Source organism: Paenibacillus macerans (assembly GCF_050565405.1).
GTDB lineage: Bacteria > Bacillota > Bacilli > Paenibacillales > Paenibacillaceae > Fontibacillus > Fontibacillus macerans_B.
On the sequence record NZ_JBNYYG010000001.1, the window covers coordinates 115,343 to 461,045 of the forward strand.

The 345,703-nt window shown below is 55.9% G+C and carries 253 protein-coding genes, 6 pseudogenes and 1 riboswitch (1 of these 260 only partly in view); of the genes and pseudogenes, 175 read left to right on the forward strand and 84 right to left on the reverse strand.

What is annotated here, in order from left to right:
• The 4 genes from ACQ4N8_RS00495 to ACQ4N8_RS00510 form a co-directional block, all read left to right on the forward strand.
• A protein-coding gene (locus ACQ4N8_RS00495; protein ID WP_430702347.1) for a sugar ABC transporter ATP-binding protein crosses the window boundary here: on the forward strand, nt 1-1,332 show its 3' portion. It extends 177 nt beyond the left edge of the window; only the last 1,332 of its 1,509 coding nucleotides appear in the window; the start codon falls outside the window, past its left edge; its stop codon occupies nt 1,330-1,332.
• Nucleotides 1,333-2,352: an ABC transporter permease gene (locus ACQ4N8_RS00500; protein WP_430702348.1), complete on the forward strand. Its 1,020-nt coding sequence runs from the start codon at nt 1,333-1,335 to the stop codon at nt 2,350-2,352.
• A 368-nt stretch (nt 2,353-2,720) separates the two neighbouring features.
• A complete protein-coding gene (locus ACQ4N8_RS00505) occupies nt 2,721-3,719 on the forward strand; it encodes a sugar ABC transporter substrate-binding protein (RefSeq protein ID WP_430702349.1) in 999 nt (332 codons plus the stop codon).
• 99 nt (nt 3,720-3,818) lie between these two features.
• A complete protein-coding gene (locus tag ACQ4N8_RS00510; RefSeq protein ID WP_430702350.1) occupies nt 3,819-4,856 on the forward strand; it encodes an NAD(P)-dependent alcohol dehydrogenase in 1,038 nt (345 codons plus the stop codon).
• Between the two features lie 77 nt (nt 4,857-4,933).
• On the opposite strand, the gene ACQ4N8_RS00515 is transcribed toward ACQ4N8_RS00510, so the two are convergent.
• The 4 genes from ACQ4N8_RS00515 to ACQ4N8_RS00530 all read right to left on the reverse strand — a co-directional run bounded on the left by ACQ4N8_RS00515 (nt 4,934) and on the right by ACQ4N8_RS00530 (nt 11,167).
• Entirely contained in the window at nt 4,934-6,061 is a 1,128-nt protein-coding gene (locus ACQ4N8_RS00515) for an ROK family protein (RefSeq protein WP_430702351.1), read from the reverse strand.
• Nucleotides 6,062-6,494: 433 nt separating this feature from the next.
• Nucleotides 6,495-8,753, reverse strand: coding sequence for an FAD-dependent oxidoreductase (locus ACQ4N8_RS00520; RefSeq protein ID WP_430702352.1), 2,259 nt, complete (start codon nt 8,751-8,753; stop codon nt 6,495-6,497).
• 288 nt (nt 8,754-9,041) lie between these two features.
• A complete protein-coding gene (locus ACQ4N8_RS00525) occupies nt 9,042-9,869 on the reverse strand; it encodes a carbohydrate ABC transporter permease (protein WP_430702353.1) in 828 nt (275 codons plus the stop codon).
• Between the two features lie 416 nt (nt 9,870-10,285).
• Nucleotides 10,286-11,167: a carbohydrate ABC transporter permease gene (locus tag ACQ4N8_RS00530; protein WP_430702354.1), complete on the reverse strand. Its 882-nt coding sequence runs from the start codon at nt 11,165-11,167 to the stop codon at nt 10,286-10,288.
• A 206-nt stretch (nt 11,168-11,373) separates the two neighbouring features.
• On the opposite strand from ACQ4N8_RS00530, the gene ACQ4N8_RS00535 reads away from it, so the two are divergent.
• Nucleotides 11,374-12,486, forward strand: a complete 1,113-nt coding sequence (locus tag ACQ4N8_RS00535) for an RNA-guided endonuclease InsQ/TnpB family protein (RefSeq protein ID WP_430702355.1) — start codon at nt 11,374-11,376, stop codon at nt 12,484-12,486.
• 345 nt (nt 12,487-12,831) lie between these two features.
• On the opposite strand, the gene ACQ4N8_RS00540 is transcribed toward ACQ4N8_RS00535, so the two are convergent.
• The 3 genes from ACQ4N8_RS00540 to ACQ4N8_RS00550 form a co-directional block, all read right to left on the reverse strand.
• Entirely contained in the window at nt 12,832-14,172 is a 1,341-nt protein-coding gene (locus ACQ4N8_RS00540; protein WP_430702356.1) for an ABC transporter substrate-binding protein, read from the reverse strand.
• Nucleotides 14,173-14,324: 152 nt separating this feature from the next.
• Nucleotides 14,325-15,188: a response regulator transcription factor gene (locus ACQ4N8_RS00545; protein ID WP_430702357.1), complete on the reverse strand. Its 864-nt coding sequence runs from the start codon at nt 15,186-15,188 to the stop codon at nt 14,325-14,327.
• Nucleotide 15,189: 1 nt separating this feature from the next.
• Entirely contained in the window at nt 15,190-17,040 is a 1,851-nt protein-coding gene (locus tag ACQ4N8_RS00550) for a cache domain-containing sensor histidine kinase (RefSeq protein WP_430702358.1), read from the reverse strand.
• Nucleotides 17,041-17,617: 577 nt separating this feature from the next.
• Here ACQ4N8_RS00550 and ACQ4N8_RS00555 point away from each other — a divergent pair.
• The 11 genes from ACQ4N8_RS00555 (at nt 17,618) to ACQ4N8_RS00605 (ending at nt 29,604) form a co-directional block, all read left to right on the forward strand.
• Complete coding sequence (locus ACQ4N8_RS00555) at nt 17,618-18,520, forward strand: helix-turn-helix domain-containing protein (RefSeq protein ID WP_430702359.1); 903 nt, start codon at nt 17,618-17,620, stop codon at nt 18,518-18,520.
• 162 nt (nt 18,521-18,682) lie between these two features.
• On the forward strand, nt 18,683-19,519 hold the full coding sequence (locus tag ACQ4N8_RS00560) for a YitT family protein (RefSeq protein WP_430702360.1): 837 nt from the start codon (nt 18,683-18,685) through the stop codon (nt 19,517-19,519).
• 421 nt (nt 19,520-19,940) lie between these two features.
• Entirely contained in the window at nt 19,941-21,767 is a 1,827-nt protein-coding gene (locus ACQ4N8_RS00565) for a sensor histidine kinase (RefSeq protein ID WP_430702361.1), read from the forward strand.
• Nucleotides 21,755-23,335, forward strand: coding sequence for a response regulator transcription factor (locus tag ACQ4N8_RS00570; RefSeq protein WP_430702362.1), 1,581 nt, complete (start codon nt 21,755-21,757; stop codon nt 23,333-23,335). Before ACQ4N8_RS00565 ends, ACQ4N8_RS00570 begins: the two co-directional genes overlap by 13 nt.
• Before the next feature lie 115 nt (nt 23,336-23,450).
• The gene (locus ACQ4N8_RS00575; RefSeq protein WP_430702363.1) at nt 23,451-24,770 is read left to right on the forward strand and encodes an extracellular solute-binding protein; all 1,320 of its coding nucleotides are present in this window, start codon (nt 23,451-23,453) and stop codon (nt 24,768-24,770) included.
• A 70-nt stretch (nt 24,771-24,840) separates the two neighbouring features.
• The gene (locus ACQ4N8_RS00580; protein ID WP_430702364.1) at nt 24,841-25,710 is read left to right on the forward strand and encodes a carbohydrate ABC transporter permease; all 870 of its coding nucleotides are present in this window, start codon (nt 24,841-24,843) and stop codon (nt 25,708-25,710) included.
• Between the two features lie 68 nt (nt 25,711-25,778).
• Nucleotides 25,779-26,579, forward strand: a complete 801-nt coding sequence (locus tag ACQ4N8_RS00585) for a carbohydrate ABC transporter permease (RefSeq protein ID WP_430702365.1) — start codon at nt 25,779-25,781, stop codon at nt 26,577-26,579.
• Between the two features lie 22 nt (nt 26,580-26,601).
• On the forward strand, nt 26,602-28,086 hold the full coding sequence (locus ACQ4N8_RS00590) for an alpha-N-arabinofuranosidase (protein WP_430702366.1): 1,485 nt from the start codon (nt 26,602-26,604) through the stop codon (nt 28,084-28,086).
• A 19-nt stretch (nt 28,087-28,105) separates the two neighbouring features.
• Nucleotides 28,106-29,080, forward strand: coding sequence for an aldo/keto reductase family protein (locus ACQ4N8_RS00595; protein ID WP_430702367.1), 975 nt, complete (start codon nt 28,106-28,108; stop codon nt 29,078-29,080).
• Nucleotides 29,081-29,135: 55 nt separating this feature from the next.
• Nucleotides 29,136-29,492 carry a polysaccharide deacetylase family protein gene (locus tag ACQ4N8_RS00600; RefSeq protein ID WP_430702368.1) on the forward strand — a complete coding sequence of 119 codons (357 nt, stop codon included), beginning with the start codon at nt 29,136-29,138 and terminating at the stop codon, nt 29,490-29,492.
• The gene (locus ACQ4N8_RS00605) at nt 29,440-29,604 is read left to right on the forward strand and encodes a hypothetical protein (RefSeq protein ID WP_430702369.1); all 165 of its coding nucleotides are present in this window, start codon (nt 29,440-29,442) and stop codon (nt 29,602-29,604) included. Before ACQ4N8_RS00600 ends, ACQ4N8_RS00605 begins: the two co-directional genes overlap by 53 nt.
• Nucleotides 29,605-29,878: 274 nt before the next feature.
• On the opposite strand, the gene ACQ4N8_RS00610 is transcribed toward ACQ4N8_RS00605, so the two are convergent.
• Entirely contained in the window at nt 29,879-30,112 is a 234-nt protein-coding gene (locus ACQ4N8_RS00610) for a helix-turn-helix domain-containing protein (protein WP_430702370.1), read from the reverse strand.
• A 172-nt stretch (nt 30,113-30,284) separates the two neighbouring features.
• Here ACQ4N8_RS00610 and ACQ4N8_RS00615 point away from each other — a divergent pair, with 172 nt between their 5' ends.
• The gene (locus ACQ4N8_RS00615) at nt 30,285-30,569 is read left to right on the forward strand and encodes a DUF6809 family protein (RefSeq protein WP_430702371.1); all 285 of its coding nucleotides are present in this window, start codon (nt 30,285-30,287) and stop codon (nt 30,567-30,569) included.
• 154 nt (nt 30,570-30,723) lie between these two features.
• Here ACQ4N8_RS00615 and ACQ4N8_RS00620 read toward each other — a convergent pair.
• From ACQ4N8_RS00620 to ACQ4N8_RS00660, 9 genes and pseudogenes are all read right to left on the reverse strand, one after another.
• Nucleotides 30,724-30,846: pseudogene (locus ACQ4N8_RS00620) on the reverse strand (ArsB/NhaD family transporter); the annotation flags it as partial.
• 44 nt (nt 30,847-30,890) lie between these two features.
• Nucleotides 30,891-30,971 (reverse strand): annotated as a pseudogene (locus ACQ4N8_RS00625) (hypothetical protein); the annotation flags it as partial.
• A 287-nt stretch (nt 30,972-31,258) separates the two neighbouring features.
• A complete protein-coding gene (locus ACQ4N8_RS00630) occupies nt 31,259-33,817 on the reverse strand; it encodes a carbohydrate-binding protein (protein ID WP_430702372.1) in 2,559 nt (852 codons plus the stop codon).
• Between the two features lie 134 nt (nt 33,818-33,951).
• Nucleotides 33,952-36,348 carry a TIM-barrel domain-containing protein gene (locus ACQ4N8_RS00635; RefSeq protein WP_430702373.1) on the reverse strand — a complete coding sequence of 799 codons (2,397 nt, stop codon included), beginning with the start codon at nt 36,346-36,348 and terminating at the stop codon, nt 33,952-33,954.
• Between the two features lie 9 nt (nt 36,349-36,357).
• Entirely contained in the window at nt 36,358-37,212 is an 855-nt protein-coding gene (locus tag ACQ4N8_RS00640; RefSeq protein WP_430702374.1) for a carbohydrate ABC transporter permease, read from the reverse strand.
• Nucleotides 37,209-38,093 carry a carbohydrate ABC transporter permease gene (locus ACQ4N8_RS00645; protein ID WP_430702375.1) on the reverse strand — a complete coding sequence of 295 codons (885 nt, stop codon included), beginning with the start codon at nt 38,091-38,093 and terminating at the stop codon, nt 37,209-37,211. Before ACQ4N8_RS00645 ends, ACQ4N8_RS00640 begins: the two co-directional genes overlap by 4 nt.
• 66 nt (nt 38,094-38,159) lie before the next feature.
• Entirely contained in the window at nt 38,160-39,464 is a 1,305-nt protein-coding gene (locus ACQ4N8_RS00650; RefSeq protein WP_430702376.1) for an ABC transporter substrate-binding protein, read from the reverse strand.
• Nucleotides 39,465-39,608: 144 nt separating this feature from the next.
• Nucleotides 39,609-41,243: a response regulator transcription factor gene (locus tag ACQ4N8_RS00655; protein ID WP_430702377.1), complete on the reverse strand. Its 1,635-nt coding sequence runs from the start codon at nt 41,241-41,243 to the stop codon at nt 39,609-39,611.
• Nucleotides 41,240-43,045: a cache domain-containing sensor histidine kinase gene (locus ACQ4N8_RS00660; protein WP_430702378.1), complete on the reverse strand. Its 1,806-nt coding sequence runs from the start codon at nt 43,043-43,045 to the stop codon at nt 41,240-41,242. The genes ACQ4N8_RS00655 and ACQ4N8_RS00660 overlap by 4 nt, the downstream gene beginning before the upstream one ends.
• 316 nt (nt 43,046-43,361) lie before the next feature.
• On the opposite strand from ACQ4N8_RS00660, the gene ACQ4N8_RS00665 reads away from it, so the two are divergent.
• From ACQ4N8_RS00665 to ACQ4N8_RS00695, 7 genes are all read left to right on the forward strand, one after another.
• Complete coding sequence (locus tag ACQ4N8_RS00665) at nt 43,362-43,709, forward strand: ArsR/SmtB family transcription factor (protein ID WP_430702379.1); 348 nt, start codon at nt 43,362-43,364, stop codon at nt 43,707-43,709.
• Nucleotides 43,710-43,740: 31 nt separating this feature from the next.
• Nucleotides 43,741-44,256 carry an SRPBCC domain-containing protein gene (locus ACQ4N8_RS00670; RefSeq protein WP_430702380.1) on the forward strand — a complete coding sequence of 172 codons (516 nt, stop codon included), beginning with the start codon at nt 43,741-43,743 and terminating at the stop codon, nt 44,254-44,256.
• Between the two features lie 289 nt (nt 44,257-44,545).
• Nucleotides 44,546-46,495, forward strand: a complete 1,950-nt coding sequence (locus tag ACQ4N8_RS00675; protein WP_430702381.1) for a flavocytochrome c — start codon at nt 44,546-44,548, stop codon at nt 46,493-46,495.
• Nucleotides 46,496-46,673: 178 nt separating this feature from the next.
• A complete protein-coding gene (locus ACQ4N8_RS00680) occupies nt 46,674-47,447 on the forward strand; it encodes a VanZ family protein (protein WP_430702382.1) in 774 nt (257 codons plus the stop codon).
• 11 nt (nt 47,448-47,458) lie between these two features.
• Nucleotides 47,459-47,905, forward strand: a complete 447-nt coding sequence (locus ACQ4N8_RS00685) for a hypothetical protein (RefSeq protein ID WP_430702383.1) — start codon at nt 47,459-47,461, stop codon at nt 47,903-47,905.
• A gap of 154 nt (nt 47,906-48,059) precedes the next feature.
• The gene (locus tag ACQ4N8_RS00690; RefSeq protein WP_430702384.1) at nt 48,060-50,360 is read left to right on the forward strand and encodes a helix-turn-helix domain-containing protein; all 2,301 of its coding nucleotides are present in this window, start codon (nt 48,060-48,062) and stop codon (nt 50,358-50,360) included.
• A gap of 193 nt (nt 50,361-50,553) precedes the next feature.
• On the forward strand, nt 50,554-51,474 hold the full coding sequence (locus tag ACQ4N8_RS00695) for a LysR family transcriptional regulator (RefSeq protein ID WP_430702385.1): 921 nt from the start codon (nt 50,554-50,556) through the stop codon (nt 51,472-51,474).
• Nucleotides 51,475-51,492: 18 nt separating this feature from the next.
• Here ACQ4N8_RS00695 and urtE read toward each other — a convergent pair whose 3' ends face one another.
• The 5 genes from urtE to ACQ4N8_RS00720 all read right to left on the reverse strand — a co-directional run bounded on the left by urtE (nt 51,493) and on the right by ACQ4N8_RS00720 (nt 56,196).
• Nucleotides 51,493-52,191, reverse strand: a complete 699-nt coding sequence (gene urtE / locus ACQ4N8_RS00700; protein ID WP_430702386.1) for an urea ABC transporter ATP-binding subunit UrtE — start codon at nt 52,189-52,191, stop codon at nt 51,493-51,495.
• Nucleotides 52,184-52,927 (reverse strand): urea ABC transporter ATP-binding protein UrtD, encoded by a 744-nt coding sequence (gene urtD, locus ACQ4N8_RS00705; protein ID WP_430702387.1) that lies wholly within the window; start codon nt 52,925-52,927, stop codon nt 52,184-52,186. Before urtD ends, urtE begins: the two co-directional genes overlap by 8 nt.
• Before the next feature lie 12 nt (nt 52,928-52,939).
• A complete protein-coding gene (gene urtC / locus ACQ4N8_RS00710; protein ID WP_430702388.1) occupies nt 52,940-54,004 on the reverse strand; it encodes an urea ABC transporter permease subunit UrtC in 1,065 nt (354 codons plus the stop codon).
• A 5-nt stretch (nt 54,005-54,009) separates the two neighbouring features.
• Nucleotides 54,010-54,867, reverse strand: a complete 858-nt coding sequence (gene urtB / locus ACQ4N8_RS00715) for an urea ABC transporter permease subunit UrtB (RefSeq protein WP_430702389.1) — start codon at nt 54,865-54,867, stop codon at nt 54,010-54,012.
• 102 nt (nt 54,868-54,969) lie between these two features.
• A complete protein-coding gene (locus ACQ4N8_RS00720; RefSeq protein ID WP_430702390.1) occupies nt 54,970-56,196 on the reverse strand; it encodes a transporter substrate-binding domain-containing protein in 1,227 nt (408 codons plus the stop codon).
• Between the two features lie 444 nt (nt 56,197-56,640).
• Here ACQ4N8_RS00720 and ACQ4N8_RS00725 point away from each other — a divergent pair, with 444 nt between their 5' ends.
• Together ACQ4N8_RS00725 and ACQ4N8_RS00730 are read left to right on the forward strand one after the other, a co-directional pair.
• A complete protein-coding gene (locus ACQ4N8_RS00725; protein WP_430702391.1) occupies nt 56,641-56,826 on the forward strand; it encodes a hypothetical protein in 186 nt (61 codons plus the stop codon).
• Complete coding sequence (locus ACQ4N8_RS00730) at nt 56,819-58,234, forward strand: amidase (protein WP_430702392.1); 1,416 nt, start codon at nt 56,819-56,821, stop codon at nt 58,232-58,234. The genes ACQ4N8_RS00725 and ACQ4N8_RS00730 overlap by 8 nt, the downstream gene beginning before the upstream one ends.
• Before the next feature lie 158 nt (nt 58,235-58,392).
• Here ACQ4N8_RS00730 and ACQ4N8_RS00735 read toward each other — a convergent pair whose 3' ends face one another.
• Nucleotides 58,393-58,659, reverse strand: coding sequence for a hypothetical protein (locus ACQ4N8_RS00735; RefSeq protein WP_430702393.1), 267 nt, complete (start codon nt 58,657-58,659; stop codon nt 58,393-58,395).
• Between the two features lie 429 nt (nt 58,660-59,088).
• Here ACQ4N8_RS00735 and ACQ4N8_RS00740 point away from each other — a divergent pair, with 429 nt between their 5' ends.
• The 35 genes and pseudogenes from ACQ4N8_RS00740 to ACQ4N8_RS00910 all read left to right on the forward strand — a co-directional run bounded on the left by ACQ4N8_RS00740 (nt 59,089) and on the right by ACQ4N8_RS00910 (nt 97,534).
• A complete protein-coding gene (locus tag ACQ4N8_RS00740) occupies nt 59,089-60,726 on the forward strand; it encodes an ABC transporter substrate-binding protein (RefSeq protein ID WP_430702394.1) in 1,638 nt (545 codons plus the stop codon).
• A gap of 15 nt (nt 60,727-60,741) precedes the next feature.
• Nucleotides 60,742-61,653, forward strand: a complete 912-nt coding sequence (locus tag ACQ4N8_RS00745; RefSeq protein ID WP_430702395.1) for an ABC transporter permease — start codon at nt 60,742-60,744, stop codon at nt 61,651-61,653.
• A gap of 33 nt (nt 61,654-61,686) precedes the next feature.
• Nucleotides 61,687-62,631, forward strand: coding sequence for a carbohydrate ABC transporter permease (locus ACQ4N8_RS00750; RefSeq protein WP_430702396.1), 945 nt, complete (start codon nt 61,687-61,689; stop codon nt 62,629-62,631).
• Between the two features lie 221 nt (nt 62,632-62,852).
• Nucleotides 62,853-63,773 (forward strand): AEC family transporter, encoded by a 921-nt coding sequence (locus tag ACQ4N8_RS00755; RefSeq protein ID WP_430702397.1) that lies wholly within the window; start codon nt 62,853-62,855, stop codon nt 63,771-63,773.
• Nucleotides 63,774-63,938: 165 nt separating this feature from the next.
• Nucleotides 63,939-65,690 carry an extracellular solute-binding protein gene (locus ACQ4N8_RS00760; protein WP_430702398.1) on the forward strand — a complete coding sequence of 584 codons (1,752 nt, stop codon included), beginning with the start codon at nt 63,939-63,941 and terminating at the stop codon, nt 65,688-65,690.
• Nucleotides 65,691-65,713: 23 nt separating this feature from the next.
• On the forward strand, nt 65,714-66,676 hold the full coding sequence (locus ACQ4N8_RS00765; protein ID WP_430702399.1) for an ABC transporter permease: 963 nt from the start codon (nt 65,714-65,716) through the stop codon (nt 66,674-66,676).
• Between the two features lie 42 nt (nt 66,677-66,718).
• Complete coding sequence (locus ACQ4N8_RS00770) at nt 66,719-67,597, forward strand: carbohydrate ABC transporter permease (protein WP_430702400.1); 879 nt, start codon at nt 66,719-66,721, stop codon at nt 67,595-67,597.
• A gap of 100 nt (nt 67,598-67,697) precedes the next feature.
• On the forward strand, nt 67,698-69,449 hold the full coding sequence (locus ACQ4N8_RS00775; RefSeq protein WP_430702401.1) for a sensor histidine kinase: 1,752 nt from the start codon (nt 67,698-67,700) through the stop codon (nt 69,447-69,449).
• 11 nt (nt 69,450-69,460) lie between these two features.
• Nucleotides 69,461-71,116: a response regulator transcription factor gene (locus ACQ4N8_RS00780; protein ID WP_430702402.1), complete on the forward strand. Its 1,656-nt coding sequence runs from the start codon at nt 69,461-69,463 to the stop codon at nt 71,114-71,116.
• Between the two features lie 36 nt (nt 71,117-71,152).
• On the forward strand, nt 71,153-71,881 hold the full coding sequence (locus ACQ4N8_RS00785; protein WP_430702403.1) for an RraA family protein: 729 nt from the start codon (nt 71,153-71,155) through the stop codon (nt 71,879-71,881).
• A gap of 23 nt (nt 71,882-71,904) precedes the next feature.
• A complete protein-coding gene (yicI, locus tag ACQ4N8_RS00790) occupies nt 71,905-74,229 on the forward strand; it encodes an alpha-xylosidase (protein WP_430702404.1) in 2,325 nt (774 codons plus the stop codon).
• A gap of 152 nt (nt 74,230-74,381) precedes the next feature.
• Nucleotides 74,382-74,519: pseudogene (locus ACQ4N8_RS00795) on the forward strand (carbohydrate ABC transporter permease); the annotation flags it as partial.
• Nucleotides 74,520-74,840: 321 nt separating this feature from the next.
• A complete protein-coding gene (locus tag ACQ4N8_RS00800; protein ID WP_430702405.1) occupies nt 74,841-75,962 on the forward strand; it encodes an ABC transporter substrate-binding protein in 1,122 nt (373 codons plus the stop codon).
• Between the two features lie 98 nt (nt 75,963-76,060).
• Nucleotides 76,061-76,981: an ABC transporter permease gene (locus tag ACQ4N8_RS00805; RefSeq protein WP_430702406.1), complete on the forward strand. Its 921-nt coding sequence runs from the start codon at nt 76,061-76,063 to the stop codon at nt 76,979-76,981.
• Nucleotides 76,981-77,790 (forward strand): ABC transporter permease, encoded by an 810-nt coding sequence (locus tag ACQ4N8_RS00810; RefSeq protein WP_430702407.1) that lies wholly within the window; start codon nt 76,981-76,983, stop codon nt 77,788-77,790. The genes ACQ4N8_RS00805 and ACQ4N8_RS00810 overlap by 1 nt, the downstream gene beginning before the upstream one ends.
• Entirely contained in the window at nt 77,787-78,830 is a 1,044-nt protein-coding gene (locus ACQ4N8_RS00815) for an ABC transporter ATP-binding protein (protein WP_430702408.1), read from the forward strand. The genes ACQ4N8_RS00810 and ACQ4N8_RS00815 overlap by 4 nt, the downstream gene beginning before the upstream one ends.
• A gap of 4 nt (nt 78,831-78,834) precedes the next feature.
• On the forward strand, nt 78,835-79,620 hold the full coding sequence (locus tag ACQ4N8_RS00820; protein WP_430702409.1) for a DeoR/GlpR family DNA-binding transcription regulator: 786 nt from the start codon (nt 78,835-78,837) through the stop codon (nt 79,618-79,620).
• Between the two features lie 14 nt (nt 79,621-79,634).
• Entirely contained in the window at nt 79,635-80,465 is an 831-nt protein-coding gene (locus ACQ4N8_RS00825) for an alkaline phosphatase family protein (RefSeq protein WP_430702410.1), read from the forward strand.
• A gap of 18 nt (nt 80,466-80,483) precedes the next feature.
• Nucleotides 80,484-81,506, forward strand: coding sequence for a PHP domain-containing protein (locus ACQ4N8_RS00830; RefSeq protein WP_430702411.1), 1,023 nt, complete (start codon nt 80,484-80,486; stop codon nt 81,504-81,506).
• Between the two features lie 160 nt (nt 81,507-81,666).
• Complete coding sequence (locus tag ACQ4N8_RS00835) at nt 81,667-82,668, forward strand: VanZ family protein (RefSeq protein WP_430702412.1); 1,002 nt, start codon at nt 81,667-81,669, stop codon at nt 82,666-82,668.
• A gap of 67 nt (nt 82,669-82,735) precedes the next feature.
• A complete protein-coding gene (locus tag ACQ4N8_RS00840; RefSeq protein WP_430702413.1) occupies nt 82,736-82,885 on the forward strand; it encodes a hypothetical protein in 150 nt (49 codons plus the stop codon).
• 185 nt (nt 82,886-83,070) lie between these two features.
• Nucleotides 83,071-83,727: a PspA/IM30 family protein gene (locus ACQ4N8_RS00845; RefSeq protein ID WP_430702414.1), complete on the forward strand. Its 657-nt coding sequence runs from the start codon at nt 83,071-83,073 to the stop codon at nt 83,725-83,727.
• A 31-nt stretch (nt 83,728-83,758) separates the two neighbouring features.
• Nucleotides 83,759-84,790, forward strand: coding sequence for a TFIIB-type zinc ribbon-containing protein (locus tag ACQ4N8_RS00850; RefSeq protein ID WP_430702415.1), 1,032 nt, complete (start codon nt 83,759-83,761; stop codon nt 84,788-84,790).
• Nucleotides 84,787-85,593 (forward strand): TPM domain-containing protein, encoded by an 807-nt coding sequence (locus ACQ4N8_RS00855; protein ID WP_430702416.1) that lies wholly within the window; start codon nt 84,787-84,789, stop codon nt 85,591-85,593. The genes ACQ4N8_RS00850 and ACQ4N8_RS00855 overlap by 4 nt, the downstream gene beginning before the upstream one ends.
• A 19-nt stretch (nt 85,594-85,612) precedes the next feature.
• Nucleotides 85,613-86,650, forward strand: a complete 1,038-nt coding sequence (locus ACQ4N8_RS00860; protein ID WP_430702417.1) for an SPFH domain-containing protein — start codon at nt 85,613-85,615, stop codon at nt 86,648-86,650.
• A gap of 1,107 nt (nt 86,651-87,757) precedes the next feature.
• Complete coding sequence (locus ACQ4N8_RS00865) at nt 87,758-88,543, forward strand: ABC transporter ATP-binding protein (protein WP_430702418.1); 786 nt, start codon at nt 87,758-87,760, stop codon at nt 88,541-88,543.
• 29 nt (nt 88,544-88,572) lie between these two features.
• Nucleotides 88,573-89,424: an ABC transporter permease gene (locus ACQ4N8_RS00870; RefSeq protein ID WP_430702419.1), complete on the forward strand. Its 852-nt coding sequence runs from the start codon at nt 88,573-88,575 to the stop codon at nt 89,422-89,424.
• A 69-nt stretch (nt 89,425-89,493) separates the two neighbouring features.
• Nucleotides 89,494-90,651, forward strand: coding sequence for an ABC transporter substrate-binding protein (locus ACQ4N8_RS00875; RefSeq protein ID WP_430702420.1), 1,158 nt, complete (start codon nt 89,494-89,496; stop codon nt 90,649-90,651).
• 44 nt (nt 90,652-90,695) lie between these two features.
• Nucleotides 90,696-91,772: an LLM class flavin-dependent oxidoreductase gene (locus ACQ4N8_RS00880; protein WP_430702421.1), complete on the forward strand. Its 1,077-nt coding sequence runs from the start codon at nt 90,696-90,698 to the stop codon at nt 91,770-91,772.
• Between the two features lie 28 nt (nt 91,773-91,800).
• Nucleotides 91,801-92,427 carry a cysteine hydrolase family protein gene (locus tag ACQ4N8_RS00885; protein ID WP_430702422.1) on the forward strand — a complete coding sequence of 209 codons (627 nt, stop codon included), beginning with the start codon at nt 91,801-91,803 and terminating at the stop codon, nt 92,425-92,427.
• Entirely contained in the window at nt 92,424-93,734 is a 1,311-nt protein-coding gene (locus ACQ4N8_RS00890; protein WP_430702423.1) for a hypothetical protein, read from the forward strand. Before ACQ4N8_RS00885 ends, ACQ4N8_RS00890 begins: the two co-directional genes overlap by 4 nt.
• Nucleotides 93,735-93,762: 28 nt before the next feature.
• The gene (locus ACQ4N8_RS00895; protein WP_430702424.1) at nt 93,763-94,251 is read left to right on the forward strand and encodes a flavin reductase family protein; all 489 of its coding nucleotides are present in this window, start codon (nt 93,763-93,765) and stop codon (nt 94,249-94,251) included.
• Nucleotides 94,252-94,254: 3 nt separating this feature from the next.
• Nucleotides 94,255-94,767 carry an NAD(P)H-dependent oxidoreductase gene (locus ACQ4N8_RS00900; protein ID WP_430702425.1) on the forward strand — a complete coding sequence of 171 codons (513 nt, stop codon included), beginning with the start codon at nt 94,255-94,257 and terminating at the stop codon, nt 94,765-94,767.
• Nucleotides 94,768-94,844: 77 nt separating this feature from the next.
• Nucleotides 94,845-95,936, forward strand: a complete 1,092-nt coding sequence (locus ACQ4N8_RS00905) for a TetR/AcrR family transcriptional regulator (protein ID WP_430702426.1) — start codon at nt 94,845-94,847, stop codon at nt 95,934-95,936.
• 32 nt (nt 95,937-95,968) lie between these two features.
• Nucleotides 95,969-97,534, forward strand: a complete 1,566-nt coding sequence (locus tag ACQ4N8_RS00910; protein WP_430702427.1) for an MFS transporter — start codon at nt 95,969-95,971, stop codon at nt 97,532-97,534.
• A gap of 332 nt (nt 97,535-97,866) precedes the next feature.
• On the opposite strand, the gene ACQ4N8_RS00915 is transcribed toward ACQ4N8_RS00910, so the two are convergent.
• Both ACQ4N8_RS00915 and adhE read right to left on the reverse strand, forming a co-directional pair.
• Entirely contained in the window at nt 97,867-98,775 is a 909-nt protein-coding gene (locus ACQ4N8_RS00915) for an EamA family transporter (protein ID WP_430702428.1), read from the reverse strand.
• Nucleotides 98,776-98,976: 201 nt separating this feature from the next.
• On the reverse strand, nt 98,977-101,604 hold the full coding sequence (gene adhE, locus ACQ4N8_RS00920) for a bifunctional acetaldehyde-CoA/alcohol dehydrogenase (RefSeq protein WP_430702429.1): 2,628 nt from the start codon (nt 101,602-101,604) through the stop codon (nt 98,977-98,979).
• A 268-nt stretch (nt 101,605-101,872) separates the two neighbouring features.
• On the opposite strand from adhE, the gene pflB reads away from it, so the two are divergent.
• The 3 genes from pflB (at nt 101,873) to ACQ4N8_RS00935 (ending at nt 105,249) form a co-directional block, all read left to right on the forward strand.
• Nucleotides 101,873-104,101, forward strand: a complete 2,229-nt coding sequence (gene pflB / locus ACQ4N8_RS00925) for a formate C-acetyltransferase (protein WP_430702430.1) — start codon at nt 101,873-101,875, stop codon at nt 104,099-104,101.
• A 13-nt stretch (nt 104,102-104,114) separates the two neighbouring features.
• Nucleotides 104,115-104,858, forward strand: coding sequence for a pyruvate formate-lyase-activating protein (gene pflA / locus ACQ4N8_RS00930; RefSeq protein ID WP_430702431.1), 744 nt, complete (start codon nt 104,115-104,117; stop codon nt 104,856-104,858).
• Nucleotides 104,859-105,060: 202 nt separating this feature from the next.
• On the forward strand, nt 105,061-105,249 hold the full coding sequence (locus ACQ4N8_RS00935; protein ID WP_430702432.1) for a hypothetical protein: 189 nt from the start codon (nt 105,061-105,063) through the stop codon (nt 105,247-105,249).
• Nucleotides 105,250-105,418: 169 nt separating this feature from the next.
• Here ACQ4N8_RS00935 and ACQ4N8_RS00940 read toward each other — a convergent pair whose 3' ends face one another.
• From ACQ4N8_RS00940 to ACQ4N8_RS00955, 4 genes are all read right to left on the reverse strand, one after another.
• Nucleotides 105,419-106,051 carry a hypothetical protein gene (locus ACQ4N8_RS00940; protein WP_430702433.1) on the reverse strand — a complete coding sequence of 211 codons (633 nt, stop codon included), beginning with the start codon at nt 106,049-106,051 and terminating at the stop codon, nt 105,419-105,421.
• Nucleotides 106,052-106,364: 313 nt separating this feature from the next.
• Nucleotides 106,365-107,036 carry an SGNH/GDSL hydrolase family protein gene (locus ACQ4N8_RS00945; RefSeq protein WP_430702434.1) on the reverse strand — a complete coding sequence of 224 codons (672 nt, stop codon included), beginning with the start codon at nt 107,034-107,036 and terminating at the stop codon, nt 106,365-106,367.
• A gap of 478 nt (nt 107,037-107,514) precedes the next feature.
• Nucleotides 107,515-109,350 (reverse strand): ABC transporter ATP-binding protein, encoded by a 1,836-nt coding sequence (locus ACQ4N8_RS00950; RefSeq protein ID WP_430702435.1) that lies wholly within the window; start codon nt 109,348-109,350, stop codon nt 107,515-107,517.
• Nucleotides 109,340-111,094, reverse strand: a complete 1,755-nt coding sequence (locus ACQ4N8_RS00955; RefSeq protein ID WP_430702436.1) for an ABC transporter ATP-binding protein — start codon at nt 111,092-111,094, stop codon at nt 109,340-109,342. Before ACQ4N8_RS00955 ends, ACQ4N8_RS00950 begins: the two co-directional genes overlap by 11 nt.
• 186 nt (nt 111,095-111,280) lie before the next feature.
• Here ACQ4N8_RS00955 and ACQ4N8_RS00960 point away from each other — a divergent pair, with 186 nt between their 5' ends.
• The 5 genes from ACQ4N8_RS00960 to ACQ4N8_RS00980 all read left to right on the forward strand — a co-directional run bounded on the left by ACQ4N8_RS00960 (nt 111,281) and on the right by ACQ4N8_RS00980 (nt 117,281).
• Nucleotides 111,281-112,762, forward strand: coding sequence for a spore germination protein (locus ACQ4N8_RS00960; protein ID WP_430702437.1), 1,482 nt, complete (start codon nt 111,281-111,283; stop codon nt 112,760-112,762).
• The gene (locus tag ACQ4N8_RS00965) at nt 112,752-113,846 is read left to right on the forward strand and encodes a Ger(x)C family spore germination protein (protein WP_430702438.1); all 1,095 of its coding nucleotides are present in this window, start codon (nt 112,752-112,754) and stop codon (nt 113,844-113,846) included. Before ACQ4N8_RS00960 ends, ACQ4N8_RS00965 begins: the two co-directional genes overlap by 11 nt.
• 20 nt (nt 113,847-113,866) lie before the next feature.
• The gene (locus tag ACQ4N8_RS00970; RefSeq protein WP_430702439.1) at nt 113,867-114,994 is read left to right on the forward strand and encodes a GerAB/ArcD/ProY family transporter; all 1,128 of its coding nucleotides are present in this window, start codon (nt 113,867-113,869) and stop codon (nt 114,992-114,994) included.
• Nucleotides 114,995-115,139: 145 nt separating this feature from the next.
• Nucleotides 115,140-115,610 carry a heme-degrading domain-containing protein gene (locus ACQ4N8_RS00975; protein ID WP_430702440.1) on the forward strand — a complete coding sequence of 157 codons (471 nt, stop codon included), beginning with the start codon at nt 115,140-115,142 and terminating at the stop codon, nt 115,608-115,610.
• Nucleotides 115,611-115,679: 69 nt separating this feature from the next.
• On the forward strand, nt 115,680-117,281 hold the full coding sequence (locus ACQ4N8_RS00980) for a response regulator (RefSeq protein ID WP_430702441.1): 1,602 nt from the start codon (nt 115,680-115,682) through the stop codon (nt 117,279-117,281).
• A 100-nt stretch (nt 117,282-117,381) separates the two neighbouring features.
• Here the strand turns inward: ACQ4N8_RS00980 and ACQ4N8_RS00985 are convergent, their stop codons facing one another.
• From ACQ4N8_RS00985 to ACQ4N8_RS01005, 5 genes are all read right to left on the reverse strand, one after another.
• The gene (locus ACQ4N8_RS00985; RefSeq protein ID WP_430702442.1) at nt 117,382-118,029 is read right to left on the reverse strand and encodes a ThuA domain-containing protein; all 648 of its coding nucleotides are present in this window, start codon (nt 118,027-118,029) and stop codon (nt 117,382-117,384) included.
• Between the two features lie 28 nt (nt 118,030-118,057).
• Nucleotides 118,058-118,759, reverse strand: a complete 702-nt coding sequence (locus ACQ4N8_RS00990; RefSeq protein ID WP_430702443.1) for an SDR family NAD(P)-dependent oxidoreductase — start codon at nt 118,757-118,759, stop codon at nt 118,058-118,060.
• A 25-nt stretch (nt 118,760-118,784) separates the two neighbouring features.
• Complete coding sequence (locus tag ACQ4N8_RS00995; protein WP_430702444.1) at nt 118,785-119,240, reverse strand: VOC family protein; 456 nt, start codon at nt 119,238-119,240, stop codon at nt 118,785-118,787.
• Between the two features lie 56 nt (nt 119,241-119,296).
• Nucleotides 119,297-119,746: a VOC family protein gene (locus ACQ4N8_RS01000; protein WP_430702445.1), complete on the reverse strand. Its 450-nt coding sequence runs from the start codon at nt 119,744-119,746 to the stop codon at nt 119,297-119,299.
• Nucleotides 119,747-119,834: 88 nt separating this feature from the next.
• Nucleotides 119,835-121,592 carry a sensor histidine kinase gene (locus ACQ4N8_RS01005; RefSeq protein WP_430702446.1) on the reverse strand — a complete coding sequence of 586 codons (1,758 nt, stop codon included), beginning with the start codon at nt 121,590-121,592 and terminating at the stop codon, nt 119,835-119,837.
• A 195-nt stretch (nt 121,593-121,787) separates the two neighbouring features.
• On the opposite strand from ACQ4N8_RS01005, the gene ACQ4N8_RS01010 reads away from it, so the two are divergent.
• From ACQ4N8_RS01010 to ACQ4N8_RS01030, 5 genes are all read left to right on the forward strand, one after another.
• Nucleotides 121,788-123,107 carry an extracellular solute-binding protein gene (locus ACQ4N8_RS01010; protein ID WP_430702447.1) on the forward strand — a complete coding sequence of 440 codons (1,320 nt, stop codon included), beginning with the start codon at nt 121,788-121,790 and terminating at the stop codon, nt 123,105-123,107.
• A gap of 221 nt (nt 123,108-123,328) precedes the next feature.
• Nucleotides 123,329-124,213 carry a carbohydrate ABC transporter permease gene (locus ACQ4N8_RS01015; protein ID WP_430702448.1) on the forward strand — a complete coding sequence of 295 codons (885 nt, stop codon included), beginning with the start codon at nt 123,329-123,331 and terminating at the stop codon, nt 124,211-124,213.
• A 19-nt stretch (nt 124,214-124,232) separates the two neighbouring features.
• On the forward strand, nt 124,233-125,111 hold the full coding sequence (locus ACQ4N8_RS01020) for a carbohydrate ABC transporter permease (RefSeq protein WP_430702449.1): 879 nt from the start codon (nt 124,233-124,235) through the stop codon (nt 125,109-125,111).
• 254 nt (nt 125,112-125,365) lie between these two features.
• On the forward strand, nt 125,366-125,683 hold the full coding sequence (locus ACQ4N8_RS01025) for a PadR family transcriptional regulator (RefSeq protein ID WP_430702450.1): 318 nt from the start codon (nt 125,366-125,368) through the stop codon (nt 125,681-125,683).
• A 13-nt stretch (nt 125,684-125,696) separates the two neighbouring features.
• Nucleotides 125,697-126,308 (forward strand): DUF2812 domain-containing protein, encoded by a 612-nt coding sequence (locus ACQ4N8_RS01030; protein ID WP_430702451.1) that lies wholly within the window; start codon nt 125,697-125,699, stop codon nt 126,306-126,308.
• 113 nt (nt 126,309-126,421) lie between these two features.
• Here the strand turns inward: ACQ4N8_RS01030 and udk are convergent, their stop codons facing one another.
• Entirely contained in the window at nt 126,422-127,045 is a 624-nt protein-coding gene (gene udk / locus ACQ4N8_RS01035; RefSeq protein ID WP_430702452.1) for a uridine kinase, read from the reverse strand.
• Nucleotides 127,046-127,464: 419 nt separating this feature from the next.
• Nucleotides 127,465-129,453, reverse strand: a complete 1,989-nt coding sequence (locus ACQ4N8_RS01040) for a methyl-accepting chemotaxis protein (RefSeq protein ID WP_430702453.1) — start codon at nt 129,451-129,453, stop codon at nt 127,465-127,467.
• A 292-nt stretch (nt 129,454-129,745) separates the two neighbouring features.
• On the opposite strand from ACQ4N8_RS01040, the gene ACQ4N8_RS01045 reads away from it, so the two are divergent.
• Nucleotides 129,746-132,376, forward strand: a complete 2,631-nt coding sequence (locus tag ACQ4N8_RS01045) for a cation-translocating P-type ATPase (protein ID WP_430702454.1) — start codon at nt 129,746-129,748, stop codon at nt 132,374-132,376.
• 160 nt (nt 132,377-132,536) lie between these two features.
• Nucleotides 132,537-134,285 carry a methyl-accepting chemotaxis protein gene (locus ACQ4N8_RS01050; RefSeq protein ID WP_430702455.1) on the forward strand — a complete coding sequence of 583 codons (1,749 nt, stop codon included), beginning with the start codon at nt 132,537-132,539 and terminating at the stop codon, nt 134,283-134,285.
• Here the strand turns inward: ACQ4N8_RS01050 and ACQ4N8_RS01055 are convergent.
• Nucleotides 134,275-135,375: a YeiH family protein gene (locus ACQ4N8_RS01055; RefSeq protein WP_430702456.1), complete on the reverse strand. Its 1,101-nt coding sequence runs from the start codon at nt 135,373-135,375 to the stop codon at nt 134,275-134,277. The two genes, ACQ4N8_RS01050 and ACQ4N8_RS01055, sit on opposite strands and share 11 nt — an antisense overlap.
• 138 nt (nt 135,376-135,513) lie before the next feature.
• Between ACQ4N8_RS01055 and ACQ4N8_RS01060 the strand changes: the two genes are divergently transcribed.
• The 7 genes from ACQ4N8_RS01060 to ACQ4N8_RS01090 all read left to right on the forward strand — a co-directional run bounded on the left by ACQ4N8_RS01060 (nt 135,514) and on the right by ACQ4N8_RS01090 (nt 142,385).
• Nucleotides 135,514-136,398 (forward strand): LysR family transcriptional regulator, encoded by an 885-nt coding sequence (locus tag ACQ4N8_RS01060; protein WP_430702457.1) that lies wholly within the window; start codon nt 135,514-135,516, stop codon nt 136,396-136,398.
• A gap of 59 nt (nt 136,399-136,457) precedes the next feature.
• Nucleotides 136,458-137,573: a mechanosensitive ion channel family protein gene (locus tag ACQ4N8_RS01065; RefSeq protein ID WP_430702458.1), complete on the forward strand. Its 1,116-nt coding sequence runs from the start codon at nt 136,458-136,460 to the stop codon at nt 137,571-137,573.
• Between the two features lie 174 nt (nt 137,574-137,747).
• A complete protein-coding gene (locus tag ACQ4N8_RS01070; RefSeq protein ID WP_430702459.1) occupies nt 137,748-139,028 on the forward strand; it encodes a methyl-accepting chemotaxis protein in 1,281 nt (426 codons plus the stop codon).
• Nucleotides 139,029-139,200: 172 nt separating this feature from the next.
• Complete coding sequence (locus tag ACQ4N8_RS01075; RefSeq protein WP_430702460.1) at nt 139,201-140,535, forward strand: methyl-accepting chemotaxis protein; 1,335 nt, start codon at nt 139,201-139,203, stop codon at nt 140,533-140,535.
• Nucleotides 140,536-140,539: 4 nt separating this feature from the next.
• Nucleotides 140,540-140,824, forward strand: a complete 285-nt coding sequence (locus tag ACQ4N8_RS01080) for a hypothetical protein (RefSeq protein WP_430702461.1) — start codon at nt 140,540-140,542, stop codon at nt 140,822-140,824.
• Between the two features lie 105 nt (nt 140,825-140,929).
• On the forward strand, nt 140,930-142,051 hold the full coding sequence (locus ACQ4N8_RS01085; RefSeq protein WP_430702462.1) for a threonine aldolase family protein: 1,122 nt from the start codon (nt 140,930-140,932) through the stop codon (nt 142,049-142,051).
• Complete coding sequence (locus ACQ4N8_RS01090; RefSeq protein ID WP_430702463.1) at nt 142,041-142,385, forward strand: DsrE family protein; 345 nt, start codon at nt 142,041-142,043, stop codon at nt 142,383-142,385. The genes ACQ4N8_RS01085 and ACQ4N8_RS01090 overlap by 11 nt, the downstream gene beginning before the upstream one ends.
• A gap of 93 nt (nt 142,386-142,478) precedes the next feature.
• Here ACQ4N8_RS01090 and ACQ4N8_RS01095 read toward each other — a convergent pair whose 3' ends face one another.
• A complete protein-coding gene (locus ACQ4N8_RS01095) occupies nt 142,479-142,991 on the reverse strand; it encodes an SRPBCC family protein (RefSeq protein ID WP_430702464.1) in 513 nt (170 codons plus the stop codon).
• Between the two features lie 11 nt (nt 142,992-143,002).
• The gene (locus ACQ4N8_RS01100) at nt 143,003-143,326 is read right to left on the reverse strand and encodes an ArsR/SmtB family transcription factor (protein ID WP_430702465.1); all 324 of its coding nucleotides are present in this window, start codon (nt 143,324-143,326) and stop codon (nt 143,003-143,005) included.
• 207 nt (nt 143,327-143,533) lie between these two features.
• On the opposite strand from ACQ4N8_RS01100, the gene pyk reads away from it, so the two are divergent.
• Nucleotides 143,534-144,949: a pyruvate kinase gene (gene pyk, locus ACQ4N8_RS01105; protein WP_430702466.1), complete on the forward strand. Its 1,416-nt coding sequence runs from the start codon at nt 143,534-143,536 to the stop codon at nt 144,947-144,949.
• 286 nt (nt 144,950-145,235) lie between these two features.
• On the opposite strand, the gene ACQ4N8_RS01110 is transcribed toward pyk, so the two are convergent.
• Both ACQ4N8_RS01110 and ACQ4N8_RS01115 read right to left on the reverse strand, forming a co-directional pair.
• Nucleotides 145,236-147,236, reverse strand: coding sequence for a fructose-specific PTS transporter subunit EIIC (locus tag ACQ4N8_RS01110; protein ID WP_430702467.1), 2,001 nt, complete (start codon nt 147,234-147,236; stop codon nt 145,236-145,238).
• Nucleotides 147,237-147,350: 114 nt separating this feature from the next.
• Nucleotides 147,351-149,300: a BglG family transcription antiterminator gene (locus ACQ4N8_RS01115; protein ID WP_430702468.1), complete on the reverse strand. Its 1,950-nt coding sequence runs from the start codon at nt 149,298-149,300 to the stop codon at nt 147,351-147,353.
• Between the two features lie 171 nt (nt 149,301-149,471).
• Here ACQ4N8_RS01115 and ACQ4N8_RS01120 point away from each other — a divergent pair, with 171 nt between their 5' ends.
• From ACQ4N8_RS01120 to ACQ4N8_RS01140, 5 genes and pseudogenes are all read left to right on the forward strand, one after another.
• Complete coding sequence (locus ACQ4N8_RS01120) at nt 149,472-150,266, forward strand: protein-glutamine gamma-glutamyltransferase (RefSeq protein ID WP_430702469.1); 795 nt, start codon at nt 149,472-149,474, stop codon at nt 150,264-150,266.
• Nucleotides 150,267-150,367: 101 nt separating this feature from the next.
• Nucleotides 150,368-150,562, forward strand: a complete 195-nt coding sequence (locus ACQ4N8_RS01125) for a hypothetical protein (protein ID WP_430702470.1) — start codon at nt 150,368-150,370, stop codon at nt 150,560-150,562.
• Between the two features lie 8 nt (nt 150,563-150,570).
• Nucleotides 150,571-151,760, forward strand: a pseudogene (locus ACQ4N8_RS01130) (spore germination protein).
• A gap of 99 nt (nt 151,761-151,859) precedes the next feature.
• Nucleotides 151,860-153,089 (forward strand): annotated as a pseudogene (locus ACQ4N8_RS01135) (Ger(x)C family spore germination protein).
• Nucleotides 153,090-153,117: 28 nt separating this feature from the next.
• Entirely contained in the window at nt 153,118-154,209 is a 1,092-nt protein-coding gene (locus ACQ4N8_RS01140) for a GerAB/ArcD/ProY family transporter (RefSeq protein WP_430702471.1), read from the forward strand.
• A gap of 197 nt (nt 154,210-154,406) precedes the next feature.
• On the opposite strand, the gene ACQ4N8_RS01145 is transcribed toward ACQ4N8_RS01140, so the two are convergent.
• On the reverse strand, nt 154,407-154,781 hold the full coding sequence (locus tag ACQ4N8_RS01145; RefSeq protein WP_430702472.1) for a hypothetical protein: 375 nt from the start codon (nt 154,779-154,781) through the stop codon (nt 154,407-154,409).
• Nucleotides 154,782-155,065: 284 nt separating this feature from the next.
• Between ACQ4N8_RS01145 and ACQ4N8_RS01150 the strand changes: the two genes are divergently transcribed.
• The 9 genes from ACQ4N8_RS01150 (at nt 155,066) to ACQ4N8_RS01190 (ending at nt 171,083) form a co-directional block, all read left to right on the forward strand.
• On the forward strand, nt 155,066-155,767 hold the full coding sequence (locus ACQ4N8_RS01150) for an SDR family NAD(P)-dependent oxidoreductase (RefSeq protein WP_430702473.1): 702 nt from the start codon (nt 155,066-155,068) through the stop codon (nt 155,765-155,767).
• A gap of 507 nt (nt 155,768-156,274) precedes the next feature.
• Nucleotides 156,275-158,569, forward strand: coding sequence for a helix-turn-helix domain-containing protein (locus tag ACQ4N8_RS01155; protein WP_430702474.1), 2,295 nt, complete (start codon nt 156,275-156,277; stop codon nt 158,567-158,569).
• A 277-nt stretch (nt 158,570-158,846) separates the two neighbouring features.
• Nucleotides 158,847-159,797, forward strand: a complete 951-nt coding sequence (locus ACQ4N8_RS01160) for an ABC transporter permease (protein ID WP_430702475.1) — start codon at nt 158,847-158,849, stop codon at nt 159,795-159,797.
• Between the two features lie 14 nt (nt 159,798-159,811).
• Nucleotides 159,812-160,720 carry a carbohydrate ABC transporter permease gene (locus ACQ4N8_RS01165; RefSeq protein WP_430702476.1) on the forward strand — a complete coding sequence of 303 codons (909 nt, stop codon included), beginning with the start codon at nt 159,812-159,814 and terminating at the stop codon, nt 160,718-160,720.
• A 144-nt stretch (nt 160,721-160,864) separates the two neighbouring features.
• The gene (locus ACQ4N8_RS01170; RefSeq protein ID WP_430702477.1) at nt 160,865-162,532 is read left to right on the forward strand and encodes an extracellular solute-binding protein; all 1,668 of its coding nucleotides are present in this window, start codon (nt 160,865-160,867) and stop codon (nt 162,530-162,532) included.
• A gap of 531 nt (nt 162,533-163,063) precedes the next feature.
• Nucleotides 163,064-164,206, forward strand: a complete 1,143-nt coding sequence (locus ACQ4N8_RS01175) for an SGNH/GDSL hydrolase family protein (RefSeq protein WP_430702478.1) — start codon at nt 163,064-163,066, stop codon at nt 164,204-164,206.
• A gap of 243 nt (nt 164,207-164,449) precedes the next feature.
• Complete coding sequence (locus ACQ4N8_RS01180) at nt 164,450-166,213, forward strand: alpha-1,3-galactosidase-related protein (RefSeq protein WP_430702479.1); 1,764 nt, start codon at nt 164,450-164,452, stop codon at nt 166,211-166,213.
• A 14-nt stretch (nt 166,214-166,227) separates the two neighbouring features.
• A complete protein-coding gene (locus ACQ4N8_RS01185; protein ID WP_430702480.1) occupies nt 166,228-168,672 on the forward strand; it encodes a glycoside hydrolase family 95 protein in 2,445 nt (814 codons plus the stop codon).
• Nucleotides 168,673-168,677: 5 nt separating this feature from the next.
• Complete coding sequence (locus ACQ4N8_RS01190; protein ID WP_430702481.1) at nt 168,678-171,083, forward strand: glycoside hydrolase family 95 protein; 2,406 nt, start codon at nt 168,678-168,680, stop codon at nt 171,081-171,083.
• A gap of 570 nt (nt 171,084-171,653) precedes the next feature.
• Here ACQ4N8_RS01190 and ACQ4N8_RS01195 read toward each other — a convergent pair.
• Nucleotides 171,654-174,197, reverse strand: a complete 2,544-nt coding sequence (locus tag ACQ4N8_RS01195) for a glycosyl hydrolase family 95 catalytic domain-containing protein (protein WP_430702482.1) — start codon at nt 174,195-174,197, stop codon at nt 171,654-171,656.
• Nucleotides 174,198-174,544: 347 nt separating this feature from the next.
• Here ACQ4N8_RS01195 and ACQ4N8_RS01200 point away from each other — a divergent pair, with 347 nt between their 5' ends.
• The 4 genes from ACQ4N8_RS01200 (at nt 174,545) to ACQ4N8_RS01215 (ending at nt 179,218) form a co-directional block, all read left to right on the forward strand.
• Nucleotides 174,545-177,085 (forward strand): glycoside hydrolase family 38 C-terminal domain-containing protein, encoded by a 2,541-nt coding sequence (locus ACQ4N8_RS01200; RefSeq protein WP_430702483.1) that lies wholly within the window; start codon nt 174,545-174,547, stop codon nt 177,083-177,085.
• A complete protein-coding gene (locus tag ACQ4N8_RS01205; RefSeq protein WP_430702484.1) occupies nt 177,057-177,848 on the forward strand; it encodes a DsbA family protein in 792 nt (263 codons plus the stop codon). The genes ACQ4N8_RS01200 and ACQ4N8_RS01205 overlap by 29 nt, the downstream gene beginning before the upstream one ends.
• Nucleotides 177,849-177,886: 38 nt before the next feature.
• Entirely contained in the window at nt 177,887-178,744 is an 858-nt protein-coding gene (locus ACQ4N8_RS01210; RefSeq protein ID WP_430702485.1) for a helix-turn-helix domain-containing protein, read from the forward strand.
• 96 nt (nt 178,745-178,840) lie between these two features.
• Nucleotides 178,841-179,218: an MmcQ/YjbR family DNA-binding protein gene (locus tag ACQ4N8_RS01215; protein ID WP_430702486.1), complete on the forward strand. Its 378-nt coding sequence runs from the start codon at nt 178,841-178,843 to the stop codon at nt 179,216-179,218.
• A 5-nt stretch (nt 179,219-179,223) separates the two neighbouring features.
• Here the strand turns inward: ACQ4N8_RS01215 and ACQ4N8_RS01220 are convergent, their stop codons facing one another.
• Nucleotides 179,224-180,174 (reverse strand): helix-turn-helix domain-containing protein, encoded by a 951-nt coding sequence (locus ACQ4N8_RS01220; RefSeq protein ID WP_430702487.1) that lies wholly within the window; start codon nt 180,172-180,174, stop codon nt 179,224-179,226.
• 222 nt (nt 180,175-180,396) lie between these two features.
• On the opposite strand from ACQ4N8_RS01220, the gene ACQ4N8_RS01225 reads away from it, so the two are divergent.
• The 8 genes from ACQ4N8_RS01225 to ACQ4N8_RS01260 all read left to right on the forward strand — a co-directional run bounded on the left by ACQ4N8_RS01225 (nt 180,397) and on the right by ACQ4N8_RS01260 (nt 194,000).
• The gene (locus ACQ4N8_RS01225; protein ID WP_430702488.1) at nt 180,397-183,753 is read left to right on the forward strand and encodes a DUF5107 domain-containing protein; all 3,357 of its coding nucleotides are present in this window, start codon (nt 180,397-180,399) and stop codon (nt 183,751-183,753) included.
• A gap of 328 nt (nt 183,754-184,081) precedes the next feature.
• On the forward strand, nt 184,082-185,023 hold the full coding sequence (locus ACQ4N8_RS01230) for a hypothetical protein (RefSeq protein WP_430702489.1): 942 nt from the start codon (nt 184,082-184,084) through the stop codon (nt 185,021-185,023).
• Nucleotides 185,024-185,059: 36 nt separating this feature from the next.
• Nucleotides 185,060-186,850, forward strand: coding sequence for a sensor histidine kinase (locus tag ACQ4N8_RS01235; protein WP_430702490.1), 1,791 nt, complete (start codon nt 185,060-185,062; stop codon nt 186,848-186,850).
• Nucleotides 186,843-188,477, forward strand: a complete 1,635-nt coding sequence (locus ACQ4N8_RS01240) for a response regulator (protein WP_430702491.1) — start codon at nt 186,843-186,845, stop codon at nt 188,475-188,477. Before ACQ4N8_RS01235 ends, ACQ4N8_RS01240 begins: the two co-directional genes overlap by 8 nt.
• 151 nt (nt 188,478-188,628) lie before the next feature.
• Nucleotides 188,629-189,960: an ABC transporter substrate-binding protein gene (locus ACQ4N8_RS01245; RefSeq protein WP_430702492.1), complete on the forward strand. Its 1,332-nt coding sequence runs from the start codon at nt 188,629-188,631 to the stop codon at nt 189,958-189,960.
• A 66-nt stretch (nt 189,961-190,026) separates the two neighbouring features.
• Entirely contained in the window at nt 190,027-190,905 is an 879-nt protein-coding gene (locus tag ACQ4N8_RS01250; protein WP_430702493.1) for a carbohydrate ABC transporter permease, read from the forward strand.
• Nucleotides 190,905-191,723 carry a carbohydrate ABC transporter permease gene (locus tag ACQ4N8_RS01255; RefSeq protein ID WP_430702494.1) on the forward strand — a complete coding sequence of 273 codons (819 nt, stop codon included), beginning with the start codon at nt 190,905-190,907 and terminating at the stop codon, nt 191,721-191,723. The genes ACQ4N8_RS01250 and ACQ4N8_RS01255 overlap by 1 nt, the downstream gene beginning before the upstream one ends.
• 33 nt (nt 191,724-191,756) lie before the next feature.
• Nucleotides 191,757-194,000 carry an alpha-galactosidase gene (locus ACQ4N8_RS01260; protein WP_430702495.1) on the forward strand — a complete coding sequence of 748 codons (2,244 nt, stop codon included), beginning with the start codon at nt 191,757-191,759 and terminating at the stop codon, nt 193,998-194,000.
• Nucleotides 194,001-194,120: 120 nt separating this feature from the next.
• Here the strand turns inward: ACQ4N8_RS01260 and ACQ4N8_RS01265 are convergent, their stop codons facing one another.
• Genes ACQ4N8_RS01265 through ACQ4N8_RS01275 form a run of 3 tightly spaced genes read right to left on the reverse strand, consistent with a single transcriptional unit; the run spans nt 194,121 to nt 198,476 of the window.
• Entirely contained in the window at nt 194,121-195,764 is a 1,644-nt protein-coding gene (locus ACQ4N8_RS01265) for an ABC transporter ATP-binding protein (protein WP_430702496.1), read from the reverse strand.
• Nucleotides 195,712-197,022 (reverse strand): radical SAM protein, encoded by a 1,311-nt coding sequence (locus ACQ4N8_RS01270; protein WP_430702497.1) that lies wholly within the window; start codon nt 197,020-197,022, stop codon nt 195,712-195,714. The genes ACQ4N8_RS01265 and ACQ4N8_RS01270 overlap by 53 nt, the downstream gene beginning before the upstream one ends.
• Nucleotides 197,023-197,036: 14 nt before the next feature.
• A complete protein-coding gene (locus ACQ4N8_RS01275; protein WP_430702498.1) occupies nt 197,037-198,476 on the reverse strand; it encodes a radical SAM protein in 1,440 nt (479 codons plus the stop codon).
• Nucleotides 198,477-198,886: 410 nt separating this feature from the next.
• Between ACQ4N8_RS01275 and ACQ4N8_RS01280 the strand changes: the two genes are divergently transcribed.
• The gene (locus ACQ4N8_RS01280) at nt 198,887-199,675 is read left to right on the forward strand and encodes a DsbA family protein (protein WP_430702499.1); all 789 of its coding nucleotides are present in this window, start codon (nt 198,887-198,889) and stop codon (nt 199,673-199,675) included.
• 30 nt (nt 199,676-199,705) lie between these two features.
• Here the strand turns inward: ACQ4N8_RS01280 and ACQ4N8_RS01285 are convergent, their stop codons facing one another.
• The 3 genes and pseudogenes from ACQ4N8_RS01285 to ACQ4N8_RS01295 all read right to left on the reverse strand — a co-directional run bounded on the left by ACQ4N8_RS01285 (nt 199,706) and on the right by ACQ4N8_RS01295 (nt 200,580).
• On the reverse strand, nt 199,706-200,290 hold the full coding sequence (locus ACQ4N8_RS01285) for a GyrI-like domain-containing protein (protein ID WP_430702500.1): 585 nt from the start codon (nt 200,288-200,290) through the stop codon (nt 199,706-199,708).
• Nucleotides 200,291-200,329: 39 nt separating this feature from the next.
• Nucleotides 200,330-200,449, reverse strand: a pseudogene (locus ACQ4N8_RS01290) (AraC family transcriptional regulator); the annotation flags it as partial.
• Nucleotides 200,404-200,580: a hypothetical protein gene (locus ACQ4N8_RS01295; protein ID WP_430702501.1), complete on the reverse strand. Its 177-nt coding sequence runs from the start codon at nt 200,578-200,580 to the stop codon at nt 200,404-200,406. The gene ACQ4N8_RS01295 and the pseudogene ACQ4N8_RS01290, both read right to left, overlap by 46 nt.
• A gap of 171 nt (nt 200,581-200,751) precedes the next feature.
• Between ACQ4N8_RS01295 and ACQ4N8_RS01300 the strand changes: the two genes are divergently transcribed.
• Nucleotides 200,752-201,720 carry a copper amine oxidase N-terminal domain-containing protein gene (locus tag ACQ4N8_RS01300; protein ID WP_430702502.1) on the forward strand — a complete coding sequence of 323 codons (969 nt, stop codon included), beginning with the start codon at nt 200,752-200,754 and terminating at the stop codon, nt 201,718-201,720.
• Between the two features lie 995 nt (nt 201,721-202,715).
• Here ACQ4N8_RS01300 and ACQ4N8_RS01305 read toward each other — a convergent pair.
• The 7 genes from ACQ4N8_RS01305 to ACQ4N8_RS01335 all read right to left on the reverse strand — a co-directional run bounded on the left by ACQ4N8_RS01305 (nt 202,716) and on the right by ACQ4N8_RS01335 (nt 212,078).
• A complete protein-coding gene (locus tag ACQ4N8_RS01305) occupies nt 202,716-205,067 on the reverse strand; it encodes a molybdopterin oxidoreductase family protein (RefSeq protein ID WP_430702503.1) in 2,352 nt (783 codons plus the stop codon).
• Nucleotides 205,036-206,268, reverse strand: coding sequence for a nitrate/nitrite transporter (locus ACQ4N8_RS01310; RefSeq protein ID WP_430702504.1), 1,233 nt, complete (start codon nt 206,266-206,268; stop codon nt 205,036-205,038). The genes ACQ4N8_RS01305 and ACQ4N8_RS01310 overlap by 32 nt, the downstream gene beginning before the upstream one ends.
• 408 nt (nt 206,269-206,676) lie before the next feature.
• The gene (locus ACQ4N8_RS01315) at nt 206,677-207,822 is read right to left on the reverse strand and encodes a GerAB/ArcD/ProY family transporter (protein WP_430702505.1); all 1,146 of its coding nucleotides are present in this window, start codon (nt 207,820-207,822) and stop codon (nt 206,677-206,679) included.
• 15 nt (nt 207,823-207,837) lie between these two features.
• Nucleotides 207,838-208,962 (reverse strand): GerAB/ArcD/ProY family transporter, encoded by a 1,125-nt coding sequence (locus ACQ4N8_RS01320; protein WP_430702506.1) that lies wholly within the window; start codon nt 208,960-208,962, stop codon nt 207,838-207,840.
• 15 nt (nt 208,963-208,977) lie between these two features.
• Nucleotides 208,978-209,217: a hypothetical protein gene (locus tag ACQ4N8_RS01325; protein WP_430702507.1), complete on the reverse strand. Its 240-nt coding sequence runs from the start codon at nt 209,215-209,217 to the stop codon at nt 208,978-208,980.
• Between the two features lie 6 nt (nt 209,218-209,223).
• On the reverse strand, nt 209,224-210,429 hold the full coding sequence (locus ACQ4N8_RS01330; protein WP_430702593.1) for a Ger(x)C family spore germination protein: 1,206 nt from the start codon (nt 210,427-210,429) through the stop codon (nt 209,224-209,226).
• 5 nt (nt 210,430-210,434) lie between these two features.
• Complete coding sequence (locus tag ACQ4N8_RS01335; protein ID WP_430702508.1) at nt 210,435-212,078, reverse strand: spore germination protein; 1,644 nt, start codon at nt 212,076-212,078, stop codon at nt 210,435-210,437.
• Between the two features lie 216 nt (nt 212,079-212,294).
• Between ACQ4N8_RS01335 and ACQ4N8_RS01340 the strand changes: the two genes are divergently transcribed.
• From ACQ4N8_RS01340 to ACQ4N8_RS01355, 4 genes are all read left to right on the forward strand, one after another.
• The gene (locus ACQ4N8_RS01340; protein WP_430702509.1) at nt 212,295-212,621 is read left to right on the forward strand and encodes an L-rhamnose mutarotase; all 327 of its coding nucleotides are present in this window, start codon (nt 212,295-212,297) and stop codon (nt 212,619-212,621) included.
• A gap of 46 nt (nt 212,622-212,667) precedes the next feature.
• Entirely contained in the window at nt 212,668-213,561 is an 894-nt protein-coding gene (locus tag ACQ4N8_RS01345; protein ID WP_430702510.1) for an aldo/keto reductase, read from the forward strand.
• 152 nt (nt 213,562-213,713) lie between these two features.
• The gene (locus tag ACQ4N8_RS01350) at nt 213,714-215,216 is read left to right on the forward strand and encodes a helix-turn-helix domain-containing protein (RefSeq protein WP_430702511.1); all 1,503 of its coding nucleotides are present in this window, start codon (nt 213,714-213,716) and stop codon (nt 215,214-215,216) included.
• 233 nt (nt 215,217-215,449) lie between these two features.
• The gene (locus ACQ4N8_RS01355; protein WP_430702512.1) at nt 215,450-215,635 is read left to right on the forward strand and encodes a Spo0E family sporulation regulatory protein-aspartic acid phosphatase; all 186 of its coding nucleotides are present in this window, start codon (nt 215,450-215,452) and stop codon (nt 215,633-215,635) included.
• Nucleotides 215,636-216,083: 448 nt separating this feature from the next.
• Here ACQ4N8_RS01355 and ACQ4N8_RS01360 read toward each other — a convergent pair whose 3' ends face one another.
• The 4 genes from ACQ4N8_RS01360 to ACQ4N8_RS01375 form a co-directional block, all read right to left on the reverse strand.
• Nucleotides 216,084-217,679 (reverse strand): oleate hydratase, encoded by a 1,596-nt coding sequence (locus tag ACQ4N8_RS01360; protein ID WP_430702513.1) that lies wholly within the window; start codon nt 217,677-217,679, stop codon nt 216,084-216,086.
• Nucleotides 217,680-217,827: 148 nt separating this feature from the next.
• Entirely contained in the window at nt 217,828-218,430 is a 603-nt protein-coding gene (locus tag ACQ4N8_RS01365) for a TetR/AcrR family transcriptional regulator C-terminal domain-containing protein (protein WP_430702594.1), read from the reverse strand.
• 237 nt (nt 218,431-218,667) lie between these two features.
• A complete protein-coding gene (locus ACQ4N8_RS01370; RefSeq protein WP_430702514.1) occupies nt 218,668-220,608 on the reverse strand; it encodes a hypothetical protein in 1,941 nt (646 codons plus the stop codon).
• Nucleotides 220,598-221,551, reverse strand: coding sequence for a hypothetical protein (locus ACQ4N8_RS01375; protein ID WP_430702515.1), 954 nt, complete (start codon nt 221,549-221,551; stop codon nt 220,598-220,600). Before ACQ4N8_RS01375 ends, ACQ4N8_RS01370 begins: the two co-directional genes overlap by 11 nt.
• Before the next feature lie 483 nt (nt 221,552-222,034).
• Here ACQ4N8_RS01375 and ACQ4N8_RS01380 point away from each other — a divergent pair, with 483 nt between their 5' ends.
• From ACQ4N8_RS01380 to ACQ4N8_RS01410, 7 genes are all read left to right on the forward strand, one after another.
• Nucleotides 222,035-223,849 (forward strand): vWA domain-containing protein, encoded by a 1,815-nt coding sequence (locus ACQ4N8_RS01380; RefSeq protein WP_430702516.1) that lies wholly within the window; start codon nt 222,035-222,037, stop codon nt 223,847-223,849.
• 64 nt (nt 223,850-223,913) lie between these two features.
• A complete protein-coding gene (locus tag ACQ4N8_RS01385; RefSeq protein ID WP_430702517.1) occupies nt 223,914-227,303 on the forward strand; it encodes a tubulin-like doman-containing protein in 3,390 nt (1,129 codons plus the stop codon).
• A complete protein-coding gene (locus ACQ4N8_RS01390; protein WP_430702518.1) occupies nt 227,303-229,681 on the forward strand; it encodes a transcription initiation factor TFIID in 2,379 nt (792 codons plus the stop codon). The genes ACQ4N8_RS01385 and ACQ4N8_RS01390 overlap by 1 nt, the downstream gene beginning before the upstream one ends.
• 112 nt (nt 229,682-229,793) lie before the next feature.
• The gene (locus tag ACQ4N8_RS01395) at nt 229,794-231,086 is read left to right on the forward strand and encodes a vWA domain-containing protein (protein WP_430702519.1); all 1,293 of its coding nucleotides are present in this window, start codon (nt 229,794-229,796) and stop codon (nt 231,084-231,086) included.
• Nucleotides 231,087-231,105: 19 nt separating this feature from the next.
• A complete protein-coding gene (locus ACQ4N8_RS01400) occupies nt 231,106-231,753 on the forward strand; it encodes a beta-mannanase (RefSeq protein ID WP_430702520.1) in 648 nt (215 codons plus the stop codon).
• 28 nt (nt 231,754-231,781) lie between these two features.
• Nucleotides 231,782-233,038: a TRAFAC clade GTPase domain-containing protein gene (locus tag ACQ4N8_RS01405; protein ID WP_430702521.1), complete on the forward strand. Its 1,257-nt coding sequence runs from the start codon at nt 231,782-231,784 to the stop codon at nt 233,036-233,038.
• A gap of 2 nt (nt 233,039-233,040) precedes the next feature.
• On the forward strand, nt 233,041-236,115 hold the full coding sequence (locus ACQ4N8_RS01410; protein ID WP_430702522.1) for a glycosyltransferase: 3,075 nt from the start codon (nt 233,041-233,043) through the stop codon (nt 236,113-236,115).
• A gap of 119 nt (nt 236,116-236,234) precedes the next feature.
• Here the strand turns inward: ACQ4N8_RS01410 and mmsB are convergent, their stop codons facing one another.
• From mmsB to ACQ4N8_RS01440, 6 genes are all read right to left on the reverse strand, one after another.
• Nucleotides 236,235-237,398 (reverse strand): multiple monosaccharide ABC transporter permease, encoded by a 1,164-nt coding sequence (gene mmsB / locus ACQ4N8_RS01415; protein ID WP_430702523.1) that lies wholly within the window; start codon nt 237,396-237,398, stop codon nt 236,235-236,237.
• Nucleotides 237,399-237,402: 4 nt separating this feature from the next.
• Nucleotides 237,403-238,932 carry a multiple monosaccharide ABC transporter ATP-binding protein gene (gene mmsA / locus ACQ4N8_RS01420; protein WP_430702524.1) on the reverse strand — a complete coding sequence of 510 codons (1,530 nt, stop codon included), beginning with the start codon at nt 238,930-238,932 and terminating at the stop codon, nt 237,403-237,405.
• A 96-nt stretch (nt 238,933-239,028) separates the two neighbouring features.
• Nucleotides 239,029-240,084, reverse strand: coding sequence for a multiple monosaccharide ABC transporter substrate-binding protein (chvE, locus tag ACQ4N8_RS01425; protein WP_430702595.1), 1,056 nt, complete (start codon nt 240,082-240,084; stop codon nt 239,029-239,031).
• Between the two features lie 781 nt (nt 240,085-240,865).
• A complete protein-coding gene (locus tag ACQ4N8_RS01430; RefSeq protein WP_430702525.1) occupies nt 240,866-242,158 on the reverse strand; it encodes a response regulator transcription factor in 1,293 nt (430 codons plus the stop codon).
• Entirely contained in the window at nt 242,155-244,131 is a 1,977-nt protein-coding gene (locus ACQ4N8_RS01435) for a cache domain-containing sensor histidine kinase (RefSeq protein ID WP_430702526.1), read from the reverse strand. The genes ACQ4N8_RS01430 and ACQ4N8_RS01435 overlap by 4 nt, the downstream gene beginning before the upstream one ends.
• Nucleotides 244,121-245,122, reverse strand: coding sequence for a substrate-binding domain-containing protein (locus tag ACQ4N8_RS01440; RefSeq protein WP_430702527.1), 1,002 nt, complete (start codon nt 245,120-245,122; stop codon nt 244,121-244,123). The genes ACQ4N8_RS01435 and ACQ4N8_RS01440 overlap by 11 nt, the downstream gene beginning before the upstream one ends.
• A gap of 241 nt (nt 245,123-245,363) precedes the next feature.
• Between ACQ4N8_RS01440 and ACQ4N8_RS01445 the strand changes: the two genes are divergently transcribed.
• The gene (locus tag ACQ4N8_RS01445; protein WP_430702528.1) at nt 245,364-247,907 is read left to right on the forward strand and encodes a beta-mannosidase; all 2,544 of its coding nucleotides are present in this window, start codon (nt 245,364-245,366) and stop codon (nt 247,905-247,907) included.
• 85 nt (nt 247,908-247,992) lie between these two features.
• Complete coding sequence (locus ACQ4N8_RS01450; protein WP_430702596.1) at nt 247,993-249,915, forward strand: LTA synthase family protein; 1,923 nt, start codon at nt 247,993-247,995, stop codon at nt 249,913-249,915.
• Between the two features lie 109 nt (nt 249,916-250,024).
• Here the strand turns inward: ACQ4N8_RS01450 and ACQ4N8_RS01455 are convergent, their stop codons facing one another.
• Nucleotides 250,025-250,444 carry a hypothetical protein gene (locus ACQ4N8_RS01455; RefSeq protein ID WP_430702529.1) on the reverse strand — a complete coding sequence of 140 codons (420 nt, stop codon included), beginning with the start codon at nt 250,442-250,444 and terminating at the stop codon, nt 250,025-250,027.
• A gap of 196 nt (nt 250,445-250,640) precedes the next feature.
• Between ACQ4N8_RS01455 and ACQ4N8_RS01460 the strand changes: the two genes are divergently transcribed.
• From ACQ4N8_RS01460 to ACQ4N8_RS01490, 7 genes are all read left to right on the forward strand, one after another.
• Nucleotides 250,641-251,306 carry an MOSC domain-containing protein gene (locus tag ACQ4N8_RS01460; protein ID WP_430702530.1) on the forward strand — a complete coding sequence of 222 codons (666 nt, stop codon included), beginning with the start codon at nt 250,641-250,643 and terminating at the stop codon, nt 251,304-251,306.
• A gap of 110 nt (nt 251,307-251,416) precedes the next feature.
• Entirely contained in the window at nt 251,417-254,962 is a 3,546-nt protein-coding gene (locus ACQ4N8_RS01465) for a stalk domain-containing protein (RefSeq protein WP_430702531.1), read from the forward strand.
• Nucleotides 254,963-255,125: 163 nt separating this feature from the next.
• The gene (locus ACQ4N8_RS01470; RefSeq protein WP_430702532.1) at nt 255,126-256,097 is read left to right on the forward strand and encodes a phosphotransferase; all 972 of its coding nucleotides are present in this window, start codon (nt 255,126-255,128) and stop codon (nt 256,095-256,097) included.
• A 783-nt stretch (nt 256,098-256,880) separates the two neighbouring features.
• Nucleotides 256,881-257,879, forward strand: a complete 999-nt coding sequence (locus ACQ4N8_RS01475) for a glycosyltransferase (RefSeq protein WP_430702533.1) — start codon at nt 256,881-256,883, stop codon at nt 257,877-257,879.
• On the forward strand, nt 257,876-258,646 hold the full coding sequence (locus tag ACQ4N8_RS01480; protein WP_430702534.1) for a GNAT family N-acetyltransferase: 771 nt from the start codon (nt 257,876-257,878) through the stop codon (nt 258,644-258,646). The genes ACQ4N8_RS01475 and ACQ4N8_RS01480 overlap by 4 nt, the downstream gene beginning before the upstream one ends.
• A gap of 222 nt (nt 258,647-258,868) precedes the next feature.
• A complete protein-coding gene (locus ACQ4N8_RS01485) occupies nt 258,869-259,771 on the forward strand; it encodes a polysaccharide deacetylase family protein (protein WP_430702535.1) in 903 nt (300 codons plus the stop codon).
• Nucleotides 259,772-259,802: 31 nt separating this feature from the next.
• Nucleotides 259,803-261,110: an MFS transporter gene (locus ACQ4N8_RS01490; RefSeq protein WP_430702536.1), complete on the forward strand. Its 1,308-nt coding sequence runs from the start codon at nt 259,803-259,805 to the stop codon at nt 261,108-261,110.
• 20 nt (nt 261,111-261,130) lie between these two features.
• On the opposite strand, the gene ACQ4N8_RS01495 is transcribed toward ACQ4N8_RS01490, so the two are convergent.
• Nucleotides 261,131-262,858, reverse strand: a complete 1,728-nt coding sequence (locus ACQ4N8_RS01495) for a putative bifunctional diguanylate cyclase/phosphodiesterase (RefSeq protein ID WP_430702537.1) — start codon at nt 262,856-262,858, stop codon at nt 261,131-261,133.
• A 367-nt stretch (nt 262,859-263,225) separates the two neighbouring features.
• On the opposite strand from ACQ4N8_RS01495, the gene ACQ4N8_RS01500 reads away from it, so the two are divergent.
• Nucleotides 263,226-264,707 carry a glutamate synthase subunit beta gene (locus tag ACQ4N8_RS01500; protein WP_430702538.1) on the forward strand — a complete coding sequence of 494 codons (1,482 nt, stop codon included), beginning with the start codon at nt 263,226-263,228 and terminating at the stop codon, nt 264,705-264,707.
• Between the two features lie 95 nt (nt 264,708-264,802).
• On the opposite strand, the gene ACQ4N8_RS01505 is transcribed toward ACQ4N8_RS01500, so the two are convergent.
• Nucleotides 264,803-265,792 (reverse strand): LuxR C-terminal-related transcriptional regulator, encoded by a 990-nt coding sequence (locus tag ACQ4N8_RS01505; RefSeq protein ID WP_430702539.1) that lies wholly within the window; start codon nt 265,790-265,792, stop codon nt 264,803-264,805.
• Nucleotides 265,793-266,195: 403 nt separating this feature from the next.
• On the opposite strand from ACQ4N8_RS01505, the gene ACQ4N8_RS01510 reads away from it, so the two are divergent.
• Nucleotides 266,196-267,230: an HD-GYP domain-containing protein gene (locus tag ACQ4N8_RS01510; RefSeq protein WP_430702540.1), complete on the forward strand. Its 1,035-nt coding sequence runs from the start codon at nt 266,196-266,198 to the stop codon at nt 267,228-267,230.
• 112 nt (nt 267,231-267,342) lie between these two features.
• Here the strand turns inward: ACQ4N8_RS01510 and ACQ4N8_RS01515 are convergent, their stop codons facing one another.
• A complete protein-coding gene (locus ACQ4N8_RS01515) occupies nt 267,343-267,501 on the reverse strand; it encodes a hypothetical protein (protein ID WP_430702601.1) in 159 nt (52 codons plus the stop codon).
• A 248-nt stretch (nt 267,502-267,749) separates the two neighbouring features.
• Between ACQ4N8_RS01515 and ACQ4N8_RS01520 the strand changes: the two genes are divergently transcribed.
• Both ACQ4N8_RS01520 and ACQ4N8_RS01525 read left to right on the forward strand, forming a co-directional pair.
• On the forward strand, nt 267,750-268,556 hold the full coding sequence (locus tag ACQ4N8_RS01520; RefSeq protein ID WP_430702541.1) for a formate/nitrite transporter family protein: 807 nt from the start codon (nt 267,750-267,752) through the stop codon (nt 268,554-268,556).
• A 177-nt stretch (nt 268,557-268,733) separates the two neighbouring features.
• On the forward strand, nt 268,734-271,793 hold the full coding sequence (locus tag ACQ4N8_RS01525) for an EAL domain-containing protein (RefSeq protein WP_430702542.1): 3,060 nt from the start codon (nt 268,734-268,736) through the stop codon (nt 271,791-271,793).
• Nucleotides 271,794-271,863: 70 nt separating this feature from the next.
• Here ACQ4N8_RS01525 and ACQ4N8_RS01530 read toward each other — a convergent pair whose 3' ends face one another.
• Nucleotides 271,864-273,063, reverse strand: coding sequence for an ROK family protein (locus ACQ4N8_RS01530; RefSeq protein ID WP_430702543.1), 1,200 nt, complete (start codon nt 273,061-273,063; stop codon nt 271,864-271,866).
• Nucleotides 273,064-273,486: 423 nt separating this feature from the next.
• Here ACQ4N8_RS01530 and xylA point away from each other — a divergent pair, with 423 nt between their 5' ends.
• A complete protein-coding gene (gene xylA, locus ACQ4N8_RS01535) occupies nt 273,487-274,803 on the forward strand; it encodes a xylose isomerase (RefSeq protein WP_430702544.1) in 1,317 nt (438 codons plus the stop codon).
• 310 nt (nt 274,804-275,113) lie between these two features.
• A complete protein-coding gene (xylB, locus tag ACQ4N8_RS01540) occupies nt 275,114-276,610 on the forward strand; it encodes a xylulokinase (RefSeq protein ID WP_430702545.1) in 1,497 nt (498 codons plus the stop codon).
• On the opposite strand, the gene ACQ4N8_RS01545 is transcribed toward xylB, so the two are convergent.
• Nucleotides 276,607-276,735: a hypothetical protein gene (locus ACQ4N8_RS01545; RefSeq protein WP_430702546.1), complete on the reverse strand. Its 129-nt coding sequence runs from the start codon at nt 276,733-276,735 to the stop codon at nt 276,607-276,609. The two genes, xylB and ACQ4N8_RS01545, sit on opposite strands and share 4 nt — an antisense overlap.
• 75 nt (nt 276,736-276,810) lie before the next feature.
• On the opposite strand from ACQ4N8_RS01545, the gene ACQ4N8_RS01550 reads away from it, so the two are divergent.
• The 11 genes from ACQ4N8_RS01550 to ACQ4N8_RS01600 all read left to right on the forward strand — a co-directional run bounded on the left by ACQ4N8_RS01550 (nt 276,811) and on the right by ACQ4N8_RS01600 (nt 295,759).
• Nucleotides 276,811-278,634: a sensor histidine kinase gene (locus tag ACQ4N8_RS01550; protein WP_430702547.1), complete on the forward strand. Its 1,824-nt coding sequence runs from the start codon at nt 276,811-276,813 to the stop codon at nt 278,632-278,634.
• The gene (locus ACQ4N8_RS01555; RefSeq protein ID WP_430702597.1) at nt 278,627-280,186 is read left to right on the forward strand and encodes a response regulator; all 1,560 of its coding nucleotides are present in this window, start codon (nt 278,627-278,629) and stop codon (nt 280,184-280,186) included. Before ACQ4N8_RS01550 ends, ACQ4N8_RS01555 begins: the two co-directional genes overlap by 8 nt.
• Before the next feature lie 256 nt (nt 280,187-280,442).
• Entirely contained in the window at nt 280,443-281,939 is a 1,497-nt protein-coding gene (locus tag ACQ4N8_RS01560; RefSeq protein WP_430702548.1) for an ABC transporter substrate-binding protein, read from the forward strand.
• Between the two features lie 81 nt (nt 281,940-282,020).
• Nucleotides 282,021-282,950, forward strand: coding sequence for an ABC transporter permease (locus ACQ4N8_RS01565; protein WP_430702549.1), 930 nt, complete (start codon nt 282,021-282,023; stop codon nt 282,948-282,950).
• A gap of 24 nt (nt 282,951-282,974) precedes the next feature.
• Nucleotides 282,975-283,892: a carbohydrate ABC transporter permease gene (locus ACQ4N8_RS01570; protein WP_430702550.1), complete on the forward strand. Its 918-nt coding sequence runs from the start codon at nt 282,975-282,977 to the stop codon at nt 283,890-283,892.
• 303 nt (nt 283,893-284,195) lie between these two features.
• Complete coding sequence (locus ACQ4N8_RS01575; RefSeq protein WP_430702551.1) at nt 284,196-286,493, forward strand: glycoside hydrolase family 3 N-terminal domain-containing protein; 2,298 nt, start codon at nt 284,196-284,198, stop codon at nt 286,491-286,493.
• Nucleotides 286,494-286,498: 5 nt separating this feature from the next.
• A complete protein-coding gene (locus ACQ4N8_RS01580) occupies nt 286,499-289,603 on the forward strand; it encodes an alpha-mannosidase (RefSeq protein WP_430702552.1) in 3,105 nt (1,034 codons plus the stop codon).
• Between the two features lie 190 nt (nt 289,604-289,793).
• Nucleotides 289,794-291,113, forward strand: coding sequence for a glycoside hydrolase family 125 protein (locus ACQ4N8_RS01585; RefSeq protein ID WP_430702553.1), 1,320 nt, complete (start codon nt 289,794-289,796; stop codon nt 291,111-291,113).
• A gap of 144 nt (nt 291,114-291,257) precedes the next feature.
• Nucleotides 291,258-292,256: a glycoside hydrolase family 130 protein gene (locus tag ACQ4N8_RS01590; protein WP_430702554.1), complete on the forward strand. Its 999-nt coding sequence runs from the start codon at nt 291,258-291,260 to the stop codon at nt 292,254-292,256.
• 31 nt (nt 292,257-292,287) lie between these two features.
• Nucleotides 292,288-295,023: an alpha-mannosidase gene (locus ACQ4N8_RS01595; RefSeq protein ID WP_430702555.1), complete on the forward strand. Its 2,736-nt coding sequence runs from the start codon at nt 292,288-292,290 to the stop codon at nt 295,021-295,023.
• 280 nt (nt 295,024-295,303) lie between these two features.
• Nucleotides 295,304-295,759, forward strand: coding sequence for a GNAT family N-acetyltransferase (locus ACQ4N8_RS01600; RefSeq protein ID WP_430702598.1), 456 nt, complete (start codon nt 295,304-295,306; stop codon nt 295,757-295,759).
• 576 nt (nt 295,760-296,335) lie between these two features.
• On the opposite strand, the gene ACQ4N8_RS01605 is transcribed toward ACQ4N8_RS01600, so the two are convergent.
• The 3 genes from ACQ4N8_RS01605 to ACQ4N8_RS01615 all read right to left on the reverse strand — a co-directional run bounded on the left by ACQ4N8_RS01605 (nt 296,336) and on the right by ACQ4N8_RS01615 (nt 299,727).
• Nucleotides 296,336-297,193, reverse strand: coding sequence for a sugar phosphate isomerase/epimerase family protein (locus ACQ4N8_RS01605; protein ID WP_430702556.1), 858 nt, complete (start codon nt 297,191-297,193; stop codon nt 296,336-296,338).
• A 571-nt stretch (nt 297,194-297,764) separates the two neighbouring features.
• A complete protein-coding gene (locus ACQ4N8_RS01610) occupies nt 297,765-298,643 on the reverse strand; it encodes a sugar phosphate isomerase/epimerase family protein (protein ID WP_430702557.1) in 879 nt (292 codons plus the stop codon).
• A gap of 25 nt (nt 298,644-298,668) precedes the next feature.
• Entirely contained in the window at nt 298,669-299,727 is a 1,059-nt protein-coding gene (locus ACQ4N8_RS01615) for a Gfo/Idh/MocA family protein (RefSeq protein WP_430702558.1), read from the reverse strand.
• A 130-nt stretch (nt 299,728-299,857) separates the two neighbouring features.
• Here ACQ4N8_RS01615 and ACQ4N8_RS01620 point away from each other — a divergent pair, with 130 nt between their 5' ends.
• Both ACQ4N8_RS01620 and ACQ4N8_RS01625 read left to right on the forward strand, forming a co-directional pair.
• Nucleotides 299,858-300,718, forward strand: coding sequence for a helix-turn-helix domain-containing protein (locus ACQ4N8_RS01620; protein WP_430702559.1), 861 nt, complete (start codon nt 299,858-299,860; stop codon nt 300,716-300,718).
• Nucleotides 300,719-300,848: 130 nt separating this feature from the next.
• Nucleotides 300,849-302,765, forward strand: a complete 1,917-nt coding sequence (locus tag ACQ4N8_RS01625) for a beta-N-acetylhexosaminidase (RefSeq protein WP_430702560.1) — start codon at nt 300,849-300,851, stop codon at nt 302,763-302,765.
• Nucleotides 302,766-302,827: 62 nt separating this feature from the next.
• Here ACQ4N8_RS01625 and ACQ4N8_RS01630 read toward each other — a convergent pair whose 3' ends face one another.
• Nucleotides 302,828-303,787, reverse strand: coding sequence for a helix-turn-helix transcriptional regulator (locus ACQ4N8_RS01630; RefSeq protein WP_430702561.1), 960 nt, complete (start codon nt 303,785-303,787; stop codon nt 302,828-302,830).
• 206 nt (nt 303,788-303,993) lie between these two features.
• Between ACQ4N8_RS01630 and ACQ4N8_RS01635 the strand changes: the two genes are divergently transcribed.
• The 4 genes from ACQ4N8_RS01635 (at nt 303,994) to ACQ4N8_RS01650 (ending at nt 307,047) form a co-directional block, all read left to right on the forward strand.
• Nucleotides 303,994-304,416 (forward strand): VOC family protein, encoded by a 423-nt coding sequence (locus ACQ4N8_RS01635; protein WP_430702562.1) that lies wholly within the window; start codon nt 303,994-303,996, stop codon nt 304,414-304,416.
• A gap of 136 nt (nt 304,417-304,552) precedes the next feature.
• Complete coding sequence (locus ACQ4N8_RS01640; protein WP_430702563.1) at nt 304,553-304,867, forward strand: thioredoxin family protein; 315 nt, start codon at nt 304,553-304,555, stop codon at nt 304,865-304,867.
• Between the two features lie 65 nt (nt 304,868-304,932).
• Complete coding sequence (locus tag ACQ4N8_RS01645) at nt 304,933-305,913, forward strand: AAA family ATPase (protein WP_430702564.1); 981 nt, start codon at nt 304,933-304,935, stop codon at nt 305,911-305,913.
• A 3-nt stretch (nt 305,914-305,916) separates the two neighbouring features.
• Nucleotides 305,917-307,047 carry a DUF58 domain-containing protein gene (locus ACQ4N8_RS01650; protein ID WP_430702565.1) on the forward strand — a complete coding sequence of 377 codons (1,131 nt, stop codon included), beginning with the start codon at nt 305,917-305,919 and terminating at the stop codon, nt 307,045-307,047.
• A gap of 18 nt (nt 307,048-307,065) precedes the next feature.
• On the opposite strand, the gene ACQ4N8_RS01655 is transcribed toward ACQ4N8_RS01650, so the two are convergent.
• From ACQ4N8_RS01655 to ACQ4N8_RS01665, 3 genes are all read right to left on the reverse strand, one after another.
• Nucleotides 307,066-307,734, reverse strand: a complete 669-nt coding sequence (locus ACQ4N8_RS01655) for a class D sortase (RefSeq protein ID WP_430702566.1) — start codon at nt 307,732-307,734, stop codon at nt 307,066-307,068.
• A gap of 6 nt (nt 307,735-307,740) precedes the next feature.
• A complete protein-coding gene (locus tag ACQ4N8_RS01660; protein WP_430702567.1) occupies nt 307,741-308,607 on the reverse strand; it encodes a hypothetical protein in 867 nt (288 codons plus the stop codon).
• A 657-nt stretch (nt 308,608-309,264) separates the two neighbouring features.
• Nucleotides 309,265-310,200 (reverse strand): GNAT family N-acetyltransferase, encoded by a 936-nt coding sequence (locus ACQ4N8_RS01665; RefSeq protein ID WP_430702568.1) that lies wholly within the window; start codon nt 310,198-310,200, stop codon nt 309,265-309,267.
• A gap of 184 nt (nt 310,201-310,384) precedes the next feature.
• Here ACQ4N8_RS01665 and ACQ4N8_RS01670 point away from each other — a divergent pair, with 184 nt between their 5' ends.
• The 14 genes from ACQ4N8_RS01670 to ACQ4N8_RS01735 all read left to right on the forward strand — a co-directional run bounded on the left by ACQ4N8_RS01670 (nt 310,385) and on the right by ACQ4N8_RS01735 (nt 327,437).
• On the forward strand, nt 310,385-311,659 hold the full coding sequence (locus ACQ4N8_RS01670) for a glycosyl hydrolase family 28-related protein (RefSeq protein WP_430702569.1): 1,275 nt from the start codon (nt 310,385-310,387) through the stop codon (nt 311,657-311,659).
• Between the two features lie 184 nt (nt 311,660-311,843).
• Nucleotides 311,844-312,914, forward strand: coding sequence for a polysaccharide deacetylase family protein (locus ACQ4N8_RS01675; RefSeq protein ID WP_430702570.1), 1,071 nt, complete (start codon nt 311,844-311,846; stop codon nt 312,912-312,914).
• Between the two features lie 12 nt (nt 312,915-312,926).
• A complete protein-coding gene (locus ACQ4N8_RS01680; RefSeq protein ID WP_430702599.1) occupies nt 312,927-313,601 on the forward strand; it encodes a YveK family protein in 675 nt (224 codons plus the stop codon).
• The gene (locus tag ACQ4N8_RS01685) at nt 313,598-314,614 is read left to right on the forward strand and encodes a Gfo/Idh/MocA family protein (protein WP_430702571.1); all 1,017 of its coding nucleotides are present in this window, start codon (nt 313,598-313,600) and stop codon (nt 314,612-314,614) included. The genes ACQ4N8_RS01680 and ACQ4N8_RS01685 overlap by 4 nt, the downstream gene beginning before the upstream one ends.
• Before the next feature lie 80 nt (nt 314,615-314,694).
• A complete protein-coding gene (locus ACQ4N8_RS01690) occupies nt 314,695-316,041 on the forward strand; it encodes a nucleotide sugar dehydrogenase (protein WP_430702572.1) in 1,347 nt (448 codons plus the stop codon).
• Between the two features lie 231 nt (nt 316,042-316,272).
• Nucleotides 316,273-316,863 (forward strand): acyltransferase, encoded by a 591-nt coding sequence (locus ACQ4N8_RS01695; RefSeq protein ID WP_430702573.1) that lies wholly within the window; start codon nt 316,273-316,275, stop codon nt 316,861-316,863.
• A complete protein-coding gene (locus ACQ4N8_RS01700; RefSeq protein ID WP_430702574.1) occupies nt 316,860-318,050 on the forward strand; it encodes a DegT/DnrJ/EryC1/StrS family aminotransferase in 1,191 nt (396 codons plus the stop codon). Before ACQ4N8_RS01695 ends, ACQ4N8_RS01700 begins: the two co-directional genes overlap by 4 nt.
• 42 nt (nt 318,051-318,092) lie before the next feature.
• A complete protein-coding gene (locus ACQ4N8_RS01705; RefSeq protein ID WP_430702600.1) occupies nt 318,093-319,487 on the forward strand; it encodes a lipopolysaccharide biosynthesis protein in 1,395 nt (464 codons plus the stop codon).
• Between the two features lie 4 nt (nt 319,488-319,491).
• The gene (locus ACQ4N8_RS01710) at nt 319,492-320,952 is read left to right on the forward strand and encodes a polysaccharide deacetylase family protein (RefSeq protein ID WP_430702575.1); all 1,461 of its coding nucleotides are present in this window, start codon (nt 319,492-319,494) and stop codon (nt 320,950-320,952) included.
• Entirely contained in the window at nt 320,949-322,271 is a 1,323-nt protein-coding gene (locus ACQ4N8_RS01715; RefSeq protein WP_430702576.1) for a glycosyltransferase, read from the forward strand. The genes ACQ4N8_RS01710 and ACQ4N8_RS01715 overlap by 4 nt, the downstream gene beginning before the upstream one ends.
• On the forward strand, nt 322,271-323,554 hold the full coding sequence (locus tag ACQ4N8_RS01720) for an O-antigen ligase family protein (protein WP_430702577.1): 1,284 nt from the start codon (nt 322,271-322,273) through the stop codon (nt 323,552-323,554). Before ACQ4N8_RS01715 ends, ACQ4N8_RS01720 begins: the two co-directional genes overlap by 1 nt.
• Nucleotides 323,523-324,755: a glycosyltransferase gene (locus tag ACQ4N8_RS01725; protein ID WP_430702578.1), complete on the forward strand. Its 1,233-nt coding sequence runs from the start codon at nt 323,523-323,525 to the stop codon at nt 324,753-324,755. The genes ACQ4N8_RS01720 and ACQ4N8_RS01725 overlap by 32 nt, the downstream gene beginning before the upstream one ends.
• Entirely contained in the window at nt 324,752-325,963 is a 1,212-nt protein-coding gene (locus tag ACQ4N8_RS01730; RefSeq protein ID WP_430702579.1) for a glycosyltransferase family 4 protein, read from the forward strand. Before ACQ4N8_RS01725 ends, ACQ4N8_RS01730 begins: the two co-directional genes overlap by 4 nt.
• Nucleotides 325,941-327,437 (forward strand): sugar transferase, encoded by a 1,497-nt coding sequence (locus ACQ4N8_RS01735; protein ID WP_430702580.1) that lies wholly within the window; start codon nt 325,941-325,943, stop codon nt 327,435-327,437. Before ACQ4N8_RS01730 ends, ACQ4N8_RS01735 begins: the two co-directional genes overlap by 23 nt.
• Nucleotides 327,438-327,562: 125 nt before the next feature.
• On the opposite strand, the gene ACQ4N8_RS01740 is transcribed toward ACQ4N8_RS01735, so the two are convergent.
• Nucleotides 327,563-328,876, reverse strand: coding sequence for a glycosyl hydrolase family 28-related protein (locus ACQ4N8_RS01740; protein ID WP_430702581.1), 1,314 nt, complete (start codon nt 328,874-328,876; stop codon nt 327,563-327,565).
• The gene (locus ACQ4N8_RS01745) at nt 328,869-329,930 is read right to left on the reverse strand and encodes an LCP family protein (protein WP_430702582.1); all 1,062 of its coding nucleotides are present in this window, start codon (nt 329,928-329,930) and stop codon (nt 328,869-328,871) included. The genes ACQ4N8_RS01740 and ACQ4N8_RS01745 overlap by 8 nt, the downstream gene beginning before the upstream one ends.
• A gap of 240 nt (nt 329,931-330,170) precedes the next feature.
• Here ACQ4N8_RS01745 and ACQ4N8_RS01750 point away from each other — a divergent pair, with 240 nt between their 5' ends.
• Complete coding sequence (locus tag ACQ4N8_RS01750) at nt 330,171-331,139, forward strand: SDR family NAD(P)-dependent oxidoreductase (protein ID WP_430702583.1); 969 nt, start codon at nt 330,171-330,173, stop codon at nt 331,137-331,139.
• A gap of 186 nt (nt 331,140-331,325) precedes the next feature.
• Nucleotides 331,326-332,849 (forward strand): hypothetical protein, encoded by a 1,524-nt coding sequence (locus ACQ4N8_RS01755; protein WP_430702584.1) that lies wholly within the window; start codon nt 331,326-331,328, stop codon nt 332,847-332,849.
• A gap of 734 nt (nt 332,850-333,583) precedes the next feature.
• Here the strand turns inward: ACQ4N8_RS01755 and ACQ4N8_RS01760 are convergent.
• Nucleotides 333,584-334,885, reverse strand: coding sequence for a hemolysin family protein (locus tag ACQ4N8_RS01760; protein ID WP_430702585.1), 1,302 nt, complete (start codon nt 334,883-334,885; stop codon nt 333,584-333,586).
• Nucleotides 334,886-335,146: 261 nt separating this feature from the next.
• Nucleotides 335,147-335,246: riboswitch (purine riboswitch) on the forward strand.
• 84 nt (nt 335,247-335,330) lie between these two features.
• On the opposite strand from ACQ4N8_RS01760, the gene ACQ4N8_RS01765 reads away from it, so the two are divergent.
• Nucleotides 335,331-336,773: an NAD(P)/FAD-dependent oxidoreductase gene (locus ACQ4N8_RS01765; protein WP_430702586.1), complete on the forward strand. Its 1,443-nt coding sequence runs from the start codon at nt 335,331-335,333 to the stop codon at nt 336,771-336,773.
• A gap of 345 nt (nt 336,774-337,118) precedes the next feature.
• Here ACQ4N8_RS01765 and ACQ4N8_RS01770 read toward each other — a convergent pair whose 3' ends face one another.
• Nucleotides 337,119-338,486 (reverse strand): metallophosphoesterase, encoded by a 1,368-nt coding sequence (locus ACQ4N8_RS01770; RefSeq protein WP_430702587.1) that lies wholly within the window; start codon nt 338,484-338,486, stop codon nt 337,119-337,121.
• A gap of 203 nt (nt 338,487-338,689) precedes the next feature.
• Between ACQ4N8_RS01770 and ACQ4N8_RS01775 the strand changes: the two genes are divergently transcribed.
• The 3 genes from ACQ4N8_RS01775 to pulA all read left to right on the forward strand — a co-directional run bounded on the left by ACQ4N8_RS01775 (nt 338,690) and on the right by pulA (nt 345,402).
• Nucleotides 338,690-342,214, forward strand: coding sequence for a DUF6359 domain-containing protein (locus ACQ4N8_RS01775; protein WP_430702588.1), 3,525 nt, complete (start codon nt 338,690-338,692; stop codon nt 342,212-342,214).
• A 359-nt stretch (nt 342,215-342,573) separates the two neighbouring features.
• Nucleotides 342,574-343,287: an amylo-alpha-1,6-glucosidase gene (locus ACQ4N8_RS01780; RefSeq protein WP_430702589.1), complete on the forward strand. Its 714-nt coding sequence runs from the start codon at nt 342,574-342,576 to the stop codon at nt 343,285-343,287.
• Between the two features lie 6 nt (nt 343,288-343,293).
• Complete coding sequence (pulA, locus tag ACQ4N8_RS01785; protein WP_430702590.1) at nt 343,294-345,402, forward strand: type I pullulanase; 2,109 nt, start codon at nt 343,294-343,296, stop codon at nt 345,400-345,402.
• Nucleotides 345,403-345,703: the final 301 nt, after the last annotated feature.

Here is a 345,703-nt window from a genome sequence, read left to right on the forward strand (position 1 = left end):
GCCGGCGAGATCTATCTCGACGGGAAGCTCGTCAAAATCGGCAATCCGCTGCAAGCCCGGCAACTCGGCATTTCGATGATCTTTCAGGAATTGAATTACGTGGCGGAGATGTCCGTCGAGGAGAACCTGTTCCTGGGGAGGTTGCCCGTCAACCGGTTGGGCAAGGTCGATTGGAAGGAAGTCACCCGGCGCACGGTCGAGCTGCTGCAAGCGGAGCAATTGCCGTACGATCCGAAGACGCCGCTCAAGGAGTTGACAGTCTCGGACATTCAAATGCTGGAAATTATGAAAGCGGTATCAAACCAGGCGGAGCTCATTATTATGGACGAACCGACCTCGGCGATCACGCAAAAGGAAGTCGACAGGCTGTTCGCGAAAATCCGCGAGCTCAAAGCCAGGGGCGTCAGTATCATCTACATCTCGCACAAGCTGGACGAGATCTTTCAGATCGCCGACGAGATTACGGTGTTTCGGGACGGTGCCGTGGTGGACAGCAAGCCGAAGGAAAAGCTGGACATCGAGACCGTCATCAACCTGATGGTGGGGCGCCAGTTAAAGGACACGTACCCGAAGGCTAAGGCGGAAATCGGCGAGGAAATCCTCCGAGCCCAAGGGTTGACGCGCGATAACGTGTTTCGAGATGTTCATTTTCATGCCCGGCAAGGCGAGATAATCGGCTTCGCGGGATTGATGGGGGCCGGCCGGACCGAGGTCATGAGATCCCTGTTCGGGCTCGATCCGCTGACGTCCGGGACGATCCGGATCAAGGGCGGGAACGTGGCGAAGCCCACCGTACGGGGCAGTATGGAGAAGGGCTTGGTCATGCTGTCGGAGGACCGGCGGCGTTACGGCATCATCCCCGTGCGCTCCGTGCGGGAGAATACGACGCTGGCCGTGCTCAGCAAGGTGTTCTACGGGTTTCGGCACCGCCCGAAGAAAGAGCAAGAACTGGTCAAGGGGATGTTCGACAAGATGAGGGTCAAGACACCGACCCTGGAAACGACCATCGCTTCGCTTAGCGGGGGGAATCAGCAGAAAGTGCTGCTCAGCAAATGGATGCTTCTGAATCCGGACATCCTCATCCTGGACGAACCGACCCGAGGGATCGACGTCGGGGCCAAGTACGAAATTTACAAGCTGATCGGCGATCTGGCCGAGCAAGGCAAAGCGATCCTCATGGTCTCCTCCGAACTGCCCGAATTGATCGGGATGTGCGACCGGATTTATGTCATGGCGCAGGGCACGGTGACGGGAGAGATCGGGCGCGAGGACTTTTCCCAGGAAACGATCATGAAGTACGCAACCGGAACGATGACCAGCGAGGTGAATTAGATGGACGCCACTCTTCATATTTGGCAGTTGTTAAAAAAGAAATACAGCATCTACCTGGTGCTGCTCGTGTTGTTCCTGATCTGTACGTTCGCGAATCCGAACTTTCTTTCGGTTACGAACCTTACCAACGTCTCTACGCAACTGGCCGTGACTACGATCCTCGCGTTCGGGGCGACGATCCTGATCATCTGCGGCATGCTGGACTTATCGGCAGGCTCCGTGCTGGCTCTTTCCGGGGTGTTCGCTGTATCCGCTTACAAATCGACCGGGTCAATGTTTCTGGCAGTGTTCGCCGGCATCCTGACCGGCGTGGTCTGCAACGTCATCAATGCGGTCATGATCAGTACCTTCAAGGCGCCGCCGTTCATCGCGACGTTGGCCATGATGGCCATGGCCCGCGGCGTAGCCCTTCATTTTACCAAAGGCCAGAACATCCTGCAGCTTGGAGACTTTGTCGTACTTGGACAAGGCAAGCTGCTGGGCATTCCGATTCCGGTTATTTTTCTGGTAGCGATTGGGGTAGTGACGTGGTACCTGCTGACCCACACCCGGTTCGGCCGGTCCGTATACGCCGTGGGCGGTAATGAAGAGGCGGCGGTCGCTTCCGGCATCAATGTGCACAAGATCAAATATACCGCCTTTATCATTAACGGGATTCTCGTCGGCTTGGCCGGCGTGCTCTTTATGGCACGGGTGAATGCGGGGTTGCCGAACGGCGCGGTCAACTATGAATTCACGGCGCTCACGGCCGCGATCATCGGCGGCACCAGCTTCTCGGGGGGCGTCGGCACGGCGGGCGGCACGCTGGTCGGCGCGTTCATCGTGGGATTCCTGGACAACATCATGAATTTGAGCGGCGTCAACTCCTACATGCAGCAAATTATTCGCGGCGCTATTATCGCCTTGGCCGTCATTTACGATATCCAGACGAAAAAGCGGAAGACGAAAAGCCTGTTGGGCCGCGTCGAGGACAACCGCTCAAGCATCAGGCAGAAGAAGCGAAAGGGTACTTCGGTTTAAGAAGCATGTTTCTAGCGGAAACATTTGAGTTGCTCACGTAGGCTCCAGCACGCTACCGGACACCAGAAACGTTATTGACCCACTGGGACAGTTTCCGATTCTAACGGAACGAGGAGGCCTTATTTCGGTCAAAAGCGGCTAAATCGCCGCCATGGAAGCCCAATAAGGTCTCTGGAGTCCGTTACAGCAGGAAATAGCCCGGAAATGGGCAAATAAGGTCATTACGGTCCGTTACGCAGCCGGGCTACCGGGAGCCCCTAGCTTCATCCAACTTTCTCGGTGCTGAGAAGCCGACTTTTTGAACACTCACTTTGAGCAGCTCCACTGTTAAACATAGGTCCAAAATAAACATAAAGGGATGATGAAATGTGAGAAAAACATGGGTTTCTACAGGGATATTATTGTTGTGTGCCCTGATGTTGGCGGCATGCGGTTCTACCAACGGGGCGGCTTCATCGAATGCCTCCTCCGGCGGCGATGCGTCAGGCAAGACCTATAAGGTCGCCTATATCGCCCGGGCGCAATCCGACTCCTTCGCGGCTTGGCTGGCCAACGCGGTCAAGGAGGAAGCGGGGAAGTACGACCATATTAAGCTCGATGTCTTCGACGGTGAAGCGAATGACGAGAAAGAGAATTCCTTGATCGAAAACGCGATTACCAACAAATACGATTTGGTCATCGTACAGCCGAATAACGGCGAAGCCCAACGGCCTTACGTCGAGAAGGTGGTGCAGGCGGGGATTTTCGCCATTACGACAAATGCCCGGATTTCGGGCATCGAGGGGGCCTCATCGGTAGACGCCCAGCCTTACGAGCAGGCTGCCGTCAACGCCCGCGCCGCCCTCGAACAAGTGCCGCAGAACGCCAAAGTCGTCGTCCTTCAAGGCCCATCGGGCAATTTCCATGCCGACGAGCGGCGCAGAAGCTGGCAGGAGGAGTTCTTCGATAAGCGTCCCGACGTGCAAATCGTCGGCGAACAGATCGCCAACTGGAACAAAGACGAAGCGATGCGGTACATGGAAGACTGGGTACAAGCGAACGACAAGATCGATGCCGTCATCTCGATGAATGACAACATGGCGGCCGGCGCGGTCGAAGTTGTGAAGGACAACCCGAAATACAAGGATATGTTTGTCTACGGCGTGGACGGAACGGCGGAAGCGGTCCTGCTGATCAAAGAGGGGAAAATGACATCAACCACGCTGCAAAACGCCTTCGATCTTGCGGAGAAGCTGCTCGAAACCGGCAATAAGCTGCTGACCGGCGAAGAGAAGCAAATCGATACCGATATCGGCAACCCGTTGATCAACAAGGATAATGCCGACGAATACATCGAACTGCTGAAGAAGGCCGGCGCGATTCAATGACTTTTCACTACTTAACACCAAGCCGATGCTTCCGAAGCGAGTTTTGTTCGAAGCTGATTCAGGAAGCAACGCTCACAAAACTTTTAGGAGGAGAGAACCATGCTGAACAGAGTAGCGTATATGACGGGACTTCGGGACATGGAGCTGCGTACGGGGGACATCCCCGTACCGAAGGACCATGAGGTGCTCGTCAAACTGGAGTTTGTGGGGATTTGCGGTTCCGACGTGCATTATTACGAAAGCGGCAGGATCGGCAGTTTCGTGGTCGAGGGCGACTTCATCCTGGGCCATGAATGCGCGGGTACGATCACGGAGGTGGGGGCGGCTGTTCGGCATTTGAAAGTTGGCGACCGGGTCGCCTTGGAGCCGGGGCTCACTTGCGGACATTGCGAGTTCTGCAAATCCGGCCGGTATAACCTGTGTCCGGATGTGCGCTTCCTGGCCACTCCGCCGATCCACGGATGCTTGTCCGATTATATCGCCTATCCGGCCGATATGGCCTTCAAGCTTCCGGACCGGGTCAGCACGCGCGAAGGCGCGCTCGTGGAGCCGCTGGCCGTCGGTCTGCACGCGGCAAGCCAAGGACAGGTGAAGCTGGGCGACCGCGTAGTCATTCTGGGCGCCGGCGCCATCGGCCTCATGACGCTGCTAGCCAGCCGCGCCTTCGGCGCCTTGGAGACGATCGTGGTCGACGTCATCGAGAACCGGCTGGATTTTGCCAAGAAGCTGGGGGCTACGCGGGTCGTCAACGCCAGGCAGGAGGACGTCGCCGCCGTCGTTGCGGAATGCACGGACGGGCAGGGCGCGGACGTCGTGATCGAAACGGCGGGAAGCGAAGCGACGATCAAGCAGACGCCGTACCTCGTCAAGCGGGGAGGAACGATCGTGCTCGTCGGGTTCGCGCCTAAGGATATCATCGATTATGATTTCATGCAGATCCTGTTGAAGGAAGCCCGGATTGAATCCGTGTTCCGTTACCGCAACTTGTTTCCGCCGGCCATCGGAGCGATCGCGGACGGGCGGATCGATGTGAAGCCGATGGTTACCCACGAATTTTCGTTCGAGGACAGCAAGTTGGCGTTTGACTACGTTATCGAGAACAAAAACGATGTCGTGAAAGCCTTGATCAAAATGTAGATACTTATAGTCGAACGGGCGCTTCCCCTAAATTGGGAAAGCGCCCGTTTGGCGTTTGGCGTAGATGCCGGAAAGGTTCAAATCTCGTCGATGAACTTTTTGATCTGTTGCAGGGCGGCGCCGACGGCAGTCGCCTCCAATTTGTATTTGCAGACTTGCAAATAGCTCCCGTCGGGCTCGAACGTATTTTTTTGCGCGAGGAGGTTCTGAAGATGGGCGAGGTGCTCGTCCATGTAAGCTCCCACGTATCCCCCGACGATGACGTTGCAGTCGTAAAGCATCCGCAGATTGTTGATCGCGATCACCAAATAGGAGAGATATTCATCCCACAGCGCTTGCTGTGCAGGGGCTTTCTCCCTCAATAACCTGAAAAATTCGGCCATGCTTCCGTTCGTGCTGTCGGACAAGATTTTGGCCGAACAATAGGCATCGACGCAACCTCGTTGCCCGCAATAGCAGGTTCGTCCGTCCGGCACGACCGTCATGTGCCCGAATTCGCTGCTGCGCTGGTTTTGTCCGGCGTAGATGCTTTTGCCGATGATGACCGAACCGCCGACGCTGTTGTTGAGAGATAAATAAACGACGTTCTCAAAGCCGTCCTCATTCCAGAACTCGGCCATGCCCGCGGCATTGGCATCGTTAATCAAGACGCAGGGATACGGGATGAATTCCTCGAAGCTGCGTATGCTGCCGCCTTGGAAATCGATCACCGCGGCATATTGGACCGTCTGGTCGCCGTGGGACAAAATCGCCGGCAGCGCGATGCCGACGCCGAGCAGCTTCCGGCGGTCCGCTCCGGAAGCGTCCAGGAACCGCTCCACGTACCGGCCGATCCCTTCGAAATATTCCCGCTTGTTCACGAACGGGTACGTATGCCGCACATGGTTGATCACGTTGCCGCCGAGGTCGATGATGACGATGCCGACGTGATTGCGCGTGATGTCCAGCCCTAAGGCGTACTTGGCTACGGGATTATAGGAGATCGCCTTGGCTTTTCTGCCGCCCGTCGATTCGAACAGGCCTGTTTCGATGACCAGGTCCCGCTCCTGCAAATCCTTAAGGTTCTGCGTCACGGTCGGCAGCGATAGCTGCAGCGAATGCGCGATATCCTGGATCGAAATGGGGTCATGCCGGTACAGGAAATTATAAATGACTTTACGATTGATCTTTTTGACCTCAATGCTGTTAGCGCGATTGGTCTTCATAAAGGAAGGGGTCACCAACTTTAATAAATGTCTTTTATTAATTACTTTATATTATACGGAACTGCCAGATCTTGCAAACAAATAAGTCATAGATTGACGGGGGGGGGGGAAGGCTGGAATGGCGCTTATCCAAATATGGCGGATCAAAATCGAAAGCGGCGTTTGGGGGGGCAAAGGGGCGTTCACTTCGCCGTCCTTACGGACTGAAATGACGTTATTTCGGGGAAAACAAGCGTTTGTAAAATGTAACGGACACTACAGCTCTTATTTGGTATTTGAGCGCACGTTTTTGGCTGTTTTCGGGCAAATAAGGGCACTCTGTCCGTTAGAATAAGAAACCCCCGTTTTTTGGGGTAGATAAGAGCGCTCCGGTCCGTTAGATAAAAACAAACAGCCCGATCCGTTCGGGCTGCTTGTTTTTTCCTATGCTCACTTATTCCCCATAAACCCTGACCTCGATCACCTCCGCATGCCCCGATCCGTTGGTCTCCTCCATGACCAGCCGAAGCGCTTTGGCCTGAACTGCGGTCTCCAGTAGGTGTACCCGCTTTCGCCGGCGATTGCCGGATTCCGCGATCAGCGTGGTCCAGTTGCCGGCGGGGTCTAGCGTCTCGATCCGGTAGCTTTTGACCAACTCGGGCAGGATCTCGAAAAGCGTGCGGTGGTGGTGCAGGTTGATCAGGTCTTCGTTGACGTCATCGTTAAAAATCAGGTGGATTTCGCGGACGATCTGTTCGTTCTCCCACTCCAGCGCCACCCAAGGTTCGGCATCCCGGGCCATCGGCTCCGACAGCCACAGATGCGGACCGCCGTATGGACGCTTATAGCCGTCCAGGAGGTGTTCGGGGCGATAAGCGTCCGTCGCGAAATTCGCGCGGAAGCAAACCGCTTTGCGCACCAGCCGTTTCATGCTCCATTCGACTACGGGCTGGGTGACGTCATGATCCTCCAGATCTTTGGAGACGCCATGGCCTGCGCCGCGTTCGAAAGCGAGCAAACCGGTCAGCGGGGTATGGGACATGTACAGCCGGACCAAAGGATTGCCGCGGACGATGATAACAGCGTTCTGCGCCTCGACAGGCGTCCAGTCGAGCGCGGCAGCGACCCACTGGCCGTCCCCCTTGGCCACGGCAACGGTCGTCCGGCATTCCAACGCGGCGGGAACGTAATTTTCCGGCCGCCCGGTGCTCCACACCTCGACGGTGAGCTCCGTGGCCTGCGAAGCGTCCAGCAGCCATTCGATCGTTCCGTCGATGCCGGGATCGGCGGGAAGCAGCAGGGCGACGTCGCGTTCCAACGGGTACGCCTCGTCGGCCGACTCCACCGCCAGCCGGGACAGGAAGGAGGAGGCGCTGATCTTCGCGCCGCGGGCCAAGTCCGCGGCGTCCTCGTTCGCCAGGCCGAGCACGGAGGCGTCCTGTCGCAGCAGCGTTTGCAGCAGCAGCGGAGTATGCTCGCGCGACAGCTCCCGCGGCGCGACGTTCAACTCCGCGCAAAGGGCGGCGGCGGTGCCGGCGGCTTCGCCAATCGTGGCGCAGGTGGCCATGACCCGCGTCGTGCCGAAGGCGACGTGCGTCGCGCTGATGTTGCGGCCCGCGAACAGCAGGTTGGACACGTTCGCGGAGTACAGCGACCGGAACGGAATATGGTAGTTGCCGTCCGCGTGCAGATGCTTCGAGCCGCTTTCCTCGGCGTACATGCCTTGCGGCGGGTGCAGGTCGATCGACCAACCGCCGAAGGCGACCCGGTCCGCGAACGGCTCCTGGGCGAGAATATCGTTTTGGGTCAGCGTGTAATCGCCGCAAAACCGGCGGTATTCCCGCTTGCCGGGGATGGAGCCGACCCACTCCAACGTCATGTTGTCGGCGTCGAATTGCCCGGAGTTTTTGATGTAATCCCAAATGCCGTAAATGACCGCCCACAGCTCGTCGCGGATGCGCTCGTTGTCGTGCACCGTATCGAGCTCGCCGCCCCATTCGATCCACCAGTAGTGGCAGCCCGAATCGCCGCTGCGGATCACCCGATTCAGCGGGATCGGCGTTTGCGTGATATCTTTGGCAAAAGAGGGCGGGACGAATTTCACCGGGTGCCCGGCGTCCTTCGTGTAGAACAGCAGCGTGCTGCCGAGCGTGATGTCGTCGGCGGTCTCGGGCGCCCAGGCCTCGCCGTATTCGTGCCGGGCTTCCCGGCCGATCCGGTACTTGGCGCCGGCGAGGAAGCCGACCAGCCCGTCCCCGGTACAGTCGAGGAAGACCGGGCTCTCAAAGCGGATGCGCCGCTCCGAGCCGATCATCCAGCCGGTGACCGACCGGATCTGCCGCGCCTCTTCCTCGCCGTCCGCCTCGACTTCGTGCACGTCGGTATTCAGGTATAACGAGATGTTCGGCTCGGCCAACACCGTTTCCAGCACGACCGCATCCCATAGATACGGATTGCCGTCCGGATTGCGGTACTGGTTCTCCACGAACATTTCGCCCATGATGCCGGTCTCGCGGGCGTACCGGTTCACGCCGTGCGCGGTCGCCCCGCACACCCAGACGCGCACCTCGCTGCTGGCATTGCCGCCGAGCACCGGGCGGTTTTGCACGAGCGCGACCTTTCGCCCGAGCCTTGCCGCCGCTACGGCGGCGCAAACGCCGGCCAGTCCTCCCCCGACGACCGTAATGTCGCTATGCACCGTTTCGTTTCTCATTTGGTTCGCAAGCTCCTTTCGATTGGCTGGATCAGTTGAATTTCCGTGGAATGAAGGAAGGAAAGTTGTATTTTGTACAACAATTTTCCCATGACTCCGGTTTGCCTTGCGAAATGTTGTAAAACGTACAACATTCCGCGGGGTTTTGGCCCGGATCGCCCTAAAATGTTGCACGAAATGCAACATTTTGGCTCAAACGACCCGAATGGGCCCGAAAATGTTGTATGAAATACAACATTGACCCATCTCCGGCGGGATACCAAGCCGCCGTCCTGACGGTGAAGGGCCTCAACCCTTCACCGCCGAGCTGGAGACGCCCTGAATGATGTATTTCTGGCCGATCAGGAACACGAGGATCATCGGGATAATGCCCGCGGTGGCCGCGGCCATCATGCCGTTGTAATCGACGGTGTTCTCCAGGATGAAATTTTGCAGGCCAAGCGGCACGGTGAACAGGTCCTGGTCGATCAGGAACACCAGCGCGTTTTCGTAATCGTTCCAGTGCCAGGAGAAGTCGATGATCGCCAGCGTGGCGATTGCCGGCTTGGCCAGCGGCAAAATCAGCCGGAAGAAGATGCGGAAATGGCCGGCGCCGTCGATGAAGGCGGCTTCGGAAATTTCCTGCGGCACGGTGAGGAAAAATTGCCGCATCATAAATACGCCGAAAATCGTGAACATTCCGGGCAAAATCAGCGCCCAATGCGTGTTGTAAATCCCCGCCCAGTCGAACATGATGAACTTCGGGACGAACAGCACCTGCGGCGGCACCATCATCATCGACAAATACACCATGAACAGGGCGTTCCGCCCCTTGAACTCGATCCGCGAAAACCCGTAAGCCGCCAGCGAAGACAGCAAAACGGCGCCGGTGACGCTGATCAGCGAGATTTTCAGGGAATTCAAGTAATAATGGGCGAAGCTGTTCTCCCCGGTCCATACCTTGATATGGTGCTCCCAGTTGAAATCGGCGGGAATCCATTGGATCGGATATTCGAATACCTCCGCCGGCGTTTTGAACGAGGTGCTGATCATCCACAGGAAAGGAACGACCATGAGCACCCCGAAAAAGAGCATGACGCACGTGGCGGCGATTTTGGTGACGGAAGTCGATTGCATGCTTTTTCCCCCTTATTTAGTGAAAGTTCAAAAAGTCAGATTTTCAGCACCGAAGCTTATGCTTTCGAAGTGCGTTTTTTCAAAACGCTTTAGGTTGGACGAAGCTAGGGTCTCCCGGTAGCGCGGCTACGTAACGGACCGTAGTGACCTTATTTGGCCATTTCCTGGCTCTTTCCCGCTGTAACGGACTCCAGCGACCTTATTGGGCTTCGATGATGGCGATTTAGCCGCTTTTGACCGAAATAAGGCCTCCTCGGTCCGTTAGAATCGGAAACTGCTCTAAAGTGGGTCGATAGCGTCTCTGGTGTCCGTTAGCTTGCTGGAGCCTACGCTTTGGCCCGGCTGAGTTCAAGATTCGATGTCGAGTCTACTTCGTGATCTGCATCGTGATCAAAAGATGACTTTTTGAACAACCTCTAGTAGTGCACCCAGCGTTTTTGGCCGACCCACTGGACGACGGTGAAAATCAGGATGACCAGGAACAGCGCCCAGGAAATCGCCGAGGCGTAGCCCATTTCGTAATAACGGAAGGCGTTCTGGTAAATGAACAGCGACAGCACGGTCGTGCTGTTCCCGGGGCCGCCTTGCGTGATCGCCTGAATGATCCCGAACTGCTTGATCGACATGATCAGTCCGGTCACGAGCAGCAGGAACGTGGTCGGGCTAACGAGCGGCCACACGACGCTGCGGATCGTTTGCCAGGTGCGGGCCCCGTCGATTTTGGCGGCCTCCAGCAGCTCCCCGGAAATTTCCTGCAGGGCGGCCAGGTAGATGATCATGTTGTAGCCGAGCATAAACCAGATCCAGATGATGTCGATGGCGTACATCGACGTCTCCGTGGTCGACAGCCATCCCGGCGGATGGGCGATGCCGACCGCCCGTAGCAGGCCGTTGATCGGCCCGTTCGTCGGCTGGAACAGCAGCATCCAGACGAAAGCGACGGCGACGCCGCTGGTGATGTAAGGCATGAAGTACAAGGCGCGCAGCAGCTTCTTCAAATGCACGGAACGGTTCAGGATCACCGCCACGACAAAAGCCAGCCCGATCGACACCGGCACCGACAGCAGGAAGATCAGGGTATTTTTCAACGCGATATAGAAGACTTCGTCCCCGAGCATTCTTTGGATATTGGCCAGTCCGACGAACTTGATATCCGGCTTCATGAACTTGTAATCCGTGAACATCAGGTAAAACGAAACCATCGCCGGCAAAATAAAAAACAGCAGCACGCCGATCATGTTCGGTCCGATAAAGACGTATCCCAGCATTTGCTGCCTTTTCATCCACGATGTTTTCATAGATAACGTAAAGGATACTCGAGACTTTAGTCATGAGAGGAATTTACGTAGTCTCCACCTCACTGACAAGCTCTATTCCTTTACTTCCTCCCTTCAAAATATTGTAACTATCACTTTTAATGAGAACAAATGTTTGGTAAAATGGAATGAGATAGATGTTGCTTCCCTGTATTGACTTCACCCTTCTTTGAAGTGTGGTGACAGGTTTGAAACTTACTTTAACAGCAAAAGTGAAAATACTGCCTAATGGGCAACAAGCGGATTGGTTACGGCAAACCCTGCGCGCTTACCGCGATGCGAGCAACCACTTGTCTGTACTTGTGCATCAAGACAAAATCCTCTCCAAGACTTTACTCCAGAACATAGTGTACCGAGAATTGCGCAACGCTTTTTTACTTCGGTCGCAAATGGCCCAGTCCGTTATGAAGACCGTCATCGCCAGATACAAGTCGTTACTCGGCAATAAACACCCTTGGACATGCGTCGTTTTCAAGAAACCCGAGTACGACCTGGTGTGGAATAGGGACTATTCGCTCTCCGAACAAATCATTTCCATCAACACGCTGTATGGCCGGATCAAAGTACCCTACATGACGAAAGGTATGGAATCTTACTTTGACGGATCTTGGTCCTACGGCACGGCAAAGTTGGTCCACAAGAAAGGGGAGTTTTTCCTCCATATTCCAGTCTCAAAAGAAATCGCCGAAATCGAAACAGAAGCCATCCATCAAGTCGTTGGTATTGATCTTGGGATCAACTTTGTCGCCACCAGTTATGATTCGCAGGGCAAGTGTGCGTTCTTCCAGGGTCGACCGATCAAAGACAAGCGGTCGAGGTACAAGCATATGCGCAAACAACTGCAACAAGTCGGCACAGCCTCCGCCAGAAGGAAACTAAAGCGGATTGGAGGACGAGAAAACCGTTGGATGCAGGATGTCAATCATTGTGTATCGAAGGCACTCGTCCGTAAGTATGGTGCAAACACCTTGATGGTGGTGGAGAATTTAACAGGTATTCGTAGTAAAACGGAAAAGGTTCACCTTAACGAACGTTATGAATCGGTATCCTGGTCCTTCTACCAACTAAGACAGATGATCGAGTACAAAGCCGCATTACATGGAGCCAAAGTGATAGCTGTGGATCCTAAGTACACCTCACAGACCTGCCCAAAGTGCGACCATAAAAATAAAGGGAACCGGGACAAGAAGAAGCATCACTTTAAATGTAAAGAATGCGGGTATAGCTCAAATGATGATCGAGTGGCCGCCATGAACCTTCAGCGTATTGGAATGAAGTACATCGCTGAAGGAATTGTATAGGTATACCTATACAATAAGGCAGAAGTCAACCTGCCTATAGTAACGCCATGTTAAGGAAGGAGACTTTTTGTCGCATGTACTTCCGGGCAGTTACAAGCTCGTGACTTTAGTCATAAGTAGTTGACATGGCTCCACTCCTCTTGGTCTTGAAAGTTCGGTTATGTCCCCAGCATACCAAGAGGGGGCGGGCCGTTTTAAGGAACAAAACCACCGACCTCATGCTACAGAAATACGCAATTCTCGGAGGGTCGCCGGAGGGCGCGCGGGATGAGTGGATTTGTTCTATAGGATAGAGAGAAGGGCCCGGCTGCCTTCAGCCGGACCCTTGAAAAACCTGAGTAAACCCTATTTGTTCTGTTTCAGGAACTCATTGTGGCGTTTCACCATCGCCTGCACGGTTTGCTCGACGGTCTGATTGTCGAGGAAGTATTTCTCGTATTCCTGCGCGCGCATGTCGACCATTTCCTGCGGGAGCTTGCGGACAAACGTCGGCGTCTCGTTCCCGTACAGGACGAATTCCAGCGATTCCTGGTCATACGTATCCGCGTATTCGCCAAGCAGGCTCTGGATCGCGGCGTCCTGGTCGACCGCTGCCGAAGCGGGCAGCCGCCCTCCGGCGGCCATCGGCATCATGCCTTCGTCGGCGTACCATTTGAGGAACTCCCAGGCGGCATCCGTGTTTTTCGAGTTGGCATTAATCGAGATGAAGTCGCCTACGCCGCCGCTGGTGATGAAGTCCGCTTCGTTTTCGGCCAAGCGGGGTACGGGAGCGAACGCGATTTTGAAATCGCGGGGGAAGTCCTTCATGTTGTTGGAGCTGCGGAGCAGCCATTCCCCGATATTGATCATGGCCGCTTCGCCGCCGAGGAACATATTTTCCACCGGCATTTTGGACGTCAGCTGCTCCCCGAGCGGCGGCGTCGTCTGATCGTCCTTCATCATGGCGTTCATCGTTTCCAGCCATTGGAGCACGAGCGGATGGTCCATGTTGGAGCTGCCGTCCTCTTTGACGTAGCCGTTCTTCTCCAGGACCGAATCCATCGGATCGGCGAACGGTTCCATATGCTGCACCAGCCCGTATTTGAATCCGGCGGCTTTCAGCGTCTTGGCGTATTCCCTGGCTTCGTCCCAGGTCCAGGCCTTGGGTACCGCCAGCCCAGCCGCGTCCAGCGCGTCCTTGTTGAGCGCAAAGAACTGGACGTTTTTCTTGGTGGGAATGCCGTAATATTTGCCGTCGATTTTCCAGGTTGCCGCGTTCGGCCCGATTTTCTCATCGATATTGTAGTCCGAGTAAGAGCTCAAATCGAGCACCGTGCCGGACTCGACTCGCTTGGCCGCCTGCGTGACCGAATAGTTGACGAACAGATCGACGGCTTGCCCGGTGGCGAGCGCGGTGTCCAGCTTCAGATTCCCGTCGTCGTCATTGACGAAGCGCACGTATTCGACCTGAATATCGGGATGCTCCGCGTTCCACGCATCCACCACCGCCTGCGGACCCGCTTCCGGCGGAACCCCGCCCCACATCGTCAGCTTCACGGTATCGCCCGATGAAGGCGCTTTCGAATCATTGGTCGCCGCTCCCGAATTTCCCCCGGCCTCATTGCCGTTATTGCCGCCGCAGCCGGCCAGCAGGCCGATCAGCAACGTGCAGAGCAGCAGCGCGGCCCATCCTTTTTTGTTTCGCACGGGTAAAGACCTCCCTATATCGTTGATGGTTGAATCCCCCCCATCGTAGCAGGGAACCGGAGCGGAATTGAACCTACATATCCCTTCAGATCACGGAACAAAACGATGCATTCGCGCGTCCGGTTCGGCCGTTTCGGGACCATCGATTTCTTCTATCGGGCCGTTTTGTTGCCTTGTCTATATCTGCTCGGCGTTTGCTGGGTCAAGCGCTTGAAGATTTTGATAAAGTAATTGTCATTGAGGAAACCGACCCGGTGGCCGATTTCATGAACCGGCAGATCGGTGTGGAGCAGATACTCCATCGCTTTCTCCACCCGGACCCGATGCAGGTAATGAATCAGCGTTTGCCCGGTTTTCTTCTTGAACAAGGCGCTGACGTAGTTTTCGCCCATCATCACGTATTGGGCCATCGACTTGACCGTGATGTCCTGCGGGTAGTTTTCGGCGATGTACGCTATAATCTTGCACACTTCCGGATGCGAAACGCCCGCTTCGGTTCCGGCCGGGCCGGGGCTTGAAGAAGCCGTCTGCCGCCCAGGGGCTTCCGCCTGCGGTCCTTCGCCTGCGCCTCCCGCCTCCCGCATGTCCGCTCCGGAACCGCCCCTGTCCGGATCTGCGCCGGTTGTCCCGGCGCCGTCCCGGGCCAGCTCCGCGCTCACCTTGCGCAGCGTATCCCGCAGCGAATTCACGCTCATCGACAGCTTGAGAATATAGTTGGAAGCGCCGTATTCCATCGCCTGCCGCACATACTCGAATTCGCCGATGCAGGTCAGCATGATGAAGCGGGAACGATAACCTTCCTCCCGGGTGCGCCGCAGCAGCTCTACGCCGTCCATCTCCGGCATCACGATGTCCGCTAGAACCAGATCGGGCGGGTCGCGCCGAATCATGTCCAGCGCCTCGCCGCCGTTGCCGGCTTCGCCCGCTACGGTAAACCCGAGCTCCTCCCAAGCGATGATTTCGCGCACCGATTCGCGAACGAACACTTCGTCTTCCACCAGCAGCACTTTCCACATGTTATCGCCCTCCCGTCGGTTCGTTTGCCGAAACCTCGCCCGGCGGCAGCGCCGGCGGACGATTTCCCCCCATGAGCCCCATGTCCTGGTCCTTGGCATAAGGCGTCGACAACAGAAAGGGGATCGTGAACCGGATGAGCGTGCCCCGATCCGAGGAAACCACGTCCATCCGGCCGTCTTCCTTAAAGAGCAAGCGCAGCCGTTCCCGGACATTGTCCAGACCGATCCCCGGCCGTTTTCGCGTCTGCTTCATTTGCGCCGAACGCTCCATGCCGATGCCGTTGTCCTCGATTTCCACGGTCAGCTTGGCGGAACCCTCCCGCCGGACGCGAATCTCGATCAGGCCCTTGTCGGCCAGATGGCTGACCCCGTGCATGATGGCGTTTTCGACGAGCGGCTGCAGGCTCAACTTCGGCACCAGCGCAAAGACGACATCGTCGTCGAACGCATAGGAGACCTCAAACCGGTGATTGTGGCGGACCTGCTGAATATGCATGTAGGCTTGCACCAGCTCGATTTCGTCCTGGAGATGCACCAGGTCTTTTTCCGAGTTTAAGCTAGCCTCCAGCAGTTTGCCCAAGGACAAGGAGATATCGGTAATATCTTCGTTGCCCTGGCGGATCGCGCTCCACTTGATCGTGTTTAACGTATTCAGCAGAAAATGCGGGTTCATCTGCGCCAGCAGCATGTGAAAATGAACGGCTTCCTTCTGCCGCTCCTCCGTCTTCAGGCGCTGGATGAGCGCGTCCATGTCGTCGAGCATCACGTTGAAGGTCCGGGTCAGCTCCAAAATCTCGCCGCGGAATTTCCGCTCCGGCAGCCGGATTTTCAAATTTTTGCGGACGACCGCTTTCATTTTATTCTGCAGGTGGGACAACGGACGGGTAATCGTCGCGGCGATCAGGAACGTCATGACCAGAAAGGCCCCCATCAGGATAAAAAACGTCGTAAAATACTGCCGTTTCAACGCATCGATCTCATTAAACAAAAGCGGCAGCGGAATCCGGTTCACGATATACCAGTCCAGGGATTCCACGTAGATGTAATTGACCAGGGAATTGGAGTCCTTGTCGATAAAATATTGCCGGTCCGGACGATCCGCGATTTCCGCCATGACCTTCTCCGGCAGCACCGCATCCGGCACCGACTTGGAAATCTCCTCCCCCGCGCGCGTAATCAAAAAATACTGCTGCTGCAAATCCGACTGGTTATGGATGGAGCGCAGCCAGGACGAATAATCGATGCTGATGCGGGCTAATCCGTAAGGCCGGCTGGGGTTGTCGCCCAAATACGCGTACAGGGACAACAGGTACGTACTGGTGGAGACATCCCTGAGCACATAGTTCGGGTCATTGGGAACCCAATGGTACGCGTTGGCGTTCATCGCTTGGGGATCGAACCCGGGGTCGTTTCTAAGCTCCTCGTAAACCAAAGCGTCTCGGGGCGGGTAAGAGGTGTATACGCTTTCATTCAAGTCTATGATCATGAAATACACCGATGGATTATACAGGAAGAAGCTATTGTTCAGATTCATGAAAATATTCTCCATGACCCGTTTGTTCTCGAGCCCGTCGTGTTGCTCAGGGCTCCGAAGCACGGATTTCACCGTGTCGTCCTGCTTCAGAAAAATCAGCGTCTTGAAGGCGATGCCCATTTGATCCTCCAAGGTCCGGTACATCTGCTCCAGCTGGGAATGGCTTTGCTGGCTGATCTTTTGCTGAACCAGGGTCTCGATCCGCTGGTAGTTGTACAAATTCAAGGCGCAGAAGGGCAGGAGAATCAGGCAAACAAACGCCATGAACAGGCGATATTTCAATTTCTGCGGAATCAGGTAACGCGTGAGTCCAGCCATGCGGGCATATCCCCTCCAATGCTGCGGCAGGTGTCTTTTCCTCAAATTATAGCATAGGGAAAAAGGCCGCAGAGGCGTTGGCGGAAATTGCATGGATTTGTTGCAGAAGGGGGTGGTGCAGGGGTGGAGAGTGTAGATTTGTTCTATTGGGGGGAGGCAAAAGGTAATAGGGATAAGCGGTCTTTCCGACTCGAAGGATATGCTCGAAACCTATAACTTAACTTTCACAGCTTGAAATCTGGAAGAAAGCCTTGATGTAACTGGGCAGGGAACATCGTACCAGCCAGTTGCTGGGCTTTTGAACGATACATCGTACAAAACAATCGCTTATCAGCCAGCTGGAGGGGTTTTGTACGAAAAATCGTATAAAAGATCCCATGCACCGCCCAACTGCAGGGGCTTTGTACGAAAAATCGTACAAAAACACCCATTTACGAGCTAACTACAGGAGGTTTGTACGATAAATCGTATACAATTAGTGGGGTCTTTTTTAGGAATGACAGTAGGATAACCTGCAACTCAGGTCAAATCTATCTTTAACCGGCTTGTTATGATGGAGGCGAAAGGAGGGGGCTTCATGTACGAATGGAACGAAATGGTTCAGCTCATGATCGGTTGGATCGAAAATAACCTCACTTCGACGCCTACCTTGTTGAAAATGTCCGAGGCGTTAGGATATTCGCCGTATTACTGCACCAAAAAGTTTCATTCCCATACAGGAGTGTCGCTGAGGGATTACGTTTGGATGAGGCGGATCAGCTCGGCGGCACTTGAACTGAGGGATACGAATGCACGCATTCTCGATGTTGCCGTCAAGTATGGATTTTCCTCGCAGGAAGCTTTTACCCGGGCATTCGTGAAAGCATTTCACATTACGCCTGCGGCATACCGGCGAGCGCCGCGGCCTATTCCGTTGGCTATTCGCGCTGAAGTGTTCTCTCCTTATCATTATTACCTGAAGGAGCGGGATAACATGGGTGAAGTTGGGTTGCATGATGTCGAAGTCAAAGTGGAGCGCATACCGGCCCATCGATTTATCGGGATTTGGGATATTTCCTCCCGGAATTACGGGGAGTTCTGGAAGAACGGGCACAATTGCGACGAGATCAGCGGAACATTGGACAGCATGTCCCACCTGAATCTTCCCGGACAGTTGGGTCAGACCGCAGGCTGGTTCTATCGGGATGGGCGGAAAGGGTATCTTTATGGAATGCTGGTAGCTGCCGACTATAGCGGAGAAATTCCCGAAGGAATGGAATGCCGCGAGGTTCCCGAGTCGGATTATCTGGTTTTTTTTCATCCCCCCTTCGATTATTTGAAAGCGAACGGAGAGGTCATGAAGGCGGTGGAGGATAAGGCATGGTCTTTCGATCCGGCGGAGATGGGACTGGCCTGGGATGAAGGGACCCAGTTTGATTACCAAAGGCATTTTCCCGAGGGGTATGGTTACGCTGTGCTGCGTCCTGTGAAAAAAATATAACCTTGCCTCTATGCATCAGAGACTTCACTTTAGTGGGGTCTTTTTTTAGTGAATGGGATAGCGAAGTAAAGTGTCAAAGTCATATTGACTTTAGAGAGGGAAGTGGCTACGATGATCTGGTTGTATAGGGTAGAAATGCTTGGAGAGAGGATCAGAGTAGATATGAAAAAGAAAATCGCGGATATCGCTATTATTATGGTGGGGGCCTTCTTGTTCGCGCTGGCCGTCAATCTGTTTATCATCCCGAACGATTTCGGCGAGGGGGGCGTTACGGGGGTCACGATTATTCTGTACTACTTGTATCAGTGGTCGCCATCGGTGGTCAATATCGTGATCAATGGCTTGCTGCTCATTGTCGGGTACAAATTCCTGGATCGCCAAACGACGTTGTATACAGTGATCGCGGTTGCTTTTAACTCGTTGTTCCTGCATTTGACGGAAAACTGGAGGATCGATTCGCACGAGCCGACCATTAACGCGGTCTTCGCCGGCGTAATCGTGGGGGTCGGCATCGGCCTGATCGTGCGGGTCGGCGGAACGACGGCGGGAACCGTGATTCTGGCCCGGATCGCCAATAAATATCTCGATTGGAATATCAGCTACGCGCTATTGTTTTTTGATCTGATCGTGGCCTTTTCCTCCTATTTTATTATTGGCGCGGAAAAGCTGATGCTGACGATCGTCATCCTATATGTGGGTACGAAAGTAATGGACTTCATGATCGAGGGGCTGAACCCCAAAAAAGCCGTCACGATCATCTCGGAGAAACAAGACCGCATCGCCGAAATGGTCATTACCCAAATGGATCGGGGAGTTACGGTTCTGTCGGGCCATGGGTACTATACGAAAAATCCGAAGGAAGTCCTCTACATCGTCATCAGCAAGCAAGAAGTGTCCACGCTCAAAAAGATCGTCCGTTCCATCGACAAAGCCGCGTTTCTCACCATCCACGACGTGCGGGATGTGTTTGGCGAGGGATTTTTGGATATTTCCAAGTGAGGGGCGTAGATGGTCGAGGGGGCTCTCAAACGGATGAGCTGATGTATTTTCGACAAATGGGGCATTTTTTCTTTGTCTAAGAACACAGGGGGAGATGTTCGAATTTTGAAAGCAGATGCACGTATTTTGAATGTAGTAATTGCAGAACTCTCCCTAAAATATGGGTGGAACCCACTTTACTCTTGAGGAGGTTAATTATGAAAGCGCTTCGAAATCCATCGATGAGGGGGTGTGTCGGCTCAGGGCCGCTTTCAGGCGTCGGCATCGGCCTCTTGTCCTGGTGTGACAGGAGGCCTTTTGCACGTATAGAATAGGTTTTTACCCTGCAATTGGTTGCGTTTTCAAATTGTCCGGCTTAGCCGGCTATCGCTATAATGAGGTTTATGGGATTTTGACGGCATGAGAGGCAGGGGGCCAGACGGTGAAGGCACGGTTGATGGAAAGCGTACGATCTTTAAGTTACGGCAGACCGAAGAAATTAGCATTTAAGATCCCGTTTGCCTATTTCTTAGTCATTTTACTGACGGTCGGGTTCAGCTATTTGGTATTGAATCAGATTGCTGCGAACTCAGCTCAGAAGAAAATCAATGAGGCGTCGCTGCAGACGGTGACGTCCATAAGGACAAACGTGGATCTCATGATCGAGAACGTCAACAACTATTCGAAAATGATCTTCTCGGATCGCAATCTGCAGAACTTGCTCCGGCAGGGAGACGTGTATGCCAACCTGCAAACCCAGTCAAAGGTCAGCGCCTATTTGTACAATCTAATGCAAGCGGTTCCGATCATCGACTCGGTCCACATTTACGACAATGCGGGGCATCGTTTTACCGTTGCAACCCAGGAATTGCCGACGTACATGGAGGTGGACATCAAGGACGCCCCATGGTACGACCAGGTGGTGAGCAATAAAGGAAGATATATTCTGAGGCTGGACAACAGACGATGGCCTGCGGAAACCGCCGACGGCAATATCGTCGCTTTTATTCGAATGATTCGGGACATTGACAACACGGCCCCTCTCGGGGTATTGGTCATAGATATCAAGGACGACGCCTTGGTTCAGGCCTATTCCAACCTGCTGAATGGGAGTTCCTTGCAAATCGCCATTCTGGATGAGAACAATCAGACCATTGTGGCCGATTCCACGGATGAATCAAGCGACGCAGTCTTTCATGAGCTGCTCGACACGAACAAAGCGATACTGGAGGAACAGTTTCAGCGGAGCGACTCGGGATATCTTACGATGCATTTGGGTTCCCGGACCTATACGGTGACCTATCTATCGGGCGGAGCCTATAACTGGAAGTTTGTAAGCATTTCGCCGCACAACAGCATGGAGTCGCGCAACCAATCCCTGGTGCTATTGGCGTTGGTTTTGCTGATCATTAATGGGACCATCTTCTTCGTCAGCTCCTTCGTCATTTCGCGCAGTATCATCAAACCGATCCAGAAGCTGCTTAGGGCGATGAATAAAGCGCCCAGCGGGAATTTCATGAAGGTCAACGCGGAGCAGAACAGCTTCGAGCTCGATCAGTTGTATAACGGATACAACCAGATGATCGAGCAGATTGATCAGTTGCTGAAGCGCGTTATCGAAGAACAAAAAACGATACGCAAAGCGGAGTTGAATGCGCTGCAATCGCAAATCAAACCGCATTTTTTGTATAACACGCTGGACTCGATCACGTCGCTCGCGCTATCGGGAGACAATGAACAGGTCTGCGATTTGATCGAGGCGCTGGGAAGCTACTACCGATTGAGCGTCAGCAAAGGACAAGATGTGATCACCGTCGGGGAAGAGATCGAGGTCGTGCGGAATTACTTGAAAATCCAGAGCGTGCGATACCCGGACGTCTTTGAGGCCCGGTTCGAGGTGGAGGAGGACTGCAGCCAGACCCCGATTCCCAAGCTGGTGCTGCAGCCGTTGGTTGAAAACTCGCTTTACCATGGCATTCGCCCTAAAGGGACGAAAGGGGTCATACGGATCCGCGTTAAAAATGCGGACGGATCCGTGAAAATATCCATTTCCGATAACGGCATCGGCATGTCGCAAGAGGAGATCGAGCAAATCCTGTTTACGGAAAGACAAGGCCAAATCAAGAGCTTTGGCCTATGGGGTACTATGGAACGCTTGCGCATTTTTTACGAAGACAGGGACGTATTCCACATGGAAAGTGAACCGGGAACAGGGACCACCATTACGTTAATCCTACCGAATGGAGCAGATTCGCCATGGAAAAGTTAAAAGTTCTGATCGTTGACGATGAACATTTGATCCGGAATTTGATTCGCATGCGCATTGACTGGGAACAGGAAGGCTTCGAGATTGCGGGGGAAGCTTCCAATGCTCAGGCAGCGATGGAGCTGGTGGAGCGGCAGAAACCGGATATCATATTTACGGACATTTACATGCCGAACATCGACGGGATCGAGTTTAGCCGAAGGGTGTTGGAGAAGCATCCGCGGATCAAAATCGTGGTCGTAAGCGGCCATGACGAATTTGAATACGCGCAGAAGAGCATCAAAATCGGGGTATTCGATTTTCTCCTCAAACCGATCCGGGCGGCGGACCTGCTGCATGTCACCGGCAAGCTCAAACAGAAGATTGATGAAGAACGGTTTCGGGATGGTGAATTGGCGAGATTGAAGGAAGAATTGGAACGGAATCTTCCATATCTCCAGGAAAAATTTTTGCGGCAGTGGTTACAGGGGACGCTTTCCCGGGAAGAACTCCGGGAGCAAGCGGAATATTTCAAACTGCCCGCGTTCCGCCATGAGCGCGCGCATCAGATCGCCGTTGTCGAAATCGCTCCGGTATCCGGGAAACACACCGAGGAACAGTTGATTTTGTTGGGGATGGTATGCAAGCACAATATCGAAGCGTTTTTTCGCGAAGATCCCCTTGTCACGATGTTGTCCGACACCCGAAACCAGTTCGTTATCATTGCCTTTCATCCGACTGGGGATCTCGCCGGGACTTGCGAAACGCTGATGAACCGGCTGACCGATTCCGCGAAATGCCTGGTCAACATCGGAGTCGGGCGGAAGCGCGACAATCTGCAGGAGGCCCATCTGGGATACCAGGAAGCATGCCGTGCGATTCGTTACAAAGCGTTCGCGGGGAATAATCAGGTCGTTTGCTTTGAAGACATGGTTGACAGCAGGGAGGAGACGTACCGGTCCAATCCGGAGCTTCTACGGCAGCTGCAATTTTACGTCAGCGTCGGTTCGTCCGAAAACGCCGCGCAGATGCTGGCGCGCATTTTTGACGTTTCTTTTTCGAGCGTGTCGCAGTTCCGCATGGCCGCAATGGATGTGATCAACGAATGCCAGCGCGCGGCGATGGAGCAGCAGCTCGAGGGTGGACAGGGGCTAGACAAAGAAACGCTGGTTTCCATCATTACGGCCGACAATTTGCCGGAATTGGTACAAACTTTAGAGCGTTATGTTCTTAGCCTTTCAAAGGCCATTTATTCGAAAAAACAAGCCAAGGAAGGGAACCTGATCAGTCAGGTGAAGGCGTTCCTTGAGCTGAATATGGGCGATCCCCAGGTCGGATTGGCCAGCACCGCAGCGGCTTTCTTCGTCAGTCCGGGCCACCTGGGACGGCTCATGAAGAAAGAAACGGGTCAGACCTTCGTAGAGTACTTGACCAACCTGCGCATGAAAAAAGCGGAAAACCTATTGAAAACCACTGATTTAAAGGGTTACGAGGTTGGAGAACAAGTGGGGATTCCGGATCCGCATTATTTCAGCATCCTCTTCAAGAAGGCAACCGGCAGATCCATGAACGAGTACCGGAACGCCAAATGAAGAATCAGAGATGCTCGAATTTTACAAGGGAATGCGTTTATTTTGAATGGAGGTCCCGGGGGTTCTTCCCTAAAATAACGGTAGATGCATCGAATTCTATTGGGAGGTCAAAGAGATGAAAGCGTTGTTAAAAAGATCCATGAGTATCGTTCTTGCGTTAGGTCTAGCAGGTAGTTTAGCGGCATGTTCATCCGACTCTTCCGGAGGGAAGTCTTCGGAGGGAACTGGAAGCGGTTCCATCAAGCTGACGCTTTGGGATCAGTCTGTAGGCAACACGGACCCGTCGGCCAAATTGCTGCCGCAAATCATCGAGAAGTGGAATAGCGAGCATCCCGACGTCCAAATCGAACGGACAGGCACGACCGGCGAACAGTATAAGACCAAGATCAAAACGTCGCTGGCGGCCAACGAAGCGCCCGACATCTTTTACGGCATGGGCGGGGGCAGTTTCATGCAGCCCTATATCGAATCCGAAAACGTACTTGAAATCTCCAGCTATTTGACGGATGAAATCAAGTCGAAGATGGCACCGGGCATGGCGGAAGCCATCGAAACGGACGGTAAAATCTATACCCTGCCCGTCTACACCCATATTGCCAACCTTTATGTGAATACCGAATTGTTCGAAAAAGCGGGAGCCCAAATCCCGACGACGTATACGGAACTGCTGGGTGCGGTTGAGAAGCTGAAAACAGCGGGAATTACCCCGGCGCTCATCGGCGAGAAAGACCGCTGGCCGGGCATGTACTGGTACGACATGATCGCGATGCGCCAGGCCGGACATGATGCGGTTATTGAAGCCTTTAAAGATCCTGCCAAATGGGATTCGCCGGACTTCGTTGCCGCCGCTGCCAAGATGCAGGAACTGGCGAAGGTGGGCGCATTCAACAGCAGCATGTTGAGCATGAGCTATGATGAGATGCTGGGCGCATTTAATGCAGGCAGCGGTGCGATGATGTTCCAGGCGAACTGGGTAAATGCCGGTATCGAAGATCCGTCCACGGCGACCAAGGGCAAGGTTCAAGTCATTCCTTTCCCGGTGTTTGAAGACGGTAAGGGCAAAGTCACGGAAATCTTCGGCGGGGCCGTTGACGGCTTCTATGTCAGCAGCACGACGAAACATCCGAAAGAAGCGGTAGATTTCCTGATGTATTTGAGCGAACAGCTCGGTACGCAGGGATATCTCGCCGGTGCAGGCCTCCCAAGCTGGAACATTGATGGACTGGATACTTCAGGTCTTTCCACGCTGGACAAATCGGCCGCCGATATTATGAAAACCGCAACCTCGTTTATTACCTGGTGGGACAACATTCTTCCTGCCGAATCCGCGGAAACGCATAAGAACCTGATTGCCTCGCTCCTGGCAGGCGATATTACGCCTGAAGAGTTCTGCAAACAGATGGCGCAGCTCAAACCGACGGAACTCAATCTTTGATCCTTGAATAATCTCAAACCGGATGTGGTCAGGGGAATCCCTGGCCACATCTTTGAGAGGAGAACTCACGATGAATTCAGTATTTTCGAATAAGACAGCGATTGCGATATTTGTTCTTCCTACACTTCTTATTTTTTGCGGGATTGTATTAGTTCCGATTTTCGTCTCGAGTTATTATAGCGTGTTGGATTGGAACGGCGTCGGTAAAGGTACCTTTATCGGATTGGATAACTATGTAGAGATGTTCACGGATGCCAGAGCCTTGCATTCCATCCGCAACTCCTTCCTGTTCGCCGCGGCTTCCATCTTCATTCAGTTGCCGATTTCCCTGCTGCTTGCCTTGATCCTGGCGTCCTCCGTGAAAGGGGAAGGCTTTTATCGGACGGTGTATTTTATTCCGGTGTTGATTTCCACCGTTGTTATCGCGCAATTATGGTCCAAAATCTACAATGCGGATTACGGCCTTTTAAATACATTGCTCGACAACTTAGGCCTTTCGGGGCTGGCTCAGGACTGGCTTGGGCAGAAAAAAACCGCGCTCGTAGCTTCGTTTATTCCGACCCTGTGGCAGTATGTCGGTTACCATATGCTGCTGATGTATGCCGGGGCAAAATCGATCTCGCAGGATATTTTCGAAGCGGCCAAAATTGACGGGGCTTCCCGCATCCGGACCGCATTCTCGATTACCATCCCGCTGATGAAACCTATCCTCAAAGTCTGTCTCGTCTTCTCGGTCATTGGCGCTTTCAAGGTATTCGATCTGGTGTATGTCCTCACGGGCGGCGGTCCCTTGTTCGCCACCGAGGTGCCAAGCACCTTGATGTACACAACGATTTTCAATACGTACCGATATGGCTACGGCAGTGCGGTATCCGTCTTTATTATCCTGGAATGCTTGATATTTACGGTGCTGATCAATAAATTCTTTAAGACCGAATAGGGGTGAGCATATTGAATACTGCAGAAGCAAGGTTGCCCAAGAAACCGTCATTCCTTGGGAAATTCCTGTTGCAATTCTTTTTAGTCATCGTGGCGATTGTTCAAATTTATCCCCTTATTTGGCTGGCGTTCTTCTCCTTGAAAGACAACAGCGAAATCTTCAGCGGCGATGTGGCGGGGTTTCCGAAGAAGCTCCTCTGGAGCAACTATGCCAAGGCGTTATCGGACGGCAACGTCATGAGTTACTTCGGGAATAGCGTATGGGTAACGGCAGCTTCCATTATCCTGGTATTGATTTTATCCTCCATGGCGGCTTATGCCATCACGAGAATGAACTGGAAGCTTAGCAATTTGACGATGACGCTGATCCTTCTCGGGATGATGGTTCCGATTCACGCAGCGCTGCTGCCGTTGTTTATGGTTCTGAAAAATCTGCATTTGCTGAACACCTACTGGTCGTTGATTATTCCGTACGTCGCGTTCGGGATTCCGATGGCCGTGTTCATCCTGGGCAGCTTCTTCAAAGGGGTTCCCCGCGAAATGGAGGAGTCCGCGGTGATTGACGGATGCGGCATCTACAGAACCTTCTTTCACATTATTTTGCCGTTGATTCGTCCCGCGATCGCTACCGTGGCGATCTTTACCTTCCTCTCCTGCTGGAACGAGCTGATGTTTGCGGTGACCTTCATCAATGACGCGCACTATCAGACCCTGACGGTCGGGATGATGTCGATGGTCGGAACTTATATTACGCAGTGGGGGATTATCGGAGCCGGGCTTATGATTACGACCGTCCCTACCGTAGTCATTTATTTGCTGCTGAACAAGCAGGTTCAACAAAGCATGATTGCAGGCGCAATCAAAGGATAAAGACGTGAAGGGAGAACATGCGATGAAAGCAACGATTACGGTCAATGCCGATCAATCGGCTGGAACGATCAGCCGCCATATTTACGGGCACTTCGCCGAGCATCTCGGCCGCTGCATTTACGAAGGCATCTGGGTGGGCGAGGATTCGCCGATCGCGAACACCCGCGGCATTCGCAATGACGTAGTGGAGGCTTTGCGGGGCCTGAACATCCCGGTGCTTCGCTGGCCGGGCGGCTGCTTTGCCGACGAGTACCACTGGAAGGACGGCGTCGGTCCGCGGGAGCAGCGCAAGCGGATGGTGAATACTCACTGGGGCGGCGTCGTGGAGAACAATCACTTCGGTACGCATGAATTTTTCGGCCTGTGCGAGCTGTTGGGCGCGGAGCCGTACATTTGCGGCAACGTCGGCAGCGGTACCGTACAGGAGATGCAGGAATGGGTCGAGTACATGACCTTTGACGGCGAATCGCCGATGGCCAACCGGCGGCAGGCGAACGGACGGGAGAAGCCTTGGCGATTGAAGTATTTCGGCGTCGGCAACGAGAACTGGGGCTGCGGCGGGAACATGCGGGCGGAGTATTACGCCAACGAATACCGCCGGTACCAAACGTATGTCCGAAATTACGGCGAGAACCGGCTGTATAAGATCGCCGGCGGCGCCAATGTCGACGACTACCACTGGACGGAGACGCTGATGCGCGAAGCCGGCTCGTACATGGACGGACTCAGCCTGCACAACTACACGGTGCCAGGGGGCTTTGAGATCAAACGTCCGGCGCTGGGCTTCGATGAAGCGGAGTGGTTCGAGACGATGAAGCTGGCGCTACACATGGACGAGTTGATCACGCGGCATTCGGCGATCATGGATCAATATGATCCGCAGAAACGGGTCGGCCTGATCGTCGACGAGTGGGGGAACTGGTTCCAGGTGGAGCCGGGCACGAATCCGGGCTTCCTGTACCAGCAAAATTCAATGCGGGATGCGCTGGTTGCAGGTTTGCATTTCCACATCTTCCATCGTCACTGCGACCGCGTCCATATGGCCAACATTGCGCAGACGGTAAACGTTCTGCAGGCGATGATTCTGACGGAAGGCGAGAAGATGTTGCTGACGCCGACCTATCATGTCTTCGAGATGTTCAAGGTTCACCAGGATGCGGAGGCGCTTGCCCTTCATCTTGAGGCGAACGAGTACCGACTGGGCGAGGAATCGATTCCTCAGATCAGCGGTTCGGCCTCGAAGCGGGCAGACGGCACGATCGATATCAGCTTGTGCAACGTTGATCCGCAGCGCGAAGCTGCCGTAACGCTGCGGTTGCGCGGGCTGGCGGGGGTGAAGAAGGTGACCGGCCGGGTGCTGACGCATGCCGATATGCATGCGCATAACACGTTCGAGCAGCCGGAGACGGTGAAACCGCAGGCATTTGACGGGGTTACGGACGTAAGTAAAGGCGGCTTGTCGGCAACGCTGCCGCCGATGTCCGTTGTCGTGCTGACGCTGGCTTAAAGAGAGGTGGGAAGGGCCTATGAAATATCGGAATCTTGGCAAATGGGGCATCCAAGTGAGCGAAATTGCCTTGGGCAGCTGGATGACGGATGTCCAAGGCGCTAAAGCGGTGGAAACGGGAAAGATGAGCGTCCGGCGCGCCTATGAGCTTGGCGTCAACTTCTTTGACTGCGCCGATGCCTACAGCGGCGGACAGGCCGAAGTTTTCCTCGGTCATCTACTGAAGGAATTTGACCGCAGCTCCTATGTGGTATCCAGTAAAGTTTATTTTCCCACCGGAACGGGAGTTAACGATAGGGGACTGTCCAGAAAACATATCATCGAGCAAATCGACAAGTCCCTGAAGAACCTGCAAGTCGACTATCTGGACATGTATTTCTGCCATCGGTATGATGAAAATACGCCTTTGGAAGAAACGCTGCAGACGATGAGCGATTTGGTGGCGCAAGGCAAAGTATTATATTACGGCGTCAGCGAATGGTCGCCGGTCCAATTGACCGAAGCGCTGCATCTGATCAAGGATATGGGCCTTCGCCCCATGTCGGTCGTCCAGCCGCAATATCATATGATGGACCGGTACATTGAGGATGAAATCATCGGCATTTGCGCGAAGCACGGATTGGGGATCGTTCCGTTCAGTCCGCTGGCGCAAGGGCTGTTGACCGGCAAATACCGCAAGGACCAACCGATTCCCGAGGGTTCACGGGCAACGCATCAGGCCGACAAGCAGATCAACAACCTGCTGACCGAGGTTCACTTGGAGAAGGTCGAGAAGCTGATTCAGGTGGCGGAAGGCTTGGGAACGAATCTCTCCGTGCTGGCTTTGGCGTGGCTTCTGAGAAAGCCGCAGATCAGCAGTCTGATCACCGGCGCTTCCCGCCCGGAACAGATCGAGAACAATGTGGCGGCCAGCGGCCTGACGTTATCGGATGAGGTATTGAACGAGATCGAACGCATTTTGGATTATCGCCCTTATGTACGAAAAATCGGATAATCCCCGGATGGCCAGCGGTTAGCCGGCATCCTTAAATGATCGGAGGAATGTCATGATGGCCAAGGGTTCGTTGGTGCACCGGGTGCAGACCCAAGAGAAGGCGGTCGCCTTTACGTTTGACGACGGGCCGCACCCCGTATTTACGGAACAAGTGCTGGAGATTTTCCGGCAGGTGAATGGCAAAGCGACATTTTGTATGATCGGTCAAGAGATCGATAAGTTCGGAGATATCGCAGCCAAGGTTCATGCCGCCGGACACGAGATGGCCAATCATACCTATTCGCATCCGGATCTGACCCGGTTTGACGCTGGAGGAAGCGCGGGCGGAAATCCTGCTGGGAGACGAGCGGATCCGCCGGGTGACGGGAAAGCCGGCTGCGAACTTCCGGCCGCCGTACTTTGCCGTGAATGAGGTCATCCTTTCGCTTGCCGCCGAGTACGGTTACCATTCGATCGGGTGCGTCAACGGCGGCATTAAAGGGTTGACTCTGAATGTAGAGGCGGAGAAAAGCTTAGAACTGTAAGGGATCAAAGAAATGCTCTTGCACATGGGAGCCTTTCATTTACTGAGTGCGGAAGGGCATTTACAGAAAGTGGGCTTCGGGATATTATGGACCAAGCTATCCTATTTATCAGAAATATTCTATTTAATATGAAGGATTATTTGGACAGACAACAATATGATATAGATTGTGTTGCAACTTGAATTTTTCGATTAAGGGGTTGATTTAGTTATGGGGGCCAATTGATAATTAAATACCGATTCTAAAATTTAAATCTAATCCTTAGAAGCCACTCTCATAGGGTGGTTTCCTCTTTTTCCTCAATTAATTCAATAATCTCCCGAATATCACTAATCTTTAGCGCCTCCGCAATTCGTTCAATATGATTAAAACTGATACTCTCTCGCTTTCCGTTGGCGAGCTCACTCAACGCAGCGTGTCGAACATCGGATAATCTGGATAACTCTCGCAAAGAAATATTATGTTTTTTAGTCAGTTCTTTGATTTTTACGACAACCTTTTTTGCCATCTTACTCACCTCTTATGGGACAGATATTGCTTGACTATACGCATAAGCGTACCGTATAATAATGTTGTAAGTGGTACGTAAATAAGTAACATCATTACATTTATCTATTTGTAAAAATAGATTGGTCTTATTTATCGATTGATGATGACTCAGCAAAAAAGGAGGCCCACCCATGCCCACCCTTCTCGAGTCCCTATACTACGGTCACCTTCTCCCCGAAGAGCAGGTGGTCCCGAAAGACCCACAATACCGCCAACTGAGTAGAGAACTATCCGAAGCAATGTTGGCTTGGAAGGAGAAACTATCCGACGAGGATTTTACCGAGCTGGAGGAACTGATAGACTTACAACAAAAGATCCAGGGGATGGAAATGACAGCGGCATTTACACGGGGGTTTAGGTTGGGGGCGGGGCTGATGATCGAAGTTCTTGTAGGGAACGGAGCGGAGGGACCATAAACCCAAGGCAACGGCCGGCCGAGTTCAGCAACGCTTCGCAACAGGGATCCTCTCAGCCCTATACGTACTAAGAAAACATTTTCTTCACATTAACTCACAAAACCCCTTTTTTTTTATAGCTCATCTATTACACTTTCTCTACTACTTCGCTCCCTTAAAACACCACCAAAACCAACCACAACCCCAACAACGTTGCGAACAAAATCGGGATTGTCAGAACGATGCCGACTTTGAATTAAGTCCCCCAAGTGATGCGGACGCCTTTTTTGGCGAGGAGGATAGGTCATAGGCGCAGGTGATGCTTTTGTGAAAATAGAGAAGCAGCACGACGTTCGTAGCCGCGAGCGAAAACAGGTTCGGATTGATCATGCGGGCGGCATACTGCGTGAAGCCGCTCCCCAAATAACCCGCCGAAACGATGTTTACCAGATTGCTGACGCCGAAAAGCTCGTCTATAAGGATTACTTCAGAACGAGGCTAGTCAACCGTGGTAAGTACAGATTCAATGGAATTCCTCAAAACCGCCATGGATATAGATATGCTGCAGGACATCTTCGAAACGTGGGATCACTTGGAGGGGCACTTGAACGAAATGAACTAAGGAAATACGGCAAACAGCCGCTGAGCTGGAGAGCTCGCGGCTGTTCGTTTTTCTTTGCGATTTCTTTTGAATAACTTCAGGCGTTCCTTTAAAGTCTTAATTCAATTTGATCCAGATTGATCAGGCCGTTGTCGCCTGCGTCGAACTTGTAGGTGATCGTGTTGCTGCCGGCTTGCAGGGTGAGGTTTTCCGTTTGGGTTCCCCAGACGTCCCAGTTGGCCAGCGCCGGAAGCGAGGTCTGCTTAACCTTCGCGCCGTTGACGTAGATGCTTACCGTTCGGGTGATGCCTGAGCCGTTCGCGTACCGGAGGGTCGTATTGTAGGCCTCTCCTGTGGGCACGTTCACCGTAAACTCGGTGGCCGCTCCTCCGGCTTCATAACCGGCGACAAAGCCGGTTCCCATGTAATCGGCATGGTCGGTCATCACTTTGGCTCCGCCGGACAGGCTCGCGTATTCGGCCTGGTATAGATAGGAGGCCGGAGCTGAGGAAACGGCGAAATCCAGCCAGTTGATGTTAAAACCGCCGTTTGGCACATCCAGGTGCAGGACCTGGTAACCTGCTTGCAAGCCGACGGTCCCGCTTACCGTGGTATACGTCTGCCATTCGCCCGTATTCGGCACGTTGAGGGTGGAGAGCACGGAACCGGCGCCGTCCTTGAGCTGGATTTTACCGGTGGAATTCGGACTTGCCACTCTTACGGAGAACGTGTAGGCGCCGGTACTTTGCACCTGCACGCCGTAATCCATCCACTCGCCGTTATCGATAAACCCGACGTTTTGGCCGCCGCCGCTATCGCCCGTCGTTTCGGTCTGCACGCCGAACATGCCGATGAAATCCTCGGCCTCGATCCGCCCGGGAATCAGGCTGCCCGAGGTGAGCGGAGGGCTTAACTTGATTTTGTCGAGATTAACTGGCCCGCTGTCTCCGGATTCGAATTTATAGGCGATCGTATTGACGCCGGCCTGAAGCCGCAGCGTCTCCGTTTGCGTTCCCCAACTGTCCCAGTTGCTCAAGGCAGCCAGCGCCGTTTGCTTGATTTTGACGCCGTTCACGTAAATGCTTAGGGCTTTGGCCGAGCCCGATCCGTTGGCGTATCGCAGCTCCACGTCGTAATTGGCGAGGCTTGGAGCCTGTACGGTAAACTGCGTGGAAGCTCCTTGAAATTCGTATCCGGCCACGAAACCGCTGCCCGTATATCCGGTATGGTCGGTCATCACTTTGGCGCCGCCCGACAGAAGAGCTTGCTCGGCCTGATATTCATGGGTCGGATCGCCGCTGCCGGTGGAGGGTTCGAGCGTAATTTTGTAGGCGTTCGCGGCATAGGTCCAGGGGATGGAGAATTGGATCGATTGGTTCTGAACCGCCGCGTCCAAGGACAGCGTTACGGAAGGCGCCGTGACGGGGTCCGCGTTGCCGATTTGCGAAACCGTGACATGGACTCTGCCGTTGCTGCCGACGAGGTACGCTGCCGATTCAAAACGGCTGATGCTGACGTCCACATTGCCGATGTATCCGCCTTTATTGCCCAGCAGAATCAAAGCGGACTGCTTCGCGGCGTCCTTGCTGGCCACGCCGTCGATTTTCGCTGACGGAACGGTGGCGACCAGCGTGCCCGTCATATCGGCATAGGTTTTGTAGGTCCACCATTGCCCTTTGGTTGCGGAGTCCGGGGTCAGCGTGTCGTCGAGCAGCCCGTAATTGCAGCAGTGGTCCCAAATCGCATGGTTGGCGCCCAGCACGCCGGCTTTCTCCAGCCGGGCGAGATACCAGGCGGTGTAGCCGGAGTTCTGCTCGGCCTGCCAGATGTATTCGCCGATCGTAAACCCATCGATCGAGGTGATGTTTTTCGAGCTTAACAGGTCTCTGGCGGTCTGCGCGTCGGCGACCGGGTCGGCGCTGAAATGCCAGTCGAGGATATCCGGCAGTACATTGTTGGCTTTGGCGTAGTCGAGCCAAGCGCTGAGCTGGTTCGTGTTGAAGCCCCCGTAGCCCGGGCCGACGATCACCGCGTCCGGATCGAGCGAACGGATGAGCTGCACGCTTCTTTTCCACATTTCCGAATACTGCGCGGCCGATCTGGGCCAGAAATAGGCGCCGTCCGGCTCGTTCCAAATGTCATAGCGGGCGTTGGTCATATGGTTGGCTTTTTTGTCCTGCACCAGTTGCGTCAAAAACTGTTCCCAGGAAGTCCAGTTGCCGTTGTCGCCGGGGAAAATCGGCTGGTTGTTGTCCGGAATCGTCCGGCCGTCGGAGCCCCAGATGTCGCTGACCAGGATCTGATAATGGGCGCCTAGCGCGTTAACCCTATTGTATTGATCGCGAACCGAGTTGAAGCGGGGCAGATATCCGTCATAACCGCCCACCGCCCAAGCGCCGCCAGGAAGTCCCGCGCCGCCGCCGCGAAACAACCGGGGCTTCAGATCCGAGAGCAGCGTCCCCACGGGCTCGCTGCCGTCTTGGCTGAGCCCGTACAGGAACCCGGTGCCCCGGTAGGTTGGGGCACCTAGCATCTGTCCGAGGTCGATCGCCACGGCCTCGTTTGCGGCGTGCGCCGGCTCCGGAAGGCTGAGCAGCGGAAGCGTCAGCGCGGCCGCCAGGACGGCGGAGAGCAGCCCCCGCCAGGTGTTGCGGGCAAATCTTGTCATCATGGATCACTCCTTCAAATTGAAATGACATTTATACCTGAAATGCGTGCCCCAGGCTTTCCGATTTGTTATCGGAAGGCCGGGGACCCGCATCTGAGGCCGGTGTGGGCCTGCGGATGCCTACAAGAGTAAAATCAGGATGTCCGGGAAACGGCGGGAACCTCCATGGAGCGCATGACGCCGGTCTGCGGATCGTAGACGGACACGTTGTAAAGCTTCGTGCCTGGAGCGTGCGTCTTGCCTGCGCCGGCTCCGAAGTTTTCGCCGCTGTCATCTTTGCCGCCGTCACTATCGCCCCCGCCTCCGAACACGACAAACTCCAGCTCGCTCCAATCCATAAACGCCGTCGACAGCGCCGGCTTGGCATGCGGAATCACCGCGCCGCCGCGGACGAGCACGACGATGCGCAGCTTCCCGGCGGCGATCTTGTGCCAACGTCCACCCGCGTAACGCTCGCCGCTTTGGTAATCGAACCACTCGCCCGGCGGCAGATAGACTTGGCGTTCTCCGGCGTCTTCGAACAGCGGTGCCACGAGCAAATTCGCGCCGAACATATACTCATCTTCGATCAGCCAGGAACCGGGATCGTCAGGGAACTCGACAAACAACGCCCTCATCAGCGGATATCCCGAATCCGAGCAGAGCTTGGCCTCCGTGTACACATACGGCAGCAGGGCGTATTTCAGCTTGACGGTTTCGCGGAACAGCGCCTGAAACGCCTCGCTGTAACCCCAAGGCTCCGTCGGCGGCGCTCCGTGGCAGCGGCTGTGCGAGGTGAGCATGCCGAACGGCAGCCAGCGGCTGTACAGCTCTTCCGGACTGCTGTGCACGAAGCCGCCGATGTCGTGGCTCCAGAACGGGAAGCCGGACAGGCCCAGCGACAGGCCGGCCCGCAGGGTGGCGGCCATCGCGCTGTCCGTATTCTCCGCGTCTCCGCCCCAATGCAGCGGGTAACGCTGGCTGCCGGCCCAAGCGCTGCGCGCCCAGATGATCGACTCGCCATTCACCCGCTCGGTGACCTCGGCGGCGGCCTTGTTGTAACGCAGCGGATATAGGTTATGCTCGTGGAATCCGCTCCGGCCGGAAGCGTAAATGCCGCCGAGCGGCGCCGCTTCGCCGAAATCCACCTTGATCGCGCCGACGCCAAGCGCAAGCAGCCCCGCCAGCTTTTCCTGGTACCAGGCCACCGCTTCGGGATGGCTGAAATCGAGGATCGCGTCTTCGGTCGGCAGGCTGCCGTCCGGCATGCGGACCGCGAAGCCCCGCTCCAGGATTTCGGCGTACAGCGAATTGTTCGGTGTAAAATAAGGCAGCTGCCACAGCGAAATCCGGTAGCCCTGCTCCTTCAGATCGGCGATCATCGCGCCCGGATCGTCGAACCTGCTGGGGGAGAACTCATAGTTGCACCGCCAGTCGGTCTCGAACCAGCCGGTGTCGAGGTGGATGACGTCGCAGGGAATATCCAGCTCCCGCAGCTTGGCCGCCACCTCGCGGACTTCCGCCTCCGAGCTGTAGGTGATCCGGCTCATCCAGAGGCCGAACGACCACAGCGGCGGCAGCGGGCTGCGCCCGGTCAGGCGGGTGTACTCGCTTAAAATCTCCTTCGGCGAGCCCAGAAAAACGAATAGATCCAGTTCTTCCTCGCCGGTATAAATCGTGTTGGTGTCGTCGTACGTCGCCCCGAAATCGAAGGTTAACGGAGCGGAGGTGTGCACGAACATCCCGTAGCCTTCATTGCTCAGGAAGAAAGGGATCGGTTTGTACATTTTGCCGGTCTGCACGCCTAAAGCGTCCGTGGTGAACAAATCCAGCCGCTGGCCGCGCTTGTTGAGCCGCGTAAACGATTCGCCGCCGCCGAACAGCTTCTCGTCGGGCCTTAGCAGGAAGCTGGCCGCCAGATGGTGGCTCATATCCGCCGAACTCCGCGTGAATGAGAAGGGCAGACCGTTCGTGTTCAGCAGCGAGGAGCCGTCCTTGAAATGGCGGGTTTCGGTCAAAATACGGCCGGACGCGTCGCGGAACACGATTTTCCAGGGGTCGCGCACCACGGTGACCGAGCCGGCCGGCCCGGAATAGACGATTTCTCCGCCGTTGTCCTGGCAGTTCGCGAAGGCCGTCGGATCGTTCTCCGCCACGCCTGCCGTCAGCATCAGGGAAGGAGCGTCCGAAACGTTCGCAGCCCCCGCAGAGCCCGCAACCCCCGTCGCCCCCCGTCGTCCCAAGCCCGGATTCCGGGTGCTCACGCGCAGCCGGATGGTCCGTTCGCTAACAAACTCCAGGCTGAACGGCGTTTCCGGCGACTCCCGGTATTCCTCCGGGAACTCCCAGGCGGTCGCCTCCGTAAACGGGTAATCGATTTGGTTGAAGGAGAGCCTCGGCTTACGCAGGTATCTTTTCCATGCCACGGTTCCTGCCGCCCCCGCCGGGTCATACGAAGTCGCATGCGACGGGAAAAAGTAGTTGTCCGCGAGCCCCGCAAACTTTGCCTCCATGCTGACGGGCTGATTCAGTCCTTTTGATTTGATTTCCATGGGTTCATCCTATCCTTTCACGGCACCGTTCGTCAGACCGCTGACGATATAACGCTGCACAAAAATAAATAACAAAGCGACCGGGAGCATGCTCACCGTGCCGAAGGCCATCGTGTTGTTCCAGGACGTGCTCTGGAAGCCGAGGAAATTGTAAATGCCCGCCGTAATCGGCCGCAGCGATTCTTTGCCGATGAATGTCATGCCGTAGATCAGGTCGCCCCAAGCGAACAGGAACGAGAAGACCATAGCCACCACCACGCCGGGAACGGCGATCGGCAGCATGATGCGCAGAAAGGTCGAAAATGTGCCGCAGCCGTCGATTTTGGCGGATTCCTCCAGTTCTTTGGGCAGCGTGGCGAAATACGTACGCAGGATGACGACCGAAAACGGAATGCCCGCCGTGGCGTTGGCCAGAATCGTGCTCCAATAGTTCGGGCCGATCAGGCCGATGTTTTTGAACAGGACGAACAGCGGCGTGAGCAGTAGGGAGGCCGGCAGCATTTGCGTCACCAGGAACACCAGGATAAAGGCGTGGCGTCCGCGGAACCGGAACCGGGCCACGCCGTAAGCCGCCGGGATCGACAGCAGGGTCGAGACGAGCAAAGCCCCGAGCGCGATAAACAAGCTGTTGCGGAAGCCGTTCCAAATGTCAAAGGAAGACCCCGATAGCTGCTCCGTATACGATTTAAGCTGCCAGGTTTGCGGGAACCAGGTTTGCGGGGAGCGGAAAATTTCCCCTTCCGTTTTGAACGAGGTTACCACCAGCCAGTACAGCGGAAACAGGAAGAGCAGCACCAGGAGGCTGCTGACCAGCGGCAGCAGCCAGCGGGAAGATCGTTTTCGTGATTTGACGGTTGCGGTCATAACGGCTCCTCCTTATTCAACAGCTTCAAGTAAAAGATCCCGACGATCAGGAGCAGCAAGAACATCACGTTGGAGACCGCCGCGCCCTGACTGTATTTAAACTGATCAAACGACATTTTGTAGGCGAACGTGGACATCATTTGCGTCGCGTTGACGGGGCCGCCGTTGGTGATGATCAGCACGATGTCGAACACCTTAAACGTGTAAATAAACCCGAGCACCAGCAAAGACAAGATGGATGGCTTCAGCAGCGGTAAAGTGATTTTGAAAAAACGCTGCGGTGCCGCCGCCCCGTCGATCGCCGCGCTTTCGTAAATGTCTCTTGGGATAGTCGTCAGCCCCGTCGTCAGCAAAATCATGTTAAAAGGGATGCCGATCCACGTATTGGCGAGGATCAAGGTGAACATCGCCGTTCCCGAGGTGACCAGCCATTCGACCGGACTCGGGGCGAGATGCAGGCGCAGCAGGAAATCGTTGACGATGCCGCCCGTGCTGAACATGAATTTGAACATCATGGCGGTGATCGTCGCCGGCAGCAGCCAACTGATCATGACCAGCCCGCGCAGCCGCTGCGAGAAGCGGAATTGCAGGTTGAACAACAGCGCCAGCGCGAGGCCGAACACGAACTGGAGCACCAGGCAGGCCACGGTGAACACCAGCGTATTGATCAGCACCTGCTGCAGGGTGCCTTCTTGAAACAATTCTTTATAGTTGCCAAACCCGACGAACGGCTGGTGCCCTTTAGATAAATTCATGACGTTGACGTCAAACAGGCTCAGTCGGATGTTGTCGATGATCGGATACCCGACGAAGAAGATCATGTATACCAGCGCCGGAAGTACAAACAAGTACCCGGCGAGTCGTCCTTTTGCCCGGCTCATGCGTTTCTCCACTCCTCTAGTAAAAGTGGAGTACCAATTTGAAATCCGAGTACTCCACCGACATGTTTATTTTTCGCTCATCATTTTATCGATCTTGGCCTGCGCCTCATTGGCGGCATCCTCCGGCGAGGTGCTCAGCGTCAGCGTTTTGCTGAGCGCTTCGGAGATGGCGCTGGAGATTTCCGGCCATTTCGGATGCGGGCCGCGCGGCTGGGCGTATTCCATGTTTTCGGCGAATACCTTCAGCTGCGGGTTATCCGTCCAGTACGGATCGTTGGCCACGTCCTTGCGGGCCGGGAAGTAACCGAAGTCTTGGGCGAATTTCTTGCTGACTTCCGGCGTAGCTACGTATTTGACGAATTCCACGGCTTCGTTGACGTTCTTGCCGTCGATGACGCCGAGGTTTTCACCTCCCAGTACGGAAGCGAACTGCTTATCCTTCGGCACGAAGGCGATGCCGAATTTCAGGTCGGGCGCGGTTTTGGTAAGGTCGGGAATTTGCCACGGCCCGTTGATCATCATGCCCAGGTTGCCGGCGGCAAACTGCTTCATGACGTCGGACTGCGTCCAGTTGATGACTTCCTTGCTCATGGAGCCGTCTTTAATCAGATCGGCGAGAATGCCGTACGCTTTGGCGCCGTCGCCGGCCACATGGTCAAAGGTTGCGCCGGAGGACAGCAGCCACGGCAGGAATTGGAACGTGCCTTCTTCGCTTTGCGGCGCGGCGATGCCGAGACCTTTGACGTTGCCTTGGGTCAGCGCTTTGGCGGCCGCTCGCAGCTCATCCCAGGTTTGCGGTGGCTGAACCCCGGCGTCGGCCAGCATTTTTTCGTTATAATACAAGGCCAGGTTGTTGCTGCCGAGCGGAATGCCGTATTGCTTGCCGTCGTATGAGGCCGATTTCCACGGACCTTCATAGTACTGGTCTTTGTCCGGCCAGTCGGCCAGCTTGTCGGTAATGTCCGCGAAGAGCCCCATCGCGGCGTAAGCGGCATGGTCCGGGTTATCGATAATGACGATGTCCGGCAGGTCCGACGCGGTCAACCCGACGGATAGGCGTTTCTTGAAGTCCGCGAACGGGATATAGACCGGATCGACTTCGATGTTCGGATGCACTTTCGTAAAGCCGTCCGTCAGCGATTTAACGATATCGAACTGCGATTTGCCTTCGTAGTAGAACCATAAAGTCAGCTTCTTCTGGGCTTCCGACTGTGTTTGATTGCCCGAAGCATTGGACGAATTCGCGCCGGAATCGTTCCCGGACGTTCCGCCCGCGCCGGCGTCATTATTCGAGCCGCCGCAGGCTGAAAGCGCTAACGAGAGGATCAGCATCAAAGACATAAGCAGTAAACGGGTTTTGGTTCGCTTCACTTGGTTTCCCCCTAAGCAAGTATTGTCGACACCCTTAGTGTAGAAGAGTGAAAACGCTTTTAAAATTCTAAACCTTTAAGAAAGGTGGATTAAGTTAAAGTGAGTTCAAAAAATCGGGCTTTCGGCACCGGAGAGGTACCTCAGTCAGTCCTTGTTTAACATCCTTTGGTACTCCGCCGGGGAAAGCCCGGTCACTTCCTTGAACACCCGCGAAAAATACTTCGGGTCGGGATAACCGGCGAGCTTGGCGATCTCGAACATTTTGAACTCCGTCGTTTGCAACAGCTTTTTGGCGTGGGAAATCCGGATATGCTTGAGGTACGCGGAAAAATGGCTGCCCACCTCCTTGGCGAACATCGCGCTGAGATATTCCGGCGTAATGCGCAGCACGGCTGCGGTTTCCTCCAGGGTGATCCCCTCCCGGAAGCGTTCGTGTACGATTTTGAGTGCTTTTTGCACGATCAGGCTGTAGGACGGTTGCACCTGCCGCTCTCCGATTTCCGCGATATCCCGCAATATCCCCTCTAGCGCGGCCTTCAGCTCGTGGCGCGTATGCGATTCGAGCACCGGCTGCAGCCAGGCCTTCTGGAGCCGGAATACCCATTCGTCCCCGTAGGTTTCGCCGATCATCTGCAGCGCCGAAGTCGCCAGCCGCACCGTACCGTCCAAAATATGCTGCGGTTCGTAACGCCCGGTAAAGCAAAACTCCAGCCATTCGGCAAAATACGGCTCCAGCCGCTCCGGCTCATAGGTGGAAATGGCCTTTTTCACTTTATTCTCCAGCGCGTGGGGGAAAATGAGTTTGGCGGCGGCAAGGGCCGGAGCCGATGCGGGAGTCCGGCGCTCAGCGCCAATGCCAACTCCGGCCTCCGTCCCGACCATTCCCAGCCCGCCGGTGCTCCCGTCCTCCGCGATATGCAGCACTTCCGCCTGTTCGTCTATCGTGACAAACCACTTCCGGGCCGCCGTCAGACGGTCGAAGCCCGCTTTGAGCCACTCGAGCTTCGGCACCTGAACCGTGCTGACGGCGGCGTGAGGGGCGGAATGATGTACGAGCGGCTTCAACTCCCGGTCGATAAACCGCGCGACTTCGGCGTCCGGCTTGCCGGATTGCAGCAGCAGGGCCAGACTGGCCTCCTGCGGAACGGCAAACGCAAAATGGCGGACGTCTTCGGCGCAGGCAAGGCACTCGGTCAGCTTGCTTTTGAGCTGCGGCATCCGTACCAGCTCGTACTGGCCCGCATAAACCGTCGCCAGCCAGTACGCGGCCCCCGGTTTAAACCCGGCGGCCTGCTCCAGCAGCGGCGCCAGCACGGCGGGGTCCGCTTGGCTCAGCGTCACGGCCTGCTGCAAGTAATGCTCCAGCCGCGCCGCCGCGGTCCCTTGCGGCACGCCCGCCATCTGCTGCAGCCGTAGCTCCTGCTCCGCTTTTTCCAGCGTGAGCTTCAGGTCCTCGGCCGTAATCGGCTTCTCCAGGAACTCCAGGACGCCGAGGCCGAGCGCTTTTTTGGCATATTCGTATTGGGAAAAGCCGGTCAAAATCACGGTCTGGTGCCGGTGCCCCCGGCGTTTCAAATCGTCCAGCATGTCGATGCCGCTGAATTCCGGCATTTTAATGTCCGTAATCACCAGATCCGGGCTTGTCGTTTCGATGAGGGCCAGTCCTTTCGCCCCGTCGTCGGCGTCGCCAACGACCTCGTAAGGCGCTCCGAGCCGCCCGATCAGCTTGATAATCCCGTCTCGGGTGTTGTCTTCATCCTCGATCACTACGATTCTCATTGCTGTTCTTCTCCTCTCCAAATGGCGGGCATGATCATTCTGACTTCGGTTCCGGCTCCGACTCGGCTTTGAATCGAGCAGGACGCTTCGTCGCGGTAATACATCCGCAGCCGTTCCAATACGTTGCGGATGCCGATGCCGATCGGATGATCCGGATTTTCCTTGAAAATCTCCGCCAGCTTCGCTTCGTCCATGCCGCAGCCGTTGTCCCGGATGACCCACTCCAGCCGACCTCCGGCGGAGGTGTTATGGGTGGCCGCCGTTCTTCCGTTTTTCGCGAGCTCCGGCAGCAGCCGGATGCCGATCCAGAGCTCGCCGCCCTGTTTGATGCCGGAGAAGCCGTGAATGATGGCATTTTCGATGAACGGCTGCAATATCAGCTTGGGAACCAGGCAGTCCAGCGTGCGATCATCCCGCTCGACGGTGCAGGAGAAGGAGGAACGGAAACGGTGCTGCTGCAGATAGATATACCGGTCCATCCACTGCAGCTCCTCCCGGACGGCCACCCGCTTGTTGCTGTCCTTGATGCTGTACCTTAGAATCTGCGCCAGCCCTTTCAGCATTTGGCTGATCTGGTGCTCTTCTTTTTCAATCGCCAGCCAATTGATCGAATCCAGCGAGTTGTACAGAAAATGGGGGTTGATTTGCGCTTCCAGGGCGCGGATTTCCGCTTCCCTGCGCTTTTCGCCAGTCTCCTTGACCTCGTGCATCAGCTCGTTGATCGTATTCATCATTTTGTTGAAGTTAAATGCGATCGTCGAAATTTCGTCCCGGGAGGGCTCGTCCACATGGACGGTCAGCGTTCCGAGACTGGCGTTGCGCATCGCCTTGACCACTCGGCGGATGGAGCCCGAGAGCCGGTTGGAGAAGTAGAAGATCAGCAGCGCCGCGGCCAGCAGCGCCCCAAAACCTACGGTGAGCGTCAGTCGGCGCATCGCGTACATTTCGCTGAACAGCTTCTTCTGGTCGATCAGGTTGTAGAGGGTCCATCCGCTGTTCGGGTTGACGTAGGTGTTGGTGATGGTGGAACGGGTCAGAAGTTCGCCCACGCGTTGGCCGATGCTGTTTTTTTCCGGCGAAGAAATAATGACTCCCCGGTTGTCCGCCAGGAAATTGCGGTTATCGATCTGCCCGGCCGATCCACCGCCCGGTTCCGCCACGTTGATCGCTTTGGCCAGCACCGACTCGTAAACCGTAATCACCGCCACGCCCATGCTGTCCAGGCTGATCGCATTATAGTTTGTCAGCTTGCGGGCCAAATGGAAGCCGTACTGCTCGCTGGAGTTGATCGAGTCCATTTGTTCCGGAATCGTCATGATGCTGTCGGTCTTGTTCATAACGGCCTCTTTGTATAGCGGAAGCTCCGTGACATTCGGCACCCGCGTCCACAGGTTGTCGTAAGGGGACCCGGTCTGCCGGTCATAGCTGATCAACGTCCCGTTAGCGGCAAAAATCGCAACGCTGCGGATCCCGTTCTTGGCATAGGAGTAGGAGGCGAGCAGGTTGATCAGCTTGCGCTTGCTGAGCTCCACGTTCTCCGTCGGATGATTGATCTCCCCCAGCAGCCGAACGACGTCGTCGTTGGTGATGATCTGATACAGCAAATCCTCATACGCCTGCAGCGAAGTGTCCAAATTCTTCGACGTTTGCACCAGATTTGCTTCCACCAGCACATCCGTCTTCCGCTTCATCGCGTCGCTGGACACATAATAACTGACCATCTGCACCGCCAGCACCGGCAGCAAGCTCACCAGCATGGCCAAAATCAACTTGTTCCGGTAATTAAACCGCCATTTTGTCATAAGCGCGCCTTCCTTGTAGAGGATCAAAAATCACAAACCAAAACTAGAAACAAGACGATGTGCTTATCTCACATTTAAATATGGGAAATGGGATCTGTAAAGCAGAGAAAGGAGCATGAGGGGGATTCGCCACGACGATGAGGGAAGATCGCATAGCTTTGCTTGGACGTGCCCGTCCAAAAAAAAGTTCAAAAACTTTTCAATATTCCTTTACAGGAATATTCCTAGTGATGTATATTGTTATCAACCGGATGAAAACCTTAGCGATGAAGGAGTGAAGGGTATCGAGTAATCAACGCCTAACGAGGTGAGCGGCATGGCAGGAAAGAATAAGCCGGGCATGGACCGGACGATGTTGAACGCTTTGGCCGAACCGAATCGTTTGGATATCGTCGAGCTCCTGCGCGATGGTCCTCTCACCGTGGGTGAAATCGCCGACCGGCTGGGGCTTCGTCAGCCCCAGGCCTCGAAGCATTTGAAGATACTTAGCGATAGCGGAATTTTGGAAGCGAAGGCCGACGGGAACCGACGGATCTACAGGCTCCGGCCCGAGCCTTTTCAAGCGATGGAAGCCTGGGTGAAGTCTTTTCGGCAGGTTATGGAGGACCGATTCGATCAACTGGAAGGTTACTTGCGGGAATTGCAAAACGAAGAACAACCCTAAAATTCGTTCAATGATTAAGGAGGATTTGACAATGTCCAATCAAACGATGGTTCACCGAGTAGAAAATGAAACGGTGCTGGTGCTCGAGCGCGAGTTCAATGCGCCGAAAGAGCTGGTGTTCTCGATGTTTAAAGAGGCGGAGCATCTGAAGCACTGGTGGGGCCCGAGAGGCTGGGAGGTTACGGTGTGCAACGTTGATTTCCGGCCCGGCGGCGTTTGGCACTACTGCATGAAGTGCATGGATCAGAAGCAGGGCGATTTCTACGGGATGGAATCTTGGGGCAAAGCCGTGTATAAGGAAATCGACGAACCGGACAGTTTCGTCTACACCGATTACTTCTCGGATGCCGAGGGGAATGTGGACGATTCGCTGCCGGCAACCGTGGTCACGATGGAATTCATCGATGTGGGCGGCAAAACAAAGCTGGTTAGCCGTGGGGAATATGTATCCGCGGAATCCCTCCAAACCGTTATGGACATGGGCATGCTGCAAGGCATCACGGAAACGTGGGATCGTTTGGAAGAGCGCTTGAACGAAGTGAAATAAGGGAATTCCAAGAACAGCCGCACGGCCTGTGAGCCGGCGGCTGTTTATATTCATGACGGAACGTATAATCTTCCGTCCAATGCCTCATTCCGGGGCGGTTCCTTAACCCTTCTTGTGAGAAAAGGCACGGGAAGACGAGAAATTTAATGCCTATAATGATTAATGTAAGCGAATTTGCTTCGGCAATATTCGTGAATTTTTTCACTTAAATTGTGAAAACAATCACAAATAAGGAGAGGGAACAGGGAGCATGAAACGTTCGAATCACAGGTATGCAAGAACTGGATTTTTGGCAGCACTGATCTTTATTTTGATCATGGGTGTGATCGGATGCAGCGGCAGCAATAAGGAAGCAACGCCTGACGCAGCGGATACCCAAGGGCTTTACACACCGGGGACGTACACGGGGGAAGCGCAGGGCCTACATAGCGTGATTAAAGTAGAAGTAACGGTGGATGCCAACACTATTCAATCGGTTAAGGTGCTGGAGCAGAAGGATACCGAGGGAGTAAGCGATGCCGTATTTGAGACCATTCCGCAGAAGGTAGTGGAGGGGCAAAGCCTTAAGATAGATGTCGTATCGGGGGCATCCGTATCCAGCAACGGCCTGATTGACGCTATTGCTGACGCTTTGGCGAAGGCCGGGGCCGACATCGACGAATTGAAGAACAGAGAACCGTTGAAGGCGGTTGCGAAAGAAGCGATTACGAAGGAGACCGAAGTCGTTGTTGTCGGCGGGGGCGGAGCGGGACTTGCCGCTGCGGTATCGGCCGCTGAGAACGGAGCAAAGGTGATTTTGATCGAAAAATCGCCTGCTCTCGGCGGGAACACGATTCGTTCGGGAGGCGAATTCAATTCCTATGACCCGGTCAGACAGCCCAAAGTGGCCATGACGAAAGCGCTGATCAACGAGTTGAAGGAGATTCTGACCTACGATGAGAAAGAATTCGGCGATTATGCCGATACATTAAAGACGCTCAAGGGTCAGATCAAGGAATACCTCGCCAACGGGGATACGACCAAGCTGTTTGATTCGCCTGAATTGCATATGATTCACACCTATATCGGCGGGAAGCGAACAGACCTTGACGGGAAAGAAATCTCCGGCAAATTTGAACTCGTTAAGACGCTGACGACCAACAGCTACGGAACGATTCAATGGCTGGAGAGCCACGGTGCCAAGTTCGAGGATGGGATCGGTACCGTACTTGGCGCCTTGTGGCCTAGAACCCACCATAATGCCGAACCGCTGGGAACCGGGTATATTAACACGATGGAGAAAAGCGCAAAAGAGCTTGGCGCGGAAATTATGATGAATACGAAGGCCACCAAGCTGATGGTTGAGAACGGCAGAATCGTGGGCGTGACCGCCGAGCAGTCTGACGGCACGCCGGTCACCTTGAAGGCTTCCAAGGGCGTGGTCATGGCCACGGGCGGTTTCGGAGCAAACCCCGAAATGGTCGTTGAATACAACAACTATTGGCCTGATCTGGATGCAAACATCATGACAACCAACACGACGAATGCTACCGGCGACGGTATTGCGATGGGGAAGGAAGTCGGGGCGAATCTGTGGGGCATGGGCTTTATCCAACTGATGCCGAGCGGTCAACCGGGAACGGGGGCTTTGTCCGGCGGCGTATGGGGAAGCGCGGAAACCCAGATTTTCGTGAATAAGGAAGGCAAGCGGTATGTGAACGAATACGCCGAAAGAGACGTTTTGGCTGCCGCCGCCCTGGAGCAGACGGATAAGACCTTCTACATCATCAGCGATATGACCTCGCTGGGCAACCCCGATCTGAACGGGAAGAGTGGTTGGGGCGACAGTTATCAGGATCTGATTGCCAACAAAAATATTTTCAAGGCGGATACCCTGGAGGAACTGGCCGAGCAAATGGGCGTACCGGCCGATACCTTTGTCGCGGAAATGAAGAAATACAACACTTACGTAGAAAATCAGCTTGACCCTGAGTTTGGCAAGAAAAATTTTGGCGCAAAACTCGAAACGCCTCCGTTCTTTGCTACGCCAAGAACCCCCTCCGTGCATCATACGATGGGCGGTCTTGAAATTAACGAAAAGGCCCAGGTGTTGAACACGGAAGGCAAACCGATTGAAGGCTTATTCGCGGCCGGCGAGGTTGCCGGCGGAGTTCATGCGGGCAACCGGCTTGGCGGCAACGCCATCACGGACATTTTCACGTTTGGACGGATTGCCGGAGCCAGCGCGGCCGGCAAATAATCATCGGGTACCAATAAGCAAAGGCTCCTGCTTCTCTCCGCCGTCAAGGCGGTAGGGACGCAGGGGCTTTTGTTTTTTTGGCCTGTAACTAATTCGTTAAGGCAAACGTGACTCCATATAATGGAACCCTTAGGATGGGGAACCGAATAAAAGGAACCAAGGGAAGGTGTACTGCAGTATGGATTATCCGTTCCATAGAGGACAGAGCGGCAGGCCGAAACCAACCGGAACCAGGCGATTATTGCTTGTCCTATTTTACTTGCTATTTGCCGCTTATGCTTTGTTTGCCCTTAAAGTGATTTTGTTTAAGATCATTCCATTTTCGGCGCTATTCCATGCAACCCCGCTGCTTTTATTAAGAAGCGTGAATCTGATTCCTTTTTATACGATTATAGAGTTTTTTACGAGTGAGAACATTGGCATGGAGAGGGCTTTGGTCAATGTAGTAGGGAATATCGCGATTTTTGTGCCCTTGGGGATATTTGTGGCCCATGCAGGAAACGGAAAGTCTTTTCGCATGCAATCGCTGTGGCCGCTGATTATCTCGCTTCTGCTTGAAATCATTCAATATGTCTTGGCTTTGGGCAGCAGCGATATCGATGATATTCTATTGAATTCCCTGGGTGGGATGATAGGGATCGGGATCTATCGATGGTTCCGAAAGAAAACCTCCTCAACAGATCGCCTCCTGACGGCGCTGATTGTCCTCTTCTTGGTTGTTGGTCTTGCCGGGGGCGCTTCCGCCAAGATGATGGGCTATAACAGCATCTTGCCTTTTTCCAAGGGAAGGGTCGAATCTGTCGTTGAGAACAAAGAGGTGTTGGCGGGATGGGATGAAACCAGGGCCGACTTGTTTGGGATTTTGACCGCCGTGGGAACACAAGAATTGACCGTGTATATGAATCCGAAACATAGGCGAACGACGGCGCCAAAAGAAACGGAGGACAAGTAATCGATACCATAGTGAGGGAGAAGCCGCAAGCGATTAAGCGCAACCGAGATGTCATTATGGCTTTTTCCATACAGCAAATGAAGGAATTGTTATCGATTTATGAATTGACCTTCGAATATGAACAAGATGAAGATGGCCGATATGCGGGGTCTATAGAGCAGATTGAAGACATCGTTGCAGATGGTGAGACCCTTGATGAGCTCAGATTGGAGCTAGCTCGTCAATTGATTGAATATGCGATCGATTATGAAAATAACTATTCCCGGTATTACAATACCCCTAACCGTCATAAACATGCCCCTTATGTTTTGCGCGTTCTTTTGGAAGATGATCTCGAATCGGTTGCAGAAATGTGTGTCACGATAAAAACAACGGTCCGTATAATCCTACTCAAGACTGGCGTTATGGTTCTGTCTAGGAGCCGCCTCGTGCTGGTCTTATTTTTTTGCCTGTATTAGCTCCCCCAAATCTATCTTCTATACCTCTCTCAATCCCTGTACATATAACTATAGAGCCCAAATTGCGCAGAAAGAACGTTCTCATTTCGGCGCCGATCCCGTATTCTTAAAGTAACTTTGGAGTGGACAAGGACGGAAAGGAAGGTGACCCGGCTTGGGGAAAAATAAGGTCAATCTGCTGACCAAGCTGCTGATTTCCTATTTGCTCGTGCTGCTGTTTCCGGTGCTGATTATTTTGTTCTACTATTATCCGCAGTCGGCGGCGGCGGTGAAGGCGAAGGAAATGGATTGGAACGCCCATATCACGGAGCAGTTCATGACGTCGATGGATACGTTCACGCGATATGTGTACAACCTGCCGTTCGAGCTCGTGCAAAACCGGGAGTTCCGGCTGTACCAGGCGGAAGAGAGCGATTACCAGCGGGTGTTGATTGCGAATGAGATGAAAAAATACAACGCCACTGACGCTTTCATCTACAACACGTTGCTGTACGTACGGAACATCGGCATGTTATTCTCCAAAACTGGAAGCGCATACAGTTTGGAGGATATGGCCACGCCCGGGATCGGCTTCACCTATGAAGATTGGCAGCCCGCCTACATGAAGGAGACGCTGAACACGCTGGACGCCCCCCTGGTCCGGCCGGTGGAGGAAATCGTCATTCCCGGCAACAATCGGGTGCGGATGCTGACTTTCCTGCAGCCGCTGCCGGTCGGCGGGTCCCATTCCCCCGGCGTGGTGATGATCCTGGTCCGGGAGGATACGATCCTCCGCATGATGCGGTCGGTGTCCGAGACGTATGCCGGGGACTTTTTTATCCTTGACGGGCAGGGGCAGCCGCTGGTCGCTTCGAACGGGTCGTTATACCGGAGTTCGGACGATCTGCCGAAGCTGGTGGAGTGGATGGGGCAGGAAAGCGACGGCGGCCCGGTCTCCGGCATCCATACGATTAACGGTGCGACCTATCTCGTATCCTATGCGGTCTCGGACAAAAACGGCTGGAAGTACGTCAGTCTGCTTCCCTTATCCGATTCGCTGCAGGAGCTGCGCACGATCCAGCTCAATACGGCGCTGCTGGTCGGCCTCATCCTGCTGCTGGAAGTGATCGTGATTTACGTCTCGATCCGCAACAATTACCACCCGATCAAACGGCTGGTGGAGTTTGCGGCCGGCCTGTTCGAGCCGCAGGAGCATAAGCCGATGAATGAGCTCGAGAAGATCCGCTATACGCTCAGCGGTTTGTCCGCGGCCAACAGCCGGCTGGACGAGGAAGTGAAAGGAACGCTGCCCCTCATGCGTGACAATCTGCTGCTGGAGCTGGTGAACGGGTATTTTACCGCCTGGGAGCCTTTCGCCCGGGAGGTGGCGAAGGTGGGAATCGACCTAAGCGGGTCTTGCCTATCGGTGGCCGTCATCTCCTGCGACGCCGAGGCGGAAGCGGCAGATCGGATTTGGGATGCCTGCCGAAGCCTGGAGGAGAGGTTTCCCGAGGGAACGCGAGGATATTTGTTCAAAAGCGTCTACCATCACGAAATGGTGCTGGTCTGCTCCCACGAAGAGAACTTCTCGCTGAAAGTGCATTTGGCCGGGCTGCAGGAGGAGCTTCAGCGGCAGGCGGGCGAAGGCGACGGCGTCGGCGGGAGTAGGACGACCATCGGGATCGGTCGACCGGGAGAAGGACGGAACCCCCAAACCGCGCACGTCTCCTATCTGCAGGCGCTTCGGACGGCGGAGCAGCTGCGGCTTCGCGGCGACGGCTCCATTTTGGGCTTTGACGAGATCGAGGTGTCGCCGTCCGGTACGGTGTCTTATTTCGCCGAGCTGTTGCAGTCTTTGGAGCTGTCCATTCTGAAGAACGAAGCCGCCCAGGTGGAATCCCTGATCGATCGGATCGCCGGGTACTTGGGCCGCGGCGGGCTGCCGCCGCATATGCTGCGCAGCGTGTATCTGAACACGGTCAGCGTGATTTTTAACGGACTGCAGCGTTTCCGGCAGGACGACCAAAGCTTGCTGCGCCTGACCGACGCCGCGTTCCGCCCCCGCTATACGCTGGAGCAAATGGCCGGCATCCTGTGGGAAAGCGGGGCCAAGCTGTGCGAGATGATCCGCGCGACGGTGCCCCAGGGTCGTACGGCCTCGCGGGAGGAACTGCTCGCGGCGCTCGAAGAGAAGGGCATGGATCCGAACTGCTCGCTGCAGCTGATGGCCGACCATTTCGGCATGTCGACGTCCAACTTCAGCCATCATTTTAAGAAAACGATAGGCCAGAACTTCAAGGAAACGCTCGACCAACTGCGGATTCAGCAATCGACGCGGCTGTTGCGGGAAAACGAAGAGACGTTGGAGTCGATCGCCGCCCAGTGTGGTTTCACCAACCCCTCGAGCTTTATCCGCGCCTTCAAAAAGATTGTGGGCACCACCCCCGGCCAATACCGGCAAACCCGCAAGGGTTGAGCGAAAGGGATGATAGCGAGCCGATCTACCGAGCGATTCGTGACCTTAAAGCGTTCCCCTTGACTCCGCTGATTCACCGCTATGGAACAAAGTGTATAAGATAAGAGCTATTTTCTTTATTGCTTTATCCCGTTGAAGAGGGTTCGCATGTTTGCTATAATGGGGGAAATCATCCGTTAGGAGGGCTGGTCTTATGGATATTGAAGGACTGATGTCGTTTCTTGCCGTCGCCCGCGAAAAAAGCATCTCGAAAGCCGCATTATCCCTTCATATGACCCAGCCGGCTCTCAGCAATCGACTGCGCAAAATGGAAGACGGGCTTGGCTTCGCTTTACTGGAACGGAACTGGGATGGCGTCAAGCTGACCAAACAGGGGTATTATTTCCTCCCGTACGCCATCCAGCTCGTGCAGGATTTACGCGACGCCGCCACCGTGCTGTCGTTTGCGCCCGGCGAGCGGATCACCTCCTTTGAAGAAGTCATGAACCGTTCGGACCGGCTTCTCATCGGCATCGACGATTGGCTGTCCCCCCGCTTGATCCATCCGATCATCGCCGCTTTCCGCCGCTTTTTCCCGCAGCTGAATTATCGCTTCATAACGCGCTCGACGCCAACGATCGTCGATCTGGTGTATCATCACGGCCTGCACGTCGGCATTCATTTCCACAATGAGACAAGACCCGGCCTGCAATCCGTTCCGGTCATCCACGACGGCACAATCCTGATTTACCGTCCGGACACCGCGGGAGAAGAAATGCGGCCGGATTTAAGCAATCTCGACCGCATCAAACATCTGCCCTTCCTTCTTTTCGACAATCCCACTCTGGTGGCGCACAAGCACGTCACGTCCCGTATTTTTGAAACGTATCGCATCGATTACCTGCAAGCGGTCGACAATCTGTACACCGCCGCCGCGCTGATTTCCGAGGGGTTGGCTTATACCATGCTGCCCAAGTCGTGCAGTTGGGTGTTCGAGCAATTTGCTCCTGCGCATGTGCGCATCGTCGAGCTTACCGTCTTTGCGCCTATGGAAATTCGCATGTCGTATTCTACGGACCGTCTGTTCGGTGAAGAAATCAAGTTTTTGCGCCGTACGCTGACCGCAGTGGAGTAAGCGCCGGATGCAGCCGGATCAAATCGTCAAATAGCTTTTGACCTCATCCTTGTCCGCGTCCCGCGTGCCGCCGGAGGCGACAATCCGGCCTTTTTCCATCACGAAGTACCGCGATGCGATGCGAAACGCAAATTCCAGGTTTTGCTCGACGATAAAAATCGATATGCCCTTGTCTTCATTAACCCGGTTTAAAATTTCCGAAATTTCGTGTACGACGTTCGGCTGAATGCCTTCTGACGGCTCGTCGAGCAGCAGAATGACCGGCCGGGACATCAACGCGCGCCCGATCGCCAGCTGCTGCTGCTGGCCGCCGGACAAAACGCCGCCCTTGCGCTTCAAATGCTCGCGCAGCGCCGGAAAATAAGTCAGCACTTCCTCCATCAGCGCTTCCGTGTCTTTGGGATGATGAGCCAGCGCCCCCAGCTCCAAATTTTCTCGGACGGTCAACATCGGGATGATCTCCCGGCCCTGCGGAACGTACGCGATCCCTTCATGGGATCGCCGATACGTCTTCACGCCGGAAATCTCCTTGCCGTCCAGACGGATGCTCCCCGTTCTAGCGGGAAGCAGCCCGATCAGGCTTTTGAGCAGCGTCGTTTTGCCGACGCCGTTGCGCCCGAGCAGGCAAACCTTGTCCCGGCGCTGCACGTCCAGGGAAACCCCCTGCACGATTTTCGTCTTCCCGTACGACACCGACAAATCCGCTACGTTAAGCATGGGCCTCCCCCTTTAAATAAACCTCTTGGACCCGTTCGTCATTTTCGATCTCCTCCAGCGTCCCTTCCGCCAGCCACTTTCCCTGATGCAGCACCGTAACCACGCGGGCAATCTGCCGCACGAACGCCATGTCGTGCTCGATGACCAGTATCGACCGGCCCTGAAACAAGGTTTCGATCAGTTCGCCGGTCTTGTACGTTTCGTCCGCGGTCATGCCGGTCGTCGGTTCGTCAAGCACGATCAGCTGCGGGTCCTGTGCTAGCAGCATCCCCATCTCCAGCCACTGTTTTTCGCCGTGGGACAAATTGACGGCTAAGCCGTCCGCTTTGGGCCGCAAATTCACTTTGCCCAGGATGTCGTCGATCCGCTCGCGAATCTCTTTTGTTTTTTTGAAAAACAGCGCTTTAAACACCGGATGGTACCCTTGAATGGCGACTTCGATATTTTCCGTTACGGTCATGTTGTCGAACAAATGCGGGCCCTGGAACTTCCGGCCGACGCCCAGCTGGGCGATTCTGTGCGTATCCATGCCAGTGATGTCGGTTCCCCGAAAAACGATACGGCCCGCCGTCGGTTTGGTTTTGCCCGTAATCAGATCCATAAAGGTCGTTTTGCCGGCTCCGTTCGGACCCAAAATAACCCGAACTTCGCCCTCCCGCAGGGAAAAATGCAAATCGGAGATTGCCTTAAACCCGTTGAAATCGACGGACAAACTGGTCGTTTCCAAAATGTTCATTTGCATCACTCCCTAATCGTGGTTTGGTATGCCTTGCGCCTTCGTTTCCCGGATTTTCGTTCCTCCGGGCTTAAACCAGCGGCCTGCGGCGTACTTTATTGTGCCGTAAATGCCGTTCGGGAAAAACAGTACGACGAGAATAATGACCAGGCCGAGGAATAGCTGCCACTGCCCGGGATATTGTTCCGACAGCTTGTTGGACAAGATGTTGATCAGCAGCGTGCCTACGGCGGCGCCAACGATCGTGCCGCGGCCGCCGATCGCCAGCCATACGATAATCATGGTGGACATGTTCAGGCCGACATCCTGCGGAGAGAAAAAGCCAACCATCGGGACGTAAAGCATGCCGGCCAAACCGGACAGGAAGCCGGATACGATGAAGATAAAAATTTTATAATTCGCCACGTTGTAGCTGAAGAAGGAGATGCGCCCCTCATTCTCCCGGATCGATTTGATTATTTTTCCGAAGTGGGAGCGGGTCAGCCAGCGGCTGAACAAATAAACCAGCACGGTAACCATCAACACCAGATAATAGTACGGAATAAGATCCATTGGCTCCCCGTGGATCGGGAACCGCGGCAGTCCCATCAGACCGTTGAAGCCGCCGGTAAATTTCTGATTGTTGATGGCCATCATTTCCATCAGTTTGGCCAACGCCAGCGTGATCAGCGAAAAGTAAACACCGCTCACTTTGCTCTTGAAGATAAAATATCCTACGATGCCGGCGACGGCGGCCGGAAGCAGCACCCCGATGCCGAGCGCGGCTGGAATGCTCTGCAGCGGCTTGAGAAAGGCCGGGATTTCCTGGATATCGAACCGCGACATAAAGCCGGGGACCCCGTCCTGGATCGAATACGACAAGGCGAGCACATAACCACCCATCCCGAAGAATACGGCATGGCCAAGGCTCAGCAGTCCGGCGTATCCCCATACGAGATCCAGGGCGATAGCGAAAATGACAAAGACGACGAATTTACCCATTAATTCCACGCCAAACGCCGACGAGAACATCGGGGTAAACGCCAAGTAAAGGAGCAGCAAGGAGCTTACCGCGTGTTCCGACACCCATTTCTTCATCCTGTTCACCTGCTTTCCATTTTGATAAGGCCTTCCGGTTTAAACCGGATCAACACGATCACGATCAGGAACACTATGATTTTCGCCCCGGTTTCGCCGCCGAAATACGTCAGCAGCTGGCTGGCTTCGCCCATGATCGCCGAACCGGCGATCGTCCCCGGCAACGAACCGACGCCGCCCAGCACGATCGTCATAAAGGAGTCGATCATGTAATCCACGCCCATCGTCGGAGCCACGTTTCTCAGCGGCGACAGCACCGCGCCCGCCGTGCCGGTCAGACCAGCGCCCCAGGCGAAGGTGAGCAGGTCGATCCGCGTCGTGTTGATCCCCAGGCATTCGCTCATTTTCCGGTTTTGCGATACGGTCCGCACGAGCATGCCGAATTTGGTTTTGTACAGGATCAGCGCAGTAACGGCCAGTAGCGCCAAGGCAAACGCGATCATAAACAAGCGCAGGTACGGAATGACGATCTCCCCTATGGCCAGCGTGCCGGAGATCGGACTTTCGATCGGCTTGTTCGTCGCGCCAAAGATCAGCCTGACAATCTGCTGCAGCAAGATGGAGATGCCGAACGTGGCGAGCAGCGTTTCCATCGGCCTTCCGTACAACCTGCGAATCACCAGCCATTCCATCAGCGCTCCGATCAACGCCGTCACGGCAAAAGCGCATACGACCGACACCGCAAACGGCAGATGCCACTGGCTGGTTACCACGTACGTGGTATACGCCCCGACCATGATCAATTCGCCGTGAGCCAGGTTGATGATCTTCATAACGCCGAACGTGATCGCGAGACCCAGCGTCATTAACAGCAGCGTTCCGGCCACGCTGACGCCGTCAACGATTTGTTGTGCGATGTTCATAGCTTTCCTCCTTAGTAAGGAAGAGGGGAGAGTTCTCCCCTTGCTTCCGTCTGGCGTGATGATCAGGCCGCCAAACTTGGCGGCCACGAATGATTGGGTTGCTTATTTGTCCCAAGGTTCTTCCTGGTCCGGGAAAATCAGCTTGGACCACGGTTCGGGGCTGACCGGATCGAAGGTCTTGACGATGTCGAATTGCCCTTGTTCGTTGGCCACCCCGATGAACGCGTTCAGCTTCGTATGGTGGTTTTTCTCGTCCATCTGGATTTTGCCTTGCGGCGCTTGGAATTCCAATCCCGCGAAATTCGCGATGAGCTGCTTCGTATCGGTGAGATCTTCCGTTTTGGCGAGCGCCTCCTTCAGCAGATAAACCGAATAATAAGCCGCTTCCATTTGCGTATTCACCGGCGCGTTGCCGTATTTTTTCTGATAGTTCGTGATGAAGTCCTTGTTCTCGGGCGTGTCGACGGATTGAAAATATGGCTGCACGGTGATATGGCCTTTGGCCGGCTCTCCTCCCATCGCCGCCAAATCGGTTTCCGTCGGCGTGGTGCTGGCGATCAGGATGTCTTCGGAAGTCAATCCGTAGTTCGCGAATTGTTTATAGAAAGCCGACACGCTTTCGGCGACCAGCGTCGAGAACACGATGTCCGGTTTCGCTTCTTTGATCTTGTTGATGACCGAAGCGAATTCGGCTTGCCCCATCGGTACATATTCCTCGCCGACCATCGTGCCGCCATTCATTTCAAGCAGCGCTTTGACCTGCTTGTTCGTTTCTACGGGGAACACGTAGTCCGAACCGATGAGAAAAAATTTCTTCCCTTTGTTCTCCGTCAGCCACGGAATAAACATTTGCAGACCCTGGTTCGGGACGGGCCCGGTATATATGATGTTGTCCGAATATTCCTCGCCTTCGTATTGCATCGGATAAACCAGCAGTCCGTCGTTTTGTTCGACGATTGGCAGTACGGCTTGCCGGCTCGCCGATGTATAGGCGCCTATGATGGCCGCCACATCGTCTTCCATCAGCAGCTTTTTCGCTTTCGTGGCTGCCATGGACGGGTCGGAGGCATAATCTTCTTGAATCGGCACCAGCTGTTTCCCGTTGACGCCGCCATCGGCGTTGATTTCGTCGATCGCCATCAGCGTCGCATTCGCCATGCCTTGTTCGCCCAACGCCGTTTGGCCGCTCGTGGAGAACAACACGCCTACTTTTATTCCGTCTTCGCCGCCGGCACCGGCGTCACCGTTCGAGCTGCCGCAAGCCGTCAGCGCAAGCGCCAATACCAGCCCCGCCGCCAAAGTGGAAATCCAGCTTCTTTTTCTCATCATGCATCCCCTACCCCTTTTCAAATAGATATATTTTTTCTCAAGACATCGCCCGCACGAATCTCTCCTATTTCGTGTAATGTTTTATAACATTTACAGATGCCTTTTCTACCGAGAACTATAGCACAGAATCGAGAGGCGGAAGATATATCAACTTTTTATACCCTCCCTGCGGCGGTCGTTCCGGCGGGACCGACGTGTCTTAATAAGACGATAATCCCTTAAAAATAAAGGATTGTTGATATTTTTTCACGCTTTTGTTACGGCAGTATATAAAGGAACCAACAAGAAAATCATGTGATGTCAGGTTGGTGTAACCTATATCGTTTTGTTATATCTCAAAGCTCTTTTTATCTGCTAAAATGGCAATCAATATCCCGATTCGACCACAAATGTAAGATTAACTAACATATTAGTGGCGGGATAAATCGTGGAGGAGGAATGGGAATGGAACAATATGTCCGTACGATGCTGATGTCGAATGAAATTGCGCTGCCCGAGCAGGACTACGCTATTTTGGCAGAAAGGATGGCCGATTTTGTCCGGCTGCGGGAAGAAGCGGAGAGAGAGTGGCTGGACATTCAGAACATGCAGTTATTTCTTATTCCGGTAGGAGGGGAACGCCATGAGTGAAACGCTAACCGGCCAATCCGTTTCGGAACTGGCGCCGCTAATCGAGCAAAAAAAGCTTTCCCCCATCGAATTGACGAAAGCGCTGCTTGACCGCGTTGAGCAGTTGAATCCCACTGTAAATGCCTATATTCATATTGATGAGGAATCGGCCATGCAGGCCGCCAAGCGGGCCGAAGCCGACATTGCGGGCGGCGGATACCGTGGGCCTCTGCACGGGATTCCACTGGCGCTCAAGGATATTTTCTTCATGGAGGACAAAGTGTCGACCATGGGCTCGAAAATCCATAAGGATTTTGTCGGGGGATACGATGCTACCGTCATCACCAAGCTGAAAAATGCGGGAGCGGTGCTGACGGGCACGCTTAACATGCATGAATACGCCTGGGGCGGCACCACCAACAACGACCATTTCGGCGCCTGCCGCAATCCCTGGGATCTGGAGCGGATTCCCGGCGGCTCCAGCGGCGGTTCGGGCGCGGCGGTCGCCGCCGACATGGCTTTCGCTTCCTTGGGCACCGACACCGCGGGCTCCGTCCGCATCCCCGCGTCGATCTGCGGCATCGTCGGCCTGAAGCCTACGCACGGACGCGTTAGCAAACATGGCTGCTTCCCGCTGTCCTGGTCGCTGGACCATATCGGCCCGATGACCAAAACCGTGTCTGACGCCGCCATTTTGCTGCAAGCCATCGCCGGTTACGATGCGGAAGATCCGACGACGTTGAAGGCGCCCGTGCCGCAATACACCGAATTTTTGACGGAAGACATCCGCGGGCTCGTCATCGGAGTCGAAGAAGATTATTTCTTCCACAACGTCGATCCGGACGTCGCGGCGGCGATCCGACAGGGCATTGAAACGCTGCGGGCGCTGGGCGCGGTCATCAAGCCGGTATCGATCCCGTCGCTGAAGCATACGCTGTTTGCCGAATACGCCACCGTTTTGGGCGAGTCGGGGGCCATCCATCATCACAGCATGAAAACCCGGCCGCTGGATTTCGGCGAAAACGTACGCCATTCGCTGGGGTACGCCCATTTGCCGTCAGCCGTCGATTTTGTGATGGCCCAGCAAATCCGCCGCAAACTGGCCCTGGAGTTCGAGAGCGCGTATACGCAATGCGATGTGATCGTCGCGCCGACGCTGCCGATCGCGGCCAGCAAAATCGGCGAAAGCTTCGAGGACTTGAACGGCGCGAAGGCCAATATCGACGTCGAACTCATCCGTTTTACGCCGCCGGCCAACCTGACGGGCATGCCGAGTTTGTCCGTGCCGTGCGGATTCAAGGGCGGGCTGCCGGTCGGTATGCAAATTATGGGTAAGCCTTTCGATGAAGGGACCTTGTTGAAAGTGGGCTACGCCTTTGAAAAAGCCACCAACTTCCCGGCAAAGAAACCGGCGCTGACGGTGGCCTAAACCGCTCTGCCAACCGCGCTGGCTGTCGGTCCACCGGCCGCGAGCGTGCAGCAAACCGGCAAGCACACCGGAATCATCGCAAAAAAACAGGCCGTTCAAGAATTTTATCTTGAACGGCCTGTCGGCTGTGGTCAGACTATCTGTCCCCCCCGGAATACCTATAACCGTAATCCACTACGTTTATGGTGACGTTCGCTTTTAATCGTCCGGTTTCTGACGGACGTAGCCGTCACTTCCACCGTGCCGGTCCCGTCAACGATTCGCAGTATGTTGTCGCCTCCGATCGTCGGCAGCACGTCCCCGGTCAGAGGCCGGACGGACCACGTAACGTCATGATTTGCATCGCTCGGCATGACGTCGGCATACATTTGCAGCGTTTGGTCATAGGTGATCGTATCGACGCCGTCCTCGCTGAACACATGCATGCCGGTTACGTAAGAATCGTTGCAGCGTACTTTTTCATGGCTGCTCCTTCTTTATACATAGAGAAATCTTCCTTTACGTTCTCGGGTTATGGTCTGCATAACTATAATTACGAGAAAGGAACTTGAAGAGCTTCCCTTTTTTATGCTCATAAACTCAGTTAGATCAAGGCTTTCTAATTATGGAATCGACTTTATTCGCATCATTTTTTCTTGGACTAGCGGAATATCGCCGTTTTTTGAAGATCCACATAATTTGAACCCGTTCCGGAAAGCCCGATACGTCAACCCTACAGCAGCCCCTTCTGATGAAGCGCCTTCAAAAAATGAAGACCGCTCCAAAACCGCCCGTTTACGCGGCTTGGCATCGCCCGTTAAAGTCTAAGGTGTCTGGTTGGCCAGGCAAACATTCCATACTATGGGGGGAAAGAAATGCGGAAAAAGGTAACCGTTTTCATGTCGTCCGTATTGGTGATGGCCCTGCTGTTGGCGGGGTGCGGCTCGGGGGGAGGCAACAACCCGAATTCGTCCGAAGGCGCGCAAAATACGCCCGGGACCGGGAACGCGACCTCGGGGGAGAAGGTGAAGCTGACCGCCATCATGACGAAGCATCCGCTGACCAAGCCGCTGGCCGAAATGGAGTGGCTGCAGCAGGTGGAGGACGCCGCCGGCGTGGACATCGAATGGCAGGAGATCACCGCCGACTGGGGGCAGAAGAAAGGCACGATGCTGGCCGGCGGGGATATCCCGGATTTGTTCATCGGGCCGAACGTGATCACGGATGCGGATTTCGCCCAGTTCCAGGGGCTGTTCCAGGACCTGTCGACGATGCTGGACCAGGCGCCGAACGTGCAGGCCATGTTTAACGCCAAGCCGGAAACCAAGAGGATCGTCACCCAGCCCGATGGCAAAATGTACGGGCTGCCGAAATACCAGCGGTTTTGGCCGGCGGCTTCCACCCGGCAATACATCAACCAACAATGGCTGGATGAGCTGGGGCTCCAAATGCCGACGAATTGGGATGAGCTGTACGACGTACTCGTGGCGTTCAAAGAGAAGGACGCGAACGGCAACGGCGATCCGAACGACGAAATCCCGATGGATTGGCCGGGCGGCATCGGCGGCTACTTCAACCCGGCGGTACTCCTCGGCAGCACCGGCATGACTTTGTCCGACGGGAACGCGGAAGGGTATTTCGTCGAGGACGGCCAGGTGAAGAATTACCTCATCGACGAGCGCTACAAACAGATGGTCGCTTTCCTGAGCAAACTGTATAAAGCCGGCCTCATCAACCCGGAGGTGTTCACCCACGATTACACCAAATACCAATCGACCGCCCGCGGCGAAGGGGACACGGCCAAGGTCGGCTTCACCTGGGGCTGGGTGGCGTCGGACCGGTTCGGCGAGCAGCTTGCCCCGCAGTATACGTCCATGTCCCCGCTGAAAGTCTCCTCCACGGACAGCATCAAGCCGTCCTGGATGTTTGATTATTACAACCTGAACTACGGCGTGAACCATATCGTCATGTCGGCCAAGAGCAAGAACAAAGAAGCCGCCATGCGCTTCATCAACGAGCTGTACGACCCGAAGGTCGGGATACAGGTGCTGTTCGGCTCGATCGGCCCGAATATCCAGGACAACGGGGATGGCACGTACAGCGTGCTGCCGCCGGCCGATGCCAAGATGGACCCGGGCACGTGGAAATGGACGTCGACCATGGCGGACAACGGCGCTTTTTATATCTCGGACGACTTGAAGCTGACGCTTGGCAAAGACATGCAGGAGGTGCTGAGGCAATCGGAACCGCTCGAAGAAGCGCTGAAAGTGGACCTGGAAAATGATATCTTCCCGGCGATGTTCATTAAATACTCTACCATGGATAATAACGCGCTGAGCCTGAACAATACGAACATCATGAACCTGGCCAACGCCAGCTTCGCCAAATGGGTGACGAAAGGCGGCATCGAGGCGGAATGGGACGCCTACGTGAAGGAGGCGCAGAAGGCCGGGCTTACGCAGAACCTGGAGATCATGCAGAAATATTACGAGGAATACAAGAGCAAGCCATAAGGGGGCGGATTTAGCATGCAGGTTCGCAAAGGACTACAGGCCATCGTACGTGACTATCAATTGTGGATCATGATCCTGCCGGCGATCGCCGTCATCCTGATTTTCAACTATATTCCGATGTACGGGATCCAGCTCGCTTTTCGCGACTATGATTTCAGCAAAGGGCTGACCGGGGGCGAGTGGCGGGGGCTGGCGTATTTTCAGCAATTTATCGACAGCTACCTGTTCACCGACCTGATGCGGAACACGTTCCTGATCAGCCTGGCGAGCATCGTGCTCGGCTTTCCGGCCCCGATCGCGCTGGCGCTCATTCTGAACCAGATCCGGCGCAAAAAAATGAAGCAGCTCATGCAAACGACGGTGTACCTGCCCCATTTTATCTCGGTGATCGTGCTGGTCGGCATGCTGAATGTACTGCTGTCCCCGGAAACCGGGGTGGTCGGTTATATGCTCAAAGCGCTGGGGCTCGGCCACATCAATTTGCTGGCCTCCACTGAGGCCTTCATTCCGGTATACGTGCTCTCCGATATTTGGCAGCACTGCGGCTGGAACAGCATCATCTATCTGGCCGCCTTGTCCACGGTCGATCCCCAGCTCTACGACGCGGCCAAAATCGACGGCGCTACCCGGTGGCAGACGATCCGTTATGTCGATCTGCCGGCGCTCGTACCGACGATTATCATTTTGTTCATTCTCAGCATGGGGAACATCCTCAGCACCGGCTTCGAGAAAATCTTCCTGATGCAAAACGCGCTCAATCTTCCGGTCTCCGAGGTCATCGCCACCTACGTGTACAAGATCGGGATCGTGTCCAACCAGTTCAGCCTGGCTTCGGCCATCGGCTTGTTTAACACGCTGATCAACTTCGTGTTCTTGTTCGCCATGAACGCGATTTCGAAACGGGCCTCCCAAAACAGCCTGTTCTAAAAAAATCGGCAAGGAAAGGAGGAGTCGACACACATGGGCCAAATCGAAACGCGGATCAAGGGCGGCAAGGAGCCCGCGTTTAAGGCTGCCGGAGCGCGGCCGGGCGGCGGGGAACTGGTCTTTAAATTAGTGCTGGGACTGGTGTGCACGGTCATTTTTCTGCTGATCGCCTACCCGCTGTATTTCATCGTGATCGCTTCGTTCAGCGATTCGACGCTCGTTTCGACGGGCAAGGTGCTGTTCCTTCCGAAAAACGTCAGCTTGTTCGGGTACCGGGAGATCTTCCAGGACGCGCGAATTTGGACGGGGTACCGCAACACGCTGTTCTACACGCTGTTCGGTACGCTGGTCAACCTGTTGTTCACGCTGCCGGCCGCTTACGTGCTGTCCCGGCGGGAATTCCGGGCGAGACGGGTGATCATCTTCCTGTTCGTGGTGACGATGTTTTTTAACGGTGGACTGATTCCGACTTATATCTTGATGAAAGACCTGCATTTGACCAACACGGTCTGGGTGTTCATCGTGCCGTTTTGCGTGAACGTGTTCTATTTGATCATCGCGCGGACGTTCTTCGAAACCTCGCTGCCGCAGGAGCTGCACGAGGCGGCGGTGATGGACGGATGCTCGCACTTCACCTTTTACGTGAAGGTGGCGCTGCCGCTGTCGAAGGCGCTGGTGTCCGTGATCGGCCTCTATTATTTGGTCGGGCATTGGAACGACTTTTTCACCGCGCTGATCTATATCCGGGACAACGACCTCCAGCCGCTGCAAATGGTGCTGCGGGACATCCTGCTGTCCAACCAGGTGTTCGCGAACGGGGCGGGCACGGGCGGCGACGCGGGCGGGTACGCGCAAAGGTATGCCGACCAGATCAAATACGGCGTGATTATCGTGTCCACGCTGCCGATCCTGGTGATTTATCCGTTCATCCAGAAATACTTCGAGAAAGGCGTGATGATCGGGTCGATCAAGGGGTAAGGCAATCGAAAAGGACTTCCCTGGTTTTTTTGGGGAAGTCCTTTTTGCACTGCCTTCCAACCTTTAAATAATGCAACCACCTTCGGAATGTTGTATGGACGGTTCGCGGCAAGCGGGGCTATGATCAAAGAACAACAAGCCCGGGAGCAGCGAAGAGAGCCGGCAGCCGGAGCTGGAGTCTCGCCTCTCAAGGCTCAACGGACGAAGGAGTTGAAGGCCTTTTGCTGCTGTTTGATATCTTCGCGAAAGTCGTTATCCCCCTGTTTCTTCTCATTTGCGGCGGAACGGTACTTCACCGCAAATTCAAGCTCGATTTGCACACATTGGCCAAGCTGAACATCGCCTACCTGTTGCCGGCAACGATATTTATCAAGCTATATTCCGCCGATATTTCTCCCGGTTTGTTCAAGGAGATCGTTCTGTTTTTTGTCGTCTGCATGCTGGCGCTCTATTTGGTCTGCAAGCTCTCATCGAAGATCCTTCGCCATAACCGGGGAATGACGGTGGCATTTACCAACAGCGTCCTGTTCGACAACTCGGGTAATTACGCTATTCCGCTCAACCAGCTTGTATTCGGGGGCAATCCGTTGGCCTTGTCCATTCAGGTATTGATTATGTCCTTTCAAAGCTTTCTGACGTTCTCCTATGGGGTCATCGCGCTGCAATCGCTGGACGCGAAACGCTGGAAAGCTCTTTTGGGCTATTTTAAAATGCCGGTGTTCTATGCTCTGGTCTTGGGGCTGTTGTTTAACGCCATCGGCATCCGCCTTCCCGATATGATTTTCCGGCCGCTGGAGTATGTCTCCAATGCGCTTGTAGCCATCGCGCTGTTGACGCTGGGTGCCCAAATTGCCAATTTGCGCATGCAATCGATCCGCTTCCCCGTCATGCTGAGCCTGGTCTTGCGGCTGCTGATCAGTCCGGCCATTGCCCTTATGGTCATTGCTTTATTCGAACTGGACGGTCTGGCGGCGCAGACGCTGCTGGTTTCCTCCGGCATGCCTTCATCGGTCAACAGTGCGATTCTGGCGCAGGAGTACGACAATGAGTCTGAATTCGCATCCCAGGCCGTATTGTTCTCCACCTTGCTTAACGCCTTTACCATTACCGGATTGATTGCTTTGTCCCGGGTCCTCTACTGATCGTATTCGTTGGGCCAATGAACCCGGCGCAGCTCCCGGTTCATTTATTTAGGAAAAAGTTAAAATCGTGGTATCGCCTAAAGAACGTTCTATATCTAGATTCCCGGGATTGGATTACTGTTGTAAACAGAAAGCGATTTCAAATCAATATAGGGGGGCAGGAAAATGAGTCATTCCAAACCAGTCAGAAAAACCTTAACCATGCTGATGTCGGTCACGTTGGCAGGCAGTTTGCTTCTCGCGGGATGCAGCAGCGGCAACAGTAATGGGGAGGCTGCGGGACCCGGGAACAACGGAAGCGCGAAACCGGATGTAGTAACCGAAAATCCGGCGGCGTTTAAATTTGATCCTCCGGTTACCGTGCATGCCGCGACCCGTTACCAGCAGCAGAGCGAAACGGATTTCAAGCCGGGGGAAAGCGTTGAGGATAACCAGCACTTGCGTTGGATGAAGGAGAAGCTCGGCATCGACGTAAAATTTGATTTTATCGTCCCGACTTTAGAGGACTATACCACCAAGATGCGTTTGTTGCTCTCGGGAGGCAGCCCATTGCCGGATACCTTCATCGCCACGGTTGATCTTGCCACGGATATGATTAATGCCGGCAAGGCAATGCCGCTTAACGAGCTGATGGACAAATACAACTCTCCACAACTGAAAGAACTGTACGAGAACTATCCGGAAGTTCTGTATCCGGTTACAAGGGAAGGCAAAATCTACGGTATTCCGAATATGTTCGCGATGGACGAAGGCAGCGTCATGTGGATCAGGGAAGACTGGCTGCAGGCGGCGGGCAAGGAAGCGCCGAAGACGATCGATGAACTGGGCGAAGTTCTAAAGGCCTTTACGGAAAATGATCCGGATCAAAACGGCAAAAACGATACGTTTGGCATGGCCGTCTCTTTGAAAGACAGTCCGTTCAGTTGGATGTCTAGCGCGGATCCGATTGCCGGGGCTTACAGCGACTATATGCCATCCCTTACAAGCATTACCGAGTATTGGGTTGAGGACGAAAACGGCGAGCTGGCCTACAGCGCCATAAGACCGGAACAGAAGGACTTCTTGGCTAAACTGGCGGATTGGAACAAAAACGGTTATATCGATCCGGAAGCAGGCATCAAGGATCCTGCGAAAGCGGCTGAAATGGCGGCCTCCGGCAAGGCCGGCGTGATCTTCGGGCCGTATTGGATGGACGGGTATCCGCTCAAGGAAGTTAAGGGCTTCAAAGCCTATCCGCTTCCATCCGGACCGGACGGTCAGGTGGGGAGAGCGGAGAAACCGCTGGTCCACGACTACACGATGATCAGTAAGGACTTCGACCATCCCGAAGCGGTTCTCGGTTACATTAATAAGCTGTTCAGTCTTAATTTCGGCGAGTCGGATCCTTACTTCAGTGATGACTTTAAAAACGGATATCACGAAGGCTACGACTATGTGGTCCATGATGGCAAGGTAGTCCGGAACAATTATGATGCGGCCGGCGTTCCGCAGGACAAATGGCCGAATCCGAACGACCCTACCGTTTCCTACGGACCGTTCTTCCCGTTCAATGAAGCCCCGCTTGTCCCGTATTTGGGTGATGGTGCCTTCCAGAAGTTCGAGGAGAATCCCGATGCGGAGCCTGCCAATTTGATGGAAGCAAGCACCAAGGCCCTTACCGAGCGGCAGCTAAGCGCAGGCCTGGTCCGGGTCAGCCAGAATGACAGCGCGATCCTGAACAAATTTAACGGAGCTCCGACGGCGACGATGCAGTCCAAGGGAGAACTCCTGCTTAAACTGGCGAGGGAGAGTTATCTGAAAATTATCATGGGTGCGGAGCCGGTCGATTATTTTGATACCTTCGTTGAACAATGGAAGAAAAACGGCGGCGATCAGGTGACCAAAGAAGTCAACGATTGGTACAAGAGCGTTCAGTAATGAAACAAGGAGAGGGGATGCCCATGTCGGGAATTGAAATAAAAAGCGGCGGGTCGCGGTTAAAGCCGGAGGCCCGGACCCTCAAAAAGGCGGGGAGGTATCTCCGCAAAACATGGCCGCTTCATGTGCTGCTTCTTCCCGCAGTCCTTATCGTGATCATTTACAACTATGTGCCAATAGCGGGTGGGGTCATCGCCTTTCAGGATTACAAGCCCTGGCTCGGCATAGCCGCTTCTCCCTGGGTGGGCTTGGACAATTTCCGCTACTTGTTCAGTTACCCGGACGGCAAGCAGGTCATTATCAACACGTTGGCCATCGCTACGATGAAACTGACGCTTCATCTGATCATACCTGTCGTGTTTGCGCTGCTGCTGAACGAAATTCGCATCAGTTGGTATAAACGGACGGTTCAGACCCTGGTCTATCTCCCGCATTTTTTGTCCTGGGTCATTCTGGGGGGGATCTTCGTAGACGTCCTTTCGGTTCAAGGGGGGATCATCAATCAGTTTCTTGGCTTGTTTGGAGTGAAACCGATCTTTTTTCTGGCGGACGGGAACTGGTTTCGGGCAGTGGTCGTACTGTCCGATATCTGGAAGGATTTCGGTTTCTCCGCGATTATCTTTCTCGCTGCAATTTTAGGCATCGACCCTTCCTATTATGAGGCCGCGGAAATCGACGGAGCGAACCGCTGGCAGCAGATGCTGAAGATCACCTTGCCCTCGGTCGGACCGATTTTCATCGTGGTGGCGACCCTCTCGCTGGGCAGGGTGCTCGATGGAGGCTTTGACCAGATCTTCAATCTGTATAATCCGCTGGTCTATTCCAAGGGAGATATCATCGACACGTTCGTCTATCGCGTAGGGCTTCAAGGAACGCAGTACAGTTTCGCTTCGGCTGTCGGCCTGTTCAAATCCGTCATCGGTTTTATTCTGATCGTGATCAGTTACCGTTTGGCCTACAAATGGGCGGGGTACCGCATTTTCTAAACGGAATCTGCTGAGTCGAAACTGGAAAGGAGGGAGAAAACCATGAGGTACCGCTCTAGAAGTTATACCGTATTTTCCATATTGAACTATTTCTTCATCGGACTTCTCAGCCTTTTGTGCATTATGCCTCTCATTCACATCTTGGCGGTATCCCTTAGCTCAAAAGGGGCGGTTACCGCAAACGAAGTGACCTTCTGGCCGATCGGGTTTACCTTCGATGCGTATATGCAGACCATTGGCAACAAAAATTTTCTGCATGCGTTACAGATCGGTGTGCTTCGGACGGTGCTCGGAACTTTGATTTCCATGACCGTCATTACGATGGCGGCTTATTCGCTGTCGAGAACCGGTACTCGTTTTCGCGGAAGAAATATTTATGCTTGGTTCTTCGTGTTCGTCATGCTGTTTAACGCCGGCTTGATTCCAACTTATCTGGTCGTATCCAGGACGGGGCTGATGGATTCGCTTTGGGCTCTGGTGATTCCTAATGCCGTCAACGTTTGGAATATGATTCTGATGCTGAATTTTTTCCGTGGACTGCCTCAGGAGTTGGAAGAAGCGGCTTTAATCGACGGAGCGGGACATTTTCGGACATTATTCTCTATCTTCATTCCTGTCTCCATGCCCGCGATGGCTACGATGACGTTGTTCACGATGGTGTTTCATTGGAACTCATGGTTTGACGGCATCATTTATTTGTCCAAGATGAACGATTACCCTTTGGCCAGTTTCCTGCACACGATACTGGTTCAAGAGAACTTCAGCCAGGTTGGTTTAGACTTGGGCAAAGTCCAGCAGATCTCGAACAGGACCGTCAAGGCGTCGCAAATTTTCATCGGCGCGATTCCGATTCTGCTGGTGTACCCGGTTCTGCAAAAGTATTTCGTAAAGGGATTGGTCCTTGGCTCCGTCAAAGGGTAACGCGAAGCAGCCCGAAAAGAAACCTCCTTTCGGCGAATGTTTATCCTATATAATTGAGGGTAGCAATGAAATCCGCCGAGAAGAGGATGGTACGCATCATATGCTGGGTAAATTGACGATTTTCTCTAAAATTCTGATTATCATCATTCTGTTGATTGTTCCCATTGCATTGCTTCACACCGCTTCGGTTAAGGTAAGCAACCGGGTGGTTGAGGATGAGATCATTTCTTCCAACATTAACCGCCAGTCTTTCTTCTTGAGGCAACTGGAGAGCGTCAATGAACAAATTTGGAGTGCGGCGTTCCTTACGATGCAGGATCCGAATGCGATTCGCCTGCAGCTGGACTCTATCCGAGACTTGACCTATGAAGCGTTGTCCACTAGGCAAGAGTTGGGGGATCGCCTCAAACAAACCAGCAATTCTTTGGCCTGGACGAACGAGATGACGATCTATTCCCCGGTGACCGGTGCATTTGTAACGACGAGTGCGAGAAGCAATTATGAGCGCAGCGATTTTGAACATCTGAATTATACCTGGACCTACCGGCGTTTAAACCTGCGGGGTATCGAGCAGTATTACTTTACCCGGGAATTGACGAAACCGTTTACAGTAAGCGGTCATCTTGAAGATGGCACGGGGTTGATTTTACAAATGGCCGTCCCGGCGAACAACTTTGCGGTGTTGCTGGATCAGCTCAAGCAGGGAAGCTCCGGGGAACCTTTGCTTTATCATCAAGGGTACGGTCCGATTGCGAGCAATGAATCCGAACCTGCCCGAGTGGAGCGATTTGCCGAAGTGCTTGATGGGCGGTCCCTATCCGATTCGGGACATGAGATCGTCAAGGTCGACGGCGAGAATCAATTGCTGATCTATGAGAAATCTGAATCGTTAGGCTGGTATCTGGTGGATTTCATTCCGCTGGAAGCAATTATGTCGCCGATTCACAAGACGATGATCCTGTTTTATTTGGCAACGATTCTGCTGCTGTTCATCGGCATTGCCCTGGCGGCTTTGATCTACCAAAACGTGCAGCGCCCCATTACCCAGCTTATTCAAGGAATCCGCCGGGTTCGCAGGGGGGAGTATTCTTTCCGTCCGCCGAGCAGGATCAAGCAGTATGAATTTCAATTCCTGTTTTCCCAGTTCCATTCGATGTCGGCAGAAATTCGGGAGTTGATCGAAAAGGTATACTTTGAGCAGATCAAGGTAAAGGAGGCGACGCTGAAACAGCTGCAGTCCCAAATTAACCCTCATTTTCTATATAACAATTTCGCCTTTATCCAAAGCATGGCGCAGATGGACAACAAGGGAGCGATCATTGCCTTTACTCAGCATCTGGGCAGGTACTACCGTTATACCACGCGGACGGAGCAGAGGGACGTCGAGCTGGGCGAAGAATTGACCCTGGTCAGAGACTATTTGGAAATCATGAAAATGCAAAAGGGTAACCTCGAATACGACATGGATATTCCCGAAGATATCCTTCAGGTGAGGACCCCTCGGCTTCTCGTTCAGCCCCTAGTGGAAAACGCGATCGTCCATGGCATTGAGAACAGGCTGGGGGGAGGGAAGATCCGCATCGGCGGATTTCGCTCTGACGGCGTTTATGTCATAACGGTGGAGGATAACGGTAAAGGCGTCAAGAAAGAGGAACTGGCCGCATTGTACAACAGCCTGAACGATAACGAAGGCAAGGAAAACGGTTGGGGCATCCGAAACGTTCACCAAAGGCTGGTTCATTTTTATGGGGGACAATCTGGACTTACGTTTACGGAGAGCGCGTTGGGTGGTTTGTGCGTGAGGATGCGGATTGATTTGATAGAAATGCTGCCGGCAGCTGGCGACAACTAGGAGGTGGAGGCATGTTTCAGATTCTTGTGGTCGACGATCATCCTCATCAGGTGGACAGTATTATCCGGCTAATCGAGGATAGCGCATTGCCTTGCGGGAAAGTTCATGGCGCCTATTCAGCACGGGAATCGATGGATTTGCTTGATAAACATCCCATTGACGTGGTGATTACGGATATACGAATGCCTGAGATAAGCGGGATTGAACTGATCGAACATATCCGCAGAACATCCAGTTCAATTCGCTGCATCTTGTTGTCCGGCTTCGCCGAATTTGAATACGCCCAGAAAGCGCTGCAGCTTCAGACATCCAAATATTTGATGAAACCCGTGGATTCAGACGAATTGGTGGAAACGTTGGAGAAGCTGTTCGCGGATATCGAGAGGGAACGGGAAGAAGACCGTTCCTACCAGAAAATGCTGTATACGCTTCGCGAGAACTTGCCGATCTTGCGCGAGCAGTTGCTGCGGGATCTGCTTAGAGGAATGATGATACCGCGGGAGGAACTGGTTCACAAGCTGGCTGCATACGAGATTCCCATGGATTACGGGGATTCCTTTATGACTGCGGTGCTTCAAATGGAAGATGATCTTGCGGGGTATACCGAATACGATACATCGCTGATCATTTACGCCGTGACCAAGATGGCGGAGGAGTTGCTCGCCGGACATTTCTGTCTCTGGTACACCCGTTGGGGAAGCCGACAGGTGGTATTTCTGATCAAACCGCGGGAGGACGAGGTTTCCGAATCGGGCTTCACCCGTTTGGAGAACGAAGCGAAAGAACTGCAGCGGCAGGTCTACAAGATTCTCAAACACATCGTCTCCATCGGCATCGTAAAACAAAATGCCGTTTTTCCTGCGGAGCTGCTCCAGGTTTATGAAAAAACCCGTATGGTGATCGGAAACCATGACGGAAAAATCGCCAGCTTCTTTGCGGCGGTCACGGAAACGGAGTTTAAGGCGCCTGCCGGCTCCATCGCTTCCTTGCATCAAGCGCCAACGTTCATGCAACTGCTGGAAACGGACCGATGGACCCTTGCCGGTGAGAAGCTGAATGAGATTTTCACCGAACTTGAAGCCAAATCGGGCGTATCGGATGAGTACCTTCAAGAGGCGTTTTATATCATCGCCGGGTCGTTTCATTTTGTCGCCCACCAGCATGGACACCGGCTAAGCTCGCTGATCGGCGAACTGAATGTTGGCCTGCTGAGAGGCCATATTCAACAGGATTTAAAGACCTTTAAGTCATGGGCGTTCCGCTCGCTCGACAAAATGGCCTCGTATCTCGGGAAAAAACAGCAGGAGGGGTCCCTGTCGCTCGTCCATCGCATTCGGCAGTACGTAGCCTCGCATTTGGACTGCGACCTGTCCTTGCAGGCGATATCCGATGCAGTGGGACTGCATCCCGCCTATTTGTCCAAAGTGTACAAGGAGCAAACGGGCGAGAATTTAAGCGACTATATTCTCAAATATAGGATGGAACAGGCCGTCGGTTATTTGAAGCAAACGGACTGCAGAATCTACGAGGTGGCGGCCATGGTCGGATATCTAACGCCGCACTATTTTATTAAACAATTCAAGAAGTATTACGGCATAACTCCCCAGCATTACCGGGATGCCCTGAAGATAGACGGCCATGAAGACAACGGATTGGCATGCTGTTAGGCAAACAACATTCAATGGAAAAAGGGGACCGATACGATGACACAAGTTCAAAATAATCAAGAAGGCATGAAAGTGCAGGACGACCGTAACGAAATTTTGGAGCTTTACAAGGATTTGCGGGTAACCGATGTTAGGGACGGGTTGGACTGGATCGGCTATCACCATTACGGCAGCGTTCATCACAGCATCCGTCCGCTGTGGCGCACCAAGGTAGTCGGGATCGCCCACACCTCGCGGTATCTTCCTTTTGAAGGCCCGGTTCCGAAGCTTACGCCGGAGGAATATACCGCTTGGTCGGGGATGTACTACAATGAAATTTGCCATGACCCGTGGCACGGAAGCATTCAGCCGGGTGATTTCATGGTATTCGACGTTTGCGGACTCGACGTGGGGTTGCTTGGCTCCAACAATACGCTCGCGGCATACTCCAAAGGGGTCGTAGGCTTCTTGACCAACGGAGGCGGGATTCGGGATACCGATGAAGTCATTTTGCAGAAAATTCCGGTATGGTCGCAGTTTATTTCCCAAGGCATGGATCAGTGCCGCATCCGGTTCTATGAGGAGAACGTGCCCGTGGCTATCGGCGGAGTAGCCGTTTATTCTGGTGATATAGTCGTGGCCGACGGAGACGGCGTGGTAATTGTCCCTCGCAAGGTAGCGCGCGATGTGGCCAAATACGCCCATCAAGAGCTTCGCGGAGACAAGGCGTCGCGACGGGCCATGTACGAGAAGCTGGGCTGGGAGCTGGATGAAACGGTACTCTGAACTATCGGAGGGGAGAGACTGAGGTGAAATTCACAAACGGATTTTGGGACAACAAAAAAGGCTTCAAAGTATTGAATCCCATGGATGTCAGGGATATTGAGCGGGAGGACGGCAAGGTTCGCCTGCATGCCGCCTGCCGTCAAATTCGTCACAAGGGAGATACATTGAACGGACCGATGTTGACGGCGGAATTCTCCTCCCCGATGCCGGATGTGATTCGCGTTCAGTGGACGCACTATGCCGGGAAGAGGGCTAGGGGGCCGAAGCCCGAGTGGGCTGCGGCAAACGAAGGAACCGCCGTTTTCGGAGAAGACGAGCATACCTTGACCCTGACCAGCGGAGGCCTGCAGGTCGCCGTTAACAAGGCCGGGATATGGGGAACCGAATTTTCCTATGCCGGAAGGAAGCTTACCGGAACGTATTCCCGGGGAACCGGCCACATTACGACCAATGAAGGAGAGATTTATTTCCGCGAACAGCTGGATCTTGGTGTGGGAGAGCACATCTACGGCTTGGGTGAACGCTTTACGCATTTCGTCAAGAACGGCCAGGAAGTGGATATCTGGAATTTGGACGGGGGAACCGGGAGCAAGCAGGCGTATAAAAATATCCCCTTTTATTTGTCCAGCAACGGTTACGGTGTGTTCGTGAATGAGCCGGGGTATGTTTCTTTTGAAGTGGGCTCTGAGCTGGTGACGAAGGTTCAATTCAGCGTTCCGGGCGAAGAACTGGATTATTACGTGATCGGCGGACGTAATCTCAAGGAAATTCTGCGCAACTACACGGCGCTTACGGGGCGGCCGGCTCTGCCTCCCGCCTGGTCCTTCGGGCTTTGGCTGACTACGTCCTTCACGACGGATTATGATGAAGCGACGGTGAATCACTTCGTGGACGGGATGGCGGAGCGGGATATTCCGCTGCATGTCTTCCATTTCGATTGCTTCTGGATGCGGGAATACCGCTGGTGCGATTTCGAGTGGGATCCTGCCGTCTTTCCCGATCCCGAGGCGATGCTGACCCGCCTGAAGAACAAGGGACTGAAAATTTGCGTCTGGATCAATTCTTACATCGGCCAGAAGTCTCCGCTGTTCCAGGAGGGGATGGAACGCGGTTATCTCTTGAAGACCCCGGACGGGGATGTGTGGCAATGGGATATGTGGCAAGCCGGAATGGGACTCGTGGACTTTACCAAGCTCGAGGCGACCGAATGGTATAAAAATTACCTGCGGCGTCTTCTGGATATGGGTGTGGACTGCTTCAAGACCGATTTCGGTGAGCGGATCCCAACCGATGTCGCCTATTTTGACGGCTCGGATCCGGAGCGGATGCACAATTATTATACCTTCCTGTACAACAAGGCCGTATTTGAAGTGCTAAAGGAACGGCGAGGTGAGCGGGAGGCCGTAGTCTTCGCCCGTTCGGCTACGACGGGAAGCCAGCAATATCCGGTGCACTGGGGCGGCGATTCCTTTGCAAGTTATGGTTCCATGGCCGAATCCTTGCGAGGCGGGTTGTCGTTGGGATTGTCCGGCTTCGGATTCTGGAGCCATGATATCGGGGGGTTTGCTAGCAAGGCTACGCCGGATATGTATAAACGCTGGGTAGCCTTCGGTCTGCTCTCCTCTCACAGCAGGCTGCATGGGAACGACTCGTACCGGGTGCCTTGGCTGTTCGATGAAGAGGCGGTGGAAGTGCTTCGCGAATTTACGAAGCTGAAATGCACGTTGATGCCTTATTTGTACGCCTATGCGGCGGAAGCGGCGGAGACGGGCCTGCCGGTCATGCGTGCCATGGTATTGGAGTTTCCCGGGGACCGGAACTGCCATCCGCTGGATATGCAGTACATGCTTGGCGAAAGGCTGCTGGTGGCCCCGATCTTCAATGATGAAGGGCGTGCCGAATACTATGTGCCCGAAGGCAAATGGACGCATTATCTGTCCGGGAAGGTCGTGGAAGGCGGGCGCTGGTACCGGGAGATCTACGATTACCATTCGCTGCCGTTTCTCGTCCGGCCGAACAGTTTGATCGCCGTAGGGGCCGTAGAACGCAAACCGGACTACGATTATGCGGACGGTGTGACATTCCACCTCTTCGAACTGGAGGACGGATCCTCCGCAGAAGCGAAAATTTGGAGCACCGAAGGCGTTCTGCAGGGTCGGGTTGCCGCCAAGCGTACGGGAAACGTCATTGTATTTGAAGCTGAAGGGTTGGCCCGGCCTTACGGCATTCTCCTGCGGGGGATATCGGAGGTTGATGCGGTGGAAGGCTCCGCGGCGGCTGTGCAACACCCGCTAGGCGTCCTGCTATGTACCGACAGCTCCCGCTTGACGGTGGAACTGGCAGGATAAGTGAATTTTTACCGGCGATATTCCTTGATGACTGAGCATTTATAAGCTAAAGAGCTGCAACAACAGAGTTGCGGCTCTTTGCCTATAGAAGCTTGTACTGCTTGTATGGAATATTAGAGAGGTGGCGCTGCCGCTGTCGAAGGCGCTGGCACGGGGGCGACGCGGGCGGGTACGCGCAACGGTATGCCGACCAGATCAAATACGGCGTCATTATCGTATCCACGCTGCCGATCCTGGTGGTGCATCCGTTTATCCAAAAATATTTCGAGAAAGGCGTGATGATCGGATAGATCAAGGGATGAGGCGGGGCTTGGTCATAGAATTGTAGGAATGCCCGTGGAGGCTGGAAGCCTTCCGGGCATTTTTTTGCGAGTGGGGGGAGTCGCGAGCAGAAATAAGGGCAAAAAGGGCCTTATTTGCTAAGCGACACAGGCACAGGGCGGACTTCATGACGACAGCGTGGCGACTTCGTGCCCGGCGGACATTTTTTAATAAACCTAACCATTTCAATTAATCTAGCGGAAACAGTCAAAACCTATACTCTAATTGGGTTGAAAACAACAGAAATACATAAAGAACCCACAATAATCCACGGGGAGTGCGAAAAAACCATGAAATTCAGGTTAAAGAAGCAGTTAGCGCTTGGCCTTGTTCTGTCCTTGTTTGTTTTGATGCTTGCAGCTTGCGGTACGGGCGACAGCAAAGAAGCCGCCACCAACACAAGCGCCACCGCCCAGGCCGAGGAAATTTCGCTGGCCGATCTGGAAGCGAAAGCAAAGGAAGAAGGTTCCGTCGTCAGCGTCGGCATGCCGGATACGTGGGCGAACTGGAAAGATACGTGGGCGGACCTGCAAAGCAAGTATTCGCTGGCGCATACGGACACGGATATGTCGAGCGCCGACGAAATCGCCAAATTCGAAGCGGAGAAGGACAAGCCGACCGCGGACATCGGCGACGTGGGGATTGCCTTCGGCCCGGTAGCGGTGGACAAAGGCGTCACTCAACCGTACAAAACCTCGTATTGGGACGAGATTCCGGGTTGGGCCAAGGACAAGGACGGGCACTGGCTCGTAGGCTACCAAGGTTCCATTGCTTTCTTCACCAACACAGAGCTGGTCAAACAACCGCCGCAAAGCTGGGAAGACCTGAAGAACGGCGACTATAAAATCATCGTCGGCGACGTTACGAAAGCCGCCCAAGCGCAAATGGCCGTATTGGCCGCCGCCATCGCTTACGGCGGAGACGAAACGAACATCGAGCCGGGGATCGCGTACTTTGAGGATTTGGCCAAAAAGGGCCGCCTGTCCAGCGCCGAAGCTTCGCTGGCCAACATCGAGAAGGGCGAAGTGCAAGTCACCCTGTTCTGGGACTTCAACGCACTGAACTATCGGGATCAATTGGGAGGCGCGGATAAGTTTAACGTCGCCATTCCGAAGGAAGGCAGCGTCGTCAGCGGGTACGCCACGATCATCAACAAGTACGCGCCGCATCCGAATGCCGCCAAACTGACGCGCGAGTACATTTTAAGCGACGCGGGCCAAATCAACCTGGCGAAGGGATACGCCAGACCGATCCGCGAAAGCGTTCAGCTTCCTGAGGACGTAGCGGCCAAGCTGCTGCCTGCCGACGCTTATGCCAATGTGAAGCCGGTCGGCGATTACAAGGCCTGGGAAGAAACCACGAAGAAGCTGCCGCAGCTGTGGCAGGAGCGCGTCCTGGTGCACATGAACTAATCGGAATCTTGTCGGGTTCAACACGATTAAAGCGTTAAGTGGAGCGTCATCGTCTTGTACGAATGGCGCCCCTTTTTTCAAATAAAGGAGTGAGAGGCGTGAAGCGTAAATATCGCTGGTTTTTGCTCGGACTGGTTCCTTTCGTCGTGATGATCGCCCTGTTTCAACTGGTCCCGATCGTGTCGATGCTGACGGGAAGCATCAGCCAAGGGGACGGCGCCGGTTTGACGTTCGGGTATTATGCCCGGATTTTTCAAAGCGATTATTATCTCAAAGCCATCCAAAACAGCTTGCTGATCTCGGTGTTTTCGAGCGTGATCGGGATCGTCGTCGGGCTGGTGTGCGCTTATTCCGTGACGCGGTTCGCGCCGAAGATGCGGGACCGTCTGATCATGTTGTCCAATATGACCTCGAATTTCGCCGGCGTTCCGCTCGCCTTCGCATATATTATTCTGCTGGGCAGCAATGGGGTATTTACCTTGCTCTTTAAGCAGTGGGGCTGGGACGTGTTTGCCGGTTTCAATTTATACAGCTGGGCGGGGCTGGTTTTAGTGTATGTCTATTTTCAGGTCCCCCTGGCCTTATTGCTGCTGTACCCTTCCTTTTACGGAATTCGCGAGCAATGGAAGGAGGCGGCGTCGCTGCTGGGCGCAAGCACGTGGCAGTTCTGGAGAACGATCGGCATACCGGTGCTCTTGCCGGCCGTATTCGGCACGCTGGGGATTCTGTTCGCCAACGGCATGGGCGCTTACGCGACGGCCTATGCCCTGGTCGGAAGCAATTTCAATTTGCTGGCCGTGCGGATCGGGAACCTGGTCTCGGGCGACGTAATAAGCGAGCCGCAGCTCGGGAACGCGCTGGCGGTGATTATGGCCCTGTCGACGCTGCTGGCGGTATATCTGAATCACAAGATGACCCAGCGTTCGCATAAGTTCCAATCCGGCTCGGCGGCGCAAAAAGCCCGCAGCCGGCGGAAATGGCCCAAGCTGAAATCCCCGGCGCTGAAGGAGGAGTTGTAATGGACACGCCAAGCAAGAAAGCGGGCTGGGGACATCGTTCGCTCATGCTTTTGCTGATGGCCTATTTGCTGCTCCCCCTGCTGGCTACGTTGATTTACGCGTTCGCAAAGGAGTGGCAGGCTACCCTTCTGCCGGAGAGCTGGACGCTGGAATGGTTTAGCGGGATGTTCCAGGATGCGCGTTTTCTGGACGCGTTATGGAAGTCCCTGTACTTATGCGCGATCAGCATCGCACTCAGTCTTGTCGTGATGCTACCGGCCGTGTTCATCATCACGGTTTACCTGCCTAAGCTGGAGACGTTCATGAAGGGGATCGTCGTGCTCCCCTATGCCGTGCCCGGCGTCGTCGCCGCCGTCGGACTCATTCGCGCTTATTCCTCCGGCCCGATCAATATTTCGGGCACCGCCTATATCCTGATCGGCGCGTATTTCATCATTGTGTTGCCTTATATGTATCAGGGCATCCGCAACAGCCTGTTGACCGTATCGGCGGTGGAGCTGCTGAATGCGGCGGAGATGCTGGGCGCCAGCCGCATGAAGGCTTTCGTGACCGTGATTTTGCCGAACATCTGGCCCGGGGTGATGACCTCGACCTTGCTGTCTTTTTCCGTCTTGTTCGGCGAATTCGTCTTAACGAATATGCTGGTGGGGGGACATATTCAGACCATTCAGGTGTATCTGTCCCGCCGGATGAATGAAAGCGGGCATTTGGCCAGCGCGATCGCGATTTCCTATTTTCTGTTTATCCTGGCGTTGTCCATGGTCTTGATGAAGCTCGGCAAAAAAGTGAACAGGGGGATATCGGAATGAAACCATATCTGAAGCTGGAAGGGATCCGCAAGCAATTCGGGGATACGACGGTGCTGAACCGGGTGAATTTGGATATCCGCGAGGGGGAGCTCGTCACGCTGCTGGGGCCGTCCGGGTGCGGAAAAAGCACGCTGCTGCGCTGCATCGCCGGTCTGACGGAGCTGGATGACGGGCAGATTTGGCTCGACGACAAAGAGATTGCGAACCTGCCGCCCCGCAGCCGGGAGATCGGCATGGTGTTTCAATCGTATGCCTTGTTCCCCAACCTGACGGTGAGCGAGAACATCGCGTACGGCATGAAAATGAGGGGAGCCTCCAAGGAGGCTAGGCGTCAAAGGTCCGAGGAGTTGCTGGAGCTCATCGATCTCAGCGACAAGCGGGACGCGTATCCCCAGCATCTGTCGGGGGGCCAGCAGCAGCGCGTGGCGCTCGCCCGTTCCCTGGCCGTGCAGCCCAAGGTGCTCCTGTTGGATGAGCCGCTCAGCGCGCTCGACGCGAAAATCCGCAAAAACCTGCGGACCGAAATCCGCGAAATCCAGCGAAAATTCAACATGACCACCGTCTTCGTGACGCATGACCAGGAAGAGGCGTTAACCTTATCCGACCGGGTATGTCTGATGCATCAAGGGAACATCGTGCAGCAAGGGACGCCGGAGGAATTGTATTCCGCGCCGAAAACGGAGTTCGTCGCCCGGTTCATGGGCAGCTACAATGTGCTGTCCCGGGCCGAGGTGTTGCGGCTGTTCGGAAACGTACGCAGCGAAGCGGAGAGCTTCGCCGTTCGGCCGGAATCGCTGATCCTCGTCAGCGAAGACGGGGCCGAAGGGCAGGCGCTGTCCGGCAAACAAGTCGTGGAGGGAATCGTTCATTCGGCGTCCATTTTGGGCAACGTGATCCGTTATTCCATCGATGCTGCGGGCATTCGGCTGACGGTCGATGCGCTGAACGACGGACGATCCCTGCGAATAGGCGAGAACAGTCCGGTCAGCCTCGCTTTGGATCATGCACAGCTGCTGCAACTGGAGAAGGAAGGAGCTTAAAGACTTGTCGATTTCATCGGAGGAACGCAAACGGGTCATCATGGAGCATTTAAAACAGCAGGGCCAGGTGAAGGTGCCGGAGCTATCGCACTTGTTCACCGTTTCGGAGGAGACCGTTCGCCGCGATCTGGTTTTATTGGAGAAAGACGGCTTGGCCAAAAGGGTGTACGGCGGCGCCGTCCTGACCAAACTGACGAGCTACGAGCCGCCTTATCTGCAGCGCCAGATGGTAAAAGCGGAGGAAAAGGAACGAATTGGCCGCGCGGCGGCCGAACTGATCGAATCCGGCGATACGATCGCGATCGACATCGGCACGACGACGCTGGAGATGGCCAAAGCGATCGCCGGCCGGGAGCGGCTGACGATTCTGACGAACTCGCTAGCCGTGGCTTATCATTTGATGGAGTCGTTGAACAGCGGAAGGTTCTCGGGCAAAATTTTCGTCGTTGGCGGAGAACTGAATCCGGAGCAGCAGTCCATGTCGGGAACGATCGGCGAGAGCGTCATGTCGCAGTTTCGCGTCGACAAGGCGTTTATCTCCGTAGGGGGGATTTCCGTGGAACGGGGCATCAGCGATTACGATATCAACGAAACGGGGATGTCGCGCCGAATGATCGAAGCGGCGTATCGAACGATTGTGCTGGCCGACGAATCCAAGCTGGATAAGGAAGCCTTCGTGGAGATCACGCCGCTCGCCAAGATTCACGCGATCGTCAGCGATGCCGCTCCGCCGAAGGAATGGCTGCCAACGCTGCGCAATCATCATATCCAGTGGATCGAAGCGAAATAAAGGGGGAGAGTCGAATGTCAAAAGTAGAAGCAGAAGCCAAGAAGCTTGTCGCCGTTGTGCTGGACGGATTAAGATATGATGCCGCCCGCAAGTATCTGGGGTACATGGAGCATCTCGTTGAGCAAGGGGAAGTCTCCTGCTATCAGGTTCAATCGCAGTTGCCGAGCTTATCGCGTCCGCTCTATGAAGTCCTGCTGACCGGCACGCCGGTCGCGAGAAACGGCATCACGGCGAATCACATCGCCCGGTTAAGCCAGGAGCAAAGCGTGTTCCATCTCGCTGCCGGGGCCGGGTTAAGAACGGCTGCGGCCGCGTATCATTGGGTCAGCGAGCTGTATAACCGCGCTCCGTTTAACCCGATTACGGATCGTCATCAGCATGATGAGAGCAAGCCGATCCAACACGGTATTTTCTATTTCGAGGATCACTATCCGGATAGCCACCTGTTCATCGATGCCGAGCATTTGCGTACGGCGTATGACCCGCATTTTTTATACATCCACTCGATGAATATCGATGATATGGGCCACAAGCACGGCGGGGAAAGCAAACAATACGAAGGCGCCGTCCGCGCGGTCGACGGGATGCTGGCCACGTTGGTTCCGCTTTGGAGATCGCAGGGGTATGACGTGATCGTCACGTCCGACCATGGGATGAACGCGATGGGGCAGCACGGAGGGACGGAGCCGGAGGAACGGAGTGTCCCGCTTTATGTGTTTGGCGAATCGCCGATTCCATCTTCAACGCTCGAGGGTACGCAGGGATTGTCGCAGCTGCATCTTGCCCCGTTAATGTGCCATTGCCTGGGGATCCGGACTTCCGAGGCCATGGTGAAATGGGAGTAGACAAGGGGGAGTTGACGGTTGAAGGTTGATCTGCATTTTCATCTGGAGGAAGGCCCGTATTCATTGCGTTGGTTATCGCGCACTTTGCAAGGTTTGTCTTCGACGGAACCGGGACCGGATCGGGCGCTGGGCCATCATACATTGGAGCATGCCGAGGAAATGGCGAAGCTGCTGTCCCGGCGAATGCAGCAGGGGTGTTATAGCGAGGAATGGTTGGATCGCTATTTAACCCGAGGGCGCGAGCGGGGCATTCAAGAGTTTGGCGTCGTCGATCATCTATATCGTTTTCGGGAATGCAAGCCCTACTACGAAAAGCATATGCTGCTGGACGATAGCCCGGTGGGCAAGCTGCAGCGGACTTGGTTGGACCAGGTTTGCGTGGCATCGCTATCGGACTTCGTGGATTTCGTGACGGAAGCGAAGAAGACAAGGCCGCATTTGGCCCTCGGCATCGAGGCGGATTTCTTCCCCGGCGGCGAAGCGGAGCTTGGCGAATTGCTGGCGGAACAGGATTGGGATTACGTGATCGGATCGGTTCATTTCCTGGATGGCTGGGGCTTTGACAATCCCGAGGCGAAATATGGATTCAACGGGAGGGACCCCGTCCAAACGTATGCGGACTATTATGAATTGTTAAGGCAAGCCTGCGCCTCGGGTTTATTCCATATCATCGCTCACCCGGACAACCTGAAAGTGTTCGGCTTCCGGCCGGCCGACGAGAAGAAGCTGCTGCCGTATTACCGGAGCATCGCCAAGGAAATGGTACGGAGCGGCGTCATTACGGAGATCAACACCGGCCTCGCCTACCGATACCCCATTGCGGAGAGCTGTCCCAGCCCTTTGTTCCTCTCCGTATTGGCCGAATACGGGGTTCCGCTGACGTTGTCCTCGGACGCCCACTTTCCGGACGATATCGGAACGCTGTTGGACGCGGCCCTGGCCGACGCGATCGAACTGGGTTACACGGAGTTGGCGGTGTTTCGAAAAGGGGAGCGGCGGATGCTGCCGATTTTCGAGAAAAGCGCAGCGATCGAGCAATGAAGGCGAGATCCACGATTACGACGAAGATGTCCGGAGGCCGAAGGCCTTCCGGGCATTTTTGCGCAAGGGGGCGGCAAAATGTCCGGGGGAGGTGTAACCGAATCGGTAACGCAAACGTTCTCTTGATAGTGGAATTAGGAGAGAAAGGTTTGATGGGAACGTGAACTCCAACGGGGGAAGAACTCAGCCGGACCGGCCGGGTGAAACGGGGATCGGCCAAGGCGTCTTGCTTGCCGTGTTTTCTTTGATGTTTTGCGTATATGCCCTGGTTATGCTCAAAATCGTACTGTTCAAAACGATCCCGTTGGCGGAGGTTTTTCAGGCAAGGTTCTTACCCGTTAGAAGCGTGAATGCCGTTCCGCTGCGAACAATCATGGAGTATCTGACGAGCGACGGGATCGAGACGAGGCAGGTGCTTGCGAATATCGCCGGGAACATCGCGCTCTTCGTTCCTTCGGGCATGTTCGTCGCCTTCGCGGCAGGCCGGAAGCCGCTTCGCATTCAACTGCTTTGGCTGCTGGGCGCCTCGGTTTCGCTGGAAGCCCTCCAATTTATCCTGGCCTTGGGCAGCAGCGACGTCGATGATATTTTGTTGAACACGGCGGGAGGCGCGCTTGGGATCGGCGTTTACATGCGTCTTCGCAAGAAGACGCGCACCCGGAATCGCCTGCTGATCGGCATGATCATGGTGTATTCCCTGTTTGGGGTCAGCGGTATTTCCGCGATCGCGATGGTGGACTCCAGCTTGTTGCCCTTCAGCGGCTCCGGCGTCGAATACGTGGCTGAGAATGAAGCTGTCATGGACGGGTGGAAGGCGGCTGATGCTGACTTGCTCGGAGACTTGGCGGCCGTGGGAACAAACGAAATCACGGTTCGCCGGAACGCGAAGTACGTACAGATCGAGGGGAAGTCCACGGAGCTTGCGGCGGCGGCAGAAGGGGGGGACAAGGTGCGCCTGAATGCCGACACGAAAATCTTCGTCAGATCGATTCGATCCGAGGGCGGCCGGGTGATCACCCGGTACGAGGCGGGGACGAGATCGGACATTGAAGCGCTGCGCGCAGCGGGGCGTGACGCTCTGACGGTCAGGATCTGGATCTGGCTCTCCGGGGACGACCCCGGATTGGCGAAGGCCTTGCTCATAAGCAAGATAGAAGACTGACGGTCATCCTTGCATAAAAGCGTGCTTTTCCACCGAAACTGGTAGAAAAGCACGGGGAGCGTGTACGATGAAACAGGATTACGTGTTTACGGATTTGGACGACAAAGCGCACTTGATTCAAGAGATTCAACGTCTCGAGGAGAAGATCGAGCAGTCCGTCGGAGAAAAGGTCAACCTGATCGCCTATTCCGAGAAAAAAACGGATGGGGACAGCTAAGTAGAGCATGCGAATAGCTTTAGCTTTTTGGCGTATTTTTTGCCGATGGTATCGCCGTTGGTCAACGCCCCTTTTTAATAAGGGGGCGTTTTTATTTTTGCCATCCCCCGGCCCGCACGTATGAAACCAATTTTGCCGTTGTGTTGTATTATTAAGTAAATGAACGATCCGAAGGAGGGACGGGAGTGGGAATCTTGTCGAGGTTTCGGGATGTGATGCGGGCCAATATCTCCGGATTGCTGGAGCAATCGAAGGATCCGGCGGCGGCGCTTGACGAATACATGCGCCAAATGAGGCTGGATCTAGGGCAGGTGAAGGCGGAGACGACGGCGGTGCTGGCAGAGGAAGACCGGGCGAAGCGGACGCTGGAGGAATGCGCCGAGGAGGTTCGGAAGCTGCGGCGGTACGCCGAGAAAGCGGTGGAGTCGGGCGACGAGTCCGGAGCGCTGAAGTATTTGGAACGGAAGGCGAAGCAGGCGGACCGGCTGCAGGGGCTGCAAACGGCTTACGAGCAGGCGGCGGGTAATGCTTCGAAAATGAAGCAAATGCAGGATAAGCTCGTATCCGATCTGAACGAGCTGGAGGCGCGGCAAGCCGAGCTGAAGGGCAAGCTGGCGGAGGCCGCTTTTCGCAACCTGGAGGCCAAGGCCGACCAGGGGTTGAACGAAGCGCTGGCCCTAGCTGAGCTGCGGGCCGGAGCGCGGGAGGGCGATCTGGACGAATTGATCGCGGAGCTCGAGAAGGGCAACGATGCGCAGAAGGAGCCGGGTGCAGCCCCGGCGCTTACTCCTGAAGATGAACTCGCGGCGCTCAAAGCGAGGATAAACAAGCAAGAATCCTGAAATCTTATTTGGACGGATGGAGGTGAATGAATTGCCGGTTATTGAATACAAATGTCCGAGCTGCGGTAGCGGCATGGCGTTTGACAGTACGACGGGTACGCTGTCCTGCCCCGGCTGCGGCCGCAAGGACAATATCGAGCAAATTCCCGACCCGCTGAAGCAGCAGGTATTCGCGGAGGACGAGGTCCGGGAGTACCATTGCGAAAGCTGCGGCGCCGTTATCGTGACGGAACCGGAAACCAGCGCGACGACATGCAGCTTCTGCGGGTCCGCTGTGGTGCTCAGCGACCGCCTGACCGGAAAGTTGGCCCCGGCGAAGGTGATCCCCTTTGCCATTAGCAAGGAGGAAGCGATGGCCGCTTTCAAGAAGTGGTGCCGAAAAGGGTTGCTGACGCCCCGCGGCTTCATGACCGCGGACCGCATTAAGGGCATTACCGGAATGTACGTGCCGTTCTGGTTGTACGATTTGCTGAATAACATTGATATCCGCGGCCACGGTACGAAAGTGAGAAGCTACAGGAGAGGCGATTACCGATACACGGAAACGGATCATTTCGAGTTTTACCGGAGAATTCGACTCAATTATGTGCGGCTGCCGATTGATGCTTCTGCGAAAATGAACGATCAATTGATGGATAAGCTGGAGCCTTTTCCCTACGAAGAATTGAAAACGTTCAAGACGCCCTACCTAGCCGGATTCATCGCCGAAAAATACAACTATACCGGCGAGGAACTCACTCCCAGGGCCAGGGAAAAAACGATGCCTTATATCGAATCGTATATTTCCTCGACCGTTTCCGAGTACTCCACGGTGAGTTTTACCGACAACCAGATCGATGCGACCGTAAAGCGGGCCGATTACACAATGCTGCCGGTGTGGATGGTATATTACGATTACAAAGGAAAGCAGTACACTTTTGCCATGAACGGTCAGACGGGTAAAGTGGTCGGGAAGCCGCCGCTAAGCAAGGGGAAAATGGCGGCGTGGTTCGCCGGAGTTTCGGGAGTATCTTTCTTCGGACTCAAAATCTTCGCCTGGCTGTGGGGAGGCGGATTCTTATGAACAAGCGATCGCTGGCCCTGTCCATGGTACTGGTGCTGATCGCCTTAAGTTTACTCGCGCCGTTTACGGCTCGGGCGGAACAAACTGCGACCGACAAAAAACTGATCTATGACGAGGCTGATACCCTCTACTTGGAATATAACGAAGCTTTGAACGCTTTGTCCAATGAATACGGGGAAAAAAGGGAGACCGACTTCATCGTCTTTACTACCGACAATCCCGAAGACGAGGACGTCGTGAAGCTGACCGAGGATTTCTACGACGAGCGGGCTCCCGGTTACGACAAACCGCATGGCAATGCCGTCATCCTGACGTTGGATATGCGGAACCGTGATTTATATTTGGCGGGTTTCTATAAGGCCGAGGACTACCTTGATGACGGCCGGTTGGATAAGATTCGCAACAAGATCGCTCCGCTGCTGTCGGCGGGCGACTATAAGGGCGCTTTCGAAGAATACATACGCACGGCCTACCGGTATATGGGTTTCCGACCGGGGGTCAACCCGGATAGCATACTGTTCAATACCTGGTTCCAACTGGGGAGCGCACTGGTCTTTGGGGCTTTGGTTGTCGGCGGAATGACGTTCGGCACCGGAGGCAGGGTGACGGTCAACAGCCGCACCTACGAGGACTCGGCCAACTCCGGGATCATTTGGCGCGAAGACAACTACCTCCGCACGACCGTAACGAAAACGAAGATCGAGAGCAGCAGTTCAAGCGGGAGTAGCGGCGGAGGTGGTGGCGGAGGGGGCGGAACGACCGGCGGAGGACATTCGCATAGCGGCAGCCGGGGATCATTTTAACGGAAGGGGCAAGTCGAAGATGGGATTTTTCAGAAACCAATTTGCCAATGTCGTGGAGTGGGAAGAATTCCGGGACGACATGATTTTCTGGAAATGGAATAACCGCGAAATCAAAAAAGGGAGTAAGCTGATCATTCGCTCGGGTCAGGATGCCGTTTTCATCAACAACGGGAAGATCGAGGGGATTTTTAAAGATGAAGGCGAATTCAACATTGCATCGGAGATCGTGCCGTTCCTGTCCACGCTCAAAGGGTTCAAGTTCGGCTTCAACAGCGGCATGCGGGTCGAGGTCCTGTTCGTTAACACGAAGGAGTTTACGGTCCGGTGGGGCACGCAAAATCCGGTGCTGATCCCGACGCCTCAACTTCCGGGCGGCATGCCGATTCGCGCCAACGGCACGTTCAATTTCAAGGTGAACGACTACGTGACGTTGATCGATAAAGTCGCAGGGATCAAGCAAAGCTATTTCGTGGAGGACGTGAAACTCCGCATTACCTCTGTGCTGGACCAACTGCTGATGAAGTGGATCAGCCAAGAGGGCAAGGACATGTTCAACCTGCAGGCCAACGCCATAGATATCGCTCGGGGCATTAGGGAAGACCTGGATATGCAGGTGATGGACGACGGACTCGCGATCACGGGCTTCCAGGTCATGAGCTTCAGTTATCCTAAGGAAATCCAGGATATGATCACCAAGACAGCATCGCATGAAATGATCGGCAACCTGCCGAAATATCAGCAGGTCAGCATGACCGACGGCATCGCCTCGGGCAAAGTGCAGGGCGGTGGAGCGGCTTCGGACATGGCTGGCATGATAATGGGGATGAACCTAACCAAGGAGATGATGAAGAACCTGAACCCGGAGCAAGGTCAGGGCCGGCCTTTGCATCCAGGTCCGGGGGCGAACCAGCCTCCGCAGCCGGTGGCCGGGAACCACGCGGAGCCGTTCGTTCCGTCCGCTTCCGAAGGATCCAAACGGCCCAACTTCTGCCCGAACTGTGGCGCGAAGAACGAAGGCGCGAACTTCTGCCCGAATTGCGGGCAGAAGCTGGGCTGATCGGCGCGGGGGCTTCTCCGCGTCCGTGGGCACCAGGCGGCGTGCCTGCGGGCTCGTCTCCGCGGCTATATCCCGGCTAAGGTCCCGCTGCCGTATTCCTGCGGGTACCCCGCGATTGCGGTTCCGCGGCCGCGGCCTAAATGTGAAAAGGCTTCAGGCCTTTCCTCATCTAACAAGCAGAATAAATATGGATCTATTTGGCGCAATTAGGAACTCGTCCGAGCTATGCTCGGGCGGGTTTTTTGCGTTGCGAGTGAGTTAGACAAGTTCATAGAACGCGGAAGCCGTAGGTGGGGTGTAACACCGTAGCGCCGTAACGCCGGTACACCCAACACCGGTACACCGTAACACCGCAGCGCCGGTACACCCAACACCGGCACGCTGGTAGGGCTGCTCTAACGGACACCAGGGACGTTATCGGGGGCAAACGGGGGATTTTGAGACTTTAACGGACACCAGAAACGTTATTTTTGGCAAAAGCCCCCCCAAAACCGCTTTGGGAGCCGAATAAGGTCCGAGGAGTCCGTTACGTTGGGAAATGACCGGGAAATGAACGATTAAGGTCATTACGGTCCGTTACAGTCCGGTCCGTAACATACAGTTCGTAACAGTCCATTCCGGCACGATATCGGACGGCGGGCGAGGAGCGAACGTCAGCGAGTCAACGCGTAAACGCAGGAAGAGGTGCAGGGAACCGGCTTAGGGGAGACACAAAACGTAAAAAGCAAAACGTAAAACGTAAAACGCCAAAAAATGCCGCAAGAGTTACAACTATTGGAACAGGTGCAGGCGGCGCAAAATTACCAAATAGTTGAAAGACGAAAATATAGGAAGCATGGGGGGGCGATAGATACAAGGCGGGCTTAACTAATGTGTCAAAAAACATCACTCAGAATAAAAACTGATACGCATTACGTAAGATTAATGTAAAGATACATCACACAAATTAGTGAAAATCGAATCGATTTTCGTACAAAAGCTGAAATTACATAAAAAATTTGTAATATAAGTTGACACCAAAGTGAGCTGGTGCTACTATTTGAATAATCATTTAAATAGATAGTTAATTATTTTTAATTAAACAATTAATAAGCGTGGTGATGAGAATTGGCTTACATCAAGGTGAGTAATGTCAGTAAATGGTTCAGGCGGCGGGGTCAAGCGACCGAAGCGCTGCGGGACATCAACCTGGAGCTGGAGCAGGGCACGTTCGTCAGTCTCATCGGGCCAAGCGGCTGCGGTAAATCGACGCTGCTTCGCATCGTGGGGGGGCTGGCCAGCGTCGATCGCGGCGAGGTGACGATCGGCGGCCTGAGCCCGCTGGACGCGCAAAGCCGGAAGCAGTTCGGTTTCGTCCCTCAATCACCGGCCTTGTTTCCGTGGCGCACGGTGCTGGAAAACATGAATCTTCCGTTCGAGGTTAACGTGAAGGGGACCGCCGCCGTCAAGCTCGAGGAACGGGAGGATCCCGTACAACTGCTGCAATCCGTCGGACTCGGGGATTTTGCGAACGCTTATGCCAAGGAATTGTCCGGCGGGATGCAGCAAAGGGTAGGGATTGCACGGGCCTTTGGTTCGGGGGCGCCGATCCTTCTGATGGATGAGCCCTTTTCTGCGCTGGATGAGATCACGAGAGAGAGGATCAGTTATCAACTGCTGGATATCTGGGAGTCGCATCAGAAAACGGTGTTGTTTGTCACGCACAGCCTGAGAGAAGCCGTTTTGCTTTCCGACAAAGTCGTGGTGATGTCGGCAAGGCCGGGACAAGTGGCAACCACGATCGACATCCGGCTGCCCCGGCCAAGGCATGCTTCGATCGAGGACACCGAGGAATTCCATCAGTACGTTGCCGAGATTCGGAGTTATTTGCGGGATGAGTGGAAATCAAGTTGATCGTCATGAGGAAAGGAAGTGGTTCAGCTATGAGAAGCGCTGTGAGAGAAGCGGTGTTGATAACCAGTTCGAAGGAAGTTAAGAAAGAGGCATCCGCCATAAGCAGGGCAACCGCATGGGCAGTTTCCTCGTCGTACGTGCCTCCCTTTGCCGCGTTCGTCGCATTGTTTCTGGCTTGGGAGCTTGCGGTACGCCTGTTCGGAATCCAACCGGTCACTTTGCCGGCCCCGTCCTCGGTTATTTATGAATTCGTTACTTCCATCGGATTTTATTTGCCTCATGCCTGGGTGACGTTGTACGAAGCGTTGGCCGGATTTTTCCTCGGGCTCGCCGTTGCGATCCTTGCCGGGATTTTCATGGCCCATTCGCCGCTATTGGAGCGAACCCTGCTGCCGATTGCCGTCCTCGCCAACGTCACCCCGATCATTGCCATTGCTCCCCTGTTTATCCTCTGGTTCGGTTTCGAGGCGTTGCCCAAAATATTGATCGCCGCGATCATCACGTTTTTTCCGATGTTAATCAATTCGATTACGGGCTTTCGTTCCATCGATGAAAATCATCTGGAATACATGCAATCCCTCCATGCGAGCAAACGGGAAATCTTCCTCAAGCTGCGCTTACCGAATAGTTTGCCGTATCTGTTTTCGGCGGCGAGAACGTGCGTCAGCCTTAGCGTGATGGGGGCCGTTGTCGGGGAATGGAGCGGATCGACGGAAGGGCTCGGCAACGTAATCATGATGTCCAGCAACTACATGCAAACCGAGCGCATGTTTTCGGCGATCTTCATGTTGGCGATTATGGGAATTCTGCTGACGAATATCGTGCGGTTTATCGAACGAAAGGTGCTGTTCTGGCATGCCATGGGCGGCAACCGCACCTAGATGAATGAGGACGGAAAAGCCATAGGCTGTCCGCATAGATAATAGATATGGAGATGGAGGGGTATGGAGATGGAGAGAACCAAGAAGTTGCCTGTGTTGTTGGTGGTGCTGATGATGTTCACGGTCATGGCGTTGTCGGCCTGCGGAAATTCCGGCAAGGCGCCGGCGGCAAACGCCGCCGCGGAAAATGGAGCGGGAAGCGGAGGGGAGGCCAATACGGCCGAAGCGACGAACAACCCCACAGGAGAAGGCGTCATCGATTGGGAAGCGAGAAAGAAATTAAATGAAGCGGCCGGAGAAATTACTTATATCACGGGTTACTACTATGCCGCATCTCCGCCCGACATCCAGGTTGTGATGGCCGAGGAGCTGGGTTACTTCAAGGAACTGGGGCTCAAGGTGAAAATCATGCCCGGGCTTGATTCGGAGGGCATGAAATTTCTGGCGGCGGGGCAAGCGCAAATCGCCAGCGCGGGCACGCCGAGCCTGGTGATCCAGTCCGTCTCGAACGGCGCGGACATCAGAGGGATAGCCACGTTCGGAGCGACCGGCATCAGCGCCATCATGGTCATGGGCGATTCCGGCATGAAGGAACCCAAGGACCTGGTCGGCAAAACGTTGGGTTACCACGGCGCGATGCCGGCGAACGTTATAGCCATGTTCAAGAAATCGGGGGTGGACCCGACGGAAGTCAAAGGCGTTTCCGTTGGTTACGACCCTACCGTTCTAAGCTCAGGCCAGGTGGATGCGTTGACGGTATACAAATCGAACGAACCTTATATGATGCAGCAAATGGGCAGCGACGTCTCCTTTATCGACCCCGGCCAATTCGGCGCGGAAACTTCCTTCGGCGTCTTGGCCGTCAACAACAAGTTTGCCGAGGAGCATCCAACGGCGGTGGAAGATTTCCTGAGGGCCGTATCCCGGGCGCACGGCTATGCGGTGTCAAATGCCGACGAAGCGTTAAAGGTGCTGGCATCCAAGTCCGATTCCGTATACGACCTGCCGACGGAGACGAATCGCTGGTCGGTGGAGAGCAAGCTGGTGGGGCAATCCCGGGTACCGGGTCATGGCGTAGCCTGGCAGGCGGAGGAACAGTGGTCGCGCGAAATCGATATGCTGTCCTCAGCGGGCGTCGTTAAGGAGCAGCTTGCCATCGACCGGGTCATGAACAATGCCTTCATCGATGCGATTTATGACGGAGAAACGTTGATTTGGCCGGAATAACCGTAATTTTTTCTCATAACCAAAAATAAAGGAGCGATGAGCCGATGACGACGATCGATTATAACAAAGTGGATTTTGGCGTGTTTCTGCCGATTACGAATGGGGGGTGGATCATCTCCGGAAATGCCCCTCTGCTGGACGGAGGTTATGCCATCAATAAAAAAGCGGCGGTCATCGCCGAGGAATTAGGGCTCGACTTCATCATGTCGATGGCGAAATGGAAAGGGTACGGCGGCACGACGAACCATTGGGGCACGTCCCTCGAATCGACGACGATGATGGCCGGGCTGGCCGAAGCGACCTCCCGGGTGAAAATTTACGCAACGGTTCACACACTCCTGTTCAACCCTGCGGTGGCGGCCAAGATGTACGCCACTTTGGATCAAATCAGCGGCGGACGCGTAGGCATGAACGTCGTTTCCGGGTCCTTTGCGGGGGAATTCAGACAAATGGGCATGTGGCCGGAGGAACTGGACCATGATCAGCGCTACGACCTGGCGAAGGAATGGATGCAGGTGGTGAAGCGGTTATGGAGTGAGGAGAAGGTTACCCATCAGGGGCAGTATTTTCAACTGGAGGAATGCGAATCCTTGCCGAAGCCGCTGCAGCAGCCGAGACCGGAAATCATTTGCGCCGGCCAATCGGAGAAAGGGATGGGCTTCACGATTGACGAAGGGGACGCCTGCTTTATCGGCGGCCGCGATTTGGAGGATCTTGCTGCGGTGAGCAAGCGCGCCAAAGACATGGCGGCCGAACGCGGGAAGACGGTCAAAACGTACGCGATGTTTACGATCGTACCCGGCGAAACGGATGAGCAGGCGGAGGAACGGATCAAGCATTATCAGGCGGGCGCCGACTTCGGCGCGATCAAAGGAATGCTTCGCAGCTACGGCCTCGAGCCCGACGGCCGGGAGAACTCGATGGTGCACCGCGCCAAAAGCGCCTTTATGACGGAGACCATCGCCGGCAGCGTGGAGTCGATCCAAAATCGCATTCAGGAAATTATCGAGGTGACGAACATCGACGGAATGATGCTGACCTTCCCCGACTACGTGGAAGACTTGACGATCTTCGGCAAAGAGGTGCTGCCGAGACTTAGAGGAACGTTCGCCGTCAAATAAGGCAGGACTTAAGGGAGGATGGATGAAAATGGCTACGGGACTGAACGATCATGCAGCCTTGTTGATTGTGGACGTACAGCGGGATTTTTGCGGGACGGACGGGAAAATGGCGGAGTTCGGCGCCGATTTATCATCGGTCGACCCCGCCGTCGATTGCATCGAACAGCTCATTCAAGGCGCGCATGATCACCGGGTTCCGGTTCTATTTATCCGTCTGGTCACGGACGCGGAGACCGATTCCCGGGCCATGAAAGCTTGGTACGCGCGTCAGGGGATCGATCCGGAGGAGGCGGTTGCCGTGTGCCGGCGGGGGACCCCCGGCGCCGAGGATTACCGGGTCGCTCCCGAGCCCGGCGATTATACGGTCGAGAAGCAGCGGTACAGCGCCTTTGTGAGCACCCGACTGGAGCTCCTGCTGCAGCGGCTCGATATTCGCAAGCTGATCGTCACGGGAGTCACGACCGAATGCTGCGTGGATTCCACTGTACGGGACGGATTCATGAAGGATTACGAGATATTCGTCGTGGAGGACGCCTGCGCGGCGTATGAACAGGCCGTGCACGATATGTCCATCCGCATCCTGGGCATGAATTTCGCGACCGTGCTGTCCGCGGAGCAGGTTCTCTCCGATTGGAAGGGAGCGTGGAGGAAATGAGCGTATTGAAAGAGCAAACATTGGCAGGGCGGGATCGCGAGGTCATGCAGCTCATCCGGAGCCATATCGACGGGGAGGAACTGACCCGGCTCCTGTTGGAGCTCGGCAACATCCGCAGCATCGCGGGCTATGAGAAGGAAGCCGGCAATTATGTATACGATTGGCTGAAGAGAGAAGGCTTCGCCCCGAGGAAAGCGGGCATGGTCGAGGATCGCTTCAACGTCATCGGCACAATCGGAGGAGCGGCCCCGGGAGAAGGCCAAAACCTGTTGCTGACCAGCCACTTGGACACCGAAGCGCCGCAATATAACGAACGCGATCAGTGGCGTTACCGGCCGGAAACCGTGGAACGCCCGGAATGGCTGGAGGCGAAATTCGAAGACGGCGTGTTTAGCGGCAGGCCGGTCGAAAATGACCGCGGTCCGATGACCTGCACGCTGATGGCCGCCAAAGCGTTGAAACGGGCAGGCCTATCGCTTAAGGGGCGCTTGTACGTAACGGCTTGTCCGGGGGAGATCGGCCCCGAACAGGTGGAGGAGTTTCGCGGCAGCGAGTTTTTGGGAAAAGAGGTCGGGGCTCAGTACTTGCTGTCTCACGGCGGAGTTGCCCCGGATTACGCGATCGCGGCGGAAGGCACCGATTTTGGCATTACGTGGATGTCCTGCGGACATGCGCTTTATCGGATCGATCTGTACGGCGAAGAAGTGTTCACGCCGCTTCTGGAGCATCCCGAGGAGCTGGTCCGGCATCCGAATCCGCTGGTGAAAGCGGCGGTTCTGATCGGCAAGATCCAGGAATGGGCCATCGCCTACGAGAAGGAGCACACCTACCGGGCCAACGGGGGGATATCGGTACCTAAAGCGCAAATCTCGGCCATTCGTGGCGGAGATCCCCACATTATGGGTGCCGGCAGCGAGGTTTGCTCGATTTATATCGAGGTCAATCTCACGGCGAAGCAGTCGATCGCGCCGATCCAGCGCCAACTTGAACGGCTTCTGTGCGAGGCGGGGCTGCAGGGCCAAGTGCTGCCGCTCGTGTACCGGCAGGGATATGAGGCGAACGACGAGACGATTGCCCCGTTGGCCGAAGCGATCGATACGGGGAGCCTGGCCGCCGGCCGAGGTCGGTTGCCGGTCGCGCATGCGGCTTACTCCAGCATGTGGCGGGACCACAACGTGTTCAACATGTACGGTATCCCGTCGGCCACATTCGGTCCTGCGCGATTCAGACCGACGCTTGACGATATGGTGGACGCGGCGGCGATTTATGCCTTTACCGCATGGAAAATATGCAACGGGCCGAGTTGATGCGGCCCGGCGAATGGAGGAAGCAAGGATGGATCCGATGGTATGGAGAAACACGATGGGGCAATTTGCCACGGGAGTTACGGTCATTACGACTCTGGATCATGAGGGGAATCCGCTTGGCATGACAGCGAACGCCTTTACCTCGCTTTCGCTCGATCCGCCGATGGTGTTGATCTGCGTGGACCGCAAGAGCGCCACGTTGGCGGAATTGACGGCGACGGGGAAGTATTGCGTAAACATCTTGGCGGAATCCCAGGAGTCGGTTTCCCGACAATTCGCCAAGAAGGGCGGCAGCGAGAAGTTCTCGGGAGCCGCTTATTATACCGGCAAGACGGGCCTGCCGGTGCTAGAGGGCTGCTTGACGAGCGTAGAATGCGAGGTCGAAGGCGTGCTGGAAGGCGGGGACCATTTGATCATGCTCGGCCGAGGGGTCAAAATTCACTCGAACGGGTCGGAGGCGGAGCCGCTCGTCTTTTATCGCGGGAAATATACAACGCTGGAAACGGCAGGTGCGTAAGAAATGCAAATCACAACGATTGTAGGCAATCCGAAACCCCGCTCGAAAACCTATGCCTACGCCGAACAAACGGCCGAGCAGCTTCGTGGTATACTTAAGCGGCATACTTCTGCGGAGGTGACACATGAGGTCATCGATTTGGCGGACCATGCGACCGCTTTAGTACAATGGGATGCGGAGACGATCCAATCGCTGCAGGCCCGAATCGAAGCATCCACGTATCTCGTGGTGGCGAGTCCCACGTACAAAGCGACTTACACCGGGCTGCTAAAACTGTTTATGGATCTGCTTCCGATGAATGCCTTGACGGGCAAGATGGCATTCCCGCTGATGGTGGGAGCGGGTTATCAGCACCATTTGGCGGTCGAACTTCATTTGAAACCTTTGCTCGCGGAGCTGGGTGCGATTTGCCCGGCGCGGGGCCTTTATGTCCTCGATGCCGAGGTCGATCGCAGTCGGGAGACGATCGGGGAATGGGTAAAGAGCAATGAGCCGGTCATGAAATCCCTGCTGTAAGCTTTCGGCGGCGGAGTATTCTTGGCGGCGAAGGCTCCGGCTTGAATATTCTTCCAAGTTGGAAAGGTGGACATGATATGTCTCAAATGACGAAAACGGATGAGCAGAAGGCAAACGTTCAGGAACGGATCTTAAATTGCGCGGAGGAGCTGTTCGCGAACAGCAGTTATTCCGCGACGCGCATCAGCGATATCGCCGCAAAGGCCGGAGTCAATCAGGCGCTCGTGCATTACTATTTCGACACCAAGGAGAAGTTGTACCAGGCCGTGCTGGAGCGCCTGTTTCGCCAATGGGAAAGCTATGTCGAAGGGCAATCATGGGAGAGCGTTCATCCGGAACTTGTTCTGAAGGAATACATTAAAACGCACTTTGACATTAAGTGCAAAATCCCGAATTTGTACAAAATTTTTCATAAAGAAACCCTGGAGGGCGGTAAGCTGTTTGACCAGTATGCCTCTTCCAAGTGGTTTCAGGACTTTTTCGACAAAAACGAGATGTTCAAAGGGTGGAAGCGGGCCGGAATCATCAATCCGCACGCCAACGTACAGGTGGTTCTGTTCTGCCTGTGGGGGATGATGAATCAGTTCTACTATCGCGACACGGAATCGCTTGCGATGATTACGGGACATACCGGCACGAAGGAAGAGCTGCAGGAGGAAATCGCCGACCAGATGATCGCGATCGCGCAGCACGGCCTGCTGATGCATAGTCCCGTCAAGGAGGATGTCTCCGCTTCCGCCGGGCAGGGCCGCCGCATTCACGTATTCTTCGATCCGACGGCCGGCGAGCCGGAGCAAGACGAAGAACTGTCCGTCATCATTGAGGCGATGCAGGGCTGGAACCGCTGCACCGTCGAGATATGCCGCAGTCTGGAGGAATGGCGGGCCCGGGATCGGAGCGAGGATTTCCTCTTCGTGGTGGCCTCCAGCAAATACGGCGAATTGTCGGAAGGCATCGTGAACCTGCTGCGCTATTTGGAGACCGACTCCGGGGCGATCGCCGACCGGTTCATCGGCATCTGGACGAAGAAGGAAGGGGCGGCATCCGATGCCGTGCAGCATGTGCTGGAAGAACAGATCAATCGTTTTGGCGGTTTTGCGATATCGCGAATTTCCGCGCATACCGTGCACGGTTACCTGAACCGCTGCGCGAAAATGGCCGGCATTTGACGAATCAAGTGTGATGAAGCGGGTGATGCGGGATGGAAACCAGATTCAAGGGGCTGACGGCCGCGCGGTTTAACTGGCTGTTTGCAGGTCTATTGTTAAGCATACTGTTAACGCAATTGGATCAGACGATCGTTTCTACCGCGTTGCCGACGATTGCGACTCAATTGGAAGGGTTTACCCAAATGTCTTGGGTATTTACGATATACATGCTGACTTCTACGGCGATCACCCCGATTGCCGGAAAACTGTCCGATCTTTACGGACGAAAGCTATTTCTTGTGCTGGGGCTGGCGATTTTCGTGATCGGCTCCATGCTTTGCGGGTCGGCCCAGTCGATGCTGCAGCTCATTATCTTTCGCGGCATCAAAGGGATCGGCGCGGGGTTCTTGATGCCGATCACCTTTACGGTGATCTTCAGCCTAATGCCGCGAAACGGAAACAGCGTGTACCAAACGCTGTACATGAGCGTGTTCGCCCTCTCTTCGGTCATCGGGCCGACGATCGGCGCGCTCATAACTTCGCTGCTGAACTGGAGATATATTTTCTACATCAACTTGCCGCTTGGACTGATCATCTTCGCCATCATCATGAAGCTGCTGCCCCGAAATACGGCGATGCCGAAGCCGGACGCATCGATCGGTTATGTCGGTCCGGCCTTGCTGGTTCTTGGCACCTTATCGTTATTGCTCGCCTTGAAGATGGGCGGCATCCAATATGCTTGGGATTCCGCGCCGATCGTAAGCCTGCTGCTGGTCGGAGGCGCCGCCGCGGCATGGTTCGTCTTCAGCCAGCTCCGCGAGAAGGAGCCGGTCATTCCGCTCCGCCTGTTCCGGGACCGGGTCATGGCAAGCACTTACATTGCGACGATCATGCAGGGCATCATCATGTACGGTTCGCTGGTGTATATTCCGCTGTTCGTGCAAGGCAGCCTCGGCGGAGGCGTGGCCGACACGGGCGGTGCCCTGACCCCGCTCATGCTGTGCGTCATGTTCGGCGCGACCTTGTGCGGCGCGCTTATTCAGCGGTACACGTGGCGGTTCAATATCGCCTTGTCGATGCTGCTGTCGGGTACGGGAGTCCTGATGATGATCTTCCTCCCGACGAACGTGGGCTTCGTCGTCTTGTGCCTCGTAATGGTGCTGATCGGCCTTGGGATCGGGATGATGATGATGGTGGGTCAGACGGCGGTAAGCATGGGGGTGGACGACTCGGTGAGGGGGGCCGCCACCTCGTCCGTCAGTTTCTTTCGCTCCATCGGCGGCGTATTTGGCACTGCGATATTGACGTCTCTGATCAATGCCAAACTAGCCGTGCTGCTGGACCGCCATGCGGGAGATTTGTCGGGAGTGACCGGCAAGCTTGGCGTCGTCACCGACCCGCTGGCAGTGTTGAACTCCCACGCCGTGTTGCCGGCGAATCAATTGGAGCTGCTGCGACGGATCTTGGGAAATGCCGTACAGCACGGATTCTGGTTTATTGCGGGCGCGGCGGCGGTAGGGTTTATGGCGGCATTTTGGGCGGGTTCGGCGAGGCAAGCGGCTTCGCCGCCGGCTCAAGAAGCGGTGCCGGCCAAGGTTGACGCCGTATCGATCCGCTAACGCTGTTCGTGGCCGGCGGAGCCGCGAACGCCTATAGAAATTTGAAAGAGGCTCGGCGGTTACGCGAGGCCATTTTTTTGGGGACGCTACATTAACGGACACCAGAGACGTTATAGGGGGCAAGCACGGGTCTTTGGTTTTTAACGGACCGGAGAGACGTTATTTCCGGCAAAAGTCCCGCGAAAGCGGCTTAGGGGGCCAAATAAGGTCCGTGGGGTCCGTTACGTCGGGAAATATCCGGGAAATGGACGAATAACGTCATTACGGTCCGTTACAGTTTGTTGGTTGCGGAGCGATGCGCGTCCGTTCCGGCAAGAGAGCCGCCCGGGTCTTCAAAGCTCATCCGCGATCCCGAGCAGTGCGATCCCAAGCAACACGACCACGACTACTCCGTATTGCAGCCGACTTAGCCGTTCTTTGAGGAAGATCCGCGACAAAATGACGGAGAACACGCTGTACGAGGCGATTAACGGCGCCGCGACGATGGCGTTGCTGGCCATGGCGAACACGTAGAAGAATTGTCCGGCCGTTTCGAAGAGGGCGGCGTAGCCCTTGACCCGCTCCCGCAAAAAGTTGAATCGCTGCTTCTTGACCCAAACCAGGTAGACGTAGGCCGCCACGGCACATAGGAAAAAGGTGAATTCGTAAGCGAGCAGGGCTGCATCCTCGCCGATAAGCTTTAGTTCATCGAGGTAGATCCCGTCGGCAAAGGTGCCTAATCCGTCCAGCAAGCAGTAAAGCAGCGGAAACGTAATCGCCATCACGCCGATTTGGTATTTGACGTCGATTCTCGCGGCGTTCGACTTAAGGGCTGCGCGTTCGGCTTGTTTCTCAAGGACGGCCAGTCCAACCACGCCGAGGGTAATGATCGCCACCCCTGCGATTTCGACGGCGCCGAGGTCGTGGGGGAAGAACAGATACAGCAGGATCACCGTTACGGCCCCGGAAGAGTTCTGCACCGGCGAAGCAATCGAAAGCTCGATGTACCGGAGCCCGAAATAACCGATCGCCATCGATAAAATATACAACGCCGATACCGGCAAATAACGGATCATGTCGATCGGATGAAACGCGAGACCTTTGATCAGCAGATAGGCCGTGCCGTGCATTCCCATCACAAGCCCGACCATGACGACGATTTTCAGATGGCTGAACCGGTCATGGCTGTCGCTGCCTTTTTTATAGAAAAGATCGGCGCCTCCCCAAGCCAATGACGTCAATAGAGCAAATAGAAACCACATCGCGGTATCCTCCAGTTTAGATTGACAACCCTATTGATTATAAAAACCAGACTGTCGGCAACGTCTATGACAAAACTAACCAGGGGGACTTCTTCAATATATGTAATTAAACCACAAGAAAGCCGCTCCTTAGCTTCCGGGTTCTCCATGAGGACCGTAAGCAAGGAGGGCTTCTTTGTAACTTACATCATCATCCTGCGCTTAGAACTTCCCGTAAAACGCGTTCCGGTAAATGTCGGCGAGTTCCTCGACCAGCGGCATGCGGGGGTTGGCCGTCGTACACTGGTCCTCGAAAGCCCGGTCGGCCAAGTAGTCCACCTTCGATTCGAAATCGGCCGGGTCGAAGCCAAGATCCTGAAATTTCTCCGGAATGCCCAGCGACTGGTTCAGCTTGCGAATAGCTTCGATCAAGCTGTTGACTCCTTCCTCGGTGGTGCCGGCTTTAAGACCCAATATCCGGGCGATTTCCGCATAGCGCTCGTCGGCGACGAAGTAGCGGTATTTCGGAAACGAGGCGAATTTGGACGGTTTCTGGGCATTATACCGAATGACGTGCGGCATCAGGATCGCGTTCGTCCGGCCGTGCGCCGTGTGGTATTCGCCGCCCCATTTATGAGCCAAGCTATGATTAATGCCCAGGAAGGCGTTCGCGAACGCCATGCCGGCAATCGTTGAGGCGTTGTGCATTTTCTCGCGCGCCAGCGGGTCTCCCGTATGGAACGACTGCTCCAAGTACTGGAACACCAGCTTGATGGCGTGCAGCGCCAAGCCGTCGGTGTAATCGCTGGCCATGACGGAAACGTAGGCCTCGATGGCATGGGTCAGCACGTCCATCCCGGTGTCCGCCACCGCCGTTTTCGGCAGGGAGAAGACGAATTCCGGATCGATGATCGCCACGTCCGGCGTCAGCTCGTAGTCCGCCAGCGGGTATTTGGTATGGCCTTCCTTTTTATCCGTGATGACGGCAAACGAGGTCACCTCCGAGCCGGTCCCCGAGGTCGTCGGAATGGCGACGAAGGTGGCTTTTTCCCCTAATCGCGGATATTTGTAGATCCGTTTGCGGATATCCAGGAACTTTTGTTTGAGCGAATGGAAACTGGTGTCCGGGTATTCGTAAAAGAGCCACATCGCCTTGGCCGCGTCCATCGGCGAACCGCCGCCGAGCGCGATGATGCAGTCCGGCTTGAAGCTCTCCATCATGCGGGTACCGCGTTCCACCGTCTCCACGGACGGATCGGGCTCGACGTCGGCGAAGATTTCGATCATCACCGGCTTGGAGCGTTTCCGCAGGTAATATTCGACCTTCTCCACGTAGCCGAGTTTTAACATCATTTCGTCGGTGACGATGAGCACCTTGGAGATGCCCGGCATCTTCTCGAGATATTGCGTGGCCCCTTTTTCGAAGTAGATCTTCGGCGGGATTTTGAACCATTGCATGTTGACTGTCCGGTATGCGACGCGCTTCACGTTGATCAGGTTGACCGCCGTGACGTTGGACGTGGTCGAGTTATGGCCGTACGAACCGCAGCCGAGCGTCAGCGACGGCAGGTTCGTGTTGTAAATATCCCCGATGGCTCCGTGCGTCGAAGGGGAGTTGACGATGACCCGTCCGGTTTTCAGCCGATCCGCAAACGCCTCGATGACCTTTTCGTCCTTCGAGTGAATGACGGAGGAATGGCCCAATCCGCCGAAGGCGACGATTTCCGCGGCGCGGTCGATGCCCTGCTCGGCGGTTTTCACTTTATAGCAGGCCAGCACGGGGCTAAGCTTCTCGGCGGACAGCGGGTAGTCCGTTCCCACGCCTTTCAGCTCGGCCACCAGGATTTTCGTATGCTTCGGTACCTGCAGGCCGGCCATTTCGGCGATTTTATAGGCAGGCTGTCCGACGATCACGCCGTTGACGGCGCAGCGTTCCCCGGTGATGACCAAATTCGAAACAGCTTCGGTCTCCGCTTTGCTAAGGAAATAGCAGCCGTTGTCGATCATCATCTTGCGCACCGCGTCGTATACCGGCTCTTCGATGACGACGGATTGCTCGGAGGCGCAGATCATGCCGTTATCGAACGTTTTGGACAGGATCAGGTCGGTGACCGCCTGACGGATATCCGCCGTTTTTTCGATAAAGCACGGCACGTTCCCCGGCCCGACGCCAAGCGCCGGCTTCCCGGTGCTGTAAGCGGCTTTCACCATTGCCGAGCCGCCGGTGGCGAGCACAAGCGCAACGTCGGGGTGGTTCATCAGGAGCGTCGTCGCATCCAGCGACGGATGCTCGATCCATTGCACGCAGTGCTCCGGCGCGCCCGCCGCCACAGCCGCATCGTGCAAGATTCTCGCCGATTCGCTGCTGCACTTCTGAGCGGACGGATGAAAGGCAAAGATGATCGGATTCCGCGTCTTGGCGGCGATCAGCGTTTTGAACATCGTCGTGGAAGTCGGGTTGGTCACGGGCGTCACGCCGGCGATAATGCCGACCGGTTCGGCCACCCGCTGATAATTTTCGTAAGGATTCTCCTCAATAATGCCGACGGTTTTATCGTTTTTGATGCTGTGGTAAATGTACTCGGTCGCAAAAAGGTTCTTCGTGATCTTATCCTCATACACGCCGCGCCCGGTTTCCTCCACCGCCATCTTGGCCAGCAGCATATGCTTATCGAGTCCGGCGAGCGCCATGGCCTGCACCGCGCGATCGACCTGCTCCTGATCCATTTGGAGAAACTTCTCTTGCGCCGTCCTGGCGCGGGCAACGAGACGGTCGACTTCTTCCTGCGCGGCTTGTTTCTTATCGGCCGTTTTGTCCTTGTCTTCGGCCGAGTTTGTTTTGACAGCCATCTTCTTCCCTCCTGGCTCCATCTTAAGGTGATTTTTGGATGATTTCTGACTCTTACCCATGTATATATAAACAAGTACAGTTTTTCCGACCGGGGGATGTTTATCCCCGCTCCCAGACTTTGCTTGTCGCCGTATGCCACGCTTTCGGGCTTATGGTGAAATCCGCCAACCTAACCAATGAAGACCCTCCTTGATCTTGGCTTCGATGGACCATACTAAGCCCATCCCATTCTCATGAGAATGCGCAAAAAAGGAGGATACGACGCCGATGCAAGCTTGGGAAGGCTTTAATTCAGGGACCTGGCAGGAAGAGGTCGACGTTCGCCAATTTATCCAGCTCAATTACGAGCCATATGAAGGAGACGCTGCTTTTCTGGCGGAAGCCACGGAAGCGACCAAGGAGCTTTGGAAGCAATTCATGGAGCTTGCCAAACAAGAACGGGAGCAGGGCGGGGTTCTCGATATGGATACCCATGTGGTTTCCGGGATAACGTCGCATGGCCCCGGCTACTTGAACAAAGAACTGGAGCGGATCGTCGGGATGCAAACCGACAAACCGTTTAAACGCGCGCTTCAGCCTTACGGGGGGATCCGCATGGCGGAGAATGCTTGCGAATCCTATGGGTACAAGCTGGACCCGGAGATCGACCGGATCTTCTCCACCTACCGGAAGACGCATAACCAAGGCGTATTCGACGCCTATACCCCGGCGATGAAGCTGGCACGTAAGTCCGGCGTCATCACCGGTCTGCCGGACGCCTACGGCCGCGGCCGCATCATCGGCGATTACCGCCGCGTTGCCTTGTACGGCACGGATTTTCTGGTGAAAAACAAGCAGGATGAGATGACCTTCTACGACGAACGGCCGATGAGCGAAGAGGTGATCCGGGCTCGCGAGGAGATCGCGGAACAGATCCGCGCGCTCGGGGAACTGCGCGAGATGGCGGATAGCTACGGCTGCGATATCTCCAGGCCGGCAGTGACCGCGCGGGAAGCCTTTCAATGGCTGTATTTCGGCTATTTGGCCGCAATCAAGGAGCAAAACGGGGCGGCGATGAGCTTGGGGCGCACGTCGACGTTTCTGGATATCTACGTGGAGCGCGATCTGAATGCGGAAAGGATCACCGAGCAGGAGGCGCAGGAGCTGGTGGACCATTTCGTCCTGAAGCTGCGGATGGTGAAGTTCGCGAGAACGCCGGAGTATAACCAGTTGTTCAGCGGTGATCCTACCTGGGTCACCGAATCGCTCGGCGGCATCGGCTTGGATGGCCGTCCGCTCGTGACGAAGAATTCGTTCCGCTTCCTTCATACCCTGCAAACGCTGGGCCCTTCGCCGGAGCCGAACCTGACCGTGCTTTGGTCCAACCGGCTGCCGCAGAAGTTCAAGGAGTATTGTGCCCGCATGACCATAGAGACCAGTTCGATCCAATATGAGAACGACGATTTGATGCGTCCGCATTTCGGGGACGATTACGGGATCGCCTGCTGCGTATCCGCCATGCGGATCGGCAAGCAGATGCAGTTCTTCGGCGCACGGGCGAATCTTGCCAAAGCGCTGCTCTATGCGATCAACGGCGGCGTCGACGAAAAAATGAAAGTGCAAGTCACCCCGCCGATGCCGCTGATACGCTCGGACAAACTGGACTACAACGAGGTCATGGCGGCCTTCGACCATGTGATGGAATGGCTGGCCGAGCTCTACATCAACACGCTGAACGTCATTCATTACATGCACGACAGATACTGCTATGAACGTCTGGAAATGGCGCTGCACGATCAGGAAACGATGCGCACGATGGCGACCGGGATCGCCGGGCTGTCCGTCGCCGTCGACTCGCTGAGCGCGATCAAATACGCCGACGTCCGTCCCGTTCGCGACGAGAGCGGCATCGCCGTCGATTACATCGTGGAAGGGGAGTACCCGGCTTACGGAAATAACGACGACCGTGCCGATGAAATCGCGGTGGATCTGGTCAAACGCTTCATGCGCAAATTGAAAAAGCATCAAACCTATCGCCAATCCCGGACGACCATGTCGGTGCTGACCATCACATCGAATGTCGTCTACGGCAAGCTGACTGGCAATACGCCGGACGGACGAAAGCAGGGCGAGCCGTTCGCGCCGGGGGCGAATCCGATGCATGGCCGGGACAAAAAGGGGGCCATCGCCTCCCTGGCCTCCGTGGCCAAGCTGCCTTACGAATACGCGCTGGACGGCATCTCGAACACCTTCTCGATCATCCCGGGGGCCCTTGGCAAAAACGAGGAGGATCGCATCCGCAACCTGACGGCGATTTTGGACGGCTATGCGGCGAAGGATGGCCATCATTTGAACATCAACGTGTTCGATAAAGATACCTTGCTCGATGCAATGGAGCATCCCGAGCAGTATCCGCAGCTGACGATCCGCGTCTCGGGGTACGCCGTGAACTTCATCAAACTCACGAGAGAACAGCAGCTTGACGTTATCAACCGCACATTCCACGAAAAAATCTGACGGAGGAAATCCGATGGAACAGCAGCAACAAGGCCGCATTCATTCCATTGAAACATCCGGCATGGTGGACGGACCGGGGATCCGGTTCGTGGTATTTATGCAGGGCTGCTTGCTTCGCTGCCAGTACTGCCATAACCCGGACACCTGGGCGATCGGCAAAGGGCGGATCATCACCGTCGGGGAGTTGGTCGACGAGATCCGCGGCTATCTGCCGTTCATGCAGTTTTCCGGGGGCGGCGTGACGGTCAGCGGGGGCGAACCCTTGCTGCAGGTTGATTTTCTGCTGACGTTGTTTCGGGCTTTGAAGGAGGAATTGGGCGTTCATACCGCCATCGATTCTTCCGGCGGCTGCTTTACGAAACACGGGCATTTCTTCGAGTCACTGCAGCAGCTGATGAAATATACCGACCTCGTGCTTTTGGATTTGAAACAGATCGATCCCGAGAAGCATTTGGCGTTGACGGGCAAGCCCAACGAGCATATCCTTGAATTTGCCCGGTTCCTCTCCGATGCCAAGGTGCCGGTTTGGATCCGGCATGTGCTGGTCCCCGGCTTGTCCGATGACGAAGCGGACCTGCGCAAGCTGGCCGAGTTCATCAAGACCTTGCACAATGTGGAGCGCGTGGAAATCCTGCCGTATCACGAAATGGGAACTTATAAATACGAGCAGATGGGCATCGAATATCCGCTCCTCCATACCCAGCCGCCGGATGAGGAAACGATTCGCCGGGCGAAGGAGATACTGGGGGCGGAGTGAAGCGAAAATGCCTTAGCCCTACCGAAATCGCAAGTCCCCCCTAACGGCGAGTTAAGAGGGACTTGTTTTTTTACAAATGGTGAATTGAAGCTCCGGGTAACCAGTAAAACCGTCAAAAATGCAAACGCTCTCTATTTATGATAAAATGCTTCTAACCGTTGGATAAGGCGGTTATAAATAAGAATTCGGGAGTGTCTGGTGGATGAGAGGATTTAACTTGTGGCGTCCGATTTTTTTGATCTTGATCGCGTTGCTTACGAAAAGTTTGGTGTCCAATCTTTGCGTCTTGTTTGGAATGTCGCCTGAAGCGGCCGGCAACGTCGGATTCGTGGCGATGATGATCGCGGCCGTGCTGGTGTACATGCGATTTACGAGAAATCGGCGCAAATAGGCATCCTCCGTACATACTTAATAAAGCGAATGGTAATCAAACAAAGCGGCCGGGACTTTCCCGGCTCCATTCCGCCATCCTTGGTCCAACCCTGGTGCGTGCGCGAAGCCCACAAAGGCAGCCGCCCGCAGGACCGCTGCCTTTCGTTTGTCAGCTGTATTTGCCGTCTTTAAACCATCAATGCTTTGATGCCGCTAAACAGAGGAATAATCGATTTGATGGCGGTATAGCCCATTTTCATCAGGGGCATATATTTTTTGGCCGTTTCGATGAGTCCTCTTTTGCGGGGACGCTCGGCCTCTACGCTTGCGGGCCCTTGCCCCCCGGGACTCCCCGGGCCGCCTCCGATCCCGTAACTCCCGGGCCCGAATCCTGCCGCTCCCGGATTACCGGTACTTCCCGGGCCGGTTCCAAAGGCGAATGCCCCTGGTCGGCGGCCGTAGCCCAAACCTCCCGGACCGCCAAAAGCCCCCGGACGGCCAGGACCTCCTCCGTAGCCGAAACCGCCTGCCGAACCTGCATTTGAACCCGAACCGCTTCCGGTACCGAAGCCGGGATTCCCCAAGAGTCCGCTGAATAACGGCAGGAAAGCCGTCACTTGGGCTTTACTCGTGCGGGCGGAAGCCTTCTTGTGCGCTCTCTTCTTCAGCTTCTTCTTGCTTGGTTTCCCGGAAAGGATCAACCCGTTCTCATCCAGTCCGCTGATCCATCCCACATAGGACCGCCCGTCGTACAACGTGACGCAAACCGGACGGCCCTTCAGCTGTTTGGCGCGTTGGCGGATTTTTGCTGAACTTGCCATGCTAGGATCACCTCAGTGGTCGTTTTTTTAATATATTTTACTCAGATTTTGCGGCGCTGCTTGTGCTTGTTCCTTAATTCGCGGATATTTCGTGATTGTCGCCCGGCTATGCATAAGATCTGCTGAACTTGGGGATTTATCTAATAAATCACCATATTTCCATTGAGGAGCTGGCGTAAATTGAAGACGTTGAATATCGTGGCGCTCGCGTTGCTGATTGTGGGCGGACGTTACCGAAGACGAAATCGCCAGATAAGCGGCCGGGAGAAACTGAATCATTTGCCTATAAAAATAGGGATGCCTCCGGGCATCCCTATTTTACCTTTTTGGAGGAAACGTTCGTTTTGGGAGCGAGGTAAGGCCCGAGTCCTTTGGCGATGGCCCGATGCCCGCGGTCGTTCGGATGGATCGGCAGGGTGCCGCTCAGCAAATCCTCCAACTGCCCTTCCCGGTACCCGTCGATCAGTTCGGCCTGCTTGCCCTCGAACCATTTGTGCGCGGGGGCGACTTTGGCGTCGTAGCCCTCGGCAATTTCTTTGGTCGTGCGATTCAGCCGCGCGATCCACTCTACGGCGATCGGACTGTGCGGAAACGGGTTATATTGCGTGCAGCAGACGATCCGGGTCCGGCTCGTTTTGCGGATATGCTTCAGGATGTGGTTTAGGTTTCTTTTCCATTGCGCGAGCATTTCCGTATTGGGAAACGGGCCGCCCTGCACGAACGGGGTTATCGCCGCATTCGCCAAATCCACGCCGCCGATCCAGATCGAAACGACGGATGAGCGTTTGATCATCTCCGAGCCCTGCCAGAGTACGGCATCCAGCAGGTTGCTGCTGGTCCAGCCGGACCGGGCTAACACATAGCCCGTCGCTTTGCGTGCCCCGGTTTGGTTCAAAGCCATCACGGCCAAATGCGGATACGCTTGCTTAGGAGAGGAGGCGTTGTCGCCAAACGTTATGGAATCCCCAAGCGCTGTATAGATCATTCGGAATGTCACCCACCCAAGATAGACTTTATAGAGGTTGTTCAATAAGTCGTCTTCCCATGACGAAGCAGATCAGGGAGGGACTCGACGTCGAATCTTGAATTCAGCCGGGCCTTCCAAGCGTATGCTTCCGAAGCATGTTTCCTTCGGAAACATTTGACTCACGTAGATCTGTCTATGCTCCGCTACTCATTCCCTAGCTTCATTCAACCTTCTCGGTCCTGGAAACCCGACTTTTTGAACCCGCATTTAGTATAGTATTGCGAACGCCTTGGGGATGTGCGGACAATTCGGGAACGGCGGGCGGGCTTGGTTGCTTAGGCGGAGGGTTGGCAATCGCTCGAGTGGAGAGTAATAAGGGTAAAAAAGGGCCTTATTTCCGACTTGTCAGGGCATTTGGCGCCTATAAGGGTATTTTGGGGTCTTATTTTCCGGCCGAGACGGAAAAATGGCTCATTATGGGGCCAGCCCTCCATATTTACCGCCGCTCCGCCAGCCCCCGCAGCTCCGAGCGGTCGGCGCGGGAGTGGCGCACCAGTTCCGCGTAGTAGCCGCCCTGCGCCAACAGCGCGTCATGCGTACCCTGCTCGGCGATGCGGCCGTCACGGATGACGAGGATGCGATCGGCGTGCTGGACGGTGGACAGCCGATGGGCGATCACCAGCGTCGTCCGGCCGGTGGACACCACGTTCAGCGCGTTTTGGATCAGCTGCTCCGTGTGCGAATCCAGATTCGCCGTGGCCTCGTCGAGGATGAGGATCTTCGGCCGGAACGCCAGGATGCGCGCAAAGGAGATCAGTTGGCGCTCCCCGGCGGACAGCCCGCTGCCCCGGTTGGACAGCCGGGTGTCGTAGCCGTCCTTCAGCCGCGCGATCATGGGGCCTGCGCCGATGCGCCGGCAGGCCCGGACGACTTCCTCGCGGCTGATGTCCTCGCGGAAGAGGCGGACGTTGTCGATAATCGACCCGGAGAACAGGAACGGGTCCTGCTGCACCAGTCCGACGATGCGATGCAGCGATTCCTGCGGCAGGCGGCGGATGTCGGTGCCGTCGATTTCGACGCTGCCCTCGTTTACGTCATAGAACCGCGTGAGCAGGTTCACCAGGGAGCTTTTGCCCGCGCCGGTCGTGCCGACGATGCCGATGAATTCGCCCTCCCGGACGTGCAGGTCAAGGCCGTGCAGCACCTCTTGCCCGTCCGTGTAGGAGAAGCGGATGCGGTTGAAATCGACCCGGCCGCGCACCGCATCCACCGGCACCGGCTTGGTTGCCTCGGACGCGGGGTCCTTGACCTCCGGCTCGGCGGCAAAAATCCGCCATAGCCGGTCCACCGACACGATCGTCGACTGCAAGGTGTTCCACTGCTGGGTGATCTGGTTGATCGGCTGGAAGAACTGGCGGATGTAGCTGATGAACGCGTACAGCACGCCGAATTCGATGCGGTGCCCCAGCACCGCGAATCCGCCCATCCAGACCACGAAGGCGACCGACAGGTTGCCCAGGATATCGAAGGAGCGGTTGAACAGCACAGTCGCCCGCACCTCCCGCAAATTGGCCTGCAAATACACCGTGTTCCGTTCCGAGAAGCGGGATTCCTGCTCCTTCTCCTGATGGAACGATTGGATGAGGCTCATTCCGCTCAGGTTCTCGGCCGTAAAGGCGATCAGCCGGGAAAGCAGGGAGCGGGCGCGTTGGTAGCTGGTGCGTAGGATTTTGCGGAAGGCGATGGCAATCGCCGTAATGACCGGAAAAAGGATCAAACAATATAGGGCCAACCGTACGTCGAGGGCGAACATGAACACGACGACCAAGATGAGCGATAACCCGTCGCGTACCAGGCTCAGCAGCACCTGGGTAAAAAACTGGTTGATCGTTTCGGTGTCGCTCGACTCGTTCGTCACGAGGCCGCCCGCCGAGGTGCGGTCGAAGAAGGACATCGATTGTCCGGTGATGTGCTTGAACAGATCCTTGCGCAGCAAGGCGACGATGCTTTGCCCGGCCCGTTGGAGCAGGTTCGCCTGCCAATAGGAGAAAACGCCGCTGACCGCCTCCAACACGAGGTAAGCGAGGGCGAGGCCCAGCAGGATGCTGGGGCCGTGCGCGCCGAACAGCACTTTTTGGTCGATGGCGTACTTGATCAGGAACGGCTGCAGCAGATCGGCCGAAATCGCCAGGAACGCGCAGCCGAACACCGCGAGAAACGCCCTGCGGTGTGGTTTCGCGTAGGAGAGCAACGCCGCAAAGGCTTTGCGCCGCTGCTCCGGGGTGACCTCGTATTTCTTGCGGAAGCCCGCGGTTTCCGATTTAGCCGGCATCGCTTTCGCCCCCTTCCTGCAGGTCGTGCAAGCCCGCGTACAGGCCGCCGGCTTGCAGCAATTGCTCATGCGTGCCCTGCTCGGCGATCCGGCCGTTCTCCAGCACGATGATGCGGTCGGCGTGCTTGACGGCGCTGATGCGGTGGGCGATGATGAGGGTCGTCTTGCCCTTCCGCGCCTCGCGCAGATTGGACAGGATTTTCGTCTCCGTCACGGCATCGACCGCGCTCACGCTATCGTCCAGCAGCAGGATCGGGGCGTTCTTGATCAAGCCCCGGGCCAGGCTGGTGCGCTGGCGCTGCCCGCCCGACAACGTCAGCCCGCGCTCCCCGAGCTCCGTTTCGAACCGGCCCGGGAAGCCGGCGACGTTGTCGTACAGATCTGCCAGCTTGGAGGCTTCCACTACTTTCGCCATCTCCGACTTCCGGTCGAAGAAAGCGATGTTGTCGCGGATCGTCGTGCTGAACAGGAAGCCGTCCTGCGGTACGTAGGCGATGCGGGTGCGCAGGCTCTCCAAGGTCAGGTCGCGAACGTCCCGGCCGCCGATGAAGACCGTACCCCGGGGCGGATCGTACCCCCGCAGCAGCAGCTTGACGAGCGTCGTTTTGCCGCTGCCGGTCCGGCCCACCACGCCAAGCGTTTCGCCCGGATTCAGCCGGATATCGATATCCGCGAGCGATTCCCGTCCGGCCTCCGGGTAGGTGAACGTCAAGCCGCGGATCTCGATGCTCAAGTCGTCCTGATCTTCCGGCAATGGGAGGGCATCCTTCGCGTCGCGGATGTCCGGCTTCGCCGACAGCAGCCGGTTCAAGCGGTCGAGCGAAGCCCGCGAGCGCTGCATGAAGTTGATCACGTTGCCGATCAGCCGCAGCGGATTCATGATCATCCGCAGGTACAGCGTCAAGGCGACGAAGTTGCCGAGCGACAGCTCGCCGCGGGCGACCAGCAGGCCGCCGTAGGCGATGGCCACGGCCATCGATACGGCTCCGGTAAACGGCAGCAGCACCTGGAACAGGGAGGTCATCCGCACCAGGGACAGCTGGCTGTCTAGGATCCGGTCCACCGTTTCGCCGAACCGCGACCGGGCGATTTTCTCGGCGGCAAAGCTTTTGGTTACCTTGATTCCCTCGAACTGCTCCTCCGCCGCTTCGGTCATCGCCGCGAGCGACTCCTGCACCTTCCGCGAGTTGTCGCGGATCTTCGGACCGAACCCGATCACGATGAACGGAATCGCGATCAGCGGCAGGACGCAGACCACGATCAAAAGCGCCGGAATATCGCTGACCGCCATCATCGTAATGACGGAAACCAGCAACACCGACGCATTGGTCATTTGGTTCAATCCGTTGGCAATCGACTCGCGCACGCCGGTGACGTCGTTCATCACGTAGCTGAGCAGCTTGCCGATGCCGTTTTTGGAGAAGAACGATTCGCTTAGCTTGGTAAAATGCCGAAACAGCTGCTCCCGGGCGCGGAATTCGAAGATTCGTCCCAGGCGATGATTGATGTACTGGCCGATGCCGAAGCACCCGCCATAGACGATGGCGATCCCGATCAGGATCAGCGCGTAGGCGCCGACGCCGTTTTTCGTCAAGCTGCCCTGCTGGAGGTGGTCCGTAAACTCCCCAAGCACCTTCGGAAAATACGAATACGTGACGTTGGCTGCGGTCAGGAACAAAACGGCCGACGCGTAAAACAGCAAATGCGACTTGATGTGGTCAAGCAGCAAGGTTTTTCCCCGCATAGGGCATCCCGTCCTCTCCCTCTTTCTCCACGTTCGATTCAACTTTTTTATCATACGGCAAAAATCCTTATCCATCAAACCCTGGGACATACCTTTTTCCGTGTAAAAGCTGTCCGGTCGCCTGCATAAAACCCAGCGGGCCGCGGAACCTTATAGGAAAATCTATGAAACGGAGGAAGATGTTTCGTGGATCAACCAAACGACAACGGTCGGGGGACCGACGATCTCTTGGCCCAGGCCCGCAAATCCACCGATTTTCATCTTTTTTCGCCGTTTGAAGACGATGACTTCATCCAAATCGCTTTCTACCGTTCCTTAGTCTCGGAGGAGAAGGTGACGCACTTCCTGCTGCCGGCGATTCAACAGCACCGAAATCGCCTTCATCGCCCGGACGATTTGAGGGGGATTCTTCCGTTTGCCGAGGTGGTCCAAACGACGGAAGATCAAGAAGCCATGGCCAAAATCATGGAAGGGCATGTCTTGATCCGGCTGGGTTCGGCGGAAGGCGCATATATCCTCGTGAATCTGGAAAACCAACAACTGGGGCAGCGGCAGAGCAATAATACGGAGAACGAATTCAGCGTCGTCGGGCCCAAAACCGGATTCGTGGAGAACCTGGATACGAACCTGCATCTCCTGCGGCAGAAGCTCCCGACTCCGGAGTTGATCATGGAAACCCTGACGGTCGGCTCGCATTCCAAAACCAAAGTAGCGATCGCTTATCTGGAGGGCGTCACGAATCCGGAGATCGTCCGTACGATGAAACAGCGTTTGAGCGATCTCGATTTCGAAGTGTTGTACGATACCTCCCAGCTGGAGGAAATTATTGCGGATAACTCGAATTCGCTGTTTCCGCTGTATCTGTCGTCCGAACGGATCGACCGAATCACGTATGCGATTACCTCCGGGCAGGTTGCCGTATTCTCGAACGGGTCGCCTTATGCCATGGCCGCCCCGGCCAATCTCCTGGGTTTCTTCATTTCGCCGGAGGACTATTACTTGCCTTGGGTATTAGGGTCTTTTTTTCGGTTTATTCGTATCCTGAGCGTGATGTTTTCAATCTTTGCCACCCCGATTTATGTGGCGGTCATGACCTTTCATTACGAGGTGCTCCCCGAAAGCATGTTGGGGCCGCTGATCCTCTCGCGGATTCATGTGCCGTTTCCGCCCGTCGTGGAGGTCATCTTCCTGGAAATTACCATCGATTTGCTGCGCGAGGCGGGGGCGCGGCTGCCGTCCAAAATCGGCCAGACCCTCGGCATCGTCGGCGGGATTGTAATCGGGGAAGCCTCGGTGCAAGCGGCGTTAACCAGCAATATTCTGCTGATTATCGTGGCTCTTTCGGCGTTGGCTTCCTTTACGACTCCCATTTTCAAAATGGCGAATACGATCCGGCTGCTGCGGTTCCCGTTCATTATGCTGGCGGCCTTTTGGGGCGGTTTGGGCATCACGGCGGGATTTTTAGTGCTGATAGGTCATTTGATCCGGCTCAAGTCGCTGGGGATGCCCTATTTTGTGCCGCTGTATCCGTTTCGTACGGGGAATCTGGATGACAGTATTTTTCGGGCCTCCTATCAATACTCGCCCCATCGCAGCTTATTTCTGCGCCCCTTGTCGGCGATCCGTTACCGCCCGCGCTCCCGGAAGGAGGACGACGATGCGGAATAAGCGGAGCCTGCGGTTCGCCGTTTCGTTGTTCCTCGCCCTGGTTCTGATGATGACGGGCTGCAGCCAGACCCGGATCGTCGACAACATCCAAATTCTCTCCGTGCTTGGGGTCAATCGGGAGAAGGAAAAATACCGGGCGGTCGGACTGTATCTGGATCGTTTGAAAAACGACCAGATCATGTCCCTCCAGGGAAAAGGAGAGACGATCGAGCTTTTGCTAAGCCACATGAACATGCAATCGCCCCATCCGATCCACCTGGGAAAATTGCGGCTGTTGATTTTCAGCCGGCAGATGGCCGAGCAGGGGGTCGCCCATTTCCTGCATACCTTTTGCCGGAACCCGCTGATCAGCACCAGCATGATCGTGGCCGTCTCGGAGGAGTCGCCCGAGCGGATATTCAAAGACCTGAAGGGTAAAGACCGGGAGGCGCTGCCTTATCATTTAATCGAGCAAAACGTGAGGTCCGATAACGTCCCGGTGACCAATTTGCAGGTCTTCCTGTTCAACTATTACGGCGAGGGGAGGGATCCCTTTGCCCCTTATTTGCGCGCGAATGACGATGGGAAAATCGAGCTCACGGGACTCGGCATTTTTCACGACGACCGCCTGAAGTTGGTGATCGGCGCCAAGGAGACGCTGCTCTTCAAAATGTTGAAGGGAAGGGGGAAAGGCGGGATTCTACCTGTCGTTATTTCCGCGGAGCCGGAAAACCGGATCGCGGCTTTTACCTTATTCGGGGGGAGGCCGGTCTCGAAATTGACCCGGGAAGGCGACGCGATGAAGATCACGATCGACCTGTATCTTGAAGGCATGCTGAAAGAGCTGCCGACAAGCCTGAATATGCGGGTCCAAGGGCCTTACGAGCAAACCGTATCGCAGTTGGAGCGGCAAATCGACGCCGGGGCCGTGAAGCTGCTGACCAAGCTGAAGTCCAAGGGCGTGGATCCGCTCGGCCTGGGGGATTTTGTCCGGGCGCATCACCGGTCCTGGGACGAAGAGAACTTTTACAAGCGGGACTACCCGCGGATGCGCTTCGAGGTCCACTCTCACATTATTTTGAAGGAATCGGGTATCGGAAATTAGAAAAGTGCAGGTGAATGCGGATGAACCGTGTCGTCAAGGAAAGCAGCCAAGTCTCTGCTTATTTAACGTGGTTCCTGGTCCATGGCGTCCAGACGGGGGTAGGCATGCTGAATTTCCAGCAAAAGATCGCGGACGGCGCGGAACAGGATGCCTGGGTTTCCGTCCTGTTCGTCGGCGTCTGCATGCATCTGGTCGTATTCATGCTGTTCCGCATGCTGCGAAATGTCGAGGGAGGGGATATTATTTCCCTGCACCGTCAGCTGTTCGGCAAAGTCCTTGGAAACGGATTAACCCTGGTTTTGTACGCCTACTGCGTGCTGATCTGCACGGGGCAGATTCGGCCTTATGCGGAAGTGATCCATGTCTGGGTGTTTCCCGATTCGCCGCTCTGGCACATTGCGCTGATTATTTTGACCGTGTCCGTTTATACCGCATCCGGCGGCTTTCGCGTTGTTGCCGGCATCTGCTTCCTGTGCGTCGCGATTCCCACTCTGGTGCTGCCGTCGCTTTATTTTCCGCTGAGATTCGCCCATTGGCAGAACTTCCTTCCCCTATGGAATCATGGGTTAAGCGATTACGCAAAGTCGGCGGCCAACGCCGTCTACGTCTATTTAGGACCCGAGTTCCTGCTGCTTTATTACCCCTTCCTCAAAAATAACCGAAAGGCGCAGAAATGGGCCCATATCGCCGCAGCCCACACCATCCTGATTACCATGATTATCCTGGTCGCTACCCTGGCTTATTTCAATATGGGCCAACTGAAGCACACCGTCTGGCCGACGTTGATCCTGTCGAAAATCATCCGATTCGCCTTTCTCGAACGCTTCGACTATATCTACATCTTCAACTGGTTGATCGTCATCCTGCCCATTTGCACGATGGCGATCTGGGGAGGGGCGCGAATCTTGACCCAAACGCTTCGTTTTTCGAAGAAGTGGGCCTTGGGCGTAACCATGCTCGCCATTTTCGGCATGGTGCTCTTGCAGCGGACCCCCGTGAGCATCGAACGCATGGAAAACATCATCTCGCTGGTCGGCGGGGCGCTGGTCTTCGGCTACATTCCGCTGTTATTCGCGGTTGTCTCGGTCGTGCAACGGGTGAAACGAAGACACTCGGCCCGGAGCATCGGCAACGGTGCCGGGGAATGAGGGGCTCTTGCTGAGAAACCGGAGCCTTGGCTAACGGTGTACGGAAACGGATCCAATTTATGATGTATTGCCTATCCAGCCTGCCGTCCCGGGTGTATAATGCAACTAATTACATACTATTTTTCAGCAAAAGGATGTGTCGAGGATGGGCGATTATACCGCATTATTGGAAGAGCTGCTGAAGGACGAGCAGGAGCTGCAATTTACGGAATTCACGAATAAAACCGCCGTACAAATCGGTATGAGCATCGTCGAAAAGGCGATAGAGCAGGACAGCCCGATGGTGATCCTGATCCAGAAAAACGGGCAGGAGCTGTTCTACAGCAAACTGGACGGAGCGACGATGGACAACGACCTGTGGGTAGCGCGCAAAAACAACGTGGTCGATCACTTCAGCCATAGCTCGTATTATATGAACACCTTGTTCAGATCGACCCAAACGACGATCGAGTCCTATTTTCTCGAGCGTAAGGATTTCGGCGTTGAGCCGGGGGCTTTCCCGATTATCGTGAGAAACGTCGGTATCGTGGGGACGATCACGGTCTCCGGCGTACCCGGCGAAGGAGAAGATCACTTTATCATCACATCCGCCCTGAGAGAATATTTCGGCAAATGATTTCCGCTTGAAAATAACAGCAAAACGGTCCCTTACCAAAGCAGGAGGTCTTTTTACGGTGGTGATGACATGGACTCGAAAATCAACGTTTTAATTGTCGACGATGAATATTTGGTCAGAAATCTGCTGAAAAATTGCATTAACTGGGAATATATCAACATGGAAATCGTCGCGGAAGCCGCGGATGCCAACGAAGCGCTGGAACTTGTTAGGCAGTACGGTCCGGACATCATTATTACGGATATTTACATGCCGATCATCGACGGGATCACCTTTAGCGAACTTGTGTTGAAGAACCGGCCCGATACGAAGATCGTTATTTTGACCGGGTATGACGATTTCCAGTATGCGCAGCGGAGTATTCGTGCCGGGGTATCGGATTATTTGCTGAAGCCGATTGACGATGAAGAAGTTCTCCGTACGATGACGAATTTGAAAGCGCTTATCGACCAGGAGAGAAGAAGTAGCCAGGAAAACAGCAAATTAAGAAGTAGGCTGTACGACAATTTGCCTTATTTGAAAGAGCGCTTCTTCAATGAACTGATCAATGAGGAGGAACTGCAGCATCCGCCGCTGGATAAAATGTTGTTTCTTGGCATTCAGTTCAAATACGCCAGCTTTCAGGTTGCGGTCATTGAACTCAATCCGGCGGACGGCAGGGCAGGGAATGAACATGCGCGGACGACAACCGGCGAGGCCGTGCTGGCCCTCGTTCATAAATACTTTGAGCCCAGTCCCTATACGTTCGTCTTCATCGATTCGAACCACAGGATCATCATCCTGAACAATGATGAAACCTGCGATGTTTACGTGCATTGCGAATTGCTGAAGGGGAGAATCATTCAGGAAACGGGCGGCTCTGTCTGCATCGGAATCGGGCTGGTCAAGCGGGAAATCGGCGAAATCGGCAAATCCTATAAAGAGGCGCTGGAGGCCCTCAATTACCGTGTCATCGTCGGGAATAACGTAATCATTCTATACAATCATATCGACTTGTATAACGAATACAACACCAACGATCTTAACAATCTGTACAACAAGCTTGGATTTTACATCAAGGCCGGCCTGCATGACAAAGTGCAAGAGACGATTAACGAAATGTACGGTTCGATTGACTTGAAGGATAAAACGGTGCTGAGCGGCATTCGCAACATCACTGTGAGCATCCATCTGATCTGCATTCGCCAGTTGTCCGAATCCGGCGTCGCCGCGGAAGAAGCCCGCGGCATCGAGGGCAATTTGCAGCCATGTTTTGAGCTGGACACGATTCCCGATATCAAACGGTATTTGAAGGAAGTTACGGCAGAAACGATCCGGCTGATCAATAAGCGTCAGGTGCACAAAAGCGGCAACTCGATCGATGACATCAAAAATTACATTCATGAGCATTATGCGGATACCGGCCTTTCGTTGACCCAGGCTGCCAAAGTGTTTTACCTGAATCCGAGCTATTTGAGCCGTACGTTCAAGAAGGAAACGGGAACCAATTTTATTGAATATTTAACGACGGTGCGGGTGGAAAAGGCGATTTCGCTGCTTAAGGAGCAAGATTTGAAAGCGTTTGAAATTGCCAAAGCGGTCGGGATTTCCGATTCCAACTATTTTAGCACCTGTTTCAAAAAGTACACGGGGATTTCGGTAAGCGATTACAGAAAAGCGGTTAAATCCTAATCGCAATAGAAGAAGCCCTTCTTCAACGGTCAAGCGACCGTGAATAGAAGGGCTTCGTTAATCGTGTCCGATGTCCGGACGGTCTCTGGTCTGTGGTCGTTTACAGCAGCCAGGAAATCGAGTCGCGCAATAAGCGGACCACTTCCGGGTGCGTCAAGCCTTCCCGCCGGTGCGTCGGCGTAATGCACAGTACGCGGCCATCGCCGAAATGATGGGCCCATCCGGCCATCGATCTGCCATCCGCCGAAGTGGACTCCAGGAAAACTTGAGTGTTCTCCAAGTCGCATTCCACGAAATAATGTTCATCGATCGCTTCAAACTGCAGGGGCTTCCCAAGGGCAAGCGGTTCCTGGTCCCGAGAGCTGTAAGCGACCGGTTTGTTAACCCGCGGATGAAATTTGAACATGCCTTTCAGCATCGTACCGAAAGGGCCTTCCTCAGGGTAGGAGGCCAGCCCGGCATGCCAGCCCAGCCAACTTCCCCCGCGCCGCACATAATCGGCAATTTGCGTTTCCAGATCGGGCGTCATCCATAATTTCACGTGCTGATCCGTCGGATTGAGGCGGTTTTCCTTGTTGAGGATGACCAGATCCGGCCGGGTTGCCAGGGCGGAGGAGAGATCCTTCGTGTCGATATCGTGTAGTTCGATGTCGCCGCCAAGCATCTCGATCGCGGATTGCAACGCGTTCAGGATGAGGTCATGGTCGTGGTAGTAGTCTCCCAACAACGCATAGATATTTTTCTTCATTGTTGCCCCTCCATCTTCGGTCCAATCGTTATAAGGCCATAGGTTCTCCCTTGTAATTGATAAATCCGGTTCCGTTATCGTTGACTGGTTTTTCGCCGATCGCGATGCGGTAAATGCTCTCCGCCGATTCGGACGGTTCGATTTCCGCATAAGTGCGACCCATTTCAGTGTTCATGCGCCCAGGGTGCATGGCGTAAATCCGGCACCGGTTCCCGATCGATGCCCGGAATACGAACACCGCCTTGTTGGCAGCCGTCTTGGATATCGAGTAGGCTGGGTATACGCTTCCGTTGATCGATACGCTACCGGCTTCCGAGGTAATCATAATCATCAAGCCTTGCCCGTCTTCACGCATGACCGGCAGAAATTGCTGCATGACGATAACGGTACCTACGGTATTAACCTCCAGCGAAGTACGCAGTTCCTGCAACTGTGTATCCAATATCGTCCCTTCCCGATCACCGCGCATCAATACGCCGGCTACGTTGATCAGAACGTCAATATGGCCGAAACGCTCTTTTGCCGCTTGAGCCGCGTCCTTGACTGATTCTTCGCTCGATACGTCCATGGCCAACAGTTGAATGCTTAGCGCGGGATTTTTTAGCTCTTCGATTTCTGGCGTTTCGTTGCCGGGAAAGACGCCGGCTATGACGGAATGGTTGTGCTCCGCAAACATTTTGGCCAGATAGAAACCGAGGCCGCGGTTTGCTCCGATGACGATAACATTCATAGTTTAATTCCTCCAGAGTGGCGTATTAGTCGTTTTCAAGCAGTTCCAGCATGACTTTTAAATCCGCCGTGCTGTCGATATAAGTGTATCTGCCGCCGGTATATTCGCCGGTTTGCATTTGCTCCATACCGAGCTCTTTCAGCATGGCCACTTTGCCTTTGGTGTCTTTGATATAGAAAGCGATATGATGCACGCCTTCGCCGTGTGTATCCAGAAACTCCTGCCAGGTCGAGGGATTTCCGTCCGGCTCGATCAGTTCGATTTCCACGGAGCCCGGGGTGCGGAAAAACATCAGTTTGGCCCGTGCCGTTGTCGGGTTGTTTCTGTAATGAATTTGCGATTTTTCAAATTCATCCGTCAGTTCAACCGGAGGCAGGTCCACGCCAAGAAAATCGGCATATTTTTTGCCGGTGACCTCAATGTCTTTGACGATAATTCCGATTTGGGCAACGATTTTCGTGCCGAGTACGCCTTTTTCCATGCGAATCCCTTCCATTCTTTAAAATTTTGCTTTGATATTCAAATATTTGCTATTGGTTACTTGGGTTCATATTTCAAGTTGAGCAGTACGCCGAGCTGTTTCTCGCTGTCGACGAATGTATAGTTGCCGCCCGGGTATTCGCCGTAATGGCGCACCGGGATGTTTCTGGACGCGAGTGCTTTCAACGCTTCGCCGCGGTCTTTGACCGTAAAGCCGATATGGTGAACGCCTTCGCCCTTTTCCTCCAGAAATTGCTTCCAGGAACTCGGCTCGTCGTCGGGTTCGGTCAGTTCAAGGACGACCTGGCCCAAATCGAATACGCATAGCTTGGAGCGGGTAGGGGTAGGTGTGCCTTTATACTGCGTATGGCTTTCCTCTTGCGGAGCGATCTGCCAAATGTCGGGCATGTCGACCCCGAAAATCTCCGCGTAATTTTTGGCCGTTTTCTCAATATCCTTTACGACCAAGGCGATTTGACAAACCTGACTTTTGTCGATAATCCCCATACTGTTCTCTCCTCTTTTGAAATGACTTATATGAAACACGTGCTGGTTTGCGGTGATCTCCTCCTCTCCTCAACACGCGCTTAATACCTTAGGGAAGATCTGTTTTATTATTGGAGAGCGGAATCGCAAGCCTGATGATCGTGCCCTCGCCTTGCTTGCTTTCAATATGAAAGATCGAGTTGGAATTGTAAAAAAGGTTCAGTCGGTCGATCGTTGTTTTCAAGCCGACCCCTTTCGACAGTCCGTGCTTGATTTGCAGCAATTTATCTTCATCCATTCCCACGCCGTCGTCGGCGACGACCAGCTGTACGGATTGATCGGTGTAAACAGCTTGGATCGTGATCGTCCCCGGCCCTTTTTTGGCCCGAATCCCATGGTTGACAGCGTTTTCAACCAACGGTTGTAAAGCAAGACGGGGAATTTTATAATCGAGTGTCCGCTCATCAGAATCGATAGACACCGAAAACTTGTCGCCGTAGCGGTATTTCACAATCGTCAAATATTGATCGACAATATCCAACTCTTCCCGGATCGTAATTTCTTCCTTCCCGTTGTTGAGAAACGAGCGGTAAAATTTGCCGAGCGCTTTGACGATCGTATACACGTCTTGGTTGTTGCCCGAGAGGGCCAGCGAACTGATCGCATCGAACGTATTGTACAAGAAATGCGGTTTAACCTGATTCATCAACGCTTCCATTTCCAGCTTCCGTATCGACGCCTGCTCCTGAATGATATTGTCAAACAGCTGCTGAATTTGGCGGATCATCATATTGTAGACGTTCTTCAGCTTGCCGATTTCATCGTTGCCGGTTTTGATCGAAACTTCCTTGAAGACTCCCCGTTCCACCGTTTTCATCGCGTTCACGAGCTTTTGAATCGGTTTGGAGATGAGGAGCGAAGTGAAGATGATGCCGAGCAATAGCAGCAGGCCGTTGGCGAGCAGGGTGATGAAAAAGATGATCGAGTACGTCTTATCCTGGCTGGTCAGTTCATTGAACGGCGAGACAGCAACGATTTTCCAGCCAAACTCCGTTTGCAAGTTTGATAAAATATATTGTCGGTCGTCGATCTTGTTGATGACTGAACGGCCGGGCGTATCCAGAAGGGTGTCGATCACTGCTGTAAAACGCTCATCCTGCGCCAGACTGGAATGAATGAAATTGTTGTTGGATTCATCCTCCAATATATATTGTGTGTTGGAGTTTCCGCTTTCCTTGTTCAAATATTGGTTAATGTAATTTTCCGAAATATTGATCATCATGTAGCCGATCGGCTGTTGCGTTTCAATGTTGTTGACGAGCCGGATCATGGAAATGTAATTGGTCCCCGGCGTCTCGAACGTCCCGCCGCCGTTCATTTTTAACAGATAACCGCCGTTTAGCTTGGTGAGCTGCCCAAACCAGGGGGCACTTTTCATTTTGTCCAGCGTCATCGCTTTGTTGGAGACATTGTCTACATAATACCGGTTCCCCTCATTGTCAAAGACATAGATGGAAGAAATCACCTCATTGAAGTTCATCGACTCCCCCAAAAACTCCTCAACCTGACGCTGCAGGGCCAAATCGTAGTCTTTGCGCGGTCGGCTAAGCGCGGATTGCACCACTTGGCTCGACAGTAATATTTTTTGCTGATTGTTGGCGGTATCAATAATAATATGAAGATTGGCGTCGACCTTTTGGACGGTTTCCATCGACATCTGTCCAACCTTTTGCATGATGACGCTACTATTGATCTGTTTGTAGACCACAAAGCTCAATATCATGAATATAAGAATCGTAATTGAGTAATATACCATGATTTTCGGGGTTATCTTCAGACCCATAAACCAATTCTCAAGTCTTCTCATGCTAGCAACTCCTTATCCGGCCGGGTTTAAGGACAAACACATTCTACAATAATTTTTGGGCGAATTATATATGGTTTGCGGCATGAGTAAAAATATCAAAGCTACGAGTCAATTTATTAGATTCATGTTCGACAAGTTTTTCATTATGATGAAAGCGTATTAAAAACTGCTCCATGAAAAAGAGGAGGATTCCAAATGAATCGAATCGCAAGAAAATTGGCCGCTGCGATGTTGGTTGGGGCGCTGGCGGTGGGACTATCCGCGTGCGGCGGAGGTTCTACCGGCTCCAACAGCAACAGCAGCAATGGCGGTGCGGAACCAAAAACGGAAAAGGTGACGTTGTCATTCTGGGGGATCAGTACGGCAGAGCCTGAAAAATCGGAAATGGAGGGAATCATCAAGGAGTGGAACGACGCAAATCCCGACATTCAAATCGAGTACAGCGGAACGGAGAAAAATGCGTTTAAAACGAAAATCAAAACCGCGATTGCTGCCGGTGAAGCGCCGGATATTATGTATTCCTGGACCGGCGGTTTCGCCCAACCGTTTGCTCAGTCCGGAAAACTTCTGGCCCTGGACGAATATTTGACCGACGAAGTGAAGGACCAGATGCTTCCGGGCGCATTGGACAATATCACTTACGATGGTAAAGTTTACGGCCTCACTTATGGTCAAATGGCCGGCGCCCTATACGTTAATGCCGAACTGTTTGACAAATATCAAGTGAAAGTTCCGGAAACGTACAGTGAATTCATGACGGCCGTCGATACATTCAAGAAAAACGGGGTAACCCCGATGATCACCGGCATGAAAGACCTGTGGCCGGGCATGTGGATTTACGATATGATCGCTCTTCGTGAAAGCGGTACCCAATTGTCGCTGGACGCTTTGAATGGGAAAGCTTCCTTTACGGATCCTGCTTTTGTGAACGCAGCGGCCAAACTTCAAGAAATGGTGAAGCAAGGAGCGTTCGCAGAAGGCGTTATGGCGATGACCGAAGACGAAGCGGAAGCCGAATTCAACCAAGGCAAAGTCGCCATGCTGTTCGGCGGCAACTGGATGACGTCAAAAATGGAATCGGATACATCACTCGTCAAAGGCAAAATCAAAGCGGTTAAATTCCCGGCGATTGAAGACGGCAAAGGCGACCCGACCGAATATGTCGGCGGTGGCAGCGACGCTATGCTGGTCAATGCGGATACTAAGTATAAAGAGCAAGCGGTGAAAGCAGCCATTTTCCTGGCAAAACGCCAAGCGGAACAAGGTTACCTGTCCGGACTCAACTTGCCGACCTGGAAATATGACAGCCTCGACCAAACGAAGATCAATCCGTTGGCCAAACAAATCATGGACGATATCGTGACCGGTGCCGCAGGCAGCGTGCCGGTTTGGGACATTTATTTGAACGGTGCCGATGCTCAAACGCACCAAGATTTGGTTGCAGAAGTGTTTGCTAATCAAGTTAGTCCTGAGGAGTATGGACAAAAAATGCAAGACAGTGTGAACGGCAACTGATCGATGACGCATCGTTGATCTAGTTTGCAAATCGATTCCCTGCTAATCGACAGCGAATGATTAGCAGGGAAATTTATTTGAAGCAAAGGTACTGCTGGAAATCCAGGTTTGTATACATTGCCATACATTCTTTGTGTTCCGCTTGCTTGCAACCAGTACGCAAATCTTTTATATAGAGTGGCTTGCGTTTTTACTTGTTCATCAAGGAGGTATCACGTCGTATGCAGAAGCTGCTGGGCGATAAAAAAGCGATTTTTCTTTTTGTATTCCCGACGTTTGTCGTATTCACTGTCATTATCATACTACCGATCTTTTTTTCCGGTTATTATAGCTTGCTGAATTGGGACGGCTTCACCGTAAGTAAATTCATCGGGTTGCAAAACTACGTCGATTTGTTCTCCAACAACTCCGACGGGTTTACGAAAGGGATAAAAAATTCCATTATTCTGGCCGTCGTTTCCGTGGGCATTCAATTGCCGGTGTCCCTGTTGCTTGCCTTGATATTGGCCAGAGGGGTCAAACTCGAGAAATTATACAGAACGGTATACTTCATTCCGGTCATCATTTCGACCGTCGTGATCGGTCAATTATGGATGAAAATCTACCACCCGAGCTATGGTATGCTCAACATCCTGCTTAACAATTTGGGCCTCGGGGCTCTAGCCACGGAGTGGCTGGGAAACACGCATACTGCGCTTGGCGCGGTGTTTGTATCGCTGCTGTGGCAATACGTCGGCTATCATATGCTGCTGATGTACGCCTCAGCCAAGTCCATCTCCACCGATATTTATGAAGCGGCCAAAATCGACGGGGCCAACGAGGCTACCATGGCCACGCGCATTACGATTCCGTTGATGAAGCCGATATTGCGGGTATGCGTTGTCTTTTCCGTTATCGGTTCGTTCAAAACATTTGACCTGATTTATGTGTTGACGAACGGCGGACCTTTGCACGCCACGGATGTCCCGACGACGATCATGTACACTTCCATTTTCGCCAAATACCAATATGGCTACGGCAGTGCGATGGCGATCTTCATCATCGTCGAATGCCTGGTTGCAACGGTTCTGATTCAAAGAGCGTTCGGGAAAGACGCGGTATATTAAGAAGGAAGGGGTGTGAATCATGGGTAACAGTGCGATTTCTATAACCCAGACGAACTCCAAGTCGAATTTCAACATGAAAACGGTCGGGAAATGGCTGCTCACCTTGTTTCTGGCAGCCTATGCGTTCATTCAGGTATATCCGCTCATCTGGTTGCTTTTGTTTTCTTTCAAAGATAACAACGAAATTTTCGGCGGCAACGTCCTCGGGCTGCCGCATGTATGGAGATGGTCGAACTACGCGTCGGCTCTGACGACCGGTGACGTTGGGATCTATTTCATGAACAGCGTGATCGTAACGCTGATTACGATCGTCGTCTCCAGCGTTATGCTTGCCGCGACATCGTACGCGATCGTGCGGATGTATTGGAAGATGAACAACCTGTTTCTAACCTATTTCCTGATCGGATTGATGGTGCCGATTCACGCAACACTGCTGCCGATGTTCGTCATTTTACGCAACATGCATATGCTCAATACGTACTGGGCGCTGATCATTCCTTACGTCGCTTTTGCGCTGCCGATGGGGATCTTTATTCTGACCGGTTTCCTGAACAGCATTCCGCGCGAACTGGAAGAAGCGGCGTGCATCGATGGTTGCAACATTTACAAAATATTTTATAAAATCATCGTTCCGCTGCTCAAACCCGCATTGGCTACCGTAGCGATCTTTACTTATATGAACACGTGGAACGAGCTCATGTTTGCCAATACATTCATTAACAGCGACAAGCTAAAAACGTTGACTGTCGGCATCATGTCGCTTGCCGGGCAGCATACGACCGATTGGGGGCCGATCGGGGCCGGTTTGGTCATCGCCACGGTCCCGACGCTACTCATTTACATTCTCCTTAGCGATCAGGTTCAAAAAAGTTTGATTGTCGGATCTGTCAAAGGTTAAAAATGGAGTTCAGCCTCATCGGTCCGCAAATTGCAGCAAAAGTGCTGCTATTTGCGTAGAAATCGTTATAAATCCGGATAAATACCTGCAATAGCGCAGATATTTATCCGGATTTTTCATGAACTTGACGATATCTCCGGGAAAGCTTCGATGGAAGCTTTTTTTCTTTGTTGCAATATACAGTTAAACTATATATAGTATAACTATACAGTCGTACGATATAAATCTAAAACCAGGCCCAAAGGAGCGACGCGATGAACAGGGACAAACATTTGCCGTTGACCGAAACGGTGTACTATATTTTGCTGGCTTTGGCGCAACCGGCCCACGGCTATCTGATCATGCAGAAAGTGGAGGGGCTCAGCCTCGGCCAGGTGCGCATGGCGGCCGGGACGCTGTATGGGGCGATCGACAATCTGGTGAAGCTGAAATGGATCGAGCCTGCCGCCAGCGCGGATAGCCGCCGCAAGGTGTACGCCATCACGAATAAGGGCAGGGACATGCTGGAGCTTGACTTCAAGCGGATGAACCACATGATCAACGTGACCAAGGAAATCATGCCATTGGATTAAGGAGGAGATCGGAATGCGTCAATTCAAATTTTTCATCGATTTTGAAAAAGAAGAGCAGTGGCTGTCCGATATGGCCAAAAAGGGATACGTCTTCGCGGGCAAGGCGTTCTCCTACGAATTTAAAGCATCCGAGCCGGAGGAGGCGGTGATCAAAATCGATTATCGCCAGTTCAAAAGCCAGGCCGATTTCGGAGATTACGTCGCTTTGTTTGAGGATAGCGGCTGGCTGCACGTCGCCGGCAGCAAGTACTCGGGCACGCAGTACTTCAAGAAGGCGGGAGATCAAAGCAGCAACGATATTTTTTCGGACGTCGATTCCAAAGCGGGGCGTTACCAAAGATGGTCCCAGATGTGGTTTACGCTGGCTTGCTGCTATATCCCGATTTTCGCGGCGATGGTCTCCACGGGTTTGGTGGATGCCACGGCGTTCATCGATCCGAAGGCCCTTTACTATACTCCGGGATTGTGGGAGAAAACGGGCGCCTCGTTTTGGCAGGCGTTCCTGTTCGAAACCCCGTTTGCGCTGGGGCGCGGGTTCTCCTGGCTCTTGTTCCCGCTGCTGATCGCGCTCTATCTGCTCTTCTCGGCCATGGCCAAAAGACGGTACCGTCGGATTCAGTCCTAGCTTGAATTCGTTGAAAATCAAAAATACCTGCAAAAATGCAGGTATTTCACATCCCGACCGGCCGCCCCCGTTCATGTACGCCGTAGCGCGATGCAGCCCCGGACGGGCTGTTTCTAAACGATGCTTCCGCCGGTTAAATGCTTCTCCGTCAGAATCGTCAGCATCTGGATGCCGACTTCGTTATGTCCCCCTTCGGGGATGATGAGGTCGGCGTATTTCTTGGACGGCTCGATGAAGGCTTCATGCATCGGCTTCACCGTTGCCAGGTACTGCTGATGGATGGAGTGGATCGAGCGGCCGCGTTCCTCCATGTCGCGCAGGACGCGCCGAAGGATGCGCACGTCGGAATCGGTGTCTACGAATACCTTGATATCCAGCAATTCCCGCAGCTTTTCGTCGTACAGGACGAACAGGCCTTCCACGATGACGATATTGTTCGGCAGCAGTTTGATCGTTCTGTCGGATCGGGTGTGGATCGTAAAATCATATACCGGCGCATAGGCGGCTTGGCCGTTTTTGAGTTGGGTGAGGTGCTCGACCATCAGCTCGTTATCGAAGGCGAAAGGGTGGTCGTAGTTCGTTTTTTCCCGTTCGCCCATACTGAGGTGCGCCTGATCTTTATAGTAATTATCCTGAGAGATGAACGTGACTTTATCTGTTGCAAGCTGGCCGATAACCGAACGGGCTACCGTCGTCTTCCCCGAGCCGGTTCCGCCAGCGATACCTATAATTAACATGCGATTCTAATACCCTCCTAAAAGTAAACAACCAATTAATTAAATGAAGGTTCAAAAAGTCAGGTTTGGAGCACCGAGAAGGTTGGATGAAGCTAGGGACTGAGTAGCGGAGCGTAGCTGGAAGCTACGAGAGCAACGGAAGGCCCGGCTGAATTCAAGATTCGACGTTGAGTAATCTTCATGATTCTTCTTCGTGATCAAAAGATGACTTTTTGAACTACCTTGAAACGTTAACATTCCGGTAACATTCCAGTATTGTAGCATAGCCCCCGCTTTTTTTCATCTTGTTCCCGCCTTTCCGGGACCCTTCATATTATGGCAAATTTGTGGCGGGATATCGATGTTTTTTAAAACGCCGAAGAAGGACGGTGCCGGCGCATCGTTTCCGCCGTGACCGTCCTTCTTCGACCCGAAGGTTCCTAAATTTTAAACTGAGACAATTTTTCCAGCAGCTCTTGTACCATGTTGCTTAGCGCTTCGCTGGAGGCGGAGATTTCCTCCATCGAGGCGAGCTGTTCTTCGGAGGCAGCGGCGACGCTTTGCGCCTCCGAGGACGATTCCGAAGCGATGTCGGCCAACTGGGCCACGCTCGCGGAAACCTGCTCCGTACTGGCGGTCATTTGCTCGGCGGTTGCGGATACCTCTTGCAGCTGGTCGTTTACGTTATTGATCTCCGTAAGCACGAGCGACAGTATCGCATTGCTGTCCGACACGCTTCTCACGCCCCGTTTGACCTGCTCGCTGCCTTTGGCCATGGAATCCGCGGCCTTGCCGGTATCGGTACGCACGTGTTCCACCAGCTCCGTAACCTGCTCGGCGGCCCGCCTCGTCTGGTCGGCCAGCTTGCGGATTTCTCCGGCGACGACGGCAAATCCCCGGCCATGCTCGCCGACCCTGGAAGCTTCGATCGCTGCATTGATCGCAAGCAGATTCGTTTGCGTACTAATATTCGTAATAAGTTCAATCATGCCGCCGATGGCAATGGACCGATCTTCTAACCGAATGATGGCCGATGCCGTTTCTTCGGTTGCGGCCTGAAGTTCTTTCATGTCGGATACGGCCCGCTCCAGTTGGATGCCGCTTTCCTTCGTCTTTACCGTCACCTCATTCGCGGAATCGGAAATCGCGGAGGAGGAATCGGCGATGCGCCGCACGCCCGAGGCCATTTCGGCCACGGCTTGCGACGATTCCGCGGCGTAATCGTTTTGGTTTTGGGCGCCTTGGGCAACCCGGTTGATCGATTCCGCAATCGTTTCGGCCGCTTTTTCGGTTTGTTCGGCGCTGGCGGACAACTGCTGGGACGTTGCGCCGACGGACATGGATAAATCGGCAACCAGTTGGAACATGCCGCGCAGCTTTTCGGTCATTTCATTGAAATGACCGGACATTTTTCCAAACTCGTCGCCGCTTCGAACCTGCAGCTTTTGCGTCAGGTCGCCCCCGGCCATCAACTGCAATTTCTCCGTCAACACGCGCAAAGGCGCGATGACCATTCGCCAAACCAACAACGCTAGGATCGCGGCCAACACGACCAGGGTGCCCGCCGACATCGCGATCGAAGTGAACCGGGCCTGCGTATATTCTTCCAAAATGACATCCTTGTCCACGGCTGTTTGCGTGAACCAAACCTGATCGCTGCCCGGCATGGTTACCGGCTCGAAAGCCCGCAGTACTTCGCGGCCGGCCGAGTTGAGCGTATAGCCTTTCAACGCCGCTCCGCTCTTCACCTGCTTCCACAGCGCCTCTTTTTCCGGATTATCCCCGTAAGGCTGCAATACCGAGTCGGGATCATGCGGATTAGCCGCATAAATCCCGCTTCCCGCCACCAAAGCCACGTATCCGCCAAGCGGGGTATACTTCTCCGCCGCCGTCTGCAAATAATCCATCAACACGTCCATTTTGATTACGCCGAGGAAGGCTCCCGACGTATCGAGAATGGGATAGGCCAACGTCATCATTTGCACGGGGTGTCCCTCGACCTCGACGAGATGGGGCTCGATGTAGGCCGCCTTTCTGGTTGATTTCGGCAACTGGTAATCATCGCCTTCGCCGGGCGTCCCGTAGTCCGCCAAGGAAGCAACCTTCGTTTGGTCTCCGACTTTATAGATATAGGGGAGGAAGCGTCCGGTCGCATCGTTGAACTCCATTTTGTTCACGTTCGCCGCGTCGGCATTGTCGAAGGCGTTCGGTTCCCATAACGCGCCGATTCCGTAGACTTCGGGATGGTTTAGCAGCTCCTTTCCCATCAAAGCGACGGCCTCTTCCCGGGATAGATCTCCCTGGTGGCCGGCTTCGGCCAACATCTTGGCTAAAATCTCCGAGGAAGCCTTGAGGACGATGAACTTTCTTTCGAAATCGGCTTTGTATTGTTTGCCGGCCAACTCGGCTTCCAGTTCGCCTTTCGCCATGCTCGTATCTCTTGATTGGTTAAGGTTGATCACCAACAGTAGGCTTAATGCGATGAAAACGACTAAACCGGCGGTCATCATGAATTTTGCAGCTAATGAGAGCTTGCGGAACAAGGTCAATTTTTTTCTCCCCTATCTAAGATGTTTCTACAATTATCGACAAAATCCAGCCGGGAGTTTATAGGCCGCATCGCCTTTTGCGACGTAAGTTTTTTCTCATAATTTACGGTGGATTAGGTTTACAATATTGGTAAGAGTTCGCCTTCCCATTACGAATGAAGAGGTGTTGCCGATGTGGCATACGAAATCGCAGGAGGCCGTCCTGCAGGAGTTGCAGGTTGATCCCACGGCCGGATTGTCTTCGGGCGAAGCCAAGGCGCGGTTGGAGAAATACGGGCCTAACCGGCTGAAAGGCAAGCCTAAGAAAAGCATGTTGTCTCTCTTTTTCGCTCAACTCAAGGATATGCTGATCTACGTGCTGCTGGGCGCGGCCGTGGTGACCCTGATCGTCGGAGAATTCATGGATGCCATCATCATTCTCGCGGTCGTGCTGCTGAATGCGGTGATCGGCGTGATTCAGGAGCAAAAAGCGGAGAAGGCGATCGAAGCGCTGCAGCAGATGACGACGCCCAAAACGCTCGTACGGCGCGACGGCGAAGTGAAAGAGATCGATTCCGGGGACATCGTGCCCGGGGATATCGTGATTCTGGACGCCGGACGCTACATTCCGGCCGACTTACGCCTGCTGGAGAGTGCCAACCTGCAGATCGAGGAATCCGCTTTGACCGGGGAGTCCGTGCCTTCGGACAAGAACGCCGACGACACGCACGACGATCCCAAGACGCCGGTCGGGGACCTGAGCAATATGGCGTTTATGTCGACGCTCGTAACCTATGGGCGCGGCGAAGGAATTGCGGTCGCAACGGCGATGGAAACGGAAATGGGCAAAATCGCCAAAATCCTCGATGAGGATACTGGAGAGTTGACCCCGCTGCAGAAAAAGCTGGAGGAGCTCGGCAAAATGCTCGGGTACATCGCCATCGGCATCTGCGTCGTCATCTTCGTGATCGGCCTGATCCAGGGGCGCGACTTGTTCGAGCTGTTCCTGACCGCGATCAGCCTTGCCGTGGCGGCCATCCCGGAAGGGCTGCCGGCGATCGTGGCGATCGTGCTGGCGCTGGGCGTCACCCGCATGTCGCGTATCAACGCAATCGTGAAGAAGCTGCCGGCCGTCGAAACGTTAGGCTCGGTCAACATTATTTGCTCCGACAAAACCGGAACGCTGACGCAAAACAAAATGACGGTCGTAAAGCATTTTACCGCAACGCCGCTCGGCGACGAAGCGCCCGTCGAAATGATCAAGACGTTCGTGCTTTGCTCGGATGCCACCTACGAGAACGGCCAGGGCACCGGCGATCCGACGGAAATCGCTTTGGTGGTGTACGGCGAGCAGAACGATATATTGAAGAGATCGTTGGAAGCCGAATATAAGCGGGTCTCCGAAAAGCCGTTCGATTCCGACCGCAAGCTGATGTCCACGTTTAACCAAACCCGGGAAGGCTACCGCGTACATACGAAGGGAGCGATCGACCAACTGCTGCGGATTTCGAGCTCCGCGGTAGTGAACGGAGAGGTCGTGCCTTTAACCGAGGAGCTGAAGCAGCGCTATTTGCAGGCGGCCGAAGCGATGTCGGACGATGCGCTGCGCGTGCTTGGCGCGGCTTACAAGGACACGGATCGCATCCTGCCGCCGGAGGAGATGGAGCAGGACTTGACGGTCCTGGGCTTCGTGGGGATGATCGACCCTCCTCGTACCGAGGTGAAGGATTCGATCCGCGAGGCGAAGCGGGCCGGCATCACGCCGGTGATGATCACGGGCGACCACCGGAACACCGCCGTCGCCATCGCCAAAGAGCTGGAGATCGCCGCCTCGCTGGAACAGAGCATGACCGGCGCGGAGATCGACGAACTGTCGGATGAGGCCTTCGCCGCGAAGATCCACAATATCCGCGTATTTGCCCGCGTCTCGCCCGAGCATAAGGTGAAGATCGTCAAAGCCTACAAGGCCCAGGGCAATATCGTGTCGATGACGGGGGACGGGGTGAACGACGCGCCTTCCCTGAAAACTGCCGATATCGGGGTGGCGATGGGCATTACCGGGACGGACGTATCCAAGGGCGCCAGCGACATGATTCTGACCGACGACAATTTTACGACGATCGTGCAGGCGATCCGGGAGGGGCGGAACATTTACGCCAACATTCGCAAGACGGTCACCTTTCTGCTGGCATGCAATTTCGGGGAAATCGTTGCGATCCTGGCTTCGATTCTGTTCTTCTGGCCCCTGCCGCTGCTGGCGACCCAGATTCTCTGGATCAACCTGGTGACGGATACGCTGCCGGCGATCGCGCTGGGGGTCGATCCGGGCGAAAAGGACGTGATGAAACGGAAGCCGCGCGATCCGAAGGAGAGCTTCTTCGCCGGGGGCGCGGCCTTGCAGGCGGTGCTGGGCGGCCTTCTCATCGGAGCGCTGACGCTGGTCGCTTTCTACGTGGGGCTTCGGGAACACGGGTATGGCTTGCGCGCGGAGGATATTCCCGAGGACGTGATGACCTATGCGCGGACGATGGCCTTTGTGGTGCTGGCGGCGTCGCAGCTGTTTTATTCGTTTTCGAAGCGGAGCGCGACGAAGTCGATTTTTTCGGTGGGCCTGTTCTCCAACATGCTGCTCGTCGGCGCGGTGGTCGCCGGCCTGGTGCTGCAGTTCATTTCGATTTCGGTACCGTTCCTGGCGGCCGCGTTTAAGGTGCAGAATCTCAGCTTGGCCGATTGGGGGCTTGTGATTGTACTGGCCCTGATTCCGCTGATTTTAAACGAGATCATCAAGGTGTTTGCGCGGATGGGGAAGGCGAAGGAAGCCTAAGGGCGAGATGTGAGGATTTTCATATAATACAGGAGAATTTTGAATTCCCTTTCCTCCCCGATATGTAAGATGATAGAAGAAGAGAGACAACACAAACCATGGCCGCGGATGACAAGTCTGGCGGCCCTTGTTCGTTGAGTATACCAAAGGGGGACGGCAGATGAAGCAGGTTGGGAAAATGAAGCAGACCGGCAGCTCTCGCGTACGGATGAACGGGCGCGGGTTTTCGCTGGGCCGGAAGCTGACCGCAGCCTTTACTACGGTTTCGTTGCTGGTAGGGGTCATCGCGGGGGTGGCTTACGTGTTTTTGGACAGGCTGGATCGCAGCTATTCGCTGCTGCTTGCCCAAAACACGGCAGCGCTCGATCAGGTGTCCGGATTAGAGGTCGACACGCAGCGGCAGAACAGCCTGCTGTTCGGATACATCGTCGAACCGACGCCGGACAAAGAGAAGCAGCTTACGGCGGCGAACGAACAGCTGGGTGCTTGGATCGGCGAAATGGAAAGCGCTTCCCTGAGCGAAGAGAAAACGTCGGTCATCACCTCGTTGTCGGAGTCGAACGCCACGTTTGCCCGGCTGCTGGCCAAGGTCCGGGATTACGTGAATCAAGGCAAGCCGGATTTGGCGAAAGCGGAGGCGCTCATGTGGGCAATCCCGACGTCGGACGAGATGATCGAAGGCGCGGGAGAGCTGCGCACGCTGCAAGCGAACGAGCTGCAGGACAAGCTGGACCGCTACCAGCGGGAAGCGTCTTTGACCGTGTGGCTGTTGGTGCTGTGCGGCGCGGTGGCGATCCTGTTTGCCGTTTTGACCGGCGTGGCGTTGTCCCGGCAGATCGTCAAGCCGATGCAGGTCATGGTCAAAGGCGCGCGCGAGCTGGCGGACGGCGATCTGGCAACGGCGGAGACGGTCGTGAACAACCGTGACGAGATCGGCGAACTGGCGGCGGCCTTCAACCACATGAGGCGCAGCTGGCATGGCATGATCGGCGACTTGGGGCATCATGCCGGCCGGGTGGCGGAATCCGCCGAGCAGCTGCGCTTGCAATCGGAGCAGTTCCGCGCCTCTTCCGGCGAGATCTCCAGTATCATGGGCCGAATCTCGGCCGGGAGCGAAGAGCAGGTGCAAAGCGTGGAGCTGGGCGTAGCCGAGGTTACGGACATGGCAAACGGCGCTCGCGATATGGCGGCCTTGGCGGAGGAGGCCGAGCGGCAATCGTCTTTGGCGATGCAAGAAACGTTGGCCGGCGAAGAGATCGTGACCTCCGCAGCTGCGCAAATGGGCACGATTCGGCACAATATGACCGAGTTGAGCTCGTTCATCGAACGGCTGGGCGAACGTACCGGCCAAATCGTAGAGGCGGCCGGGCTGATCGGCGGCATCGCCAAGCAGACGCAAATGCTGGCGTTGAACGCCTCGATCGAAGCGGCCCGGGCCGGGGAAGCCGGCAAGGGTTTCGCGGTGGTCGCCGGCGAGGTGCGGAAGCTGTCGGCGGAGACGGGGTCGGCGGCCGCGGGCGTGGCCGAGCTGATGGAAGGCGTCCGCAGCGAGATGGAGCTGGTGATCGAGGCGGCGGACGTCGGGACGCGGGAGGTGGCGGCCGGCCTCGCGACGGTGAACCGGGCCGGGGAGACGTTCTCCAGCATCCGCCGGGCGGTGGAGCAGGCGGCCGGGCAAATCGGGCGCGTGGCCGGGCGGGTCGAGCGGCTGTCGGCGCAGTCCGATGCCGCCGTTCAGGCGATCGCTTCGATCGACCGGGTGGCGCAGCAGACGGCGGACGGCTCCCGCGAGGTCTATGCGCACACCGAGGAGCAGTATGCCGGGGTGCAGGAAATGATGGCCTCGATGGACGGGCTCAGCCGACTGTCCGAGGAGTTGAAGGCGATGATCGGGAAGTTCAGGCTGTAAGCGAGAGCCAAGTCAGGCCGGATAGCAGCACCGACGTGATCAGCATCGCCAGGAACGGCCGAAGCGCTTTGGAACGGAGATCCCGGAAGCTCACATTTAATCCTAGGCCCACCATCGCCATCGTCAGCAGGAAGGCGGTCAGGGAGGAAAGACCGTTCAGGGCAGCGGCCGGCACGGTGATCAGGCTGCCCAAGACATAGCTGCCGAGGACGCTCGTCGCGATAAAGCCGAGCAAAAACCAGGGGAACGGGACTTTGATGTGCGAACCGGGCGCGCTTTCCGCTGCGTGATCGCGATCGGCTCCAGCGCGGGCTACTGCTTGGCGGGCCCGTTTCATTGCAATCATCAACGCAAAGCTGAGCGGGACCAGCAGGAAAACGCGGCCCAATTTGGCCAGCAAAGCGACGGCCAGCGCATCTGGCCCGGCCGGCTCGGCAGCCAGCGCCACATGGGCGATTTCGTGCAGGCTGACGCCGCTCCATATGCCGTATTGAAGATCGGTCAGGGGGAGCAGCGGCCGAAGAACCGTATATGAAACGGCAAACAGCGTGCCGACCAAAGCGACGATCCCCGCCCCGATGGCGGTATCGTCTTCTTTGGCTTTCAGGATCGGCGAGACGGCCGCGATCGCCGCTGCGCCGCAAACCCCGGTGCCGATGCCGAGCAGCAAGGAAAGGGAGAAGTCCGCCTTCAGCCACTTGCCGATCAGCAACGTCGCCAGTATGGCGAAGACGACCGTCGCGGCATCCCGGACGAGCAGCGGCAGCCCTTCTTGGAGCACGACGCCGATGTTCAGCTTCAAACCGAACAGGATGATGGCAAACCGCAGCAGCTTTTGCGCCGAGAACTGGATGCCCCGGCGGATCGATTCGGGGTATCCCCATAGCTGCCGATACGCAATAGCCAAAAGGATCGAACAGGCGAGCTGTCCCGCCCGGTTGAAAATCGGCAAATGGGCTAGCCCTAAACCAAGCGCGGCGAGAATCATCGTAAAGCCGATGCCTGCAGCCAGGGCTCCAGGTTTTCCGGCCTTTCTCTTTCCTGTGCTTGTTACGGAATGGCTGATTTTGCTGCTATCGGGAGTTGCCATAGTCAGTACACCTCCAACTGGTTTGCTTTTTCAGCTTAAGCCGCTTTTAATAATAAGTAAAATAATTGATTAATATAGTTATGATAAGTTATGAGTTATGAATTAGGAGACATAGGCTTTTGGAAGGAGATGCTGCTTATGGATATAACGTTGGAGGTATTTGTAACGGTGGCCGAAAAGCAAAGCTTCACGAGAGCGGCCGAAACGCTTCATATGACGCAGCCGGCGGTCAGCCAATACATTCGGTCGCTGGAGCGGTCCCTGGGGACGAAGCTGTTGGATCGCAGCAATAAATACGTACGCCTGAATCCGGCGGGGGAGATCGTATACCATCATGCGCGGGAAATTTCCGGGCTGTACCGCCGCATGCAATACCTGATCGATGAATTGAAGCATTCGGCAAGCGGGATTCTAACGATTGGCGCCAGCTATACGTACGGGGAATATGTGCTGCCACACCTCCTGGCCGCGATGGTGAAGTCGTACCCCGGTATTACTCCGGCGATAACGATTGGGAACTCCAAGGAAATCGAGGAACTGGTCGGGAGCCGAAGTCTCGATCTCGGCATCATTGAAGGCGAGTTCCGGGACGAGCGCTTCCGCATCGAGCCGATTGCCGATGATGCGATGTACGTCGTGGTGCCGGCGGGGCACCGGTATGGGGAATGCAAGGATTTGCGCGCCGCCGACTTGCGGGAGGAAACCTGGATCGTCCGGGAAGCAGGCTCGGGTACGCGCGAAGCGGCGGAGCATATGTTTGCCGCGAATGGTTTCCAACCGGCACGGTTGATGGAATTTGGCAGTACGCAAATCATTAAAGAGTCGGTCGAGGCGGGCCTGGGGATCAGCTTCTTGTCCCAAGCGGCGGTGCGGAAGGAAATCACGCTGGGGACGCTGCGTATTTTGGGGTTGGAGGGCTTCCCGTTTATCCGCAAATTCTCGCTCATTACGCAAGCGACGCCCTTTTACACCAAGGCGATGGAGGTCTTTATGGATATGCTGCGGCAGAAGCCGGCCTTTTAGACAGGATCGGGTATGCAATGTTATAATGGCACTTTATTTTAAGGAGGTGTCCCTGTCGGATGAATCTGAAGGAAGGGTTGGAGGCATTATTCGTGAAGGTCGATTGGGCTGACGCGGGGATTGCCGTCGGCATCATGGTGATGTTCGCATTATTTAACAAGGTTTTCGTGAAACTCGTGTTCGTTCTTCTGAACCGCAAATGGGTAACATCCGCAAAAGGAGAACTGTGGAAGCAGGTGATCGAACGTCCTTTCCGGTGGTTTTTCGTTCTGCTGGGCGTATATTTGGGGGCGAAGTACCTCCTGCCGCGAAGTTGGGAAGTCGCCGCCGGGCTGGATCCGCTGTTCCGCAGCTGCGTGATTACTCTGATTGGCTGGGGCATGTATATATTATCCGCCCAATCCTCGGTGTTCCTGGAGGGGCTTAGCCGGAGAATCCGGTTGGACGATTCGAGCATGCTGATCCCGTTTCTGTCCAAGCTGCTGCGCGTTGTCGTCGTCATTGTGACGATCGCGTTGGTCGGGTCGGAGTGGGGCTTCAGCGTTAACGGCCTCGTGGCCGGCATGGGTTTGGGAAGCCTGGCCGTCGCCTTGGCGGCCAAGGATACGCTGGGGAATATCATCGGAGGCATCGTCATCATCATGGAGAAGCCCTTTGCCAAGGGGGATTGGATCCTGACGCCGACCGCCGAAGGGGTGGTGGAGGATATCACCTTCCGCAGCACAAAAATCCGCACGTTCGCCGACGCGGTCATCACGCTGCCCAACGCCGCATTGGCGGACCAACCGATCACCAACTGGAGCAAGATGGGCAAACGCCGGGTAAGCTTTACTCTTGGCGTGGCGCTCGACTCCGACCGGGAGCGGTTGACTGCCGCCATCATCCGGATCGAGCAGATGCTCCGGCAGAACGAGCAGGTTGATCCGGAGACGATTTTGGTCAAATTTACCGATTTCAACGAGAGCAGTTTGGGCATTTTCGTGTATTATTTCACCCGCTCTACCGTTTGGGCGGAGTATTTGACGGCCCGCCAGGAAATGAATCTGGCGATGATGCAGGTACTCGAGGAGGAAGGCGTACGCTTGGCTTATCCGGCGCAGCGGGTATTCGTGGAGCATGACGACGAGACGGGCGAGGCGAGAGGCGTTCGTTTATCCAGTCCGTATGAGCCATGATTTTACCATGCGCAGCAAAATTTGACTTGGGGGAATATCGAACTATATAATCTATCAATACATGAGAGATATAGGTCTTATAGCTCATTCCAATTCTAGGGGGCGATACCCAGGAACGGTGAAATGGTTTCAAATATATCCCATCATATACTACAGAAGATAGGTGATTCTACGATGAACCGCGTTCGAAATGTATCGATCCGCACCCGAATCATGTTGCTTGTGTTTTTAGCTATGTTCGTCTCGAATACCACGTTAATCGTTACGTTATCGTACAGTCAACATAATGATTTTTTTAAGCTGATCACCCCGTCCCTAGTGATGAAGGCGTTCATCATTTTTATCATATTCGAAGTGTTCGCGGCGCTCATTTCCGAAGGTCTTCTGGTCCGGCCGCTGAAAAAAGGCGTGAAGCTGGCTAACTCGATGGCGGATAACGATCTGTCGGTCGAGATCCAGGCCACGCTGCAGGGAGAAGCGGGCCAGATGATCCACTCGCTCCTGGTAGCCAGAGATAACCTGAAGAACCTGATTTCCACGATCCAGTCGTCTTCCGAAAAGGTAACGTTATCCACGGAGGATTTGAACCAAATTATCGAGCAGGCCAACGGGCAGGTTCATGACATTAACGACGGCGTCAAAAGACTGCTGGGCGTCTTCACCCAAAATGCGGAAAGCATGCAGCAAACGGCCGTAGCCATTTCGGAAATTACGAACCATTCGCAAAATACGGCCGAACTGGCCGCGCAAATCGCGGAACGTTCCCAATCCGTCATGGAGTCCGCGGAAGGCGGGAAAAATTCGGTTGATTCCATCGTGGAGGCCATTAATGATTTGGCAGTGGATACGAAGCACGTCAGCAGCGAAGTGCTTGGCCTGGAGGAACAGAGTCAGAAAATTACCGAGATCGTAGATATCATTAAGCAAATTTCCGAACAAACCCACTTACTTGCTTTAAACGCGGCGATCGAGGCAGCCCGGGCCGGGGATGAAGGAAGGGGATTTGCCGTGGTCGCGGGCCAGATCCGGAAACTGGCGGACGATACAAACCTATCCCTGCAGGAAATCGGCCATTTGGTCCAGGATATGACCGTCCGAACCGGGAGTGTCGTGGCTGCGGTGGCCCGGACCGAGGAGAAGGTTCAACAAGGCGTGACACAATCGGGTAACGTAAAGACCAATATCGAGCATATCATGGACAACATGGAGAACACGTTTAACATGCTGACCGAGATTTCCGACGGCGTCACGACCCAAGCGGCTTCGCTGGAAGAAATGACCGCGACGCTGGAGGACGTCAACGGCACGATCGAATCGGGGCTTATGGTTTCCGGCGAAATCCAGGGACAGTTAAGCACCCAGGAGAAGATTTTTGCCAAGATCGAAAAAACGTCCGGCGAGCTGGTGGAGCTGTCCGAAAATATGAACGGGCTCGCGAACGTGTTTAAGCTGTAACAATACTTCAAAATAGAGCAAGAGCGCTTGCTGATCGCGGGCGTTCTTTTTTTTGCCTTTTGCCGGAGGCACCTGTTTCAAATGTTTGTCGATAATAAGAGATTTTTGTCGAATAAAGTCTATTTATGTCTGCATTAACCCGGCAATCCAGCTTGCGACGACGGCCATTGGGGTGGTTGGAATCACCACGATCTTTAAGCTGAACAACACGACGGAGGAAATCACTTCCGAAATCATCCCCAAGCTGAAGGATTGGGAAGATGTGAACGGCCATATGGGGAACCTGCGGAATACGGTGACGAAAATCATCGACCGCGACTACGACGAAGCCATGATCAAAACGTTGAATGAGCTGGACGGTCAAATCGCCGCCATCCTGAAGCGCAATGTGGCTGCATCGGAGGGTATCCCGGAAGAAGCGGATTTGGCGCAGAAAACCGCTCAAAGCTATGAAAAGTACGTATCCTACCTACCTTCCTTGATCGAGCAGCGGAAGAAAGGACTTGTCGTTGATCCGCAACTGACGAACGTGGAAATGGCCGCGGCCGGGAATCAATTGACGCAGGATATTCTGAATATCGTCGATTATCAAAAACGCATGGCCGATGAGAAAAGCGAGGCATCGAGACAACTCTACGAAAGCAGCTTGAAGGTCTTCATTTATATCTTTATTGCGGCACTCATTCTGGTTAGCGCGATTTCCGTGCTTGTCGTCTTGATGATCCGCGCTTCCATGAAAGATTTTATCGCCAAGGTCGAGCTTGTTGCGGAGGGCGACGTGACGGTCGAATTCGACGGAAAGCTCGGCAACGAATTCGGCACGATGAACCGGGCTTTGAACAAAACGATCGGCTCGATCAAAACGATCCTTCAGACCATCGGAAGGGATTCGCAGAAATTGACGAACCAAACGGTTGCGCTGACGACTTCTTCCGAGGTCATGAATACGAGCGTCGGCGAGGTATCCACCGCCATCCAGGAAGTTTCTCTGGGTTCGGTCAATCAGGCGGAAGAGTTGGCCACGATGACCGAGTCTTTTCAGGCGTTGGGCGATCGGTTGGACGAAATTACCCGCTCGCTGGAGACGGTGGACGAGGCGGCGAAGCAAGCGGACGACAAGGCGCAAAGCAGCAGCGGAAAACTCGCCGAGCTGGTGGAGTCCGTGCAAGGGATCGCTGATTCGTTCGGGGAGACGCAAAGCAAAGTCGGCAATCTGACGGGAAGCATTACCCGTATCACGGAGATTACCCGTTTGATCGGCGACATTTCCACGCAAACCAACCTGTTGTCGCTGAATGCTTCCATTGAAGCCGCACGCGCCGGCGATGCGGGCCGGGGATTCGCCGTCGTCGCCGGAGAAATCCGCAAACTGGCGGAACAGACGCAAACCTCCTCCCAGGGCATTGATGAGCTGCTGCAGGAAATCGGCCGGGAGATGGATGGGGTAGCGGCAACGTCGGCCAGAACGGGCGAAGTGCTGGCCCAGCAGTCGGAGGTCGTCATTTAACACGATGGAGGCGATCCAGGATATCATTCGGTCCATCCGGGATATGATGCCGCAAATCGAAGAGATTACGACATCCATCATCGCCGTCAATGAAGATAAGAACCGCGTCCTGCTGACGGTGAGCTCCGCTTCCGCCGTAGCTGAACAAAACTCGGCTTCCGCCCAGGAGATCTCTGCATCGGCCATCGAACTGGCTGGCTCTACCCGGGACATTGCCAATGCGATAAAGGAGCTCGAATCGCTGTCCCGGGAAATGATACAGGAAGTCGAGAGATTCAAACTGGCGTAATTTTTTGAACAAATGGGTAGTAACTCACATCGATTCCTTCTCCGAATGGAGCTATAATAGGCTTAATTCACAGTTGAGGCACCGCGGAGAGGAGCGTGAGTTTACATGTACGGAAATCAAGGAACGTCGGACAAGAAGACATTGCAGGAGGCGTTCAACCGGACGGTTTATCAGGTGGGAGGCCACGGCAAACGAAACGCGGAAGTATTGAAGAAGGCCTTTGCCGGCGTGGAAGACGGTCTGGATAGCGATATGTACGGCACGGGAGCGGCGATCGAGGGCTTTGAGGCAAAGATGGCCGGGGTGCTGGGCAAGGAAACGGCGGTGTTTTTTCCCAGCGGAACGATGGCGCAGCAAATCGCCTTGAGAATCTGGTGCGACCGTAAAGCAGTGAACCGCGTCGCCTACCACCCGTTATGCCATCTTGAGATTCACGAGGAGGACGGCTTAAAGGAGCTGCACGGGATCGAGCCCGTCCTGCTGGCGGACAAGGATCGGTTGATCCGTTTGGAGGATGTCCGGAATTTGCGGGAGGATATCGCCTGTTTGCTGCTGGAGCTGCCGCAGCGCGAAATCGGCGGCCAACTGCCGGAATTCGCGGAGCTGGAAGCCATTTCCGCTTATTGCCGGAGCAACGGGATCAAGCTCCATCTCGATGGGGCGCGTTTGTTCGAAATCCTGCCTTATTATCAGAAAACGGCTGCCGAAGTGTGCGCATTGTTCGATAGCGTGTACATTTCGTTCTACAAAGGCATCGGCGGCATCGCCGGGGCGATTCTGGCCGGCGAGCCGGAATTCGCGAAGTCGTCGAAGATTTGGAAAAGACGTCATGGCGGCGACCTGATCAGCTTGTACCCCTATTTTCTCAGCGCGGATTATTACTACGAGATGCGAGCGGGGAAGATGCCGAAATATTATCAGCAAGCCAAAGAGCTGGCCGCGTTGTATAACCGCTGCCATCGCTTGAAGACGCTCCCGGAAATCCCGGTGTCGAACATGTTTCACGTCCATGCCGACGTGCCGAAAGATCGGTTCGAACAGGTGCTGGTCGAAGTCTGCAGGGAGACGGGCGTCGGCCTGACCCATGCGGTGAGGGAACGGGGCGAGGCGGGCAGCGCCTTTGAAGTCAGCATCGGAGACCGGTACGGCGAGGTACCGACGGACAAGCTGCATCTGGCATTTCATCTGCTGGATCAGAAATTGAAGGGGGATGGCTATGAACAATAAAGTCATTTTTCTAACCACCGACAGTATGGGCGGCGGGGAGCGCGAGCTTGGCACGCAACTGTTGGAAACCTTCCTGACGCTATTGAAGCAGCGGGATCGGGAACAGCTGCCTGCGGCGATTTTTTGCGTCAACCGCGGGGTCCTCGCCTTAACGGAGCAGTCGTTTGCCTCGCTGCACCTGAAGGAGCTGGCGGATCTTGGCATCCCGGTCCTGGCCTGCGGGACCTGCGTGAACTATTATGGCATTCAGGAGCAGCTCGTGGCCGGCGAGGTGTCCAGCATGGGACATTTTATCGAATTGGCGGCGCGTTACGAGGTCATGACATTGGCTTGACCGCAACAGGCCCTCAGGAAGCCAGGTAAAGTACGCAAAAAAACGCAAGGACGTTGTCCGCTCCTTGCGTTTTTTCCTCTCGTTGCCCGGCGTTTATTGCTGAGCGGCCAGGTAATCGGCGAGTTGATCGATAGTTCCTTTGTAGCCTTCCTGCATGCTGGGATGCATTCCCTCGAACACGGCCAGTTCCTCATCCGTGGCGTCGATCGGCGCAACTTCCAGCTTGAGCAGCGTTTGGTCGCCCTCCTCCTGAGTGAGCGTCAGGATGTTCATGATTTCCAGCGGCCAACGGGAGTCGAACGGCGCGCGGATAGTGTTGCCGTCTTCATCCGAAAACGACTGGATGAACGCGAGTTTCTCCGGCGGCGCGATTTCCCGATATACGAATTTGCTCCACATGACGCCGCCGTCCGGATCGGTAAATTTGCCCAGGAACGTTCCTCCGGGATTGGCCTCCATCCGGGCCACCTCTAACTTAGACTCTTTCGGTCCCCACCATTTACCGAAATGGGCCGGGTCGGTCCAAACCCGGAATACCAGCTCCCGCGGGGCGTTCAGGATGCGGGTGATGACCAGCTTGCTGCGTTCAACCTGATTTAGATCCATACCAAGTCCTCCTAGTGCTTGCCTTTATTTTGAATTTCCTGCAAATATTCGTCCAGCCGGTCAAATCGGTCTTCCCACATTTCGCGAAACGACTCGAGCCAAACGTCCAATTCCCGCAGCGGCTCCGGCCGCAGCACGTAAATCCGGCGGTTGGCGGCGGGGTGAACCTCGACGATCCGGGCTTCGTTCAACACCTTTAAATGCTTCGACACCTGCGGTTGCCTAACCTGGAGTCGGTCGGCGATTTCCCCTACGGTTAGCGGGCCTTCACGCAGCAACTCGACCATATGCAGCCGGTTGGGTTCGGCCAATGCGCTTAAGGTAGCTACATTCATGTCTCTCACTTCCTTAAATCAAGTTTATCTCATTCGGAATATTCCTGTAAAGGAATATTTGAATTTTCATCGACTCTTTTGAAACATCATTTGGTTTATTATTGTCTCACAGCATATTGTCATCGCCACCTATCCTTGCCGTCTGGTAAAATAAATTCGTTCTGTAACATGCATACTACATAGGAATGTTAAATGAGGAGGTACCTGATGCTGCGGACAAAAATCATTTGTACGTTAGGCCCGGCCTGCGATTCGGTTTCCGTGATCAAGGAGATGATCCAGTCCGGAATGACGGTGGGCCGGTTGAATATGGCGCACGGGGAACTGGAGGAGCATGTCGCCCGGATTCAAAGGGTGCGACAGGCCGCGCAGGAATTGAATACGTTCGTTCCGCTCATGATGGACATTAAAGGCCCGGAGGTCCGAATCGGCAAATTGCGCGATCCGTTCTGCGAGCTGGTGCCCGGAGAGGAGCTCGTGTTGACCGCCGAGCAGCTCGCCGGCGATGCGGCGAAGATTTCGGTCAATTATCCCGAGCTGCCCCAAGTGGTGCAGGCGGGCGACCGGATCCTGATCGATGACGGGCTGATCGAACTGCGCGTGATGTCGTCCGAGGGCGCGGAGGTCCGCTGCCGGATCGTCAGCGGCGGGAAGCTGAAGCCGAACAAGGGCGTGAACCTGCCCGGCATCAAAACGACGCTGCCCGGCGTAACCGAACGCGATATCCGGCATATCCGTTTCGGCCTCGAAAACGGGGTGGAGATGATCGCCGTCTCGTTCGTGCGCAAAGGGGACGACATCCGCGAGGTACGGCGGATCTTGCAGGAGCAAGACGCCGGCCACGTGCAGATTATCTCCAAGATCGAAAACGAGGAGGGCGTCACCGACCTCGATGACATCATCGAGGCATCGGACGGAATCATGGTAGCGCGCGGCGACCTGGGAGTCGAGATTCCGGTCGAGGAAGTTCCGATGATGCAGAAAGTCATGATCGACAAGTGCAACCTCGCCGGCAAACCGGTGATCGTCGCGACCCATATGCTGGAGTCGATGCAGGTCAATCCGCGGCCGACGCGGGCGGAAGTGAGCGACGTGTACAACGCCGTCATGCAGGGGGCGGACGTGGTGATGCTGTCGGGCGAATCGGCCGCAGGGAAATATCCGGTGCAGGCCGTGCGGACGATGGCGTCGGTGGCGCGCAAGGCGGAGTCGGCGATCGACTACGAGGAGCAATTTAACCGGAAAAGAAAGCTGCACGTCACCAATATCACCGAGGTGATCAGCCAAGGCGCGGTCAGCGCTTCCCTGGAGCTGGACGCCAAGGTGATCATTACCTCGACCGAAAGCGGCTTTACGGCCAGAATGGTGTCCAAATACCGGCCGAAAGCGCCGATTCTGGCGATCGCCCACCATCCGCACGTTCTAGTGAAGCTGTGCCTGTTGTCCGGGGTTTTCCCTTACCTGGGCGGCCCGGTTACGACGACGGACGAGATGTTCGCTTCGGCGGTTCAAAGCGCCTTGAAGTCGGGGTATGTACAGGACGGCGACACCGTCGTCTTCTCGGCTGGACTGCCGCTCGGCCAGGCGGGCACGACGAATTTGATCCAGATTCAGCAAGTTTAAAGAGCAAAGAGGTTATCCCCGCCGCGCATGGCTTCGGGATAACCTCTTTTTTGGATGAAGCTAGGGACGCCCGATAACACGGTTGCGTAACGGACCGTAATGACCTTACTTGTCCATTTCCCGGCTATTTCCTGCTGTAACGGACTAGAGAGACCTTATTGGGCTATCATGGCGGCCGTTTCGCCGCTTTTGACCGAAATAAGGTCTCCTCGGTCCGTTAGAATCGGAAACTGCCTTAAAGCGGGCCAATAGCGTTTCTGGTGTCCGTTAGACTTAAGATTCCTCTTTAGTGAATTTGATCCAACAGCTCGAACGCCTGCTGTTTGGTCGTTACCTTGAGCAACTGTTCCCGGAAGTCGTCGTCCATCAGTTTGCGGGACAACATCTGCAGGATCTTCAGGTGCTCGTTGCCTTTGTTTTCGGCGGGAACGGCGATCATGAAGATCAGCTTGGCTGGCGTTCCGTCCGCGCTGCTCCAATCGACGCCTTCCGGCTTAAGGCCGAATACGACCCGCGGCTTGAGGACGGCGGCCGATTTCCCGTGGGGAACGGCGACGTTCATGCCGATACCGGTGGAGCTCTCTTGCTCGCGTTTCAGAATAGCTTCCTTGAAATCGGCCGGCGAAGTCAATACGCCTTGAGCGTCCAGCTTTCCGATCATTTCATCGATCACATCGTCGCGCGTCGAGGCGGACAAGGAAATTTCGATCAAATCCAGATTAACGATATCGGTTAATTTGCTGACGTGCCGATGCTCGTCGTCCAACACGTGCGGAGCTCTCTCCGCCTTCGCGGCCTGGCTGCTTGCGGACCCGGAGAAGCTGGAACGCGGCGCTTCGACCGCCGGAGCGGCTTCCGCATAGGCACCCCCGGCGCCGGCCAGCTGCGGTAGAGCCTGATCCTTCTTCAGCAACTTGATCATCAAGGCGGTAACGATCGAACCGATGATCACGGCTACGAAGAACATGAAGATATGATCGACGGCGCCGAGGACGGCGACGATCGGTCCGCCGTGCGCTACCCGGTCGCCGACGTTACCGAACATGGCGATGACGGAACCGGTCATCGAGCCGATCATGATGCTCGGAATTACGCGCAGCGGGTCTTGCGAAGCGAAGGGAATCGCGCCTTCGGTGATCCCGAACAGGCCCATCGTAAAGGCGGCTTTGCCGGATTCTCTTTCCGCATCATGGAACTTGCGTTTGAACAGGAACGTAGCCAGGCCCAAGCCGATCGGCGGAATGCAGATCGCGACGGCGATCGGACCCATGATTTCGTAGTTGCCCTCCGCGATCATCGCGGAGCCGAACATGAACGCGACCTTGTTGACCGGACCGCCCATATCGAAGGAAATCATGGCGCCGAGAATCAGGGCGAGCAGGATCGAGCTGGCTCCTTGCATGCTGGCAAGCCAACCGGTCAGAGATTCGAACACCTGCGCAATCGGGCCGCCCAGCAGATAAATAAAGACTAATCCGACGATCAGCGATGACAGTACCGGAATAATGATAATCGGCATGATCGGATTGATCGCTTTAGGAACCTTCCATTTTTTGATCCACAGCGCGACGTAACCTGCCAGGAAACCGGCGATGATTCCGCCGATAAATCCGGCTCCGGCTTCACTGCCGTAGAAGCTGCCGTTGGCGGCGATGTAACCGCCGATAATCCCCGGGGCCAAGCCCGGCCGGTCGGCGATGCTGAAGGCGATAAATCCGGCAAGAATCGGAACCATAAACGTAAAGGAGGCCGCGCCGAGCTTTTCGATCGTTTTCCAGAACGAATCCTCGGGAATTTGCAAGCCGCCAGGCGTCGGTTCGCCGCCGATCGATAAGGCAATGGCGATCAGCAAACCGCCGACGACGATAAACGGGATCATGTAGGAGACGCCGCTCATCAAATGGCGATAGAAGGCATTTTGCGGTTTGCCGGTCGGTTGCTTTGCCGAACCGTTATCCGTATCTCCTTGTCCGCGATATACGGGCGCTTCGCCGCGTACCATTTGCTGAATCAGCGACTCCGGATTGCGAATCCCTTCCTGAACGCCGACCACAAGCAGTCTTTTTCCGAAGAACCGGCTTTTGTCCACCGATTTGTCGGCCGCGATGATAATGCCGTCCGCTTCGCGGATTTCCGCTTCCGTGAACTGATTCTCCACGCCGATCGAGCCTTGCGTTTCCACCTTCATGGCGATGCCGAGCTTGTCGGCGGCTTTTTGCAGGTTCTCCGCCGCCATATACGTATGGGCAATCCCGTTGGGACATGAGGTAATGGCCAATAATTTCATGTTGCTATCCCCCTGTTTTTATAATGCAAATCGTAATCGTTTACATGTTTAATCTTATCGTAAAAAAACAGCGGAAAAGTTTTTATTATTACCGCAGGTTCCGGAAAAACGGATTTATTGCAGGAGGCCGAGCAACTCCTCCGGGGTGCCCGCCCGGATCAATCGGTCGATGGTGGACGGCTGCTCGCTGAGCAGGGATAACCTCTGAAACAGCTTTTTCATGTTTTCCTGCTCCTGTGGGGCGAGCGCCAGCATAAACACGACGGACACCTTCTCCTCCTGCCAGTCGAGCGGCTCCTTCAACGTAGCGATGGCGATCTGAGACGTAAGGATCAGCTTCGGATCCCCGTGCGGAATCGCGATGCCGCCGCCGATGGTCGTGGAGGATATCCGTTCCCGGAGCAGCGCCTGATGCGCGTAATCCGGATCAACGCAACCCTGCTCGCATAGGCGGTCGGCCAGCAGCTCGATCAACTCGTAGCGGTGGCTTGTCTGGATATGCGGGAATACGAGCGAAGGACGGGTGTACCTCAGCAGGATCGAGCCGGACCGCTCCGAATGGCCGGATTCCTGCTCAAGCTTGCCGATAAAGTCGGCGATTTTCTTGACTTCGCCGGCTTCCAGCAGCGGGGATACCCGAATATAGGGAACGTCTACCTGCTCCAAGGGAATCGTGGATACGATAAAATCGACCGGATGCTGCGACAAATACCCCGGCAAATCCGCTTTGCGCACCGAATCCGCCACATGCAGCCCCGGGAATTTCCGCTCCAGCTTCGTCCGCAAAATCTGCGACATCCCGACGCCCATATGGCAGACCGTGATGATCTGTTTCCGCTCGTCCGCCGGCATGCTCAACCGTTCCACGGCCGCTTGAAAGTGCAGCGTCAAATAAGCGGCTTCCTCCTGGGGAATCGTAAACGGGTACCCCGAACTGAGTTCTCGGGTCGCATAGATCACCATATCGAACATGTAAGGGTACATCTTTTTAATATCCTGCAGCATGGGATTGGACACGGTGAGTCCATAGCTTAACCGATTCAGCGTTGAATATAGGTGAATGCGCAGGCCTTCCATCAAAACCTCATCCTTAGCAAAATCCACCCAGGTCAATGCCGACATTTTCTGCGCCAGCGTCTCTACCAGCCCGTTCACCTTATCCGTTTCCCTGGCCGTGTGCTCTTCCGGGCCGGCCGATTCGATGCGAGCCTGGGAGCGGATTTTTCCGCCGAGAATATGCGCGGTCAAATAAGCCGACTCATCCTCCGGAAACCGCACGGCGAATAGGCGTTCCAGCTTTTGGATAAAAGCGCCGGTCCAATGGAATTCCTTCTTCTCCCGAACAAATATTTTCTCCTGCTCGGAGAAGGAGATCGGCTGCTTCAGCTTCGTCCGGCGAACCATCAGCAGCGTATGGATCAGTAAATTGTCGAACGCCTCGTCGGTAAACGACAGCTGGGCATCGTTCTCGAGCTGCTTCAGCTCGCGCGTCACGATCTCGACCTCATGGGGCGCGAACTGCTCCTTGAGGAACGAATGGCCCGTCTCGCCGGCCAATTGGGACAGTTTGGACAGCGCGGCCCGTTTATCCCGCTCTTTTCCTTCGATCACGACCCCCACTTTCTGTTTGGAGACCACGGACAGACCTCGTTTTTCCAACCATTCATGCAGGTTGTCCAAATCTTTTTTGATTACGGCCTTGCCCACGTAATGTTTGTCGGCCAACTCCTGGATCGTCACCGGCCCCGTTTCCATCAGCAACTCGTAAGCGATGGCCGCGACCCGCTCCTCGTCGTCTTCGGTCTCCGTATCGTGACTCGACCAAACCACCAGATCGGCGATTTTGGCCTTCTCATGCTCCGCGATCTCCAGCGCGACCCCGATGCCGGGTCTCCGCACCAGCTTGGCCTGCGAGACCTCCGCCAGGAAACGGTCGATTTCGTCGAAGTCGTTGCGGATCGTCTTCTCGGAGCAATTCAATTTCATGGCGATATCCCGTACCACAAAATGGGGTCGGGTCTCGGTGAGCAGCATATGTAAAATGTCCTTTTGGCGGGTATTCATCGCTTTTGCATCAGCACCTTAGTTCTTTATTTGACCCTCCTGAAAACAGGCAAATCGCTCTTATTATAGCATTGCTGGCTGGGGAAGGTTCAAGACGAATGATCACCAAACCGGGCGATCGCACGTACAATAACCTAAACTGATCCGAAATATGACAAGGAGGGGAACGGTTTGATCCTTTTACCGCCCAATGACAAAAGGCAGCTTTCGCAGATGCCGCTGCCGGCATTCCAACGGGAGATCGTGGATGCCAAGGAGAGCAGCCCGGTGCCCTACAGATACGGTTCTCTGGCTGAATTATTGTTTGAACTGAACCTGCGTGGGTCTATCGTCCAAGCGGCCGAAGCGCTGAATGCCAGCGGGGCGAAATTCGCCACGTACCGAACTTCCCGCTGCAACGAAATGTATTGGTTTCGCACCGAGGAGGGGGGCTTCCGCCTAAGAAACGGAGTGCCGCCGGCCGATGCCGTTCAGGATATTTACCGGAACGGGCCGATGTACGGGTTCGAATGCTCGATGGCGATGATGATCGTCATGTATAAGGCGGTGTTGGACCAAATCGGCAGTCAGGCGTTTAATACGTATTTTACCAGTCTGCTCTTATATGACTGGCAATATGACAGCGACCTTGGTTTCAGCCAAGGCCGTGTACGGTTAGGCGCCTATCCGGGCGACATCCTCTATTTCAAGAATCCGGACCACAATCCCGAGACCCCGGAATGGCAGGGGGAGAACGTCATCATGTTGGGAGAGGACCGTTTCTATGGCCACGGAATCGGCATTCGCTCGTCTTCCGGCATTATTGAGGCGCTTAACCTGCGAAGAAGACCGGGCAGCCGGAAATCGGCTTATTTGCTCGACACCCTGATCTACCCGAACTATGACCATATCCGCAGCTTGAGTAGCGTGTATGCGCGGATCGGCGGCACGGTGTACCGTTATGGCAAAGCGTCGGAAAGGGCATAACCTCCCCCATTTTGTGGCAGTCTAAACCTTACTGTTACTGCGGAATTCAAGCTTTAGAATGGTATAGGTCTTAAGCGCACATAAAGGGGGAGAAACGAACAATGTCGGAAGCTTCAAAGACAACGGATGAAGCACTGAGCGGAATTCTGCAAGATGATCTAAAGAAGTTGAAGAAGATCTTCGACCGGTCCTTCGACATCGTCTTTCGCTATCTTCAGATCGGAAATGATTTGCAGGGGCTACTTGTTTTTGTGGATGGATTCACTAATCAGGACTTGATGACGCCCATGTCGTAAAGCCTCTGATCGAATTTTCTTCCGGGTGGCCCGACGGCAACCCGGAAGAGCTTGCGGCATTTCTTAAAAACCGGGTCATCACCGCAGTGCAAGTCAAAACAACGCAGATGATGTCCGAGATTGTTGACGACATTTTATCGGGAAGCACCGTGCTCTTGATAAATGGGATTACTCAGGCGATCTCTGTCAGTGCGGTGCAGTGGGATAAACGTTCGGTGGAGGAACCCGCGACGGAGCCGGTCATTCGCGGATCGCGGGACGGATTTACCGAAACGCTCACCACAAATACGGTGATGATTCGCAAAAGGCTGCAAACGCCGCAGTTAAAGATGGAGTCCATGGAGATAGGGCGGCTGTCGAAAACCCGGGTGATCATCGCCTATTTAGAGGAAATTGCCGAGTCTCCACTATTGACGAAGTCCGCAACCGATTGAAGCGCATTGATATCGATGCGGTTCTGGAAAGCGGATATATTGAAGAACTGATCGAGGACCACCATCTTTCGGTGTTTCCGCAAATGCTGAATACGGAGCGGCCGGATCGGGTAGTCGCCTGCCTGCTGGAAGGAAAAGTGGCCATTCTGATCGACAATACGCCGTTCGCCCTTGTGGTGCCGATGACCTTTTTTGGCTTTATGCAGTCCAGCGAGGATTATTACCAGCGGTATATTTTCTCGACGTGCATCCGTTGGCTGCGATATTTTTTGGCATTTTGTGCCCTGATCCTACCTTCTTTATACATAGCGTTAACGACCTACCATCAAGAGATGATCCCGTTAAGCCTGCTGCTCAGCATGGCGTCCGCCCGGGGGACCGTTCCTTTTCCCGCCGTGATCGAAGCGCTGTTGATGGAGGTTACGTTTGAAGGCTTGAGGGAAGCCGGCGTTCGGTTGCCGCGGACCGTTGGACAGGCGGTTAGCATCGTTGGTGCCTTGGTTATCGGACAAGCAGCGGTTCAGGCGGGAATCGTCAGCGCACCGTTGGTCATAATCGTTTCTTTTACCGGGATATCGTCGTTTGTCATGCCTTCCTATAACCAGGCGATCTCGATTCGGCTGCTTCGGTTTCCGTTGATGTTCCTGGCTTCCACGTTTGGCTTGTATGGCCTTTTGCTCGGAGTGCTTGCGGTCCTAATTCATTTGACCCGGCTTCGTTCCTTTTTTGGCCCCGGTAGGCCCGGTTCATACCAGTGCGTTTAAGGATACCTTGCTGCGTGTTTCATGGACGAAGATGAAAACCCGCCCGCCGGAAACCAACAAAAAAAATATGGCGCGACTAAATAGCGGAAATAAGCGGAGATGATACGCTCAAATGAGCGGAATCGCTGGAGAGCACTGCAGACTTTCTTTCTAGTCTCCTTTCTTTTAACCGGCTGCTGGAACAAAAATGAAATCAACGATATTGCGATGATCACGGCGATAGGTATCGATAAACAAGAGGACCAGTATGTCATAAGTATGCAGCTCCCGGTTTCCCGGATGTTGGGACCTGCGATATCCGGAGGAGGCGCAAACGGGCAACTGGTATCGGATGCGTCCAGAACGGTGTCGGAGAAAGGGCCGACCGTGATGGATGCCTTTCGGCAAATTCAGCAAAAGCTGTCCAGGAAGATTTTCTTCTCCCATAACCGGGTCATCGTATTCGGGGAAGATCTTGCCCAAAGCGGCGTCCTTCCGGTGATGGATTTTTTTGAAAGATACCGGCAACCGCAGCTTCCGAGCTACATGTTCGTTACGAAAGGCAAAGCGGCGGATATTTTGTCGTTTAAGCCCAAAATCGAAACGGTGGCCGGACAACAGATGCGCGAAGAGGCCGATAACCGATACGGTCTGTCGATTCGCGCCAAGGATTTTTTGAATGCCTTGATGATGGAAGGGGAGGAACCGGTGGCGGCGCAAGTGGAGATCATCCCTACCGAGTTGATCGAAAAAGGACGATCGAAAGAACCTCATCAGCCCTCTGACGAGAAGACGAGTATTTCCATGCTGGGTGCGGCGATCTTCAAGGAGGACAAATTGGTCGGTTGGCTGGATGACGTCGAAACGAGAGGACTGCTCTGGTTGAGAGACGAGGTGCGGGCCGGAGTCGTAACCATTTCGGTTCCTCAGGAGGACGGCGGCGGTAAAATCAGCGCGGAGTTGAGCGAAAGCAGCACCAAAGTGATTCCGATACTCAACGGAAATCGACCGAGCATTCAGCTTAAAGTGATTTCGAATGAAGAAATCTATGAGAATGACTCCAAACTGGATCTTAGCGATCCGAAGGCGGTCAAAAAAGTAGAGGAACTCCTTAAGCGGGATATAGAACAACGCATGGAATTGGTGCTAAACAAGGTGCAAAAAGAACTAAAAACGGATTCCTTCGGATTTGGGGATGCTTTCTAACGAAAATTCCCCAAAGTATGGAAAGGTGAACTTAAAGGCCAATGGGAGGACTTGTTTCCGAGGCTACCGGTACGTATTGACATAAAAGTGAACATTATCGGAACGGGGCTAAGCAACAAGCCTTATCAAAAAGGGATGGAATAAAGGAAGTCAAGAAAGGAACAAAGTAAAAATGGTGAAGATTTCTTTCTACCAGCTGTTTGCGATAACGACCATGTTCCAACTCGGGACAACCCTGATTTTTGCTTTCGGAGGCAGCGCAGGCCGGGATGCTTGGATCGCCGCATTGATGAGCACCGGCCTTGGCGCGGTTCTCCTCGGCGGGTATACGTTATTGCAAAAGCTGCATCCCGGCCAAACCTTGATCGAATGGTTTCCTTCCGAATTCGGCCGATGGATCGGAGTACCGCTAGCCTGGCTCTATCCGCTGGTGTGGTTGTATGATATGGGGCGCGGAGTAGCCGATTTGAAGTTTCTGCTTCCCGCGACGATTCTCCCCGGAACGCCGGCATGGATTATGGTAGGCTGTTTCCTGATTCTCATCCTATATTTTCTGTTTAGCGGCATTGAAGTGATTTGCCGGATGGGAGGGGTGATTTTCCCGATTCTTCTCGCGCTATTCTTGATTGAAATTGTTCTGCTGCTGATCTCCGGCACGCATCATTTTTCCTATATTGAGCCGGTTTTGGGCGAAGGCTGGGGCCGGGTCTGGGAGGCGGTATGGCCGCTCGCCATGATTTGGATTTTGCTGGGAACGCCCAAAAAGCTGTTGAGTACGAATATTTCGGCGACGCTGACGGCCGGGATCATCATCTCGTTGTTTGATATGCTTGCGATCATTGTTTTAGGGGAACATATTTTTGTAAGGGAGTATTTTCCTTTGATTCAGACGCTCAAGCAGGCGAGCCTAGCCGAGTTCGTAGAGAATCTTGATGTGCTTTTCGTGATCTATTTGTTTCTGTCCACGTTTTTCAAAATGACGCTGCATATGTATATGTCGGTAGTCGCGGTTAGGCAACTGACCAGGAACCGGGATTCGAAATGGCTGATGGTTTTCTTAACGGGTCTGACGTTTTTCGTCGGGATGACGATGGCGAAAAATATGCCGGAGCATACGACGATTGCGTTCCGGCAACTGCCCAATTTCATTTGGCTGCCCTTATTTATTATCGTCCTGCCCGTCCTTCTGCTGCTCGTTTCCCTGATCCGGAAGCTGGTTAGGTATACCTATGAACGCCAATATCCTGTGGCCTTGGGGCTATGAGGCCATGAGCCGCTATCCTTGGGAATTTCTCGCCTTTCTGGCCCTTCTGGCGCTGCTGTTGTCGCCAATAACCTAGATCCGGGTCAAAAAGATAGGTAAACCCAAACCCAATGGCAAAGACTCCGGGACAAAAGCCGGCCAAAATCATGGGCAAGAATCAAGGCCTCCTGCTCCGTGAGCAAGAGGCCTTGCGAATCCTAGAAGAAGAACGGGAAGAAGAATCTTCTGAAGAAGAAAAACGGGTACGGCCGGCGGATAAAACGGCGGAACCGGCGCGGGTATCCGTAGCCGTAACCAAAGCCGCCTCCGTAGGGGAAGCCGCCGTAAGGATAACCGAATCCCCGATCCTCCATTTCTCCGACGGGAACGAGCAGGTAGACGTGCTCGTCATCCATTCCGTCAATGATCCCCTCGTAAACCTTGCCGTCGGTACCTTCCATTTGCATCAAATGATGGTGGTACTTTTTGCACATATCCATCATCTGATTTTTGTGGCTGTTGTCCATCGGCTCCTGATACATCGGACTAACCTGGCTTGGCGTGTTGCCGTAAGGCGAATACATATTAGGCATGTGACTGAATTCCTCCTTTTTAACTTGATGCAGTATATTCGCGGATATGGGCATTTGTGCAGTGGGCATGAGCCTTGCGGGAAAAGAATCGGCTTTGGCTTGGGCAGCGGGCGTTAACGGTTGCGGCGGACCGGAAGAGCCATGTGCGGGTATTGCCACACTCCGCTTGTACCGGAGTGCGGTTGAATATGCTAAGATGGGGTTGCATCCGGTCATGGACGCGATGCATGGCCTTGAATTATCTAAACGGATTCAACCTTATCCGATGGGAGGATGTATCGAACATGAAACTGTTAATTACGGGAGCCGCCCGTGGGCTTGGTCTGGAAATCGTCGGGGAAGCGCTGCGGCGCGGCCATGAGGTGGCGGCCGGCATTCGCTCGCTGGATACGAACGTGGAGGCGCTGGAGGAACTGCAGAATGGGACTCCCGGTAAGTTGACGCTTTTGGAACTGGACGTGGACGAAGAGGAGTCGGTCGCCAAAGCCAAAGAGGCCATGGCAGCCCAATGGGGGGCGCTCGACGCATTGGTGAACAACGCAGCCATCTTGATCGCGCGGGAGCAGACGATCGAGCATCTGGAGTTCGCCGCGATGGAGAACACCTTCCGCACGAATCTGTACGGCCCGATGAAAATGGCGAAGCATTTTCTGCCGCTGCTGAAGGCCGGCACCCGTCCCAGCATCCTGAACGTGTCTTCGGAGGCAGGCGGCTATGCGGGCGCTTATGGCCGGGACTTCCCGTACGCGTTGTCCAAGGCGGCGCTGAACTTCTTCACCGCCCAACTGCGCAAGGAGTTGGTTCCGCAGGGCTTTGCGGTTTACGCGATGCACCCGGGCTGGATGCGCACGTCGATGGGCGGCAGCAAAGCGCCGGGCGATCCGCTGGACGCCGCGCGCGGCATCCTCGATCTGATCGAAGGCAAGCTTGTGGCCGATGCGGACGCCGTGATGATCGACCGTGATGGCAAGGCGATGCCGTTGTAAGGCGCGCTGCCAAGCCTGAAGGCAGCATCGAACACACCGGTAGGGCGAGGAATAAGGGTATTTTATGGCTTTATTTTGGTGAAATCAGCAGGTTTGGATAAAATAGTGGAATTTTTTGGCCTTATTCAATCGCATGAGTTTCTATTGGAGCCTGTTTTTCCGAATTAGGGCCCTTTTTGGGCCTTATTTTTGTTTACTAGCTGCAAAGCAGGTAAATAAGGCCATTTTTTACCACTATTGCTCCTGCAGTCGGGCCACAACAAGGAAAAAGCCGTATCCACATTCCAACCCCGACCGGGAAACGCTCCAAAAACAGCGCCACAACGGCATTTCCTCCCGGACAAGCCGGGGGAAATGTACCCTGCCTACCCAGGAGTACCTATCCAAGCAGGGCAAAAATCCTATATGCTTTTCATTGGTAAGCGCCCTTCACCTCTATAGACGGAATAAAAGGGGTTCCTATATTATATAATGACAGCGCTACCAATAAAGATGGGGGGTCATCCCATGCTTAGACATTCCAGAGTTTTTCGCAGCTTTTTGATTTCGTATGTGGCTATCCTGCTTATCCCCTGCATCGGCGGGTACGTTTCCTACCGGACCTCCATATCCGTGACGCAGTCGATCTCAATCGAGAACAGCGTCATCCAGCTGGAGAAAAGCCAGGAGCTGCTGGAGCATCGCATGGCGGAAGTAGAGGGCATGACGAGGCAGCTCGCGATCAGCCAGGAGATCAACGCCCTGATGAACGATCGCGGAACCGAAAGGGATGTATACGGCATTTGGAAAGCGATGCGCAATGTGCTGACGTTCGGGCAAACGAACGATTTTCTGCGCAATTATTTTATTTATCTGGCCAATTACGATCTGATCGTTACCTCCGGTTCCTCCTACCGGCCCGAGCATTATTACGAATTCTTCCACTATAACGACCTTTCGCTGGAGGAATGGGAGGAGCAGGTGCTGGGTAAAACCCACCGCAGCGAAATCAAGCCGCTTACCCCGTTCACCGAAAGGAACGCCGAAACCTCGGTCATCACGTACATGCAATCGCTGCCGCTGGACAGCTTCGACGATTCGTCGCCGGCGATCGTCGTCGTCCTGATCGACCAGAAGACGATAGCGGGGCTGCTCTCCGGCCTGACGGAACAAAGCGGCGGCTGGGTTCATATTTACGATGCCGAGGGCAACACGATCGTGCTCCAGGGCGAATCAGCCCTGGATATCGCCAAATTGAAGGCGGATCCTCGGTTCGATGAGAATAAAACGAGCCAATTTTACGGCGACGATCTCGTGATCACCACCCGTTCGGATAAGAACGGCTGGATCTACCAGGCCGGTATTCCCCGGAGTACCTTGATGGAGAATGCCAACAAGATCAAGCGGGCGACCTGGATGATCACCGGCATCGCGATGTTAATCGGTCTGCTGTTCGGCCTGCTCCTGGCTTACCGGAACAGCATGCCGATCAACCGCCTGATCGGCGTAATGAAGGATCAATTCGGCAAGGACGAGGGCGCGGAGCGCAACGAGTTCGACTTCCTGAGCGGGAATATCGCCGGCATGATCACCAAAAACAAGCAGCTCGAATCCGAGCTGACCCGTCAGCTTCCGCTCGTGCGGGACGCTTTTCTGAAGCGGCTGATCGCCGGGGAATTCGAATCGCGGGACGAAATCGCCTCGGCGGCGACCCAGGCCGATATCGCGCTCAAGAACGGGAAAGGCTACGTCGGCGTGCTGCAAATCAACGGTTACGCCGGGATGGACAGCGTGGAAATCCTCAACGAGCTGAACGCGACCCGGCTGCTCATGAAGCAGTCGCTTTCGGAAATGGGCGGTCCGCTGCCGATGACGGATTTGGGTTCGGACAAGATCGTCGTTCTGTTGTTCTCTGAAGTGGACCGGGAGCCCGGTCCGGCGGAGGAAGAACGGATTACCGGGCTGATGGAACAGCTGGCCCAGTACGTGTTCAGCGAATACAAAATTTCCATGCAGGCCGGCTTCGGCGAATCGTTCGACTCCGTCATGGAGGTGGGCCAATCCTTCGAGCAGGCGAAGCAGGCGCTGGAATACGCAGTATACCTCAATAACAAAAAGGGTATGATGTGGAGCCATGAGACCCAAATCGAAAATACGACCTACTATTACCCGCTCGATACCGAACACCGCCTGATCAGCACGGTGCGGGCAGGGGAGCTGGAGGAGGCGCGGAAGATCATCGATTCGATCATCGCGCAAAACCTCGGACAGCGGGAGCTATCGGTCGAGATGAAGCACCAACTCGTCGGCGAAATCAAAGGGACGTTCCTCAAATTGCTGGATCAGAAAATCTTTATGGAGTCTCCGCTGTTCGAGGGCGTCAAGAAACGGATTATCGAGATCGGCTTCACTGAGCCGCTCGAATCGATCCAGCAGGACATCCACGCGATCATGGAAGAGCTGTGCGGCTATATTTGCAATCGCAAGAAGGATTCCCACGCTCAGCTGATCAAGCAAATCTACCAATATACGGCCGAAGCGTATGCCGATCCCGACCTGACGCTGTATCGGGTCGCCGAACACGTGGAACGGCCGGAGAAATACATCTCCCAGCTGTTCAAGGAAGTCACCGGCGTAAACTATTCCGACCATCTGATCAAGGTACGAATGGATCAAGCCGCCGTCCTGCTGAAGGAGAGCAGTTACACCGTCGACGAAATCGCGGCGCGGGTGGGGTACAACAGCTCCCATTCGTTCCGCCGGGCCTTCAAGCGCTTAACGGGCATTTCGCCCAGCGCATATCGCCAATCCTATCATGAATAACCGGCTTGCCGCAGCCCGAAGCCGCACCGTCCTTACCCGGACGGTGCGGCTTTTTCGCGTCCCGTCGGGCGGCCGGAACAGGACAAACCCTGGACGGAATAATGGCTCCCAAACCGAAGGATGGACCCCGGAAAACGGGAGATCTGTACGCAAAAAGACGGAAGTGTACCTGTTCAACCGCCGCATCGATCCACTATGATCGACACGAGAAGAAAACGCTATCATACATCGCAGGCCATTTACATTAGGGGGGATTACTCTGGAAAAACAACTTGCAATGGAACCGAAGTTCGTTCCGGACAGCAAGCGCCGGGTCAGTTACTGGCGGGTTGCGCGAAAAAATATCGTGAAGCACTGGCAGCTTCATCTGCTGGTGATTCCTCCGGTTCTGTTCTTTCTGATTTTCAAATATTACCCGATGCTGAACGCGGTTCTCGCCTTTAAGGACTACAACGTCATCAAAGGGATTTGGGGCAGCCCCTGGGTCGGCTTCAAGCACTTTCAGCTGTTCTTTGAAAATCCGATGTTTTGGACGCTCGTCAAAAACACGATTTTCCTCAGCGGCTACCTGATCCTGGCGGGATTCCCGATTCCGATTCTTCTGGCGCTGATGATTAACGAGATCCGCGGCGGCCGCTTCAAGAAGTTCGTACAGCTGATCTCCTTTGCGCCGTATTTCATCTCGACGGTGGTCATGGTTTCGATCATTATGCTGTTCCTGGCGCCTCGGCTCGGCTTCGCCAACATCGCGCTCAATTACTTCGGACTGGAGTCGATCAACTTTCTCGGCGAACCGGGCATGTTCCGTTCGATTTACGTCTGGTCCGATATCTGGCAGACCGCGGGCTACAATGCCGTGATTTATCTGGCGGCTTTGGCCGGGGTCGACCCGACCTTGTATGAAGCGGCCAAAGTGGACGGGGCCTCGCGGTTTCAAAAAATCCGCCACGTCGATTTGCCGGGCATCATCCCGACGATCGTCATCATCCTGATCCTGAACGTGGGCAACGTGATGGCGCTGGGCTTCGAAAAGGTCTATCTGCTGCAAAATCCGCTGAACCTGGTCAGCTCCGAGATCATTGCCACCTACGTTTACCGGATCGGCCTTTTGAACGCCAACTACAGCTTTGCTACGGCGGTCGGGTTGTTCAATTCCGTCATCAACCTCGCGTTGCTGCTGACCGTCAACGGTCTGGCCAAGCGGCTTACGAAAAACAGCATCTGGTAGAAAGGAGTTAAGGTATGGCAGCTACAGCGGCAATATCAAGAAAAAGAATCAAAGAATCGGCGGGAGACCGCATTTTCCTGGGCACGATTTACGTCGTTCTGACCCTGCTCGTCATCATCGTGCTTTATCCGCTCATTTACATCATCAGCAGTTCCATCAGCAGTCCGGCGGCCGTCACCTCCGGCCAGGTCTGGCTGTGGCCGGTCGACATCTCCTTCAAGGGATTTGAGGAGCTGTTCAAGCGGGGGGAGGTTATTACGGGGTATCTGAACTCGATCTTTTATACGACGGCGGGCACCCTGATCAGCGTCACGCTCACCATCATGATCGCGTATCCATTGTCGCGACGCGGTTTTTTCGGACGGAACGTGCTGATGATGGTCATCACCTTCACGATGATCTTCAGCGGCGGTTTGATTCCGACCTACATGGTGGTCAAAGGGCTGGATCTGATCGATACCCGCTGGGCGCTGCTGATCCCGAACGCCATTTGGGTATGGCAGGTGATCATCGCCAGATCGTTTTTTCAATCCTCGATTCCGGAGGAACTGCTGGAAGCGAGCGAAATCGACGGCTGCAGCGACTTCCGGTTTATCCGGAGCGTGGTGCTTCCGCTGTCCAAGCCGATTATCGCCGTACTGGTGCTAATGTATGCGGTCGGTCAGTGGAACTCCTATTTCGACGCATTGATCTACCTGAAATCGGCGGACCTGTTTCCCCTGCAACTGGTATTGCGAAGCATCATTATTCAGAACAACAGCGGCAGCAACATGGACGCCATGGCCATCGTGGAGAAGCAGCAGCTCGCTGAACTGTTGAAATATTCGCTGATCGTCGTCGCTACCTTGCCGGTACTGATCATTTATCCGTTCGTGCAGCGCTATTTTGTCCAGGGGATGCTGGTCGGGTCGGTCAAAGGCTGATTCGCGTCGCCGGACCGGCAAATTTCCGGTTGCGTCCGGCGGCTTCCGACTTCATTATTAAAGGAGGTGATGCTCTCAGCTTTGGCACCAGGAGAGTTGCGGATGTACGACTTATTACTTCAATCCAAAAGGGAGCGATCAAATTTGAAAAAGAGCCTCTTAAGTTTGTTCATGCTGGTTCTGGCGTTCACGCTCGTGATCAGCGGCTGCTCGGGGAAAAATACAAACAGCCCGAACGGCGCGCAAGGCAATGCCGAATCCGGCAATTCCGGGGCATCGGCACCGGTTGAAGTCAGCGTCTTCGCGGTCCAGGAATCCGGGATCGACATTCCGACCAACAAATTTACGAAATATTTGGAAGAGAAATTCAACATCAAGTTCAACTGGCAGATCAACCCGTCGGACGGCGCGAAGGAGAAACGCCAAATTTCCCTGGCGAGCGGCGACTATCCGGAAGCCTACCTGCTGACGGCCTACATCGACGAGTTCTCCCAAGCGGACGTGCTCAAATACGGGCAGCAAGGGGTATTGATCCCGCTGAACGACCTGATCGATAAATATGGACCGAACATCAAAAAGGCCATGGAAGAATCCCCGGAAATGAAAGCGCTGTACACGGCCCCTGACGGAAATATTTACGGGCTCGGCGCATACACGGAATGCTTCCACTGTTCGTATCCGAACAAAATGTGGCTTAACACCGAATGGCTCAAAAAGCTCAACATGGAAGAGCCGAAAACGACGGAAGAATTCAAGGCGATGCTGCAAGCATTCAAAACGCAGGACCCGAACGGCAACGGGAAAGCCGACGAAGTGCCGCTCAGCGGTTCCACGGAAGACTTCGGCGTGCGGATTATCCCTTACCTGATGAACTCCTTCGTGTACGACGACGACCGGAACTATCTGAACATGGAGAACGGCAAGGTCGTTTCCGCAGCGATCAAGCCGGAATGGAAGGAAGGCCTGGCTTACATCAAATCGCTGTACGACGAAGGCTTGATCGACCCGGGGGCCTTCACGCAAAATGCCGAAGCCTACAAGAAGATCGGCGAGAACGCGGACGCGGAAATTCTCGGCGCCGGCGCGGGGATGCACCCGGCCATCTTCGTGAACATCGATCCGGGCAACACCCGTTCCGCGCACTACAATCCATTGGCCCCGCTGTCCGGACCTAACGGCGTTTCGTACACCACGCATGATGCCGGCGGCGTAACGTCGGGCGCCAAATTCGTCATCACGAATAAAGCCAGCGAAGAAGCGCAAATCGCCCTGATCAAAGCGATCGATTACATGTATACGCCGGAAGGGCAAACCAACGGCGGTACCGGGATGAAAGGCATCGACTGGACCGATCCGGAGCCGGGCGACAAGGCGTTGGGCGAAGGCGTGCAGCCGATGGTGAAGACGATTCCGATGAAGGAAGGCGAAGCGCCGCGCAACGCAGGCTGGAGCGGCATGGGTCACTTCTACATGCCGAAGGAATACCGCGACACCTGGGTACAAGGCGAAGATATCTACGCTTCCGACGGCTATGAACGCAGACTTTACAACGCTACGTTGTTGTACCAAGGACATGAGCCGAAGGAAATTTTCCCGATTTGGTCGATCTGGATCGACCCGAGCGAAATTGATGAAGCCAGCATGCTGCAAACGAACCTGAAAAACTACATCGAGCAAAACGAGCTGCAGTTCATTACCGGCAACAAAGATTTGAACAAGGATTGGGACGCTTACGTAAAAGGCTTGAAGGATCTTAAGCTCGATCGCTACCTGGAAATCCTGCAAAAGGCTTATGACAATTCGGCAAAATAAAGTAAATACCGTGCCGTGAGGGCCTTTGGGCGATCCGCTGCACGGGAGAAGGATGCCGGCCTGTGAGGGCCGGCATTTTTTTAAGACTTCAGTATAAACAGCGGGCCTGGTTCCCGATATGCCGCAACAAAAATGAGGTGCGGACATGAGGAGCCGCTATGGAAAGCGATTCATTTTCCGAAAGAGTGCCACTGCTCCGCCAAGTCTACATCTAGACAATGAAGCTAACGGACACCAGAGCCCTTATTTCGCCCCAAATGGGGATTTACACATTGTAACGGACCGAGGAGACTCTATTTGCCTTCAATGGCTCCGAGTGCCCTCCTTTGGAGACTAATAAAGTCTTTGGTGTCCGTTACAATGGGAAATAACCGGGAAATGAGCGAATAAGGTCATTACGGTCCGTTACGAAAGACAGGTTTGCAAGGAACGCAAGAAAAACTACCGCTAAACGCGGCCTGTCTTCTTTGAATGTACGTCGATTGACGTTTTTCTTAGGACAAGTGATAGATAGAGAGGAGTGGATGTGTTATGTTCAACAATGAAAGCGGTACCCGCGGCCAAGCGCTTGTCGTTCACCGCTCGGGGCTGCCCCGGATCCGCGCCAAGCTCGCCGGAGAAGGGGGCATAACGATCGCCTTTCTGGGCGGATCGATAACGGAAGGCGCCGGGGCGTCCGCGGCCGACGAGACCAGCTGGCGGGCTTTGACCGGACGTTACCTGCAGGAGAGACTGGGCGACAGACTGCTGCGCTGCATCAATGCGGGCGTGGGCGGAACCGATTCCGCCTTGGGCGCGTTTCGCTTGCGGGAGCACGTGCTGCGGGAGGGAAACGTGGACCTCTTGTTCGTGGAATTCAAGGTCAATGACGGCGAGGATCGCGAGGAGTCGCTCCGCGGCATGGAGGGGATCGTCCGCCAATGCCGGCGGCTGTCCCCGGAGACGGACCTTTGTTTCGTGTACGCGGGAGCCGAGAAGAATTTTGCCGGGCTGCGGCCGTTTAACATCGCCGTCCACGAGGAAGTGGCCGAACATTACGGCGTGCCTTCCGTCGATTTTGCCGCCGGCGTGTACGGGATGATTCAGGCCGGGGAGGCGGAATGGGCTGCGCTCGCGCCCGATGGCTATCACCCGAACGATGCGGGGCACGCGCTGTATGCCCGCTTTATGCGGGAGTATCTGGATCAAGTATTGTTTGGCGGGGAGCATCAGGCCGGGAAACGGCCGAATGCCATCCCCGGCGAACCCTTGATCGACGGGAATTACGAACATGCCGCCATGCTGATCTATGAAGCGGCCGACTATTCGGACGACTTTCGCATCCGCAAGCTGCGGCCGGGCGAGCCGCTGATGAACTGGCGGTATTCCACGGAGCATGTTTACGCCGATGCCCCGAACGCCAGCCTGACGTTCGAAACGCAGGGGCGGGGCGCGGGCATGCTGCTGTTTTGCGGCCCGGATACCGGCATCATCGAATATTCGGTGAATGGAGGCCCCTACGTGGAGGCGAATCCGTTTGACGACTGGTGTCTCGGGGCTTACCGTCCGGTGCCGTTGATGTTTCCGCCGATGGGGCGGAGCGGCAGCCTGCATATCGCGGTCCGCAATACGGGGCGGAAGGATGGGCGAAGCCAAGGGACGGGTTGGCGCGTGCTGAAGCTGCTCGCCTATTAAGCCTATATAAGTTGAACTAAAAATAATACGAGTAAAGCAAGAGGGTGAAATGATTCTGAAGAAACGGCAGTGGTCGCCTTTGTGAGTGGATTTCAACGACATTCGAATTTAGTTAAATAAAGAAATCCGCGAATAACAGCGATCGTAAGCATATTTCACACGGCTGCCCCATCACGTACAAACAATAGTTCAACTTATCCTAGATGGCAAAATCAAAAATGAGGACGAACGGTGGTGCTAAGGATGCCGGAAGAACAAAGCAAACGAGGATTCGCGGGAACTGCGGGTCAGGAAACTCCCGTGGTGATTTCCCTGCGGGATTTCGGGGCCGAGCCCGATACGGCTGCGGATGCGCAGCCGGCCATGCGGCTGGCCCTGGAGGCGGCGGAGCGGGCGAACGGCCCGGTCGTGATCGATATTCCGCGCGGGCGGTATCATTTCTACCCGGAGTCGGCGATCCGGGCTCCCTATTACGTGACCAATACGGCGAGCGAAGAGGAAACTCCCGACGTCACGAAAACGATCGGCCTGCTGCTGAAGGGACAGCGGCGGCTGACGCTGAGAGGAAACGGGTCTCTGTTCCTGTTTCACGGCAAGCAAACGATGCTGCTGTTGGACGGTTGCGAGGAGATCGCAATTTGGGGTCTGCACTTCGATTACGCCGCGCCTACGGTGACGGAAATGACGATCGAATGCTGCGATGCCGCGGAAGGAGTAATCGAGTCGGCGGTGCACCCGGATTCCCGGTACGAGATCCGGGAAGGCCGTCTCGAGTGGGTCGGCGAAGGGTGGCGTTTCCGGGGCGGACCGATGCAGCTCTGCGACCCCGCCCGCAATACGACCTGGCGGGTCGATGATTGGCTGGAACGGGCGGAACGGGTCGAGGAGCTTGGTCCGGGAAGGCTGCGGTTTTATTTGGGAGGCGGCATGCTTCCCGAAGGTTTGGCCCCCGGTCTGGTCGTGCAAATGCGCGACGGCATTCGCGATCAGGTCGGTGTGTTGATGTACGAAAGCTCGGATATCGCCTTCACCGAGGTTGGCATGCATTTTATGCACGGGCTGGGCATGGTCGGGCAATTCAGCGAAAATCTGACCTTCGAGCGGATGGACCTGTCGCCGCGGTCCGAAACCGGACGGACGGTCGCCGGATTTGCCGACTTCATCCACCTGTCGGGCTGCAGGGGGCGCGTGTCCATTCGGGACTGCCAGTTTGCCGGCGCGCATGACGATGCGATCAACGTCCACGGAACCTATCTCCGCGTGGTTGACCGTCCCGCGCCCGACCAACTGACGGTGCGGTTTATGCATCCGCAAACCTATGGATTCATGGCGTTTCGCACGGGTGATGAGGTCGGCTTCGTCAATGCGGACGCGCTGACGACGTATGCGGGCGGACGGGTGAGCGCCGTTCGGCGACTAGGTCCCCGGGAGCTGCTGCTTACGTTGGAGCAGCCTGCGCCGGAGCGGATCGGCGAGCGCGACGTGTTGGAGAACGTCACCTGGACGCCGGAGGTGGAGATTGTCGGCAATCGTTTTGCCCGGATTCCGACGCGGGGCATTTTGGCTTCTTCCCGGCGGCGGACGGCGATTCGCGGCAACGTGTTCGAGCGAATGCGCATGAGTGCCGTGCTGGTCGCCGCCGATGCGAATTCCTGGTACGAGTCGGGAGCGGTGACGGACCTGGTTGTGGCCGATAACCGGTTTATCGCCTGCGGAGGCGAAGAACATGCGGTGATCCGGATCGCGCCGGAGAATCGGGAGGGGGTTACGGAGATGCCGGTTCACCGGGGCGTGGTCATCGAACGCAACCGCTTTGAATTGGGGCCGGCGGGCGATGTTGCGCTATCGGCCCGAAGCACGGAGGGACTGGTGTTTCGGGACAACGAGATCGTGCCGATCGGCGGGAGCGGCGCAGCGCCGGTTGATCCGAATCGGGCGATTCAGTTGGAGGTTTGCGGAGACGCAGTCATTTCGGGCAATTTCTTCGGAACCCACAAATTGAACTAGGGGAGGCAGAAATAATGGGAGAAAACATGAAGCTGCAATACGACAGACCGGCGTCCGTTTGGACCGAAGCGCTGCCGATCGGCAATGGCCGCCTTGGCGCGATGATCTACGGCGGCGTGGAGCGGGAAACGATCAGCCTGAACGAAGACACGCTGTGGTCGGGTCATCCGCGCGATTGGAATAACAAGGCCGCCCGGGAGGTCTTGCCCGAGGTGCGGAAGCTGGCCCGGGAGGGCCGCTATGAGGAAGCCGACCGGCTGGGGCGGCAAATGCTGGGGCCGTACACGGAATCGTTTTTGCCGTTCGGCGATTTACATTTGAGCTTCGAGCACGGAGGCGCCAGCCATGCCTACCGGCGTACGCTGGATCTGGCGAACGCCGTCCACCGGATCGAGTACGGCATCGGCGGCGTGACTTATACGCGCGAAATGTTCGCCTCCAGCCCGGACCGGGTCATCGCCTTGCGTCTGACCTGCAGCGCTCCGGGCCTGCTGGACTTCCATGCGCGGCTGGACAGTCCGCTGCGCCATGCCGCGGTTGCCGAGGGCGAAGCCTTCGTGCTGCGGGGAACGGCGCCGGAGCGGGTGGAGCCGAACTACGTCGGAGCCGACCGGCCGATCCGCTACGGCGATCCGGAAACCTCGCCGGCCATGGCGTTCGAGGGACGGCTCGCCGTTGCGGAAACCGACGGCAGGGTCAGCGTCGACGGGTCCGGCATCCATGTGCTTGGCGCGACGGAGGCGGTGTTGTATTTCAGCGCGGCGACCAGCTTCGACCGGTTCGACCGGGTTCCCGGGTCCGGCAGAACGGGAATGGCCCCGGCGGAGGCGGCTGCGGCGGGAGCCAAGGAGGACCTGGCCGGGGCTTTGGCCGGGCGGTACGCGGAGCTGCGCGAACGCCATATCGATGATTACCGCGGCCTGTTCGGCCGCGTCGGCTTGCATCTCGGCGAATCGCCGGCCCCTGAGGAGATGGATACGGAGCGGCGGATCGTGGAGTTTGGCGCCTCGGACCCGGGGCTGGTCGAGCTGTTGTTCCACTACGGCCGGTATTTGTTGATCGCCAGCTCCCGGCCCGGCACGCAGGCGGCCAACCTCCAGGGGATCTGGAACGCCTCGACCCGCCCGCCGTGGAGCAGCAACTGGACGCTGAACATCAACGCGGAGATGAACTACTGGCCGGCCGAGGTCTGCAACCTGCCGGAATGCCATTGGCCGCTGCTGGACATGATCAGCAACCTCGCCGAAAACGGGGCGAAAACGGCGGCCGTCAATTACGGCACCCGGGGCTGGACCGCTCACCACAATACGGACATTTGGGGGCAGACCGCACCGGTGGGCGATTACGGCGACGGCGACCCGGCCTGGGCGTTTTGGCCGATGGGCGGCGTATGGCTGACCCAGCATTTGTGGGAGCACTATGCGTTTGGCGGGGATGTGTCCTACCTGCATGATCTTGCTTATCCGATCATGAAGGATGCCGCGTTATTCGCCTTGGACTGGCTGATCGAAGACGGAGCGGGCCGTCTCGTGACTTCCCCGGCCACTTCGCCGGAGCATAAATTCCGCACGGCGGAGGGCGTCGCCGCGATCAGCGAAGGCTCCACGATGGATATTTCGCTGATTTGGGAGTTGTTCACCAACTGCATCGAAGCGTCGGGCATTTTGGGTATCGACGAGGAATTCCGGAAGGAGCTGGAGCAGAAACGCGAGCGGCTGCTGCCTTTGCAAATCGGGCGTTACGGACAACTGCAGGAGTGGAGCAAGGACTTCGAGGACGAGGATGTCCACCATCGCCACACCTCTCATCTAGTGGGCGTGTACCCGGGCCGGCAGCTGTCGGCGGAGGATACGCCGGAGCTGTTCGCGGCGGCGCAAACGACGCTGGAGCGGCGCGGCGACGAAAGCACCGGCTGGAGCCTGGGCTGGCGCGTGGCGCTGTGGAGCCGCTTCGGCGACGGGAACCGCTCGCTGCGGCTGCTCGGGAACATGCTGCGCCTGGTGAAGGACGGCGAGACTGAGCGCTATAACCACGGCGGCGTGTACGCCAGCCTGTTGGGAGCCCATCCGCCGTTCCAAATCGACGGCAATTTCGCCGCGTCGGCCGGCATCGCCGAAATGCTTCTGCAATCGCACCGCTCCGAACTGGTGCTGCTGCCGGCCCTGCCGGATGCCTGGCCGGACGGAGAAGTAAGCGGGCTTCGCGCCCGCGGCGGCTTCGAGGTGAACCTCCGCTGGACGGAAGGAACGCTGGCGGAGGCGGAAATCACCTCCCGGCTGGGGCATGCCTGCCGCGTAAGAGCGGGGGTGGGCGGAGAAGCTCCGGTTTCGCTTTTGGTATACCGGGGCGATGTTCCCGTTGCGACCCTGCGGATCGACGGGGGCGCGGCACAGTTCGCCACGGAGAGCGGAGAAACTTATCGGCTGGTGCCTGCATCCCGGGCGGCCGTGGAGGAGTGAAGAGCATGAGCTTCCATCAAACGGAGAGCGGAGCAACGAAATTGTGGTATACCCGGCCGGGGCTGGCCTGGTCCGAGGGTTTGCCGATCGGCAACGGGCGCATGGGCGCCGTCATTATGGCCGCGCCGGGCCGCGAGGTCTGGAACTTGACCGAGTCGACCTATTGGTCGGGCAAAGCCCAGGAGGAAGCGGCCGCCGAGAACGGCGGCAAAGCGGCGCTGGAGGCGATCCGCGAGCGGCTCTTCGCCGGCGATTATGCCGGCGGGGACCGGCTGGCGAAGCAAGCGCTGCAGCCGCCGAAGCCGAACTTCGGCACCCATCTGGCCATGTGCGATGTGTTGATCGAATTCGCCGGCGCGGAGGAGAACGCCGGGCCTGAGACTGTCGGCAGCCGCCAAATGGCGGGCGATTCCGCTCCCGCCGCGAACGGCTTCCGGCGCGAGTTGGACCTGGCCACGGCGCTGTTGAAAACGACCGGCGGGCCAGGCGGCTCGCCCTTGTATCGCGAAATGTTTGCCTCGCATGCCGATGATCTCATCGTTTCGCGGATCCGAAGCGAGGCTCCGGAAGGCGTCGCGTTCACGCTGGAGCTGGCGGGGCTGACGAGCGAGTTCTCCGTCGCCTCCGCAGGGGCGGCGGCGCTGGAGTTCCGCGGCCGGGCAACCGAAACGGTGCACAGCGACGGCACCTGCGGCGTGGCCTGCCGCGGCCGCGTCGAGATCGAGGCGTCGGGCGGCTCCGTCCGGGTTCAGGACGGGCGGCTGGTCGTCAACGGCGCGGACGAGGCTTGCATTTATTTGACGGTGGCGACCGACTACCGCAGCAGCTCACGGACTTGGGAGAATGCCGCAAAGCTGCGACTGGCTTTGGCGCTGTCCAAAGGCTACGATCACCTGAAGGCGGATCATTTAGCCGATTACGAGCCCTTGTTCCGCCGGGTTTCTTTATCGCTGGGCCCAACATCGTCCGAAGCGTCAAGCTTGCCTACAGATCAGCGGGCCGCGCTGTTGCGGCAGGGCGCCGTCGATCCCCAACTGTTCGCCTTGTTCCTGCAATACGGCCGCTATTTGACTTTGGCCGGCTCGCGGGAGGATTCGGTGCTTCCGCTGCACCTGCAAGGCGTCTGGAACGACGGCGAAGCCTGCCGCATGGGCTGGAGCTGCGATTATCATCTCGACGTCAACACGGAGATGAATTACTATCCGACCGAGGTGGTCCATCTTGGCGAAAGCCACCTGCCCCTGATGCGATACCTGGAGGATTTGGCGCGGGCGGGAGAGCGGACGGCACGGGACTTTTACGGCTCGCCGGGCTGGGTCGCCCATGTGTTCTCCAACGTCTGGGGCTTTACCCAACCCGGCTGGGACACCTCCTGGGGGCTGAACGTGACCGGGGGGCTTTGGCTCGCAACCCATATGATCGAGCATTACCGGTACAGCCTGGATCGCGGTTTTTTGGAAAAACTGGCCTATCCGGTGCTGCGCGGGGCGGCCGTCTTTTTCCTCGATTACATGACGGTGCATCCGAAATTCGGCTGGTTGGTGACCGGCCCGTCGAACTCGCCGGAAAATCATTTTTACCCGGGAGCGCCGGAGGAGGGGGCCTGGCAGCTGTCGATGGGATCTACCATGGATCAGGTGCTGGTGCGGGAGCTGTTTGCGTTTTGCCTGGCGGCGGCGGAGTTGCTGGATGAGGACGCCGGGCTGCAGGAGCGTCTGAAGACCGCGATTCCGCTGCTGCCGCCGCTTCGGATCGGCCGGAAAGGGCAGTTGCAGGAGTGGCTGGAGGACTATGTAGAGGCCCAGCCGGAGCATCGCCATTTGTCGCATCTGTTTGCGCTGTACCCCGCTCATCAGATCACGCCGGAGCATGCGCCGGAGCTCGCGGCGGCGGCCCGGGTGACGCTGGAGAACCGGATGCAGCAGGATGAGCTTGAGGATATCGAGTTTACGGCGGCGCTGTTCGGGTTGTATTTTGCCCGGCTGCAGGACGGGGACCGGGCTTTGAAGCATATCTCCCACCTGATTGGAGAGCTCTGCTTCGACAATCTGCTAAGCTTCTCCAAAGCCGGGATCGCCGGGGCGGAGACGAGCATCTTCGTCATCGACGGTAATTTCGGCGGCACCGCGGCGATTGCGGAAATGCTGCTGCAAAGCCGTCCCGGCGGCGACATCCTGCTGCTTCCGGCACTGCCGGCGGCGTGGCCGGCGGGCAGGGTGACCGGACTGCGGGCGAGAGGCGACGCCGAAGTCGATTTGGCCTGGGAAGACGGTCGCCTGACCGATGCGGTCGTCCGCGCCCATTCGCCGGGATCGTTTACGCTGCGCCTGGGCGGCCGGCACGTTACTTTCGAGGCAGCGGCCGGCGGCGAATACAAGTTTGATGCTTCGCTTGAACTCCAACCGGTTTAGCAGAACAAACACAAGCAGCAGGGCCAACCCCGAGCGGAAGTTAAGTCTCCGCAAGGGCGGCCCTGCTGCTTGTTTTCAGCGAACTCCATGGACGTTATTTCGTGTTAATCGCCAGTCTTTGCGTACTAACGAACTGTAAAGTCCTTATTTGGGAGAAACCGACGCTTTGAGCCCTCTTCATGCCTCGATAGCGAGTCTGGAGAGGTTGTCGATTAACTGTTAGCAAGTTAACTGATGCAGCATAAGAACGGCAAATTAACCTTGAAATAGCTTGGCAGCGTAGAGACCCAATTGCATTTGGTCGAGTTCGCGTAACGGCCGAATGCAGGGATTGGACGAAAAATCGTACAAATACACTCATGTCATGGTCGAGGGCAAGGGGTTTGTACGATAAATCATCTAAAATCGCTCATGCAACGGCTTGATGCAGATGTTTTGTATGAAAAATCGTATAATAACGCTCATGTAACCATCCGATGCAGGGATTTTGGGCGAAAATTCGTACATTATCTACTTTGCAGCCTCAAGTTAGAATCCGGCTTGTCGCTCGAATAGGGTTCTTCGCTGGAGTTAAGCGTTCTTCATCAAACGGATCGTTTCTCCTTTTGAGGTTTCAAGCTCCAGTAGTTCTCCGGTAATCCGCGGAGGTTCCTCGCCCGGCCGGCCGGATCGCGTGCAGTACGCCCCATCCCGCCAAGGGACATGCAGCTTCAGAGGCGCACCGGCTTCGCAGACGATTTCCACCCATTGTACTTCGCCGCCCGCAAACGCCGCGCTCACCAGGAAACCGCCGGCGGCTCGCAAGCCGCCGAACTCGGCCCGCCGCTCGTCCGGCCAGTTGGGGAACAGGCGGAGAGTTCCGTTGTAGCTTTGCAGCAAACACTCGTTGATGACGGCGGGTAAGGCGAAATTCTCGAACCAGATCCCCATGCGCGACATAAAATCGAAGTCCGTCGTGTCCCGGTAACGTCCGCCGCTCATCAGCACCCGGTCGGTGCAGGTGCCGTTCGGCAGCTCGCAATAGGCGATCTGCCGCTTGAACCGCTCCAGGTCCAGCACGCCCAGCCGGGCTCCGGCCAAATGGTAAAAGACCAGCTCATTCCCGCCTTCATTCCGGTGATTGAGGTAGGTGTTGACCGCGATTCGGTAGTCGTCCGGCGCGGAATGCAGCCCGTGTTCTTCGCCCGGGAACACCGCAGCGAGCGGGACGGGCACATTATACACCACCTCGGGATCCTCACCCGAGACCGAAACGAATACCGGTCCGCGCGGCGATTCCGCCACGGGATATTCCGGAAAATGCCCCGAAATTTCCTCTATCTCGTTCAGCAGATCCGTTTCGTAGTCCGTTCGCCCGAGCACGTTGCAGGCCTCGGCGAAAGCCCGGAATATAAACCGGGTCAGCGTCAGATCAATCAGGGCATCGCTGTTTTTGGCGAACCCCGGCGTGATCTCGTACAGCTCCGGCACGACCGTCGGGAAAATATGATAGCGGTCGTCGTTCCAGCGGTCGCCGCGGGCTTCCGGACGTTTCATATAGTCCACCATGAACAGGACGGCCTCCTTGATCGGTACGAACGCGCGGTCCCGGAGGAAGCTTTCATCCATGGAATACAGATAATGCCACCATAGACTCTGCACGGTCCACGGCGTCTCGCATACCTCCCAGCCCCAATGCGGCACGGGGTACGGCATCATCGACATCTCCACCGGATAAGCGGAGTGGGGAAAGTAGGCTCCCCGCAAGCCGTAATACTCTCTGGCCCATTTCCGGCTGACCGGAAGCACCTGATCCACCATGTTGACGTAGGGCAAATGTTTGTCCAGATGGTTGCTGGTGAACGCCACCCAAAAAGGCTGCTGGGTGTTGTAATTCATGTGGTAGTCCCCGTGCCAGTCCGCGCCGATCTTCCGGTAGCTCCAGTTGGCGAACAACCCGGGGCAGGTAACGCCTTCCCTGACGGAGCAGTTGAGGAAATACAAATTCCGGTACCAGACGCGTTCCAAAACGTCGTCCTCCAGCGCGACAAACGAGCATTTCCAGTAAACGCGCCACTGTTCTTGCGTCCGGGCAAGCGCCGCCCGGTAACGGGATAGATCGGGACGAGGGGGACGGACTGCCGCTGATGCCGATCCCCCCGATGGAGCCGGAGGCAACGAGGGGTCACGATCCAACAGAGCTGCAAGTCCTTTCGAACCGCCTTCTTCGCCCGTTTTCTTATCGCGGCCCTCGATATCGGACCGCCGCCCCTCCCGCAGCTCGGCGCAGGCGAGGAAGCCTCGGGCCGGATCGGGCCGGAGCCGGAGCCGGAGCGCGAGGCCGTTTTCGTCTGCCGGTCCTGCCGCCGCCGCGTCCGCTAACCGAATCGCGAGACGGAATGCCTTATCCTTCGCATGCCCGGGGTAAGGGGATGCGGGCCGCTCCTCGTACGGGAGGATCTGCATAAAGCTGAGCAGGCCCGCAGCCGGATCGGCCTCTACGACCGGAGCCGGGAATTCGGCCGGCGTTTCCGGATCGGGCAGCAGCCGGACTTCCTGGAACAGCGGGATGCCGGTTCCCGTTCCGGGGTCCGTGACGGACATCCATAGCCGGTCATCCCCGGCTTCCACGAAGGCTTCGAACCGGGCGGGTTGGCCGTCCGCCAGAAAATCCACGGTGCAGCGCCCGTCGCCGATATGGACAGTATGCCCCAGCACCTCCGCCCGCCGCCGGTCATACCGCAGCAGCAGCGAGCCGCAAGGCATCGGGCGGGGATACGGCTTGCTATAGTTATCGCCGGCCATTCGGCAGTATTCGCGGTACCAAGGGTTGTCGGTCAGCTGCGGCAAGTCCGGGGGCAGGGCGGCAAAACGTTCGTACACCTCCCGAAAGGTGAGAATTTCATCGGCATGCCGCTCGGCGATCCGGATGTCCCAGACGTTGTTATGTCCAAAATGAAGCAGAAGCGCATCGGGCCGGGTCGTGACCACGACGCCCAGCCCGCCGTTTCCGAGCAGCGCCCCTTCAAAAAAGTCGGCGGCGGGTCCGCGGAACGTAATATTATGCCGTCCGGCCCGTGCATAGGAATCGGTAGTCGCTCGCATCTGGCGATCATCAAAGTTGTTTTCGCTCAAGGCTGTTTCCCTCCTCTGGGTCGACTGCAGGTTGAATTTCGGATCACCTTCAATGTATCCGAACCTGAACCAAGTGTATTTAGCGGGAGGTCCCGCTTTTGCACAATCGTCGGATAAGTTGCGAGGCATCCCGCCAAATGTCCTGCCGGATTCTCAAATGTACCCCGCCTCAGGCGGCGGCGAAACCGCAAGACGGGAAAGTGTACGCCCTGCACCGCAAAGGTACCTTTACGCTCCCAAATTCACAAGGTAACATCAACCCTAGAAAGCGCTGTCAAACAGCCGCGCGAAACGGCGCGAATCCGGCATGATCAGCGTACGCATTCATCGCGACAAGGGGGAGACACGTGAAAAAACTGCATTTGCTCAGCAACGCGCATCTGGATCCGGTATGGCAGTGGGCGTGGGACGAAGGGGCCGCTGCCGCGATATCGACGTTCCGGGCCGCGGCGAATTTTTGCGAGGAGTATGACGGATATCTTTTCAACCATAACGAGGTCATTTTGTATCAATGGATCGAGGAGTACGAGCCGGCGTTGTTCGCGCGCATTCAAAGGCTGGTTCGGGAGGGCAAGTGGCACATCATGGGCGGGTGGTATCTGCAGCCGGACTGCAACATGCCTTCGGGCGAGTCGTTCGTGCGGCAGATGCTGCTCGGGCGGGAGTATTTCCGTAAGAAATTCGGCGTGCGGCCGACGACGGCGATCAATTTCGATTCGTTTGGCCATTCGCGCGGGCTGGTGCAGATCATGCAGCAGGCGGGGTACGACTCGTATATTTTCATGCGGCCGGACGAGTTCCCGGCGCTGCCTGCACGGGATTTCGTCTGGGAGGGCTTTGGCGGCAGCCGGCTGACGGCCCATAAGATCGCGGGCAGCTACAATTCGGCGTTGGGCAAGGCCCATGAAAAAATCGGCCAATGGCTCAAGGACAACGGCGACGAGCCGATCGGCCTGATCCTGTGGGGCGTGGGTAATCATGGCGGCGGACCTTCCCGGCTTGATCTCGACCGCATCGGGGAGATGATGACGGCCTCCGCCGATTTCGAGATCGTCCACTCGACGCCGGAAGCCTATTTCCGCGAGCTGCCGAAGGCCAAGGCGCTGCCGTCCTACGCCGGGGATCTCAATCCCCGGTTCGTGGGCTGCTACACGTCGATGATCCACATCAAGCAGCGGCACCGCAAACTCGAAAACGAGCTGTATTTGACGGAAAAAATGCTGGCCGCCGCCGAGCTGCAGCACGGCCTCGACTACCCGGCCGAAGAATTGCGAGCGGCCTTGCGCGACCTGCTGATGGCGCAGTTCCACGATATTTTGCCGGGCACGTCGATCCAGCCCGCCGAAGAGGCATCGCTGAATATGCTCGGCCATGGCCTGGAAACCGTCAGCCGCTTGAAGACGCGCGCTTTTTTTGCCCTGGCCGCCGGTCAGCCGAAGGCGCAGCTGCAAGAATATCCGGTGATGGTCTATAATCCCCATCCGTTCCCGGTCAAAGGCATCTTCGAATGCGAATTCATGCTGGAGGACCAAAACTGGGGCGAGGGCTTTTCCAACCCGGCGGTTTATCGCGATGGCGAACCCGTTCCTTGTCAGGCGGAGAAGGAGGAAAGCAACCTGAACCTCGATTGGCGCAAACGGGTCGTGTTTGCGGCCGAACTGGCGCCGACGTCGATGAACCGCTTCGACTGCCGGATCGAGATGCTGGACCGGAAGCCGGTCCCGGCGCTGCAAGCGCAGGAGGGGGCGATTCGTTTCCGGACCGGGGAGCTCCAGGTCACGGTTAACGCCCGCACCGGGCTCATCGACGAATTCCGGGTCCGCGGCGGCGATTCGCTGCTCAAGCCGGGGGCACTGGCTGCGTTGGCCATCCGGGACAACGAGGACCCGTGGCGGATGGACGCCCGCGCGTTCCGCGAAGAGATTGGGCGCTTCGAGCTGATGGATGAGGCGGAAGGCAGCGCCTTCTCCGGCGTCAAGGAAACGCTGCCCTCCGTCCGGGTGATCGAAGACGGCGCGGTCCGCACGGTGATCGAGGCCGTGTTCCGGTACCGGGATTCGTTCCTGGTCCAAACCTACAAGCTGCCGAAGCAGGGCACCGAGGTGGAAATCGGCGTGCGCGTCTATTGGAACGAAAAAGACACGATGCTGAAGCTGGCTATGCCGACCGCGTTCGGCGAAGGCGGACGTTTCCGCGGCCAAACGGCCTTCGGCATCAGCGAGCTGCTGGAGGACGGGACGGAGGCGGTCGCGCAGAAATGGGTCGCCGTCGAGGGTGGCGCGCCGAATGGCCGGCGGATGCTGACCTGCATCAATGACGGCGTATACGGCTGCGATTACCATGGCGGCGAGCTGCGCCTGTCGCTGCTGCGCAGCGCGGGGTATTGTGCGCATCCGATCGGCGACCGGCCGATCATGGCGCAGGACCGATTCTCGCCGCGGATCGACCAGGGCGAGCACCGATTCGCCTTCTGGCTGAACGCGGGCGAAGCCGAAGAGCGGGCCGTCCGCATCGACCGCGAGGCGACCGTCCGCAACGAACGGCCGTATGCGTTGTCCTTTTTTCCGTCCGGGGAAGGGGAGCGTGCCGGAACGCTGCTGCTGGAGCTGGACGATGAGGCGGTGCAGGTGGCCGCGTTCAAGCGGGCGGAAGACGGGGACGGCTACATCCTGCGTTTGTTCGAGCCCACGGGTCAGGCGAGGAAGACGTCTCTATCCGTGCCGCTGCTGGGCCTTCGCGAAGAGATCCGCCTGAACGGCTTCGAGATCGCCACCTTTCGGATCGATGCCAAAGCCGGAACGTTGTCCGTCTCCGAATTGTGCGAGCACTCTACCTTAAACGAAGGAGCGAATCAAGACCATGGCCAAGAAAAACGGCAGCGGAAGTAAAGCAAGGGCATCATCAAAGGCATCATCAAAGTCGGCGACAAAGGCAAAGGTGTCATCGGGCTCGGCTAAATACGTGATTTCCCTCGTCGCCGTCGGCATCGTGGTGCTGGCCGCCTCGATCCTGTTTTGGAAGAACGGCGACTCCGAGGCCTCCCCTCTGAACGGGCTGCCCAACTATACGGAAATCCGCGGCGATTACGACGCCGAAGGGCTGAAATACGAAAAACAGCCGCATCTCGGCAGCAGCACGGCCAAGGTGAAGGTGATCGAGTTCGCCGATTTCAAGTGCCCGGCCTGCAAGAAGTGGGAGGAAACCTATTTGGAGCGATTCAAGCAAGAGTTTATCGATACGGGGAAAGTCGAGCTGTATTTCATGAATTTCGCCTTCATCGACCGGGATTCCATCATGGCAGCCAGCGCCGGCGAAGCGATTTATGCCCAGTCGAACGAGAAGTTCTGGGAGTTCAAGCGCAAGCTTTACGCCCGCCAGGGAGACGAGACGAAAATTTGGGCCACGCCGAAATTTCTGCTGGATTTCGTCAAGGACAACATCGAGGGCATCGATTACGCCCGGTTCGAGCAAGATCTGACGGAGCATGCCTATATGCTCCCGGTCAAAGAGGATTTCAAAACCGCCGGCAATTACGGGGTGAACGGGACGCCGCAATTTATGGTCAACGGCGAACTGCTGCCGGGTTCCTCTTATGAGGATCTGGCCGCCGCGATCGAAGCCGAGCCGGCGACTATACCCGGCGGCGAGTAATTGCCGGCCCCTATGAGACCGGCCTGGAGGGAGCCTGTATGCACTTTTCTTCCCTGCATCCCTATGTCTATTACGCGACGAGATATCCCTTTAATAAAGGGCAGTCCAGCGCCCGGCGAATTTGCTACACGAGCTCGATCTATCTGATCGGCGAAGGGCGCGGGGTGCTCCTGACGGAGGGGCGGACCTGCAAGGTCGGCCCCGGTTCGCTCGTCTATCTTGCCGCCGGTCAAAGCCATGAGTGGGTGGCCGATGCCGAGGATCCGATGGTCCATCTGTGCTGCTATTTCGATTGGCATTACGTAGAAAGAAGAGGCGCGTTCGACTGGGCTTGCCCGGTCTGTTATGAGCCGGAGCCGCTGCGGGCGAATTACGTGGGGCCGTCGTTTCCCTACCCGCTGCCCGTCATCGCAGAGGTGGAGACGCCGCGAGTCTGGATCGGACTGTTTCAAAAAATCTATAAGTCCGGTGATTTCGTCGATGAACAGACCTTTCTGCGGAATCTGGGGATTCAGCTGAATTTTCAAGCGTTTATCGACCATTTTTTGCGCTTCACGCTGCAGGATAGAGAGATCCCGGATCCCCGAATCATCCGCCTGCTGGAGCGAATGGAGCAAGATCTGCTTCACGCCACGCCGCAGCCGCTGGAGTTCTATTATGAAAGCTTGGGGATGAGCCGCGGGCATTTTTTCGAGCTGTTCCGCAAGTCCGCCGGTTGCTCCCCGGTCCAATACATGAACCGGTTCCGGATTGCCCGGGCGAAGGAGGATCTGCTCCATACCCGCCTCAGCATTACGGAGATTGCCGAAAAGCATCATTTCAGCTCGGTCCACTACTTCTCGCGCTTATTCCGCCGGGAGACCGGACAAAGCCCCAGGGAATTCCGCCAGCGCTAAAGCCAGCCGTTGGGTTAGTACCGATGAAACGCTTTGAGCCGTCCTACGATCATGGTATAGTAACACCAGAAACCTGTGAGAATGGGAGAGGTGCGCGTGTACGAAGAACTGTTAGCCTGTTGTTTATCCAAAAAGGGAGCCGTCCAGGAGTATCCTTTCGGTCCGGAGACGGCGGTCATGAAGGTCGGGGGGAAAATGTTCGCCTTGCTGCCCGTCCCGTCAGGCGATGGGGCGGCGAGTATCTCCTTGAAATGCGATCCGGTCATCGCCGCTAATCTGCGGGAGCAGCACGAGTGCGTACAGCCCGGGTATCATTTGAACAAAACGCACTGGAACACGGTCATCGCGGACGGCAGCCTGCCTATGGACGATCTTCGGGCGATGATCGATCATTCTTACGATCTCGTGCTGGGCGGATTGACCAAAGCGGCTCGCGAAGCGGTCCTGATGCGGATCGGCGAAGCTTCGCGCTGATCGCCTTACCCCTTGGGAATACGGCGGTATTCGGTGGGGGAATAGCCCGTGATTTTCTTGAACAGGCGGGAAAAATAATACGGGTCGGACATGCCGACCTCGCCGGCGATTTCCTTGACGCTTAAGCCGGTGAGGTCGAGCAATTGTCCGGCCCGCTGCATTTTCAGCCGCAAAAAATACTCGATAGGCGGGCAGCCGGCCTCGCGGTTGAACAGATACACGAGATGCTGCTTCGACAGTCCGGTATGCTTGGCCAACTCGGGGAGCGTGACGCTGTCCGCCAGCCGTTCGGTCATGTAGCGGACGGCTTCGTCGAGGTAACGCTCGCGCTTGCGGTCCTGCGCCGAACGTTCGGCGCTGAGCCCGATGCTGCTGAGCAGATGGCGCATCGTCTGCGCGGCGTGGATCTGCACGAGGAGCGAGTAGCTCTTATCGCTCAGCAGGCTGTAGCACTGCTCGAACTGCTCCAGTAGCTGCGCGTGCACGCTGAGCGGCAGCGTGACGGGGCCGCCTTGATCCAAGCCGTAGGCGGCGATCAGGGACGCGGCGTCTTTACCTTGCAGGTGAAACCAGTAAATGCTCCAGGGCTTGTCGGCGGAAGCCCCGTAACGGTGCGGCGTCCCCGCCGGGATGACCGCCAGCTGCCGCTCCGAAAGGCGGTAACCCCGGTCGGCAGGGCCGGCGCCCTCCGCCTTGGCCTCCGACGGATTCGCCCGGTCGGCCGGGAGGTCCGGCCGTTCCATCCACCCTTCCCCGTCCACGCAATAGATGAAAATATTCGCCTCCGACCCTTCCGGGCGTTCGCGGAAATGGTAGCGGGCGTTCGGGAAAAAGCCGATGTCGCTGACGAACAGCGTGCGGGTCAAGTCCGACTCGGCCAATTCCTTTACCATGTACTCCGGCTGAACGAACAATTTTTGCGCGGCGAAGCCTTCGGGTTTGCGGATGTTTTCCATCGTCGGCGAGCCTCCATGGCTAGAGATTGATTTTCAGAAAATAATTCATGATTGTGAAACGGACTGATTGATTGACTAATCAGATCATGCTTCCGAATAAGAATATAATCCATCATCAACCGCATTTCGTCAATTGGATTTTGCGTGGCCCGGCGGTAGAGTAGGGGTAAGGCAAACGAAGCTTCGTTATACCGCTACTTTAACTTACTGGGAGGATATCCAATGAGCGTACAGCAACCTGGGGCCGATCAAGCCGCCGCGGTTCGTGCATGGGAAGAGGATAAAGCGATCCCGACGTACGGGGTCGGGGAGCCGGACAAGAACCCGATGTTTCTGGAAAAAAGGGTCTATCAAGGAAGCTCCGGCCGGGTTTACCCCCATCCGGTGATCGATAAAATCGCCGACGAGAAGAAGGACGTCAGCTACCGGCTGGTGATTTTGGAGAACGAATACGTCCGGATCGAGATCATGCCCGAGCTGGGCGGGCGCATTTACCGCGCCCTCGACAAAACGAACAACTATGACTTCGTCTACTACAACCGCGTCATCAAGCCGGCGCTGGTCGGCCTCGCGGGGCCGTGGATTTCCGGCGGCATCGAGTTCAACTGGCCGCAGCATCACCGGCCAAACACGTACGGCCCGGTCGAATACCGGCTGGAACGCGATGAGGACGGCAGCGCCACCGTATGGGTCAGCGAAATCGACCGGATGTACGGCACGAAGGTGACCGCGGGTTTTACGCTGTATCCGGGGAAGGCGTATCTGGAGATATCCGCGCAGCTGTACAACCGGACGCCGGAGCCGCAGACGTTCCTTTGGTGGGCCAATCCGGCCGTTGCGGTGAACGATCATACGCAGTCCGTGTTCCCGCCGGACGTCAACGCGGTGTTCGACCACGGCAAACGCGACGTGTCGCGGTTCCCGATCGCCACGGGTACTTATTACAAAATGGACTACTCGGAAGGCGTGGACATTTCCCGCTACAAAAATATCCCCGTGCCGACGTCCTACATGGCTTACAAATCCGACTACAATTTCGTCGGCGGCTACGACCATGGCGTGCAGGCCGGACTCCTGCATGTAGCGAACCACCACGTGTCTCCCGGCAAAAAACAATGGACCTGGGGCAACGGCGAATTCGGCCAGGCCTGGGACCGCAACCTGACGGACGAGGACGGCCCGTACATCGAATTGATGACCGGGGTGTACACCGACAACCAGCCGGATTTCACCTGGCTGCAGCCGTACGAGGAGAAGTCGTTTAAGCAGTATTTCATGCCGTACAAAGACATCGGCGTCGTCAAGAACGCTTCGATCGAAGCCGCCGTCAACCTGGAGGTCGACGAAACGGCGCGTACCGCGACCGTGCTGGCTTATGCCACCGCCGCGTATGAAAATGCCGTGATCGAGCTGAAAGGCGCGCGCCGCACTTACGTGACCGATACCGTGCCGCTGTCGCCAACCTCGACCTACAAGTCGGTCGTGGCGCTGGACGAAGGCGACCGGCCGCATGATTTGACCGTGACGGTACGCGATGGCGAAGGACGCCTGCTGATTTCGTACCGACCGGCCGAGCTGTCGATCGAGCAGGTGCCGGAGGCGGCCAAGCCGCTGCCGAAGCCGCAGGAGCTGAAGACGAACGAGCAGCTGTATTTGGCCGGCTTGCACCTGGAGCAATACCGCCATGCGACCTTCGAGCCGGAGGCGTATTACCTCGAAGGGCTGAAGCGGGATGCGGGCGACATTCGCCTCAACGTTGCCTACGGCACGCTGCTGCTGCGCCGGGGCCGGTTCGCCGAAGCCGAGCAGCATTTCCGCGCGGCGGTGAAGTCGCTGACTTGGCGCAACCCGAACCCGTACGACAGCGAGGCGCTGTACCAGCTTGGCCTGGCGCTCAAGCTGCAGGGGCGGGAAGGCGAAGCGTTCGCCGCCTTCTACAAATCCGTGTGGTCCGCCGCTTGGCAGGACAGCGGCTACTTCTCGCTGGCCGGTATCGCTTGCGGCCGGGGCCGTTACGCGGAAGCGCTCGAGCTTGTCGAGCGTTCGCTGATCCGTAATAGCCGCAACTATAAGGCGCGGCATTTGAAGGCGGCGCTGCTGCGCAAGCTCGGGCGGCCGGCCGAAGCCCTCGGCTATGCCGAGGAGACGCTGGCGCTGGACCCGGCCGACTTCGGCGCGGCGAACGAGCGCTGGGCCGCGCTGCTGGCCTTGGGCGAAACCGCGGACGCGGACGCCGCCTTGGCCGAGCTGAAGCGGTTCATGCGGGACGACGCGCATAACCTCTTGCAGTTGGCCGCGGACTACATCTGCAGCGGCTTGTACGACGAAGCCGTGCAAGTGATGCAGCGGATCGCGCCGGATGCTTCTGCCGCCGCTTACCCGATGCTGCATTACACGCTGGCTTACGCGCATGAGCAGGCCGGGCGCAGCGAACGGGCCGCGTTGTACCGGCAGGCAGGGAAGGCCGCGCCGGCGGACTATTGCTTCCCGAACAGCCTGCTCGATTTGCTCGTCCTGGAGAGCGCCGTTCGGCACGATCCGCAGGACGACAAGGCGCATTACTATCTCGGCAACTGGATGTACGACAAGAAACGCCCGGATGAGGCCATCGCCCATTGGGAAACGTCCCGGACCTTGAACGCCGGCTTCCCGACCGTGCACCGCAACCTGGCGCTCGCTTACTATAACAAACGGCAGGATCCCGAAGCCGCGCTGGAGGCGCTGGAAACCGCGTTTGCGCTCAATACGGCGGATGCCCGCGTCTTTTACGAGCTGGATCAGCTTTACAAGAAATTGGGCCGCCCGGCGGCGGAGAGATTCGCCAAAGTGGAAGGGCGTCAGCCGCTCCTCGAGAAACGCGACGACCTCTATTTGGAATACGTCACGCTGCTTAATTCCCTCAGCCGCCATGAAGAAGCGGTTCGGGCGCTGAATGCGCGCAAGTTCCACCCTTGGGAAGGCGGGGAAGGCAAGGTGACCGGACAATATGTGCTGGCCCATGTCGAACTGGGCAAGCGGGCGCTCGCGGGAGGGAAATTCGAACAGGCGGCCGAGCTGCTGCAGCAAGCGCTCGTTTACCCGGAGAACCTCGGGGAAGGCAAGCTGGCCGGCGCGCAAGAGAACAACATCCTTTATTATCTGGGATGCGCCTACGAAGGTTTGGGCGTTGGAGAACGGGCGGAGCATTATTGGACGGCCGCCTCGCAAGGGCTGGAGGAGCCGGCCGGAGCGATGTATTACAACGATCAGCCGCCGGATATGATTTACTACCAAGGCTTGGCATGGCTAAAACTGGGCGTGGAGAAAGAAGCCAAACGCCGGTTCAACAAGCTGGTCGATTACGCGGAGCAGCATCTGTTCGACGAGGTGGAATTCGATTACTTCGCCGTCTCGCTGCCGGACTTCCTCGTCTTTGAGGACGATTTGAACAAACGCAACGAAATCCACTGCCGCTATATGCTGGGGCTGGGCATTCTCGGACTTGGCCGGCCGGAGGAAGCGGAAGCCCGGTTCGACGAAGTGCTGGCTTTGGATCCGGGGCATCAGGGCGCCATGATTCACCAGCGGATGTGCCGGTAAGCTCGGCGTGCCGAAAAATGGGGGAATAGTGGATATAAATGTACTCCTAGAACGGCCGGCTGCTGGGATTTTGTACGAATAGTCGTACAAAATCTCTCAAGCGATGGACAGATACGGGGATTTTGTACGAAAAATCGTACAAAATCTCTCGAGTGTCGACTGGCTGCAGGAGTTTTGTATGAAAAAACGTACAAAGGCTCTCACGTATCGGCCGGAGCAGAGCTTTTGTACGAAAAATCGTACAAAACAAGATACGACGAGGCGGATTTGAGGCAACGTGACCGAAGCTAACGCATCGATAAACCGGTTTGGAGGAGGAAGCGCCCGGATGGTACAATGGCGAAAGACTGAAGTGGACGGCTATGCCGCCTGGACGGGGGAAACCGGCTTGATGTCGGTTTCCGTCATCCCGGAGCTGGGCAGCAAGATGATCTCGCTGCGGAACCTAGCGACAGGCCGCGAATGGCTTTGGCGCAGCGGCAAACCGCTAGGCAACGGCGGGTACGGCTCGTCCTTCGCCGCCGGCGACGAAAGCGGCTGGGACGAAATGTTCCCGGCGATCAACGCCGGCGCGTACCCGGAGGGGCCGTGGCAGGGGCAGCCGGTCCCCGATCACGGGGAGGTCTGGTCGATGCCGTGGGAGCATGGCGTGACGGACCGGGCCCTAACCTGTCGCGTGGAAGGCCAGCGGTTTCCGTACTTGCTGGAAAAAACGTATTCCTTCGTCACCGCCGGTACGTTGCGCATCGATTACGCCGTGGCGAACCGGTCGGAGGCCCCGTTCTCCTTCCTGTGGGCAGCCCATCCGCTGCTGCGGGCGCGGGAGGGGATGACGCTGCACGTCGCCGGCGATCCGGCCGAGATCGAAGTGTCGTATTCGGAGGGCGGACGGCTGGGCCAATTCGGCGACAAGCAGCCTTGGCCGCTGGCGCAAACCGCCGATGGGGTCACGGTAGACTTAAGCATAGTCGAGCCCAACGTCGGCCGCTTTGCCGAGAAGTATTATTTCACCGGCCAGCTCCGCGCCGGATTCGCCGGGCTCCGCGATCCCGAAACCGGAGAAGCGCTAACGTTCGCTTATCCCGTGGATCGGGTCCCCTATCTGGCGGTCTGGGCCAATTACGGCGGCTTCGGCGGGAACTATCATCTCGCGCTGGAGCCGGCCACGGGCCGCATGGACGATCTCGCCCATGCCGTTCGCCAAGGCGAAGCCGCCGTCGTACCGCCCGGCGGTATGTACCGTTGGCATCTTGAAGTAAACATGATTTGAGCAATCCCATTCATCACGACATCAGGGGGAATCCAAGTGATAAAACGGCTGTTTATGAACCTGAGCATCCGCGCCAAAATCGTCTGGAGCACGGTCTTGATCTCGCTGGTCCCCCTGCTTGTTTTATCGTACCTCTTCTACCAGAACAGCACCCGCTCCTTGGAGCAGGCGATGGTGCGCAGCTCGGACCAGAACGCCGAATATTTATCCGATTACCTGGACGAATATTTCCGCAGCTTTTCCACGTCGGCGCTCCAGGTCTACGGCTTTAAGCGCGTGATCGACCTGATGGAGTACGGAACCAACTACAACGACGCCGATATCATCGACGTCAGGGAATCGCTGGCCAGCTATTACCGGCTGGTGGTGAGCAACAATCCGGACATCATCAAAATCATGGTGCTCGGGGGCGACAATTCGCTGCGGGACAGCTGGTCCAGGGCCGATAGCTACAATGCGATCACCCTGGGCCAAAGCACCCCGCATTCGGGCGAAATCGTCGATTTGCCGTTTCAGCATTCCCTCATGTTTTCGTATCGGGATCCCGCAATCGAGCAGGATCTTTTTGTCTATGCCTTAACCATATATGACCCCTTTTACCGCAAAAAGTTCGGTACCCTGGTTTTTTACGTGCAGGGCAAGGATTTCGCCAAAAAAATGGAGACGTACAACCGGGCGCCGAACGTCATCGTCTTGCAGAACGACCGGGGGGAGACGTTCTATCGGACGAGCGACGTTTACGCCCGGGAGATTGGGCGTTACGTGCCGCCCGCCGAGCTGGATGACAGCAACGAGCATGAGCTGCGTTTTACGGACGGCCAAAACCTGCTGATCAGCAATTCGCTGCTGGACCATTCGAACATCGGGCTAAGCATCGTATACCCGAGCACGGAGCTGGCTCATAACCGCCAAACGACGCTGCGCATCACCGTTGCGGCATTCCTGTTGGTCATGCTGGTGATCGCCTTGTTTTCGCTGTTCGCCCAGCAGTTCATCACGCGGCCGATCCAACATCTCGGCAAAGCGATGAAGTCAGTCCGGAAAGGGAATTTCAACGTAACGCTCAAGCCGAACCGCTGGCATGACGATTTGTCCGAGCTGACCGCGAATTTCAACTTTATGACCGAAACGATCCAGGAATTGATCGAGAAGGAATACAAAATGCAGCTGCGGAACAAGGAGGCGCAGTTCCTGGCTCTGCAAATGCAGATCAACCCGCATTTCCTGTACAACACGCTGCAGACGATCGGCGGCAAAGCGGTGCTGGCCGGTGACTACGAGATCCATGAAATGTGCCGCGCTTTGGGCGACATGTTCCGTTACAGCTTCTACGAAGGCAACATGGCGTCGACGATCGGCGCCGAGTTGGTCCATCTCAACAATTATTTGTACATTCAGCAGTTCCGGTTCGAGGACTCGCTGCAGACGTTTTTTAACGTGGATTCGGAATTGATGGATTGCCGGATCATCCGCTTCGTGCTGCAGCCGATCCTGGAGAATATTATCGTGCATGCCCTGGGCAAAGAGAGCCACCGCTCCGTTCGCATCGAGGTGTCCGCGGTGAAAGACGGGGATACCGTTCTGATTCGGATTTCCGACGACGGGCCGGGGATGGAGCCGGACAAGCTGAAGGCATTGCGGACGGCCTTGGCCCATCCCGCCTCGGAAGTATTCGCCGGCGTATCGATCGGGCTGCGGAACGTGCATGAGCGGCTAAGGCTGTTCTACGGACCGCCCTTTGGACTCCGGATCGACAGCAGGCCGGGCGAGGGAACGACGGTAAGCATCGCGATACCTTATAAACAGGGGGGTGCGGAGCATGTATAAAGTGATGGTCGTGGACGATGAATCTTTAGGGCGGAAATCGATCCGGAAAATGATCAGCGAGCTGGCCCTCGATGTCGAGGTGATTGCCGAGGCCAAACACGGCGAGGAAGCGCTGGAGTTTATCGCGATCAGCAAGCCGCATATCGTCGTCACGGATATGAACATGCCGGTGATGGACGGACAGCGGTTTTTGGAGACGCTGCACGAACGCTACGGCGACATCCGGGTGATCGTGATCAGCGGCTATTCGCAGTTCGAATACTTGAAGGCGGCGATCCGCTATCAGGCCTGCGAATACTTGCTGAAGCCGGTATCGCCCAAGGAGCTGCACGGCTCGATGATCAAAGCGATCGAAGCGATACGCGGCTACATGAACTTGCAGCAACGGCAGATCGAAACCCGGGAAATGCGGCGGATGAAACGCAGCGTTTTTTTGCAAAACGTAACCGGCCGGCGCATCGCCAATAAATCGGATATCGTGCAGCAGGCGGAGGAGTTGCGGATTGAAGCCCATCAGGACTATTGGCTGGTCGTCATCCGGTACCGCCGGTTCCTTGAGGCGGCCCGTACCAGCTTTCACGGCAATGCGGATTTGCTGATGTTCAGCATCGAAAACATTTTGCGGGAAATTCTCCATGACGACCTCGCACCGGCTTACAAATCGGATGATGGCATGAGCCTTTGCCTGGTCGTCCCGGAAACGCCGTCGCACCTGGATTCGCCCAACGGGGAATCCGGACCGTTCGAGCCGCATCGCTGGTTGCGGGCGTTTCACGAAGCCGTCCGCCGTATGCTGAAGCTGGAAGTGCTGGCCGGAATCAGCGAAAAATTCGCTTCCCTTGCCGAGCTCCCCGAGGCTTATCAAGCTGCTTATCGCGCCATCTTAAGGCAAGATTTGCACGGGACGGGATTGACGATCTCCTCGGCCGATCAAACGGAGCCGTCTAAAGAACAGGAACTATTGACGTCGTTTGACGTCCAGGCGATTCGCCAGGCGCTCGGCTCCGGCAGCGTGAAGGACTGCCGGCGGCTGCTGAACGATTATTTGGAGCGGGTGGAGCGTACCGCCGTCATGACGATCGCCCGGCTGCACCAGGATCTTGCCAAGATCCTGGAAGCGGTCTTGTCCGAGCTGAAAGGCATCGCCGCATCCACGCTTCATCCGCCTGTCTTCGATTCACGGACGATTACCGGGGTGTTGGATCCCGGCGAACTGCGGCAGCTTATGGACGGTTGGATGGCTGCGATCGAAGCGTACGGCGCGGGCCGCCGGGAACCGGAATCCGCGCAGGCGATCCAGCTGATCAAGGCTTATCTGGATGCGCATTATTTTGAGGATGTGAGCCTGATCGACGTGGCCACCCGCTTTCATTTGGACCCCAGTTATTTGAGCAAGCTGTTCAAATCGGTGATCGCCGAGAACTTTATCGAATACGTGACCCGGAAGCGGATCGAGAAGGCCTGCGAGCTACTGCGGTCTTCGGATCGGAAGATCAGCGATATTTCCGAATTGGTCGGATACGAAAATCAACGTTATTTCAGTCAGGTGTTCAAAAAAAGTACCGGCCAAACCCCTTCCGAATATCGCGAAGCGCATGCGGACGAAACCGGCAGCACAAAAAATTGAACATCAGGCCGACCATTTATTTTATTCCGGCGCAGGCGGCGAATCGGTACGATAAGAACAGGACGGAGGGGCTAAAAACGCAAATGCAAGCTGCCCCGTTAGGAGGCCCTTCCATCCAACCTTATCTACAAAGACGAAGGGGGAACTACAGATGAAGAAGTGGATGTCGCTAAGCTTATGCGTCCTGATGCTTGGTCTCCTGCTTGCCGCGTGCGGCGGGAATAATGCGGAACCATCGGCCAACGGTAACGCCGGGGGCACCTCGAATGCGGCGGAAGGTTCGGGCGGAACGGAAGCCTCCGATGAGCCGGTTACGATCAAATTCATGCATTTCAAAAGCGATTTTACCGATCAAATCAATAAAATCGTCGAACAGTTCGAAAGCGAGAACCCGAACATTAAGGTCGAGGTACAACCCGTCAAATACGACGATTACTACACGCTGCTGAAGACGAAGCTGGCCGGCGGGGACATCATCGACGTCTTTACGTTGAACGCCGGATTCAACACCCAACTGTTTGCGGACGGCGGTTACCTGATGGATTTGACCGGCCAGCCGTTCCTCGGCAATTTCGACGAGAACGTCGTGAAGGGCCAGGCCACGGACGGCAAGAATTATATCATGCCGCTGAACGCCAACCCGATCGCCGTCTTTTACAACAAGAAGATCTTTAGCGAATTGGGTTTGGAAGTGCCTAGAACCTGGGACGCGATGATCGCCGCCGCCGAGAAAATCAAGGCTGCCGGCAAAACGCCGTTCGCGCTGGGCTGGAAGGATGCCTGGACGCTGACGATGTGGGATACCCGCGATATGCCAAGCAATTCGGCGTTGATCGGCCAATCGGACTTCTTCGAGAAGATCGAAACCGGAGAAGCGAAATTCGCCGACAATCCGGCCGTGAAAACGACGATGGAACACGCGTTGAAACTGTATGAACTCGGCAACAAAGACCAATTGGGCGTAGACTACAACGGCGCCGTCGACCTGTTCGCCAAAGGCGAAGTCGGCATGATGTACATGGGCACTTGGCCGCTGCCGGACATCGAGAAGAAAAACCCGGAATTGTACAACAATGATTTGGGCTACTTCCCGTATCCGTTCAGCAATGACGAAAGTGCTAACAAGCTGGATTTCAACGCGGATGCTTCGCTGGCGATCGGCAGCAAAACGAAACATAAAGAGGCCGCGCTGAAATTCCTGGAGTTTATGTCCAGCAAAGAAGGCGGAGACGCTTGGGTGGAAAATATCAAGTCGCTCAGCTACGTCAAAGGCACCTCGACGGATATTGCTCCGGCCCTTAAGGACCTGCAGCCGTATTTCGACGAAGCGCAAACGTACGATTCCCAGCTCTATTTGGCGAAAACGACGATCGACTGGCGTTCCCCGTTCGATCAGAACCTGCAAAAGCTGTTCTTCAACAAAACGACCATGGACCAAATCATCGCCGACATGGACGATTGGGTCAGCAAAAACCATAAATAGAGCAACCTTGACGGAAGGCATGGGCAAGCGCCTGTGCCTTTCGTCGATTTAGGAGAGGATTAACCTATGGAGAACTTGAAACGCACAGCCAGAAACGAAATGTGGTATGTCCTGTTTATGTTGCCGGGGATCGCTTTGTTCGTGATGGCGGTCGTGATTCCGCTAATCATGGGAGCCCGGTATTCTTTCACCGATTGGGACGGGGTTTCCAATTCGTTTGCTTCCGTCGGCTTTGACAATTACGTGCAGGCTTTTGCGGACCCGAGTTTTTGGGACGCTTTATGGAACACGTTCAAATATGCGATCATTCTGACGATTCTCGTGAATGTGCTGTCACTGCTGCTGGCGCTGGTGCTGGATGCTTTCCTGCCTTGGCGAAACTTGTTCCGGACGGTCTTTTTCCTGCCGAGCGTGATTTCGATCGTGCTCGCGGGGTTCGTCTGGAGCTATAACTACAGTACGGGCATTCCGAATTTGCTCAGCGGTTTCGGCATCGACGTCTCGAGCCCGCTCGGCAATCCCGACTACGCGCTGTTCGGACTGATTATGGTCGCTTTGTGGCAGGGCGTAGGTTCGCCGATGATCATTTATATCGCCGGATTGCAGGGCATTCCGGGCGAACTCCACGAAAGCGCCAAGATCGACGGCGCGGGGACGTGGAAGACGTTCCTGAACATTACGCTGCCGCTGCTGGCGCCTTCCGTGACGATCAACCTGCTGCTGGTGCTGACCGGCTCCTTGAAGGTATTCGACCTGGTATACGTCACGACGAACGGCGGCCCCGGTTTCGCGACGGAGGTCATGTCCACCTACATTTACCGAACCTCGTTCGCTTCGTTTAAGGGCGGATACGGGATGGCGTTATCGATGATGTTCTTCCTGATCCTGGTCATCGTGACGGTCGTGCAGATGTCCATTTCCAGAAGACGGGAGGTCGAGCTGTAATGAAGGCCAATAAACTCATCGTGTTTCTCGTATTTCTGGTTCTGGCGATCCTGTTTTTGTTTCCGATCTACGTGGCCGTGCTGATGTCGTTCAAGACGGCGAAGCAGACGTTCGACAGCTTTTACGCGCTGCCGTCCAGCCTGAATTTCGCCAATTACGTCCATGCCTGGGAGACATCCAAATTCCCGGCGGCGATCATGAACAGCTTGATCATCACGGGGTTGTCCGTCGCCCTGATCGTGCTGGTGTCCGCGTTGGCCGGATATTCGATCGCGAGAAGAAACAAACCTTTTTACAATATCGTGTTCATGCTGTTTCTGTCGGGCATGATGATCCCGTTCCAGGTAACCATGCTGCCCTTGTACAAACTCGGAAAAACCCTCCACATGCTCGACACGCATTGGGGCATCATTTTGATCTACGGCGGGTTCGGGATTCAGACGGGGGTGCTGTTCTATACGGCGTTTATCCGCCAGATCTCCCGCGAAATCGAAGAGGCCGCCAAAATCGACGGCTGCAGCACACCGGGGATATTCGCCAAGATCATCATTCCGCTGCTTAAGCCGGTGACGGCGACGGTCATCGTGCTGAACGCGTTGTATATTTGGAACGACTTCCTGCTGCCTCTGCTGTATTTGCAGGATAACCAATACCGCACGATCCCGCTGCAGCAGTATTTCTTCTTCGGGCAATACAGCAGCGACCTGAATCTGGCGTTTGCTTATGCCGTGATGGGCATGATCCCGGTCATCGCGTTTTTCCTCTTGATGCAGAAGTTCATCATCAAAGGGATCGCCGCGGGAGCCGTCAAAGGATAAACGAAACAGGGAGAAAGAGAGGAGGAGCGAGCTATGCCGATTGCGTATTTGGCATCCAGGAACGTATTTGAAATCCGCACGAAACGGTCGTCTTATATCTTCGGCGTCAATGAACGCGGCGCCGTCCAGCACCTATACTGGGGAGCCCCGGTGGAAGCGGCGGAATGCGCGGAGTTGCTGAGAATCCGGCACCACAGCTCCTTTGATGCGGAAGTGAACCGCGAATGGGAGGAGTACGGAGGCTGGGGCGGCACGTTGTACGCGGAGCCGTGCCTGAAGGTGAAATTCAATAACGGCGTTCGTGATCTGCGGCTGGCGTATGAAGGCTATGAACTAGCGCGGGGCGGGGAATCGGAAACGATCGAACCCGGCAAAGCCATGCCCGGGGGAGAGGTCCCGCCGCCGGACCGGCTGACCATCCGCTTGCGGGATGCGTTTTATCGCTTGCGGGTGGAGATGCATTACCGGGTCATCGAGGAATACGACCTGATCGAAAGATCGGTCACGCTCGTGAATGAGGAGGACGTTCCCGTCCGCATCGATCAAGCGATGGCTGCGGCCTGGTCAGTTCCTTCATTGCCGTCCGTACGGCTGACGCATGTCACCGGCCGCTGGGCCGGGGAATTCCAACTGCGCCGGGGGCCGCTGACGGAAGGCAAAAAGGTGCTGGAATCGCGGCAAGGCTTCACCGGATCGCATGCCAATCCATGGTTTGCGCTCGACGGCGGACAGGCGGACGAAACCTCCGGCCACGTCTGGTTCGGCGCGCTGGGCTGGAGCGGCAACTGGAAAATCGCGCTGGAGAAGTCTGCTTTCGGTCAGGTTCGCATCGTCGGCGGTATCAACGATTTCGATAGCGCCTTTGCTTTGGGACCGGGAGAGAGCTACACGTCGCCCGTCTTTACGGGCGGTTTCGTCTCGGAGGGCTTCGGCGCGATGAGCCGGCATTTGCACCTGTACCAGCGCGATTATATTTTGCCCGGCTCCCGGATCCGAAAGGTGCTTTATAATTCCTGGGAAGCGACCGAATTCGCCGTCAATGTCTGGGAGCAAATCGAGCTGGCCAAGCAGGCGGCCCGCATGGGCGTGGAACGGTTCGTCGTGGATGATGGCTGGTTCGGCGGGCGTCACAGTGATCGGGCCGGGCTCGGCGACTGGCAGGTGAACCCGGAGAAATTCCCGAATGGGCTGCAGGAGCTGATCGGAGAGGTCAAGCGGCTGGGCATGGATTTCGGGCTGTGGGTCGAACCGGAGTCGGTCAATCCCGACAGCGATCTGTACCGGCGGCATCCCGATTGGGTGTATCAATTCCCGACGCGGGAAGGAACTTTGCTGCGGAATCAGTTGATGCTGAATTTGGGGAAACCCGAAGTAAAGGCGTTTGTGCTCGATTTCATGACGGAGCTGCTAGGCACCTATGACATCGCCTTTATTAAATGGGACATGAACCGCACGGTCACGGAACCGGGCGCGGTCCCGCTGCGGGAGCATGCCGAGGAGTCGGTGTGGGTCAAGCATGTGGCTCATTTGTATGAGATCTGGGCCGAGCTCCGGCGCCGGTTCCCGCACGTCGAGTTCGAAACCTGCGCCGGCGGCGGCTCGCGCATCGATCTGGGCATGCTGCGGTTCGCGGACCAGGCCTGGATCAGCGACAATACCGATGCCCGCGACCGCCTGACGATCCAGGAGGGCTTCTCCTACGCGTACAGCCCCTCCGCGATGATGTGCTGGGTCACGGAGTCTCCGCATGGGATGAACGGCCGCTCGCTGCCGCTTTCTTTCCGCTTCCACAGCGCCATGCTGGGCGGCCTTGGCCTTGGCGCGAACATCGCCCGCTGGTCGGAGGAGGAAATCGCCGAAGCCGGCAGATACGTGGCGCAGTATAAGCGGCTCCGGCATCTGATCGCAGAAGGCGACCTGTACCGGCTTGCGTCCTTCGAAGAAGGCGACCTGGCCGCCTGGCAGTATATCAGCCGGGACCGCAAGGAGCTGACCGTGTTCGCCTTCCGGCAGGCGCAATATTTCGGCGCCTCGGAGACCCGGCTGCGGCTGCAGGGTTTGGACCCGGAGGCGCTGTACCGGGTGGAGACGCCGGGCGCCGGCCTGCCGGAGGCCGCGGGCCACACCGTCGACGAGCATGATGACCGCCCGAACGGCACTGCCGCCGACTCGGCCGAGAGCACCGTCCGGCACGGCTCCACCTTGATGAACCTCGGCCTGCCGCTGGTTTTGTCCGGCGATTACGCCAGCCAATTCGTATACTTGCGGCGGCTATGACTTTCAACGATGGTGCTGATAAGAAAAACGTCTATCGACGTACATTCAAAGTAGACAGACCGCGTTTAGCGGTAGTTTTTCTTGCGATATCAGGAAGCCAAGCCTCGCCCGGATCGGAGATCAACTCATCCGGAGCGGGGTTTTTACGCCTAACCGTAAAGACTTGTTGCACAAAATATCAAAAGAATGGCTGTGGTCGATAAAAAGGCAAATCCGGTCGTTCAACGCGGTTTGCAGCAAATCATTCATCAGTTTTTTAGTTTCATCGTCGAGGTGAGCGGCGATTTCATCAAACAGAACAACGCTGGACTCCCGAAGCAACGCTCTGGCAATGGCAATTCGTTGGATTTCTCCGCCGGACAGGCGACTCCCGTTTTCTCCAATCGCTTGATTCCCGAGCTTGGCAATAACTTTAGTTAACTCCGTTAACCTAATGATTTCCTCGAACTTTGCTTCATCCACTTCGTCTAAACCATACTTGATGTTACTTTCAACCGTATCGTTAAACAGATAAATTTTTTGCGAGACGATCCCGATATTTTGGCGCAGCGATTTTCGCGATATGGTTGTAATGTCTATGCCATTCAGTAGGATGCGGCCTTCCGTGCATTCATATAACCCCATCAACAATCGAAAAAAAGTAGTTTTACCGGATCCATTTTCGCCGTAGATCATTAATTTATCGTGCCGCTCCAGCTCGAAACCGAGATTTTCAAAAAGTAGCGTAGCATTTCGGTAATGAAAACCGGCTTGATCCACCTGGATGGTGTTAATTTCATTCAATTGAACTTTGTGGTCGTCATCGTCATCTTCCAAAGCTTCTTCCAGAAACATTTTTAATCTTTGCAAGCTGACCAAAGCCGGCTGAAGCATTAATGTAGCGCTGGTCATGCTTTGAATCGGAGTGTAAAGCTTCGGTACGTAACTTACAAAAATCATATATACGCCGATCGTCAATTGTTGGCCGATGATAAATTTTCCTCCGGCTATCGTCAGAATGACGGTGGCGATCGCTCCCAGGAAAATAATCAATTCCATGCCGAGCGAGTAACTCAAGGTTTGTTTTACATTAGCTTTCATCAATTTGCGGGTCATTTCGTTGATCTTTTTGGATTCAACATCCTCCAGCGATAAATTTTTTACTTCTTCAATTCCGCCGACGGACTGCTGGATTTTGCTGTTCAACTGGGCGCTTTTCTCGGCAATTTCCTTTGAAAACTTGGCAACGGAGCCCATAAGCCGGGTGGAAACCAAATAGTAGCAAGGAATCAACAGGCACATAATCAAGGTTAGCGGAACGCTTTGAACCAATAAAATCACCAGTACGCCAACAAATTCAAATAAGCCAAGCACCATTTTAAAGGTATTGGCCGAAAACAACCCGCTCAAATTGTTAACTTCGTTTAATCTGGCCGTAATGTACCCGCTTTCCTTATAGTTGTAAAAATCCAGCGGGTATTTCAGGAGCTTGGCCGAAATTTCTTCTCTAATTTTATAAATAATATTTTGATTCATGTAAGTAAATAAATAGGTCGATGCGTAGTTCAGGACACTTTTAAGCAGATAAATAGCGGCAAGACCGGCGCTATAAATCAGGACGACGTTATATTGCCCTTTCATCAGCCCCTCGTCAAACACTCTCTGAATCAGAAAAGCGGGCACTAATCCAACCAGGGTAATCGCGATTAAGAGAAGAAAGGATTGAATGATTTTATTCTGGAAATGTTTGCTGTAGTTCCAAACCAACTTCAGATTTTTCCACATGAGTTTTCTCCTGACCTTGTTCGATTTCACTGCAGTACTTCATTCCCTCGTAGGTTCCGGTTGCGTAATAATCAAGAGCCCTGCAATCAAAACAAAACAGATTGCGTGCGCATTTGTCGCAGCCCTGCATATTTTTCTTAGGGGTTGTCCAATATTTCTTATGCCGTTGCTCGTTAAATACTTTGTACAGAGGTTCTTTACGGATATTGCCTAAGCTATCATTATTATGGCGCATCATCATGCAAGGGTACAGCGAACCGTCGGCGGAAATGAATATTTGTCCGTGCAGGCAATTGTGATAGTTTTCATGCAACTGATAGTTTTGAATATTGATGGGGATTTCACGGTTCGCCGGACTTAAAATTTGCGACAGCATTTTATCGGGATAATACTCGTTTGCCGGGTATACATACATTAAGCTGGTTTGCTTATTTGCAAAAAAAGCCTGTATATCCTTCAGACGATCCTGGTTCAGGGAGGAAATAACGATGGAAATGTAGTGCTGAATCCCGTATTTCTCTATGATTTCAAGGCTGTCGCATAAAAAATTAAAGCTTCCCGCTTGCCCGGTTACACGAAAATACCCTTCGGACGAATGCTCAAAAACCTGAAGTATCAAATCGACCTGATGATTTTTCAGAAACCTGCCCGTCTCTTCATCGATCAATGTACCGTTTGTAATGACCGTACACTTAACCTGATGACTGAACAACAGCTCGATCAGGCGTTTTAAAACGTCCCATCGCAAAAACGGTTCTCCGCCTGAGAAAATAACCTGTTTTACTTTTAGTTTAATCATATTCTGTACCGCGTCCTCCCAATCCTCCAAGGACAGCATTTCATTTGCGTTTGGCCACTTTTTACAGCCGCACGATCTATAGATGACATTTTCAGGCGTGCAAAACCGGCAATTCAGGTTGCATTCTCCGGTCAATTCTATGACCGCCCGATTCAACTGAAACGGCCTTAAAATATCGCTTTTTAGCAATTTTGCGTCGTGCGTTTTGATTTTAGAAACATAAACTTGTTCGTCATAGAGCTGCCCCAGCTCATTAAACGATAAATGCTGGATGAATTCCTCTATATCTTCACTGTAAAGCCGGTTTAATTTATCGATGGAGGCTCCCGATTGCAGTTGATTCAATACCTCGCTTTGCCATGAATCCAGTTGCATCTTCTTGCCCGTCCCCAAGTTATACACAAATGAAGCGTTTTGACCTTGCAGATGCAGTACTTCACTATTCAAGTAAAAGAACATATCGCAACCCCCTGCTAGAATATGGATAAGGCCGGATTTTCTTCAAGCAAAGAATAATACAACGAAAAGGAGGATCTCATCCAGTCTTGAAAATGATCGCAATACCCGTCGGGAACTTTGAACTCGGCTCCTTCTTGTTCAAGCGTAACGTAACAAATATTGCAAAGGCTCTTAACTTTACAATCCCGGCACTGCTCCCTTATCACCGACAAACCTTTGTTCAGGAGGTGCGCCTGTTGTTTGATATTAAGTCCTTGATTTATATCGCCGATGGGGTACTGAGGACTGATCTTTTCACACATATGAAATTGCCCGTTTACATCAACAGTCAGTTTGCTGATCCCGGGAACGCACAACCCGCCTAACGGATTATGGGCATAGTTAATATTCATGGACGGTTCAAAAATCAAACCTTGCACATATTTTCGGATGAAATTCGTAATGGGTTGTTTTGCTTGGATTAAGCTTATAAATTCGCTTCTGGCCGCCTGCTGTTTTTCTATTACGCGTGTATCATTTTGCTCGTAGCTGCTGTAGTAGTCGGAATTTAAATCTTTCACTCTTGTAATGCGCGCGATCTGGCTGTCCAAATTGGGATGCTCGATAAAAAAATCGTTTAACCTGCGAAGATCCGTGACGTTATCGTAAGTGATCAATAGAGAGTAGGGATAAACTTCGTCACTGTGATCGGCTCTTTCCCTGTACATCTCATCAAGTCTCAGCAAATTGTTGAATACCGCATCAAAAGTGGGCTTGCTTTTGACAGTAACCCGATTCCGGTCGTGGTCCTCTTTATCGCCATCCAAACTTACCGAAAGGGCAAAATGGTGGTCAAGCAAAAATCGCAGTTTTCCTCGGTTCAATAAATATCCATTTGTCGTTAGCGAAAAAACCGTCCTCGAAAATTGCGGACTATATTTCTGTTCAACATAATTTACAACATCTTTGATCGTATCGAAATTCAACAAAGGCTCTCCGCCATAAAAACCAATGCTTATGCTCAAATTCGGATTAAACGGGATGCTTTTTAAATTCATTCCCATATACAGATCGACGGCGGCTTTTGCGGTGTCCCAGCTCATTTGTTCATTGCTGTAGCCATTGTTAAGGCTGTAATGGTTGGAATATACGCAATATCTGCAGCGGAAATTGCATGCTTCGGTTACGTTTAAGCAAAGATGGGCAACCCCCTCTCTCATTAATTTGTCTTGCAGTTGCTCTTCCGAAAAAACGGGGGTTTGCGGTTGAGGAGTAAAAAAAAGTCCGTATTGCTTTATTTTTTTGGACAGGTTTTGCAGGTGCGGTTCATTTTTTAAGGTTTCCATATCCAAAGCTACCTTGCCCTCTTCCAGTTTTTCCAGAAAATCTTTTTCATAGCCTTCGGTCGGAAATACCAGCCTTGTAGCATCGTCGTAAAAATATGAATTTTTTTCGGTCGCAAATAATAGAGGCATGGATGTCTTCCCTCCAAACGGATGTTCCAAAGGCGCGGCCGAAGCCGCACCTTTGGAGATGATGGATAACAATCAGGCAGACTTGGCTGTGTTGAAGGCCGTGCCGGCCCCAATGACGTCAGCAATCGGAGATACGGTATCCGCCACACAAGCTGCTACACAACCCGTAACGCATACTACATCACAAAATAATCCCATGACTTGCATGTCCGTCCCTCCTTTCTATTTATTTGAATTACATGGTAATTTTAAGAAAATAATGGAAATGAATTCTATGATATTTTTTACATAATATAGATTTTATTGATAAATCATCTAGATCATCTTAGATATGTGACCTAAATTACGTCCCTCGGCGGGGGCCATAAGCTAGAATGGGACGAAACCAATGATTTGGAGGAATGATGCGGATGGCCCAGAAAAAGGGTGGTAATCGAAGCGGAATACCGGCATCAAGCGACAAAACTGCGAACCATAACGGGAAGGGCGGCAACAAGCCCAAGACCGGACTCATTTATGTCCTTTCATTGATTGCCCTAGGACTTGTCGTGATTGTCTTATCCGTCGTTTTTCTTAAAGATCGGAACGGCTCCGATTTGAACGATCTACCCAACTACACGGAAATTAAAGGCGATTATGTGGCGGAAGGGCTGAAGTACGAGAAGCAGCCGTATATGGGCAGCCCGGATGCCAAGGTCAAGGTCATGGAATTCGCTGACTTCAAGTGTCCTTCCTGCAAAACATGGGACGAAACCTATATGGAGCAGTTCCAAAAAGAATTCATCGATACCGGGAAAGCGGAGCTGTTTTTCACCAATTTCGCCTTTATCGACCGCGATTCCATTATGGCAGCCAGCGCGGGCGAGGCGATTGCCGCGCAGAATAACGATAAATTCTGGGAGTTTAAAAGTAAGCTGTACGCGGTACAGGGCGATGAAACGCAAATCTGGGCCACGTCTGAATTTCTGCTCGACTTCGTCAAGAAGAATATCGACGGTATTGATTACGACCGGTTCAAGAAAGATTTGACGGAACGTACCTACATGCTGCCGGTGAAGGAAGACTTCAAGACGGCCGGTTACTACGGAGTTAACGGGACGCCGCAGTTTATGGTGGACGGGGAACTTCTGCCGAGTTCTTCCTATGAGGATTTGGCGGCGGCGATCGAAGCGCAGTTGGCCGCTGCAGGCGGACAATAATTTACGACGTATTTCTTAATAGAGACGCCTTCAATTCCATAATCGGGAATCGGAGGCGTTTTTCATTTCTTTCGTAGACTTTTGGACAGCCGGTATCCAAATTTCAACCTCGCACCTATCCGCAGCGTCGTCCCATGCTACATACTTCTCAATCGTGGGGCCGGCTTTTTCGTACTTGCTTTGAGGCAGGAATTCCATGTTGATTCTTTTCCACACGCTTCCGAGCGTTTGCCCCGATATACTGCCTTTCGCCTCGAATTTCAGCCAGGTGGCCTCCGGATATTCATAGCTGTCGAACCCCGGCACATTCTCACCCTCCCACTCGATAGCGCACATATAATCGTTGCTGCCGTGCTCGCCGAAGCCAAAGCATAACCCCAAATCTAAAAAACGGCCGCTTAGTCCTTTTATGACTTCGTTGCTGCCATCGCTTTTGACGACTGCCCAAGTGCCTCCGCCGAAAGGTGTAACGCGCCGGATTCCCATGACCTTAAAGGGCCCTTTTTCAATCACCGTGTAATCCATTTTATCCACTCCTTCAATGGTGAGGGCAAAGCGCAGACGGCAATAAAACGTGAGCTTTACGCCGGGATTACGGGCATGGACCGGCGCCACGCCATGCAAGCGCTTAAAGGCCACGGTAAAAGCGTCCGCCGATTGATAGCCGTACTTCATGGCGATGTCGATGATTCTCTCATCGGTATTCTGAATATCATAAGCCGCGCAAGTCAGCTTTCTGCGGCGGATATACTCGGATAAGGAAACGCCGGTAATCTGCGTGAATGCCCCTTAAACAACGCAAAGGAACAGGCCGCAATTCTACTGACTTCCTTTTCGTCGATTTCGCCGCACAGATGATTCTCCACATAATCGATGACTTGATTTACTCTATTGACCCAGTCCATGACCTCACCTCTTTGATTCCTATTATAAAAAGATTAGCTCGCTGTTGCCCGTCAGTTCTCGAAGAAAAAATAACGGATTCGTTTTTTCTCGCCCCCCTCAAATTTTGACAAGGCTGCGTATTAAACATTAAACCCCAATTAAACGAAAATCATTTAGGAGGGCACAACTTCATGAAAAAAAGCTGGATGATCGCATTTTTCTGCATGCTGGCATTATGCTTGACGGCGGGTACGGCGTCGGCCAAAGCGGAGCAAGAGAACGGCAAAGGAGCCGCGAAAAAGGCGGACGCGCCGCAAACGGAAGCGAAAGAGAAGGCTGTTAACGGCAAGAAGTCGGAGCAGTCGGACGAAACCAAAGGGACCCTGACAACCCAGGAAGTGGACGAGCCCGATGATCAGGAAACTGCCGATACGCCGGAATCTCCTGTCCGGGGCCACAAAGGATATAAAGGATTGCTGAACGCAATCCAAAACGTGAAAGACAAACCGGCAGGTGCGGTGCTCGCCGATCTGCTGCTGACGAAGTATGATACCCAGTTGACCGATGAGATGAAGGCGGAGCTTACGCAAATCAAGGAGGATGCGGCAGCATTGTCGAAGGCTGCGGATTTGCTGGAGCAAGAGGGCAACGTGACCGATGCGGTCTATTTGCAGGAGGAAGCGGTGTTGGCCGATTTTACGAATATCGAATCCTACAAGAAGCTCGGCAAACTGTATGACAAGCTGGGGAAAAAAGGCGTGAAGCTATTCGTCAACGGCGAGCAACCTACGACGGACGTAGCCCCGATCGTACAGGACGGCAGCACGTTGGTGCCGTTCCGGGCCATCTCCGAAGCTTTGCAGGCGGAAGTAGCCTATAACCCGGCTGACAAATCGATTACGGTCACCAAGGACGGCGTAACCTTGAAGCTGATCATCAACAGCAAAACCGCTTACGTAAACGGTGAAACGCAGACGCTGGATACGGCGGCTACCGTCGTTGACGGCAGCACGGTCGTTCCGGTCCGTTTCGTCAGCGAAGCTTTTGAAGCGATCGTCAAATGGGAGCCGGTATCCCAGTCGGTCGTGATTTATAACCAAAGTGATGCAAGCAACACGGGCACGGAGAGCACCGATAACGCCGGAACTACCGGACAATAAGGAATACGCACGGGGATAACCGTCCTCGAACCTACAACAAAGCGGCCTTTCGAGGCCGCTTTTTCTTTTTACGCAAAGCTTAAGACTTCAGCACGGCATGGTTGATCAGCTTCACCAGTTCGCTGCTATAATTCCCGCCGTCAATCCGGTTGTAAATTATCGTCCAAATGGCCCAAAATTGTAAAGTCATGACGCTTCTTTGCAAATACGGAAGGGCGAACCGAAGCTATAATGACGGTACAGTACCCATCATGATTAGTTAAAGGAGAACGGATATGTCAACTTTGTACAACAAGGAACCGGTCATTGAAATTCTGGATCAGGACGACAAAGTGTGGGCGGGATATGAATGCCGGCGAATTGCTTCGCGCAGTGGCCAGTCGGAGCCGCGCGGTTTTATGCGTCGAATGTTATCCCGGCGTTCGGGTCGATGAAATGGCAGATGAATTGCATACGTTATTACACCCAACAAGGATCGTGTACGCGGAGCAAGCGGCAAAGAGCCGCGAAGCAATCGAGCAAATGATCGGGTGCTTTCTTACGGACGATCGCGTGTTCGGCTATTTGAGGGATAGCCCCTTTTTTCGTTTGGGTTTGCCGGGAGACTTCGCTTAAGTGGAAATCCTCCATTGGCGTTGCATAATGCTTAAGGAAAATCTACGGTAACGTTAGAAGGTGCAATTCCCAGAATTATATACGAATAATCAAATAGATTTCGCCACTTCTGTCGATTTCGACGGAATGTATATGAAATTTCATACATAATCGTGTCTCAGGAAGACGGAATCCGATATTCTGTATGAAAAATCGAATAGAATCCTGCGGTTTTGCCGTTATCGACGAATTGTACTCGAAAAACCGAATAGAATTCGCTATTTCGGGACACCAAAGCCTCTGTCGGATTTGATGCAACGCTAGCGGAAATCCTCTTATCGGTTCCCCCGTTAATTGGATCCTCAGTCGCGCCGTTGCCGCATGACATGAACGTGCTCGGTTCAGCTCCGTAAGGCGGACGTGGGGGTGGCGGCTATCTCCGCAGTGTTGGCAAGAGCCGCGGTATCTTCGTTGCGCCCGGTTTCAGCGTTGGCCCTGGCGCCGCCCAAAGAAACTTCGTCGGCGTCTGCGATGGAAGCGGCGCCGCCTGTTTCCACCCGCTCGGCCCGGACGGCGCAGATTTTGAACTCCGGCATCCGGCTGACGGGGTGTAAGGCGTCGTTCGTCAACTGGTTGACCGCCAGCCGCCCGCCCCAGTGGAACGGGACGAAGATCGTCTGCGGATGGATGTCCGCCGTCACTTTGGCGGCGAGCTCCAGCGAGCCGCGCCGGGTAACCAGGCGGACGCGGTCGCCCTCGCGCAGGTGAAGCCGCTCGGCCAGATCCGGGTGGAGCTCCGCCACCGGTTCCGGCGCCTTCTTCGCCAGCGCGTCCGTGCGGCGGGTCTGGGCGCCGCTCAGGTAGTGCCCGCCCAGCCGGCCGGTCGTCAGCAGATACGGATACTCCGTATCTGCTTGTTCCGCCGGCGGCTGCGGCGCGATCCCATGCAGGCGGGCCCGGCCGCCCGCATGGGCAAAGACGCCGCCCGCGAACAGGCGCGGAGTCCCGGGGTGCTCCCGGCCGGGCCCGGGGCACGGCCAGAACAGCCCTTGCGCTTCCTGCAGGCGCGAGTAGCTTAAGCCGCTGTAATCGGCTTTGCCCCCGGCGGAAGCGCGGCATAACTCGTCGAACACGTCCTGCATCGACGAGTAAGAGAAGTAGCGCCCGCGGCCCAGCCGCTCGGCCAGGGCGCACAGCAGCCAGGCGTCCGGCATGCACTCGCCGGCCGGCTCAAACACCTGGGGCCGGTAGAACACCCGGCCCTCCAGGTTCGTCATCGTCCCTTCCACTTCGAGGAAGGACGTGCCGGGCAGCAGCCAATCCGCGTAGGCCGCCGTTTCCGTCTCGAACAGATCGACGACGACGAGCAGGTCCAGCTTCGCCAGCGCCTCGGCGACGCGGGCGTTGTTAGGGCTGGACACGACCGGATTGGAGCCGAGGATGATCATCGCTTTGATGTCGCCGTCCAGCACTTTCCCGAACAGCTCATACGCGGAGACCCCTTTGCCGGGCAGCTCGCCCGGATCGATGCCCCAGACCCCGGCCACGCGGGTCCGGGCCGCCGGGTCCTCGATCGACCGGTAGCCCGGCAGCTGGTCGGCCTTGAGCCCGTGCTCGCGGCCGCCCTGCCCGTTGGCCTGCCCGGTGACGGAGCCGAAGCCGCTGCCGGGTTTGCCGATGTGCCCGCAGAGCAGGCACAGGTTGATGTACTGCAGCGTATGCTCGACGCCGTTCACCTGCTGTTCCAGCCCCCGGGCCGTCAGGACGATCCCGCTTCTCGCCCCGGCAAATCCCCGGGCTACGGAACGGATCGTCTCCTCGGGGATCCCGGTCAGCCGGGCGATCCGCTCGGGCGGATACGCGGCCACCGCTTCCCGCACCTCTTCGAATCCCTCCGTATGGGCCGCGACGAACTCCGCGTCATACAGACGCTCCTCGAGGATGACGTGCAGCAGGCCGCTCACGAGCAGCGAGTCTTGCCCGGGCCCCGGGGAAAGATGGTGGCTGGCGATTTTGGACGTCATCGTTTGGCGCGGATCGATCGTGACGATCACGGCGCCTTTTTTCTTGGCGGCGAGCAGGTAAGGCATCAGTGTCGGCTGGCATTCGGCGATGTTGGTGCCGGCAAGTATGATGTATTCGGCCTCGGGGATATCCTCCAGCGGGAAGCTGAGGCCCCGGTCGATCCCGAACGCTTTCTGCTGCGCCGCCGCCGCGGAAGACATGCAGTACCGGCCGTTGTAGTCGACGTAACGCGAGCGGAGGGCGACGCGGGTAAATTTGCCGAGCAGGTAACACACCTCGTTCGTCAGCGATCCGCCGCCGAAGACGGCGACGCTATCGTTGCCGTACCGTTCCTGAAGCCGCCGGATGCGATCGGCGATATCGTCAAGCGCTTCCGCCCAAGACGCGGGCGACCAGGAGGTTGACGGCCCTTCGCGATGCGCCGCCAGCCCCGTCCGGCCGGAGGCTCCCTCGGCAACCGGGGTAGCGCCTGGGGCCCATTCCGCTCCCTCCGGGTCTCTGCGCTGCGGACGCACTATCCTTCCGGGATGAACCGTATGTGCAGCGGCATGAAAGCCTTTTTGGCATAACCGTCCGGTAGCGACCGGGAAATCGGGACTCGGTTTGGTCTCGTACCCCAGCGCAGAGCCGGGGGCTTCGTGCAGATCGAGACTGCACTGCATGCTGCAGAAGCAGCAGTGGGTGCGTAGGCGTCCGTCAGGATGGGCGGCTGTAGGTATAAGCGTCATAAGCGGCATCCTTCCTTTCGAGGAATGTCCGTTTCCACTCGCCTTGAATCAGAAGAACCGTGACGATGCAGGCCACCGCGATCCCGCTCAGAATGAGGAAGCCGGGCGTATACGAGCCGGTCAACTGCTTCAGGATCCCGAGGATATTCGGCAGGAAATAACCGCCCAGTCCGCCGGCCGCCCCCACGATTCCCGTAATGACGCCGATTTCCTGCTGGAATCGCTGCGGCACGAGTTGAAACACGGAGCCGTTGCCCATGCCGAGGCACATCATGCCGACGAACAGCAGCACGGTGACGACCGACAGCGGCGGCAACGAAGAGATCAGCGCCATCATGACGGCGACTCCGCCATATAGAAAGAGCAGCATGCGCACGCCGCCGACCCGGTCGGCCAGCCAACCGCCCACGGGACGGAAGAAGCTGCCGGCGATCACGCAAAGCGTGGTGAAATCGGCTGCCCGGACGGCGCTAAGACCGTATTCCGTATTGAAAAAAATGGTCAAATAGTTCGACATTCCCACAAAGCCGCCGAACGTAACCATATACAGCAGGCAAAATAGCCACGTATCCCGCTGACGGAGAACGGAGGCGTAATCGCGCAACTTTTTCGGCTCCGGCTGGCTCGGACTGTCTTTCGCCAGCAGCGTAAAGACGATAAAGACCAGCGCGATCGGAATCAGCGCGAACCCGAACACGACCTCCCAGCTCCCGTAATGCTGAGCGATCCGGTTGGCGAAGAGGGTGGAGAACACGGTGCCGCTGTTGCCGGCCCCGGCAATGCCCATCGCCAATCCCTGGTATTGCGGCGGATACCAGCGGCTGGCCAGCGGCAGCGCCGCGGAGAAGGATGCGCCGGCAACGCCCAGCAGAAGAGCGACTACGTACAATTCGCTTAGCGAATTCACGAACTGCCAGCCCCAGACAAGCGGGATCATGGTGACGATCATGCCGATTTGCCCGGTCCGTTTGGGACCGATCCGGTCGGCCAGTACGCCGAGCACGAGGCGAAGGACGGAACCGCCGAGAATCGGCAGGGCAACGAGATTGGCTTTTTGCGAGGCGTTCATCGGATAATCCTGCATCATGATGACGGCCAGCGGCCCGATCAGGACCCAAATCATAAAGCTGACGTCGAAATAAAGAAATGCGCTCAGCAGCGAGGGCTTATGCCCGCTTTTCAAAAATCCTGTACGTTCCATCCTTAAATCTCCTCTCCGTTTTGCATCCTCTGACCGGGATGTCTCTGTGATTTTCTTGTACGCAAACAAAAAGGAGCCGCCGCGCAATCCCCTGGATTGCCCGCATGGCTCCTTTGCCCACCGGCGGCACTACGTTGTGCGAAGGCCGGAATCCTATTAGCGTCACGACTTTGTGAACGTAGTTAAATTATATGAGTCGGAAAAAGGAGATGTCAATATAAATTACAAAAAATGTTCATAAATTTCACGAGTAGGTCCCTTGACATCCCTAAAAACATCGATAAATCTCAAAAACGGCTAGATTTAAGCTGGGTTAGCGAATTTTATGTAAGATAACATGACATATCAACAAGGCCTGCAACTGTTTTGGGGCAGGGCATACGGGTGCGGCGCAGGGTTGAAATCCGCTTAAGGTTCTTGGGGATTAGGTGCGGGCGGATTTGGGCGGCGTTTCATTTTCCCTATCATTTTGCGCAGCAGATGAATAGCCAGCAGGACGGCAGGGAGGAGCAACCCGGCCGTGAGGATGTAAGGCGTCCAGGTTTCCGTATCCCAGGTTTGCTTGAAGGGGATGTTCGGATAGACGACGATCGAAGTCGCGACCAGCAGCATGCCCAGCGGCAGGACCAGCGGACGATAGTCCTTCAAATTGAAGATTTGGGCGAAGGAATAGGCGACGGCGCACATATAAAGCGTGATTCGGAAGTAGAGCGAAATGAACCATATGGTGGCCATGATGACTTCAATGCGTTGGAGGAAATGGGCGATGTCGATTTTTTTGGCCAGCGAATAGCTCGGATATAAGCTTCTTGCCGTAATCTCCGGCCCTAGCACGAAGATGGACAAAGTGATGATGATCACGAGCAGCAAGCTGCCGATCAAACTGCCGAGAACGAAGTTTTTGCCGAACTGTTCTGGCCGATTGGCGGCAGATGGGAGGAATAACAACAGCGCGATATGAGGGAGGAAGGCGACGTTGATAAAAGAAAGCGCAGCCGGCCAGATGGGGGCGAGGCCGGACTCCAGGACGGGGCTGATGTTATGCGGATCGATTTTGAAAGAGATGAGCGTAACCAAGGATACGTACAGGATAACGAACCAAGGGAACAAAGCTTCCGCGGAACGGCCCAAAACCTCGATGCCTGCGCGCATGCCCATCAGCACCACGGTCGCAAATAGAATGACCAGCGCCTGAATCGGGGTTTCCGGCATCATTTGCGTCGTCATGAAGTCGCCAACGTCATGCAGCACCGTCGCCGGGCCGGCCAGGAATAAGGTGAGTGCCAAAATCAAAGCCACGGCTTTGCCCATCCATTTTCCCAGCAGGGTTTCCAAAATGCCGACCAGGGTCATCTGCGGATAATAACCGGACAAAGTCCCCATCAGCCAGACGATGAGCAGACCTGCCGCGACCCCGATCAAGGCGGCGATCCAAGCGTCCTGCTTCGCTGCGGCGGCCATGCCGGAAGGAACGATCAGAATGGCGCTGCCGACCGTAAATAGTACGGTTAATATCGTCAATTGGCGCAAGGAGATATTGGTTTCGTTCAGCATGGCGCGCACCTCGAATCAGATTTTTTTGTTTTTTGTGCCGATTTTGCCCGTACCTTTTCGAATCAGGTGAACTCCAACGAGCAGCAAGGGAAGAACGATCCCGGTCGTTATCGCGAAGGGAATCCAGGTTTTCGTATCCCAGGTTTGCTCAAAGGGGACGTTCGGGTAATTGACGATCGACAGGACGACGGTAATCATCCCGAGCGGCAGCACGACGGGACGATAATCCTTCAGCTGGAGGATCTGACCGAGCGCCGAAGAGATCGCGTACAGGTACAAAGTGACCCGGAAATACAACGTTATGATCCAGAGAACGGCCATAAACGATTCGATGCGCTGAAGGAAATTGCCGATGCTGATCTTTTTGGCCAGCGAATAACTGGGATAGATGCTTCTTCCGGTGATTTGCGGACCCAGCACGAGGATAGACAAAGCGACGATGACCGCAATCATCGCTCCGCCCGTCAAACTGCCGATCAGCAACCCTTTTCTGCCCTCACGGGTATGGTTCATCGAGGGCGGCAGAAACAGGAATAAGGAGAGCTGGGGGACAAATACCGTACAAGTAAAGGACAATGCTGACGGCCAAATGGGCGAGAGGCCCGCCTCCATCACCGGCAGGGCCTTAACCGGCTCCAATTCGGTCATCACGAGCGCCACGAGGGCGGCGAAGAGCAGCATGCACCAGGGAAACAACAATTCCGCGGCGCGTGCGATCGTTTCGATACCGAGTCGGATCCCCATGACGACAATGAGAATAAACAAGACGTTTATCGCTTTGATGGGCGTTTCCGGCATGATTTGAGTCGTCATGAAATTTCCTAAATAGTAAAGCGTCGCCCCCGGGGTAATCACGAACCAGGTTGCCACGAACAGGAGGGAGACCACTTTTCCCGGCCATTTGCCAAGCAGCTTCTCCAAGATCCCGATAAGGGACATCCGCGGATACCAGCTCGAGATAGCGTTGTACAGAGCCACCAACAGAACGCCGCCGCCAAGACCCGCCAGCGCGGCGATCCAGGCGTCCTGTTTGGCGACGGAGGCCATGCCCGAGGGGATGATCAGAATGGCGCTGCCCACCGTAAACAGGGTTGTCATGATCGTGATTTGCCTGGCGGAGACCAGGTACGGCTTTGGCATCCGGATCACCTCATTTTATTGGATTAAGCCGATTGCGGACAGCAGCTCGCTAAACGGTTTGAAGACGAACGTGAACGCGATCAGCGGACTGGGGAAGTGGGGCATCAACGATGCCGGAATGCTGACGCCGACGGCAAGCAGAAGCAGAGCGGCAAAAATCCACAGCTCTTTTTTGTGCTTCCGCTTCAACAGGGGCGGAAGCTCGATCCATGCGATAACCCCCGCTACCGCCAAAATCCCCGCGATTCCTAACATAGTTATTTACTCCTTCGTTTGGTTTAGGAACGAATCGGAAATGGTGCCGATCCGGCGAATGATGAAATCCGCGCGGATGTCCACCGGCAAATGAGTGAAATATTCCTCGTCCCAGTTCGTTTTCATTGTTTTCCAGGCTTTGGGACTCGCGCGGCGGACGGCCTCGCCGAAACCGAAAATATCGATTTTGTATTCGGTCTGAGCTTTTTCGATCGTCATTTCCATGAATTCGATCATCTTGGCTTCGACTCTCTTTTCCAACTCGGCGATCGTGGCCGTATCGGTCAGATCGAGCTTCTTGCAGCCGACGGCGCCGATATTTCCTTCGATTTCGGCCTGGATGGCGATCCGGGGCTGCCCTTGGGCCACCTTCCCTTTGACGTTCGTCTTGCCGCGGATGAACTCGACGACGACTTTGCCGCCTTCCGGACAGGTGACGAAAACGACGGAACTTTTGACGCCCCCGTGGATATGGTGGTACCCCCTGCTTTCCTTTTCGTCCAGCCAGCCGATCAGCTTGTCCTTTTTGAATACGGCCAACCCCGAATACTGCAGCTGCGTGGGGGTGTAAATGTTGGCAGTATTTTTTTTGGTTTGCCCGATCTTCGGATCCCCCGCGATTTGCAGCCCGGTCAGAACGGGGTGTTTCCCTTCGCTGGTCATGTCGTTGATGAGTTCGTCGAGCGTGACCGTCAGGCTGGGGGACCAGTTTTCCTCCGAGGTTTCCAGGGAAGAGAACAGCTTGTTGGCCGGGACGGGCTCCAGTGGAGTCATGATTTTCAACGTTTCCAGCGCGCTTGTTCCTTTGGTGACCACGAGATAAAAATCAGTGCGGACTTCATGGTCCCGGGACAACAGATCGAGCATTTGTCCGATACCCTGTTTTGCCAGCGATTCGCCGATCAAATACAAACGGAGGTGGGAGAGGTAGATTTTCCGCGGGCTGATTTGCGTTATTCTTCGCGCCGCTTCGAAAATGGTATCGCCCTCGCTCGTGTACAGCGTGGCCGGCGCGCCTCCGCTGGCCCCCTTTTGCGCGGTAACCTGGCCGGGATCGACGACCTGCAAGGTGAGCTGGTAACGGTCGCCTTCCTTATCCACGCCGGCCGCCACGGCGATGCCTAGCTCGTTGAGTTCCTTGCGATTCCAGCACCCGGCGAGTAACGACGCGACGATAAGAATCAACATCAGGATTGCCGTTTTTCTGATCATCACGTTCAAGTCTCCTTCTTCGTCGGGTCCGTATTATCGGCTGCAGATTCTCGCGACTTCTTCGGCGGGGTACTAGTTCGGCGTGTTAAGTTGTTCTTGCTGACAAGACGCGCGCGGGTGAGCAGCATCCAGTGAGGAAGCCGGATGATCGAATCCTTGTTATCCGCCGGGATGAGCGGAGCGAAAGGTGCCATATAAGGCACGCCAAATGATCGCAGGCTGCATAAATGCAGCACCAGGGCGATGATCCCCACGATGATGCCGAACAAGCCGAAGGAGGCGGCTAGCGCCATGTAAGGGAAGCGAAGCAAGCGGAAAGCGATGGACATGTTGTATGCCGGCAGAACAAAGCTGGCGATCGCTGTGATCGCCACAACGATGACCATCGCCGCGGAAACGATGCCCGCCTGTACGGCGGCTTGGCCGATAACCAGGGTGCCGACGATGGAGATCGCGGCACCGATGTTTTTGGGCATGCGAATGCTGGCTTCCCGCAATATTTCGAAGGTCAATTCCATGAGAACCGCTTCAATAAAGGCGGGGAACGGCACTTGCTCGCGCTGCGCCGCCAGGCTGATCAACAGCTGCGTGGGCAGCATTTCCTGGTGAAACGTCGTGATGGCGACGTACAGGGACGGTCCTAATAGGGAGATGATGATCCCGAGATAACGCAGCAGACGGATGAAGCTGCTGATATCCGCACGCTGGTAATAGTCCTCCGAGGCGTGGAGGAAAGAAACGAACAGAGCCGGAACCACCAGGACGAACGGGGTTCCGTCCACCAGGATGGCCACCTTGCCTTCCATCAGTTCGGCGGCGATGACGTCCGGCCGCTCGGAATTGTAGATGGTCGGAAAAGGGCTGAATGTTTCGTCCTGAATCGATTCCTCGATATAACCGCTCTCCAAAATACCGCCGACGTCGATTCGGTTCAGCCGATCCCGTACTTCCTGAACCACTTTGTCGTTGGCGATGCCTTTGATATACATGATGGCCACGTCGGTCCGTGAGACTCTTCCGATCTGCATCGTCTCCAGCCACAGATGCGGATCTTTGATTTTCCGCCGGATGAGCGACGTGTTGGTCCGCAGCGCCTCGACGAAGCTCTCCCGGGGACCGCGAACGACGTTTTCCGAGGCCGGCTCGCTCACCCCGCGGTCCTTCCAGCCTCGAGTGCTGCACACCACGCCCTGATCCTGGCCGTCCACGAGGATCACAGTATCTCCGGACAACAAAGCTTGATACAAAGCGTCGAAATCGGCGAGATCCCGAACGTCTCCGATCGTCAGGGCATAGCTTTTCAAGGCCAGCACGACGTCGGAAGGGGGATCGACGGTTCTGTCGGTCTGCCCGAAAATATGGACGTCCAGCATGACCGATTTCATGATGAAGTCGGTGATGACTTTCTGGTCCGCCAACCCGTCGGTAAAAAGAATGGCCATCGACCAACCGCCTTTGTGGCCGATCGGCAGGTTCCGGATAATGATGTCGGTGCTGTTGCCGAGAGTTTCGCGGATTGCCCGCAAATTGGCCTCCAGATCCGTATGCAATGGCTGCGGTTCGCCGGGCGCCGAGGTTTGGCTCGCCGTCAACGGAGCGTGAACTGGGATTCGGGTTGAGCTGCGCTTCATTCTTCGCCGGTAAGGCATAGGGGTCTCCCTCTCGCGGGTGTTTTAAAGCCCATTATTGCCGAAGTAAGCCCTCCCCAAACGGGGCCGAAATAGCAGGAGGTCGGAGGAGAAGCCGGTACCCCGACTTGCCTGCGGATATCGCCGAATCGCCGCAAATAGATTACAATGGGATCAGATTGGAACGCCTCCGGTATACTTCAGCCGGAGGTGTTTTTCATTAAGGAGGGGATTATAATGGAGTCGAGTCAAAAATTTGCCTGGACTTGGCGCGTCAAGGAAGAGCGCCTGGATGCCTACGTGGAGATGCATTTGAACCCTTGGCCGGATGTGTTGGAGGAGCATCGCAAGGCGGGCATCCGGAATTATTCGATTTTTCAGCAGGGAAATCAGTTTTTCTATTGCTTCGAATGCGAGGATACGGAGGCGGCGTTTGCCTATATTGCGGCCAGCGAAGCGTGCCAACGATGGAACGCGATTACGTCGGGCATGGTCGAGGGCTCGTTCGATTTCAATGAGCCGCAGCCGATCGTGCCGATGAGCGAGGTGTTTTACTTGAAGTAGAAGGAACGGGCTGCAACTTAACTATAAATGACGGGAGGAATCGCGGATGAAATATCGCAGATTAGGCAAAACCGGGCTTAACGTTTCCGTGGTCGGGATCGGTACTTGGCAGTTCGGAGGGGAGTGGGGGCTTAACTACACGCAAGCGGAAGTGGACGCGATCCTTGACCGGGCGGGCGAACTGGGCATCAATCTGATCGATACGGCGGAATGCTACGGGGATCATTTGTCCGAATCGTTTATCGGCGATTACATCAGCCGACGGAAGCGGGAAGATTGGCTGGTTGCCACAAAGTTCGGACACCATTTCCATGAGCGGTTCACCCGGACCGATCAGTTCGGCGCCCGGGAGGTGCTGGAGCAGCTGGACACATCACTGAAGGCGTTGAAGACGGATTATGTGGATCTGTACCAGTTCCACTCCGGCCCCGACGCGGCGTTTGACAATGACGAGCTATGGACGTTGTTGGATAAGCAGAAACAGGCCGGTAAAATCCGCCACTTGGGCACGTCGATCGGTAGCAACGACAACCTGCATCAGACAGAGGCGTCAACGAAGGTCGGCTCGGAAGCGATTCAAGTCGTATATAACCGGCTCGATCGCGTGCCGGAAAATCGGGTATTCCCGTCCTGCGAGCGCCAGGACTTGGGCGTACTGGCCCGCGTGCCGCTGGCAAGCGGATATTTGAGCGGAAAGTACAAGCCGGGTGCCGTATTTGGCGAGACCGATGTGCGGCATCGCCATGACCCGGAAAGCACGCGCCGCAAGCTGGAGGAAGTGGAGGAAATCCGGAGAAACGAGGTGCCGGAAGGCGTGGACATGGCCCAGTGGGCATTGGCCTGGTGCCTGAAGAATCCGATCGTCAGCACGGTGATTCCCGGCTGCAAGAACCCGGCGCAGGTGGAGGCGAACGCCGCGGCGGCGGAGTTGGAAATCTAGCAATTGGCTTTGAAATTTGACGATATACGAGAATTCCATACCAATAGACCAATAAGGCGACAAAATTTCCTCTTATTGGTCTTTTTTTATTGACTATTGTCAAATTTAGGGTTACTATCATACATATACTGGTATTTTAGAAGTTTATGGTGTTGCTTGATGTCAATGGATGTCGTTTGGTTGCTCTACAGGTCGGACGGCGTTTCCGGCTCGTAGAAGTAAGCGGAATTGGTTTGGGGGGTGATAGCTTTTTGATATCCACAACCACGATTCGCGCAGAACTGGAAGATTACATCAAGAGCGAAGGGACAACCCTGCATCGCTTTGCAGAATCTGCCGGGGTCAACGTCGGGACGTTAAGCGGAATTATTAACGGCAACCGGCCGATTGCTATCGGGCAACTGGATCGGATTACGACAGCGATGGGGCTTCCCGAAGGACACTTCTACGATTTATACGCCGATGAATGTTTTATTTCAACCGCACCGCATTGGCGCAGGCTTCGCCCGTTCTTGCTGAGATGTGCTGAACTGCAGCGCCATGATTGTATCAAACAGGTACTGAACCGACTGCTTGAAGACTTGAAACAGGTCGCCGGCATATTCGAGACCGCCGAAATAATGTATGAACAAGGCTGGAAGGAAGCCGCCGTCATTCTCTATGAAAGCGTCATCGAAAGCGAGCGATCCAATCATTCGGAACGGTTGGCGATGAGCTATTATCGGATTTTTCAGATTTATCAAGCTGATGGAAGAAAAGGGTATAGAGCAGCTATTCAATTCTTGCCTTATCGATATCGCTTGCCGGAATATTATGCGCTTGACGGATTACTCATGCTCGCTGAAGTTTACGCTGTGAGGATGAATTGGATCGAAGTCGAGAATTATGCCGACGAGTTATGTGAATTTTCCAAGAGGCTTTATGAGAGAAAGGTATGGAAACATGCTGATTTCCGTCCTGTTCGTCCGCTTGTCATGTACTACGGAAAATCCTATTTATTTAAAGCGATGACGTATGAGTACCGGGGGATGTTTGAGGAATCTAAAAAGTGGATTGCCGAATACGCCGATCTAAGCTGGTTTAACGGCTTAGATGAGGCAGGTGTGGAGGAAGTCGAGCGGTTGAAAATGTTTGCCGAGGCTAATTACATGTGTGCAGACATAAAAGCAGGAAACCGATCGAGAATCCCCGGGTACATTCAATTTTTGGTAGAGCACCCAGATGAAATTATTGAAGGATTGATCACTTTAATAGAATCGGCGAATCGCCACAACTTCTATATTGATGATGTTATCGGAAAGTTTTCAACAGAGATCGAACAATATAGGCAAACGGGTAAAGATAATTGGTTTTCGCAACGTGCAGCCAAAGAACCCTCATATATATTTCGTTGTGCCTTCTTTTTCCAGAACTATGCAATTTACAACCTCCGCAAAGATTTGCACAGGGAAGGCTTAATGAACATTTTGCACAGCATGCAACTATCCATAAATTTAAACAGCAAAGATCTCATCGTAAACAGCATGGTTATTTTTGAACTGAACCGTCAGTTTGCTTCGGAAACGCAATGTAAGGACTATTATGAACTATGTAGAAAGGTGTGGGAAAATGAAAAAGAAAATGTCTTGGGTGGTTTCGGGTATGCTTATGCTTAGTTTCGTATTTTCTAACAGCTTTATGTCTCTCTTGGCTCATGGCTGGTAAATGATTCTCGGATTTTTGAGTTATACACAATTTATAAAAAATACTTGTTTTGTTCTTGGGGTCAGCCAATGCTGACCCTATTTATTTTCTTATTTCAAAAAATGGGAATTTTCTTGTTTCTTGCAGTATGTTTCAGTAGGCAATATTTGGCAACGTCTCCTAATATGTTCATAGGGTGATAGCTATGAATAATTCTGAGAAAATCAAACTCCGCATCGAAATAGAAAGACAAGAACTGAATCGGTTGGCACAGCGATATGGGCTTCGGCACAAGCGAGTCATTCATCAATCCGTCATTCTCGACGGGCTGATTAATAAGTATAACAAAATCATGTACGCCGATATAAAGATCAAGAAGCCCATCGCTTAGATGGGGGTTCTTTGGTCACTGGTCAATTTTTAGTTTTTAAACTTCTTTAATGGGCAATTGGGGCGTCTCGGCGGCTTTTTCCGGAGAGAACCGTTTCGACAGTAGCCTCCGTGCGATCTCTTGCGTTCGATAAGTGTGCCTCGCATCAGACATTTCATGTAACGAACTCTGATCATACTAATCGCTCATTTTCTGGACATTTCTCGATGTAACGAATCCAGATATCGCGATTTGGCTCAAAAGAAGCGCTATGGGACAGCTTTACGGTCAATAAGGTTACCGGGTTCGTTACAATAATCGCCTGCGTTCAGTCGAATGCAATTAGAAAAACGCCGGCCCTGTTCCTTTCGGGGGATTCTTCGCAAAAAAAGCACACCGCGCAGCCCTAACGGGCGTTAACGCGAGTGTGCTTCACTTTTTTATCATCGTTCCCAGCTACGGATATAGATTAACGGAACGAGGTGACCAATCCTTGCAGCAGTGCGCGCACATCGTAATGGTATTGGTTAATCGGCGCAATCGGCTTGTCGAGGCCAAGCAGGCCGTAAACGGCCATTCGGGCCGCTCTAACGGAATATTCCTCGGTGAACACCACGTCGTCCGGAATTTCGCAAAACTGACTGATAAACGCCAGGTTGGTCGAGCCGTCCGGGATCACCTTCGGGCGGTCGCCGATCACTCTGGGCATAAATTGCGATGTAATATAAGGCATCATGCAGGGGATGCAGTTCGCCGTGGCGATGATCGCGTCCATGTCTTGCTCGAAATGCAAATGATGAAGCAGCTCGGTCAAGATTTCTTCGCCGGTGCACTCGGACATTTTCTTAGGCACATAATCGCCGACGCGATCCGGGAACAGTCCGTAACCCCAAAACACTTTCACGTGCTCCGGCTGGTTGCGGAAATGCGGCTGGTGCGCCAGCACGATGGACATCAGCCAGTTGGAATCCTTAAAGGTCACCAGCGCTCCTGTGCCCGCTTTATTGCGAGAGAAAGCCTCCATCAGATCGAAAAACCGCGAGTCTTGGCAAGTGACCGTAAACGACTCCCATTTGGACCCGTCGATATGATCGTCGAAGGAGGAGGGATTGCCGAGCCCCGGTTTTTTTGCAGCGATGCGATCCCACAGCTGCCAGGAGCTGCCCTTGCCATTTAACCGCGGGGCTGTCGTCATGGAGCCGAGGCTGTACCCTTCCGTCATCGAGCCGTTGGTAACGATCGCCAGATCGCCCTCCGCCAAATCCAGCACCCCCGGGACGCCGTCTTTAACATAGCGCATCCGCGTGACGGTAATGCCGTCTCCGTCTTTGAAATCGAGGTCGGTGACCGTGCATTTCAACGTAAAGTCCACGCCATGCTCTTCCAGGTAACGATGCAGCGGCAGGATGATGGAATCGTATTGATTGTACGGAGTGCGAGTAACCCCTTCAAGCGTATGAATCCGCGGAAACTCATGCATGAAGCGAATCATGTATCTTTTTAGTTCGACGGCGCTATGCCAAGGCTGAAACGCGAAGGTCGTCGCCCACATATACCAGAAATTGGTTTCGAAAAAATGCGGCCCGAACCAGTCGTTGATCCGCGCTTTGCCCATCTTTTCCTCCGGCGTCATGATCAGTTTGACCATGGCCAGCCGGTCGGCCATATCAAAGCCCATGGAGGTCACGTCCTCTACCTGGCCATCTTTATTCACCAGCCGCGCGTTGGCATGCGTGGGGTGGGCCGTATCGAAAGCGACGATTTCGTCCCGGACCGACAGGCCCGGATGGTCCAGCGAGGAAATCGAACGCAGCAAGTCCCATGTATTTTCATAAGTTTCGTCATTCAGCATCCGGCCGCCCCGAATGACGTACCCTTGTTCGCCGTTCCCGGCTCCGTCGTTGCTTCCGCCAAGCACCTTCATTTCCTCCAGGACGTGGATCTGCTGCCCGGGAAAACCGCAATCTCTAACCAGGAATGCCGCACCCGCAAGCGAAGCTATCCCGCCGCCGACAAAATAAACCTGTCTGTTGCTAAATTCCGCTGACATAACCGTCGCCTCCAAAGATTTTGATGAATGGGAACACCCTTAATGTAATCCCTCTTCGGTGCACACAAAATCATCAATGGGACCCGGCTGTCAAAAAAATAGACACTCGCAGGAGAGTGTCTAGGATTTCGACGGAAACGGCGTTTTTTCGAGCGCGGTAAAATTATCGCCGTTCGGCGAAACCGGGATCGTGCCGGCATTGCTCGTACCGCTGCAGCGCCCGCTCGAAATGGCCTTCGGCCAATTCGCTGAGCTTTTCAATGATGACTTCCGGCCGTTCCTTCATCCCGTCCCGCATCCATTGGATGACGAGCCCGGCGAACGCCAGCGTGTAAAAGTTGGCCAAAAACCGCTTATCCGCTTCCGCCACCTCCATGCCATCGGACACTTCTTCCACGACGCCCATGACCAGTTGATTGGTGACGGTATACAGATACGAATCAAGATGGTTCCGCGCCAAAGAGTTGAGCGTATTCAGGCAAAAGGCCCGATTGTCCTCGATATACTTGAAAATTTTATAGAATCCGCTGGTCCAGGTGCGATAGCTGCGCTCCCCGGCGATGGCATCCACCGCTTCCGTCTGGTAGATCCATCCCAGCAACTCGTATATGTCCTGGAAATGATAATAAAACGTCTGCCGGTTCAACCCGCATTCATCGACGATATGTTTGACGGTGATTTTGTTCAAGGGAACATGGGTCATCATGTTTTTCAGCGAGGCGGCGAGCGCCTTCTTGGTAAGGTGGGAGCTGGACAAAGGAATCACCTGCCTAGGATTAATGCACATCCTGTCGTTAGACATCTTAATTATACGCGGGTCCCGAGGCTTTCTCAAAAAGGGCGGAACAACGGGCGGCCCTATTGCAAGGGGTATCACAGGAGAGAAGCTTCTTTCGCTGTGGTGCTCCTTGTCTTACGGCCGATCAATGGGAAGGGGGCGCCGTAGGCTTCACTCCAAACCCCATCCGGTTCCATACAAAGATCATTTGGCGGAGAACCGCGCCTATTGCCGGATGGATTCCACCTCGACGACGGGAATCCATAGTTGATTCGCATCGTTAAGGCCTTGAAGCAGCCCGTTCAGCGTTCCGTCAACCAGTCCTTCAATCTGTCCGTCAACCGCTCCTACGGACAGTCCTTTATCCAGTCCGTCACCAAGTCCGTCAGCCTGATCTGCATTCCGTCCGCTCGTTTGACCGCCCAATTGCCCTTTCAGCACTTCTTCGATCCGACCTATCAACTGCTCGTCAATAGATTGTTCAGCGTACGTTTTGAAACGTCCCGTGACGGTTACATTTGCCGCTTCGGCGGGAAGGGAGAAATCTCCTTTTAGCAGCATCAAGCTATTGCTGCCCATGGCGAGCGCTTCTCCCGGCCCGGCGGAAATGACGGTGCAAGTAAAGCGGACAAGCTTGTCGGGATACTGGACGATATTGTCGGCGGAAATGTCCGCAATATCCTGCTTAATGCTTGCAAACTGATAACCGTCGTTTGAACGAACGAATATCGCCGTTTGTCCTTCACCGGGGCCAACCGGATTAACCACTTGAAGGGTTCCGTCCGGCTGTAAGGTTAGGCTGTCTCCCTCGATCGCATAGAGTAGCGTAATATTGTTCTCTCGTGCTTCAAATGCGGTATAGAGGGCATTTCTCGTCTCGGACGCCGCTTCAATGACGATGACGGGATTCCCTTCCGCGCTTAGGACCGGATCGATGGCGACCGCGCGAATTTGTTCTTGCGGAGTCAGATCATGATTGGATAAAATCTGAACGCTTTCGTCCGCGCTCATTCGGCCGAAATACAACTGATTGTTCCGATCGGTTGCCGCGACGTAGACCTTCGATCCAAAATTGTCCCGCCCACTCGCGACATGCTCATAGCTGCTTCCATCCGCCGGGGAGGGAAGCAGCCGGACCGGTTCAGCCAAAGTCCAAGCCAACTCGGTCGCGCTTATTTCCGCCTGCGTATCCTGATAATGGCCGATGGCCGCGTACAGATCGATCGCTTCCTGATAATTGCCGTTTACCACATTTTTCCCGGCTTTGCGCATCAGGTCGCCAATACGACTCTTGGCCAAGGAAAGCACCATGGACTCCGGATGGGAGGAGCTTGCGAATGTGTCGAACTGCTGAGCATGGATGGCGAAAGCGGCGTAGTCGGCGTTGTCCCAGTCCTTTTTCAAGAGTTCCTCTATCAAGTGATCCACTTTGGCAACGATCCAAGGGGCTTCCAGGTTATTTGTTTGATATGCTGCTAGCGTGGAGGAGGCATCGTCCAGCATGGATTCAACGAACCCTCCGGCAACCAGGCGCGTTAGCTTGGTTTCGTCATAGCTTTGAAAAGCCGCCTTTACCTCATCAAGCCATTCTTGCTCGGTACCGAAGAAATGAGCGGGAATGCTCAGCAGATTCCTTTTAAAAGATTCATCATCATAGTTGGAAACGGTTAGGTTTTGCTCTAACTGCCGCAGAAACATGGACTTGAAATTTTTAAAATAGCTGGTGAAGCTTTGCGAAATGCCATAATTTTCAGAGATCTGACGGTAATAGCCGCTATAAGGACCTTCCGGGGTCATGTAACGGCTCCGCACCTGCTGAAGCTTGGCGTAGGCATTCATAAGAAGCTCGAAATCATGCTCACTATCCGCTCGGGAAGCTTGATCGGCAATGTCCCCCAAATCGCCTTTTATGGCGGAAATGGGAGCAAGCTCCTCCAGCCGCGAGGAAATAAGCTCCTCCTTGTAGCGAATGCTCCTGTTCATTTGTGCCTTCCGATACCAGTCCTCGGCTTCTACAAGGCGCTTCTCCTGGAATAAGCGTTCCGCCGTTTCAATGGCGGTAAGCTTCTGAGAAATCCCGATTCCTTTGTAGACCAGCAAAGGAATCGTCACTAAACATAACAAAATGAGCAAGTGATGCAGGGTGATCCATCTTTTAACCGTCATAGGCAGTAGACCTCGGCTTTATTTGCCCAAAGTCGGCATCCCACTCGTATTTCTCCTTATGGATGCGGGCCGTCTCGGCCATAAGCTCTCCCCAATCCAGCTCGGGTGAACCGGCGATCATCCGGAATAATCGGAGGAATCGATCCTTGGGAAGCTTGCGCGCATACCGGGCGATGAAGTCCGAATAAGCTAATACATAGCGTTTTAGCCGGATTGCGGCCGCGGCAACGCCCGCCAGAATGTCCTCTCCCCGTTCCATCGCCAAAATTTGCCGCTCGTATTGGATTACATATTGAAATGTTTTGTCTTTGATGAGCTCGCGTTTAATTTTGGCAAGCTCGCCAATATACGAAGCAAGCTCAGTATCGAAATCTTCCAGCAGGAGGGGCTCCAGTTCCAGATCCATATCTTTTCTTAATACGAAGGACTGCAAAAGGATTAGCTGCAGCTTGCGGATTTGATCGTTATGAACGATAACGGCAATTTCCCGCAACATTTCATAGGAACGGACCTCCTCTTCATGGGCGATTGCGGTTTCTAGATTACGAACCAGGCCTGCTGTGATTTTGTCGCGATCACGCTGGAAGAGTTCGCCCAGCTTGAGCGAAACGCGGCTATCGAGAGCCTGGCGGTGAACCCAAAGGAGCAGCCCGGACAGTAAAATCCCCGCTGCGGCTGAAATGGCCATAAGCTGAAAGGTCTGGCTGAATAGAATAGAGAGCAGCGTGAGAAATAGGCCCAGCAGCAGATCATTATGCCGGGCACGCCCCGCGGTATGTCGCGCCTGTTCCAGAACCGGGCGAAGGCCGGACTTGCCGCAGACGGTGCACTTTTCTTCGTTTAACGCGGTATAGCTCTGGCAATATTTGCAACATCTTAACTTTTCGTAGGCATATTTCGTGTTTAATGGAGGGTGGAGAATGACCGTTTTTTTCTTGTTCATGGTTCTCTCTCTCCACTGTTAATTAATTTTATCAGTCTTCTGTCGAGCTCCGGCGGAGCGACGATCCGGTTTCGGCGAGAGTAATAGATATAGGACTTTATGCTGACAAACAGAAACAGCAGTGCGAGGCACCCGTATGTAACCATATGCAGTTTCCTTTCGTAATTATTATGTTAGAGGAAGTTCAAAAAGTCATCTTTTGATCACGAAGCAGGCCATGAAGCGGATTCGACGTCGAATCTTGAATTCAGCCGGGCCTTCCGTTGCTCACGTAGCTTCCAGCTACGCTGCGCTACTCAGTCCCTAGCTTCATCCAACCTTCTCGGTACTCCAAACCTGACTTTATGAACACTTTCTATTAAGTGTAAGCGAATTTTGGCGAATCTCGCTTTTTTCAACCTTTCTTAAGGATTATCTATTATCATTAGTATAGTATATATCTGGAACTGCTTCACTTCTATCTCAAAACAAAGGGGCCATATTATGCAGCATCGTTATAGACAATCTGTACGTATATTAACGGTTATGATGATCTTTTGGTTACTGGCGTCCTCCACCGGCACCGCGATTTACGGGGCCGCGGCAGCAACGCAAGGAGCTCAGGCTCAGCAAGCTTCATCGATTGATGCCGTGCTCGTTGTCGATGTGAGCAACTCGATGAACACGAGCGACACGAATAAAGTCGGAAATGAAGCGATGAAGATGTTCATCGATATGCTGTCCGCCAAAGGCGACAAGGTAGGGATCGTGGCTTATACGGATAAGGTACAGCGGGAGAAGGCCCTGCTTGAAATTCAATCTTCCGAGGATAAGCAGGATCTAAAAGAGTTCATTGACGGGCTGGACAGAGGACCCTACACCGATATCGCGGTAGGCGTTCGAGAGGCGGTTAAAGTGCTGCAGAACGGGGCCGCTTCGGGGCATGAGCCGATGATCGTTCTGCTGGCCGACGGGAACAACGATTTCAACCAAAGCTCGGGACGGACGCAAAGCGAATCCGATCAGGAATTGGACGATGCCGTCGACGAAGCGAAGGCGGCTGGCATTCCGATCTATACGATCGGGTTGAATGCGGACGGCAAGCTGAACAAGGCGCCGCTTACGGAGCTGGCCAAGCAGACGGGGGCCAAAGCGTTCTCGACCAGCTCGGCGGAGGATCTTCCGCAAATCCTTAGTGAAATCTTCGCCAGCCATTTGAAGCTCAAAATCGTACCTATTCAAAGCATGACAGGCACCGGAAGCTTCCAGGAAGTGACGATAAACGTGCCGAATGCCAACGTGCTTGAAGCCAATATTTCCATAATGTCCTCCAAGCCGGTTGAGGCGGAGCTGGTTAACCCGTCCGGCGGCAAAGTGGCGATACCTTCGGACGATGTGATTTTGTCCAAGTCGAAGAGTTATTCCCTGATTAAGCTGCTAACTCCGGCCGAAGGGGATTGGAAGCTCAGGGTGAAGGGGGCGGCCAAGGACAAAATCGACATCAATCTCGTCTTCAACTACGATCTTAAGCTTGAGATGGATCCGGTTGCCTCGAAGAACTACAAGCCGGGCGATGAGGTGGCTATCGGGGCGTATCTGACGAGCAATGGGCAGAAGCTGCCGAATGACGAGCTGTATACGAACATGAATGCGGTGCTCATCGTTAAGGATCTGGATAGCGGGAATACGGAGGAAGTAAAGCTGAACAATGCGGGCGACAAATTCGAAGGAACGCTCCGCTTTGCCGCGGCCCATGAGTATGAATTGAAGGTCCGCGCGGAGGAAAAAAGCTTCTATCGGGAATCCGACCCGGTAACGCTGAGCGCCAAAGGCAATGCAGGAGGGGCGGCTACTGCGCCTTCCAAGCCGGCGGCAGAGGATGAGGAGAAGCCGTTTCCTTGGCTGATTGCGGTTGTTTCGGCAGTAGCACTGGCCGCGATCGCTGCAGCCGCCTATTTTATCGCCAGCGCGGTCAAGAAGGCGAATCGGGGCTTCGTTGGCCAGATCGTCCTCGAAATACGCGACGAGAACACGAACGAGAAATCCTTCCCGCAGTATAAGAAACTGACGGCGTTTAAGGGCAAGTTTAATCTCCATCAACTGCTGCAATTGGCGCCCGAGTTGAAGGAAACGGAGAAAATCGTGTTCACCCCGGCCAAAGGAGATCGCATAACACTGCGCAACGCCTCGGCCGCGCCCATTGAGAAATCCGGCCGGGCTGTAGAGGCGGCCGCCGGGCTTGAGCTTAAGAGCGGGGACCGCGTGTCCTTGTCGCTGCAACAGATCGACAAGACGATTTTTATCGAGTACCTCGTGTGATGCTGCCCTGATCCGTACAATCCATAGTTCAACATATATAACCCCAATTTAGGAGGACAAATAAATGAAGCCGATCGTTAGAGAGCATATTCAGCAATTGGACGTGTCGCTGGGCGGAGGGATCGTCAGCGATAAAATTCGAGTAGACACGATTGATAACCCGATCCTCATTATCGGCCTGGGCGGAACCGGGATCGACGCCCTGCTTCGCTTGAAATATCAAATTAACCGCAGATTCAGGCTGCCGGAAGATCCGTTGTCCAAGAAAAAACGCGATAAGCCGGACAATGTGGAATTTCTCGCTTTTGAGACCAACGAGCAGGATCGCAGCAAAAGGTACAAAGGAATCGGGCTCGATCCGATCAATGAATTCGTGCTGCTGTCCAACCCGGAAATCGGCGGCCTGCTGCAAAACCGCAGTATTTTGGAGCCGTACATAACGGATTGGCTGTCCCCCGAGCTTAGCATCACCGATGGCATGAACGGCGCGGCAGGGGTCCGTCAGGCGGGACGGCTGCTGTTGTTTACGAAGATTAACCAGGTCGTGCAGGCGATTGACAAGAAGATCAAAACCTTGTCCGTAGGCACGAACAAGAAGCTGATGGTGTTCTTGCTTACCGGCTTGTCCGGCGGTACGGGCAGCGGTTGCTTCCTTGATATCGCTTATATCGTGCGGGGAATTATCGAGCGCGACCATGGCTCGGCGGGAATCGACCGGGTGAACACCCTGGGGTATTTGTTTACGCCGGACATCAATCTGTCCAACAAAAGCCTTAGCGAGCACACGCGCGAGTACATTAAGAAAAACGGCTACGCCGCGCTCAAAGAGTTGGATTATTGGATGAACGTGGATCATCGCGGCGAAAGATTCAGACAGCAGTACGGCAACATTTTGAACGTCAACTCTCCGCTGCCTCCGTTTAATCTGTGCCATTTGATTTCGGCGACCAATACGGAGGGCAAGCTGCTGGAGAATGCCTATGACTACTGCATGAACGTTACGGCGGAGAACATCACGAACTTTATGGCGAACGAAGAGAAGCAGTCCGGCGAGGAATTCGCCATCCATGACTATATCAGCAATATCCGTACGAATATCGCGCAAATGAACAAAGTCTATCCGGCCAACTATGAATACAACATCATCGGGGCCTCCTCGGCCGTACTGCCGATCGAAGAGATGACGACCTATTTGGCTTATCGGCTGTTCGACAAGATGGAGAAGATGTTCCATCTGGCTCCGACCCAAGAGGATGTGGAGAAGTTCGCCCGCAAGCTGGGCGTCGATCTGGACAGCGTCGTCAAAACCTTCGAAGCCCGCGTGCCCGAGCCGCTTCCGGGTTACGAGAACAGCGAGCGGCTGAGTTATGCCAACGTCGTGAAGACCCAAGTGGTGAACATGGACACGGAACTGGAGCAGACCTTCCTGGCGCGGGCCAGGGAAGAATACATCAAGGCCAAGAAGCAACTGCCGGGCGAACTGCTAGAGCAATTCGGCGACCAGATTCGCCGTCTGTTTTTGCATCCGGAGCAAGGCCCGTTTTATGTATCCCGGCTGATTTATACGGAAAAAGGCTTCTGCCTGCTGAACATGCTGCTGTCCTATATCGAGACGCTGCGCGAGAATCTATTGCGCATTCCCCGCGACATCGAGGCTGCGCAGGACCTTTCGCAAGAGAAGCTGGGCGACGCCAAGAGCGCGTTCGTGTCCAAGGAGAAGAAGAAGAACGCCTATATCGACGCCAAAATCAATGAATATTGGCTCCATGCGGATGTCCAGCGCACCGAGCAAATGATCGAATTTTACGAGGATCTGTACGACTTGCTCAATCGGGAAAACAATCGCATTTACAGCGTGTTCACGGAAATCCTGAACGCGCTCAGCTCGATTTTCTCCAAGAACGGGGACATCTTGACGAGCGGCGAAGAGCAGGTGGATCACAAGGGCAACAAGACCTATTATTGGAACATCGTCAGCGTGCCCGATATTTCCAAAGTGGTCAGCGGCATTATGGAGCAGAAGGATGTCGACGATCTCATTCGCGATTTCGCAACGGAACTGCTGGACAACTCGAACCAGTGGGTCAAGGAGCAGGAGATTGATATCGTCAGCTCCATCTCCGATTTCCTCACCGATAAATTCGGCGATCTCATTACGAAATCGATGGAGGATTTCCTGATTATCAAATACGGACAGGACGAACCGATCGAGAAATTCGTCGAGCGCCATATTGCCGGCAAGCTGGATGAAGAAGCCGTTCCGGTATTCCATTTGTCGAACAGCACGGGCAATCTTCATTTTCCTTCCTGGGGTTTCGTATCTGTTCCGGTGCAAGCCCCAAGCATCCTGAAGGGGATTCGCAATTACCAGAACAACGCGATCGGCAAGTCGCATTTCACGGTGAAGGAGAGCGAAGTGAAGAACCGCATTTTCTGGCTGAATACGCGCAACGGGGTCCCCTTGTTTGTCTATACGCCTCTCAAGGTTTATGAGGAAAGCTATGAACGGACGATTCTGGACAAGGAAGGGATCGGCCGGCACCTGGTACAGACCGAAATGAACAACTGGACTTACCTGCCGTCGCCCATTCCGGAGAAGTCCTGGGGAGATACCTACGTCAACCCGCGGGTGAAAAGCTATAATGCCCGCGTGCGCGAAGAGTTTGCCAAAGCGCTGGCGTTCAAGGTCGTCGCGGAAAAGGACGCGGATCAAAATACGAGCAGCCGTTATTCGGTCGTGTTCACGAAGCCGTTCTCCCTGCAGGATAAGCTGGCGGCGTACGACATGCGCCTTGATGCGGCAAAGCCGAATTTGGGCGAAGTGAAGCGCGCGTCCCTTGAACTGAAACGGCTGCTTGCAGAGGGACTTCCGCAGGAGGGCGTAAAGGATATCTTCGGCAGCATCAACGAGGAGATGGCCAAGGAGAATCTGATCCGTTCGCCGCAACTGATCGCCCGGGTGCGGCAGGAGATCGCCAAGTACGACGAAATCGCGGCGAAGGCGGCGAAGCTGGATGCGGTACTGGCGTTGCATCAGGATGAGGAGAAGTGGCTCGAGCAGTTCATCGAGGCGCTGTATACCGGCACGGTGACGAAGAAAGGCGCGTTGTATGTCTACGACCGCGAGCCGGAAGAAGAGGCTTGGGAGCCGTTTGCCAACCTGATGAAAAGCCAGAATTACGTGGAGTATGAAGTGTTCACTCATTTCAGAGGCCTGGATGAGAAGAGCCACAGCGCGTTGATGCGCAAAGCGTCGCGCCGTGCCGCGGAGATGACGGCTTCCGAACGGATCGAGCCGCTAATGCAAACGTTGGATGAGCTGGCCGAACGATTCCTTGAGGGGCGGGACTCGCTGGAATATGAACGGGTTGCGCTGGCGAACGGTGAAGATATGTATCAGTTCTACAAGCAGATTGCCGCGAAGCTGAACGATATCCGCAGAAGGCTGAAATAATGGTTAGGCAGAAGTTAGAGCGGTTCGCCGCCGAGTATGACCGGGCTGAAGAGCGGCTTGCCGGCCAAGGCGACGACCAGAGCAGCATTCATTATCCCGCCGTATTTCTGTTTATCGGAGACCAAAGCCGCGAGGCCATTGAGCCGATCATGCGAATGAACGAGAAGAGATGGGAGAACAGCGAAGGATTGATTTATTTGTTTGCGGGCTCTGCCGAGGGGCCAGCCACCGCCCGTCTGCTGGAATATCATTTTCCGGTAGCGGCGGAAAAGGAAGCCGATTCGCGAGCTTTCCGCCGCGATGTATACCGGCGGTTTTATGCCGACGCGCAAGGCTTGCCGGGGCTGAACCGGATGTTGAGGCAGGCCAGCGGATCGTTGGCGGAGCTGGGAAGGTTGTATCCGTCCTTCGATCGGATTCGGCTCTCGGTCATTACGCGGGTCGATGATCCGCTTAGTGTGCTGGTTCCGGAAGTATCGCTGCTGGCGGAAGCGATATTCCGCCAGTCGTTCAAGGCGGTGCAAATGGATTTGTACGCCTTGATCAACGAAAGGGAAGGGGCCGAAGCTTTCGGATACAGCAGCTCGCAGGGCGTGGCGTTTCTGCGCGAACTCAACCTGATGCAGCAGCCGGATTTCGAATTTACCGCCCCGCTGCAGGTGACGGAAGATGGGTTTTCGATCCCGGTTACGCATCCGCCTTCGCCACTATTTGACCTAGTCTATGTTCTATCGGACCGCGATGAACGGGGAATTGCCTCAAGCCGCGGGATGCAGGGCTGCTATGAGGCCATCTCCCAAATTAGCCTGCTGAAGAACAGACAGTATAAAGACGAGTCGTTTCACGCGAATAATGCGGCTTATAACAATACTTCCTTTAAAAACAACCTGATGACCGAATCCGGGCGGCAGGGCTTTGTATCCGCCGGATTGTCCAAGGTGAAGCGGCCCAACCAGTCGATCGCGCTTGCCGTCCTGCATCATTTCTATAGGGGATTGCTCACGAGGATGAAGCGGGAGCCCGCGTTATCGACGGCGGAGAAACTGGCCTTTTTCGGAGTGGATGGGGGGGCTTTGGATCGTGCCGTCCTGCAAATGCTGCCCTCGGAGGAACGCTTGAACGAAATGCATGGCTTGATGACGAATGACATCGGTTATGGAGCTATCCGCAAGCTGTCCCTGAAGGAAGCCGAGGAGGCCTTGTTCGGCGGGGGAGGAGAAGCCTTCTTCCGCAGCAATTTCCAAGAGGAGGCGGCGCGCCGTTTGAAGGAGTTCCGAGCTGGCGAGCAGCTTGAAGCGGCCATCAAGCAGTCGCTTGCCTCCCGCCCCGAGGTGGGGGTATACTCCTTGGCTGCCTGGACGGCGGACGAGGCGGCGGACGGAGCCTCAAGTATTATGGATCAGCTTAGAAACAGCCGCAGGGAAACGGAGATGCTGCTGGCGTCGGCCCAAGCCGAACTGGAGCAATTTCGCCAAGGCCGGGTGGAAGAGCAGGGGTTCTCGCGCCTTCCGCTTATGGATCGGCATAATTTGCGCAGCCTGATCCGTTATTTATTCGACCGCGTATATGCCAAAAAAAGAAGCATTCTGCTGCTGGAAACGAAGCTGATGCTGATCGTTAAGTTTGAAGAAGCGATTCGGCAATGCCATGACCGGTATAGCGCAGTGGTCCGACAGTTGGAAACGTTGGAGCAATTGCTGCACGACACGGCACGGAGCAGCATCGAGACCGCCGATGATTATATCGGACAGAATATCATGGAGTACTATGAGCGGGTTACCGCCGACATTATGGAGCAGTGGGAAAGCAAACGGGGCAAACAAGCTTTTTTTGCGGACGGTACGATGGGGGATTCCCGCCGCTTACTGGAGCAGGGGATCGAGGGCTTGGCGGATCGGCTCATCGAAGTCTGCCGGATGGCGGTCCTATCGTCGCCGATGTTCTCGCGCACGTTCGAAGAGGAGCTGTTGCAACGGGCCAATGTGACGGTAGAATACGGCAACAAGTCCGTGCTTACCAAGGAAGAGCTGTTCAAGAAGCTGTACCGCACCCTGGAGGAGAATGCCGCGATCCAGCTTCGCCTGTATGATTACACCCAGGAGCATCGTTATGAGGAAAAATATGTGTTTGGCGACTTTACGAGCGAGTTCGTGCAGCATATCTTCCGGGCAGACGAGTCTTCCAGAATCTACAAGCTTGGATGCGTGCATGAGAAGAACAGCAGCGGCGTAGAGAAGCTAAACCTGATGGGCGGCTTCCATCCCGAGGATCTGATGTATTACGTGAACGGAAAAGTATACTATGAAACTTATGCAAAGAACGGGTATGAGTTCCACGGAATCGACAAATCCAGGCTGCCGGAGCTAGACCGCATATAGCAGTAGTTTTTCTTGCGATACAAGGAAGCTGAGGCTTAGGCGTCTATTCTTTCTTATATCTTCAAAAGATGACTTTTTGAACTACCTTTTAAAGGAAGGAAGTGCACGAAAATTGCAGCGTAAAATAAACTGGCTTCTGGTGCTGTTCAGTCTCATTGGCGGAGCCGTCGGGGCCGTTGCCGGCGAGGTGCTGCTTGGCCGGCTATCCGACAAACTGCCGGGATTCACCGTGATCGGGCTTTATTTCGGCATCCTGGCCCTGTCCGTCGGAATATTCTGCTTGGTCGCGGAAATGATCTCCCCTCGTTTAAACGGGACATCCTGGAGGCAACGGTATGTCGGTACTTCGTGGAAGCTGCTCGTTCCGGCGACCTTGGTCATGCTCCTGATCGCGGGAGCGCTCTTTGAATTTTTATACGAGCTGAATGTAGGCCGGGCGAGAACGGTTAAAGATATCGTGTTAATGATCGATAATTCCGGGAGCATGCAGGAGACCGATCCGGATGACCGCCGTTATGAAGCGGCAAAATCCCTGGTTGCCCGAATGGATAAAGACAAGAAGGTTGCCGTCGTCGTGTTCAATGATCAGCCCGAGCTTATCCAGCCTTTTATCCGTGTGCGCGATCAGGGCGCGAAGGATGAGGTGTACGCCGCGATCGACGCACTTGAGCCTACCGAGGCGGGAACGGAGATCGGCAAAGCGCTGCAAGCGTCGATGGAGCAGATCAAAGGGCAATCCGGCTCCAGAGGCGCCATGGCGATTCTGCTGTCGGACGGGGTCAGCTCCGTTAACCTGGCGGAAGTGCTCCCTGACTACCAGGAGCGGGGCGTGGCGGTTAATACGATCGGTCTGGGCCTTAGCGCACCCGGCGGCAATATCGAGGGGGCGGCGCTGCTCAAAGAAATCGCCGCTCAGACCGGCGGACAATTTTATGATGAGGCGGATGCGTCCAATCTGACTTTTGTTTTCCAGGAAATATACGACAACAACCTGGATGAACGCACTTTAGTGACGGAACGTACCGGAACGATGGAGAACAACGCGTACTATATGATTCTGAGAATCGTGTTTGTGCTCGGACTCGGTGCGCTGCTTGGTTTGGCGCTGGGGATGATGTTCGACAACCGGCATTTGGCCAGAAGCTTTACCCTAGGCGGGGCTGTATCGGGACTGCTTGCGGGCGTCCTGCTGGAGCAGGGCCTCGGCGGATGGCCGCCCGGAGACGCGTTGATCCGGCTGTTAGCCTGTCTCGTGCTTGCCGCCGTGATGACGATGTTCACGCTCGTCGTGCCGATCGGCACGAACGGGGCCCAGGCCGTCATGCGCCGCAGGGGAGCTGTGCTTCAAGACGGCGCGGTCGGTTATCGGGAGCCCGGCAGAAACCGGCGCAACAGTGGATTCTAGAAACGAAGGGGGCATAGCGATGCGGTTCATCGAAGCAGATGACGGCTTGCCGCTCATCACGCAGGTAAGCTGCAAGATCGATGAGGATCACTGCAAGCTTCAATGGCAATGGCCCGAAGGCATACAGGCGGTTTATATCGACAAGCGGGCCGTGGACCGGGAACGGCAAGAGGGATATCGCCGTCCCCCTTCAGTTTCCGGATTGAAGCTGTATACCCGTGAAGAATACAAAGCGGCGGGAGGTTATCATGACCGGATCGAAGCGATCGGATTGATCGCCTATACGGTTTATGCCTGCTTAATGGATGACGGAGACAAGCGCCTGATTTATCAACCCGACGGGCAGAACACCGTGGAGTTCAGTGCGGGGCGGGCCAAAATCCGCTATTCTATCTCCCATAAGAGCGGTCTGCTGCGCAAATATAAGACGGTGCAAATTTCGGTGCTTGCGGAAGTGGAGATTCCGAAGGAAGCGCTTTGTTATGTGAAGAAACAGGGCAATTATCCGGTAAGCCTGGACGATGGCACCGTGTATCCTTTTCTGCGGGATTTTCCGCCGGGCAGAAGCACATTGCCTCCGATCGAGGTGGGGAAAAACGATTACGTAAGGCTGTTTTTCACCGACGGTCCTAAATACGGAAGAATGTATGAGCTGATTCCGGAATAAATGCACTGCGAGCGAGGAGGAAGAAACGATGGGGCTGTTCGAATGGTTTAAAAAGAAACCCGAGGCCGAAGCGCGGCCGTTATTTTACGATATTGTATGCCCTTATTGCTTTAGTAAATTCGGGCCGGACGAAGTCGTGTTCAGAGCGACGCATAGCCGTGAAGACGATGAAGACTACGCCCTCGGCGAGGATGAAGAGCTGAACAAATACAGGGAAAGATTTGGTCTCGATACCGTTTACGATATGGAGGCTGTTTTGCGTCCCCGGGACGTGCCTGAGGAGCATTTGATTTATTCGGATCATGTCCTGACCGGTTTGAATGACCGCTACGGCGAAGTGACGCGGCGCAGATTATGCCCGCATTGCCACAATGAGCTGCCGGTAACCGCGGGCAAAGTGCCGAGCAATATTATTTCCATTATCGGCGCTTCCCAGGTGGGGAAATCCGTCTATATGACTTCGCTGATTCACACCCTGCAGAATACGACGGCAGATCATTTTGACGCGGCCTGCATGCCGCTTAACGCGGAAATTAGCCGTAAATTCCGTACCCTATACGAAGAGCCGCTGTTTGAGCGCGGCGAATTGCTGGCATCGACCCAGAAAGAGAAAATGCAGGAGCCGTTTATTTTTCAATTTGTGTTCAAGGATGAGTCGAAGCCCCCGCTAACGCTGGTGTTCTTTGATGTCGCAGGCGAAGGAATGGTGGATCAAGACTACCTTGGCCTGCAAGGACAGCACATCAAAAACTCCTCCGGCCTGCTGTTCATGGTCGATCCGCTGCAAATCCGCTCGATCCGGGAGAAAATCCGCATCAATGCCGGAGACAATCCGGGCGAATGGGTATCGCAATATGATGAACCGCGTGATGTGGTGCTGACGATGTTCGGGGATTTCATCGCTTACGAGGATAAAGGAAAGACGGATATACCGACGGCGGTCGTGTTGACGAAGAGCGATATGCTTCACTCTTTGAAGGATGAAGAAGGAGAGTATATCAAATCGAACAGCAATATTTTTAATCATGTGGTGCATCGCAAATATTTTAATATCTCCGAATTTGAAAATATCGACGGCGAAATTCGCCGTTTTATCGAGAAGGTGGACCGGCCCTTCAAAGGCACGATGGACGTCTATTTCAAAAATACGGGGTATTTCGCGGTATCCGCACTCGGCAGCAATCCGATCGACCAGAAGCTGAAAAACGTCGTGCAGCCTATTCGCGTGGATGAACCGTTCATTTGGCTGCTGTATAAATTGAATTACATCGAGGGGAGAGAGTGATCGTGAGGCATACTTCTCCCGCCATGATTCAGCAGCAAATCTATACCCGAGAACGGAGCGGTCTATTTCGCGGAACGGAGGGCTTCGATACGGTTGCGGCTTCGGACGGGCTGGACTCCGTATTCATTAAGAAACAGCTTCACCCGTTCTGCGGATATGATGCACCTGCGGAACTGACCTCCCGGGGCGAGAAGGAGGGCGGCCGTTATCCGCCGGCGATCCATCTATTCCATACCGAGGGCGGGGATACGGTACTGGGACGCAGCATTTATCAGCCGGTGGACTTTACCGGCTTGCGAAGCGCATTCCTGACGCATAATTACGTTATTCCGTCTGCGCGGCTGGATGAGATCGTGGCCGATTACGGCCGTTATCTTGAAGCGGATTATGCGGAGAAATATTTCCAGGAGATCGGCCGGGTGCTGCCGGAGCTTGAGCAGCTCCCGCAGCGTGCCCGGAACCCTCTGCTTCAGCAGAAGGGGCCATCCGGCCTGACGGCAGGGCAATTGCTGAATGAGCTGAAATTGGACGAGAAGAGCTTCAAGCAGCTGCTGTTTGCCGTCATGACGGCGGTTGGCGAAGGCAGAAAAAAAGTGTATGTTGCGCTGGATGTTCCGCCGGAGCAGATTTCGCAATATGCCGCGGCGCTGCTGAAAGTGCTGTTCGCTTGCCTGCCGTTCGAGCTGCGCCGCCGCTTCGGGTTTATCACTTATGCCAAGGAGGCGCAAAGCCGCAAACATATCCATCTGCAATTCGTGGAACGCGGAAGCCTGCGTCCGAATGACCGGGAAATCGAGAAGGAATATGTATTCGATCTCGCTGCCGGACGGCTGCCTCAGGATGACGTAAATGATGGACGGCAGCCTTATCTCGATTTCGTTTGGCGCGCGATCGATGAGCTTGACAGTCTGGAGGACTTCCATCGCTTTGCGGAGGAGATGCTTTCGGACAAAGGGCCGCAGAGTCGGGCTTTGTTATCCGGTTACCATGAGTTGTGCGTGTTTTATCAGATTGAAGCGGGCCGCTGGGATTTGTATGAAAATCATAAATTAACGGTGCTGCGGGGGCTGCTCGGTTATTTGGGGCCAGTGGGCTCGGTGGATTCCGGAATTCGTTTGAACGATATATTCCTGGCCGCCTTTGATCGGGAGTTTGACAGAATAAAACAGCGGAGTATAGCCGATCTGGCGGTAGTGGAATGCTTCAGGGATTATTACCGGCTGGATAGCCGGAATTACGGACCGAAGCTCGTCAATTATTTGATCCATGCGATTAACAACGCACTGGGGGAAGGCCAGAGGGAGCTTGCTTATGCCTTGTACGCGTTGGCCGAGAACCAGTCCGAGTTGAGCAAAGCCTTTTTTGGTACGGTCTTGAAGCATGACGAACTGTACCTCCGATTGTTTGAGCCGTACATTCAGAACAAGCTTGCGGAGGCGCAAGGGCCGAAAGAGGTTCTGAACCTCGTGCATGGCTGGACGGTGGCCCATCCGGATTTGCTGCGGAATGCCTCTTTCCGGGCATATGCCGTTGCTGGCCTGACGGAGAAGCTTCGCAAGCAGCAGCAATTGTTGCCTGCCGTACATACGGCGCTGGAAAGCATCCGCAAATGGGCAAGAACGCCGCTGCCTGACAGCGGAATGAACGTGGCCGATTCGGAACTGGCGGAATCTCTCTCGCTGGCCGCCAAGAACCTGCTGCTGCAAGAGTTGGAGCTGGACAAGCTGACCCGGGACCAGGTGGAATCCGCGCTGTTTTTGGATGGAGCGGACGCCTTTGCGGGGCTGCGGCTTGAGGGGAGGCAGCGCAGTCTTGCCGCCATGCTGCAAGCGCTGTACGCATGGTTTACGCTGCGGGAGCCCCGGGAGGATATTTTCCACGGACTGTCCGCGGGCGATGTGGAGCGGATTCAAGAGCTGGGACGCGAATGGCTGCAAACCAGCGTAGAACTGCCGCAGTTCTGCAGAATCGTGTTGGCGTTCTATCAAGGCTCCGAATCCGGGCCGGCGAATTACGGCCGCGTTCTGGATTATGTCCGTCAATACGCCAAAGAGAACGAGACGGTATACGAGTTCATGCTCTGGTCGCAAGGCCATCCGTTTTTTGCGGAATCCGGGAGCCTCGTTCCCGCATACGCATCGGCGCTGCGATCGTATTTCGTAAAGCATGACAGGGGCGCGTTTAAGAGCAAGGACCACTGGAACCGTTACTTCGACAAAGCGGGAGCGCCGCTGGCCAAGGTGTTCGCCGAGGCGCGATTGGAGCTGTCTTCGCCGCTTAAGCGATATCTCGCGCAAAACGGGAAAAAGGTCAGGGTGACCCTGCTCGTTCTGGCTTCCGGCCTGGTTGTGCTTGCCGGTGTTCTATTCGTCATGCAGCAGCAAGGGATGCTGGGGAAGCCAACGCCTGTTGAGGAAACCACCCCGCCGCCGGTTCCGCCGGCGGAGCCTGAAGTGCTCGTATATGCCGACAAGGCCATGAGCGACGAGGGGGCGGAAACGACTTCGCTTGTTTTCGTGTTCGCCGGAACGGAGCCGTGTGCTGCCTTTGCTCCGTCGAGCCTGACGATCGAATCTTCGGGACAACTCCCTCAGCAATTTGCGAATTTGAAATACGAAAATAAATGTACGGCTGAGGATATCGGTGCCGGAGATTCGGGAGCGACTGATCCGGTCAGTGCGGCCGACGGAAAGGCGGGAACCGAGGGCACGGAGAGCGATGATGCCGCAGTTGCCGCAGGGGGCCAAGACGCCGGACAATCCGGGAATGAGAAAACCGATTCAACCGGAGGAGCCAATGCAACCGGTGAAGCCAATGCCGACGATACGGCCGACACTTCCGATACGGAGAAGCCCGGCGATGCTTCCAAGCCCGATGCCTCTACCGAAGCCGGGACCGTGAACGAAGGAACGGAGGAATCGGCGCAGCCGTTTCGAGTTATCGTTTCATTAGGTCAGAAACTGGATGTGCCGGCAGGCAGTCTGATCAAGATGGACGATCAGCAGTTTACGGTCATCACCCGCGAAGAAGCCGAGTCCAAGCTCAAGCAGGCAGAGGTGCCGGAACAGCACGAGTAAAATGCAAAAATACCGTTGTTTTCCGCAAATCTGGAAGATTATAGTCAGATCGATGGAAACGAAGCAGGCCTCCGTCCGGATTTCCGGCGGAGGCCTGTTCGTTTTGCGAATTGACCGCATCAGTTCGTCTTGGACTTATTGTAAATATCGAACGCGACGGCGAGGAGCAGGACAAGCCCTTTGATGCCCTGCTGCCAGTCGACCCCCAAGCCGATCAGCGACATGCCGTTGTTCATCACGCCCATGACGAGGCCGCCGATAATGGCGCCGATGACGGTGCCGATGCCGCCGGATGCCGAGGCGCCGCCGATAAAGCAGGCCGCGATCGCATCAAGCTCGAAGTTGACGCCGGCTTTCGGCGTCGCCGAATTGAGGCGGGCGGCGAAGATCAGTCCGGACAGCGCGGCCAAGGCTCCCATGTTGACGAACACCCAGAACGTCACCTTCTTCGTCTTGACCCCGGACAGGCCGGCGGCCTTCTCGTTGCCGCCCAGCGCGTAAATATGGCGACCGGCGACCATCCGGCTCATGACGAAGGAATAGATCACGATCAGGAAGAACAGGATGATCAGAATGTTCGGCAAGCCGTTATAGGTAGCCAATACAAACGTAAACACGTTGATGACGGCGACGAGCAGCACGACTTTCGTTGCGAACATCCAAAACGGCGCCACTTCGAACTGGTATTTGAGCTGCGTCCGGCGCTCCTTCCATTCCTGCCAAATCAAGAGGAGGGAGAGAAGGAGCCCGAGAACGACCGTCAGCAGGTGCAGGCTGCCGCCGCCGAACCAGTCGGGAATGAAGCCGGAGCTGATGCGCTGGAACGATTTCGGGAACGGCGCGATCGACTGGCCGCCGAGCACGATCATCGTCAAGCCCCGGAACAGCAGCATCCCGGCCAGCGTTACGATAAATGCCGGTATTTTCACGTAAGCGACCCAAAATCCCTGCCAGGCGCCGATCAGCCCGCCGATAACCAGGGAGATGATGACCGCCAGATACGAAGGCATCTGCATATCGACCATCATAATGGCGGCCAAAGCGCCGATAAAGGCAGCGATGGAGCCGACCGAAAGATCGATATGTCCGGTAATGATGACGAGCACCATCCCGATGGCCAGCACCAAAATGTAACTGTTTTGCAAAATCAGGTTCGTAATATTGAGCGGCTTAAGTAAAATCCCGCTCGTCAAAATTTGAAACAGCACGGTGATGAATATCAAGGCGATAATCATGCCGTACTGGCGGATATTTTTTCTGAACAATTCGCTAACCGCTTGCATCTGCCTACCCCCTGCCTCGAGTCATCGATTTCATCAATACTTCCTGCGTCGCGTCTTCGCGCGCAACCTCCCCGGTAATCCGGCCTTCGCTCATCGTGTAGATGCGGTCGCACATCCCGAGAATTTCCGGCAGCTCCGAAGAGATGAACAAGATGCCTTTCCCTTCTTCCGCGAGCTGATTGACGATCGAGTAAATTTCGTATTTGGCCCCGACATCAATGCCGCGCGTCGGTTCGTCGAGAATCAAAATTTCCGGCTGCGCGTAGATCCACTTGCTGAGAACGACCTTTTGCTGGTTGCCGCCGCTCAGGTTGACCGTCTTTTGCAGGATGCCCGGGGTTTTAATGTTCAACTTGCTCCGGTACTCTTCGGCGACCAGCACTTCCTCGCGTTCGTTAATGACGCCGCGGCGGGACAGCTTGCCGAGGGAGGCGAGCGAAATGTTGCGTTTGATGTCGTCGATCAAAATCAATCCGTATTGCTTGCGATCTTCGGTGACATAAGCGACGCCGTGCTCGATCGCCTGGCTGATGTTGTCGAACCGCACCTCTTGGCCGTGCAGGAACAATCGGCCTTTGATATGCCGCCCGTAGGAGCGGCCGAAAATGCTCATGGCCAGTTCCGTCCGGCCCGCGCCCATCAAGCCGGCGATGCCGACGATTTCCCCGCGGCGGATGTTCAGGTTAATGCCGTCCAGTACCTTGCGCTCTTCCTGTTGGGGATGAAACGCTTCCCAGTCGCGAACTTCGAAGATGACCTCGCCGATCCGGGGAACCCGCTCCGGATAACGGTGGGTAAGATCGCGGCCGACCATGCCTTTGATGATGATGTCCTCGGTCACCTGATCGGCCTTCATATCTAAAGTTTGGATCGTCCGTCCGTCGCGCAAAATCGTAACCGAATCGGCGACTTTGCTGATTTCGTTCAATTTATGCGAAATGATGATGGAGGTAATGCCCTGCTTCTTCAGTTCAAGGATCAGCTCCAGCAAGTTGTCGCTGTCGGTTTCGTTCAACGCGGCCGTCGGCTCGTCCAGGATCAACAGCTTGTCCTGTTTGGACAACGCTTTGGCGATTTCGACCAGCTGCTGCTTGCCGACGCCGAGCTCCAGCACGCGAGTGGCCGGCGATTCGCTTAGCCCCACCGTTTCCAGCAGTTTTTTCGTTTTGACCGTCGTCTCGTTCCAATCGATCAAGCCGCGTTTGCTTTGCTCGTTGCCGAGAAAGATATTTTCCGCAATGGAAAGGTACGGGATCAACGCGAGCTCCTGGTGGATAATGACGATCCCCAATTGTTTGCTTTCCCTGATATCCTTGAACTCGCAAACCTTGCCGCCAAACAGGATATCGCCCTCATAAGAGCCGTGCGGGTACACCCCGCTGAGCACCTTCATCAAAGTGGATTTGCCGGCCCCGTTCTCCCCGCACAGGGCGTGGATTTCCCCTTCCGCTACCTTAAGATTGACGCCTTCGAGCGCCTTGACGCCCGGGAACGTTTTCGTAATGCCCCTCATTTCCAAAATCGTGCCGCTCAAGTGCCGTCACCTGGCCTTTCCCTCGTGGTTGAGAACATAGCGGCGGCCACGGAAACGCGTGTCCGCCGCCGCTATGTGTGTCTCTCTATGCCAATGCTAGAGTCCCAAGTTCTCTTTGGTGTAATAGCCGGTGTCGACGAGCGCCTTCTCGACGTTGTCTTTATCCACCGAAATCGGTTCAAGCAGGTAGGAAGGGACGACCTTCACGCCATTGTCGTACGTTTTCGTATCGTTGACTTCGGCTTCGGTGCCTTCGAGAATGCTTTGGGCCATGGAGACGGCTTTTTTGGCCAGCTCCCGCGTGTCCTTGAAGACGGTTTGCGTTTGTTCGCCGGCCAAAATCGATTTGATCGATGCAAGCTCGGCGTCCTGCCCGGTGACGATCGGCATCGGCTTGCTGCCGGAGCCGTATCCGACTCCTTTGAGGGAGGAGAGGATGCCGATGCTGATGCCGTCATAAGGCGAGAGCACCGCATCGATATTCTCCGAGGAGTAGTGGGCGCTTAGCAAATTGTCCATGCGGGCTTGGGCGGTTGCGCCGTCCCAGCGCAGCGTGGCGATTTGCTCCATTTTGGTCTGTCCGCTGCGAACGGCCAGCTTGCCGGAATCGATATAAGGCTGCAGGATGGACATGGCGCCGTCGTAGAAGAAATAGGCGTTGTTATCGTCCGGCGAGCCGCCGAACAGCTCGATGTTGAACGGGCCTTTGCCGTCCTTGAGGCCCAGCTTCTCCTCGATGTAGGAGGCTTGCTGCACGCCGACCTTGAAGTTGTCGAAGGTGGCGTAATAGTCGACGTATTCGCTGTTCATGATCAGGCGGTCATAAGCGATGACCTGGATGCCTTGATCGTGGGCTTTTTGCAGCACGTCCGTCAGGGCGCCTCCGTCAATGGCGGCAATGACGAGGATCTTCACGCCTTTGGTGATCATGTTTTCGATTTGCGAAACCTGGTTTTCGATCACGTCTTCGCCGTATTGCAGATCCGTGCCGTAACCCAGGGATTCGAATTCCTTCACCATGTTGTTGCCGTCGCCCACCCAACGTTCCGACGACTTCGTCGGCATGGCGATCCCGACGGTTCCTTTCTCGCCGCCGCCCGAACCGCTGCTGCCGTTGCCTTCGTTTCCGCAGGCGGCCAAAACCAATACCATCGCTAAAGCAAGCAAGATTGCCGTCACCTTTTTCAAAGCTGATTCCCCCTAAGACTAGTTATGAATACGCTTTCAATAGGGAGTATAACAAGGGACCGGGTGAGGCGTATTTACACTGAATTGACTCTTTTTATAAAAATCGGACCAAATTTCGCAGGACAGGCAGGGGGGAGCCGGCGATTTGAAAGGGGGCCGGTAAGCAGCAGGCTATTCGGGTCACACAACTTGCCCTATCGAAGCTCAATGACGCTATTTGGCCTCATTCAAGGCGTTTTTGAATCTAATTTGATCCGTCTAAAAATTGGAAATGCCCAATTGAGGACTAATAACGTCTATGGTGTCCGAGAAATATATATGAAAATTCGAATAGAATTCGTGATTTTCGGCAACCTCGGCAGAATGTATATGGAATTTCATACTTAATTGGGCCTCAGGAAGACGGAAGCCGAGAATCTGTATGAAATATCGAATAGAATGAGCAAATTTTGCCGTTAGCAACGAAATGTAATCGAAAAATCAAATACAATTCAACGCTTGACAAGTACCTTGTACTTTAATGCAACGCTAGTGGCGAATGCGAGGGGGGGACGAAGAATCGTATAAAACCTGCGATCGTGACGTAATTACTCAGACCGAGCAGTTGCTGCCCAGCCGCACCGCTTCATGGCCTGACAAAATTTCGTCAGGCCGTTCTTTTCCCCGTCTTAGAGAAAACATAGGCGCTGGCTCGCGAAGCGGCAAAGAGCCGTTGGAGCCGCCTAAAACAAAAAAGAGGGGGAGCCTACTCCCCCTCAGTATCCTCGCCGGCGAACGCACCCTTCCGATATTGCAGCGGAGATATGCCAGTCGCGCGCTTGAATGCGGTGCTGAAGTAATGTTGGGTTTCGTAGCCGACCTGCTCGGCGATGTCGCTGATCGTCAGCTCCGTGGCATTCAGCAGCCGGGTCGCTCTGCGGATGCGGATTTGCGTCAAATAGCTGCTGAACGTCGTCCCCAGCTCCTGCTTGATCATGCGGCTGAGGTAAGCCGGAGAGGACTGCAAGGCCTGTGCCATCGCCTCCAGCGTCAGCCCGCTGTCGCCGAAATGCTCCAGCATATGCTGCTTGGCCCGGCGGACCAGCGGCGAGACGGCGACCTCCTTCGTCACCGAAGCTTTGCATCTGCGGTAAACGCCCTGAAGCTCCAGGACGTCGCCCGTTCCTTCGGCCAGGTGCACCTCAACGGCAATTTTCAAATGGGTGCGCACCGACGTTTCGATGCGGTGAAAATCGGCTTCGGCCTCCAGGCTCCAGAGCAGGATGACGATCAGTCCGAAGGGATCGCGGAAGATCGCCTTGGGGTAAGGCGAAAGCAGTTCGGCGGCGATATTCTCGACGGCGAATTCGTAGAGATGCCGTTCGTCTTCCCTTAATGCGGCCGGCGATCCGGCCGGCTCGGGCAGCCGGATGACGCCAAGCCAGTCGGGGCAGGCCTCCGGCAGCTGCAGGAACCGCAGCTGCTCCAGGATTTCGGCGGCGTTCATGCCGCCGTCCATCCAGGCTTGGCAGAACCGTTCCCGCAGCAGCGGATAGCTGCGGGAGATTTGCCGCGAAGCCGTCTGCCAATGCAGTTGCTTCGCAGCCTCCTCCTCGAGCTCGCCGCGGACCTGGCGCAGCACCTTTTCCAGCTGCGCCGGATTGGCCGGTTTCAGGATGTAATCCTTCACCTGAAGCCGGATCGCCTTTTGCGCATACGTAAATTCATCGTGGCCGGTGATAATGACGATCTTGCAATCCGGCAGATGCTCCCGGACCCGTTTCATCAGCTCGATCCCGTCCATGATCGGCATGTTGAGGTCCACGAGCAAAATATGAATGCCGTGCCGCACGGCCAGCTCCAGCGCCTCCTCGCCATCCTCCGCCTCCGCAGCGACGGCGAGCCTCAGCCCTTCCCAGTCCACGCTGTCCCGGATACCCTCCCGGATAATGCTTTCATCGTCGGCAATGAGCACCTTCCAGCGGAAGGCGGGCGATCCGGCATCCGTTTTCGGGTCAACGGGATAGCCTGCGGTCTGTTTCGGGTTGTTCCCATTCATGTATCGATCCTCTCCCATCTGGCTTGTTCGTCCCGAATGATCGGGTGGGTGACGGTTACGACGGTGCCTTGGCCTTCTTCGCTTTGAATCGTGAGACCGTATCGATCCCCGAACGTCAAAGCGATCCGGGCCTGCACATTCATCAGCCCGTAGCCTTTGCCTCCCCCGTCGGAATTTCCCGTAGGCTCCGGGCGGTCCACCCGGCTATCGTCGGATGCCGTAGCCGCGGCCTGCAATTCTTTCTGCAGGAGCGCCAGCCGATCCGCCGGAATGCCCTTGCCGTCGTCGCGAATCGCCATGACCAGGACGCCGCCGTCCTCGGCCGCCTCGATCACGATCTGCCCCGGCCCCCGGCGCTCTTTGATCCCATGGTAAATGGCATTCTCCACGATGGGCTGCAGAATCAGCTTCAGCACGTGCAACCCCTGAATCTCCGGTGCGATCTGCAAAGAATATTCCAGCTTGTTTTGGTAGCGTACCTGTTGAATTTGCAAATAACTGCGGACATGCTCGATTTCGTCGCTGAGCGGGATGATGTCGTTTCCTTTGCTGAGGCCGATCCGAAACAACCTCGACAACGACTCGGCCATCTCGGCGATGTCCCCGGCGCCTTTGCGCCGCGCCATCCAGTGAATCGTGTCGAGCGTGTTGTACAGGAAATGCGGCTTGATATGCGCCTGCAGGCTGCGCAGCTCGGCTTCCCGCTTCTGCCGTTCCTGCAGCTCCGTCAGCGTAAGCAGCCGGTTGATCTGCTGCAGCATGGCGTTGAAGCGGCGGCCAAGCAACCCGATCTCGTCGCTGCGGTCGCCCCAATGCCGAATCGTCAAGTCGCCGGCTTGGGCTTTTTGCATAAAGGAGGCCAGCTGGCCGATCGGCCTGGAAATGGAGTGGGCGAGATAAAAGGAAGCCGTCATCCCCAGCAGGCAGACGATAAAGACGAAGCTGACGACGAAAAAGCGGATTTCCCGCATTTCCGTAGCGGACTCATTCATGGGAAATACGCCGACCGTCGTCCAGTCCGTAAACGGCGAGTGGCGGTAAATAAACTGCAGCTCGCGGCCGCCGCTCCGCTCTGCGTACATTCCCGAGCCGTCTTTGCCCAGCCGATCCAGGGGAACGCGGTCGATGTAAGGGTCCGGCGGGGCGTAGATCAGCTCGCCGTTTCCGTCTACCACCGTCAAATAGCCCGTTTTGCCCAAGCGGATATCCTGGGCCGTCTCCGCGATGACCCGCAGCTTCAGGTCGATCAGCACGACGCCCTTGACCTGTTGCGTGTCCGGATCGAGGATCGCCCGGACCGCGGAGACGACCTCGCTATCTTTGTAACTGACGTGCGTCGTGACGTTACGGTCGTGCGGATGGCCGACGATTTTGAAAATCCCTTTGTTGCGGACCGCTTCCTTGTACCAGTTCTCCCGCGTTAAATTGTCCCCGTTTCTGGCGTACATTTCATTGCTGATGTACTCGCCCCGGGTGTTGACGACCAGAATCCCCGCGACTTCCGAATACAAGGTGGTAAAGCCCTGCAGAAACTTGCGGATCTCGTAATGATCGGTATCGGCGTCTGCGCCGGTGGCCGAGGCGTCCGCATTCGCGAATGCACCCGCCGCTCCGGCTTCCGCCAGGGCGCCGGCAGCGGCCTCGGCCGTCGCCGCGGCATCGCCGCCCTCGGCTTCCGGCCCCTCGAGAAACTGCAGCACCTCCGGGTTAAAGGAGATGAAGAAGGTCATGTTCTGCAAATTCTCCACGTAGGTTTCCAGCGACCGGTTCACCTTGCCGATCAACTGCAGCGTATTGTCGGTGATCTGGCGCTCGATGATGCGATCGACCGTCCAATTGGTCAGAACCCCAAGCCCGATCGAGGGGAGGATGCTGATCAGCAAGAAGTGCACGATCAATTTATAGCGGATCGGCAAATTGTTGAGCGAGAAGCGGCTCAGCTCCCAGGTTCGATTCCCGCGTCTATTTCGCATAGTAATCATTCACATTCTGCCGCGTCACGACGGTGATGCCGGTGTCCGCCTGCTGGGGAACCCCCGGCGCGCCGGGACTTTGCGCGCCGTTCAGATCATGCTTCAGCGAGAAAAGAAACTGCAGCGACCAATACCCCATATTCCAGGTGCCTTGCGCCATCGTCGCGGCAATGTCCCCGCTTTTGACCAGGTCGAGCGTGCCTTTGTCGGTATCGAAGCTGATGATTTTCGGTCCGCTGCCCGCCTTCCCGTATTCGCGCACGGCTTCCGCCACGCCGATCCCGCCGTTGGCTTCCGTGGCGAAGATGCCGGCGATCCCGGGGGAGGCCTGCAAAATCTCCTCCGCCGACTGCCGGGAAAACACCTGGTCGCCTTTACCGTTCTTGACGGCGGCGATGCTCATACCGGGGAATTCCGCGGAAATCGTATCGGCAAACCCCTGCGTGCGCTCTTGATGGTTTTGCTGATCCGGCACGGTAACGACGGCGACCTCGCCGCGCCCGCCGGTAAGCTCGGCCATTTTGCGGGCGGCCTCGACGCCGGCCGCGTAATTATCGGTGCCGAGGAAGGAGTAGGCCCGGCTGCCGGGAGCGTCGGAGTCGAACAGGACGACCGGAATGCCGGCGTCCACCGCCTTGTTGATCGTGGCCGTCAGCTCGATCGGATGGATGGCGGAGATGGCGATCCCGGCCGGTTTTTTGGCGATGACCTGCTCCAGCACGGTAATCTGTTCATGAAGGTCGCGCTGGGTGGAGCCGCGATATTCCACCGATACGTTCAGGGCTTGGGCGGCGTCCTCAAAGCCCTTTAGCCCGCTTTTCCAATAATCGATGCCCATCTGGAACGTCACCATCACGTATTTCTCGTCGATTTCTCCCCGGAGGCCGCCCGAATTCCATTGATCGTTCATTCGGCTCTGGGAGCGATAGTCTAGCACATATAGCGCAAAGCAGACGATCAGCAGTAAATAGACGATCCAAATCTTTTTCATATGAAACCCCTTTCATAAAGCTGTTTCAAAAGGAGACGAACTTTCGACATCATCATACTATGATTCGGCAGAAAATATAATTATCATTTTATGCTGGGATTCCCTAAATCAGGAGGAAAAGGCGCCTGGCAAGAAAAAATCATGTAGAAATTGTATCTAAAAATCCACTAACAAATATATAACAAACGATAACGAAATGGGTCTATAATGGAGCATATCCTACTAACTTGATGGAGGGCATATGAATAACCACCGCTATGCGTTAGGCAGCTGGAACTTCAAGGCATCGGACGAAACGGAGTGGAAGCCGGCCCGGGTGCCGGGCACGGTTCAGACCGATCTGCTCCGAAACGGCAGGATTGAAGATCCGTTCTACGGAACAAACGAACATGGCCTGCAATGGATCGACAAAAAAGACTGGGAATACGAGACTTCCTTCGAACTGGAGGAAGCCTGGTTCGCCTTGCCGCGAATCGAGGTTGTCTTCGACGGACTGGATACGTACGCCGACGTGACGGTGAACGGAGTGCACGCGCTGTCGGCCGACAATATGTTTCTCGCATGGCGAACCGATATCAAATCGCTGCTGCGCCGAGGGACGAACACCATCGCCGTTCGCTTCCGGTCGCCGGTGGCCGAGGATTTGCCCAAGCTGGAGAAGTTGGGGTACGCTCTGCCGGCCCCGAACGACCAATCCGAGCTGGGCGGATTAGGGGACCGCCGGATCAGCGTGTTCGCCCGCAAAGCCCCGTACCATTACGGCTGGGATTGGGGACCGCGGTTCGTGACCAGCGGTATCTGGCGGGAAGCCCGGCTTGAAGGTTGGGTCGGCCCGCTCATTCGCGATCTGCATATTCGCCAGGACCGGGTTCGAGCGGAGGCGGCCGAGCTGACCGCGATCCTGGAGGTCGAATGCGCCGGACGCTGGACGGGAAAGCTGCGCGTATCGACCGGTGAACTAGCATGGGAACGCGACGTCGTTCTTGAGCCGGGCGTGCAGGAAGTGGCGTTGGCGGCAACGCTGAACCGGCCCAAGCTGTGGTGGTGCCGCGGGCTGGGCGAGCCTGTCCTGTACGAATTCCGCGCCGAGCTTGCGAACGGGGACGGCATTGCCGACGAGGCCTCGACCAGAACCGGGCTGCGGGAGATCAAGCTGATCCGGGAGAAGGACGCCGCCGGCGCTTCCTTCCGCTTTGAATTGAATGGGGTTTCGGTGTTTGCCAAAGGCGCCAACCATATTCCGAACGACAGCTTCATTCCCGAAGTGACGGAGGAGCGCTACCGCCACGAGATTGCCTCGGCGGCGGAAAGCGGCATGAACATGCTGCGCGTGTGGGGCGGCGGGTTCTACGAGCAGGAGGTATTCTACGACCTGTGCGACGAATACGGCCTGCTCGTTTGGCAGGATTTCATGTTTGCCTGCAGCATGTATCCGGGGGATGAGGCTTTCCTCGATCATGTCGCGGCAGAGGCGGAATATAACATCAAGCGGCTGCGTAATCACCCATGCATCGCTTTGTGGTGCGGCAACAACGAAATCGACTCGGCCTGGGCCGAGTACGTGGAGAACAAGGGCTGGGGCTGGAAGGAGCATTACACCGCGGAACAACGGGAGCGAATTTGGGCCGACTACGAGGCGGTGTTCCATGGGATTTTGCCCAAAGCGGTAGAACGTTGGGTTGACGGGGTCGAGTATTGGGCCTCTTCGCCGCTGCGCGGCTTGTCGGGAGACGAGAACCAGCATGCCAATGAGGTGTCCGGAGAAGGAGACATCCACTATTGGGGCGTATGGCATGCGGTGGAGCCGTTTGCCAATTACGATATCCGGATCGGGCGATTTATGAGCGAATACGGTTTCCAGTCGTTCCCCGAGTTGGACTCCGTGTTGAAGTACGCGCCGGAAAGCGAGCTGGCGCTGGAATCGGACATTATGCTGGCCCATCAGAAGAACGGGCGGGGCAACCAACTGATCAAGGAATACATGGATTTGTATTTGCCGGCGCCGAAGGACTTCAAGTCGTTCCTGTACATGAGCCAGGTGCTTCAGGCGGAAGCGATCCGCACGGCAATCGAGGCGCATCGCCGCAACAAGCCTTACTGCATGGGAACGTTGTACTGGCAAATGAACGATTGTTGGCCGGTAGCCTCCTGGGCGGGCATGGACTATTACGGCCGCTGGAAAGCGCTGCAGTATGCGGTTCGCAGAAGCTTCCGGGATGTGATGCTGGCGATCCGCGAACCGGAGGGGGGGCCGATTAAGGTCAGCGTCGTTTCCGATCGGCGGGAGCCGGTGGAGGCTACGCTGCGTCTGTCGCTGTACGGCATCCATGGCGGACTGCTGAAGGAGAAGGAGCTGAAGGTCGAGGCCGCCTCGGACTCGGTAGCCGAGGCGGCCGCTTTCTCGCGGGACGAATGGCTGGAGGGGCGCGATCCGCGGCAGGTTGTATTGTTTGCCGTCCTCGACGCAAACGGGGAAACGGTGGACAGCAAACCGTATTATTTCGTGTCGGCCAAGGAACTTCCACTCCCGCAAACGGAAATCACTGTGCAGGAGGTTCCCGGCAGCGACGGCAGCCGGTTTACGCTGGTCAGCGGCGCATTGGCGCGGCAAGTATGGATTTCGGCGGCGGAGGAAGGGATATTCTCCGATAATTACTTCGATCTCATGCCGGACGTGCCGGTAACGGTGGAATTCCGACGGCGCGGCGGCGACGGCAGTGCGGAGCCGTTCTTTCCGGGGCAAGCCGGCGAGCTGATCGTCCGATCGATGGCCGACTTCGTGTAAATTAGACTCTGGATTTTACCGTGCTATAATAAACAGGTAGAAAACCGTGTTTTTTGTAAAAACGGGAATCATCCAGGGAAAAGAGATGGGGAACATATTTACGTCAATCCGTTACAAATTCGTTGAAGCCTTCGTGCTGATCGGCGCGAAGCTGCTATTGTTGCGTTATTTTTTCTATGGGGGGATCGCCATCCAGGGGGTGCCCGGGGAATGGCTGTCGGTGCTGGCGCTGCTGTGCCTGGTCGAGCTGCTGACGCCCGCGAAGGGCAAATGGGGCGTTTTCTTCGGATTCAATCTCGTCGTCTCCTTCACTTTGTTTGCCGCGACCGTTTACAATGCCTATTTCGGCACGGTACCGACCTACGCGGTGTTGAGCGGGTTGAATCAAGTGCCGGAGGTCAAAGCGAGCGTGGCTTCGCTGCTGCGTCCCGAACAGTTTTTGTATTTCGTCGATCTTCCGGTGCTCATCGTCATCAAAATATTCCGCTCGGCGCGCAGCCGCCGCGCCTCCCGAGGGGGTCGTTCGGCGGGAACGCTAAGCTTCCGCACCGACCGTCCACGCGTGGGCTTGCTGTGGAAAGTGGGCGTGTCGTTCGTTCTGATCGCCAGCCTGCTGCTTTCCGGGCTTTACATCCGCACGGGCAAAGGCATAGACAATGAGCTGGTGCGAGCCGAAAGCGTCGGCTTCTTCAACTTCCAGGTCGACGCGGCGATCCGCAACCAGGAGGAAGAGCGGATGGTCGCGGAGGGGAATCTGCAGGAGACGACGGACAAAATCAAGCAGCTTCAGAGCAGCTATCCCTACCGCGTCCCGGCGCCGGGCGAGCCGGCGCATTACGGTGACGCTCAGGGGATGAACCTGATTGTGGTCCAGATGGAGTCGTTCCAGAATTTCCCGATCAATCTGAAGCTGAACGGGCAGGAGGTTACGCCCGTGCTGAACAAGCTGGCGAAGGAAGGCTTCTATTTTCCGCACGTCTTCCAGCAGATCGGACCCGGGAATACGTCGGACGCCGAGTTCATGTCCAACACGTCGATCTATCCGACGGCCGAGGCCGCGATGTCGACGAGCTTCGGCGACCGGCAGCTGCCAAGCTTGCCGCGCCTGCTGCAAAGTCACGGGTACGTGGCGAATACGTTCCATATCAATAAAGTAACGTTCTGGGACCGAAATCAGCTCTATCCGGCGCTGAACTTCGATAAATACTACGACAAGCCGTATTTCAAGAACGACCATTTCAACGATTTCGGCGCGTCCGACGAGGAGATGTACCGGGTTGGCATAGAGAAGCTGGCGGATATCCAGGCGCAGAATAAGCCGTTTTACGCCCAGTTCGTCACCACCTCGAGCCATAACCCGTTCGTGGTGCCGAAGGACCGCCGCCATATCGAGCTTCCGGCCGATATGGAGGGCACGATGCTGGGGAATTACATCGCGTCGATCAACTATACCGACTATGCGATCGGCACTCTGATCGACCGGCTGAGGCAAGCGGGCATGTGGGATAAGACCATGCTGGTGTTTTACGGAGACCATTTCGGCCTGCAGAAGAAGGACGTTCCCGCCAAGGAGATCCAAGAGAAGCTGGGAGTCGCCTATGACGAGCGGATCGGTCGCTTCAACATTCCGCTGATCGTTCACATCCCCGGCAAGACGATCGGCCAAGTGGCCGATCGTACCGGGGGGCAGGTCGATATTCTGCCGACGGTGGCCAATTTGCTGGGCATTTCGCTGGCGGACGATGGCTTCACCGCCTTGGGCCAGGATCTGTTGAATGTCGACCGCAATGTGGTGGGCATGCGGTATTATCTGCCGACCGGCTCGTTCTTCAACGATGAGGTCATGTTCGTGCCGGGCGCGGGTTTTGACGACGGCACCGCGATCTCGCTGGACACGCTGCAGCCGGTGGCCGACATCGCGCCGTACCGCAGCGACTACGAATACGTAACGGAGCTGATGAAGCTCTCCGATGAATACGTGAAGTTGCTTCCGAAGCGGGGGCCGTGATCGGGGCAAGAGGCGAATGGAATAACCCAAAAAGCGAGACGCAGGAGCTTTTCGATAGCTCTTGCCTCTCGCTTTTTTTTCATGACGCGTTCTTAGTATGAAGCCGAATTTAACCGATGATGGTATACCTGTTCTCTACGCTTGCGGCGACGATGTCCGGCAGCTCTTGCAGTTGGCGCTCGTATGCTTCCCGGCTCAAGTGTCCGTCATTCAAGCGCTGGAGGAGCTGCTCCTGCAGCTGTTGAACTTGCAAACGAACGATGCGGTTGGCATTCTGCCCGCTGGATTCCGCCATTTCGGCCAGCGACTGCCCTTCGAGGAGCGCATCGTAGACCTCTTTGTCCGAGGCCTTGCCCAGCAGCGCGTTAAGCTCCTCGTCCGGGCGTTCCGCCGCATTGCTGAGGCTGGACTGCCGGGATGGGCCGCCGGCATAGGCCAGGCTGGTCAGATAGCCGTAAAAATTCGGGTTTATGGAAATGACGAGAGCCATCGTTCCGATGATGACTACTTTTTTGAGTTTGAATTTCATATGGGATCCTCTCTGGAAAAAGGTATAGGTGCTGTTTTTTAGGCTTGCTCATAGATAATACGGATCAGCCGTCCGAGAAGTTTCAGAAGGCCGTTCCATGATTAGGGGTGGTGCCCTGCCGTCTCCCTACGTATAATGGATTTCAATCAGGTGTCATGATGTAGTCAAAGAGACGATAAAAGGAGCGTGCAAGACCATGGAGGAGCGGATGGCGATTCGGTCGATCAATGTGGGAAGGCCGGTTCAAGTAGAGCACCAGGGCAAGCCGGTGCTGTCGGGGATTTTCAAAACGCCGGTGGAGGGGCCGCTGCATTTGTCGACGGTGAACTTTGCCGGCGACGAGCAAGCCGATCTCAGATTTCACGGTGGACCGGATAAGGCGGTTTGCGTCTATCCGTACGAACGGTACGCCTATTGGGAGAGGGAGTTCGGGATGACGCTCGGTTGGGGGGCTTTTGGCGAAAATATCACCACCGAAGGCATGCTGGAGGAGGACATCCGCATCGGGGACAAGTTTCGGTTGGGCGAAGCCGTCGTTCAGGTTAGCCAGCCGCGCCAACCGTGCTTCAAAGTTGGAGTCAAGCACGGCTTGCCCGAACTGCCGATTAGGATCCAGCAAACCGGCTATACCGGGTATTACTTTCGAGTCCTTCAAGAGGGGAAAGTTCGGCCGGAGGATTCGCTCCAACTGATCGAGAAGCATCCCGCGGGGGTGACGTTGGCTTATGCCAATCGGGTGATGCATGTGGACAAGGACGACGCGGACGGCATGCGGAGGATCCTGGCGGTGGACGAACTGTCCGCCAGTTGGCGCGAGACGTTGACCGCGCGGCTAAACCGGAGGACGTCGGGCTCATCCTGATATATGGCGAATGATTCGCTTCCGGGTATTTCGGGGTAAATTTTTCTTGTGCAAGCAGATCATAGAAACTTTTGCCGGGGATAAAACGTCAAATGGGAAGAGTTAGTTTAATGCACTCTGTTTCTGATCATGGGGAGGATGAGTTTGTGAGGAAAATATGGGTTTCGATCTTGGCTGCATTATTGATCGTTCCAATGCTTCACCAGACGCCGGCGCAGGCAGCCACGCCGATCAGCGTTTATATCGACGGCAGCCGGCTGGCGACGGACCAAGCGCCGGTGGTCATCGGCGGACGGGTGATGCTGCCGCTTCGGGCCATCTTCGAGGCGTTGGATGCCAAGGTCGATTATAACCAAACGCTGCAGACCGTAACCGCCGTCAAGGACGGCACGAAGATCGTGCTGAAACTGAAGTCGCGATCGGCTACGATCAACAATGAAGCGGTATTGCTCGACGTACCCGCGCAAAGCATCAAAGGAAGAACGATGGTGCCTGTGCGTTTCGTCAGCGAAGCGCTGGGACAACAGGTCGGCTGGAGCAACGCGACCAAAGTCGTCACGATCACCACGACATCGGGGTCGGGCGGCAACGAGGGCGAATCGGCGGACCCTAATCCGGTTGCTTATGTTTACGCCCGGGATGTAGGGAATAACGGGGACGGACGCGATTTGGAGGTCAGCTTCTCGAAATCCTCCAACGAATCCCGCGTAGGACACTACCGGGTGTTGATCGTGAAGGCCGGGAACGCGTCGTCCTTCAATCTGTCGGCGGCGCAAAAGGTTTCGTCGAGCAATTACACGACCTGGCTGCCTTCGGGGACGGATCCGGTGCTGAACTTATCGTCGAATGCCCGGGATGTCGACGGGGCCGCGATTCGCGAGAATCAGTCCTATGTCGCCTATGTGTTGGCCGTAGGCAAGAACAACTCGTACGTCTTGTCGAATGCTTCTCCGGCCTTTACGCTGGAAAACGGCTCTTCGGTAGCGGCTCCAACCAATGTGAAAGTCAGCGATGTGAGCGATTTTGGCGACGGCCGCGATCTGAGCGTGACCTTTGCGCGGGCCAGCAATGAAAGCAGCATTGCCAATTACCGGGTGTTCGCCGTCAAGACGAAGGACGCCGGGAACTTCAATTTAACGAAAGCCAACAGCGTGTCCAGTTCTTATTCCACGGTCGTCTATAAATCGGGCAGCGGTTCGACGCTAACCGGCCAATTGACTTCGTCTTCCCGGGATACGTCCGGCGAGCTGATCAAGAACGGGGTGTCCTACACCGTTTTTGTGCTGTCGGTGAGCAGCAATTCCGGCCTGTCGAACAAACTATCGTCGGCTTCTTCCGCATTCATGCTCGGCACGGGTTCAGTGATATCGCCGGTCGTCACGAAGGTCGAGGATTGGAATGATTACGGCGACGGCCGCGATCTGCGGATCAGCTTCAACCGGGTTTCGGACGAATCGCGGATCGGTTCTTACCGGATTTTCGTGGTCAAAGCGAGCGACTACGCCAATTTCAGCCTGTCGAAGGCGAATGCGGTGGGCAGTGCCAATTATACTCAAGTCAACAAAACCGGTTATAACATTACTCAATATACCCTGTCTTCCGGAGCTCGGGATGTGGACGGGGCGACGATTCGCAACGGCGTCAGTTACCGGGTGTTCGTGATGGCGGTCGGCACCGGTTCCTATGCGGGAACCAACGCCTTGTCTTCCGCTTCGTCCGCGATCACGTTGACGAACGGCAACACCGTCGGTCTGGTTTCCAACCTGACGGTTACCGACGTGAGCGACTACAACGACGGCCGCGACTTGCGGGTATCCTTCACCCGGGCTTCGGACGAAACGTATATCAGCCACTACCGGATCATGGTGGTGAAAGCGTCGGATGCGAATAACTTTACGCTGGCCAAAGCGATCAATGTCGGCAGCGCGAATTACACGTACGTAAGCAAAGGCAGCTCCACGTTGTCTACGATTCTGAACACAAGTGCGCGCGATGTGGACGGAGCGTACATTCGAAACGGAGTTAGCTATCGGGTGTTTGTCCTCTCGATGGCAAGCAGCGGTTACAATTTGAGCCATGCGCTGTCTTCTTATTCTACGGCCATTACGCTGTCAAACAATTACGGCGTTGGCGAAGTCTCGAATCTCAGCGCCAGCGACGTCAGCGATAACGGCGACGGCCGCGACCTGTGGGTATCGTTCAATCGTCCTTCCGATGAGTCGAACATCAGCCACTACCGGATCATGGTGGTGAAATCGGCGAACGCCGGCAGCTTTACGTTGTCCAAAGCGAATGCGGTGTCCAGCGATCGGTATACTTACGTAAGCCGCGGCGGGAACTCGTTGGCGCAGCAAGTGCTTGCTTCCACGGCGAAGGACGTCGACGGGGCAACCATCCGCAACGGCGTCAGCTACCAGGTGTTCGTCCTTTCGATGGGCAGCGGCGGGTATGCCGGAAGCAATACGCTGTCCAGAGCTTCGAACGTGATTACGCTGTCGGGCAAAACGGTGTATCCGGTCTCTAACGTAGCGGCCAGAGATATCAGCGATAACGGCGACGGTCGAGACCTGCGGGTGACGTTCAACCGCGCCGCCGATGAATCGAACATCAGCTATTACCGGGTGATGGTGGTAAAAGCGGCTAATGCGAACAGCTTTGACCTGAATTGGGCGAATGCGGTCTCGGGCTCCAATTCCACGACCGTCAGCAAAGGGAGCGCTACCTTGACCGTCGACCTCGGTGCCGGCGCGCGCGACGTGGACGGAGCAGCCATCCGCAACGGCGTCGCCTATCGCGTGTTCGTCCTGTCGGTAGCCGCAAGCGGTAGCGGAGCTAACGCGTTATCTCCGTATTCCAACGAGATTACGCTGAACAATAGTAGTGCCGTTGAAGCCGTTACCGGTTTGTATGCGCAACTGAACGGGAACAACAGCGGTACATTTAGCGATATCGTCGTCAACTTTAATAAGTTAGCTAATGAGAGTAACGTGGCCGAGTATCGAATTTTGGCCGTTCCGGCGACGAACGCGGGCAGCTTTAAGCTGTCTGATGCCAACAGCTTATATGATAAGACAGATCGATACACATCGGTTGCTCCTAACGGGAATAACGTTACGAAAACCTTGGATAAACCGAATGACGTGTTCGGGAATGCGATCAATAAGGATACGTCGTACCAATTTTTCGTGTTGACAGTAGCCAGAAGCGGTGTAAATGCCCTGTCCGTAGCATCTAATGCGGTGAAGCCCATCGTTAATCCAGATAATGTCACGGTTGCGAAAGTGACGCAGGTGACTCCGACAGCAGATGTTAATGGGATAACGGTAGCGTTCAATCCTCCAACCGATCCTCAGATCGGTAACAGTTACATTGCTTCTTACATGATATTCATTATGCCAGAGGGGTACACATTAAATCGGGATGCGGCTATCGCCTCCATGGATAAAGGCATCACCGTGGCCGCCGGTAGCCAGGGGCCGCTGACGGGCATCGCAACCAAAGATTTTAACGGAAATTCGATCGGAAATGCGACAACATCCACAAGTTATACCGTCTATGTCTTGTCGGTGCCGGATATGATAAATGCCAAGGGATATGCACTTTCCGACCCGTTTTCGGTAACTGTTCCTTCTACGGCGACAACGACGGAATCATAAACGGAAGCGTAAACTCAAGACTTACCAAACAAGAGCGGTTCGCCGAAAGGCGCCGCTCTTGTTTTTTTTGCCCTGGAGGCAACGTGGTTAGGCACTGCGGATTGACATTCTTTTCAAATTTTAGGTACCATTAAGTTCAAACACGGAGCGGGAAGGAAACGGAATGCGGAATTTGGACGAGGCGGTAAAATCGGACGGAACGTTGGACGACAGTCGAATATGGCGGAGGGAGCCGTTATACCAAGGCATGAACGGCCGATGGGTGGAGCGGTTTTACACCGACCCGGAGCACAGTTATATCTTTAAGCCGCTGACGAACGGCGAATCGGTGGACCGGGAGGCGTGGGTATACCGGAATGTCCTGCCTCGCTTCCCGGAGACGGCTTATCCGAAGCTGCTGGCCGCCTCGCCGGAGGGGAGCGGAGCAAAGGGCTGGACGATCTTCGAGGATCTTGGGCCGCTGCGTCATGAGTATCGGCTGGAGTATGCCCTGGGGGTAGCGAAGCGGGTGGCCCGTTGGCATGCCGCTCCGGCGGAACAATGGCCGGGTTTGACGGTGCAGGGCCCCAAACCGGGCATCGCGGCCATCGCCGCCGATTTGCTGCGGCGGCGGGAGGAGGCCGAGGGCATTCTCGGAAGGCTGGGGCTGCCGCAGGGGCAACTAGGCTCCGAGGTGCTGGAAGCGATTCAAGGCAAGCGTTACTTCCGCGTTAACCGGCTGGTGCTGTCGCACGGCGACCTGCATCTCGGCAACTACGCCGCGACGGAGGCGGGACGCGTGTACCTGTTGGACTGGGAGCACACGCATCTGAATCTCCCCTATTGGGATCTGTACCACCTGATCGACATGTCGCATCCCCGGTTTCCGAAGCCGATGCCTCCCGGGGATCGAATGGAGATTCTTGACGCTTACCGAACGGAAGCGGACAAGCAGGGCACTCCATGGGAGAGGGGCGTGTTGTTCCGGGAATACGGCCGGTTTGCCGCGTTGTTTTCGCTATGGATGCTGCTGTTGATCGAAGGCGATCTGCGGCGGGGGGATGGCGTGTGGACGCGGGAGGGACTGCTGCGGCAGAAGGAAGAAGCGGCGGCCAGCCTGGCCGGCTGCCTGGAGTTGTTGGAGGCGTACGGGTAGCGGTAAGACGGGCGTGCGGATCGCCTGGTAAAACTGCAAGGGCATGCATTGGCGATGCGTTACGAGGAGATTCCTGCAATAATGCAGTTATTTTGGAGAAAAAGCGTGGATCTCCACTAGCGTTGCATTAAAGTATTCATGAAATCCATGGAATTCCTAATCATCCAGGCTTGACAGTGAAGCCGGCAACCTTTTGGCGTTAGGTCAACACTCGCTGTCCGGAAGCTTTGCACAATTATCCCGTTTGACCAGGTAACAAAGAAACCGACAAGCCTCGGAGAAAGGAAAGAAAATATTGGGTGGAGAAAATAGATCGGTTCGAAGTCATGAGACGGGCCTTAGGCCAAAGAAGCAGGCGGGGGTCCGTATGACGATGCAGTCGTTTCTGCTGACGGAAGGGTTTAGTCTGCAGCAAAATCACAGTATTTTCGTTTCCACCGCTTCCTGTCATGGATCTGCTCTCCGGTCTGCTTCACTTCTCCTAACCCCCGACCTTTACTCCCTTAACGAAAGGGATAATCGTGCAAAGCAGCATGCAGAGACAACAAGACTCGAACCCTATTGACCGTCACGCCTTGGCCTGTCTTTATGCACATCGGGTAACTTGTTGGGTTTAATGCAACGCCTATGGTGGATCTCCCGAATGTCGGCAAAAATACCTGCGCTTTTGCATCTTTTTTGCCGTAATCTTGAAAATTGGCCGAAATACCTGCATTTTTGCAGTTTTTTGATTTCTGTACGCCAACGGCGTTGAACTAGCATAAGCGAAAAAGGCGGGATCATATGAAAAAAGTCGGATTAGTCATGCGTAAAATCCAGTTTACGGAAGCCCAGGGCCCACGCGTGTTCGCGGAGCGGCTGCGAGCCATCGGCCAGGAGCTTGGCGTGGACGTCGCGTTTATTTCCCCGGAGCGCCATGTCAGCGGGCATGATTGGCTTCCGGGCTACGAGCACGAGAAGGGGGACCTGGTCAACTACGACATCGTGCTCGATCAATTATACGCACAGAACATCGAACATGTGATATATACGGTCTCCGGGTTTACGTTCCTCAAAATGTTCATCAAAAATAGCGTGTTGTTCCCGCACAGCTTCCCCGACCCGGCGCTAACCGGGTATGAAATGATGAAGCCGTTTTACGGAGTCGTCGACAAGGCGATCGTGCAGACGGAGTTTTTGCGTCGACAGTTGAACGACGTGTTCGGGGTTACCGACGTGAACGTCATTCCGATCGGCTTTGACGAGTCGCTGGCGGAACGGCATTTCGACCCGTCGGCGATTATCGAAAACCGGGTGTTATGGATCGGTCGGGACGAGGAGAACCGGCGGCCGGACCTGGTACTGGAATACGCGCGGCAAAACCCGGACAAGGACGTCGTGATGGTGTTCGGCGGGGAACGGTACAAGGAGAGCATGAAAAAATACGAGATCCCGCATAACGTTAGCTTACGATTCGCGTTAAGCCAGGATGAGGTATTTGCGCTGATGAACTCGGCCAAGGTGTATTGGAGCTGTTCCAAATTCGATACCTTCGCGATGCCGCTGACCGAAGCGCTGGCGATGGGCAAAATCGTCGTCAAGCCGGAGCACCCCTGCTACGACCATATCAGCTCGCGCCACGCTTTTGCCGGCAACGAGACGAACTGGTTTGAGCTGGTCAATATGGCGGTTGCCTCGCCTCGCAATTACTCTACGGATAACCGCGAGTATGCCTTCGCCAAGTTTTCCGCGTCGGTGATGAAGCAGGGATACCGGGACTTTTTCGAGGAGTGGTTGAAATGAAAGGACGGATGACGGAGGTGCACAACGCCGGATTGCTGGAACTGCTTGCGGCCAGCGGCTGGCCTCCGAGCGAGCAGGAACGGATGGGCGCGTGGCGATTGCGGGCGAACGGCGGCGTGACCACGCGGGCGAACAGCGTGCTGGCGGCCGGACCGTTCCCGGAGGGCGAATGGTTGGAAGAGGCGGAACGCTTTTACCGTGATCGCGGACTCCCTTCATGCTTTCACGTCAGCGAATCGTCGCCGAAGGAGCTGGATGGAGTGCTGGCGGCCGCGGGGTACGAAGTATCGATGAATTGCCTGCTGCTGGCGGCCTCCGGCCGGGAGGTGCTGCAGCGGTCTGCGGATTACGCGGTTGGCGACGCGGACGTGGCCTTCGCAGCGGAACCGGTGGAAGCCTGGATGAGCGATTTCCTGCGGATGGAAGGCTTTCAGGAAGTCCGGCGGCCGGGTTACTTGTCGATCTTCACGGCGATGCCCGCGCCCAAGGCGTTTGCGACGATTTGCGATACGGGCGAGCCGATGGGCGTAGCCACCGCGGTGATCGAAGCGGGCTGGGCCGGAATCAGCAACGTCGTGGTCGATCCGCGGCATCGCCGCAAAGGCGTGGCCGGCCGGATGCTCCGAGCGCTAGCGGCTTGGGCGCTCGATAACGGCGCGGAGGGCATGTATTTGCAGGTGCTGGAGAATAATCGTCCGGCGTTGGAGCTCTATGGGAAGCTGGGCTTCGTCGCCGTGTCGGGTTATCACTACCGGGTTCGAAAATAAAGGGATGCGGGAGGCGGCCGGGCAACGGCCGCCTTTTTTTGCGCATGCAGGATTTTACGGAAGGAACGCGAATACAATCTCTGGAATTAGAAGCCGGGATGCCTACATAGGAATAAAGTATCCCGAAGTGCAGGAAGAAGCTGCCGGATGGTTTGGTCTTCAATTACCGTGTAAGCGTTTTACTTATTGCGAATCCATGGGCAGAAACGGAGGAGATTGCGAATGACACTGGTGGAGCAATTGGGGTATGAGCAGGGGGCGAGGCTGTTAATCGTCAATGCGGATGATTTCGGAATGTGCCACGCGGAGAACGCGGCGATCATGCAATTGCTTGAGGAAGGCGCGGTATCCTCGGCCACGGTCATGGTCCCCTGCGCCTGGGCCAAGGAAGCGGCCGCCTGGAGCGCCGCGCATCCCGAATACGACGTAGGGGTGCATTTGACGTTTACGAGCGAATGGAGCGTTTATAAATGGGGCCCGGTTACCCGCAGCGGCGATGTCGGTACGCTGGTGACGGAAGAGGGCTATTTTCCGGCCGATATTACGGCATTCGAGCTGCAAGCCGGACGGCCGCAGGTTCGCCTGGAAGTGTTGAGCCAGATCGAAACGGCGTTGGCGCTGGGGCTTGCGCCCACCCATCTCGACAACCATATGGGCAGCCTGTACGGATTGGCCGCCGGCAACCATTTCCTTGACGTGGTGTTCGAGGCCTGCGTCCGCTACGGCCTGCCGTTCCGGATGCCGCGTTCGCTGCCGAATATGGGCAAGGTGCCGCCGGAGGCCGCCGAGATTGCCCGCCAGGTCGCCGAATTGGCCGATCGCATGGGCGTCGTGATTCTCGATGATCTGATCGGCCTCCCCTTCGGCAAACAGCCCGGGGAAACCTATGAAAGCTATAAGCGGGATATGATCGCCGCTTTACGCGCTTTGCGTCCCGGCGTGTCCGAAATCATCATTCATCCCGCACTGGCGACGGAGGAACTCAAGGCCATTCATGGCGAATGGGAGAAGCGGCAGTGGGACTTCCAGCTGTTCCGCGACCCGGAGGTCAAGGCGGTCATTGCCGCCGAAGGGATCGAGATGATCCGCTGGAAGGATCTGCAGAAGCTGCAGCACGGGCGTTAACGCGGCCGGACAAAAAAAGGGGGAGACGCTTATGCAACCGATCGGGACCCGGGAGACGAAGCGGGAGCTTAGAAAAGTGGCCTACAGTTCAGGAAATCTGGCGGTCAATTTAATGTCGCAGGCGTTTGCGACTTATCTCGTCTACTACTATGTCGACGTGCTTGGCGTTCGTCCGGCCTGGATCAGCCTGGCCATGGTGTTCCACGGGATCCTGAACGCCGTCCTGAATCCGCTGATCGGCCATTTGTCCGACCGGACCCGGACCCGCTTCGGCAGGCGCATCCCGTACATCGCCTTCGGGCTGATCCCGCTGGCGGCGGTATTCGCCTTACTGTGGACGCCGCCGGCGGTCGAAGGATGGGCGTTTCCCTATTTCATCGGCACCGTAATTTTATATGATGCGCTGTTCGTGATGGTGGTATTGAACTATTCGTCGTTATTTCCGGAAATGTTCCACAGCATCCGGGACCGGGCCTACGTCTCTTCATGGCGGCAGATGCTGGGCATCGTCGGCATGATCGTGGGCGTGGCGATTCCGCCCCTCCTGTATTCGCAAATCGGTTGGGGTGCGATGGGCGGCATTTTTGCCCTGGTGGCCGCCGCCTTTTTGGCCCTGTCGCTATGGGGCAGCCGGGAGAATCCGTCCGCGCCCCGGGGGGCGTTCCGCTTAACGGAAGCTGTCCGCTATACCCTTGGAAACCGGGCCTTCGTGCTGTACGTCATCGGCAGCTTCCTGGTGCAATTTACGTTTGCGCTGCTGCCGGCCGGCATTCCGTTCTATACGAAATACGTGCTGGGGCGGGAAGAAAGCTTCAACACGATACTGCTGGGGGCGATCTTTCTGGCGGCTATCCCCTGCGTATTCCTGTGGGGGCGATTGACGGCCAAATTCGGCGCAAGGCGCGGCGCGCTGGCCGCGGTAGGCTGCTATTTGGCCGCGTTGCTGCCTTTTGGCCTAGTGACGCAGTCGGGCGGAGCCATCGGGACGGCCGCCGCCGTGGGGATCGGGCTGGCCGGGCTGATGGTGCTACTGGACGTCATGCTGTCCGAAGTCATCGATGAAGATGAGAAGCGGACCGGTGCGCGCCGCGAGGGAATGTATTTCGGCATGAACGGATTTATCGTCCGATGGGGCGTATCCCTGCAGGCCGCGTGCATGGGCCTGATCCTGGAGGCGACCGGGTACGACGCCGGCCAACGCGTACAGCCGGAATCCGTCGGCTTCGGCATTCGCCTTATGCTGAGCGGGATTCCGGCTGTTGCGCTGCTGCTGGCTCTGCTGTTTTTTTACCTGTACCCGCTGGGAAGGAGCAGGATAACGGGCAAAACATCGGCCTAAACGGCGCCGTCGTCCGATTCCTAACTGGAGCTCAACAAATGTGTCATGGCTTCCGCATTCAACGGCCGGCTATAGTAATAGCCTTGGATTTGATCGCAGCCGTTTTGCTGCAGGAAGTCGAATTGCGCTTTCGTTTCGACGCCTTCGGCCAGCACCGTCATACCCAGCGATTTCCCCAACTGGATGATGGAGCGCAGCAAGGAATTGTCCCGCTCCGAGGAGGGCGTTTCCTGGATGAAGGTGCGGTCGATCTTTAGTACCTGCAGCGGAAGCGACTTCAGGTACTGGATGGAGGAGTACCCCGTCCCGAAATCGTCCACGGACAGGGAAATGCCGCGTTTCTGCAACGCGATGAGCGTTTCTTTGATCAATAAGGGGTTGTTCAGAAGTGTTTCCGTCACCTCAAGCTCCAGGAATTGCGGCGCGAGGCCGGTTTCCGCGAGCACGGACTCAACGGTGCGCAGAAACTGCGGGTGCCTGAACTGCACCGCCGAGACGTTCACGGAAATCGGCAACTGCGGCAGGCCGGCTTCCTGCCATTGCTTGTTCATCCGGCAGGCTTCCCGCAGCACCCACTCGCCCAGTTCGATGATAAAGCCGTTTTCCTCCGCAATCGGGATAAAGGTGTTTGGCGGAATGTATCCCAAGAAGGGCTCGTTCCAGCGGATCAGCGCCTCGAATCCGGTCAACGTGGCGGCGGCGGAATCGATCTTGGGCTGGTAATGAAGCTCGAATTGTCCCGCGGCCAGCGCCCGGGTCATTTTTTTCTCCAAAGTGATCCGCTCCAGCAATTGGTCCATCAGGTAGTAATCGAAATAGGAAGGGCCGTCCAGGGCTTCCTTCTTCGCTTCCTTCATGGCCAGCTCGGCATGCCGCAGCAGTTGGGGGACGTCCGGGCCGTCGTCCGGGTAAAGGCTGATGCCCATCCCGAATCCGACCTGGACCGTTTCTCCGCCCAATAAGTAAGGTTCCTTTAAAGCTTCGCTTAAATCAAGCGCCAGTGTATGTATAAACAAGGGATCGGAAATTCCCGACACCAGAATGATAAATTCGTCGGCAAAGTTGCGGCATACCAGCGTCCCTTCAGGGAGCGAGGACAGCAGAAGATCGGCCACTTGCCTAAGCAACTCATTGCCGATCCCCTCCCCGTAGCTCTCGTTGATATAACGGAACCGGTTCAGGTTCACAAGCAGCACGGCGGCCATTTTCTTCCCGGCTTCGGCCTCGATGAGTTCGGCGCGCACCAATTCACGGAACCGGCTCATATTCAGCAAACCCGTAACCGGATCAAAATGAGAGAGCTGGCGGATTCGCTCCGTGGAAGCCCAGTGTTCTTCCACTTCTTCGGTTACGTCGAACTGAAGGCCGATGAAATAGAGGGGCTTGCCTTCGGCGTCCAAAATAGGGCTGATAATGAATTGGTTCCAAAACGCGCTGCCGTCTTTTTTGTAGTTTTTGATCGTGACCGTGGCAGCCCGATTTTCCTTCATCGCTTGCCGAATCACGCCCAAGTGTTCCTTGTTGGTCTCTTTTCCTTGAAGAAAACAGCAATTCCGCATCAATACTTCCTCGCGGCGGTAACCGGTAATGTTCTCGAACCCTTGATTCACGTAAACCAGGGGGTTGTCTTCCAGGCGAGGATCGGTAATGGCCATGCCTACGCCCATGCTATCGATGGCACGCAGCAGCTCCGAGGCGTTCAGAATAGATTCAAGGCGGAAAGGGGGTACTGGTTGGTCGTCGTCCACAATAAAGGCCTCCTCGAAATGAACCGCATATGATGTAATATAATCTGACGTTGTTCCGTCATACGGGAGATGCACGCCAAAACACTTATGCTCTCATCATACATGCGGGCTGCCGCCCATGGCAATCGATTTTTTGGGGAATTGGGCCTAATGGCCCGGGTTCATTTGCTTAGGCATGTACTTTCTTTCACGATAGTGATCTTCTTCATTCTGGAGTACGCGGTCCGGGTGATACCATAGGTTTATTTACAGGCAATAGCGAGAAAACGCAGCTCGATATTTTACTGCTTTATAGCAATAGCGTGACAAAGAAATGGGCTTGTCGCGAAAAAAATGCGGATGGGCAATTCAGAACAGGAGGATGGAAATGGGGAAAGCAACCGGTTTTTTGGAATATCGGCGGGAGGTTCCGGGCGAAGTCCGGCCGCAGGAGCGCATCGGCTCCTGGCAGGAATTTGCCGTGCCGCTGGATGAGGATAAGCTGAGAACGCAGGGGGCTCGATGCATGGACTGCGGGACTCCGTTTTGCCATGCAGGCAGGCTGCTGTCGGGAATGGCTTCCGGCTGTCCGGCGCATAATCTGATTCCGGAATGGAATGATCTTGTCTACCGCGGAAGCTGGAAAGAAGCGCTGAAACGGCTGCACAAGACGAGCAATTTCCCCGAGTTTACCGGACGGGTATGCCCGGCCCCGTGCGAAGGAGCATGCACCGTCGGCAAGAGCGGTTCGCCCGTGACGATCAAAAGCATCGAGAAGGCGATCGTCGACCGCGGTTTCGCCGAGGGGTGGATCCAGCCGCGGACTCCGGCTGCGCCCAGCGGCAAGAAGGTAGCGGTGGTTGGCTCCGGCCCGGCCGGATTGGCCTGCGCCGATCAATTGAACAAAGCCGGGCATGCCGTCACTGTGTACGAACGGGCTGACCGGATCGGCGGCTTGCTGATGTATGGCATTCCCAACATGAAGCTGGAGAAGACGATCGTGCAGCGCCGCGTAGATCTGCTGGCCGCGGAGGGGATCCGCTTTGTGACCGGCGTGGAAATCGGCAAGGATCTTCCCGCGGATCGTCTGCGGTCCGAGTATGACGCCGTCGTGTTGTGCGGCGGGGCAACCCAAGCTCGGGATTTGCGGGTGGAGGGCCGGGAGCTGGCCGGTATCCATCAGGCGATGGAGTTTCTGTCCCGGAATACGAAAAGCTTGCTGGACTCGGGTCTGGAGGACGGACAGTTTCTGTCGGCCAAAGATAAACATGTCGTTGTCATCGGCGGCGGCGATACGGGAACCGATTGCGTAGCCACGGCGATCCGTCAGGGCTGTAAGAGCGTTACCCAATTGGAGATCATGCCGCAGCTGCCGTCCGCACGTCAGCCCGGCAATCCCTGGCCGGAATGGCCGAAGGTGCTGAAGACGGATTACGGCCAGGCGGAAGCGGCCGAGGTGTTCGGCCAGGATCCGCGATGTTACGAAACCTCGACCAAACGCATACAGGGGAACGAGCTGGGACAAGTAACCGGCGTGCATACGGTTCGCGTTGCCTGGCAGCAGGTCGACGGCCGGTTAACGCCGGTGGAGGTTCCCGGCAGCGAACAGGCCATTCCGGTCGATTTGGTGTTGCTGGCGCTGGGCTTCACCGGTCCCGAGAACGCATTGCCCGAACAGTTGGGCTTGGAGCTGGACGAAAGATCAAACGTCAAGGCTGAATTCGGCGAATTCCATACCAGCGTGGAAGGCGTGTTTGCGGCGGGAGATATGCGGCGGGGGCAAAGTCTGGTGGTTTGGGCGATGCACGAAGGCCGTCAGGCTGCCCGCGAGGTCGACCGATTCTTAATGGGCAGCACGGTATTGCCATAAATTTATCAACGCGAGAGACAGAAGCGGTTTCCTTTGAGCCGTTTGTCCCGAACCGTCCGATCCTTGGACGGTTTTTTCTTTGGCCGGGATAAGGGCTAATCCATAAGCAGCTTGAGCAGCTGCGTCCGGTTGCTGGCACCGACCTTTTGAAATATGGATCGCATATGCTTCTTGATCGTGACCTCGCTGAGGAATAAACGCGAAGCGATATCCCGATTGGTCAACCCTTCGGCGGCCAGAGCGGCGACTTCCTTCTCCCGGTGGGTCAAGTCGGTTCGGGCGTAGATCGCTTCTTCCGGCTTGGATTTCGGCATTCTTTCCGACGGTAATCCAATAAAGGAGGAGGCGCTTCGGAGTTCGCGGCCGGGCATCTCCCCCAAGCCGGCGCTAGGCAAATCACCGCCGCTCGGCTCGCCGTACATGGATGCCAGCGTAAACGGCAAACCGTCCGTTTGCTTCCATATGCGAACAATTTGTTCGGGGTCGGCAATGCCGCATCCGCGGAGATAGGCGACGACGCTGGTGTAATCCAGATTCGTCAGCGGCATCCGGTAAATGGCCCGTTTCCAGAACAGGGAATCCGTCCATAGCTTGGATAACGGGTTGCGGCCGGAAATTACGCTCACGCAGCTGTCTTTGATCTGGGCGAAAAAGAACTCGCGCAGCCAATCGTCAAGAGGCTCCAGCAACTCGTAGGTATCGAGAAAGAAAAACGTGGGTCCGAACTCAGCCCGCTTGTTTACGGCTTCGACGGCGGCTCTGATCAGAAAGTCGGGATCGGTAAAGGAAGGAAGTGTGCCCAGCAGTCCAAGCTGATGCAGGATCTGCTGGCTGAACTCGGCCGGCGTGGCTTTGAATCTTGCGGCATCCAGCGCGATCGCGGTAACTCCCTGGCGAGCGGCTTGCCTTTGGAATTCCTCGGCTAACGAACTTTTCCCTACGCCTGCAGCACCATAAATGCTGATGATGCGTTCCATCCTGCCGTAATGGCTCAAATAGACGGAGAAGGTTTCCAGCTCCCATTCCCTGCCAAGCAGTCTCGGGGGCCGCGCCGAATCCATCCATTCATACATTTGCATACTCATGGCTTCTCACCCTCAAACTTCTTAGAAATATCCTTTTATATTTAGAATATCCTTGGATTAAACTGCGGAATAGTGACTTTTTGTATAGTAATGTCGAAAAAACGGGTTTGAAAGTATACTTTGGGGTAATGTCTCAAATGTTGCAGTCATGATAAATTTTAATTTGTCGAATAGGAAATTTCTGTGGTCTGGGCTACATTTTTTGAAGTACTATAAGAGTATTGGGACAAAAGGACGAGATCTCGTCATTGCAAGATCATAAGGGTATATTTATTGAGGTGATGCCATGAGACAGGTTCATGTTAGAATGCTCGAACCAGGTGACGTTTTGGCCGAGCCTATTTTAAATCAACACGGAATGATTATGCTTGGCGCAGGAACGAGTTTGACGGAAGGACACATCGTGCGGCTCAGGAAGCTCGGGATCCAAACGGCTACGATCGGACTGAAGGACCCGGGGGGATCGGCCCGCGGCAACGATGATCCGGAGCTCTACACGATCGTGCGCTTCCAGGATACGAAGGAGAAGCGGGAAGCGCGCAAGCAAATCCGGCATTCGCTGGTGCGCCTGGCCGATTCCGAGCTCGGCTTCGGACGGCCGTCGAGCCCGCAGATGGAGGAGCAGTTCCGGCGGATGTTCCGCAATATCATGTACGAAATTACGAGCCACGACGAAGTGGTGGACGGGCTGATCCGCATGCAGCAGAGCGCTCCGTATTTGCTCGACCACTCCTTCCACGTCACGGCATACTCGGCGATTCTCGGCATCGCGAACCAGTATACCGGAGCCGAAATGATCGATTTATGCGTCGGAGCTCTGCTGTTCGATATCGGGATGACCGAACTGCCGGCCCACACGCTCAACCGGAGCGGGAGCTTGACCGGAGCCGACAGGGAGGTATTGCGAAGGCACCCTGAAACGGGTTATAAAATCATCTCCGGTATGGAGGGCGTCTCCATGCGGTCCGCCTTATGCGCGCTGCAGCATCATGAGCGGTTTAACGGAACGGGCTATCCGTCGCGGCTTAAGCATCGCGAGATTGACGAATACGCGCAAATCGTCGCCATAGCCGATACGTACCATGCTTTGATTTCGCGCCGGAACTATCGTTTGGCTTATACGCCGGGCGAAGCGATCGAATATTTGCTGGCTGCCGGAGACCGCTATTTCAGCCTCGATCTGATCCAAACCTACCTAAAACATATCAGCGTTTATCCTCTCTCCAGCGTGGTCAAGCTGAGCAGCGGCCAACTGGGGGTCGTGTCCTCCCTGGATTCCAGCCTGGTACACCGCCCGATCGTCAAAATCATTCGCGAAGCGGATGGATCGACCGTAAGGAACCCCTATGAAGTGGATCTGATGCGCAAGACCGATTTGGTCATTTCCGGGATCGTGGAAGAACATGGGCAAGGTCAACAAACGTCGGCAAGGAATTAAGCCGAATGTGTACAATTTGCAATAGCAACACCTGACGGCAAGAGGTAGTTTCAGGGAAAAAAAGCGCGAGTACCGGGAGTAGAACCCCGACTCGCGCTTATTTGTTTGATATCTATTGACTGACGTCGGCCAGCTCCGATTGCATCATTTCCAGCTTGCGGATGATTTCCTTCTGCCATTGCCGGTCGCCCAGACGAGCGGCGAGATTGAGCAGATCCAGATAATCGTCGATGTCCAGCCTGGTTTTTTTGCGGGCGGCTAATAATCTCATGGGCATTCGTCTCCTTATCGATCATGTTTTCGAGCAGCTATGCCTAACAGGGGCTAATCCCAGAATTAATAATGATAATCATTATCATGTAGTTCTTATTTTCATTATGCATATTTGACGGGCTCTTGTAAATAGTGGCGAGACCGTTTAATCTAAAATTTGAAGCAAAACTTTTGGATTCGGGCATGGGCACCACGGACAACGGACAAACTATTGGAAAAAGAGGGGAAAAACACATTGGAGGGGTTATGGAGACAGAATCGCTATTGAAAGTCGAGGAACTGGCGCTCAAAAAATACAAAATTTTCAAGCAAAGCCATCTTCGTTATATCGCCAGAGCTATGCTGGCGAGCATGTTTATCGGATTCGGGGTAATCGTCGCCTTCAAAAGCGGGAACTATTTCTACCTGGAGCATTCACCGCTGACGTACCCCATGGCAGCTATAACGTTTGGAGCAGCCATTATCCTGATCGCTTACGGCGGAGGAGATCTTTTTACCGGAAATACGTTTTATTATACATACGCGGCCTTGAGGAAACGGCTGCAATGGCTGCAGGTCGCCAAGTTATGGTTGTTCAGCTACATCGGCAACATCTTGGGGGCGGCCGCATTTGCCCTGCTGATCTATTTGACCGGCTTGTTTACCGACGCCTCGGTCAACAGTTTCCTGCTCAATGTGGTAGAGCACAAGATGGCCACCTCTACGTCGGAGCTGTTCTTCCGCGCGATCCTTTGTAATTGGCTTGTCTGCCTGGCCTTTTTCATCCCGATGTCGCTGCAAGGCGACGGGGCGAAGATGTTTGCCATGATGCTCTTCGTATTTTGCTTTTTCATTTCCGGATATGAGCACAGTATTGCCAATATGTGCACCTTTGCGATCGCCCTCGTGCTGGACCATCCCGGGACGATCTCCTTTGCGGGCGTCGTGCACAATCTGATTCCCGTTACGCTGGGCAATCTGGTAGGCGGCGTCCTGCTGATGGGCTTCATGTACTATTTCGCCAACAAACCTTATCTGGACGCCCAAGAGGATTCCGAGATCAAGCAAAAATAATCAAACGGTTTAAGGCCGGCCTCTCCTTTTCGAAGGGGCAGCCGGTTTTGTTTTGGGCTCGGCCCGGTCTGGTTTTGGTCCGAAAGAGGGGGGTAATTTATCCTATGTGTTCCAAGGCAACTATGATAAGATGAAACAAAATATGATAAATTTCGCGGGTAAAAGGGTGTATCTCTTATGAAGCGGATCCTCATGGGGCTAACGGTTGTCGTTCTCATCATATCGCTTGCGGCGGGGCTTGGCGTGCCGCCGGCTCAGGCGGAGCGCAAGGAGGTTCGTTACCAAACGGAACTCGATTATCCTCCCTATAAATTCAGACAAAACGAATTCGCGATGGGCTTCGACCTGGAGTTGACCCAGCTGATTTTCGAGGCGGACCGGTATGAGCTGATCTATGCCGCCTCCGATTGGGCCGATGCTTATCAAGGCGTCGTCGGCGGGAAGGTGGACACGGCGGGCCTGATGGCGGTTCAGGAGGATCGGAAGCGGGAGATATTGTTCTCCAAGCCGGTCATGCGTACATACATAGGAGTTTATGCCGGGCGGGCGTTTCGGGGAAACGTTACGCAAAATACGCTGAAAAACTATACGGTCGGCGTCGGCGCCGGCCAGTATTCCGAAACGCTGCTGCGGGAAGAGGCCGGATTGTCAGATTACACGGCTTATCCTACCGTTGAGGCGGGACTGCTTGCCCTGGAACAGGGCGATATCGATCTGCTGTTCGAGAATCAGAACGTAGTCGATTATCTAATCGTCAAACGGGAGCTAACCGGCAAGGTGCATAAGGTCATGGAGGATATGTATCCGCGGGACGTAGCCTACGGGGTCAGCAAAAACTCGCCCGAGCTCGTCCGTTACATCAACGGCCGCATCGATGACCTGCGGTGCACGGGAACGTATGAGGAGATCTACCGGAAGTATTTTTATACCCACTCGGAATATTACTGGAATTCGCTGCACAACCGATTGATTCTCATCGGCTGCCTGGTAGCCGGTCTGATCGCGTTAAGCTACCTGCTGCTGCGGATTTACATTAATCGGCTGCGCCGCACGATTCGGGGGGAACGGGAATTTTCCCGGGAAGTGCTGGATCACACCGATCTGTTCATTTGGGCGGTGCAAAGCGACGGGACTACGGTGCGGCTCAATCGGTACGCCGAATGGATTACGGGGGTCAAGGAAACCGATGCGGTCGGGCGCAACTACTTGGAACTTCCCGCTTTGCAGCAGGTTTGCCGGGAAGTGGTCCCGCTGGTGGATCAGGCGATTGCCTACAAATTCGTGGAGAATCGCGAACTGAGCCTTCCCTGCGCCAACCAGGGGCGGACGAAGGCCTTTTTGTTCCGCACCGCGGTCATTCCGGGGCTAAGAGGGGATCCGGACGTATTCGTCATAAGCGGCGTCGACATCCAGGAACGGAAGCAGTACGAAAACAAGCTGCAATACAGCTATCAGGAGCTGGAAGCCACTTACCAAGAGCTCACGGCAACCCAGGAGGAGTTGGAGCGGCAGTATAACGTGCTGGAGGCCAATCAAGCCAAGCTCCGCTTAAGCGAGGAGAGGTTCAGGCTGGCTGCCCTGGGGTCCGGCGCGGCTATTTGGGAAACCGATTCGTCAATGCAGCAGTATTATGTATCCGACCGGTTGTTCGAGCTGCTCGGGTTCACGCGGGATGAGATAGAAACAACGACGGCCGGCTGGAAGTCCCTGATTCACCCCGAAGATCAAAGCCGGACCGAGAAGCTGCGCAGCGCCTACTTGGACGGGAAGGCCCCAATTTATGAAAGCGAATACCGAATGCGGAAGAAAGAAGGGGACTATCTGTGGATTCAGGCACGGGGCATGCTGCGGAAGGATGCGGGCGGCAAGCCCGTGCGTTTCGCCGGCTCGATGATCGATATTACCGACCGTAAGCGCTACGAGCTGCAACTGCAGCATCTGGCTTATTACGATGCGCTGAGCGATTTGCCGAACCGGTACTATCTGCTGGAGGAATTGGAGAAGCGGTTCTCCCGGCCGGACGGGAGCGGGGCTTTATTTTTTGTCGACACCGATAATTTCAAATTTATCAACGATACGTTGGGCCATAAATTCGGCGACCGCCTGTTGATTGAGGCCAGCTCCAGGTTATCCTCCCTGATCGGCGAGGAGGGCATGCTGTTCCGCCTCGGCGGTGACGAATTCGTCGTTCTGTTGAAGGAGCCGGGTGAGGAACGGGCGGCAGCCCTGGCGGACAAGTTGCTCCAAGGGTTCAAGGAGCCGTTTGAAATTAACGGCAGCGATGTGCACATGTCGGTCAGCATCGGGATCTCCTTTTATCCGCAAGACGGGGGCAGTCCGGAAGAAATCCTCAAAAACGCCGATGTTGCCATGTATGCGGCGAAGGAAGCGGGCAAAGGCAAATACGTCATTTTTCAGCCGGCTTTTCTGCAGGCATTTAATGAGCGCGTGCACCTGGAAAAATATTTGCGTCAGGCATTGGAGCGCCGTGAGTTTGCGATCCATTACCAGCCGCAGGTTCATTTGCGGAGCGGAAGCATTTGCGGCTTCGAAGCGCTGATTCGCTGGAACAGCCCGGAGCTGGGGAACGTTTCGCCCTTGTCTTTCATCAAAGTCGCTGAAGACAGCCGGCTGATCGTGCCGATCGGCGAATGGGCGCTCGCAGAATCCTGCGCCTTTGCCCAGCGCCTTCAGGAGGAAGGGGCAGGGGCGTTCAAGATGGCCGTCAATATCTCCGTCGTCCAACTGCTGGAGGAGGACTTCGCCGACACCGTCCTGCGCATTCTGGAGCGGACCGGCCTCGCGCCGGAGCTGTTGGAGCTGGAAATCACCGAATCGATGTTCATGGAGTCGTTGGCGTTGGATCGGCTGGTGCCGAAGCTGGAGTTGCTGAAATCCCGCGGCATTCAAATTGCCTTGGACGATTTTGGCACGGGTTATTCCTCGCTGGGTTCCTTGAAACAGATGCCGATTACGACGTTGAAGGTAGATAAATCGTTCATCGACCATGTGCCGGATCGGCGCCATAACCGTTCCCTCGCCAGAGCGATCGTGTTGATCGGCCGCAAGATGGGGCTGCAAGTCGTTGCGGAGGGTGTGGAAACCGCGGAGCAGATGGAGCATGTCCGGCGAATCAAATGCGATATCGTTCAGGGATATTACATCAGCAAGCCGCTGCCGGAGGCGGGGATCCGGGATTTGCTTCGAAGCGGCCGGGATGACGCGGTGGAAGAATAGGCCTCGTACAACATTGAATAATAAAAATCCCGCAGCGCCGACGATGGATCGGTACTGCGGGATTTTTACGTTATTGCCCGGCATCGGCGCTTTCCGCATGAACCGGAGCGGCATCGGGCTCGCTGAGAAACGCGGTAATCGGCATGGATGCGGCGCCCAACGCCGTGGAGCGGATGCCCAGATTGGCGAAGGCAACGTTGGTTTTCTTGCGATGATACGATAAGCTGCGGTTTTCGATCGTTTGCAGCATGGCGTCCTGCAGCAGGTCCCCGGCCATGGACAGGCGGTTCCCGATGACGATCAGCTCCGGGTTAAGGATGTTGACGAGATTGGCCAGGCCGACGCCCAACTGGGCGCCGGTCTCATTCATCAGCCGCACCGCCTCGGCTTCGCCTTCGCGGGCCAACCGGATGATTTGCTCCAAATCGGGGAGCGTGCCGCTCCACTGCTTGGCCGCCCGATCCAGCAACGCTTTCTCAGAGGCCAGCGTCTCCCAGCAGCCGCGGTTGCCGCAACGGCAGAGGGGGCCGTTCTCGGCGACGGTCATATGGCCGACTTCGCCCGAGAAATTCGAGGTCCCGCGATATAGCTCACCCCCGACGATGATCCCGGATCCGATGCCGATGCCGATGCTCAAATAGATCAGGTTCAGGGCTTCGCGACCCGCGCCGTATAATTTCTCGCCGATCGCGCCGGCGTTTGCTTCGTTATCGATATGAATATTGGTCCCGAATTCCGAGGCCAGAGCTTCGTACAGGTCGATTTGGTTCCAGCCCAGGTTCGGGGCGGAAACGACGCGGCTTTTCTCGTCGACGAGTCCTGGGACTCCGATCCCGATGCCGACGATGCCGTAAGGCGAATCGGGCAGCTTTCTGCCTAATTGGCGGATCGTCTTACGGATTTGCTCCAGTACGTTCTCGGGGGAGAAGTCGCTGAGCGCCACCATCTTCTCCTGCAGGACATAGCCCTCCAGATCGACGAGCACGGCCAGCAAATCGTTGACGCGGATATCGATGCCTATGGCATAACCCGCGCTGCGGTTGAACAGAAGCAGCGTCGGCTTGCGCCCGCCGCTCGATTCCCCGGGGCCGCTCTCGGTGACGAGCCGGCTGTCGATCAGCTCGGCGACGAGGGACGACACGGTGGCTTTATTCAGGCCGATGGCGGCGGAGATATCCGCCCGGGACAGCGGCTGGCGCTGGCGGATCGTGTCCAGGACGATGGTTTTATTCATTTTTTTGATGAGCTGCTGGTCGCCTGTAATTTTCATGAGTTCTCCCTCAATAGTCCCATGCGGATCGCATGGCGATTTATGTCTATACGCATCATAACACAGATGAACCACGGGTATTCAATAACTTTGTTAGTTCACTAGACAAACTAAGTATAACGTGATACGATCTAAATGTAAAAAGGATGCTGCCATTATCCGGTGGGCATGCTACTTATAAACCATAGGATGTAAAGGCTTACTTAATTTAAGTGAGTGTTCAAAAAGTCAGGTTTTCAGCACCGAGAAGGTTGGATGAAGCTAGGGACGGAGTAGCGGAGCGTAGTTGGAGCTACGTGAGCAACGGAAGGCCCGGGTGAATTCAAGATTCGACGCCGAATCTACTTCATGAACTGCTTCGTGAGCAAAAGATGACTTTTTGAACTACCTCTTAAAAACCAAATCAGGCTGGGAGGATTTAACGTGAGTTATTTTAAAAACATCAGCAAAATTCAGTATGAAGGCGCAGGTTCCAACAATCCGCTGGCATTTAAACATTATGATGAGAACGAAGTAGTCCTAGGCAAGTCGATGAAAGAGCATCTGCGTTTCGCGGTAGCTTACTGGCATACGCTTACGATGAACGGCAGCGACCCGTTCGGCCAAGGCAATATGATCCGCCCATGGGAAACGGTATCCGGTCTGGATCTCGCCAAAGCCCGCGTAGAAGTCAACTTTGAATTCCTGGAAAAGCTCGGCGCTCCTTATTTCTGCTTCCATGATGCCGATATCGCTCCGGAAGGCGCTACCCTGAAAGAATCGAACGAGAACATTGACGTGATCGTCGCGAAAATCAAAGAAGGCATGAAAGCTTCCGGCGTTAAGCTGCTTTGGAATACGGCCAACATGTTCTCCAACCCGCGTTATGTGCATGGCGCTGCTACGACTTCCAATGCGGACGTGTTTGCTTACGCAGCCGCTCAAGTGAAGAAAGGCTTGGAAACCGCAGTTGAGCTGGGCTCCGAAAACTATGTGTTCTGGGGCGGCCGCGAAGGTTATGAATCCCTGCTCAATACGGATATGGGCCTGGAGCTTGACAACCTGGCAAGATTCTTCCAAATGGCGATCGACTACGCGAAGGAAATCGGCTTCAAAGGCCAATTCCTGATCGAGCCTAAACCCAAAGAGCCTACCAAACATCAGTATGACTTCGACGCCGCTACGACGATTGCGTTCCTGCAAAAATACGGCTTGCAAGATAATTTCAAATTGAACCTGGAAGCGAACCATGCTACATTGGCAGGCCATACGTTCGAGCATGAACTGCGCGTTGCCCGCATCAACAACATGCTGGGTTCGATCGACGCGAACCAAGGCGATCCTTTGCTGGGTTGGGACACCGACGAATTCCCTACCGAGATGTACTCCGTAACGCTGGCTATGTACGAAATTTTGCAAAACAATGGCCTGGGCTCCGGCGGCGTGAACTTCGACGCGAAAGTTAGACGCGGTTCCTTCGAGCCGGAAGATTTGTTCTACGCTCACATTGCCGGTATGGATGCATTCGCGAAGGGTTTGAAAGTAGCCGGCAAGATGATCGAAGACAAATTCTTCGATAAATTGCTGGATGAGCGTTACGCCAGCTTCAAAACCGGCATCGGCGCCGACATCGTATCCGGCAAGGCCAACTTCAAAACGTTGGAAGCCTACGCGATGCAAAACAGCAGCATCGTCAACAAATCCAACCACCTCGAGTTGGTTAAAGCCCGCCTGAACGAATATCTGTTCAGCACGAAATAAGAGTTGAACCCGGAGCTTCTCCGGTTTACTCTATGAATTATTAAGGCTATAAAGTATTAGTTCAAAAAGTCGGCTTTTCAGCACCGAGAAGGTTGGATGAAGCTAGGGAGTGAGTAGCGGAGTGTAGGTAAGCCTATGTGAGCAACGGAAGGCCCGGCTGAATTCAAGATTCGACGTCGAATCCACTTCGAGAACTTCATCATGAAGGAAAGATGACTTTTTGAACAACCTTATGAAAGGGGACGCCTGCCGTCCCTTTTTGTGGTATAGGGCCCCGGAACGGGGGAAATGCGAAGGGAGAGTTATCGCGATGAAATATGTGATTGGGATCGATCTCGGGACCAGTTCGGTGAAGACGCTGCTTGTGAACCAGAACGGAGAGATCGCCGGGGAAGCTACGGCTGCCTATCCGCTGATCCAGGAGCGCCCCGGATACAGTGAACAAAATCCCGAGGAATGGGTGAACGGCACGATCGCCTGCTTGCAGCAGCTGTTGAAGGAAAGCGGCGTGGCCGCCGCCGACATCGAGGGTGTGTCTTTTTCGGGCCAAATGCACGGTCTTGTGCTGCTGGATGAGCACAACAACGTATTGCGCAAAGCGATTTTGTGGAATGATACGCGGACGACCAAGCAATGCCGCGAAATCGAAGCGAAGCTGGGCGGCAAGCTGCTGGAGATTACTCGCAACGCGGCGCTGGAAGGCTTTACTTTGCCGAAAATCATTTGGGTCCAGCAAAACGAACCGGAATTGTTCGCCAAAGCAACGCGTTTCGTGCTGCCGAAGGATTATTTGCGTTACCGGATGACCGGCAGCGTGCACATGGAAATTTCCGATGCGGCCGGTACGCTCTTGCTCAACGTGCCTGAGGGCCGATGGAGCGATGAGATTTCCTCGGCCTTCGGGCTTCCGTCCGGTTTCTGCCCGCCGATCGTCGGCAGTACAGAGAATACCGGCACGCTGACGCCGGAGTTTGCGGCGCTTTCGGGGCTGTCCGAAGGCACGAAGGTGTTCGGCGGCGGGGCCGACAATGCCTGCGGCGCGGTTGGCGCGGGCATCGTCCGCAAGGGCGACGCGTTGTGCAGCGTCGGGACGTCCGGCGTCGTGTTGACGTACGAAGAAGACAAAAACAAGGATTTCGCCGGCAAAGTGCATTTCTTTAACCATGCGCATCCGGGGGCTTTTTACGCAATGGGCGTGACGCTTGCCGCGGGTTATTCCTTAAGCTGGTTTAAGGAATCGCTGGCGCCGGAGCTTGGCTTCGACGAGCTGCTTAAGCCGGTGGGCGACATCGCGCCGGGATCGGAGGGGTTGTTGTTCACCCCGTACCTGGTCGGGGAACGGACGCCGCATGCGGACAGCGTGATTCGCGGCAGCTTCATCGGCTTGTCCGGCACGCACCGCCGCGAACATCTGGCCCGTGCGGTGATGGAGGGCATCACCTTCTCGCTGCAGGAATCGTTTGATCTGTTCAACCAGGCCGGCATTGCGGTGGAACGCGTCATCTCCATCGGCGGCGGCGCGAAGAATCCGGTTTGGCTGCAAATGCAGGCCGACATCTTCGGCAAGCCGGTCGTGGCGCTGAAGAACGAGCAAGGCCCGGCGATGGGCGCGGCGATGATGGCCGCCGTCGGCAGCGGCTGGTTCGGCAGCTTGAAGGAATGCGCCGACGCCTTCATCGGTTATGCCAAGACGTATGAGCCGGTTCCGGCCAACGCCCTGAAATACGCGCGTCTCTTTAAGCTGTATCAGCAAGTTTACGCGGCTACCCGCTCGCTCAACGAAGGGCTGCAGGAATTCCGGGGCTAGGTATCGGCCTCATTAACCAATAGTTTGATATTAGCTTCCCAGCCAAGCGCCTGTTCCCAACGGAACAGGCGCTTTTCGGTTGACTCGGCAGAGAGCGGTGCGGAATGTTGTACTTTCTGCAGCATTTCTTCTCCTGCTATGCAACTCACATGAGCGCCGGTCGGCATGATATAATTGACCTAGGCAAGAGGAGGGAAGACATGTTTATCCGGACCATCTACCGCAAATACTTCAAGAATAATTTGTTCATGAAGATCATCTTGTTTTTTTCGGTCATCACGATCGTGACGATCATTACCTTCTCCTATCTGATGTTCATATTTATGTCCGAGTCCGCGGTGCAGAGACAGCTGGATATCCAGAAAAGGGCGATCGAAAGCGTGAGCGATTACATCAGCGGCAAATACGAATCCGTACAGTCGATGGCGAGGAATATTTACAGGGACGGCGAACTAGCTTCGAATACGTCTTTTTTCCTGGAGCATCCTTATCAGGATTATGTCACCTATCGTCTGGACCGCTTTTATATGGATAATAGTTCGTCGACGGACACCGTCCTGTATTTCCGCAACCAGGTGGACGACGACCGGGATATCCGCTGCCTGATGTTATACAGCGCGGACCAGCAGCAGTTGTACGCTTTTAAGAGCGATAAACAGTTTAAAATCATTTCCACCAACTCGGCCCGCTCTTACGTGCCGGAAGTCATGTACCAGCAGGAGGGCTTGGGCGTAGGCGGATCCAATATATGGGTGCGTAAAACGACCGGCCTGGCGGATACTCCGATGTACTCCGTCCACGTTCCGATCAACAACATGCTGTCTCTGCGCAATATCGGTCAGTTGGTCGTCTATTTCGACACCGAAAAGGTTTGGGACAGCTTGAGCTTATATAAGGAGGAATTGAAGGGGGCGATTCTGGTTTTATCCGCAGGCGGCAAAGTCTTGTTCGATTCCTCGGGCACCTATTACGGCCAAAGATATCCCTATGCCGACCAGCTCAATTCGATGTACGACAACGGGGTCTTGGTCGACGACCTGATTGCCACCAAGCTGACGCAAAGCCAGGGAGGCTTTACCGTGCTGAGCACCGTGCCGAAGGAGGAATTGGCCAAAACTTACCGCGGGCTGCGGAATACGATCTTATTGATCAGCTCGGTCTGCATTTTATTCGCGATTCTGATCCCGGCGTTGTTCATCGGCAATTTCGCCAAACGGACGCAGGGAATCATCCGGTTCACCCGCAAAGTCCGAAACGGGGACTTGAAGGCCCGGATCGCCGATGTGCGGGAGGACGAGCTCGGGCAAATCTCCAAAAGCTTCAATGATATGCTCGACGAGCTGAATCTCTATATCGAGCGGGTCTTCAAGGCGGAAATCAAGCAGCAGCAGACGGAGCTTGTGGCGCTTCAGGCCCGAATTAACCCGCATTTTCTCTACAACACGCTCGAGGTCATCCGCATGCGGGCGATATCCCAAGGCGCCAAAGACGTCGCCGAGATGATCTATAGCTTGTCCGTCCTGTTCAAGAGCCTGGTGCAGCAAAAGAAAATCTACACGCTCAAGGACGAACTGGAGGCCTGCCGGCTGTATCTGGAGCTCTTCCGCATTCGTTACAAGGATAGATTCAACTATGAGATCCTAGCCGATCCAAGCCTGGCCGGCAAATCGATCGTGAAGTTGTCCCTGCAGCCGATTATCGAAAACTATATCGTCCACGGCATTCAAACGGACCGTTTCGATAACCGGTTATCGATCGAGGTGCGGGAAGAAGGAGAGACCCTTCTGGCGGTGGTGAAAGATAACGGAAAAGGCATCGAACCGGAAAGATTGGCGGAAATCCGAGAGGAGCTGGACAAGCCGGAAGAGACCGGGCAAATGTTCGGACTGCGCAGCGTGCATAGCCGGTTGCGTTTCCTGTACGGCGCCGAGTACGGAATCGAGATCGAAAGCAAGCCGGGAGAAGGGACGACCCTCATCGTACGTTATCCAAATCGGGAAGGAACAGATGCTGAGAATGTATAAAGTATTCATTGTCGATGACGAGCCGTTTATCATAGAAGGGTTATACGACATTGTAGATTGGCCGGCGCTCGGCTTGGAAATCGTCGGGCATGCGGAGAACGGCCGGCAGGCGCTCGAAGCTCTGCGGACGACGCCTGTCGACGTGTTGATCACCGACATTTCCATGCCGGTCATGGACGGGCTGAACCTGATCTCCGAGGCGCGCAAGCTTCGCAAGGAGCTCAAGGTGATCATCCTGAGCGGCTTTAACGAGTTTGATTACCTTAAGCAAGGCATGAAGCTGGGGATCGAAAACTATCTGCTCAAGCCGATCAACGTCGACGAACTGGAGTCGACGCTCCGCAACACGGTGCAGAAGCTGGACAGCTTGACGTCGGAAGAGCTGTACGATGCGTACGATGTCCAAATCCTAAAGGACAATACGCTGTACCGCTGGCTGACCGGTCAAATCGCCGCAGCCGAATTTGCCGAGCGGGCGGAGCTGCTTGGGCTTTATTTGAAAGGGCCGTATATCGTGGTCAGTGCATTGCGGACGAAAGGCAATCCGGCCGAAGTGTTCGAGCGGGCCGGCCGATTCCTGAACGCGGAGCGGGAGATCACGTTATGCCACGATGTGGACGGCGATATCATCATGATCGCTTCCCTGCCGAATTGGGCGGAGGGCAAAAGGAGCTTTACCAGGCTGCTGGAGAACTTGTCGCTGGAGTTGTCCATCATGAACCGGACCATTCAAATCGGCATCGGAAGCGTGGGGCAGCTCCCCGAGGAAGCCTCCCTCAGCTACAAGGAAGCCAAGCGGGCTTTGGAGTATTACATGATCTATCCGGATAAGCGGATCATTGAATACAAGCTGCTGGAGGGGGACCGTACCGGCACAAGCGCCGGCGCCGGCGTCGCCGGGAGCGATCGCGATAGCGGCGGATATCCGCTGGCTTGGGAGGAGTATGCCAAGCTGATTTTGGCCAAGGACCAGGAAGGGTTGAAGGACCGCATCCGCAGCGATTTCGAACGGTTGAAGCGGGTGGAAGGCATTCGTCCCGAAGATTTGCAAAACGCCGCATTGGAGCTGGTCGTCCGATTCAAAATGGAGCTCCAGCATATCAAGCATGCGGAAGAGGCGGAGGTTTTCAAGAAGGCGTTGGACCGGGTGCAGCGCTGCGAGACCTTCTCGGGGTTGGTGAGTGCGCTCGAAGAAGCAGCGGAAGAAACCGTCGGCTCTTTGCTGCAGGACGCCAAAAATCCGGTCGTGCACCAGGTGCTGAACTACATCCACAGCCATTACGCCGACGAGCTGTCCCTGAAAACGCTGGGGGCGCAATACCATATCCATCCCGTCTATTTAGGCCAGCTGTTTCATAAAGAGACGGGAGGGTCTTTCGCCGAATACATCAACAAATACCGCATCGAAAAGGCCAAACAAGAGCTGAAGAACACCAATCTCAAGGTGCATGAAATCGCCCGGAACGTAGGATACTGGGAAATCGGCTATTTTTACAAACAGTTCAGAAAATACGTGGGGATCTCGCCGACCGATTTCAAGGCGCTGCATTGAAAATAGAGCAAAAAGGACACCCTGGATAAAAGGAACCCAAACCTGCCTGAGGGTAGGTTTTTTTCATGGATTCAGGGTGTTTTACATTCGATGCGAGCTCATTTTACGCGTTGGGCCATTTTCATCCGCAATGTACACCTTTTCTTTAATTTGTACCTCGATTTATTAAGTTTATCTTCTTTTTGTAACTGCTTTCATCCGGTAAGGTTAAGTTAGTTAAACGAATTCATACAGAACTACAAAAGGGAGGATCAGCATGAGTAAAAGTAAAAGAAGTTTCTCTTTCGTACTCGCCACTCTGATGGCCCTGGTGCTTGTACTGAGCGCTTGCGGCGGCAGCAAAAACAATGCGGCCGAAGGGAACAACGGCTCGGCAGCAGCGGGAGGTTCGGAAGAACCGGTTAACCTGATTTGGTACACGATCGGGACGCCGCAAAAAGACGTGGATCGCGTTATGGAAGAAGTCAGCAAGTATACCAAAGAAAAAATCAACGCAACCATCACCATGAAAATGATCGACTGGGGCGACTACACCCAGAAGATGCAAGTGAACGTCGCTTCCGGCGAACCGATGGACATCATCTTCACCTCCGCCGGCGGTTTCGACTACGTGCAAAACGCCAGAAAAGGCGCGTTTGCCGAGCTCGACGGACTGCTTGAGCAATACGGTAAAGACCTGAAAAACACCATCGACCCGGCTTTCCTGGAAGGCTCCAAAGTCGACGGACACAACTACGGCATTCCGGCCAACAAAGAACTCCCGCAACAAGAGGTATGGCGCTTCAACAAAAACTTGGTGGACAAGTACAAGTTTGACATTTCGGGCATCCGTACTTTGGACAGCATCGAACCGCTCTTGAAAACGATCAAGGAAAGCGAACCGGGCGTAACGCCATTCGCTATGGATAAAAACTACGTGCCTTACGTGCCTTACGATTACATTATCCAAAACCTGCCGATGGCCGTAAAGCTTGACACGACGGACTACAAAGTCGTTAACATTCTGGAAACGCCGGAAATGAAAGAAGCCCTGAACTTGATGCGCAAATACTATCAAGCGGGTTATGTGGCTCCTGAAGCCGCGACGACCGGTTCCACCAGCGACCTGATGACCTCCGGCCAATGGTTCATGGACCGCGCGCAAACCCAGCCGCTGGCTGACAATCTCTGGTCGGCAAGCTACGGATATCCTGTCGTATCCACGCCGGCAAGCGACGCGATCGTTACGAATACTTCGGTGCAAGGTTCGATCATGGCCATTTCCGCCAACTCCGAGCATCCGGAGAAAGCGATGGAATTCCTGAACCTGCTGAACACCGATCCGGTATTGCGCAACATGGTCGACTCCGGTATCGAAGGTGTTCACTACAAGAAGCTGGACGACACCCATCTCGAAAACCTGGCCGAGTCGAAAAACTATGACATGCCATCGTATTCCCTGGGCAACAACATGCTGCTCTTCCTGAACCCGAACGATCCAGACAACAAATGGGATGAATTCAAGAAGTTTAACGCAGAAGGCGTTGATTCGCCAATCCTGAGCTTCAACTTCGACAGCACGAAAGTAGCTACCGAAATGGCTGCCGTGCAAAACGTCAAAGAACAGTTCTGGTCTTCGCTGATGACCGGTACGGTGGATCCTGCATCCTACTTGCCGAAAGCGATCGAAAAATTCAAAGAGGCTGGCCTTGACAAGGTCATTGCTGAAGCCCAAGCTCAGCTCGACGCCTGGAGAGCTGAGAACAACAAGTAATAATTTAAGAAAGACAAAGGATCGGGCGGGTGATTTAATGCGCCCGATCCTTTTTCATTATGATTGACAGGAGGGAACATCATGGCTGCATTTTTTAAAAACCTGCTCAAGAACAAAGTCATGTTATTTATGGTGTTGCCGGGTGCCGTCTGGTTCTTCTTTTTCTCTTACCTTCCTCTGGTCGGTACGATCACGGCGTTCAAGCAATACCGCTTCAATCGTGGCGGCTTCTGGGCCAGTATTTCGCAGAGCGAATGGGTGGGTTGGGACAACTTCAAGTTCCTGTTCAGCACCGACGATGCTTTTACCATTACCCGTAACACGTTGTTGTACAACATTGCTTTTATTTTCATCGGACTTGTTCTTTCTGTGGCTATGGCGATTTTGCTGTCCCAGATTGTCGGCAAGACGATGGCTAAGGTGTATCAAACCGGGATGTTCCTGCCTTATTTCCTATCCTGGGTTATCGTTGGTTATTTCGCGTTCAGCTTCCTGAGCATGGATCGGGGGATGCTGAACCAGGTTCTGGACTGGTTTGGCGTTGAACGGATCAACTGGTATTCGGAGTCGAAGTATTGGCCGTATATCTTGATTTTCGTCAATCTATGGAAAACGATCGGCTACAACAGCGTAGTATACCTGGCTTCCATTATGGGCATCGACAAGTCGCTTTACGAGGCGGCAATGATCGACGGCGCCAGCAAATGGCAGCAAGTTCGCAACATTACGGTTCCGTTGCTCTCTCCGATTATTATCATTATGACGCTGCTTGCCGTAGGGCGGATCTTCTATGCCGACTTCGGTCTGTTCTATCAAGTGCCAAGAGATTCGGGCACGCTATATCAGGTGACCAACGTTATCGACACTTACGTATACCGCGGTTTGAAAACGACCGGGGAAATCGGCATGAGTACGGCGGCCGGCCTTTATCAATCGGTAGTAGGTTTCATTCTTGTTATGGTATCCAACTTCATCGTGCGCAAAATTGATAAAGACAGCGCCTTATTCTAAAACAGCTGAAAGGAGTGTCAGAGTATGGCTGAGATTACCAATAAAAGTAAGGATTTCCATAATGTCTCTCGCGGGTGGAACACCGTTTTGCACCTGATTGCAGGCATTTTCTCGTTTATGTGCGTGTTTCCCTTCTTATTCGTCGTGATCATTTCCTTCACGGATGAAAAAACTTTGGCTACGGACGGATATCGGTTGTTTCCCGCCAAATGGAGCCTGGAGGCCTACCGTTTCGTGTTCGAGAGCGGCGACTCGTTGCTTCGCTCTTACGGCGTGACGATTGTGGTGACCCTCGTAGGCACCTTGATTAGCTTGGCGATGATCGCGCTTTATGCCTACGCCATCTCGCGGAAAAGCTTCCGTTACCGGAGATTTTTCTCGGTATTTGCAATTATCACTATGCTGTTTAACGGCGGCATGATCCCGACTTATATGGTGGTTTCCCAACTCATGGGGTTGAAGGATTCGCTATGGGCATTGATTTTGCCTTTGGCGATGAATGCATTTTATATCATGATTTTACGGACGTTTTATAGTACGAGTGTTCCCGAGGCCATCATCGAATCGGCACGGATCGACGGCGCGGGCGATTTCTATATCTTCCTGCGCATCGTATTGCCGCTGTCGCTGCCCGGGTTGGCCACCATCGGCCTGTTCAGTACGCTGGGCTACTGGAACGATTGGTTTAACGCTTTGCTATACATCGACAATCCGAACTTGGTGCCGCTGCAGTCGATGCTGATGCGGATCGAATCCAGCATCGCGTTCATTCAGCAAAACTCGCAGAACAGCTCGCTGAGCTTGCAGGCCCTGTCGTCCATTCCGCAGGATACGTCCCGGATGGCGATGGTCGTACTCGCGACGCTGCCAATTATTTTTGCTTATCCGTTCTTCCAACGGTATTTCGTACAAGGACTTACGGTAGGCGCCGTCAAAGAATAATAAGAGGTTGTTCAAAAAGTCATCTTTCCATCACGAAGTAGCTTATGAAGCTTAATCGACATCGAATCTTGAATTCAGCCGGGCATAGCAGATGCTTCCGAAGCATGTTTCCTGCGGAAACATTTCAGTTGCTCACGTAGCCTCCGGCTACGCTGCGCTACTGACGTCCCTAGCTTCATCCGACCTAAAGCGTTTGGAAAAAACGCACATCGGAAGCATACGCTTCGGTGCTGAAAAGCCGACTTTTTGAACGGTATTCAACTTATGAACTGAATTTATTATCAATGGAGCGAGGTGGAGACGTTGCTATACAAGGACAGCACGAAACCCATCCCGGAACGAGTGGAGCATTTGCTCGGACTGATGACTTTGGAAGAGAAGGCCGGCCAGCTGGTCCAGCCGTTCGGCTGGCAGACCTATGAGCATATAAACGGAGAGATCACACTGGCGGATCGCTTCAAACAGCAGGTAGCGCAGGGCGGCGTCGGGTCGCTCTACGGCGTGCTTCGGGCCGACCCGTGGACCGGCGTGACGCTCGAAACCGGGTTGTCGCCGCGCGAGGGCGCGGAAGCGGTGAATGCGATTCAGCGTTACGCGATCGAAAACTCGCGGCTCGGCATCCCGATCCTGATCGGGGAGGAATGCTCGCACGGCCATATGGCGATCGGCGCGACCGTGTTTCCGGTGCCGCTGTCGCTCGGCAGCACCTGGAACGTGGAGCTGTACCGCGAGATGTGCCGGGCGGTGGGCCGGGAGACCCGCAGCCAAGGCGGCGCGGTCACCTATTCTCCGGTCCTCGACGTCGTCCGCGACCCCCGCTGGGGCCGGACCGAAGAGTGCTTCGGCGAGGACGCCTATCTGATCGGCGAAATGGCCGTGGCTTCGGTCGAAGGGCTGCAGGGGGATCGCTTGGACGGAGAGGGCAGCGTGGCCGTCACGCTCAAGCATTTCGTCGGCTACGGCAGCTCCGAAGGCGGCCGCAATGCCGGTCCGGTGCATATGGGGCGGCGCGAGCTGCTGGAGGTCGACCTGGAACCGTTCCGCAAGGCGGTGCAAGCGGGAGCGGCTTCGATCATGCCGGCTTACAACGAAATCGACGGCGTGCCCTGCACCACCAACGAGGAACTGCTGGACGGCATCCTTCGCGGCGAGTGGGGCTTCGACGGCATGGTGATCACCGATTGCGGCGCGATCGACATGCTGGCATCCGGGCACGACGTGGCGGAAGACGGCCGGGACGCGGCGATTCAAGCGATCCGCGCCGGCATCGATATGGAGATGTCCGGCGAAATGTTCGGCAAGCATCTCGTGGAGGCGGTCCGCTCCGGCCAGTTGGAGGAGGAAGTGCTCGACCGCGCGGTGCGCCGCGTATTGACGCTGAAATTCCGGCTGGGCCTGTTCGAAGCGCCGTACGCCGACCCGGAGCGGGCCGAGCGGGTGATCGGCAGCGCGGAACATGTGGAGCTGGCGCGGCGGTTGGCCGGCGAAGGCATCGTGCTGCTGAAGAATGAAGGGAGCGTGCTGCCGCTATCGTCTTCGGCCGGCAAAATTGCCGTCATCGGCCCGAACGCGGACGCCGGCTACAACCAGCTCGGCGACTATACTTCGCCGCAGCCGCGGTCCAAGGTGACGACCGTGCTCGGCGGCATCCGCAGCAAGCTGGCCGACGCGCCGGAACGGGTGCTGTATGCTCCGGGCTGCCGGATCAAAGGCGATTCCCGGGAAGGGTTCGACTTCGCCGTATCGTGCGCGGAGCAAGCGGACGCCGTGGTGATGGTCGTCGGCGGCTCGAGCGCGCGGGACTTCGGCGAAGGCAGCATCGATCTGCGAACCGGCGCCTCGAAAGTGACCGGCAATGCGGAGAGCGACATGGACTGCGGCGAAGGTATCGACCGAATGTCCCTCGGCTTGTCCGGCGTGCAGTTGGAGCTGATTCAGGAGGTTCATAAATTGGGTAAACCGCTGGTAGTGGTCTATATCAACGGTCGTCCGATCGCCGAACCGTGGATCGACGAGCACGCGGACGCGATCCTGGAAGCTTGGTACCCGGGCCAGGAGGGCGGACACGCGGTGGCGGACATCCTGTTCGGCGACGTTAATCCGTCCGGGCGCCTGACGGTCTCCATTCCGAAGCATGTCGGACAGCTGCCGGTGTACTATCACGGGAAACGTTCGCGGGGCAAAAGATACCTGGAGGCCGATTCCCAGCCGCGTTATCCGTTTGGCTTCGGACTCAGCTATACCGAGTTCGGCTACGCCAACCTGGCCGTCACGCCCGGGAGCATCGGGAAGAACGGCGAGGTCCAGGTTAAGGTAGAAGTAACCAACACCGGCGAACGGGCCGGCGCGGAAGTGGTGCAGCTGTATTTGACCGATGTGGCCAGCACGGTGACGCGGCCGGCGAAAGAGCTGAAGGGCTTCCGCAAGGTGTTTTTGCAGCCCGGCGAATCGCAGGTGGTGGAGTTTACCCTGGGACCGGAGCAACTGCAGTACATCGGACAGGCCTACCGACCGATCGTGGAGCCCGGGGATTTCCGGGTACATGTCGGCAAGAATGTGAATGAGACGCTGGGCGCCAATTTCGTTGTGCGGGAGGGTTAATATACATGGAACGGATCAGACGTTTTATCCGGGAGCTGTCGGAGGCGCAATGGCTCGATCAGATCGAGCTGCGCGGTTGGGAGATCACGACTTCCACCTATCAGGTTCCCGGGAAGTACACGGAGGAAACGGAATACCCGGAAGGCCAGGCGTTGGAACGGTTTCCGAGCACGCAGGGAACGACGTATTTCTTCAGAACGAAGCTGGAAATCCCGAACCGCTGGCAGGGCGGGCAGGCCGGACTCGTGTTTGCCTCGGGCGGCGAAGGACTGCTGCGCATCAACGGCAGATCGGCTCAAGGGCTGGACCGCAACCATACCTTCGTGACCTTGCCGCAAGAGCAGGGAGGCGGTCCGCTGTCCCTGGAAATCGAACTGTATGATCCGATTCCGGAGCCGGTCGACCCGCTGAACCAACAGGCTGTCATTCAGCCGCCGATCGCGCGGGTCGATAGCCGGCTCGTGCTGGTCAACCGGCCGGTCCAGAGCTTGTTGTATACGGCGACGGTCGTTCGCGACTCTGCGGTGCTGCTGCCGGAGCAGGATTTCCGGCGCACCCGGCTGATCGAGGCGCTGTACGCCGCCATGGACGGGTTCGTGGCGCTGGACGGCGAGGCAATCCGCGCGGGCGGCGCGATTGCGGAGATCGAGCGGCGGCTCGCCGAGCGGGTCAAGGCGATCGGCGGCAATGCCGAAGGCTTGATCCGCATGGTCGGCCAATCGCATATCGACATCGCCTGGTTGTGGCCGACCCGGGAGACGGTACGCAAGACGAGCCGGACGTTCTCGACGGTCGACGCGTTGATGCGCGAGTATCCGGAGTATCGCTACGCACAAAGCCAGCCGCAGCTGTTCGCTTATTTGAAGGACAACGATCCCGAGTTGTACGAGCGGGTGAAGGCGAGAATCAAGGAAGGCCGTTGGGAATTGGTCGGCGGTATGTGGGTCGAGCCGGATTTGAACCTGCCGAGCGGGGAATCGCTGATGCGGCAGATGCTGTACGGGCAACGCTTCTATCAGGATGAATTTGGGCAAACCTCGGAGATCGAGTGGCTGCCGGATACGTTCGGCTATTGCGCATCGCTGCCGCAGATTTTGCGGCACGGCGGCATCCGCTATTTTATGACGACCAAGCTGGGCTGGAACGACACCAACGTATTCCCGTACGATCTGTTCCACTGGGTCGGCATCGACGGGACGCCGATGTTGTCTTATTTGAACCACGGGGTCAACGAGAATACGCTGCCGAAGGACGTGCACGATCACTGGCAGTCTTACCGCCAGAAAGCCGCGCACCCGGAGCAAATGCTGCTATATGGGCATGGCGACGGCGGCGGCGGCGTAACCCGCGAAATGCTGGAATACATTAACCGCGCCGAGCTGATGGTCGGTCAACCGTCCAGCGAATACGGCACGGCGGCGGAGTTTTTTGCCGGAATCGAAGCGGCGCAGCCGAAGCTGCCGGCTTGGCACGGCGATTTGTACCTGGAGCTGCACCGCGGGACGTATACGACCCACGGGCGCAACAAGCGCAGCAACCGGCAGGCCGAGATCCTGTACCGCGAAGCGGAGGTCTGGAACGCGCTGGCCGCTCCGGCCATACCGGCCGAGCGACAAGGCGAGGTCCAAGCGGAGCTTCGGGACGGTTGGAAGCTGATCCTGCTGAACCAGTTCCACGACATCATCCCGGGATCGGCGATTACCGAAGCCTACGAAACGTCGGCGAAGGAATATGCCGAGATTTTCGATAAAGGCCGCGACGGACTGCGGCAGGGCTTGGCGGCTTTGGCCGGGCAGGCGGCGACTGCGGGCGAAGGCACGCCTTACGTCGTGTTCAACAGTCTGGGTTGGTCCCGCGATGCGGTCGTTGCCCTTCGCGATCAAGCCTTCCGCAGCGGCATCGCCGCTTACGATGAGCACGGAACGCGGCTTGCGCTGGACGTCCAGACGGATCTGGGCGGCGATACGGCAGCCTGGGTTCGCGTGCCCGAAGTTCCGGCGTTTGGCTACAAGACGATTTGGCTGCGCCAAGAAGCGGCTGGAACGGCGAATTCCCCTGCCGGAAACCAAGCGTTCGACGGCGAGTGGGAGACGGCGTTTTACCGCTTGAAGTTTAACGAACGCGGCGAGATCGTAAGCCTTTGGGATAAGGCTGCCGACCGGGAGATCGTAAAGCCGGGCGAAACGGCCAACCGGTTCCATTTCTATCACGACCGTCCGACGCTGTGGGACGCCTGGGATATCGACCCCCGTTACGAGCAGCAGCCGGCCGGCGCGGCAACGCTGCTGGAAAGCGGCCTGGCGGCAAGCGGTCCGGTCAAGGACGTGCTGCGCTTCCGCTGGAGCCTCGGCCAGTCGGAAATAACGCAGGACTTGATTCTGTATCATCACGATAAGCGGATCGATTTCCAAACGAAGGTCAACTGGAACGAAGCCCACAAGCTGCTGAAGGTCGGCTTCCCGATCGACGTCGTTACGGACAAAGCGACCTACGAAATTCCGTTCGGTGCGCTGGAACGCCCGACGCATCGCAACACGAGCTGGGAGCAGGCGCAATTCGAAGTGTGCGGGCACCGCTTTGCCGACGTTTCCGAACGCGGCTACGGCGTCAGCCTGTTGAACGACTGCAAATACGGCTACGACGTCCAGGGCAGCGCGATTCGCCTGTCGCTGCTGCGGGCGCCGAAATGGCCGGACGTGACCGCCGATCTGGGCGAGCATGAATTCACGTATTCCTTGTATCCGCACCAAGGGGATTGGCAAACGGCCCATACGGTGCGCGCCGCGGCGGAGCTGAATCACGCGCCGGCGGTGCAGACGGCCGAAGCCCATGAAGGCTCGCTGCCTTCCACGCATGCGCTGCTTGGCTTTACCGGCGAGCATGTCGTGCTCGACACGGTCAAGCCGGCCGAGGACGGCGACGGCGTGATCCTGCGGCTGTACGAATCCGCCGGCGGACGCGAGCGCGTTGCGCTGAACTGGAACCGGCCGTACTCCGGCGCGTTCCTTTCCAACGCCTTGGAACAGGAGTTGGAGCCTTTGGAGGCGGATGGAGGACGGATCGGGCTCGATTTTGCCCCGTATGAGATTAAGACGCTGAAAATAAAGTAACGTTAGGGGAAGCTAGCGCCGAAGTAGCTGGAGAAAAGTCTCGTTAATTTTAGTAGAACCAGCCGATTTCCCACTAATCTAATCTATGGGGTTGTGCGCTGGGACGAAGTACAGTTGCCCCAACTGCTCCATCCGTACAATCCTAAGTCCAACTTATACCAGTAAACCTAAAGGAGCGAGACGATAGTCCATGGAACAATTTAGACTCCCGAAAATACCGATGCCGGCGCTGGAACTTCCGCAAGCGGTCCAGGACGTCCTGGCCGAAGCCGAAACGAAACTGGCGCACCGTCCGAAACTGCTGCAGCTGTTCAAGAACTGTTTTCCGAACACGCTGGAAACGACCACGAAGCTGATGGACGACGGAACGACCTTCGTCATCACCGGTGACATTCCGGCCTCCTGGCTGCGCGACTCGGTGGAGCAAGTCATCCACTACGTACCGTTCGCCAAAAACGATCCCGACTTGCAGCGCATCATCAGCGGCTTGATCAAGCGCCATATCGAATACGTCCATATCGATCCTTACGCGAACGCGTTTAACGAATCGGCCAACGACTGGCACTGGAATACCACCGACGTGACCGAAATGTCGCCGTGGGTCTGGGAGCGTAAATTCGAAATCGACTCCTTGTGTTTCGTCGTCCGCCTGGCCTACACGTATTGGAAGGAAACCGAGCGGACCGATATTTTCGATGCCGGCTTCAAAGCCGCGATGCGGAAAATCTACGATTTGTTCAAAACCGAGCAGCATCACTTCGAGCAATCGCCTTACCGGTTTACCCGCAACAACGGGATTCCGACGGATTCCTTGCGCAACGGCGGCCTTGGCATGCCGGTGAACTACACTGGCATGATCTGGTCCGGCTTCCGCTCCAGCGACGATGCCTGCGATTTCCACTACAACGTTCCGGGCAACATGTTCGCCGTCGTGGCGCTGCGCCAAATGCAGGAATTTGCCGAGTGGGTGTTCCGCGACATGGATTTCCTGGCCGAGTTGAAGGAATTGGAGTTCGAGGTCGACCACGGCATCAAGCTGTACGGCATTTACCGCCACCCGGAATTCGGCCCGATCTACGCTTACGAGACCGACGGCTTCGGCAACTACTGTCTGATGGACGACGCCGGTACGCCGGGCTTGATGTCCATTCCGTATCTGGGCTACGTTAGCGCGGACGATCCGATTTATCAAAATACCCGGCGGTTTGCGTTAAGCAAAGAGAACCCGTTCTATTTCGAAGGCAAGGCCGCCAAAGGCATCGGCAGCCCGCATACGCCGGAAGATTACATCTGGCATATGGCGTTGTCGATGCAGGGCATCACGGCGCAAACGAAGGAAGAAAAGCTGGAAATGATCGCGATGCTGGAATCGACCGATGCCGGTACCGGCTTCATGCACGAAGGTTTCCATGCCGACGACCCGAACACGTTCACGCGCAAATGGTTCGCCTGGTCGAACAGCCTGTTCTCGCAGCTGGTGTACAAGGCGATGAAGGAAGGCATTTTGTAAGTTCCGCCGGGGGTTAGCGGTTTCGAACGCGGCTTGGCAATGCATGCGCATGCCGCTCTGCTTGCAGCCTGCCCCTAGGGTCCGGATTATCGGAACCGGCCTTATATCCGGCAAATCATTTTTATACTCAAAGGAGAGAGTCCCATGAGCAAAATTATCGGCGAAGCCCTGAAAAACATCCCTTGGCAAGACAAACCGGCCGGTCTGAACGCGCCGGTCTGGCGTTACTCGCAAAACCCGATCATCGAGCGCCACGCGATCCCGAACTCCAACAGCGTGTTCAACTCCGCGGTCGTGCCTTTCGAAGGCGGATTTGCCGGCGTATTCCGCTGCGATTCCCGGTCGGTCAGCATGGACATCTTTGCCGGTTTCAGCGACGATGGCGTGAATTGGAACATCAACCATGACCCGATCGTCTTTGAAGGCGATGAAGAAGTCATCAAACGCGAATACCGCTATGACCCGCGCGTCTGCAAAATCGGCGACCGCTACTACATCACCTGGTGCAACGGCTACCATGGCCCAACCATCGGAATTGCGTACACGACCGACTTCAAAACGTTCCATCAGCTGGAAAACGCCTTTTTGCCTTACAACCGCAACGGCGTGCTGTTCCCGCGCAAAATCGGGGATTACTACGCGATGCTTAGCCGCCCGAGCGACACCGGCCATACGCCGTTCGGCGATATTTTCTACAGCGTGAGCCCGGACCTGACGTTCTGGGGCAAACACCGCTATGTGATGGGGACGGTAGGCGGCGACGCTTCCGCTTGGCAATCGAAAAAAATCGGCCCGGGGCCGGTTCCGATCGAAACCGACCAAGGCTGGCTGCTGATTTACCACGGCGTCATCAACACCTGCAACGGATTCGTGTACCGCATGGGCTGCGCCCTGCTGGACATCGACAAGCCGTGGATCGTTAAAGCGCGGTCGCGCAACTATATCCTCGGCCCGGAAGAGCTGTACGAATTAGTCGGCGACGTGCCGAACGTGACCTTCCCGTGCGCGGCGTTGACCGACGCCGAAACCGGACGGATCGCCATCTACTACGGCTGCGCCGACACGGTCACCGGCTTGGCGTTTACGACCGTGGACGAGCTGCTGAAGTACATGGAGGAATATCCTTTGGAGGCGGAAGCGTAAGCCGATCTGCCACAGAAAGCGAGGATCTGCAATGAGCAAGCAAAGAACGGCCCATATCATTTCCCATACGCACTGGGACCGGGAATGGTACCTGCCTTACGAGAAGCATCACGTACGTCTCGTCGAGCTGGTGGACGCGCTGCTGGACAAACTGGACGGCGATTCGGCGTTCCGCAGCTTTTATCTCGACGGACAAACGATCATTCTGGAGGACTACCTTCAGGTTCGTCCCGAAAACAAGGAACGCCTGGAGAAATATATCCGCGAAGGCCGCATTCTCATCGGGCCGTGGTATATTTTGCAGGATGCGTTCCTGACGAGCGGGGAAGCGAATGTCCGCAACATGCAAATCGGGCACCAGGACGCGAAAAAATACGATGCGCCGGCGAAAATCGGATATTTTCCCGATACGTTCGGCCTCGTCGGACAAACGCCGCAACTGATGCGGCAGTCCGGCATTAGCAACGCCTTTTTCGGCCGCGGCGTAAAGCCGACCGGCTTCAATAACACCGTCTCCGACGGAGGGTATGAGTCCTCCTTCTCGGAGCTGATTTGGGAAGGGCCGGACGGCTCCAAGGTGCTGGGCATTTTGTTCGCCAACTGGTACTCCAACGGCAACGAAGTGCCGGCGGACGAAGCCGAAGCGAAGGAATTCTGGGACCGCAAGCTGGCGGATGCGGAAAAATACGCCGCTACGGGCGAACTGCTGTTCATGAACGGCTGCGACCACCAGCCGCTGCAGTTGGACCTGCCGGAGGCGATCCGCACAGCCGAGAAGCTGTATCCTGACACGAAGTTCATCCATTCCAACTTCCCGGACTATTTGCACGAGCTGGAGGCGGCGCTGGAAGGCCGCGAGCTGTCCACCGTGAAGGGCGAGCTGCGCAGCCAGCGCACGGACGGCTGGGGCACGCTGGTCAACACCGCTTCCGCGCGCGTGTATTTGAAGCAGATGAACCAGGAAGGCCAGGCCTTGCTGGAAAAAGTCGCCGAGCCGCTCGCCTCGATGGCGAACCTGCTCGGCAAGGATTACCCGCATCATTTGTTCACCTATGCCTGGAAGACCTTGATGCAAAACCATCCGCATGACAGCATCTGCGGCTGCAGCGTGGACGAGGTCCACCGCGAGATGGTTACCCGCTTCGCCAAGAGCCGTCACGTCGCCGAGGCGCTCATCGACGACAGCAAGCGGGTGATCGCAGATAGGGTGAACACCTCCGTCTTCGCCGGGTATGGCGAAGACCCGTTGCCGCTGGTCGTGATGAACACGACCGGCTGGAGCCGCACGGGCACGGTGTCCGTGGAGTTGGACGCCGCCCGCCTGTATTTGCAGGGCGGCCTCGGCCTCGAGGAAACCGGCCGCCGCATGAAGGCCGTCGATCTGTCCGGCCGCGAGCTGGTCGACGAGCAGGGGAACGCGGTGCCTTGCACGGTGGAGGATCTCGGCTTGCTGTTCGGCTATGATTTGCCGGACGACAAGTTCCGCCAGCCGTACATGTGCCGCCGTGTGAAGCTGACGTTCCAAGCGGCGGACGTGGCCGCTTTGGGGCTGCGCACGTATGCGTGGGTGCGGCGCAAATCGGCGGCGGCTGCCGCGAAGCCGGCTTCGCTCTTCACCGGTCACCGAGTGATGGAGAATGCCGCTCTGAAGGTGGAGATCGCCGAAGACGGATCCTTTGTAATGACCGATAAAGCAACAGGCCAAGTGTACCGCGATCTCGGCATTTACGAGGATACGGGCGACATCGGCAACGAATATATGTACAAACAGCCGGAAGGCGAGAAGGCGCTGACCACGAAGGGGCTGGCGGCGCAAATTCGCGTGCTGGAGGATGCGCCTTACCGCGCTTCCGTGGAAGTTTGCCACGCCTGGGAGATCCCGGCTTCCGCCGATGAGAAGCTGGATGAAGAGATGCGCGAGCTGGTGTATTATCCGTACCGCAAAGCGCAGCGCAGCAGCAAGCTGAAAACCCTCCAGTTGCGCACGGTCATTTCGCTGGAAGCCGGCGGAAAAGGCGTCCATATCGAAACGACGATTGACAACACCGCGAAGGATCACCGCGTGCGGGCGCTGTTCCCGACCGATCTGGAAGCTTCGGTCCACCAAGTGGATTCGATGTTCGAAGTGGCGCAGCGGGATAACGTTCCGGCGCCGGAATGGGAGAACCCGAGCAATACGCAGCATCAGCAGGCCTTCGTGGACGTTAGCAGCGGGGGAGCCGGCTTGACCGTAGCCAACCTGGGGCTGAACGAATATGAGGTGCTGCGCGACGGACGCAACACGATCGCCGTCACGCTGCTGCGGTCCGTCGGCGAACTGGGCGACTGGGGCTTGTTCCCGACGCCGGAAGCGCAATGCCTTGGCGTGCACACCGCCCGAATCGAGTTGATCCCGCACCGTGGCGAGGGCATCGCTTCCGGAGCCTATGCGGAAGCTTACCAGTTCCAGATTCCGTGGACGGTCAGCCAAACCGAGGTTCACGAAGGAACGCTGACTCCGGCATACACGGCGTTCCAATGGGAAGGCACGGAGCTCGCCTTCTCTTCGCTCAAAATGAACGAGGCGACCGGCGACCTGCTGCTGCGTTGGTACAATATGAGCCGGCAGGCGTCCGAGCTGACGCTGAGCTTGAACATTCCGCACCGGCATTTTTACAAAACGACGATTCTCGAGGAAGACGCGGCGGCCCTGGCCAAAAACGCGGCAGGCTGCCTGTCGCTCCTGACCGGCGCGTGCGAAATCGTGACGATCGGCATCCGACGTTAAGCGGCTGCGCGATCCGAAGGGCGCCTTAGAGTGCGGCATCTCTCGAAATATCTAACACCAAAGGTTACCTCTGTCATGGCTGCTTTCCATGGCGGGGTAACCTTTTTTTAAGATACGGCCATGTCAAATCACAATGTGTATAATCGAAATATGGAAACACAACGTCAAAGTAAGAAGAATATGCCGGTCGCTTCTTGCTCTTCGCGGCGAATATGCATAAATAGCTGCTTCGAACAACAAGCTTCGCCTTGTTGAATTAATGGGAAAGAAGGGGAAGGAAATAAATATCAGAAAATTAAGTTCGGAAGAGAAATACCCCATGAATCTATTGCTGTTAGCTGACCCATCCCAAAAGCTTGTCGCGGAGTACATCAAGAGAGGGGAATGTTATGTATCAGAAATTGAAGATCGAATAGTTGGAGTTTATGTGCTTTTGCCTACAAGGCCTGCAACGGTTGAACTGGTTAATGTCGCGGTGACTGAAGATATGCATGGCAAGGGAATGGGGAGGCAATTGGTTTCGCATGCCATTCAAACAGCTAGGTCGAGAGGATACAAAACTATAGAAATGGGTACAGGCAACTCAAGCATAGGGCAATTAGCTCTTTATCAAAAATGTGGATTTAGAATTGTGGGCGTTGATGCCGATTTTTTCATTCGACATTACTCGGAGGAAATCTACGAGAACGGGATCCAATGCCGAGATATGATTCGATTATCCCAGGATTTAACATAGCCCAAGAAACAAGATTAGCATAAGTTTCGAAGTTTCGAAGTTTCGGAGCTAAGCTGGCGGCGCTAACGAATCGAGAGAACGCTATTTGGCGGATTGTCGCTCTATCCGGATTCTAACGAACTGGAGCAACGTTATTTCGGGAAATGCAACGTCTAGCGGGGGGGATTTGGACCAAAAGGTGTCTAGGATTCGCTAGATTCCGAAAAGGGGCTCTAGGAAGCCAATAAGGTTGCTACGATTCGTTAGGCGGAAGAGGTAGAAGAGGTAGAAGAGGCAGAAGAGGCGGGAAAGGAAGGGCAAAGGGACAATGGAGTTATGGAGTAAAGGAGCAAGCTAGAAGGCAAGAAAGTAAGATGGCAACGGCGCGGTGAAACAGTTCAATCGAGGGTAAGGTGGCAACGGCCAATAGGGAGTATAAAGGGCAGGGGGACAATCGAGTCATAGAAAACAGCGAGGTATACGAAAGTATACCTCGCTGTTTATCCGATCCGCAGCTTCCCTACGCTGCCCCTTGCGGCACGACATCCGTTCTTGATTCACGTATCGTGCCGTGCCTGGGGTACGGGCAATCGGGCATCAAACCTCGTCCCAGATGCGCCGGACGTTGTCGAAAGCGATTCGGGTGCCTTTGCGGCAGTCCTCCATGCCCTCGTATTCGATGGACAGGTAACCGTCGTAACCGGATTGCTTCACGATGCGGAGGATTTCCCGCAGGTCGAGGTCGCCCTGCCCCGCGATGGCGCCGCGCAGATACCCGCCGCCTGCGCTGCGGAACCAGCCTTCGCCGGGATTGCGGCCTTCGGGACGGAGGTAAAAGTCCTTGACGTGGACCATCGAGGCGATGCCGATGTTTTTCTTCACGGCGACCACCGGGTTCTCGTCGACGCAAACAAAGTTGCCGACATCAAGTGTGGTTTTGTAGTTTGCCCGGCCGACGGCGTGGACGACCGCTTGGACCCGGTCGCTGGCCTGAACGTAGTAGCCATGGTTCTCCAGGCTGGTCGTGATGCCGTACTCCGCCGCGTAATCGGCGATTTGCCGGCAGGCGTCCGCGATCCGCGGGAGGTCCTCCTGAAAGCGGATGATCGAGGTGTCCGGACGGGAGGCGACATCGTGCCGCATCAGCTTGGCGCCCAAAGCATGGGCATGGTCGACCTCGCGTTTGACGCGTTCGATCTCCGCCGCGTAGGCTTCCTCCGAATCGGCGATGAAATTGGCTCCGATCGCGTAGTTGGATATGGCGATGCCCGCCTCCTCCGCCCGCTCGCGGATCTGCCCGAGCAGCTCGGGATTGTCGTTAAAGCTGAAGCCGAGCGGCACGATCTCGATATGCTCGCCGCCGATGCCGGCAACCCAATCGATCGTTTCCAGGATCGTCATGCTGCCGGCCTGCATGGCCTGATAAAGGCTGTATGAGCTTACTCCCAGTTTCATGGAACGTCCATCTCCTTATAGAGGTAGTTCAAAAAAGCCATCTTTCGATCACGAAGCAGTATCATGGAGCCTAGTCGACGTCGAATCTTGAATTCAGCCGGGACTTCCGTTGCTCACGTAGATCTGTCTACGCTCCGCTACTCATTCCCTAGCTTCATCCCACCTTCTCGGTGCTCCAAACCTGTCTTTTTGAACCTTTATTAAAACGGTAGTTCAAAAAAGCCATCTTTGGATCACGAAGCAACACATGGAGCCTTCAGCACGCGAACGGACACCAGAAACTCTATTGGCCCACTTTGGGGCAGTTTCCGATTTTAACGGACCGAGGAGACCTTATTTCGGTCAAAAGCGGTGAAAAGGGTGCCATGGGAGCCCAATAAGGCCTCTGGAGTCCGTTACAGAGAGAATTAGTTGGAAAATGGGCAAATAAGGTCATTACGGTCCGTTACGCAGCCGCGTTATCGGGCGTCCCTGGCTTCATCCAACTACAGCGTTTTGAAAAGAACGCACATCGGAAGCCTAGGCTCCGGTGCTGAAACACTGACTTTTTGAGTTCCCGCTTATTGTCGTTTTATCCCCGAAAAGACCGGATGAAGTTCACCGCTTGGCGGATATCCTCCTCGGGCTTGTCGCCGACCTCCCGCTCGATGGTCAGGTAGCCGGTGTAGCCGATTTCCTGAAGGGCGGCGAAATACGCCGGGAAATCGACGCTGCCCGCACCCGGCGGCACCTCTTCGAAGCCCGCCCCGGAGGCGGCCATCTCGGCGATTTTCTGATGGTCCATCGCTTCGTAGCCCAGGAACCCGTACACGTCCCGGGGATCGACCGGCCGGCGGCGAATGCCGTCCTTGACGTGCGTATGGACGATATAGTCGCGCAGCGCCTTGGCGCCCTGGACCGGGTCGTCGCCCGTGACCATGACCATATTGGCCGGGTCGAAGTTGACCGAGACGCCGTTCGTGCTGAGCGTGTCCAGGAAGCTTTTCAGATGGGCGGCCGGTTCGGGCCCGGTTTCGATGGCGAAATAGGCGTTCATGCTTTTAGCGTATACGCCAAGCTCTTCGCAGGCCTGCTGCATGGCGGCATAAATCGGGCTGCCCGCATCCTCCGGCACGATGCCGATATGCGTGGTCACGATATTCGTGCCCAACTCGACGGCCAAATCGAGAATTCGCTTCGATTTTTCGATTTTAACGGGATTGGCGGCCGCATCCTGAAACCCGTGGCCGGCGAGATCGCCGCACAACGCCGAGATTTCCAGCCCCAACCCCTCGATGTAACCGCGCAGTTCTTTGCGCTTCACTCCCGTTAACGCATCGGGGTCCATCTCGCCGGAAACGGCATAGATTTGCACGCCGTCCGCCCCGGCCGCTTTGGCTTTCAGCAAGCCTTCCTTGACGCCGACGCCAAAGCTGTCCACGATAATTCCGATCTTATTGTTCAGCTCCATAAGCTCTTGGCCTCCTCGACTCTAATTAAAAACGGATTTCCCGGCCTTCGACCGCCGATTCGTAAACCGCGTTCAAGATTTTGATCATTTCCACGCCGTCCTCTACCGGGCTGATCGGCGGGACGCCATCGAGGCAGCTGTCTACGAAGTGGTTGATTTCATTCTGGAAGCTGCGCTGGAAATCGAAGGTCGGCGTGCTGATTTGCGGGTCGATGTTGATGATGGTGTTATGCCGCTCCGTAACGATCGACAGCTGGGGCTCGATCTCCGCGCCGCCTTTGTCCCCGTAGATGTTCACCAAGGCCGAGTTTTGCTTGGCATGGAGAGAAAAGCTGACGTCTACCATCAAAGAGGCGCCGTTCTCAAAGCGGATCAGCGCATTGGCCATATCCTCGACCGTATTGAGGGAGGCATCGTAGTCCGCGGCTTGATAAAAAGCATAGTTCTCGATATTCGAGCGGTTGCCTAACTTGGAATACGTATTGCCGCTCACCGACTTCACCTTCGGCCGGCCCATCAGGTACCAGCAGAGATCGATGACGTGCACGCCGATATCGATCAGCGGACCGCCGCCGGAACGGGCTTTGTCGGCGAACCAGCCGCCGGGATTGCCCAGGCGCCGGACCAGGCTCGCTTTGGCAAAATAAATCTCGCCCAGATCGCCGGCGTCGATAAATTTCTTCAATACGGCAATGTTGGAGGCGTGACGGCGCACGTAGCCTACCTCCAGCCGTTTGCAGGTCCGCTCTACCGCCTGCTGCATCTGCAGCGCTTCGTTCATGGTGATGCAAAGCGGCTTTTCGCACAGCGCGTGTTTGCCAGCTTCCATGGCGGCGATGCTGATGGGGGCATGCGTATTGTTCCAGGTGCAGATGCTGACCGCCTGTACCTCGGGGTTCGCGAGCAGCTCGCGATAGTCCGTGTACACATGCGGAATGCCGTATTTGTTCGCCATGCTCTTCGCCCGTTCTTCGTTGATGTCGCAGATGGCCCATAGCGTAGCTTTCGGATTGGCTCGATATGCCGACAGATGGGATTCCGAGATCGATCCGGCGCCGATCAGGCCGATTTTGAGTTCGCTCATCTTCTGCAATTGCACCCTTTCGTTCTCCGCGCGAGTTTGTTACAATGAGAGCAATCTTTGACGCGGATATGTTTTATTTGTTCAGGCACCATTAACTTAGCACAGGAATTCTAAAGGGAGAATGTGCAGAATGACAAAATATCTGGATTATATGATCAGCCCACAGCCGATTCGGCTGTTTAATCCGGCGGTGGACGCCAGCAAGCGGAAAATCCAGTCGCTCGCCGTGGTCAACGCAGGACATCTCCCGGGGAGGACCCTGCAGCGCATCGATGCCAAATTCAGGTATTGGGCGTTCGTCGTAGTTACGGGCGGGAGCGGATATTACCAGGCTGGCGGCGCGTCAAGGCAGGAAGTGACGGCGGGTTCCTGGTTTTGCTTATACCCCGGCGAGGTGTTCAACTACGGCCCGCACTCGGAAGGATACTGGGACGAGTATTATTTTACCGTGGAGGGCGAGCGGGTCGAAGAATGGCTGGGCAGTTGGCTGCAGCACCCCGAACAGGTGAAAAAAGCGGCGTTCGACGACTCGGTCGTCAACCGCATGGAGCTGATGTTCATGCTCATCGACAGCGGCGTACCGAGCAACCTCGACCGGGCTTCGCTGTTGCTGGAGTCGTTTTTGTACGAGCTGGTGTCGCAGGCGGATCAGGCGGAGGCCGGAAATCGGGGCCGGTTCGTGCTGAAGGTGATCGAAGACCTTTCAGGCTCGCTCTACGCGAACCCGGAGCCGGAAGAATTGGCGGCCCGGCATCACATTTCCGTTTCCACGCTGCGGCGGATCGTGCACGAGTATTCCGGGTATCCGCTTAATGAGTTTATTCACCGGTTGAAGGCGGCAGAAGCCAAAAACATTTTGCTGAACACGGAAATGAGCATCAAGGAAATCGGCGAGGCGTTGGGGTACCAGGATACGTTTTATTTTTCGCGCGTGTTCAAGCGCATCACCGGTTCTTCGCCCAGAGGCTACCGAAGCCGGGGCGGGCAGTAAGCCGGAGCTTAGGCCCTGGCGGCCGTAGCGTGCAAGAAGATAAAGCGGCCGTGATTAGGAAGCGGGCTGTGAGCATCAAGTCGAATTTTTCATCGTTGTTCAAGTCAGACAACAAGCGGAGGGGTAAAGGATGAAGATCACATTTAGCGGATTGGCGGAAGAATTGGTTCATGGCGTAAAGGAATTGGAAGCGCAGCTCGGATTGCAGGCGGGGCCGGACGGGGTGCCGGTCGAGGTTGTACAGTTACAGGGCGACGGGCCGCTGCGGGTATCGTTGAACGGCGGAAAGGGACGGATCGAGTATGCGCAAAAAATCCACTTTTTCCGCGCGCTTGGCTTATTCGTGGAACATGCCAAGGCGTCGGACGCGTTCGATCTCGCGGAGACGCCAAGCTTCGATTACAACGGGGCGATGCTGGACGCGTCGCGCAACGCGGTGATGCGGGTGGATGCGATCAAGCAAATGCTGCGCTATATGGCGGTCATGGGGCTGAACGGACTGATGATGTACACCGAGGACACGCATGAGGTTCCGGAACTGCCCTATTTCGGCTATATGCGGGGACGATATACGGCGGACGAGCTGCGGGAATGCGACGATTACGCCGCGTTGTTCGGCATCGAAATGATTCCGTGCATCCAGACGCTGGGCCATCTGCTGCACGCGCTCAAGTGGCAGTATGCCGAGCCGCTGCGCGATCACCCCGACATCGTTCTGCCGGGCGAGCCGGCCACCTACGAATTCCTGGAGAAGACGATCAAGGCGGCCTCGGCGCCGTTCCGCTCCAAGCGGATCCACATCGGTATGGACGAGGCGTTCCAGGTCGGACTAGGCCGGTATTTGCGCGAGCACGGCTTCCGCGACCGCTTCGACGTCATGAACGAGCATGTCGGGCGGGTGATGGAGATTACCGGGAAGCTGGGGCTTGAGCCGATGATCTGGAGCGACATGTATTTCAACCTGCTGGCGAACGACGTGCAGGGAGGGTTATACAACATGGAGGCGGATTTCTCCGCGGACAACATGGCCCGAATTCCGGACGGCCTCCGGTTCGTGTACTGGAATTACTGGGGGACGGATGAAGCCGCGTACAAAGAAGTGTTCGACAAGCATCGGCTGCTGGGCTCGGAGCCGATTTTCGCCGGCGGTATCCACATGTGGAACCTGATGGCCCCGAACCACGGAAAAACGTGGTCGTCCATGCATCCGGCGCTGCGGGCGGCCAAGCGAAGCGGCCTCAAAGAGGTGTTTGCCACGGCGTGGGGCGACAACGGGAACGAGTCGAACCATTTCGTCATTTTGCCCGGCCTGCAGCTGTTTGCGGAGTACGGATACCATGACGGCGAAGTGAGCGACGGGCATCTGCGGAAGCGGCTCGCCGCTTGCACGGGGTTCGATTTGTTCGAGCCGCTCGAAGCGCTGAAGCGGATGGACGAGGTGCCGGAGGTGCACGAGGGGAATTATTACGGGGCGAATCCGTCGAAGTTTTTGCTGTGGCAGGATCCGCTGATCGGGTTGTTCGACAAGCATGTGGAGGGCATGGAGCGGACGCTGCCGTCGCACTACGACGGTCTGGCGGAGGAGTGGCGGGGATACCGGGCGGTGTCCGGGTTCAAGGATACGGAGCCGTTTGCCGCGATGTTCGCGTTCTATGAGAAGCTCGCCGCCGCGCTGGCCGTGAAATCCACGCTGGGCGTGACGATCAAGCGGCATTACGACGCCGGGGCCCGGGACGAGCTGCGGCGGATCGCGGACGAAGCGCTGCCCGAGCTGCGGCGGCGGGTCGAGGAGCTGAGGCTGGCCCACCGCAAGCTGTGGCTGGGGACATACAAGCCGTTTGGCTGGGAAGTGCTCGATATCCGCTACGGCGGCGTGCTGGCCCGCGCCGCGTCGGCCCGCGACCGCATCCTGGATTACGTGGACGGCCGCGTTGAGCGGCTCGAAGAGCTTGAGGCGGAGCGCCTGGTGTTCGACCAAAACAATGTGTTCGGCACGCTCGACGTCAACGGATTGTACCATCAGATCGCCACGGCAGGGTCAATGTAAATTCGGACTGAACCGGAAAACCTCCATCTATTTCCGATGATTGCCGCCTGCAGCCCCGCGGCCTAAGAATACCGCTCCAGCAGCTCGGTCAACGTCCGTTTGATCGAGTTCAGCAGCTCCGGCGGACCGAGAACGGTGGCGTCCTGGCCGAGGCCGATGAAAAAGGCCGTCAGATACGGGAGCTCGCCCCCCGGGATTTGCCCTTCCAGCCGGCCGGTGCCGTCCTCGCGGACCTGCAGCCGGAGGCGGCGGCGGACGAGTTGGCCTTCGCACGCTTCGACGCCCAGGCGGGTGAGTTCCACGGCGCAGTCCAGATACGCCGGCTTTCGGCAGAGGTGCTCCTCCCAGTTGCCGAGGTGAACGTGGCGCAGATCGAGCGGCGCCGGGGCGGCGGGGCCGGCATCCGCCTCGGCCGCGGCGATGCGGTCGCATCGGAACAGGCGGAAGTCGCAGCGTTCGAAGCAGTAGGCGGGGCAATACCATAACCCGCTGCTGGCAAAAATGCCGACCGGTTGGATATGACGGCAAGTGGAAGCGCCGCGCCGCGATTCGTATTCGATGCGGATGACTTGCTGCCGAATCGCCCCTTCGAGCAGCAAGCCCAAATAGGGAAAGTCCGATTGACGGGACGGCGTAACGAAATCCACCCGGTTTTTCATCTGATCGATGCGGTCGCGCACGTCGCCGGACATATAGTGGTAAAACTTGCTCAACGCCGACGAGGCCTCGGTTTCGAACGGGAGGAACTCGTAATGGCGCAAGGCATGGCTGGCGAAAAAGATCGAGACCGCCTCCTCTTCGGTGAAGGCGATCGGCGGCAGCACGCGTTCGTTGAGCACCTGGTAACCGCCGTGCGGTCCGACTTCGGAGTACAAGGGCACCCCGAGCTCGCTAAGCTCCTGCAGGTCTCGGAGGATCGTCCGCGAGGAGACGCCGAATTCGGCGGCCAGCTCCTTTACGGTGAATTTGCGTTTCCGGTTGACGGTCATCATCAGTTCCATCAAGCGTTTGGATTTGGACATTTCACCAAAAACTCCATCCATTTTTTATTTATGACAATAGTTGTCACTATTATGGGCTACAATAAGGACAAAGTCCAGTCAACCGGACTTGAAACGGCGCTGCGGAAAGCGAGAGGCTGGGTGCACAGTTGGCCGATCGGCCGTTCGGTTACCTTTTCCCGCGCGAAACGCCGCCGAATTTAACGAACCCAAGGAGTGGATGGAACATGATTTTACAGGTTAGTCCTTTGATCGCCATGAACGGAAAAGCTGCGGAGGCGATCGCTTTTTATGAACAAGCGCTGCAGGCGAAGGTGGCATTCAAGCAAACCTTCGGCGAAATGCCGGAGCCCAAGGAGCCGATGAGCGAGGACGTGCAGAAACGCATCGCCCATTCCGTGCTGAAGCTGGGGGAATCGGAACTGTACGTGTCGGACGTATTCCCGCACGAGCCGCATCAAATCGGCAACCAGGTTACGGTGTGCGTTACGACGAGCACGGCGGAGCATGCGCAGCAGCTGTTTGACGCCCTGAAACAAGGAGGGCAGGTGAATCAGCCGCTGCAGGCGATTTATTTCAGCCCGGCCTACGGGGTCGTGACCGACAAGTTCGGCGTTGCTTTCCATATTTTCACCAAGCGTCCTTCCTGATCACCCAAACCTTAACGGCCTTTTTGCCTTCGCGGCGAAAGGGCCGTTTTCCGTTAGATATGTTATGATAAAAACAATTAAGCCCCAAAAGGAATGCAAACGCCGAACTTACCGGGAAAGGAGGGGCAATAGCCCTGTGACTGCGACTCTTTGCGAAATCACGGAACAAGCATGGCTGGAGCGGGGGGAGGCGCCGGATCGGGAAGCTTTGTTTTTCGTGACCACGCTTTGCGGTACCTGCCAATTGGCCGAAAAAATGCTGAACATCGCACGGGCATCAGGCCCCTGCATCCCGGTCTCCAAGCTGAATATCAATTATGCCCAGAAGCTGCGGGAAGAATGGCGGATATCCAGCGTACCCTGCCTGATCGTGCTGGAGGACGGCAGGCCGGTCCGGCAGGAATACGCCATGCGTTCGGTCGTGGACCTGCGCGATTGGCTCAAGATCTAGGGGAAACGCGGCGGAGAGTTGATGGACGGGGGAACCCATACTTTTTGCGAAGGTGGTCGTTACATATGGAATTACGGGAAGCGATGGAAGTTATCGGGCGGATTCGCCGCAACATCGGCGAGGTGGTAGTCGGCAAAGCGGAGGTCATCGACCTCTTGCTCGCTTCGCTGCTGGGCAACGGGCATGTGCTGCTGGAGGACGTGCCGGGCACCGGTAAAACGCTACTAGCGAAAGCGCTTGCAAAGTCGCTCGGCGGCGAATTCAAACGGATCCAGTTCACGCCGGATTTATTGCCCTCGGATTTGAGCGGCATCAATTTCTACAATCAGAAAAGCGGGGAATTCGAATTCCGCCCGGGGCCGGTCTTTACCCATGTGCTGCTGGCCGACGAGATCAATCGGGCGACGCCGCGCACGCAATCCAGCCTGCTGGAGTGCATGGAGGAGCGGCAAGTGACGATCGACGGACATACGCACAAGCTGGCCTCTCCGTTTTTCGTCATGGCTACGCAGAATCCGGTCGACCAGCAGGGAACGTTCCCGCTGCCGGAAGCGCAGCTGGACCGCTTCCTGATGCGTATCGCGATGGGCTATCCTACGGCCGGCGAAGGGGTGGCCATCCTTCAGCGGTTCAAGGAGCGCGAGCCGCTGGCCGAGCTGCGGCCGGCCGCTTCGGCGGCGGAAGTGGCCGCAGCGCAGCATTTTGCGCAGCGGGTCCGGGTGCAGGAGGATTTGCTCGCCTACATCGTAGCGATCACCGAAGCGACCCGGAAGCATCCGGAGGTGAAGCTGGGGGCAAGCCCGCGGGCCAGCACGGCGCTGCTGCGCGCTTCCCAGGGATACGCGCTGATCCAGGGCCGCGACTACGTTACGCCGGACGACATCAAGGCGGTGGCCGCCCCCGTGCTGGCGCACCGGCTTCTGCTACGGCACGGGCTGCGAAGCGCGGATGATCAGAGCGGCGAAGTGATCCGCCAGGCACTTGGCCAAGTGGAGGTGCCGGCCGAGGCGGCGTTCGCGGCGGCAAAGGGGAAGCAGGTGGATTGATCGATGCAGCTGCCATGGCTTATCCTTAGCGCCCTGCTGATTCTCGTGGCGCTGACGGCCGTATACCGCTGGCGGGCGCTGAAGGGCATCCGGTACGACCGCTATTTCTCCGAGCGGGCGGTGTTCGAGGGCGATACCGTCGAAATGGTCGAGGTGATCGCCAACGCCAAGCTGCTGCCGCTGCCCTGGCTGCGCCTGGAGTCCAGCATCGCCGCCGGCTTGACGTTCGGGCAGCAAAGCAACCTGGCCATTCACGCCGGGGAGATTTACCAGAACCACAGCAGTCTTTTTTACCTGAGGCCGTACCGGCAGATTACCCGCCGCCACCAGGTAACCTGCTCCCGCAGGGGGCAATACCGCCTGGAATCGGCGACGATGACGACGGGGGACCCGCTTGGCCTGAACGCCGAGGTCATGCAGTTCCCGCTTCGGCTCGAGCTGCTGGTTTATCCGCGGATCCTTTCGCTGCCGGAGCTTCCGCTGCCGAACCATAGCTGGCTGGGAGAACTGCCGGTCCGGCGATGGATCGTCGAGGATCCGTTCCTGACCGCGGGCATTCGCGAGTACCGCCCCGGCGACCCGCTGGGGAACATCAACTGGAAAGCGACGGCCCGGACCGGGGAGCTGCAGGTGCATAAACGCGATTATACCGCCGATCACCGGCTCATGATTTGCCTCAACCTGGAGGTCAGCGATTCGATGTGGAGGACCGTCATCGAACCGGAGCGCATCGAACTGGGCATCCGCTACGCGGCGACGGTGGCCGAGCACGCGCTGCGCAGCGGGCTGGCGGCGGGATTCGTCTGCAATGCGCGGCTGGCGGACGGCCCGAGGGAGCCGATCCGCATCGAGCCGCAGGCATCGGCCGACCAGCTTGAGCTGCTGCTGGAGAGTATGGCGCGGATGGTGCTGGACAAAAGCGCTTCGATGATCCGCCTGCTGGAGCTCGAACTGGAGGCCGGCATGACCGATACCGACTATTTGATCATCTCCTGCCACCAGGGCGAGAAACTCGCGGAAACCGCCGATCTATTGCGGCTAAGCGGCAACGGCGTGGAATGGATGGCCATTCCCGCGCTGGATGGGGGGAAGGAAAACTCGTCTCCTGCGGCAGACACGCCGCGCCGGCCATAAATAAAGAAGAAGCGCCGATCAGGAACCGGGCGCTTCTTCTTTTAATTTGGCCGTAATCAGCAAACGTTCCGGGGCGGGCCCAACGTAAGTGAACGGGTAGCAGGTAATCAGCGTCAGCAACGGTTCCGTCGAGGATTGGACCGCATCGGCATCGTGTTCGTCGACGATTTGTCGTTCCGTCACCTCATAGGCGAAATGCCCGGACACCGTCTCGATTTCGATCGTATCGCCTGCCTTGAGCTGTCCCAGGCTGCGGAATACGGTATCCCGATGTCCGGCGAGTACGCTGTTGCCGTTCTCCCCGGGAAGCGGACTGCCAGAGTAATGTCCCGCCCCCAATTTCAGCGGCCCGGAGGTGGTGCCTTCCGCGATCGCATAGCGCTGATCAAGCGTAGGGAAGGCGATTTCGCCGAGGATGTCGCCTTCGGCGGCAAGCGTCTGCGTCGCCGCCTTCCCCGAGCCGCCCGTCTGCCGCAGTTTCCCGGCCAAATCGGCGGTAAGCGGCGTTTCCTCCTCGGCCCTCGCGACGCCGGCGTCCGTTTCCCGCTGCAGTTTATCCCATCGCTGCAGCGCCCGCTCCGCTTGCAATGGGGCGTTCACGGCTTGAAACACGGAGTAGAGCAACACGCCTAGGGAGCCGAGGAACACGAGCCAGACGGTCATTCGCAACAACGAACGCTTTTTCATCGTCGTCTACCGGCCGGACTTCCGGAGGAAGAGGCCGGTTCCGACCGTGGCGACCAGGCTGATGAAAATCAGGTTAAACCACGGGTTGGCCGTCTGCGGCAGCTCGTCGAGCATGCCGGCGCCGGCGCCGGTGCCGCCTCCATCCGGTTCTCCCGACGGGTTAGGCTGGCTTTCGGGCTGCCCCGGTGTCGTTAGATCCCCGGGCCCTTCCTGTCCGTTCGGACCGGGGTCGCCGGAAGCATCGGGGGCGTCCGCGTTCGGGTATCCGGCATTCGGATCCGTCGGGACGTTGCCCGGCGTTGCCGGAGCATTCCCGTTAACCGGCTTCAAGTCCGGCTGGGAGGGGCCGTTTGCCGGAGGGTTTGTCGATCCGCCGCCGCTGGAAGGCGGTTCCTCCGCATATGCGGAAAACAAGAACGCGATCGTTGCGGCTTTGCCCTGGTATTCATTGCCGGCTTCTTTCGGGAAAATCACGTTCAAGTCGAGCTGGTTTTCCTCCCCGCGGTTCAGGCGGCCGAGGGCGATGTCCTGCTGCTCCAGCTGCAGAGTGCCTGCATAGATGACGGTGGGACCATCCTTTACGGTCAATTGCAGTACATCGAAGAATTCCGTGTCTCCCGATACGAAACGCGTGCTCATCCGGTAATCGAAATCCGCAGCGCTATCGTTGGCGACCGTAAACGAACGGATCACCTGATCGCCCGGCTTCAAATTGCTCATGGGCACTTCGCTGCTCAGCTCCGTTCCGATCCGCAGCTTGACTTTGTCGTCGGCGCTGGCATGTCCGGCCTGCCACACGACTCCTGCCAGGATGGAAACGGCGTAAATGGCCAAGGCATATTTGCGGTATCTGCGAGTCTTTGCAATCTTCACTTTTCCCCATCCTTTCCCCAGCGTTCCGATCCCCCTCAGGCGGTAAGCCTGCCGTCGCCGGAGGATGGGCATTCGCTATTATGTTCGTTATAACGAACTATACCTATGTCTATTATATATAAATTTAACCAAATGGAAAGGGGAAAAATGAACAGTTATGGATCAGATTATGCCCGGCCGTATCGGAGACCCTAGACTGTATTCATCACGCGGCTGTAACGGACTGTATAGACCTTATTTGGAGTGTTTTCCACATTTTCTAGCTCTTACGGACTCCACAGCCCTTATTTGACTCATATCTCGCTCAAAGGCTGCATTTTCCGCCCAATAGCGTCTCTGGAGTCCGTTACGTTTTGAAAAGGCGCTTTTACGGGCAAATAACGTCCGTACGGTCCGTTAGCGCTCCGAGCAACCCTGGTTCGGCCTGCCGCGCGAGCTAGGACGGAGTGCCTTCCGCCGAGCCAGCCAGCCGCGAGCTAGGACGTAGTGCCTTCCGCCGAGCCGGACCGCCGCCTGACACACATGGATTGTGCCGAGCGATTGCGTCCGGGCTATACTCGGAGTTTGTCCTTCCAGCAAGCAACAAGCCAGTTCCTGCCGTACACCATTCGGGCCTCGCTGCCCAAGGCCTTCTTCGGTTGTCGGATCCGGCCGGGTTCACTTTGCGTTACGGGGAGGCCGCGTGCCTCTCGCAAACCGGATCCAGTCCCGGCCGGCCCGCAGAATCTCCTTGTATCCCGGAGGTCTGACGAGATAATACGGGGTGATGAGGCCGCCCCAGTTCGTTTTCGATTGAGCGACGGACGGGATATTGGCTCCGGCAAAATCGAATTGGGTGAATCCATGCTCCGACAGGTCCTGCAAGGCGAAGCTTTGCGATTGCTGGACCACGCCCCGGTTCAGATGGTCCGTTTTGCTGGCGGCGACCCAACCGAAGGCGCGCTGGCCGTCCAATGAGAGCACGACGCTCGCGCTGACCGGCTCCCCGGACGGAGCATAGCAGACATAGGCGCGAAAGGCTTCGGGGCCGAGCAGGCTTTGCGCGAGCTCCAAATCGGCTTGGGTCAGCCGGTGGCTGAAGCCCTGGCGCGACTCCGTTCCCTGCAGGCACTGATGCACCTCCGCCATATCCCGGCTGAGCCCGGTCCGGTAACCGGCGGCGTCGGCCTTTTTGATCTTCGCCCGGATTTCCGTGCTGGCATGCTCCAGGCTGTAGGGAAGTCCGGTGACGTAGGTATATTTGACCTCCGCCTTGAATCCGTGCCACAGAAATGGACGGATGTCGGCGATATCGGGCGGGAATACGAAGCTGGCGCCGCGCTGGGTCTCCAGCAGGTCGGCGATCATCGTTTTGGCCACTTCGTGCCACTGCCGGTCGATTTTGAACGGCTTATCGGTCGGCGTCGAGCGGAAGGCGAGGGGGTGATAGGGATTGAGCGGCGGGAGATACAGCTGTCCTTTTTTATTAAAGAAAAACAATCCTTCTCCCCGAGCCGCCGAATTCGGCGCTTCCCATTCGGCCAAGCGCACGCCGCACTTCCATTTTCGAACGTTGAATTCCGCCCACTTCAGCCATAATTCGCGATTTTTCATAAGGAAATCCGTTGCTCCTTCCTTCACGGCATTATTGCTAACCTATGATCTTGTCCTCCCGAATATGAGTCATGCGGATGAGGCGGATAGGGGCAAATGCCAGTTGCCCCGTCCGAAGCTTGGACATTGAATATAGCGGGAGCTCCGATAATGCAAGATAGGCGCTCGCAAAGGAGGGATGCTCATGATTCAAGTAACGAAATTCGGTGCGCGCGGCGATGGGCGCTCCGACGATACGGCGGCGATCCAGAAGGCGCTCAACGAAGCGGCGAAAAGCGGAGAAACCGTTTATTTCCCCGTTGGCGTCTTTATGGTCAACCCGGCGAAGACGCTGCGAGTCGGCGGGAACACCACGATCAAAGGCGAGGGCCGGAGCTCGGTGATCCGGGCGGCGGCAGGCAGCTTCGGTTGGGAACTGATGCGCGTGTCGGGCAAAGACGTGAACATCGCCGGCATCGCTCTCGACGGCCAGCGGCGGGTTAACCGGGTACTGGCCATCGCCGGCGGCAGCGCGCGGATCACGGTTAGCGGCGTGGCCGTTCAAGGGGCCACTCACAGCACGGACCGGCGGAGCGAGTATTATGCCGGGGTGGTATCCGGCATCGTGGTATTGGGCAATACCGAGGCGGTAACGATCGCGGACTCGGAGGTCGCCGACGTCGTGGCCCGCAATTTGGCGGGGGCCGGCCTCGTCGCCCGCGGAATTTATGTAACCACCACCTGGGGCAGCAGAGAACTTGCGGCCAAAAAAATAACGATCACGAACTGCTACATCCATCATATCGGCCCTGCGGACGACGGCGACGGCATCTATTACGAGGATCCGGCCATGGAGGATAACCGGGGCGCGGAGCTGGACAGTCTTATTGAGGGCAACCGCTTCGATTATTGCGCCAAGCGGGCCGTAAAGATTTTTGCCAGAGGCATCATCGTCCGCGGAAATTCGATCAATAATCCTTACTTGAACGATAACTACTATATGGGGACGGAAAAAGGCCGGCGGGCCCCGGACATGTATTCGGCCATCAGCATCTACGGCGGCAACGTTACGGCGGAGGGCAATCGGATATCCGGCAGAGGCAGTTTTTATGCGGCGATCGAGGTAGGAGCCGGCTTCCCGGTCGAAAAGGTCGCGATTGAAAACAACAGCATTACGATGGGCAATAACAGCACGATAAAAGGCACGACGGCGATTCGCATGGGCAATATCCGCGACTTCCGGGTGGTGTCCAATACGATCCAAGGCGGCGAGCGGGCGATCTGGACGTGGCAAAACGCCGAGGAAGGACGGATCGAACGCAACGTCATCCGGATGCTGCAGGGCGGGGGCATCGATCTAACCACCTATCTGCGCGGGTATGTGCAGAAGAACATCACCTGCCTGAACAACCAAATTACCGCGGCGACGTTCAAGGTCCTGACGTCCGCTTCCACCAATTCGAATGTGGTGGTACGGTAACCCGGCTCCCCGCGAACTTGATTCGAAGCCGAACAACCAAACTTTACTCTGGCCTTTTTAGGCGGAAGGGTAAAGTTTTTTTCATGGATGACTACTAAAAATGCAAGGCTTTGAATATAACACAATATACCAAACAACTTGGTAGACAATAGAAGCCGATGACCCGGAGAAGGAATGGTAGGATATGGAAGGCGATAAAGGGATTCTGGTCATTTCCCTCGATTTCGAATTGTATTGGGGGGTCCGGGATATTTATAGCAGGGCGGAATACGGGCGGAAATGGTTGCGAGAAAGAGAGCAAATTCCCCGATTGCTAGATTTATTCCGGAAGTTCGGCGTTCACGCGACTTGGGCGACGGTGGGGTTGCTGTTTTTCGCCGATCGGCGGGAGCTGATGGCCGGGCTGCCCGACTTAAAGCCGGGGTACGCCGATGGCCGGCTGTCGCCCTATGGCGATATCGAGAGCGGACGGATCGGCGAGGGGGAAAGGGATGATCCGTACTCCTACGCGCTTTCGTTAATCGGGCAAATCCGGGATACTCCGGGGCAGGCGATCGGCTCGCATACGTTTTCCCATTTTTACTGCCTGGAGAAAGGGCAAACGGATGCCCAGTTCTACAGCGATCTGCAAGCGGCGGTAGCCGTGGCCGATCGGCGGGGGATTACCCTGGAAAGCCTGGTGCTGCCCCGCAACCAGCTGCGCCGCAAATACGTGGATCGGCTGGGCGAATTGGGCTTCAAGTCGTATCGCGGCAATCCGCACCATCGGTTATACCGGACCGGCTATTCGGTTTCCGATACCGCTTGGCACCGGGGGATGCGGCTGGCCGACAGCTATATCAACCTTACCGGCCATCATACCTACCCCGTGAATTCGATCTCTCCGAGGATTCCGCTGGACCTGCCGGCCAGTTTTTTCTTCCGTACGCCGCCCGGGCCGCTGGTTCGGCTCGAACCGCTGCGGCTGAAGCGGTTGAAGGACAGCATGACCTATGCGGCAAAACACGGACAGGTGTATCACCTCTGGCTGCATCCCTATAATGCGGCGGAAGAGGCCGGGCTCCGTTCGATGGAAACGCTGGTGCGCCACTACCGCGAGCTGGCCGATTATTACGGAATGACCAGTATGAATATGGAGGAACTGGGCAACGCGGTTTTGGCGGCGGCGGGGGAGTCGGGAGAGCCGGAGACAACCGGAGACACGAAGGAGATGCAAAATATTAAGGGGATTCATGGCATTAAACAAATGGGGTGATCGATCTTGGACATGGAATACCTGTGGAAATCCGTCAGGCGTCATTTTCTCGCTTTCCTGCTCGTGATTGTGGCGTGCATCGGTCTGGCCGTGCTGCTGAATGAGCTGGTGGCTCCCACCTACCGGGCAAATGTCAGTCTGGTAGCCAATATCGTGTCGAATCCGGAGTCGAGTACCTATAACGAATTTCTGGCGAGCCAGATGCTGACCAAAACGTACGAGGATACGATCCAAAGCCGGTACATCGCCAGCGAAGTGAAGAAACAGGTATCCACCCCCGACTCGATCATCCAGCTGCTGAAAAAAATCAAAGTGCGGACGGATCCGGGCACGCTGGTCATCATGCTGTCCTATACCGGCAACGAGCCGAAAGAAGCGGTGGCGATCGCCAATGCGTTTGCGGAAACGTTCATCGCCAAGTCCAAGGAAATCGTGACGAGCGCCAACGTCTCCATCCTCGACTCGGCGAGCATGGAAGAAACCTCGATCCCGGTTAGCCCGCGCAAAGCGATGAATATCGCGCTGGCCGCCTTCGTAGGCTTGTTTGCGGCGCTCAGCCTGACGTTGATGCTGGAACGCCGGGCCCGGAACAAGAAGCCGCGGCGGCACGTGCCGGATGATGATCCCGGACTGGGGGACACTTTGATCCGCATAGAAGAGAAGTATAAAGGAGGGGCGGCGAGATGATGAATTTTGCCATCGCAGGCTGCGGCCATATCGCCTATAAGCATATCGATGCGATCGAAAAAACGGAAGGGGCTCGCTTGATCGCGGTCTGCGACCCGAATCCGGGGCGATTGGAGGAAATGCGGGCGATTACGCAGGCGGCGGCATACCCGGATCTCGCTTCGCTGTTGGCCCGGGAATCCGGCGTGGACGCCGTATGCATATGCGCGCCGAGCGGGCTGCATGCCGGGTTAGCGCTGGAAGCGATCCGGGCCGGCAAGCATCTGGTCCTGGAGAAGCCGGTGACGCTGGATTTGGCGGAGGCGGAGCAGCTGCGGCAGGCGGTCCGCGACGGCGGCCTGCGGGCAACGGTCGTCCACCCCAACCGTTACAGGCCGGCGATTCGGCAGCTGAAGGCGGCCCTGGACCAGCAGCGCTTCGGCAAGCTCAGCCACGTGAACGTGACGGTTCGCTGGAACCGCAGCCAGGCTTACTACGATCAAGCAGCCTGGCGGGGGACCCGCGCGATGGACGGGGGCGTTCTGCTGAATCAGGCGATTCACAGCCTGGATTTGCTGCAATGGCTGTTCGGCCCGGTGGCGGAGGTGAAGTCGCTGGTCGCCACGCGGATCAAGCAAATCGAAACGGAAGACGTGGCGATCGCGGCGATCCGGCTGGAGAGCGGGGCCTTGGGGGTGATCGAGGCGGCGACTACGGTGTACGGGCACAATCTGGAGGAGACGATTTCCGTGTTCGGCGAGGAGGGGTACGCCGTCATCGGCGGGCCAACGGCCAACTGGATCCGGCACTGGGCATGCGCCTCGATGGGCCGGGAGGAAACGGCCGAGCTGATCCGCGGGGTGGAGGAGGATCCGTACGGTGTACCGGGCCACCGTTGCATTATCGAAGACCTGGTCCGCGCCGCCCGGGAAGGGCGGGAGACCGAGATTACGCTGGAGGACGGGATCCGCGCCGTGAAGCTGGCGCTGGACATGACCGGCGGGGGCAGCGGCGAATTGGCCCGGTCCCGGTGAACTGAATCCCCTGCAAGATTCCGCGAATTTGAGGGAAAGGTTCAGTGAGATTCGGGTGAGAGAAAGGAGGAGAGGTTTCGATGCATACCCGGTTGGAGAGTACCGGACATTCGGGGTTGGAGCGCATGGACTTGCTGCGCAAGCTGGAGGACAAAACCGCGGTGATCGGAGTCATCGGTTTAGGTTATGTCGGCTTGCCGCTGGCCGTCGAGAAAGCGAAGGCGGGTTACCGCGTGATCGGCTTTGACGTGCAAAGCCGGAAAATCGAGATGCTGAACGGCGGCCATAATTACATCGGCGATGTGGTGGACGAGGATTTGCGCGGCATGGTGGAGGACGGACGGCTGTCGGCGACAGCGGATTACTCTTTTTTGGCCGGCGTGGATGCCGTGGCGATTTGCGTTCCGACCCCGCTCGATATCTACCAGCAGCCGGACACGAGCTACGTGGAGAACTCCACGCGGGAAATCGCCCGTTTTCTGCATCCGGGAATGCTTGTCGTGCTGGAGAGCACGACCTATCCCGGCACGACGGAGGAGTTGGTTCGTCCCATCCTGGAAGCGACGGGGCTGCGCTGCGGGGTTGATTTTTTCCTGGCTTATTCTCCGGAACGCGTGGATCCCGGCAACAAGCTATATAACACGAAAAACACGCCGAAAGTGGTCGGCGGCGTTACGCCGGCCTGCTCGGAGGTGGCCGAAACGCTGTACCGCCGGGTGCTGAACGGCGATGTCCACGTCGTCTCCAGCCCGGCCGTGGCGGAAATGGAGAAAATCTACGAGAACGCGTTCCGCCATATCAATATTGCCTTGGCCAATGAAATGGCGATCCTGTGCAGCCGTATGGGGATCAACGTGTGGGAAGTGATCGATGCGGCGAAGTCCAAGCCTTACGGGTTCATGGCCTTTTATCCGGGACCGGGGCTGGGGGGGCACTGCATTCCCGTCGATCCGTTTTACCTCACATGGAAAGCTAGGGAATACGGCTACCATACCCGTTTGATCGAGCTGGCCGGGGAGATCAACAACGCCATGCCGGAATTCGTGGTGCAGAAGATCGGCGACATCCTGAATAACGACCGCAAGTCGCTGCGTGGGTCTACCGTCTACTTGCTGGGCGTGGCTTATAAAAAGGATATCGACGACTACCGGGAATCGCCGGTGCTGAAGATGATCGGCCTGCTGGAGGAGCGGGGCGCCACCGTATGGGTCAGCGACACGCATATCGCGGATTTTCAGTACCGCGGCCAAAGCTACATTTGCGAGGAACTGACGGAGAAGCGGCTGAATGAGGCCGACATCGCCGTAATCACCACCGATCACTCGGGCTTCGATTACGGGTTGATCGGCCGGGCCCGCCGCAGCCTGCTCGATACGCGCAACGCGATGAAGGACCGGGTCAAACCGGACCGCTATTATTTGCTGTGAACGCTGAACGATCTACATAACTTCCAGCAGCCCAACCGGATAAATGTTTTTTGTACAACATTTATGGGTCGTAGCAGGGCTAACCAGAACAATTGTTGTATTTTGTGCAACATTTTGCAGCCGAATGCTGTGTTATCTCAGAATAACCTTTTCTGGCCGGCTGTTACTCCGCATTCTTCAACTAACTGACCATACGGCTTGTCAAATTCAAATTTAGGAGCCAGTAAAATGATGAACGGATTTATACATTCAACCGCGGTCGTTGATCCGGGGGCGCAGGTCGGGGAAGGGACGAAGGTTTGGCATTTTACCCATGTGTCGTCCAAAGCCGTGATCGGCAGAGGGTGCAGCCTGGGGCAAAACGTCTACATCGCCGACCGCGTCCGGATCGGCAACGGAGTCAAGATTCAAAACAATGTTTCCGTCTATGAAGGGGTCGTCCTGGAAGACGAGGTGTTTTGCGGGCCCAGCATGGTGTTTACGAACGTGCGGACCCCGCGCTCCGCATTTCCGCGCAATCGCAGCGAGGACTACCGCGAGACGCGGGTCGGGCGCGGGGCGTCGATCGGGGCGAATGCCACGGTCGTGTGCGGCGTGACGATCGGCGAGTGGGCTTTTGTCGCGGCGGGGGCCGTGGTGACCCGCGATGTGCAGCCTTATGCGTTGATGGCCGGGGTCCCCGGCAGGCGCATCGGCTGGGTGTGCCGCTGCGGCAAAACGCTTGGCTTTAGCGGCGGCGAGGGACGGTGCGACGACTGCGGCCGGGAATACCGGCTGGAGCGGGACAACGTCGCCATAACGAAGGAAGGGGGATTCGCATGAAACCGATTCGGGCATTCCGTCAGACAATCCATCCGGCCGGCAAGAATTCATTGGGCAACCCGCCGGCCACCGGCACGGCGCCTCAGGCAATCCCCTTATTGGATTTGAAGCGCGAGATCGCCGAGCTGAAGCCGCAGCTGCTGCAGGCGATCGAGGGCGTGCTGGACGAAGCGGCGTTTATTATGGGCGGACAGGTCAAGCAATTGGAGCGCGAGGTGGCCGCATACCTGGGGGCGAAGCACGCGATTACGCTGAACTCCGGCACCGATGCGCTGGTGATCGCCTTGCTGGCGGCGGGGATCGGTCCCGGCGACGAGGTCGTGACGACGCCGTTCACTTTTTTCGCTACCGCCGAAGCGATCAGCCGGGCGGGGGCAACGCCGGTGTTTGCCGACGTCGACCCGCTGACGTACAACCTGGATCTTGAAGGCCTTGAAGCTGTCGTTACGCCGCGGACGAAGGCGGTTATTCCGGTGCATCTGTTCGGCCGCCCGCTGGACATGGCGCCGCTGATGGAGATGGCCGAGCGCCGCGGGCTGATCGTAATCGAGGACGCGGCGCAGGCGTTTGGCGCCGAGGCGGGCGGGCGGAAGGCGGGAACGATCGGCCAGTTCGGCTGCTATTCCTTTTTTCCGTCCAAAAACCTGGGGGCCTACGGTGACGGCGGGATGCTGGTGACCGACGACCCCGGGCTGGCCGAAGCGGCGGCGATGCTGCGGACGCATGGCTCGAAGCGAAAATATTACAACGAGAAAGTCGGCTTCAATTCCCGGCTGGATGAGCTGCAAGCGGCCATCTTGCGGGTGAAGCTCCCTTACGTGGAGTCGTGGAACGAAAACCGCCGCCGGGCGGCGGCGCGTTACCGGGAACTGCTGCAGGATGTCCCCGGACTCCTGCTTCCCGGCGAATGCCCGGCTGCCGACAAGCAGGTATTCCATCAATACACGGTACGCGTGCTGAACGGCCGCCGGGATAAACTGCTAGCCGGGCTGGCCGACGCCGGCATCGGCTCCATCGTGTATTACCCGCTGCCGGTGCACAAGCTGCCCGTTTACGCGGACGGGGACCATGTCCTGCCGATGGCCGAGCAGCTGTCGCGGGAGGTCCTGTCGCTGCCGATCGGGCCATATATCGGCGCGGACGAACAGCAGTTCATCGCCGGGCATATCCGCAAGCTGATGAGTTAGCGGCAATCACATTTTTCCAAAGGGACGATTATGCAAAACTTGATGAAGAAAGTATCCTCCATTTCCATACGACGAATGAGGCAACTGCGGGAGCTGCTGCGGATTCGCAGTCTGCCCGGCCTGCTGCGCAAGCTCAAAAACGACGGGTTCCTGCGGAACGTCTTCGTGCTGGCCAGCGGCACGGTGATCAGCCAGGTGATCGTGCTGGCGACGCTGCCGATTTTGACGCGGCTGTACTCGCCGACCGAATACGGCACGTATTCGATGTACCTGTCGATCATCGGCATCTTGCTGATGGTGATTTCCTTTTCCTACGAAAACGCCATTACGCTTCCGGAAGACGACCGGACCGCCTCCAGCGTGCTGAGCTTGTCCCTGCGGATATGCATCGGGGTCAGCATCGCGAGCGGCATCGGCATACACATTTTGGAGGAGCCGCTGTCGGCATGGATGCATGAGTCCTATTTAACGCATTATTACCTGTTTTTTATCATCAGCCTGTTTGGGGCGGGGTTTTATCAAATCCTGAACTACTGGTCGGTCCGCAAAAAATATTTCAAGCAGCTGGCGCGGACGAAATACACGCAAAGCATCAGCCAGGTCTCCTCGCAGATCGGGCTCAGCCTGTTTCACCTCGGACCGCTGGGCCTGATCATCGGCGATATCGTCGGACGGTTCGGCGGACTGCTGCCGCAGTGGAAGCTGTGGCGGCGGGACGTCAAGAGCCAGGAGATCACCTCCGGCTGGGCCGACCTGAAGGAGAGCGCCTATCGGTACCGGCGGTTTCCGATCCTGTCGATGGCCGCGGGCCTGCTCAACAGCGTCGTGCTTTATGTGCCGACGATCCTGCTGGCGTCTTTCTACGGTCCGCAGGTAGCCGGCTGGTTCGCGCTGTGCCAGCGCATTCTCGGCTCCCCGATGACGCTGATCATGACCTCCGTCCGCAACGTGTATTTGTCGGAGTCCGCCGACCATATGATCAACAACCCCCACCGGATGTACCCCTTATTCCGCAAAACCGTCCGCAACGTCTTCCTGGTCGGCGCGCTGATCATCCTCGCGATCGTGTCCATCGGCCCTTACCTGTTCTCCTTCCTGTTCGGCGAGGAGTGGGCCCGGTCGGGCAGCTTCATCCGGATCTTGTCGGTCATGTACCTGAGCCAGTTCGTAGCCAATTCGGTCGGCTCCACGATCGACGTGATGGAGAGGCAGGACCTGCATCTGTACCGGGAAATCATACGGACGATATTGATCCTCGGCTCGCTGTATTTTGCCTGGTATACCCATCAATCGGCGGACATCGCGATCTGGCTGTTCAGCGGCGCTTCCACGCTGGGGTATGCCTTGCATTTGGGGCTGTCGTGGTATTCGGTGCGGAAATACAAGTCAAAGGGCGACGAAGCCGGCGAACCATTAATGAGCAAGGAGCGAGGATGACGGAATGTTGACGATCTACTCTCCTCAATCGAGGATTGCCGAAAGAGAATACATTTATCGCGTCATAATGGGCGAGTTCCTGGGAATCGACTACACCGTCGTGTACGGGGACGGGGAACATGTCGAATTGACCATGGCTCCCGAATCGGCCGATCCCCCCGGTTTGGGGGTTCCCAAGCTGCGGATGCCGGACGTGCTGCTGCAAACCCCGCATGAGCTGTGGTTGAAGCCCGGCTCGCTCCCGAAGCTCCCGCTGGATCGGTATAGACCGCAGCTCGGAGAGCCGGAGATGGAAACCTTGCCCGTCATCTATGGAAAAAAAGGGCCCTCCGGCGGCTACGTCGAGCCGATCGGCGATGGCGCTGACGTGGGCCTGTACCTGGGGATCGACGTGTTCGGCAGCGGCCTGTTTATGCTGACGCGGTATGAAGAGCTGGTCTACCGGGACCAGGACCGCCACGGCCGCTTTCCGGCCCGCCATTCCCTCGCTTGCCGCGAGTCGTTCCTCCATCGCCCGATCGTCAATGCCTACGTGGAGGTACTGTGGGGGCTGATGCGGGAGCTTTGGCCTTGGTTAACCCGCAAACCGCGGAAACCGGTCATTCGCATCAGCCATGACGTCGATTTTCCATATTACGTGTATGGCCGCAGCCGGCTACGCATGATTCGGGAGACGCTGATGGACCTCGTTCGGCGAGGGGATCTCGAATCCGCGTGGAAAAAAGCGAAAATGCTCTGCAAGTCCCGGCGCGATCTCGCCCTGGATCCGTACAACACCTTCGGCTGGCTGATGGATCTCAGCGAGCGGGCGGGCATCCGCAGCGCCTTTTATTTCATCACCGAAGAGCGCCGCCCCAAATCGGGCCTCGACGGCAATTACGCCATCGACGACCCGGCCATTCAAGAGCTGCTGCGCCAAATCCACGCCCGGGGGCATGAAATCGGGCTTCATCCGGGATATCACACGTTCCTGAACCCTTCGCGGATCCGCACGCAGTTCGAGAAGCTGCGGCAAGTCGCGGCGGCGAACGGCATCCGCCAGGAAGCCTGGGGAGGCCGGCAGCATTATTTGCGCTGGCACGCCCCGGATACGTGGCAGTTCTGGGAGGATGCCGGCCTGGCTTACGACAGCACGCTCAGCTTCGCGGACCGGGCGGGATTCCGCTGCGGGGTCTGCTACGAGTTCCCGGTGTTCAACCTGAAGACCCGCCGGGAGCTCTCCTTGCGCGAGCGCCCGCTGATCGTGATGGACCAGACGATTTTGCACCCGGCCTACATGGGGCTGACCCATGAGCAAGCTTACGAGACGATCCGCAGGCTGTACGCGGAATGCCGGAAGTATAACGGCGACTTTACGCTGCTTTGGCATAACAGCCAGCTGCTGAAAGCGGCCGACCGCGGGCTTTACCGCAAGGTGCTGCTGGAACTGCTGCGGCCGAGCACAAGAAAGGAGGCGACCGTGTGAAAATCGCTTATCTGCTTCACTGGAACGAAGGGCCGGAAAGCGGCGTGTTCAAAAAGGTCGTCGGCCAGGCGCTCGCTTGGCGGGCGTTGGGCCATGAGACGGCGTTGTTCCTGTTCAGCAGCCGGGCCGGGGACGCCTGGGAAGAGGCCGGCGCCGGCGGGGTTCCCATCGTCTGCGAGACGTATGGCGGCAAGCTGGGCAGAACGCCGCGTTTCAAGGCATTGGTCGGCAAGCTGCGCGGATGGCAGCCGGACGTCGTGTACCATCGCTTCGATTTGTATTATCCTGCGCTCCCCCGGCTGCTCCGGGACTACCCGTCTGTGCTGGAGATCAACACGAACGACGTGACCGAGCTGGCGCTGGAGGGGTGGAGCGGACTGCCGCGCCGCGTCTACCACCTCCTGACGCGCCGCCGGGTACTGGCGGCGGCCGGCGGGTTCGTCTTCGTCAGCGGCGAGCTGGCGGAAGCGGATGGCTTTCGCCGTTTCGCGAAGGACCTGACGGTCATCGGCAACGGAATCCCGCTGGAGCGAGTAGCGGCGGAGCGGTTGGAGAGCGGCGCGGATGCGGGCGCAACCACGGAAGCTATCACGAGTCCATCCGTGAGTCCAACCACGAATCCAGCCACGAATCTAACCACGAATCTAACCACGAATCCAACCACAACGCCGAACGCGATCAGGTTCGTTTTCCTCGGCTCGGCCGGGCAAAGCTGGCACGGCGTGGACGAAATCGCCCGGCTGGCGGCGGCCAGGCCCGACTGGCGGTTCGACGTCGTCGGGCTGGATCGTGCGGAGCTGGAGACGGAGGGGGCGGTGCCGTTAAAGCCGCTTCCGGCCAATATGGCGTTCCACGGGAAGCTGACGCGATCGCGATATCAGCCGCTGCTGGACCAGGCCGATATCGCCATCGGCACGCTGGCGCTGCACCGGAAAGGCATGGAGGAGGCTTCACCGTTGAAGGTGCGCGAGTATTTGGCCAACGGCCTGCCGGTCATCACGGCTTACCGGGACACGGATTTTCCGCAGCCGGTGCCGTTTATGCTCCAGCTCCCGAACGAGCCGGGGAACGCGGTGCGCCATCTGACGGCCATCGAGCGATTCGCCGGGAGCTGGGCGGGGCGGCGCGTGGCTCGGGAGCATATCCGGCATTTGGATGCCGCCGTGAAAGAGGCGGCCAGGGTCGAATATATGCGGCGGATCGTTGGTCTGGCCGGGGATAAAGCCAAGGGCCGAGCCGGCGATAAGAAACGATTCGCACTCTCGGCAGCGCTGCGGGCCGGAACGGGGGCCGGCGAGCAGGAAAGAGGGAACGGATAATGCCGGAACTCAGCTTGCTGTGGGTAGCGCTGCTCGGGGGCGTCGTCGTCTTTTTCATCCTGCAGTGCCTGATGGTGCTGAAAATGAACGTGGACGCCGCCTACCTGTTTGCTTTCTGCATCTATTTCGACCTGTTCGGCTACTTCTACAAGCTGGTCATCCCGGGTCAATCGCTGCTTCTGCTGGTCGCGGCCCCGCTGCTGCCCGTGGGGGTTGCCTTGCTGCTCAAACCGGAGATCGTCAAGCAGCTGCTTCGGGATCAAGGCGTTTGGTTATGGGGGTTGTTTCTCGCTTACGCCTTATTCTCCTTGACCTGGGCCTCCGCGGATTCGAACGGATTGATGAAGGAGATCATTTTGCTGGCCCATGGCGTGGTTCCCGCATTATACACCTACATCGTTTATCGAAAATACGGCAAATTCTCCTGGACCGTCGTCGCCGTAATCGGCTTGGCCTACGCGGTCGGCCATTTGCTGCTCGGGGAGTATTCCGAGGAATACCCCGGCCGTTTGACTCTTCCGGGCGGCAATCCGATCTTTAACGCCCGGGCTTCGCTGATCACGATGACGGTTTGCCTATGGGCCCGGCCCATTCCGCTTCCCGTCAGGCTGCTGTCGTTTGCGGCCGCCTGCGTTTCGGCGCTGGCCACCCAGTCGCGGGGTCCGCTGGCCGCCTTTCTGATTGCCAATGCGCTTTATTTCGCCGTTTGGCTGATCCGCAAGTACCGGGAGAACAAGCTCCGGCGTTTGTCCCGGCTGGTCGTGCCGCTGCTGTTTCTCCTGATCGCGGCGGGGGGCGCGGCTTCGGCCTATGCGGAGCAACTGGTTACCTGGGTTGAGGGCAGCCGGTTTATGGTGCTGTTCGACCGGAACCAGCTGCAAGGCGACGACAATTACATCGGCCGGATGGATTTGCAGACGAGGGCGCTGGAGAAGCTGGAGGCTTCGCCGTTCGTCGGGGCGGGCCTCGGCAGCGTCACGCCGCCGTTGGCCCGGGATTTCCCGCATAATCTGATCCTGGAAATCGCGGCGGAAGGCGGATTTCTCGGATTGGCGTTATGGACGTTCGCCGTGCTGTTTTCTTTGTGGGCGACCGTCAAACAGGCCCCGGTACTGGCGATTTTGCTGGTGCAGACGATCGGTTATGCCCTGGTGAGCGGCGACTTCGGCTACAACTACGAGTATGTGATGATAGCCTTTGCCGGGCTGATGCTGCTGCCGGCAAGGCAACGGGAAGGAGTGACGGCGAAACGTGAAAATCTTGTTTCTTATTACCGGATTTGATTATGCCGGGGCGGAAAATCAGGTGCTGCTGCTGTGCCGGGAGCTTAGGGTAAGAACCTGCGAGGTTCGGCTGGTGACGATGATTCCGCCGACGGCTTATCTTGAGGAACTGGAGGAGCTGGGGGTCGAGGTCCGCAGCCTCGGCATGGCCAAGGGCGTGCCCGACCCCCGCGCCATCGTCCGCCTGGCCCGGCTGATCCGGGAGATGCGGCCCGACGTAGTCCACAGCCACCTCGTGCACGCGAATATTCTGGCTCGCGTCGCGCGCCTGTTCGTGCCCATTCCGTTCCTGATTTGCAGTGCCCATAACATCAATGAGGGGGGGAAGGTACGGGAAATGCTGTACCGTCTCACCGATCCGCTGGGCGACGTGCTGACCAACGTCAGCCGGGAAGCCGTGCGGGAGTATACCGGGCGGAGGATCGCCCCCGCCCGCAAAATCCGGCTGATGGAGAACGGCATCGATCTCGGCCGGTTTGCAAGCGATGAGCGGGACCGCGCCCGGTTACGGGCCGAACTTGAAGCGGCGGGAGGGTTTGCCGGCGGGGGGGACGAACCAGCAGCGGTCCCGGGCCTGAATCCGAGCTTGACCGCGTGTTTAACCCCGCCGGAGCCCTTCGTTTGGCTTGCCGTCGGCCGTTTCGTTCCGGAGAAAGACTACCCGGCTATGCTGCTCGCTTTCGCCGAGGCCCGGCGAACCTGCCCGGACAGCCGGCTGTGGATCGCGGGCATCGGGCCGGAGCGGCCGCTCGTCGAGCAGCAGGCCGCCGAGCTGGGGCTTGGCGGCCTAGTGCGGTTTCTCGGCATCCGCACCGACATTCCGCGGCTGATGAACGCCGCCGACGGTTACCTGCTCTCCTCGAAGTGGGAAGGGCTGCCGATCGTGCTGCTGGAGGCCTGCGCCTCCCGGCTGCCGATCGTCGCCACCGGGGTAGGCGGCAACGCCGAGGTGGTATTGGACGGCATGAACGGGTACGTGGTGCCGGCGGAGAATCCCGCGGCCCTGGCGCGCGCAATGGAGCGGGTGATGACCCTGCCCCTTGGGGAGCGCCGGGCGATGGGCCGGCGCGGGCGGGAGCATGCCGCGGAGCATTATGCCGCATCGCGCGTCGCCGACAAATGGATCGGGTTTTACGAGCAGGCCTCCGGGCTGACCCTGCCGGCGGCTTACGCGCGAGCCGAGGGGGCGCGGGAAGGATGATGCGGAAAGCAGCCTACGTGGCGACGGTTTATTCCCATTTGGCGGCGTTTCATCTCCCCTTTATGCGCGATTTGCGGGAAAGCGGGACGGAGGTGCATGCTTACGCCGCCCCGGATCACTGCAGGGAAGAGGTGGCCTCCGCCGGTTTCGCTTGCCGGGACCTTCCGTTTAGCCGAAACCCGTTCGCGCCCGGAAACCTAAGGGCGTTGCGGGAGCTGATCGGCTGGCTGAGGCGGGAGCGGTACGACCTGATCCATGTGCATACCCCCAACGCAAGCGTCGTATGCCGGTTGGCGGCGGCGTTGGCCGGGAGTCCCGCCCCCAAGGTCGTATACACCGCGCACGGCTTCCATTTTTACTCCGGCGCTCCCTGGCGGAACCGCCTGCTGTATTATCCGCTGGAACGCATGCTGTCGCGGCTGACCGACGTCCTGATCACGATTAATCAGGAGGATGACAAGCGGGCGGCCGCCTTCCCGGTCCGCGGCAGAACGGCGTACGTCCCCGGCGTCGGCGTCGATTTGCCGTTGTACTCTCCCCCCGGGGAGGGGGAGGCCGAGCGGCTGCGCGGCGAGCTGGGCCTTGCGCGGAACGATTTCGCCATCCTGTGCGCCGCGGAGCTGAATCGCAACAAAAATCAGGAGCAGCTGATCGGCGCCGTCCGCGAGCTGCGCGACCGCGGCATCCCCGCCGTGCTGCTGCTGGCCGGAACGGGTCCGCGGGAGGCGCAATACCGGCGGCTGGCGGCGGAGCTCGGTATGAAGCGGGCGGTGCGATTTCTGGGCTACCGCCGGGATATCGTTCGGCTGCTGCATGCCGTCGACGCGTTTGCGCTGCTGTCCCGGCGCGAAGGGCTGCCCAAAGCGCTGCTGGAGGGCTTGGCCGCCGGCAAGCCGCTGGTGGCGACGGATGTGCGGGGCAGCCGCGATCTCGTCGTTCCCGGCCGGAACGGATTCCTTGTACCGGTCGGGAACGCGCGGGCCGCTGCGAGCGCGTTCTCGCGTCTGTTCGCGGACCCGGCGCTGCGGCGGAGGATGGGCGAATACAGCCGCAAACTCGCGGCGCTGTACGACCTGGAGCTGATTCGCGGGGAAATCGCCGCGATCTATCATTCGCTGGACGACCACTTGGCCGGTCAAGTACAGCCGTCGCCGGGAGGCGGGGCCAAGGAAGGGGAGGGAGTCTATGATCAAGCTGTTTCGGAATAACGGGACGAAGGCGGTCTTGCTGCTACTCGACGCGCTGCTGATCTGCGTCAGCTATTGGCTGGCCGACCGGCTGTTGGCGCACGGCGTTTCGCCGATCGCTCAGGGGGACTCTTTTCTCCGGAATGCGCCTTGGCTGGGGCTGTTTACGGTGACGACGTATTATTTTTACAACTTGTACGATTTGGCGGGGCGGCGGAAGCCGGCGCAGTTTCTGTTCAACCTGCTGTTGGCCCATCTGTTCATTGCCGCGGAGCTGATCGTGTACAGTTATTTGACCCAATCGTTTAGCCTCTCGCCCGGAATGCTGTTCGCCGCGTTCGCCAGCCAGTTGCTGCTGTCTTTCGGCCTGAGGCTGCTATTGTTTTACGTGCAAAGCAAAGGGTTCGGCCGCAAAAAAACGCTGGCCGTCGTCAGCGGCGCACCCGGCGACGTTCAGGCGCTGCAAACCATTCTGCTTAAGGGCAAACCCTGGTTCCGCATCGAACGGATCATTCAGGCGGACGGGGAAGGGACGGCGATCGAGGCGACGGACCGCGTCTGGTCCGGCGTGGAAGCGCTGCTGGTAGGGCCGGGCTTGCCTCCCGGGACCAAAGCGGATTGGGTGCGGGCTGCCGGGCTAAGGAATATGGAAGTGGTCATGATTCCGGACTTCTATGAACTGTATCTGGCCGATGCCGAGCCCCAGCAAATCGACGATTTGCTCGTTTACTCGCTGATGCCGCCCCAGTTGACGCTGCCGGAGCGGGTGTTCAAGCGTCTGCTGGACGTCGTGGTTTCGGGCTTGCTGCTTCTGGCGGCTTCCCCCGTGATGCTGGCGATGTTCATCGCTATCCCGTTGACCTCCAAAGGCAAAGCGCTGTATATGCAGGAGCGGGCCGGTTTACAGGAGAGGCCTTTTCCGCTTTATAAGTTCCGCAGCATGGTCGACGGCGCGGAAGCGGCAACCGGCCCCGTGCTGGCGGGCCGCCATGATGCGCGGATCACGCGCCTGGGCCAGTTTATCCGCGCCACCCGCATCGATGAACTGCCGCAGCTGTTCAACGTGCTGCTCGGTCAGATGAGCCTGGTCGGTCCGCGCCCGGAGCGGGCGTTTTTCATCTCGCGGTTCAAGGAAGAGCTGCCGCATTATACGTACCGGTTTATGGTGAAGCCGGGGCTGACCGGGTACGCCCAGGTGATGGCGGGCTATGCGACGACCCCCTCCGATAAGCTCCGCTACGATCTGATGTACATCAAAAGATATTCGTTGCTGCTCGATATGCAAATCCTGTTCCAGACCGTCAGGGTCATCCTCCAGCGCGAACAGGCCAAGGGCGTCGAGACCCCGGCCGCCGGTATTTCGGCGCTTGCCGTCGTCTCCGCTTCCCAGCCATCCGCCACATCGACGCCGCCGTCCGCCGCTTCGGGGGCGTACCCGTTGCTCTCCGCGTCCCCCTACGCGCCGCCTTCCTCGTCAACGCCTCCGTCTCCATAGGACTGACGCGATATGCTTTCGGGCAGGCGGCTTCTTCGGCAGCCCCGAAAGAGGCGCCGCCTGCCTGAGGAGCATGCAGCGGGGATCGCCTCGCCCCGGCTGCCCGATTCGGGCGGCCTATGCCGCTATCCGCCGCCTTCGGCCGGCTCCGGCGTATTGTCCGCGACCGTGCCCGTTCCGTCACGGATCGCGGCTTTGGCCTCGTCCGACAGGCGGATGCCCGTCTCCACGCGGCCGATCGCATTGCCGGTCACGCGAAAGCCGCGGACCTCGCCGAGCCGGATGCCGCTCGTATTCCGCGCGGGGACGGCCGGTCCGCCTTCGATCACGTTATTTTCGATGACGATATCGCTTAAAGGCCCGGCGTCGGCTTCGATCGCCGCGTAATAGCTGCCCTTCCCGCCGATGATATTTCCCGATACGACCACCTCGTCGGCATAAATGGAAATCGCCGCGTACATATCCTGCGGCAGCGGGTCCTTCGGGGCGGTTAAGTAGCGGTTATCTCCGCTGTAAGGGTTCACGATCCGGTTATTCTTCACGGCGACGCCGGGGGCGGAAATTTTGATTGCCCTTTTGGCCGCATGGTGAATGATATTGCCTTCAATGACGGAACGGGATAAAGGAGAAGGCTCCGGCGGTTTGTCGAAAAAAATCCCGTCCGCATCCTCCCGCGGCGTAATATGCGAAATGACGTTGCCCGCGATGGTGACGTTCCGGGCGATCGTCCGCCCCGGCTCACTCCAGGCCATGATGCCGCGAGCCACGGGAGTACCCTGCCGCGCGGATATGCCGGTCACGGTGCAGCCGCGGATCGAAATGCCGGAGGTGTCCCCATAGATCATGATCCCGGCGACTACCGTGGAATACAAGGGGTTATGCGGATCCTCCGGCTGGCTTAAGTGCTGGACGACGCTGCCGGCGATCCGTACGTCGGTGGAGCCGGCATGGACCCCGATGCCGCGGGTCAATCGGCCTCCGCCGTCGATCACGATACCCTCGATGCGGATGCGGCGTCCAAACACCGAAACGGCCTCAAAGCCGTAGCGGGCCGCGGACAGCGGTCGAAACTTCAGGACAGGCCGCCCCTGGCCGCGGAGGGTGACGCCGCTAAGCAGCGGCAGCGGTTCATCCAGCGAGAGCAGGTAAGAGCCGGGAGGGACGTCGACGACGGCGGTTCGGCCGCCGGCGGCTGCCTGGCGCAGCACCCGCATAAACGCGGCGGTATCGTCCGTGATGCCGTCTCCCCGGGCGCCTGCGTCTTTGACGTTGAAGGCAGGGGGGAAGGGGGGAATGGACAGCTGCCGGATGAGCAGCGCACCGGCGGACAAGCCGAGGAGCAGGACGCCGACGAGGATGAGCAGCCTTGCTTTTGGCACTCCGCCGTTTCCAGGCATCCGGCGCCTGCCTGTCCGAACCTGTCCGCCAAGCTTACTCATCGGCCGCGTCTCCCAGGATTTGACGGGACAGCCCTCCCCAGGCCTTCATGTCCGGCAGCCAATAATAGAGATCGGCCTTGACCAGCGGGTCGAAGGCCGTTCCGCTGCTGCCGGGAAACTGTACGTAGCCCATTTCCTCCGGGTCGATGCCTCGAACCATCCAGGCCAGGCTGATCATGTCGGCATCGGACAGGTTGGTATCGAGAATGTCCTCCTTGACTTGCTCGATTAAGGCAGGCAGGCGGGTTAGATTGTCCGGAACGAGCATTTTCCGGGCGATGGACTTGATGACGAACGCCTGGTTTTGTTGGCGGGCGCTATCGCCGTCGGCCAGAGATTTGCGTTCGCGGACGAACTGGAGCGTGGTGGTGCCGTTCCAGTGCTGCTTCCCGGCGGGCAAGGTCTTATGGTAATAGGTCAGCTTGACGGGTGCGTCCAGTTCAACGTCCAAGCCGCCGATCGTATCGACGAAATGCTCAAACCCTTCGAAATCGGTTTTCGCGTAGTAATTGATCGTGCAGCGGCAAAGGTTGCTGACGGCTTGAATGGCCGCTTCGGTACCGGCATGGCCGCCCTTGCCGGTAATTTCGCCCATGGCATGCGCATGGTTGATTTTCGTCAGGCCGATGCCGGGCAAATGGACCCGGGTGTCTCGCGGGATGGATACGAGGTTCACGGCATTTTGCTCCGGATTGACGTGGACCAGCATCAGCACGTCGGTTCGGGAGGCTTCCTCGGCCCTGGCGTCGGTTGCCAGCAGCAGCAGATTAAAGCTGCCGTGCGCGCCGCGGACCTCTTTCTGCTGCGGCCCGGCCGCAGCTTCACCGGCGGTGCCGGCTGCCGGAACGGCGGCAGGCCCGTCCGTAGAGCTATCCGGGGTAAGCCCGGCGGACGCGGCGGCGTCTTCCCGGGCCGGCTCGGGCTGCGCTAGCACGGGAATATCGGTGCCGCGGAAATGCCGCGAGGGTTCGTATTTCAAGTAGGCCAAGAGCAGGCCCCCTGCCAGAAGCAGCAGCAGGACTGCGGGAATGAGGATTTTTTTGGGCAAACGCATAGGTTCAACTCCGTCTCTCTTGAATATCCCATATCGCGGATGAAGGGTTTCTTAGCAATATATTATCGAAAGGGAGCCACTATACCGACAAAACGAAAAAATAGAATTGTAAACGGCACGTGAATGCGCGCGAAAATTACGAAATACCAGCATTTTCAAGTATATTCCGAACCATGCTTACATAAGGTGTTTAGACAAGTGAAAACGCCAGAATTTTCGTGGAATGGGAGAGTCGGGACAATGAAAGTACTAGTAACAGGGGGAGCAGGCTTCATCGGCCGTCAGACGGTCAAACGGCTCGTTGAATACGGGGATCGGGTGGTCGTCGTCGACAAAGACCGGGACGGCGAACTGGCAAAGGCGGACGAGTCGGTCGCTTATTATCCCGTGGATATCGTCTCGGAGGAACTGGAGCGCGTTTTCGCCGAAGAACGCCCGGATCGGGTCATTCACCTGGCCGCCCAGACCAGCGTTCAGCGCTCCCTGCAAAATCCGCAGGCCGATGCCGAGACCAACATCTTGGGGACGATTCAGGTGCTTCAGCAGTGCGCCCGCTATGGTGTGGAGAAGATCGTATTCGCTTCGTCGGCGGCGATCTACGGCAATCCCGTTCAGGTTCCGGTAGCCGAGTCGCATGACGCGGAGCCCTTGTCGTTTTACGGCGTTTCCAAGCTCGTTTCGGAGATGTACATTCAATCCTTTGCCGAGCGATATGCGCTCGACTACGCGATTCTGCGGTACGCCAACGTATATGGGATTCGCGAGCGCCGTACCGGGGAGGACGGGGTGCTGACCTCGTTCGTGGAGCGCATGATGGCCGGGCTGCCGCTGGAGGTGTACGGCGACGGAAGCCAAACGCGGGATTTCATTTACGTCAAGGACGTTGCGGAAGCGAATGTGCTAGCGCTGCGCGCGGGCGGGAAGCACATCATGAACGTGAGCGGCGGGACCGGCATTTCGCTGCTGGAAGCCATCGGGATGCTGAAGGAGTTGTCCGGCCGCAACGTACAGCCGCAGTTCCGCCCGGTCCGGTCGGGGGAAATCGAGCATAGCGTGCTGGATAACGGAAAGGCCAGGGACGTCCTTTGGTGGGAGCCCCAATACTCTCTCTACGACGGGCTTCGTGAAATGGTAGAGTTTGAAACGGAAGCCCGCAAAAACCCCTTGCTGGTCCGGCACATCGGCTTCAGCGAAACGTCGGCCGTCTAGTCGGCCTGTAGGTGTAGAGTCCGCCCATGCCCCCCCCGCTTCTCCCAGGAGACAAGCGGGGGGAATTTTGTGCGTGATCGGGTAAAGGTTTTGGCGGCGTCTGTGGTATGATGAACATAACCATTGTCATCAACCGAACGGACAAGGAAAGGTTTCCCGTCCAGGGAGATTGGGGAGGAGCACGCCGTGAATCTCAATACGGACGAACATGCGAAAACGGGTTCAAGCGAGGATTTCCTCGCCGGTCAAAATGGTTTCGCTTACATTAGTCAAACGCTGCGGTTGTGGGTGTCATGCCTGATGGAGAACGCCTTGCTGCTGCCGGTTTGGCTCATCTTTGCGGCGTTCTTCCTGCCGGCGGGGCTATCGCCGGCCTGGCTGGGCATGCTCCCGCTGCTGTCCCTGGGAGGGGTCCTGCTCGGGACGCGCCTTCGCAAGCTATGGCAGCGAGGGGCTGCCGCCGCTTTGCTGGGAGCGGGCTTTGCGGTCGCTGCCGCCTTGTCTGCATCAGGCGGGGCGGGCCCGGGGCTTCTCGGTTTGGGCGATGCCCCGGCCTCCGCGCAGGACGCAGCCGTCGCGATCCTGCAAACCTTCGCTCTGTTCGCGGCCTGCGTCTTCTGCTTGATGCAGGGGATGTCGGCGCAAGCGCGCCGGGGCAGCTTCCGCCTGTATTGGGCCGGCGTCGGTCTGTATTTCATCGCGGGGATCGCGTTCCCGCGCATTCCCGCGCTGGCGGGAACCGTGCCGCTGCTCACATGGTCGGGGTTAGCCTGTTTAGCGGTGACGCTGTTCGTCACGAATCACCAGTATTTACGGTACAGCTCGTTGTCCGGCGATCCGAACGAACGGCTTCCCGCCGGCCTGCGCCGCCATAACCGCCTGTATATCGGCGCGATCGTGGCCGTCTCCGTGCTATTGGCCGCCGGGGCGGGGCGCTGGATCGGCGGTCTTCTGTGGGAGCTGGCCAGACGGATCGTGCAGTGGCTGACGCGCCGGCCGGAGCCGGAGCCGCTGCCGGAGCAGCCGGCTGCCGAGATGCCGTCCATGGAGCCGTTTTTGCCGGCGGATACGCATGAACCGGGCCTGCTGTCGCGGATCCTGGACATTGCTTTTTACTCGCTGGGGATCTTGATCGGAGCGGCGCTGCTCGGCTATTTGCTGTATTGGCTGTACCGGAACGGCGGGGGGGTTTGGCGCAGGACGATCGATCGTTTGCTGGCCCTCCTTCGCAAGGAAAGCGCCGCTGCGGAGAATGCGGCGTACCGCGACGAGGAGAAGAGCATCTTTACCTGGGAGGCCGCGCTGCAGAGCTGGAGACAAGCCGGCGCCCGGCTGTTCCGTCCGGGCGCGGCCCACGACCGCTGGGAGGACATGAGCGACAACCGGGAACGTGTGCGCTATTTATACCGGTTGCTGCTGCGGAAGGAGCGGGACGGGGGATATCCGCTTAAGCTGCATTTAACCCCGCGGGAGACCATCATGGATATCCGGCGGGACAAAGAACAACGGCGGGAGGCCGGCAACAAGGGAAGGGCCTCAAGCTTAATGAAGCGTCTGGCCGGCGATGGTGTGCAGGCGACCGAGCCTGTGCGGGAGGAGCCGGATTCCCCTGCCGGGGAGCTCGTCCGGCTGTATTACCGCGCCCGCTACGGGGAAGGCATGCCCCGCGACGAGGAAGTGGCGGAGCTTCGGCAGCGCCTGCCGAAGTGAACGAATCAAGGACATGGATTCGGCCGCGAATCGGCCCGTCCGGCAAGGCAAATAAAAAGGGTTGACCCAAAAGGGCTCCCCCAAATACTATTATTGGACAAAGGAGCTTCCAACACTACGTCGTGAGTGAGGGAAGCTTCTTCTTATGTTTGATTTCAGGCATTAACAGGGGGACGGCATCATGGCGATTTTGGCTTACGGTGAGGTTCCCGAGCAGCTAGGGGACGCCTACGGAGCATCTACAGGAGACGCGTAAGGTTACTTTCAGGAGGACGCTCATGGTATACTTTCGGTTATGTTCCGCGCTTCGCCACGCTGGCATTATTAACTTTGTATGAAATTTCATACAAACTAAGCTATTTTCGGTCCATTCTGGCCAATTTGCACGATTTTTCGTATAAAGTTCCTCGTTTGTTTGCTTTGCTGTCTCCTTTTACACGATAAATCGTACAAAATCATTAAATCTGCTATAAGACCGCGGTAACCTGTACGATTTATCGTACAACACGTTACTGCACGTATTGTCGTACAAATCGGCTCGCTGGGTATAACGGCTAAAGTGAGCCCTTGAAGAGGGCGCCGTTCACTTGCCCCCAATTCTGAGGAACGCATTTGTAGTAGAGCAAAAAAACAGGGAATGGCGGCGCAAGGATCATGCCCTCGCCCCGCCATTCAAATTATTTCCAACCTATTTTTTACCAAGCAAACCTCCTGTCTATATGAGCCCGCTTGATTTATGAGCCGTGCTTCACGATTTCGAGCTTCTTGAACCGGTGCGGTTCTTTCTCCAATAGCTTAAAAGTCAGTTCCTCATGCTCGAGCGTTTCGCCGACGTCCATGCCCGGGTTCATCCCGTAAAGCCAACCGCCGATCGAATCGACTTCCTCCGTGCTCAGGTCGGTCAAGAGCACATCGTTAATCTGATTAACCGTGACGGTACCGAGTACAACGACATGCGACTCGGTCAGTTGAACGAGGGGATCCTCCTCTTCCTTGTCGAACTCGTCGCGGATTTCCCCGACGAGCTCTTCGAGGATGTCCTCGAGCGTCACCAGGCCGGCCGTGCCCCCGTATTCGTCGATCAGAATCGTGATATGGGTGCCTTCCCGCTGCATTTTTTTCAACAGCTCATTGACCGGGGTGACCTCCGAAACCGCCATGACCGGTTGAAGCAAGGAGGCGATCTCCAGATTCGGATTGCTGTCGTAGGCCAGGAAAAACTGCTTCGTGTTGACGATCCCGATGACGTTGTCCTTGCTGCCTTCCACGACGGGGAACCGGGTATATTGCTGCTCTTTGATGATGTCCAGGTTCTCCTGCCGCGTCTTGTCTGTATATAAGCACACCATGTCGGTGCGCGGAACCATAATTTCCTTGGCGAGCAAATTATCGAACGCAAAAATCCGGTTGACGTACCCGTATTCGCTTTGGTTGATTTTGCCGCTTTCGAAGCTTTCGTTGATGATGATTTGCAGCTCTTCCTCGGAATGCGCTTCTTCATGCTCCGAAGCCGGCTTGATGCCGATCAAGCGCACGAGCTGGTTCGCCGAGCCGTTCAGGGCCCAGATGAAGGGACGCATCAGCTTCGTAAACATGATCAAAGGTTTTGCCGTAATCAAGGCGATTTCCTCCGACTTGCGGATAGCCATCGTTTTGGGAGCCAATTCGCCTACGACAACGTGTAAATAAGTAATAACGACGAACGCGATGATAAAAGAAAGCGCGCCGCCGACTGCTTCAGGTACTTGAAGGCTGTGGAACGCCGGATGCAGTATTTTCTCCACCGTAGGTTCCCCGAGCCACCCGAGCCCGAGCGCGGTGATCGTAATCCCCAACTGGCAGGCGGACAAAAAGCCGTCCAAATTGGAGGTTACCTGCTTGACGGCGAGCGCTCCTTTGCGTCCCTCCGCAATCAATTGATCGACCCGGCTGCCCCGGACACGTACGATCGCAAACTCCACCGCCACGAAAAATGCCGTAAACGCGATGAGCACCACGACCAAAACCAAGTTCACCAAAAGCCTGTCACTGTCCATTCTTTGCATCTACTCCTTAATTTTAAAATATAAAGTTATAAAGCATAACTCTATTATATATGATGATGCTTATGGAACGCGAACTCCCGTGGATTTCCGACAAATTGCGCATTGCGCATAATGTTCGTGTTTGGACGGATGGCTCGGCTACTATTGCGTATTTTGTTTATGATAATGCTTTAAAATACGAATATTAGTATAATGCTTCGCTTGACTTATACGCCTATTTTAAATATACTCATGTTGTTGCCAAAAAAGTCATACTAAACTTCAACTTACTTTCGTATATCCTCAGTAATATGGATTGAGGGTCTCTACAAGGAACCATAAATTCCTGACTACGAATAGGGTGCATTTGCATACCTATGGGAAAGTCGGGATTTTTTTGTTTGGGCTCGATTCTTGATGATGACGCGACTACATTACCGACCTCAGGAGGAAACCGATGAGTAAATACGACGCGATTGTGGTGGGGGCCGGACCTGCGGGGATTTTCGCCTGTTACGAGCTGACCCGGAAGGCTCCGCATTGGAAAGTGCTTCTGGTGGACAAGGGACATGATATTTACCGCCGCCGCTGTCCGATCTTGGAGGAGAAAATCACGCTTTGTCCGCCCGCGGCGGGGCGCAAGGAGTTTGCCGGATGCCTGCCGGCCTGCTCGATTACCGCCGGGTTCGGCGGCGCCGGGGCGTACAGCGACGGAAAATTTAACATTACGACGGAATTCGGCGGTTGGCTGAGCGACTATATCGCCCCGACCAAGGTGCTGGATTTGATCCAATATGTCGATGCCATCAATCTGGAGCACGGTGCCACGACCAGCGTCACCGATCCGCTGACGGACGCCGTCCGGGCGATCGAGCAGCGCGGGTACGCGGCGGGCTTGAAACTGCTGCGGGCGCAAGTGCGCCACCTGGGGACCGAGCAGAATTTGGAGATCCTGGGGTCGATTTACGAATACCTGAATACCCGGATCGACATGGTGTTTAAAGCGGAAGTCGAGGACCTGATTACGATAAAAGAGGACGGCAGCCATCGGGTACGCGGAATTTCGCTCAAAAACGGCGAGACGTACGAGGCCGATCTGGTGATGGTTGCTCCCGGCCGGGACGGATCCGCTTGGCTGACCGAAATCCTCAAGAAGCGCCGGCTCAAAATGACGAACAACCAAGTGGACGTGGGGGTTCGCGTAGAGACGTCGGACGTGGTGATGCGGGAGATCAACGAGCATTTATACGAGGGCAAGTTTATTTACAACACGTCGGTCGGCACGCGGGTACGGACGTTCTGCAGCAATCCTTCCGGACATGTCGTCGTCGAAAACCACAGCGGGGTAATGGCGGCCAACGGTCATTCCTTCAAGGATCCGGCGCTCGGCTCGCACAATACCAATTTCGCGCTGCTCGTCTCGCATAAATTTACCGACCCGTTCGATAAACCGAACGAATACGCGCGGGAGATTTGCCAGCGGGCGAACGATTTATCGAACGGCGGCGTGATCGTGCAGAAATACGGCGATATTTTGCGCGGACGCCGTTCCACGGCAGGGCGTATATCGGAAGGCTTTCTCGAGCCGACGTTGAAGGAAGCGGTGCCGGGCGATCTCGGCCTCGTGCTGCCTTACAATACGATGAAAAGCCTGATCGAAATGGTGGAGGCGCTGGACAAGGTGACGCCGGGGATCGCTTCGGAACACACGCTGTTCTATGGCGTCGAGGCGAAATTCTACTCCGCCCGTCCGAAGCTGAGCGAGTCCTTGGAAACCGAAATCGGCGGCTTGTTCTGCGGCGGCGATGGCGCGGGAATTACCCGCGGGCTGGCGCAGGCCGGCGCGGCGGGCGTCTGGATCGCCCGCGGGATGTTGGCGAAGGCCGGCGCAGCAAGCTAATTCGGCTCCGTTGCCGGGAGTGCGGCTGCCGGGCATAACGAGAAACGGGTACGGTCCCCCTTGAAATAAGGAGACGTACCCGTTTTTAATGTGCTCGCTTCTGGCGAGGGGAAGAGGAAATGTTGTATTTTATATAGCATTTGGAGCTGGATTTGGCCCAGACCTAGGCGATTGTTGCACTTCGTACAACATTTACTCCGTCAAAAGGGTTAAACGGGTAAAAATGTTGCACTTTTTACAACAAACAGCGGCTAAAGCGGTTCCGCTAAGCCCTAATGTTGCACGATTTACAACATTTTGTGGCGCAAGCTAGATTCGCATGAAATGGATCGGGCCTAGCATCACCTAATCGCTTTCACCGCCTTGCAGCGTCAGATGCAGCTCGTTGTTATCCTCTGTTTTCGGCTCCAGCATGCTTTGCACGTATTTTTGTAAAAAGGACGATTCGGACTTCTGCCATAATCGGTATCCTTGGGACGCCTGCAGTTGCTCCCGCTCCGGCGCCGACGCAGCCGTACCGGCAAAATACATCAGGTTGATATCCGACATCGTCTGCGCCATTAACGCCTTGTCCGCATCGGAAACCTGAAGCTCCGCGAGGGAGGCGTATGCCTTAGCATAAGAGTGGTCGGCAAAAAATTGGCGGCTGTAGATGACGAAGCCGGTTAGGTTTTCGTCCGGATCGCGCCTCTCGCGGGCCCAAGCTTCTACATCGATCCCGGCCGTTCGATAGTCGATCGCTCCTTCGGACGGATTGTAGCGAAGCACGCCGTACTGGTGCGGATACACGCTAAAAGCGCTTGTCGCAATATCGTAAAGGCTTCCGCCCTTCGCCTGCCGGATATCCTGTATGTGTATATGGCCCGACAACACGAGGTTCAGACGAAGCTTTTGAAATAACCCGATCACTTCCTCGCTGTTGTTAAGCGTAAAGCCTTCTCTCGCCACGGCGCTGTGATCGATCAGGTTATGATGCATCACCGTCAAAATCCGGGCGCCTTGCTCTTTGGCCAGGGAGGCGCACTCCTCGATCCACTTGAGCGTCAGCGGCGGAATTTCGCCGTCGGTTTGGGGGAAGCCGACCAGCTCGTTCATATCATATTGGCTCGTATCCAGCATGAGCAAATAGAGATCGGGGGAGACCTCGGCCAAATAGCTTAAGGTCGACTTATCCCTGGAAATGGCCTCATCATAACCATAGTTTCCGTAAAGGACGGGAAATTGCTCCGGCGTGATCCATTCGGTTTTGTATTGACCGTCTCCTTTGAATTTCCGAGCCCAGGGATTGGATAGGTCATGGTTCCCCGGAATGACATAAACGGGCGTTCCGGCGGCTTCGATCCGTTTCAGCTTGGCGGCCAAATCCTCATGGCTGGCTTGTTCTCCGTTGTTGGTCAGGTCGCCGCTCAGAATAAGCGCGGCCGGCTTCTTGTCTGCAATCTCCGCCACGAACGCCTCGCTCATCGGATCGATATAGTTGAGCAGCTTGCCGTCCCCGCTATGGACATAATCCTGAAAGGCCTTGCCGTTATCGTGCAGCCGTGAGCTGAGATAATGGATGTCCGTTGCTACGAATAGCTCGAACGGCTGGCCACCCCGCGGTTTATTCGGCACCTTCGACACGGAGGGGGGGACGGCTTGGCATGCGCCAAGTCCGAGCAGCCCGAGGCCGACGAGGAGCAGGCGGGCGATGAAGCGGGTTTTAGAATTCATGGAGTTTCTTCTCCCTCTACGTAAGCTATTTGACTAGGCATGTGCGATAAATCCACTGTATACGGGAGAAACGCGAGGCGCTGTGCTGTATTTAACTTCAGGAATTTTACATTATTTTAACCGGGAGGAAATAATCTGCAATTTAATAATAAATATGATGAGGAGGTAGTCCATTATAAAGGATGGGGAGGAATCAATGATTTATGGGCAACGCTTGGCGTAAGAAACTGCTTGGCCTTATGTTGGCCGGCGCATTAACAGTAACCGGCATCCCGGGTTTCGTGCCGCAGGTTGCGGCAGATACGGGGGTTCAGGAATCAGGAACGACGGCGGCGGAGCCGGGAGCTTCGGAAGAGGCGAATCTGCAGGCGCCGGCTACGGATGGGCAAGCAACGGATGATGTACAAGCGGTGATTCCGCCGGAATCCGCAATCGAATCGAATCAAGCCGCGGAAGCGGTCAATGCCGCGGACAATGCGGCTGCCGCGCCGCTCAGCGTCGCCGAAGCGATCGCGAAAGGCAACAACGGGGAGAACGTCGCCGTAACGGGCATCATCGTCGGTCATGCGACGGGATCGCTTGCCGCGGATTTCGAAGCTCCTTTCGGCAATGATTTTAACTTCCTGATCGCGGATGCGGCAGGAGAGCAAGACAAGGCCAAGCTGGTCAACATCCAGGTTCCATCCGGCTTCCGGGCCGAGTTCGGTTTGCAAAGCAACCCGGATTTGATCGGCAAACGGGTGGACGTGTCGGGAGCGCTGTCCGCTTACAATAATTTTCCCGGCATCAAAAGCGTAACCGCGATCGCCTTGTCCGCGACGCAGCCGGAGAATCCGGGCGAAGATCCCGGCGAGGAGCCGGGCACGGGAGAGCCGGATCCGGGTGAAACTCCCGAGCTGCCGGACGGAACCGGCAAAACGGTGCTGTTTGACAACGCCCATGCCCAAACCGCGGGCGCAGCCGATTGGGTAATCGACGGCGCGTTTTCCGATTTTGCCGAAGGGCTGCGGGCAGCCGGCTTTACGGTAAATTCGCTGGACCGTCCGATTCCGTACACGTTTGGGGAGACGGCGATTACTTATGACGTCTTGCAGAACTACGACGTGTTCGTCATCCCGGAAGCGAACGTTCCGTTTAAGGCGGCCGAGCAGAATGCACTGGTGCAATATGTGGAGAACGGCGGAGCCGTGTTCTTCATTTCCGACCATTATAATGCCGACCGCAACAAAAACCGCTGGGATGCTTCCGAGGTGTTCAACGGCTACCGCCGGGGCGCTTACGCCAATCCGGCCCAAGGCATGACGGCCGAAGAAGCCGGATCCCCGGCGATGCAGGGGTTAAACAGCTCCGATTGGCTGGCCGACAACTTCGGCGTGCGCTTCCGGTATAACGCCCTTGGCGACGTCAACGCAACCGACATTGTAAGCCCGTCGCAGTCGTTTGGCATCACCGCCGGGGTGGAGGCCGTCGCGATGCATGCCGGATCGACCGTGGCGATTCTGGACCCGCAACAAGCCAAAGGGCTCGTCTATGTCCCGACCGGCGTTCCGGCCTGGGGCAATGCGGTGGACGAGGGCGTCTACGACGGGGGCGGCCGAGCGGAAGGGCCGTACGCCGCCGTGGCCAAGCTCGGGCTTGGCAAAGCGGCCTTCATCGGCGACTCCTCGCCGGTAGAAGACGCAACTCCGAAATACGTGCGGGAAGAAAACGGCCAAAAGAAAACGACGTATGACGGATTCAAGGAAGTGGACGACGGATTGTTTTTGGTCCAAACGGTGAAATGGCTTGCGTACGACGAAAGCTATACCTCCTTTAGCGAGGTGCCGGGGCTGGAGCTGGATGCGCCGACGGTACTTGGCGCGGACGAGGAACCGGCCGCTACGACCGAGCCTCAGCCGGAGCCGTGGTCTCCGCCGGCCGCCGGGTACAAATGGCAAGATCCGGCAACCTTTAAGCCGGGCTCTTACGGCTCGTCTCAAGCGCCCGAAACGGAACCGGCTTTTGCATTCGTGCACCAGGCGCAGCTGCCCAGCCAGCAAGAATTCCAAATCCGCTTGACGGCCGACGGCTTGACGCCGGGACAAACGGAGTCCGACTTACGCGTCGGCATCTACGTGGCCGGCGGCGAACAAATCGCCCGTTTCAAGAATGCCGACGGCAGCTGGTCGGATTACAACTATAGCCCGGCATTCGCTTTGACGGGCGACGCTCAAGGCCATGCCGCCAAGGAATTGACCGTGCAGCTTAAGCCGGGGGTAGCTGCCGCCAGCGCCAATTTGCGCTTGAAGCAAGGCAGCGCTAACGTGATCACCAAGCAGGTGCAAATCGCTAATGTCGATGCCGAGCCGCTGCCGGGCGACCATCCGCCGGTGCCGGAGCTGTCGGCGATAGCCTCCGCCCGTCAGGCCGCCGATGGAACGGCCGTGACGGTGGAGGGCGTCGTTACGTCCGAGCCGGGGGTATTCGGCGGCCAGGGCTTTTATTTGCAGGACGAGACGGCCGGCATTTACGTATTCCAAACGGCGGAGGGTTACCACGCCGGCGACCGGATCCGCGTCAGCGCCACGAAAACGTTGTATAACGGAGAGGTGGAGCTGGAGAATCCCGTCCTGATCGAGAAGCTGGGGACCGCTCCGATCCCGCAGCCGCAGGTGCAAGATGCCGTTACGGACGGCAACCAGGGACAATTCATCACCTTAACCGGGGTGGAGGTTCGTGACCTCGTTGCCGCTACGCCGGCCGGATCGTTTGAATTTAATGCCGTCCGCGAGGACGGAAGCTCCACCCGGATTCGGTTCGACGGCAGAACCGGCGTGACGATGGCGGCCTTTGCGGCGTTGTATCCGGCGGGCTCGCGCGTGGATGTAAGCGGCATCGCCTCGGTGTTTCGGGGGACGTATCAGCTGAAGCCGCTTGCCCTGGCACATGTCGTGCCAAGCGCGGAGGAGGCCGATCTGTTGGCGCCGGTGACCGAAGCCGAAGTTTCGGGAGTAACCGGACCGGACGTATACAATACGGCGGAGGTTGCGGTAGCCCTGCATGCCGAGGATGAGGGGGGCAGCGGGCTGAACCGTACCGAATACCGGGTGAACGGCGGGGAGTGGATCAGCTTTGCCGCTCCGCTCGTATTGTCCGCGGACGGCAAATATGCGATCGAATACCGCTCCGTTGACCAAGCGGGCAACCTCGAAGCGGCCAAAACATTGTATGTTAACGTGGATCTGCAAGCGCCGCGAATTCAATTCACCGGAGACAGCCAGGTACTGCAAATCGACCCGAACGTGCCTTTCGGCGTAGCGGTCGATGATGCGGTCAGCGGCCTGAAATCCGCTGCCTATCAATTGAACGGCCGGAGCATCGGCGGCTTGCAAGAGATCACTCCGTTCGCTTTATCGGCAGGAAGCCACAAGCTGGTCGTTCAAGCGGCGGATGCGGCCGGCCACACGGCTTCGGCTACTTTTAACTTTCATGTCTACATCGACATCGCCCATTTGGATGAACTGGTCGAGCTGGGGAAGGACCACGGCTATTTTAAAACTAAAGGGACCGCGACCAGCCTGCAAGCCCAAATCGCTTCCCTGCAAAAATCTAAAACCCAGCTGGAGCGGGACATCAAGCTGAAGGCGCTGAAGCTGACCGTTAGCGTCCAAAGCGGACTTACCATCAAGGAGAGCTTCGCCAAGCTGATGCTGGACGATTTGGCGTACATCGGAAGAAAAGCGGCCTAAACGGCGGAGAAGACTTCGTTTCGGAGAAGGTGCGGCACACGGGGCGCGGATAGTTTCCTTTCTTGTCCGCAATCATGGATAAAAGGGACATAAGCCCGGTATCAGGGTGTCGGGTGCATCATAATCGACGCAAGCGTGAGCGCAGGGAAGGAGTACTTTCCTTGCCGCTCGCGCTTTTTTTGCGGACCGTTTCCCGGTAATCAAGATTCACTGATGCCTTTGTGCAAACGATTGATCTCCCTTCGGCAACGGTGATATAATCCAGCACATACAGGCTAGTAAACGTTTACCCTGGCGAAGGTGGATAGCGCTTTTGTAATCATAGCCGTTCACTTCAGGATAGCGGAAGGAGAGGGCTTATGGGCGGCCAGGAGCCGCTGTACAACACGGTAGACGCTTCGCTTTGGTATGTTCACGCCGTCCATGAATATTTGAAACATACCGGAGGGGAAGATGATTACAGGTTCATTCGCGAGAAGATTTATCCGAAGCTGAAGGAAATCGTCGCGGCCTACCGGGACGGTACCGGTTTTTCCATCGGGATGGATGAGGACGGTTTGATCCATGCCGGCGGAGGACTGGACCAGGTAGCCTGGATGGACGTGCGAGTCGGCGAGTGGGTGGTCACGCCGCGGCACGGCAAACCGGTCGAGATCAACGCGCTATGGTACAACGTGCTGTGCATTATGGCCCGGCTGGCGGAACGTTTCGGGGAAAAGCAGCCATATGATGAACTAGCGCGGAAGGTGCGCGAATCTTTCCGCAGCCGTTCTTGGAACGCAGCGGGCCATGGTCTGTACGATGTGGTTGACGTGCCGCAAAGCGGCGGCGGATTCATCACGGCCTACTGCAAAGTGAACGGCTACAGCCGGGAGGCCGTGCTCACGGCGAAGGACATGTGCGGCGTGTTCGAGGATCATCTTTACGACGGAGGTCTGGGCGGCATTGCCGAAATTTTTGACGGAGAATTTGCCTGCACCGGGCGCCGCTGCTTTACTCAAGCCTGGAGCGTGGGCGAAATTCTGCGCGCCTATACGGAGGACGTGCTGCCGAATTTGACGGGATTGGAGTGAGGGACGTTGTCGGTTCAAAAAGAATATCAAGGCATCATCGATTACGGCGATTTGGCGGTCACCGGGGGCGTCTCGGTGTTCGACGCGGAATTTGACGCGAAGTTCTATTACGGGGGCGACGATCTCGGGGCAGCCTATATGCCGGAGCAAACCTTCTTCCGCCTCTGGGCGCCTACGGCGTCGGAAGCGAAGGTTGTCCTGTATGAAGCCTGGGACGGCCCGCCGGCCAGGGAACTCGCGATGCGGCGGGATGTGCAGGGGACGTGGACGCTCGCGATCCCGGGGGATTGCCGGGACTTATTATACACTTACCGCGTCAAGGTCGGGGCGCAATGGAACGAAGCCGCCGACCCTTACGCCAAAGCGGTTGGCGTCAACGGGGATAAAGCGGCGATCCTCGATTTGCGCGGCACCGATCCGGAAGGCTGGGGCAACGAGGCGAAGCCGTCTTTAGCTTCCGCCGCGGATGCCGTCATCTATGAGCTGCATGTTCGCGATCTATCGATTCACCCCCGGAGCGGCATCCGCGAGAAAGGGAAGTTCCTGGGCCTCGCCGAAGAGGGAACCCGGGGGCCTGACGGCATTCCTACGGGACTGGACCATGTTGCCGGGCTCGGCGTTACGCACGTGCAACTGCTCCCGGTGTTCGACTACTCCCGCGAGAGCGTGGATGAACGCCGTCTGGATGAGCCGCATTACAACTGGGGGTACGATCCGAAAAACTACAATGTGCCGGAGGGCTCTTATGCCACGGACCCTTATGATCCGACCGTGCGCATCAACGAGCTGAAACGCTGTGTGCAGGCCTTGCACGCTCGTGGTCTCCGGGTCATCATGGACGTGGTGTACAACCATGTATTCGACGGATTCTTGATTCACTTCACCAAGCTGGTGCCGGGTTACTATTTGCGCTATAAAGCGGACGGAACGTTTTCGGACGGGGCGTTTTGCGGCAACGAGTGCGCCTCGGAGCGTCCGATGGTGGCCAAGTACATCGTGGATTCAATCCTGCATTGGGTGCGCGAATACCATATCGACGGCTTCCGCTTCGATCTGATGGGCTTGATGGACGTGAGCACGATGAACGAAATCCGCCGCCGCTTGGATGAGATCGATCCTTCGATCCTGATGATCGGGGAAGGCTGGATGATGGAGACGGTGCTTCCCAAGGAGCGGAGGGCCAATCAGGACAACGCCGTAAAGCTGCCGGGGATCGGCATGTTTAACGACGGGCTGAGGGACGCGGTCAAGGGCGATATCTTCATCTTTGACCGGAAGGGCTTCATCAGCGGCGGCGGCGGGTTCGAGGACGGGGTGAAGCGCGGCGTCGCCGGCGGCATCGATTATGACGGCGCGATGATTCGGCAGTTTGCGCAGGAGACGGTCCAGACGGTAAACTTCGTGGAATGCCACGATAACCACACGTTGTGGGACAAAATTGTGCTGTCCGCGCCTGGGGCGGCGGAAGACGAACGCCGGGCCATGCACCGGCTCGCATCGGCGATCGTGCTGACGAGCCAGGGCATTCCGTTCATCCACGCCGGCCAGGAATTCATGCGCACGAAGGACGGCGTGGAGAACAGCTACAAATCGCCGATCGAGGTTAATTGGCTCGATTGGGCGCGCTGCGCGGCGCACCAGGCGGACGTGTCCTACATGCGCAGCCTCATTGCGCTTCGCCGGGCGCATCCCGCGTTCCGCCTGCGGACGGCCGGGGAGATCCGCGCGCATCTGCGCTTCGAGGCAACGCCGGCCCGAGCGGTGGCGTTCACGCTGCGGGACCATGCCGGCGGCGACCCGGACCGCCACCTGTACGTGCTCTACAACGCGAATCCCGGCGCGTTGTCGCTGGAGCTGCCCGCCCTCGGACCGTGGGAGGTCCGGTTCGGCGGCGAGCATGTGCTCGCGCTGGACGCGCGCGAGAGCAAAGCAGCACGCGCGCTTGGCGGCGGGGCGGATGCCCCTGCGACGGGCGTGCCCGCCGCGGGAGCTCCCGCGGCCGCGAGCTGCCCCGCCCCGGCCGGCCCCGCTCCCGCTGCAGGGGGCCCTGCTCCAGCCCCGTCCCGGCTGGAGGTCCGCGGGGTCGGCGTGGTGGTGCTCGCCGTCCCGCGGTAATGCGGGCGAGGCGAGGCGTCGGCATCCACGCCGCCCTCACTGCCTGATGCGCGCGAAATAAGGGCAAAAAATTCCCTTATTTCTTCGAAAAGAGCCCTTTCCACACCAATAGAGGCATGATATGGCCTTATTTTTCCGTAGTCAGTCCCAAATGGGGTGATTTTGATGCTTGTCGGAAAAATAAGGCCTTTTTTTGCCTCTATTTGCTCAGAAAAAGATGACGTAAAATTGTTTGTGTACCAAGTTTTGGAGTCTATCCAAAACACAAAAAAGTAGAGTATCCTCGGGGTTACGACGCCAC

What these genes read in the sequence shown, in the direction of transcription:
- ACQ4N8_RS01745 (WP_430702582.1), bottom strand. Translation starts at nt 329,930, where the DNA reads ATGCGTTTGCCCAAAAAAATCCTCATTCCCGCAGTCCTGCTGCTGCTT.
- ACQ4N8_RS00945 (WP_430702434.1), bottom strand. Translation starts at nt 107,036, where the DNA reads ATGATCTATACAGCGCTTGGGGATTCCATAACGTTTGGCGACAACGCC.
- ACQ4N8_RS00760 (WP_430702398.1), top strand. Translation starts at nt 63,939, where the DNA reads ATGAGTCATTCCAAACCAGTCAGAAAAACCTTAACCATGCTGATGTCG.
- ACQ4N8_RS01720 (WP_430702577.1), top strand. Translation starts at nt 322,271, where the DNA reads ATGCCGGAACTCAGCTTGCTGTGGGTAGCGCTGCTCGGGGGCGTCGTC.
- ACQ4N8_RS01545 (WP_430702546.1), bottom strand. Translation starts at nt 276,735, where the DNA reads ATGCTGCAGAAAGTACAACATTCCGCACCGCTCTCTGCCGAGTCAACC.
- ACQ4N8_RS00570 (WP_430702362.1), top strand. Translation starts at nt 21,755, where the DNA reads ATGGAAAAGTTAAAAGTTCTGATCGTTGACGATGAACATTTGATCCGG.
- ACQ4N8_RS00525 (WP_430702353.1), bottom strand. Translation starts at nt 9,869, where the DNA reads ATGCAATCGACTTCCGTCACCAAAATCGCCGCCACGTGCGTCATGCTC.
- ACQ4N8_RS00615 (WP_430702371.1), top strand. Translation starts at nt 30,285, where the DNA reads ATGCCCACCCTTCTCGAGTCCCTATACTACGGTCACCTTCTCCCCGAA.
- ACQ4N8_RS01670 (WP_430702569.1), top strand. Translation starts at nt 310,385, where the DNA reads ATGATTCAAGTAACGAAATTCGGTGCGCGCGGCGATGGGCGCTCCGAC.
- ACQ4N8_RS01300 (WP_430702502.1), top strand. Translation starts at nt 200,752, where the DNA reads ATGAAAAAAAGCTGGATGATCGCATTTTTCTGCATGCTGGCATTATGC.
- ACQ4N8_RS01005 (WP_430702446.1), bottom strand. Translation starts at nt 121,592, where the DNA reads ATGAGAAGACTTGAGAATTGGTTTATGGGTCTGAAGATAACCCCGAAA.
- ACQ4N8_RS01345 (WP_430702510.1), top strand. Translation starts at nt 212,668, where the DNA reads ATGAAATATCGCAGATTAGGCAAAACCGGGCTTAACGTTTCCGTGGTC.
- ACQ4N8_RS01325 (WP_430702507.1), bottom strand. Translation starts at nt 209,217, where the DNA reads ATGTTAGGAATCGCGGGGATTTTGGCGGTAGCGGGGGTTATCGCATGG.
- ACQ4N8_RS01765 (WP_430702586.1), top strand. Translation starts at nt 335,331, where the DNA reads ATGAGTAAATACGACGCGATTGTGGTGGGGGCCGGACCTGCGGGGATT.
- ACQ4N8_RS01150 (WP_430702473.1), top strand. Translation starts at nt 155,066, where the DNA reads ATGAAACTGTTAATTACGGGAGCCGCCCGTGGGCTTGGTCTGGAAATC.
- ACQ4N8_RS01275 (WP_430702498.1), bottom strand. Translation starts at nt 198,476, where the DNA reads ATGCCTCTATTATTTGCGACCGAAAAAAATTCATATTTTTACGACGAT.
- ACQ4N8_RS01690 (WP_430702572.1), top strand. Translation starts at nt 314,695, where the DNA reads ATGCATACCCGGTTGGAGAGTACCGGACATTCGGGGTTGGAGCGCATG.
- ACQ4N8_RS01280 (WP_430702499.1), top strand. Translation starts at nt 198,887, where the DNA reads ATGGCCCAGAAAAAGGGTGGTAATCGAAGCGGAATACCGGCATCAAGC.
- ACQ4N8_RS00915 (WP_430702428.1), bottom strand. Translation starts at nt 98,775, where the DNA reads ATGTGGTTTCTATTTGCTCTATTGACGTCATTGGCTTGGGGAGGCGCC.
- ACQ4N8_RS01095 (WP_430702464.1), bottom strand. Translation starts at nt 142,991, where the DNA reads ATGGATCTAAATCAGGTTGAACGCAGCAAGCTGGTCATCACCCGCATC.
- ACQ4N8_RS01065 (WP_430702458.1), top strand. Translation starts at nt 136,458, where the DNA reads ATGAATCTGAAGGAAGGGTTGGAGGCATTATTCGTGAAGGTCGATTGG.
- ACQ4N8_RS01370 (WP_430702514.1), bottom strand. Translation starts at nt 220,608, where the DNA reads ATGACGGTTAAAAGATGGATCACCCTGCATCACTTGCTCATTTTGTTA.
- pflA (WP_430702431.1), top strand. Translation starts at nt 104,115, where the DNA reads ATGGAACAGCAGCAACAAGGCCGCATTCATTCCATTGAAACATCCGGC.
- ACQ4N8_RS01580 (WP_430702552.1), top strand. Translation starts at nt 286,499, where the DNA reads ATGGAACGGATCAGACGTTTTATCCGGGAGCTGTCGGAGGCGCAATGG.
- ACQ4N8_RS01385 (WP_430702517.1), top strand. Translation starts at nt 223,914, where the DNA reads ATGAAGCCGATCGTTAGAGAGCATATTCAGCAATTGGACGTGTCGCTG.
- ACQ4N8_RS00870 (WP_430702419.1), top strand. Translation starts at nt 88,573, where the DNA reads ATGAGAAGCGCTGTGAGAGAAGCGGTGTTGATAACCAGTTCGAAGGAA.
- urtC (WP_430702388.1), bottom strand. Translation starts at nt 54,004, where the DNA reads ATGAAGAAATGGGTGTCGGAACACGCGGTAAGCTCCTTGCTGCTCCTT.
- urtD (WP_430702387.1), bottom strand. Translation starts at nt 52,927, where the DNA reads ATGAACATTTTGGAAACGACCAGTTTGTCCGTCGATTTCAACGGGTTT.
- ACQ4N8_RS00735 (WP_430702393.1), bottom strand. Translation starts at nt 58,659, where the DNA reads ATGCATGTGTTCAGCGAGGACGGCGTCGATACGATCACCTATGACCAA.
- ACQ4N8_RS01770 (WP_430702587.1), bottom strand. Translation starts at nt 338,486, where the DNA reads ATGAATTCTAAAACCCGCTTCATCGCCCGCCTGCTCCTCGTCGGCCTC.
- ACQ4N8_RS01625 (WP_430702560.1), top strand. Translation starts at nt 300,849, where the DNA reads ATGAAGATCACATTTAGCGGATTGGCGGAAGAATTGGTTCATGGCGTA.
- ACQ4N8_RS00740 (WP_430702394.1), top strand. Translation starts at nt 59,089, where the DNA reads ATGCGGAAAAAGGTAACCGTTTTCATGTCGTCCGTATTGGTGATGGCC.
- ACQ4N8_RS01220 (WP_430702487.1), bottom strand. Translation starts at nt 180,174, where the DNA reads ATGGAAAACATCCGCAAACCCGAAGGCTTCGCCGCGCAAAAATTGTTC.
- ACQ4N8_RS01015 (WP_430702448.1), top strand. Translation starts at nt 123,329, where the DNA reads ATGCAGAAGCTGCTGGGCGATAAAAAAGCGATTTTTCTTTTTGTATTC.
- ACQ4N8_RS00950 (WP_430702435.1), bottom strand. Translation starts at nt 109,350, where the DNA reads ATGCCGGCTAAATCGGAAACCGCGGGCTTCCGCAAGAAATACGAGGTC.
- ACQ4N8_RS00840 (WP_430702413.1), top strand. Translation starts at nt 82,736, where the DNA reads ATGAAACAGGATTACGTGTTTACGGATTTGGACGACAAAGCGCACTTG.
- ACQ4N8_RS01260 (WP_430702495.1), top strand. Translation starts at nt 191,757, where the DNA reads ATGCCGATTGCGTATTTGGCATCCAGGAACGTATTTGAAATCCGCACG.
- ACQ4N8_RS00725 (WP_430702391.1), top strand. Translation starts at nt 56,641, where the DNA reads ATGGAACAATATGTCCGTACGATGCTGATGTCGAATGAAATTGCGCTG.
- ACQ4N8_RS00775 (WP_430702401.1), top strand. Translation starts at nt 67,698, where the DNA reads ATGCTGGGTAAATTGACGATTTTCTCTAAAATTCTGATTATCATCATT.
- ACQ4N8_RS01440 (WP_430702527.1), bottom strand. Translation starts at nt 245,122, where the DNA reads ATGAAAAAGATTTGGATCGTCTATTTACTGCTGATCGTCTGCTTTGCG.
- ACQ4N8_RS01740 (WP_430702581.1), bottom strand. Translation starts at nt 328,876, where the DNA reads ATGAGTAAGCTTGGCGGACAGGTTCGGACAGGCAGGCGCCGGATGCCT.
- ACQ4N8_RS00695 (WP_430702385.1), top strand. Translation starts at nt 50,554, where the DNA reads ATGGATATTGAAGGACTGATGTCGTTTCTTGCCGTCGCCCGCGAAAAA.
- urtB (WP_430702389.1), bottom strand. Translation starts at nt 54,867, where the DNA reads ATGAACATCGCACAACAAATCGTTGACGGCGTCAGCGTGGCCGGAACG.
- ACQ4N8_RS01605 (WP_430702556.1), bottom strand. Translation starts at nt 297,193, where the DNA reads ATGAAACTGGGAGTAAGCTCATACAGCCTTTATCAGGCCATGCAGGCC.
- chvE (WP_430702595.1), bottom strand. Translation starts at nt 240,084, where the DNA reads ATGGTATTGGTTTTGGCCGCCTGCGGAAACGAAGGCAACGGCAGCAGC.
- ACQ4N8_RS00720 (WP_430702390.1), bottom strand. Translation starts at nt 56,196, where the DNA reads ATGATGAGAAAAAGAAGCTGGATTTCCACTTTGGCGGCGGGGCTGGTA.
- ACQ4N8_RS01185 (WP_430702480.1), top strand. Translation starts at nt 166,228, where the DNA reads ATGGGAGAAAACATGAAGCTGCAATACGACAGACCGGCGTCCGTTTGG.
- ACQ4N8_RS01160 (WP_430702475.1), top strand. Translation starts at nt 158,847, where the DNA reads ATGGAACCGAAGTTCGTTCCGGACAGCAAGCGCCGGGTCAGTTACTGG.
- ACQ4N8_RS01175 (WP_430702478.1), top strand. Translation starts at nt 163,064, where the DNA reads ATGTTCAACAATGAAAGCGGTACCCGCGGCCAAGCGCTTGTCGTTCAC.
- mmsB (WP_430702523.1), bottom strand. Translation starts at nt 237,398, where the DNA reads ATGCAAGCGGTTAGCGAATTGTTCAGAAAAAATATCCGCCAGTACGGC.
- ACQ4N8_RS01735 (WP_430702580.1), top strand. Translation starts at nt 325,941, where the DNA reads ATGATCAAGCTGTTTCGGAATAACGGGACGAAGGCGGTCTTGCTGCTA.
- ACQ4N8_RS00885 (WP_430702422.1), top strand. Translation starts at nt 91,801, where the DNA reads ATGGCTACGGGACTGAACGATCATGCAGCCTTGTTGATTGTGGACGTA.
- ACQ4N8_RS01045 (WP_430702454.1), top strand. Translation starts at nt 129,746, where the DNA reads ATGTGGCATACGAAATCGCAGGAGGCCGTCCTGCAGGAGTTGCAGGTT.
- ACQ4N8_RS01180 (WP_430702479.1), top strand. Translation starts at nt 164,450, where the DNA reads ATGCCGGAAGAACAAAGCAAACGAGGATTCGCGGGAACTGCGGGTCAG.
- ACQ4N8_RS01305 (WP_430702503.1), bottom strand. Translation starts at nt 205,067, where the DNA reads ATGACGCTTATACCTACAGCCGCCCATCCTGACGGACGCCTACGCACC.
- ACQ4N8_RS01460 (WP_430702530.1), top strand. Translation starts at nt 250,641, where the DNA reads ATGGAGGAGCGGATGGCGATTCGGTCGATCAATGTGGGAAGGCCGGTT.
- ACQ4N8_RS00860 (WP_430702417.1), top strand. Translation starts at nt 85,613, where the DNA reads ATGGGATTTTTCAGAAACCAATTTGCCAATGTCGTGGAGTGGGAAGAA.
- ACQ4N8_RS00940 (WP_430702433.1), bottom strand. Translation starts at nt 106,051, where the DNA reads ATGGCAAGTTCAGCAAAAATCCGCCAACGCGCCAAACAGCTGAAGGGC.
- ACQ4N8_RS01650 (WP_430702565.1), top strand. Translation starts at nt 305,917, where the DNA reads ATGCAGCTGCCATGGCTTATCCTTAGCGCCCTGCTGATTCTCGTGGCG.
- ACQ4N8_RS00825 (WP_430702410.1), top strand. Translation starts at nt 79,635, where the DNA reads ATGTCAAAAGTAGAAGCAGAAGCCAAGAAGCTTGTCGCCGTTGTGCTG.
- ACQ4N8_RS01430 (WP_430702525.1), bottom strand. Translation starts at nt 242,158, where the DNA reads ATGAATGGGAACAACCCGAAACAGACCGCAGGCTATCCCGTTGACCCG.
- ACQ4N8_RS00520 (WP_430702352.1), bottom strand. Translation starts at nt 8,753, where the DNA reads ATGAGAAACGAAACGGTGCATAGCGACATTACGGTCGTCGGGGGAGGA.
- ACQ4N8_RS00575 (WP_430702363.1), top strand. Translation starts at nt 23,451, where the DNA reads ATGAAAGCGTTGTTAAAAAGATCCATGAGTATCGTTCTTGCGTTAGGT.
- ACQ4N8_RS01390 (WP_430702518.1), top strand. Translation starts at nt 227,303, where the DNA reads ATGGTTAGGCAGAAGTTAGAGCGGTTCGCCGCCGAGTATGACCGGGCT.
- ACQ4N8_RS01590 (WP_430702554.1), top strand. Translation starts at nt 291,258, where the DNA reads ATGAGCAAAATTATCGGCGAAGCCCTGAAAAACATCCCTTGGCAAGAC.
- ACQ4N8_RS00965 (WP_430702438.1), top strand. Translation starts at nt 112,752, where the DNA reads ATGCGGAATAAGCGGAGCCTGCGGTTCGCCGTTTCGTTGTTCCTCGCC.
- ACQ4N8_RS00665 (WP_430702379.1), top strand. Translation starts at nt 43,362, where the DNA reads ATGGCAGGAAAGAATAAGCCGGGCATGGACCGGACGATGTTGAACGCT.
- ACQ4N8_RS01505 (WP_430702539.1), bottom strand. Translation starts at nt 265,792, where the DNA reads ATGAGTATGCAAATGTATGAATGGATGGATTCGGCGCGGCCCCCGAGA.
- ACQ4N8_RS00990 (WP_430702443.1), bottom strand. Translation starts at nt 118,759, where the DNA reads ATGAATGTTATCGTCATCGGAGCAAACCGCGGCCTCGGTTTCTATCTG.
- ACQ4N8_RS01400 (WP_430702520.1), top strand. Translation starts at nt 231,106, where the DNA reads ATGCGGTTCATCGAAGCAGATGACGGCTTGCCGCTCATCACGCAGGTA.
- ACQ4N8_RS01330 (WP_430702593.1), bottom strand. Translation starts at nt 210,429, where the DNA reads ATGATCAGAAAAACGGCAATCCTGATGTTGATTCTTATCGTCGCGTCG.
- ACQ4N8_RS01245 (WP_430702492.1), top strand. Translation starts at nt 188,629, where the DNA reads ATGAAGAAGTGGATGTCGCTAAGCTTATGCGTCCTGATGCTTGGTCTC.
- ACQ4N8_RS01685 (WP_430702571.1), top strand. Translation starts at nt 313,598, where the DNA reads ATGATGAATTTTGCCATCGCAGGCTGCGGCCATATCGCCTATAAGCAT.
- ACQ4N8_RS00935 (WP_430702432.1), top strand. Translation starts at nt 105,061, where the DNA reads ATGAGAGGATTTAACTTGTGGCGTCCGATTTTTTTGATCTTGATCGCG.
- ACQ4N8_RS01485 (WP_430702535.1), top strand. Translation starts at nt 258,869, where the DNA reads ATGACACTGGTGGAGCAATTGGGGTATGAGCAGGGGGCGAGGCTGTTA.
- ACQ4N8_RS01250 (WP_430702493.1), top strand. Translation starts at nt 190,027, where the DNA reads ATGGAGAACTTGAAACGCACAGCCAGAAACGAAATGTGGTATGTCCTG.
- ACQ4N8_RS01665 (WP_430702568.1), bottom strand. Translation starts at nt 310,200, where the DNA reads ATGAAAAATCGCGAATTATGGCTGAAGTGGGCGGAATTCAACGTTCGA.
- ACQ4N8_RS00780 (WP_430702402.1), top strand. Translation starts at nt 69,461, where the DNA reads ATGTTTCAGATTCTTGTGGTCGACGATCATCCTCATCAGGTGGACAGT.
- ACQ4N8_RS00660 (WP_430702378.1), bottom strand. Translation starts at nt 43,045, where the DNA reads ATGACAAAATGGCGGTTTAATTACCGGAACAAGTTGATTTTGGCCATG.
- ACQ4N8_RS01310 (WP_430702504.1), bottom strand. Translation starts at nt 206,268, where the DNA reads ATGGAACGTACAGGATTTTTGAAAAGCGGGCATAAGCCCTCGCTGCTG.
- ACQ4N8_RS01380 (WP_430702516.1), top strand. Translation starts at nt 222,035, where the DNA reads ATGCAGCATCGTTATAGACAATCTGTACGTATATTAACGGTTATGATG.
- ACQ4N8_RS00640 (WP_430702374.1), bottom strand. Translation starts at nt 37,212, where the DNA reads ATGACCGCAACCGTCAAATCACGAAAACGATCTTCCCGCTGGCTGCTG.
- ACQ4N8_RS00980 (WP_430702441.1), top strand. Translation starts at nt 115,680, where the DNA reads ATGGACTCGAAAATCAACGTTTTAATTGTCGACGATGAATATTTGGTC.
- ACQ4N8_RS01560 (WP_430702548.1), top strand. Translation starts at nt 280,443, where the DNA reads ATGAGTAAAAGTAAAAGAAGTTTCTCTTTCGTACTCGCCACTCTGATG.
- ACQ4N8_RS00510 (WP_430702350.1), top strand. Translation starts at nt 3,819, where the DNA reads ATGCTGAACAGAGTAGCGTATATGACGGGACTTCGGGACATGGAGCTG.
- ACQ4N8_RS01030 (WP_430702451.1), top strand. Translation starts at nt 125,697, where the DNA reads ATGCGTCAATTCAAATTTTTCATCGATTTTGAAAAAGAAGAGCAGTGG.
- ACQ4N8_RS00955 (WP_430702436.1), bottom strand. Translation starts at nt 111,094, where the DNA reads ATGCGGGGAAAAACCTTGCTGCTTGACCACATCAAGTCGCATTTGCTG.
- ACQ4N8_RS00550 (WP_430702358.1), bottom strand. Translation starts at nt 17,040, where the DNA reads ATGGCTGGACTCACGCGTTACCTGATTCCGCAGAAATTGAAATATCGC.
- ACQ4N8_RS01695 (WP_430702573.1), top strand. Translation starts at nt 316,273, where the DNA reads ATGAACGGATTTATACATTCAACCGCGGTCGTTGATCCGGGGGCGCAG.
- ACQ4N8_RS01355 (WP_430702512.1), top strand. Translation starts at nt 215,450, where the DNA reads ATGAATAATTCTGAGAAAATCAAACTCCGCATCGAAATAGAAAGACAA.
- ACQ4N8_RS01500 (WP_430702538.1), top strand. Translation starts at nt 263,226, where the DNA reads ATGGGGAAAGCAACCGGTTTTTTGGAATATCGGCGGGAGGTTCCGGGC.
- ACQ4N8_RS01145 (WP_430702472.1), bottom strand. Translation starts at nt 154,781, where the DNA reads ATGCCTAATATGTATTCGCCTTACGGCAACACGCCAAGCCAGGTTAGT.
- ACQ4N8_RS01520 (WP_430702541.1), top strand. Translation starts at nt 267,750, where the DNA reads ATGGAGACAGAATCGCTATTGAAAGTCGAGGAACTGGCGCTCAAAAAA.
- ACQ4N8_RS00545 (WP_430702357.1), bottom strand. Translation starts at nt 15,188, where the DNA reads ATGTGGAAAGTGCTGCTGGTGGAAGACGAAGTGTTCGTTCGCGAATCG.
- ACQ4N8_RS01140 (WP_430702471.1), top strand. Translation starts at nt 153,118, where the DNA reads ATGGTGAAGATTTCTTTCTACCAGCTGTTTGCGATAACGACCATGTTC.
- ACQ4N8_RS00895 (WP_430702424.1), top strand. Translation starts at nt 93,763, where the DNA reads ATGGATCCGATGGTATGGAGAAACACGATGGGGCAATTTGCCACGGGA.
- ACQ4N8_RS01680 (WP_430702599.1), top strand. Translation starts at nt 312,927, where the DNA reads ATGGAATACCTGTGGAAATCCGTCAGGCGTCATTTTCTCGCTTTCCTG.
- ACQ4N8_RS01270 (WP_430702497.1), bottom strand. Translation starts at nt 197,022, where the DNA reads ATGTTCTTTTACTTGAATAGTGAAGTACTGCATCTGCAAGGTCAAAAC.
- ACQ4N8_RS01090 (WP_430702463.1), top strand. Translation starts at nt 142,041, where the DNA reads ATGAACAATAAAGTCATTTTTCTAACCACCGACAGTATGGGCGGCGGG.
- ACQ4N8_RS00880 (WP_430702421.1), top strand. Translation starts at nt 90,696, where the DNA reads ATGACGACGATCGATTATAACAAAGTGGATTTTGGCGTGTTTCTGCCG.
- ACQ4N8_RS01585 (WP_430702553.1), top strand. Translation starts at nt 289,794, where the DNA reads ATGGAACAATTTAGACTCCCGAAAATACCGATGCCGGCGCTGGAACTT.
- ACQ4N8_RS00645 (WP_430702375.1), bottom strand. Translation starts at nt 38,093, where the DNA reads ATGAGCCGGGCAAAAGGACGACTCGCCGGGTACTTGTTTGTACTTCCG.
- ACQ4N8_RS01570 (WP_430702550.1), top strand. Translation starts at nt 282,975, where the DNA reads ATGGCTGAGATTACCAATAAAAGTAAGGATTTCCATAATGTCTCTCGC.
- ACQ4N8_RS00635 (WP_430702373.1), bottom strand. Translation starts at nt 36,348, where the DNA reads ATGGAAATCAAATCAAAAGGACTGAATCAGCCCGTCAGCATGGAGGCA.
- pyk (WP_430702466.1), top strand. Translation starts at nt 143,534, where the DNA reads ATGCTGCGGACAAAAATCATTTGTACGTTAGGCCCGGCCTGCGATTCG.
- ACQ4N8_RS00595 (WP_430702367.1), top strand. Translation starts at nt 28,106, where the DNA reads ATGAAATATCGGAATCTTGGCAAATGGGGCATCCAAGTGAGCGAAATT.
- ACQ4N8_RS00785 (WP_430702403.1), top strand. Translation starts at nt 71,153, where the DNA reads ATGACACAAGTTCAAAATAATCAAGAAGGCATGAAAGTGCAGGACGAC.
- adhE (WP_430702429.1), bottom strand. Translation starts at nt 101,604, where the DNA reads ATGGCTGTCAAAACAAACTCGGCCGAAGACAAGGACAAAACGGCCGAT.
- ACQ4N8_RS00680 (WP_430702382.1), top strand. Translation starts at nt 46,674, where the DNA reads ATGGATTATCCGTTCCATAGAGGACAGAGCGGCAGGCCGAAACCAACC.
- ACQ4N8_RS01000 (WP_430702445.1), bottom strand. Translation starts at nt 119,746, where the DNA reads ATGGGGATTATCGACAAAAGTCAGGTTTGTCAAATCGCCTTGGTCGTA.
- ACQ4N8_RS00810 (WP_430702407.1), top strand. Translation starts at nt 76,981, where the DNA reads ATGGACACGCCAAGCAAGAAAGCGGGCTGGGGACATCGTTCGCTCATG.
- ACQ4N8_RS01525 (WP_430702542.1), top strand. Translation starts at nt 268,734, where the DNA reads ATGAAGCGGATCCTCATGGGGCTAACGGTTGTCGTTCTCATCATATCG.
- ACQ4N8_RS01455 (WP_430702529.1), bottom strand. Translation starts at nt 250,444, where the DNA reads ATGAAATTCAAACTCAAAAAAGTAGTCATCATCGGAACGATGGCTCTC.
- ACQ4N8_RS01115 (WP_430702468.1), bottom strand. Translation starts at nt 149,300, where the DNA reads ATGAATACCCGCCAAAAGGACATTTTACATATGCTGCTCACCGAGACC.
- ACQ4N8_RS01265 (WP_430702496.1), bottom strand. Translation starts at nt 195,764, where the DNA reads ATGTGGAAAAATCTGAAGTTGGTTTGGAACTACAGCAAACATTTCCAG.
- ACQ4N8_RS01700 (WP_430702574.1), top strand. Translation starts at nt 316,860, where the DNA reads ATGAAACCGATTCGGGCATTCCGTCAGACAATCCATCCGGCCGGCAAG.
- ACQ4N8_RS01675 (WP_430702570.1), top strand. Translation starts at nt 311,844, where the DNA reads ATGGAAGGCGATAAAGGGATTCTGGTCATTTCCCTCGATTTCGAATTG.
- ACQ4N8_RS01020 (WP_430702449.1), top strand. Translation starts at nt 124,233, where the DNA reads ATGGGTAACAGTGCGATTTCTATAACCCAGACGAACTCCAAGTCGAAT.
- ACQ4N8_RS01475 (WP_430702533.1), top strand. Translation starts at nt 256,881, where the DNA reads ATGAAAAAAGTCGGATTAGTCATGCGTAAAATCCAGTTTACGGAAGCC.
- ACQ4N8_RS00970 (WP_430702439.1), top strand. Translation starts at nt 113,867, where the DNA reads ATGAACCGTGTCGTCAAGGAAAGCAGCCAAGTCTCTGCTTATTTAACG.
- ACQ4N8_RS00515 (WP_430702351.1), bottom strand. Translation starts at nt 6,061, where the DNA reads ATGAAGACCAATCGCGCTAACAGCATTGAGGTCAAAAAGATCAATCGT.
- ACQ4N8_RS01750 (WP_430702583.1), top strand. Translation starts at nt 330,171, where the DNA reads ATGAAAGTACTAGTAACAGGGGGAGCAGGCTTCATCGGCCGTCAGACG.
- ACQ4N8_RS01110 (WP_430702467.1), bottom strand. Translation starts at nt 147,236, where the DNA reads ATGAAATTATTGGCCATTACCTCATGTCCCAACGGGATTGCCCATACG.
- ACQ4N8_RS01730 (WP_430702579.1), top strand. Translation starts at nt 324,752, where the DNA reads ATGATGCGGAAAGCAGCCTACGTGGCGACGGTTTATTCCCATTTGGCG.
- ACQ4N8_RS01055 (WP_430702456.1), bottom strand. Translation starts at nt 135,375, where the DNA reads ATGGCAACTCCCGATAGCAGCAAAATCAGCCATTCCGTAACAAGCACA.
- ACQ4N8_RS01070 (WP_430702459.1), top strand. Translation starts at nt 137,748, where the DNA reads ATGAACCGCGTTCGAAATGTATCGATCCGCACCCGAATCATGTTGCTT.
- ACQ4N8_RS00630 (WP_430702372.1), bottom strand. Translation starts at nt 33,817, where the DNA reads ATGACAAGATTTGCCCGCAACACCTGGCGGGGGCTGCTCTCCGCCGTC.
- ACQ4N8_RS00670 (WP_430702380.1), top strand. Translation starts at nt 43,741, where the DNA reads ATGTCCAATCAAACGATGGTTCACCGAGTAGAAAATGAAACGGTGCTG.
- ACQ4N8_RS01080 (WP_430702461.1), top strand. Translation starts at nt 140,540, where the DNA reads ATGGAGGCGATCCAGGATATCATTCGGTCCATCCGGGATATGATGCCG.
- ACQ4N8_RS01645 (WP_430702564.1), top strand. Translation starts at nt 304,933, where the DNA reads ATGGAATTACGGGAAGCGATGGAAGTTATCGGGCGGATTCGCCGCAAC.
- ACQ4N8_RS00905 (WP_430702426.1), top strand. Translation starts at nt 94,845, where the DNA reads ATGTCTCAAATGACGAAAACGGATGAGCAGAAGGCAAACGTTCAGGAA.
- ACQ4N8_RS00875 (WP_430702420.1), top strand. Translation starts at nt 89,494, where the DNA reads ATGGAGAGAACCAAGAAGTTGCCTGTGTTGTTGGTGGTGCTGATGATG.
- ACQ4N8_RS01010 (WP_430702447.1), top strand. Translation starts at nt 121,788, where the DNA reads ATGAATCGAATCGCAAGAAAATTGGCCGCTGCGATGTTGGTTGGGGCG.
- ACQ4N8_RS01100 (WP_430702465.1), bottom strand. Translation starts at nt 143,326, where the DNA reads ATGAATGTAGCTACCTTAAGCGCATTGGCCGAACCCAACCGGCTGCAT.
- ACQ4N8_RS01295 (WP_430702501.1), bottom strand. Translation starts at nt 200,580, where the DNA reads ATGGACTGGGTCAATAGAGTAAATCAAGTCATCGATTATGTGGAGAAT.
- ACQ4N8_RS01465 (WP_430702531.1), top strand. Translation starts at nt 251,417, where the DNA reads ATGCACTCTGTTTCTGATCATGGGGAGGATGAGTTTGTGAGGAAAATA.
- ACQ4N8_RS00730 (WP_430702392.1), top strand. Translation starts at nt 56,819, where the DNA reads ATGAGTGAAACGCTAACCGGCCAATCCGTTTCGGAACTGGCGCCGCTA.
- ACQ4N8_RS01230 (WP_430702489.1), top strand. Translation starts at nt 184,082, where the DNA reads ATGGTACAATGGCGAAAGACTGAAGTGGACGGCTATGCCGCCTGGACG.
- ACQ4N8_RS01340 (WP_430702509.1), top strand. Translation starts at nt 212,295, where the DNA reads ATGGAGTCGAGTCAAAAATTTGCCTGGACTTGGCGCGTCAAGGAAGAG.
- ACQ4N8_RS01040 (WP_430702453.1), bottom strand. Translation starts at nt 129,453, where the DNA reads ATGGCGAAAGGCGAACTGGAAGCCGAGTTGGCCGGCAAACAATACAAA.
- ACQ4N8_RS01190 (WP_430702481.1), top strand. Translation starts at nt 168,678, where the DNA reads ATGAGCTTCCATCAAACGGAGAGCGGAGCAACGAAATTGTGGTATACC.
- ACQ4N8_RS01610 (WP_430702557.1), bottom strand. Translation starts at nt 298,643, where the DNA reads ATGGAGCTGAACAATAAGATCGGAATTATCGTGGACAGCTTTGGCGTC.
- ACQ4N8_RS00555 (WP_430702359.1), top strand. Translation starts at nt 17,618, where the DNA reads ATGTACGAATGGAACGAAATGGTTCAGCTCATGATCGGTTGGATCGAA.
- ACQ4N8_RS01595 (WP_430702555.1), top strand. Translation starts at nt 292,288, where the DNA reads ATGAGCAAGCAAAGAACGGCCCATATCATTTCCCATACGCACTGGGAC.
- urtE (WP_430702386.1), bottom strand. Translation starts at nt 52,191, where the DNA reads ATGCTTAACGTAGCGGATTTGTCGGTGTCGTACGGGAAGACGAAAATC.
- ACQ4N8_RS00765 (WP_430702399.1), top strand. Translation starts at nt 65,714, where the DNA reads ATGTCGGGAATTGAAATAAAAAGCGGCGGGTCGCGGTTAAAGCCGGAG.
- ACQ4N8_RS01165 (WP_430702476.1), top strand. Translation starts at nt 159,812, where the DNA reads ATGGCAGCTACAGCGGCAATATCAAGAAAAAGAATCAAAGAATCGGCG.
- ACQ4N8_RS01515 (WP_430702601.1), bottom strand. Translation starts at nt 267,501, where the DNA reads ATGAGATTATTAGCCGCCCGCAAAAAAACCAGGCTGGACATCGACGAT.
- ACQ4N8_RS01205 (WP_430702484.1), top strand. Translation starts at nt 177,057, where the DNA reads ATGGCCAAGAAAAACGGCAGCGGAAGTAAAGCAAGGGCATCATCAAAG.
- ACQ4N8_RS00580 (WP_430702364.1), top strand. Translation starts at nt 24,841, where the DNA reads ATGAATTCAGTATTTTCGAATAAGACAGCGATTGCGATATTTGTTCTT.
- ACQ4N8_RS01480 (WP_430702534.1), top strand. Translation starts at nt 257,876, where the DNA reads ATGAAAGGACGGATGACGGAGGTGCACAACGCCGGATTGCTGGAACTG.
- ACQ4N8_RS01435 (WP_430702526.1), bottom strand. Translation starts at nt 244,131, where the DNA reads ATGCGAAATAGACGCGGGAATCGAACCTGGGAGCTGAGCCGCTTCTCG.
- ACQ4N8_RS01155 (WP_430702474.1), top strand. Translation starts at nt 156,275, where the DNA reads ATGCTTAGACATTCCAGAGTTTTTCGCAGCTTTTTGATTTCGTATGTG.
- ACQ4N8_RS01375 (WP_430702515.1), bottom strand. Translation starts at nt 221,551, where the DNA reads ATGAACAAGAAAAAAACGGTCATTCTCCACCCTCCATTAAACACGAAA.
- xylB (WP_430702545.1), top strand. Translation starts at nt 275,114, where the DNA reads ATGAAATATGTGATTGGGATCGATCTCGGGACCAGTTCGGTGAAGACG.
- ACQ4N8_RS01710 (WP_430702575.1), top strand. Translation starts at nt 319,492, where the DNA reads ATGTTGACGATCTACTCTCCTCAATCGAGGATTGCCGAAAGAGAATAC.
- ACQ4N8_RS01210 (WP_430702485.1), top strand. Translation starts at nt 177,887, where the DNA reads ATGCACTTTTCTTCCCTGCATCCCTATGTCTATTACGCGACGAGATAT.
- pflB (WP_430702430.1), top strand. Translation starts at nt 101,873, where the DNA reads ATGCAAGCTTGGGAAGGCTTTAATTCAGGGACCTGGCAGGAAGAGGTC.
- ACQ4N8_RS00995 (WP_430702444.1), bottom strand. Translation starts at nt 119,240, where the DNA reads ATGGAAAAAGGCGTACTCGGCACGAAAATCGTTGCCCAAATCGGAATT.
- ACQ4N8_RS01240 (WP_430702491.1), top strand. Translation starts at nt 186,843, where the DNA reads ATGTATAAAGTGATGGTCGTGGACGATGAATCTTTAGGGCGGAAATCG.
- ACQ4N8_RS01620 (WP_430702559.1), top strand. Translation starts at nt 299,858, where the DNA reads ATGACAAAATATCTGGATTATATGATCAGCCCACAGCCGATTCGGCTG.
- ACQ4N8_RS01530 (WP_430702543.1), bottom strand. Translation starts at nt 273,063, where the DNA reads ATGAAAATTACAGGCGACCAGCAGCTCATCAAAAAAATGAATAAAACC.
- ACQ4N8_RS01050 (WP_430702455.1), top strand. Translation starts at nt 132,537, where the DNA reads ATGAAGCAGGTTGGGAAAATGAAGCAGACCGGCAGCTCTCGCGTACGG.
- ACQ4N8_RS00770 (WP_430702400.1), top strand. Translation starts at nt 66,719, where the DNA reads ATGAGGTACCGCTCTAGAAGTTATACCGTATTTTCCATATTGAACTAT.
- ACQ4N8_RS00910 (WP_430702427.1), top strand. Translation starts at nt 95,969, where the DNA reads ATGGAAACCAGATTCAAGGGGCTGACGGCCGCGCGGTTTAACTGGCTG.
- ACQ4N8_RS01615 (WP_430702558.1), bottom strand. Translation starts at nt 299,727, where the DNA reads ATGAGCGAACTCAAAATCGGCCTGATCGGCGCCGGATCGATCTCGGAA.
- ACQ4N8_RS01635 (WP_430702562.1), top strand. Translation starts at nt 303,994, where the DNA reads ATGATTTTACAGGTTAGTCCTTTGATCGCCATGAACGGAAAAGCTGCG.
- ACQ4N8_RS01490 (WP_430702536.1), top strand. Translation starts at nt 259,803, where the DNA reads ATGCAACCGATCGGGACCCGGGAGACGAAGCGGGAGCTTAGAAAAGTG.
- ACQ4N8_RS01630 (WP_430702561.1), bottom strand. Translation starts at nt 303,787, where the DNA reads ATGTCCAAATCCAAACGCTTGATGGAACTGATGATGACCGTCAACCGG.
- ACQ4N8_RS01550 (WP_430702547.1), top strand. Translation starts at nt 276,811, where the DNA reads ATGTTTATCCGGACCATCTACCGCAAATACTTCAAGAATAATTTGTTC.
- ACQ4N8_RS00600 (WP_430702368.1), top strand. Translation starts at nt 29,136, where the DNA reads ATGGCCAAGGGTTCGTTGGTGCACCGGGTGCAGACCCAAGAGAAGGCG.
- ACQ4N8_RS00500 (WP_430702348.1), top strand. Translation starts at nt 1,333, where the DNA reads ATGGACGCCACTCTTCATATTTGGCAGTTGTTAAAAAAGAAATACAGC.
- ACQ4N8_RS00560 (WP_430702360.1), top strand. Translation starts at nt 18,683, where the DNA reads ATGAAAAAGAAAATCGCGGATATCGCTATTATTATGGTGGGGGCCTTC.
- ACQ4N8_RS00610 (WP_430702370.1), bottom strand. Translation starts at nt 30,112, where the DNA reads ATGGCAAAAAAGGTTGTCGTAAAAATCAAAGAACTGACTAAAAAACAT.
- ACQ4N8_RS01405 (WP_430702521.1), top strand. Translation starts at nt 231,782, where the DNA reads ATGGGGCTGTTCGAATGGTTTAAAAAGAAACCCGAGGCCGAAGCGCGG.
- ACQ4N8_RS01125 (WP_430702470.1), top strand. Translation starts at nt 150,368, where the DNA reads ATGTCGGAAGCTTCAAAGACAACGGATGAAGCACTGAGCGGAATTCTG.
- ACQ4N8_RS01555 (WP_430702597.1), top strand. Translation starts at nt 278,627, where the DNA reads ATGTATAAAGTATTCATTGTCGATGACGAGCCGTTTATCATAGAAGGG.
- ACQ4N8_RS01335 (WP_430702508.1), bottom strand. Translation starts at nt 212,078, where the DNA reads ATGCCTTACCGGCGAAGAATGAAGCGCAGCTCAACCCGAATCCCAGTT.
- ACQ4N8_RS00855 (WP_430702416.1), top strand. Translation starts at nt 84,787, where the DNA reads ATGAACAAGCGATCGCTGGCCCTGTCCATGGTACTGGTGCTGATCGCC.
- ACQ4N8_RS01060 (WP_430702457.1), top strand. Translation starts at nt 135,514, where the DNA reads ATGGATATAACGTTGGAGGTATTTGTAACGGTGGCCGAAAAGCAAAGC.
- ACQ4N8_RS01655 (WP_430702566.1), bottom strand. Translation starts at nt 307,734, where the DNA reads ATGAAAAAGCGTTCGTTGTTGCGAATGACCGTCTGGCTCGTGTTCCTC.
- ACQ4N8_RS00750 (WP_430702396.1), top strand. Translation starts at nt 61,687, where the DNA reads ATGGGCCAAATCGAAACGCGGATCAAGGGCGGCAAGGAGCCCGCGTTT.
- ACQ4N8_RS00890 (WP_430702423.1), top strand. Translation starts at nt 92,424, where the DNA reads ATGAGCGTATTGAAAGAGCAAACATTGGCAGGGCGGGATCGCGAGGTC.
- ACQ4N8_RS00800 (WP_430702405.1), top strand. Translation starts at nt 74,841, where the DNA reads ATGAAATTCAGGTTAAAGAAGCAGTTAGCGCTTGGCCTTGTTCTGTCC.
- ACQ4N8_RS00530 (WP_430702354.1), bottom strand. Translation starts at nt 11,167, where the DNA reads ATGAAAACATCGTGGATGAAAAGGCAGCAAATGCTGGGATACGTCTTT.
- ACQ4N8_RS01780 (WP_430702589.1), top strand. Translation starts at nt 342,574, where the DNA reads ATGGGCGGCCAGGAGCCGCTGTACAACACGGTAGACGCTTCGCTTTGG.
- ACQ4N8_RS01255 (WP_430702494.1), top strand. Translation starts at nt 190,905, where the DNA reads ATGAAGGCCAATAAACTCATCGTGTTTCTCGTATTTCTGGTTCTGGCG.
- ACQ4N8_RS01470 (WP_430702532.1), top strand. Translation starts at nt 255,126, where the DNA reads ATGCGGAATTTGGACGAGGCGGTAAAATCGGACGGAACGTTGGACGAC.
- ACQ4N8_RS00975 (WP_430702440.1), top strand. Translation starts at nt 115,140, where the DNA reads ATGGGCGATTATACCGCATTATTGGAAGAGCTGCTGAAGGACGAGCAG.
- ACQ4N8_RS00745 (WP_430702395.1), top strand. Translation starts at nt 60,742, where the DNA reads ATGCAGGTTCGCAAAGGACTACAGGCCATCGTACGTGACTATCAATTG.
- ACQ4N8_RS01025 (WP_430702450.1), top strand. Translation starts at nt 125,366, where the DNA reads ATGAACAGGGACAAACATTTGCCGTTGACCGAAACGGTGTACTATATT.
- ACQ4N8_RS01445 (WP_430702528.1), top strand. Translation starts at nt 245,364, where the DNA reads ATGAATAACCACCGCTATGCGTTAGGCAGCTGGAACTTCAAGGCATCG.
- ACQ4N8_RS01085 (WP_430702462.1), top strand. Translation starts at nt 140,930, where the DNA reads ATGTACGGAAATCAAGGAACGTCGGACAAGAAGACATTGCAGGAGGCG.
- ACQ4N8_RS00815 (WP_430702408.1), top strand. Translation starts at nt 77,787, where the DNA reads ATGAAACCATATCTGAAGCTGGAAGGGATCCGCAAGCAATTCGGGGAT.
- ACQ4N8_RS00900 (WP_430702425.1), top strand. Translation starts at nt 94,255, where the DNA reads ATGCAAATCACAACGATTGTAGGCAATCCGAAACCCCGCTCGAAAACC.
- ACQ4N8_RS00590 (WP_430702366.1), top strand. Translation starts at nt 26,602, where the DNA reads ATGAAAGCAACGATTACGGTCAATGCCGATCAATCGGCTGGAACGATC.
- ACQ4N8_RS01225 (WP_430702488.1), top strand. Translation starts at nt 180,397, where the DNA reads ATGAGCGTACAGCAACCTGGGGCCGATCAAGCCGCCGCGGTTCGTGCA.
- ACQ4N8_RS01450 (WP_430702596.1), top strand. Translation starts at nt 247,993, where the DNA reads ATGGGGAACATATTTACGTCAATCCGTTACAAATTCGTTGAAGCCTTC.
- ACQ4N8_RS01315 (WP_430702505.1), bottom strand. Translation starts at nt 207,822, where the DNA reads ATGCTGAACGAAACCAATATCTCCTTGCGCCAATTGACGATATTAACC.
- ACQ4N8_RS01760 (WP_430702585.1), bottom strand. Translation starts at nt 334,885, where the DNA reads ATGGACAGTGACAGGCTTTTGGTGAACTTGGTTTTGGTCGTGGTGCTC.
- ACQ4N8_RS00655 (WP_430702377.1), bottom strand. Translation starts at nt 41,243, where the DNA reads ATGAGAATCGTAGTGATCGAGGATGAAGACAACACCCGAGACGGGATT.
- ACQ4N8_RS01320 (WP_430702506.1), bottom strand. Translation starts at nt 208,962, where the DNA reads ATGCCAAAGCCGTACCTGGTCTCCGCCAGGCAAATCACGATCATGACA.
- ACQ4N8_RS01705 (WP_430702600.1), top strand. Translation starts at nt 318,093, where the DNA reads ATGAAGAAAGTATCCTCCATTTCCATACGACGAATGAGGCAACTGCGG.
- udk (WP_430702452.1), bottom strand. Translation starts at nt 127,045, where the DNA reads ATGTTAATTATAGGTATCGCTGGCGGAACCGGCTCGGGGAAGACGACG.
- ACQ4N8_RS00985 (WP_430702442.1), bottom strand. Translation starts at nt 118,029, where the DNA reads ATGAAGAAAAATATCTATGCGTTGTTGGGAGACTACTACCACGACCAT.
- ACQ4N8_RS01775 (WP_430702588.1), top strand. Translation starts at nt 338,690, where the DNA reads ATGGGCAACGCTTGGCGTAAGAAACTGCTTGGCCTTATGTTGGCCGGC.
- ACQ4N8_RS01565 (WP_430702549.1), top strand. Translation starts at nt 282,021, where the DNA reads ATGGCTGCATTTTTTAAAAACCTGCTCAAGAACAAAGTCATGTTATTT.